Here is a 461373-nt window from a genome sequence, read left to right on the forward strand (position 1 = left end):
TGTTTCAACGGCCGATCGAGCATGGCGCCGATCTGTCGCTGTACTCGCTGACCAAATATGTCGGCGGCCATTCCGACCTGATCGCGGGCGCAGCCCTCGGCTCGAAGAAGCTGATGAAGGACGTCAAGGCGCTGCGCGGCGCGATCGGCACCCAGCTCGACCCGCATTCCTGCTGGATGATCAGCCGCTCGCTGGAGACGCTGAGCCTGCGCATGGAAAAGGCCGACCGCAACGCACGGATCGTCGCCGACTATCTGCGCGACCATCCCAAGGTGGCGCAGGTGCACTATCTGGCGCATCACGATGCGGCCTCGCTTGCCGGCCGCGTATTCGCCAGCCAGTGCTCCGGCGCCGGCTCGACCTTCGCCTTCGACATCGTCGGCGGGCAGGAGGCCGCGGAGAAATTCCTCAACAGCTTGCAGATCTTCAAGCTCGCGGTGAGCCTCGGCGGCACTGAGTCGCTCGCGAGCCTGCCGGCCACGATGACGCATTCCGGCGTGCCTGCGGATATCAGGAAGAAGATCGGCGTGCTGGATACGACGATCCGGCTCTCGATCGGGATCGAACATCCCTCGGACCTGGTGGCCGACATCGCGCAGGCGTTGAGCAGGGTGTGAGCGTGTAGATGAGCGTGTAGGATGGGGTGAGCGAAGCGAAACCCATCACTTTGTATCCGCGGCGCAAATGATGGGTATCGCTTCGCTCCACCCATCCTACTGGCTACCAGATTTTCTGGAGAAGCAGCATGTTGACGATCACGGCGGTCATCAGAGCGAAGAAAGGCCACGAGGCGACGATGCGTCAGGCCCTGCTCGATGTCGTCGACCACGTCCGGGCCAATGAGCCTTCCACTATCGGCTATTACGTGTCGCAGGATGCGTCGGATCCCTGCGTGTTCGCGACCTATGAGCGATATCTGGATCAGGCGGCCATGGACCGGCACAACAATTCGCCGGCCGTGGCGCGGTTCTTCGATGTCGCGAAGTCGATCCTCGATGGCGATGTGATCCTGGTTTCGGCGAACGAGATTGCGAGCAAAGGCGATGCGAAATGACGGATGAGCGCGCCTCGGCATCGTGCCGCTGCGGCAAGGTCGCGCTCGAGATCGCAGGATCCCCAATCCTGCGGGGCATCTGCTATTGCGCGAGTTGCCAGCAGGCGGGGCGGCGGCATCAGGCGGTATCCGGCGCCGATGCTGTTTTGGCCGAGGATGGCGGCACGGACTACGTGCTCTATCGCAAGGATCGCGTGCGCTGTAGCAGTGGCGGAGAGCTCCTGGAGGAGCGGCGGTTGAAACCGGAGTCGCCGACGAGGCGGATGGTCGCGCGCTGTTGCAACACGGCCATGTTCCTCGACTTCACCAGGGGACACTGGCTCACGCTCTATCGCGGCCGCTTGCTCGGCGACATCCCGCCGGCAACCATGCGGATGATGACGGCCGACCGGCCCGAGGGTGTGATCTTGCCGGACGATATCGCCAACTATCCAGGCCACTCCGGAAAGTTCATGCTGAAGCTGCTCGGCGCGTGGATGGCGATGGGGTTCCGCCGACCGGCCGTTGAGGGCGTGCCGTAGGCGAGTAATCCGTAGGATGGAGCGAAGCGATACCCATCATGTACTGCACGAAAGTCGATGGGTATCGCTAGCGCTCCACCCATCCTTGTATTAGCGCGCTGGGTTAGACTGGCCTCGTTCCGTGAGGAATGGCCCAGCTCGGGTGGCCGCCCGGGCTGGGCCGCTGATCGATCGGATCGTTACCCATCGAAGCCTTGAGGGCTGTTATTCGTAGCAAGATCGCGATCGGCACTTCATCGGGACCCGCATGGTTGAACGAACTTTAGGTTCGCATCACAAGGGAGGGTCGAGGAAGATGGCCAAGCGTACCACAATCTGTGCCGGGATCGATACCGGCAAACGGAAGCTCGACGTGGCGCTCGATGACGGCTCGGAGCAGCTGCAGGTGGAGAACACGGCGGAAGGTTACAAGACGCTGTTGGAGTGGCTTGGGCGCCATAAGGTCAGGCGAATTGGGATCGAGGCGAGCGGTGGCTATGAGCAGCCGGTCGTCGTCGAGCTGCGGCGCAAGCGGTTTGTCGTCGTGGTGTTCCAGCCGGCGCAGGTGCGTGCCTATGCCAAATACCGCGGGCAGCGTGCCAAGAACGATCGGATCGATGCCGCGCTGATCGCCGCATGCACCGCTGCGGTCAAGAAGATCCACCCGGCACCCGATGCAAGATTGCCGCCCTTGGCCGGGCATCTGACGCTGATCGATCAGATCGGAGAAGATATCGCGCGGTTCAAGAACCGGCTCGAGAGCTGCCGCGACGCGCGTATCCAAAAGCTCTGGAAGGACGACATCGCCCGTCTGGCCAAGCGCGAACGCGTCGAGTTCAAGGCTCTGGTGGCAGCGATCCGCAAGCAGCACGATCTCGCCGCTCGGCTCGACCTGATCTACAGCGTCGGTGGGGCCGGGCTGCCGACTGCGGTCTCCGTCCTGGTCCGGATGCCCGAGATCGGCCAGGTCAGCCGCGAGCAGGCCGCAGCACTTGCGGGCCTTGCGCCTTATGACGACGACAGCGGCGAACACATCGGCGCTCGTCACATCGACGGTGGACGCAAACGTCTGCGCCATGCGCTCTATGCTGCGGCGCTGGCGGCGTCTTTCCGCTGGAATCCGCAGCTCATGGCCCTGTACAAACGATTGATCGCCGCCGGCAAAGGCCACAAGCGTGCCCTGATCGCCTGCGCCAGGAAGTTGCTCATCTTCATCAACACCGTGGTGGCCCGAGCGACCCCTTGGCAAGCTCACTTGCCAGTCGTCGCCCCGGCGACCTGAAGCGTTTCTTTGTTCGATCGGGGCACCGTTTCTTCGTCCCGACCTGCCGTCACAAGGACGCCGCGCACAGCGGCCGTCAAGGATGGCCGTCGCTCAAATGCTGCCACATCCCACCCTCGACAGGCCACGCCTTGATGGCCGCGAGCACGGCGTCAGTCTCAACGGCGATCGGGCAATTCAATCGCACACAACCGAAAGAGCTAATGGTTGCTACGTGCTGCAACGATGGTCAGGCAGTAATCCGACCCGCTTGAGCGATCAGCTCGAACGATCGCAGCCGCTTCTGGTGATCGTAGACGTCGGACACGATCATGAGCTCGTCGGCGCCTGTCTCCGCCACCAGCGCCTCGATCCCGGCACGCACCGTGTCGGGCGAGCCGATGATGGAGCGCTCCAGCATCCGCATCGCCTGGACCTTTTCCGACGGCGACCAATAGGTCTCGATGTCGTCGATCGGCGGTTGGCTGAGGCCGCGCGCGCCGCGGAAGATGTTGGTGAACGACATCTGCTGCGTGGTCGCAAGGCGCCGCGCTTCGGCGTCGGTGTCGGCCGCGATGATGTTGACGCCGACCATGGTGTGGGCCCGCTCGAGCTGTTCCGACGGCTTGAAGCGCGCGCGGTAGATCTGCAGCGCCTGGATGAGGAGCTCGGGAGCAAAATGCGAGGCGAAGGCGTAGGGCAGGCCGAGCTCGCCGGCCAGCATCGCGCCGAAATTGCTCGACCCCAAAATCCACAGCGGCACGTCGGTGCCCGCAGCCGGGACCGCCTGGATACGCTGGTTGGGACCGGCGGCCGCCAGGAAGGCCTGCACCTCGAGCACGTCCTGCGGAAAATTCTCGGCGGATTCCGGCGTGCGGCGGAGCGCGCGCAGCGTCAGCTGATCCGTGCCCGGCGCGCGGCCGAGGCCGAGGTCGATGCGATCGGGGAACAGCCGCGCCAGCGTGCCGAACTGCTCGGCAATGACGTAAGGCGCGTGGTTCGGCAGCATGATGCCGCCGGCGCCGACGCGGATGGTTTTCGTGCCCGCCGCGATATGCCCGATCACGACCGATGTCGCGGCGCTCGCGATACCCGCCATGTTGTGGTGCTCCGCCACCCAGATGCGGCGATAGCCCCAAGCCTCGGCATGCACGGCGACATCGCGCGCGTTGTACAGCGCGCCGCGCGCATCGGTCTCCTCAGTGACGCGGACGAGATCAAGGATGGACAGTGCGGTCACGGGGGCTCCGGAACAGGCGGTGCGTGGGGGACGAGGCCGGTGGTATCAGGCTGTGTCCGGGTGAGGGCGGAGCGGCTGATATCAGCCGGTTCGTCCGTCCCATATGGATAGTGCCGCTGAGCGGGTCAATCTGCTGAGCCCTTTCGGCGATCGACTGGCAGCGTTGCGCGACGACATCGATGTGAAACTCGTCGTCCGTCGCGTGGCGTGATCATCGTGTCGATCGCGAAAGCGCGCTGCGCGTCGACGTCGCACAGCACAGCGCGCCGATCCCTGTTCGCGTCACGCGCTGTGCCGACAGGGCGACGACCCGCGCCTGTCATGCGATTCGATGCACTTGCATCCATCATCACAAAATTGTGCAATGCGTCATGTATGGTATTGCGGTGCAGCAAATCGAGCATTAGCTCGATATTCCAATGCTATCGAGGAGAAGTGACGTGAAGAAGATCTCTCTGTCCATCGCGGCCGCCATCGTTGCGGTGACCGCTGTGACCGCCGGCGCGGCGGAACTGCCGGCCTATGAAAAGGCGGGCTTGCCGATCTCGCCCGTGCAGGTCCAGCTGCTCGGTGCGGCCGGTGTCCAGCAGCAGTCGTCGGTGGCGAATTCGGCCACGCCGCATCAACGCAGCGTCCTGACGTCGCGCAAGGTCACGACCGCGACCGCGCCGGGCCGGACCGAAACGGTCGGACGCTCCACGCGCTGAGGACAACGAACAGGGCGGGTTGGCCAACGGGTCCGCACAACGCGCGTCCCCCGGGCCAATCCGCCAATCGCTCGCTGTCTGCCAAACAATTGCGAGACAAGAATCTGCTCCCTGATCGTGGATCTGCAGCGCGATCGTTCTCGGATCGTTGCGATCCGTAGCCCATTCCCACCACAGCGATCCGCGATCTCAGAACAATCGTATCGACGCAAGGGCGCACGCGCGGCGCGCCTTTGCGCTGTGAAGATTGACCCGGCGTCGTGAGGCCCGTATTGGCGAGCACGAAAATTCCGACGCAACGATACGGGATGGCCTCGATGCAAGTGACTTTGATGAAGGGCAAGATTCATCGCGCGCGTGTCACCGAAGCGGACTTGCACTACGAGGGATCGATCTCGATCGACCGCAATCTGATCGAGGCCGCCGGCTTCCTGATCAACGAACGCGTCGACATCTACAACATCGACACCGGTGCGCGGTTCTCGACCTATGTGATCGAGGCGCCGGCCGGCTCCGGCACCATCGGCCTCAACGGCGCCGCCGCGCGCCTCGCCATGGCGGGCGACAAGGTGATCATCGTCGCCTATGCCGGCTTCGATGCCGAGGAGGCGCGCAGGTTTCGGCCGCGCGTGGTGATCGTCGACGAGAACAACCGGCGGGTGGAGGCGGCTGGCGTTTCAGCGGCTGTTGCGCTGGCCGACGCGTAGGGCCTAGCTCGCAGCGTCGTTCAACCGACGGCCGCCGGCGGAGAAACGCCGCGTCAGCCCCCAGACGACGGCGGCCGTGGCTGCCGTCGCGATCAGATGCTTCAAGGTGTGTCCGCTGACGAAGCCGAGCGTGCCGGCGATCTGATGGTCGAGCACCTCAGTGATCTTGGCCAGAACATACAGCACCATTGCGGTGGCGAAAGCCATGCGATCGGCGCGCGGCGCGCGATAGATCGACTGCCAAAGCGGGATCAGGATGAGCGGGAGCACCTGCAACAACAAATACGGCCGCAAATCGTCCGCGCCATGGCTGTCGGTGAAGACCCACCATGCGACGCTGGCTGTGGCAAACAGCCCGAGCACGATCGCTTCGATGTCGGTCCTCAATCCGGGCCTTGTGTCTCCGCGGACGCCGACCAGCAGGCCGGCGCAAGCAAGCGCGATCGGCAGGCGGTCCCAGATCAGGCGGGCATTGCCGGGGTCGAGGTGATAGTACGCGGACCCGAAGGCGGTCAGGAACAGTCCGATCAGGAACAAGCGGTAGCCGGGCCATCCGGCGCGCAGCTGATCGCTGTTGCGCCAGGGGCGGAGGGTCAGCCAGCCCCAGATCGCGACCAGCGCGAACCCGGCGTTGGACAACACATCGGCTGCGTGGTGAATGCCAGAGATGACGGACCGGTCGGCGAAATCATTGTAGTCGGCCGGCTGCGCAATGCGTCCGTGCACCGCGAGGATTGCGATGATGCCTGACGTGATGACCGTCGGAGCGTACTTGACCCACGATTTCACGGGCCGGTCGGGCCCAATCGATCGGTCCGTCCAAGACGTGGTTTGCATCGCCGGCTCCGTCAAAATTGAACACTGTTCAATAATAGATCAAGAAAATGAGCGATGTTCAAGTTCTATTTCGGGAGGATCGCTTGATGATGCCGATAGGGAAGGTGCCTGGAGACCTCCGCCAAACCTTCAACGCGGCCTTCGGCTTTGCCGGGGCGACGGCTGCAGCGGCGTCAGCCTTGCTCCACAGCGAAGCTACCAGCACGCAGGGCGTTTCAGCGAAGCGCAACTCGCCGAAAATGTGCTGACGATGGCGGCTTACGCCTGCGGCCGATCCACCCTACGTTCGCTGAGCGCCGACCGCACAGCCCCACCGATCCAATCCGGAGCGAACCGATTCCCCAGCTCAGCCTGACCAGTCTGCTGATCCTGGCCCGCTTCATCTGGCCGCTCGACTGGCCGCTCCCGGCAAAGATCGTCGCCGCGGTGCTCGTGCTGGTCGCCTTGCAGTTTCACCGCTGGAACAGACTGTCGTCGGGATCGGAATTCTCGCCGGAGTTTCCGCGTCCGGTGGTCGTCCTCTTCAACTGGGCGTTCGGTGCGATCGTCCTGCTGGCGCTGCTGCAACTGGCGCTTGATGCCGGATTGCTGGTCACCGCGCTGATCCACGGCGGCATCGTGGGCGCGCCCGACGGCGTCCGCTACGCACTTGCGGCGCTGGCGGCCGTCGCCGCCGCGATCGGCGTCCATCAGGCCATGCGAATTCCGCCGTTGAAAGATGTCGAAGTCGGCATCCGCGGACTTCCGCCAGAGTTCGACGGCTACACCATTCTGCAACTGACCGATCTTCACATCAGCCGGCTGTTTCCTGCGCCATGGGCGCGTGCCGTCGTCGCGCGATCGAACAAGCTCGGCGTGGACCTGATCGCGATCACGGGCGACCTGATCGACGGCACAGTCGATGCGCGGCGCAAAGACGTTGAGCCGTTGCGGGACCTGCAGGCGGCCGATGGCGTCTACGTGATCTCGGGCAATCACGAATATATCTTCGGCTACGACATGTGGATGGCGCACTATGCCGCGTTGGGCCTGCGCTCGCTCGAGAACAGGCACGTCGTTCTCGAGCGCGGTGCTGGCCGCCTGGTGATCGCAGGGATTACCGACCGCGCGTCGCGCCGCAGGGGGCATCCCGTCCGCGACCTTGCCGCGGTTCTCGACGGCGCCCCCAAGGGCGCGCCTGTCATCCTGCTCGACCACCAGCCGAGCGACGCACGAAACGCCGCTCGGGTCGGCGTCGCCCTGCAACTCTCCGGACACACGCATGGTGGATTGATCCTGGGGATAGACCGCCTGGCCGCGCGCGCCAACGCCGGCTTCGTCTCCGGCCGCTACGACGTCGAAGGGATGACGCTCTACGTCAACAACGGCACCGCGCTTTGGCCGGGTTTTGCCTTGCGGCTCGGTCGCCCGTCCGAATTGACGCGGATCACGTTGCGTGTGGCTGACGACGCCTGAGTGATTTGTTCCGCATGCGATGATGCGAACACTTCCGCTATCGAGGCGCCACGGCGATCGCGTGGGTTAAGAAATTGGTCATCTCTTTGCTTTCATTTTCACGGCCTCATTCAGCAAGGAGGCACCATGTCCGACATCACCATTCCCGGCGGAAAAATTCGTTCCTTCGTCGAGCGGATCGAGAACCTCGACACCGAAATTCAGGAACTGAGCGAGCAGAAGAAGGAAGTTTTCTCGGAGGCGAAGGGCGAGGGTTTCGACGTGAAGATCCTCAAGGAGATCATCAAGCTGCGCAAGCAGGACCAGGACGAGCGCGACGAGCGTGAATCGCTGCTCGATCTCTACATGCGCGCCATGGAAACGGCGCCGGCGGACAAGGCTGCGAAGGCTGCGTGAGTGCGACCATGGCTGTCCGGAGATGCAGGTGGAGTGATTTGGACGTGGTCATGCTTTCGCGAAGGCTTGTCATTGTTGCAGCTACGCTCATGCTCGGGACTTTGTCGGCCCGCGCGCAGCAAAGCACCGAGTATGATGCGTGCACGGACAAGGCCGAAGGGGTGTCAACGAAGATGCTCGAGTGCGGCAAGGCCGAAATCGACAGGTGGGACACCAGGCTCAACACCGCTTATCAAGCGCTTCTCGCAAAGTCGAAGGGCGATGCGCACGCGCAATTGCAGGCCGAGCAGCGGGCCTGGCTGAAGCATCATCTGGCTGAAGCATCATCTGGGTGAAACCCATCGCCTCGCCGCGGACCCCAACAACGGGTCCGTCGCGTTCCTCGACTCCCAGGCGTTCGAATTGAAGGACATCACCGACCGCACGCTGCTTCTTGAAAAGCGTGCCAATGCCTCGCGGTAGACTGTACGATCTTGATCGTCAGAGGCTCTCGGCATGGAAATGCTTACGCTCGAAGATCGCACCATGAGATATCAATGAGCATCCGATGTCGCCTTCGACGGCATCCGCATGGAGGTCTTTTCGGACGACGGGCACGTGCTCTTTGATGTCAGCGTGGCGGATAACGGTTCGATCACAATCAACGCCTTCGGCGGAGAGGTAGCTGCAAACGTGATCGAAGCGAGTAGGGCGGGTTAGCCAAGCGTAACCCGCCGGCCGGATTGGAGAGAACGGCGGGTTGAGCCGCCGGCTAGTCCGCTCAATGCTTGCTAAGCTTCTTTTGCGATCCCATGCTCGAAAATGAAGCTGGTCCAAAACGAGAGCGCTTCAGTAAAGACTTGGTCGGCTCCAATCTTTCTGCCAGCGTGTTCGAAGTAGGCCGACCAGCCGGTTTCGAGCTCACATGCCACAGTCACTCGCACCGTAGGATCAGATTGTTGTTCACTGCCCAGTGCTTTGAGGCGGTTGCAGCTTGGCGACAGAGGTGGAGAGCGCTGCATGCCTTTCTTGTGCGATTCTGAAGGTCCCTAAGCCTTATGATGCCGAGCTTCTTGCGTTGCTGGGGTGTCATGTCGTTGAACACCCAATCGGAGAGGTGCCAAGCAGTTATCGAAGCATTGAAAGCGCTGTCCTTTAGCTGATCGACTAAATTTAGCAGTGCCTCCGGTTCAGCCTCATCGCGACCCGCAACGCTCCGATATCGATCTATCTCTCTGTCGAGCTTCTGAAGCAGCTCATGGCAATTTGCGAATCCAAAAGTTTGTCCTTGACTAGGAAGAGGCATGCGGCTGCGTCCTAAATTCGAAATGAGTGGCGTATGAGGAGATTTCTCGCGGTTGAAGGTGCCGCGAACTCCAATCCGGTGCTTCGGCGAATGCAAAGCGTAGCCCGCCGACCGGGTTGAGAGCGGCGGATTACGCCTTCGGCTAATCTGCCCGCTTGCTTGTGCCCTACAGTTTGCGTTGTGAGGGATTGATATGAACGGGGATCGTTGGGAGTATCGGACAGTTTCGAACGACCATCATGCCCGCGACCCTTGCGGCAGCATGAATTTCGGAAGCGATGTGGTTAGATAGCGCCAAGCCGAATTCGAAGTAATTGAACAGATCGTCTGCAACTTGTCGTATTTCTGGCAGTGAGGCTTGAAACATAGTTGTTTCGCCCTTGCGGTTTAGCGAAAAGATGCCCGCTTGATTGTTCGGCCCTCTGACCATGTTGCCGTGAATGAGCGTATTGCGATTCGTTACCAGTATCCTGGTAGCATCAATGTAGGTCTTGATAGCCGCGGCTACTTCGGCTGACCACTTTTTCCTCTTAAAGAATGTCTCGATAACATTTGCCCGATCGGCCGCGTTTGTTCTCGCTGTAAATAGCGCCGCGTGCTCTTCCGCCATATTGGCGACGGCGGCTAACATCCAGACGTGGGTCCGCTCGAAGCGAGTATAGTTGATGCTGACAACGCCGAGTGCAAATACAGCATCGTCACCTGCGACTTCGTACAGCGGCCACTTTGGTTCCATCGCTCGTTACCTTTGAATATGCAGGCGGAGTCTGATTGAGGGCGATGACAATCGGCGCAATGTTACGGCGCGACGCTCACAAAGCTACTTCTGTACAGAGTGCATGGAAATAATTTGGCACGCGTAACGCACTGGCTCTCCGCGAAGGCGGACGATATGCTAAGCAGCCCTGCGTCGCTGTATGTCAAAAGTCCTCTGGTCGGACATATTGCCACTTATCGAATCGATATTCTCCGTCTTCCCAGAATTTGTAGAGACAGCCCTCCCACAGCACAAACACACGTTTGAATTTGGTTCTTGCGGGAGCAGTATGCTCCCGAAGAATGGGCAGGCCTTCTTCCACGTATGCGCCATAGCAACCTAGATTGACGTAGATCGCGAGGCTAACTTCGGCCAGGTAGTCCTTTTTCAGCTTCTTGGCGACTACTCGATCGAGGGATGCGGGAATTGCCTCAAATCGTCTGCGCCAAGCTTCGACTGGGTCCGGCCGAGGGTGAGGATCGTCTGCCTCGTCGCCACGCCGCCGACCTTCGATATCTGCCTCAGTGGCCTCGAATTGCTGAATTTGCCCGTCGATTTGAATCTCGAAGTCGGGACGTTCGGAGGGAACCAGCCGCACCATGTCAGATGGCAGCGCGCAGGCGACGCGGCTCGCAACCCAGGCGTCCCGCAAGAAGGCGAGTCCGCCTTGGCCGAAAAATGTACTCCGTGGGATGGTTTGAGCGATCTGGTCGATACGAACACGGAATTCGTCGGTCGTAGTCCATCGAGAGAGCTCGGCCTTCCAAGCGCGCAGCGTAGTTTTCTGAACGCGAACGACAGAGGCGATTTTCGCTCCAGCCGTAACGGTTATCTCAACTCTATCGCCCATGCGTAGGCTCATGCTGCTGCTAAGGAAAAGGCCGCTCAACAGCGGAGCGGCCCTCTCAGATTGTTGTGTCGTGAGCTTGTTTGTTACGAACACCCCGTCGTGGACCCACAAGTATCGCACTTCATGCAGGTCCCGTTCCGTACCAGCGTGAAGTTGCCGCACTCCGAGCACATCTCGCCTTCGTAGCCTTTTGCCTTGGCCTCGGCGCGACGCTCGGCCTTGCTCGGAGCTGCTGCCGCGGCGGTGCCGGGCTTGCTCCACTGCAACGCCTCGAGCTTCTCGGTCGGCGAGAGGTCGTGGCTGACCTCCTGCTTGAGGGCGACTGCGCCTTCGATGGTGTCGGAGACGCCGCGGGCGGTTGCGCCGTGCGGAGCGAGCGCCGTGACGCGGCTGCCGCCTGCCGGCGCGTTGTCGGCGTTGCCGCTCACTGCGGCCGAGCCGCCGCGCATGACGACGAGGTTGTCGGTGCGCGAACGGGTCAAGCCCTTCGACACGTACTTCGTCGCCTGGTGGGTGGGGGCCTCATCCGGCTCCTTGCCTTCCTCGACGCCCTTGCCGAGCGCGTCGAAGCCGCTTTCGTTCGGATCGACATGGGCGAGGTCGAAGCGGCTCATGTAGCTCACCGCGAGCTCGCGGAAGACATAGTCGAGGATCGAGGTCGCGTACTTGATCGAGTCGTTGCCCTGCACGGGACCCGCGGGCTCGAAGCGCGTGAAGGTGAAAGCGTCGACATATTCTTCCAGCGGCACGCCGTATTGCAGACCGAGCGAGACCGCGATCGCAAAGTTGTTGATGAAGGAGCGGAGTGCGGCGCCTTCCTTGTGCATGTCGATGAAGATCTCGCCGAGCCGTCCGTCGTCATATTCGCCGGTGCGCAGATAGACCTTGTGGCCGCCGACAACAGCCTTCTGGGTGTAACCCTTGCGGCGATCGGGCATCTTCTCGCGCTCGCGCATCACGATGATGCGCTCGACCAGCTTCTCGACGATCTTCTCCGAGACCTGGGCGGCACGCGCCGCCATCGGCTTCTCGTAGAGCGCCTCGACCGCATCGTCCTCGTCCTCGTCGTCGGAGATGAGCTGCGAGTTGAGCGGCTGCGACAGTTTCGAGCCGTCGCGGTAGAGCGCGTTGGCCTTCAGTGCCAGCTTCCACGACAGCAGGTAAGCGGACTTGCAGTCCTCCACCGTGGCGTCGTTCGGCATGTTGATGGTTTTCGAGATCGCGCCCGAGATGAACGGCTGCGACGCCGCCATCATCCTGATGTGGCTCTCGACCGAGAGATAACGCTTGCCGATCTTGCCGCAGGGGTTGGCGCAGTCGAACACTGGATAGTGCTCGGCCTTCAGGTGCGGGGCGCCTTCGACCGTCATCGCGCCGCAGATGTGCACGTTGGCGGCTTCGATCTCGCGCTTGGTGAAGCCGACCGCGGCGAGCAGGTCGAAGCCGGGGGTGGCAATCGCCTCGGCGCCGATGCCGAGCGTGTCGCGAATGAAATCCTCGCCAAAGGTCCACTTGTTGAAGGCGAACTTGATGTCGAACGCGGTCGGCAGTGCCTTTTCGACCTTTGCGATGGCTTCGTCGGTGAAGCCCTTGGTCTTCAAGGTCGAGGCGTTGATCCCGGGCGCATTCGACAGCGAGCCGTGGCCGACGGCGTAGGCCTCGATCTCCGCGATCTCGCTCTCGCGATAGCCGAGCGCGCGCAGCGCCGCCGGCACCGCCTGGTTGATGATCTTGAAGTAGCCGCCGCCGGCGAGCTTCTTGAACTTCACCAACGCGAAATCAGGCTCGATGCCAGTGGTGTCGCAATCCATCACCAGGCCGATGGTGCCGGTCGGCGCCACCACCGTCACTTGCGCGTTGCGATAGCCGTTCACTTCTCCCAACGCCAGCGCGTCGTCCCACGCCAGCCTGGCATGCGCGACGATGTCGGCCTGCGGGCTGGAGGTGTGGTCGAGCGCCACCGGATTGACGGCGAGCGCCTCATAGCCGCGGCTTTCACCGTGCGCGGCGCGGCGGTGGTTGCGGATCACGCGCAGCATGTGCGCGGCGTTCTTCTTGTAGCCCGGGAAGGTGCCGAGCTCGCCCGCCATCTCGGCCGAGGTCTTGTAGGAGATGCCGGTCATCACGGCGGTCAGCGCGCCGCACAGCGAACGGCCTTCCTTGCTGTCATAGGGCAGGCCCATGGTCATCAGCAGGCCGCCGATGTTTGCAAAACCGAGGCCGAGGGTGCGGAACTCGTAGGACAGCTCCGCGATCGCCTTCGACGGGAACTGGGCCATCATGACGGAGATTTCCAGCACGATGGTCCAGAGCCGGCAGAGGTGCTCGTAGGACTCGATGTCGAAGCGCTTGGTGCTCGTGTTGTAGAAGGTGAGCAGGTTGGCGGAGGCCAGATTGCACGCCGTGTCGTCCAGGAACATGTATTCCGAGCACGGATTGGACGCGCGGATGTCGCCGGACGCCTTGCAGGTGTGCCAGTCGTTCATCGTGGTGTTGAAGTGCAGGCCGGGATCGGCGGAGGCCCAGGCCGCGTAACCGATCTTCTCCCAGAGGTCGCGCGCCTTCAGCGTCTTGGTCACCTTCTTGGTGGTGCGTCCCACCAGATTCCAGTCGCCGTCGGTTTCCACCGCGCGCAGGAAGTCGTCCTTCAGCGAGACCGAGTTGTTGGAGTTCTGGCCGGAGACGGTCAGGTACGCCTCGGAATCCCAGTCGGTGTCGTAGATGTCGAACGAGATGTCCTTGTAGCCCTGCTTGGCAAACTGGATGACGCGCTTGATGTAGTTGTCGGGCACGAGGCTGCGGCGCGCGAGCTTGATCTCGCGGCGGAGCGCCGGGTTCTTCTCGGGATCGAAGCAGTCGTCGCCACTGCCTTCGCAGTTGACGCAGGCCTTCATCACGGCCTTGAGGTGCTTTTGGTTGATCTTGGAGCCGGTGACGAGAGCTGCGACCTTCTGCTCCTCCTTCACCTTCCAGTCGATATAGGTCTCGATATCCGGATGGTCGGCATCGACCACGACCATCTTGGCGGCGCGGCGGGTGGTGCCGCCCGACTTGATCGCGCCCGCGGCGCGGTCGCCGATCTTGAGGAAGCTCATCAGGCCGGACGAGCGGCCGCCGCCGGAAAGCTTTTCGCCTTCGCCGCGCAGGCTGGAGAAGTTGGAGCCGGTGCCGGAGCCATATTTGAACAGGCGCGCTTCACGCACCCAGAGATCCATGATGCCGCCCTCGTTCACGAGGTCGTCGCCGACGCCCTGGATGAAGCAGGCGTGCGGCTGCGGATGCTCATAGGCCGACTTCGATTTCGTCAGCTTGCCGGTCTTCCAGTCGACGTAATAGTGGCCCTGGCCGGGGCCATCGACGCCATAGGCCCAATGCAGGCCGGTGTTGAACCACTGCGGCGAGTTCGGCGCGACCATCTGCTTGGCGAGCTGGAAGCGGAGCTCGTCGAAGAAGGCGAGGGCGTCTTCTTCCGAAGAGAAGTAGCCGCCCTTCCAGCCCCAATAGGTCCAGCAGCCGGCGAGGCGATCGAACACCTGTTTTGCGCTGGTCTCGCCGACGATGCGCTCGTTCTCGGGCAGCAGGGCGAGCGCCTCGGTGTCGGGCACCGAACGCCACAGCCAGGACGGTACGGTCTCTTCCTCGACCTTCTTCAGGCGCGCGGCCACGCCGGCTTTGCGGAAATACTTCTGCGCCAGCACGTCGGAGGCGACCTGCGACCAGAACTCCGGCACCTCGACATTCTCGGCGCGGAACACGACCGAGCCGTCCGGATTGCGGATCTCTGATGTGGTCAGGCGGAAATTGATCCCGGCATAGGGAGATTGTCCGCTGGTAGTATTGCGCCGATCGATTTGCATGGTCGAGCCCCGTCTCTTCTTCTGCCCGGCCCCACGTTTTCTCCGCAGGTTGCCGGAATGTTATCCGTTCACGAACGACCGGAACACGCGTTAGCACGCCTCCCGTCATCCGCAGCTCAGCCGGTGGATCCGGCCTGTTTCTCTCGTCCGCTCGGCGCCGGTTTGACCCGGCCCTGCGGCGGCATATCCCCGGAACGGCGCCCGACTGGTCGGGTCCTCCGGGTCATGCATTCAACGCCCCAAAACGCTTCACGCGACACGTCACGCGTACGCTTCTCTCGGGCCGGTTCCGGCCTCTGTTTCCGGGTCCTTCGCGGCCCGTTTGTCGTCCCGACGGCGGTCCAAAATCAGGGCAGACAAGCCCTTCACCCGCGGCCCGAAGGCCTGGTGGAGTGGTCATTTTGGTACCCTTGTGGGAGCGACCGGCGGGAACCCAAACACACTCGCGCCGAACAGGTTGAAAACTAGGCCATGTCCGTCTCACCCGTCAAGGACTAGTACGAGTTTCTGAATCAAACACTAAATATGGTGGATGGAGGGGGATAACAGGGGTCGGTGCCGCGCCTGTGATCGAGCCAACTATCGGTGAGTCCTCAGGGATTCCCAAGCCAAAAAAATTCGCTCCGCCTGTGGATTGGAGTTTCGCCCCGCTGTTCACAGGCGAAGTTTTTATTCGCCGTCCCGGATTGAATTTTAGGGACTCACGTAGGGCTACGGGCAAACTAAGGATCAGGCATGTCAGGGGCGTGATGGTCGGGCGACAAAATCGCGGGCAAGCTGCGGCCGACTCACATCCCCCGCCGGGTTCCATGACAGACCAGAAGCCTCACGCGCGGCCGCGCCTTGCGCCCGCCGGCCTGATGTTCCTCGCCATCACTTCGGTGGGCTGGGGGTTCAACTGGCCGTCCACAAAATTCCTGCTCAGCGAGCTGCCGCCGTTGACACTGCGTGGCACCACCGGCGTGATCGGCGCGGTGCTGCTGGCGGTGCTGGCGCTGATCCGCGCGCAGAGCCTGCAGGTCGAGGCCCGGCTGTGGCCACGGCTCGTGCTGTATGCGGCGCTCAACGTCACCGGCTGGATGGTGCTGATGGGGCTGGCGCTGCTCTGGCTGCCGGCGAGCGAGACCGCGCTGATCGCCTACACCATGCCGGTATGGGCCTCGCTCCTGGCCTGGCCGGTGCTCGGCGAGCGGCCGACGCTGCTGCGGACCATCGCACTGGTGATGGCGTTTGCGGGGCTCGCCGCGATCATGGGCGGCAACGGCATGTCCGCGAGCAAGGAGAAGCTGCCGGGAATCATCATGGCGCTCTGCGGCGCGTTCGGCTTTGCGCTCGGCACGGTGCTGGCGAAGAAATACCCGCTGGTGATGCCGCCGATCCCGGCCGCGGCCTGGCAGATCGGCCTCGGCTGCGTGCCGATCGCAATCGTCGGCCTCCTGGTCGAGACCACGCATCTCGAGAGGGTGACGACGATCGGCTGGTGGCTCCTGGTCTATTCGACGCTGATCCAGTTCTGCGTTGCCTATGTCGCCTGGTTTGCCGCGCTCGCCCGCCTGCCAGCCTCGGTGGCGGCGATCGGCACCATGGCAGTGCCTGTGATCGGCGTGGTGGCGTCGGCGATAGCGCTCGGCGAGCCGCTCGGGCCGATCCAGATCACCGCGCTGCTGTTCACGCTCGCCGGCGTCGCGCTGGCGACGCGGTAGCTGCGTCTCGCTCTGCGCCACAAACTCGTCATGCCCGGCCTTGTGCCGGGCATCCACGTCTTGGCCTCTGAGCAAAAGAAGACGTGGATGGCCGGGACAAGCCCGGCCATGACGACGTGGCAACGTCAGTTGCAGAAGTCCGCAAATGCAATATACGACAGCCCCAGAGTGCATGATTTCTGAATAACGGAAAAATATCGCTGATTAGCCCGTCGTGTCAAGGCACCGTGGCGAACGTCGGCTCCTTTGCATGGGGTTGTTTTCGATATTTTGGCAGCGCACCCCTGCGATCGCCCTGCCGCAACCGAGGAGAGGTCGAGGCGTCGCGTCACTCGCCGAGCGCCTGCTGCAGCATGCTGGAAAGCTGCGCCTTGCGGTAAGGCTTCGCCAGCAACAGCACGCCTTCGTCGAGGCGGCCGTGATGCACGATCGCGTTCTCGGTGTAGCCCGAGGTGTAGAGCACCTTGAGGCCGGGCCGCCGTTTTCTCACTTCGTCTGCGAGCTGGCGGCCGTTCATGCCGCCGGGCATGATCACGTCGGTGAACAACAGGTCGAACTTCTCGCCCTTGTCGACCAGCGCCAGCGCCGCGCGGGCGTCGGGCACGGCAATGGTCTTGTAGCCGAGGGCGCCAAGCTGGGTGACGACGTAGTTGCGCACCAGCTGGTCGTCCTCCACCACAAGGATGACTTCGCTGCCGCGCCGCACCGGCTCCGGCTCCGGAGCCGTCGCCTCGACCTGGCCGCGGGCAGGGGGCAGATAGAGCTTGATCGTGGTGCCGTGGCCTTCCTCGCTGTAGATCTTGATGTGGCCGCCAGACTGCTTGACGAAGCCGTACACCATGCTCATGCCGAGGCCGGAGCCCTTGCCGACTTCCTTGGTGGTGAAGAACGGCTCGAACACCTTGTCCTGCACCGCGTGCGACATGCCGGTGCCGGTGTCGCTGACCGCAAGCAGCACATAGCGGCCCGGCGTGATGTCGGGGTTAACAGCGGCATACGCGTCGTCGAGCACGATGTTGCTGGTCTCGAACAGCAGCTTACCGCCGTTCGGCATCGCGTCGCGGGAGTTGATCGCCATGTTGAGCAGCGAGTTGGCAAGCTGCGACGGATCGATATGGACGCTGGCGACATCGGGCGCGAGCACCGAATCGATCTCGATCTGCTCGCCGAGCGTCGGCCGCAGCAGTTTTGCGATATCGACCACTGTGCCGTTGATGTCGACGGTGCGCGGCTCGAGCGGCTGGCGGCGGGCGAAGGCGAGCAGATGCTGGATCAGCTCGCGGCAGCGCTCGGCGGCGCGGTCGATCAGTTCGGCGGTTTGCGCGAGCTTCGGCTGGTTGCGCAGGCTGTCGACCAGCGTCTCGGTGGTGCCGGTGATAACAGTCAGCATGTTGTTGAAGTCGTGCGCGACGCCGCCGGTCAGCTTGCCGATGGCGTCGAGCTTCTGCGCCTGCTGCAGCTTGTGCTCGGTTTCGCGCGAGGCGGTGATGTCGTGATAGATCAGCGCGGCCCCGGTGATGGCGTCGTCGCCATCGCGCAGCGGGCAACCCGACACCACGAGGTGAATCGGTGGCGCGCCCCGGACCGGCTTGGCGACGAATTCCAGCCCGTCGAATTCCTCGCCGCGCAGCGCCTTGGCTGAGGGCATGTCGTCAGCCTGCATCGGCGTCTCGCCGTCGGACTGGAAAACGTTGCTCATCGCGCGCAGCTGCCGGAGCGTCATGCCCGGCTTGTAGCGCAGCATCTTCTCGGCGGCCGGGTTCGAGAGCAGCACGACGCCGGCGGCATCGATCACCAGCACCGCCTCCGCCATGCTGCGGAAGGTGGTTTCCATCACCGAGGTGGAACGGCGCAGCCCTTCGAGCGCGGCGCCGAGATCCTTGGTGCGTTCGGCGACCTTGCCCTCGAGCGACAAATTAGTGGCCTTGGTGGCGCTGAGCGCGCCCTGCAGTTCGCGGCTGGCACGGCGGGCCGCCAGCGTCAGCGCGACCGCAAGCAGCAGGATCAGCACCACGCCGGCGAGGTCGATCGCCAGCAGCAGCCGTCCGTTGGTCTTCGACTGTCCGGTGCGAATCCCGAGCAGGCGGCGCTCTTCGGTGACCAGGCGGTCGAGCGCCGCTCCAACCTTGTCCATCAGCGCGCGGCTCTCGCCCGCGGAGATCAGCGCCGCAGCGCCGGCGGTGTCGCCCGCGCTGCGCATGCGGATCAGTTCGGCGCCGAGCGCGATGGCGCGCTTGACATCTGCCCTGGTGCCCGTGATCAGCTGCGCCTCGTCGGGCGCCGACTTCACCGCGGCCATCAGGCCGTCGAAGGCGGCGGTGAGGGCTGTGCTCTGCTCGCGGAATTCGTCGGCGAAGGACGCGTCGCCGGTCAGCGCGAAGCCGCGTGCCGCGCTCTCGACGCTGCGCGGCAGCGCCCGCGCATCCGAAATGCGCTTGAGGATGCTGAGCGTGCGCTCGACCGAATCAATCTCGCTGCGCGACCTGACGTCCAGCCCGATCGACGCCGCGCTGATGACGAGAAGGATCGCAAGGCCGCTACCGAGGATGAGACGTTGGGAAGCCATCGACGATTAGTACGAGCAATTACTTCGAAAGACGAGCGGAAGGAGTGTACTTCGCCAGACATTCGTTCACGGCGGCAATCAGCGCCTGCGGGGTAAACGGCTTGCGCAGGCAGGCGGACGCACCGAGCTCGATCGTCATCCGCAGGAAGTCCGGCGCGCGGTCGGCATTGGCGAAAGCGTAGCCGGACATCGCGATCACAGGAATATCGGGGGCGCGCTCGTGGAATATCCGGATCGCCTCGAAGCCCCGCATATGCGGCATGAAGACGTCGACAAGCATCACGTCGAACGTGCCGTTCTCCAGCGCGCGCATGCCGGCCTCACCGCCGTCGGCGACGGTGACCTCGAAGCCCTGGCGCTGCAAACAGACCTCGATGGCAACGCACACCATCGGGTCGTCATCGACCACGAGAACGCTCGGCACGATGCATCCTCTTGCTATGGCCTCGCGTGCCGGCGACTCGCTTGGCCCGTTTGCCGATTAAGGCGGAACCGCGACGGAAAGTCTGTATCATAGAATGCATATGCTGTTTGCTGACAAGCTGATTTCCAGCTAGCCCTGACACATCACTTGTATTTGTCCATTCCCTTTACGACAGGTCCATGACCGCAGTTCCAGCCGCCGGCCGCGCTCCGCTGTCACCGCTTGGCCTCGCATTCCTGGTGGTAGCCTCGACCGGCTGGGGACTCAACTTCCCGATCATGAAATTTCTGCTGAGCGAGTGGCCGCCGCTGTCCTCGCGCGGGTTGTGCGGCGTGGTCGGCGCGCTCGCGCTCGGTCTGGTGGCGGTCGCGCGGGGGCAGACGCTGCGTGTTCCGCCGGGCATGTGGTGGCGGCTTGCCCTGGTCTCGACGCTTTCGATCGGCGGCTGGGTCGCTTCGATGGGGCTGGCGCTGATCTGGCTGCGGGCCAGCGAAGCGGCCGTGCTCGGGATCACGATCCCGGTATGGGTCGCGCTGGTGGCCTGGCCGGTGCTCGGCGAGCGGGTGTCGTTGCCGCGCGCGCTTTCGCTTGCGGTGGCGCTCGCCGGCATCGCAGCGCTGATCGGCGGCGGCGGTCTCGACGCAAGCCTCGGCAAGTTGCCGGGCATTCTGTTTGCGCTCGCGGGCGCGGTGTGCGTCGGGCTTGGCACGGTGCTGACCAAGTTCTTCAAGCTCGCCATGCCGCCATTGTCGCTCGCGGCCTGGCAGCTTGCGATCGGCTGCGTGCCGATCGCGATCGTCGGCGTCCTGATCGAGCAACCGCAACTGGTCGCGCTGTCGCAGTTCGGCTGGGCGTCGATGATCTACATGACGCTGATCCAGTTCTGCCTTTGCTATGTCTGCTGGTTTGCGGCGCTGGAACGGCTGCCGGCGGCAACCGCATCGATCGGCACGCTGCTGGTGCCCGTCGTCGGCGTCCTGGCGGCAGCGGCGATGCTGCGCGAGCCGCTCAGCACCAGCGATATCGCGGCGCTGGTCGTGACGTTCGCAGCCGTCGCGGTGGCCTTGCGCACGTGAACCTTGCGCACATGAAAAAGGGCGGCGTTGCCGCCGCCCTTCGCAAACTTGAACGTCAGACCGCCATTACGGGCAGGGGTGCCGCAGGCCGTCATAGCCGAGATAGGTGCCGGAGCCCGGATCGTAGGACTTGTAGCGCTGCGCGCAGTAGCTCGCGTCGCCGCCACCACCCGGCACGGCTTCTACGGCGACTGACGGTTCATCGTAATAGCCGTAGCTGTCGTCATAGTATCCGGGGCCATAGCCGTAACCGGAGCCATAATACGCGCCCGAGGCGAGGGCACCGCCGACCACCGCACCGGCAACCGCGCCGGGCCAGTATCCGCCGCCACGGTGATAGCCGCCGCGCCAACCGCCGCCACCGCCATGCCAGCGACCGCCGCCGCCACCGCCAGCCCACTGGCGGCCACCGCCTCCGCCGCCAGCCCACTGGCCGCCGCCGCCAACGCGCGGGCCGGCTCCCATGGCCGCGCCACGACCGCCGCCAAAGCCGCCGCCGCCGATATGGCCGCCGCCACCGCCACCGCCGATGTGTCCACCGCCACCGCCGCCGCCGCCGCCACCGCGCGCGCCACCGCCGCCGCCGCCCATCGCACCCATCTGCGCACCGGACTGTGCGAACGAGGCGGTCGGCATCACCATCGGCAGCGCAAGCGCCAGCGCCGCGGCGGTGCTCAGAACCTTCATATTGATCATTTTGAACTCCATCAAAACAGGTGATGTCTAACCATCTCTGCGGTCAGACGTTCCTGCGCTCCACATTGATTGTGCGTCATCTTTGCTTGGCAGGCGGCGCATGTATGGTGGCTGAACAAAACCGCCCGTGACCGCGTCATTTGGTCGCCAAACGGGTTCGTGATCGGGGCCGTTCGGGGGAGTGCGCGGTTACCTTAGCGGCGGCTGGACATTTGGGATTTGAGGTGGCATCAGAGCCTGACTGCCTCGAACCGACGACCGGCCGCGCATGAAACAATTCCTGCTGAAATTCTTCACCTGGTGGAACGGCCAGACCTTTGGCACGCAATTGTGGACCTCGCGATTCGGCGAGCTGGTCGGCGAGGACGAGCAGGGCAATCGCTACTATCGCACCAAGGGCGGCGAGATCGACCCGACCCTGCATTTCGAGCGGCGCTGGGTGGTCTATAACGGCTACGCCGAAGCGTCCCGCATCCCGGCGGGCTGGCACGGCTGGTTGCATCACACCGTCGACGTGCCCCCGACCGAAGAGACCTACACGGCGCGGGAATGGGAGAAGCCGCATCTCCCGAACATGACCGGCACCGCGCAGGCCTATCGTCCGTCCGGCTCGACGCTGGCGAGCGGTCGCCGCCCCAAGGCGACCGGCGACTACCACGCCTGGACGCCGGGAAGCTGACCTTCACGCATTGCCGTTTCGGACGTGCATCTGCGTCACGCCGCGCGTGCACCGCACGCGTGCGCGTGGTGACGCAAGTGCGTGCCTGTGGACAACGGTAACAGCGGGGACAGACGGGCGGCAGCCGAACATGTCCGCTTGCGCCACGCGCGGGTTCGCGGCTCAATGAAGCCATCTTACGGAGATGGGAAACCATCGCGTCGGATCGGGCTCCAGATCGCGACTGTCCCGATAAGCAGCGGCCTCCGAGTTGGATGCGGCCGGGAGATAGGCCCCCGGTACAGATGTCCTGAAATCGCCCGCAAATGTGAGGCTACCGTGAGACAGGAAGGGCCGCCCGGGAAACTGGGCGGCCTTTTTCTTTGTCGGCGATCCTGAAGCGTTTTCGAGCGAAGTGGATCCCGGTTCGCGTGAAGAAAACGCGTCAATACAAGAATCCAGAGCCCGTTCCGATTCCATCGGAACGGAAAGGGCTCTGCTTCAGGACAGTCGCGCCGCGGCACGGTTCATCTGTTCGGTGCGGCGGGTCTGCGACGGCGCGATCCGCTCCTTCACCAGAGCGAGGATCTCGGCCGGCGCGGTGTCGGGCGAGCCGGCATTGAAGGGCGGTGCGGGATTGTATTCGATCCCAAGCTGGATCGCTTCGGCGGTCTTGCGGTCGACAAGCTCCGACACCAGCGTCAGCGCGAAATCGATTCCGGCCGTGACGCCGCCGCCGGTGAAGCGGTTGCGATCGATGCAGATGCGCGTCTTCGTCGGGATCGCGCCGAAGCCGGCCAGAAAATCGATCGCGCTCCAATGCGTGGTCGCGCGATAGCCTTTGAGCAGGCCGGCCGCGCCAAGCACCAGCGATCCCGTGCAGACCGAAGTGATGTACTTCGCGCCGGCGGCCTGCCTGCGCAGGAAGGCGAGCATCTCCTCGTCGCCGACCATGTCGTTGGTGCCGGCCCCGCCGGGCACGCAGATCACGTCAAGCTGCGGGCAATCGGCAAACGTCATGGTCGGCGTGAGCACCATGACGGAATCGGTCGGAACGGGTTCGATCCGTTTCCAGATCAGATGAACCTTGGCGCCGGGGACGGCCGAAAACACCTGCAGCGGGCCGGTGAAATCGAGCTGGGTCACTTTCGGGAAGATCTGCAATCCAATCTGCAGGGGTTCGGACATCGGAAGTCTCCAAATAGCGCTTGACGGAACCACGATGCCATGATGGCCTTCCGTCCAAAATGGCGTATTTCCCTCATTTTAAGACGTAAGGCCATTCGGAACGTAACGTCCTTTGCGAGGATTTGGCGATGATCGGCATCCTGATCTTTCCGGACTTCCAGCTGCTCGACGCGGCCGGACCGATCGCGGCCTTCGAGATCGCCGCGCGCCTTTCCAACAACGCGCCGGCGATCAGGACGATCGCGATGAAGCCGGGGCCGGTACGCTCTTCGTCCGGCGTCGAGATGCTGGCGCGCGGACTCAAGCCGTCGGCGGCGATCACCACGCTGATCATTTCGGGCGGAATGGGCGTGGGTGGAGCGGCGACCTGTCCGACCACGCTGTCATTCGTGCGGCGGATGGCGGACCGCGGCATTCGGGTCGCCAGCGTCTGCTCGGGCGCCTATGTGCTGGCCGAAGCGGGCCTGCTCGACGGCCGCCGCGCCACCACGCATTGGCAGCGCACGCCGCATTTCGTGAAGACCTATCCGAAGATCAAGCTTGAGCCGGACCAGATCTTCGTCCGCGACGGCAATATCTGGAGCTCGGCCGGCATCACCGCCGGCATCGATCTCGCGCTCGCGATGATCACCGAGGATTACGGCGACGAGATCGCGCAGAACACCGCGCGGCAGCTCGTGCTGTATCATCGGCGCAGCGGCGGGCAGTCGCAGTTTTCCTCGCTGCTGGAGTTGAAGACGCCGAACGGGCGGTTCGGGCCGCTGCTCGCCTGGGCGCGCGAGCATCTCGACGCGCCGCTGACGGTCGAGGACCTCGCCGACAAGGCCGGGATGAGCTCGCGGCATTTCACCCGCGCCTTCATCGCCGAGACCGGCACCACGCCGTCGAAAGCGGTCGAGCGGCTCAGGATCGAGGTGGCGCGGCAGCGCGTGCAGTCGTCGGGCGAGGCGATCGAGCGCGTCGCCGAGATCACCGGCTTCCGCGATCCCGAGCGGATGCGCCGCGCCTTCATCCGCGCCTTCGGCCAGCCGCCGCAATCGCTGCGCCGGGCCGCCCGGGTGGGGTAGGCGCCAAATTCATCGGCGCTGTCGGCAGAGGCAATTTGAGTTTGGGACAAGCTCGTTGTCCGATCTCACACGATCCATGATGTTTTTGCACTGATGAACCGGCGCGAAGGTTCCCGTGACTTACCTTAAGTGGGCATTGGGGACCCAAGGAGGTTCTAATGACAAAGCATCGAACGATTACCGGGTTCGTGGCTGTTGCCCTGCTAGCTGTCACGGCAACCGCCGCTACGATGAGGTCGCACGCGTCCCGGACCGACGGCGTTGCCGTCTCCGGCACGGACACGCTCCCGGCCAAGGACTTTAACGACCGCTGGTCCGCGATATCCGCTTTGCCTCCGGCAACGGACTTGGCCGAACGTGCACCTGACGCGCGTTAAATCGGTCATTGGCAGCGGTCCGGCCCGTTCGAGGACTCGCCGCGCGCAGAGATTGCCCTCGCAGCACAAAAGCCCCGCCGAAGCGGGGCAAGATGTTGAACGACTTAATCTTGAACAGAACTAGCGGTTCCGCCGCGCCGGAATAGCGCAGCCATTTACCTCACGCAGGATCAGCCCACGATCGCAGAAATCCACGAATGCGCTGAGCACGAAACGTGCCCCAGCCGAAAATTACTAGCTCAATGTGTCGGTCGCGATCTTCTTCTTGAGTGCTTCGCAGGTATCCCTGACCTCCGTGGTCATCAACGCGACGGCTTCGATCTGCAGGAAGAAACGCTTGCCCTGATCGCGGTAACCTGCGGCAAACTCCTTGATTTCCGCGATCATGTCATGGACGCCTGCCACCATTGCCTCGCAGTTCTTGGCCGCCAATTGCAGTTCCGTTCCAAGGGCCTCGATCTCTTTCACCGCCGCTTCGTATTCGCGCACCACTGCCTCGGCCGACAGCTTGCCCACCTCGTTGACGCCGTTGCGGTGTTCGACGTAGTCCGGCATCGGTGAGAGAGGCCGAATGTTGCTGCGTGGTCGATGCGAATTCATCGTGTCGACTTCGCCCTGCAACTGTTCCAGCGGGGCGCGGGCGAGGACTTCTGCACTAACACTCATGCGACGCTCCATAAGTTGTTACGACAAATTGAGTTTAGCAATGTCAACGGATTTGTCTTGCTTTTCCACAAGTTTGACGTAAGTCCATTGTGCAACGCAGCATGGCAAATTCCGCATTGGCGATAGCAGGTTGGTGAACAGCCGCGCGCCTGCGGCCAGCTGCCGCAATCGCTGTGCCGGGCGGGTGAGGTAGGGCGGCCTCGACGGCGAGCTCAATGCGGCGCGTCGGGGTGCCAGCCGAGCAAAGCGAGCATCACGAAGAAACCGACGACGTAGGCCACCATGATCGGCCAGCCCTGGGTGATCCATCGGACCACTGACTTGGCTTCCGGATACATGTTCGACACCGCGACGCCCGCGGACGAGCCGAACCAAACCATCGATCCGCCAAATCCGACCGCGTAGGCGAGGAAGCCCCAGTCGTAGCCGCCTTGCTTCAGCGCCAGCGCCGTCAGCGGAATGTTGTCGAACACGGCCGAGACAAAGCCGAGCCCGAGCGCGGTCTGCCATGATGCGGCCGGCAATTTCTCCACGGGCATCATCGAGGCCGCCGTCACCAGCGCCAGCAGAAACACGGTGCCCTTGAGCGTCTCTGGCATCACCGACCAGTCCGGGCGGCGCAGCAGCGAGGTCAGCAGGATCGCGGCCCAGACGGCGAGGCCGAGCACCGGCAGCGCATCGAGTAGCGCGGGGAACTTCAGATTGGCGGTGACATTAGCCGCGAGCGCAGCGAGCAGGATGATCGCGACGATCGCGACCCGCGCCCAGTCGATCTTCAGGCCGGACGGTGCGTCCTTCACGATCGGGGAGAAGCGATGCTGCTGCAGCGAGGCTGGAACCGCAAACACCAGCATCGCCACGACGGCGGCGACATAGGCGTCGACGACGGTGAGCGGGCTGACGCCGTCGATCCACATCATCGTCGTCGTGGTGTCACCGACGACGCTGCCGGAGCCGCCCGCGTTCGATGCGGCAACGATGGCGGCGAGGTAGCCGATATGGACGCGGCCGCGGAACACGTGGCGCGCGACGGTGCCGCCGATCAGCGCGGCCGCGATGTTGTCGAGAAAGGCCGACAGCACGAACACGATCACGAGCAGGATCAGTCCGCCCTTCCAGTCATCGGGCAGCAGCGCCGGCATCTTGTCGGGGATGCGGCTCTCCTCGAAATGGCGCGACGGCAGCGCAAAGCCCATCAGCAGCAGAAACAGGTTCGCGAGCGTGACCCACTCATGCTCCATGTGGTGCACGAGACCAGGCAAGCCGGCGCCGAACTTCGCGAAGCCCGCGAACAACAGCTTGTAGGCAACGATCGCCGCCAGGCCCGTCAACGCAACGGCAAGCGTGTGGTGATGGAAGATCGCGACGCCGAGCAGCGTCAGCGCGAACAGGATGAAGTCGAGAGGGATACCGTAGACGAGGATAGGCGTGAACAAAGCGATCTCGATGGCTGGAGTGCCCGGCGGCGTGAACGCGCGCCCGGCCGCACTATCGCGCGACGCGGGGAACTGCAAGGCGCGCTAGCGCCGCAAGCTGCGCTCGCCGCTTCGAGCCATGATCGGGGGGCGCCAGACCACGTCGCCCCGATCCGGTTGGCCACTCGCCGGGCGGCCGTCAGCCCAGCGTCTTCAGCCAGGCGCTGATCTCTGACACCGCGACATTGGCCTGATTGAGCAGCTTGCCCATGGTGAAGAAGCCATGGAATTGGCCGGGGAAATGCCGGTAGGTGACGGGCACGCCGGCGTCCTTGAGGAATTTCGCGTACTCGTCGCCTTCGTCGCGCAGCGGATCGGCGCCGGCGGTCAGCACATAGGCCGGCGGCAGTCCGGCAAAGCTTGTCGCGCGCGCCGGTGAGACGCGCCAGTCGCTGCCGTCGGCGCCGCCGAGATAGTGGTTGGCGAACCAGCCGATCACCGAATGCGTTAGGAGGATGCTGGTCTCGGGCTCGCGGTGCGAGGGATGTTTTCGCGAGAATTCGGTTGCGGGATAGATCAGCAGCTGGGCGGCAAGCTTCGGTCCGCCGTCACGGGCGGTGAGCGCAACCACGGCCGCAAGATTGCCGCCGGCGCTGTCGCCACCGACGATCAGCCGCGCGGCGTCGATGCCGAGGCCCTTTGCATTCGCGGCGACCCATCGGGTCGCGGTAACGGCGTCATCGACCGCGGCGGGGAAGCGGTGCTCGGGTGCCAGCCGATAATCGACCGAGATCACGATCAGTTCGCCCTCATGGGCGAGCTTCTGGCAGACCACCTCATGGGTATCGAGATCGCCGATCACCCAGCCGCCGCCATGGAAGAACACCAGGCACGGCGCCAGCCCGTCGGTCTTGCGCAGTGTCTTCGGCGTGTAGATGCGCGCCGGGATGATGCCGTGCGGCGCCGGGATCGAAAGCGGCTTGCTGGATTCAAGCGCCGGCGGCTCGGGATTGGAGACGACGCGGGCGGCTCGGTAATATTCGCGCGCTTCCGGTGCGGTCAGCGTCTCATAGGCGGGGCGGCCAGCCTCCTGGAAGGCCTTGTAGACGGCGGCGGCATCGGGATCGAGAACGACGGGCATGGACGACAAACCTTCTTGCGATGCTGGACTGAAGTGTTACGCGGCGGTGCGGCCGCCATCGACGGTGTAGGCGGAGCCGGAGACGTAGCTCGCCTCGTCGGAGGCAAGGAACGCGACGATGGAGGCGACCTCGCTTGCAAGCCCGAGCCGGCGCGCCGGGATGCGGTCGACGATCTTCTCGACAGGCGGCGGCGCGTTGCCGCCACTGCGGCCCTGCAGGATCGTGCTCAGCATGCGGCTGTCGATCATGCCGGGACAGACGCAATTGACGCGCACGCCGGTGCCGGAGCATTCCCAGGCCGCACTCTTGGTCAGTCCGATCACCGCGTGCTTGCTCGCGCTATAGACCGCGATCATCGGCGATCCCACGAGGCCCGCGATCGAGGCAGTGTTGATGATGCTGCCCTTGTTCTGTTTAAGCATCACCGGCAGCACATGCTTCATGCCGAGGAAGACGCCGACGACATTGACGTCGAGCACCCGGCGAAAGCTCTCCAGCGAATATTCCGGGATCGGCTTGATGTCGCCTTCGATGCCGGCGTTGTTGTAGAAGGCGTCGATGGTGCCGAAGCGGTCGACGGCGGCGCGGACATACTCCTTGACCTCATCCTCGCTGGTGACATCGGCTGCGATTGCCAGCGCCTCGGCCGAGGCCGGCAGCCCCTTGATGGCCGCCGACAGATCGGCCTCCCTGCGGTCGACTGCGACAATCCGCGCACCCCGTTCGGCGAGCAGATGGAGTGTCGCGGTTCCGATGACGCCGGCAGCCCCGGTGACGACGGCGACCCGGCCGTCGAGCCTGATGCGATCGGGCATGTCTGGGTTTCCTCTGGCTGGTCCGGTTCGATCCGGATTTTCCTGATTTTCGCGCGTCGCCGCGCGGCTTTAGCGTGCGGACTATCCCACGTGTCCCCAGGGCTTACCAGTGGCTGGCCAGAGCGCCGGGGAGGGCGCCGGACCCGCCCTTTCCCCGCCGTATTCGGCGTGTTAACCGGTGACCTGCGAGCGGCCGATATCAAGGTACACTGTCGCGAGCCCGATTCGCCTTTTAAAGCCGCGCGAGATGCTTCGAACCATTGCCCTGACTGGCTTTGCGGCCTTGATTGCCGCCTCAACCATCTCGCTTGCGCCGCCTGCGCGCGCGCAGATCGGAACGATTTTCTCCGATCCCGCGCCGCGTCCGCCCGGCTCGATTCCGCGCGGTCAGGTGCAGCAACCCAGCGACGACGACGAGGAAGTGCCGGAATTGCCGCGTGGCCGCCTGCTGCCGACGCAGCCGCGGGCGTTGCCGCCAGGGCAGGCGGTGCCGCCGCCCGGCAGCGTGCAGTCGCAACCTTTGGCGCCGCCGCCCGGCACCACGGTCGCTCCGCCGGGCACCCAGCCCGGCGTTGCCGTGCAGCCGCCGCAGCCCGGCGGTCCTGCCGTTGCCAATACGCCGCCCGGCGCAAATCCCTTGCCCGGCCTGCCGCCGGGGCAGCGTCAGCCCAAGGGGACGCCACAGGGAGCTCCACAGGGCACCCCGCCGCAGACGCCGGCGGCGCTGCAGCCGGGCGACGAGGTGGTTCAGGAGCCGCCCTCGACCAAGATCACCAACAAGAAGGCGAGCTTCTCCGGCCTCGACAAGATCACCGGCCGCATCATCAATTTCGACGAGGAAATCGGTGAGACCGTGCAGTTCGGCGCGCTGCGGGTGAAGACCGATGCCTGCTACACGCGGCCGTCGACCGAAGCCGCCAACACCGACGCCTTCGTCGAGGTCGACGAGATCACGCTGCAGGGCGAGGTGAAGCGGATATTCTCGGGCTGGATGTTCGCGGCAAGCCCTGGCCTGCATGGTGTCGAGCATCCGATCTACGACATCTGGCTGACCGACTGCAAAGGGCCGGACCAGACCATCGTGACCGCCGCGCCCGACCCGCCGAAGGCACCGACGCCGCCACCGCCGCCAGCCCAGAAGCGCGCGCCGCCGAAGCAAGCCGCGCCGCGTCCGCCGCCGCAGCCGTTGCCGCAATACCAGCAGCCGCCACCTCCGCCGCCCCAGCAGCAGCGGCCGGGCGGTTTGTTCGGCGGCTTGTTCGGAAACTAGACGCGGTCTCGTGCCCCGGACGCAACGCAGCGCGAAGTGATGCGCTGCTGGGCCGGGGCCTATGCTTCCGATGGGAATGAGTGAGATGGGTCCGCGCTCTGCGGAGCAGCGTTACACGCTGCACCGCGTCCGGGACACCAGCCCTTAATTTCGCGCCGCGATGATCGCCAGCGCCTGCTCGCCCTTCACCGGTTGCGTGGCATCGAGCTTGCTGAAATCCGCCGGCGTGCCAGTGATCGCCTTGTCGAGCAGCGCGCGATAACGGCGCCGCGAGATTTCGATCGCGCCGAACGTCTTCAAATGCTCGGTCACATATTGCGTGTCGAGCAGCTCGAACCCGCCCGCGATCAGCCGTGCCACCAGATGCACCAGTGCGACCTTCGACGCATCGCGTGTGGTGTGGAACATGCTTTCGCCGAAGAAGGCGCGGCCAAGGCTGACGCCATAGAGCCCGCCGACCAAATTGTCGTCCTGCCAGACCTCGACGCTGTGACAATGGCCTGACGCGTGCAGCCCGAGATAGAGATCGCGGATGCGCTTGTTGATCCAGGTGTCGTCGCGGCCGGGCTGCGGTGCCGCGCAGCCGGCGATCACGGCCTTGAACGCGGTATCGACGGTGACCGTGAACACATCCGAGCGCACGGTGCGCGCCAGGCGGGAGGCGATACGGAAGCCATCGAACGGAATCACGCCGCGCAATTCGGGCTCGACCCAGAACAGGGTCGGGTCGTCGGCGCTCTCCGCCATCGGGAAGATGCCGCAGGCATAGGCGCGCAGCAGCACCTCGGGCGTGATTTCGGAGGAGGCGGAGTCTCGTGACGTCATGGTCACGAGAATAGCAAAGCGTGCGTGGTCTTGCGATGGGGGGCCCCTCGGGTGTCGCACGGTGTTGACGAGACGCGCCGGTTCCTCCACAAGCCGCGCCGTTCGGCTGCAGTTTCCCGAGACGGACTGCGCGGCCGTGCTACATTGCAACAAAAAGATGGCGCCGCCGTCCGGGACATGGCGGTTTGCACGCCCGACAATCGACACAGCTGAGGGGGACGCTGCATGAAGTGGTCATGGCGGACATTTGCGCCGTTGCTGGTCTGGCTGGTGATTTATCTGGTCCCGGTGCCGGCGGGGCTGAACGCCAACCAGTGGCACTATTTCGCGGTGTTCGCCGCCGTGATCACCGGGCTGATCCTGGAATCGATGCCGGTCGGCGCGGTTGGCCTGATCGGCCTGACGGTCGCCGGCGTCGGCGGCTATGTCGAGCCCGATCCGAACAAGTCGCTGCGCTGGATGCTCGGCGGCTTTTCCGAGAGCACGGTGTGGCTGATCGTCGGCGCCTTCGTGTTCTCGATCGGCTACCGCAAGAGCGGGCTCGGCCGCCGGCTGGCGCTGCTGTTGGTGCGGGGGCTCGGCCGCCGCACCATCGGGCTCGGCTATGCGGTGGCGTTCTCCGATCTCGTGCTGGCACCGGCAACGCCGTCCAATACCGCACGCTCGGGCGGCACGATCTATCCGATCGTCAGCAACATCCCGCGCATCTATGGCTCCGAGCCCGGTCCGACCGCGGGCAAGATCGGCACCTTCGTGATGTGGACGGCGTTTGCGACCACGGCCGTCACCAGCTCGCTGTTCCTCACCGCGCTGGCGCCGAACGCCGCCGCGCTCTCGATCGCCAAGAAGCTCGTCAATATCGAGGTCGGCTGGTCGCAATGGTTCATCGGTTTCGCGCCGCTCGGTATCCTTCTGCTGCTGCTGGTGCCGCTATTGAGCTACGTGATCTGCCGGCCCGAGATCAAGGAGAGCCCGGAGATCGTGACCTGGAGCGAGGGCGAGCTCACCAAGATGGGCCCGCCGTCGCGGCACGAATGGATCATGGCGGTGTTGGTGCTGCTCGCGATGTTCCTGTGGATCTGCGGCTCCAATCCCAATATCAGCGTGCCGCTGCTCGGCTCGAACTTCATCAACGCGACCACGGTGGTGTTTGTGGTCATCTCGCTGATGCTGCTCACGGGCGTGATCGCGTTCGAGGACATCGTCGCCGAGAAGAGCGCGTGGGAGGTATTCTTCTATTTCACCTCGCTGCTCACGCTGTCGTCGGGCCTCAACGAAATCGGCTTCATCAAATGGGTCGCCGAGGGCTACGCTAAGCCGCTTGCCGGGATGTCGCCGTTCGTCGGAATGATCCTGCTGGTCTCGTTCTTCTTCTGGATCCATTACTTCTTCTCGAGCATCACCTCGCACGCCGCCGCCGTGCTGCCGGTGGTGCTCGCCGTCGGCTCCAGTATTCCCGGCCTCTCGGTGCAGACCCTGATGCTGCTCTGCGTCTATTCGCTCGGGCTGATGGGCGTGATCTCGCCCTACGCCACGGGACCGGCGCCGATGTATTACGGCAGCGGCTATATCGGCAAAGGCGACTTCTGGAAATTCGGGCTGATCTTCGGCGCGATCTACTTTGCCGGATTGTTGCTGATCGTGTTGCCCTGGTTACAAACGATCGGGTAAAATAGCCACAATCCAGCGGGAGACAGCGGCCGACCGGGAAGGAGGGACTTTCCTTTCCGATTCTTAACGCGCTTTGTCTGGCGGAAGCGATCAAAATGCTTCCCGAATGTGGCGCGCGTGGATCTCAGGGGACACATAGAGCCGCGCGAGCTCTTTCGTGTTTCTTCGTGGGCAAGTTATGGACCAGCATATAAAAGACCCGTCGATCATCGCGCCCGAGCCGGTCAGGCGAACGTCGCGCGGCCGAGGGATTCTGACCGGATGTCTCGTGCTGGCGGTGCTTGCCGGCATCGTCTGGTGGACGCGCCAGCAAAGCCCGCCGCAACAGGCCGGCGGCGGCCGCAACGCCGCGCCGATGTCGATCGTCCCGGAGACGGTCGGCAAGGGCGATATCGGCGTCAGCCTCAATGCGCTGGGCACCGTGACGTCGCTCGCCACCGTGACGATCAGGAGCCAGATCAGCGGCTACCTGATGAAGATCGATTTCAAGGAGGGCGACGAGGTCAAGAAGGGCGACCTGATCGCCGAGATCGATTCGCGGCCCTATGAGGCGACGCTGGCGCAGGCCAAGGGCACTCTGGCGCGCGACGAGGCGCAGCTGAAGGGTGCCCAGGTCGATCTCACCCGCTACCAGAACCTCGCCACGCAGAACGCGGTGCCGCACCAGACGCTCGATACCCAGGTCGCACTGGTCGCGCAGTATCAGGGCACTGTCGAAGCCGACCGCGCCTCGGTGAAGTCCGCCGAGGTGAATTTGCAATATTGCCACATCGTGTCGCCGATCAACGGACGCGTCGGCCTGCGCCAGGTCGACCTCGGCAACTATGTGACGCCGGGCGACACCAACGGCCTCGTCGTGATCACGCAGCTCGAGCCGATCAGCGTGCTGTTCACGCTGCCGGAGGACAATCTGCAGGCGGTCGCCAAGCGGCTGAAGGAAGGCGCCAAGCTGCCGACGGCGGCCTATGACCGCAGCGGCGCCAACAAGCTCGCCGAGGGATCGCTGCAGACCTTCGACAGCCAGATCGACGCCACCACCGGCACGATCAAGCTGCGCGCCCAGTTCGAGAACGACAAGCGCACGCTGTATCCGAACCAGTTCGTCAACATCCGCCTGCTGCTCGATACCCACAAGGACGCCACCACGATGCCGACGGCCGGCATCCAGCGCGGCGTCCCCGGCACCTTCGTCTATCTCGTCAACGCCGACAGCACGGTCTCGGTGCGCCCGGTCAAGCTCGGCGTCACCGATGGCGACCGGGTCGAGGTGCTCACGGGGCTTGTGCCCGGCGACCACATCGTGATCGACGGCGCCGACAAGCTGCGCGAGGGCGCCAAGGTGATCGTGCGCTCCGCCGCCGATGGCGCGAACCCGGCCGCTGCGGCCAAGGGCGCGGCGACGGGTGGCGCGAACGGCGCGGCGAAGGGAGAGGGCGGCGCCGAACCCGACAAGGCGGGAGGCGGCCACCGCAAGCGTTCCGAGGACGGGCAGACGAAATGAACCCGTCTCGGCCATTCATCCTGCGGCCGGTGGCGACGACCCTGATGATGATCGCCATCATGCTGTCGGGCATGCTGGCGTTCAGATTCCTCCCCGTCGCGGCGCTGCCGGAGGTCGATTATCCGACCATCCAGGTGCAGACCTTCTATCCGGGTGCGAGCCCCGACGTGATGACCTCGTCGGTGACGGCGCCGCTCGAGGTGCAGTTCGGCCAGATGCCGAATTTGAACCAGATGAGCTCGGTGAGCTCGGCCGGCTCGTCGGTGATCACGCTGCAGTTCGGCCTGTCGATCTCGCTCGACGTCGCCGAGCAGGAGGTGCAGGCCGCGATCAATGCCGCGGGCAATCTGTTGCCGTCGGACCTGCCGGCGCCGCCGATCTACGCCAAGGTCAACCCGGCCGACGCGCCGATCCTCACGCTCGGTCTGACCTCGAAGACCATGCCGCTGACGCAGGTCAACGATTTCGTCGACACGCGGCTGGCCCAAAAGATCTCGCAGCTGCCCGGCGTCGGCCTCGTCAGCATCAGCGGCGGCCAGCGGCCCGCAGTGCGGATCCAGGCCGACATCCGCAAGCTCGCGGCCTATGGCCTCAACATCGACGATCTCCGCACCACGCTAGGCAACGCCAATGTCAACACGCCGAAGGGCAATTTCGACGGCGCGATGCGCGCCTACACGATCAATGCCAACGACCAGATCCGCAACGCGAGCGACTACCGGTCGCTGATCATCGCCTACAAGAACGGCTCGCCGGTCCGCCTCAGCGACGTCGGCAACGTCATCGACGGCGCGCAGAACGACAAGCTCGGCGCCTGGATGAACGAGACGCCGGCGATCATCCTCAACATCCAGCGCCAGCCCGGCGCCAACGTCATCTCAGTGGTCCAGGGCATCAAGGCGCTGCTGCCACAGCTCCAGGCCACGCTGCCGGCCGCGATCGACCTCAACATCCTGACCGACCGGACCGTCACGATCCGCGCCTCGGTGCGCGACGTCGAATATGAGCTGTCGCTCGCGGTGGTGCTGGTCGTGCTGGTGATCTTCGTGTTCCTGCGCTCGACCCGCGCCACGCTGATCCCGAGCCTGTCGGTGCCGCTGTCGCTGGTCGGCACGCTGGGGGCGATGTACCTGTTCGGCTTCAGTCTGAACAATCTGTCGCTGATGGCGTTGACGATCGCGACCGGCTTCGTGGTCGACGACGCCATCGTCGTGATCGAGAACATCTCGCGCTACATCGAGGAGGGTGAGTCGCCGCTTGAGGCGGCGCTGCGCGGCTCCGAGCAGATCGGCTTCACCATCATCTCGCTGACGGTGTCGCTGATCGCGGTGCTGATCCCGCTGCTGTTCATGGGCGATGTCGTCGGCCGCCTGTTCCGCGAATTCGCGATCACGCTGTCGGTTACGATCCTGATCTCCGCCGTGGTGTCGCTGACACTGGTGCCGATGGCCTGCGCCAAGCTCCTGAAGCCCGAAAGCATGACGCGCGAGAACACCTTCCAGCGGCTCAGCCGGGAAGGGTTCGATTACGTCATCGCGATCTATGCCCGGATGCTCAACTGGGTGCTGGATCGCCAGCCGCTGGTGCTGTTGGTCGCGCTCGCCACCTTCGGTCTGACCGCGCTGCTCTACATCGTCATCCCCAAGGGATTCTTTCCGCTGCAGGACACCGGCGTGATCCAGGCGATCTCAGAGGCGCCGCAATCGGTCTCCTATGCGGCGATGGCCGAACGGCAGCAGCGGCTCGCCAGCGCGATCCTGAAGGATCCTGATGTCGAGAGCCTGTCGTCCTTCATTGGCGTCGACGGCACCAACACCACGCTCAACAGCGGCCGTATCCTGATCAATTTGAAGCCGCATGAGCAGCGCAAGGCCGGCGTCGCGACGATCATGGACCGGATCAAGGCGAGCACGGCAGCGCTGACCGGTATCACGCTCTATATGCAGCCGGTCCAGGACCTCACCATCGAGGGCACGGTGAGCCGGACGCAGTACCAGTTCATCCTGCAGGATGCCGATCCGAACGAGCTTGCGGAATGGACGCCGAAGCTGGTCGACAAGCTCAGGGAATTGCCCGAGCTCAGCGACGTCACCAGCGATATCTCGGCGCAGGGGCTCTCGGTGTTCGTGGACATCGACCGTGACCAGGCCGCGCGGTTCGGCATCACGCCGGCCACCATCGACAATGCGCTGTACGATTCCTACGGCCAGCGCATCGTCTCCACCGTCTTCACCAATTCGAACCAGTACCGCGTGATCCTGGAGGCCGACCCGTCGCTGCAGAATTCGCTGGACTCGCTGTCGTCGATCTATTTGCCGTCGTCGGTGGGCTCGACGCCGGTGCCGCTGTCGGTGATGGCCAAGATGCGGGTCGAGACCGCGCCGCTGCAGGTCTCGCATCTCGGCCAATTCCCGTCGGCGACCGTGTCGTTCAATCTGGCGCCGGGCGCCTCGCTCGGCGGCGCGGTGACCGCGATCAAGCAGGCGCAGGCCGACATCAACCAGCCGCTCGGCATGATCACGAGCTTCCAGGGCGCGGCGCTGGCGTTCCAGTCGTCGCTCTCCAACCAGCTCTTCCTCATCCTGGCCGCGATCATCACGGTCTATATCGTGCTCGGCGTGCTCTATGAGAGCTTCATCCATCCGCTGACCATCCTGTCGACGCTGCCCTCGGCCGGCATCGGCGCGCTGCTGGCGCTGATGATGGCCGGGCAGGATCTCACGATCATTGCGATCATCGGCATCATCCTCTTGATCGGTATCGTGAAGAAGAACGCGATCATGATGATCGACTTCGCGCTCGATGCCGAGCGCAACGAGGGCAAGCCGCCGCGCGAGGCGATCTACCAGGCCTGCCTGCTGCGGTTCCGGCCGATCATCATGACGACGATGGCCGCAGTGCTCGGCGCGCTGCCGCTGATGCTCGGCAGCGGCGCCGGCTCCGAGCTGCGGCATCCGCTCGGCATCTCCATCGTCGGTGGCCTTTTGCTCAGTCAGCTGCTGACGCTGTTCACGACGCCGGTGATCTATCTCTGGTTCGATCGCCTCGCGCTGCGGTTTGCCGGGCGGTCGGACGAGGTCGGCGAGGCGAGCGGGTCGCGTTGAGCCATGGATCCGTCAACGCCCTTCATCCGCCGGCCGGTCGCAACCACGTTGTTGACCTTCGGACTTGCGGCCGCCGGCATTGTCGCGTTCTTCAAGCTGCCGGTGTCGCCGCTGCCGCAGGTGGATTTTCCGACCATCTCGGTGCAGGCGACGCTGCCCGGCGCCAGCCCGCAGGACGTCGCGACCACGGTCGCCAGCCCGCTGGAGCGGCATCTCGGCCAGATCGCCGACGTCAGCGAGATGACCTCGTCGAGCTCGGTCGGTCAGACCCGGATCACGCTGCAGTTCAACCTCAATCGTGACATCGACGGCGCGGCGCGCGACGTGCAGGCCGCGATCAACGCGGCGCGGGCCGATCTGCCGACCAGCCTGCGCAGCAATCCGACCTACCGCAAGGTCAATCCGGCCGATGCGCCGATCCTGATCCTGACGCTGACGTCGGATACGCTGACGCGCGGCGCTCTCTACGATGCCGCGTCGACGGTCTTGGCGCAGAAGCTGTCGCAGGTCGAGGGCATCGGTGAGGTGGTGGTCGGCGGCAGCTCGCTGCCCGCCGTCCGCGTCGATCTGATCCCGCAGGCGCTCTACAAATACGGCATCGGGCTGGAGGATGTCCGGGCGGCGCTGTCGAGTGCCAACGCCCACAGCCCGAAGGGCGGCATCGATGTCGGCGACCAGCGCTACCAGGTCTACGCCAACGACCAGGCCAACAAGGCCGACGACTACAAGCCGCTGATCGTGGCCTACCGCAACGGCGCGCCGGTCCGCGTCTCCGACGTCGGCGAGGTGACCGACGGCGTCGAGAATTTGCGCAACGCCGGGCTCGCCAACGGCAAGCCTGCGGTACTGCTCATCCTCTACCGCCAGCCGAACGCCAACATCATCAGCACCGTTGACCTGGTGAAGGGGCTGATGCCGCAGCTGCAAGCCTCGATTTCGCCGGCGATCGACATCGGCCTTGCCGTGGACCGCTCGACCACCATCCGCACCTCGCTCAGGGACGTGGAGCGGACCCTCGTCCTGGCCGTGCTGCTGGTCATTATCGTGGTGTTCGCGTTCCTGCGCAGTGCGCGCGCCACATTCATTCCCGTCGTGGCGGTCTCGGTGTCGCTGGTTGCGACCTTCGGGGCGATGTACCTGTTCGGCTACAGCCTCGACAATCTGTCCCTGATGGCGCTGACGGTCGCGACCGGCTTCGTGGTCGACGATGCCATCGTCGTGCTGGAGAACGTCACCCGCTACATCGAGGACGGCTTGAGCCCGCTCGAAGCGGCGCTGAAGGGCGCCAACGAGGTCGGCTTCACGGTGCTGTCGATGAGCGTCTCGCTGATTGCGGTGTTCATCCCGATCCTGCTGATGCAGGGCATTGTCGGCCGGCTGTTCCGCGAATTCGCGATGACGATCTCGATCTCGATCCTGATCTCGCTCGCGGTCTCGCTCTCGACCACGCCGATGATGTGTGCCGTGCTGCTCAAGCCGGACAAAGGCAGCCACGGGCGGCTCTATTGGGCCAGCGAGCGCTTCTTCGAGGCGATGCTGAATTTCTACCGCAGGACGCTGACCGCGGCGCTGGCGCATCCGCTGTCGGTGATGCTGATCCTGGCGGCGGTGTTCGGCCTCAACTTCTATCTCTACGACGTGATCCCGAAGGGATTCTTCCCGCAGCAGGATACCGGGCGGCTGGTCGGCTCGATCCAGGCCGACCAGAGCGTCTCGTTCCAGCTGATGCAGCAGAAGCTCGCGCAGTTCGTCGGCATCATCAAGCGCGATCCGGCGGTGGAGACGGTGGTTGGCTTCACCGGCGGCGGACAAACCAATTCCGGCTTCGTGTTCGTCTCACTGCGTCCGCTCGACCAGCGCAAGATTGGCGCCGACGGCGTGATCTCGCGGCTGCGCCGTGAGATGTCGGTGGTGCCCGGCGCGAGCCTGTTCCTGCAGGCAGTGCAGGACATCAGGGTCGGCGGACGGCAGTCCAACGCGCAGTACCAGTACACGCTGCAGGGATCGACGCTGGAGGAGCTCAATGAATGGACGCCGAAGATCGCGGCGGCCCTGCAGCGCGATCCGAACCTGGCCGACGTCAACAGCGACCAGCAGAACAAGGGCCTGGAGTCCGATCTCGTGATCGACCGCGACGCCGCGGCACGGCTCGGCATCACGGTCAGCCAGATCGACAACACCCTCTACGACGCCTTCGGCCAGCGGCAGGTGTCGACGATCTATGTCGCGCGCAACCAGTACCATGTCATCATGGAGGTCGCGCCGCGATACTGGCAGAACCCGCAGACGCTGAAGGACGTTTATATCAGCACGTCGGGCGGATCGGTCGGCGGCTCGCAGGCCACCAACGCGGTGGCGGGGACCGTGGTGGCGCCGGGGACTTCAAGCGCCGCCAATTCGGCCAATGCCCAGGCCGCGCGCAATCAGGCCACCAACTCGATCGGGTCGACCGGGAAGGGCGTGGCTTCGACCGGTTCGGCCGTCTCGACCAGCAGCGAGACCATGATCCCGCTGTCGGACGTCGCCGCCTTCAAGGAGGGCGCGACGCCGCTTGCGGTCAATCACCAGGGGCTGCTGGTCGCCAACACCATCTCGTTCAACCTGCCGCCAAACATGTCGCTGAGCACCGCGGTCGGCAGCATCGAGGCGACCATGAACCGGATCGGCGTCCCGGCCACGATCCGGGGCACCTTCCAGGGCTCCGCGAAGGCGTTCCAGGATTCACTCGCCAACCAGCCATTCCTGATCCTTGCTGCGCTGGTCACGATCTACATCGTGCTTGGTGTGCTTTACGAAAGCTTCGTCCATCCGCTGACAATCCTGTCGACATTGCCGTCGGCAGGTGTGGGCGCCTTGCTGGCGCTGATGGCATTCAAGACCGAGTTCAGTATCATGGCGCTGATCGGCGTCATCCTGCTGATCGGCATTGTGAAGAAGAACGCCATCATGATGATCGACTTTGCGCTGGAGGCCGAACGCAAGCGCGGGCTGGAGCCGCTCGAGGCGATCAGAGAGGCGTGCCTGCTGCGCTTCCGTCCGATCATGATGACGACCATGGCCGCGCTGCTTGGCGCGGTGCCGCTCGCCATCGGCATGGGCGACGGCGGCGAGCTGCGGCAGCCGCTCGGCATCGCCATCGTCGGCGGGCTGCTCCTGAGCCAGGTCCTGACCCTCTACACGACGCCGGTCATCTACCTCTATCTCGACCGGTTCCGGCTGTGGGCCCAGCGCGTCCGCCGCGGCGGCGCCATGCGGATGCCGGGCTCCTCACTTCAACCGGGCGAGTAAATGCCGACAGTTGCAGCATTGCGAAATCTTCAGGTGTTGCGGAAACCGGCCCGGTTGCTGCGCGTGGCGGCGTTCGGTGGCCTCAGCCTTGGTCTGTCCGGGTGCATTCCCGGGGCGGAGAAGCCCGAGCTCAGTCTCGAAGTGCCGGCGAGCTATCGCGCGGCCGCCAAGGGCGATGCCGATGCGGCGGTTCCGGCGCTCGCCTGGTGGCGCGGCTTCCGCTCGCCCGAGCTGACCGGGTTGATGGAATCCGCGCAGCTCTACAATCTCGACATCGCGGTGGCGATCGCCCAGATCGTCCAGGCCGACGCCCAGGTCGGCGTTTCCGGCGCCGCGCTGCTGCCGTCCATCTCGGGATCGGCGAATGCCGAGCGTCAGCGTGTGGCAACGGGATCCAGCTCGTCGCTTGGCGGGAGCGGCACGTTTTCGCAATACAGCCTCGGGCTCAGCGCGAGCTATATCGTGGATTTCTGGGGCAAGAACCGCGCTACGCTGTCGGCGTCGGAAGAGAGCGCCACCAGCGCCCGCTACAATCGCGAGGTGGTCGCGTTGACCACGATGGCAACGGTCGCCAATACCTATTTCCAGGTGCTGGCGGCGCAGGACCAGATCAAGGCTACCCGGCGCAATCTGGCGGCGGCCGAGCGCATCCTCGCTTTGATCAAGTCGCAGTTCGCCGGAGGTACCGCCTCGCAGCTCGATCTGTCGCAGCAGGAGGCGCTGGTTGCCACGCAGCGCGCGGCGATCCCGCCGCTCGAGGTGACGTTGGGGCAAAACACCGCCGCACTGGCGTTGCTGGTGGCGCGTGCGCCGGCCAATTTCACGGTGCGCGGCGGCTCTACAACGCAGATCGCGGTGCCGCGAGTGACGCCGGGAATGCCGTCGGAACTGCTCTATCAGCGGCCTGACGTCCGCGAAGCTGAGGCGCAGCTCGCGTCCTCCAATTTCAGCGTCGACGCGGCGCGCGCGGCGTTCTTCCCGCAGATCCAGCTGACCGGCACCACCGGCTTCCAGAGCGCGGCGCTCGCCTCGCTGTTTGCTCCGGGCGCCTGGTATTACACGCTCGCCGCCGGCCTGACGCAGCCGCTGTTCGACGGCTTCCTGCTCGAAAGCCAACTGAAGCTCGCCAAGGGCCAGCAACTGCAAAATCTGCAGGCCTATCGCAAGGCGGTGCTGTCGGCCTTCGCCGATGTCGAGAAGGCGCTGATCGCGCTGCAACAGTACACGCTGCAGGAGCGCCTGCAGTCCGATGTGGTGGCGAGCTCACGCAAGGCGTTCGAGGTCTCGGAGACGCAGCTGCGCGGTGGCACGGTCAATCTCATCACAGTGCTGCAGACGCAGCAGACGCTGTTTACGGCTGAACTGAACCTGGTCACGGTGAGGCTCAACAAGCTGCTGGCGGCGAGCAGCCTGTTCCAGGCGCTCGGCGGCGGCTGGACGCCCGCCGGCACGCTTGCGGCGGCGGTGCCGTGAGGTCGGTCATGCAGCGGTTCCTCACACTCGTCGTCATTACCCTCGTCGTCGCGCTGGGCACGCCGCTCGGCACGGCCCGCGCACAGCAGCGCGCGCAGAACAGCATTCCGCTTGCCTTCGGCATGAACGCCGACCAGGCCAGCCAGTCGCTGGGCGTTCCCCTGAACTACGTTCGCGGCACACCGGGCAATGAATTGTTCGTCGCGCTGCCCAATGTCAGGGGCAGCGTGCTGTCGCGGCGCAGCGACGGGCTCTATCTGCAATTCGGCAAGGGTCGCCTGATCGCCTGGAAGGGCGATTGGGGCACCAATCCGCAATGAGGGCTTTGGCCATGACTGCCATGAGGGGACTGATCGCCTGCGCCGTCATCGCGCTCAGCGCGGCCGCGGCATCGGCACAGGAGCGGCCGCTGCGCTACGGCAGCACCGGCGGGGCGTATTTCGACGGCCGCGACGACGACCGCGATTTCCGCAGCAACGGATATTTTCCGGGCAGCTTTGCCGCCGATCCCTTCAGTGCAGGGTTCGGGGCGGCGGGCCTGTTCGGCTCGACGCCGTGGCATCAGGCGCGGCCGTATCCGTCGCAGGTGATCTTTGGCGCGCCGTGTCAGGACTGCCGCCCGTACCGGACGCGGCGGCACCGCGACAGGCAGGATTGAGAGGCGGGTGTTTTAGCCCTGAATGCGCACAAGCTCGTCGATGATGCGCGGCTTCATCCAGCCGACCTTGTCGACGATTTCCTGGCGCAGCGCGTCCTTCTCCGTCTCATATTGTTCGCGCGTGATGCCGCCTTCGCCGCCGGTGGCCGTGACGCCGTATAATTCCAGCGCAGCCTCGTGGCGCGCCTTCCATGCGGTTACGTGCCTGGCCACGACGTCGGTCACGGCAGGCACGGTGCCGGGATGGCCGGCGATGCCGCACATTTGCCTGGTGCGTTCATCTGCCGCCAGCATCAGCACATTCCAGTCGTCGAAGCCGATCAGGTTCATGCTCGCATAGAGGAAGGCGCCATCCTCGCCGTCCCAGATGGTGTGGTCGATTACCAGCCGCAGCGGGCGGTCATGTCGCGGTTGAAGGCTTCAGAGCGTTCATCGAGCCGCTTTTTCGCCGCGGCGAACATCGCGATATAGTCCTCGGCCGTCTTTCTGATATTGCGCGGATCGTCGGGGTTGAAGCCGAGATCGCGCAGCATCGCACCGACCTTCGGATCGTCCCAGATCTCCTTGGGAAAGACCCGCGTCACGCCATCCGCGTCAGGTGTCGGACGCATCAATTCCTGGAGTTCGCCCAGGGTGTGCTGCTTCTTCCCGAAGGTGATCCTGCGCCCGAACATGGGTAGCGCCTCCTGCCAAGCTGGTGGCGGGATTTTGGCAATCAACGTCGATTTGTTTCTTAATAGGGCGGAAGGGCGACATTCCGATCGAACAACAGGATGACGCAGCCGTTAACGCCAACGCGACAAATCGATCGAATTCGCTGCCTCCGGCAGCCTAATTTGCGGCGGCGCTTGTCGATTTCGCCAGCGCCGGGCTGACGCGGGCGAACCGCAGCACGAACCGGGTGCCCTGGTGGTTCGGGTCGCGCTCGACGCTGGCGTCGAGCTTGGCGGCCATCGCGGTGACGATGCGCTGGCCCATGCCGGTGCCGCGCGGGTCGGCCATATCGGAAAAACCGACGCCGTCATCGCTGATCGAAAGCTGCAAATCCTCGGCCTGCGGCTTCAGCTCGACATGGATCGGACCGGCGCCGTCGGGATAGGCGTATTTCACGGCGTTCATCACCAGCTCGTTGACGATGATGCCGATCGCGACCGCGCGGTCGGGGTCGATCTCGATCGGGGCGGCCTTCAGCGTCAGCCGCGACATCTTGTTGCCTTCGGCCGAGCGCCTGAGATCCTCGAGCAGCGCCTCGAGATACTGGTTGAGCATCACCGTCTTGAAGTCGTGTGAGGTATAGAGGCGGCGGTGCACTTGCGCGACCGCGGCAACCCGGCCCATGGCGTTGGTGAGCGCCGCCTTGACGTCGTGCTGGCTCGCGGAATTGGCCTGCAGATGTAGCAGCGATGCGATGATCTGCAGGGAATTGCCGACGCGATGGTTGACCTCGCGCAGCAGAACCTCGCGCTCGGCGGCGAGCGCGGCGTAGCGGTCGCGCGAGGCGTGGACCTCGGCCTCGGCCTCGTCGCGCGCCTTCTGGATCGCGGCCTGCCGGATCGCGCCGTTCACCGCGACCTGGAGCAGGGGAATGAAGTCGCCCCTCGCGTCCTTGACCAGATAGTCGGCCGCGCCGGCCTTCAGCGCGGTGACCGCGATCGCCGAATCCTGCGAGGCGGTGACGAACACCACCGGCGGCGCGTCGGGTATCTTGAGGATCTGCTCCAGCGTCTCCAGCCCGTCGAGGCCGGGCATGACCTGGTCGAGCGCGATGACGTCGATGCCGCCCTGGGCGAGCCGGTCGAGGCCTTGCTGGCCGCTTGCCGCGTGCACGACCTTGAAACCCGCGCGCGTCAGCCTGCGTTCGACCAGGCGCGCCAGCGCCGCGTCGTCGTCGATATAGAGAAGTGTCGGCGTTGCGCTGGTCATATCGAAGCAGGTGGCACCTGAATCACGGAAAAGAACAGGCCAAGCTGGCGAATGGCGTTGGCAAAGCTTTCGTAGTTCACCGGCTTGGTGATGTAGACGTTGCAACCGAGTTCGTAGCAACGCTTGATCTCCTGGGAGTCGTCCGTCGTGGTCAGCACCACCACCGGCGTCGCCTTGAGATACTTGTTCTCCTTGACCCGACGCAGAATATCGATGCCGCTCGTGTCAGGCAGATTGAGATCAAGCAGGATGAGCAGGGCCTGCCCCTTGCGCTCGACCGCGCTGCCATCCTTGCCGAACAGGTAGTTCACGGCCTCTGTACCGTTGGTGAACGGGACGATCTCATTGTTGACACCTGAGCGCCGGATATTGCGCTCAATCAGGCGGGCATGGCCCTCGTCGTCCTCGATCATGATGATGGTGACTGGATCGCTCATGATTCCTTATCCCGGTGCTTGCCTGACCAATTGATCGGCAGCGTCACTGTGAATGTGCTGCCGTTGTGAAGTTCCGATGCTACCGACATGGTGCCGCCCAGTCTGCGCACAAGTGCGCGGACATGGGCAAGCCCGATGCCCTGACCGGGCTTGTCCTGGGTTCCGGCGCGGCGGAACAGGTCGAAGATGCGCTGGTGGTCCTTCGGGTCGATGCCGCGGCCGTTGTCGGTGACCTCGAAGATCGCGAAGCCGAGCTTGGTGCGGCCCTCGATCGCGATCTCGCCGGGGACACCGTCCTTGAGATATTTGAGCGCGTTGTCGATCAGATTGGAGAAGATCTGCTCCAGCGCGAGGCGGTCGCTGACGAGGTTGGGCAACGTGCCGACCTCGATGGTCGCATTGGCCTCGACCGCCTGATGGGCGACCGTCTTGACGATGCCGTCGATCAGTTCGCGAAGATCGATCCGTTCGGGCTTGAACTCGCGGCGGCCCTCGCGGGTGAGGTTGAGGATCGCGCCGATCAGGCGGTCCATCTTGGCGATCGACGACTTGATGAAGCTGAGCGACTCGTTGAAATCGTCGGATAGCTGCTTGTCGGAGCCTTCGAGTTCGGGCTCGGCCACGTCGGGGGCGTCTTCCATCGCCGGCGCCAGCGACGCGGAGCGATTGAGCGTGGCGATGCGCTTGAAGATGTCGCCGCGCAATTCCTCCAGCTCACTGGTGAATCCCATGATGTTGACCAGCGGCGAGCGCAAATCATGGCTGACGATGTAGGCGAAGCGCTGGATTTCCTCGTTGGCCTCGCGCAGGTCGGCGGTGCGCTCGTCGACGATGGTTTCGAGATTGACGTTGCTGTCGCGCAGCCTGGCCTCGGCCTCGTCGCGCGCCCGCGACGATAGACGCAGCAGCACGATTGCGAATCCCGCGAGCGCCAGCACCATGCAGGAGCCGGCGATCGTGACTGAGGAGGCCAGCACCTGGGTCCTGTCCGCGGTCGCGGTGCGCATCGCCAGCAGGCGATCTTCCTCGGTGCGCATGTCACGGCCGATCCGGGCGATCGCCTCGATTGCCTCGGTCGATGTGCCCTTGCGCAGGATGTCGATGCTGGTCGCGACGTCGTTGTTCTTGACGCGCTCGATACCGAGCGCGAACTCGGCCAGCCGTTGCTCGACGGCGGCCTTGAGCTTTGCGGCATTGGCGACCTGCGCCGGATTGTCGACGGTCATCATCTGGAGATGATTGAGCGCGGCCGGGATTCCTTCCGCAGCAGATTCATACTCGGACAGGTATTGTGGTGCCGATGTCAGCAGATACGCCCTGGTCGCACTTTCGGCGCGCCTGACGTCGACCAATAGGTTGGCGACTTGGCTTTCGACCTCGACGGTGTGGACCACCCAGGCGTTGTCCTCGCGCGCCTTGTTGACCAGGATGACCGACGCCACGCTGATCGCGACCAGCACGAAAAATCCCGCCGAAAGCAGCAGGATCTGCAACGTAGACCTGCGTCGTGAAACCGGTGTCACGACGCTCTCGTCCGGGGAGTGGGATTCTTGGGAGTGGGATTCAATGCGTCCCCGTGGAAAGCCAAATAACCCCTTAATTACGTTTGAACAGGGCGCTGGGTTCCACGGAGTTCCGAACTATTTCGGGGCGTCGGATGGCTGGCCGGCGAGGTACTGCTCCAGCCAGTGAATGTGGTAGTCGCCTTCGATGATGTCGGGCTCGCGCACCAATGCGCGGAACAGCGGCAGCGTCGTCTCGATGCCGTCGACCACCATCTCGTCGAGCGCCCGCCGCAGCCGCATTAGGCACTCGCCGCGGGTCTTGCCGTGTACGATCAGCTTGCCGACCAGCGAGTCGTAATAGGGCGGGATCACGTAACCTTGGTAGACGGCGGAATCGATTCGCACGCCGAGGCCGCCCGGCGGATGGTATTGGGTGATCCGTCCCGGCGACGGACGGAAGGTCTCCGGGTTCTCCGCATTGATGCGGCACTCGATGGCGTGGCCGATGATCGCGATGTCGCTCTGCTTGGCCGGAAGGTCGCCGCCGGCCGCAATCCGGATCTGCTCCAGCACCAGATCGATATCGGTGATGCTTTCGGTGACGGGATGCTCGACCTGGATACGCGTGTTCATTTCGATGAAATAGAACTCGCCGTCCTCGTAGAGGAATTCGATGGTGCCGACGCCGAGATACTTCATGTCCCGCATCGCCTTGGCGCAGGTCTCGCCGATCCTGGCGCGGGCGGCTGCCCCGAGCACCGGCGAGGGGCCTTCCTCCCAGACCTTCTGGTGGCGCCGCTGCAGCGAGCAGTCGCGCTCGCCGAGATGGATGGCGCCGCCGCGGCCGTCGCCGAGAATCTGGATCTCGATGTGGCGCGGCTTCTGCAGGTATTTCTCCAGATAGACCGAGGCGTCGCCGAACGCCGACTTGGCCTCGTTGGCCGCGGTCGAGAGCGCGAGCGCGAGATCGGCCTCGGTGTGGGCGACCTTCATGCCGCGCCCGCCGCCGCCGGCCGCCGCCTTCACCAGCACCGGGAAGCCGATCTCCTTGGCGATCGCCATGGCGTCGTCGTCCGCCGTCACCGCGCCGTCGGAGCCGGGCACCACCGGAATGCCGAGGCGCTTGGCGGTCTTCTTGGCTTCGATCTTGTCGCCCATCAGGCGGATGTGCTCGGCCTTCGGTCCGATGAAGCCCAGATTGTGGTCGGCGAGGATCTCGGCGAAGCGCGCGTTCTCGGACAGGAAGCCGTAGCCGGGATGCACGGCGTCGGCGCCGGTGATCTCGCAGGCCGCGAGCAGCGCCGGCACGTTGAGATAGGAATCCTTCGACGGCGGCGGGCCGATGCACACGCTCTCGTCGGCGAGCCGCACATGCATGGCGTCGGCGTCGGCGGTGGAGTGCACCGCGACGGTCGAGATGCCGAGCTCCTTGCAGGCGCGCAGCACGCGAAGCGCGATCTCGCCGCGATTGGCTATGAGGATCTTGTCAAACATCGCAGCGCCTGGTGTTGACGGAAGCTATTCAATGATGACGAGCGGCTCGCCGAATTCGACCGGCTGGCCGTCCTCGATGAGAATCTGGGTCACGGTGCCCGCGCGCGGCGACGGGATCTGGTTCATCGTCTTCATCGCCTCGATGATCAGAAGCGTCTGGCCGGCCGAGACCTTGGTGCCGACTTCAATGAACGGCTTGGCGCCCGGCTCGGGCGCCCAATAGGCGGTGCCGACCATCGGCGAGGGCACGGCGCCCGGGTGCTTGGCAAGGTCGGTCGCAGCCGCGGCCACCGGGACGCCCACGGCGGCCGGCGCGGCAACCGCATTCATGGCAGCGGGCACGGAGGCTGCGATGCTGATATTGCGCGCGACGCGGACGCGCAGACCGGCACGCTCGATCTCGATCTCGGTCAGATTGGTCTCCGCGAGCAGCAGGGCGAGCTCGCGAATGAGCGCGCTGTCGTCGCTCTTGGATTTTGCCGCTGATTTGTCGTCTGGCTGGCGCGCCATGTTGTTTGATCCAAAATCTCTGTCTGATGACGGGGGACGTCAGGAGTGACGATTAAGCCTTTGCCTTGGCATCGGTCTTGGTACCGATCTTGGCACCAATCTTGGTGGCGAGGCCGATGATCGCAAGCCGGTAGCCATCGATGCCGAAGCCGCAGAGCGACGCGAACGCGGCTTTAGCAGTGAACGAGTGGTGCCGGAAGCTCTCGCGGGCGTGGATATTGCTGACATGGACCTCGACGGCGGGAATCTTGACCGCAACCAGCGCGTCATGCAGCGCGATCGAGGTATGGGAGTAACCGCCGGCATTGATGATGATGCCGACCGCCTTGTTGGCGTGGGCCTCATGGATGAAGTCGATCAGTTCACCCTCGCGGTTGGACTGCCGGCAGTCGGCGGCAAGCCCGAACTGGCGTGCGGTGTCCGCGCACAGCTTCTCGACGTCGGCGAGGGTGGCGTGGCCGTAGGTCTCCGGCTCGCGCGTCCCCAGCAGATTGAGGTTCGGGCCGTTCAGCACATAGATCGTTCCGGCAGCAGCCATTCCAGGGGTTCCGGACAAGGGTTCCGACAAGGGGTGAAGTGGGCCGGGTTATAGGTAACAACCGGCCGCAGGGGAAGTGTTTAGGTGAAATCGGAATGTCTTCAACAGCTTCCTGCGCCCTCTCAGGTAGCTGCCGTAACCTACGGAAATTGCTGATTAACCAAATCTCGCGGAAGGCGACTTCCGCCGGCGCTCCCGTGAGCCATCCACTGCCGCGAGGGGCTGTGCCCAGACGCAAAACCCCGCCCCGAAGGGGCGGGGTCGAGAATGGGCGAGGGCCCTTGATGGCGCCCTCGCACCGAGGCCGGCTTAGCCCTCGATAATGTAGACGATCTCGTGGGTCTCCGGCTGCACGATGATGTAGCGGCCGTGGACCAGGATGAACTCGTAACCGCGCCACTGCGGATAGATCGTCACCACCCGCTCCGGCACCGGGTAGAAGCGAACGTCGGCTGGGACGCGGGTGCCGACCGCCACGTTGAAGTTCACGTTGGTGACCTCAGTGACGTGCTCCGACTTGATCGCGGTCGTGATCTGGGTGCGCTTCTCGGCCGGCGGAGCCGCGGTGGCCGACGTTGCCGCGTTGCCAGTCGTGGTCTGCGTGCGGCTGGTGTCGTTGGTCTGCGCGCGGTTGGTGTCGGTCGGGCTCTTGGTCTGAGCGTTCTGGTTGGTCGTGGCGCCGCTCTTGTCGCGGCTGTCGGCGGCGTTGCTGCGATCGCGGCCGTCACGGCTTTCCGCGTTCATCTTGCCGCTCTTGTCATGCTCCTCGGCCTTCATGTTGCCGCTCTTGTCGCGGCCCTCGGCCTTCATGTCTTTGGAGCCCTTGGTCGCGTCGTTCTCGGAGCTCATGCTCTTCGACTTCTGCGTGTTGTCCTGCGCACCCTTGGTGGCGGGGCCGGACTTGTCGGACTCCGCACCCTTCGTGCTCGGAGATTCACCGGTCGTGGAATGCTCGGAACCCTTCATGCCGCCCGTATCACGCTGCATCGTGCCCGATGACGCGTCACCGGACGGTGCGCCGTGTTGCGTGGTCGCGCCAGCGCCGGCCGCCGGCGAATCCTTGCCGGCGCCACCTGCGCCCTGTGCATTCGCAAAGCCGGTGCCGGCGATCAAAGCCGCCGTAGCGACCGAAATCAGAAAGCGGTTAGACATCGTATTCCTCCTCAAGTGAAAGCATTGCCCGCGCCGACAACGGGGGAGGATGTGCGATGTTCCTGTTGATTTGCGGTTCCCCGCGGTTTGTTTGTTGTGTGAATGCGCGATGAACGCGCACGCTTCAACCGCAGGCCCAGTCGAACTCCATGCTCGCAAGATCGAGCTGGCCGTTGCCGCCGCCGAAATTGAAACCGCCGAAATGCTCCTCGATCTCGAGATAGGTCGCGCTGAATTTCGGCGTCCATTGATTCGGAAACATCGTGCCGCCGAGATGGTTGCGGCCGTGCAACCGCTCGAGGCCGCGCGCTTTGCCATCTTCGCCGTACGGCGCGATGTAGTCGCCGAGCGCGCCCTTGTGCAGCAGATGGTCGCGCGGCGGCTTGCCGACATTGGGATCGCCGTCGCGCGGCGCAAGCGCAATGCCGTAGGCGTGGTGCCCGGTCTCGGGGACACGGCCGAACAGGCGGTACCAGTATCTCTTCTCCAGTTCGTCGACGCTGGTGGTGCGGCCGACCTGCGCATCGAACGCCGTGCGTGCCGCGCCCTTCTCGAGCCAGCGCGGTGGCGCATTGGCTTCCAGCAATGGATTGCCAGCCAGCTCCGGCGGCCGGCACAGCGGCCCCATGAACTCGGCATCCGTGAGCCAGATCGCCGCGAAATTGTGGTCGATGATGTCCTTCATCCGAAACTCCATCGGATGACGGTTCTGCCGATAGGCGAAGTACGGCAGCAAATGGCGATCGGCGGGACGCTCGATCGTCTCCGCCGCGAGATATTGCGCGACCGCATCGATCTCGACGGGTTCGTCATATTGCTGGTCGGCGAACATCGCGAGCGCAACATAGGCGTCGCCCTTGGTGCGATATTGCACGGGAATGCGCAGCGTGAAGCAGTGCTGCATCGGAAAGCCGTCATGTGGACTGAGCGGCCATTGCTCGGTGCGAATGCCTGGCGGCAGGCCGTAGCACCAGCCGTGATCGTGTTCGGTGCCGCGCGGCGGCGCCGTCTTCAGCAGCGTGAGGTCGTAGCCAAGGGTTGGTCGAGCAAGAGTTGGTGGAGCAAGGGTTGGCGGGGCCAAGGGCATCGCGCGGCCTTCGTTGTTGGTGACGGCCCTTGGTTGCGGCGAGCGCCGAGGTGGTTCGGTGCCGGCAATAAAAAAAATCCGGCTGCCTGGCAGCCGGATTTCGTTGAGCGAATGAGCGTCGGCGAAAGCGCGATCAGCAGGTCGCCTTGCCGCAGCGGGCGATGCCGATCTTCTCCTTGAGATTGTCGACGCCGACGGCGCCGATCACGACCTGCTTGCCGATCACGTAGCTCGGCGTGCCGTTCATGCCCATGGATTCGGCGAGGCGGAAGTTCTCCTCGATGGTCGCCTTCACTTCGGGGCTTGCCATGTCCTTCTCGAGCTTGGTCATGTCGAGGCCGACCTCCTTGGCAACCGCCAGCGCGCGCGCCTTGTCGGCGGCACCGCGGCCGCCCAATAGCTTCTGGTGGAAGTCGAGATACTTCTTGCCGGTCGGATCCTGCATGCGCACGGCGACCGCGACCTGCGCGGCCTCGACCGAGCCCTGGCTCAGCACCGGGAATTCCTTCAGCACGACCTTCAGCTTCGGATCCGCCTTCATCAGGTCCATCATGTCGGACATCGCGCGCTTGCAGTAGCCGCAATTGTAATCGAAGAACTCGACGAAGGTGACGTCGCCGTCCTTGTTGCCGAGGAAGACGCCGCGCGGCGAGTTGAAGATGGTGTCGGCGTTCTTGGCGACGCTCTGTTCATGCTTCTCGGCTTCGGCGGCGGCCTGCCGCTTGCTCAGCTCGTTCATCGCCTCCTCGAGCACCTCGGGGTGCGCGATCAGATAGTTGCGCACGATGGTCTCGATGTCGCCGCGCTGGGTGTCGTTGAAGCTCTGCGCGGACGCCGACAGCGGCGCGGCACAGATGCCGAGCGCGAGCAGGGCAGGGGCAAGAAAACGAAGCGCTGGCATGACAAAATCCTTGTTCGAGGTGGCCCAAAATGCGGCGGGGCCGTGAGCCGGTTTCGGTGATCGTTGTATCGAACTACGGTTTATTTCTAGTTGTTTTTCTGACCCGGCATGGGCTTGGCGCTCACAATGTCGTCAGCTTTGACCCAGCCGGGCGTGCCGATCGCGAACCGCGTCTTGGCGCGCGACGCCAGCTCGCGGGCGGTCTTGTTGTCGCCGCGGAGGTAGGCTGCCTGTGCCGAGGCGAGGTCGGCCTGGGCATAGTCGCCCTTGCGGCCATAGGCCATCGCGAGCTGGGTATAGCCGAGCGGCGCCTCGGGCTCGCGCGCCACCGCGGCGCGCAGCATGTTGATCGCATCGTCGGTGTAGGCCTTGTTGTCCGAAGCAACCAGGGCCTGACCGAGCAGCATCTCGATCAGCGGTGAGCTGCCGGAGAGTTGCACCGCGCGGCGCAGCGGCGCGATCGCCTCACTGGGCCGGCCGCCTTCGAGCAGCGCCTGACCGCGCAATTCGTAGAAATAGGGATTGTTCGGCTGCACCTGGATCAAGCCGTCGATCTGCGCGATCGCCGAACGCAGATCGCCGTGCAGATAGGTCGTGATCGCGCGCGCATAGCGCGCCGGCAGGCTGGTGTTGGACAGCGGATAGCGGCGGTAGACCGTGTCCTGCCGCTCCATGAAGCCCGAGATCTTGGCGCGCATCATGTCGTGACGCAGCTGCAGCGCCGGATCGTCCTTCTTGTCCCAATAGGGGCTCGAGCGCGCCAGTTCCTCCAGCGCCGAGACGCGATCGACCGGCATCGGGTGCGATTGCAGATAGGGGTCGGCACCACGCGAGGCGAACAGGCTCTCATCGGTGAAGCGCTTGAACGTCTCGTACATGCCCCGGGCCGACTGGCCGGTCGCGGTCAGGAATCTGACGCCGGCGCGGTCGGCGTTTTCTTCCTGCTGGCGCTGATAGGACAGCAGCGTGCGCTGAATGACCGACTGCGGCGCCGAGATCGCGGCGGCACCGGCGCTGGAGAGGCCGCTGCCACCGCCGCCGCCCGCTGCACCTGCGGCCAGCGCGCCGACGCCGAGCAGCATCGCAATGATCATCTGGGTCTGCGCCTGCGCCAGCTGCTCGCGCATTTTGGCGAGATGGCCGCCGGCCAGATGGCCGGTCTCATGCGCCAGCACGCCGATGATCTGGTTCGGCGTCTCCGATTGCAGCAGCGCGCCGTAATTGACGAAGATGCGGCGGCCGTCGGCGACGAAGGCGTTGAACGAGCTTTCGTTGATGATCACGATCTGGATGTTCTGCTTCTCCAGACCGGCGGCGCGCAGGATCGGCCGCGTATATTCGCGCAGCAGCTGCTCGGACTCGGTGTCGCGCAGCACCGGCGGGCCCTTCTGCTGGGCCCGCGCAGGGACGGCGGGACCAATCGCGAGCGCGACCGCAGTCAGCAATGCGGTCAGCTTGGATGCAGTCGGCTGGAAGGTTCTGGTGCGAAGCGCGAGGCGAAACAGCATGGGCGATCTATCGGCGATGGCTGGCCGCGCCGGGGCGAAGCCCGGTTCCGGGCCCGACCGGATCAGGCGCGTGGCGCAGTCTGTTGTTTTTGCAGTTCTTCTTCACGCGAACCGGGTATGCACTTGGCCTATTCACTTGGCCTGAAAACGTTATAAGGAGCCACCGAATGCGGCCAGTCTGGGGCGGTAGAAGGTGCGGGAACCTGAATTCGGCAGCGGCCGTGCAATAGCAGAAATCCATGCGTGAAGCGACAGCGAGAGACCGTGTGAGCAGCCTTTTGACAGCGTCCGGCCGGAGCGATGTTCCGCCGTTCATGGTGATGGACGTGATGGCGGCCGCCGCGCGAATCGAGGCGGCGGGCGGCCATGTCATCCACATGGAGGTGGGGCAGCCCGCCGAGGGTGCGCCGAAGCCGGCGATCGCCGCCGCGCAGGCCGCGCTCGCCGGCGGGCGGATCGACTACACCTCCGCGCTCGGCATCCCCTCGCTGCGCGCGCGCATCGCCCGGCATTACCGCGACACGTATGGCTGCGCGATTGCGCCCGACCGGATCATCGTTACCACCGGCTCGTCGGGCGGATTCATCCTGGCGTTTCTTGCGATGTTCGAGCCGGGCGACCGGGTTGCGGTCACCGTGCCGGGCTATCCGCCGTACCGGCACATCCTGACCGCGCTCGGCTGCGAGCCGGTGCTGATCGAAACCTCCGGCGACACCCGCCATGCGCTGACCGGGGAGGCGCTGCTCGCCGCCCATCGCAAGGCGCCGCTGAAGGGCGTGCTGGTCGGCAGTCCCGCCAACCCGACCGGCACCATGATGTCGCGAGAGGCGCTGTCGAGCCTGATGGCGGCCGCCGACAGCGCCGGCATCCGCTTCATCTCCGACGAGATCTATCACGGCCTCGACTACGCATTTCCGGCGGTGACGGCCGCGGAGCTGTCGCCGAACGCGCTGGTGATCAACTCGTTCTCGAAATACTTCTGCATGACCGGCTGGCGCGTCGGCTGGATGGTGGTGCCCGACGTGCTGGTGCGGCCGATCGAACGGCTGCAGCAGAACCTGTCGATCTCGGTGCCGACCTTGTCGCAGATCGCTGCCGAAGCGGCCTTCGAAGGCCGCGAAGAGATGGAGGCGATCAAGCGCGGCTATCAGGAAAACCGCCGCATCCTGATCGAGGGCCTGCCGAAGGCCGGGCTGACCAAATTCCTGCCCGCCGACGGCGCGTTCTATCTCTATGCCGACGTCTCCGACTTCACCTCCGACAGTTTCGCCTTCGCCAGCGAGATGCTGGAGAAGGCGCATGTCGCGGCGACCCCCGGCGTCGACTTCGATCCGATCCACGGCCGCGCCTTCATCCGTTTTTCCTATGCGCGCTCGGCGGCGGAGATGCAGGAAGCGGTTGCGCGGATCGCGCGTTGGCTTAAATAGCCCGCAAACTTCAAGAGCCTTCCGGAGTTCGTCTTGTCAGCCAGATCGGTCTTGCAGCCCGGCGCCATGATTTCGGCTGCGCGGTGCGCGGCAGATCGTCGCGGATAAGCGGCAGCGCACACACAGTTTCCAGTTTGACTTCAACCGCCAAGTTGATCTTGGCTATTTCCGCCATTTCTGAGGGGGAGTGACACATGGCAACGACAACCGTTGCCACGGCTGCGCCGGCGAGCGCCGGCAAGCCGTGGTACAAGATTCTCTATGTCCAGGTCCTGATCGCGATCGTGCTCGGCGCGCTGGTCGGCGCGTTCTGGCCGAGCCTTGCCACCAACGAGTGGATCAAGGCGCTCGGCGACGGCTTCATCAAGCTGATCAAGATGGTGATCGCGCCGATCATCTTCTGCACCGTGGTGTCGGGCATTGCCCATATCCAGGATGCCAAGAAGGTCGGCCGCATCGGCGTCAAGGCGCTGGTCTATTTCGAGGTGGTCTCGACCTTCGCGCTGGTGCTCGGCTTGCTGGTTGGCAATCTGGTCAGGCCGGGCGCAGGCTTTGGCAATGCGGCGGCGAACGCGCAGGCGGTTGCCGGCTATGCCAAGCAGGCGGAGGCGCAGAAGAGCGTCGACTTCGTGCTGCATATCATTCCGGACACCGTGGTGGGCGCATTCGCGCAGGGCGAGATCCTGCAGGTGCTGCTGTTCTCGGTGCTGTTCGGCTTCGCGCTCATGGGGCTGGGCGAGCGCGGCCACACCATCCGCTCGTTCATCGACGACGCCGCGCATGCGGTGTTCGGCGTGATCTCGATCGTGATGCGGGCGGCGCCGATCGGCGCGTTCGGCGCGATGGCCTTCACCATCGGCAAGTTCGGCACCGGCGCCATCCTCAACCTGATGGGGCTGATCGCGACGTTCTATCTGACCGCGGCGCTGTTCGTGTTCGTGGTGCTCGGCTTCATCGCGCGGACCGCCGGGTTCTCCATCTTCAAGTTCCTGGCCTATATCAAGGACGAGCTGTTGATCGTGCTCGGCACCTCGTCGTCCGAAAGCGCGCTGCCGTCATTGATGGAGAAGCTCGAACGGCTCGGCTGCTCGAAGTCGGTCGTCGGCCTCGTGGTGCCCACGGGCTACTCGTTCAACCTCGACGGCACCAACATCTACATGACGCTGGCGACGTTGTTCATCGCGCAGGCGCTCGGCTTCGATCTCAGCTTCGGCCAGCAGCTCACGATCCTGATCGTGGCGATGCTGACCTCGAAGGGCGCCTCCGGCATCACCGGCGCGGGCTTCATCACGCTGGCGGCGACGCTGGCGGTGGTCGATCCGCGGCTGGTGCCGGGCATGGCGATCGTGCTCGGCATCGACAAGTTCATGAGCGAGTGCCGCGCGCTGACCAATCTGTGCGGCAACGGCGTCGCCTGCGTGATCGTCGCCTGGTGGGAGGGCGAGCTTGACCGCGACAAGCTCAACGCCAACCTCGCCCGGCAGATCGATCCGACCGACCTGGAGACCGCGCTGACAACCGATTAATTCGCGTCCGGAATCAGAACCGGTCAAGCCGATACGGCGAGGTGTTCACCGAGGATGCCTCGCCGTTCATCGTTTCGGCCAGCACGCGCGCCGTCGCCGGGCCGAGCGTAAAACCCTGATGGCCGTGGCCGAAATTCACCCACAGCCCGCGATGGCGCGGCGCTGGCCCGAGCACCGGCAGCATGTCGGTGGTGCAGGGGCGGGTGCCGAACCAGGGCTCGGGCTCGACGCGGCTGCCGATCTCGAGCAATTGCCGCGCCGCAGCTTCGGCGTGGCCAAGCTGGATCGGCGTGGCCGGCGCGTCCGGACTGGTCAGCTCCGCGCCGGTGGTGATGCGGATTCCCTTCGCCATCGGCGCCATCGCGTAGCCATTCGCGGTATCGACGAGCGGTAGGTCGAGCGATCGGCCGCCCTGGTAATGCATATGGTAGCCGCGCTTGCGCACCAGCGGGATCCGGTAGCCGAACTTGCGTAGCAATTGCGGTGACCACGGCCCGAGCGTGACCACGACGTGGGCGGCATCGATCCGGCCGCCATCGGTGTCGACCGACCAGCCGGACGCGGTCTCGGTCAGCGTCTGCGCGTCACCGCGCAGCAGCGTGCCGCCGAGGCGTTCGAACAATCCGGCATAGGCCGAGACGAGACCGCCGGGGTCCGACACGGTCCACGGCTCGAGCCAGTGAATGGCGCCGGGCAGGTCGTCGCGCAGCAGAGGCTCCGCCCTGGCGAGCTCGCCGCCATCAAGCACGCGAAACTTCACGCCGAAGTCGCGCTGGTTCTCTTCGGCGACTGCGATCGCTTGCTCCAGCGCTGCCGGGTCGCGATGCAGCAGGCGATAGCCGGCGCGGCGGATCAGATTGTCGGCATGCGCCTCGCGGATCAGCGTGTCGTGCTCGGCAGTGGCGTGGGCGATCAGGCGCGCCCAGGCGATGGTGGCCTCGCGGTGCCGCTCGGGCGTCGAGTTCCACCAGTAGCGCAGCAGCGGACCCGCGTGCTGCGGCAGCGACGCCAGCCGATAGCGTACGTCGTTGGTGCGTCCCATCGCGATCCGGGCGAGTGTGGCGGGATCGCGCGGCATCGGATAGGGCCGCACGGCCTCGCTTTGAATGATCCCGGCGTTGCCGTAGCTGGTTTCGCGGCCCGGTTCCTTGCGGTCGACGAGCGTAACCGCCCAGCCGCGCCGCTGCAGATGCAGCGCCGTGCTGACGCCCACCATGCCGCCGCCAAGAACGATCGCGCTTTGCATTGGAATCCGTCTCCGTCAGGCTCCGTCACGCCGGCGCCTGACGAACGGTTTGCCTGTCCAATAAAAACGCCCGGCGTGAACCGGGCGTTTTGACTTCCAGGGAGCGCTAGTTGCCTCCGCCGCCGAAGCGGCGCGACCACCAGCCCTTGCGGGTCGGAGCCTCGGCCGTAGCGGCCGGCGCCGCCTCCTGGGCAACGGCTGCGGGCTCAGGGGCAGCTTCCTCAGCTGGGCTCTGAGCCAGCGCGTGCGCTGGTGTTTCAGGCTGCGGGCTCGACGCGAAGCTGACCTTTTCGCGCACCGTCGAACGGCGCCGCTGCGCGCGGTCGCTTTCGGCGGCCGTGTCGTCGGCGGCCGCGGCAGCAGCCTCCGGCGCGGGCGTGGCAACGGCCTCGACAGGTGCAGCCTCGATCGGCTGCCATTCCTGCGGCTGGGCGAACAGCTCGGGCTGCGCGAGCGTGGGGGCCGGCTCCGCGTCATGACTATCGAAATCGGCGACCGCGTCGGCGGCTTCCGGCGCTGCGGCAGGGCTCAGCTCGTCGGCGATCGATCCCGCGAGACCGTCATCCGGTCCGCTGCCGCGCCGGCGGCGGCCGCCACGACGTCCGCGGCGGCGCGGGCGGCGATCGCCGTTGCCGGCCTCACTTGCGGACTGGTCATCGCGGGCCGCGCCCTGCGCTTCGTCGCCTTCGTCCTCGTCGCCTTCGGCATCCTGCGCGGCAACCGCCTCGGTGCCTTCGGGCAGGACATGCATCAGATCGCCGTCCTCGCGCGGCTGCGGAGCGCCCTCGCGCGCTTCGTTGGCACCACCGCGGCCGCGGCGCCGGCGGCGGCGCTTGCGGCGCTGACCGTCACCTTCGCCCTCGGCGGCAGAGGCTTCCTCGCCGGCGGCCTGCTCGTCGGCAAGGCCTTCGGTCTCGTCGGTCTCGACCTCGTATTCGAACAGCTCTTCCTCGTCATCGGCCTCATCGGCCTGGGCCGGCGCGGCGGCGGCTTGCGCAGCCAGCAGCGCCTTGGCGGCCTCGAGCGTATGCACCTGCTCGCCGCGATCGATGATGTAGGATTGCTGGCCGTGCACCGTGGCGTCCGCCACGATCGACAGCGAGACCCGGAAGGAGTCTTCGAGGTCGCGCAGATGGCCGCGCTTGTGGTTGAGCACGTAGAGCGCGACGTCGGTACGGGTGCGGACCACCAGATTGTGGGTCGCGCCCTTCATCAGGATTTCCTCGATGCCGCGCAAGAGCTGCAGCGCCACCGACGAGACCGAACGGACGTGACCGCTTCCGCCGCATTGCGGGCAGGGCTCGGTCGAGCTTTCGAGCACGCTGGCGCGGATGCGCTGGCGCGACATTTCCAGCAGGCCGAAATGCGAGATGCGGCCGACCTGGATCCGCGCACGGTCCTGGCGCAGGCAGTCGGACAGCTTGCGCTCGACCGCGCGGTTATTGCGCTTCTCGTCCATGTCGATGAAGTCGATGACGATCAGGCCGGCGAGATCGCGCAGACGCAATTGACGCGCGACTTCTTCCGCCGCTTCCAGATTGGTCTTGAGCGCGGTGTCCTCGATATGGTGCTCGCGCGTGGCGCGGCCGGAGTTGACGTCGATCGAGACCAGCGCCTCGGTCTGGTTGATGACGATGTAGCCGCCGGAGCGCAGTTGCACGGTCGGCGAGAACATCGCGTCGAGTTGGCTTTCGACGCCCATGCGCGAGAACAGCGGTTGGCCGTCGCGATACTGCTTCACGGCGCGCACATTGGCCGGCATCAGCATCTTCATGAAATCGCGCGCTTCGCGGTAGCCGGCTTCGCCCGCCACCTGGATCTCGTCGATCTCCTTGTTGTAGAGGTCGCGCAGCGAGCGCTTGATCAGCGAGCCTTCCTCGTAGACCAGCGTCGGCGCCTGCGACTTCAGCGTCAGGTCGCGCACCGTTTCCCACATCCGGATCAGGTACTCGAAGTCGCGCTTGATCTCCGGCTTGCTGCGGGAGGCGCCGGCGGTGCGCAGGATGATCCCCATGCCCTCGGGCACGTCGAGATCCTGCACCACTTCCTTGAGCCGCGAGCGGTCCTGCGCGGAGGTGATCTTGCGGCTGATGCCGCCGCCGCGCGCGGTGTTGGGCATCAGCACGGCATAGCGACCGGCGAGCGACAGATAGGTGGTCAGCGCGGCGCCCTTGTTGCCGCGCTCTTCCTTGACGACCTGCACCAGCATCACCTGCCGGCGCTTGATCACTTCCTGGATCTTGTACTGGCGGCGCGGGCGGAACGCGCGCTCCGGAACCTCCTCGAGCACATCGTCGCCGCCGACGGACTCGACGACATCCTCTTCCTCGCCTTCCTCGCCGTCGTCCTCGTCATCATCTTCGCCGGCCTCGTCGCCGTGCCGGGCCTCGGACGCGGTCACATCCGCCAACGGGGCGTATTCGGCGCCCGCGTGCTCATCCGCGGTGGGGTGAACTTCGTCCGCAGCGATATGCGGAGCGTCGTCGGCATGCGCGGCGTTCTCTTCGACCTGTTCCTGATGGGCCCGGTCAGGCTCATGATTGACTTCGACCGTCTCGACGGCCTCAGGCGCGGCAGACGCTACCGAGGCTTCGACCGCCGCGACCACGGGGTCGGACTCGGCGGCCGGCGCCTCGCTCACTGCCGGGGCGTGGTCGTGATCGTGCGCATGATCGTGGTCGTGGTGGTCGTGGTCATGATCGTCGTGACCATGAGCATCGTGATGCTCGTGATCATGGTGGTGATGCTCATGGTCCTCGTGACGGGCATGATCATGCGCATCATGCTCGTGACCTTGGTAGGCGACCACGCCATGATCGTGATGCCCGGCATCATGTTCATGATGCGCGGCATCGACGGGGTGCTCGTGAGCCTCAATGGCCGGCTGCGCCTGCGCGTCGCCAGCGCCCTCGATCACCTCGCTCTGGACGCGCTCGCCATGGCCGCGGCGACGGGCGTTGCGGTGGCGCGACCGGCGGCGATGGCCGCGGTTCTCGTGCTCTTCCTCGGCCTCGCGATGGGCGCGTTCGTCGGCTTCGATCAGCGCCTGACGGTCGGCGACCGGAATCTGGTAGTAGTCGGGATGGATTTCGCTGAAGGCCAGGAAGCCGTGCCGATTGCCGCCATACTCGATGAAGGCGGCCTGCAGCGACGGCTCTACGCGCGTGACCTTGGCGAGGTAAATGTTGCCGCGCAGCTGCTTGCGCTGGGCGGTCTCGAAATCAAACTCTTCGACGCGATTGCCACGGACCACGACGACCCGGGTCTCTTCCGGGTGGGTGGCATCGATCAACATCTTGTTGGGCATTTTGGAGCTCTTGGCGGCGGCGGGCGCGGATCATGGCGCGCGCAAATAGCGCCGCCCGGTGACGCGACGGTCCACCTGATTCGGGGGTGAGGGGAAGGCCAAAACGCGTCTCGCGGCGCAGCGCCGGACGGGAACCCACCGGGATGATGCGACGGGCGAAGCTTTCACCTCGCGTCAGCGCGATCATTCGGGGGATCCTGGTCGGCAATACAGTCTGGCGCATTAAGCGTCGGCCCGTCTAAACATGTTGGCGGCGAGAAATACCGCCGTATCTTTTGCTGAAGACCCCGCCTGGCGCCGAAGCGCCTGCCGGCCATCGCATATCGAGGCCCCAAGGGACCGGATAATCAGTTATGCCGTGTCTCAAACCGTCCCTCTGGCGAGGGAGTGTGCCTGGGACCGGACGCCGCTCGGGCTCGAATCCGCCACTCCATGTCAGCCGCGCGCGGCGCTGGCTGGGGAGGGACCGGAAAAACACGGCGGGATCTTCGATCTGGAAGGTTCCACCGCTGCACCGGGAGGCTGAACGCGACACAACCGGGAGTACTAGCCGTCAGCACCCCGTACATACGTGGATTGACCGCCGCGTGCAAGGGAAGCGTCACGCCGCCGCAACACTCGGTTCTTTTCGCCTGGGCGTCATTAGGGTGCGATTAACCGTCCGGTTCTAATGCGGTAAGAAGCAGTCGGGAGGCTCCGAATCGGGTGGCGAGCCGTGCAAATCACCTTGTTTTTCTGGGATGCGGGCTATTGTGCACCGCAGCATTGGTGTTTGCCGTAGCCAGCGCTCCGAGCGCCGCCGAGGGACCGCAGGGCGGCGCGTCTACCCCCGCCGCGAGCGCCCCGGCCGCGAATGCCCCGAATTTCCCGGTCGCGTCCGGCGCCAGGCTCGCCGGCGACGACAAGCAGACCCGATTCATCCTCGACCTCGACCGCAAGATCGAGTTTCGCGCCTTTCCGCTGGCCGACCCTTACCGGGTCGTCGTCGACATCCCGCAGGTCAATTTCCAGCTCGCGGCCGGCACCGGCTCGGCGGGGCGGGGACTGGTGAAGGCATTCCGCTACGGGCTCGTGATGCCGGGCGGCTCCCGAATCGTGTTCGACCTGGCCGGGCCGGTGAAGATCGCCAATTCCTACGTGCTCGATGCCGCCAATGGCCAGCCGCCGCGGCTGGTGCTGGACTTCGAAGCGGTCGACCGCACCGCGTTCGTGCAGTCGCTTGCGCCGGAGAGCCGGCCCGAACTGAAGCCGGCGATTTCCGATGCCAACACCAGCAGCAACACCGTCACGGTTCCGCCGATCACGACAGCGGTGCTGCCGCCGGTCGCGGTCACCGATCCCCGTCCATTGATCGTGATCGATCCCGGTCACGGCGGTATCGACAACGGCACCCAGTCCGGCGGCGAGACGGAGAAGAATCTGGTGCTGGGCTTTGGCCTTGCCCTGCGCGACCGGATCGAGAAGTCGGGCAAGTATCGGGTGGTTATGACCCGGTCCGACGACACCTTCATTCCGCTGAATGACCGGGTGAAGATCGCCCGAACCCAGTCGGCGGCGCTGTTTGTCTCGATTCATGCCGACGCGCTGCCGCGCCGCGAAGGCGATGCCCAGGGCGCCACGATCTACACGGTGTCGGACAAGGCTTCCGACGCCGAGGCCGAACGGCTTGCCGAGGCGGAAAACAAGGCCGATGCCATCGCCGGCGTGAACCTGACGGACGAGCCGACCGAGGTCGCCGACATCCTGATCGACCTCGCGCAACGCGAAACCAAGACCTTCTCCAACCGCTTCGCCCGTCTCCTGATGGACGAGATGAAGACCTCGGTGCGGATGCACAAGCATCCGCTCAAATCGGCCGGTTTCCGGGTGCTGAAGGCCCCCGACGTGCCGTCCGTGCTGGTCGAGATCGGCTACGTCTCCAACAAGGGCGACCTCGAGCACCTGGTCTCCGAGAGCTGGCGGAACAAGGCCGTTGGCGCGATGGCCCAGGCGATCGACGCGTTCTTCGCCAAACGGCTGGCAACCGCCGGACCGGCAAAGTGAAATTGGCCGCCTGAAAAGGCCGCTCCGTTGCCGGGAGGCCCTAGTTTGGCCACAGCGGCGACGGTATAGACAATGGGCCGCAGGCCCGCAGAATCGACCATATTGTCCGGCGGCTCTTGTATATTCGCGCGCGCAAGGCGGCTCGCTGGGCCAAGGCTTCGTTGTGTAAGGCCTCGTTGTTTGAGCCTTCGTTGTGCGAGGCTTTGTTGTGTGAGGCTTTCGCACTTTTGGACAGGCGCTCCCGACGACTGAGCGCCGGAGGGTAGGAACGGGACGTCGATAATGCGCCTGCTCGTGCGGTTCATGGGTTTCTTGTTCGCCGCTGGAACCGTTGTGTTCCTGGTTGGTGTCGCCGCCGTCGCCGGCGCGATCTGGCATTTCTCCAAGGATCTGCCCGACTACTCGCAGCTCCAGGATTACGAGCCGCCGGTGATGACCCGCGTGCATGCCTCCGACGGCGCGCTGCTCGGCGAATACTCCAAGGAGCGCCGGCTCTATCTGCCGATCCAGGCGGTGCCGAAGCTCGTGATCAACGCGTTCCTCGCCGCCGAGGACAAGAACTTCTACGAGCACGGCGGCATCGACTATCAGGGCATGGCGCGCGCCGCCGTTCTCTATGCGCAGAACTACGGCTCGAACCGCCGCCCGCAGGGTGCCTCGACCATCACCCAGCAGGTCGCGAAGAACTTCCTGCTCACCAACGAAGTGTCGTTCGCCCGCAAGATCAAGGAAGCCTTGCTGGCGATGCGCATTGAGCGCGCCTATTCCAAGGACCGCATCCTCGAACTTTATCTCAACGAAATCTATCTCGGGCTCGGCGCCTACGGCATCGCGGCGGCGTCGCTGGTCTATTTCGACAAGTCGGTCAACGAGCTGACGATCGCGGAGGCGTCCTATCTCGCCGCGCTGCCGAAGGCACCGGCTGCATTGCATCCCGTGCGCAACCGCGATCGCGCGATCGAGCGCCGCAACTATGTGATCGATCGCCTGCTCGAGAACGGCTGGATCAAGCAGGCCGACGCCGACAAGGCGCGCAAGGACCCGCTCGTCGTCACCAGCCGTTCCAACGGCGCGCATATCTTCGCCGGCGAATATTTCGCCGAGGAGGTCCGCCGCGACATCTTCGAGCGCTACGGCGAAAAGAAACTCTACGAGGGCGGGCTGTCGGTCCGCACCACGCTGGATCCCAAGATCCAGGTGATGGCGCGCAAGACCATGGTGGCGGGTCTCGTCAATTACGATGAGGCGCAGGGCTGGCGCGGTGCGCTCCACAAGCTCGATGTGTCGGGCGACTGGGGCGTCAAGCTTGCCGACGTCAAATCGCTCTCCGACATCTCGCCATGGCGGATGGCCGTGGTGCTGGAGACCAGTGACCAGTCGGCGCGGATCGGCTTCCAGCCGGGCCGCGAGCTCGGTGGCGCGGTCAGCAAGGAGCGGCAGACCGGCATCATCACGATGGATGGGGTGCGCTGGGCCAAGGCCAAGGGCAAGGCGCCGACGGCGGTTTCGCAGGTGCTGCAGCCGGGCGACGTGATCTATGCCGATCCGCTGGTGACCAAGGAGGGCACGGCGGTCGAAGGCCAGTACCGCCTGCGGCAATTGCCCGAAGTCTCCGGCGCGATGGTGGCGATGGATCCGTGGACCGGCCGCGTGCTCGCGATGGTCGGCGGCTTCTCGTTCGACCAGAGCCAGTTCAACCGCGCGACGCAGGCCTACCGGCAGCCCGGATCGTCGTTCAAGCCCATCGTGTACTCGTCGGCGCTGGACAACGGCTACACGCCGTCGACCACCGTGATCGATGCGCCGATCGAGATCGATCAGGGGCAGGGCGGGGGCGTGTGGCGTCCGGAGAACTATTCGACCGGCAAGTATTATGGGCCGACCACGCTGCGCAACGCGCTGCAGCGCTCGCTCAACACCGTGACGGTGCGGCTCGCGCAGGACATCGGCATGCCGCTGGTCGGCGAATACGCCAAGCGGTTCGGCGTCTATGACGAATTGCCGAACTATCTGTCGTATGCGCTGGGTGCCGGTGAAACGACCGTCATGCGCATGGTTACCGCGTATTCGATGTTCGCCAATGGCGGCCGTCGGGTGAAGCCGACGCTGATCGATCGCATCCAGGACCGCTACGGCCACACCATCTTCAAGCACGACACCCGCGAATGCCGCGGCTGCGACTCGCCCGCTGGCTGGAAGAGCCAGCCCGAGCCGCAGCTCGTCGACCGCCGCGAGCAGGTGCTCGATCCGATGACCGCCTACCAGATCACCGAGATGATGGAAGGCGTGGTCCAGCGCGGCACCGCCACCGTCGTCAAGGAGGTCGGCAAGCCGATCGCCGGCAAGACCGGCACCACCAACGACGAGAAGGACGTCTGGTTCGTCGGCTTCTCGCCGGATCTCGCGGTCGGCGTCTATATGGGCTACGACAAGCCGCGCAATCTGGGCCGCGCAGCCACCGGCGGCCACGTCGCGGCACCAATCGCCCGCGACTTCCTCAAGCTTGCGCTCGCCGACAAGCCGCCGACGCCGTTCAAGGTTCCCGCCGGCATCAAGCTGATCCGCGTCGACGCCAAGTCCGGCATGCGGGCCGGCCCCGGCGATAGCGGCAACACCATCCTCGAGGCCTTCAAGCCGGGCACCGCGCCGCCGGACAACTACTCGGTCATCGGTGTCGCCGATGCCGACGGCCGTGGCCCCGGTCCCGGCCCCCAGCCGTCGCAGAGTGGTGGACAGCCGGATGGCGGCTTCTTCATGCGTCCGGGAACCGGCGGGCTGTATTAATCGGCTTCGTGCCCAAATCGCGGGGATAACCCGATTGCGCTTTGCCGCGCCGGCCGCTACATCCCCGGCAAGCTTTTTTGCCAACACCTGAAAGACCATGCGCGCGGAAATCGAACGCCTTGTTGAAGAGATCAAGCAGTCAGTCGGGCTGCTGAGGAGGCATCTTTGACGTCGATCAATCGACGGCACGCCTCGCTGAGCTGAACAAGCTCGCAGAAGACCCCAATCTCTGGAACGATCCCCAGAAGGCCCAGCGGCTGATGCAGGAGCGGACCTCATTGGAGGACGCGCTGTCTGGAATCGGCAAGGTCGAGCGCGAGCTCGAGGATCAGGTCGGCATGATTGAGCTTGGCGAGGCCGAGAACGATGCGGCCGTGGTCGCCGAGGCCGAGAAGGCGCTCAAGGACCTCAAGAAGGAGGTCGCCCGGCGCGAGCTCGAGGCGCTGCTCTCGGGCGAGGCTGACAAGTTCGATTCCTATCTCGAAGTTCATGCCGGCGCAGGCGGCACCGAGAGCCAGGACTGGGCGCAGATGCTGCTGCGCATGTACACGCGATGGGCGGAGAAGCACGGTTTCAAGATCGAGTTTCTCGAGGAGTCGCAGGGCGAAGAGGCCGGCATCAAGTCCGCCACCATCCAGATCTCCGGCCACAATGCCTACGGCTGGCTGAAGACCGAGGCCGGCGTGCATCGCCTAGTGCGGATCTCGCCGTTCGACTCGAATGCGCGGCGACACACCTCGTTCTCGTCGGTGCAGATTTTCCCCGTGATCGACGACAGCATCAAGATCGAGATCAAGGAGTCCGATGTCCGCACCGACACGATGCGGTCGGGCGGCGCCGGCGGCCAGCACGTCAACAAGACCGAGTCGGCGGTGCGCCTGACGCACATCCCGACCGGCATCGCGGTGGTCTGCCAGGCCGGCCGCTCCCAGCACAAGAACCGGGCGCAGGCCTGGGACATGTTGCGCGCGCGGCTCTACGAGATGGAGCTGAAGAAGCGCGAGGAGCAGGCCGCCGCCGATCAGGCCGCCAAGACCGATATCGGCTGGGGTCACCAGATCCGCTCCTACGTGCTGCAGCCCTACCAGATGGTGAAGGATTTGCGCACCGGCGTGCAGACCTCCGACACCTCGGGCGTGCTCGACGGCGATCTCGATGAATTCATGGCGGCGACGCTGGCGCAGCGGGCCTTCGGCACCGGGCCCGGCTCCGTCGAGGATGTGGATTAGCCCATGCCGCGCGTCGCTTTCATCGGATTGGGACGCATGGGCCATGGGATGGCTGGCCGTTACCTCGATGCCGGCTTCACGGTCGCGGTGTGGAACCGCAGCAAGGCCAAGGCCGAGGATTTGATCGCGCGCGGCGCGCAGTGGGCGACCTCGCCGGAAGATGCCGCGATCGATGCCGATGCCGTCGTGACCATGGTCGCCGACGACGAGGCATCGCGCGCAGTCTGGCTGACCAAGGACGGCGCCGCCGCCACCATGAAGGCCGGCACGCTCGCGATCGAATGCTCCACGGTCTCCTACCAGCACACGCTCGACATGGCGCACGAGTTGCGCAGCCGCGGCCTGATCTACATCGATTGTCCCGTCACCGGCCTACCGGAAGCGGCGGCTGCCGGCAAGCTGACGCTGCTGGTGGGTGCTGATCCCGCCGATCTCGAGCGGGCGCATCCGTTCCTCACTCCGATCGGCAGCACGATCCGTCATTTCGGCGCGGTCGGCACCGGCACCGTGTTCAAGCTGATCAACAATCTGATCGGCGCAGTGCAGATCGCGAGCCTTGCCGAGGGCATTGCGATCGCCGAGCAGGCCGGTCTCGACATGCAGCTGGTGGCGGAGGCGCTCGCGACCGGCGCGATCGCGAGCCCGCAGGTGATCCGCCACTCCAGGCGGATGATCGACCGCAACTTCTCCGGCGCGTCCTTCACCGCGGCGCTGCGCCACAAGGATGCCGATTACGCCGTGCGGCTGGCCGAAGCGCTGCTGCCCGGCGTGCCGGTGAGCCGCGCCGCGCTGGCCGCCTATGACAAGGCCAAGGCCCATGCGCCCGATGCCGACGAAGGCCAGATGATCGAGATCGTGTCGCGGCCGAAATAGGCCGGGCCGCCATTCACGGAAATCGGGTGGGAATATTCGCAAGCCTGCGCTAGTCACCTGTTCGAGTGCAGCTGAGTGCCCGACATGCCTTCCACCGACAACCGCATTGATAGCCGCGACTGGGGGCTGCTGGGTCTGCTGTCGGTGCTCTGGGGTGGCTCGTTCTTCTTTAACGGCGTGATCCTGCGCGAATTGCCGCCGCTGACCCTGGTGCTGCTGCGCGTGGTGCTCGGCACAGTCCTGCTGCTGCCGCTGCTGCGGGCCGCGAAGATCGAATGGCCGCGCGGCGTGTCCGGATGGGCGCCGTTTGTCGCGATGGGGCTGTTCAACAATGTGCTGCCGTTCTCGCTGATCGTGTTCGGGCAGACCTACATTCCGAGTGGCCTCGCCTCGATCCTCAATGCGACGACGCCGCTGTTTGCGGTGGTCGTGATGGCGGCCGCCGGCGAAGAGCGGCTGCAGGCGCGCCGCGTCGCGGGCGTGGTGGTCGGCCTGATCGGGGTCGCGATCCTGCATGGCGATGCGCTCGGCTTCGAGAGCCGGCAGGGCATCGGCATCCTGCTGTGCCTCGCCGGCGCCTTCAGCTACGGCATTGCGGCGCTGGTCGGGCGGCGGCTGCCACAGCGGGTGCCGCCACTGGGCACGGCGACGTTCCAGATGATCGCATCGGCCGCGATGATGGCGCCCGTTGCCGGTGTGGTGGAGCGGCCGTGGCTGCTGCCGATGCCGCATCCGGCCACATGGCTCGCCGTGCTCGGGCTCGCGGCGCTGTCGACGGCGCTGGCCTACATCGTGTTCTTTAAGATCCTGCAGCGCTCCGGCGCGACCAATGTGATGCTGGTGACGTTGCTCATCCCGGTGACCGCGATGCTGCTCGGCACGCTCGTGCTCGGCGAGCCGGTCGCGCCGCGCGAGGTGATCGGCGCGCTCGTGATCGCCAGCGCGCTGCTCCTGATCGACGGGCGCGTGCTGGGCTGGTTCAGCCGCGCGCCTGCTTCCACGCCGCATACCAGCCGGTGAAGCGTCCACTGTCGCGTTCGCCGCCGTGCCAGGCCGCATAGGTGGTGCCGTCGTCGGCGACCAGCACCACGGCATCGAGCCCCCTGGAGCGGCGCAGCGTGTCGATCGCCTGCGCCGGCGTCTGCGCGATGGGGCCTGCGACGTTGAACGAGGTGTTGACCGACATCTCGACGCCGATATGGCGGCCGAGCGCCTTCAGATAGGCATAGGTGAGGGGATCGTCGGTCTCGCGCACGATCTGGATGCGGCCGGTGCCGTCGGCATGCACCACCGCCGGAATTTTCTCACGCGCCTCCGGCTTCGAATGCGCGGTCAGCACCATGTAATTATAGGCGTTGTAGTCGCCGTCGGACGCGCCGTCTTCGAGCTCGAAATAGTCGCGCGCGGCCTGCAGCGTCGCCATCGGTGCTAGCGGCCGGATCGCCTCGCGATATTTGACGCGCTCGTTGAGCCGCTCGCGCACATGCGGGTCGCAGGGGTTGGCGAGGATCGAGCGATGGCCGAGCGCGCGCGGGCCGGTTTCGGCCGCGCCCTGGTAGATCGCGATCACGCCGCCTTGCGCCACCATGCTCGCCATCAGATCCGCGATCGCGTCGCGGCCTTGCGGCGTCGAGACGTTGCCGATCTCCATCGAGGCGACGTCGTCGTTCCTGAGCACCGTCGTGATATCGGCGTTCGAGGGCGGCAGCCCGCAATAGAATGCGTGCGACAGCGGCGCGCCGCGCGGAGCGCCCGCCATATGGGCGAACAGCCAGGCGGCGCCGATTGGCACGCCGGGATCGCCGGGCACTGGCGGCACCCACATGTGCAGCCGCGTCTTGCGCCCCTGCGCGCGCTCGAACCAGGCTTCGTCGAAATGCTCGAGCAGACGCATGTTGCCGAGCGCGTTCAGCGCCACGCCGCCGGTCAGCACCAGGCGGTCGGTACCGGTGATGCGCAAGAGATGATCAATGACATGGATCATCGCGTCCTCGAACACCAATTGCGTCGCGGCGGCCTTGTCGAGCCAGTCCTTGGTGTCGGGGCGATGATTGATGTCCTCGACGCGCAACACGGCGTCGGGATTCCAGATCTGGTCGGGGCGCAGCGGCGGGCCCAGGATGTCGATCAGCGGCTGATGATAGGGATTGTCGGCGGGATCGGCATACCAGTTGGCCATCGCGCGATTGAGCCGCACGGTGCCGCCCGGCCCAAGCTGCAGCACCGCCTTCAGCCGACGGTAATACGGATTGGTGGCGCGGTTCATGTCGCCCCAGGCAGCGGCGCCCATGTAGCGGCCCTCGCTGGACAGCCAGGTCCAGCCGCCCTGGCTCGACGAGATTACGGTGTAGAAGGCGCCGAGCGAGTCGAACAGGCTCTCGTTGCAATAGAGCTGCTTCATCTCGCCGTTCTCGGCGGCATAGAGCGAGATCGAGCCGACATCGCCGGTGCCGTCAAGCACCGCGATCGCAACCCGCTCGCGCGCATCTGCGAACGGCGAGGCCGTGAACGAGTACCAGGCGTGATTGTCGTGATGCGGCATGCAGATCAGCGGCAACTGCTCGCCGAGCCCGTACATCCGGCCGAGCCGGCGTGACAGCCGCCGCACCTGATCCAGCTGCCGCAGATTGATCGCGGGCGCGATCGGGGCGCGAAGCAATTTGAGGCTTGCCGGCGCTTCCTCCAGCGAGGTGCGGATCAGCATCGCCAGCAGCGCGGGATAGTCCCATGTCGTGACGAAGGCGGCGATGTCGCCGATATCGCGGCCCATGCGCTGCAGCACCTTGCGCATGTCGTCGAGCGCATGCTGCGGAAACTCGTTGGTGTGCTTGTTGCCGGAGAAGCGCTCTTCCTCGTTGTTGACGATCAGCCGCGGTCCGTCCTTCTGGGTGACCTCGACCAGCGCAACACCGGTGTTGTGCGTGCCGGGGCAGGCGAGACCCGCGATGTAGATGGTCTCGCCGCGCTGCAGCCGCTCGCGGATCGAGGCGATCGTGCGCTGCGCGAACTCGCCGTTGGCCTTGTGCAGGCCACGCTTCGCCAGCACAGATTCACCGAGGCGGCGCGTGAGCTCATAGCCCGCGACCGCAACACGCGGATGCCGCGGACCGGTACGAATGTCCGGTTTACGCAATCAGAACGCCTCGACTCGTGAGCCCCAGATCGACCTTCAATCACAAATAGCGCCAGGCAACAATGCCGTTTCGCCCAACGGAAATACCCGGCGCTTGCCAGCACATGCGTCTCTTGCGAGACTTGCCGCCAAAACCAACGACAAAAATCGGGGAGAAAACGATGCCGGCTCGTCTCGGATATATTGGCGCAATCGCGGCGTTCGCAAGTGCCGCACTGATCGCGACCTCGGCCACGGCGCAGAAGAAATACGATCCCGGCGCGAGTGATGGCGAAATCAAGATCGGCAACATCATGCCATATAGCGGCCCGGCGTCGTCCTATGGTGTGATCGGCAAGACCGAGGCCGCGTTCTTCAACATGATCAACGACCAGGGCGGCATCAACGGCCGCAAGATCGACTTCATCAGCTATGACGACGCCTATTCGCCGCCGAAGGCGATCGAGCAGGCGCGCAAGCTGGTCGAGAGCGACGAGGTGCTCTTGATCTTCCAGCCGCTCGGCACGCCGTCCAATTCGGCGATCATGAAGTACATGAATGCCAAGAAGGTGCCGCAATTGTTCGTCGCCTCCGGCGGCACCAAGTTCGGCGATCCCAGGAACTTCCCCTGGACGATGGGCTTTCAGCCCAACTACCAGAGCGAGGGACGCATCTACGCGAAATACATTCGCGACAATTTCCCGAACAGCAAGATCGCGGTGTTCTGGCAGAACGACGATGCCGGCAAGGATCAGTTCAAGGGCCTGAAGGACGGGCTCGGCGACAAGATCGGCATGATCATCGCCGACAAGTCCTACGAGGTCTCCGATCCCTCGATCGATTCGCAGATCGTCGCGCTGCACGATTCCGGCGCCGACATCTTCTTCTCCTGGGCGGCGCCGAAGGGATCGGCGCAGGCGATCCGCAAGGTCGGCTGGAAGCCAAAGTTCTTCCTCGCCAACACCGCGACCACGGTCGCCTCGGTGCTGAAGCCTGCGGGGCTCGAATATTCCAAGGGCATCATCTCGACCCAATACCTGAAGGATCCGACCGATCCAACTTGGGACAAGGACCCCGCGGTCGTGAAGTGGCGCGGCTTCATGGACAAATACTATCCCGAGGGGGACAAGGCCAATTTCAACAGCGTCTATGGCTATGTGCAGTCGGAGGCCATGGTGCAGGTGCTGAAGCAGTGCGGCGACAATCTCACGCGCGAGAACGTCATGAAGCAGGCGGCCAGTCTGAAGAACTTCCACTCCGATCTGATGCTGCCGGGCATCATGGTCAACACCTCGCCGGACGACTACTACCCGATCGAGCAGATGCAACTGATGCGGTTCAACGGCGAGACCTGGGAGCTGTTCGGCGACGTGATCACGGGCGAGGTCGGGCACGACGCGACGCGGTAGGATCGCATTTTTCGATACTCCCGTCATTGCGAGCGAAGTGAAGCAATCCGTCGCGCCGCAAGTGGAGGCTTGGGTTGCTTCGTCGCTTCGCTCCTCGCAATGACAGGGAAGTTTCGGATTGAACTGAGGCAGCAAATTCTCGGTGTCATCACCCGCGAATGCGGTGATCCAGTATCCCAGAGGCCGCAGTGTTTGAGCCGAGAGACCGCGGCGTACTGGATCGCCCGGTCGAGCCGGGCGATGACAGCGTGGGTGGGGACGCAGCTTCGCATTCTCGCGACATGGTCGTCCGAGCTTTGCTCTTCGTTTCGCCCTCTCTCGAAGAGAGGGCGCAGGGAAAGCCGGGTGCCGATCGCACCCATGGGCTCCGAGCAAAAGGTAGAAAGCTCGGGGGTAGGACCACAGGTGTAACCGGAGACGCCGGCTTTCCCTGCGCGATCGTTTCACGGCTTACTTCGTGCTCTCCCCGGCGAGACTTGGCTTTTTTGTCACCGCCTCTGCGAAGATGCTTCGCATCTCGCGGGGGCCCGCTGGGTCGTTCTGTCGCATCTCTCGAAACGGGCCGACGGGCGCAGCCGCTTGTGCTCAGCTCAAACGTCCCAGGTTGGGTGGCACAAATCATCGCATCAAGTCTGCGACAGAAATCAGTACTCAGCTTTACTCAGAGCCGGGATCGTCGGCGACGGCGCACTGCACACGATCGCTGGCGCCTCAGCGCCGGCGCAGAACGTACACTCCGGCATAATCGCACTCTTCAAATCCTGGCGGCGTGGCCGCCTGTTCAAATAGCTCGGCAGATATGCGATTGATATCGTGCCGGTGCTGAGGTGGGTTAGGCGTGACGTATGCCGCCTGATAGACGCGAGACATGTAGAGATAAAACCCGATGGATTCGAACGCGACGATCTCGAAATCCTTGGAGACGAAGTCCTCGAAGGATTTCTTGCTGATTAGACGATTGTACTCGACGACGGTAACTGCCTGCAGCCCGGCCTTTTGGCGATATCGATTTAGAGCTTCCCAACCCTCTGTCCAACCTTCGCTCAACAGGTAAAGTCCACCCGGCTTCACGACGCTGGCGATTTGATTGATCGCCTGCTTCTGCAGGTCCCAGGTCGGCAGGTTGATCAGGCAGCGAATGGTAACAGCTATGTCCGCTTGACCGAACTGGCGCGTGACAGGTTCAAGGTTCAGGACATCCGCTTGAGCAAAGCGGAGATTTTCGAGCCCCTGGCGCTGTGCCATGTCATTTGCGGCTTCGACAAAGGCAGGAATATAGTCGAAGCCCAATACCTCGCGTGCCTTCCTGGCGAACCGGGCGCTCGAGTGGCCATCGCCTGCGCCGATATCAAAAACCGTCGATCCGGTGGCCAGCCATCTTTCGATGGAAGCTTCAACCACCGTCTGCAGATACGGGTCGCGCGCGGTCGGACGTAGGCCGTCGGCATCCACCGGCTTTTCGGCCGCAGTCCGCCAGTAGTTTTCGATATCCGAAAGCGTAGGGGCCATTATGTGCTTTCCTTGCTCCTGACGACGTCATTGTCATGGATTCGGCTGGGACATCTCGCTTGGCAATGTAACTCTCGCCGCCAGGTTTTTCATTGCCTCGGGAGTCGCCAATCTTGATGCTGCCGGATCTGTCGAGAATGACATTTGGGTCAATCTATGTACGTTTGCTACCGCGTTGCCGCGTCGCTCGGGGAGATCGCCGATAGACATGCGACGATTATCTAAGGGTCTTCTTTTCCGCCTGGAGCGTTTTGATGGCTGCTTTCAACTCGTCAACAAGTCCCATCTGGAACTCCTCAGCTAATTCTGGGTAGTCACTACCACCACCCCCCCAGCCGAGCAACCCGAGCCGCCGTTGGCGGAGGCGGTCTCTTCATCGGAGAACTCATTGTGACTTCTGGAATATTTGCCGCTGCCGGTTGGATTTTGCCGCAGCCCGCGTGCTCGCCGGTCCGGCCACCGTTCTCGTCGGATTCAATTCGTTCCGGCGGCTACCGTTTCAATGCGACGACCTCTGCCGCGGCACCTTTCGGCAAAATCTTCTCCGGCTGCCGCGCCCGCAGCGCCATGCCGCCGGCGACGCCGACGCCGATCACATACATCCAGCCTTCGTGAAAATCGGACAGATGCGAGTTGAGCAGCGAACTCGTGATGTTCTGCACGACGACGGCAAGCCCGATCCAGGTCACGAGATCGCGGCTGACGAGATCGCGGCCGGTGAACAGGCGGATGTGGCTGGTCCACATGGCATAGAGCAACAAGATGCCAATCAGCCCCCACTGGATCCCGACATTGAAGGTCTGGTTGTGCGGATTGTTGATCACCTCGGCCTGCAGGCCGGTCTGGCCGGCGGCATCCTGCGTGAACGTGTGCTTGATCGCGCCGGTGCCGTGCCCGAGCCACGGCGCCCCGGCGATGAATTTCACCGACTTCCGCCAATAGGTCAGCCGCTGCGCGGTGGAGGCGATGCCGGAGGTGTCGTGCGCGCGATACTCGATGCCGACATCGGCGATACGTTGGCGCAGATAGGGGGATGTGGTCCAGACCAAAAGGCTTGCTGCGGCGACAGCGGCGAACAAGAGCCGCGTGGCGCGTCGTGACAAATGCAGCGAGGCGAACAGGATCAGGAGCACCGGTATGTAGACCAGCGCGGTCCGTGCCGAGACGACATAGAACATGTTGGCGAGGAACAGCAGGATCAGCGCGAGGCAGCCTGCCGCGATGCGCCATTGCCGGGCCTGCAGCGCCGTCAATGCCGGCAGCGCCAGCGCGAAGGCGCACAGCGCGAATTCCTGGCTCTGGTCGACATAGTTCTTGACCGGCACGCCTGCGGACGCGGTGTGCGCGAGCTTGAGCTGCGGCAACGCCAGCACGATCCAGGACAGGATCATCATCAGCGTGCACGAGGCCAGAAAGGCGATGAAGACCCAGAGCCCGCGCTGCGAGCGCTGGAAGTAGCCGAGCAGGAACGGCAGCAGCAGCAGCTTGCTGAGCGGCTTGATGCCGTGCAGCCGTTCGGTCCAGTCGGCCTCCGACCAGGCCAGGCCGACCAGCGCGAGCGCGACCAATGCGATCGGCAACGCAAAGGACGGCCGTGCGAGATCGAGAACGAATTGCTCCCAGTCGATGGTCGGGAGCACCGCGACAAGCCACAGCAGCATGAAGACGGCGAGCGCGGTCGTCGACCAGGGCAGCGACGCCGCGGCCAGCGCGATCATTGTATCGGTGGCGCGGAGGTAGGCGACCGAGCCGGACCAGGCGCGGACACGGTCGCGCCATCGCATCGGCGGTTCGATGGCAAGACCAATGGCGTCGGAATCGGTGGTCATGACCGGTCACACGCCGTGTGCGGTCGCGCTGTGGAATGTAACCATCGCGGCGGACAGCGCCGCGGCGGCGGCCGCGATTTCGGGGGCAGCCCGATGGGACAGCAGGTCGCGCGCCTGGGTATGATGGCCGAAGCGCTCGGCGAGCTCGGTCCGGCGCTCGCGGATCCGCTCGCGCCATTGCACCTGCTGCGCCAGAACGCGCCGCACCGAGGCGCAGATCGATTCGGTCGAGAACGGATCGAAATAGTCTGCAAGCTCGCCCGCGACCTCGCGGAACACGGCAATATCGGAGCACAGTACGGGGGTATTCGCCGCAAATGCCTCGATGATCGGGACGCCGAAGCCTTCAGCGAGGCTCGGCATGATCAGGCCATGCGCGCCCGCGATCAGCGCCGCCTTCTCGTGCTCATCGACATAGCCGGAGAAGCGGACGTTTTTCGGCTGGTTGCGCGCCTGATTGGCGCGGCCGGCATAGCCGATCACGATGAGATCAGCCTCCGGCAGCTTGCGGAAAGCGCGGATGACGGCCGCGAGGTTCTTGCGCGGCTCATTCGAGACGATGACGACGAAGCTCGGCCGTGCCGGGACGGTGGTTGGCACCGGCGCAAGCGGGGCTTCCGCCACGTCGAAACGGGTCCGCGGATAGACCACCCGCGCCGGAATGTGCGCATATTGCGGGAGCAGGGCGCGGAAGCGGTTCATGCTGTAGTTCGAGACGAAGGCGAGCTCGTCGGCCTGATGCACGCTGGTGAAAAGGCGCGACAGGAACAGGCGGGTCGCGATGTCATCCAGCTTGAGATCGGTGATCGGCAACAGGTCGTGGACCACGCAGATCACCTTGGCGTTCGGGTGGCGCCTGATCGCGACCCGGGTCGGGGTGTCGATGAGAATGACGTCATAGTCGCGCGCATCGACCCGCGGCGGGGGCAGCCGAGTCAGGGCCGAGGTGTCCTGATAGCTGTAGAAGCCGGGCTCGAGCAGGAAATCGCCGAACAATTCGAGATGGCGCAAATCGGTCGGAATGTATTCGAGGCCCTCGGTCCGGTTCTCGATCAGCTTGACGCTGGTCGGCAGCAGACGAACCGAGCGCAGGAAGGCGATGATGAATTCAAGCGAGGTCGCCGCCTTGAGCTTGTGCTTGAACCAGTCGACGGTGCGGCGCAGGCCGCCGCGCATCATCGGCGAGTTCATGTCGGTTTCATCGAGGAAACGATAGAGCGCGAGCAGCTCGATCAGCCGCGAGTCCTCGGGCAGCAGGCGCGTCCGCTGCTGCCTGCGGCGCAGCTTCCGGTAGCGGCGCGTGGTCTCCACCACGAGCGTCAATTGATGTCCATCGCCGGCGAGCGAGCGGATCAATTCGCGCGTGAAGTGGAAGATACCGCGCTTGTGGTTGGGTTCGCCAAGCGCCTCGCTGACGACCAGGATCTTTGTCATGCGCTGATTTCTCTGAGCTCGAGGTGATGCGGGACGGGAGCATCCAGCGCAACGGTGCTGGCGATGCGGCCGTGATCGAGATTGATGATGCTGGTGCAGGTGCGGCGCAGCAGCGCATGGTCGTGCGAGGCGATGATCACGATCGCCGCGGTCTCGACCATCTTGCGCAGCCGCTGCTCCGCCTTGGCCGAGAAATTCTCGTCGACCACGCTGAGCCATTCGTCGAGCAGCAGGATGTCGGCGGGAAAGGCGGTGGCGGTCGCGAACAGCACGCGCATCAGCATGCCCGAGGAGAACATGCGCAGCAGCAGCCGCCGCATGCGTTCCTCCAGTTCGGTGAAGGCCCAGATGTCGTCGAGGATCGCCGGTGTCGGCTTGCGTCCCGATATCCGCAGCAGCAGGTTGATATTGTCGGCGGCGACGAAATCGAGATTGACGCCGGCCCCTAAGCCCAGCAGCGGCACGATGTTGCCGGAAATCTCGACCCGGCCGCTGGTCGCCGGAAAGACCCCGGCGATCAGCCGCAACAGCGTCGACTTGCCGGAGCCATTCGGCCCGGCAAGGCCGATGCGTGCGCCCGCTTTCGCGTCGATCGAGATGTTGTCGATCGCGCGGATGGTGCGCATCTCGCTGCCCTGGCGGAACAGCCGCCCGAGCACGCGGCGCTTCAGCGAGAAGTCGTAGGCGCCGTACAGCGGATAGTCGAGGCAGACGTCGCGGAGCTGGATGCTTGCCATGCCTAGATCCAGAACGCCGCTTTGCGCAGATGGGCGACGGTGACGGTCGCGGCGACCGCGAGCACGGCGAGGCAGGCCAGCACGTAGATCACGCTGGTCGTCGCGACATGACCTGTTATCAGCGGGTCGCGCCAGATCGCGAACAGATGCGTCAGCGGATTGAGCCGCATCACCGTGGAGCCGCGATCGATCATCTCCTCTGTCCAGATGATCGGCGAGGCCAGGAATGCCAGGGTCAGCGAGGATTCGATGATCGGCTTGATGTCGCGATAACGTGTTGCCAGCGCGCCGAGCACGAGGCTCAGGGCCAGCGTGCAGACGACGAAGAGGGCAAGGCCGGGCAGGGCGGCGATGGCGCCGCCGACATCGCGGGGTGTCAGCGCGAGCCAGAGGATCAGCGGCACGACCGCGTTGTGGGCCGCGAACAGCGCCTGCCGGAAGGTACATTGCAGCAGGAAGACCACCGGCGGCAGCGCGCGATCCTTGATTAGGCTGGCCGAGTTCTGCAGCGCGGTGGTGGCGTCGAGCACGACGCTGTTGAGAAAGGTCCAGGCGGTGAGGCTCGCCGCGAGCATCGGCAGCCGCGCCAGCGCGCTCGCGTTGGAGAGATGGCCGATGACCGAGCCGAGCACGGCGACCATGATGGCCATCTGGATCGACATCCAGAAGGGTCCAAGGAGGGAGCGGACGTAGCGATGGCGCACGTCGGACCAGGCCAGTGCTGCCGCGATCTGGACCGCCCCGACGAGACCGGCCGTTTGGGGACGCGAGGCTGGGGCTGGTGAACCTGCGTCCTTTGCGGTGGCCTCGTCGGTAACGACCTTGCGGTACACTGTCTCGACTCCCTCCTTGAAGGCTGTGGTTGAGTATTTCGTCATGGCGCGATGGCGCGCGGCCTGACCCATGCGGCGGCGCCGCTCGGGATCGTTGATCAAGGTCTCGATGGCGTCGGCGAGCGCCGTGGGATCGCCCGGCGGCACCGTGATGGCCTCGAGGCCGTGGCGGGCGACATGCGGAACGCCGGTGTCGAGCGCGGTGTTGACGATGGGGCGGCTCGCGGCCATCGCCTCGAGCTGCACCAGCCCGAAGGTCTCCGCATTGGTCACCGACGGCATCACGAAGACGTCGGCGATGCGCATCAGCTTGACGCGTTCGCTCTCGGACACCGAACCGAGCAGGCGGACGCGGTCCTGCAGGCCGTAGTCGCGGATCAACTGCTCCAGATTCTCGCGCTCGCGGCCCTCGCCGACGATCCAGACTTCGAAATTGCGGGCATGCGCCGCACGCACCAGCACGTCAAAACCCTTGTAGGGTACCAGCCGTCCGCAGGCGAGCACCAGGCGGCCGCGGACGTTGACGTCATCCGGCCGGGCCGCCGGCCGGTCATATTTCGCAACATCCACACCAAATGGAACGGCGTGGCATTTGTCGGAAAATACCTGCAGCAGCGGCGTGGTCTCGAGCAGCACTGGATCGGAGACGATGATCGCGGCGGCGCGACGCAGCGTCCGCCGCATCAACGGTTCGACGAGGAAGCGCAGAGCCGCGTGCGAGACGATGTCGGCGTGCCAGTGCACCACCAGCGGACGCGCGCGGCCGAGCCCGAGCGCAAACACGAGGTCGGCGAGCGGGAAGGGGGCGTGCAACGCCAGCAAATCGTGCTCGCCGATGCGGCGCCACAGCCGCCACGGATAGGTCGGCGCGGCCGGCAGCGACAGCACGTCGCCGAACGAGTGCACGCGCTCGACGGCGACGTCGTTGACCACGATCTGCCGCTCGCCGCCGGAGCGCGAGCAGACCAATACCGCGGCGTTGAAGGTGTCCTTCAGGCCGGCGCAGATGTCGCGGATCACCGTTAGCGTGCCGCCGAACAGGTCGGGGTAGTAGACCTTGAAGATGTGCAGCACCGAGGGGCGCCGGACCGGCGCGTTGACAACAATCATGGGCGGCTCGATCCGGATCATGCTGCGAACAGGGCGACGACGAACGGCAGCGCTAGCGCGGTGAAGAACACCAGCGAGCGCAGCAGCGCCGGAAACACCGGCTCGATCGGGCCGCAGGGCACCTGCGGCGTGAAGCGGAGTGTGGTGGTGGCGAACCGACCGGATTCGCGGGCCGAACGGAGAGACATTGCGCCGGATTCCCTGCTGGATGGATTCTGGATACGTGGGAAAATTTCACACGTCAATGACGTCGGACTAAAATGTGGGATTATGTCCCACGTGTGGCGGTGGATAACTTTTTGGAGAAGGGGAGACGCGACCGCGTGACTTCACGCGCCACGACGGCGCGAGCTGAGCGAAATGACGAGGAAATGAGCAGAGCTATCGCGTGCCGCAGGCGAGCGCCGATCGTCATGCCCGGGCACGACGATCAGGGAGCAGGCGTCAGGCCGGCTCGGCCGTGCTGCGTGCGGCGGATGGCTGCAACTGGCGGCGGATGGCGGCGATGTCGAAATGGATCCGCTCGGGCGGCATTGCGGCGGCGGGCCGCTGCAGATCCTGTTCGATCACGACGCGCTTGCCGCCATCCGATGTCAGCGCGATCGAGATCGACTGCGCCCGCGGCTCGGCGGAGAGGCCGGCATGCGCGCGGCAGGCATATTCGCCGGCACGCAAGGCGCCGAAACCGAAGGCGAGCAGGCGGCCATAGATGTACAGCGCCACCAGGTCGGTTTCGTCGAAGCGGCGCGGCGAGCCGGGCACAACACCCGGCAGGCAGGGATAGCCGCCCGCCATCACCGTCGCCACGAACTCCTCGTAGGGAACCTGGGCGATCCGGCAGGCTTCCGCGATCGCAAGGTCGAATCGGGCAGGCGTCATGGAGCGGTCCGTAGCGATGGCGCAACGTCACGCACCGTGACGTCAGCGCCCGCAAGCGCGCATTGTGTCCGGGGGTGACTTTATTTCCCATAAGTGGGAAAATGTCACACGTCAAGGGCGGTGGGATTGTGTCCCACGCGGCGGACGGCTAAAACTTGGGCATGAATGCCAAAGTCCCTAAGCCGAAGCCGGCATCGTCAGCGCCGATCGCCGCAGCGAAGCTGCATTCGCCGCTGGCGCGGATGCTGCGTCCGCTGGTCCGGCTTTGCATCCGCGGCGGCATGACATTTCCGGCGCTGACCCAGCTGTTGCGCGAGCTCTACGTCAACGTCGCCGAGCACGACTTTGCGCTCGAAGGCAAGGAGCAGACCGACAGCCGCGTCAGCCTGCTGACCGGCATCCATCGCAAGGAGGTGGCGCGGCTGCGCGGCGCCGGCGCACCGGTCAACGCGGTGCCGGCGACGCTGTCGCGCACCAGCGCGATCATCGCGCGCTGGCTGGCCGCGCCCGAATTCACCGACGCGAAGGGCGACCCGCTGCCGCTGCCGCGCACCGCGGATGGCGGCGCGCCGTCGTTCGAGTCGCTGGTCGAATCGATCACCAAGGACGTGCGGCCGCGCGCGGTGCTGGACGAATGGCTCGACCGCAAGCTCGTCACCATCAACGACGATGGCGAGATCGTGCTGGTCGAGGAGGCGTTCGTCCCGCATGGCGACGACGACCGCAAATGGCACTATCTCGGCCGCAATCTGCACGACCATGTCGCGGCCGCCGAGATGAACGTGTCGTCGGCGACACCGCGCTTCCTCGAACGCGCGGTGCATTATGACGGGCTGTCGGCCAAGCTGGCGAAACGGCTCGAGGGCCGCTCGCGTGAGCTCGCTATGGAGGCGCTGAAGGTCGCCAACCGCGAGGCCAACCGCGCTTTGGCCAAGGACAAGGGCGGCGACTATCGCTGGAATTTCGGCATCTACATCTATCGCGAAGGCCCGGACGGCCCGGTCGATGACGATGCGGACGAGGGCGGCACGTCATGAAGCGCCCGCCCGTCATCTCGCGCCGCGCGCTGCTTGCAGCGTTCTGGCTCGCCGGAACGTCGCTCGCGGGCGCGCAGGGCAAGAAGCGCGGCAGCGACCAGGGCATCGGCGGCACCGGGATCACCGGCTCGGATCAGGGCATCGGCGGCACCGGCATCGTCGGCGTGATCCAGCGTTTCGGCTCAATCTATGTCAACGGCGAGCGGGTCGGCTACGCGGCCGATGTGCCCGTGCGGATCGACGGCGAGGCGGCGAGCGCGAAGGCGCTGCGGATCGGACAGCTCGCGCGCGTGGTGGCGCAGCGCGATGCTGGCGGCACGCTGTCCACCAAACGCATCGATGTGACGAGCGAAGTGACCGGGCCGGTCGAGCAAATGAAACCGGGCGAGCTGACGGTGCTCGGCCAGAAGGTCGCCTGGAACGGCCGCGAGAGCTGGCTGAAGCCGGGCGCGCATGTCGCCGTGTTCGGGCTGCGCCGCACCGACGGCGTCGTCGTCGCGAGCCTGGTGCAGCAGCACAGCGCCGCCGCGACGCATGTCACCGGGCCACTGGAGCGCGACCGCTCCGGGACCTTGCGGATCGGCGATCTCAAGCTGACCGGCGTCAACGCCGCGCTCGCCGGCCAGCGCGTCTATGCCGAGGGCCAGGTCGCGCAGGGCGTGATGCAGGTTGCGCGCAGCCGCGCCGACGACTTCTCCGATCTCACCGGCGCCAACCGGCTCCTGATCGAGGCCTATGTGCGGCGGGTTGGCAACGATCTGCAACTCGGCTCCGGCTTCGTCGCGCGCGATTATTCGCGCTTCTCGCCGGCGGCCGATACGCGCGTGGTCGTCAACGCGCAGCTGTCGGGCACGCGCGAGCTGCGCGTCGAATCGGTGCAGTCGGTCGGCAAGTTCCCGGGCTCCTCGGTGCGGAGCCCCGGCACGCCCGGACGTGGATCCGGTGGCGGCGGACCCGGATCAGGACATGGTCCCGGCGGGCCGGGTGGACCCGGCGGTGGTCCCGGCGGGCCGGGTGGTGGTCCTGGCGGTACTCCCTCTGGTCCGTCCGGTGGACTGCCGCCGGGTGGCGGCGGTCCTGCGCCCAATCCGGCCACGGGTGGATCAACCGGTCCAGAGCCCGGCGGTGGCTTTGGGGCACCCGGCGGCGGACCCTTCGGAGGCGGTGGTGGACCTTTCGGCGGCGGCGGGCCGGGCGGCGGGTTCGGCGGCGGCGGACCGCCGGGCGGCATGGGCGGCGGCCGGCGCTGACGCCACAAACGAGATCGGCGCAAGCGGGGCCGCTTGCGCCGACGTTCAGATCATTGTCGAGCGGCGGAGCTAGCCCGCGCTGAGCCGGACGCCGGCGCGGAGGAATTTCTGCGGATCGACCGCTTCGCCGTCGATGCGGGTTTCATAGTGCAGATGCGGACCGGTGGAGCGGCCGGTCGAGCCGACGGCGCCGATCACCTGGCCGATCTTGACGGTGTCACCGACCTTGACGCCGATCTCGGAGAGATGGCCGTAGCGGGTCGACAGGCCGTTGCCGTGATCGACCTCGACCATGCGGCCATAACCGCCGGCCCAGCCCGCCGACACCACCTTGCCGTTGGCGGTGACGCGCACCGGATCGCCCTGGGCGGCGCGGAAGTCGAGGCCGGTGTGCATCGCCGGCCGGCCGAGGAAGGGATCAGAGCGCACGCCGAAGCCGCTGGTGAACTCGACTTCGCCGACGACCGGCTTGCGATAGGGCACCAGCGCCAGCGTCTGGTTCAGCCGCTGCATCTGGGCGCGGTTGATGTTGATGCGATAGAGCTGGCGCTCAAATGCGCCGGCGTCGGCAGAGAGTTTCACAGGGACAAAGGGCCCGCCCACGCCCGAGCGCGGCGTCGCCGCTTCGAGCTGCGCCATGTTGAGGCCGAGGTCGGAGATCACGCCGCGCATCCGGCGCACCCGCGATTCGATGCCGTCCTCGACCGAAGACAGCGCGGCGACCTGGCGCCGCTCGACCTGGTCAAGCGAGGTCTGCAGACGGACCAGGACGTTGTCGACGCCCTGCGCCTTGGCGAACTGGTTCGGCTGCGCCTTGGCGATCAGCGGCGCGCGCGATTCCAGCCGCGCCTCGCGATCCGGCGGCGCCACGAAGATCACAGTGTCGCTGATCGGCGAGGGTTTTGGCGTGCCGGAGGAGGGCGCCTGCTCGGCGCGGCCCTGCGGCTTGATCGATCCGGTAGAGGTGGCATCGGGCATCGCGCCGAGCGCGGTGGCGCGCGATTCCAGCGTCGACTGCCGCTTCATGATCTGGTCGAGCTTCTGGTCGAACTGCTCCTGGTCGAGCAGCTGGCGACTGGTGGTGCGATCGACCTTGGCGCGCAGCTCGGAGATGCGGTCCTCATAGGCGTATTGCATCTCGGCCTGGCGCGCGATCAGCCGGGTCAGGACGTCGTCACGGAATGCGAAATAGGTCGCGGTCGCGGCCGACCACATGCCGAGCAGGACCACGGTGCCGACCGCGATCCAGAACACGACCGGCCCGAACCGGACCTGCTTGCCGGCATGGACAATGGTGTAGCCCTCGCCGGAGGCCGCCACCGCTGCGGCCGGAGCGGCGTGCTGCGCTGCCGGACGGCGTGCGGGCGTCCGGCCATGGTCCTGCGGATGATGGTGTTTCTGGTATTCCTGGTGATGACCGGACCGGCTCGACATCGGTACTCCCGCGGCCGGTCGGACCAAGCTCCGTACGGCTAATCTGCGGGGGCGATTTGAGCTCGCCATGGTTAATTTTCAGGAAACGGAACCCCTCCGATCAGATCGCTCGGGCGGCCTCCAGTACCGCTTCGGCATGGCCGTCGACCTTCACGTGGCGCCAAATCCGGGCGACTTTTCCGCCGGAATCGACCAAAACCGTGGTGCGAATAATTCCCATGAAGGTCCTGCCATACATGGATTTTTCGCCCCAGGCGCCATACGCCTCCAGCATTTGATGGGCCGGGTCAGAGACGAGCGGCACGGACAGCTGGTGTTTGTTTCGAAATGACTCCTGCGCCTTAACCGTATCGGCGGATATGCCGACCACCTCGGTCCCGCTGGCGTCGAACTCGCTTTTGAGCCGGGTGAAGTCGATCGCTTCCCGGGTGCAGCCGGGGGTGTCGGCGCGGGGATAGAAGAACAGCACCAGCTTCTTGCCGGCGAAATCCTTCAGCGAAACGGTGTCGCCGCCGTCGCGCGGCAGGCTGAAGGCCGGTGCCGCGGCGCCTTCGGCAAGTGTGACGGCGGACGGCTTGGTCACTGACGCGGCCGGCTCACGCTTTAACGGTTTCGATGCGGCCTTGTGCGAGGCTTTGCTTCGAACACCCGTCGCGGTCCTGGTCTTGGTTGTTTTGGCGGCTGCTTTCTTCGCAGCCGTTGTGCGGGTTTTGGTCGCGGACTTCCCAGTGCTTGCGCTTGCGGCGCGCGCAACCTTTGTTGCGACCCGCTTTCCGGTTGTGTTGGAGGATTTCTTGCGCGTTTTCTTGGACATACGCCTTCCTTTCGTCGCTTTCCGGGGCTCAACCATTGAGGTATTGCGGGTCTCATTCGCGGCGGCCGGATTCGCATCGGCCGCTGGGCAAGTTTGATGGCCACGGAGTATGGTGACAAGGAATTCGACGCGTTACCCGTCCGCTTGCTGAATTGGCTTTTGTTTGGATTGTTTGGTCCGTTCTTTTTGGTCCGTTCTTGGGGCCATCGGCGAGTAACATGATTAGGCGAGGATAGGCGGCGATGCCGGCACAGGAGCGCTCGATACGAATCGACGGGCGTCCTGATGGCGGCGATCAGCTTCGCCGTCAGCACCGAGAGGCAATGGCAAGGAACACGTCGCCGCAGGGTCCAAATCCGCGCGCCGGGGCTGACTTCTCGCAATGGGAAGACGCCGCCGCGTGGGACGAGCAGGATGAGGCGGCGGGCCACCGTGCGCGGCAATTGCTGTCGCGTTCCAACGGCAACCTGCATCGCTTCACCGACTTCTGCTCCGGCATGCAGCGCTGGCTGAACGGCGGGCGCTGGATTCGTCGCATCGGACTGGTCCTCGCGGTGCTCGTCGTGATCTTCGCGACCTGCTTCGCCGCGTTGTGGTGGCGGCTCGGTGCCGGTCCAATCAATCTCGACATGGCGACGCCGTGGCTTGCCGCGGCGATCGAGGAAAATATCGGCCACGGCAACACCGTCGAGGTCGGCGGAACCCAGATCGAGCGCGCCGGCCGCGTCAGGATCGCGGTGCGCATCCGCGACATCATCGTGCGCGACCGCGACCATGCGATCGTGGCGAGTGCGCCGAAGGCCGAGGTGCGCTTGTCGGGCACGGCGCTGCTGATGGGGCAGTTGCGGGCGGAGAGCCTCAACCTGGTCGATGCGGAGCTGTCGGTCCGCATTACGCCCGACGGCTATGTGACGGTATCCACCGGCGATACCGCGAAGCCGCTTGCCACCGGCGTTGCCTCCAAGAGGGAGGCGGGCATGCCGCCGACATTCCCGCGTCCGGTGCCCGCCGCACCATCGCCCGCGGTGCCGTCGCCGCCGGTTGCCTCCGAGCCCTCGGCGGCCACCCCGGAATCGGCCCAGAGCGGACTGCTCGCCGGTCTCGACTGGCTCGACAGTCTCAGCCTGACCGGCCTCGACGGCCAGAACCTCAACGAGATCGGCCTGAAGAACGGCAATCTCGTCGTCGACGACCAGCAGCGCGGCAACAAATGGAGTTTTGAGAATATCAGCCTGAGCCTGCGGCGCCCGAGCGGCGGCGGCGTCGCGCTCAGTTTCGGCGAGGAGGGTGCCAAGCCCTGGTCGGTGCGCATGGTGATCGGGCCGCAGACCAACGGCGTGCGCTCGGTCGACATCAAGGCCGACAAGGTCTCCACCAGCAACATCCTGCTCGCGCTCAGGACCAAGGACCTGACCTACACCGCCGACCTGCCGTTATCGGGCGAATTGAAAGGCGAGCTCGGCCGCGACGGCCTGCCGACCTATTTCCGCGGCAAGGTCAATGTCGGAGCCGGCAACATCATCGATACCGATACGCCCGACTACCCGATGCCGGTCGATTCGGCCGAGATGAGCGTCGAATGGGATTCAGGGCGGCGCGTGCTGCTGGCGCCGATCAAGATCGTCTCAGGCGCCAATCGCATCACGCTGCTCGGCCATCTCGAACCACCGAACGACAATGTCACGGACTGGCAGGCCGGTCTGTCGGGCGGCACCATCCTGCTGGCCGACGCCGACAAGAATGAGCCGCCGCTGATCTTCAATCGCATCAACATCGGCTTCCGGTTCGACACCGACAAGAAGCGCGTGCTGCTGACCCAGGCCGACATCTCCAATGGCGAGATCGGCGTCGCCGGCACCGGCAGCATCGATTATTCCGGCGAGCCGCGGTTGCAGCTCGGTTTTGCCGGCACGCCGATGTCGGCCTCCGCCCTGAAGCGGATGTGGCCGGTCATCATCGTGCCCGAGGTGCGCGAATGGGTGCTCGAACGGATCGACCGCGGCACGCTCCAGCGCATCGATGTCGGGGTCAACTCGCCGGTGCACAATCTGTCCCGCAAGGGACCGCCGATTCCGGATGACGGCCTCTCGGTCAACATTGTCGCCTCTGGAGTCACGGTGCGTCCGGTGGACAAGATGCCTGCGGTGCACGATGCGGACCTGAAGGCGAGGGTCACCGGCCGCACCGCGACTGTGACCATCAACCAGGGCATCGCCGACACGCCGGCGGGCCGCAAGATCACGTTGTCGGACTTTACCTTCGAGGTGCCGGACATGGCGCCCAAGCCGTCGCCGTCGAAGGTCAAGTTCCGGGTCGACTGCCCGGTGCCGGCCGCCGCCGAAATCCTGGCATCCGACCGGCTCAGCGATCTCTCCGGTCCGCCGATCGATCCCAACGCCAGCAAGGGCAACGTCACGGCCACGATCAATCTCGGCATGCCCGTGAAGGGCGAGCTGACCAAGGCCGATACGCAATATTCCGTCACCGCCGACATTGCCGGTGTTGCCGTCGACAAGCTGGTGATGAACCAGAAGCTCGAGGCCAATACGCTGAAGGTGATCGCCAGCAACGCCGGCTTCCAGGTCAAGGGCGACGTCAAGATCAACGGACAGGCGGCGTCGCTCGACTACCGCAAGCCGGCCGACGGCGATGCCGACGTCAAGCTGCAGGCGACGCTGGATGACGCGAGCCGCGCACGCCTCGGGCTCGATCTCGGGCCGGCGGTCTCGGGCGCGATCCCGATCAAGCTGAGCGGCAAGATCGGCAGCGGCGACAATCCGACCACCAAGATGGGCGTCGAGGCCGACCTCACCCAGCTCAAGCTCGACAACATCCTGCCGGGTTGGGTCAAGGCGCAGGGCAGGGCCGGCAAGGCGACCTTCAACGTGGTGCCGAAGGGACAATCGACCCGGTTCGAGGACATCTCGATCGAAGGCAGCGGCGTGTCGATCAAGGGCGCGCTCGAGGTCGACCAGAACGGCGACCTGATGAATGCGAACTTCCCGACCTACGCGCCGTCGGAAGGCGACAAGACATCGTTGCGGGCCGATCGCGGTCCCGACGGCGTGATCAAGGTGACGATCCGCGGCGACGTGTTCGACGGCCGCGGCTTCCTGAAATCGGCGATCTCCGGCCGCGACAGCGATCCCAAGAGCAAGGCCAAGACCACCGATTTCGATGCCGATCTGAAACTCGGCGCGGTGGCCGGCTTCAACGGCGAGGCGATGCGCGGCGTCGACGCCAAGATCTCGCGCCGCAACGGGTTCTTCAAGGCGTTCACGCTGGCCGGCAAGGTCGGCGGCCAAGCCACCCCCGTCAGCGTCGACTTGCGGCGCCAGCAGGCACGGGAAGTGATCTATCTGCAAACCGGCGACGCCGGCGCGCTGCTGCGCTTCATCGATACCTATTCCAAGGTGGTCGGCGGTCAGCTGATGCTGGCGTTGGAGCCGCCGACACCGGATCAAGGTCCCAAGGACGGCCTGATCACCATTCGCGACTTCTCGGTGAAGGGTGAATCCCAGCTCGACCGCGCGGTCGCCGGCGGGCCGATCAGCACCCAGAACGGCATCGGGTTCGACGCGCTGCGCGCCGAGTTTACGCGCCAGAGCGGGCAGCTTTCGATCCGCGACGGCGTGGTCAAGGGACCGAGCATCGGCGCCACCATCAAGGGCAGCATCGACTATGTCGGCAATCAGGTGCGGATGAACGGCACCTTCATTCCGATGTACGGGCTGAACAACATGTTCGGGCAGATCCCGTTCTTCGGGATATTCCTCGGCGCCGGCAGCAATGAGGGCCTGATCGGCGTCACCTATGAAGTGGTCGGCACGCCGAACCAGCCGGTGCTGCGCGTCAACCCGATCTCGGCGCTGGCGCCCGGGCTGACGCGGAAGATCTTCGACTTCAATCAATACAATCCGACCGATCTGCCGCCGACGAACAATTAGGGCATGATCCGTTGCAGCCGGCCAAGCTGGATCAGACTTGCAGGACAAGGCCAGCCAGATCATCGATCATTACGAGCGCCACGCGACCGCGTGGGATGCCGACCGGCGCGCGGCCGACTGGAACGACAAGCCGTGGCATGATCGCTTCATCAAGGCGCTGCCTGCCGCGGCTGATGTGCTCGATCTCGGTTGCGGATCGGGTGTCCCGGTCGCCCGGCACATGGCCGAGCGCGGGCTTCGCGTCACCGGCGTCGACGCGTCGCGGACTTTCATTTCGCTGTGCCGTGAACGACTCCCCGAGCATGAATTCGTCGTCGGGGATATGCGGTCGCTGCAGCTTGCCCGTCAATTCGATGGCGTGCTCGCCTGGGACAGCTTTTTCCACCTTACGCCGGAGGACCAGCGCGGGATGTTCGACGTGTTCGCCCGGCACGCCGGCCCATCCGCTGTGCTGATGTTCAACAGCGGGCCGCACCATGGCGAAAGTGTCGGCCGGTATCGCGGCGACCCGCTCTATCACGCGAGCCTAGGGCCGGACGAGTACAGGGCGTTGCTGGACGGCATCGGCTTTGATGTCATTGCCCATGCTATCGAAGATTGGACAAGCGCAGGCGGCCGTACGGTCTGGCTTGCGCAAAGGCGAGTTCACAGAACGGCATAAGAAAACGACGCCCGAATGGATCGGGCGCCGTTGATTTCAAGTTTTCCGCAGACGTCTGATTCAGCGGTCGAAACCGGGCAGGGCGGCGGTGTGCTCCGCGCGGGCGCCGGTCAGCTTGTTGGGGTTGAGGTGGAGTGCGCGCAGGATCGTCGGTGCGACCTGCTTGTTCTCGACCTTCACATCAACCACGGCGCCTTCGAAGCCGGGGTTGGCGACGACCAGCAGGACGTGGGTATCGTCATCAGTGAAGCCGCCATGCTCGGAGACCTTCTTCGAACTGCCGCTGTAGATCGTGCCATGGAGCGGCTGGATGATGATGTCGGGCGTGCGGCCCTGCGCCGGGTTACCGAATTTGTCCTCCAGTTCGTCGCCGGCATAGATCTTCTCGATCCGGGCCTGGTTCAGGAGGACCTTGTCGTTCTCGAGGATGCCGACGGCCTTCGCGGTTTGGGTCCGATCGGCCAGCCAGATCAGCGAGACGTCGTCGGCAGTCTCCTGTGCCACCTTCACACCGCCGGCGGTCAGGAGGTCGACCGGGTCGACGACGTCGGCATGGCCCATCGGCAGCCCCGGATTGGTGCTGCCCTTCAGCATGTGAAGCTGGCCCACGTCGATCGGCGACTGGCCATGCTTCGCACCGACCACAACCAAAGTATTCTTCGTGAGATGCTGCTTGTCGAGCTGATCAAGCATCTGGCCAAGCGAGCTGTCGACGAAGTCGAGCGACAGTTCGAGCTGCGCGCTCGGTGTGCCCTTTGCGTCGGTGTAGCCGTCGGCCGTGACCTTCTGTCCGACGCTGACGGCCTGGAAGTTCATGCCCAGGATCGCCGGCACGCCAACCGTCTTGGTCCCGGTGTGGTCAAGGCCCTTGATCCAGTTCAGGACGGCGGTGACCTTCAGATTGTCATAGTAGCGGGTGTAGACCGGGTTCACGGTCCAATCGTCACTGGCCTGAGGCGTCGGGATCAACTGAGGTGCGGTGGCAAGCACGGTCGTCGAATTGATCTCGGGCGCATAGAGCTCATCGAGGCCCTTGCCGGAGGGGCCGCTGATGATCTCATAGGCCGGGTGCTTGTCCGACCAGGCCGTGCGCAGGCCGGCCTCATGGATGACTTCGATGATCGTCGTGGTGTCGTTCTTCAGGTACGCGTGCGGATAGACCGGCTGGCAGGCGCTGCCGATCTTGCGCAGCGGCAGGTTCGCCGGATTGATGTGGTCGGAATTCGCCGGACCGCCGCCGTCGAGCTTGTTCAGATCGTAATCAAGCGCTTCGAAGTACGTGGCTTCGGTGCCGGGCTTGCCCTGGCAATTGCTTCCGGGCGGATACAGGCTCTGGTCGTAGGTGTCGTCGTAGAAGACGCCGTGCGTCTTCGGCGAGGCGCCGGTCATGAACGCCAGCAGCCCCGGAAAGGAATCCGACGGGCGGGACGTGTGCGCGTTGGTGTAATGGACACCGTGCCTCAGCAGCTTGGCGAAGGCCGATGTCGGGTGACCCTTGACGTAACGCTGCAGGTCGACCTCGTGCATGCCGTCGACGCTGATCAGAAGCACATGTTCGATGGCGCGATGGTCGTCATCGTCGGCGCGTGCGGCCGCGCTGAGCGCGGTCGAACCGAGCAATACTGCAAGCGCGAACTTTCCGAATCTATTCATGATTGACGCCCTCCCTGGAGAAATTGGCGTCCTTGAATACCGCTGCGAACAAGACGGCGATGTGAAACCGGAATGATGATGTCATGACTGTCCGCGTCGAGCGACGCGGACCAGTTCGCGAGAAGAGAATGCGCCAAGACAAGAAATCGAGAGCCCCGATCCGATTCAATCGGAACGGAAGCAGCGCTAGCGCCGCAGCGCCGGCACTACCAGGAACGGGATCAGGCCGAGCACCACATTGACCAGCGCGAAGGCGATCAGCGGATTGTAGCTGTGGGTCCAGTCGTGGATCAGGCCGCCGCCCCATGAGCCGAGGCCGGAGCCGAGGCCGCTGCCGATCATGATGGTGCCGTAGATCGTGCCGACGCGCTCGCCGCGGAAGATTTTCAGCGCGGTCGCCGTGATCAGCGGGCCGCGCGAGCCGATCATGCTGCCGAAGCAGATGATGAAGCCGGTCAGCAGCCAGTAGTTCGGATACCACTGCAGCAGCCAGAGCAGGATGATGCCGAGGATCGAGACGCCGTAGCTGAACAGCACCGACGGGCGGCGGCCGATGATGCCGTCGAGCGTGGAGACGCCGAGCATGCCGACGAACAGCGCGACGCCGGAGAATCCCCAGGCGGTCGCCGCCTGCAGCGGCGGGAAGCCGACATCGATCAAATAGGCGACGATCTGCGCGGTCAGCGCATACATCGCGACCGCCGTGAAGAAGAAGGTGGAGAACAGCGCCCAGAAGGCGTGGTGGCGCATCGCGCCGAGCAGCGTCCAGCCTTCGTCGGCCAGACTGGTCTCTGCTTTCCTGACGATGTGCGGCGAGCCGCCTGCGAGCAGACGCCACGGCAGCAACACCAGCGGCACAAGGAGGCAGAGCGCACCGACGCCGAACGCCTGATAGGCGTCGCGCCAGCCGATCCGGTCGATCAGGACCTGCGACAGCGGCAGCAGCACCAGCAAGCCGGCACCCATGGCCGAATACATCACCGCCATCGCGGTCGGCAGCCGCGGCCCGAACCAGCGGCCGAGCAGGATCGAGTTCGAGACATTGCCGATCAGCGCAGTGCCGAAACCGACGCAGAGGCCGACGCTGAGCTGGAATTGCCAGAGCTGCTGGGCGCGCGACGCGACCAGGAAGGCGCAGCCGAGCAGCGACAGGCCGAGCGCATAGACCACGCGCGGACCCGAGCGGTCGAACAGGCGTCCGACCAGCGGCGCAGCGAGGCCGCTGGCGAGCCAGGCCAGCGAATAGACCGACACCACCGAGGCGCGATCCCAGCCGAAGTTTTCCGAGATCGGTTTCAGGAACACCGTAAAGCTGTCGCTGAGGCCGCGCCCGAGCACCGACAGCACGAAGCACAGCGCCAGCACGTTCAGTGCGACACGCGCCGATTTCGGCTTGGCGAACCTGTCGTCGAGGGGCGTGTTCTGGTCCATCGCAAAGGAGGGAGCGCGCTTTCGGCACGCCCCGCAACCGACAAATGCGAATATGCCTATGCAGGCTTCAGCAGCACGTGCCGCTTCTTGCCGAGCGACAGCTTGACGACGCCTTCCGGCGTCAGGTTGGCCGACGTCAGCAGCATCTTCTCGTCGGTGACGGCGGCATCGTTGATGCGCAGTCCGCCGCCCTTGATCTGCCGGCGCGCTTCGCCGTTCGAGGCGACGAGTTCGGCCTTGACGAAGGCGGCCAGCACGCCGAATCCCGCTTCGAATTCGCCACGCGGAATTTCCACCGTCGGCAAGGTCTCGGCCAGCGCGCCTTCCTCGAAGGTGCGGCGTGCGGTCTCGGCAGCCTCAGCGGCCGCGGCGCGGCCGTGGAGCAGGGCGGTGGCTTCGGTCGCCAGCACCTTCTTGGCCTCGTTGATTTCGCTGCCGCCGAGCGCTGCAAGCTTGTTGATCTCGCTCATCGGCAGGATCGTGAACAGCTTGAGGAATTTTGTGACGTCGGCGTCCTCGACATTGCGCCAGTACTGCCAGAAGTCGTACGGCGAGAACTGGTCGGCATTGAGCCACACCGCGCCCTTGGCGGTCTTGCCCATCTTGTCGCCGGAGGCGGTGGTGAGCAGCGGCGTGGTCAGCGCGAACAGCTGCGGCGAGCCCATGCGGCGGCCGAGATCGACGCCGTTGACGATGTTGCCCCACTGGTCGGAGCCGCCCATCTGCAACCGGCAGCCGGCGCGGCGCGACAGCTCGACGAAGTCGTAGGCCTGGCAGACCATGTAGTTGAATTCGATGAAGCTCATCTCCTGCTCGCGCTCGAGCCGGAGCCGCACCGAGTCCATCGTCAGCATGCGGTTGACCGAGAAGTGCCGGCCGATGTCGCGCAGCATCTCGATCCAGTTCAATTTTGTCAGCCACTCGGCGTTGTCGAGCATGATGGCGTCGGAATGCCCGTCGCCATAGCGCAGCACCTTGGCGAACACGCCGCGGATGCTCGCCTTGTTCGCTTCAATCTCCGTGACCGTGCGCATCGCGCGCGTCTCGTCCTTGCCGGAGGGGTCGCCGACCATCGTGGTGCCGCCGCCCATCAGCGTGATCGGCTTGTTGCCGCTCTGCTGCAGCCAGTACAGCATCATCATGGTGAGGAAGTTGCCGATGTGCAGCGACGGCGCGGTGCAGTCGTAGCCGACATAGGCGGTCGCCTCGCCCTTCGCGGCAAGCGCGTCGAGGCCCTCGAAATCGGAGCACTGGTGGACGAAGCCGCGTTCCTGTAGAGTATTCAGGAAATCCGATTTAAATGCAGTCATTTGTCGGCGAGCCAGATCATTCTTGTTTTACGGTTTTTGCATCTATTTGCGGAACCTTGACGCTGAGGCCTCGCAGGCGGCCGCGCAGTGGCATTATAGGATGTACTTGTTTGAGACAAGCCGGGGGTTCCCGGTTGGGGCGCTTCCACGATGATGTTAACGGCACTCGGTCTGATGAGCGGCACCTCGCTCGACGGGGTCGACGTCGCGTTGATCGAGACCGACGGCCGCCAGATCAAGGCCTTCGGACCCACAGGCTATCGCCCCTATACCGACGGCGAGCGCAGCCTGCTGCGCCAGGCGCTGACCGAGGCGGTGCATCTGTCGCGGCGCGATGCCCGGCCGGGAATCCTGCGGCAGGCCGAGCAGGCGGTCACCACAGCCCATGCCGAGGCGGTCGCCAGCTTCACGGCGCAGACCCGGATCTCCGCCCAGGACATCGACATCGTCGGGTTCCATGGCCAGACCGTGCTGCATCGCCCGGAGCGGAAGCTGACGGTGCAGATCGGCGATGCCCTGGCGCTCGCCAAGGCGATCCACATCCCGGTGATGCACGATTTCCGCGCCGCCGACGTCGAGGCCGGCGGGCAGGGCGCGCCATTCGTGCCGGTCTACCACCGCGCGCTGGCGCAATCGCTGAACCGCGAGGGGCCGATCGTCGTGGTCAATATCGGCGGCGTCTCCAATATCACCTATATCGACGGCACCGACACGCTGATCGCCTGCGACACCGGGCCGGGCAATGCGCTGCTCGACGACTTCATGTTCCGCCAGATGCATCAGCCGTTCGACACCGCCGGGAAGTTCGCCGCGCTGGGCAGGGCTGACGAGGCCTGGGTAGCACAGGCCTTGAGGTTGCCGTTCTTCACGCTGCCGCCGCCGAAATCGCTCGACCGCAACGACTTTGCCAGCCTGAAGCTCGGCGCCGTGGCGCCGGCCGATGGCGCTGCGACCCTGACCGCCCTCACCGCGGCTGCGATCGCCCGCGTCGTGCCGCTGCTGCCGAAGGTGCCGAAGAACTGGATCGTCTCCGGCGGCGGCGCCTCCAACCTTACGATGATGCGGATGCTGCGCGAACGGCTGGCGCCGGCGATCGTGGAACCCGCCGAGGCGCTGGGCTGGGCCGCGGACGCCATCGAGGCGCAGGCCTTCGGCTTCCTCGCCGCGCGCGGCCTGAAGGGCCTGCCGCTCAGCTATCCCGCCACCACGGGGGTGCCGATCCCGATGACCGGGGGCATCATCGCGCGACCGTGATTTAGATGCAAATGCATCTACCTTGACAGTTCCATGCCGCTGCATTTAATTCGATGCAGTTGCATTGAACGCGAGGTTCGTCATGGCCGCCCTGAAGCTGATCAGCCACAAGCTCTGCCCCTATGTGCAACGCGCGGTGATCGCGCTGCATGAGAAGGGCGTGCCGTTCGAGCGGATCGACATCGATCTCGGCAACAAGCCGGACTGGTTCCTGAAGATCTCGCCGCTCGGCAAGGTGCCGGTGCTGGTCGTGACCCGTGACGACGGCACCGAGGTCGCGCTGTTCGAAAGCAACGTGATCTGCGAGTACATCGAGGAGACGCAGACCGGCGCCAAGCTGCATCCCAAGGACCCGCTGGTCCGCGCCGAGCATCGTGCCTGGATGGAGTTCGGCTCGGCCATTCTCGGCGATCTCTGGGGACTCGAGACCGCGACCGATGCCGCGGCCTTCGAGAGCAAGCGGCAGGCGGTCGCCGCAAAGTTCGTGCGGGTCGAGGCGGCGCTCGCTGCCGGGCCGTTCTTCGCGGGCCCAAATTTCAGCCTGGTGGATGCGGTGTTCGCGCCGATCTTCCGCTATTTCGATCTGTTCGACCAGCTGACCGATCTCGCGGTTTTTACGCACACGCCAAAACTGCGCGCCTGGCGCCGCGCGCTGGCGCAGCGGCGGAGCGTGCGCAGCGCCGTGTCAGCCGACTATCCCGCGTTGCTGCACGCATTCCTGGTTAACCACCGCGCGCACATGCTGAAGCTTGCCGCGTAAGCCATGTCGCACTCGGTTGCCTGGATCGCGCTCGTTGTCGCCGGAATGCTTGATGTCGGCTGGGCGATCTCGATGAAATATGCCGAAGGTTATACGCGGCTCGGCTGGACGCTGGTCTCGCTGGTGCTGCTCGCCGCCTTCGTGTTCCTGCTCGGGCGCGCGCTGCAGGTGCTCGGCGTCGGCGTCGCCTATACGGTGTGGACCGGCATCGGCGCGGTCGGCACGCTCACCATGGGCGTGCTGTTGTTCAACGAAGCCTTGAACCCGATGAAGGTTGCGGGGATTGCGTTCGTGCTGATCGGCATTGCCGCGTTGAAGTTCGCGCCGGAGTGAATTCGCAGCCCGGATGGAGCGAAGCGCAATCCGGGTCAGCTCTCACCGCGGCGTCACTGGTCCCGGATTTCGCTGCGCTCCATCCGGGCTACAAGTTGGCGTCTAGCGCACGTTGGCGAGCCGCATGTCGAGATAGCCGGTCACCGTCTCCATCAATGGCTCGAGCTTGCCGTCGAAGAAGTGGTTGGCGCCGGGGATGACCTGCTGGTCGATCACGATGCCCTTCTGCGTCTTCAGCTTCTCGACCAGCGTGTTGACGTCCTTGGGCGGAACCACGGCATCCTTGTCGCCGTGCACGATCAGGCCCGACGACGGGCAGGGCGCGAGGAACGAGAAGTCGTAGAGATTGGCGGGCGGTGCGATCGAGATGAATCCCTCGACCTCAGGCCGGCGCATCAGAAGCTGCATGCCGATCCATGCGCCGAACGAGAAGCCGGCAACCCAGCAGGCGCGCGCTTCCGGATTGATCGCCTGCGCCCAGTCGAGCGCGCTCGCGGCGTCAGACAATTCGCCGGTGCCGTGATCGAACGAGCCCTGGCTGCGGCCGACACCACGGAAATTGAAGCGCAGCACCGAGAAGCCGCGATGCGCGAACGCGTAGTAGCACTGATAGACGATCTGGTGGTTCATCGTGCCGTGGAACTGCGGATGCGGATGCAGGATCATCGCAATCGGCGCGTTCTTTTGCTTGGCCGGATGATAGCGGCCCTCGAGACGGCCGGCAGGGCCGGTGAAAATGACTTCAGGCATTGCGTTCCCTCGATTGACGTCGATCAATCAATCGGTTGGAGCCATCTTCAGCGACGGTGCGCGAACAAAGCGGCTCATGATGAAAGCGGCGCAGGCACCGCCGGGCGGCACGCTGGAAGGCCTTCTAGCATGACGCAAGGGGCAAAAATCAAGGAAATTGTGCAGCTTGGCGGGGGCGAATATGCGCTGTGTGATGCGCGCGCAGGGAGCTGTGACTGTCTTGCTTGGCAACAAGACGAGGCTCCGAGCGAGCGTGAAAAATCTCGCCTGCCGGTGACTCCGATCTGGTCTCGGTGTCCGACTGTCGTTATGTCGCAGTGGATGGCCGCAACCATGGTGGTTGCGGCGGACAGATTGCATGGCCGAGCGCGTCTATCTCGACTGGAACGCCACCACGCCGCTTCGCGCCGAAGCGAAAGCGGCGATGGCTGCGGCGTGGGAATTGAGCGGCAACCCGTCCTCGGTGCACAGCGAGGGCAGGCGGGCGCGACGGCTGGTCGAGGATGCCCGCGACGCGGTGGCGAAGGCGGTTGGCGGCCGCGCGCAGGACGTCGTCTTTCTCTCCGGCGGGACCGAGGCCAATGCGCTGGCGCTAACGCCGGGATTGCGCCGCGCTGCGAGCGCGCCGGTGCGGCGCCTGTTGGTGTCGGCGATCGAGCATGCGTCCGTGCTCGCGGGCGGACGGTTTTCAGCGGATGCGATCTCGGCAATCAATGTCACGCGCGCCGGGGTGATTGATCTCGATCATCTGCGCGCGCTGCTGGTGGAGGGGCCGCCTGCGCTGGTCTCGGTGATGTTGGCGAACAACGAGACCGGTGCTATCCAGCCGGTCGCTGACGCCGCCGGGCTCGTCCATGCGGCCGGCGGGCTGTTGCATGTCGACGCGATCCAGGCGTTCGGCAAGATCCCGTTCGATCTGGCCTCGACGCAGACCGACCTCATGACGCTGTCGGCGCACAAGATCGGCGGACCGAAGGGCACCGGCGCGCTGGTGCTCGCCGCTGATGTCGAAGGGCTGGAGGCGTTTCTGCGCGGCGGTGGACAGGAACATGGGCGGCGGGCAGGGACCGAAAATGTCGCCGGGATCGCAGGCTTTGGTGCGGCTACAAAGGCTGCGATAGCGGCGTTGAAGGCCGACGCCGCCCGCGTCAGAGGGCTGCGCGACCGGCTCGAGCACGGACTGCGCCAGACGCCGGGCTCGCTGGTCTTCTCCGATGACGTCAAGAGGTTGCCAAATACCGTTCTTTTCACGGCACCGGGCATGAAGGCCGAGACGGCGGTGATCGGGTTCGACCTGGCTGGGGTAGCAGTCTCCTCCGGTTCCGCCTGCTCGTCGGGCAAGGTCCAGCCGTCCCATGTCTTGGAGGCAATGGGATACCGCTCCGAGGTCTCCCAGGGAGCGGTGCGGCTCAGTCTTGGCTGGTCTACCACGGAGACAGACGTCGATTTGGCCCTGAAGGCTTGGCGAAAGCTCGCCGATACCTTACTTAAGGGGGATCGACGAAACACAGCTTGAACAATTCTAAGTGGGTGATTTCGTCTTCAAAGCATCGTAAGAGACTTCGGAACTTGAGATCCACCGCGGTCCTTGAAACCGCGAGCGGAGGATTGAATGCCTGCTGTACAAGAGACGGTCGAGCGCGTCCGGCGCATCGACGTCGACCAGTATCGTTATGGATTTGAGACGCTGATCGAGTCCGACAAGGCCCCGAAGGGGCTGTCGGAAGACACCGTCCGCTTCATCTCCGCAAAGAAGAATGAGCCGGCCTGGATGCTGGAATGGCGCCTGGAGGCGTATCGCCGCTGGCTGACCATGACCGAGCCGACCTGGGCGCGCGTCAACTATCCGAAGATCGACTATCAGGACATCTACTACTACGCGGCGCCGAAGCCGACGAAGGCGCTGTCCTCGATCGACGAGATCGATCCGGAAATCCTCAAGACCTACGAGAAGCTCGGCATTCCCTTGCGGGAAGTCGCGATCCTCGAAGGCGTCGAGCCGCCGCCCGGCGGCCCGCCGTCGCCCAGCCGCAAGATCGCGGTCGATGCCGTGTTCGATTCGGTGTCGGTGGCGACCACCTTCCAGAAGGAGCTGAAGGCGGCCGGCGTGATCTTCATGCCGATCTCGGAGGCGATCCGCGAGCATCCCGAGCTGGTGCAGAAATATCTCGGCACCGTGGTGCCGACCACGGACAATTATTTCGCGACGCTGAACTCGGCGGTGTTCTCCGACGGCTCGTTCGTCTACGTGCCGCCGGGCGTGCGCTGCCCGATGGAGCTGTCGACCTATTTCCGCATCAACGAGCGCAACACCGGCCAGTTCGAGCGCACGCTGATCATCGCCGACAAGGGCTCCTACGTCTCCTATCTCGAAGGCTGCACCGCGCCGCAGCGCGATGAGAACCAGTTGCACGCCGCGGTGGTCGAGCTCATCACGCTCGACGATGCCGAGATCAAGTATTCGACGGTGCAGAACTGGTACCCCGGCAATTCCGAGGGCAAGGGCGGCATCTACAATTTCGTCACCAAGCGTGGCGACTGCCGTGGCCGGAATTCCAAGATCTCCTGGACCCAGGTCGAGACCGGTTCGGCGATCACCTGGAAATATCCGAGCTGCATCCTGCGCGGCGACAATTCGAGCGGCGAGTTCTACTCGATCGCGATCTCGAACGGTTTCCAGCAGGTCGATAGCGGCACCAAGATGATCCACCTCGGCAAGAACACGTCGAGCCGGATCATCTCCAAGGGCATCGCCGCCGGCAAGTCGCAGAACACCTATCGCGGCCTCGTCAGTGCGCATCGTAAAGCCACCGGCGCGCGCAACTACACCGCCTGCGATTCGCTCCTGATCGGCGACAAATGCGGCGCGCACACCGTGCCCTATGTCGAGGCCAAGAACTCCTCGGCAACGTTCGAGCATGAAGCGACGACGTCGAAGATCTCCGAGGACGTGCTGTTCTACTGCGTCCAGCGCGGGCTCTCGCAGGAAGAAGCCGTCGGCCTCGTCGTCAACGGCTTCGTGAAGGACGTGCTGCAGCAACTGCCGATGGAATTCGCGGTGGAAGCGCAGAAGCTGATCTCGATCAGCCTTGAAGGTTCGGTTGGCTAATCCATCCCGCCGAAGGCGCGGCCGACGCGCGCTTTGCGGATGATGCTCAGGAAAAATCAGAATGTCTCTGCTGGAAGTGAAAGATCTGCAGGTTCGTGTCGAGGAGCGCGAGATCCTCCATGGGCTGTCGCTCACGGTGAATCCGGGCGAGGTGCACGCGATCATGGGGCCGAACGGCTCCGGCAAGTCGACGCTGTCCCACGTCATCGCCGGCAAGTCCGGCTATGAAGTCACCGGCGGGCAAATCCTGTTCAGGGGCGAGGACCTGCTGGAGATGGCGCCCAACGAGCGCGCCGCCAAGGGCGTGTTCCTGGCGTTCCAGTATCCGGTGGAGATCCCCGGCGTCACCACCTGGAATTTCCTGCACGCGGCGCTTAACGCGCAGCGCAAGGCGCGCGGCGAGGACGAGATCTCGTCGCCAGCGTTCCTGAAGAAGGTCCGCGAGGTGGCGAAGCAGCTCAACATCCCGCAGGATATGCTGAAGCGCGGCGTCAATGTCGGCTTCTCCGGCGGTGAGAAGAAGCGCAACGAGATCCTGCAGATGGCGCTGTTCGAGCCGGCCGTCTGCATCCTCGACGAAATGGATTCCGGCCTCGACATCGACGCGCTGCGGATTGCGGCCGACGGCGTCAACGCGCTGCGCTCGCCGGAGCGCGCGATGGTCGTGATCACCCACTATCAGCGGCTGCTCAACTACATCGTGCCCGATGTCGTGCACGTGATGTCGAAGGGCCGGGTGGTGAAGAGCGGCGGCAAGGAACTGGCGCTGGAGCTGGAAGAGTCCGGTTACGCGCAGTTCGAAGACGCTGCCTGATCAGGTTACGGGTTTTCATATGAACGTTGTAGCAAAGACCGAGACCGGACGCGCGCTGGGCGATGCATTCGCCGTGGTGCGCGATCGTCTGCCGGGCAAGGGCATGATCGCCGATCAGCGCCGCCGGGCATTCGAGGCCTATGAACGATCAGGCCTGCCGCATCGCCGGATCGAGGACTGGAAATACACCGACCTGCGCGCCCTGATGCGGGAGGTGCTGCCGCTCGCACCGGCGCCGGATGCAGCCGGGCTGGATCGCGCGGCTGCTGCCGTCAAGCTGCAGGCGATCGACGGTGTGCGCCGCCTGGTGCTGGTCGATGGCACCTTCGCGCCTGATCTGTCCGATCTCGGCGGTATCGAGAAGGGGCTCAGCATCCGCGCGCTGCGCGAAGTGCTCGAGGCCAGCGATGGTGGGCTCTCCGCCCAGGCCTTTGCCTCCGACAACTCCAATCCGATGATCGCGCTGAACGGCGCGATGGCGACCGATGGCGTCGTCATCGACGTCGCCAATGGCACCGTGCTGTCGCAACCGCTGCACATCGTCCACGTCGCAACAGGCGCGACGCCGGCTTCGATGTTCACGCGGTCGCTGCTCCGGCTCGGCCGCGACACCGGCGTGACGCTGGTGGAGAGCTATCTCGCGGGCGAAGGCGCCAAGGCCTACCAGACCCATGACGGGCTGATCGTTGCGATCGGCGACAATGCGCGGCTCGATCACATCAGGCTGGTCGTGGACTCCATCGACGCGTTCAACATTTCCTCCGCGACGGTTACGCTCGGCGCGCACGCCCATTTCAACACGTTCGGCCTGACTTCGGGCGGTCATGTCAGCCGCTACCAGCTGACGATCACCTGTGCCGGTGAGGGCTCCAACGTCGAGACCAACGGCGTCAATCTGATCAACGGCAAGCAGCACGCTGACACCACGCTGTTCATGGATCACGCGGTGCCGCATTGCGCCAGCCGCGAGATCTTCCGCGCCGTCGTCGACGACCGCGCCCATTCCGTGTTCCAGGGTCGCATCATCGTCCGTCCGGACGCCCAGAAGACCGACGCCAAGATGATGACCCGCGCGCTGTTGCTGTCCGACGACGCGGAAGCCGACAACAAGCCCGAGCTCGAGATCTTCGCCGACGACGTCACCTGCGGTCATGGTGCGACCACCGGCGCGCTGGACGAGAACCTGCTGTTCTACATGCGCGCCCGCGGACTGCCCGAGAAGGAGGCGCAGGCGCTTCTGATCCAGGCCTTCGTCGGCGAGGCGATCGAGACGATCGCCAGCGACGTCTTGCGCGAGGTCGCAATTGCCACCGCGCAGCGCTGGCTTCAGGCGAGGGCGTGAGCATGCACAAGGCGGTCGCCAACGGCTCTTACGACGTCGCCCTGGTGCGGCAGGATTTCCCGGCGCTCGCCATGCAGATCTACGGCAAGCCGCTGGTCTATCTCGACAACGCGGCCTCGGCGCAGAAGCCGAATGCGGTGCTCGACCGCATGACGGAGGCGTACAAGAGCGAATACGCCAACGTGCATCGCGGCCTGCATTACCTCGCCAATGCCGCGACGGAAGCCTATGAGGGCGCCCGCGACAAGGTCGCGAAGTTCATCAACGCCCGCCGCAATGAAGAGATCGTCTTCACCCGCAACGTCACCGAGGCGATCAATCTGGTGGCGTCGTCCTGGGGCGGTGCGAACATCAAGGAGGGCGACGAGATCGTCCTCTCGATCATGGAGCACCACTCCAACATCGTGCCGTGGCACTTCCTCAGGGAGCGCCATGGCGCCGTGATCAAGTGGGCGCCGGTCGACGACGAAGGCAATTTCCTGATCGAGGAGTTCGAGAAGCTCCTGACGCCGCGCACCAAGATCGTCGCGATCACCCAGATGTCGAACGCGCTCGGCACGCTGGTTCCGGTCAAGGAGGTGGTCCGGCTCGCCCATGCCCGCGGCATTCCGGTGCTGGTCGACGGCGCGCAGGGCGCGGTGCATCTGCCGGTCGACGTCCAGGACCTCGATTGCGATTTCTATGCCTTCACCGGCCACAAGGTGTACGGGCCGACCGGCATCGGCGCGCTCTACGCCAAGCACGAGCATCTGGTGGCGATGCGGCCGTTCAACGGCGGCGGCGAGATGATCCGCGAGGTCGCCAAGGACTGGGTCACCTATGGCGATCCACCGCACAAATTCGAGGCTGGAACACCGCCGATCGTCGAGGCGATCGGGCTCGGTGCCGCGATCGACTACGTCAATTCGATCGGCAAGGAGCGTATCGCCGCGCATGAGCATGAGCTGCTCACCTATGCGCAAGAGCGCCTGCGCGAGATCAACTCGCTGCGCCTGATCGGCACCGCCCGCAACAAGGGCCCGGTGATCTCCTTCGAGATGAAGGGCGCGCATGCCCACGACGTCGCGACCGTGATCGACCGCCAGGGCATCGCGGTGCGCGCCGGCACCCATTGCGTGATGCCGCTTTTAGAGCGGTTCAACGTCACGGCCACCTGCCGGGCGTCGTTCGGGATGTATAATACCAAGGAAGAAGTCGACCATCTGGTGCAGGCGCTGATCAAGGCGCGGGAACTGTTCGCATGACCGATACAGCCGAAGTCAAGACGGCCTCCATGGAAACCACCTCGGCGCTGCCCGCGGAGGAGACCGAACGCATGAGTGGCGAGATCGTCGCGGCGCTGAAGACGGTGTTCGACCCGGAAATCCCGGCCGACATCTACGAACTCGGCCTGATCTACAAGGTCGATCTCAAGGATGATCGCTCCGTCGATATCCTGATGACGCTGACCACGCCGAACTGTCCTGCCGCGGGCGAATTGCCGCAGATGGTCGAGAACGCGGTGGCCAGCGTTCCCGGCGTCGGCGTCGTCAACGTCAATCTGGTCTGGGATCCGGCCTGGACGCCGGACCGGATGTCGGACGAGGCACGCCTCGTCCTCAATATGTGGTGATGCGTTAGGGAACTAAATTTTGGCTCAAGAAGAACGGCAATTGATTTGCCGCTGGGACTGACCACATGAGTGACATGACGCAAGCTTCACCGACTCCAGCCAAGCCGAAGCGGCTGCGCCCGCAGGTCATGAAATTGACCGATGCCGCGGCGGAGCGGATCACCGAGCTGACCAAGCGCGCCGATTCCGAGATCGTCGGCCTGCGCGTCGGCATCAAGAACGGCGGCTGCGCCGGACAATCCTATACCGTCGAATACGCCCACGAGATCCGTCCGACCGACGAAGTGGTCGAGGACAAGGGCGTGAAGATCCTGGTCGATCCGAAGGCCGTGCTGTTCCTGCTCGGCACCGAGATGGATTACAAGGCCGACAAGATGCAGGCCCAGTTCGTGTTCAACAACCCGAACCAGGTCTCTGCCTGCGGTTGCGGCGAATCGGTGCAGCTCAAGCCGGCCACCGTTTGATTCTCTTGTGTCCCGGACGCGCTGCGGCGTGTAGCGCCGCATCGCAGAGCCGGGACCCATCCCTCAGTTGCGCAAAGGCCGATGGGCCCCGGCTCTGCAGCGCATCGTTCCACGCTGCGCTGCGTCCGGGGCACGAGGCAGGCACATGGACCGTGAATTCCTGAGCGACCTGTTCGCCGATTTCGGCCCGGTCACGCTGCGCCGGATGTTCTCCGGCTACGGCATCTCCGCTGACGGCACCAATTTCGCGCTCGCGCTGCGTGCCGGGCTCTACTTCCGTGCCGACGAAGAAACCATCCCGCAATTCGAGGCCGAAGGCTGCGGGCCGTTCCAGTACCAGACGCGGTCGAAAACGGTCACGGTGAATTCGTACTGGCAGCTGCCGGCGCGGTTGTTCGACGATTCCGAGGAGCTCGCGGTCTGGGCACGCTCGGCGCTCGGCGCCGCCCAGCGCGCAGCGCTGCGCAGGCGGCCGAGAACGCGAAAGTCGAAAGCACCCGAGAAGAGGACGGCCGCAAAAAAGCCTGCGAGTAAGAAGGCATCGGTGAAGAAGTCTGCCGCGAAACGGGCGCCAGCCCGAAAGAAGCGCGCGCCAAAGAAGAAACGGTCATTCTGACACCTTGGCGCAAAATGGACCAATGAGATCCACGCTCACTTGACTGGTCATGCATCCACGTCTTTGTTTCAATCGGCGACGAAAGACGTGGATGGCCGGGACAAGCCCGGCCATGACGGAGGAGACGACCAGATCACGCCACGCGGGTCTGAGTTTCGGCGCTGTATTCTGGATCGGTCTCGCAGATCACCCGGTTGCGGCCGGCGCGCTTGGCGGCATAGAGGCAGGCGTCGGCACGCTCGATCAGCGAATCGGTGTCGTCGCCCTGTTTCAGCATGGAGACGCCAACCGAGATCGTGACACGGCCGAGGATCTCGCCGGTCGACTTCTTCTTCAGTTCCTTGGCCATCACGGCGCGGCGGATGTGGTCGGCGACCGTCAGCGCCTGGCGCAGCGCAGTGTTGGGCAGCACGACAGCGAATTCCTCGCCGCCATAGCGCGCGGTGATGTCCTGGCCCTTGATGGTCTGCTTCAGCGACTGCGCCACCAGCCGCAGCACCTGGTCGCCGGTGAGGTGGCCGTAGGAGTCGTTGAACGACTTGAAGTGATCGATGTCGAACATCAGGAGCGACAGCGGTTCGCTGCTGGCGAGCGCAGTCTGCACCGCCATGTCGATCGAGCGGTCGAAATATTTGCGGTTGCCGAGGCCGGTCAGCGGATCGGTCAGGCTCTCGGCGCGGATCGCCTCAAGGCTGTGCTGCAGGTCGCTGATCTCGGATTTCGACAGCGCGAGTCGGTTCTCCAGCGCCTGGTTGGTCTCGCGCATCTCGCGGGTCGATTTCGCCAGACTGTCGACGATTGCCTTGATGTGATCGCGGGTGGTCGCGGTCGCAAGCTTGCTGGTGGCGCCGACCAGGCTCGCATCATATGTGGCCGACACACCAAGCGCATCGGTGATCAGCTTCATGACGGCGTCGATCTCGCCGATGACGCGCGCACCGACCTGGTCGATGCGGTCCGACGTCTTGATGTGCGAGAGATAGGTTTCGTAGATCTGCTCGAGGTCGGATTCGCTGAGCTTGCCGCTGCGCGCCAGCGTCTCGTTGATGACCTTGTTGAGCGGAGCGTTGTAGCCGGTCGCGTAGACGTACCAGATTTCGTAATTGCGGGGCACAGCGGTCTGGCGAAGCGAGCGGATCTGGCCAAGCGCGACTTCGGCAAAGGCCAATGTACGTTCTTGTTCGTCCAGCAGCTTAACCACTGTTACGTCCCCAATGCGCGCAATGCCGGTTATGCCCGGCGGCAATGACTAAACTATTGGCGGGAAGGTACGGGACGAGAGTGAAGGCAAGGTAAATAGTGGAACCACGGGGATTTGGCCGCGACGATCGTCGTACCAGCTCGATTCCGCCGAGGATCGCGCGCCGCTTTCGGAAGCTTTTCGCTTGTTCGCAATTCCGGTGCGAAAGCCGTGCGAATTTGCTTCAAACCCGGAGCAATCACCCGCGCCTCGGTCGTCGGCGACGACTGAGATTCCCCGGACGACCGCCGCGGGCGCGGCGGCGCCGGAGCCAACATTAGGCGCGTGCGCGCACAGGTCGCAGCAGGAAGGCGGGCAGGTGCGAATGATCGCCGGGCTCGTGGTCCGCCTCGCGCTGCGGCCGGCGTGGCTCGGCACGCCCGATCGACGGCACATGCGACGGAGCCGGCGGGCCAGCGTTGCGGCCGTGGCGCGGTTCGCGCTCCGGCTTCGCTGCACGCTCCTGCCGGGGCTCCCGGTCCTGACGCGGCTCGCGTTCACCGTGAGGTGCTTCGCGTTCGCTTTGGCGCGCTTCGCGCTCACCATGACGCGGCTCGCGCTCACGGCGCGGCTTGCGGCTGCCACGGGCACCATCGCGCGAACCTTCGCGGCTGCGGGAGCGGCGCGGCGCGGCGTCCTCGTCGGAGGCATCGCTGCGAACGGTGTAGTCGCCCTCGGCGCGCGGGATCGGCTGGCCGATCAGCTTCTCGATCGCGGTCATCGACTTGCTGTCGAGCGAGGTGACGATCGAGATCGCGGTACCGGTGCGTCCGGCGCGGCCGGTACGGCCAATGCGGTGGACGTAGTCATCGGGGTGGTGCGGCACGTCGAAATTGAAGACGTGGCTGACGGCCGGAATGTCGAGGCCGCGGGCGGCGACGTCGGAGGCCACGAGCAATGGAATCTCGCCCTTGCGGAATTGATCGAGGGCCGCGGTGCGCGCGCTCTGATCCATGTCACCGTGCAGGGCGCCGACACTGAAGCCGTGCTTCTGCAGCGATTTGTGCAGGACTGCGACTTCGCGTTTGCGATTGCAGAAGATAATCGCGTTATTGAGATCCTTGGCGTCGCGCAGCAGGCGGCGGAGGATATCGCGCTTCTCGTGCGCTTCGCGGCCGGCCGGGACCTGCAATTGCGTCACGGTGACGGCGGCGGTCGCGGGCTTGGAGACTTCAATCCGTGCCGGATTATGCAGGAAGGCCTCGGTGATGCGGCTGATCTCCGGAGGCATCGTCGCGGTGAAGAACAGGGTCTGCCGCGTGAACGGGACGAGCTTGCAGATGCGTTCGATGTCGGGAATGAAGCCCATGTCGAGCATGCGGTCGGCTTCGTCGATCACCAAGAGCTCGACGCCGGTGAGCAGCAACCCGCCGCGTTCGGTGTGGTCGAGCAGGCGGCCGGGCGTTGCGATCAGGACGTCGACGCCGCGCGTCAGCTTGGAGTCCTGGTCGCCGAACGAGACGCCGCCGATCAGCAGCGCCACGTTCAGTTTCTGACCGGCGCCGTATTTGTCGAACTGCTCCTTCACCTGCGCGGCCAACTCGCGGGTCGGCTCGAGGATCAGGGTGCGCGGCATCCGTGCCCGGGCGCGGCCCTTCTCGAGGAGGGTGAGCATCGGGAGAACGAAGGCAGCGGTCTTGCCGGTTCCAGTCTGGGCAATGCCGAGCACGTCGCGCCGGGCGAGGACGTGCGGGATTGCCTGTTCCTGGATGGGAGTGGGGGTGGTGTAACCGGTGGCCGCAACTGCGGCGAGGACCTTATCGGACAGGCCTAGATTGGAAAAAGACATTGAGCCTCTGGTCGAAACCGCCGTTCGGCATCGCAGGTAAAAGGCTGTCGCGTTCGGCCCCGAAACGGCTCGCTTTTCTATAAAGCTCGGGGGCTCTGACTAACGCTGACGGACGGCAAACCTGACGAATCGCGTTTCGATCCGAGGGCCGCATTGCCCCGCAACATAGGGGCGAAACCGGTAAAGTCAATCTATGAACCGGCCGATGGCCGAAAAAGCTTAATGTTTTCGCAGAAATAAGCGTCGTTTCCGTCATTTTGCGGTCAAATGAATCACCACCCCCAGATCCGGCGGCCGGGCCTCGGCAGGGGCGTCCGCGCTACTTTTCGGCCTGGATTCGCCTGATGTCAGGCCCCCGGATGCGCCGGCCCCGCCACGGCCCGGGACGCCCTACCATGCATAGCGGACCGCGCCCTTGCCGGCGTAGGAGCGGGTCACGTTGGAGAATTCGCCCTCGAAGCTTGCGAGCGCCGACCAGCCATTTGCCCATTTCAGCTCGGCGGAGGCGGTGGTCAGGGCGGAGTCGGACGCCTGCGCCGCGCCGTTCACGACGAAGCTCGCGCCAGGCAGGGTCTGGAATGTCGCGGCGATGCTGCGGTCGGGGTTGAAGTCATGCGCCCAGGCCGCGCGGCCGCGTAGCGTCAGCACCGCACTGGAGAGCGCAAAGGATTTGTCGGCGCGCAGTCCGAGCTCGCTGCGCGCGTCGGTGACGCTCTTTGCGTTGTAGGCCAGCGCAAAGGTGTTGGCGCCGACGATCGCTTGTTCGGTGTAGCCCGGCAGCTGGAACGTCGTGAACTGGCCGGCGGCATAGGGCGTCAGGCCGATGCCGCCGATCCATGGCGCGACGAGGCGGTAGCCACTCTCGACGCGACCCGACCAGGCGTTGGCGTTGAATTCGGCGCGCAGGCGATCGACGCTCCCGACCGTCACCGTGCGGTCGGTGGTGACATCCTGCCAACCATAGGCCAGCGCACCGGCAAGGTAGGCCGCGCCGATATTGTGCCGGACGAAGACGCCTGCCTGGAACAGGTCGGAGCGGCCGCCGCCGCTGTTGGCGACGCTGAAATTGGTGCCGCCGCCGGCGAACGCGAAGCCCGCGATCGTATTCGGCGAGAACCGATAGTCGGCGCCAATGGCGGTGCCGAACACCTGGCTTGTGGTGTTGTTCGAGCCGAGCGCGTTGTTGCCGTCGGTGGTCTGTGAGCCACCATAAGCCGACGCCCACACGCTCCAGCGCGGATCGTAGCTCACGGCGATCGGCGCCTTGCGATAGACCGCGGCATAGGCGTCGCTGGTCGAGCGCCTGGCTGCGTAGGCCTGGGAATTGTCGTCGGCGTAGGACGTGGTGCCGGCCGGCATCGCCGTCGCGCCGCGACCGTCGATGAAGGGATCGAGCATCGTCCCCATGAACTGGTTCATGGCGTTGAACGTGGTCTGCTGCGAACCGGCCACGCTCTCGCCGGAGAGCTGGGTCAGGCCCTTCAGGAGATCGTCGCCCGACAGATTGAAGATCGCGCTGAACGCGGTGGAAAGGTTGGCACCGCCGAGCAGGCCGTTGTCGATCGCGCCCGCGACGCTCCTGTGGTTGATACCGGCATTGGTCGGCAGGATCGGCGAGAGCAGGCCGGGATCGAGCGACAGCAACACGTCGTTGCCGACATAGCTCAGCACCGGATTGCGGGCGAGGTTGTTGGCGAGCAACAAATTCGCCGAGCCGAATGTGCCGCTCAGCGTTCCCGCATTGACGATCGTGTAGGTGACCTTCCTGGTGATCCGTTCGAGCGGATCGACGATGACATTGCCGGCGATGTTGGCGGTGCCGGTCACGATCGCCTTGTCGCTGATCGTGTTGGTGACCTGCACCAGATAGGTCGCGGCCGCCGTCATGGTCAGGCTTGCCATCGTGATGGTGCCGGGCGAATTGCCGGGCGACAGCGTGCCGCTGATGACGGTGTTTCCGATGGTGCCGTTGCCGGCGAGCGTGCCGGTCGGGCCGACGGTGACGCTGGCGTTCGGCAAGACGCCGTTGAGGGTGAACACGCTATCGACGTTGACGGCGCCCGCAAAGTTCGAGCTGCCGGTGAAGCTCCAGCTTGCGCCGGCGAGCAGTGCAAGGCTGGAGAAGCCCGAAAACTGGGCGCCGCTGCCGAGCTTCGACAGGTCGAAGCTCGTCGCGGTCGTGCCGCCGAACTGCAGGATGCTGGTCCCGGTGCCGATGACATTGCCGTTGAACGCGGCGCCGGACTGCATTTGCAGCACGTCGTTGGTGCCGCCGAACTGGACAGCGGTGCCACCGGTGCCGGTGATGGTGCCGTTGGCGATCAGCGTTGCGGTGCCGCCCGACGTCGTGATGCCGGTGGCACCGGTGACGGAAGTCCCGGTGGTGATGAAGATGTTGCCCGGCGTCGAGCGCGATGCGGCGATGCCGATGCCACTGCTCAGCACACTGCCCAGCGCGTCGATCCTGATGTCGCCGAGACCGTCGCGCTGGGCGAAGATGCCGTAGCTGCCAGCGGCGAGGCCGTTCGCAACCACATTGCCTTCCGCGCGCAGCGCCAGCGTTGCGGCGTTGTCGGCGCCATGGGTAATGACGCCACTGATGCCGATCGCCGCGGCACTTGTCGAGGTGGCGCTCACGGTGCCTTTGGTAACGAGATCGATGCCGCCGAGCCCCGCGGTGATGGACGAGAAGCGGCTGACGCCGCGGCTCAGCGTGATGCCGGTCGCGGCGCCGTCAGAAGTCGCGGTCACGTCGCCATTGGCGCGAACGGTAAGTGTGCCGGTGTTGACGATGGTCGGCGGCAGGCTGACGGTTGAGGCAGTAATTCCGGTGGCCGTGCTGCCGGCGCCGATCGCAGTGGCCGTCACGGCGCCATCGGCGGTCAACCGGGTCGCGCTCAGATTGTTTTGTGCCACGCTGATGCCAACGACTGTCGACGCGGTGTCGCTGATCGACGTTGCCGTCACGGCGCCGTGCAGGTTGAAGTCGACCGCAACCACGCCGGAGGCTGTCAGGGACGCTCCGGTCACATTTGCGACTGCGCCGGACCGCGTCATGCCGGTGATCGTGATCGATCCGTTGGCGTTCAGTGCCGCGGCGCCGTTGCTGGACGTACTTCCCAAACCGGCGGAAAGGCCGGCGACGCTGCCACCGGCCGAAGGAGACGTGGAAGTCCTGGTGTCGAATGTTCCGGAGATATCGCCATTGAAGGTCGCGGTGTTGGTGCCGGCGCCGGAAAAACCGACGGACGCCAGGGCGCCGTAGTAGGCTTGGTCGGGGCCGTTTCCCTTGGCAATATTGCCGTCCACGACGAGGCTGTTGTTGCCGCCGCCGCCGCCGGACACGGTAAGCGTCCCGCCCGTGATGCCGCGCGTCCGGACCGTCATGGTGCCGGAGCCGTAGTTCTGCAAACTGACGGAGCCGCTGACATCCTGATTGAGTTTCGCCGTGAACGCGCTGGTGTTGGCGGAATTGTTGGCCTGCAGGATGATGCCGCCCGCGACGCTCGCATTGGTGGTGAGGTCGACGGTACCGGTGCCGCCGTCCTGGAGATAGATGCCGCCGACGACCGCGCCGTTGGTCGTGACGGAAAGATTGCGCGCATAATAGCTGCCCTGTCCCATGCGGACGTAAATCCCGCCGCCTGTTTGGGTGGTGTCGCCGGTGACTGCGCCTGTCGCGATCGTGACGTCGGACTGGTTACCGTTGCTCAGGACGTAGATTCCGAGGCCGCCTCGGGTCACAATCTGGCTGCCAACCGTGTTGATGTTGACGCTACCCCCCGGTCCTGCACTCAAGACATTGATGCCGGTGCCGGCCGTGATCGTGCCGGCGGTCTGCGTAATCGAGACCGGACCGCTGGCCGAGACGTTGATTGCGTACCAGTTGGCGGTGACGTCGGCCGATCCCGTGTAGGTGATCGGGGCCTGGCTGCCGCCGAGGAGCTGGATGCCGTCGTACAGGGACGATGTGATGCCCGCGGGGTCGTTGTGATTGAACGTGATACTGCCGGAGGCGCTCACGACCACGCCGCGGGTGGTGATCCCGGCGCCGGCGTTGATGTTCACGGTGACATCACCGTTGAAACTCGTGTTGAGCCCGCCGTCCGACGGATGGGCGGCGTCGCAGAGCACGTTGCCGGTGCCGACGCCAGAGCAGTAGACCGCCGCCTCGGCCGTGGACGCCATCGCGATCAATGACGCCGATCCAAGCAGCGCGCCGCGCCACATCCCCGGCCTGCCGCCGCCGCCCGCCATAACCTTGCCCCTACACCCCATTGTAGCTGAATGTTTCTGGCGCAACGGTCGTGCGCTGTCTTCTCAGTGCGCGCATACCGTCGATCCAAAGCGCAGCTGCCGCAGAAATGAGCGCAGGTGTGGCCGTTCGGCACCATGCAGCACGGGCTGCGCCGGATCGGCGCGAGCGCAGCGCCGCCGCGCGGGTGCCGTCGTCCTAGGTGGTGTGGACTCTAAGGATTCCCTTTTAGGAGCAAATCAGATTCAAGGCTGCTTTTGGGGAGGCCGCCTTGGGTGTGATGGACCGTTTGGTATTGAGCGACGCGGCGTGGGAGCGGATAGCGCCGCTGATCATAGGGCGCCCCGATCAGAAGGGCTCCACCGGGCGCGACAACCGGATGTTCGTGGAAGGTGTGCTGTGGATCGTGCGTACGGGGTCTCCCTGGCGCGATCTTCCGGAGGGTTTGGGGACTGGAACAGCGTGTTCCGGCGCTTCAGTCGATGGAGCATCAAGGGTGTTTGGTGGCGGATCTTCGAGGCGATGTCCGATGATCCGGACTTCGAATATCTGATCGTCGATTCCACCATTGTTCGGGCGCATCAGCACGCCGCCGGCGCCAAAAAGGGGGGTCTGAAGATCAAGCGGAAGATCAAGCGATCGGCCGCTCGCGCGGCGGCCTGAGCACCAAGATACATATGGCCGTTCGAGGCTTGGGATGTCCGGTGCGGTTCAAGCTCACCGCAGGTCAGAAGGGCGATGCACCGCAAGCCGCCGCATTGATCGAAGGCTTATCCGCCGAGGTCGTCATGGCCGATACGGCCTATGACGCCGATCACTTGCGCCAAGCCATCGCCGCCAAAGGCGCGCTCGCCGTGATCCCCAACAACCCGTCACGTGCGCTCAAATATCCACTCGACAAGCATTTCTATGCCCAGCGTCATCTCGTCGAATGCTGCTTCTCAAAGCTCAAGCAGTTCCGCCGCGTTGCAACCCGCTTCGAAAAGACCGCCCGAAATTACCTGGCCGTCGTCACTCTCGCAGCCATCGTCTTATGGATGCGATAAGTGTCCACACCACCTAGAGCTCCGCGGCCCGGTACTCGCCCGGCGTCAGGCCCTCGGATGCGCTGAAGATCCGGTAGAACGTGGCCAGGCTGCCAAATCCGCAGGCAAGCGCGATATCGGCGATCGGCTGCGGCGGCTTTTCGCGCAGCAGCCTCCGGCTCTCGCTCAGGCGCTGCGCGGTGACGGTCTGCGAAAAGCTCGCCTCGGTCGCCTCGAACAGGACGTGCAGGTAACGAACCGAGACGCCGAGCAGGTCGGCGACCATGCCGGGCGAGAGAGCCGGCTTCGCGAGATGACGCGTGATCAGGCGTCGCGCCAGGCTAAGCCGGCCGACGCGGAGCGCCTGCTGGGCACGGCGGCTGCCTGGCCTGATCGCGCCGCGCTCGATCAGCGCGAGGTCGGCCACGATCTTAACCAGCGCAGGGATGCTCGCGGTATCACCGGCCTCGGTCGCGTCCTTGAAGTCGGCAAGGCAGGCTTCGAGCAACGGTGCCCAGCCGCGATTGCTTGCCGTCGGAGCGCTGTGATGAGCGGCCTCGAGGGCTGGAGCCTGATCCGGATGCAACTCCACGACACCGGGGACAACAATGCGCGCCGGGCTGCTGGATGACGCTTCCGGGCTCCGATCCTCGTGCTTACCGCGCATCGTGCATGACCCCTCGCTCTGCATAAGAGCGCGCGTCGCCGGTAACGAGATTTGCGGTGTCTTGTCCGGGCGAAGCGCCTGCGCGGTTCTGACGAAATCGCCGGAAAATATCTTCTCAATGCGCGCAGGCTGTTCACGTCGGTTCGGAGAGCGTCGGATTGCGCGGCGGCGTGCCCGGTCGCCGGCACGGACATAGCCATGCTTTAGCAACCCGCCACAGCCCCAGGGCGCGTGCGCGTCCGAACCGAGGCTCAGGCCAGTCGTGCCCGGTAATCGCCCGGCGTCATCGATTCCGACGCGTTGAAGAGGCGATAGAACGTCGCAAGGCTCTCGAAGCCGCAAGCAAAAGCGACCTCGGCAATCGTCTGCCCGGGCGTCTCGCGGAGCAGCCGGCGGCTTTGCGCGAGCCGGAGCACGGTGACGGTCTCCGAGAAGCTCATCTCCGTCTCCTCGAACAGGATGTGCAGGTGACGGACCGAGATGCCGAGCAGGCCGGCAATCAGCCTTGGCGACAGCGTCGCATTCGAAAGATGCCGCCGGATCAGGCGGCGAGCCAGCGACAGATGGCCGGTTCGCAACGCCTGCTGCGCGAGCCGGCTCTTCGGCCGCATGATTCCGCGCTGGATCAGCGCGATATGGGCGAGCGCCTGCACCGTCGGAGGCGCGTCCGCCGCCGCGGCGTTGCTGCCTTCGACCAGGTCGCGGAAGCATGATTCGAGCAGCGTCCGCAGCGCGGTCTGATCCGGCACGGGCCTGGGAACGAGTTCGCCGAGCTCGGCGCCCGGTGGGATAATCCCTGCTACCGGGATCTTGATGATGCGCAGATGGAAGCCGTCGTCGTGCAGCGGGACGGTGCGATAGGGCAGGTCCGAATAGCTGGTCGCGAACATGCCGTCGCGAACCGCGAACTCATCGAGCCGTGCGCCGCCGAACCAGCCGCCACCGCCGAGCTGCTGATAGATGCACAGGCTGTCGCTCTGCGCATCGGCGATGTCAGCTGCGCGCCGTTCGACGCGGTAGGGCGAGGCGCGCAGCTCGACCAGCCCTGCATCGCCGAGCTTGCGCAGCGAGAACTCGCCGAAGAAGTCCCGACGCTGCTCGGGCTCGAGCTCCGCGGTGACGCCGAACAACCCCTTGGCGCGCACCTCGCGCCAATAGTCAAAGCGATCCCGGGGATCGACTTGCTCAGTGGACCATGTGTACACGGAAAAGCTCGTGGAAAACCTGTGGGACCTGCGGAGAGCTCGAGCCGGATGGAGAGGGCGAATCTTATCACGCGGACCGGAAAAAGAAACTTGACCTGAGAGGGGCATAGCGCCTCATTCAGGACGGGGTGGCCGGTCGGAACGGCCATCCGCAGCCGGCCTTGAACCGGCCAAACGGCTGATCCGACTATTAGAGCGCGATGAGATTAGGTTGAATCGTCCATCGCGCATTAGTCTGTTGTTTAAGCATGATCTTTTCGGAAAACCGCTTCGCACTTTTCCGGATCATGCTCTAGGTGGTGTGGACACTAGCGCATCCATAGAACGATGGCTGCGAGAGTGACGACGGCCCGGTAGTTCCGGGCCGTTTTTTCGAAGCGGGTTGCGACGCGGCGGAACTGCTTGAGCTTTGAGAAGCAGCATTCGACGAGATGACGCTGGGCATAGAAATGCTTGTCGAGTGGATATTTGAGCGCGCGTGACGGGTTGTTGGGGATCACGGCGAGCGCGCCTTTGGCGGCGATGGCTTGGCGCAAGTGATCGGCGTCATAGGCCGTATCGGCCATGACGACCTCGGCGGATAAGCCTTCGATCAATGCGGCGGCTTGCGGTGCATCGCCCTTCTGACCTGCGGTAAGCGTGAACCGCACCGGACATCCCAAGCCTCGAACGGCCATATGTATCTTGGTGCTCAGGCCGCCGCGCGAGCGGCCGATCGCTTGATCTTCCGCTTGATCTTCAGACCCCCCTTTTTGGCGCCGGCGGCGTGCTGATGCGCCCGAACAATGGTGGAATCGACGATCAGATATTCGAAGTCCGGATCATCGGACATCGCCTCGAAGATCCGCCACCAAACACCCTTGATGCTCCATCGACTGAAGCGCCGGAACACGCTGTTCCAGTCCCCAAACACCTCCGGAAGATCGCGCCAGGGAGACCCCGTACGCACGATCCACAGCACACCTTCCACGAACATCCGGTTGTCGCGCCCGGTGGAGCCCTTCTGATCGGGGCGCCCTATGATCAGCGGCGCTATCCGCTCCCACGCCGCGTCGCTCAATACCAAACGGTCCATCACACCCAAGGCGGCCTCCCCAAAAGCAGCCTTGAATCTGATTTGCTCCTAAAAGGGAATCCTTAGAGTCCACACCACCTAGGCGGCAGTCGCACGGGCGGCGCACTTGTCGTGCAGGCGGGAAATCGGATGAAGAACTGGCTTTCGAGACTTTCGGCGACCGTTTTGGCGGTTGGATTGGTCGCATTGGCGGCGCCCGCCCAGGCCGAGAAGCGCGTCGCGCTGGTGATCGGCAACAATGACTACAGGAACGTGCCCAAGCTGCAGAAGGCGGTGAACGACGCCCGCACCATGGGCGACACGCTGAAGCAACTCGGCTTCAACGTCATGGTGGCCGAGAATTTGAACCGGCAGGCGTTCTCCGAGACATTGCTCGCTTTCGACCGCGCCGTGGAACCCGGCGACACCGCGTTCTTCTTCTATGCCGGCCACGGCTTCGAGATCGCCGGCCAGAACTTCCTTCTGCCGACCGACGTACCGGCCGCGACCGAAGGGCAGGAGGAACTGGTGCGCGACGCCTCGGTGCTCGCCGACCGCATCATCGAGCGGTTGCAGAACAAGAAGGCGCGTACCTCGATCCTGGTGTTCGACGCCTGCCGCAACAATCCGTTCGAACGCGCCGGCACGCGCGCCGTTGCCGGCGGCGGCGGACTGGCGCCGATGACGCAGCTGCCCGAAGGCGTGTTTTCGGTGTTTTCGGCCGGGCCACGCCAGACCGCGCTCGACCGTCTCTCGAACGACGATGCCAATCCCAATTCGGTGTTCACGCGGACTTTTGCCAAGGAACTGCTGCAGCCCGGCGAGAACATGGTGCAGGTCGCCCAGCGCACGCGGCGCCTGGTCAGCGAGATGGCCGACACCGTGAAGCACAAGCAGATCCCGGTCTATTTCGACCAGATGGTCGACGATGTCTTCCTGAACGGAATCGCGAAGGGGCAGGTCGAGGCGGCCAATCCGTCCGCTCCACCGCAGCAAGTGGCCGCGCTGCCGCCGGTATCGGTGCCGAAGCTGCCGAAGGAGGATACCGTCAACGCGCCGATCGCGAGCTTCTCGCGGCACAATGGCGGCTGGTCCGTCGTGTTCTCGATCGCCGATCCGACGCTCGGCATTTCCTGGCGGATCGGCGACAGCGGCGATTTCCGCGAGACCGGCTTCATGGACACGCTCGACCCGCGCACCCGCAAGCGGATGCCCAATCCGTCGATCGAGCTGCCGGCCGACGCGCCGGCCGCCACGATCCAGCTGCGCTATGTCGACACCCAGGGCGAGATGCAGGGGCCGTTCCCGATCAAGTTCGATCCCGACGCCGCGCTGATCCGCGACCAGCGCAAGATTCCTCGACATGACCGCGACGAGCTGGCTGTCGTTCCGCGAGTTCAACGGGCTGCTGGTCTACTACACTCATTTGATGTCGTATCGCTGCGCGATCCGCGAGGTGCGGATCGGCATCGATAGCGCGGTGCCGGACAAGGTGTTGAAGATGCCGGCCTGTAATCAGCGCGATCCCAGCGCGATCCCGTCCGACGCGCAGCCCTATCTGAAACTCGCGCCGCAAACCAAATCGGTCTCGGTGGAGCTGACCTATCGCGACGGCAGCGTGTCGGAAATCAAGACGTTCAGGCGATAGGGTTGCAGCCCAGTCGTCCGATCCGCGCTACAATCAGGACCTGAGGCGCGCAGCAGCGGTGAGGACGGCATCATGGATGCAGGCAATCCGGAGCAGGCGAACCGGCGTCGGATGAAGGTGCGCTGCTGCGTGGTCGGCGGCGGCCCGGCCGGCATGATGCTCGGCTATCTGCTCGGACGCGCCGGGGTCGACGTCGTGGTGCTGGAGAAGCACGCCGACTTCTTCCGCGACTTCCGCGGCGATACCGTGCATCCCTCGACCCTGCAGGTGATGGACGAGCTCGGTCTGATCGACGGCTTCCTCAAGCTGCCGCACCAGGACATCCAGAAGCTCGACGGCATGTTCGGCGGCAAATCTGTGCGGATCGCCGACCTCAGCCGCCTCAGCGTCAAATATCCCTTCATCGCAATGATGCCGCAGTGGGATTTCCTCAATTTCCTGCGCGAGAGCGGCAGGCGCTTTCCTTCGCTGCAGGTGCTGATGAGCGCCGAGGCGACCGACCTGATCCGGCGCGGCGACGCCGTGACGGGCGTCCGGGCCAACACGGCTGATGGTCCCGTCGATATCGAAGCCGAGCTGACGATCGGCTGCGACGGCCGCCATTCCATCGTGCGCGAGCGCGCCGGCCTCGAGGTCGAGGAGATCGGCGCGCCGATGGACGTGCTGTGGTTTCGCGTCGGCCGCCGTCCGGACGAGACCGAGAATCTGTTCGCCCGTGTCGAGCACGGCAAGATGATGGTGACGTTCGACCGCGGCAACTATTGGCAATGCGCCTATGTGATCGCCAAGGGACAATACGAGGCCGTGAAGGCGAGGGGGCTAGCGGCGCTGCTCGACGACGTGGTGCGTCTCGCGCCGATCCTCAGGGACGGCATTGCCGACGTCAAAAGCTTTGACGACGTCAAGCTGCTCACGGTGGCGATCAATCGCCTGACGCGCTGGACCCGTCCCGGCCTGCTCTGCATCGGCGACGCCGCGCATGCGATGTCGCCGATCGGCGGCGTCGGCGTCAACCTCGCGGTGCAGGACGCGGTCGCCACCGCCAATATCCTGGCGGCCAAGCTCGTGCACGGCTTGCCGTCGGAGGACGAGCTCGATGCTGTCAGGCGTCGCCGCGAATTTCCGGTGCGGGTCACGCAGCGCATGCAGGTGATCGCGCAGAACAACCTCATCACCGCGGCGCTGAAGCCAGGCGATCAGCCGGCGCCGTTCGCGTTGCGGCTGATCACGGCGATGCCCTGGCTGCAGGGGCTCACGGCGCGTCTGGTCGCTGTCGGGGTGCGGCCGGAGCACGTCCATTCGCCGGCGGCGCGCTGATCCGCGCGGTCGGAAATTATCAAGGACAACAGTTACTTAAATTGGTCATTAAAAGTTTGCGTGGTCGCGCCGGTCAGCGCGCTACTCAACAGGATGCAGGAGCCCCGGCGATTCGCCGGGGCTTTTGTGTTTCAGGCCATCACCGAATAGCCGCCATCGACCGGGATCGCGGTGCCGGTGACGAAGTCCGAGGCCGGCGACGCCAGGAACACGGCGATGCCCGCGAAGTCGTCGATCGCCCCCCAGCGTGCCGCCGGCGTGCGTGCGAGCACGCGCTCGTGCAGCCCGGCGACCTGCTGGCGCGCGCCCTTGGTCAGATCGGTGTCGATCCAGCCGGGAAGGATGGCGTTGACCTGGATGTTGTCGGGAGCCCAGGCATTGGCGCAGGCGCGGGTATACTGCACGATGCCGCCCTTGCTCGCTGCATAGGCCGCAGCGAAGCTTGCGCCGAAGATCGACATCATCGAGCCGATATTGATGATCTTGCCGTGGCCCGACGCCTTGAGCGCCGGGTAGGCCGCCTTCGAGCACAGGAATGCGCTGGTGAGGTTGGTGTCGATCACCTTGCTCCACTCGTCGAGCTCGAGCTCGTGCGGCGGCTTGCGGATGCTCATGCCGGCGTTGTTGACGAGGATGTCGATCCCGCCGAGCTCACCGATGACCCGCTCGACCATCGCCGCGATCGCCGCCTTGTCGGTCACGTCGGTTGCCACCGCGATCGCCTTGACGCCGCGCTTGCCGAGATCCTCGACGGCGGCTTTCGATTTCGCCTCGTTGCGGCCGACCACGGCAATTGCGGCGCCGGCGTCCGCCAGGCCGCGCGCCATGCCGAGCCCGATGCCGCCATTGCCGCCGGTGATGATGGCGACCCGGCCCGAGAGATCAAACTGTCCGTTTTTCATTGTTGTTGTCCGCTGTGGTTTGAACCGGGGATCAAGAGTGCCCGATCGCCACAACGCTGACCAGATCAGGCGCAGCCGGGCGGCTCTGCGCCAGCCGGCATGCGCAGGGGACTGCCTCGCGAAGACGTTAGCGCAACAAAAAAGCCCCGGACAATGCCGGGGCTTTTGGTCTGCTATCAGCAGAGATCAGTACTTGGCGACAACCGGGCCGGTCCAGTTGAAGCGGTAGACCAGTGCGGTGCTGATGGTCTGGACGAGCGGCCTGAAGGTGATGTCGCGACCGTTCGAGATATTGGTGCCGTCAGCCAGCTCGGAGATGTTCCTGTTGTCGTAGTAAGCGGCGCGGTACTCGGTCTTCATGAACCAGCCCGGCGCGGTGATGCCGAAGATGTTCAGGTTGTTCTCGACGCCGCCGCCGACGAACCAGCCGCTGCGGTCGAAGCCGTCGGTGTGCAGACCCGAGGGAAGAGCGGTCGCGGTGTTGAACAGCGTGGTGCCCTTCCAGTGCGAGCTGGAGTAACCGGCGTTGACGTAGGACAGAACGTTCGGAGCGACCAGATAACCCAGGCGCGCACCGGCGGCCCAGCTGTAGTCGTTCTTGATATTGCCGGCGAGGAACGGACCCTGATCCTGGATCGTGCCCTTCAGGCTGCCGAACTGACCGTCGGCGAACACGCCGATAACCCAGCTGTTGGCGGTCTGCCAGTCGTAACCGGCGCCGACGGTGCCATACCAGCCATCGCCGCCCTGGCGCTGGTTGAAGCCGAGGATCGGCGCGCCCGTGGTGGTCGACTGGACACCGGTGTCAGCGTCCCAGATGCCGCCGCCGCCACCGCCGAAGATGTAGAAGCCGGTCCAGCTCGGAGCGACCGGGAGCGGAGCGGGGGCCTTGGTGTAGGGGCGGGCGGCCAGGTCGGCAGCCGACGCCGAAGCCGTCATCGCAGCAACCGCGGTCAGAGCGAGCAAAATCTTCTTCATTTCCAAATCCTCGACTTTAGCGTTCGATCGGGTCGCTGACGGGAGCGCCTTGGCACCGATTCCCGAAACTCATGTTGGGGACTATACGTGGTTCCGCCGGAAATGCTGTTGCGGGTGAGACACAACCGCCCGAAAACGAAATCGTCGGCGCTCTCGGAAAAGGCGAATGAAAACGGCCGCCCCGATCAGGGGGCGGCCAGAAAATCATTTCAAATCAGTTGGTTACGACCTAGACGTCGAGCAGATCGTCGCTCGCGAATTCGGCCTTGTCCGAGATGAAGGCAAAACGGGCTTCCGCCTTGGTGCCCATCAGCCGCTCGACCGAGTCGGCGGTGCCCTCGCGATCGTCGGCGAGCAGCACCACGCGCAGCATCGTGCGCTTGGCCGGATCCATCGTGGTTTCCTTCAGCTGCGCCGGCATCATTTCGCCGAGGCCTTTGAAGCGGTTCACCTCGACCTTGGCGTTGGCGTTGAACTCGTTCTTCAGCAACTCGTCCTTGTGCGCGTCGTCGCGGGCATAGATCGACTTGGTGCCGTGTTTCAGCTTGTAGAGCGGCGGAACCGCCAGATAGAGATGCCCCTCGTCGATCAGCCGCGGCATCTGCCGGTAGAAGAAGGTGATCAGCAGCGAAGCGATGTGTGCGCCGTCGACGTCGGCGTCGGTCATGATGATGATGCGCTGATAGCGCAGATCCTCTTCGCGGTAATGTGCGAGCGTGCCGCAGCCGATCGCCTGCACGAGGTCGGAGAGCTGCGCGTTCGCGGTCAGCTTGTCCTTGCCGGCAGACGCAACGTTGAGGATCTTGCCGCGCAGCGGCAGCACGGCCTGCGTCTTGCGATCGCGCGCCTGCTTGGCGCTGCCGCCGGCCGAGTCACCTTCGACGATGAACAGTTCGGAGCCTTCGGTGCCGGCGTCGGAGCAATCCGCGAGCTTGCCGGGCAGACGCAGCTTCTTGCCGGCGGTCTTGCGCGCGGTTTCCTTCTCCTGGCGGCGGCGCAGCCGCTCCTCGGCGCGATCGATCACGAAATCGAGCAGCCGGTTGGCCTGGTTCGGATTGCCTGACAGCCAGTGATCGAACGGGTCCTTGATCGCCTGTTCGACGATGCGCTGCGCTTCGGCGGTGGCGAGGCGATCCTTGGTCTGACCCTGGAATTCAGGTTCGCGCACGAACACCGAGAGCATCACCGCTGCACCCACCATCACGTCTTCCGAGGTGATGGAGGCTGCGCGTTTGCCCTGGCCCGCACGTTCGGCATGATCCTTCAAGCCGCGCAGCAGCGCGCTGCGCAGGCCCGATTCATGCGTGCCGCCGTCGGGCGTCGGCACCGTGTTGGTGTAGGACGACAGGAAGCCGTCGGCATCGGCGGTCCAGGCCACCGCCCATTCGCAGGCGCCGTGGGCGCCGCTGCGGCCGGACTTGCCGGAGAAGATGTCCTGATGCACCAGCGTGTCGGCGTGGATCGCCGCGGCCAGATAATCCTTCAGGCCGCCGGGGAAGTGGAATTTGGCTTCCGCCGGGACGTCTTCGACGCCCTTCAACAGCTCCTGGTCGCAACGCCAGCGAATCTCGACACCGCCGAACAGATACGCCTTCGAGCGCGTCATCTTGAACAGACGCTGCGGCTTGAAGGCCGCCTTGGCGCCGAAAATGTCGGTGTCCGGCTTGAAGCGGATGCGCGTGCCGCGGCGGTTGTTGATCTTGCCGAGGTCTTCGAGCTTGCCCTTGGGATGGCCGCGCTCGAAGGTCATGCGGTGCAACTGCCCGCTGCGTGCAACCTCGACCTCGAGCCGCGAGGACAGGGCGTTGACGACGGAAACGCCGACGCCGTGCAGACCGCCCGAGGTCTCGTAGACCTTGGAGTCGAACTTGCCGCCCGAATGCAGCGTGCACATGATGACTTCGAGCGCCGACTTCTTTGGGAATTTCTTGTGCGCGTCGACCGGAATGCCGCGGCCATTGTCGGTCACGGTCAGGAAGCCGTCGGCGGTCAGCTCGACCTCGATGAAGGTGGCGTGCCCGGCAAGCGCCTCGTCCATCGAATTGTCGATCACTTCGGCGAACAGGTGATGCAACGCCTTTTCATCGGTGCCGCCGATATACATGCCGGGGCGCCGGCGGACCGGCTCGAGCCCCTCCAGCACCTCGATATCATCAGCGGTATAGCTGGCTTCGGCGCCTGTGGTCGGCCGGGAAGCAGCCTTCGCCGGGGCGCGTCCCTTCCGCTCCGGGGCTCCGAACAGATCGTCGTCAGATTTGCTTTTCGCGTTCGACTTCAATGCTTTGGCCATGGTTCTTCAAGTGGCGCACCAGTTTTGGCGCAGCGAATCGGTTGCTCTGACTATGCCACGGATGGGCTGCCAATGGGGACGACCGCGCCCCGGGGGCCCCGGCCGCCTGTCTAGATAGGAGCCCGCGATTACGCTTTCGAGGTGCGGAACACAACGACCGTGAACAAGGCCATGGCGACAACCACGGTCAGGGATCCGACGATCGGCGCCGCCTCGACCGAGGGCCCCTTGAGCAGCACCGCCGCCACGCCGGCCGGGAACAGGATGCCGCCGACGATATGCAGCCAGCCCTGGATCTTGGCCAGCAGCATGGTGCCCGCGGCCGGCACCAGCCGGTAGTACAGGCCGAACAGGAACAGCAGCACGCCGCCCACGAGGTTGAGATGCGCGTGCGCCGGTCCTAACGTGAAGTCGTGCTCGATACCCATGGCAATGCCCGCGAGCATTCCGAACAACAGGACGACAACGCTCACGCACATCATCAGTGATCCAATCATCCAGTATTTCCTCTTTCTTGTGAGGGGGATGCCAGCCAGCCTGGACCGCAGGGGCCTTACGGGAAATCACGTTCGATCCCCGCCTTTGTGACTTGATGTCACGCAATCGGCTGGCTTACCTGTTCTTAGGCTGCGAGCCGCTACAAAGGTTCATTCGAGGTTCAACGGAGCGGAAGGCACTCGACGAGATGGAAGATATTACGCGGGCCCTGGCCGAATTCGTCCGCCATCACCAGGTCTGGGCCGCTCCGATCGTCATGCTGCTGGCGTTCGCTGAATCGCTCGCCTTCATTTCATTGCTGGTGCCCGCCTGGGGCGCGCTGGTTGCGATCGGCGCGTTGATCGGCGTCAGCGGCATCAGCTTCTGGCCGATCTGGATCGCCGGCGGCATTGGCGCCGCGCTCGGCGACTGGGTCTCGTACTGGTTCGGCTACCGCTACAAGGAGCAGGTCGCGCAGATGTGGCCGTTGTCGCGCTATCCGGAAATCCTGCCGCGCGGCGAGGCCTTCGTGAAGAGCTGGGGCGTGCCCAGCATCTTCATCGGCCGCTTCTTCGGCCCGCTGCGCGCCTCGGTGCCGCTGGCGGCCGGCATTTTCGAGATGTCGTACTGGCAATTCCAGGTCGCCAATTTCGTCTCCGCGCTGATCTGGTCGGCCGCGCTGCTGCTGTTCGGCGACGTCATTGGCCAGGTCATCGAGTGGATGTGGCGGGCGGTGTAGTGAGCCCGGAATAAGGTCATGAAGCAGGGGTTAGTCGAAGGACGGCCGGCCGCGCGGCCGTCATCGCGCGAGCATCGAAACGCTGATACAACCTCACCCCAACAAGCGCGGCTTCCATCGATCGCATCATCGTTTCACCGGGAGGACATGATATGGAATTGACACGACGTCACGCTCTCGCCGGCGCTGCCGGCATCGCGGCCGCACCGTTGTTGTCAGCCGTTCCCGCGGCGGCCACGGCGCCCGCAGCCGACAAGCAGGCGCCGAGCTTCTATCGCTACAAGGTCGGCGACATCACGGTCACCGCGGTATCCGACGGCAAGAACGTCTTCAAGCTGGAAGACGCCTTCATTCCCAATGCGAAGCGGGAAGATATCAACGCGGCGCTGGAGAAGGCGTTCATGCCGCGCGACATGGTGACGATCTGGTTCGCGCCGCTGGTGCTCAACACCGGCGGCAAGCTGGTCGTGATCGACACCGGCAACGGCGCGCTGGCAAAGGCCAGCTCGAAGGGCGCCAACGGCCTGTTCGCCGACAATTTCGTCGCGGCCGGCTTCGATCCCAAGGCCGTCGACATGGTGGTGATCTCGCACTTCCACGGCGACCACGTGAACGGCTTGCTGACCGCCGAAGGCACGCCGGCCTTCCCGAATGCCGAGGTGCTGGTGCCGGCCACCGAATGGAAGTTCTGGATGGACGATGGCGAGATGAGCCGGGCGCCGGCCGGCCGCATGGCGAACCTGTTCAAGAACAACCGCAATATCTTCGAGGCCGGCCTGAAGAAGAAGGTCACGCCCTACGAATGGGGCAAGGAGATCGCGCCGGGCCTGACCTCGGTCGAAACCGTCGGCCATACGCCGGGCCACACCTCCTATGTGCTGGCCTCGGGCCCGGATAAGGTCTTCATCCAGTCCGACGTCACCAACAATCCGCATTTGTTCGCGACCAATCCCGGCTGGCATGCGTTCTTCGACCAGGACGCCGACGTGGCGGAGAAGACCCGCCGCCGCATCTACGACATGATCGTTGCGGAGCGGCTGCAGGTGCAGGGCTTCCACTATCCGTTCCCGGGCCTCGGTAACGTGGTGAAGGACGGCAGCGGCTACCGGCTCGTGCCGGCGCCGTGGAATCCGGTGATTTAGCCAGTCATTCCCCGGTGCGCAATTGCGCACCTGGGGGCGCGCGGAGCGCGAACCTCAGATGCGCTTTGCGCATCGGGGAGTCCAGAAGTTACGGCGCAAGATTCCGGGTTCGCCTCTTCGAGGCGCTCCGGAATGACGAGACTGTATCTTGACGCCAAGCGGGCGCGGCCTTATAGCCGCGCCTATGATCAACGCCGCGACCATCATCATTGCCCGCCGCCGCCGCATTCTCGCGGTATGGGCGGTCGCTCGCGTTTAAGACCATCGCCTCTGCCGCCGGATCCTGTCCCGCGGCGCTCTCCTCAAAAAGACACGCGGTTCGATCTGGCGGCTCCTTCGTCATGCAGGAGCTTCGACCATGTATACGCCGCCGCCTTTCAAGCCCGACCGCGCCGCAAGCCTCGCCTTTGCGGAAGCGCGCGGTTTTGGCATGGCCTGCGCGTGGGACGGCGGCAAGCCGATCGCCTCCGCACTGCCGTTCTACCTGAGCTACGCCGCTGACGGGACGCCGCGGGCGCTGTTTCATGTTGCCCGTCACAATCCGCTGGTAAAGCTGGCAGGCGAGGCGGCTTGCGAGGTGCCTTGGCTGCTGGCTGTCACCGGCGCGGATGCCTATGTGTCGCCGGACTGGTACGTGTCGCCTGACCAGGTGCCGACCTGGCTCTATCAGGCCGTGCATCTGACCGGGCCGGTGCGGATGTTGTCGGGTGAGGAACTTGCCGCTCAGATCGACGCGCTGAGCGCCAAGTTCGAGGACCGGCTGTTGCCGAAGAAGCCGTGGACGTCGGCTAAGATGACCGCGGCGCGGCTCGATGCCATGAAGAAGGCGATCGTGGGCCTTGAGATGACGGTGGAAGAGGTGGAGGGCAGCTTCAAGCTGAACCAGCACAAGTCCGAGACCGATTATGCGGCGGTCGCGGGCAACCTTGCCGCGCAGGCGGACGCCGGCGCGCAGCACATCGCGCATCTGATGCGGCAGGCGCGGCCGGATGTCTTTGCTATCAAAACGAACGAGCTCGAAAGGAGCGTGCCATGACCCTCACCGACACCAACCAGCCCAAGAACCAGCTCAAGACCAAAGGCGGTGCGACCAAGGCCACCGTGTTCGTCGATGGCGCATCCGGCACCACCGGTCTCGGCATCCAGGAGCGGTTGCACGCGATCGGCGACGTCGCGGTGAAACACATCGCCGAGGACAAGCGGAAGGATGCCGGTGCCAAGCGCGCGCTGATGGAGGAGGTGGATCTCGTGATCCTCTGTCTGCCTGACGAGGCCGCCAAGGAGACCGTCGCGCTGATCGACACCATGGGCAATTCAGCGCCGAAAGTGCTCGACGCCTCGACGGCCTATCGGGTCGCGCCCGACTGGGCTTACGGTTTCCCGGAACTCGCGCCCGATCAGGCCGACAAGATTCGCAACGCGAAGAAGGTCTCCAATCCGGGCTGCTATCCGACCGGCGCAATCGCGCTGCTGCGGCCGATCGTCGATGCCGGCCTGCTGCCGGCGGATTACCCCGTCACCGTCAACGCGGTGAGCGGCTATTCGGGCGGCGGCAAGTCGATGATCGCAAGCTTCGAGGACGGCTCGGCGCGGGCCTTCGAGCTCTATGGCCTCGGCTTCGAGCACAAGCACGTGCCGGAGATGCAGCTGTATTCGCATTTGACGCGGCGGCCGATCTTCATCCCGTCGGTCGGCAACTACCGGCAGGGCATGCTGGTCTCGGTGCCGCTGCAGCTCGACGCGCTGCCGGGTAAGCCGATCGGCGCTGATCTGCAGGCTGTATTGGCGAAGTGGTACGCCGGCAGTAAATACGTCTCGGTGATGCCGCTGCAGAACGAAGCCAGCAAGGGCGGCCGGCTCGAGCCGGAGGCGCTCAACGAAACCAACCAGCTCGAGCTCCATGTCTTCGCCAGCGACAAGCACCATCAGGCGGTGCTGGTCGCCCGCCTCGACAATCTGGGCAAGGGTGCGTCGGGCGCTGCCGTGCAGAACATGCGGCTGATGCTTGGACTGGCCGACAGCTAACTGCGAGGCGCATCGTGGACGACGCCACGCTGCAATTCTACCGGCGCAATGCCGAGGTCTATGCCGGGTGGGCGAAAGCACCGTCCGCCCGGCTCAAGGCCTTCCTCGGCCTGTTGCCGCGAGGCGGCGCGATCCTCGAACTCGGCTGCGGCGCCGGTAATCATGCCGCGGTGATGCTCGCCGAAGGCTTTGTGCTGCGTGCGACCGATGGTTCACCCGAGATGGCTGAAGTCGCCGCGCGCCGCATCAATCATCCCGTCGAGGCGATGCTGTTCGATCAGCTCGAGGATCTGGACGCCTATGACGGCGTCTGGGCCAGCGCCTGCCTGCTGCACGTGCGGCGCGACGAACTGGCCGGCATCATCGGCCGCATCCACCGGGCGCTGAAATCCGGCGGTATCTTCTACGCGAGCTACAAGATCGGCCATAGCGATGGCCGCGACAGCATCGGCCGCTACTACAATTACCCCGCGGCCGACTGGCTGGCGGCGACCTACGCATCGTCAGGGGCGTGGACCCAAGTCTCGTCCGACACCAGCGAGGTCAAGAGTTTTGACGAGGCGCCCGCGACGATGCTGCATATCGTCGTGCGCAAGGGCTAAGGAATAGCGCCGGCGCGGCTAGAGCATGATCCGGAAAAGTGTGAAGCGGTTTTTCCGAAGCGATCATGCTCAAGAAAAGGGTTGAAGCGCGATGACTTCATCGTGCTTCAGCACCGCGGCCGGCGCGAATCTTGTTGCTCAGACGATCTTGAAGATCGCGAGCGCGAGCACCGCTTGCGCGATGAAGCCGACCGTAAAGGCCAGGGTGCGGAACACCGGCAGGCCGAGCGTGTAGACGACCAGATGCGCGACGCGGGCCCAGAAATAGACGGCGCAGGCGAGCACGGTCCATTTGGTGGAATAGTCGGCGGCGTTGAGGATCAAGACCAGCGGCGCGAAGATCACGAGGTTCTCGACCGCGTTGTCGTGCGCGAACATCAGCCGGTTGGCCCATTCGGCGTGCGGCTTGTCGTTGCGCGAGGGATTGCCCATCGCGCCGGAGAGGCCGCGCACCTGGCAGCGGTTGATGATGTAGGGAACCCACAGCAGCCCGGTCAGGATCACCGTCAGCGACAGCCAGAACAGTTCGCGCGTCATCGTCTCCCCCTCACGTCAATTCGATTCCCGACCGTCGGGATCGTCTGTTTATAGCTGAGCGGGAGACCGCGCGCTACGCGCGGACACGGACATAGCTGCCCGGGGCGTCCTCGAGCGCCGGCATCCCGACCGTGCGCGCCGGCACCGTCTCCGGATCATGGCTCTCCAGCCAGCCGCGCCAATCGGGCCACCATGAACCTTTGTGCTCCTCGGCGCCTTTGAGCCAGTCGGCGAGCTTGATGTCCTTGATGTTGTCGTTGGTCCAGTACTGGTACTTCTTCGAGGCCGGCGGATTGACCACGCCGGCGATATGGCCGGAGCCGGACAGCACATATTTCACCGGGCCGCCGAAGAACTGCGAGCCGTACAGCACCGATTCCGCCGGCGCGATGTGATCTTCGCGTGCGGCGAGGTTGTAGACCGGCACCTTCACCTTCGACAGATCGAGCAGCGTGTTGTCGAGCACCATGGTGCCGGTCGACAGCCGGTTCTCCAGATAGCAGTTGCGCAGATAGTAGGAGTGGTTCGACGACGGCATCCGGGTCGCATCCGAATTCCAGTGCAGCAGGTCGAACGAGGAGGGCGACTGGCCCTTCAAATAGTTGTTCACGACATACGACCAGATCAGGTCGTTGGAGCGCAGCATGTTGAAGGCCATCGCCATCTTGCTGCCTTCGAGCACGCCGGATTCCTGCATGTCGCGTTCCAGCGCCGAGATCTGGTCCTCGTCGACGAACACCAGGAGGTCGCCGGCGTGGCTGAAGTCGACCTGCGCGGCAAAGAACGTCGCCGACGTCACGCGCTGGCGGCGCTTCTCGGCGAGGTAGGCGAGCGTCGAGGCGAGCAGGGTGCCGCCGACGCAATAGCCGGCGGTGTGCACCTTCAGCTCGCCGGTGGCCTTCTCGATCACGTCCATCGCGGTGAGCGGGCCTCCGGTCATGTAGTCGGCCCAGGTCTTCTTGCCGAGCTCCTTGTCCGGATTGACCCAGGAGATCACGAACACCGTGATGCCCTGGTCGACGCACCATTTGATGTAGGATTTCTCAGGGCGCAGATCGAGGATGTAGAACTTGTTGATCCAGGGCGGCACGATCAGGAGCGGCGTGCGCAGCACGTTCTCGGTCGCCGGCGAATACTGGATCAGCTGCATCAGCTCGTTCTGGTAGATCACCTTGCCCGGCGTCGTCGCCATGTTGACGCCGACCTCGAGATTGGCCGAATCGGACTGGCGGATCCGCAGCGTGCCGTGGCCGGCCTCGATATCCTCGGCCAGCATCTTCATGCCGCGCACCAGATTGTCGCCGTTGCTCTCGACGGTGGCGCGCAGCACCTCCGGATTGGTCAGCACGAAATTCGACGGCGCCAGCGCGTTGCTGATCTGCTGGACATAGAACTCCGCCTTCTTGCGGGTATGCGGATCGATCCCGTCGGCGTCGTGAACCAGCTGCTGCGCCCATTTCGCGGTCAGCAGATAGAGCTGCAGGATGAAGTCGAAGAACTGGTTCGACTTCCACTCCGGATCCTGGAACCGCTTGTCGCGCGGTGCCGGCGCGATCGCGGGCTTGGCATCGGCTTCGCCGGCCATGCGGCGCACTGCCGCGCCCCAGAGATCGAGGTAGTCCTTGCCGAGTTGCATCTGCAGCGACGAGGCGCGCTCCTTGTCGGACAGCCAGTATTCGGCGATCACGCTGAAGGTCTTGATGACCTCACCGAGCTCATTCGGCGGCTTGTCGCGGACTTCCCCGGTCTGGCGCGGCTTTAGATAGGCTGCAAGCGCCTGGCCGCTGCTCTCCAGCGCCCGGGCGATGTTCATGGCGAAGGCTTCGGCGTTGAATTTCGGGGTGGCTTGGGTGTCGGTACTGACGTTGCTCATCTGAGGGACAATATCGCCTGGTTTGGGGGGCGTCATCGCGCGGTGCGGCAACGGGAATCGGTCAAAATCCAATGTTTCGCTCTGCTGCAGTGCGATAAAAAATTCTTTGTTCTGACATATTGAAGCCTCAGGGGTCGCATTTCTTGTTCACGCTTTAAGCGTTTCGGGCGACAATGGTTTGAAACGCTAAAGCCGGGATTAACGCAGCGGGGACGCTGCAAAGCTCGTACCAAGGCTCGTACAGTGCGACCCGTGTCGGCAACGTGCGACATGCGCGCTAGCTTGTTGGGGACAATTCGGCACATGCCGATCGATTGGATGAAAAGGGCGCTCGTTGCCGCAGCGCTGCTCGCGTCGTTGACGGCGCTGAGCGGCTGCTCGAGCACGATTGCCGATATGACCATGCCGGCCGACGCTCCGGCGCGGCCGAAGGATGCCACCGGCTACCTCCCGGTCCACGATCTGCCGCCCGACCGCGCCGATCCGACCATCAAGCCGGCGGATCAGGCCAAGATCGAGCAGGAGCTGATCGCCGCGCGCGAGCGCCAGGCGTCGGCGGCAGCGCAGAGCGGGACGCCAGCCCCAAGCGCGACGACAGCCCAGAGCGGGAAGTAGGCGTTCCAGGTGGCCGATCAGCGCTGGCGCCGCCCGGTGTCCGTGCTAAAAGAACCTCAATTCAACCGCATATCCGGCCGCAGCCCTCAGATCGTGCGCCTGAATTCGCTCTAAGTTATTGATTTGGCGCGATTTCTGTAAGAGCCCGAGCAGGCTTTGGCATCGATCCAAAGGGCGTCGATTCTGGCATCGCGGTTGTCGGAGCAAGGGTCCCATGGAAGATTTTTACCGCATTCGCCGTCTGCCGCCTTACGTCTTTGAGAAGGTCAACCAGGCCAAGGCGGCCGCGCGCAACGCCGGGGCCGACATCATCGACATGGGCATGGGGAACCCGGACCTGCCGACCCCGCCGCATGTGATCGAGAAGCTGAAGGAGACGCTGGGCAAGCCGCGGACCGACCGCTACTCGGCCTCGCGCGGCATCAACGGCCTGCGCAAGGCACAGGCCGCCTATTATGCCCGCCGTTTCGGCGTCAAGCTCAACCCCGATACCCAGGTCGTGGCCACCCTCGGCTCGAAGGAGGGGTTTGCCAACGTCGCGCAGGCGATCACCGCGCCCGGCGACGTCGTGCTGTGCCCCAATCCGAGCTATCCGATCCATGCCTTCGGCTTCCTGATGGCGGGCGGCGTGATCCGCTCGGTGCCGTCGGAGCCGACCCCGCAGTTCTTCGAGGCGGTCGAGCGGGCGATCATTCATTCGATCCCGAAGCCGATCGCGCTGATCGTCTGCTATCCGTCGAACCCGACCGCCTATGTCGCGGACCTCGACTTTTACAAGGATCTCGTCGCGTTCGCGAAGAAGCACGACATCTTCATCCTGTCCGATCTTGCCTACGCGGAAGTCTATTTCGACGAGAACAATCCGCCGCCATCGGTGCTGCAGGTCCCCGGCGCGATCGACGTCACCGTCGAGTTCACCTCGATGTCGAAGACGTTCTCGATGGCCGGCTGGCGCATGGGCTTTGCGGTCGGCAATGAGCGCATCATCGCCGCACTTGCGCGGGTCAAATCCTATCTCGATTACGGCGCCTTCACGCCGGTCCAGGTGGCGGCGACCGCCGCGCTGAACGGCCCTGACGACTGCATCCGCGAGATGCGCGACACCTACCGCAAGCGCCGCGATGCGCTGGTCGAGTCGTTTGGCCGTGCCGGCTGGGAGATTCCGCCGCCGCAGGCCTCGATGTTCGCCTGGGCGCCGCTGCCCAAGGCGTTCGAGGCGGTCGGCAGCATGCAGTTCGCAACCCTGATGGTGGAGAAATCCGGCGTCGTGGTGTCGCCCGGCGTGGCGTTCGGCGAGCACGGCGAAGGCTATGTCCGCATCGCGATGGTGGAGAACGAGCAGCGTATCCGGCAGGCCGCGCGTGGCGTGCGCCGCTTCCTTGAAAGCGGCATCGAAACGTTGCACAACGTCGTTCCTCTCGCCAACCGGCGCTAATCCTTCCAGGTTGCTTAATCTCATGGTCGCACCCCTGAACGTGGGCATAGCGGGGCTCGGCACCGTCGGTGCCGATGTCGTCCGCCTCATCGAATCGCAAGGACGGGCGCTGGCCGAGCGCAGCGGCCGCAGCATTCGCGTCGTCGCCGTCACGGCGCGCTCGAAGGCCAAGAAGCGCGGCCTCGACCTGCGCGGCATCGCGTGGGCGAAGAGCCCCGAGGCGCTGGCCGCGGATCCCAATATCGACTGCTTCGTCGAATTGATGGGCGGGGCCGGCGATCCTGCGCTCTCTGCGATCGAGACGGCGCTGAAGGCCGGCAAGTCGGTCGTCACCGCCAACAAGGCGCTGATCGCCAAGCACGGCCTGCGTCTTGCGACAGCCGCCGAGAAGCACGGCGGCGCGCTGAATTTCGAGGCGGCGGTCGGAGCGGCGATCCCGGTCATCAAGACGCTGCGCGAGGGCCTCGCCGGCACCAGCGTCAACCGCGTCTACGGCATCCTCAACGGCACCTGCAATTACATCCTGACCCGGATGGAGCAGGAGGGTCTGTCTTTTGAAGAATGCCTGAAGGACGCCCAGCGTCTCGGCTATGCCGAAGCCAATCCGTCGTTCGACGTCGATGGTCACGACACCGCGCAGAAGCTCGCGATCTTGGCGAGCCTCGCGTTCGGAACCAAGGTCGCCGAAAGCGCCGTCTACGTCGAGGGCATCTCCTCGATCACGCCGGAGGACCTCAAAGCGGCCGCGGAACTCGGCTACCGGGTCAAGCTGCTCGGCGTCGCGGTGCGCACGGCAAAGGGCATTGAGCAGCGCGTGCATCCGACCATGGTGCCGAAATCGTCCCCGATCGCGCAGGTGATGGGCGTCACCAATGCGGTTGCTATCGACGGCGAGGGCATTCCGCCGATCACGCTGGTCGGTCCGGGGGCCGGTGGCGGCGCGACCGCCTCGGCCGTGGTCGCCGACATCGCCGACGTCGCCCGCGGCATCCGCGCCAAGCCGTTCGGGCGCCCGGTCGAGCGGTTGCGCGACACCGTCAAGGCGCCGATGGAACGTCATGAGGGTGGTTATTATATCCGCCTGATGGCGCGCGATCTTGCAGGCACTGCCGCAACAATCGCCACCCGGCTTGCGGAACAGAAGATATCTCTGGAGTCCATCGTGCAGCGGCACCCGGATGGCGTCGATGTGAACGGTGCGGCCAAAAAACCTTCACCGGTCCCGGTCATTCTGATTACCTATGCGACCAGCGAGGATGCCGTGCATCGCGCGCTGGCCGCAGTGCAGCGCGATAAGGTCATCAGCGGCCGGCCGCAGGTGATTCGGATCGAGAAAAACTAGCGCATGGCCTGAACGGGTCGGGCGTGAGACGATTGATGCGGGCAGGCTGGCCTGTCCCCGAGGCTTAAGGAGTACGCCGATGTCGACCCATATTTCCGTTCCGCCGCAAATGTTGCTTGAGCGCATCCTGACGCTCGAAATCGTGCGGGTGACGGAGCGCGCGGCGGTGTCGGCCGCGCGGCTGCGCGGCCACGGCCAGGAAAAGGCCGCCGACAAGGCTGCGGTCGATGCGATGCGGCGCGAGCTCAACAAGCTGCCGATCGAGGGCACGGTCGTGATCGGCGAGGGTGAGCGCGACGAGGCGCCGATGCTGTTCATCGGCGAGAAGGTCGGCCTCAACGCCGGTCCCAAGGTCGACATCGCGGTCGACCCGCTCGAAGGCACCACGCTGTGCGCCAAGAACATGCCGGGCTCGATCGCCACCATGGCGATGGCCGACGGCGGCACGCTGCTGCACGCGCCTGACGTCTATATGCAGAAGATCGCGATCGGTCCCGGCTACGCCAAGAACGTGATCGAGCTCGACGCGCCGCCGGCCGACAACGTCCGTCGGCTCGCCAAGGCCAAGGGCGTCGATCCGACTGCCATCAACGTGCTGGTGCTCGACCGTCCGCGCCATGCCGACATCATCAACAGCGTACGCTCCACCGGCGCTGCCGTACAGCTGATCACCGACGGCGACGTCGCCGGCGTCATTCATTGTGCCAAGCCCGACGAGACCGGCGTCGACATGTATATCGGCACCGGCGGCGCGCCCGAGGGCGTGCTGGCGGCGGTTGCGCTGCGCTGCATCGGCGGTCAGATGCAGTGCCGCCTGATCCTCGACACCGAGGAGAAGCGCGAGCGCGCGCACAAGATGGGCGTCATCGATCCGAAGATGATCTACGGCATCGAGGACATGGCCAAGGGCGACTGCCTGTTCGCCGCCACCGGCGTCACCACCGGCTCGCTGCTGACGGGCGTGAAGTTCAAGAAGGACGTGATCGAGACCGAGACGGTCGTGATGCGCTCAGTCACCGGCACCGTGCGCTACATCAAGGCCGAGCACCGGCAGCTGGAGAAATTCCACCTCGACTAATATCCGCTGTCGTTCCGGGGCGATGCGTAGCATCGAACCTGGAACCTCGAGGTTCCGGGTCTGGTGCTGCGCACCATCCCGGAACGACGGGATCAATAAATAACAACAAGAAAAAGGGAGACGAGCATGTCCGATCTGTCCGGCGTCAAGGCACTGGTGTTCGACGTGTTCGGAACCGTCGTCGACTGGCGCACCAGCCTGATCAACGATTTCACCAAATGGGGCGAGACGCGCGGCATCAAGGCCGACTGGACCGCGCTGGTCGATGGCTGGCGCGCGGTCTACGCGGCCTCGATGGACGAGGTGCGCAAGAACCCGCAGAACGGTTACGTGATCCTCGACGTGCTGCACCGCCGCTCGCTGGAGAAGCTGGTCGCGCAGTTCGACGTCAAGGGCCTGACCGAAGCCGACCTGCAGCACCTGACGCTGGGCTGGCATCGCCTGCACGGGTGGCCCGACAGCGTCGCCGGGCTGACGCGGCTGAAGACCAAATACATCATCTCGCCGCTCTCCAACGGCAACGTCGCACTGCTCACCAACATGGCGAAGTTCGCAGGCCTGCCGTGGGATCTGGTCATGTCCGCCGAGCTGTTCGAGCATTACAAGCCCGATCCGGAAACCTATCTGGGCGCCGCAAAACTGCTATGCCTGCCGCCGGAGCAGGTGATGATGGTCGCCGCGCACAATTACGATCTGAAGCACGCGCAGAAGCATGGCCTCAAGACCGCCTTCGTGGCGCGGCCGGCCGAATACGGACCCCTGCAGAAATACGATTTCGAAGCCACCGGCGAATGGGACATCGTGGCCAAGGATTTCGGGGAAATCGCGACCCGGATGGGCTGCTAGAACTGGTCTGCGAATCATTGAAGCGCTACGATTCCTGGTTGGAGCGTCGGTTCTGATTGGGTCGGAACCGGAGCTCTAGATTTGTTTTGACGCGTTTTCTTCACGCGAACCGTTGCCCGCTTCGCTCGAAATCGCTCTGGCTCCAGAAGGGATCATGACGCTGCACGCATCCGCATTGCCCGTCGAGGCGCCGCCGGCGTTCCTCGGCGTGACGCGGTCGTTGACCGGAAAGCTCTGGCGCGACCGGCTGGATGCGCGCGGGGCGGCGCGGGCGCTTGCGATGGTCCAGCGTCACAATCTGCCGGAGATGCTGGCACGGGTGCTGGCCGGGCGCGACGTCGCGATCGATGAGGTCGTCGACTTCCTCGACCCGACCATCCGCAAGCTGATGCCGGATCCCCACACGGTCACCGAGATGGAGCTTGCCGCCAAGCGCATCGCGGATGCCGCGGTGCGCGGCGAGAAGGTCGCGATCTTCGGCGACTATGACGTCGACGGCGCGACCTCGGCGGCGCTGCTGACCTGGCATCTGCGCCATTGCGGGCTGGATCCCCTGATCCATATTCCCGACCGCATCTTCGAAGGCTACGGTCCGAACATCGACGCTGTCCGCGCGCTGGCGGCCAAGGGAGCGACGCTGCTGGTCACGGTGGATTGCGGCACCACCAGCATCGAGCCGCTGGCGGAGGCGAAGAAGCTCGGCATGTCGGTGGTGGTGATCGATCATCACCAGACCGGCGATGAGTTGCCCGAGGTCGACGCGCTGGTGAATCCGAACCGGCCGGACGATCTGTCCGGCCTCGGTCATCTTGCAGCCGTCGGCCTCGTGCTGGTGACATTGGTCGCGGTCAATCGCGAGCTGCGCCAGCGCGGTTTCTGGAGCAGCGAGATGCTGGAGCCGGACCTGCTCGGCATGCTGCATCATGTCGCGCTCGGCACCGTGGCCGACGTCGCGCCGCTGATCGGGCTCAACCGCGCCTTCGTCGCCAAGGGCCTGATCGCGATGCGCCGCCGCGACCATGTCGGTCATACCGCGCTGATGGATGTGGCGCGGCTCAACGGCCCGCCGGAGGCCTGGCATCTCGGCTTCATGCTGGGGCCGCGCATCAATGCCGGCGGCCGCATCGGGCGCGCCGATCTTGGCGTGCGGCTGTTGCTCGAAGGCGATGTGTCGGAGGCCGCACGGATCGCGGCCGAGCTCGACCGCCTCAACGCCGAGCGGCGAGTGATCGAGCAGGCCGCCGAGGCGCAGGCCGAAGCCGAGGCGCTGGCCTCGCTCGGGCTCGAGGACAAGGGCGCGGTGATCGTCACCGCCGCCGAAGGCTGGCATCCCGGCGTGGTCGGGCTGGTCGCGGCGCGGCTGAAGGAGAAGTTCGCGCGTCCGGCGTTTGCGATCGCGCTCGAGCCGGGCGGCATCGGTACCGGATCGGGCCGCTCGATCGGCGGCGTCGATCTCGGCAAGGCGGTGCGGCAGGCGGTGCATGACGGGCTCTTGATGAAGGGCGGCGGGCACGCGATGGCGGCCGGCGTCACGCTGCGCAAGGAGAAGCTCGCCGAATTCCGCGCCTACATGGAGAGCGCGCTCGCCGCCGACGTCGCCAACTCGCGTCACGAGAACGAGCTGTTCATCGACGGTGCGGTTACCGCGCGCGCGGTGACGCCGGAATTTGCCGCGACGCTCAATCGCGCCGGCCCGTTCGGCAGCGCCAATCCGGAGCCGGTGATCGCGCTGCCGTCGCATCAGCTGGTCTATGCCGACGAGGTCGGGCAGGCGCATTTGCGGCTGCGCTTCAAATCCGGCGACGGCTCGATCGTCAACGGTATCGCATTCCGCTCCGTCGGACAGAAGCTCGGCAGCGCCTTGACGCAAAATCGCGGCCAGCAATTGCACGTGGCAGGCACTCTCGCCGTCGACCGTTGGCAAGGCACCGAACGTGTGCAATTCCGTGTGCTCGACGTCGCGGTGCCGGATCAGGGCCCGGTGGTGATCCGATAAGAAACGTTGGGAGAGGACATGTCTGGACAGGTTGAGGGCAAGGTCGCGCTGGTGACCGGCGGCGCATCAGGTATCGGCGAGGCGATCGTTGAATTGTTCGCGCAGGAGGGCGCGACCGTTGTTGCGACCGATATCGATGAGTTGCGGGGACCGGAGCTCGCCGCGCGGCTCAAGAAGGCTGGTCGCGAGGTGGTGTTTCTGCCGCAGGATGTCACCAGCGAGGAGCGCTGGATCGAGGTCGTCGCTGACATCGGCAAGCGCTATGGCCGCCTCGACATCATGGTCTCCAACGCCGGTATCGGCATCGGCGCGCCTTCGATTGTCGAGATGTCGCTCGCAGACTGGCGCCGGCAGACCGCCATCAATATCGATGGCGTATTCCTATCAGTGAAGCACTCGCTGCCGCTGATGCGCAAGCATGGCGGCGGCTCCATCATCATGATGTCGTCGCTCGCGGGTCTGCGCGGCGCCGCGAACCTCTCCGGCTACAGCGCGACCAAGGGCGCGGTGCGGCTGTTCGCCAAGTCGATCGCGATGGAATGTGCGCAGGTGAACGACGGCATCCGCGTCAACTCCGTGCATCCCGGCATCATCGACACGCCGATCTGGGGCAAGATCCCGACCGGGGCGACCGGCGCCGGCCAGAACGCGCCGATCGATCCGGAGGAGCGCGCGAGATTCGCAACGCCGCTCGGCCGCGCCGGCCAGGCCATCGAGATCGCGCAGGGCGTGCTCTATCTCGCCTCCGACGCGTCGCGCTACGTCACCGGCACCGAGCTCGTGATCGACGGCGGCATGAACGCGGGCGGCGTGGTGCGACAGCCGAAATAATCTCCGTCATTGCGAGAAGCCACCCGGTCGGCGCAAAGCGCCGCAGGATGACTGGCTCCGCGACGAAGCAATCCATGCTGCCGCACGCGCGGATTGATGGATTGCTTCGCTCCGCCCGCAATGATGGCGGATGGCGAGCGGCCTTGCCGTTTTGACCTTACGCATCGAGATGGGATGCAACCTATGGACGAATGAGGAGCTGCCCGGTATCAATCGTCGGCGAAATGTAGCGCCGATCAGTTTGGTCGCTTGAAGGGAAAATCATGCCGACCGTATTAAACACGATCCTCCTGGTCTTATCCTTGTCGATCGGCTTGACGGCTTCGGCGATGGCCGAGCAGTTGCAGGACTGGGAGGCAGCCTATCGGCGAAACGATTTCACAACTGCATATCGGCTTTTGGGCCCGCTGGCTGACGGCGGCGATGTCAATGCCCAGTATAGTCGCGGTGTGATGCTTCGCGATGGGCGAGGGGTACCGCAGGATGCTGCCGAGGCCGCGGTGTGGTTTCGCAAGGCGGCTGGGCAGGACGACGCCAAAGCCCAATATAATTTGGGAGCAATGTACCTATCCGGACAAGGCGTACCGCAGGACTACGCTGCGGCGGAACGATTGTTTCGTAGTGCCGCGCGCCAAGGCATGTCTCAAGCCCAGCACAACCTCGGCGTAATGTTTCGCGATGGGCTTGGCGTTCCACAAAATTCCGTCGAGGCGGCGACGTGGTTTCGGAAAGCCGCGCAACAGGGCCTTGCACCCGCACAATACAATTTGGGCGTTATGCTTCTTTCGGGGCAAAATGTTGAACGGAATCCTGCCGAGGCGATGGCATGGTTTCGCAAGGCCGCGGAGCAGGGCGTGGCTCAGGCTCAGTATAATCTCGGAGTTTCGTTGCGCGATGGGTACGGCGGGCCCCAGAATCAGGCTGAGGCTGTCGTGTGGCTTCGCAAGGCGGCTGAACAGGGGAATGTAAAAGCGCAATCTGAACTCGGATCAGCCTTGCTCGCCGGACAAGGGGTGCCGCAGAGTTACCCGGAGACGGCGACGTGGTTTCACAAGGCGGCTGTGCAAGGGGATACCAAAGCGCAGTACAATCTCGGTGTGATGTTGGTCGCCGGGCAAGGTTTACCTCAGAACTATGCCGACGCCGGAGTGTGGTTTCGCAAGGCGGCCGAACAGGGTGATGCGAAAGCGCAGTTAAACCTCGGAGTGCTGCTGCGCGATGGGCAAGGGGTGCCACGGAGTGCCTCTGAGTCGGTGCTGTGGTTCCGCAAGGCGGCCGAGCAAGGCGAAGCCAGCGCTCAGCACAATCTTGGCGCAATGCTTTTGGCTGGAACAGGCGTCCGACAAGACCTTGCTGAGGCAGCGACCTGGTTTCGCAAGGCCGCTGAGCAAGGAACGGCTCAATCGCAATACAATCTCGGATTGATGTTAGCCGACGGGCTTGGTGTGGCGCGGAATAGTGTGGACGCCTATAAGTATTTCACGCTGGCTGCGCATCAATCTGATGTGTCGACAACAGGCTTCGCAAATCAGGCCACACAAGCGCGAGAAATGTTGGCAAAACGGATGACCCCTTCTCAAATTGCTGAAGCACAAAATCTCGCAAGCGAATGGAAGCCAAGCTCGAAATAGCAGATACGGCAAGTGTCTATAAGGTTTTCGGCTTGCCTGCTGTCCGTCCATCGCGTCATTTCGGGGCTGCTCAGCAACCACATCGCTCCATGAGCGGACATTAACGCCGGTGCGTGATGCTGCCGGCGTCATCGGAAGACGGCCTAGCCGCCTTGCCGTAGCCGCGCCAGCACCTTGAGCCCGCCGTAACCATCGGCGGGCAACAGGCCCATTTTGACCTGATAGTCCTTGATCGCCTTCATGGTGTCGTTGCCGACGCGGCCGTCGGTGCCGCCGGTGTCGAAGCCGGCCTTGGTCAGGCGCGTCTGCATCTCCTGCACCTCCGCGAGCGTCAGTGCGCGCTCCGAGCCGGGGAAGGGCTGGATGAAGGGCGGTCCGCCGAGGCAGCGGTCGCCGAGATGGCAGATCGCCAGCGCGTAGTTCATCGAGGGATTGTAGCTCTTCACCGAATTGAAGTTGGGGCCGAGCAGGAACGCGGGGCCGCCGGCAACCGGGATCCAGAGCTGCGCTGACGCGTTCGGCTGCGGAAACGGCTGGCCGTCGGCTCTGACGACGCCGGCGCTGGCCCAGGCCGCGTAGGTGCGGCTGCCGCTGGCACCGCCGGGCGCGCGGACCTCGTAGCCCCAATGCTCGCCGCGGTGCCACTTGCCGCGATTGACCAGGTATTTCGCGGTCGAGCCCAGCGCGTCGTCGGGACGGCCGAACGGCGAGACCTTGCCGTCGCCGTCATAGTCGAAGCCGACATTGAGCCAGACTTCCGGCATCCATTGCGAATGGCCCATCGCGCCGGCCCAGGAGCCGTTCATCTCCTCAGGCGTGCTCCAGCCGCGCTGCACGATCTTCATCGCGTTGATCAGCTCAGTCTCCCAATAGGCCTTGCGACGCGGCTCGTTCCAGGCGAGCGCCGCAAGCGAGGGAAACACCGGCGTCATGTGGTTCTGCTGCACCAGCGGATCGCCATAGGCTGATTCCACGCCCCACAGCGCGAGCAGCGTGCCGCGCTCGACGCCGAAGTCGCGCTCGATCCGGCCGAACAGCGCCTCGTTCTTCTTGAGCGCCTCGCGGCCGTGGATGATCCGCCAGTCGGAGACGCGCCGGTTGATGTACTGCCAGATCTGCTCGTGGAATTCGGGCTGGTTGCGCATCTGCCTGAACACGCTCATGTCGGGCTCGACCCGTCCCATGCAGCGGTTCCAGGTCGCCTCCGAAATGCCCTTTGCGAGGGCGCGGGCGCGAAAATTGTCGCGCCATTGGTCGAAGCCAGGAGGCGCGGCCGCCAGCGCGTCGAGCGGATTGGTCAGCGCGACGCCTGCCGCGAGCCCCGCCTTCAGGAGGTCGCGACGGGTAGGGGAGTTCAAAGAATCAGGCTGTTTCATGCGGCCAGTCTAGCGGCGCCGTCGAAATGGGCCAAAAGCCACGCCGCCGCAGGGACTAGCTATCCTGCAAATCTGTGGCGATTTTTGACAGCCATTGGCGGACAATTTGTTCCGACTTGCCGTCAAGGCTGGCGGCGAGCCGGCGCTCCTGCGCCTGGGCGATATGGCGGCATTTCTCCAGCAGCGCGGTTCCATGGCTGGTCAGCGTCCACTGCAGCACCCGGCCGTGGACGGGGTGCGGCGTCTTGCGGATCGCGCCGTCGCGTTCGAGGTTGCGGATGATCACGCTGACGGTCTGCGGAGTTAGAAACGCCACCCGCGCCAGATCGGCGCCTGAGAGCCCCGGATAGGCCTTCAGCATCGTCAGCACGACGAATTGCGGCGAGGTGACGCCAAGCTGCGCGAGCGCGCGCTCCATCGACAGCCGCGAGGCCGCGTGCGCCTGGCGCAGCAGATAGGCGAGATAGCCCTGTTCGCCGCGCTTGCCTTCGCCGGGCGGCGGGATGGGCGTGGCGAGCAGGGCGTCTGCGGCCGATCCTGTCCCGACAGTAACCTTGCCGGCCGCCGTTTTCTCCGCCGGCCGCCGCTCGGCGACGCCCGATTTCCCGCGTTTCTGCATTCCCGCCATGTCGTCCGATGCCGCCTTCGCCGATGTCCGCATCTTGCTCAGTATCAGAGCTCTGATAATATATCAGTACACTGATAACATGAGGCCAGGCCGATGTCACATGCCCGCAAGGAATACACCGACTTCGAGAAGCTCGCGCCCGATGTCTTCGCCACCGTGCGTGCGCTCGGCCAGTTCGCGGCCAAGGCCGGTCTCGACAAGCAGCTGCTCGAGCTCGTCAAGCTGCGCGCCTCGCAGATCAACGGCTGCGCGTTTTGCGTGCAGTACCACATCCTGCAAGGCGAGAGCCTCGGCGTGCCCACAGACAAGCTCAACCTCGTCGTGGTGTGGCGCGAGGCGCCGCAGTTCTCGGCCCGCGAGCGCGCGGCGCTGGCCTGGACCGAAGCGCTGACGACCTTGCCGAACGGCGTCAGCGACGAGGTCTATGCCGAGGTCTCCGCCGAATTCTCCGAGCAGGAGCTGACTTATCTGACCTCGGCGATCGCATCGATCAATGTCTGGAACCGGTTCGGCGCAGCCTATCGCTGGACGCCGCCGCCGCGCAGGCAGAACGCGGCGGCTTCGTGAGCCGGACCGCGCGCGACGAATGAAGCAGCAACTGACAGGGGAGAAGCACCAATGACCTCGATCGCGATGACACCATCTCTTCCATTCGCGCGGCCGCCGCGGCCGGTCTCGCTGGCCGTGATCGCGGGACTGGCCTGCGCCTTCGTGATCGGCAAGGCCTTGCCGACCCCGATGGATGCGATCGCCTCGGTGATCGCGCCGCTGTGCGCGAGCGCGAATGCGGCGTCACCGCTCGACAAGGTCGAGGTCATCACCTCGCATGCGTTGCCGAACGTGGCGGGCAAGCGGGTCACGGTGGTGCGCGTGCTCTACGGTCCCGGCGGGTTCACGCCGCCGCACCGTCATTCGGGTTCGGTGACCGCCTACATCACCAAGGGTGAAATCCGGTCCCAGCTCGGCGGCGGACCGGTCGAGACCTTCAAGGTCGGCCAGTCCTTCTTCGAGCCGCCGGGCTCGACCCACATGGTGTCGGCCAATGCGAGCACCACGGAGCCGGCGGAGCTGATCGCCGTGTTCGTGGCGGATGAAGGCGCGCAGCTGACCACGATGCTCGAATAGCGATCGGCGGGGCGCTGGTCTTGCAAGACGCGCGCACTGGACCAGTTTGGTCCCGAACTCGCATGGAAGTGGACCTTGCGCGCATTGCGGTGCGTGGATTGATTGCGCGACAGGTTGCTGCGCTACTGACGAGGAACAAACCGATGATCAGTCTGAAGGGGCTCTCCGCCTTCCCGATTACGCCCTCGAACCGGGATGGGCGGGTCGATGTGGGGGCTCTCCGCGCATTGCTCGAGCCCGTGATCGCGGCGAAGGTGGATTCGATCGGGCTGCTCGGAAGCACCGGATCATATCCGTATTTCAGCCGCGACGAGCGGCGGCGGGCCGTGCAGGCGGCTGTTGCCCTGGCCGCAGGTCAAATGCCGATCTTGGTCGGCGTCGGCGCACTGCGCACCGACGACGCGGTGCGGCTGGCCCAGGATGCGCGTGACGCCGGCGCGACAGCCGGCCTTTTGGCGGCGGTTTCCTATACGCCTTTGACTGACGACGAGGTGTTTGAGCATTTTCAAACCGTGGCCCGCGAGAGCAGGCTGCCGATTTGCATCTACGACAATCCCGGAACGACCCATTTTCGATTCACGCCGGCTCTCATCGGGCGCTTGAGCCGCGTCGAGGGGATTGTCGCGGTGAAAAGTCCTGCGCTGGATGTGTCGGCGGTGTCCGGCCATCTCAGGGAATTGCGGGCTCTCGTTCCGAGCGGCCTCGCGCTCGGTTACAGCGCCGACTGGAATTGCACCGAGGCGCTGTTGGCAGGTGGGGACACCTGGTACAGCGTTCTTGCAGGCATTTTCCCCAAGGTTTGCGTGGACATCGTCCGTGCCGTGACGAGCGGCGATGCGGTCCGGGCGCGGCAGCTCAATGCGCGTCTGCAGCCGATGTGGGATCTGTTCAAGACATTCTCGGGTCTGCGCGTTGTCTACGCGATTGCCAATCTCAGAGGTGTCTGCGTGGCCGAGCCGCCGCGTCCGATCTTGCCGCTGCCCGCGGACGCCCAGAAGAAGATCAGTGAGGTGTTGGCCGGAATGGACATCGGTTGATCGCATCACACGGTGTGATGGCGCATCGATGCCATTTCGAATGGAGCCCGCGGTCGTCCCGCTGGCGTCGTGGCTTCCATCGGCGTGCAAAATCGGCATAACAATCGCTGGAGCGTTTTCGAGCGAAGTGGACGCCGGTTCGCGTGAAGAAAGCGCGTCAAGACAAGAAACTAGAGCTTCGGTTCTGATTCCATCAGAACCGAAGCTCTAGGTGTGCTCGCTAGCCCGGAGGTGTTCGATGCGATTGCCGGCAATTCTGTTGACGCTTCTGGTTCCCGCGATGGCCTGGGCCGAGGAGCCGGCAACCAATGCGCCTGCGCTGTGGGGCAGTCCCACCGTCGACAATGGCGCGTGCTGCAAGACGCTTGGCGAGGTGCGCAGCAATATCGACCGGCTCGACCGCGAGATCGTGCGCCTGATAGCCGAGCGCGGCCGTTACGTTCATGAAGCTGTCCGCTTCAAGGCCAACCCCGCGCAAGTCGAGGCGCCGGAGCGCGCCGAGGCGGTGGTGAAGAAGGCGATGGCGCTCGCGGAAGCGGACGGGCTGTCGCCCAAGGTTGCCGAAGCCGCCTATCGCGCGATGGTGCGCGCCTTCATCGACTACGAGCAGGGCATCTTCGCCGATGCCGCCGCGCGCGGCGACGCGCCCTGGAAGAAGTAAGCGCACGCGCTGACCATGCGGTGCTCGCTCCAGCGCATGGTCGCGAAATAGCCGGTCGACGGCACTGCACAGCGATGGTGCGCGCTAGAGCTTCGGTTCTGATTGAATCAGAACCGAAGCTCGAGCTTTTTGTTTTGACGCGTTTCTTCACGCGAACCGGTGCCCACTTCGCTCGAAAACGCTCTAATTGCCGCCACCCTCCTGGGTGTCGATGCGATGCACGACGTCGTCGGGCAGGGCGTGCGCCACGGCGGCCGCAGGTCCGGGCTCCGGTCCGATCTCGTGGCCGCGGCCGCGGATCAGCCGTTCATAGGCCGACACCAGCGTGGTGTAGGGATTGACCCACAGCCAGCCGTCGCGGGTGAACACCTGGACGTCGAAGTGCAGATGTCGCGAGGTGCCGTTGGGGTGGTCAAGATAGTTCGAGACCACGCCGATCTTCTCGCCCTCGCTGACGCGGCGTCCGTTGAGCAAACCATCGGCATCCATCGCCGACGGGTTCATGTGCATGTAGCGGAAGCGGATATGCTCGGTGCGGGTGTTGACCTGTAATGTCGCGGCCTGCTGCTGCGGCGAGCGGATCACGATGCTGTCGCGCACCGCGACCACGCCCTGCTGCTTGGGGTCGCAACCGTCCTTGCTGTCTGCGGAACAGGCGCCTGGCCTGATATCCTGGCCCTGATGGCCAAAGCCGCTGGTGCATTGGCCGACCTCAAAACTGCGGGCCTCGCAGAAATTGTCCTGCCAGGGATACACGTCGACCGTCGCGCCCGCCTTGCGCCTGGCGAAGGATTGCGAGTGTGCGAAGGCCGGCGCCTTCTCCAGTGGAAAGCGGATCTGCGAATAGACGGTGAAGTCGGCGTGGCCACTCTGCTGCCTGTGTCCGCCGCTGCCCGCGATGATGTCGCCGCTCGGGCGGTAGGTGAAGTCAGCCGATGCGGCCGCCGGCCGCTCGGCGATGTCGGAGGCGATGTCGCTGCGCGACCGCGACGGCTGGCCGCCTGCGATGTGCAACGCCTTCAGGAAGCGCTCGGCGACCGGATAGGCCTCACGACAGGCCAGCCGCTTCGGCCGCGGCGCGCTGTCGAGGCATTGGATCGAGACGACATAGGGAATCCCGAAACGGGCGAAGGCGTAGCGGACATAGCCTTCGCGGATGAAGCGGCGGATGTCCGGAAACTGCCCGGCCAGCGTCTTGACCGGCTCGCCTTTGCCGCCGAGCCGGTCAGCGAGGTCGTAGACCAGGATCGAACCCGAGATCTGCACCTCGACCGGTTTGGCAAACGTCCGCGGCGGCATGCCGTCGCCGGCGCCCGGGTCGAGCGAGAACACCGCGTCGTAGCCGGACGCGCCGGCATGAAAGATATCGGCCGCGCGGAACTCGGCCTGATAGCGCGCGACCGACAGGCTGTCCGGCGCACCGCTTTGCCGCGCGTCGAGATAGCTTGCGGGGTCGAACGGCAGCAGCACCGGAATCGGGCTGCGCGCGATGCCGGGGAAGAGCGGCGACGTCAGCGCGTTCAGTTGCACCAGTGCGGGGGTCGCGCGCGGATCGGTGGCCGGGACCCGGCGTTGGCCGGCGAAGGCGAAGTTGGAGGCAATCGCCGGGCGGGTGCCGATCTCCTGCCGCAACTGGTCGAGCACCGCGCGCCATTCGACCCGCATGGCCGAGATCGACGGCGTTCGGAATTCGTCGGCATGAGCGCTGGGAGGAGGCGAGAGCAGGACTGCCAGCCAGCAACTGATGAAGCTGACAACCTTCCTGTTCACTGCACCCCCCGGCTCATGTCTGACCGCCGGGGATTCTAAAGCAATATCCGGAAAACTGTGTAGCGGTTTTCCGGAAACTTTATGCTTAAACAACGAGCTGATGCGCGGTGATGATTCATTCTAAATTACACCGCGCCTCAGCGCTCAGTCCTTGGCGCGTTCGACGTAGGAGCCGTCCTCGGTCATGACCACGATGCGCGTTCCGGCGGCAACGTGCGGCGGCACGCCGGTGCGCACGCCATTGGACAGGATCGCGGGCTTGTAGGACGAGGAGGCGGTCTGCCCCTTGGTGACGGGCTCGGTCTCGACCACTTCCAGCGTCACGCGCTGCGGCAGCTGGATCGCGACCGGGTTGCCCTCGTGCATCGAGAGCTTCACAGTCATGTTCTCCTGCAGATACGGCGAGGAGGAGCCGACGATCTCCTTGGAGACCTGGACCTGATCGTAGTTGTCGTTGTTCATGAAGTGGAAGCCGTCGGCGTCTTCATAAAGGTAGTTGTAGTTGTGGTCTTCGACGGTGGCCTTCTCGACCTGGTCGGTGGTCTTGTAGCGCTCGGAGACCTTCACGCCGTCGCCGATGCGGCGCATTTCGATCTGGCTGACCGGGGTGCCCTTGCCGGGGTGAATGTTCTCAGCGGACAAGACCACATAGAGCCGACCGTCCTGCTCGATGATGTTGCCCTTGCGGATGGAACTGGCGATGACTTTCAAAGGTGTTTTCCTGAATTTGGGAGGCGGGGGCGCAAACCGGATGGCAGCCCCTCGGCCATGGCGGCGATTTCGGGCTGCAACATACTGATTTGTCCCTGAGATGCCAGCCTTTTGCGGCCGATTTTGGCAGTTTGCCAACCGCTGAAACCGGCCCGGAACGGGCCGTTATGGCTGGTCCTTGCCGGGGATCTTGCGGGCCTTCGCGTTGTGCTCGGCAAAGCTTGCGGGAACCGAAAACGTCCCGGTCTTCAGATCGTAGACGCAGCGCCAGTCCTCGACCCATGGGAAGGGGGGATGCTCGCCCTGGATGTCGAAGGACATGCCGAGCACGAGGTAGCGGCTGTCGGGCCATTTCACGCCCAGCCAGGCGTAGTTCTCGTCAAAACCCTTGATCAGGCCGATCTGCATATGGTCGAGCGTATAGGGGTCATCCGGGTCGCGGCGCACGCCTTCGGCGGCCGGCTGGGTGTAGAAGAAGTCCCAGGCGGCCTCGCCAAGCGGCTTTTCGGTCGCCGGCGCGAACCGTTCGCCGGTCCGCTTGTAGAGGTAGAGGGTGTGGTAGCCGGCGCCGAGCTTCTGCATCCGCACCAGCCAGCGGCTGTCCGGGCTGAAGCGGAAGCCAGCCTGATAGCCGGCCGCATCGGTGCCTTCGCCCTGGTTCAGCAGCGCGCCGTGCTTGCGGGCGCGGTCGAAGGTCCAGAACTGGAAGAGGAGACCTTCATCGCCCATCTCCTTCGCATACTGCTCGACGCGGACCGTTCGATCCGGCGAGGTAAAGCTTGCGTCCGCAACCCGCTTGAACTCGCTGCCCGGGCTGTCGGCCATTGCCGGCGTCGCCGCGGCCAAGCCGAGCAACAGCAGCAGTCCTGCACTTCGTAACCAGCCGACCATGGGCGCATCCCGTTTTCGCGCAACTGGCGGTGGGACGCGCGAACCGGTGTTCAGGTTCAGCGGATCGCGAACATGGACAAGGCGGGCGTCTTTCGACATGAAGGGATCAGCTAAGCCGGGTGGCGCGGAGACCAAGGTCGTGTGGGCCATGAAGTCATTTGAAATCAGTCACTTGTTCCCGACTCTTAAGTGGAGCCGGCGGCTTGTTGATGTGGAATCCATGAGATCCGGGGTGCACCGGCAATGACGGGTCATGACCAGACCTCGCCGTGGTGGACGCCGCAGCGCTATGCCGACCGCCGGCCACTCCTGCAGGCGCGGTCCGCGATCACGCGGGCGCTCCGCGGCTGGTTCGAGGAGCAGGGATTCGCTGAGGTCGAGACCGCCATCCTGCAGATCTCGCCGGGCAACGAGACGCATCTGCACGCGCCGCGCACCGAGCTGACGCGGGCCGACGGTTGGCATGCGACGCGCTATCTGCGCACCTCTCCGGAGTTCGCCTGCAAGAAGCTGCTCGCGGCCGGCGAGCCCAAGATCTACGAGTTCGCGCGGGTGTTCCGCGACCGCGAGCGCGGCGATCTGCATTTGCCCGAATTCACCATGCTGGAATGGTACCGCGCCAATGCCCCCTACGATGCCATCATGGCCGACACGATCGTCGTGATCGCGCATGCGGCGCAGGCGACCGGGATCGGGCGGTTTTCCTTCCGCGGCAGGATGGCCGATCCGTTTGCCGAGCCGGAGCTGCTGACGGTCGCGGCCGGCTTCGAGCGCTTCGCCGGCATCGATCTGCTGGCAACGATTGCGGGCCGCAAGGGCGATCGCGAGGCGCTGGCGTCGGCGGCGAAGGGGCGGGTGCGGATCGCCGACGACGACACCTGGTCGGATATCTTCAGCAAGGTGCTGGTCGAGCATGTCGAGCCCAATCTCGGTCAGGGCCGTCTGACGGTACTGTTCGAATACCCGTCGCCCGAGGCCGCTCTGGCGCGCACCAAGCCGGGCGAACCTCGGGTCGCCGAGCGTTTCGAGGTCTATGCCTGCGGCGTCGAGCTCGCCAACGGCTTTGGCGAGCTGACCGATGCGGTCGAGCAGCGCCATCGTTTCACCGCCGATATGGACGAGAAGGCCCGCCGTTACGGCGAGCGCTATCCGCTCGACGAGGATTTCCTTGCCGCGGTCGGCGAGATGCCGGAGGCCAGCGGGGTTGCGCTCGGCTTCGACCGGCTGGTGATGCTGGCGAGCGGCGCGCCACGAATTGATCAGGTGGTCTGGACACCGCCTGCAGGAGAGACATGAACAGGATCGATCCGAAGATGGCGGCGACCCTGCGCCAGCCGCGCGAACTGGTCGATGCCGGCCTCGCGCCGGTCGATGCGCTTGCCGGGCTCGAACAGGTGGCTGCGCGCTACGCGGTCGCGGTGACGCCGGAGCTTGTCGTGCTGATCGATCCGGCCGACGCCAATGATCCGATCGCACGGCAGTTCATCCCGAGCACCGACGAGCTCGTGGAGCAGCCGGGCGAGAACGCCGATCCGATCGGCGACGATGCGCATTCGCCGGTTGCCGGGATCGTGCATCGTTATCCTGATCGGGTTCTGTTCAAGCTCGTGCATGTCTGCGCGGTCTATTGCCGGTTCTGTTTCCGGCGAGAAATGGTCGGGCCGGGAAAGGCCTCGGCCTTGTCCGACGACGCCTATCGCGCGGCGCTGGATTACATCCGGGCCCATCGGGATATCTGGGAAGTCATCCTGACCGGCGGCGATCCCCTGATGCTGTCGCCGCGCCGGCTGACCGAGATCATGGCCGATCTCGCTGCCATCGATCATGTGAAGATCATCCGCATCCACACCCGCGTCCCGATCGCCGATCCCGGCCGCATCAATTCCGACATGATCGCGGCGCTGCGGGTCGAGGGCGCGACGACCTGGATTGCTGTTCACGCCAACCATCCGCGTGAACTGGGCGTCAATGCCCGCGCGGCGTGCGCGCGCCTTGCCGATGCCGGCATCCCGCTGGTCAGCCAGTCGGTCCTGCTGCGCGGGGTCAACGACGATGCCGCGACCCTCGAGGCGTTGATGCGCGCCTTCGTCGAGTGCCGCATCAAGCCGTATTATCTGCATCACGGCGACCTTGCGCCGGGCACCGCGCATTTGCGCACCACGATCGAAGCGGGGCAGGAGCTGATGCGGGCCTTGCGCGGGCGGGTCTCCGGACTGTGTCAGCCGGACTATGTGCTCGACATCCCCGGCGGCCACGGCAAGGCGCCGATCGGCCCGGCTTATTTGTCGCAGTCGGCTTCGCGCGAACGTGAAGATTCCGCGGAACGGCGCTACCGTATCGTCGATTATTGCGGTGACGTTCATCTCTACCCACCGCAATCGTGAGCCGGTCATGAGCGGGGCCGGGGACGGACGGCAGGAGCCGCCCGAGGACGAGAGCAACCGCAGCATCGAAAATGCTGTGATGTTCGGCTTCTTTGCGGTGCTGGTCGCCGTGGGAATCTGGCTCCTTGGCACGATGGCCGATATACGGAAAGTGCAGGATTGCGCAGCGCAGGGACGACGCAATTGTGCTACCGTCGAGGCGCCGGAACGGGCGCGATAGGGTTGAGAAGCAGCGGAGACGCGAGATGCGGAAGACAGTTTTGGTGATGGCTCTGATGATGGTTGCCCTTGGAGCGCCCCAGATCGGAGCACCCCAGGCTTGGGCGCAGCAGCAGGGCGGATCGTCCTCCATGCAGAAGAGCGCGCCGCTGCCGGAGGCGCCGATCGGACATCGTCAGCCACGCCGCGGCGACGTTCCCAACGAGAAGAACCTCAACGATCCGAACAGCGCGGTGAACAAGGAAGACGCCGCGCTCGACAGGAAGATCAAGAACATCTGCCGCGGTTGCTAGGCTGCGTTCTCATTAACTTCGACGACGCCGGCTTCGCTCCGATAGCGGCGATCTTGTGCCAGCGCGCAAAATGATGCGATCGGCCGAACCCGGAAGTCGCCGCGGCGAGACTTCCGGGTTCAAACGGGTCGAGCGCGTGGTCTTGCTTGGGTCATGGCGACGCCGGAGATCGCGAGCAGTCCACCGACAATCAACTTTGGCGTCATGCGGTCACCAAGGAACAACACGCTCGAAATCAAGGCGAACACCGGAAGCAGCAGGCCGAATGGTGCGACGCGGCCCATGGAGCAACGGGCAATCAGCCAGAACCAAAGGCCAAACCCGACAATTCCTCCGATGAAGATTGTGTAGGCGAGTGCCAGCCAACCGCGTCCGTCCGCCGTGACAAGGCTCGCCAGCTGTCCGTATTCGAGCAGCAGCGACATCACCATGACCTGCGGCACCGTGAGCAGCGACGACCACCCCATCAACATCAGGGGATCAAAAGGGCCATAGCGTTTCGTCAAGACGTTGGATACGGCGAATGCGAAGGCTGCGCCAACCACAAGCAGCAGCGGAAGCGGGTTCGCCGACAGGCCTGGCTCCGCTGCCAGCACGACGACGCCGGCGAATGCGAGCACCACTCCGGCTGATGTGATGAGCGACGGTCGCTCCGCGAGCAGCGGCCAGGCCAGCAGGACCGTGAAGGGCGTGGCGAGTTGATAGGCGATGGCCGACATGCTTCCCGAGCCGAGCCCAAGGCCAACATAGAACAGCCCGAAGTTCAGGCCGCCAAGGAAAAGAGAAATAGCGGCGACAGGGCCGAATTGTTGGCGCGTGGGTCTCTTGACGAACGGCACAAGCAGCAGCGCGATGGCCAGGAAGCGCAGCGCGAGGAAGAACAGCGGCGGAAACTCCGCAACTCCCACCTTGATGGCCACGAACTGATAACCCCACAGCAAGGGAACGGCCACTGCGCAGACCATCTGAACGGCAGACATGGCATCCTTTCTTTCAAGACCATTCGGTCCAGATTTAGGCGCGCTCAGAGCCGGAGTGTCCATGGGTTGCTTACCTGATGAAACGGTCGAGAAGGGCGTCGGCGGTGGCTTGCGATGTGATCCGTGGCGGCGCCGTTTTGCCGACCACCCGCAGCCCCTCGACGAAACAGACGAGAATTCGGGCGGCGGTCGAAGGCTCCACGCCATCGGCCAGCTTGCCGACTGCCTTTGCGCGGGAAAGTGCATCCGCCACTCTGGCCTCCATGACTTTGAAGAAGCTCGCGATGCGACGACCAACGTCGGCATCCTGGCCGGCCAGTTCCATGGCTGTGGCCACCAGCAGGCATCCGCGCCGGCCATTGGCACCGCTGGTGCGGTCGATGTAGCCGGCAAGGTAGGCCCGCAGGCCGTCGACCGGCTCTCTGCCGGGGGCGAGTTCGATATCCATCCGTGTCACGGCATCGGCGATGTAGCGATCAAGCGCTCGCAAGAACAGCGAGTGCTTGTCACCGAAAGCGGCGTAAAGGCTGCCGCGCGAGAGCTTCGTCGCACGAAGCAGGTCCGGCAGCGCGGTGGCATGATAGCCGCGCGACCAGAACACGCCCATCGCGCGTTCGACAGCAGCGTCCACGTCGAAACTTCGGGGGCGGCCACGGGGCAACTGCACAGGGGTTTGGCGGCTCATCGCCAATATATAGACCAATTGGTCTTGAAATCGCAAGTCACCGCTTCGGGGGCATTTTCGACCGGTTCAGCGGGATTGTCGGCTGGTTGATGTCCGCTTGGCCCTGACGGCTCCGCGGCCTCACACGCGGGAGACCGGCGGAACGCAACATTGCGTCCCGCCGGCAGCGCTCAATCGGTTCGGCGGCGTCAGGCCGAACGCTCCTTAAGGCCGTCGCGCTGCACGCTGCGCCTTGCGTCGACGGCGTCGGCGAGCTGCTTCAGCACGTCGGCCGTCGTCGCCAGATCGATGCAGCCGTCCGTGATGCTCTGACCGTAGGTCAGCGCCTTGCCCGGCACGACGTCCTGGCGTCCGGCGACAAGATTGCTCTCGATCATCACGCCGACGATGCGCTGTTCGCCGCCTGCGACCTGGCGGGCGATATCGGCGGCAACCACCGGCTGGTTCTCCGGCTTCTTGCTGCTGTTGGCGTGGCTGGTGTCGATCATCAGGCGTGCTGCGACACCGGCGTGGCCGAGCTCGGCCGCGGCGGCATCGACGCTTGCGGAATCATAGTTCGGCACCCGGCCGCCGCGCAGGATGACGTGGCAGTCCTCATTGCCGCTGGTGGCGGCGATGGCCGAGCGGCCGCCCTTGGTGACCGCCATGAAGTGATGCGGGTGCGAGGCCGACTTCACCGCGTCCGCAGCGATCCGCACACCACCATCGGTGCTGTTCTTGAAGCCGACCGGGCAGGACAGGCCGGAGGCCAGCTCGCGATGGATCTGGCTCTCGGTGGTACGCGCGCCGATCGCCGCCCAGGACACCAGATCGGCGATGTATTGCGGCGTCGTCATGTCGAGGAATTCGGTGCCCGCCGGCAGGCCGAGATTGTTCACGGCCGACAGCACGCTGCGGGCGAGGCGCAGGCCCCTGTTGATGTCGAAGCTGTTGTCGAGATCGGGATCGTTGATCAGGCCCTTCCAGCCAACGGTGGTGCGCGGCTTCTCGAAATAGACCCGCATCACGATCTCGAGGCGGTCGGCGAGCTGTTCGCGCAGGCCGGCGAGACGCTCGGCGTAATCGACGGCCGCCGCGGGATCGTGAATGGAGCAGGGGCCGACGACGACCAGCAGGCGGTCATCGCTGCCGTTGAGGATCGCGTGGATGGCGTTGCGGGCGCCCATCACGACGCGTGTCGCGGTCAGGGTGCGCGGAACTTCCCGCATCACCTCTTCGGGCGTACTGAGCTCTTTCAATTCCTTGATGCGAAGATCGTCTGTCGTACTCAACACGGCTGGCTCCTTTGGATTTTTGGGACCTGCCGGCGCATAAAAAAAAGCCGCCAGGTCTGGCGGCTTGTTTCGGACGTTTGCTGCAATTCTTCAGATTGAGCGCGATCCTCCTGCCGCCAGCGAGCTGTCGTAGCTAAAGTACCAAAAATAGCTGGTGGCGACGGTGATCATGGCGGCTCTATAGCGCAGGGATTTGGACCTGTCACCCCCAAATCCGCGGGGGCAGCCGGTTCGGCGTCAGGTGTTGCGCGCCGCCAACGCCATACCTATTAGGGTCGCCCCGCCGAACATCAGATTGAGGCCGACCAGGAGGCCGATCGCCCATTCTGCCGAGCCCGGCAGGCCTGCGATGATGAAGAAGGCGATCACGATGTCCATCAAGCCGGCGATCAGGAGCCAGGACCACCGTCCTGACAATTCGCGGCGGTGCTCCAGCGCGTACATGATGGTGGCGACGCCCTCGGCGACGAAATAGGCGCCGATGACAATGGTCAGCGTCAGCACGCCCTGCATCGGACGGGCGAGCAGCACCATCCCGGCCAGCACGGCGAGCGCGGCCGAAATCAGCGACCACCAGAAGCCCGGCATGTTGCGCGCCCAGAACGTCACGATCAGGCCGCCGACGCCCGAGATCAGGAACATCCAGCCGAGGAAGATGGTGACGGCGAGGCTCGCGAGGGCCGGCACGATCATCGCCGCGATGCCGAGGATCGCGAGCAGGATGCCTTCGAACAGGAACGCCTTCCAGTGCTGCTTGACCGCGGCCTGCATCTGCGATCGCAGCTTGTCGAGGTCGTTGGACAGGGTCATCGCGGCTCTCCAAATCTGCGAACGAGACGTTTGCGCGCGTGCGGCGTATCCTAGCCCTGGCTTGGCGCTGACGGAAAGCCCTCCGCGGCGGTCCGCATCCGGTTGCGGCCGAACAGGTAGACGGCGGTGGTCGCGATCAGCAGCGCCAGCCCGATCAGGATCGAGGTGAAGCCGATCGGGACCAGGATGAACGACGCATTGCGCTCGGGATTGACGTACCAATGATGCAGTGAGGTGAGCAGGAAGCAGACGCCGGCAAAGCCGGTGCCGCCGCCGATCAAGAGCAGCGCCCACATCCGCCGCAGCTGGCTGAGCCGCTCGCGCGCAACGTCGGTGCGCGGCGCATGATGCTTGCCGAGGCGGCGCACCAGGCGGATCGCAAAACCGATCGAGGAGAAGCCGATAAGCACGCTGGCCGAACCGAGCAGCAGCCGCGTGGTCGAGCCGAGATCGGGGATGCGCTGCAGCGCGAGCAGCGGAAAATCGAACGCCGCGTGCAGCGCGACCGGCGCGACCAGCACCAGCGCCCAGTTCGTGATGCGCGCCCAGTCGCGGTGGCCGCGATAGGCGCCGAGCGCGCCGCCGGAGCGCGCGATGGCGAGATAGGCGCCGGCGATGATGCCGAGCGCGCCGTGGAACGGCACGGTGAGCACGCTGCGCAACGCCGCAAGCGCGCGCCACATGTCCTTGTGCTGGACCAGATAGGCGAGGTTCTCATAAGCGGCGAAGCCGAGACCGGCGGCCGCGCCATAGACCACCGTATCCATCGGATCGGCGAAGGCGCGGCGCCGCGTCGAGATCGCGACGATGACGAGAACCTTGACGATCTCCTCCGGCGCCGCGACGCCGAATGCCGCGCGCACCGCCTGCGTCGCCCAGGGATTGTCGGGAATGGCGAGCAGCGCGTTGAAGGGAATTCGCGCCAGGCCGAGCAGCGAGATGCTGGCCGCGCCGAGCACGAAGGCGAGCCACACCTGCACCGGCGGTCCGGGGCGCTCATCGGCGGCGATGACGAGCCACAACACGAGCAATGCGGGGGCAATGGCGGCGGCGCCGATTACCGTTGGAAGCGACTCAAGCAACAACATGAGCCGGACGGGCCCCTTTGATGGCACCAAAGCGATGCGCCCCGAAGAAATGGCAGCAAGTTCAGCGGATTGCAAATCGAGCGATGGGGAGAATCGGTTCGACAGACGCCGTTCTCGTGTCCAAAATGCCACGGTGCCTGCGAAAGCGCGGCGGAAGCGTCTCGTAGCTGGGTCTCGGTCAGCTCAAAGCAGAGGGCGGCCACCCGGCCGCCGGGCGGGTTCCCGACGGCGCTGCGTACGCGGTGGCGACCTGCGGGTCCAACCAGTTGCCGGAACGTCGCGGGCCGTGCGGCGACGCCGTATCACTGTGAGGTGGGGTGTGCACCGACAGGGTGGCCCACGCCATGACGACATCGCCGATCCGCAGATCGCGGCGAATTTCACGGCGCGTGGCTGTGCGCACGTGGCGGCAGCCGATGGTCTCTCGCGGGCGCAATTCGTTGCTCGGTCAGGCAGACGCGATGCGTCGGCTTCGCAAAGCACGACCGCCGCAAGTTTTGGCACCGCATGCCCATCGTTGCGCTATAATGCCGCGGGCAAAGCGACTGATCCGGTAGAAGCCAAAGATGCTTTCGATTGATTCTGCGGTGATCGTTCTTGCCGTGATCGCTCTGTTTGCGGCCTTTGTGAACGGGGCGCTTGGTTACGGGTTTTCCTCTCTCACCGTGCCGGTCGCGCTGGTCTTCTATACCAACCGCGTTCTCAATCCTGCGGTCGTCATCGTCGAAGTCTTCGTCAACCTGTATGTTCTGTGCATCAATCTGAGCGGCGTGCCGGCCGTGTGGCGGCGCGTGCTGCCTATTCTCATCGGCATGCTGCCCGGCATCGCAGTCGGAGCCTTTGCTCTGACGTCGCTCCATCCCGGCTGGATCAAATTCGCCACCTACTCGATCATTCTGCCGCTTATCCTGCTGCAGGCGGCCGGTTGGCGGAAGCCGATGCAGTCGAAATGGCTCGTCGGTTTGCCCTTTGGCGCGGCGCTCGGTGTCCTGTACTCGGTCACGACCATCTCGGGACCGCCGCTGGCGATCCTTTTCAACAATCAGGGCCTCGTCAAAGATGAGTTTCGGGCCGGTCTCGCGCTGGTTCGGGTGACGGAGTCGAGCTTGACTGCGATCGCATACTACAAGCTCGGTCTGTTCATCGAGGAGAGCCGGAGCATCCTGTTCGTGCTCGTTCCCTGCGTTGTCGTCGGCATACCGCTCGGTGCCTATCTCATCCGGCAGCTGGATGCCGAGACGTTTCGCCGGATCTGCATGAGCTTTGATGCGTGGGTCGTGGGATTCGGCCTGTCGCGCGTGTTGATCGAAGTGAAGCTGATGGAAAGCCCGTGGGCCTACAGCATCATGGCCGGCACGATCCTGATCGACGTCTGCTTGTTGTACGTCTTCTTCACCGCGCGGAGAGGGACCGCGCAGGGCTCGCACGCGTTAGCTTCGCTGAGATCGGGCAACCAGGGCGGTCCGACCTGATGGCGGCAATGCCGTGGGACGGCGTTGGTTAACCTGCGAGCAGACGCCGGCAGGTTTCGACGAACACCTCGGCGCCGGTGACGATGTCGGCGTCATCGGTGTTCTCGCTCCAGTGATGGCTGATGCCGCCGATCGACGGCACGAACAGCATCGCCGCCGGCATGATGGTGGCGAGCACCTGGGCGTCATGGCCGGCGCCGCTCGGCATCCGGATCGATTTGCCGCCGGCGCAGGCTGCGCTCGCGGCCTCGATCGCATCCTGGAAGGCAGGCGTCATCATCGCAGGCACGCCGGTGCGGATGCGCTCGACCTTCACGTCGCAGCGGCCCTGGGCAGTGGCCTCGGCCGCCAGGCGATGCAGTTGTGCCTCGAGACGCGCGATCACCTCGGGATTGTCGTCGCGGATCTGGAACAGCATGTCGGCGCCGCCGGGGATGATGCTCGGCGCACCCGGGTCAAGCGTGATGCGGCCGGTGGTCCACACCGTGCGCGGTCTGCACAAAGCAGGGAAGCTGTCGTCGATCGCGACACAGAACCGCGCCAGCGCCAGGCCGGCATCCTTGCGCACCGCCATCCGCGTGGTGCCGGCATGGTTCTGCGCGCCGGTGAAGCTGATGCGGTACTGCCAAATGCCGACGATGGAGGTGACGACGCCGATCTTGAGTCCGCTGCTTTCCAGCGTGTCGCCTTGCTCGATATGGGCCTCGAGATAGCCGATGTGGCGGCGCGGTTCGGCGGTGAGGCGCGGGCGGCCGGCGAAGCCTGCCTCGCGGAGCGCCTGTCGCATCGTGCGATCGCTGGAGCGGTCGCGCGCCGCATCGATGTCGGCGTCGGTCACGCCGCCAACGAAGGACCGGCTGCCGAGGAAGCTGCCGAAATGTCCTTCCTCGTCGCACCACGCCGCGACTTCGACTGCGCCGTTCGTGCCGGGATCGGTGTTGATGACGCGCGCGGCTTCCAGCGCATAGATCACGCCGAGCGGCCCATCGAGCCAGCCGGCATGGTTCTGGCTCTCGAGATGCGAGCCGGCGAGCAGTTTCGGTCCCGCCTTCGCGCTGCTGCCGAGCACATTGCCGATGCCGTCGATCGTCGCGACAAGGCCGGCGTCGGGCAAATGTCCGGCGAGCCAGTCCAGTGAGCGCAGATGCGGTTCCGAGAAGGTCGGCTTGTGCACGCCGGTCTTGTAGGCGCCGATCGCGCGCAACGCATTGAGATCGGCGAGCACGCGCTTGCCGTCGAAGCGACCGTTGATGCCTGGCATGAGTTGGACTCCGGATTTGCGTCTTGATCTTACGTGTTGGCGCCTCAATCCCGTCTTGATGCTGTCGCGGTTGGATGCGACGGAACAATCAGGGCAAACGATTTCTTAGCGGTTCTGCTCTTAGGTCGCAGTACGACAGTACGAATAGCGTGTGAGTGTGATGATGTCTGCATTCCGGAACTGGGCTCGCAAGGCCGTTGTGCTGTTTCTCCCGATCGCGCTCGGCGCCTGCGCGCAATATTCGCAGCAATACAGCATGACCACACCGCCGGCGGGGACCGGGCCACTGGCTTGGGACGGTGCCGGACAGGACCCCAATCTCCCGCAGTCGCGGCGCCACGCCCGCAATACGTCACCGGCCGTCGCGGAGACGCCGGATGCGCAGATGTCGGAAGCGGATGCGGACGCTCGGCTGGCGCGCAAGCTCGTGATCTGCAGCACCTGCATCAAGCCGACTCCCGTGGCGCAAGCGAGCAATCGCCAGGGCCAGGACGTCGCGAGCGCGACCAATCACTAGCGGCATGATCCGGAAAAGTGCGAAGCGGTTTTCCGAGAAAGATCATGCCCAAACAACGCGAGGCGTGCGCCGTTCCCAGATTTCGATCGATGTCCGCTGGCCTTAGTTAGGCCACGATATCGTTCGATGCGCAGCCTCATGTCGCTCCGAAGATTCATTGTTCCCGCCGTCGTCGTTGCGCTTGCCGCCGCCATCCTGATTCATGTGGGCGGCTCGCGGGCCCATGCGCATGTGCCGTTGCATTGCGGCTTCTGGACCTCGATCGAGGCCGGATTGTCCTGCCAGTGACCCCGGGGGGCGGGGATCCGGGAAAAGCATTCTCAACGCTTGCCCGTCCGCCCAATCGCCACTATACGTTCGGCCGTCGCAGCCGTTCGCCGGTAGCGGCCAATCTGGCATGTCTCACGTCTAACGTATTGATTTGCCGGGAGTTTTGCTCCCTTCGTCTATCGGTTAGGACGCCACCCTTTCACGGTGGAGAGAGCGGTTCGATTCCGCTAGGGAGCGCCATTGAGCAAATCATCCGAAAAACCATCAGTCAATTCAAGCTCTTAGCCGATGACCCTTCGTCGTGTTGGACATTTTGTTGGACGCATTAACGCGTCTTCGGTTCACATCATGTTCTGCTTTTTCCATAGCGGCGATTCTGGCAAGCGTCTGAAAACTCCAACCTAGTTAAGCGGGACTTGCTGCGGCTAGCCTGGCGCCTTCCTGCGTTTGCGGCTTCTAGACAATTCAGCCGAATTCTTCGCAAGGCTGGAACCAACAGGAACCCGAACCTCAAATAACTGTTGACAAAGTAAGGAAAATTCCTTACCTGGGTCGTATCCCGCCTAACCATGGGAGGAGCCAATGGTTTTGCTGGCATTTAGTTTTGAGGAAGTTAGCACCGTTACATCAAAGGGACAGACCACGATCCCCAAACCCGTTCGTCAGGCGCTTGGCGTCAACGAGGGCGATCAAATCGCATTTCGGGTGGATGAAAGCGGTGTAACGATCCGACGCGCGGACGAGGATGCAGATCCGGCAATCGCAGCATTCTTGTCTTTTCTTGCAAAGGACATCCAGGCCAATCCAGAGGGTTTGCGAGCCTTCCCTCCCGAACTTGCCAAGACCATTGCAGGTTTGACGGCGGGCGTCCAGTTTGATCCAGACGATCAAATTGAAGGCGACGTTGACCTCTGAGCGACCTTCTCACGATAAATGGATGGACAATCTATGCCCATCCACTCTTCTTGCAGCAGCTGAACAAGCTTGTTGCTGCGGTTGCGCGCGACAAGGAGCGCGACCCGAGAAATTACGCCAAGAAGGCAAACGCTAAGCTACTGAAGGCGATCACAACTGTTGCCCTAGAGCGGATTCCTGCCGACCCCGCAAATCAACGCTACCGACTTGGCGCTTCCATGGGGTCAGAAAATAAGCACTGGCTTCGGGATAAATTTGGGAATGGTCGATTCCGACTTTTCTTCAGGTATGATTCCAGCGCCAAGGTCATCATCTACGCTTGGGTGAATGACGAAAATACATTGCGCACTTACGGGGCGAAATCAGACGCCTATGCTGTATTCTCAAAAATGCTATCTGATGGCAACCCGCCCACGACTTGGAAGGAATTGCTGGCAGCTTGTCAGGGTTCTGGATCAGTCGAAAAAGTTCTAACTAAAGAGGGTGGCGCCTAGCCTGCCTTCTTTCCTTCTTTTTCTTGGCGCGCCCCCTCGGCCTTTGCTTCAACGGCTCATGAGGTGTCTTGAGCGCGGCCTCGAAGCGCTCTTGGCTTCTTCTCATCGAATTCTTCCGGCTTTCTAGCAATGCGGGGCCGCCCCTATGAGGCATTTGCAGGAATTAACGCTAACTCGCAGCGAAATTTATAGCATCGGCCGCGTCGCCTTCCATTGGTCCTACCTGGAGTTTGCGGCCGAGCACCTTATCTGGTCACTCCTGAGGACGAAGACGCACGTAGGTCGCGCGGTAACGGAAGAAACTCAGCTAAGAGCGCGGCTTAAGATAATACAAAAGCTGTTTGATGCCATGCCACAACTGGCATCGATTTCAGCCGACCTTCCACAGCTAATCAAAGAAATTAAAGCATTGGAGCCAGATAGAAACCTTATTATCCACGGCACATGGAAACGTGACAACAGAATTGGTCATCCCGCAGTCACGGCACTTCGACGATCTTCCAAATCGAGGGGCCATGTGCATGGCGAATATTTTCCGCCCGAACGATTTCAGAAAATCGTTGACGGCATCATAGGTGCCGGGCGACGACTTATCCTGATTAGCGGGGCCGTTGATCGCGCACTCGCTTCATCTGACGATAAATCTTAGTCACGACATCGCGAGCAGTCTCACAAACTTCTCAAATCGTCCGCGACCGCTTGCCGCTCTAAGTGCCGCCGGGCACGGCTGACTGGGTCTTCGTAGCGCTTGAGTAACTCGAGCTCCGCCTCGAGGCGATCGAGCAGTGGCGCGTACTTCACTCCGTGCAGGACAATCACCTCGGAAACGACGGCGATCGCATCGAGCAGTCGTTTCTCGGTGATCGGCGCGCTCATGCGCGGCGCTCGCTGTGAGCCGTGTCGCTTTCTCCACACACTTTGATCGTTGGATAGAGGCGCTCTGCCGCCTCTACGCCACCTTCGAAGCCGCGGCGGTAACCGATGCGAAGGCCGGCCAGAAGGCCGACCACAACGCTGGCTGCGATGAAGATCGCAAGCTTCATCTACGTCGCCTCGCGGATACGACGCGCAATACTGGACGCAGCTTATCATCAACGATTTGGGCGCGGCCGCCGGAGATCAGGCAGTCGGCCATTTCGCTCGTGATCCTCCTGGCGCCGAACCGCCAGCCGCCGCGCGGGTGCCGATCGAAGGGGCCGTATTCGAGCAGCGTGAGCGCAATGTAATGATTGCGTTGAAGGCGCTTCATCAGGGAGGGGCCCCTCAAAGGCTCGGCCCGGCGAGCTGATGCGCCAGCGCGCGAGCGTCAGCCGCATGCGCTTTGATCTGCGAACGGGTGAAGCCGAGCCGCTCGAGATCATCCTCGGTAATGCCGCCCTCGCGATAGGAGGCGGCGCGCATATCGTCAGCCATGCGCTTGATGGTCTCGCTCGGAGAAAGCGGCGAGCGTGGCTTTACCAGCGCGGTATCAATGTAGTCAGGGACGGTTGCTTGAGCGGCAGTCGCGCGGATGAGGGCAGGAAGGCGATTGCAGGAAGGACGTCGCATAGGGGTTCCCCGTTTGTTTCACGGGGAATACTTCCAACTCCAATTTGGTGTGAAGTCAACACCAAATCGGTGTGAGTGCGAATTGCGGTGGCTTCTTACCACTCAAGTCAGTTCATGGATGACCCTGCCAACGCGTCCAACAATGACGGTCTCGCCGCTCATATGAATCGTTTCGTGATCGGGATTCGTTGAATATGGCTGCAACCGGGGCGGGTTACCGGCGCGGTAGCGCTTGAAGGTGGCTTCGCCTTCAGGTGTGCCGAAAACGTAGAACTTGTCGTTAACGACGCGATGATCCGCGAGGTTGACGCAGATGTACGCGCCGTCAGGTGCGATCCTATCCATGGAATCCCCCTGAACCTCGAGGACAATCCAGTCGCCCTTTGGCAGGTCGGCCAGATAAACATATTTGCGAACGTCCGAGCGTTTCACGCCCTCCTGATGAGCCAGCCGCCCAGCGCTGACCCATGAAAGCAGCGGTGCTCGGAAGGTCTTGAGGCCTGGAAAAACCAGCTTTTCTGGCGACGTCCGCAAAAGTGGCGCGAGCCTTTCTGCCCATAGCGCCGTCATCTCGCGCTCGCCGTGCACCAGCTTGCTGATCTGCTGCTGGGTGGTGCCAATAGCCTTTGCAAGCGCGCCTTGGCTGATAGCGCGACGCTCCATCGCTTCTGCGAGACCGTTTGGAAATTTGCCCTTCATGACCGCAGGGGGCACCAAATTGGTGTGGCCTTCAAACACCAAAACGGTGTAATCCTCTTGCGAATCAACACCAGAATGGTGTGAGTAACTGGTCATGCGCTTCGACGACTGGATGACCAAGCAACGCGAGACCAACCCCAGCTTTGGCCGGAAGGCAGGTTGGTCTGGTGAAACGGTTCGCCGTTACCGCACCGGCGAGCGCGAGCCTGACCACGCAGCAATGGCGATGATCTTCGCGCTGACGGAAGGCGACGTGACGCCAAACGATTGGGTCGGGGTCGGACCGCGCCCGACGACAAGAAAGCAGAGCAACTGAACACATGACCCGCAGCGTAAATCCCGCGCGGGGACAGTCAAACCCCGCTGCTGACAAAGTCGTCAGTAGATCGCGACGAAGTCGTCAATCGTGGCTGCGCGTGCTCGACGTGCTGCAGAAGCGCTTTAAGGCTGATTTTGTTTGGGAAATGCACGTTCGGACGGGCCGATCCGAACGCGATTGTTATCGGTGGAAAACCGGTAAGGCGGCGCCGGATTTCGAGGCGCTGGACCGGCTGATCAACAGCGACATCGGCGACCTCGTGCTCCTGACCATGACCAGGAGCAGCAACCAGCCGTGGGCGGTTGCCATGCGCCGGACCTACGAAATCGCAAAGGCGCGCGGGGACATCGAGGCGGCGCAGCGTCGGCTCGCCGCGCTGGAGAGGGGGATCGTTCCATGATCACAGAGCGGCTTTCCGACCCGCAGCTCTACACGTTGATGGGCATTTTCCTCGGCCTCGGTCTGGCAGCCGTTCTGAGTGTCATCGCATGGCGGCAGCGGTTTACGCAGATCGATACGGGCGCCGGCTTCCGCTGGGTGCGCCGATGATCGGACAGGAAGGTGTTCACGCGGCCGCAGAAACCCGCGCGACGACGATCGCAAAAGACCAGCTGAAATCGATCATTGAGCGCGTCGAGCGCCTGATCGAGGAGAAAAAGACGGTCTCCGACGACATCAGCGACGTCTATGCCGAGGCCAAAAGCAACGGTTTCGACGTCAAGGCGCTGCGCGCGATCGTCAAGCTGCGCAAGCTAGATCCGATCGAGCGCGAGGCCGAGGAAGCGATCCTCGAGACCTACATGCAGGCGCTGGGAATGCTTTGATGCACGGCTGTTTCGCAAAGACGCGCGAGGAGCTCGAGGCGTCGGCGGACCTGGTCGACCTGACCGGCACGCCCTGGCGGCGGATCTGGCTTTCGGCGCGCGAGCCGATCTGGACGCTGGTCGACGCCGTCGATTACGCCTGGCTGTCGGAAAAGATCTGGAACGTCTGGCACGCCGGCCGCGGCGATTGGATGCGCTACGCCAAGCGCAACGTTGACGTCTCGCGCGCGACCGTCCGCATGCATCGCGAGATCATGATCCTAGCCGAGCCGCGAGACGAGGCTTACCTGCGCTCGCATTTCGTCGACCATATCAACGGTCAGACGCTCGACAACCGCCGCGCAAATCTGCGCTGGGCAACCAAGCAAGAAAACGCAGCCAACCGCCGCAGGCGCGGCTCGGCGCCGTCGCTCGAGGACATCGTCCGCGAGCTCGTCGCCGGCCTGCCGCCGCAGCCTCAACTCGAGGAGATCCCGTTTTGACCGAGCTCGTTCGCTATGAGGCCGCGCGCAAGGCGCTGGCCGAGGCCGTCGCGGTCGACGAGGTCCAGGAGATCCGCAGCCAGGCCGAGGCAATGCGCCACTACGCGCGCCAGGCGAAGGATCGCGACCTCGAGATCCAGGCGGCGCAGCTGCGTTTCCGCGCCGAGCGGCGCCTCGGCGAGATGATCGTCGCGCAAAAGGAAACGGTCGGGCTCAATACCGGATCGCGCGGTCAGCTGCGCGGCCGGAACGTTTCTGGCGGTTCGGTTTCGGAACAGCCAGAAGATGACCGGCCGACACTCGCCGAGGCCGGGATCGACCGCAAACTGTCATCGAAGGCGCAGCGCCTGGCCGCGATGCCGCCGGCCGAATTCGAGGCCGCGCTCGATCGTCACCAGGAGGAAATGCGCGCCGGCGCCGGCCGCGTCGCGATGGACCTGGCCAAGGTCGGCGCCGAGGAAAAGGGCAGGGAGCATCGCCGCGGTCTGGCGCAGGCGCTGTCTGACGCCTCGGCGCTGCAGCCGACCGGCCGCAAGTATCCGATCATCTACGCCGATCCGCCCTGGTATCGAAACCAGGGCGTGACCAGCCGCTCCTATGAAAACCATTATCCGACCATGCCATGGGCGGAGATCTGCGCGCTGCCGGTCAGGGACATGGTCCTGCCGGATGCCTGGCTGTTTCTCTGGATTCCGCGCGCCCATATGCTCGCCTGGCATGAGGCCGAGATCGAGGCGACGGATCTCCGGACCGGCGAGGTCATCATGGTCCGCGTCCAGATGCCGCTCGCCTCGGCCGTCGCGCTGTCGTGGGGCTTTGAGGCCTATTCGACCGCGTTCGTCTGGACCAAAAACGACGAGGAGCATCCGGACGAGGCCGGCGGCGCCGTCCTGGTGCGCGATCAGGACGAGATCCTGCTGCTGTTCAAACGCGGCAAAGGCCTGCCGAAACCGGCAAGCGGCGAAAAGTTCGGCTCCAACCATCGCGAGCGATCGCGACCGCTCGGCCATTCGCGCAAGCCGGAGCATTACCGGCGCATGATCGCGGCGATGGGCGGCGGTGTGCCGGTGCTCGAGCTGTTTGCCCGCGTCGATGCCGAGAATCCATTGCCGGCCGGCTGGGATGCGTGGGGCAACCAGGCAACGGCGACAGAAATCATTTCCCAAGCGATCGCGGGCGAGAGCTCGGCGCCTGACGGGGTGCCGGCGGGTATAGAACCGCCGCGCGATCGGACTGCCGATGGTCGGTCATCGGACGAGGCCGCAACGGGTAGCCATAGCGCTGCGGCCTCACAGTTAGCGGACGCCGGAGCTCACGCCGGCGATCGTCCAGCCCTTTCGGCCGACGTTGCCTCGTTGCCGATCGGGGAAGTCGTTTCGAGCGTCGCCGTTACCGGCCGCGTTGATGCAGCCGAGCCGCCGGCGAACCGACCTGGACGCGACCTTTCCGATGACGGGCTCGATATCCCGGCATTCCTGCGCCGGACGCCGAAACCGGCTCCGGCGCTCGTCGTCGCGCAAACTGAAATGGATCTCGCGCGCCGCGATCGTGCTGCGGCGGAGGTCGTCGACGGCAAGCTGCAAACGCGATTGCCGCTGACCGAGGACGAGCTCGACATTCAGGCAGCGCTGCTCGCGATCGACGCCGGCGAGACGGTTTCCGACGACATGGTCCGGCACCTGGTCGGCGCCGGTTTTGCGCATTGCTCGACGTCGAGCGTCAAGGTGACCGGCGCCGGTCGCGAATTCCTCGCGCAGCTGGTCGCATCGCCTGCGCAGCTCGAGCTCGAGGCGCGCGCGTGACCGACAAGATCGCACTGTTCCGGCAGATCGCTGCGGTCGAGACCGAGATCAAAGATCGCAGTGCCGGCGCGCGCTCGAGGCTCGATCGGTCTGCGTCGCAACGCCAATGCGACGGCCTCGAGGCCGGCGCGAGAACGCTGCGCTGGCTGCAGCAGAACGAGGCGCGCATCGCTGCGGCGGCGCCGTGCGCGCTGCCGAGCTGCGCAGTTTCGATGACCAGGCAGGTCACTGCGGTCGAGACCGAGCTCAAAGATCGACGCAGCGGCGCGCGGGCCAAGCTGAGCTCGGCCGCGGCGGTTTATCAACGCGACGGCCTCGAGGCCGCCGCGAATACGCTGCGCTGGCTGCAGCAAAACGAGGCAAGCATCAAAGGGGCATTGCGGCAATGAGGCAAACGAAACTGGCATCGCTCGCGGAGAGCACGATCAACGTCGTTGTTGGCTTTGGCATCAGCCTCGCCGCCCAGATCTATTTCCTGCCGCTGCTCGGCGTCAGAGTCTCGATCGCGCAAAACGTCACGTTTGCCTTAATCATGACGGCGATCTCCATCTGCCGATCGTATCTGCTGCGCCGGCTTTTCGAGGCGCTGCATATCCGCAGGCCGCTGTCGCCTTTCATGCAAGCCGTTATTGCCGAGCGCTTTCGCCAGATCGAGCGCGAGGGTTGGTCGACCGAGCACGATGACGGTTACGATCGCGGCACGCTGGCGAAGGCCGGCGCCAGCTACGTTCTGCATGCCGGCACGGAATCGCCGGCAGTGCCGCACGAATGGCCCTGGACGCGCGAATGGTGGAAGCCGGCCGGCTATCGGCGCGACCTGGTGCGCGGCGTCGCCTTGGCGATTGCCGAGGGCGAGCGGTTCGATCGCAATCGCAATCCGACCAGTGTCCCGGCTGGATTGAGGCGACCGCTTGCCGCGCAGGAGCTCCGGCAATGACGCAACTCGAGATCGCCGCGATCGCGGTCGGCGCGTTTGCGCTGTTCATGTTCGGTTATTCCCTTGGCTGGGTACAGAGCGGCTGGTCTGCCCGGCGTGACGAAGCGTTCCGTACGGCTTGGCTGCCTGGCGAGCGTCTTGAACGCGTCGCCGGCGATGTTGGCGGCGAGGATCTCGAGGCGCGCGTCCGGAGGGTGGCGTGATGAAAGTCTCAGCCGATCCGCGCGACCCGAATTATTGGCGCGAGCATTTCTCTGACTTGCCAGTAACCGTCACGCTCGACGATTGCGAGGTTCACAACGTCGTCTATGCAGACGATCAGGCCGGCATCGTCGAGGCATTTCCAATTGACTATTTGGTCTGCGAGTGCGGCGAGCAAGTGATCTCGCGGCTGCTGTTCGGCAAGGTGGCGATCGTCGGAGCTCGGCGCGCATGAGCTCGACGCGGCACAAGTGGGGCGAGAAGGTCCGATTTCCGCTCAAGACCGAACAGCAGTGCATCCGATGCGACATGGTCAAGGTCGGTCGCCGTGAACGCGGTCCTGCCGGCTATTGGGATGAGTTCTGGCGCGACGAGGAGCGCATCCATTGCACGGCGACGCCGGCCTGCGACGCGCGGCGCGAGGCAGTCGCAGCATGACCGAGAAGCGCAAGCGCAATCCGGTCTGGACGGATCTCGAGGACGCAAAGCTGCTGCATGCGCGCGACGTGCTGGGCGTGCCTTGGAGCAAGATCGAGCAGCATATGCCGGGCCGATCGCGGGGCGGCTGCGAGCGCCGCTATTACACGGATTTGCAGACCGACAACCTCGCGACGCGGCGGAATTGGAAGGCACGGGGGCTGCGGCCGCCGAGGCCGCGGAAACCGTCGACGCCTCCGAGGCCTGTCGTTCCGGCGATCGTGAGGACGCTCGTCGAGGTACTGTCGCCGTCGATCGCGCCGGCCGCGCCTAAGCCCGTCATCGTCCAGGACAAGCAGGGGACCGCGGCGCTGGCCGGCCTGCGCGAGCGTGCCGAGCTGCTCGCCAGGATCGCCGAGCGCGGCCTGACGGGCGGCGTGCTCGGAGATCCTCCGCCAGGCCGCAGCGCGCTCGACCAGCGCAGGGCGGAGCGCAGGGGCGGCAATGCCTCGAGCTAACGCGATCGTGCGCTGCCTGGCCGCCGGAGGGCCGCCGGCGATGGCTCTCGCCGACGTGATCTGCCAACTAGTCGTCAAGGGTGCCGAGCTCGGCGAGCTCGAGGAATACGAGATCCCGGATCTCGACGCGGTCGCGGCCGGCGTCGTCGATCCGCCGCTGCTCAAACGGCGCCGTTTCCGCCGTGACTGGCTCGAGCGGATCTTCGACGCGATCGAGCTCGACGCGTTCTCGCGGCTGCCGGCGCGACATCGTCGACCGTCTGCTGCAGCCGCGGCCGTGAATTTTCAGTGTTTGTTGCGTCAGCGTCTCCCGAAAAATTTGCTTAGGACGTGAAACCATGACGACCGCGAAACGGCGGGCTCGCCGCATCGCCGCCGACGAGGCGCATAGCTGGGCGCGCAATCTGCGCCTGCGAAATATTCAGGCCAAGATCCTGTTGAGCATGTTGACGCTCTACGTCGACGCCGAGGGCACCTGTTTTGTCAGCATTCCCTCGTTGGCGGAGGATTGCGAGCTGTCGCCGCAAACGGTTCGGCGACGCCTGTCCTGGCTGCAGGAGATCGGCGCGATCTCGCGGCAGGATCAATGGATCGACGACCAGGGGAACAGGAACGGGAATGGCCGCGGCAAACGGACGACCGACAAGATCCGGCTGCTCTACGATGTTGATCCTTATCTGATCGAGGCGCGCGCCGCTGGCCGGGCGGTTGCGGAGGATCTCGATGAAACGATTGCCGACGAGGGCGAGATTAGCCCTGCCTGCCAGATAGGGCTAAATTCGGAGGTTAGCCCTGCGCCAGGACTCCGCCAGCCCTACCACTCGGGTAAGGGCCTAATCTCTGAACCTGAACCGGAAGATCCCCCTAAGTCCCCCTCCGGGGGATTTCCGGACGATCATAAAACGATCGAGGAAGGCGAGCCGGTCGAGTTCGCAGCCGCATTCGAGAGCTATGTCGGCCACGAGGTCATGCGGCGCGACCTGGCGCTCGAGGAGTTCCGCCTCCTGACGCAGGACGATCGCGCCTGGTGCGCTCATGCGGTGCCGCTCTACATGGCGAAGCTGCGCGAGCTCAAACAGCGCCGGCCGATGAATTTTCATCTCTGGGTGCGGACGCGCGGGTTTCGCGAATTCCCCGCGCCTGGTGCTGCGCTGGCAAAGGCCGCGCCTCCGCAACGGCGGTTCGTGCAAGACGACGAGCTCAAGGGCTTGGCAGTGGCGATGCAGATCGCCGAGCGACGCGAGCTGCGCACCATCCGCGAGCAGGATCTCGGCGAGGGCGTCTGGACGCAGCTCGGGCCGCAGGCAGACCTGGCCGCAATGGCTGCGTTTGCCGGCGCCGATCGCGTGGCGTGGCGGGTCGCCGACCTCGGAACGCCGCAGTTTGCCGCCTGGCGCGATCGCCTGGCGCTCTGGATCGGCGCAGAGCCGCAGGCCGAGCGGATCTTTCTCGAGCCGTTTGATCCGAGCGTTCACGGCGTCTCTGCATCGAGCCCGAATTTCCGTTTGAGAAAGTCAAAGCAGGGCTTTCGCGTGCCGGCGCCGTGGCCGCCGCGGCGCGATGGGACGTGGCAAGGCGCAGGGGAGAGCGAATGAACATGCAATACCGCAAGGGGCAGATCGTCGGGTATGTCTCGGTATTGGACGAGTTCGCAACAGTGCCGGTAACGCCGGAGCGCTGGCACCTGCTGCGCGTGACACCGGGCCGCGACGCGCGCGTGATGCGAGCATTCGAGGAGCGAGGCATTAGCGGCTGGTCGCTGACCGTCACAAGCGTAGTCAACCGCAGGACCGGGCTCGATGCGCGTCGCCCGCATCTCGGGCGCAAGATCGTTCGGCCGTTTCTGCCTGGTCTGATTTTCCTTCCCGATTTCGAGCTCAGGCGGATCGACCAGATCCGCGCGATCGATGACGTCGACAATCTGCTGCAGCTTGGCACGCTGCGCTGTTGGCTCAAGCCGGAAGAAATGCAGCTGATGCGGGATATCGCCATTTGCGAGGGTCTGCCGCCATCGCAGCGCAAGCAGGTGCGGCTCGCGATCAATCAACGCATCGCAATTGTTGACGGCCTGTTCGCGGGCTTCCGCGCTCTGATCGAGCGAATTGACTCAAATGGCCGACTCACTGTCTACGTTGAGGACGGAAGGCGCGGCGTCAAGGTAAGTGGTTTGACCGAGACGCAGATCGAGCTGATCGTCTAATTCGCGGTGCAGTGCATTCGCGGCAGCTCGGCTAAAAGCGCAGAGCCTGATTCGGGTGGCCGCGCGCAGCGCGCCGCGACCTTCCAAAGCCCGGCCTTGCGCCGGGCTTTGTCGTTTCGTACTTATGTTGTGCGGTAGCGCCTCGCGCTGTCGCCGCCCTCTTTGGGCGTTTCCTCCCTAGACTTGGGCCGCTTGTTCCTTCAAGCGGCCCTTTTTCATTCAGCGCTTCTTCTTCTGTTTCAGGTAGTTCTCCACCATGTTCACCATGACGCCAGCGTGCTTCACGGCATCGATCAACTCGGCCTTTGTGCAGCCGAACCTCGGGCACCAGTAGCGAACTTCGTAGTCTTCGTGGATATTGATACGTGCCCGGTCAGCAGGGCCACGGTTCTTAAGATCGTCAGACATCTGCGTCTCCTCCTAGGTGTGTGTGACGGCATCACCACCATAGATAGGTGGCGCGATCGCATATGCCAGTCTTTTCGTGTCTCTGTTTGGACGTTCGGTAAGAACGATACCGCTGTCGATGCATCAGCCGCCGTGGAAGGCTTGGTACAAGCTCGCGCGGTGGCGAGCGCTGCGTCTGCGCATCTTCCTGCGCGATCTCTACACATGCCAACGCAAGGCATGCGGCAGGGTCGAGCCTGATACCTCGCTGCTCGTCTGCGACCACGTCATTCCGCATCGTGGTGATGAGCGTCTGTTCTGGGATGAGAGCAACCTGCAGACGCTCTGCAAGTCATGCCACGACAGCGTGAAGCAGACCGAGGAGCAAGCGAGCCTGCACACGCGCGGCGTCTGGGATTGAGGGGTAGGGGGTGGGCATTTCCTTCGGAGCTACCTCTCCGCGGACCGGCCCATCTCACACTGACGGGTTTTTTGTCATTCGGCCTGCAATATTGACCCCCTAAGCCGGGGGATCGGCGTCCAAAATTGACCCCCTACAGATTGGTCTGTTGCGCTGCCTGCTTTGGAACGAAGCAGGTGGTGGGGGATGCTGATCGTGGAGACGATTGCCCGGATCCGGCGCGAGCACTTCATCAAGGGCAAGACAATCAAGGAGATCGCCCGTGACCTGAAGGTGTCGCGGAACACGGTCCGGAAGGTGCTGAGGTCGGGAGAGACCTCCTTCGAGTACGAGCGGCAGGTGCAGCCGCGGCCAAAGCTGGGACGATGGGCAGTAGAGCTTGACGGATTGCTGGCGGCGAACGCGGCCAAATCGGCTCGTGAACAGCTGACGTTGATCCGGATCTTCGAAGAGCTGCGCGGCCGCGGCTATGACGGCGGTTACGATGCGGTGCGGCGTTACGCCAGGCGGTGGAGCAAAGAACGCGGGCAATCGACCGCGGCCGCTTATGTCCCGCTGAGCTTTGCCCCAGGCGAAGCCTATCAGTTCGACTGGAGCCACGAGGTGGTCTTGCTGAGCGGCACCACGGTAATGGTGAAGGCCGCCCATGTCCGGCTCTGCCACAGCCGCATGCTGTTCGTGCGGGCCTATCCGCGGGAGACGCAGGAGATGGTGTTCGACGCCCACGACCGGGCGTTCGCCCTGTTCAAAGGTACCTGCACCCGCGGCATCTACGACAACATGAAGACTGCCGTAGAGACGATCTTCGTCGGTAAAGGGCGTCTCTACAATCGCCGCTTCCTGCAGATGTGCAGCCACTATCTGGTCGATCCGGTCGCCTGCACGCCAGCGTCGGGCTGGGAGAAGGGGCAGGTCGAGAACCAGGTCGGGCTGGTCAGGGAACGCTTCTTCACGCCGCGGCTGCGGTTCAAAAACCTCGACGAGTTAAACGCCTGGCTGCTCGACAAATGCATCGCCTACGCCAAGGCTCATCGCCATCCGGAGCTGGTCGATCAGACGATCTGGGAAGTGTTCGAAGCCGAACGCCCCAAACTCGTTCCCTATGCCGGCCGCTTCGACGGCTTCCATGCGGTGACGGCATCGGTCTCGAAGACCTGCCTGGTGCGCTTCGACAACAACAAGTACTCGGTCGCAGCCAGCGCAGTCGGACGACCGGTCGAGGTTCAAGCCTATGCCGATCGCATCGTGATCCGTCAGGATGGATGCATCGTTGCCGAGCACCCGCGATCCTTTGGCCGCGGCGATACCGTCTACGACCCCTGGCATTATGTGCCGGTGCTCGCCCGCAAACCCGGCGCCTTGCGCAACGGTGCTCCCTTCAAAGACTGGGTGCTGCCGGCCGCGATCGAGCGGATCCGGCGCAAGCTTGCCAGCACCGACGATGGCAATCGGCAGATGGTCGACATCCTCAACGCGGTGCTGACTGACGGTCTGCCCGCGGTGGAAGCGGCCTGTGCCGAAGCGCTCGGTCATGGCGTCCATTCCGCCGATGTCGTGCTCAATATCCTGGCCCGTCAACGTGAACCCGCCCCACCGGCCAACATCATGACGCCGGCCGCACTGACGCTCCGTCATGCACCGATCGCCGATTGTGCCCGCTACGACAACCTCCGGAGGACCATCTGATGGAACGAACCCAAATCTTCGACCTCATGGGCGAACTGAAGCTCTACGGCATGAAGGCCGCCTTCGACGAGATCATGGCAACCGCCGTCAAGCGCCAGCACGAACCTCAGCGCATTGTCGGCGACCTGCTCAACGCCGAGATCAACGAGAAGCAAGCAAGGTCGATCAAATACCAGCTCACCATTGCCAAGCTGCCGCTTGCCAAGGACATCGCCGACTTCCAGTTCGACGGCACGCCGATCAATCAGACGCTCGTCAATGATCTCGCTGGCGGCGGCTTCATCGCCCAACAACGCAACGTCGTGCTGGTTGGCGGAACCGGCACAGGCAAGACCCACCTGGCCATTGCCATCGCCAGAAGCTGCATCCGATCCGGTGCCCGCGGCCGCTTCTTCAACGTAGTCGACCTCGTCAATCGCCTCGAGACCGAGACCCGCAACGGACGGCAAGGACGGCTCGCCGAGCATCTGACCCGGATGGACTTCATCGTGCTGGATGAACTCGGCTATTTGCCCTTCGCCCAGTCCGGTGGACAGCTTCTCTTCCACCTCGTCAGCCGGCTCTATGAGCGGGCCTCCATCATCGTGACCACCAATCTCGCCTTCGGCGAATGGCCGAGCGTGTTCGGCGACGCCAAAATGACCACCGCGCTGCTCGACCGATTGACCCATCACTGCGACATCGTCGAGACCGGCAACGACAGCTGGCGATTCAAGAGCCGAGACGACGATCACGCCACCCGCGCTCGTCTCGCCTCCGCTATCCCGGCCAGCTCCGACGAGACGAGCGCTACCAGCAAACCCCGCCGCACGAAGGGGTCAAAATTGGACGCCGATGAGGGGTCAAATTTGCAGGCCGATTGACAAGTTTTTTTCATCATGGCCGATGTTTTCGACCTGTTCGGCGATCCGGTGCCGTCCAACTGGGGGCAGCGCGGCCGGCCGGAGCATGTGCCGAGCCAGCAAAACCGGAATCGTGTCAGCCTGTTAGTCGCGCTCGGCTGGAACAACGCACGGATTGCGTCGGCGCTCTTCATCACGCAGCCGACGCTGCGGAAGCATTATTTTTCAGAGCTCAAATTCCGGGACGTCGCGCGCGATCGCTTGGTCGCACAGGTCGGCGTCAAACTGATGGACGGCGTCAACGCCGGCAACGTCTCGGCGATCCGGGAATTCCAGAAGTATCTCGAGCGCAACGATCTCATGCTGTACGGCCAGACGCAGAAGCCAGCCAAGGCGGCGCCAGCTGAAAAGGCGCCGGCCGAGAAGATCGGCAAGAAAGCCGCCGCGCTCGCCGCCGCGCACCAGCCCGACGCCGGCACGCCGCTCGGCGAGCTCATGATGCGCCGTCAGCAGGCAGGGACCTCGCACTGATGCTGCCCTCGATTGAGCCCGCGGCGCCGGCCGCTGCGACGTGGGATCTGTCCCGAGTCGATTGGGCCGAGCGCATCCGCGACGGCCGCTCGCTCATGCCGGATATGCCGCTGTTCGCCGGCGAGGCGGACATGGCGCAGGCGTTCTATGACGAGATCCAGCTTCCTGACGTGCCGGGCAAGCCGAAAATGCGGACCGCGTCCGGTCCGTGGTTTCGCGAGCTGGTGCGCGCCGCGTTCGGCAGCTGGGATGCGGCCAACCAGGTCCGGCATATCCGCGACATTCTCGCGCTGGTGCCGAAAGGATCGTCAAAAACGACCAACTCGGCGGCGCTGCTGATCGTCGCGATGCTGATGAACTATCGGCCTCGCGGCAAAGCGCTGTTTGTCGGTCCGACGCAGGCGATCTCGACGCGCGCCTATGACCAGGCGGTTGGCATGATCGAGGAGTCGCCGGATCTGAAACGGCGCTTTCGCACTCACGATCATGAGATGATGATCGAGGACCTGGTCACCAAGGCCGAGGCGCAGGTCAAAACTTTCGACGTCAACATCCTGACCGGCGCGATGGGCCTGTTTTTCGTGCTGCTCGACGAGATCCATCTGCTCGGATTCAACGCAAAGGGCGCCAAGGTACTGCGCCAGATCCGCGGCGGCCTCGACAAGACGCCGGAAGGCCTGCTCGTCATGACGACGACGCAGAGCGATGACATTCCAGCCGGGATCTTCAAGTCGGAGCTGAAATTCGCGCGCAATGTTCGTGACGGGAAGTATCGCGGCAAGGTCATTCGGCCGATGTTGCCGCTGCTCTACGAATTTCCGCAGGATATTGCGACGCTGACGCGCGAGGAGCGGAAAAACGGAGTCGAGCCGCGCTGGATGAACCCGGTCAACTGGCCGATGGTGATGCCGAACCTCGGCCGTTCAGGTCCGGCCCTGGCGGAGCTCGTCGCAGATTGGGAAGGCGAGCGCGACAAGGGCGAGGAAGCGATCCGGATCTGGGCGTCGCAGCATCTCAATATCGAGATCGGCCAGGGCATCAATAACGAGGGTTGGGGCGGCGCGGATCTCTGGGATGCGCAGGTCATCAGGGGACTCGACCTCGACGCGATCCTGGCGCGCTGCGAGGTCGTCACGATCGGAATCGACTCCGGCGGCCGCGACGACCTCCTCGGCCTGGCGGTGATTGGCCGCGAGCGCGGTACGCGGCATTGGCTGTCCTGGTCCTACGCCTGGGCAGATCCGATCGTCCTCGAGCGGCGGAAAGACATCGCGAACCAGCTGCAGGATTTCGTCGAGGAAGGGTCGATGACGATCGTCGACATGGCGGACGCGATCGCGGATCTCGGCGTCCTGGTCGCTCGCATTGTCGCGAGCGGCCTGCTGCCGCAGAAAAACGGCGTTGGCATCGATCCGAACCAGGCGGCGGCCATTATCGAGGCTTTGACCGCTGTCGGCGTGACCGACGACATGCTCCGGCGGCTGCTGCAGGGCTCGGCGCTCGCGCCGGCGGTTTATGGCCTCGATTTCAAGCTCGCCGACGCAACGTTCTGGCATGCCGGGCAAGGCCTCATGTCCTGGGTTGTCGGCAACGCCAAAACCGAGCGCCGCGGCAACGCGGACATGGTGACCAAGCAGGTCGCCGGCTCGGCCAAGATCGACCCGTTTATCGCGTTGCTCGAGGCCGCGATCCTCATGAGCTGGAATCCAACGGCCGGCCTGCTCGTGACCGGCGCTGACATCCTGACGGTGGTCTGATGGGAATTTTGAGGAGCGGGCTGGGCTCGGCGTTTCGTGCGGTCGCCAATGCGTTCGATCCTGGCGCGCCGCGCGACATGAGCGATCCGCAATATTGGGCGGATTTCGGGGGTCGCATGTCGCTCGCCGGGGTCGACGTCCGGGACAGCAACGTCAGCCAGCTCGGCGCCGTCCAGGCCGTGCGTCACGGCCTTACCTCGGCGATGAAATCGCTGCCGGCGTCGGTCTATCGGCGCGGCGCCAAAGGCGCGCGCGAGGCGCTGCCGGATCATCCGGTCACCAGACTATTTGCGGCCAGGCCGAACGGCCGCCAGACGCCGGCGGAGCTGGTCGGCGAGCTCGCCTGGAACGTTTCTTATTATCGGAATTCCTATTGTGCGATCGTGCCGCCGGGAGATCCGCGCGCCTCGAACTACTACGCGGTCGGCGGCCTCGAATGGCTGCATCCGCGGCGCCTGGCGATGGTCGAGCGCGGAATCGACGGCCATCTATATTACACGTTCAATCCGCCGGCGACGATCGTCCAGGGCGCGCAGTTGAAACAGACGACCTATCGCGACGACGAGCTCTGGCATATCCGCTCGAATCCGCTGCGCGAGGATGGCCTGCTCGGCGAGCCGATTTTCCATAGTGCGCGGAACGTCTTTGCGCGCGCGATCGCTGTGCATGACTACGGGGACATCTGGTTCAAGAATAACGGCCAGTCCGGCGGCACGCTCGAGCATCCCGGCGTGTTCAAGGACAAGGAAGAACGAAACACATTCCTCGAAAACTGGCGCGCTGCAGGGACCGGGCTGAACAGGCACAAGGACCGGTTGCTGACGCATGGCGTCAAATATAATCCGATCAAGGTGACCAATTCCGAGGCGCAGCTGCTCGAGACCGAGGACGCCGCCGACACTGCAGTTTTCGGCCTATGGAGTTACCCGCCGCATCGCGCCTCGCGCCTGAAACGCGCGACAAACAATAACGTCGAGCAGCAGTCGCTCGATTTTGTCGTCGGCTGTATGGCGCCGCTTGCGATCGAGCTCGAGCAGGGCGTCGAGCGGGATCTGCTGCTCGACAACGAAAACGGAAATCTGTTTTTCGAATTCAATTTCTTCGGCCTGCTGCGCGGCGATCTGCTGAATCGTTATCGGGCCTATCTGATCGGACGCCAGGGCGAATGGTTGTCTGCGAATGACATCCTGCGGTTTGAGAACATGTCGCCGCGGACCGATCCCGGCGGCAATGAGTACAAAAACCCGCTGACAAAGGACTCCGCCGGTGGCGCGCAGGGCGGCGACGATAAGGGCGGCGCCGGCGGCGGCTCGAGCTCTCCAAACGAGGACGGCAACAATGATTAAGATTGAAACCGCGGCGCCGGATCAGCGCCAAGTCCTGACGCAGATATCGTCAATCGACGCCCTGGTCGCGCTCGAGGTGTCGGCGCTCGCCGATTGCCTGGCTCGCGCCGAGCAGCGCCAGGCGCTCGTCGCAGCCGCGGCGGCGCAGGCCTCGAGCTCGGCGAGCAAGATCGCGCTGGTCTCGGTCGCCGGCGGACTGACGCCGCGCGGCAGTTGGTTCGGCTCGAGCCTGTCCGGCATTGCCGCGCAGGTCACGCGCGCGGCCGATGACCAGGACGTCGCCGGCATCGTCCTCGACGTCGATAGTCCTGGCGGAACGGTTTCGGGGACGGTCGAGGCGGCGACCGCGGTCGCTGCAGCCGCCGCGAAAAAGCCGGTCGTCGCGATCGCAAACACGCTCGCGGCCTCGGCTGCCTATTGGATCGCCTCGCAGGCCGGCGAGCTGGTGATGACGCCGTCCGCGGACGTCGGTTCGATCGGTGCGATGATTATGCATCAGGATATTTCCGGCTGGCTCGACCAGGTCGGGATCAAGATGACGATCGTCCGCTCGGAGCAATCGCCGAATAAGAACGAGGCGCATCCGTTTGCGCCGCTGTCGGACGAGGCGAGGGCCTATCTGCAGGGCCGCGCAAACGAGGCCGGCGCCGATTTCGTCAAGGCGGTCGCGAGCGGCCGGCGCGTGTCGCAAACCAAAGTCTGCGAGGAATTCGGTCAGGGCCGCATGGTCGGCGCGCGCGAGGCCGTCGCCCGTGGCATGGCCGACCGGATCGCAACGCTCGACCAGGTCATCGGCGGCATGCTGCAGCAGCGCTCGCCGCGGCCGAACTCGCGCCGGCGATCGGCGCTGGTATTTGATTAGCCGGGTCGTGCGCGTATAGGCGTAGAGCGGACATGGCTCGACCGACTCAGAAACGCCTGCAAATGACCCCAAAGCGGACTACTGAGGTAGCTTGGCGAATGTCCTTTGGAAGCAGGAGGATGCTGATGCGCCCGCAGTCCCTTCTCGCAATAGCCGTTCTGGTCGCCATGATCGGACTTGGGGCTCTCGTCGTTTACGAGTATGTGCCCCATTAGCTTTAAGCCTGCGGAAACTGAGGCCTAACCCATATTGTGCTATAGTTGCTCACCGATTCTGGTCGGCGAAAATGGAAATGGCGAAGTCCTCAAAACTCATAGCCGTAAAGCGCGGTAAGGTTCTTTTGGTGCGGCGCAAGAGTGACCGGCTTTGGATGTTTCCTGGCGGTCGCAAGCGGCCACGCGAGACTGACAAAGACTGCCTGCGAAGAGAAATCAAAGAGGAGCTACCCAAGCTCAAGCTCGGGCGCGTCCGGCTCTGGAAGGAAGTAAAATCAAAGAACCGCCGCTCAGGCAGAAAGATGAGCGACGCGATCTTTGTCGCCAGAAAAACATCCGGTCCCCTGACCATTGGCGACAAGAAAGAGATCGACAAAGCCATCTGGCGTAAGCCGCGCGGCATTCGACTTACGCCCACGTCCCGGTATGTCAGGGACAAGCTCTTTCCGAAAAAGTAAGGCCGCCTCAGTTGGCGGCTCTCTCATCTTCGGTTCATGTCGCCTGCAGTTCATTGGTGAAGAGCGGACGCGCGTGTCCGGTTAGCGCGCCCTAAGGCGGCCGCTCACCCATTGCAGGCCAGCCGCCGAGGCCTTTTCATTTCAATTCCTGAGTTGCTCGACCCGCGCCGTCGCCTGGACAGCGGGAACGCGGGCTCTTTCTCCGTCCAGGCAAACCACACAACCAACCAGGAGTCATTGATCCATGCGAGTGGACATCAAGCAGCTGCGCCAGGCCCGCGCCAACAAGGCAAAGGACGGCAAAACCGCGCTCGAGCAGCTCAACGCGCTGCAGGGCAAGGCCAATCCGACCGAGGCCGAGACCGCGCAGGTCGGCGAGCTCGAGACCAAGGTCGACGCGCTCGAGGCCGAGGTCGCCGAGCTCGACAAGCAGATCTCGGCCGAGGAAAAGAAGCTGCGCCGGACGGCGCTGTTCGGCTCCTCAACCGCGCTCGGCGGTCCGGCGCTGGCGACCGTCGTCAACGACATCAATCCGGAGCGGACCGGCGGTTTCCGCAGCGTCGCGGAATTCGCGGTTTCGGTCCGTAATGCCATGACCGGCGGCGGCCTCGATCCGCGTCTCGGCGCGGCGCCGAGCAATTTCCAGCAGAACCAGGGCGGCAGCGGCGAGGGCTTCCTGGTGCCGACCGAGTATCGCGAGCAGATCTGGGCGCTCGTTTTCGACGACCAGAACCTGCTCGGTTTCTGCAATCCGGAGCCGACGCAGGGCAACTCGATCGCGATCGCAAAGGACGAGACCACGCCCTGGGGCGCGTCCGGCGTCCAGGCGGCCTGGCGCTCTGAGGGCACGCAGCTAATTGCGACCAAGGCGGCGATGACCGGCGAGATCATCCAGCTGCATGAGCTCTATGCCTTCGTGCTGGCCTCGCAGGAGGTCCTCGACGATGCGCCGCGGTTGCAGAACCGCATCTTTAACCAGGCCGCCAACGCGATCCGCTGGAAAGCGTTTGAAGCGGTCATGACCGGCGACGGCAAGGGCAAGCCGCTCGGTTTCATGAATTCGCCAGCGCTGGTGACGGTCGCAAAGGAGGGCGGCCAGGCCACGGATACGATCACGGTCCCCAACGTCCTCAAGATGTATTCGCGTCTGCTGCGGATGGGTGGCCGGCCGATGTGGCTCGGCAATTCCGACATTCTGCCGCAGGTCGGTCAGCTGACGATCGGCAACGTGCCGGCGTGGCTGCCGCTGAATCAGCCGCTCGCCGGCGCGCCGGATGGCGGCGTTTTCCTCGGCCGTCCGCTGATCTTCAATGAGCACAGTGCAACGCTCGGCGACCTCGGCGACCTGACCTGCGTCGACCTCTCGGGCTATGCGCTCGCGACCAAGTCCGGCGGCGGCATCGATTTCGCCGCCTCGATCCATCTGTTTTTTGACTACAACCTGGCGGCCTTCCGCTGGATCTTCCGAATGGGCGGTCAGCCTTACCTGTCGGCGCCGGTCGCGCCGGCCAAGGGCGCTAACACCAAGTCGCATTTCGTCGCGCTCGAGGCGCGCTGATCGAGCTCGGCGAGCTCGTCGGACAATGACGGCGCGCCGGCTGGCCGGCGCGAGTAACAGCCGCGTTTCGTTTCCCAACCATGAGGAGTGCAAATGCACACCAATCTCAAACCGTCGCAGCGCGTCAGCGTCGTCGACTCGATCAACCCGCAATCGTCCGCTGCTGCGCTGACCACGGGCTGGATCGATGCCGGCAAGTTCCACAACTATATGGCCGTGATCTCGCTCGGCGCGCTCGGCGCTGCGGCGACCGTCGACGCCAAGATCCAGCAGGCGACCTCGGCCGCCGGCGCCGGTGCAAAGGACATCGCCGGCAAAGCGATCACTCAGCGCACGAAAGCCGGCGCGGACGATAACAAGCAGGTCCTGATTAACCTCAAGCAGGAAGATCTGGACATCAATAACGGCTTCGGATTCTTCCAGGTGTCAGTGACGCCTGCGGTCGCCGCGAGCCTGGTCGGCTGCTCCGTGCTCGGTTTCGATCCGCGGTACGGGTTCGCAACCGACAACGATGCGGCGTCTGTCGCCGAGTTCGTCGGCTGATCCTCTGGCGCCTCGGCCGCACCAGGCCGAGGCGCCTGTTTCCCTTTCCGGCAGGGCTTCCCGACATGCTCCGCATCTCTCAGCGTCCGGCGGGCTATCCCGTCACACTCGACGAGGCCAAGGCGCAGCTGCGCGTCTCGAGCACGAAAAACGACGCTTTGATTTCCGGCCTGATCGGCGCGGCAACGGGGCATTGTGAGGCGCTGGTCCAGCGCGCTTTTGTGCCGCGGACCTTCCAATGGGTGCTGCCGTGCTGGCGGCCTGTGATCGAGATCCCGATCGCGCCGGTCGCCTACGATGCGATCCATTCGATCAAGTTTGTCGATTGGGCAACCGAGACGCAGCAGACGCTCGATCCCGCGAGCTATGTCGTGCAAACCGCCGGCGACAGCGTCCGCATCTTTCCGAAATTCGGCAAGTCCTGGCCGCTCGCGTTCTCGCATGTGCCGGAGCCGATCGTCATCGAATTCGACGCCGGTTACGAGGATCTCGACGATCTGCCGGCGATCGTCAAAACCTGCATCATGTTGCAGATCCGGCATCTCTACAGCATCGGCGAGACAAATCCCGCGCTGGTGCGCGATCTCGTGATCGGCGTCAGCGACAAGGCCTGGCAATTGTCACCAGACGTCAAAACGCTGATCCCTGACGCGGTTTCGCTGCTCATGCTGTCGGAGGTCTGGTGATGGCCAATCGCATCCTCAAGGCGCCACGCAACGCGCAGACGCTGCTGTTCTGGCCGGCCAAGGCGCCGGACGAGGTCGTCGAGCGGGGTTTCGATTGGTCCGACGTGCTGCTCGCGCCGGCCGAGCGCGCGCGCCTGGCCGCTGGCGAGACCGTGACGCCGGCGGACGGCATCAAGGCCTCGAGCTACGTGCTGCCGCAGGGCATCGTCGCCAGCGCCTCGAGCAACACGGCGACCATCGCGCTGGTGACGTTGACCGGCGGCGAGCTCGGCCGCGTCTACAGCGTCGCAAACCGGATCGAGACTGCGAAAGGTCAGCAGCTCGAGCGCGTCGTCAAGCTGCGCATTCGCACGAAATGAGCGCGCGATGGACCGCGTCACGGCGCTGGTCGCGATCGCGCATCTGAAATTGCGGCTCGAGCTTCTCGAGCGGCATCCGGGGATCCTGGAGGGAATCGACATGATCGACATCAAACGGCCGATCGAGCTCGCCGGCATGCGCTCGCGCCTAGCGCGGGCAAAGAAGCTCGAGGCGGATATCGGCGTCACGGGCCAGCGCTATGATCGCGTGCTCGACAAGATCGACGAGCAGCATAAGGCGCTGCAGGGCCATGCCGGCGAGCTCGAGAACAACTCGGCGCAGCTCGAGCAGCTGCTCGGCAGCATGATCGCGGGGGACAATGGCGGCCCAAACGATGGCGAGGCCGGCCCGAGCGGCTCCGAGGTCGGCCAGGTCATCACCAGCAAGGTTGACGGCCAGTGACGCCGGACGAGTCCCTCGATCAGCATATCCGCGCGCTCGAGGAGAACGGCGAGACCGTCCTGGTCCGGCGTTACGCCGGCGTCGGACCGGCGCGCGCCGTCGCGAAAGAGGCGGCGGCCCTGGCGAAGGTCAAGGGCTATCAGCCGGCGGAGATTGTCGGCGAGATCCGCCAGGGCGACCGGCATGTCATCCTGTTGAATGATCCCTCGGCACCGGTGCCGACCGGCAAGGTTGCCTTGTCGACCATGCTGCCGCTGACGGATCGAGATTTCCTGGTGATCGCCGGCGCCGAGGTCAGCATCAAGGGCGTCGACGACGCGACCAGGCGCGTCCAGGGCCAGATCATCGCTTTCGAGATTCAGGTCCGCGGCTGATGGGCAAGGTATTCGACGAGGCCGACTATCAGCGCAGGCTCGACGCTGCGCGCAATGGGATCTCGACCAGTGAGGAGGCGCGTTTCGTCATCACGGGCGACCTGGCCGGCCTCAACGCGCGCAAGGCGTTCCAGGAGGCGAAAGAGCGCGCGCTGCAGAAGGCGCGCGCCAAAATGCTGCAGCGGATCGACCAGGAGATGACCGATCGCGACCGCGACGGCGTTTTGCCGACAGAGGTCGAGGAGATCGTTACAGGCCCGCATGATGAGCTCGTCTCGGTCGATGGCTGATGCGCATCGTTTTCCGCTACCTGGCGATGCAGGACATCGTCGATTTCGCGATCGAGACGCTGCGACAGCGATCGCCGGTCGGATCTGTCGACGATCCGCATCCCGGTCTCTACCGGGATAGTCACACGGTTTTCCTAAGTGGTCATGTCGTCAGCGACGTTTCGGCTTTTCGGCGCGGCGACCAGATCAATATCTCCAACCCGGTCCCTTACGCGCGCAAGATCGAGATCGGCCGGATGAAAATGAAGGTCGAGCCGAAGGTCTATCAGGAAACGGCGCTCCTGGTCGCGGCGCGGTTCGGCAATCGCGCCGCGGTGAAATTCACGTTCATGCCGGTCCGGTTCGGTGACGTCGCGGCCTATGCCGCCTTCTCGCAGCAGATCAAGGCCGGCCGGCGCCACATGTCGGACACGGCGCGCCAGGACTGGCTCGTCCGGCAGCCGGCCCTCGAGATCCGGGCACGCTAGAGGTTATTCCCATGGCTGATTATGCCGGCGCCGTTGCAGCGATGCGCGCGCGCTATGTAGACGGTTTCACGGCGGCGCCGAGCTCGTTCCAGAATGAAGATCGGCCGCAGACGCCCTGGCCGCCGCAGGGCACGCCCTGGTGCTATTTCGAGGTCGTCGAGACCCTGCGGCGCAAGCGCGGCGTCGGCACGCCTGGCAATCAAACCTGGCTGATTACCGGCAACATCTTCGTGCATGTGTTCGTGCCGAAGGGCTACGGGTTCGCCGCGCATCTCGCGCTCGCCGGCCAGGCCGGCGACCTGTTCAAAGACGCGACGTTCTACAACGCCGAGCCTGGCGCCTGTGTGCGCTGCTGGGGCGAGAACGGCGAGGGGCCGACCGTCCAGGGCGGCGACAGCGCCTCCGACGACGGCAACTGGTTCGGCCTGGTCGTCGTGATTCCTTTCCAGTTCTTTTTCATCGGCTGATCCAAACAGGAGACTGATCGCATGGTCTATCAAAGCAATTCTGCGGGCCGCGTCGCCTACAAGGCGCAGGCCGGCCTCGGCCAGGTGGCCGCTGCGGGCGCCGGCGCAATTGCGCTGCCGATCTCCGGCGGTTCAGGTGCCAAGCTGTCGAAAGCTGCGACGGAATCGCAAACGATCCGTAACGACGGCATGTCGATCCGCGGCCGTCACGGCACGCAAAAAACCTCGTCGAGCTACAACGCGGAAATGTGGCTCGGCTCGCATGACGCGATTATCGAGGCGATCATGCGCGGCACCTGGGATGCGACGCCGCTCAACAAGACGCAGGCCGATTTTACGTCATTGACGACGGTCGCGGACGGCATCGTTGTTGCCAACGGCTCGCCGATCGACATGGGCTTTAAGGTCGGCGATATCATCCGCGCGACCAATCTGCCGGACGCTGGCAACAATGGCCGCAACCTGCGGATCTCGGCGCTGTCCTCGACCAAAATCACAGTGCCGGAGACGCTGATCGTCAACGCTGCGCCGGATACGAATTGCACGATCGCGCGGCCAGGCAAGCGGCTGGTCAACCCGGCGGCGCTGGTCCGGCGTTATTTCGGGATCGAGGAATTCGAGAGCGACATCGGCAAGTCGACGGTCCTCGACGATTTCGTCTGGGGCACGGGCAAGTTTTCGATGGCGCCGAACGGAATCATCACGTTCGATGCCGGCGGCATCGGGACCGGCAAGATCCGGCCGTTGAATGCCGGCGTCCCGTATTTCACTGATCCCCAAGGCGCCAACGGCACGCCGTTCGCCGTCGTCGACGCAACCATCCGCCTCGGCGGCGTCGACCTGGTCGAGCTGACGTCGTTCGATCTGTCGCTCGATATCCAGCCGAGCGCGCCGGATGCGTTCGGCTCTGGCAACATCAAGTATGCGCCGGACGTGTTCACTGGCCCGCTGCGGGTGTCGCTCAACCTGACCATGCTGCGCAAGGATCTGCAGCTGTTGACCGATTTCGTCGCGGAAACGCAGTATTCCCTCAACATCCTGGCCGTCGACAACATGGCCGAGCCAAAAGATTTCATGTCGATCACGGTGCCGAATTTCACGCTCGGCGGCGTCGATCCCTCGGCGTTCTCCAACCAGGGCGGCGGTCGCACGCAGACGATCACGATCCCGCCGGCGCTGGTTGGCATCGATACCTCGGCGACCGGCAATAACAGCATGATCTCATTTCAGAGCACTGCTGCGTAGCGTTTTGAGTGATCGGCGCCGACAGAGGCCGATGGAATGTTCTCGCGAGAACCGGCCGCAGGGTTGTCGGACCCTGCGGCCAACCTTTCCGACAAAGGCAACCGACATGACTGAAGCAACTGCAATCCTCGATCTCTCCGCACATTTGCCCGTCGACACGTTCAAGCTGCAGATCCGCAAGCCTGGCACGGATACGCCGATCGGCTGGGTGATCGAGCTCGCCGGTCCGGCGCATCCGCAGACGATCGCGCTCAACAATGAATCAACCCGCGACGCGATCGAGAAGGCGATCGAGTTCGCGCAGGTCAACGGCCGCAAATGGAAAACCGAGGATGAGACGGTCGCCGATCGGCGCCGGCAGAACGTGACAAAGGTCTGCCGCCGGATCGTCAGCTGGTCGCCAAATCCGACGTTCACGACTGTTTCGCCAGATCCTATCCCGTTCACGCTCGAGAGCGCGGTCAATCTGTTTCTGCGGCCGGAGCTCGGCAGTTTCTTCGTCCAGGTCACTGACTACCTGACGAGCGAACGGGCTTTTACGAGGCCCTCAAGTCAGACTTGAGGGCATACGCCGAGCGCAGTTTTCTGCTCTCCTCGAGGGCCGGCGACGCCGGCGAGAGCTATCGCCAGGTCCTCGAGGGCCTCCTGCTTAGAACGCGCGATCCAAAGCGCAGGGCCGAGCGGGAAACGATCCTAAAGGTCCCGCCGATACCGCGGGGCCTGCTTTATCTCTGGCGCATCTATGACCGGATGCGCCGGCGCAAGGGCGGCAACGGTTTCGCGCTGTCGCCGTTGGAATGGCAAGACATCGACGCTTTCCTGCGTCGGACGCAAACCGACCTGGCTCCATGGGAGATCGAGATCATCGAAATGCTCGATGATCTCTATCTGGTCGATTACTCAAAACTGCAGGTGGATTGATGGCCGACCAGGTCGTGACCGAGCTCGTTATCGACGCGAATACGCAAGGCGCGGCCGATTACGAGCGGGCAATGGACAGTGCCGCCGGCGCCGCGCAACGCGGCACGGATGCGGCGACGGATTTTAACGTCGGCCTGATCGCGCTCGGCGCCGGCGCCGTCGCGGCGGCGGCGACGGTCAACAAGGCGCTGGATTATGTCGTCAGCTTTAACAAGTCGCTCGCCGACATGGGCGCGCTTGCCGATCGCGTCGGCCTGTCGCTCAAGGATCTGCAGGGCGTCCAGTTCGGCGGCCAGATCGCAGGGCTGACCGAAAGCCAGGTCAACGCCGGGCTAGAGAAGTCCGCGCAGCTGCTCAATGACGCGCAGCGCAATGCTAATTCGCTGTCGAAAGAGTTCGATGCGAACGGCGTCAGCCTGCGCAACGCAAATGGGCAGCTGATTAGCCAAAACCAGCTGCTGCAGATCGCGGCCGACCTGGTCAGCCGCGCACGCAATCCGCAGGACGCGACCGCGATCGCGCAAATGCTCGGCTTTACCAAAGAATGGGTGCCGCTGCTGCAACAGGGCGCCGGCGCGATGGCGGATCTCGGCAACCAGGCGCAGGCCGCCGGCGTCGTCATCGACGACGAGACGGTCAAGCGCGCGGCCGATTTCGATGCGGAGTGGCGCAAGAGCTCGATGCAGTGGTCGCTCTACATGAAAGAGGCTGCCGCGGGCCTGCTGCCGGTCATGGATGACCTGATCGAGCGGGCCGCCAAGTTCTTCAAATCGCTCGACCGTGACTCGATCGAGAAGGCTGCAAGCGAGCAACTCAGCGCTTTGTCCAACAGTGTCGGCGGTCCTAACGCAGATCAAACGGTCGGGCTTAGGATCGATATCACGCCGGAGGCAAAACAGGCGGTCGACGAGCTCTCGAATGCCGGCTCGCTGTGGGACGGCTGGGTTAAGCTGCTTGGCATCGTTTCCGCCAACCAGCCGTTAGCCAACATCAGGACGCTCTCGCCTGATGAGATCAAGTGGTACGCCGGGACCGGCTCCTCGATCTCCGACACAAGCAACGCGCAGAGCGATTGGGGCTGGCAGAACCAGGCTGCATCGCTCAAGTCGATGCAGGCAGGTCTGAACGGCCTGCAGTTCGGTTCGCGGTCTAACGTCGCATCGAAGGACGCGGCGGATGATCCGGTCGATCGCGCGATCAATACGCTGCGTCGTCATACCGAGACGCAGGAGGCCGATACCAGGGCAGTCGGCCTAGGCGATGCCGCACTCGCGGCCTTCCGTGCGACGGCCGCCGAGACCTCGGCAGTGCAGGCCAACGGCGGTAAGGAAACCGCCGACCAGGCGGCGCGGTTCGCAGATCTGCGCGATCGCGCCGCGGAGGCTGCTGACGCCCTGGCGCGGGCCAAGGTGAGCTCGCAGATCGATTTCAGCAGTAAGACGGCTTTCCTGTCCTCCGACGACGTCGCGATCGCGACGCAGCTCAAGGGGATCTATGGAAACGACGTTCCGGCGGCGCTGGATAGTACCTATGCGGCTGCGATCCGGACCAGCAGTGCTTTTAAGGGGATCTCCGGGACCGTCGAGAGCGACCTGGTCAACGGCCTGGCCGATATCACGACGAGTGCCAAGTCGGCCGGCCAAGGCTTTACCGACATGTCGAACCAGATCATCCGCGCGATCGAGCAGATGATTATCAAGATCACGATCGTCGAGCCGCTGATGCGATCGCTGCAGTCGGCGGCCGGCGGCCTCGGCGGGTTTTCGTTTAGCGGCGCGTCCGCCGGCGGTGCATCGTCGACCGGCTTTACTGGCGGCCTCGGCGGCCTCTACCACACGGGCGGCATCATCGGCTCGGAGCCGACGTCGATGCGTTACATTCATTCGGCGTATTTCGACGACGCGAAGCGTTTCCATAGCGGCGGCATCGCCGGCAACGAGGTCCCGATCATCGCGCAGCGCGGCGAGGGCGTCTTTACGCCAGGCCAGATGGCCGCGCTCGGAGCTGCCGCCGCCGCCGGCGGCGGCCGTTCGCCGCAGGTCACTATCAACAATTACACGGATGCGACGCCGAGCGTCGAGCAGGCGCCGAATGGCGACATTACGGTGACGTTGCGCAAGATGGTCGACGGCGCGGTCGGCGACTCGCTGTCGACCGGCGCCGGCCGGCGCGTTCTCGGCGACCAGTACGGCGTCAAACCGTTCACGGGGCAATAAGCCATGGCAGTGCCGGCATTTCCGATCGCAAACGCCGTCATCCTCAAAGACGGTTTCAATCTGCAGCGCGCGCGAGATCCGATCGCGACCGATATGGAGCAAGGCAACGTGCGCCAGCGTCCGCGACCTGGCGACAATGTCGGCACTGTGACGCAGACGGTCCGTTTCTACGCGGCCGACTATGACACTTTCGTCGAGTGGGTTAAGACGACGCTGAACCTCGGAACGGCGCGTTTCACCATCGATGTTTGGCTCGGAACGTCACTGGCGAACAAGGTCTGCCAGTTTATCAAGCCAGGCACGACACTCGTCGCCAGCTGGCCTAATCCGGGCCAGGTCGACGTCCGCATGACGCTCCGGGCTTACGACGTCTAGCCAATGCCGACGCACAATGAAGCGCTGCTCGAGGCTTATGCCTCCTGTCCGCCTAGCGCGCGGATCTATTACACGCTCGAGCTCTGGCAGTCGTCATTCGACCAGCCGGCGCGGGTTGTCGCCAATGTCGGCGATGATATGGCCTTTGGGCTCGAGGCCGGCGCGCCGCGCAATGCCGGCGAGACCGTGACATTCATCGCTTGCCCTTTCGAGGCCGGCTATCCGGAGCAAAAGGAAGGCCAGCCGCCGGCGACGACGATCAAGATCGACAACGTCAACCGCGAGCTGGTGCCGAAGATCCGCGCGGCGCAGGGGACGCGGGAATATATCCAGGTGCTTTATCGCGAGTATCTCGGCAGCGACCTGACCGAGCCGGCCTATGGGCCGATCGAATTCGAGCTGCGCAGTGTGCAGATGGTCGGGGCGTCGCTGACCGGAACGGTCATGGTGAAAAACCTGCAGAACAAGCGGTTTCCGCGCATCACCAAGAATTATGATTACGTGCAGTTTCCATCCTTACTGGCTTAAGGTGCCGGAGTCCGCTTTAGCTTCACAAAGCGACCTTGCACAAGGTATCGTCGAATGTCAGCCTTGGGCCACTTCCGGACTCATGCACCTTAAACAAGGACTCACTCGATCGGCAGGCCTTGGTGGCTATCGAACGGTCTCAGTCAGTAATTGCACCCTTTGGAGCGGTTCAACGCAACCGGGGAAGCGGCTTTCCACCCTAAGCTCCCCTGCCATCCTGTTTGCCGATCACGCAGCGCCATGCCGCAAGGCGTTCGGCCGGGTGCTCCTTCATCCACGCAGCGAGTTGCGGCGCACCCATCAGGCAGGACTCATCGAGACGTCGGCGAAGTCTGAGGTGGTAACGGTCTGCTCGTGGCAATTTGCCGGAGAGGAGAGATTGCAGAGCACGGCGATGATCTTGATTACGGCTGGAGAGCCCCATCGCTGCGATGAGCATTTGCCCGGATGATCTTGATGGCCTTGGCCACCGTGCGCGGATTCAGGCCTAGCGCGCGGATCACTTCCTTCTTCTTGCAGCCGAGATTGCATTCGAGGTAGCCGCGCACACGCTCGACGTTGAATGCCTCCAGCTCCTTGGAGCCGGGGCGCAGGTTCAGCGCTTCAATGGTACAGAATTCGGGGGACATGTTTGAAGCTGCCCACCCGGTCATGCACGCCATTCGACGTTCAGCGCTAGCAGCCGATCGGGCGAATGCTTTGGCCGCATCAACATGCGAAGTAGCTTTCTCAGCTCGCCGCTCGTAGTCGTCGGCAAGGGCCTTGAGCTGACCCGCACTCGCTGAGTCGGTCATGGTTTGGGCTGCGCGGAGCAAAGTCCATGCTGTCTCTAAATATGCCTTGCCTCGTTGTGAGACCTCGACCATCACAAAGTCCTCGCGCGGTGCTCTAGCAGCTGGTTGAAGGTGATCCGGAGCCAACCCACCCAATTGCGGTCACTTTCCCTGCGAGCTCTGAAGCGATCGGCGCACTTCTTGGAACAAAGAGGTGTTCGCCACGAGTAGTGCCGGACGAGACCGAACTTGCCATCACAAACTGCGCATCGCGCGGCACTGCCAGATTTAATGCTTTCGGAGCAGTTGAGCATTGTAGTCTCCTCTTGGCCTTATCGCAGCTGTTCGTCGATCATCCTTTTTCACTGTCGCACTTGATGAACCTGTGCGCCTTTCCAAACGCATGCAGCCTAAGACGATCACGATCAACAGCTCAACTGAACGTAGGTAATCGTCCGGCATCTTGAGGGGTGAACGGAACGATACGAAGGTTTAGGGCGCCCCCCTTTCCGCAATGGTCCAAAAGCCGCCCATGGCGGTCAAGCTAACCGACGTCCGCTCTTTCTCAATGAGCTGACCTACGTCGAGTTATCCGCCCAGTCGTTTCGAAGGAAACGGGCTCTTGTCTATTGATCGTTCGTCATTCCTGTCGCCGCTGATCGGCGAGCCATGGGCCTGGCAGTCCCGCAACTGCTGGGATTTCGCCTGCCATGTGCAGCGCGAGCTGTTCGGCCGCGAGCTGCCGCAAATCGCGGTGCCGGCCGATTTCAGCAGGCGTTGGGTGCTCGAGGAGTTCGCCGGCCATCCGGAGCGCGCGCGCTGGCGCCCGGTGCCGGACGGTCCCGGCGGCCTGGTGATGGCCGCTGACGGCGCGCTGGTGCTGATGGCCCATGCGCGATTTCCCGCCCATACCGGCGTCTGGCTGCGCCAGGAGGGCCGGGTGATCCACTGCGACAGCCAGGCGGGCGTGGCCTGCGAAACCGTCCTGGCGCTGCGCCAGGTGGGTTGGAAAAACCTCATGTTCTTCGAGCCGGTGACATGCACGGATCTGTGAAGCGATTGCCCAAGCCGCCGGCGAGCTCGCCGGAGCGTCCGCGAGCTCGTCGCGAGCGCCGCAGCGCCGCCGCGCGTCAGCCGGTGCTGCATCTGGTGATGCCTGGCCTCGAGGTCGGTTGCGCCGAACCGCGGCCGAGGGAGACCGTCGCGGCCTTCCTGCGGCGTACAGGCTGGGCAGCGCGCGATCGGGCTTTCGGCTGGCAGTTCAAGAAAGGCCTGCCGACCGTGCTCGAGATCAACGGCGAGGCGGTGCTGCGCAGGGATTGGCGGTCGCGCCGCATCGGGCCGGCCGATGCGGTTCGCTTCATGTCCTATCCGCTCGGCGGCGGCCAGGGCGGCAATACGGCCAAACAGATCATCGGCCTGGTCGCGTTGGTCGCGGTCTCGGCCTTCGCCATTTGGGCCGGCCCTGCGCTGTTTGGCGCCGGTACGTTTGGCGCGCTCGCGACGACCGCGGCGATCGGCATCGGCGGCTCGCTGCTCGTCAACGCCCTGGTGGCGCCAAAGGCCGGCGCGACCAATACGCCGAGCGCAACGCAGGACCAGATTTACTCGGTCGCAGCGCAGGGCAACGTCGCCAAGCTCGGCCAGCCGCTGCCGGTCTGGTATGGGCGCGTAAAGGACTATCCGGATTTCGCCGCGACGCCCTGGGGCGAGTTCGTTGCCAACGATCAATACCTCAACGTCCTGCTGTCGCCGACGATGGGCAGCATGCAGTATGAGGCCGTCTATATCGACGATACCGTTTTCTGGGACGCGACCAACGGGATCGCGGCAGCGTTCTCGGATGCGCAGATCGCATTTTATGAGCCTGGCAGTGCGGTCGCACTGTTTCCGACCAACGTCGACCAATCCGCCGAGGTCAGCGGCCAGCAGCTGCCATCGGGGACCGGAACATCAGGCGGACAATATGACGCCAACGGCTTTCCGTTCGGCGCCTCGGCGAGAACGCCCGGCGCCTGGATTGGACCGTTCGCGGCAAACCCGGCCGGAACGCTGGCGCAATCGCTTGCTGTCGATTTCGTCTTTGCGGCCGGCTGCTACACGGTCAACGGCCAGGATGGCTCTATCGGTTATTCTAACGTCGGCCTGACCGCAGAATATGCGACCTGCGACAACGCCGGCGCGCAAACCGGACCGTTCAACCCGCTGTTTTCGATCGTGCGGCAGTATGCATCGCAGGCGCCGGTCCGCGACAGCGTCAAGGTCGACGTCGCGCCTGGCCGTTATCTTGTCCGCTTTCGCCGCGAGGACGCCGAGCTGTCCGGGACCGCGGGCAGTAATTCCGTGCTCTGGGCCGGCCTGCGCTCGTTCCTGAAAGGCAGCAATTCGTTTCCGGACGTCTCGACGATCGCGATCCGGTTGAAGGCGTCGCAGTCGACGCAGGGCGCCTATAAGTTCGGCGTGCTGGGCACGCGCAAGGTGCCGGTTTGGAATGGGGCGGCCTTCGTCACTCAGGCAACCCGCAACCCGGCTTGGGCCTTCCTCGACGCAGTCACCAGCGGTCAGTATGGATCTGGGCTGTCGATCGCCAAGGTCGACTTTAACGCCGTTGTGGCGCATGCGGCCGGCTGCGACGCTCGCGGCGACACGTTCGATTATCGATTTACGACGGCCGTCGCCGTGCCGGATGCGCTTAACAAGATCCTGGCGCCGTCTCGAGCGCAGCATTACTGGCTCGGTGATACCGTTTCGATCGTCCGCGACGAGTGGCGCGACGTGCCGACCATGCTGATGACCGACCGCGAGATCGTGCGGGATTCGATGCAGGTCAGTTTCACCATGCTCGGCGAGGAAGATCCCGACGCTGTCATGGTCGAGTATGTCGACGAGAGCACCTGGCGGCCGGCGCAGGTGCAATATCCGCCGGAGAGCGACACATTTACGTCGGTCAATGCCGAGACCAAGCGCGTCGACGGCATCGTCAACCGTGACCAGGCATTCCGGGAATGCGCGTTTTATTATCTGCAGTCGATCTATCGGCGGGAAAACGTCGCGCTCGGCTCAGAGTATGAGGGCAGGGCGATCACGCGCGGATCTGTGGTCAGGGTTCAATCCGATCTGCCGGAGAACTACGGTTACGGCGGCGCCGTCGTCGGCGTCGCCGGCGCGACGCTGACGCTCAGTCCTGCGCCGGTCTGGGATAGTGGGCCGTTCTATATCCGGTTGCGGAAGCCGAACGGGAAATTCTTTGGTCCGGTGCTTTGCAGCCGCGGCGTCGACGCCGCGCATGCGGTCCTCGACGCTGCCAGCCTGGCGACCGCGGAGAGCGCGCAAGCGACGACGCTGACGGCCGTCCTGGCCCGCGAGGATGGTGCGGAATATCCGTCATTTGACCTCGGCACGGGAGCAAGCCAATCGCGGCTGTGCGTTGTCCTCGACGGCTCGCCGAACGGCGACCAGTTCACGCTCAACATGGTGGTTGATGACGAGCGGGTTCACGCGACGGATCTCGGCAACCCGCCGGTGCTGCCGAGCGCGCAATATCCGTCAAACGACAAGGTCCCGCTGGTCTTTGGGCTCAATGCCTACATCAGCCAGGGCACGGCCGAGCCGCGGCTGTTCGCCAGCTGGTTTCCGACCGCCGGCGCGCTCTACTACGTCGCCGGCGTCTCCTATGACGAGGGCAAGAATTGGACGCAGGTCTTTGAGGCTGCCGAAAACCAGTTCGATACGGTCGTCAGCCTGGCCGCGGTGAGGCTCCGCGTCCAGGCGGTCAATGCGACGATGCGCGGCGCGTATTCGACCGTCGACCTCGAGGCGCCGACCGTCAAGCTGTCGCCGGGCATGGTCACGCTCGAGTCGTTCAATGCGGCCCTGAAAAATCAGGTCACGGCGGTCGCGGATCAAGATAACGACGAGATCAATGCGGCCCTGCAGCTGATCTCGTCGACCGCTGCTAACCAGGACGCCCGCAACTGGCTCGACAAAAAGTCGATCAAGTCGGAAATCTCAGCCCGCGTCGGTGCGGCCTTCGCGCAGATCTCGACAGTCCAGACCGTGGCAGTCGACGCGCAGCAGGCGGTCGCCGATCTCACGACGTCGGTCAGCACTCAGTTTGGCGACGTCAACGCATCGATTACCGAGCAGTCCAGCGCGATCTCGAGGATCGACGGCTATGCCGCGGCTGCCTGGTCTCTGACGCTCAACGTCAACGGCTACGTGACCGGAATTCAGCTGGTCAATGGCGGATCTGGGGTCTCGGCCTTCACGGTCGTCGCCGACAAGTTCCAGATCCAGCTGCCGGGCTATAACGGGAATTTGCCAAAGGCTGTTTTTACGGTTGGCACGATCAACGGCGTCGCCTCGATCGGCATCACGGCGAATATGTATCTCGACGGCGTGCTGACGGCACGCATGATGAACGTCGGCACATTGAGCGCGATCACGGCCAACGTCGGCACGCTGACCGCTGGTGTGATCCAGAGCTCGGACGGCAAGGTGGTCCTAAACCTGACCGCCGGCACTCTGATTATTTCGGAGTGACCGGACGATGGCGGTCCGGATCTATATCGATGCTTCGCGGGTGTCAGTATCGAAGCCCGGATACGACGCGCAGTTTCCGCCGGCCGTCGATTACAAGTATCTGTCGCTCGACAGTCGGCTCAACCAGGGCAGGCCTCTCGAGGTGGGGCTCATTCCAGCCTACACGTTCCTGAGTGGCACCAAGATATTCTATTCGGGCACGTATCCGACGCCGCCGGCGGTGGACATCGTCCCTTACAGTCTGTCCTCGGGAGTCGCGGGATACGGTCAGACGCTGGTCATGCGGGACGCCAACAGCTCTACCGCCATTCAGCGCTCGCCGTTCGCTGTGCTGTGCGCGAGGGATGGATTTACTCCGGATGATTCCGGCCTGGTGTTCGCTAGGTACTCCCGCTTGCACGGGCTCGGGTTCAATCTTTTCTATATCGCTTGGAAGGTCTGGTAATGGCGCGCCGGTTCCTGATGGGCCTGCATCCGAGCCTCGGTCAATATGGCGTCTGGCTCTCCGTGCCTGCTGTCGACGTCGTCGTCACGGCCACTGCCGCAGCGCAGTTCCTTTTGAAATCGGACGTCAAAAACGAGCAGGTCATCATGTCGGGCAGCATCTTCCTGCCAGCGCTGAGCGGCGACGTCGCAGTTCCTTACCCGGCGACGCTGCCGCAGAATCCCTATGTCTCGTTTAGGACCTACATCGACTCTGGAGTGGTGTCGTATCCCTACCGCCTGGACATGGCCGTGCCGCGGGACATCACCATCGGGGGCACGATCTTTTATGAAATCTCGAACGGTTTCCGCATCCAGAACAACCAGATGATTTTCAACAACTCGCTTTCCGAGTCTTACGGCATTTATGTCGACTACATGATTTTCAATCGGAGCCTCGGATGACGCAGCGCGTCCTGTTGCAGGGCGGACCCGCCGCAAAACTAGTGGTCAGCAAGCCCGGCGTCGACGCGGCGCTGGCGAACCTCGACCAGACCGTTTTCGATTCTCGCTGGTCCGGTCACCAGTTCTATTTGAGCGGCACGCTCGACAGCATCAATGACAGCGTCGCGCAGCTGAATTTCGGCGAGACCCTGCCGGAAGTCCCGTTCATGCTCGGCTACTGTGATCCCAGCATCCTCCTCAATCCCGGCGCGCAGTACCTGCAATGCGAGGCGTACCGCGGAGGCGGCACAGATTTCTGGATCTATGCGGCAGTGACGTCGTCGGCGATTCAGTTCCGGTTCAAGTTCGGTAACCAGCAGGGCCGGCTCTATTTTTCGCTTTTCAGGAGGATCGCGGGATGACGGGAGTAACGCTCGACAGCGCTTGGGCAACGCCTGGGTTTGTCCCGGCCGGCGCCGAAAGCCAACCCGTTGCAGTCGTCGCGGAGCCGGTCAGCGTCGACGAGCCGGAAGCGCTCAACAAAGCAAAAACGCTCGTTCGGCATGATGCGAACGGTTTCATCACACAGGTTATTCTCGAGGCTGCCAGGCCTATGGACGAGATCTCCAAATCGTTCACCGAGGCCGGCATCGATCACATCCTCTATGACGGACCCGTCGACATCAAAGAGGCCTATATCGACCTCTCGCAAGATCCGCCGGCGGTGTTGCCAAAGCCTGACGTTGTCATCAGCGGCGAGATCCGGCCGATCAAGGCGGACGGCGTCGATGCTCTGCATCTGACGGTCCAGCCGGAAAAATTCTCGGTCTACGTCTGGTTCGAGAACAGGCTGGTCCACCAGGAGGACGTCGTCGACGGCGGTCTCGAGTTTGCGATCGACCAGGCCGGCACGTTCCGGGTAACCATTGTGGCCGCGCAGCCGTACAAGGTCGGCGCCTTCGAGGTTGTCGCGCAATGAAAATCAGCATCTCGCCGCTCGTCCAGGAGAAGAAGCGAGCGGAGCGCCGGATCAATACGTTCCTGATGGTCGAGGGGCATGACGTCGCGCATACTCGAAAGCACATGCTGGCGCTGTCAGTCCAGGGCGGTTCGGCGCCGACCGCTGAGTTTGAAGAGGCTGCCAGGATCGAAGGCAAAACCGCACAGGAGCTCGCGGCCATCATCCTCGCCAAGCCTGACGATCTCATGGTCAAAGAAAACAGGCGCAGGGGCCTAATCGTGGCCGTGCGCAATGCGCAGACTTTGGAAGAGCTCGGCAAGATCCTCGCGGACAATAGCGTGCCAGCGCATTACGAGGACCAGCGGCTCGCTCTGCTGCCGTAGCCTCAACACTCAACCAACCAAGCTAATGCAATCGAGGGGTTTCTCGAGATGACGGCACTTGCCAGCTATTCAAGCGGAGCGATCTCGGTTGCCGCAAACGGAACGACCGTCACAGGCGTCGGAACGATATGGTCCGGCACCAACGTTCGGCCTGGCGACGTCCTGCAGATCGGCAATTTTCAGACGATCATCGCTGACGTCACTGATCCGACGCATCTCGTTATCCCGCCATGGGGCGGCGGCGCGCAGGCGGGCGTCGCTTACGTCGTCTGGAAAGTGTCGCCGCAGCGCATCGCCGGCGCGCAGGCGATGGTCGACGTTTCGACGCTGGTCGCTGCGCTGAATACGACGGGCTTCTTTTGGTTTGTCGATGCGTCGCTCGCTGCGCCTGATCCGTCGCTTGGCTCGGATGGACAATTTGCGCTGCAGCCGTCGACCGGGAAAATGTGGGTTCATGTCGCCGGCGCATGGTCCTTCCTCGGGATCTATCGCGGCCTCGGCACGCCGGCGCCGTATGACAACGCGAAAACCTACAACCTGATGGACGTCGCAACCTCTGGCGGCTCGTCCTACGTCTGGATCAATCCGGCGCCGGGCTCCGGCCAGGCGCCGCCGAATGCGACCTATTGGGCCGTGCTCGCGAGCAAGGGCGACCAGGGCGCGCAGGGTATCCAGGGCGCGGGTTACGGCGGAACGTCGACGACGTCGCTCACGATCGGCGCCGGCGCGCAGGCGTTCACGACGCAGGCCGGCCTGGCGTATCAGAACGGCGCGCGTGTTCGTGCGACCTCGACGGCCAATCCGTCGAATTGGATGGAGGGCCTCGCGACCTATGCCGGCACGATCCTGACGATCACGGTCGACAAGACCAACGGCGCCGGCACGATCGCGAGCTGGAATTTCAACATCGTCGGCCAGCCTGGCGCCGGCGATCTGAGCTCGGCGAACAATCTCTCCGATGTGGCAAACCCTGCGACGGCGCGCCTCAATCTCGGCATCCGCCAGGTGATCGATTTGAGCGGTCCAGGCTGGGACTTCAACGCCGTTACGAATACCGGCAGCTATCAGGTCGGCAACACGACAAACACAAACGCGCCGTTCGCCGGCGCGCTGTGGTACCTCGAAGTGCTGGCCTATAGTCTCGCAGGCTATGTCGAGCAGCGCGCCGTTGTCCTCAACGGCACGGCTACCAATACGCAAACCTATTTCAGGGTGCTGCAGGCCGGCACCTGGTATCCGTGGCGCCTGTTGCTTGCACATGACGACAACCTGGCCGCTCTGGCGAACAAGGCTACCGCCAGGACAAACCTCGGCGCGGTCGGCAGGCTCAACCTGCTGCGGTTCACGGCGTCAGGCACCTACAATCCGTCCGCGAATATCATCGGCGCTCTGGTCGAAGCGCTGGGCGGCGGCGGCGCCGGCGGCGGCGTTTCGCCGAATTCCTCTTATGTGCTCGCCGGGCCTGGCGGCGGCGCCGGCGGAAGGTCGCTCCGATGGCTAACAGCCGCGCAGCTCGGCGCCGCGCAGACGGTTGCGATCGGCGCCGGCGGAGCGGGCAACTCCGCCGGCGCCGGCGGCACGGGTTCGCCGACGAGCCTAGGATCGCTCGTCGTCGCTGCCGGCGGTCTCGGAGGCGGCGCCATGTCGACCGGCTCGGTTGGCGCGCCAGGTGGCGGCGGCACCATCACGACAGGCGATTATGGCTTTACGGGAAACACGGGAGACAACGGGCACTATCAGCAGATGGCCTCGATGACAAACATCATCGTCGGCAAGGGCAAGGGGGCTGATAGCCCGTATGGCAGCGGCGGCGTCGGGATCATGGGCAACGCAACGGCCTATCAATCGAACGGGAACGCGGCAACCGGGTTCGGCGCCGGTGGCGGCGGCGGTCTCTCCAACCAGTCGGCCGCGTCCAACATTGCAGGCGGCGCGGGCTCGTCCGGCTTAATCAACATCTGGGAGTTTCTCGCACAATGATCGGTTACATTCTCGACGCGCAGGGAAGCATCGTCAGCGCGCTTGTGTTCGACGACGAGCCTGCGGAGTTCACGCCGCCAGATGGCCACACGCTCGTCATGGGCGGCGACTACGCGATCGGCGGCACGCTGGTCGGCGGCGTTTACTCGCCGCCAACGCCGCCGGCAGCTGATCCGCTGCCGCCTCCGCCTCCGCCGGATTCCTGCACCAAGCTCGGCCTGAAACGCGCCTTTGATGAGCTCGGCAATTGGGCCACGGTCAAGGCCGAGATCGCGGCGGATGCGGCCGTCCAGGAGGAATGGGATCTCGCGACCGAGATCCGGCGAGCTGATCCTCTGGTGCAGCACATGATCGCGGTCGTCGACCTCTCCGACGAGCAGGTCGACCAACTGCTGATTCGCGCTAACGCCCTGGTCTAACCGGGCGGCGTGCGGCCCCTGCGCGGATATCGACACGCGCCCGCAACCGAAGTCGGATTTCTTAGCGGACATCGGCCTATCCAATGCTCCGTTCAGTCATGCTGCTGACGCAATCTCTGCGTTAGTTGGTGAGAACTAAGAACACTGTGCGAGGGGCCGCCCTGGTTCCCTCATCGGTTCCGTCGCCACGATCGGCACGAATCCGCAAAAAATTGGCGCAAGTTCGAGAACGCCTCCGCGTTCGTTTGGCCATGTTTTGCGGCATCGGGAACCGAACAATCGAAAACAATCAGTCAAGGAGTTATGAATGCTGTTTCGATCGAGCGCCGCAACTTGCGGCGCCGTAGTCGCGTTTGCCGTTTCCGTAACCGTTGCTCGAAGTGAAATCGAAGCAGTTCATTCTAGCGCCGTCGTCAATGATGCTTGCGGGGATGCGATCGTTGGCGCTGCATCAATGTACAACCCGTTCCGGCCCGGATCGCAGGAGGGCGGCCCGAACACAGCCTCCGGCGAGCGCTATGATCCCTCCGTCTGGGCGGCTGCCATCAAGACGAGCTTGCGTCAGAAATTTGGTGGGGTCCAATATGGCGCGAGGCCGAAGTATGCCCTCGTTGAGGCTGTAGGCAAGAAGGTCATCGTCAAGATAAATGACGTGGGGCCACTAACGCCTGGTCGCGTCATTGACCTCAGTGAGCAGACTATGCGCTATTTCGATCCAAGCCTGCAGCTCGGGGTGATTCATGGCGTAACAGTTAGGCCGCTGTCCGGCGACTATTGGATCCCCGGGCCGGTTGGCTGAACATCGCTCGCGAAAGAGGTATAGGTAGAGCACGGCCCCTCCTGGACGGTGGGAACGCCTCGATGGCCTGCTCGCTACTGCATCTTTGAGACGATGCTACTTTGGCGACAAGGCGCCGGCCGAGGCGGGCGCAATTTTCGTTGCCATCAGCTCTGAATGTAGAGAACCAGTCCGAAGTCCCTCGTGCCCCTGAGCGAACATCGGCGCATTGGCCACCGAAGTCGGCTTTTGACCGAAGTCGACCATCCGCTCCGTTGACCGGCGGACCCAGCTACTCAGATCAAGCGATCTACGGCCTGTTGCAGCGGGTGATCGCGGCCCCTCCGACAGCGACCAACTGCTGATACGCGCAAACGCCCTGGTCTGACCGGGGCCGCGCTCTTTCATTCCACAAGAGGATTATCACGATGACCAACGCAGTAGTTTCTGCGAGCGCTATCGATTTGCATGGGATCTCGCGTGCGGCCTTCGATCTGATCGTCGCCGCCGAGGTCACCAGCGAAGCCTGGTATTCAAAGCATCTGAGCGGGCCGACCTGGCCCCGTGAACAATCCGGCGTGACCATCGGCTGCGGCTATGACGTCGGCCAGACGACGCGCCAGCAGTTCCTGGCCGATTGGTCCGGCAAGATCCCGGATGCCATGTTGAAGGCGTTGGCGAAGTGCTGCGGCGTCACGAGGCAGGCCGCGGCTGGGCTGGCTCGCAAGCTGCGCGGCGTCGTCGATATCCCGTGGGACGTCGCGCTCGAGGTTTTCTCGAGCCACGACATTCCGCGCTATCTGGTGATCTGCCGGCGGCTGTTGCCCGGTTTCGACGAGCTCTCGCCGGACTGCAAAGGCGTCATCCTCTCGATCGCGTTTAATCGCGACGCCGGCGGCTTCAATAAGCCCGGCACGCGCTGGACCGAGATGCGCCAGATCAAGGCGGCGATCGGCAGCGGCGAGCTCGCCAAGATCCCTGGCCTGATCCGGTCGATGAAACGGCTCTGGCCTGACAGCAAGGGTCTGCGCGTGCGGCGCGACGACGAGGCGGCGCTATTCGAGCACGGTCTCGCAACGTCGCATCCGCATGAGCATGCGAAGCTTGCGACGACGCCGGCGCCGGTAGATCCTGACGTCGTCGCGCATGTCCAGGAGCGGCTGCGCGAGCTCGGCTATTACGACGTCGGCCAGGTCGACGGCGAGCAATCGCCGCAGGGCCGGACCGAGGGCATGATCCTGGCCTATCGCAACGCGCGCGGCCTGCCGCTGACGCCTGCGATCGACGACCAGCTGATCGCCGAGCTCGGCAAGCCGCAGGCGCCGCGCCAGGTCGCCGAGGCGCGGGCGGCTGCGACCGTCGAGGATCTCCGCGACGAGGGCTCGCAGACCATCGCGCTGACCGACCGCGCCAAGGGTTGGGCCGGCAAGATCTTCGGCAGTTCGACCGGCCTCGGCGGCGCCGGCGTGCTCGCCTGGGTGACCGATCGCGCGACGCAGGTCTCGGCGGCAAAGGAAGCGGTCGGCGGCCTCGGCCTGACGCCTGGCGCGATCCAGGCGATCGCGATCGGCGTCGCTGCCCTGGTCGTCGTCGCCGGCGTCGGCGTCCTGGTCTGGTTTGTGGCCGACACGCTCGAGCAGCGCCGCCTGGCTGATTACCGCGCGGGGAAGCACTCATGAGCTGGATCGTCGCGATCGCCATGCGCCTGGCGGGCCTCGCCGGCGTCAGCCTCTCGCCATTCGCCGCCGGCGCGCTGTTCGCCGGCGGCCTGGCGGTGCTCGCCGGCGGCGCCGCGATCGCCGGCGGCGCGCATCTCTACAACGCCGGCTTTAGTTCGGCCGATGCCAAATGCGAGGCGGCACAGGTCGCCGAGCAGAATGCTCAATTGCAGGCGCGCCTCGAGGAGAAGGATCGCCAGCTCGTTTTTGCCAACGCTCTGCAACAGCGCGACGCCAAGCGCGCCGCGGAGGCCGAGGCGCAGCTCAAGTCTAACCAGGGGGCAATCGATGCAACGCCGGCTAATTCTAACAAGTGTTTTACTCGCGACATGTCTCGCCGGGTGCGCGGGGTTCGGTAGCCAGCAACGCCTGCAGGCGCCGCCTCCGGATGCGCCGAACATCCCGGCGATGCCGGCGGACGTTGCCGCCTGCGAGCGGACGCCGGTCGATACGCCGGATCGCGACCTCAACGCCGGCGAGATCGAGCGGCTCTGGAAAACCGACCGCGCGACGCTGGCAAAGGTCAATGCGTGCCTGCGACGTGCCGTCTGCCAATACCAAGACGTCCGCGAGGGCATCGGCCGCGTCGAGGGCGTTGCCTGCGACAGCGCGCCGCCGGCGGAAAAGCCGGCGCCTCGGTTCGGCCTGTTCAAGCGAAAGAAGGCGAAATGAGCGACGCGGTGACATGGGGCGCCATCGCCGCGGCGATCGGCTTGCTGCTGACGATCATCGGCTTTTGGACGCGGTATTCCGACCGCATCACCAAAGCCGAGGCCGCCGCGGCGGCTGCCGCAACGGCGGCGGCCGGGGCGGCTACTGCTGCTGCCGAGGTCAAGCGCGCGGCCGAGATAGCAATCGCCGAGGCCAAGCGAGAGGCGCAGGCCGCGGCCGAGGAAGCGCGCGCGCTCGCTGCAAAGCTTTACCAGGTGGAGATCTGGTCGCGCGATGAGTTCGTTCGCAAGACCAGCTTTGAAAATGTCATCCGGCGCCTCGAGGCCGGCTTCGGCGAGCTGAAGAGCGACATTGGCGGCCGGCTCGATCGCATGACCGATCGGATCGAGACCATCAAGACCGGCGCGCCGCACTAGGCCATGTTTCGCATCGTTGTCGTCGTCGCGCTCGCGCTGATCTGCTCGAGCTCGGCGACCGAGGCGCGGCCACTTCTCGGCCGAGCGAACGGCAAGGATTGTCGTCATCGTCCGCGCGCGCCAGCTCTTTCGTCAGCGCCTTGCGGTTGCCGCCGGACAGCGGTGTGGGGTGGTGTTTCGGGGCCATAAGGCCCATTTTCCCGCCGAATCGAACGTGCGGGAAGCCGCTAGCACTGGTTGAACCTGGGGCAGTCTAATCTAGCGATGGGTCAATGCAGCTATTATTAGGGGGCAACGATTGCATTGCAGCACTCGGGGAAGAGGACAGGCAGCTTGTTGATGGACCAAAGGCCGACTATCTATGGTTGAAGAATCGCGCTAGAAGACCGCATTTCAAGGACGAGTTCCTAGTTGCATGGCACGATCATCGACCGGCATTAGTGCCGCGGGTGCGGAACGGGTTGAGCTTTACAAGGTTGACCAGCGGTACAAGACGGCCAGGACTTTTTTCCGATGTTGCTTGGGCGTCGGCGGTGTCTACTATCTGCGTGATGCTGTCTTTCTCTTAGCCGGTCAAACGACGAAGTTGGCAATTGAGCTGGCTGTATTGGCTGATTTTAAGTTCGCGATAACCCTTACGCTGGCAGGTTGTGCCGCCGGCTGGGCCGTCATCGAACGAGGCCTCCGTTACCGCAAAGTCGAGTATTTCCAAAACAGAATCAGAGACTTGGAGCTTGCAATTGATCCGACCCGCACTACCTCGGGCTTAACGCCGAAAGGCAAGACGCATCCCAAGGACAAATGACCATGGCTGAGCAAGGTGCGAATGCATTAGTGGTGATTGGCGTCCTATCCGGTCTCCTATTTTTGGTTTACGGCCCTTGGCAGTGGGTATGCACTGACTGGGCTCGCCAAATTGCCTTTGAAAAGCGAGACCAACTTTTCGATATGGCGCGCGCTGGCGAGCTAAACTTCAAATCTCGTGAGTACCGTGCGATCCGCGCATCGCTCGAATCTAGCATTCGATTTGCACACGATCTGTCCTGGCCGCTGCTGCTTAGCTACCTTGTGGCTAGGCGGCGTATGGTCGGTGAAAAGAGCGACCTACTGGACGCCGTCAATCGCATTAGCGATCCCGACACGCGTCGAAAGGTGAGCAAGGCGGTAAACGATGCGCAACGGGCGCTGCTCGTGATGGTGATTGCGAAATCTCCGCTCGCCGTCTTGGCTCTGCCACTTGTCGTCTTAATTCTCGCGGCGGTCTTCTTTATTGACCGGTGCCGACGCCATGCAGTGGCATGGGCCAACTTCTTTGCGAACGTGATTCAGGTTGAGGCGGAAGGACTTCCTCAACTCCAACCACAGAAGAGCCGATCCTTCTGGCAACTCCAGTAAGCAGAAGGCACATCGTTGCCTTACGCCGTTGCCGCCACCAGTTGCAGCGGAGCGGGCACTGGCATTCCCGGCGCCAGCGCGATCAGCTGAATATACTTCCGCTTTAGATCCAGCCCGTGACCGTCGCCGTAAATTGGCTTCTTGGTGTCGTGTCCCATCAGCTCGTCTTTGAGCTCGTCGGGTGTTTCGACGCTCCGCAGGCGATCTTTAAAGCCGTGCCGCAGTGAATAAAGCGTATGGCTTTCGGTTTCGCGCAGGCCATGATCGGAGAAGTACGCATTGACTGCGGCCGATAGGGTGTCGCCCTTGTCGCGGTAGTGCGGGAAGCCGTCAGGGAATTGCCGCATCGCCTCCAGCGAGATCCCGATCAGTGGAATGTCGCGGTCGGAAAACGCTGTTTTCAGCACGCGATCGTCTGGCCGCACGCGCATATGCGGGATTGGCGCGTCCAGGACGATATGTCGGCGGCGCAGGTTGATGATCTCGCTCGGCCGGGCGCCGGTGTTGATCATAACCATGACCACGGCACGCTCCTCATCGTTCATGGTCTCCAGCGCGCCGGCCGCCAGGAGGCGATTGACGATCCACCAAGGCGAGAAAGGCGGCCGAGGCCGCGACGCATCGCCCTCGAGCCTTGCGCCGGCGAATACGCGATCGAGGTTGAGCCGGTGGCGTTTGGAAACAGCCGACAGCATGCCCGTGATGTGCGTCAGGTTGCGATTGGCCGTCGCCGCCAGGACTTCGCCGTCGACCACGCGCTCGGTCCAGTGGTCGGTATATTTCAGCGCGTCATCGCGCGTCAGTCGCGTGATGGCCTTGTCGCCGATGACGGTGATCAGCAGCTCAACCGCGCGTCGCTTGCCGTTCTTCCATTTCTTGAACTGGCCGGGCGACATCTTGGCAATCGTCGTTTTCTTGGCGACCTCGAATTCATCGAACAGGCCGGACAGCATGATCTCCGGCAGGTCGACGCCGCCGAGGGTGGCCGCGGCCGTGGCAGGGTCATGCCTACGATCGCCTACCGCGAGGGCGTCGATCCGGCGGAGGATCTCCGCAAGGGCCTCTTTGGCGACGTCGTCAACCGGCCGGTAGGTGAGCTGCAAGGCCTGCGCGCGCTGCCGGGCCTCCTCGAGCGCGACAATGGCGTCACGGGTTCCCCCGCCGGCGGCGGCTCTCCAGGACGCCTCCAGGTCAATATTGAGCTGGTCAGCGACCCGGCCGGCGCGGATGCCTGACCGATCCTCGGCGACGCGGATCTTGGTCGACTGTTTGACGATCCCCCGTGCGTCAACCGCGGCGAATTCGGGCGGCACGCGCCGCACGAAATGCCAGTATCCTTTTCTCTTGGTAAGACGCTCCGGCATCGGACCCTGTTGGACGTTTTGTTGCACGCCAGCATCGAAGGAGTTGCCGTCAGAAGTCAATAAATTACGGATTATCCCGAGATTTCAACAGGATCGTTGGCAAGGCCACTCGCGCCGCTAGGGAGCGCCATCGGCGCCAATCCGCGATGATCTGCGACAATACATGATGCGGTCCTGTTCAGCTCAGGGAACCGCAATCGACGGCCAACGTCGACGCCATTACGTCATCCGGACAACGACCTTTCCTTTGGCTCGACCCTGATCGAGATACGCAAGCGCTTCCTTGGCCTGCTCGAATGGAAATACCCGATCTATCACCGGCCGAATGTGCCCAGCCTTGAGAAGCTCACCGATCTCTGCGAGTTGACCACCGTCCGGGCGCACGAACAGGAACGAGTAGGCGACGCCGTACTTTTTGGAGCGGCGAATAATCTTGCGGCTCAGTAACCCGAACAAGGACACCATAAGAAAGTTCATGCCTCGGGCCCGAGCGAATACGGCGTCGGGCGGGCCGATAAGCGAGATGACGGTGCTTTTAGGCTTCAGAATCCGGAGGGATTTTTCGAGAGCGTCGCCCCTGACTGTGCCCAGCACGGCATCATAGTCACGCAGCACATCCTCAAATTCCTGCTTCTTGTAATCAATCACCTCGTCGGCGCCGAGGCTCCGCACCAGATCCACGTTTCCGGTGCTGGTCGTCGTCGCCACCTTTGCTCCAAGGTATTTCGCGAGCTGGATCGCGAATGTGCCAATGCCCCCGGAGCCTACGGGGATGAACACCTTGTTACCCGGCTTGAGGTGCGCACGCTCCTTGAGCGCCTGCCACGACGTCAACCCGACCATCGGGATCGAGGCCGCTTGCACAAAGTCGAGATTTGGCGGTTTGAGTGCCGCGGCACTCTCGGGCACGAGCGCAAATTCGGCAAGCGCGCCGCCGACCAGATCGAAGATACTGGCGAAGACGGCATCGCCCGGCTTGAAGCGAGTCACGCGACTTCCAACCTCCACAACGACGCCGGCCAAATCGCTGCCCAGCGTGGCCGGCAGCTGAAGCAGGAGGATGGGCTTGAACATTCCTTTCGGAATCATGTTGTCGATTGGATTCAATCCCGCCGCGTGGACCTGAACGAGAATGTCATCCGGCTTTGGCACTGGCCGGGGAGCATCAACCAACGCGACTTGATCCGGCTTGCCATAACGCTTTAAGACAAGTGCTCTCATGCTTTGCGATGTCCCTGGGGGCTTGACTGTGGCAACGACAGTAGACGCATGCACCGCGCGCAGGCCGTTAGAAAGCACGGGCAGGGCGGGCGGGCTGCGACGCGATTGGTGCATCCAGCCGAAGGTCTTTTCGAATCCCGGCGTCCACCAGGCGTGCAGGCGCGAATCTGCGAAGCAATCGCAACCGGTTCGCAAGTCGACCGGCAGCGTATCGGATCTTCGGACGCGCCGCGTTGGCCGCCTTCAGCACGGTGTCTGCAACAACGCCAGGCGGTTCGGCGGTCGCCATCACTTCGCTCACCCTTTTGCTTACGCCCGCACGGGCCTCGCGATACTCATCGAGCTTGGCATCCGGTTCGATCAAGTTCGCGTCGAATGGCGTCTTCGTGTAGGCAGGCTCGATGACCGAGACCCGGATGCCCCTCGTGCGGAGCTCGTGGTCGAGTGATTCTGAATAGCCTTCCACTGCGTGCTTGGTGGCGGCATAGAGCGCGCCATACGGCATCGGCAGAAAGCCGAGCACGGAGCCGATGTTGATGATGCGACCACTGCCTTGCCGTCGCATGTGAGGCACGACGGCGCGCGTCATCCGGACAAGCCCGAAGAAGTTTGTTTCGAAGATCGACCGGGCCTGTTCGAGCGAGCTCTCTTCCGCGCCGGCGGGCGCAACACCGAAGCCGGCGTTGTTCACGAGCAGATCGATGCGACCGTGGCGCCGTATCACTTCGCTGACGGCAGCCTCCACGGATTCGTCGCTTGTCACGTCGAGGGGTAGGATCTCGAACGATCGTTTGCCTGCTCGGGCTTCCCGTCTGCTGGTGCCGTAGACTTTGTAGCCAGCTTTCGCGAGCCGCTCCGCCGTGGCTTCGCCGATGCCTGACGAAGCACCGGTCACGAGCGCGATTTTTTCCTCGATCCTGGTCATGGCCATCTCCTGACAGGGCGCCGATCCCATCGTTCTTTGATGGCGATCGTAATTATTGATTTACATGACGATCGTAATTATAATTGTCAAGACCCCGCCCCAACCCCGGGAACTGCGACATGCGCGTTTCAAAAGAGCAGGCTGCCGAAAATCGCGAGCGTATCCTCAAGGCCGCCTCACGCCTGATGCGGGAGCGCGGCATCTCCGGCGTAGGCGTCGACGCGCTGACCGAGGCGGCCGGGATGACGCACGGCAGCCTGTACAGTCAGTTTGGCTCCAAGGAACGCCTGGTCGAGGAAGCGGTGGCCTATGCGATAGCCACCAAAGGGCAAGAAGTGCCTGAGGTATTTGCTCTCTCCGACTACATTTCAGAATACCTTTCGGACGCGCATCGGGACATGCCGGGAAGCGGCTGCCCCTTCGCAGCCCTGTGCTGTGAGATGCCGCGCCAAAGCAGCGGTGTGCGAGAGCGTTTCACGGCAGGAGTGTGGGGCATGATCGGGCTGCTGAGCGGTCGAATGGGTTCTGGGCTGAAGCCACGGCAGCGCGAGGAGAAGGCGCTCGCGACCGTCGCCTCCCTGGTTGGGGCGCTCGTGCTCGCGCGGGCCGTGAACGATCCCAAGCTATCGGACGACATTCTTCGCGCGACCAAGAAAGAATTGGGCAACTGACCGCTCATCGCAATGGCTGCAGTGGAGCGCCGGAGCCGGGGGCCCATTGCCCGAATTGGGGGATCGGTCGCGGGCATGGGGAGTGCAGATTGGGCGCCAAATCGAAAATCCAGCAAACTCAACGAATTATCGCGGGAGCGGACGCTTCGCCGGACTGCCGTGCGCTGATGCGTACAACCCCGCGATTGCTGCAATCCGCCGCGATTTCGCAACCCTTTGTAAAGCCAGCGGCGCTAGGCGTGAGCCTGGGGGATGATGGAATGGCTTTAGGGTCCAAGAAGCGCGAAACGCGCAAATCGCTGCGTCAATCCGGCTGGATCACGCTCGACGGCGGATTCGCCGCGCGTCCCTGCATGGTCGAGGACATCTCCTCGACGGGTGCAAAGATCACCGTCCAGGACAACAACACGCTACCGGCCAAGCTGCGGCTGGCGTTTGCGCGGGATGCCCGCACCGGGCGCGCCTGCGAAGTGGTCTGGCGCAAGGGTAAGACGTTCGGCGTCAAATTCGTGCGCTGAGCATGATCCGGAAAAGTGGAGGCCGGTTTTCCGAACAGATCATGCTCAAAAGAATGAGCTAGCTCATGATGCGATTCCTCCAAATCGCATCATGCGCTAGCCTGATCCGGTTGCGCGCGATAAAAGGCCGGATGCGCAAGATCAGCTTCGCCATCGTCGCCGTCCTGCTTCCCGCCGCTGCGTTCGCGCAAGCCGGCGACCGCCGCAATTTTCAAACGCCCCTCGACGCCGGCAAGACCTTGCCGTCGAAATCCGCGACGCGGAGCAATCTTTGCGCCTCGTACGGACCGGGCTTCGTCAAGGTCGAGGGCTCCGACACCTGCGTGAAGCTCGGTGGCGCCGTCAGTGTCGGTGCCGGGATGTCCGGCGGGCGCTGAACGGCTTGCGGTTCAGGACATCGGCGGCGCGACGACGCGCACAAAGGCCGGCCGCTGTGCGATCTCGCCGAACCAGCGTTCGAGATTGGGCAGCTTCGGCTTGGTGACCCCCTCGACACCGAACCAGCGCCGCGCAAAGGCGCCGAGCGCGACGTCGGCGATCGTGAACTGATCGCCCTCGACGAAGCGGCGGCTTGCGAGCTGCGCCTCGACCACGCGCCACACCACGCCCTCGGCATCGGCGTCCTTCTGGATCTGAACCATGTCGCGCTTCTCCGGCGGCGTGCGCACCAGTCCCCAGAACACCGGGCGGTCGACCGGCTGCAGCGTCGACAGCGTCCAGTCGAGCCAGCGGTCGACGGCGGCGCGCGCCTTCGGCGATTGCGGATAGAGCGGCGAACTCTGGCCATAGGCCATGCAGAGATAGCGCATCACCGAATTGGATTCCCACAGCACATGGTCGCCGTCGACCATGGTCGGGACGCGGCCATTCGGATTCATCGCGAGATAATCAGGCTGATCGTTCTTGCCGAACTGCATGCCGGCATCGATGCGCTGATAGGGGAGGTCGAGCTCGGCGAGGCACCACAGCACCTTCTGCACATTGACCGAATTGGCCCGGCCCCAGATCGTCAGTTGCGGCTTGCTGTCCATCACGCGCTTCTTCCCGCTGTTGTGCTTTGCGCGCGTTCTTAGCGGAATCGATCCGGAAATGCGCGGGATGATTTGTACCGAGAGCAAAAAAGAGCACAGAAAAAGAGGCTCCGCCGCATCGCGGCAGAGCCTCGTTCATACGCGTTACGCATCAAGACGCGGTCAGTGACCGAACAACAACCACAGCACGATGATCACCGGGATCGGCACACCCAACAGCCAAAGCAAAACACCTTTTCCCATCTCGTCGCCTCCTCGCATCCGTCATATGGGGAGGCAACGTCAGGGGGGGCGCCATGTTCCTATCGTTTCCTCCGCGTTGATCACGTGGCAACGTGGACCGGGAACGGACACGCAAGCGGGGCGTTTACCAGTGCCCGGTGTTCGGCATCGAGGCCCACGGCTCGGCCGGCGCCTTCGGTTCGCCCTTCTGCAGGAGCTCGATCGAGTGCAGGTCGGGCGAACGGACGAACGCCATGTTGCCGTCGCGCGGCGGCCGGTTGATGGTGACGCCCATCTTCATCAGCTTCTCGCAGGTCGCGTAGATGTCGTCGACCTCGTAGGCGAGATGGCCGAAATGCCGGTCCTCGCCGTATTTCTCCTCGTCCCAATTGTAGGTCAGCTCGACCAGCGGCGCGCCGCGGCTTTGCGGCAGCGACTTGAGCAGATAGAGATCCTCCTCCGCGCAGAGAAACACCAGCGTGAAGCGGCCCTTGTCGTTGTCGATGCGGCGCACTTCCCTCAGCCCCAGCGCGTGCTGATAGAACTTCATCGCGATATCGAGATTGCGAACGCGCAGCATGGTGTGGAGATAACGCATTTTTTTATCCTCCTGAGGATTCAGCGATTTTGTTTGGGCTCGGGCGAGACGGGGCAAGAAATAGCAGCAAAATGCGACATGGGGCAGGGGTCTGCACGACTTTTGCCGACCCCTCAGGTCCCTCGCATTCTCAAGCTTTCGCGAGCTTTCAACGCGCGGCGGCGATCGCGCTCCGGGTCGAGAGACCCTGCCATCACTCAGCCTGGTGATAGAGCGCGCGGATGCGGTTGCTCAGAATGCGGTCGACACGAACGACTGGCACCGCGACACGCTTGCACGGGACGAGATACGAGAAAGCCCCGCCCGGCAAAATTTCCGGGACGGGGCTTTCGTGGTCGAGCCTTGTAGTCACGCCTTGGAGGCGCGGCCTCTATCTCACCAAACGCTCATCACGGCCAATCAAGGACGCGCGAGGTTGGGGACGTCCTCTAAAAAGAAAAACCCCGCGAGCGGGCTCGCGAGGTCTGACGCCGACCGGCCTTGCGAAGATCGTGCCGGCAACCGGACACATAACGGTGCGCGCGGCGGAGGGCTCCCCCATCCCAAAAAATGGAAAGCCCCGCAGGCTGGATGCGGGGCTTTCCCAGCTGACGGACTGGGGATCTCTCAGGGCGTGAGCCGTCAACTGTTGGGGAGCAAACTTAAGGTTGAATTTGTAAAATGCAACAGCGCCGCGTAGACGGAGTATCTTCGTCCCACAGCGCTGTGCCAGACACTGGGCCCTGAAATCCCCAGTGCCGGTTTGTCTTCGAATTGCGCCGAAGGTTCAAAAGAAAAACCCTTTAGGAGGATTTCGCGCGGGCTTCCAAACGTAGGGGTGCAATCTGCGCGGGTGCGCGTCGCTTACATCTCAAGAGCAACCCGGCGCCGATCGCCGGTCCTCACACCTTGATGTCGAGGATGGTCTCGACGGCATCGCGAACGGCCTGGTTCTTGGCGGCGAAGACGTCAAGCAGGTCCTCGCTGATGACGCGCGGCTGCGCCTTCGCCGTCTGGTCGACGACGAGCTGCACCCTGGCTTGCGTCACTTCGGCAGGTATGGGGTAAACCAGCATGGCTCTGTCCCTCCGGCTGACGAACTTTGTCAGGGCTTTCTTAACGATTTGTAAGCGCCCGGATCGGGCCCTTTTGGGCGCGAATCGGTGGCCGAACCGGCCGGCCCGCTCGCGTGCGGCGCCGGTTGGGGCCATAATGTGGGCCTTTCGGAACATGGCATGATCGATGAAGAACGGGCTCTATTCGGTCCATCTCCACATGACTGACGGCGTGCAGGGCCGCGACAGCAGCGTCCTTATCCTGCGCGACGGTCTCTTGATCGGCGGCGGGCCGCACTACTGGTCGATCGGGGCCTATACGGTCGGCGAGGGAACATGGAAGGGCTATCTCAGCACCAACCAGCACACCCCCTTTTCCGATCCGTTCGTCCGGCCACTCTTCGCCGGGCAGGAGGTGACGAGCGGCTTCTCCGGCACGTTCAGCGGTGACGAGGCCGAGGTGTTCGGGACCGTGCTGGTTGGAACCCGCAGCATGAGCTTCCAGGCAACCCTGAAATGGCTGGCGGATGCATGATCGCCACGAGCCTGTGGACGAGTGCGCAGCAAGATGCGCATCTTGTTGGGTAAATGCGTCTGCCGGGGCTGTGGATTTGCTGCGGACAAGGGCGGGATATCGCTGTGGATCAGCGCAGACCGCCTGCGAGGCGTCGTCGCAGACCATACCGGGCCACCGCTAACCCTACCTGGTTAGGTTAAGGGCAGCATCGTGTTGTCACGACCTGGGATTGCATCGAGGATGGCTGCAGGTGACAGCCATGACGCCATCGTTCCACAACGCTGACCGACCGACCCACCGGCGAGTGATGGTGGTGGGCTTGCTGTTCTGTTCGGCGTTTGTCGTGATCAGCTTCTGGCTCCGGCCGCAGCCGGACAACGGCAAGGTGCTGGTGAAGGCGGACCGGCTGGTCCGGACCGCGGGAGAGCCACGCAAGTCAAACTAGGACTGGCGAACTCCAATGCCGCCGGCGCTCAGTCCGGCGATTTCCCGTTCGGATGCTTGTGATACATCGCGATGCCGATAAAGCCGGCGAAGCCCAGCACATTCAGCAGCAGTTCCATCCACACTGGCATCGATGCCAACCTCTTTCACCACCGAAGATAATCTTTGAGGTTGTGTTTTTGTTCCCGCGCTAACCGATGGTAGCTTTGCGCAATCGCATGGCTGCGGAACCAGAACGCGCGCCCCGGAACCCACTCCTGTTGCAACCGTCCCATCGGGCCGACGTTAGCCCTTCGAACCTACGTGAGGAGGTTGCGATGAAAAAGGCATTGGCAGTTTTAGCGACGGTTGAGACCGTTGGCGCGACGATGGTCAGCGCGCCGGCGCAGGCGCGCGGTATTGGTCCTGGTCTGGCCTTTGGTTTGGCTGCCGGTGCGCTCGCCGCGGGCGCGGCCGGCGCTTACGCGTACGGCCCACACTATTACGGGCCCGGCTATTATTATGGCCCGCGTTACGGCTACTACGGCGATCCCGGCTACGCCTATTATCGGGGTCCGTACTCCCGGCACCATTACTACCGCCATTATTGGTAACGGCGATCAGCCCGGAGCACACCGCTCCGGGCTTTCTCGATTGCGCCTCATGGCGTGATTGCGTGCGAGCACGGGCATCAACGGCAGCTCCCCACATCGTCGGACCATGAGCACGCTCGCTTCCGCGCGACATCAAGCGCGCTGCTGCGATCAAGCGCTCTTGCGCTGAAATCCGCTCCAGACATTGCCGAGCGTGTTGTCGTAATATTCCTGGCGATCGCGCTCGAACTTCTGCTGGGTCGCCCGGAAGCTGGCAACGCGTGCGACGATCTCCTCGCGCTCGCGCGCGACGGTGTCTTCCCGATCGGTCATTACCCATCCTCTTCGTCGTGGTCCTATCCCCGCCGCGCATTGGCATCAGTGAATTGGGCGTCAATGCGGAGCAGGCTTTGCAGGATTGTGATGAAGCCAAGGCAGCGGGAGAGCGACGAAACTGATGCGCCGGCGGAGCAGGTCGCCCACGCAGCCGGCATCGCTGCGGCCTGACGCCGATCGCTCACGTCCTGGTTGATCTCGCAATCGTTTCGACCATGCTATAGTCGCGACCGGCCAACCTAATCGTTCCCAGTGATTGCAAAAATAATGATTGCAAAAGAAGTGATTGCAAAAAACTTGCACAGCGGCGTCGAGCAACTCGGCAACATGATTGCCGAGGCATCATCGATCGTGCCCTTCACCGGGGCGGGCATCTCCACCGAGTGCGGCATTCCGGACTTCCGTTCGCCGGGCGGGTTGTGGACCCGCAACCGGCCGATCCCGTTCGACGAGTTCGTCGCCAGCCAGGAAGCGCGCGCCGAGTCATGGCGCCGCCGCTTCGCGATGGAACCGACATTTGCTGCAGCAAAGCCCGGTCGCGGGCATCGCGCGCTTGCTTCGCTCTACCGGGCCGGCAAGGTTCCCGGCATCATCACGCAGAATGTCGACAATCTGCATCAGACCTCAGGCTTCAAGGGCGACGACGTCATCGAGCTGCACGGCAACACCACCTACGCCCGCTGCATCGGGTGCGGCAAGGACTACGACCTCTCGTGGGTGAAGCTGCACTTCGACAAGACCGGGTGTGCGCCCGACTGCGCGGACTGCGGCGATCCGGTGAAGACCGCGACCATCTCGTTCGGGCAATCGATGCCCGAGGATGCGATGCGCCGCGCGGCGGAACTCTCTCGGCAGTGCGATCTGTTCCTGGCGATCGGATCGTCGCTGGTGGTGTGGCCCGCCGCAGGCTTTCCGATGATGGCGAAGGAGAGCGGCGCGCGGCTCGTGATCATCAACAACGAGCCGACCGATCAGGACGACATCGCCGACCTGGTGATCCGCCACGACATCGGCGACACGCTTGGTCCTTTCGTAGGCAATTGATGCCCGATTGATTCGCGGCTGTGCAAGGCTGTTCATAGTTCCCGCAAGAATCGATTTTTAGCTATGCCCGGCAACCGGGAGTGTTATCTTTTGATTGAGAGATTCGCGCAGCGTCCAGATGAGTGTCCAAGTGAGTTGGTCATGGAGAGCAGCGTGTACAGGGTGCGCCGCAACGACGGCGATTTGCATTTGATGTGTGGGGTCCGGGGTCATGGGGTCGGACGGATTTGAGTCCAAGAAGCTCGGCGGACCGCCGACCGGCGGGGTTGGGCAAAGCAGGATTGGACAAGGCGAGTACGGCGGCAGCGCGCCGCGCGACCCGGCGATGGATGCCTTCTCCGGTCTCGGCGACGCTGCGGCAAACCTCGTCGAAGTCTCCGGCGTCATCAAATGGTTCGACGCCTCGAAGGGATACGGCTTCATCGTTCCCGACAATGGCTGGCCCGACATCCTGCTGCATGTGACGGTGCTGCGCCGCGACGGCTATCAGACCGCCTATGAGGGCGCACGCCTGATCGTCGAATGCGTGCAGCGCGCCAAGGGCTACCAGGCCTTCCGCATCGTCTCGATGGACGAGTCGACCGCGATCCATCCGGCGCAGATGCTGCCGCCGCGAACCCATGTCACGGTGACCGCGACCAGCGGGCTCGAGCGCGCGCAGGTCAAGTGGTTCAACCGGCTGCGCGGCTTCGGCTTCGTGACTTGCGGGGAGGGCACGCCCGACATCTTCGTGCACATGGAGACGCTGCGCCGCTTCGGCATGACCGAGCTGCGACCCGGCCAGTATGTGCTGGTGCGGTTCGGGCCCGGCTCCAAGGGCATGATGGCCGCCGAGATCCACCCGGAGACCGGCCCGTCGGCGCTGTCGTCGCACTAAAGTGTGATCTTCAAAACGTGCGAAACGGTTTTCCCTCGCGACAAGCGCGGAGCGATCGCGCGTTAAGCGCAAGTTGGAGCCGACGCCGGACGCCCTGACGGAAACGTGAGCCGCCGCCGAGCCTCCTGGGCTCTGGCATTTGCCGCAATCATCGGGTTAGGGTCCGCCGGAAAATCTTCTCGGTGCGAGTATTTGTCGATGAATTTCGATGGTGTTGTGGGGCGGCTTCGCCCGTGGCTGCTGGCCGGGCTCGTCGTCATGTTCGGAGCGCTCTTGGCTCCGGCCGCGCAGGCTGCAAGCGTCCAGCCGCTTGAGATCGTCACCAAGTCCGGCGTGCACGTCTTCGCGGTCGAAATGGCGACCACCGAGCAGGAGAAGGAGACCGGCCTGATGTACCGCAAGGAGCTCGCGGACGGCAAAGGCATGCTGTTCGACTTCTCGCCGGAGCAGGAGGTGTCGATGTGGATGAAGAACACCTACATCTCGCTCGACATGATCTTCATCCGCGCCGACGGGCGCATCCTGCGGATCGCCGAAAACACCGAGCCGCTGTCGACCAAGATCATCCCGTCGCGGGGGCTCGCCAAGGGCGTCCTCGAAGTGATCGGGGGCACCGCGCAGAAATACGGCATCCAGCCCGGCGACCGGGTCGCCCATCCGCTGTTCGGCGGCCGCTAGCTCTCTGCTACTACGTGATTTCCGGCCCGAAACCGGTGCCGATTCGCTGCAACAAGCCCCGCATCGGCGCCTTGCTGGCGCTGGCTGAAGCGTGTATCCACGGGGCTTCTCGGAAATGTCGGGGTATAGCGCAGCCTGGTAGCGCGGCAGTTTTGGGTACTGCAGGTCGTTGGTTCGAATCCAGCTGCCCCGACCATCCCATCCCGAGGCATCATCCCAAGGCAAATTGCCAAGAACTTGTCGCCAAGAACGTGCCGCGCTGGCCCTGCTCGCGCGGCGGGAAACCCCGGGTCGAAATTGTATCGCCTGATGCAACAACGCCGCCTGGACGGAATATGCTCGTCCAGACGGCGCCGTCGAATTACTGGGCCCTGAAATCCCCAGTGCCCATGGGTCGCCCCGGTGGCCAATAGGTTCAACGTTGCGGCGCCTTGCCGCTGCGGCAGGCCGCAGGGTGTGAGCAGCATCACGAGCAGATGATGGGGCCCGGCGGTCGAACGGGATGCGGCAACTTGTCCCGTTCCGGTTGCCTGCTAGTGTCCCGGCGGCGAGAGGGCTTGCTGGATCGGGGGCCGGCGTGTGAGCACCGCCAAATGAATGCAGACGTTCTTAGCGGTATCGATCGGCAGCTAGCCCAGCTCGACAACAACAATCAGAGAGGAACGGCCATGGCGCGCAGACTGATCGATATCTCCGTTCCCCTGCAGAACGACATTCCGGCCGATCCGCCGGGCAATCACCCGACCATTCAATATATCGACCATCAGCAAGGGCTGCCGCGCATGCTGCAGTTCTTCGATGGATTGAAGGCGGAAGACCTGCCTGACGGGCAGGGCTGGGCGGTCGAGCAGGTCTCGCTCTCCACCCATAACGGCACGCATCTCGACGCGCCCTGGCATTTTCATCCGACCATGAACCGCGGCGAGCGGTCCTGGACCATCGATGAGGTGCCGCTGGAATGGTGCTTTCAGCCGGGCGTGAAGCTCGACTTCCGGCATCTGCCTGATGGCTACGTCGCGACCGCCGGCGATGTCGAGGCCGAGCTGAAGCGCATCGGTCACACCCTGTCGCCGCTCGAGATCGTCGTCGTCAACACTGGCGCCGGCGCGAAATACGGCCAGCCCGATTACGTCAATTCGGGCTGCGGCATGGGCTACGAGGCGACGATGTATCTGCTCGAGCGCGGTGTGCGGCTGACCGGCATCGACGGCTGGAGCTGGGACGCGCCGTTCGTCTTCACCGCGAAGAAATATGCTGAGACCAAGGACGCCAGCCTGATCTGGGAAGGCCACAAGGCCGGACGCCACATCGGCTATTGCCACATCGAGAAGCTGCACAATCTGGAGCTGTTGCCGTCGACCGGGTTCATGGTGTCGTGCTTCCCGGTGAAGATCGAGCGTGCCTCGGCGGGGTGGACGAGGGCGGTCGCGATCCTCGACGGTTAGGCGTTTTCGGGGTTTCCGCCAGTTTAGGGAACCGGTGGACAAGCCGATCATTCCATCAGGTTGTTGCGCCACGGCTACAGCCTGAGGCAGCCGAATCTGCTTTCATGCACGTCGTAGATGCATTGGGTGATCGGGCCGGCGGCTCGTCCTCGCGTCCTGACCTCCGAAGCGTTCTCTCCCGTGACTAGAGCCCCGGCGTCTTCCGGGGCTCTTTCTTGCGCGCGCCAGGTCGGCCATCACTTCAAAGAAAATCATGCCCGCAAAAGAAAATCAGGCGCGCCGGAACCGACACACATGATCTCTGTCTGCAATATCGCGTCTTGATCGCTTATCTTGGCCGGACGGTTGTCGATCACTTCCTTGTTGAAGCCCGAGGCGTGCCTCTCGCGAGCGATGCGCTCCTTGGAGATCGCGCAGGCAATCGCGACCGGCGTGCCGGTCTTGATCAACACCTCGTTCAACGTCAAGGGCGAGCCGATCATCGAAACGCCTGAGGACGCCGTAAGCTGCTTCCTCACCACAGGGATCGACCATCTCGTGCTTTACAACACGCTGGTGTCGAAGACCGCCATGCACAAGGTCGTCACGCCCGTGATGACGACGTTCGGCGACGTCGCCACCATTGTCTCCTCGACCACGCAGGACGGCAGTCGCGGTGGCTGATCACAGTCTTCCAACTAACTCATAAATCCGGGATGTCTGCTTTCGAGAGGTAAAGCGGACAGGCGGCCCGACCGCAGGGATGTCGCCTTGTGACCCATTGCGGAAGTCGTCGTCGAAATAATCATTGGCCGCAATTGATCGGTCAGTCGGCACTTCACGCTCATGTGTCCTCGGCGAAGTCGCCACCTCCATTGAATTACGTTCGTAATTTAATATTATGACCGTAATGGCATCAAGCTGGACCGCTGTTGGGCGGCGGCCGGATGCAAACAGCTCCTAGCGAGGATTTCATGGACGACACGGCCACTGCCTCATCGCAACAAACCACAGATGCCAGCTCGCTTGGGCTCGCAGCCGCTGCAGCAGCGGTTCGCAACGGCGACATTACCTCGGAAGCCTACACCGCGGCGCTCTTGCAGCGCGCCCGAGCGCTTGCCGAACTAAATGCCTTCATCACCCTCGACGAGGCGGGGGTGCTGGCGGCCGCGAGGGCCGCAGACAAGTCGCGTGCGGCCGCATCGGCGGCCCCGCTCCTTGGCGTGCCGCTCGGGGTGAAGGACAGTTATTTGACGAAAGGGCTACCTACTAGCCTGGGCATCGAAGGTCTGGCTCATTTTGTTCCGCGCGAAGATGCCGACGTTGTCCGGGCCATCAAGGGGGCGGGCGCGTTGATTTTCGGCAAGAACAACCTCGTCGAGATGTCTTACGGCCTGACCGGTCACAACGCACGTTACGGTCAGGTGAAAAATCCGCACGCACGGGATCGCATGTCGGGCGGCTCCTCAAGCGGCTCCGCCGCATCCGTGGCTGCTGGGCTCGTTCCCGCGTCCCTGGGCGGTGACACCGTCGGGTCAATCCGGGTACCCGCATCGTTCTGTGGAGTCGTGGGCTTCAAGCCAACGACCGGGCGTTGGCCGCGCAACGGCGTTGCTCCGATCTCCCATACACTCGACACGACGGGCGTATTTGCCCGAAGCGTTGAGGACTGCATCTTGGTGGATCAGGTCGTGACTGGTGAACAGGCTGCGGGACCCTCCGGCGGCGGCTACGGCCTGAAGGGAACCCGGCTGGCCTTCGCGCCGCGACAGTTCCTGGATCTGGTTGACGCGGAAGTCGAGACCCGATTCCGCGCGGTGGTCCGGCGACTGCAGGACGCCGGCGCCGAGGTCGTTGAAGTAGACCTTGGCGACGACTTCAATTCCCTCGTCCAAACCGCGACATGGGGCATCTTCGCTCATGAGACGATGGGCACCATCTCGGAATTTCTTCGCCGCCATGAGATTCCGACCACGTTCGAGGCCCTTTACGAGGGCCTCAAGCCCCAACTTCGGCAGGCGTGGGGGCACATCGTACTGCCAGGCGGCGCGGGTGCTACCTCGGCAGGGGCCTATCAGACGGCGCTCAACGTGAGCCGGCCGGAAATTCAGCGCCGGCTCCACACGGCGTTCGTCTCTCATGGGGCGCTGGCTATTCTGCAACCGACCACGCCCTGCACGGCGCCTTCGATCGAGGAGCAGGCGACCGTCCATATCGCGGGGCAGAACGTCAGCTACCTCGCTTTGGCGAACCATACCGTGTCGGCAAGCAGCGTGGGACTGCCGGGTATCAGCCTTCCTGTTGGCCTGTCGCGCGCGGGGCTGCCGATCGGTCTCGAGCTGGACGCCCCCTTGGGAAGCGACCGGCGGCTTCTAGACCTTGCCCGCGTTGTCGAAGGCATCTTGGGTGCCAATCCCAGTGCGATCTAACGTCGTGGCCGCTTCGCGCGGCGAAGGACCCACTGCAAACAACGACAAACGTCTAGAGGATCAACAGATGGCCAATGCACTGCACTCAACGCGCGCCATTCCGGTCGAGCACGTCACCATCCGCTCAACAAAGCCCTTCGAGGACGTTCGAGCCAAGCTCGCGGCCTTAGCACCCCGCATCGATGACGGGATCTTCACTCTCTTGAGATACGGGGAAAGCGAGCGCGCCCTTCGAGAGCTGGAGGCATGTCCGCCGCTCACCATTTTCGGTCAGCGTGACCATGGGGCACTTCTGGCAATTGCCGGCCTGACGCGCCGCTCCATCCAGTTTGATATCGGAAATCCGCTCACCGCATCCAAGATGACCCGGCATCAACTGTCGGCGGGGCTGTATGCGCCCATTCGCGTCCTGCTGCGCGAGGATGACGATGGCGGTGTCGCGTTCGAATATGATCGACCAGCATCCCTTTTCGGTCAGTTTGGCAGCGATCATGTGGATGCAGTTGCCCAGCAACTTGATCGCGACCTCCAGACCCTGTTGGAAGCGGCTGCAGCTTAACGGCTGCGGGTCATTGATGGAGTGGAGAGAAGATGCGTTTCGAGAAAGGACACAAGGCAGCGACGCGACGGCACATCATCGACGTGGCGTCGAAGTGCATACGCCGAGACGGTATCTCCGCCGCTGGGATTGCCGGGATCATGGGCGAGGCCGGTCTGACCAAAGGCGCATTCTCTCCGCACTTCGAGTCCAAAGACGCACTCGTTCGCGAGGCGCTGGAGAGCGCGCTCGGAGACCAGCAAGATCGGCTCGATGATGATCAGGGGAGGGGCCTGAACCTTGAAAGCGCTATCCGCAGATACCTGAACCGCGCACATCTCCAAGACCCGGCCGGCGGGTGTCCTTCGGCGGCGTTGCTCCCGGAGATCGCCCGCCAGTATAGCGCGACAATCAGGATGAGAGCGGCGCGTCAATCAAGATGAGACGAGGCGGCCGAGTCAGGAGATAATTGACGCTGGCCGCCTACTTGGCAAGCGTTGATTGACGCTGCGCGACAATCAAGCGGCGCTGCCAGCGTCAATCACAGTCTTGTCGAGTTCGTTGGGGGTCGTGTGAACAGGTGGCCGGCCTGGACCGCGCTTGCGATCGAGGGCAACTTTTCGACGGTAACTTTCGACGTTCATCTCGAGGATCGTGGCGTGGTGGACCAAACGATCGATGGCAGCCAACGTCATTGCCTGGTCCGGGAAGATACGCCCCCATTCGCCAAATGGCTGATTGGCCGTGATCAGCAGCGAGCGTCGTTCGTAGCGGGCGGCGATCAACTCGAACAGCACACTGGTTTCCGCCTGATCCTTGCTCACATATGTGATGTCGTCGAGGATCAGGAGGTCATAGCGATCGAGTTTGGCGATCGCGGACTCCAGCGCCAGCTCGCGCCGCGCGACCTGCAGCCGTTGCACCAGATCAGTGGTGCGCGCGAAGAGAACGCGCCAACCGTTCTCGACGAGAGCCAGGCCGATCGCCGTGCCGAGATGGGTCTTGCCGCCGCCCGGTGGACCGAACAAGAGCAAATTGGCGCCGGCCTTCAACCAGGCGTCGCCAGCGGCGAGCGCCATCGCCTGTGCCTTTGATAGCATCGGCACGCTTTCGAAGTCGAAGGTGGCGAGCGTCTTGCCGGCGGGCAAACGCGCTTCCACCATGTGTCGCTCGATCCGACGGCGGGTGCGATCGGCCGCCTCGTGCTCGGCAAGGGCGGCGAGGAAGCGGGCGGCAGGCCACCCTTCCTTGTCCGACTGTGCGGCGAGCTTCGGCCAGATCGCCTTGACGCCCGGCAGGCGGAGCTCATTGAGAAGCAGCTCGACACGGGCAGCATCGACGGAGGTAGCGATACCGGTCATGCTGCCTCTCCCAGGTTCGAGCGGCCCGACATGACGCTGACGGAGGCGAGTTCATCGTAGACGTCGAGCGGCGCCAGCTTGACGGCGACACGCGGGATCGAGGCCGCCTCGGGTCGGAAGCGGTCGCGCAGCGCGGCAAGATCGGGTAACTGTCCGGCGTCCAGATCCATCGCGATCACCTCGGCGAGTTCTGCTTCGCAGGCGCGCTCGTGAGCCAGCGCCAGAAGCTCGACCGTCACCTTGCAGGCGCGCCGGTCATCACCATGCTCCCGCAAGGTCTCGAACAGACGTTTGTAAGCTGCACGCGGGAAGAGTTGGTCGCGATAAACGAGATTGAGGAGCGCCATCGGCTTGCGCCGCAGGGCATGGATGACGTGCCGGTAATCCACAACATGACCGCCCTGGCTCTCGGACACAGGCCGACCGCGCCGCAGCGTCACGACCGGCGTGACGCCAAGGAAGCATTCGAGCCGGTCGTCGAAGATGCGCACACGCAGGCGATGGCCGATCAATCTTGAAGGCACGGTGTAGAATACGCGCCGCAGGATGAAGCCGCCTGACGACGTCACCGGGATCACTTTCTCCTCGAAGTCGGTCGTGCGGCCTTTTGGCAGCGGCGCCAAGGCCTCCTTCTCGAGCGCGATCGGCTTGGCGAGGTTGGCGTTGCGCCGGCCGACAATCTCGTCGACAAAAGCCCGGTACGCATCGAGACTGGCGAACTCGCGCGTCCCCCGCAGCAACAGCGCATCTTCCAGTGCCCGCTTGAGATGGCCGTGCGCGCTCTCGATCGAGCCGTTCTCATGTGCGATGCCCGCATTGTTGCGCGTTGGCGCCATGCCATAGTGGCCCATCAGCCCGGCGTAGCGCTGCGTCAGATCCCCCCGTGCGTCGGCGGCCAGATTGCGGAATGCTGCCGACAGGCTGTCGCTGCGATGCTCCCGCGGCACGCCGCCAAGCGCCCACAGCGCGTTCTGCAAGCCCTCCGCCAGGGCGACGAAGCTTTCGCCGCCGAGCACGACATGGACATGCTCGAAGCCGGAGAACGCCAACCGGAAGTGATAGAGCCGGTGATCGAGCGGCTCACCCGCGATGGTAATACCGAGCGCGCTCACGTCGGTGAAGTCGGACAGACCCAGGCGGCCGGGCTCGTGCTGCTGGCGGAAGATCACGTCCTGTTCGGGGCCGTTGAGCGCCCGCCAGGCGTTGATGCGCCGCTCCAGCGTGCGGCGGATGTTCGGGTTCAAGTCATGATGCCGTCGGCGCAGCTCGTCCAGCACGCCGATCACGCGGATGCCGGGCGCAGCCTTCAGGATCGGAACGATCTCGGCGTCCCAATACTGCCCGAGCGGATCGGACCGGCGCCGGCCCCTCGGCGTCTTCTTCTGCGATGGCGGGCGACAATCGCCCTCGATTCGATACGCGCTTGCCTTCGAGAACCCCGCCTTGGCCGCGGCGGCCTCGGGGGACAGTGTCAGTCGGTACGTCATGTACAGCCTCATCTGGTGGTCGGTGATGTGGAGGCCAGGCAAGGCATCGATTCCCTCTTGTCGAGACGAACCAACAGCTTGCACCAGCCGCACCCGGCCGCCAGACGGGTCCAAAAACGCGCGACGCCGATGGGGACGGTCCTCCGGTCGGGCTGCGCCCTCCCTTCGGTCCGTCCCCATCGGCGCAGTCTCACCTTGATTGTCGCTGGAGTCTCACCCTGATCGCCGCCGCGCACGCCAGCCCTTGTCCACTCGGCGGAACTACGAGAAGGCGCTACGAAGCTACGTTTCGTCGCTGGCCGCACTAATTCCGGATGCCGATCCTGCAGCGAGTCGCCGCCGCGCGACCGCCATCTTCGGCCTCATGGTGGGCACCCTGCAGTTCGCGCGGGCCGTACCCGACACTGTGCAGGCGGAGCAAATCCTGGAAGGCGGGGTTGAGGCCGCATTGCGCTTGGCGAAAGTTTGATCTTGCTGATCAGGAAAGGACGGAGAGTGCGGAAGGATTTTCCACGCCACCGGACCGGGCCGACACTCCGGACTAATCACTAGTCTGACCGCGAGCCATGTCTCCTTTTGGCCCTTATCGGACATGCCGCACTGGCTATCGAAAGTCCGGTGTCGGGGGTGAAGCGGACTTCACGGTTGTGCGTTCCGACTTCCGAGTGTGACCCCTTGGCGGACATTCACCCAAGCATCGTCGATGTCTGCTTTTGAGGGCAACGGGCACCTCGCCAGTCCAGCACGCGCGTACCGGATTTATGAGTACACGCCTTAGAGCGTTTTCGAGCGAAGTGGCGACCGGTTCGCGTGAAGAAGCGCGTCAAAACAAGAATCCAGAGTCCCGTTCCGATCGATCGGAACGAAAAAGGCTCTGGCTTGTTGCAGCGCTGATCGAGGGCTATCCGGCAGGGGGCGATTCCATACCGCGCCCCAGGGCGAACTGGCCGACCGGTCCCTCGACGTGAAAGTCGAGGCCGGTCATCTTCGCGAACAGATCGATATTGGCGGTGCCGATCACGCAGCCGCCGAGGCCGAGATCGGTCGCCACCAGATATAGCGTCTGGGTCAGGACGCCGACATCCTTCAGGATCAGCGCATAAGCGATGGCGCTGTACTTCCAGGAGATCCGGCCGAAGCGCGCGGCGATCGTGATCAGGATCTGCGGCGGAGACGGCGCGTCCATCGCAAATCCCGCGCTTTGCATCATGGCCTCGACATGCTGCGGGCGGACGTCGATGGCGGCCAGCGCGTGTGCATCGGCGTCGTAGTGATAGAAACCTGGCGTGAGGCCAGCGCAATTCGCGACGGCCAGATAGAGCTCGAGCTCGTAGGCGCTGCCTGCTGCGGGGTACGGCCTGCTGGTGTATTCGATGTCGGGACCGTCGTCGGCAAACTCAAGCGGGCTGCTCCATTTCGCCCGGACCCGCGCGACGCTGTTCAGGAACATCGAAAGTTCAGCCAGCGTGATCGGCTTCTGATCGTCGAACTCGCGCGTCGAATGCCTGTCATGCAGCAGTTGGTCGAGTGGCGATGCGATCCGGTCGGAGTCCGGCAGCTTGATGGTGTTGCCGGGCCAGGCAGGCCGGATCGCGGGCAGCGGCGCAATCAGGCCGGTGTGCGGATAGAGGCCGCCCAGCGGACTGGCCTGCCGGCCCTCCGTGCTGCGGGCATGGAACAGCAGATCGTGAAAATCCCAGAGCACGAGGCTGTCATCGCCCTCCGCTTGCCGCAGCGTATCGGGTTTTGCCGTGTCGACCTTGATCAGGATTTGGCAGTCCAGCAGCAGGGAGAGCAGTGCAGGGCCCGGATAGCCATCCAGGCGCCGGATGCGGCTGATCTTCTGCGGCGTGGCAAGGATGGTCAGCAGGGCCGCAATCCGCTCATCGCAGATGCGCAACAGCGCGCCGGCCCGTGGCGATTCCAGAACCATCTCGGTGCCGCGCCGCCGCAGATAGGCGAAGCGTGACAGCACGACGGTTGCCGCATCGTCGAGCTTCGGCGTGCGCGGCCAGTAATCAGGGGTCTGCGGCTCGACCACAACGAGATCGCTGGCGTCGGCTGCACGCGCCAGGCGATATTCCAGCAGGCCGCGGCGTGCCAATTGCCGCATCAGCCGCTCGACCTCTCGCGTGACCGCATCGCCGCTCTCGGAGGAAGGCAGCGGCAGGCCTGCGCCCAGCTTCCGGGCGCGTTCCGCTGCGGCCGTGCTGAATGTCCCCAAAGGCTCCGAATAGCCTTCGACGTGAGCCGCTATGCTCCCGTCAGGTTGCGCTTCGAGCGCGACAAGCGGGTTGAGCCGAACGAAGAGGGCCGGCGGCGCGGCGCGTGGCGATTTCTTCTTCTCGTTGTTTTTTCTGGTCGCGCGCACGCCGGCATCACCTCAGGTGTGCGGGAGGAATGGCGTCAGCTCGCTTTCCAGCGATGGTCGATCGCGCAATCCGAGCTTGACGGGCACATCATAGAGCCGTCCCGGCGCGAAGCGGCGATAGAAATGGCGCATCCCGGGAACGATGACCCGGACCACCGGAACCTCGACATCGGGCCGTGTCTGGTCGAGAACGAGGAAGTCGAGACCTGCGCGCGCCGCGATGTCGACGCAGGCATCGACTTGTGCACGGGTGTTGTCGAGCGGCACGTCTGCCGCGGCAGTCGGCGGGATCACGGGATTGGCGCTTGGAATCAGGAACGGATGTTCGTCGAGCCGCAGCGGATTGACGCCATCGAGGCTCGGCTTCTCGCCGCTGCCGCCGCCCATCAGGCCGATCGAGAGGAACTGATTCAACTCGGTCAACGACCGCAGTAGCGCAATGCGCGGATCAAAGTGAGCGCCCGAACCGAACTCGATGTTCTCCCGACCGTTCTGCATCCAGTGCACGATCGCGACATAGGTCGGGACGCGGAGATCGCTGGTGATATCCAGCACCCAGAGCCGGCGGCCCGATTCCTCGAGTTGGGTCTTCAGATCACGGACGTAGGAATCGTCGAACTGGTTCAGATCGACCGCGGCGCGTTGCGACCGGTTGTACCACCAGATCGCGTAGGCATCGCGCTCCATCAGTTCGAGGAAGCCCTGCACGATGGCTTCCTCGCGAGTATTGCCGGCCGCGCAGCCGTTGGAATCGGCAGCGAAGGGGGCGGGACCCTCGTAGAAGAAATACAGCAGGCTGGTTGGAATATGCCTGAACCGCTTGTCGCGCAACGACCAGACCGGCGTCCATTCGATCCGGGTTGACGGATCAAACGGCTCCGGGGCCGGTTGGGTGTGGTGCGAGTCGTGGTGGTTCGGCTCAGCCCTGCCGCGGTACTGTTCGTCGCTGAACAGCAGGATGTCGTTGGGGCGGATGGCATCGCCCGACGGAAAGTCGGTGAAGCGCTTGCGCGCCCGGATCTCGTCGCCCTGGAAAATTCCCGAATACCGCTCGATTGCTTCCATCAGCGCGCTGGCTTCGCCTTGCTCGGCCGTGCTGCCCTTGCCGAAACTGCCGCCGCTCAGCCCTGCGCGAAGCTGGTCCACATTCTGCGCCGGTGCGGAGAAATTATGCTGCGCGTAGAAATTGGTGTTCATCGGCAGGTCGACCTCGATCCGCTCCAGCCGTGTCACCACGCCGGTGAGGGGGCTGACATGCTTCCTGAAGCGCGCCACCGTGGCGCCTGACGTCACCGTACGATAGCCGCCGCTGGTCATGACAAGCTTGGCGCCGGGCCCCAATTCAATCGGCTCCGGTGCGCGTCGCGGGTTCTGCAATTTCTTGCTTCCGCAGGTCGGACATTGCGGGCGGGCTGCCACGTAGTGCCTGGCGATGGTCGAGCCCAAGAGGTCGAGACTGACGATGTGATTGCGCAGATCGGTGCGGAAGCCGCTGGCGATCGCCTTGGCGATTTCAACGGCAGCCAGCTGAATGGCGCTCTGCCCAACCGGGTACTGCGCGAGTGGAGAAACCGCGACCGGCCGCGCCGCGCCGCGATCAAGGAAGCCCTTGACCTCGCGGTTGCGGATCATCCGATCGAACAGGCAGGTCCAGCACGCGGTCTCGCCCGGATTGAACACAGGGCCGACCAGGGGAAATACGCCGGAAGGCTGCACCATCAGCCAGGGTGATCCGTCGGATACGCGCTGCAGGTTGCGCTCGGCAAGCCGCCGGTCGAGATAGTCGTTCACCAGTGTGACCGTGAGGTCGGCCGATGTCTTGACGACGCGGACGCCGAGCTCCTGCAGCGCCTTGCTCAATTCGGCGGCGCCCTTGACGTCGATCGTCTCAAGTCGCACGCGGCAGTTGTGAAGGTTTTGTTCGGCGGCCGTGTCGGGAAGGCCCAGGCTCGCCCAAAGCCCGGCAACCGTGTTGGCGTGAGCTGGTACGTGACCTGACGGCTTCGAGATCACATAGCGGCGGTCGAGCAGTCGCTTGACGGCTTCATTGATCGCCTCAGGCGGAAATTTTCGCGCGAGCTCGTCGGCGAGCTTGGCGGCGCTGCATCCCTTGGTGCCGATAGCGGATGCAAGTGCACAATAGAGCTCGCCATGAAGAAAGAACTTTCGGTCTTCGGAATAGAGGCAGACGACATCCGGAGGCAGCACATAGGCCGTGAAATTTGGTGCGAACTGCAGAACGTCCTTGTTGGCGCGCTGGCGGGATTTTCCTGGCAAAGAATCGTTCCTGTGCAACTTGTGGGGCGATGATGGAATCGGGCGAGGCGCCGGCCTCAACGCCTCCGCGCCGTTGCCCGAAGCGAACGTAGCAACGACACGGGGACAACATAGTTTGGCCGGGTCGACGTGTGTCGGACCCGGCCATAACGATCGATAGATGTCAACGCGACGCTGTCTGGATCAGCAGAGACGGCAGGCGCCCCACGACAGACAGCAGCCACCGCCGCAACCACCACAGCCACCGCAGCGGCAGCCACGGCAAGCGCGACAGCCACGGCAACCGCCGCATCCGCGCCACGCCACCTGGACGCCGGCACCGGCAGTCTCCTTGTCGAACAGGTGGAATGTCGCCAGGCTGACGTCGGCGATTTCTTCTTCGCCGAGTGTGATGGCTTGCGTCGGGGTGTACTTCTGGATCTGCGGCGCGTCTGCTGCCGGCACGGCGGCCGCCGACGCACTGCCCACCAGTGAGAAGGTCAATCCGGCTGCACCCAGAGCGGGCACAGCGGCCTTGGTCACACGCTTGCTGGTCACGCGCTTGCTCTTGGGGGCTTGCTTCACTCGTGGCATACTCGCATCCTCCATTCCTGACGTGGAATTCAACTCTCGCGTAGTTGTACAATCCGTCGCAGCTGCATGCAAGACGCGCTGCGCACACACACTCGCGAGGTGCTAGCGTGTATCAAGTGTTGTCGTTCATCTTCGTTCCGAGGTTCATCTTGATGAACACGATTATTGGCCGGCGCTCTCGCGCAGCCGCAATCGTTAACACTTCGAGAATCTCTATGCTGCATTGCGATCACGCGGCCGCCGAAGCGAGGAATAGGCATGCCGGATGATGGCGCGAGCTTCGCCTGGTACGAGCTGCTGACCACGGACGTGGATGGTGCGAGTGCCTTCTACGGCAGCGTCCTCGGCTGGGTGACGAAGGATGTGTCCACTCCCGCGCTTTCTTACAGATTGTTCATGTCGGGCGAATTTCCCCGCAGCGGCCTGATGGAATTGCCGGAGGAGGGCAGACGCCAGGGCGCGACCCCGCGATGGATCGGCTATGTCGGTGTCGGCGACGTCGACCTCGCCGTCCGCCGCATGCAGGAACGCGGCGGCGCCGTCTACGTGCCGCCGACCGGCACCAATATCGGCCGCGTCTCGATCGTCGCTGATCCGCAGCGGGCGACGTTCGGATTGCTGAGCGGATCAAGCATCGCGCGTCCTGCGGCCGAAGGCCTCGATGCCGTTGGGTGCGTCGGCTGGCATGAACTGTTGGCGGCCGACTGGCGCAAGGCCTTTGGTTTCTACAGCGAGGTGTTCGGCTGGCGGCAGGCTGATGGCGGCAACGCCCCGGCCGAGACCTATCAGTTGTTCTCGGCCGGTGGGCAGACCGTCGGCGGAATCTTCAACAAGCGTCCGCTCGAGCCGATTGCGTTCTGGCTCTACTATTTCAACGTCGACGACGTCGACGCCGCCATCGTGCGGGTCAAGGCCGGTGGCGGACGCGTCTATGAAGGGCCGCTGGAGCTGCCGAACGGGAGCTGGATCGTCCGCTGCCTTGATCCGCAGGGCGCCACGTTTGCCCTGGAGGGAGCGCGCAGCCCCGACGGCATCGCGAAGGCGCCGGCGGCCGAATATCGCTGGAGCACCACCTGGGATGAGTTCAGCTCGAAGGGCAGGTGGCGCAGCGGCCAACCGGGCGGCAAAGGGCGGCGGCCCGGAAAATGAGGCGGATCGTCTGCCTGCCTTAGCCCGCCTTAGCTTGCCTTGGCGGCCGGTGCGGCGGGTTTCGGCGCTGGCGGCTTGACCGGCTTGTCCTGCCGCTTCGACCACGAGATGTAATAGGCCACGATCGTCATGATCGCGATGCCGGAGATGCTGACGAAGATCTGCGCGAACAGCGAGCCCGAGCTCATCGAGAGCTCGAAATGTCCGACAAAGGACAGGAACACGCCGACGCAGAACACCGCGAGCGACTGCTGGCCGCAGACGATCAGGGGATCGAACACCTTCCACTCCAGCGCCGCCCAGTCCTTCGGGATGAAGCGGATCACCAGCACCGTGATCACCACGAAGTGCAGGAAGCGATAGGGCGCGAGGTTGGTCTTGTCGTTCGGGTTGAAGGTCGCATAGAGCCAATGCGGGAACATCGCGCCGAAGTCCGGGAAGCGGCCGGCCATCGTCATGACCAGGGCGAAGATCATGTAGGCGATGCAGAACCACAGCGTATAGGGCGAGTTGATGATGTGCATGTTCTGCCGTGCGCCACCCATCGCGCACCACGAGCCGAACACGAACAGCACCTGCCAGGCGAACGGATTGAAGTACCAGGTCCCGGCCGGGTAGGCCGGCAGGTTCCAGCCCATCTGGCGCGATACCAGCCACAGGATGATCGAGGCCGCCATGGTCCAGTTCGGCTGCCGCAGCATGAACCACAGCACCGGCGGGAACAGGCCCATCAGCACGATATAGAGCGGCAGCACGTCGAGATTGACCGGCTTGAATTTCAGGAACAGACCCTGCCGCAGCGTCTCGGTGGCGTTGTCGACGAGCCCCGCGACGTTGAACTCGTTGATGATCTCGGAATCGCCGAAGCGCAGCGCCAGATAGCTGATCGAGGCGATGTAGATCACGAACAGGATGATGTGGGCGACATAGAGCTGCCAGACCCGCTTGGTCAGCCTTGTCGCGCCGACGATGAAGCCGCGCTCCAGCATCATGCGGGCATAGACGAAGGATGCGGTATAGCCGGAGATGAAGACGAACAGATCCGCGGCGTCGCTGAAGCCGTAATTCCGCGTCGTGATCCAGTTCACGACGTTGTCGGGGATGTGATCCAGATAGATGTACCAGTTCGCGACCCCGCGGAACAGGTCGAGCCGGAGGTCACGTCCTTTTTCGGGCAGGGTGGCGTGGATTTCCATGGGAGCGCCGCTTCCTCGATGTGATGTTGTCGAGAACACCGCGCCGCCGGCCCAAGGGACTTCTAAGGGAAGCCTCCCGGGGCCAGATTGTCACAGCGCGGCAGAATGACTATACCGGTCCGGCGAAGGCTACCTCCGAGATCGAGGAATCACCGATCAGATCGTTGATTGGTGTCTCTATACTATCCCGGCGGTCTCCTTCAAATCGCTTCCATGTCGCACATCCCACGGGGCCGACCATCCATGACCGCACGCATTTTTAAGCCCGCCAAAAACGCGATGCAATCGGGACGTGCCAAGACCAAAGAGTGGCAACTGGATTTCGAGCCGGAGCAGCCGCGCACCGTGGAGCCGTTGATGGGCTGGACCTCGTCCACCGACATGAAGCAGCAGCTCACGCTGCATTTCGAGACCAAGGAGGAGGCGACAGCCTATTGCGAGCGCAAGGGCATCGCCTACCAGGTGATCGAGCCGAAGGATTCGGCGCACCGCCAGATTGCCTATGCCGACAATTTTGCGTTCCGCCGCTGGGAGCCTTGGACGCACTAGGTTGGACGCACTGAGGTCCCGACCGATCAGGTCGCCGTAGGAGCGGCGAGGACGCCCGGGATCGGCAGTGGCGCGTCTTTGGAGACGCCGAGCACCGGAAAGCTTCTAATTTTACGCAGGTTCGGCAGGCCGGCAAATTGCAGCAGCTGCTGGCGCATGTCGTCGACGCTGGGGGCGACGCATCTCAGCACAAAATCGGCGTCGCCCGAGATCCGCCAGCATTGCAGGAAGCGCGGCACGGCCGCCACCGCGGCCTCGAACGCCTCGATCGCAGTCAGGGTCTGGCTGTCGAGCTGGATCAGGACGAAGGTCGTCACCTCATAGCCGAGCAGCCGTTCGTCGAGCGTGGCGCGGATCGCCTGGACCACGCCGCGGGTGCGCAGGGCGCGGACCCGGCGCAGGCAGGGCGGGGCGGTGATGCCGACCCGCTCGGCCAGCTCGTTGATCCTGATCCGGCCGTCCCGCTGCAACTCGGACAGGATCCGCAAGTCGATGTCATCGAGCTGTGGGCGTTCTGTCACAGTCACGAACCCGCCACCGCGGTCCGCGGGCTCTTGCTGCCGGCACGGAGCTGGGCGATCGCGACCTGCGGTGCGACGCCCGACAGCACCAGCTTCTCATGCGCTGCGATGATGGCGTCCCGGGTCAGGCGGCCGCCGGGGCGGTACCAGGTGCAGAGCCCGGTCAGCATCGCGATGATCGCGAAGGTCCCGACCTGGATGTCGACCACCTCGAACACACCCTCGGCCACGCCGTCGGCGAGGATCTGCGCCAGCCGCTGCTCATAGGCGCCGCGCAGCGCCACCACCGCGTCATAGTTCTTCGGCTCGAGGCTGCGCAGCTCGGAATTGGCGATGAACACCTCGCGCTTGCGGGTCATGTGGTAGCTGACATGGAAGGCCACGAAGGCGCGCAGCTTCTCGACCGGATCGGCCTTGCCCTCCAGCGCCAGATCGAGCTCGCGCAGCAAATCATTGATATGATCCTGCACCAGATCGAACAGCAGCTCCTGCTTGGTTGAGATATGATTGTAGAGAGAGCCGGCCTGGATGCCGACCTCGGCGGCGAGCTGGCGCAGGCTCATTGCCTCGTAGCCGCGCTCGAAGATCAGGCGCACGCCGGCCTTGCGGATCGCCTCCAGCGTCGTGGGGCCATGTGAGCCGATCGTGCGTGCCATCGCGGGCCTCGGATGGGTGTTGGCTTGCTGGAAGCGGAGGAAACAAGCGAACGACCGTATGTTTATTGCATGAAATCCCAGCAGATTCAATGCGCTGCCGATTTCATGCGCAAACCATAGCACGGTTGCTTGCGAAGCCAAGAAAAAAACGTATGATCGTTTAATTGCAAGATGAATCTCACGGGAGGGATCATGGCCTCAAACCGGGCGGCAGTGTTCAATTTCGACCTTGGCGAGACCGCGGATGCGATCCGCGAGACGGTGCACGATTTCTCCAGCAACGAGATCGCGCCGCGCGCCGCCGAGATCGATCGCTCCAACAGCTTTCCGCGCGACCTCTGGCCCAAGATCGGCGCGCTCGGCCTGCACGGCATCACGGTCGAGGAGGAGTATGGCGGCAGTGGCCTCGGCTATCTCGAGCACTGCATCGCGGTGGAGGAGATCTCGCGGGCATCCGCCTCGATCGGACTGGCCTACGGCGCGCATTCCAATCTCTGCGTCAACCAAATCCGCCGCAACGGCAACGAGGCGCAGAAGCGCAAATACCTGCCGAAGCTGATCTCGGGCGAGCATGTCGGGTCGCTGGCGATGTCGGAGCCCGGCGCCGGCTCCGACGTGGTCTCGATGAAGACCCGCGCCGAGAAGAAGGGCGACCGCTTCGTGCTCAACGGCAACAAGATGTGGATCACCAACGGTCCGCACGCCGAGACGCTGGTGGTCTATGCCAAGACCGATGCGAGCGCTGGCCCGCGCGGCATCACCGCCTTCATCATCGAAAAGGGCATGAAGGGGTTTTCCACCGCGCAGAAGCTCGACAAGCTCGGCATGCGCGGCTCCGACACCTGCGAGCTGGTGTTTGAGGACTGCGAGGTGCCGGAGGAGAACGTGCTGAGCGAGGTCGGCCGCGGCGTCAACGTCCTGATGTCAGGCCTCGACTATGAGCGCGCGGTGCTGGCGGCCGGTCCGATCGGCATCATGCAGGCCTGCATGGACGTGGTGCTGCCCTACGTCCACGAGCGCCAGCAGTTCGGCGAGCCGATCGGCTCGTTCCAGCTGGTGCAGGGCAAGATCGCCGACATGTACACCACGATGAACGCTTCGCGCGCCTATGTGTACGCTGTTGCCAAGGCATGCGACCGCGGCGAGACCACGCGCGAGGATGCCGCCGGCGCCATCCTTTACGCCGCGGAGAAGGCCACTCAATGCGCGCTGGATGCGATCCAGCTGCTCGGCGGCAACGGCTACATCAATGAATATCCCACCGGCCGGCTGCTGCGTGACGCCAAGCTCTACGAGATCGGCGCCGGCACCAGCGAGATCCGCCGCATGCTGATCGGCCGCGAGTTGTACGCCAAGACGGCCTGAGCTTCGCACCTGCTGCCGCGCTCCCGGCGCGGCGGCCTGCCTTCAAAAAATCCCGACGGCTCCTCCAACGAACGTGCAACACAGATGCCGCTTCATTCGACGATCGATCCCGCATCTTCTGAATTCGCCCGCAACGCCGATGTGATGCGCAGCCTGGTCGCGGAACTGCGCGACAAGCTCGGCAAGGTGGCCCACGGCGGCGGCGAGACCTCGCGCAAGCGCCACACCTCGCGCGGCAAGATGCTGGCGCGCGATCGCGTCGATCTCCTGGTCGATCCCGGCACCGCGTTCCTCGAGCTGTCGCCGCTCGCCGCCAACGGGCTGTACGGCGGTGACGTGCATTCGGCGAGCGTCATCACCGGCGTCGGGCGCATCTCCGGGCGCGAATGCATCATCGTCGCCAACGACGCCACCATCAAGGGCGGCACCTATTACCCGATGACGGTGAAGAAGCATCTGCGCGCCCAGGACATCGCGCGGCAGAACAATCTGCCCTGCGTCTACATGGTGGATTCCGGCGGCGCCTTCCTGCCGCTGCAGGACGAGATATTTCCCGATGAGCGGCATTTCGGCCGCATCTTCTACAACCAGGCGCAGATGTCGTCGCAGGGCATCCCGCAGATCGCGATCGTGATGGGCTCCTGCACCGCCGGTGGCGCCTATGTGCCGGCGATGTCGGACGAGAGCATCATCGTGCGCAACCAGGGCACCATCTTTCTCGGCGGTCCGCCGCTGGTGAAGGCTGCGACCGGCGAGGTCGTCACCGCGGAAGAGCTCGGCGGCGCCGATGTCCATTCGCGACAGTCGGGGGTAACAGATCATTATGCGCAGAACGACGCCCACGCGATCGGTATCGCGCGGCGCATCGTCGGCACGCTGAAGCAGCCGGCGAAGGCGCCGCTCAATATGCGGACCGTCCAGGAGCCGCTGTTTCCGGCCGAGGAGATCTACGGCGTCGTCTCCGCCGACGGCCGCAAGCCGTTCGACGTGCACGACATCATCGCGCGGATCGTCGACGGCTCCGAATTCGACGAATTCAAGAAGCTGTACGGCACCACGCTGATCTGCGGCTTCGCCCATATCTGGGGCTATCCGGTCGGCATCATCGCCAACAACGGCATCCTGTTCAGCGAGAGTTCGCTGAAGGGCGCGCATTTCATCGAGCTGTGCTGCCAGCGCGGCATTCCCCTGGTGTTCCTGCAGAACATCACCGGCTTCATGGTCGGCAAGAAGTACGAGGCCGGCGGCATCGCGCGCGACGGCGCCAAGCTGGTGACCGCGGTTGCGACCGCCGGCGTGCCGAAATTCACCGTCGTGATCGGCGGCTCCTACGGCGCCGGCAATTACGGCATGTGCGGCCGCGCCTACAGCCCGCGCTTCCTCTGGCTGTGGCCGAACGCCCGCATCTCGGTGATGGGCGGCGAGCAGGCCTCGATGGTGCTCAGCCAGGTGCGCCGCGACAATATCGAGGCCAAGGGCGAGAGCTGGTCGGCGGAGGAGGAGGACAAGTTCCGCGCCCCCATCCGCGCCCAGTATGAGAGCCAGGGCAATCCCTATTACGCCACCGCGCGGCTCTGGGACGACGGCGTGATCGATCCGGCCGATACGCGCCTCGTGCTCGGGCTCGGATTGTCGGCCGCCGCCAATGCGCCGATCGAGCCCACGAAATTCGGCCTGTTCAGGATGTGACCCAGGAACTGACCATGGACCGCTCAAAACTCTACCGGCGTTTCCGTACGCTTCTGATCGCCAACCGCGGCGAGATCGCCTGTCGCGTCATCCGCTCGGCGCGCGCCATGGGGCTGCGCACCGTCGCGGTCTATTCGGAGGCCGACCGCGACGCGATGCATGTCGCACTCGCCGACGAGGCCGTGCTGCTCGGGCCCGCGCGGGCGCGCGACAGCTATCTCAACATCGAGCACGTCATCGCGGCGGCCAGGCAGACCGGCGCCGAGGCGGTGCATCCCGGCTACGGCTTCCTGTCTGAAAATGCCGAGTTCGCGCAGGCCTGTCTCGAGGCAGGTTTGGTGTTCGTCGGCCCGACCGCCCAGATGATGACGGCGATGGGCTCGAAATCCGGCTCGAAGGCGCTGATGGAGAAGGCCGGCGTGCCGCTGGTGCCGGGCTATCACGGCGAGGCCCAGGACGAGGCGACCCTGGCCGAGGCCGCCAACCGGATCGGCTTCCCGCTGCTGGTCAAGGCCTCGGCAGGCGGCGGCGGCCGCGGCATGCGCGTGGTCAATTCGGCGGGCGAGCTGTCAGCCGCGATCACGAGCGCCAAGCGCGAGGCCAAGGCGGCGTTCGGCGACGACCGCATGCTAATCGAGAAATACGTGCAGAAGCCGCGCCATATCGAGGTGCAGATCATCGGCGACAGCCATGGCAATCTGCTCTCGCTGTGGGAGCGCGAATGCACGCTGCAACGCCGCCACCAGAAGGTGATCGAGGAGGCGCCGTCGCCGACCCTGAACGCCGCGCAGCGCGACACGGTCTGCGAGGCCGCGCGCAAGGCGGCCGGCGCGGTGAACTATGTCGGCGCCGGCACCATCGAGTTCGTCTCCGACGGCAAGGACGTGTTCTTCATCGAGATGAACACGCGCCTGCAGGTCGAGCATCCCGTCACCGAGCTGATCACCGGCGTTGACCTGGTCGAATGGCAGCTGCGCGTCGCCTTCGGCGAGGCGCTGCCGCTGAAGCAGGACCAGATCACGCTGAACGGGCATGCGATCGAGGCGCGCGTCTACGCGGAAAATCCGCAGAAGAACTTCATGCCCTCGGTCGGCCGCATCAAAACCTGGCGGACGCCGCCGGAGGGCGACGGCCTGCGCATCGACGCCGGCTATCGCAGCGGCGACAATGTCTCGCCCTATTACGACGCAATGCTCGCCAAGGTGATCGCCTGGGCGCCGACGCGCGAGGGCGCGATCGAGAAGCTCAATCGCGGGCTGCAACAGACCGATGTCCGCGGCATCGTCACCAACATCCCGTTCCTGTCGGCGCTGGTGACACATAAGGACACGCGGGCCAATGCGATCGATACCGGGTTCATCGAGCGCGAGCTGAAGAACCTGACGGCCGGCACCGGCGGGGCTGGTGAGTTCGAGCTTTGCGCGGCGGTGGCTGCGATCGTCAACGCTGAGCAGAAGGCGGCGCGAAGCGAGGCGAACTCGCCTTGGCAGGCTTTCGGCTGGATGCCGGTCGGCCGCCGCCAGCGGGTGTTTTCGTTCCGGCAGGGCCACGAGCCGCCGCATATGATTACGCTGCACTATGGCCACGGACCGATGACGCTGTCAGTCGGCGGGCACGAGCTCGGCTTCGCGATCTCGTCATCCGGCGAGGATGGCTTCGACCTGACGCTTGATGGCCTCAGGTCGCGCGTCGCAGCGGTCGTCGAGGGCCACGAGCTTTACTTGCGCACCCGCAACGGCCGCTTCGACCTGCATTGGGTCGACCCGTTCGGCGGCGAGAGCGAGGAGCAGGCCGGCGAGGACAAGATCGTGGCCCCCTTGCCGGGCACCGTGGTCGCGCTGCTGGCCGAGGAGGGCGCGACCTTGGAGAAGGGCGCGCCGATCCTCACCCTGGAAGTGATGAAGATGGAGCAGACCCTGCGTGCGCCCTATGCCGGCGTGCTGAAGAAGCTCAAATGCAAGGTCGGCGATATCGTCGGCGAGGGCGTTGAGCTGGCCGAAGTGGAGGCTGCGGGCGCGCCATGAGCGATCAGGTCCATATCGTCGAGATGGGGCCGCGCGACGGCCTGCAGAACGAGAAGACGCCGGTCAGCGTCGAGGCCCGCATCGCCTTCGTCGAGGCGCTGGTGGCGGCAGGGCTCGGCACCGTCGAGGTCGGCGCCTTCGTGTCGCCCAAGGCGATCCCGCAGATGGCCGGCTCCGACCAGGTGCTGCGTGGCGTCAGCCACATCAAGGGTGCCGAATTCCACGTGCTGGTGCCGAACGAGAAGGGCTATGACGCCGCGCGCGCGGCCGGCGCGAAGGTGGTCTCGGTGTTCGCCGCAGCCTCCGAAGGCTTTTCGCGCGCCAACATCAACTGCTCGGTCGCGGAGTCGATCGAGCGCTTCAAGCCGGTGCTGGCGCGCGCCAAAGACGACGGCGTCAAGGTGCGCGGCTATATCTCCTGCGTGCTCGGCTGTCCGTTCGACGGCGAGATCAAGCCGAAGGCGGTCGCCGACCTCGCCGTGACCCTGTGGGATCTCGGCTGCTACGAAATCTCGCTCGGCGACACCATCGGCGTCGGCACGCCGCTCAAGGCCAGGGAGATGCTGCGTGCGGTCGGCGCCGAGCTTCCGGTCCGCAATCTTGCGATGCACTTCCACGACACCTACGGCCAGGCGCTGGCCAATCTCTATGCCGGCATGGAGGAGGGCGTCCGCGTCATCGATGCCGCCGCCGGCGGCCTCGGCGGCTGCCCCTACGCCCCCGGCGCCACCGGCAACGTGGCGACGGAAGATGTCGTCTACATGCTCGAGGGCATGGGCGTGAAAACCGGCATCGACATGGACAGGCTGCTGGCCACGACGAACGAGGTGGCAAAATTGCTCGGCCGTCCACCGGTGAGCCGCGTTGCCTCAGCGCTCAACGCGAAGCGAAAGCGGCTGAATGGGTGAGCTAAGATTGCGGATGGGTGGAGCGAAGCGATACCCATTGTGTCTCCGCACATATTGATTGACATGATCGAATTGACGACGCGCGCGCTTTCGGCCGTACGGATGTGGCCGGTGACTCGTGTCTGGGCATGATCGGCTTGATGGCAACCCATTCATAATCGGCGAGTTCGTAGCGGATGATTCGAACCCAGTTTGGGAGTTTGAATCACGGGGGTCTGGCCGAACGCAACGCTCCTGGGCGGTCTTCGTTCGTGCGCTTAGGGGCAGAACCGGACATCAACCAAACGACTATCCCTGCTGAAACCGTCGAAAATCATCTGAGCGGACGCCGCAGCCCCTTTGGCTGCCACATCTTTGCAGTGATCGGAACGAGAGGGAAACTAGGTCGAGACCGCAATCGGCAGAGGGCAGTCGCATTGATCTAGATCAAGGTCGCCTTGATCGAGTGAGTGTCACCTGATTTGGGTTCAAGGCGGCTAACCATGGAGATACGGATATTCGACCACGGTCCACGCACGAGGGTTTTGCCACTTAGCGTGTAACACGTCGGCCCGGAGGTGACGCCTTGACAGCGAAGCCCAAGCGAACGCGCGATATCGCCATTTGCGATGATCCGTCAGATATCGACAAGATGATCTGTATACCCGGCGGGACATTCCGCATGGGATCGGACAAACATTATCCAGAGGAGGCGCCGGCACATCGGGTGACTGTCGACGGCTTCTGGATGGATCGCCATCCCGTCACAAACAAACAGTTCAGAAAGTTCGTCAAGGCGACAGGTCACGTTACTGTGGCCGAGATTGCGCCCGACCCGAGAGACTATCCCGGGATCCTACCGCATATGGTCTATGCGGGCTCACTGATGTTCTTGCCGCCGGGGCGTCCGGTCAGCCTACGCGACTTCAGCCAGTGGTGGACCTTCGCCAAGGGGGCTGACTGGCGCCATCCCTACGGACCGAATAGCAACATCCATGCGCTCGACCATCATCCCGTCGTGCACGTGGCCTTCAACGACGCGCTTGCCTACGCGCAATGGGTTGGCAAGGATTTGCCGACCGAAGCGGAATGGGAGTTTGCGGCACGCGGCGGGCTCGACGACGCCGAGTATGCGTGGGGCGACGAATTCATGCCGCACGGCCGTCACATGGCCAACACCTGGCAGGGTGATTTTCCGCACCAAAACACCAATGCCGACGGTTTCGAACGCACCTCGCCGGTCACCGCATTCCCGCCGAACGGCTACGGCCTTTACGACATGATCGGCAACGTCTGGGAATGGACAACCGACTGGTATTCCCCCAGGCACGAAGCCGACGCGCCTAAGGCCTGCTGCATCCCGGAGAACCCGCGCGGCGGGCGCGAGGCCGACAGCCATGACCCCCGAACAACCAACGTGAAGATTCCACGGAAGGTCATCAAAGGCGGCTCGCATTTGTGCGCGCCGAATTACTGCCGACGCTACCGGCCGGCGGCGCGACACGCAGAGCCGGTCGATACCTCCACGAGTCATCTTGGCTTTCGATGCATCAGTCGAGGAGCCACTGACCCATCATAAAAAGGAAAGCGACGCCATGTTGGATTCTATATTCAATGACAAGCCGCCTTCTGCCGCAACGCCGCCAAGCAAGGCGTCCGGTTGTCTCAAGCGATCCTGCGCCGCCCTGTTAGGCGCATCGATGTTGATGCCACTGTCCGCACTGGTCAGCGCGCCGGCGGCGGCGCAGCAGCCGCCACAGAAACCCAATATCCTATTCATCATGGGTGACGACATCGGCCTCTACCAGCCAAGCATCTACCATCGCGGGTTGATGGTCGGCGAGACGCCCAACATCGATCGCATCGGCAATGAAGGCGCGATATTCACACATTACTACGCAGAGCAGAGCTGCACCGCCGGTCGCAACGCCTTCTTCACCGGCATGCATCCGCTGCGCACGGGCATGATTCCTCCGCAGCTTCCCGGCAGCCCGTCCTATCTGCGGCCCGGGACGCCGGCGCTTGCCAAGTTCCTGCTCGATCTCGGCTACAACACCGGCGAGTTCGGCAAGAACCATCTCGGCGATCATACCGACGCGCTGCCGACCGCGCACGGCTTCCAGGAATTCTGGGGCTACCTGTATCACCTCGACGCCATGCAGGGCGTGAGCTTCCCGGACATCAACAAGACGCCAACCCAGCAGACGGTTGCCCCGCCATGCAAGAACACGCCGATCCCGGGTCTTGCGGAAGTACCGGGCGCAGTTGATCCGAAAACGTCGGTTTGCCTGACGCCGCCGCGGCCCGTGCTGGCGTGCAAGTCCTCTGACGGTACCGCCAAAAACATGACATGCGAGGACCAGGGTCCGCTGACACTGGAGCGATCGAAGGGCGTCGATGAGGAAATCTCGGCCAAGGTCGTTGACTTTCTCGATCGCAACGACCCCAAGAAGACCAACAAGCCGTTCTTCGCCTGGTATAACCCGGCCCGCATGCACATCACGACCGTGCTAAATGACAAATACGCAGGCATGATCGGCGAGGCAGGCGGCAAGGACTGGGGCCTCAACGAGGCCGGCATGAAGCAGTTGGATGACAACATCGGCGTTGTCATGAAGAAGCTCCAGGACATGGGCCAGCTCGACAACACGATCATCGTGTTCACGACCGATAACGGCGCCGAGACCATCACCTTTCCGGACGGCGGCACCACTCCGTTCAAGGGCGGCAAGCTGAGCACCTGGGAAGGCGGCATGCGCGCTCCGGCGCTCATTCGCTGGCCGGGGGTCATCAAGCCCGGCACCATCAAGAACGACATCTTCGCTTCGCTCGACTGGCTACCTACGTTTGTCAATATCGCGGGCGGCGCAAAAGGAGACGCGCTGAAGAAACAGATCGAGGCCGGAAGTTATCCCGGCATCGTCAAGACGACGCTCGATGGCGTCGATCAGGTTGAATATCTTTCGGGGCGTTCGGAAAAGTCGGCGCGCGATACCTTCTTCTACTATTCGGGCAAGGACCCGTCAGCGGTCCGCTACAAGAACTGGAAGATCTACTTCACGATGGTGTCCGACAACCCGACGGGCTTTATAGCCGGAGCGCTTCCTTATCACTGGGCCCAAGTTGTCAACATCAAGCGAGACCCGTTCGAGACTTCGATCGGTTCACAATACAAGACGCTCATGGGCGTGGGCGGCGTAATCGGCTCCCCATCTACCGCCTACGTCTATGATTGGAACATGCTGCCGATCGGGCAAGCGCTCTGGCTGAAGGAGCTTGAGAGCTATATTCCGTACCCGCCGCTGCAGGACCCGGCGAGCTACAACCTCGACCAGGTGCTGCAACAGGTCAAGCAGGCCAAAATTGCCGGTCGCAGCGACTAGTCGCTCGATACTAAATTGGCGGGCGTCACTTTCGGCGCTCGCCAATCTACTGCGCTCAGAACCCAACTGCTCACGGAGCTGCATATCGGCAAGCGTGCGACGAACAGCAGCGATACACCAGCCTCGCACTTGCCCTCAATGTTGACCAGTGCGGGCCATCGAATCGGACCGACAATGAAACGGATCATGGAAACCGATCATGCGATTTCCACGCCTTGACCGTCGCGCACTGCTCTCGTCTCTGGCGATGCTTCCGTTTTTATCTGCCGCTCTGCGTTCCACGTCCGCCATGGCCCAAACGCAAACCGGTCCTCTGCCATCTTGGAATGAGGGTCCGACGAAAGCATCGATCGTCGATTTCGTCGAACGGGTCACAGAGAATGGTGGACCCTATTTCGTACCGTCCGATCAGCGCATCGGGACCTTCGACAATGACGGGACGCTTTGGATCGAGCAGCCGATGTATGTGCAGCTCGCGTTTGCGCTGGATCGCGTGAAGGTTCTTGCGCCCATGCATCCGGAATGGAAGGACAAACAGCCCTTCGCGGCAGTCCTGAACGGCGACTTGAAGGCGCTCGCAGCTTTCGGCGAAAAGGGCGTGGCCGAGCTGGTGGCGGTGACTCACGCCGGTATGACGACAGCGGAGTTCGAGAAGATCGTCATAGATTGGCTTGCGACCGCGCGTGATGATCGCTTCAAACGCCCCTACACCGAACTCGTTTATCAGCCCATGCTCGAATTGCTCGCTTATCTCCGCGCCAACGGCTTCAAAACCTTCATCGTGTCAGGTGGCGGCGTCGAGTTCATGCGGCCATGGACCGAGACGATTTATGGAGTGCCTCCTGAGCAGGTCGTCGGATCGTCAATCAAGACCCGCTATGAAATGCGCGACAGCACGCCGGTTCTGTTTCGTTTGCCCGAGATCGATTTCATCGACGACAAATCCGGCAAGCCGATCGGGATCAATAGCCACATTGGCCGGCGTCCGATCGCCGCCTTCGGCAACTCCGATGGCGACCTTGAAATGCTGCAATGGGCGACGCTCGGCGTCAACGGCGCGCGGTTCGGCCTGATCGTCCACCATACCGACGTGGAACGCGAATATGCCTACGACCGCCAGTCGCATTTCGGTAAGCTCGACGTAGCGCTCGACGCGGCGGCGGTAAACAGGTGGACCGTGGTCGACATGAAGAAGGACTGGAAAAGGATATTCCCGTTTGAATAGCGGCGGAATCGCGACGTTCGTGGCCGCGCGGATGCGGCGCACAGCCAACCCCAATGCCCGGCATCCGGCGGGCGATATTCCAGTCGGAGCATATGATCCCAGCCGATCCCGGTAGGATTTTTAAGGCGGCTTATAGCCTGATCGCAGGGTGTATCGATCCGGTTGTTTAAAAGGCCAAGCTTCAACATGATTGGCTCAAAGTCCAGCACGCGGGCCGCCTTTGCTTCCGCTTTCGGCGGCACAGCGGACTTGGCCGGGCTTGCTGTTGGCTCGACCTGGTCGCGAATGACCCGAACCGACATCAGAGCGGCAGGCTAACCACGGTGGTTGCCCTAAGGGGCAATACCGCCCCTCACAGGTTTGGGACTAGGTTGGCCAACACCCTAGCGTGCGCGTGGCGGTGAGGCGCGATTTCAGTCCGCGGGTCGCACTGCGGTTTCGCTGCGGGAGGTGGACCATGCTCCAATGTTCGCGACGAATGCTTGGCGCCTTGATGCTGGGATCATGCGTTGCGGCATTGCCGGGCGCGGTGGCGCTGGCCCAGCAGCCGAGGCCCAACATCCTCTTCATCCTTGCGGACAACCTCGGTTACGGCGACCTCGGTGTTTACGGCGGCGGCGAGCTGCGCGGGGCGCCGACACCGCGCATTGATGAACTCGCCGCTGAAGGACTGCGGCTAACACAGTTCCTCGTTGAACCGGGATGCACGCCCTCCCGAGCCGCCTTTATGACAGGGCGCTATTCCATTCGCTCGGGCTTATCGCTAGTCGCGGTGGAGGGAAGCACTACGGGTTCGCTTCCGGCGACAGAAATCACGATGGCTGAGATGTTGCGCGATGCCGGTTATGCGACGGCGTTGTTCGGTAAATGGCATCTCGGAAGCGCGCCCTCGGCTCAGCCGCAAAACAAGGGTTTCGACGAATACTATGGCATCCCGCCCGGCGTTAGCTGGGACGCGTTCCTCGCAATTCCGCAGGGCCGTCAGACCAAGACGACCGATATCCCGCTGGACAAAGGGCCCCAGATCGTTGAGGCCAAACGGAGCGAAACGCTGAAGGAGGTAAAGCCCTACACCGAGGAGGTACGACGCGAGATCGACTGGGAGCTGGTGGAGCGAGGCATCGACTTCATGAGGCGGCAAAAAGCATTGGGCAAACCATTCTTCCTCTATCTCCCGATATCCCGCACGCACTACCCTAATTTGCCGTCAAAGCGCTTTGAAGGCCAATCGCGCATAGGCCAGTTCGGTGACTCCTTGATGGAGGGAGATGCTATCGTCGGAAGGATGCTCGACGCCTTGAGGGACGTCGGCCTCGACGATAACACGATCGTCGTCTTCGCCTCCGACAACGGTCCGCAAGGCTCGGTAGTGCGCGAGTTCGGCGGCGGCATGCCGGACATGGGATCGCCGGGACCTCATCGCGGCGAGCTGGGTGATGTAAGCGAGGGCTCCATCCGCACTGCTGCGATAATCCGCTGGCCCGGCCACATCAGGCCGCGTTCATCGTACACGATGTTCTCGATCATGGATTTCTTCCCGACATTCGCTCGCCTCGCGGGAGGCAAGGTGCCGAACGAGCGCCCAATCGACGGCGTCGACCAGACCGACTTCCTGCTCGGCACGAACGATGGCGGACGGCGGGACACTCTGCTGACCTTCGTTGGTCCCGATCTCGTGGCAGTGCGCTGGAAGCAGTTCCGCGCGTATTTCGCCGACGTTGCGCCTGGCCGCAGCGGGTGGGGCGGCGCGAACCTCTTGGCGGGAGTCGGCGGTAGTGCGGCGCCGATGAACGGCTACCCCAAGATCTTCAATATCGAGTCGGACCCGCGCGAGGAGTACAACATCGGAGCAAAGTACGAGTGGGTGATCGGGCCGGTATTGAAGGCGGTAGAAGAATATAAGGCGAGTCTCGTGAAGCATCCGAACCCGCCGGCCGCGAACTTGACGCGGTTCTGAGATTTCCGAACACTTTATTCAAGTCTCTTGGTGGACCAATCGGGCCTATTGGAATGTCTGGATGTGGCCCATCGCGTCGTTTAGCTGCCCTGCAGAATTTGGTCGCTATCGGTGCATAGCGGACTTTGACAAGCCGTCCGCCGGCAGATTTATGGGTTCGCGGCCTAACCAAGCCGCGATTGCCGCGCTCTATCGTTTCGTTAACCGCTGCGTTGGGCTGTGCGAAGCGGCCGCAAAACAGTCGCCATGTTGCGAACGGACGACCCATTGTAGCGGGCGCCCACCGTTGGGTGACGAGCCACCACGATATCGAATTCGCTCGGATCGCCTGGGTGCGGCCCTGCGGGCCTGCCCGAAATGACGGAACGAGGTGCGACAAAACAACCCGACGGGCAACTCAGCAAAACCTGTCAATCCTCGCGCGTGAAAATATTTCGGTTTATCGGAATGGCAACTCAGTGTATGGTTCGCCCGTCTCACCCGATCGAGGGGCGCTTCGCGATCGTCACGAACGCGGTGTGAGATGCGGTGGACGCGGAGCGTGTGACTGACGAGAGCACGCAATGCGGACGGTGAAGTCGTGTGGTCCTGACGCCCTAGCGGCAGGTGTCTCGTCGCAACACGCGAAGGCGTGATGCGAAGGCGGTGACAAGCAAGCCCAGTCTCGCCGGGGAGAGCACGAAGTAAGCCGTAGCCCATCGCGCAGGGAAAGCCGGATTGCTTCGGTTACACCTGTGGTCCTACCCCCGAGCTTTCTACCTTTTGCTCGGGGCCCATGGGTGCGATCGGCACCCGGCTTTCCCTGCGCCCTCTGTTCAACGAGAGGGCGATGACCAGGCAACAACTCGGACGATTTTCGTCGCGAGACAGCAATCTCTCGTCTGCTCCGTCAGGCGCGCGTCAGGCTCCCATAAGGATCGATAATACATGGTTGCCCGGGGGCCACGATTGTTGCGCAACTGCCACGGTACTTAACCATTTAACCCTAAACACAGCCGGTCCGTAGTCGCGCCGCTTTTTAGCCACACCCCGACATGAAAGGATATTCACGTAGCTGAATTGCCAGCGCTCCGACGGCGGGACTTTTGATGGGTTCCGGCGTTGATGAAGCAAAGAGCGCTGGAAACAGGATCGCGATTGGACGCCAGGATGGACGCCAAGACGAACATCAAGGGCAGGCTGCCGAGCCGTCACGTGACGGAGGGGCCCCAGCGCGCGCCGCATCGTTCCTATCTCTACGCGATGGGACTGACGACAGCCCAGATTCATCAACCCTTTGTCGGCGTTGCTTCATGTTGGAATGAAGCCGCTCCCTGCAACATTTCACTGATGCGCCAGGCGCAGGCGGTGAAGAAGGGCGTGGCCTCTGCCGGCGGCACCCCGCGCGAGTTCTGCACCATCACCGTCACCGACGGCATCGCGATGGGCCATGACGGCATGCGCTCGTCGCTGCCGTCGCGCGAATGCATCGCCGATTCGGTTGAGCTGACCGTCCGCGGCCATTCCTATGACGCGCTGGTCGGGCTCGCCGGCTGCGACAAGTCGCTGCCGGGCATGATGATGGCGATGGTCCGGCTCAACGTGCCCTCGATCTTCATCTATGGCGGCTCGATCCTGCCCGGCAACTTCCGCGGGCAGCCGGTGACCGTGCAGGACATGTTCGAGGCGGTCGGCAAGCACTCGGTCGGCGCCATGTCGGACGAGGACCTCGACGAGATCGAGCGGGTGGCGTGCCCGTCGGCCGGCGCCTGCGGCGCCCAGTTCACCGCCAACACCATGGCGACCGTCTCCGAGGCGATTGGCCTCGCGTTGCCGTATTCGGCCGGGGCTCCGGCGCCCTACGAGATCCGCGACGCCTTCTGCTCCGCCGCCGGCGAGAAGGTGATGGAGCTGATCGAGAAAAACATCCGGCCCCGCGACATCGTCACCAGGGAAGCCCTTGAAAATGCTGCAGCTGTGGTTGCAGCCTCAGGTGGTTCGACCAATGCTGCACTGCACCTGCCGGCGATCGCGCATGAGTGCGGCATCAAATTCAATTTGTTCGACGTTGCCGAAATCTTCAAAAAGACTCCTTACGTCGCGGATTTGAAGCCGGGCGGCCGTTATGTTGCCAAAGACATGTTTGAAGTAGGTGGCATTCCGCTGCTGATGAAGACGCTGCTCGACAATGGCCACCTGCACGGGAATTGCCTCACCGTCACTGGCCGAACGATCGCCGAAAACCTCAAAAGCGTGAAATGGAATCCGCACCAGGACGTGGTGCGGCCCGCCGACAATCCGATCACCGTGACAGGTGGCGTTGTCGGGCTGAAGGGTAATCTCGCTCCGGAGGGTGCGATCGTGAAGGTCGCGGGAATGTCCAACCTGAGGTTCACCGGTCCGGCCCGATGCTTCGACCGCGAGGAAGACGCCTTCGAGGCGGTGCAGAAGCGCACCTACAAGGAAGGCGAGGTTATCGTGATCCGCTACGAGGGGCCGAAGGGCGGTCCCGGCATGCGGGAGATGCTGGCGACCACCGCGGCGCTGACCGGGCAGGGGATGGGCGGCAAGATTGCCCTGATCACCGATGGCCGGTTCTCCGGCGCCACCCGTGGCTTCTGCATCGGACATATTGGACCCGAAGCGGCCGTCGGCGGGCCGATCGGGTTGTTGCAAGACGGTGACATCATCGAGATCGATGCGGTCGCCGGCACCCTTAACGTAAAATTGAGCGACGCCGAACTCGCAAATCGTAAGACCAAATGGGCCCCTCGCGCGACGAACCATACATCTGGTGCGCTGTGGAAGTACGCCGAGCAAGTGGGGCCGGCGGTGGATGGCGCAGTCACCCATCCGGGTGGCGCGTACGAGAAACAGTGTTATGCGGACGTTTAGGCGTACGATAGTTGCGTTGGCGTTAGGGGCCATTCCGATGGCAGGCCCCGGATTCGGATTCGACGGTGCCCCGGTCAATCCCCAGGATACGGTCCTTCCGGTGGTTTCCCCGCAGCCGGGGACGGCCGGCGCGCTGAAGCGGGCCACGACCCCGGCGACCCCGGCGGCGACCTCGCCGACCTCATCCTTCAGCACGCTGCAGTATCAGGCCGAGGGCGGCCACCCCGTGGCGCAGTGGAAGCTCGGCAAGATGTACGCCGAGGGCGATGGCGTCATCCAGGACGACATGCGCGCCTTCGAATATTTCAGCCGGATCGCCAATGCGCATGCCGAGGACTCGCCGTCGGCGCCGCAGGCCTCGATCGTGGCCAACGCCTTCGTCGCGCTCGGCCGCTACTATCTGAACGGCATTCCCAATTCCAAGGTGAAGGCGGACACCGAGCGGGCGCGGGAGATGTTCTCCTATGCCGCATCCTATTTCGGCAATGCCGACGCCCAGTACGACCTTGCCCGGCTGTACCTGAAGACGCCGGACGCCTCGCGGGACGATTTCCGCTATGGCGCGCGCTGGCTCGGGCTCGCCGCCCAGAAGGGCCAGCATCAGGCGCAGGCGCTGCTTGGCGCGATGCTGTTCAACGGCGACCGGCTGCCGCCGCAGCGGGCACGCGGCCTGATGTGGCTGACGCTGGCGCGTGACAGCGCCACGCCTGACGAGGCCTGGATCAAGGAAAGCTACAACCGGGCGATCGCCAAGGCCTCCGAGGACGATCGCGCGATGGCGCTCCAGATGCTCGAGCACTGGGTGCAGGGCCGCCGCGATTAGAGGCCGCCGGGATTGATCTCCCGGCTCGGCCCGCCGCGCTCAGGCGGTCTCGAAATCCAGATCGGCCCAGACCGGGACATGGTCGGACGGCTTCTCCCAGGCACGGACATAGCTGTCGATGCCGACGTCGATCAGCCGGTCGCTGGCCTGCGGCGACATTAAGAGGTGGTCGATGCGCAGACCCCAGTTCTTCTGCCAGGCGCCGGCCTGGTAGTCCCAGAAGGTGTACTGGCCGGGCTCGTCATTGACCGCCCGCAGCGCGTCGGTGAGACCGAGGCCGAGCAGCGACTGGAAGGCCTCGCGGGTGGCGGGGCGGAACAGCGCGTCGTCGGCCCAAGCGGCCGGATTGTAGACGTCGCGGGCCGCCGGAATGACGTTGAAGTCGCCGGCCAGGATCAGCGGCTCCTCGGTCTTAAGCCGCTCCCGCGTGTACTCAAGAAGCCGCGACATCCATTTGAGCTTGTAGGGATATTTGTCGGTATTCGCAGGATTGCCATTGGGCAGATAAAGGCACGCGACCCGCACCACGCCCTGCTTCAGCGTGACAACGCCTTCGAGGAAGCGGGCATGGGCGTCCTCGTCGTCGCCGGCCAGCCCCGATTTGGTCTCGTCGAACGGCAGCTTGGAGAGCAGCGCGACGCCGTTGAAGGTCTTCTGGCCGTGGGTGACGACGTTATATCCGAGCGCCTCGACCTCGAGCCGAGGAAACGCGTCGTCGACGCATTTGATCTCCTGCAGGCAGACGATGTCGGGGGAGCACTCCTTCAACCAACTGACCAGAAGCTCGATCCGTTGCCGGACCGAGTTGACGTTCCACGTAGCGATGCGCATGCAAATGACCGGGATTGAGCCGCACGATTTTACTTAGGTGGCATACCATGGGCGGTCCGCCTGTGCTAACCCTCTCCGGAAACAAGGCGTAACAATTGCCGACGTGGGAGTGACGAAGCGTTCCGGCCTTCAAGGGTGGCCTGTGGCGCACGTGTAAAACATATGAAAAAACGCAATTTGGTTCTGACTGTCGCCATTCTCGGCATTGCGGCCGGGGCGGCTTACATGACCCGCGCTTCATGGATGGCTGGCGGTGCCGCCACCGCGCAAGGGACCCCGCGGCCGCGTGTGGTGTCGGTGGATCTCGCCAAGGCCGAACGCAAATCGGTGCCGGTCGACGTCGACGCCATCGGGACCGTCACGCCGATCTCCAGCGTGGCGTTGAAGTCGCGGCTGGAGACCACCATCGTCTCGGTGCATTTCGAGGACGGCGCCAAGGTCAATGAGGGCGACCTGCTGTTCATGCTCGATGCCCGCCAGATCGACGCCCAGATCGAGCAGGCCGTGGGTGTGCTGGCCCGCGACCAGGCCCAGTTCGAGGGCGCGCAGCGCGACCTCCGCCGCTACACCGAACTGGTCGGCAAGGGCGCGACCACCCAGGTCAATCTCGACAACGCCAAGACCCAGTCCGACGTGCTGATCGGCACCATCAAAGCCGACCAGTTCGCGCTGGAAAATCTCCGCGTCCAGAAGAGCTACACCGTCATCCGCGCGCCGTTCGCGGGCCGGATCAGCGCGGCCAACGTCAAGGTCGGCAACTTCGTTCGCCCCGCCGACACCCAGCCGCTCGCCGTCATCAACCAGATGGCGCCGGTCTATGTGACCTTCGCGATCCCGCAGCGTGCGCTGGTCGATCTGCGCGACGCGATGGGGAAGGGCGATTCGAAGGTGATCGCGACCATTCCCGGCCACCAGCGCTCCGAGAGCGGCAAGGTCGCGATGGTGGAGAACGCCGTCGACGCGACCACCGGCATGGTTACCGTGCGCGGCATCATGAACAATGCGAGCGAGACGCTGTGGCCCGGCACCATCGTGCAGACCAAGCTGATCATCCGCAGCGAGGACGCCGTCGTGGTGCCGACGGTCGCGGTCCAGCGCAGCCAGAACGGCAATTTCGTCTTCGTCGTCAAGGACGGCGTCGCCAAGGTCCAGCCGGTCAAGGTCGATCGCACCTTCCAGGGCAGCTCGGTGATCTCGGACGGACTGGCGGGCGATGAAAGCATCGTCGTCGACGGTCAGCTCTTGCTCTCGGAAGGATCGCGGGTCGAGCAGCGGGCGCGCAAGGCCGGAGCCTGACCGATGACGCTCTCCGAGCTCTGCATCCGCCGCCCGGTCATGACGACGCTGATCACGGCGTCGATCATCGCATTCGGCGTGTTCGGCTTCCGCCTGCTGCCGGTCTCGGCGCTGCCAAAGGTGGACTTCCCGACCATCGCCGTCACCGCCACCTTGCCGGGCGCCAGCGCCGACACCATGGCCGCTTCGGTCGCCGGCATCATCGAGCGCCAGCTCTCGACCGTTTCCGGCATCTCCTCGATGAACTCGAACTCCTCGCAGGGTACGAGCGTCATCACCATCCAGTTCGACCTCAACCGCAACATCGACGCCGCCGCGCTCGATGTGCAGACGGCATTGACCATCGCGCAGCGCCGGCTGCCGATCGAGATGACGATCCCGCCGAGCTTCCGGAAGGTGAACCCGGCGGACTTCCCGGTGCTGTTCGTCTCGCTGGGGTCGGCGACGCTGCCGCTGTCGAGCGTCAATGAATACGGCGACATCACGATCGGGCAGGCGCTGTCGCAGCTGCCGGGCGTCGCCCAGGTCCTGATCTACGGCACGCAGAAATTTGCGATCCGCGTCCAGGCAGATCCGGAGGCCGCGGCCGCCCGCGGCGTCTCGATGGAGGATATCCGCGCCGCGGTGTCGCGCGCCAATTCCTCGACGCCGGTCGGCACACTGAACGGTCCCAAGCAGGATGTTGCGCTGCAGGCCTCCGGCCAGATGGACAAGGCGGCTGACTACCGCAAGATCTACGTGGCCTGGCGCAACGGCTCGCCGGTTCGGCTCGACGAGATCGCCAAGGTCTATGACAGCGTCGAGAACGACAAGATCGCAACTTGGATGAACGACGAGCGGGCGATCGTGCTCGCGATCCAGAAGCAGCCCGACGCCAACACCGTGGCCGTTGTCGACGCCGTGCTGGCCAAACTGCCGGCGCTGCGCGCCGCCATCCCGCCCTCGGTGACCATGCAGGTCATGATGGACCGCTCGGTCTCGATCCGCCAAGCGGTCAGCGACGTCGAGGAGACCCTGCTGATCGCGATCGCGCTGGTGATCCTCGTGATCTTCCTGTTCCTGCGCTCGGCGTCCGCCACCTTCATCCCGGCGCTGGCGGTGCCGATCTCGCTGTTCGGCACTTGCGCTGCGATGTACGCGCTGGACTACTCCATCAACAACATGACGCTGCTGGCGCTGACGCTGTCGGTCGGCTTCGTGGTCGACGATGCTATCGTCATGCTGGAGAACATCGTCCGCCATATAGAGCACGGCATGAAGCCGTTCGAGGCGGCGCTGAAGGGCGCCCGCGAGATCGGCTTCACGATCATCTCGATCACCTTCTCGCTGATCGCCGTGTTCATCCCGGTGCTGCTGATGGGCGGCATCGTCGGCCGCGTGTTCCGCGAATTCGCGGTCACGATCTCGGTCGCGATCATCGTCTCCGGCTTCGTCTCGCTGACCTTGACGCCGATGCTGTGCGCCCGCGTGCTGCGCGCGCATGACGCGACCAAGCGGCCGAACGTCGTGCTGCGGGCGTTCGAGGCGATGTTCGAGGCTTGGCTGCGCGCCTATGAATGGGCGCTGGACTGGGTGCTGGCCAAGAAGGCCCTGATGCTGGTGGTGACGCTCGCGACGCTTGGCGGCACCGTCTATCTCTACATGATCGTGCCGAAGGGCTTCTTCCCGCAGGAGGACACCGGCTTCCTGATCGGCGTGACGGAGGCTGCGACCGACACCTCGTTCGAGGCGATGAGGGTGCGGCAGCAGGCGCTGGTCGAGGTGCTCCGGACCGATCCGGCGATCGACTACATCAATTCCACGGTCGGCTCCGGCGGTCCCAACCCGACCACGAATTACGGCCGGCTGTTCATCGCGCTGAAGCCGCAGAAGACCCGCGACAACGCCGTTGTCGTGATCGGCCGTCTCAGGCAGAAGGCGCGCGAGATCCCGGGCATGCAGGCGTTCTTCCAGAGCGTCCAGAACCTCAATATCGGCGGCCGCATCTCCAAGAGCCAGTATCAGTATGTGATGCAGAGCGGCGATACCGAGTCGCTATACCGGCTGGCGCCCGAGATGCGCGACAAGATCGAGAAGATTCCGGGCCTGCTCGACGTCACCACCGACCTCTACATCAAGAACCCGCAGATGACGGTCGACATCGACCGCGAGAAGGCGGCGGTCTACGGCGTCACCGTCGATCAGGTCCGCAACCAGCTCTACAACGCCTACGGCGCGCGGCAGGTCGGCACCATCTACATGCCGTCGAACGACTACCAGATCATCCTGGAGGTGCAGCCGCAGTTCCGTGTCGATCCGTCCGATCTGTCAAAACTCTACATGAAGACTGGCAACGGCCAGACCATCCCGCTGGATGCGGTGGCGAGGCTGGTGCCGACGGTCGGGCCGCTGCAGATCAACCACCAGGGCCAGCAGCCGGCCGTGACAATTTCGTTCAACCTCGCACCGGGCACTTCGCTCGGCTACGCGGTCGACAAGATCACCGAGCTCGAGCAGACCGCGAACCTGCCGCCGACGATCGCGACCGGCTTCTCGGGCACCGCGCAGGTGTTCCAGGATTCGCTGCGCGGGCAGGGCGTCCTGATCCTCGCTGCGGTGTTCGCGGCCTTTGTGATCCTGGGCATTCTCTACGAGAGCTTCATCCATCCGATCACGATCATCTCGGGCCTGCCGTCGGCCGGCATCGGCGCGATCCTGACGCTGATGATGTTCGGCATGGAGCTGTCGGTGATCGCGATGATCGGCATCGTGATGCTGGTCGGCATCGTCAAGAAGAACGCGATCATGATGGTTGACTTCGCGCTGGAGCGCCGCCGCGTCGGCTTGAGCGCCGAGCACGCGATCCGCGAGGCGGCGCTGCTGCGCTTCCGCCCGATCATGATGACGACGTTTGCGGCGATCTTCGGCACGCTGCCGATCGCGCTCGGCGCCGGCGCCGGCGCAGAGCTGCGTCAGCCGCTCGGCGTCGCCGTGGTCGGCGGCCTCTGCGTGTCGCAGCTGCTGACGCTGTTCATCACGCCTGTCATCTACATCTACCTCGACCGCATCGACCGCCGGCTGCGGCGCAAGCTCGATCCGCAGGCGGAGGCGGGCGGCGACGTCGAGCGCCCGCAGGTCGCGGCAGAATAGCCGCGCACCCCGGCGAGCCGGTTAGCGTCGGGGAAACGCGTCAGAGCGTCGGGTGATTAGACCGAGAAGCTGGTGCCGCAGCCGCAGGAGGCGGTGGCGTTCGGATTGACGACGCGGAACGAGGCGCCGATCAGGTCGTCGACGAAGTCGACTTCCGAGCCCGCGAGGAACGGGACCGAGGCGGGATCGATCAGCACCACGGCGCTATCGCGTTCGATCACGAGGTCGTCATCGGCCTGGGTGCGCTCGACGTCGAATTTGTACTGGAAACCGGAGCAGCCGCCGCCCTCGACCGAAATGCGCAGCTTGGCGCCTTCGCCTTCCTTGCTGAGGATCTGCCCGATCTTGCGGGCGGCCCGTTCGCTGACGGTGATGGCAGCAGTCATGTCGGTCTCCGAAACCCTATTTGAGCATGGTCTGATCGGATCATGCCCGGCGTCATACCCAATTCATTTGGTCGGCCGCCTCAAGCATAGTTAAGTGCGTCGGACCATGGAATCAAATGGATAAGGACTAAAATACCGTGTCGGTCGGAATGGCTGCCCCCCGCGCGCCCTATGCCTGCGACCCCGATCGCAGCCGGGGCCGGCTGGTCGCGGAGCCGCCGAGCCGGACCCGGAGCCCGTTCCGGCGCGACTGCGACCGGGTGATCCATTCCACCGCGTTCCGCCGCCTCAAGCACAAGACCCAGGTTTTCGTCTTCCACGAGGGCGATCATTACCGCACCAGGCTGACCCATTCGCTGGAGGTGGCGCAGATCGCCCGCGCGCTGGCCCGCCAGCTCGGGGTCGACGAGGATCTGACCGAAACGCTGGCGCTGGCGCATGACCTCGGCCATCCGCCGTTCGGGCATGCCGGGGAGCGGGCGCTCGACGCGTGCCTGAAGGATGACGGCGGCTTCGACCACAATGCGCAGGCGCTGCGGGTGGTCACCTCGCTGGAGCATCGCTATCCCGAGTTCGGCGGGCTGAATCTGACCTGGGAATCGCTCGAGGGGATCGTCAAGCACAACGGGCCGCTGACCGAACGCAGCGGTGCGCCGGCGGGCCGCTACCTGGAGAGCGGCATTCCGGTCGGGATCGCCGACTACAACAGGAGCTACGATCTCGAGCTCTGGAGCTACGCTTCGCTGGAGGCGCAGATCGCTGCCTTCGCCGACGACATCGCCTATGATGCCCACGACATCGACGATGGTCTGCGCGCCGGTCTGTTCGCGGTCGACGACCTCAAAGAGATGCCGCTGACCGCCGAGATCATCGCCGAGATCGACCGGCATTATCCCGGGCTCGACGAGGTCCGGCGTGGCGCCGAACTGGTGCGCGAGCTGATCTCACATTTCATCAATGCCGTCTTCACGGAGGCGAACCGGCGCCTTGCGGCGGCCCGGCCGCAATCGGCCCACGATGTGCGCCACCACATTGCGCCGCTGATCGCATTTCCGTCCGAGGTGGCCGAGCAGGAGGCGGCGATCAAGGCGTTCCTGTACCGGCGGATGTATCGCCACCAGCGGGTGATGATTGTGATGCGGGAAGCGGAGCAGGTGGTCCGCAATCTCTTCGAGCGCTACCGGCAGTCGCCTGAAGACCTGCCGGCGGAATGGATCGAGGGCAGCGCCGAGGAGACCGGGAGTGCGCGGAACAGGCGGATAGGCAATTTCATTGCCGGGATGACCGACCGTTTCGCCCTGATCGAGCACCAAAGGCTTTTTGACTCGACCCCGGATTTGCGTTAGCGCCCTGCCATGGCCGACATCACTGCTTCACCACACCTTTTTGCCGACATTCTGACGCGCGTGCACGCGATCTGTGCCGCTGTCGCAGCCGAGGATAGCTGGCCCGCCGGCATCGATCTCTCCCGCGTCGTGGTGGAGCCGCCGCGCGACGCCAGCCATGGCGACATGGCGACCAATGCCGCGATGGTGCTCGCCAAGGATGCCAAGGCCAAGCCGCGCGAGCTCGCCGACAAGATCGCCGAGCGGCTGCGCGCCGACGCACTGGTGGCCTCAGTCGATGTCGCCGGTCCCGGCTTCATCAACCTGACCTTGAAGCCGCAGGTCTGGGCCGACGCGCTGCGTGCCGTGCTGGCCGCAGGTTCAGCCTATGGGCGCAGCGGCATCGGCAAGGACGAGAAGGTCAATGTCGAATACGTCTCGGCCAACCCGACCGGGCCGATGCATGTCGGCCATTGCCGCGGCGCCGTGTTCGGCGACGCGCTGTGCAGCCTGCTGCAATTCGCGGGCTTCGGCGTCTGCCGCGAATATTACATCAACGACGCCGGCGCCCAGGTCGACGTGCTCGCGCGCTCGGCGTTCCTGCGCTATCGCGAGGCGCTCGGCGAGGACATCGGCGCGATCCCGGAAGGGCTCTATCCCGGCGATTACCTCGTGCCGGTCGGCGAGGCGCTCGCGAAGGAGCATGGCGACAAGCTCCTGACCTTGCCGGAAGCCGCGTGGCTGCCGATCGTGCGCGACAAGGCGATCGCCATGATGATGGAGATGATCAAGGGCGATCTTGCCGCGCTCAACATCCATCACGACGTGTTCTTCTCGGAGCGCTCGCTGATCACGTCAGGCAATAACAAGGTCGCCGAGACCATCGATTTCCTGCGCGCCAAGGGCGACATCTACGAGGGGCGTCTGCCGCCGCCGAAGGGCAAGCCGGTCGAGGACTACGAGGACCGCGAGCAGTCGCTGTTCCGCGCCACCGCCTATGGCGATGACGTCGATCGTCCGCTGATCAAGTCGGACGGTTCGTACACTTATTTCGCATCCGACATCGCTAACCACCGCTACAAGTTCGAGCGCGGCTTCACCAATCTGATCGACGTGTTCGGTGCCGATCACGGCGGCTACATCAAGCGGATGCAGGCGGCGGTGAAGGCGGTGACCGCGGGCAAGGCTGCGCTCGACGTCAAGATCGTGCAGCTCGTCAAGCTGCTGCGCGACGGCGAGCCGGTGAAGATGTCGAAGCGTTCCGGCGAGTTCGTGACGCTGCGTGAGGTGGTCGACGAGGTCGGCTCCGACGCGGTGCGGTTCATGATGCTGTTCCGCAAGAACGACGCGGTGCTCGATTTCGACCTTGCCAAGGTGATCGAGCAGTCAAAGGACAATGCCGTCTTCTACGTCCAGTACGGCCACGCCCGGGGCCATTCGATCTTCCGCAATGCGCGGGAGGAGGCGGTTCCAGACCTGCCGGAGACCGACGAGGCGCGGCTGGCCTATCTGCGCAATGCCGCCGTCGAGCGGCTGACCGATCCGGCCGAACTCGATCTGCTCAAGCGTCTTGCGCTTTATCCACGGATGATTGAGGCGGCGGCCATTGCACATGAGCCGCACCGAATCGCTTTTTATCTCTATGATTTAGCCAGTGAATTTCATGCACTCTGGACCAAGGGGCGGGATTTGCCCTATTTACGCTTCATTATCAATAATGATGCAGAGATCACGAGGGCGCGACTGGCAATGGTTCAGGGCGTCGTCTCGGTTCTGGCATCGGGCTTAGCTGTTCTAGGCGTCCAAGCTCCAACCGAGATGCGGTAGGTAGGGGCATTTGGCCCTCACGAGTGGGGATTTGTGAGGGCATCTGGCAGGGGCCAATTCGTTCGGACCAGCAGCGCCGGCGATCCTGGCGCTGTCCCGGAGGGGATGCATCATCACAATGGCTGATCGATATCAGGACCGAAATTTTTCCGCCGACACGGCCCAGAGGGCCGAGGCCGATCCGCTCGCCGAACTGGCCCGGCTGATCGGCCAGACCGATCCGTTCGGCAGCGCCAACAAGCCGCCGCCACCGCATCCGCTGCAGTCGCGCGCCAACGTGCGACCACAGCAATATCAGCCGCAGGCGGACGACGAGGATGCGCCGCCCGCAGGCCCGCCGCCCTGGATGCAGCGCGCGCGGCAGGAGGCTGTCGTTCCGCCCCCTGTGCAGCTGGCACCCGTGCAGCAGCACGCCGAGTACGACGAGCCTGAGCAGGACGACCAGCCGAAGCCGGTCCATCCGTTGCACCGCTACACAGCTCAGCAGACGCAGCCCGCGCCTGCGCCGGTGGCGCAATATCGGCCAGTCGAGACCCCCCGGCAGCCCGAGACATTTGACGAAGAGCCGCACTATCAGGGCGCCGGTCAGAATGGCGATCCGTCGCGCTATGACGATGCGCTTTATGGCCAGCTGGAAGCCGGCCAACAGGATCTCCAGCGTGACCCGGCCTATCCGGACGATCCCTATGCCTATGAGGGCTACGAGGAAGAACCCGAGCCGCGCAAGCGGCGCAGCGGCCTGATCACGGTCGCAGCGGTGGTGGCGCTTGCGGTGGTCGGCACCGGCGCTGCGCTCGGCTATCGCAACTATGTCGGCTCGCCCCGCAGCGGTGAGCCGCCGATCATCAAGGCCGACAACACGCCGACCAAGGTGATCCCGGCCCAGGCCGATGCGCCGGCCAAGACGCCGGACCGCATGGCAACGGGGGACGGCACCGAGAAGATCGTCTCGCGCGAAGAAGCCCCTGTCGATGTCAACTCGAAGACCGCCGGACCGCGCGTCGTGTTTCCGCCGCTGAACGCCAATGCGAATCCGCCGCCGGCGGCGAGCGTGCAGACGACGCCGCCCGCGCCGGCCCCGGTCAATGCGAACGGCACCTTGCCGAACAACGAGCCGCGCAAGATCCGCACCCTCGCGGTCAAGGGCGATGGACCTGATGGCACGCAGGCCACGGCGGCCGTGCCGGCCAAGCCTCCGGCGGCTGCGAAGCCCCCGGTGTCACGCGGCAACCCGGCTGCGGCCAATGCCAGCGTGAACGCGCCGATGTCGCTGGCACCCGGTCAGGCTGAGGCGGCGCCTACCGCGCCTCCGACCCGGGTGGCATCGACCTCGACGGCCTCGGTCGGCGGTGGTGGTGGATATCTGGTTCAGGTGTCGTCGCAGAAGAACGAGGCCGACGCGCAGTCTTCGTACCGGACGCTGCAGGGCAAATATCGCAGCGTGCTCGGTTCGCAGCCTTTGGTGGTGAAACGCGTCGATCTCGGCGAGAAGGGCGTCTATTACCGCGCCTTCGCTGGCCCGTTTGCCTCCTCGGAGGAGGCGAGCCAGGTGTGCAAGAGCCTGATGTCGGCTGGTGGGCCGCAGTGCCTCATCCAAAGAAATTAAAGTCCGTTTCCTTGACCCGTGAGCTGCATACGGCCTAATCGGCCGAATGACGAACCGCGCATTCATCACGGGCGTATCCGGGCTGACCCTCAATGACGCTGAACGCGAATTCATTCGCGCCGAGCGGCCATGGGGCTTCATCCTGTTCAAGCGCAACATCGAGAGTCCTGCCCAAGTGGCCGCTCTTGTTGCGGAACTCAGGTCTGCAGGCGGTGAGGCCGATGCTCCGGTCCTGATCGACCAGGAAGGCGGCCGGGTACAGCGGCTCGGCCCGCCGCATTGGCCGGTCTATCCGCCCGGCGCGAGCTTCTCGGCGCTCTACGACATCGACCCGAAGCTCGGCCTTGCGGCGGCCAGGCTCAGCTCACGGCTGATCGCAGCCGACCTGATCGACCTCGGAATCACCGTCGATTGCCTGCCTTTGGCCGACGTTCCCGTGGCCGGGGCGGACGCGGTGATCGGCAACCGGGCCTATGGAACCGAGCCCGGCAAGGTTGCGGCCATCGCTCGTGCCGTCACGGAAGGGTTGGAACAGGGCGGTGTGCTGCCGGTTCTCAAGCATATTCCCGGCCATGGCAGGGCCACGGCGGACAGCCATTTCCGGCTTCCGACGGTCGATACCGCCAAAGGTGAGCTGGAACGGAGCGATTTTGCCGCGTTCCAGCCGCTTGCGGACCTGCCGATGGCCATGACTGCACATGTTGTGTTTAGCGCGCTCGACCCCGCCCAACCGGCGACGACTTCTGCGACAATCATCGAACAGGTGATTCGCGGCCTGATCGGGTTCCAGGGTTTGTTGATGAGTGATGACGTGTCGATGAATGCGCTGGCCGGATCAATTGCCGAGCGGACCCGCGCCAGCGTCAGCGCCGGTTGCGACGTGGTTTTGCACTGCAACGGCAATATCGACGAGATGCGCGAAGTGGCGCGGGAGTCGCCGGAACTCACCGGCAAGGCGCTTGAGCGCGCCGAGGCGACGCTCGCGGCGCGGAAGCAGCCTCAGCCGCTCGACCGGCAGGCGGCACGGGCTGAACTGGATGCGTTGTTGGATCGGGTAGGGACGGCATGACCGCTGAAATTCTATCGTTTGAGACCGGGCGGCCGGCTGACCTCGCCGAGGGCGAACCGGCGTTGGTGGTCGATGTCGAGGGCTATGAGGGCCCGCTCGATCTGCTGTTGACGCTGGCGCGGCAGCAGAAGGTCGATTTGTCGAAGATTTCGATCCTTGCGCTTGCCGACCAGTACCTTTCGTTCATCGAGGCGGCGCGCAAGATCCGCCTCGAGCTCGCGGCCGACTATCTGGTGATGGCGGCCTGGCTTGCGTTCCTGAAGTCGCGGCTGTTGCTGCCCGAACCGCCGAGCGCGGAGGGGCCGAGCGCCGAGGAAATGGCGACCGCGCTCGCCAACCGGCTGCGCCGGCTGGAGGCGATCCGCGAGGCGGCAAACCGGCTGATGAACCGGCCGCAGTTCCAGCGCGATATCTTTCCGCGCGGCAATCCGGAATCGATCGCCGAGATCAAGCATCCCAAGTTCACCGCGACGCTCTACGACCTGCTGTCGGCCTATGCCACGCAGCGCGCGTCGCGCGTGCTGACTTCGGTGCATCTGGCCAAGCGGACGGTGTGGTCGCTCGCCGAAGCGCGCGCCTCGCTGGAACGGCTGGTCGGCCTCGCTGAGGACTGGAGCTGTCTCGACGAGTATCTGATGAACTACGTCGCCGATCCCAAGCAGAGAGCGACGGTGTTCGCATCGAGCTTCGCTGCCGCCCTCGAGTTGGTTCGCGAGGGCGAGATGGAGATCAACCAGAAGCAGGCGTTCGCGCCGATCTATTTCCGAAAGCGTCCAGCGCAAGCCGCAATGGCCGCGCCGGACCTGTCGGTTGAGTAAGTGGAAGAAGGAGAGCAGGCCCATGGCAAGCTTGGCGGAAGTGCGCAGAGAAGAGCCCGAGGAGGAGGTTTCTCCTATGGATCCGGTGGCGCGTCCTGAGGAATTGCGGCTCCTGGAAGCCCTGTTGTTCGCATCGGCCGAGCCGATCGATCAGGCGACGCTCGCAAAGCGGATGCCCGACGGCGTCGATATCAAGGTGGCGCTCGCACAGTTGCAGGCGGAATATGCGCCGCGCGGCGTCAATCTGGTTCGTGTCGCCAACAAGTGGACGTTCCGCACCGCCGGCGATCTGTCGTGGCTGATGACGCGCGAGAGCACCGAGACCCGCAAGCTGTCGCGTGCAGCGATCGAGGTGCTGGCAATCGTCGCCTATCACCAGCCGGTGACCCGCGCCGAGATCGAAGAGATTCGCGGCGTGGTGACGTCGAAGGGAACCATCGACGTGCTGCTGGAGACCGGCTGGATCCGCCCGCGCGGCCGCCGCAAGACGCCGGGCCGTCCGCTGACCTTTGGAACCACGGACGGATTCCTGTCGCAGTTCAGCCTGGAAGCGCTCGGCGATCTGCCGGGGCTCGAGGAGCTGAAGGGCACCGGTCTGCTCGACTCGCGCCTGCCGACCGGCTTCTCCGTTCCGTCGCCCTCGGACGACGCGACGCTGCGGGAAGACGAGGAGCCGCTTGAGCCGGGCGATACGCTGGAGCTGCTGCTGGCGCCGGCCGTCGAGCCGGAGGCCGAGGAACCGAAGACTGCAACCGAAGCGTCGGCTGAGGCTGAAATGACGGTCGAGGCCGAAATCGAGATCGAAGCGGACGTTGCCGACGAATCGGAAGCGGCCGAAGCCGACGCCGACGAACCGGATTCCCGCGGCGACGAGCGCGGCGAGGCCGACCCCGAGGACAGGGGCGAATAGCGGCCAAATATTCCCGGTTAAGGCTAGCAATATTACGTAGCCGCGACAGCGATTTGCCGCGGCCGAGGTCCTTGTTTTTGACACCCCGCGGGCCTACCTTCCGGCAAAGTTCAGGCCGGCCCGCCGGCCATTTCTGGAGGGTTGCAGGATGGGTTCACTCAGCATTTGGCACTGGATCGTCGTGATCGCAGTGGTCCTGCTGCTGTTCGGGCGCGGCAAGATCTCGGACCTGATGGGTGACGTCGCCCAGGGGATCAAGGCCTTCAAGAAGGGCATGCAGGACGACGACAAGGTCGCCGAGAAGACCGAGCCCACCAAGTCGATCGATCACAATGCGGCGCCGTCAGCCGCGCGCCAGGATGTCGGCAGCAAGGCCGTCTGACGCGCCTGTACCGACACATATTTCGACGTTTATCTTTGCGCGAAACGGTGACGCCGTCGCTCGGAAGCGCTATTGACGCCGATTGAGAAAAGGCGCCGGCGGCCCCAAATCCTGTTAGGACCGATGGGGCCGATCGCGGCGCGCTAGGCGGAAGAATTCATGTTCGATATCGGGTGGAGTGAACTGGTCGTCATCGCGGTCGTCGCGCTGATTGCCATCGGCCCGAAAGAACTGCCGGGCGTGCTGCGCATGGTCGGGCAATGGATGGGCAAGGCCCGCAAGATGGCCTCGGAATTCCAGGGCCAGTTCCAGGAAGCCATGCGCGAGGCCGAGATGGCCGACATCAAGAAGAGCTTTGACGAGGTCAGGGAAGCCGCAACCGGCATCACCAGCGGCAACATCATGACCTCGCTGCAGAAGGACGTCAGCGACGCGCTGCAGATCGACAAGCCCGTCGATGCGCAGGTCGCCTCCGCGATTGATGCACCCGTGACGTCAAGCGACGCACCGGTCACGCCAACAACACCCGCAGCGCCGACGCCGGAGACTTTCGTCGAGGCTGAGACGCACGCTGCCACAACTGAGCCGCTTGCGATCACCAGCGAGGTGAAGCCCGAGCCGGCACCGTCGCAGGATGTGACGCCGGCGGAGCCTGAGGTGCTCAAGGACGCGAGGGCGTCATGAGCGCAGAAGATATCGAGGCCAGCAAGGCCCCCTTGATGGATCATTTGATCGAGCTGCGCTCGCGGCTGATCAAGGCGCTGCTCGGCTTCGGTGTGGCCTTTATCATCTGCTTCTTCTTTGCCAAGCAGATCTACAACGTGCTGGTCTGGCCGTTCGTGCTGGTGGCGGGGCCTGAGAATTCGAAATTCATCTACACGCAGCTGCTGGAATATTTCATCACCCAGTTGAAGCTCGCGATGTTCGGCGCCGCCTTCATCTCGTTCCCGATCGTTGCCGGACAGATCTACATGTTCGTGGCGCCCGGCCTCTACAGGCACGAGCGCAACGCCTTCCTGCCGTATCTGATCGCGACCCCGGTGTTCTTCGTGATGGGCGCGATGTTGGTCTATTTCGTCGTGCTGCCGATGCTGGTGCGGTTCTCGCTCGGCATGCAGCAGGCCGGCAGCGCGGAGACCGCGCAGATCCAGCTGCTGCCCAAGGTCGGCGAGTATCTGTCGCTGATGATGTCGCTGATCTTCGCCTTCGGCATCGCTTTCCAGCTGCCGGTGATCCTGACGCTCTTGGGCCGCATCGGCATCGTCACCTCGAAGATGCTGAGAGAGAAGCGGCGCTACTTCATCGTGATCGCCTTCATCATCGCCGCGGTGCTGACGCCGCCGGACGTGCTGAGTCAGGCCTCGCTCGCGATCCCGCTGCTCGCGCTCTATGAGGGCGCCATCATCGCGGTCCGGATCGTGGAGAAGAAGGCCACCACCAAGGCAGCCTCGTCCAGCGTCCCGCCGGCGGCCAATCCGGCCGAGTAGGGCCCGTCTCCCCCGAAACAGGTGTCATACCCCGCGAAAGCGGGGTATCCAGTACGCCGCGGCCCCTCCGTCACGGACGGACGTCTCTGGAATACTGGATCACCCGCTTTCGCTGATAATGACGGTCGTGGTAGTGGAAACATGCAACGCAAGCGTTGACGTACGACGTTATCTGCAAGCCCGCCATCAGGACTACCATGCACGACATCAAAGCGATCCGCGACAACCCGACAGCCTTCGACGCCGGCCTGAAGCGCCGCGGACTTGGGGCGCTGTCGCCGTCGCTGCTGGCGATCGACGAGAAGCGCCGTGCCGCGATCCTGGCGTCCGAGCAGGCTCAGGCGCGGCGCAATGCGGCCTCGAAAGAGATCGGCGACGCCAAGAAGGCGAAGGACGAGGCGCGTGCGGCCAAGCTGATGGCCGAAGTCGCGGAGCTCAAGACCACGATGCCGGAGCTCGAGCTGGCGGCGAAATCGTTCGACGACGAGCTGACGAAGGAGCTGTCGTCGATTCCCAATTTGCCGCTCGACGAGGTGCCGGACGGCACCGACGAGCACGGCAACGTCCAACACCACGTGTTCGGCAAGAAGCGCGACTACGGCTTCGCGCCGAAGCTGCATGACGATCTCGGCACCGCGCTCGGCGACATGGATTTCGAGGCGGCGGCGAAACTGTCCGGCGCGCGCTTCGTCGTGCTGAAGAGGGGGCTGGCGCGGCTCGAGCGTGCGATCGGGCAGTTCATGCTCGATCTGCACACGGGAGAGCATGGCTACACCGAAATCAATCCGCCGCTGCTGGTGCGCGACGCCGTGATGTTCGGCACCGGGCAATTGCCGAAATTCGAGGACGACCAGTTCTGGGCGATCAAGGGTGAATTGCTCGCGACGCCGAATGCCGATTTGCGCAGCGAGCGCCTCGGACTGATTCCGACCGCCGAAGTCTCATTGACCAACCTCGCGCGCGAATCCATCCTCGATGAAAAAGAGTTGCCGATGCGGCTCACCGCGCTGACGCCGTGTTTCCGCGCCGAAGCCGGCGCGGCGGGACGCGACACGCGCGGCATGATCCGCCAGCACCAATTCACAAAGGTCGAGCTGGTGTCGATCACGACGCCCGAGGCCAGCAAGGACGAGCTCGAGCGCATGCTGTCCTGCGCCGAGCAGGTTCTGCAGAAACTCGACCTGCATTATCGCGTGATGACGCTGTGCGCCGGCGACATGGGTTTCTCCGCGCAGAAGACCTACGACATCGAGGTCTGGATGCCCGGGCAGGGCGACGGCGGCGCCTATCGCGAGATCTCGAGCTGCTCGGTGTGCGGCGATTTCCAGGCTCGCCGCATGGACGCGCGCTATCGCGGCCCCGACGGCAAGCCGCGCTTCGTGCATACGCTGAACGGCTCCGGCACGGCGGTCGGGCGCGCCCTGATCGCGGTGATGGAGACCTATCAGCAGCAGGACGGTTCGATCGCGGTGCCCGATGTGCTGCAGCCCTATATGGGCGGGCTCAAGGTCATCGAGCACGGCATGTGAGGCGAGGGCCAGTGTGATGCCGCTCCACCGTGACATCCACTGGCTTGGTCGACAATGGGCCGTCACGGGCCATGGTCTGCAGCTGATCAATCAGAAGCAGATGGGCTATTATGACATCGAGGCCGCGCGCCTGTGGGAGGCGCGCGTGACCGAGGTGCAATCGAAGGCCTGGATCGACCGGCCTGACTTCGACAACGCGCTGGAGCTCGCACGCGCCAGGTTCGCCCACCTGGCGCCGGCCGATTTTTCGCCATCAGCGGCGATTGCGCCACCGCCGCCACCGGTCCGGACGCCGCCGCCGGCCGCGCCGCGTGCTCCGCTTGAACCGTCATCGGTGCCCTCGATCGAGGAGCTGCTGGCCAGGCTGAAATCAAGATCGGCTGCACCAGCGCCGGTCGCAAAACCGGCCGAGGCACCCGCACCGGCTCCGCCCGAACCCGAACCGCCCGAACCCGAAACGCCTCGGATTGAGCTTCGCCAGGTTGAAGCGAGCAAGTCAGAGCCTGCCAAATCAGAGCCTCCCAAATCCGAGCTTCCCAAGCCAGAGCTTCCCAAGCTCGTGCTTCGCCGAACTGCGCCCCCGGAGCCACCCGGGCCTGCCCGGACGCTTGAACCTCCGCAGGCTCTGCCTGCCGAACCCGTGGTTCTCAAGCCCGAGCCTCCCAGACCTGCGCCCGGCAAGTCCGAAGCTGGCAAGTCCGAAGCTAGTAGGTCCGAGCTTCTGAAATCGGAGCCTCCGAGCGCTCCCAAGCCGGAGCCTCGCCAAACAGCGCCGGTCGCCCCTGGGCAGCCCAGCTCCGAAGCACCTGGGGTTGAACCTGCCATAGCTCAAGTCGCCAAGCCCGAGCTCGACGAGCCTGCGTCTGCCGAACGCGAGGGCCCGAAGCCTGAGTATCCGAAGCCAGAGCATCTCAAGTCTGAGCCTCTCAACGCCGAAACTGCCAAGCCCGACGTGCGCCGGCCCGTGGTCGTGCGGCCGCGAGCCAAACCTGCTTGGCCGGCGTTCGACGGCAAGATCGCCGCGACCGGCAGATTTGTGCGTCCCTGGCGGGTGACGTCGGCGCAATGGCACGGGCCTTCGGCGGGTTTGCCTCCGCGGCCCTAGCCGGTTAAGACGGCAATTAACTCAAGGAACTGCAACTCAGGAAACTGCAACTCAAGAAACCCGCGTCGAATCGGAACAAAGGGCACTTTGACGGATGCGAATTCTCTGCACCAATGACGACGGCATCCACGCTCCCGGCCTGCAGGTCGTCGAGCAGATCGCGCGCTCCTTGTCCGATGACGTCTGGATCGTTGCCCCCGAGCTCGATCAGTCCGGCGTCTCGCATTCGCTGTCGCTCAACGATCCGCTGCGGCTGCGCGAAGTCAGCCCGCGTCACTTCGCGGTGCGCGGCACGCCGACCGATTGCGTCATCATGGGCGCGCGCCACATTCTCGGTGACAAGCTGCCCGATCTCGTGCTGAGCGGCGTCAACAAGGGCCGCAACGTCGCCGAGGACGTGGTCTATTCCGGCACCATCGCCGGCGCACTGGAAGGCACCATCCTGGGCTTTCCGTCATTCGCGTTGTCGCAGGAGTTTTCGATCGAGACGCGCAACGCGCCGCTGTGGGAGACCGCGCTGAAATTCGGACCCGACATCATCCGCAACGTCATCGCCGCAGGCGTTCCCAGGAACACCGTCGTCAACGTCAACTTCCCGTCCTGCATGCCCGATGACGTCAAGGGCATCAGGATCACACGGCAGGGCAAGCGCAATCAGGGGTTCCTGAAGATCGATCGCCGTCACGACGGACGCGGCAATCCGTATTTCTGGATCGGCTTCGAGCGCGCGGCGATGATGGATACGCCGGCCGAAGGCACCGATCTCGCCGCGCTTGCGGCGCGCTACGTCTCGGTGACGCCGCTGCGGCTCGACCGCACCGATGAAGCATTTTCGGAAACGCTGGCCGCGACGCTGAAGTAACTTTTTTAGCCCGGATGAGCGAAGCGATGTCCGGGACGGTCTGAGCAATGAATCCCGGATGTCCCGGAGCCTGTCATTGGTCGCGCGTTCGCGCGACCCGTTGGCTCATCCGGCTACGCAGTGACGTGCCCCTTAGACCGGCGCGCTCTTCATCGCGCTTGATATCACCTGGGCCAGCGTTTCCAGCTGGAAGGGCTTTTGCAGCGCCGGCCGGTCGCGATACTCCGGAGGCAGGCCGGACGAGCCGTAGCCGGTCGCGAAGATGAAGGGGCGGTTGCGGGCGTTGATCAGCTCGGCGACCGGGGTGATCACCTTGCCATTGACGTTGACGTCGAGGATCGCGAGGTCGAATTCGGTGGATTGCGCAAGCCTGACCGCCTCGCCGATTTCGCCGGCCTCGGCCGCGACCGTGTGGCCGAGCTCCTCCAGCATGTCGGCGACCATCATCCGGATCATGACCTCGTCCTCCACGAGGAAAACTGAACAGCCCGCCGGCCGTATCGCTGTCATGATGGAATCCTTGCTCGTCCCTGAAATAGGCTCGCAAATAACATTACAGCGCGCAACGCAAACGTTTGGGATTTGGTCGTTTTCCAGCGCCGACCGCCGTTCGTCGCATCGCCCCGCTGAGGCTTTACCCGGCAGTCAGCGAGGTGTGGCGATACGGCCAGATATCCCGGTCGGCGGCAGCTGGGCGTTAACCGCGCGGCGTTGCCGATTATATGGGATGGTGCCAACGCCAAATCAGGGTGCTGGTTCCTGACGGGGAACAAAACGCAACGGGAAATTTTTCCTTAACGCGGTATTTCGGATTTCAATGGCATCAAGCAGAGCAAGATTCCGCGCTGCTGCCCAGAGACGCTGACGACCATGGCCGTGAAGTCAGATCCGACCGAGAAGATGATGTTTCAGCTCACCCTGCGGCGGCGCGGCGTGAGCGATCAGGCGGTGCTCCGCACCATGGAGGAGGTGCCGCGCGAGCTGTTCGTCGATCCGCGCGATCGCAGCGAGGCCTATCGCGACAGCGCGCTCGCGATCGCCTGCGGGCAGACCATCAGCCAGCCCTTCGTCGTGGCCTACATGACCGAGCAGCTGCAGCTGCAGAAGGACCACCGCGTGCTCGAGATCGGCACCGGCTCGGGCTACCAGGCGGCCGTGCTGTCCCGGCTGTGCAAGCAGGTGCTGACCATCGAGCGCTACCGGACGCTGGCCGACGGCGCCCGCAAGCGCCTCGAAAATCTCGGCTATTACAACATCGAGGTGCTGCTCGGGGACGGCTTCGACGTCCCGGCGGGAGCAGGTGATTTCGACCGCATCATCGTCACCGCGGCGATGGAGCAGATCCCGGAGAAGCTCTTGGAGCGGCTCGAGCCGGGTGGCGTCCTGATCGCCCCGGTCGGGCCCCATCAGGGCACCCAGACCCTGGTCCGCGTGGTGCGGACGGAGAACGGCTTCGACCGCAAGGAGCTGGTCGACGTCCGCTTTGTGCCGGCGCTGCCGGGAATCGCGCGCGAATTGTAAATTCCGCGATTTGCCGCTTGGTGCCAACGCCTTATTCGCAGGGTTAAGCGGTTATTTACTCGGTACGTGTTTACTCAAAACAGTCTTTTGTTGCGTACGAGTGAGTAACCATGTCTGGGGTTGTCGAGTTGCTTCGCTCGCGTCGCGTGCCGCAGGTTGCGGTGCTGACGCTGATGTCTATGGCTTTTGCCGGTTGCAGCGCCGACATGTCGTCGCGCTTCTCGCAAAACTCCTACTCGCAAAATCCGTTTGCGCTTGATCCGCAGCCGACCGGCACCGTGCAGCAGCAGGCACAGCCGCCGCGCGAGCTGCCGCAATACGAACGGCCGCGCACCCAACCGCAGTATTCCCAGTATCAGTCACAGCCATTGCCGCCGCCGGTTGCGGCGCCGCAATCCTATCCGGTCGCCGGCGCTGGCGTCTCCGGCGGAGGGCGCGGGCTTTCGTCCTACACCCCGCCGCCCGCGCGCCCGCAGATCGAAGCCACCGGCACCGTTCCGCGTTCGGTCGCCGCGGCGCATGCCGGGCATAACGGCACCACCATCATCGTCGGCACCAGCGATACGCTGGACGTGCTGGCGCGCCGCTACAACGTCTCGTCGGCCGAGATCCTGCGCGCCAACGGTTACAAGGGACCGCGCGCGCTGTCGCCTGGCCAGCAGCTGATCATTCCGCGCCCGACGGCGTCAGCCGCGGCACCCGCGATGGCGGCGCCGGCCGCGCGTCCTGTTGCCGTGGCAGCCGCGCCTGCCGGCATCCACTATGTCAATCGCGGCGACACGCTGCACAGCATCGCGCGCCAGCACCACATCCCGGTCGCCGAGCTTGCCCGCGCCAATAATCTCGATCAGTCGGCGCGGCTCAGCCTCGGCATGAAGATCGTCGTGCCCGGCGCCAAGACTGCGATGGCGGCTCCCGCGCCCGTTGCGCAAGCTGTTGCTGCTGCGCCCGTCGCAGCGGCCCCGGTGCCGGCCCTGGCAGCTCCGAAGGTCGTCGCCACCGCGCTGCCGCAGCAGAGTGCGCGGCTGGTTCAGCCGACCGCGACTGTCGAACAGCCCGTTGCTGCCGCAGAAGCGCCCGCAGCCACCAAGTCGAGCGAAGCCACCGGCGCATTGCCGACCTTCCGCTGGCCGGTGCGCGGCAAGGTCATCACCGCCTATGGCTCGAAGACCAACGGCAAGGTCAATGACGGCATCAATGTCGCTGTGCCCGAAGGCACGCCGGTGAAGGCGGCGGAAGACGGCGTCGTCGCCTATTCGGGCAACGAGCTGAAGGGCTACGGCAATCTGGTGCTGGTCCGCCATTCCAACGGCTACGTCACCGCCTACGCCCATGCCAGCGAAATCCTGGTCAAGCGCGGCGATACCATCAAACGCGGCCAGGTGATCGCCAAATCCGGCCAGTCGGGTGAGGCGGGTTCGCCGCAGCTCCACTTCGAAATTCGCAAGGGATCGTCTCCGGTCGATCCGCTCCAGTTCCTCAACGGCGCATAAGTTACGCGCCGGGACTTCCAAGGGACTTCCAAGTCTCACAACAAAGAAAATGGGGGAAGCGCAAGCCTCCCCCGTTTTGTTTTGATCGTTGATGCGATTACTGGCCGGCGAGCCGCACGCCAAGCCGGCCCGCCAGTTCCTGGGTGTATTGCCAGGCGACGCGGCCGGAGCGCGATCCGCGGGTGGTCGACCATTCGAGCGCCTCGCGCTCGAGTTCGTCTTCGGCGATCTTGATGCCGTAATGATCGCAATAGCCCTTCACCATCGCGAGGTACTCGTCCTGGCTGCAGCGATGGAAGCCGAGCCAGAGGCCGAAACGGTCAGACAGCGAGACCTTTTCCTCGACCGCTTCGCCCGGATTGATCGCGGTCGAGCGCTCGTTCTCGATCATCTCGCGCGCCAGGAGATGCCGCCGGTTCGAGGTCGCATAGAGGATGACGTTGTCGGGGCGCCCCTCGATACCGCCTTCGAGCACCGCCTTCAGCGATTTGTAGGAAGCGTCGTTGCCGTCGAAGGAGAGGTCGTCGCAGAACACGATGAAGCGGAATGACGAGCTGCGCAGCAGCTCCATCAGGCCGGGCAGGCTCTCGATGTCTTCGCGGTGAATCTCGATCAGCTTGAGCCGGTCGGCCGGCTTGCGGTCGACATTGATGCTGGCATGGGTGGCCTTCACCAGGGACGACTTGCCCATGCCGCGGGCGCCCCACAGCAGCGCATTGTTGGCGGGCAGTCCGTTGGCGAAACGCTCGGTGTTCTCCATCAGGATATCGCGCATCCGGTCGACGCCCTTGAGCAGGCCGATCTCGACGCGGCTGACGCGTGGCACCGGGGCCAGGCGCCCATCCGGGTGCCAGACAAAGGCGTCCGCGGCACCGAACGACTCGGCCGGATCGGCGGCCGGGGAGGCAGCCGAAAGCCGGCTCGCAATGGTCTCCAGGGCGTTCGCGATCCGCTCGGCGGTCGCGCCGTCGAGCGGCGTTTCCGGGCGTTTTGTCGCGGCTCTCGCCGCGCGTTTGCTGGCGGTTTTGGGGGCGGTTTTACTGGTGGTTTTTTTGGCTTTTTTCGGCATTTGTCCAGTTCCTGACGGCGCAGCCTTATCGGGCTGGCGGCGGTCCCGCAAGCGCCCTAAATGAAGGTCCGTTAACGTTGCAATTGGGACCGCGGCCGCTATAGTCCGCGCGAATTTGTCCGGACCGCCATACCGCCCCGAATCCGAGGGCGCTGCCGGTTCTTTCCCGTCTTATCCGAGGATCGTCCGAATGCTGATTACTCCTGCGTTTGCTCAGGCTGGAGCTGGCACTGATACCAACAGCATGTTGATGTCGCTGCTGCCATTCGCGCTGATCTTCGTCATCATGTACTTCCTGATTCTGCGCCCGCAGCAGAAGAAGGTGCGCGATCACGCAGACCTCGTGAAGAACATCCGCCGCGGCGACACCGTGGTGACCTCGGGCGGCCTCGTCGGCAAGGTGACCAAGGTGGTCGACGACGACCAGATCGAGTTCGAGATTTCGGACGGCGTTCGCGTGCGGCAGATGCGCCAGATGATCTCGGGCGTGCGGACCAAGGGTGAGCCGGCGAAGGGCGACGCCAAGGACGAGGCGTCCGCGAGCTGATCGCCGCGGAGCCTTTTGCCGAATCTGACAGGTCAATTCGATGTTGTATTTCACGCGGTGGCGAGCGCTGGGGATCATCCTGACAGCGCTGGTGGTCTGCCTGTGCGCCGTGCCCAATTTCTTTCCCGAGGCGCAGGTCAAGACCTGGCCGGCCTGGGCGCAGCGGCGTCTCGTACTCGGCCTCGACCTGCAGGGCGGCTCGTATCTGCTACTCGAGGTCGACGCCAACTACGTGAAGAAGGAAAAGCTCGAGCAGGTTCGCGACGATGCCCGGAAGGCGCTGCGTGACGCCCGGATCAGTTTCACCGGGGGCGTGCAGATCCGCAACGACGGCGTCGAGGCTAAGATCGCGAAGGAGGCCGACGTTCCAGCGGCGTTGGCGAAACTTCGCGAGGTCGCGCAGCCGATCGGCGGCCTGCTTGGCTCCAGCGGCCAGCGCGACGTCGACGTGACCGATGCGGGCGGCGGCTTGATCCGTCTGACCGTGTCGCAGCCCGCGATGATCGAGCGGATGCGCAAGACCATCGAGCAGTCGATCCAGATCGTCGAACGCCGCGTCAACGAGCTCGGCACGGTCGAGCCTGTAATCCAGCGTCAAGGCACCGACCGCATTCTGGTGCAGGTGCCGGGTCTGCAGGACCCGACGCGGCTGAAGAAGCTGCTCGGCGAAACCGCCAAGATGGATTTCCGGATGGTCGACACGTCGGTGTCGCCCGATCAGGCCCAGCAGGGCCGGGTGCCGCCGGACTCCGAACTGTTGATGAGCGCGTCGCCGCCGCCGGTTCCGTATGTCGTCAAGAAGCAGGTTCTTGTTTCCGGTGGCGAGCTCTCCGACGCCCAGCCCGGCTTCGACCAGCGCACCGGCGAGGCGATCGTCAGCTTCAAGTTCAATACGTCGGGCGCCCGCAAATTCGCTCAGGCGACCGCCGATAACGTCGGGCAGCCGTTTGCGATCGTGCTCGACAACAAGGTGATCTCGGCACCCGTGATTCGCGAGCCGATCACCGGCGGACAGGGCCAGATCTCCGGCAGCTTCAACGTGCAGTCGGCCAACGATCTGGCGATCCTGATGCGCGCCGGCGCGCTACCGGCGCCGCTGACCGTGGTCGAGGAGCGCACCGTCGGTCCCGGCCTCGGGCAGGACTCGATCGAGAAGGGCGAGCTCGCGGCCTATGTCGGCTCGATCCTGGTCATCGTGTTCATGCTGCTCACCTATCGGCTGTTCGGGGTGTTCGCCAACATTGCCGTGGCCATCAACGTCGCCATGATCTTCGGGCTGCTGTCGCTGCTCAACGCCACGCTGACCTTGCCCGGCATCGCCGGCATCGTGCTGACCGTCGGCATCGCGGTCGACTCCAACGTGCTGATCTATGAGCGCATCCGCGAGGAATTGCGCGGCGGCCGCAACGCGATCTCGGCAATCGACGCCGGCTTCAAGCGGGCGCTGGCGACCATCCTCGACTCAAATATCACCACCTTCATCGCTGCCGCCGTGCTGTTCTACATCGGCACCGGACCGGTGCGCGGCTTTGCCGTGACGCTCGGCATCGGCATCATCACCACGGTGTTCACCGCCTTTACCCTGACGCGCCTGATCGTCGCCGGGTGGGTGCGGTGGAAGCGGCCGCAAACCGTGCCGATCTGAGAGGCCTGTTGTGACTCATATCGTTCTCATTGGCCTTGGCATCCTGATCGCCGTGCTGACCGTGGTCGCGGTGCTCGGCCTGCTGCCGGCGCTGCGTATCGTGCCCGACGATACGCATTTCGATTTCACGCGCTTCCGTCGCATCAGCTTCCCGATCTCGGCGCTGCTCTCGATCCTCGCCATCACCCTGTTCTTCACCCACGGCCTGAACTTCGGCATCGACTTCAAGGGCGGCACACTGCTGGAAGTACGGGCCAAGTCCGGCACCGCCGACATCGCCGGGATGCGCACGACCTTGAACGGTCTTGGTCTCGGCGAGGTGCAGTTGCAGCAGTTCGGAGGTCCGGCCGAAGTCCTGATCCGTGTCGCCGAGCAGCCCGGCGGCGATAAGGCGCAACAGGATGCGGTGACGAAGGTGCGGGGCGCGCTTGGCGAATCCGTCGAATACCGGCGGGTCGAAGTGGTAGGACCGCGGGTCTCAGGCGAATTGCTGGCGTTCGGCATGCTCGGCCTGATGCTCGCGATCGTCGGCATCCTGATCTATCTCTGGTTCCGGTTCGAGTGGCAGTTCGCGCTCGGCGCCATGATCGCCAACGTCCACGATATCGTGCTGACGATCGGTTTCATGTCGATCACTCAGGTCGATTTCGATCTCACCAGTATCGCGGCGCTGCTGACAATTCTCGGTTATTCGCTCAACGATACCGTCGTCATCTACGATCGTATCCGCGAGATGCTGCGACGTTACAAGAAGATGCCGATGCCGCAGCTCCTCAACGAATCGATCAACTCGACGCTGTCGCGCTCGATCATCACCCACGTCACCGTGACCCTGGCGCTGCTCGCGCTGCTGCTGTTCGGCGGCCAGGCGATTCACAGCTTCACTGCGGTGATGATGTTCGGCGTCGTGCTGGTCGGCACCTACACCTCGATCTTCATCGCGGCGCCAATCCTGATCTATCTTGGTGTTCACACCACGCGGGGCGAGGCGCAGGATGCGCCGGCCAAGAAGCCGGACGCGGCGGCAGCCAAGAAGTAGCCGGTCATGAACAACTCCTCGGACGCTCCCCATCTTCCGAGGTCGGCGCCGATCGAGGCTTACGGCAAGGGCGGCTTCGCGTTCGCCGATATGTCGCACCGCGGCTCGCTGCTGTGCCTGCCTGACGCGATCTGGGCCTGGCCGGTGACCAGGCCGCAGGAGATCGACGAATATTCGCTGCAGAAGGTGTTCGCATCAGCCAATGCGATCGACACGCTGATCGTCGGCACCGGCACCGAGGTCTGGGTACCGCCAAAGGGCCTGCGCGAGGCCCTGCGCGCGGTGCGGGTGGTGCTCGACCCGATGCAGACGGGGCCTGCGATCCGCACCTACAACATCATGCTGGGCGAGCGGCGCCGCGTCGCGGCGGCGCTGATCGCGGTGCCATGAGCGCGGCGGAGGCGCCAAAGGACGGCGCGGCCTTCTGCGCCGATCTGGTGCGCACCCATGACTTCGTGCGCTACGCGTCGACCCTGTTCATGCCGGGTCCGGAACGCCGGGCGCTGCTTGCGCTCTACGCCTTCAACATCGAGGTCTCGCGCGTGCAAGAGCAGGTCAGCCAGCCGCTGCCCGGCGAGATGCGGCTGCAATGGTGGACCGACATGCTGGCCGGGGCAGGGCATGGCGGTGTCGAAGGCAATCCGGTCGCAGCCGAACTGCTGCAGGCGATCCGCAATCATCGCCTGCCGGTCTCGCCGTTGTCGCAGCTGGTCGAGGAGCACCAGTTCGATCTATACAACGACCCGATGCCGTCGCTGGCCGCGCTCGAGGGCTATCTTGACGCTACGGCGTCTGCGCTGTTCTCGGAGGCCACGCGCATCGTGGCGCGGCCATCGGAGGCGATCGATCACCTGGCCCGTCATGCCGGCCTTGCCCAGGGCATGGCGCAGGTCATCGCGGCGCTGGGCCGCGACGCCTTGCGGCAACAGCTGTTTCTGCCGCTACCGCTGCTTCAGCAGCACGGCAGCAGCAAGGAAGAGGTGTTTCTCGGCAAGCCGACGCCGAACATCCGTGCGGCGATCGATCAGCTCGCGGACGAGGCGCAGGCCCATCTCAAGACCGCATTCGGGCTGCTTGCGGATGTCCCGTCGGGCGTGCGGCCGATCTTTCTGCCGCTCGCTCATGTCAGGCGCGAGCTGAACCGGGCGAAGAGGGCCGACAACGATCCGTTCCTGCCGCAGCCGGTCTCGCGCCTGCGCACGCTCTGGACCTTGTGGCGAGCTGCGCGCACCGAGGAATTCGGTCGCTAAAGCATCATCCCGAAAAGTGCGAAGCGGTTTTCGCTCGCGACAAACGCGAAGCGTTTGCGCGAAGATGATGCTCAACTCGGCTCTTTCGAGATGTGCTTGGTGAAGATCCGGATCGTTACGCCCTTGACCACCGGACCGCTGTCAAAGATGTCGGACGCGATCATCTCGATGGCGTCGCGCAGCGCAACGAATTGCGCCTGCCGGGCCAGGCTCGGTGTTCCGCGCGTGCCGGCCAGCTCGTCCATTGCGGCATCGCTGATCTGGCATTCAATTTCCTGATCGCCGTGCATCATGGTGAATCCGAACGCCAGGCGTTCGGAATTATATCCCCCGATACGGCCACGGGTGAGTGGCATTAAGCTTGTTCCTTGAGGCGCGCTAGCCCCGCAAGATTGGCGCGTCGAGCTGCGTTTGTCGAGAGTGTGCGCGCTAAAGCGCGATGCGATTGGGTTGGATCGTCGTCGCGCTTTAGCTTGTTGTTTGAGCATGATCTTTTCGGAAAACCGCTTCGCACTTTTCCGGATCATGCTTTAGCGCGCCGGCCGATCCATCTCGGCTACTTCAAAATTGAAGCGATCGCGCAGATTCTTGCGCTGCTCGAGGATGTCCTTGAGGAACTCGCGATCGGCATCGCTGCGCATCATCGGCTCGATCAGGTCGATCTGGTTCATGGCGACGAGCTGCAGGATTTCGGTGCGCGGCTTGCCGGCCGCATCGCGCGGCAGCGCATGCACGATCTGGATGTGTTCGGGCGGCTTGACGCCCTTGGCTGCAGCAAGCTCGCTGCGCAGCGTCCGTTCCAGCGCGGACTGGTCGGCCTCGACGAAGGCATAGAGCCCGACGCCGACGCGCCGGTCGGCAAAGGCGACGATCGCGGTGTCGCGCACATCAGGATTCCTGCGGATCAGATCGACCAGCACCGGGGCGTCGTTGACCAGCCGCCGGCCGCCGCCCTCGCGGTCGGTGAAATTGAAGATGCCGCGGGTCACAGCCTGATAGACCTTCTTGCCGGTCCTGAGCCAGATGCTGGCTACCGCCGACTTCTTGGCGAGCACCTTGCGCTCCTTCGGCGTCAACGCCTCCGGCGCGTAGCTGCGCTTGTGCTTCAAGAGATGCCGCAGATCCTCATAGGCCGCGATGCGGAACAGCCGGCTTCGGCTCTTGAAGCAGGCGGCGAGTTGGAAGTCGGTGAGGTAGGCGCGGCCGTCGCGGCCGACCAGCCAGTTCTGCTCCTTGGCGAGGTCGTTGTGGCAGATGCCGGCGCGATGCAGCTTGCGCAACGCGGCCTTGGCGGAGCGGAAATAAGCGACGTCGCCGTGCGGCTTCGCCAGATGCAGCGCCACGCCGTCGATGAAGCCGCGCACCAGCGCGCGCTTGCCGGCCCACAGCAACTTGGGGCCGACGTCGAGGTCGCACGCCAGCGTCAGCGCGCGGCGTTCGCGCGAGAACAGATGCAGCGCCACGAGGAACGACCAGAACGGCACCTGATCGAGCCGGCGCAGCACGCCGTCGACCTCGCCGTCATCGGCGCGGAAGCGGCCGCGCTCGACGGTCGAGAACACATCGCGCTTGAGCAGGACACCCTGGCGCCATCGCGCCGACAGCGTCGCGTCGTCGTCTTTCGGCAAGCTCATGATGGTCAGGCCGCCGCTGCAATGCGCAGGTGCTCTGCGATCCAATGGTCGAGGTCGGCGAGCGCCCGCGCGCTGATCGCCTGCTTCTTGGCGACCGTCTTCTCGTTGCCGCGCAGTCGCGAGCCGTCCGGCTTCTTGGTCGGAGGACTGGCCAGCGGCGGGAACAGACCGAAATTGATATTCATCGGCTGGAACGAGCGCGGGCCGGATTCGATGGTTTCGATATGGCCGCCGGTGATGTGGCCGAGTAACGCGCCGAGTGCGGTCGTGGCCGGCGGCGGCGTCAGCGCGGCGCCGCGCATCTCGGCGGCGGCGCAGAGCCCGGCAATCAAGCCGACGCTGGCCGACTCGACGTAACCCTCGCAGCCCGTCATCTGCCCGGCGAAGCGCAGCCGCGGCTGCGCGCGCAGCCGCAATTGCCCGTCGAGCAACTTTGGCGAATTGAGGAAGGTGTTGCGATGCAGGCCGCCGAGGCGGGCGAACTCCGCCTGCTCGAGGCCCGGGATGGTGCGGAACACACGCTGCTGCGCGCCGTGCTTCAGCTTGGTCTGGAAGCCGACGATGTTGTAGAGCGTGCCGAGCTTGTTGTCCTGCCGCAGCTGGACGATCGCATAGGGCTTGACCGTCGGATTGTTCGGATTGGTCAATCCGACCGGCTTCATCGGCCCGTGGCGCAGCGTTTCGTGACCGCGTTCGGCCATCACCTCGACCGGCAGGCAGCCGTCGAAATAGGGCGTGTTGGTCTCCCAATCCTTGAAGTCGACCTTCTCGCCATCGAGCAGCGCCGCGACGAAGGCGTCATACTGCTCCTTGGTCATCGGACAGTTGATGTAGTCGGCGCCGGTGCCGCCCGGGCCGACCTTGTCGTAGCGCGACTGAAACCAGGCCACCGACATATCGATGGAATCCTTGTGCACGATCGGCGCGATCGCGTCGAAGAACGCGAGCGCGCTCTCGTCGGTCAGCTGCCTGATGGCGTCGGCGAGCGGCGCCGAGGTGAGGGGACCGGTGGCGATGATGACGTTGCTCCAGTCGGCCGGCGGCAGGCCGGCGACTTCCTCGCGGCTGATCTCGATCAGCGGATGTTCGTTCAGCGCCTTGGTAACGGCGGCGGAAAAGCCGTCGCGGTCGACCGCCAGCGCGCCGCCGGCGGGCACCTGGTTGGCGTCGGCCGAACGCATGATCAGCGAGCCCAGCCGCCGCATCTCGGCGTGCAGCAGCCCGACCGCGTTGTTGGCGGCATCGTCGGAGCGGAAGGAGTTCGAGCAGACCAGTTCGGCGCAGCCTTCGGTCCGGTGCGCCTCGGTCATCCGGTGCGGGCGCATTTCATGCAGGACGGCGCGGATGCCGGCATTGGCGACCTGCCAGGCGGCTTCCGAGCCGGCGAGCCCCGCGCCCACGATGTGCACGGGTTGGGAAGAGGATTGATGCGGTGTCATCGCGCAGCGTTAGCGCGTTTTGATTCCATATGCATCTGAAACCGCGCCAAAAACGATAACGCCCGCTGCAGGAGCGGGCGTTATCCGTTCATCAGATGGCTTGCGGCCGATTAGCCGTTGTAGGTACCGGCGGCAACGCGCGGAATGTCCGAGCGGTCGAGGCCGATATCGGCCAGTTCGCGATCGCTGAGCTGGGACAGTTCGCTGACATTGCGCTGATAATCCCGGAAAGCCTGGATCATGCGGATGAGCGAGAGCAACATGGTAGTCTCCTAGTAGTTCCGATTCAGCTTTTCAACGCCTCATCGTTGAAGTGAATATAGATGATATGGTGCAGCGCGGTAGTTCCAATGGTGCGATGCAGCTAAGCTCAAAACGCATGGCGGAGGTAAGCTTCGATTAACCGTTCCGGGTATCGCGGGCCGCTCTCCGGACGGACGTTCCCTAGGAGCTGTATCTCCCGGAGAAATATTCCTGAGATCAGTAGGTTAAGAGAATTTCAGCATATCTAAAGACTTTGCTTATGTGGTAATTAAGGACCGTTCAATCAACTTCTGGCGCACCCATTAGAGACGGATCACTTCGATGTGTTCCATGCGTGATTCGCATGCAGAATCGTGACGTAAGAATGATCACCAGTTCATTGTATTATCTCGACGGCGCTGAATGATTGCAGCGTCAATCGGTCGCATTGATTCGAGAGGTAATTCGATCCTGTGGCTGCCTCATATTTGGCTTTCGGTCGGCATGTTGCGCAGATCGACTTGCTGATTACCGGAAACGCGCTTCGGTTGAAGTGAACAGCTGCAGCAAAGCTAATGCGGCGGCGCTTCCTTACGGGCATGTAATCAAAACACTATGCAACGCATGCGCGATCCGCGCGCAACGCTCATCACATTTGGATCGCACGAAGTTCATTCTGAACGCTGCCGGGAACAGCGATAAATCGTTCTGCAGATTCCGCAATCACGCTGGTTTCTGTTCAAGAACAAAAGATGGAACATCTCATGATCAAGACATTGATCGCAGCAGCCACCGTAGCTGCCGTTGCTTACGCCGTCGCTCCCGCTCAGGCCGCGCATCATCATCATGCGGGCCTCGGCTGCAGCGGTGACAACCTCGGCAAGACCGAAGCGGCTGTCGAAGCTATGGCCGACAACGAGGTCAAATTCGCGGCGGAGAAGGAAGTCTCGCTCGCCCAGGACGCGATGCTGAACAACAAGTGGGGCGCTTGCGGCGCGCACCTCAGCAAGGCTGCAGAAGCCAGCATGGCGAAGTAAGCTTTTGATCATGGCGATAAGGGCCGATTGCCTGGGGCGATCGGCCTTTTTGATTCATCCGGGCAGGATCAGCGCTGATCGAACCAGCGCCGAAGTTCGGGCTTCTCGTCTTGGCGGTCGTCCTGGCTCGCCGCCACGCAAGCCGGTCCGAGCTCCAAAGCGCTAGGGCGCCTTGGCGAGTTGGGTCGCGAAGTAGCCGATCGTCCGAGCGTAAATCTCGCTCTTGTTCCACTGCTGGATCACCGCAAAATTCTCGCTGCCCGGCTCCCAGCCCTTGCCCTGCTTCCAGCCATGGCTCTTCAGGAAATTCGCCGTCGACGCCAGCACGTCGGGCACGTTGCGCAGGAGATCGCGCTTGCCGTTGCCGTCGAAGTCGACCGCGAACTTGATGTAGGACGACGGCATGAACTGGGTCTGGCCGAGCTCGCCAGCCCAGGCGCCGCGCATCTCCTGCGGCGCAAGATCGCCGCGCTCGACGATGCGCAACGCATCCATCAGCTCGGCCTTGAACATGTCGGAACGGCGGCAATCATAGGCGAGCGTCGCCAGCGAGCGCATGGTCGCAAACTTGCCGGTGTTGACGCCGAAATCGGTCTCCAGCCCCCAGATCGCGACCAGGATTTCGCCCGGCACGCCATAGGCCTCCTCGATTCGCGACAGCACCGAGCCGTAGCGCTTCATCATGTCGGAGCCGCGGTTGAGCCGGGGCGGCACCATGCGGCCGGAGAACTGCTCGAACGTCTGGCTGAACACCTGCTGCGAATGGTCGCGCGCCAGGATCGCCTTGTCCTGCGTGACGCCATTCAGTCCGGCCTGGATCGCGTTCTGCGAAATGCCCTTCGCCGCAGCCTCCTTCCTGAAATCATCGAGCCAGGATTCGAACGTGCCCGTGCCGCACGGGGCGGCGAGCGCAGACGCCGTCGAGGTCACGAGCCACGCGCCGATGGCGAGCGTGCGAAAGGAAAGGTGAGAGGTCATCGGGCAATTCACTCCGGAGTCTGCGATGTCATCGATTGGTCGCGGAATCCGGCGGTATGTTCGCGGCAACAGCGGCCAAAACAAGGCTCTTGATCGATCGATTTATCTCAGATGGCGCTGCAAATGCCACGCCAATCTCAAATCCATTTGACGGTCAGGACAACAAAACCGCCGGCCAAGCATCGGTCGGCGGTTGCTTTGACGTTCACGAGTTCACATTCGGCCAGCGCTTACCCGCGATCGCTGCGCCGCCACGGGAACAGGTTGGCGGGGAAGTCCGCGGCGGGCTTGCGCTCGCGCGGCTCGGGAATCACCGGCCGCGCATTCGGATCCTTGACGATGACCTCGCGATAGAGATGCCAGGTGGCGTGACCAAGCAGCGGGATCACGACGGCAAGCCCGAGGAAGAACGGAATCGAGCCGAGCAACAGCAGCACCGCGACGATCAGGCCCCAGGCGGCCATCGGCACCGGGTTCTGTGCCACGGCGCGCATCGACGTCACCATCGCTTCGCCGGCGCTTGCCTGGCGGTCCAGCATCATTGGGAAGGCGACCACGCTGATGCACAGCGCCACGAGCGCGAACAGGAAGCCGACACTGCAGCCGACCACGATCAGCCACCAGCCTTGCTGGGTGGTCAGCACGCGCGCGGCAAAATCGGGGATGTTGGCCGCGGTCTCATAGCCGAACACCGCCGTGTAGATCGCTTGGGCGGTCGCGATCCAGGTCACGAACAGCGCGAACAGCAGCGTTCCGACCCCGAGCATCGCGCCGAACGACGGCGACCGGAATACCTCCAGGGCGTCCCACGCGGACGCTTCCCCGCCGTCCTCGCGGCGGCGGCTCATCTCGTAAAGACCGATCGCGGCAAACGGGCCGAGCAGGGCAAAGCCCGCGGCCAGCGGAAATAGCAGGGGCAGCACGGAATAACCGTGCACCGTGCGCGCCAGCACGAGGCCGAGCACGGGATAGATCAGACACAGGATGATGGCGTGGCTTGGCACCGCCTTGAAGTCTTCCCAGCCGAGACGCAGCGCATGATGCAAATTGGACAGGCCGATGGTGCGGATGACAGGCGCAGACGCGGTGCCTTGTCCGCTCGGCGTCATCGATGTGACATTGCCTTGGTATTGACTGGCCATGGTCGTTGTCTCCCTCTGGACGGTCGCATTTTGCGCCCGGCACGCGGGCACAAACGTACCGCCTCTCGAAACGATCACGAGCAAGCCAGACGCGAAAGACAAAGCAGGGAACTGGCCGTGTCGCGAACTGTGCATTGAGGCTACTCCCAAACCGCGCCAAAAGCACTCACGCTTAAGTGAAATGTCGCATTGGCAGGCTATGGTGGGGGCGATACACTTTATCGGCGACCTCGGTCAGGCGTCCCAGCGCCGTCTGGCCTTCACATCTCAACTCTCTTGGGAGCGAACGATGAGCATTTTCGGAAAAATCATGGGCGCGATCTTCGGCAGCAGCGCGAGTGCCGCGCCCGCCGGCGGCACCACCACAGCTCCCGCCGGAGGATCCGGCAGCACGTCGCCGTCTCCCGCCGCAGTGCCCGCCGGTGCGGCGCCCGCCCAGTCCGTTGACGTCGCCCCGATCCTCGACAAGGCGGTCGCCGCGAAGGGCGAGAAGCTCGAGTGGCGGACCTCGATCGTCGACCTGATGAAGGCGCTCGACATCGATTCCAGCCTGTCGGCCCGCAAGGAGCTCGCCAAGGAGCTCGGCTATTCCGGCGACACCAGCGATTCCGCCAGCATGAACATCTGGCTGCACAAGCAGGTGATGGGTAAGCTCGCCGCCAATGGCGGCAAGCTGCCTCCTGATATCAAGCACTGACGGGACAGCGATCCCGCACACGGCCAGGGCCCGCGCCAGCGCGGGCCCTTTTTTATGGGGCGGCGAACATCTATAGATCGGCCAACAACAAGGAGAACGCCCATGACTGATCTCGACCGCCGGACCATGCTTGCGACCGGCGCCTTTGCACTGGCCGGCGCCGCCGCGCAATCCGCGCCGGCCCACGCGCAGGCCGGACCGAAGGCGATATTTCCGGTGCCGGCGGTGACGATCCCGATCGTCGGCGAGGCCGAGGTGTTCCAGGTCCGCCGCATCTACTGCATCGGCCGCAACTATGCGGCGCACGCGATCGAGCGCGGCTCCGATCCGACGCGCGAGCCGCCGTTCTTCTTCCAGAAGCCGACCGACGCGATCCAGAACGTCGCCGTTGGTACCGTCGCCGATCATCCCTATCCCTCGCTGACCAAGAATTACCACCACGAGGTCGAGCTGGTCGCGGCGCTGAAATCCGGCGGCACCAATATCCCTGCCGAGAAGGCGCTCGATCACGTCTATGGCTACGCGCTCGGGCTCGACATGACGCGGCGCGATCTGCAGAACGGCATGGCCGCGGAGAAGAAGCCGTGGGAGATCGGCAAGAGCTTTGACCACGCGGCGGTGCTTGGGCCGATCCACCCGGCTGATAAGACCGGCCACTTCACGCAAGGCGCGATCTCGCTCGCGATCAACGGTACGGTGCGGCAGAGCTCGGATCTGAAGAACATGATCTGGAGCGTCGCCGAGCAGATCGCAAAGCTGTCCGAGGCGTTCGAGCTGAAGGCCGGCGACATCATCTATTCCGGCACGCCGGAGAATGTCGGCCCGGTCGTCAAGGGCGACGTGCTGCTTTGCAAGCTCGAGGGCTTGCCGGACATGTCGATCAAGATCGTCTGACGGATAAGGCGCTAGCCCGCAAGATCCGCATATTCCGGATGCTTGCCGAGATAGTCCACCACGAAGCCGCAGCCGGCGATCACCTTGTGGCCGTCGGCGCGGATCAGCTCCAGCGCCCCCTTGACCAGCTCCGAGGCGATGCCGCGGCCGCGCAGGGCGCGGGGCGTCTCGGTATGGGTGATGATCACGGCCGACGGCGTTCGCCGGTAGTTCGCAAAGGCTGTACCGCCCTCGGTGTCGAGCTCGAAGCGCCTCTCGGCCTTGTTGTCGCGGACGGCAGCCATCGCAAAATCCCGGTTGATTCACAGGCCCTGATCTAAGCGCGTGAACCCGCCGGTGCAAAGCCGCGACCAACCCGCAAATTGGCATTTGTGGATTGACGATATGCGCATTTTGGCCTGCCTGACCGCCGCATTGCTCGGCGCCGCCCTGACGCTGCCAAATCCTCCGCAAGCCGCCGCCGGCGACGATCCGAACTGGCAGGCCTGCGTCGGCCTGACGACGGCGCCGGGTGACCGTGTGACGGCCTGCAACGCCGTGATCGACGGCAAGACCGAGACCGGCAAGCGGCTGGCCGGGGCCTATTGCAACCGCGGCCACGGCCTGACCGAGAAGCGCGAGCTCGACGCCGCGCTCGCCGACCTCAACGAGGCGATCAAGCTCGATCCTGCCTACGCCTGCGCCTATTCCAATCGCGGCCGCGTCTACGCCTTCAAGCGCGATCTCGATCATGCGATGGCCGACTACGACGAGGCGATCCGTATCGATCCGACCTTCGCGCTGGCCTACAACAATCGCGGCGACGCCTGGGCTACCAAGGGCGATCTCGACCGTGCGCTGGCCGATTTCAGCCTCGCCATCAAATACAATCCGCAGCTCGCCACCGCCTACGGCAATCGGGGCTTTGCCTATTTCCGCAAGCGCGATGCGGCGCATGCGATCGCCGACTACACCACTGAGATCAAGCTCGAGCCCAACGTGCTCGCCTATATCAACCGCGGCAATGTCTATCGCGACATCAATCAGCTCGACCGCGCCGCTGCCGACTATGGCGAGGCGGCGAAGATCGCGCCGACGGACGCGCGCGGCTGGCGCAACCGCGGCCTGATCCGCCTCTATCAGGACGACATCAAGGGCGGGATCGCCGATTACGACAAGGCGCTGCAATACGATCCGAATGACGCCTATTCCTGGAGCAACCGCGGGCTAGGCAAGATGCAGCTTGGCGACAAGAAGGGGGCCGCGGCCGATTTCCGCAAGGCGCTCGAGCTGCGGCCGGATCTCAAGACCGCCCAGGAGGCGCTGGAGCGCCTCGGCGCGGCACGGTGAGGTTCGATCCGGTCGGCCGGCGCTTCTGCCGCGTCGCACACAGCTTGCCAGGGCCTTGCGGGCCGATACGGTTCGATTAGGTTTGATATCAGACATACGCCCCTGACGCGGCCGGATGGTCTGTCTGTACGGAGTGGCCGCTGACGTATGCCCCTTGTCGCAAGGAGGTTGGTCATGTCGAACAATCGTTTCTTCAACATACATCGCCCCTGGGAGGACTGGGTCGGCATGCTGCTCGGCGTGCTGATCATGGTCTCGCCCTGGTTTCCGATGCAGGTCAGCGGCGCCGTCGATATCGAGCGCAGCCATCTCGTCCTCAACAGCTTCATGGTCGGGATGCTGGTGCTGGGCGTCTCCCAGCTCGAATATGTCGCGCTGCATCGCTGGGAGGAGGTGGCGAGCATCCTGCTCGGCCTCTGGCTGATGGCATCGCCGTTGGTCTTTGGCTACTCCGAAGACCAGGCGCTGCAGTTCTGGCACATCCTGCTCGGCGCGCTGGTCGCCATGATCGGCGCGTTGCAGCTCTGGCAGGACTGGAACCTGAGCGAGCAGGAACTGGCCAGGCATCCGCAGTAGCGGCCCGGTCCAAGACCAACGGATTGACCGCCGCCGCGGTATCATGGCGCTGCGGCGGTCGGGCCTTGCCGAAGGCTGCGGCTTGGCGATAAACCGGACAGCACCATCCCCTTGCGGCGCTTGAAGACGCCCGGTTCTGACCGAGGAAATACCCGATGACCGTCCTGATCCTGCCCAGTCTGCTGTGCGTGTTGGCGGGGCAGCAATGAGCAGGGAGGCTTCGACCGCGCCGCGCGGCGGGATCGCGCGGGTGTCGCGCCGGGTGATGAACCTGGCCTACATCCTGACCCAGAACGCCCGCCGCCACGGCGATCGCCCCGGCTTCATCTGGAACGAGAAGGCCTGGTCGTGGCGCCATATCGACCAGAACGTCTCGGCGCTGGCGGCGGCGCTCGCCGCGCGCGGCATCGTCAAGGGCGACCGTATCCTGGTGCATTCCAAGAACTGCGACGAGATGTTCTGGTCGATGTTCGCGGCCTTCCGGCTCGGCGCGGTCTGGGTGCCGACCAATTTCCGCCTGATGCCGGACGAGGTCGCCTATCTGGCGGCAGCCTCCGGCGCCAAGGCGTTTCTGTGCCACAGCGATTTCCCCGAGCACGCCAAGGCGGCCGCCAATCCCGCGCTCGAATTCGTCTGGCGGATCGGTGAGGAGGGCACGTTCGGCGAGGCGACGCTCGGTGACGTCATCGCCAAACACGCCGGCGCTGCGGTCCAGAACGTCGCGATCGAGTACGACGACCCCTGCTGGTTCTTCTTCACCTCCGGCACCACCGGCCGCTCCAAGGCCGCGGTGCTGACCCATGGCCAGATGGCCTTCGTGATCACCAACCATCTCGCCGACCTGATGCCCGGCACCACCGAAGACGACGCCTCGCTGGTGGTGGCGCCGCTGTCGCATGGCGCCGGCGTGCATCAATTGGTGCAGACCGCGCGCGGCGTGCCGACCATCCTGCTGCCGTCGGAGAAATTCGACATCGCGGAGGCGTTCCGCCTGATCGCCAAGCACCGCGTCAGCAACATGTTCACGGTGCCGACCATCCTGAAAATGATGGTCGAGCATCCCGCTGCCGACCAGCATGATCATTCCTCGCTGCGCTACATCATCTACGCCGGCGCGCCGATGTATCGCGAGGACCAGAAGGCGGCGCTGAGCAAGCTCGGCGGTGTGCTGGTGCAGTATTTCGGGCTCGGCGAGGTCACCGGCAATATCACCGTGCTGCCGCCCGGCCTGCACGATCCCGAGGACGGCCCGCATGCGCGGATCGGCACCTGCGGCTTCGAGCGCACCGGCATGCAGGTCTCGATCCAGGGCGACGACGGGTGCGAGCTGAAGCCGCACGAGACCGGCGAGATTTGCGTGATCGGCCCCGGCGTGTTCGCCGGCTATTACGACAACCCCGAGGCCAATGCGAAGGCGTTTCGCGACGGCTGGTTCCGCACCGGCGATCTCGGCCATATCGACGAGGAGGGCTTTGTCTACATCACCGGCCGCGCCTCCGACATGTACATCTCCGGCGGCTCCAACATCTATCCGCGCGAGATCGAGGAGAAGCTGCTGACGCATCCTGCGGTCGGCGAGGTCGCGGTGCTCGGCGTGCCCGATCCGTTCTGGGGCGAGGTCGGCGTCGCCGTCTGCGTCGCGCGCGAGGGCGCCGAGGCCGTCGGCGAGGCGGAGCTTGCGGCGTATCTCGCGCCAAAAGTGCCGCGCTACAAGATGCCGAAGCGCTTCTTCTTCTGGGAGGCGCTGCCGAAGTCGGGTTACGGCAAGGTGCCGAAGCGGCTGATCCGCGACGAGCTCGAGGCGCGCGGGTTGCTCGAGGTGATCGCCAAATCGACGGGCGCGTGAGGCGATGCGCAGCATCGCCCAGCCCGGCGCTCCCATCCCCGAGCGCATCCAGTGGGTCGCCGCGCGCGGCCGCCCCTTTTCATTCGTGCTGGAGGCCGGCATTCCCTTGCTCGAGGCCGTGCGCCGCGGCTTTGCGGCGGAAGGATTTGCCGGCGGCGTGCTGAGCACGAAGGCCGGCGCGCTCGGCCCGTTCGCCTATGTGATGCCGGCGCTGTCGAAGGACGGCGTCAACGCCGCGTTCTACAGCGACACGTTCCGTCCCGACGGCGTGACGCGGCTCAAGCTCGCGGCGCTGACCTTCGGCGAACGCGACGGCGCACCGTTCTTTCACTGTCACGGATTGTGGACCGAGGCCTGTGGCCGCATCAACGGTGGCCACATGCTGCCGGATGAGACCATCGTCGCCGAGCCGTTCGAGGTGAATGCGTTCGGGATCGACGGCGCGACGTTTCTGGCGGAGCCCGACAGCGAGACCAATTTCAAGCTGTTCGGTCCGGTCGCAACCGCGCCGCGCGGGGCGAAGACCACGCGCCATGCCTACGCGTTGCGGCTGCGGCCGAACCAGGATTTTGCCTGCGCGCTGGAAGGCTTTTGCCGCCAGCACGGCATCCTGCGCGCGCGGCTGCATGGCGGTGTCGGCTCGACCATCGGCGCCGTCTTCACCGACGGCCACAGCGTGGTGCCGTTCGCGACCGAGCTTGCGGTGACCGCAGGCGAGATCGCGCCTGATGCGGATGGCCGGCTGCACGCTGAGCTCGACATCGCGCTGGTCGACTATCTCGGCGGCATCGCCGAGGGACATCTGGTGCGCGGCGACAATCCGGTGCTGATGACGATGGAGCTGGCGCTCGAGGTGCTGGAAGAGACGGAGCGGCCTTAGGGGTGGGGTGTTGTCTCGGTCGGGTTGTCCCTGCTTTCGAAAGCAGGGACCGATATCGCCGCTTCACCGTCGTCGTCCCGGCGAAGGCCGGGACCCATACGCCGCGGCAGATGTAGTGAACGGCACCCGTCGTTCCAGCGTAGCGCAACAATCAGCACTCGTGGTTATGGGTCCCGGCCTGCGCCGGGACGACACGGAGTGTGTTGCGCGGTCTGCGAGTCATACATGGCATTCTCGCGACATGATTTGCCCGAGCTTTGCTCTTCGTTTCGCCCTCTTCAAACAGAGGGCGCAGGGAAAGCCGGGTGCCGATCGCACCCATGGCCCCCGTGCAAAAGGTAGAAAGCACGGGGGTAGGACCACAGGTGTAACCGGAGCAATCCGGCTTTCCCTGCGCGATGGGTTACGGCTTACTTCGTGCTCTCCCCGGCGAGACTGGGCTTGCTTGTCACCGCCTTCGCATCACGCCTTCGCGTGTTGCGACGAGACACCTGCCGCTAGGGCGTCAGGACCACACGACTTCACCGTCCGCATTGCGTGCTCTCGTCAGTCACACGCTCCGCGTCCACCGCATCTCACACCGCGTTCGTGACGATCGCGAAGCGCCCCTCGATCGGGTGAGACAGCAAATTCATACACCAAGTCATCGTTCCGATAAACCGAAATATTTTTGTCATGGGGGCTTGCGCCGTCGGGCAACTCAGTGGCAGGGGGCTACCTGCGCTTGCGCACATGGATGTTGATGTCGAGGTCGATCGCGCTGACGCAGGTCTGCGCCGTGCGGTGCGAGCCGATTTCGCGCGAGCGGCCCTTGCGCATGCTGACGTCGCCGATATGGAAACGAGGATTGTTGGAATAGCGTGCGGACATTGTTTGGCCTCCGAACCGCGGGGAGTTCGAAGCGCTGGCTGATTTCAATCCCGGCTATCTGCAACGAAAGTCGCAAACGGCGTAACCCACTTGCGCGCCGTAGCGCGCTTGAAACGAAAGCCCGCGGCCGACTAGAATTGCGAAAAGGGGGGCGTCCTGGGGTAGGAGGCTCGTCGATGACGCCACGTTTTGCTTTGATCGTTTTTTCAATTGTATTTGGCTTGGCGGTCACATTCGCCGCGATTACGACGTCCAGGCATATTGCGGCTTCTCAGGCTGCCACCACCGCGCGCGCAACTTGATCGCAGCGACCACAGGCCAAGCGCCGCCGCCTGGTCAACTCAGGCGACGACGCCCGTCTGAGGGCCTCAGGGCGAAGCCCGCGCTCAGCGTAGGTGGCCGTTATGAACGGTTCGTATACCGGCGGGCAATACGACCGTGGTTCCCCTAGAACGAAGCGTATGCGTTTCGGAACGCAATGGCGCCAGCGAGTGATCGTGGCCGTGTGCGCACGGCATGGCCGTCGTTGCCGCTCTGTACGATCCACTGGCCGTTCTGCTGGCCCACGATCTTGCCGACGTGGTGACGCCAAACCACGATCGCGCCGACCGAAGGGCCACCCGCATTGCTGCCGTATCGCGCCCAGGATCGCGCCAGGTTGAACTGCGGACCCGGATCGCTACCGACCTGGGTGCGCATGAACCATCCGCACCACGCGGCTGGACGGCCGGAATGTGCATGATGCCGATGACGGTGATGGCCGCGGGCTTCGGCGGCAGAAGAAGCAAGGGCCGAAAGCACGGCAACCGCAGTCAGAAGTTTACGCATTACAAAGTCCTTCTTGTTGTTGGCAGAGGATCCTTGGTGTGGGGAGGGGCGCAGCGACGATCTGCGTTTGGTAGCGAAGGGACCGCATCGGTCCGGCGACGCTCGCGAGGCGGGAACATGCCCCGCTCAGGCCTTTAAGAAATGGGCTATGGCCAAAATATGGCCGGGGTTCCGCGTCGGCGGAGCGCGTCAGCGATGATGTTCCTGCTATGTTCTTGACGGGTCGATCTCGGTCTGGGATTGTCGCTCGCGCGGCCGCAGAACGGCGGAGGCAGGACGAATGGCCAAAGGACGAAACCGCCCGATCAACATGCCCGCGCCATACCTGCGGCGGGTCTGGCTCGATCCCGCGCGGATCCCGGACCGCGAGGCTTACCCATTCGTGTTGCCTCTGCTGCGCGACGACTTCGAGCTGAACTTCGACAAGGCTGTTTCCATCATCGTCGGCGAGAACGGCACCGGCAAGTCGACGCTGCTCGAGGGCATCGCCGTGATGGCCGGTTATGATGACGCCGGCGGCGGCAAGGGCTACATGCCGGTCGATCACGGCAACGCGGTCGAGAAGATGGGCGGCTCGCTTGCGACCGCGCTCCGCGCGAGCTGGCTGCCGAAAATCACCAAAGGCTGGTTCTTCCGCGCCGAGAGCTTCTTCTCGGTCGCCAGGTATCTCGACTCCGTCGCCAGCCCCTATGCCGACTTCCTATCGCACTCGCACGGCGAGGGCTTTTTGCGCTTCTTCGAGGAGCGCTGCCAGCGGCAAGGCATCTTCATCTTCGATGACCGGAGTCGGCGCTGTCGCCGGCGCGCCAGATCGAGTTCCTCAAGCTGCTGCACCGGATGAACGGCACTGGCCACTGCCAGGTGATCATGGCCACGCATTCGCCTGTCCTGATGGCCTATCCGAACGCCACGCTGCTGCGGCTGACGAAGTACGGGCTCGAGCCGGTGAACCTGAGGGACACGGATCACTACAAGGTCATGCGCGAATTCTGCGACGACCCGAAGGGGTTCGTCGAGGCGGCAATCGCGGAGTGAGGGGGGCCAGTCAGGCTTGCCTCCCGGGGAAGACCGCGCCCGCGACTTCGCTCTGGTGCTAGCAGCCGGTCCCCGATCCGGTCTAAACCTCGACCCATAAGCTTCGGCACGCGCTTGGCGACAGACCGACAGATCAGGGAGACGACATGAGGAGAGCGATCGCGAAGGCCGGCGTCGTGGTGGCGGCATTGGCTGTGCTGGGGGCCGCCTGGGCCCATGGGCCGACCCGGCAGAAGGTGCGGGAATCGATCGAGATCGATGCGCCGCAGGCCAAAGTGTGGGCGGTGATCGGCAATTTCCAGGACATGAGCTGGCTTCCCGGCGTCAGCAAGACCGAGGGCGAGAAGGGCAATGAGATCGGCGCCACGCGGCGGCTGACGCTTTCGCCCGGCGCCACGGTCGACGAGGAGCTCTACAAATACGAGCCTGAGATGATGAGCTATTCGTACCGGATCACGGCGGTTGACGTGAAGGTGCTGCCGGTCACCAATTATTCCTCGACGCTGTCGCTGTCGCCGGCACCCGGCGGCAAGACGAAGCTGGAATGGACCGGCGCGTTCTATCGCGGTTTTCCGAACAACGACCCGCCGCCGGAACTGAGCGACGAAGCCGCGGTGAAGGCGGTCTCCGGGCTCTACCGCGCCGGCCTTGAGGCGCTGAAGAAGAAGATCGAGAGCGGCAGCTGAGCATGCGGGCGATCGTTGTCGCGGCGCTGCTCGGCCTCGGCACCGCGCATGCCGAGGAGGCCTTCGTCACCAACCAGCTCAGCGACGATCTGACGGTGGTCGATCTCGCGACGTCGAAACCGGTCGCGACCATCGCGATCGGCGGCAAGCCCGCCGGCGTCGCCGTCAGCAATGACGGCCGCTTCGCCTATGTGACGAGCCCCGACGCCAAGGCGCTGACCGTGGTCGATGCGTCAGCGCGAAAGGTGGTCGGCCGGGTCGATGTCGGCGGCGGGCCGCTCGGCATCGCGGTCGCCCCGGACGGCGCGACGGTCTATGTCGCCGACTGGTACGCCGCCGCGGTACGGGTGATCGATGCCAGGGAGCAGCGGGTCGCCGCCAGCATCGCGGTCGGTGCATCGCCGTCCGGGCTAGCGGTGACTCCGGACGGGCGCTTGCTGCTCTCGGCGGACCGCGACGATGACAGCGTCTCGATCATCGATACCTCGACGCGCGAGCGGACAGGGATCGTGAAGGTCGGCACCCGTCCGTTCGGCGTCACCATCGATGCCGAGGGCAAGCGCGCCTATACCGCCAATGTCGGCTCCAACGACGTCTCCGTGATCGATATTGCGACCGCCCGCGAACTCGGCCGCGTCCATGTCGGCCTGCGCCCCTATGCGGTGGCGCTGGCGCAGGGCCGCGGCTTCGTCACCGACCAGTATGACGGCAAGGTCAGCGTGTTCGACCTCGCGACCTTGCAGCCATTGAAGCGGATCAATGTCGGCGATTACCCCGAGGGCATCGAGGCGACGGCCGACGGCAAGCGGATCGTGGTCGCGAACTGGGAGAGCAATACGCTCAGCGTAATCGATTCCGCCGAGCTGAAGGTGGTGGGTGAGATCAAGGTCGGCGACGGGCCAAGGGCGTTTGGGGCGTTTCTCAGAAGGACGGAGTAGGGGCTGTAGCCCGCATGAGCGAAGCGACGTGCGGGACGATTTGACGCGATCTTCCCGGATATCGCTGCGCTCATCCGGGCTACTTGTCTGCACATCCGGCGTGCGCTGGTGCTATAATCTCCGCCGAACAAGGGAAGACAGGGAGGATGCCATGCATCATACCTTGGTGCCCAGCGACCGCGTCGAGCATGTCTGCGTGTTCGGGCGCGACGGCACGAAGCTCGGATCGATCGAGCGGCTGATGCTCGACAAGGTGAGCGGAACGGTGGCCTACGCCGTGATCAAGACCGGCGGCGTGCTGAGTACCCACCACCACTATCCCGTCAGATGGACCGCGCTGCGATTTGATCCCGAGCGGCAGGCCTTCGAGGCCGAGGTGACGCTGGAGGATCTGCGCACAGGGCCGTCCGAGTTAGACGGCGACGCCTTCGACTGGGGCGACCGCTACACGCACCCGAATTACTGGGCGGTGTAGCGAGCCGGTGAGAAGCGGTTGTTGTAGCCCGCATGAGCGAAGCGATATGCGGCAGCAGTTGGATTGTTCGGCCGGCTATCCCGGATGTCGCTTCGCTCGTCCGGGCTAGTTGCTAGCTGGCACCCCCTCATCGAGGTGAGGTGGCCTGACGTCGCTCTATGCGACGAAAGGTACGTTCAATCCCGTCGCTAGTCAGCCCTCTGTAACCTTCCTGCCGAGCGGAACGAATTCTATTAGCCTCGCTTCGGTTGATCGACCTGTAGCGTAACCCGCTTGCATTTTTGGCATCGTCCAAACGTCTTTTGACGCTTGCACGAGATTGGGACGAACGCGCTGGTGGTTCGCTAAATGATATCCGACTCCGAGGCCAAAAATCTCGAATGCGGATAGCAAGAAGGATCCTGTGAAATCTCCTTTTTGATTGTCCCATCTACGGAATATCTGCTGCCCACCCGACGCCGAAATAAGATCAAACGTATCTTCGAACACCTTAGCCAATTGACGATGAGACGAACGACCATCGATCGCGAGCCTAACAATCGCGTCGTCTAACACCTTTGGTAAATCGCGTAAGGAAGTTAGATTCAGTTTCTCGTTAGGCCAGTTGTGAAGAATGAGAAATCGAGTGACCAATTCTAGGTCGAAGCGTTCCTCGACCAATCGTTCGCTCAACGAGACACACTCCACGAAGCTCGGGTAGGTCGCCATATTCTCTAGTTGAGTGAAGAATTCTGATGACACTGCCACCAAGAGAGACGACCTCAGCTCTTGAGGAGTCAGGGCCGTACCGTAGCTGTTCAGCCTGTGAAACAAGTCGTACTTGGCTTGAGGTGACGAGTCTCGCTTGATAATTTTGATATCGATCTTTGCTCGTTTGATATCAAGTCGTTGAGCTTCGGAGAGCGCCCTCTTTTTGTCGGCGTGTTCCCACGTCTTGCCTTCAAGAGAGGGCAAATAATCTGTTCCTTCCAAAGCAAGTGGGGCGAGCCTCTGACCAGAGTCATCGATCAGTTCACCCTGAAGCTGCAAGATTGTCGAGACGCGCTGAAGTCCGTCGACCAGCTCCCATTTTCCGTCCTCAGTTTGAGCAACGAATATCGAGGGCAGAGGGATTCCGAGAAGAATGCTTTCAATAAGCCGGGACTTTTGGAGGTCAGGAGGCCCGACAGCCCGTCGACTTCGCGTTCAATGATCGGCACAGAAAAGCCCCAAGTTACTTACGAAAGAGTCTAGCTTCCGATCTGAAAGACTCATGTGAAAGTTTTCATTCCGCCGCCTCGCTCGCGCTGCTCTTCCTCGGCTTGCTGTTCGCCTTCTTCAGCACCGGTGCCAGGAATTTGCCGGTGTAGCTCCTCGGCGCCTTGACGATGTCCTCCGGCGGGCCCCAGGCGACGATCTCGCCGCCGCCGTCGCCGCCTTCGGGGCCGAGGTCGATCACCCAGTCGGCGGTCTTGATGACCTCGAGATTGTGCTCGATCACCACAACCGTGTTGCCCTGCGCGACCAGCTCGTGCAGCACCTCGAGCAGCTTTGCCACGTCGTGGAAGTGCAGGCCGGTGGTCGGCTCGTCCAGGATGTAGAGCGTGCGGCCGGTGGCGCGCTTTGACAGTTCCTTGGCGAGCTTGACGCGCTGGGCTTCGCCGCCGGACAGCGTGGTGGCCTGCTGGCCGACATGGATGTAGTCGAGGCCGACGCGGTGCAGGGTCTGGAAGGTTTCGCGCACGCGCGGCACCGCCTTGAAGAACTCGGCGGCTTCCTCGACCGTCATGTCGAGCACGTCGGCGATGCTCTTGCCCTTGAACAGCACCTCCAGCGTCTCGCGGTTGTAGCGCTTGCCCTTGCAGGTGTCGCAGGTGACGTAGACGTCGGGCAGGAAGTGCATCTCGATCTTGATGACGCCGTCGCCCTGGCAGGCCTCGCAGCGGCCGCCCTTGACGTTGAAGGAGAACCGCCCGGGCTCGTAGCCGCGTGCCTTCGCCTCCGGCAGGCCGGCGAACCATTCGCGGATCGGCGTGAAGGCGCCGGTATAGGTCGCGGGGTTCGAACGTGGCGTGCGGCCGATCGGCGACTGATCGATGTCGATGATCTTGTCGATGTGCTCGAGGCCCTCGATGCGGTCGTGAGGTGCGGCGCCTTCGCTGGCGTTGTTGAGCTTGCGGGCGATCGCGCGGTACAGCGTGTCGATCAGCAGCGTCGACTTGCCGCCGCCGGAGACGCCGGTGACGCAGGTGAACAGGCCGAGCGGGATCTCGGCCGAGACGTTCTTCAGATTGTTGCCGCGGGCGTTGATCACCTTGATGGTGCGCCGGTGGTTCGGCGGCCGCCGGTCCGGGATCGCAACCGACAGCTCGCCGGTCAGATATTTGCCGGTCAGCGATTTCGGGTTGCGCATGATCTGGTCGGGCGTGCCTTCGGCCACGATGTGGCCGCCGTGCATGCCGGCGCCGGGGCCGATGTCGAGCACATAATCGGCGAGGCGGATGGCGTCCTCGTCATGCTCGACCACCACGACCGTGTTGCCGAGGTCGCGCAGCCGCTTCAACGTGTCGAGCAGGCGGGCGTTGTCGCGCTGGTGCAGGCCGATCGACGGCTCGTCCAGCACGTAGAGCACGCCGGTCAGGCCCGAGCCGATCTGCGACGCCAGGCGGATGCGCTGGCTCTCGCCGCCCGACAGCGTGCCGGAGGAGCGCGACAGCGTCAGGTAATTCAGGCCGACGTCGAGCAGGAAGGTCAGGCGCTCGCGGATCTCCTTGAGGATACGCGCGGCGATTTCGTTCTGCTGCGCGTTGAGTGCCGCCGGCACCGTCTCGAACCATTCGCCGGCGCGCCTCACCGAGAGCTCGGAGATCTCGCCGATGTGCTTAGCCCCAATCTTGACGCACAGCGCCTCGGGCTTCAGCCGGTAACCGTTGCAGCCGGCACAGGGCACGTCGGAGAAATACTTGCCGAGCTCCTCGCGCGCCCACTCGCTCTCGGTCTCGCGATAGCGGCGGTTGATGTTGGTGATGACGCCCTCGAACGGCTTCTTGGTGTCGTAGGAGCGCACCCCGTCCTCATAGGAGAACTTGATCTCGTCGTCGCCGGAGCCGTGCAGCAGCGCAGCCTGCACCTTCTTGGGCAGGTCCTTCCACTTGGTGTCGAGCGTGAACTTGTAGTGCTTGCCGAGCGCGGTCAGGGTCTGGATGTAATAGGGCGAGGACGACTTGGCCCAGGGCGCGATCGCGCCCTTGCGCAAGGTCAGCTCCTTGTCCGGGATGACGAGGTCCTCGTCGATATGCTGCTCGACGCCGAGGCCGCCGCAGGCGGGACAGGCGCCATAGGGATTGTTGAACGAGAACAGGCGCGGCTCGATCTCGGGGATCGTGAAGCCCGAAACCGGACAGGCGAATTTTTCCGAGAACAGGATGCGTTCGGGGCCGCTCTTGTCGTGGATCTTTGCGGTCTTCTTCTTGTCCTCTTTCTTCTCGTCTTGCGCGGCCGCCGCGGGCGCGTCGGCGTATTCGATCACGGCGAGGCCTTCGGCGAGCTTCAGCGCAGTTTCGAAGCTCTCCGCGAGGCGTTGCGAAAGGTCCGGGCGCACCACGATGCGGTCGACCACGACGTCGATGTCGTGCGGGAATTTCTTGTCGAGCGCGGGCGCCTCCGACAGCTCATAGAAGGTGCCGTCGATCTTGACGCGCTGAAAACCCTTCTTGAGGTACTCGGCGAGCTCCTTCTTGTACTCGCCCTTGCGGCCGCGCACGACCGGCGCCAGCAGATAGAGGCGGGTGCCTTCCGGCAGCGCCAGCACGCGGTCGACCATCTGCGAGACGATCTGGCTTTCGATCGGCAGGCCGGTGGCCGGCGAATAGGGCACGCCGACGCGCGCCCACAACAGGCGCATGTAGTCGTAGATCTCGGTGACGGTGCCGACGGTGGAGCGCGGATTCTTCGACGTGGTCTTCTGCTCGATCGAGATCGCAGGCGACAGGCCATCGATCTGGTCGACGTCGGGCTTCTGCATCATCTCGAGGAATTGGCGCGCATAGGCCGAAAGTGACTCGACGTAGCGGCGCTGGCCCTCGGCATAGATGGTGTCGAACGCGAGCGACGACTTGCCCGAGCCGGACAGGCCGGTGAACACGACCAGTCTGTCGCGCGGAATCTCGACGTCGATGTTCTTCAGATTGTGTTCGCGCGCGCCGCGGATCGTGATGGCGCGCGATGAGGAGCCGGCGTTCTGTTGGCGCTTCGCCTTGAGCACTTCATCCATTGCGACAATTCCGGGCGCATGATCGGGCGCCTTTTGGGCGCGCATCGCCGGTGCTGCCGGGACCTTGCGCCGATGGGTGAGAAGACTGGAACGTAGGAAGAACGGCGGCAGATTTCTAGTGCTGAGTCGTCTCCATCAACGGATAGTTTGCCCGATGGCAGCAGCCGTCAGCAGGGCTGGTTCCGGCAACGAAAAAGGCCGGCGTTAGGCGCCGGCCTTCCGTGTGAGGTCGTAGCGAAACGACCAGTCCCTGGCTCAGTACTTGGCGACGATCGGGCCGCCGAAGTGATAGTTCACGCCGAACTGGACGCTGTGCAGGTTGAGGTCGCCGGAGGGCACGCCGAAGTAGTTTTCGCTGCTCAGGCTGCGATACAGGTACTCGCCCTTGATCGACCACTGCGGCGCGATGAAGGCTTCGATGCCAGCGCCGACGGTCCAGCCGGAGTGGAAGTTGCTCTGCGAGGTAGTCAGGCCGAAGCCGCTAAGGGTAATCTTGTTGTCGATCCAGGCATAGCCACCGGTGCCGTAGAACAGCACCTTGTCGACCGCGAAGCCGAGGCGGCCGCGCACGGTGCCGAGTGCGTCGATCTTGCTCGTCGCGGTGATGCCAAAGCCGGTGGCGGAGGCATTGACGTCAGCCCAGGCGCCGTCGGCCTCAAGGCCGTACACGATGTTGCTGGCCTGCCAGTTGTAGCCGATGGTGCCGCCACCGAAGCCGCCTTCCATCTTCGGATTGCCGGAATCCTCGCTGGCATAGCCACCGAAGCCGCCGATGTAGAAGCCGGTCCAGTTGTAGATCGCGGCCGGCGGCGGAGCCTTCACGTAGGGGGCGCGTGCAGTCATGTCGGCGGCCATCGCAGGTGCAAAAGTGCTCAGTGCGAGCATGCCGGCCGATGCCAGCAAAACATTCCTGATTTTCAAAGTCCGAGTCCCGTTTTCTTGCCCATTTTCTTGTCCCTCCAAACATTGGAGGGAGCGTCACGGCAATGTTGCGTGACGAGCAAAAGTTTCTACACAGAAATCGCGGAGGTTGTGTAACCGGGAAACCACAATGCACGGAAAACGAGCGCGCGAGGTGCGCACGTACCAATAGGAGAGCCGGCGCGAGGCTGGCTCCGGTCTCCGATGCTATGGACCGGGGCGTTCGGCCGTTCGATCGCGCAAACAAAAAGGCCGGCGCAACGCCGGCCTTTCGTCTGGATCAGATCCGCTGCGTGCGATCAGTAGCGCGGAACGACCGGGCCACCCCACTTGTAGTTCACGCGGACGGTGACGAGGTCGACGTCCTGGCGGTCGCGGATGGTGCTGAACAGCGCGCCATTCGGGGTGGTGAGGTTGTAGGTCTTGTCCTGCATGAACAGGTGGTCGTATTCGATACCAGCGGTCCAGTTCGGCGCGAAGCCGACTTCGATGCCGGCGCCGATGGTGCCACCCCAGCGGGTGTCGGTGGCGCGGCCGCCGAGCGCGCCGGTCGGCGTGAAGTAGGTGCTGAAGCGGTTGTCGGTCAGCGCCGCACCGCCCTTGGCGTAGAGCAGCACGTTGTTGACGGCGTAGCCGATCTGGCCGGTAAACAGGCCGAACGCGTCGATCTTGCTCTGGTTGGTGAACAGGCCCGGGAAGATCGCGCTGCCGTTGCTGCCCTTCAGGTCAGCCCAGTCGCCTTGCGCTTCGAGGCCGAACACCCAGGTGCCCGCCTGCCAGCGATAGCCGATCTGGCCACCGGCGACGCCGCCCGTTGCATCGTGGCAACCATCCGATCCGATGAAAGTGCCGCCCGGGAGCTGATCCCAGCAATTGTGGCTCGAACCCCAACCGCCGTTGGCGCCGATATAGAAGCCGCTCCAGTCATAGACGGCGGCGATCATCGGCGGCGCCTTGGTGTAGGGGCGGGCTGCCAGATCGGCTGCCGCCGCCGGCGCGGCGAACGCAATCAGAGCAACGGTCGCGAGCAAAAACTTCTTCATCATCAATCCCCAGCTTCCCAAATCGGCTTCCAACTGGTCCCGAAGCACGATCTCAGACGCGAGCGCCCGCGCCATGGTTGGAATCTATACGCTGATTCAACCTGAAGCGCCGTCTCCCAAATGCAACACTCGCGGAAGAAGTGCCGACAGAACAAGATACTGATTTTATTGCAATTAGTCTGAGTGATCGCCGCGAGGCGACCGCTGATCCCGTGACCGGCGGCCGCGCCAACGCCGTCGCCGGCTGCTACGGCAGGTTGTGGTGAACAAAACTGGAACAATGCCGGCGGCGGTGCTATATCTCGATCTCAATAATCGTGGATAACCGCGCGACGGCAAAGGCGTCGGGCCGGCGCCGGCGTATAGGGTCATCCACGACGCCTGCAATGTAAGTGGCGAAGGTTGAGAGTGGCGGCCGATGTCCGGCGCCCGGTTTTTGAGTGGAGATGATGCGATGGCGGGAAGCGTGAACAAGGTGATCCTGGTTGGGAACCTCGGCAAGGATCCGGAAATCCGGCGGACGCAGGACGGCCGTCCGATCGCAAATCTGTCGATCGCCACTTCGGAAACCTGGCGCGACAAGGGCACCGGCGAGCGCAAGGAAAAGACCGAGTGGCACCGCGTCGTGATCTTCAACGAAGGTCTCTGCAAAGTCGCCGAGCAGTATCTGAAGAAGGGCGCCAAGGTGTACATCGAGGGTCAGCTGCAGACCCGCAAATGGACCGACCAGAGTGGCGTCGAGAAGTATTCGACCGAGGTCGTGCTGCAGGGCTTCAACTCCAACCTGACGATGCTCGACGGCCGCAGCGGCGGAGGCGGCAGCTTCTCCGATGATGGCGGCAGCGATTTCGGCTCGGCCGGACCGGTCAGCTCGGCGCCGCGCCGTGCAGTCGCCGCCGGCGGCCGCAACAGCGATATGGACGACGACATCCCGTTCTGACGGGATCGCGCCTCCCACATTCTGTCAGGCGTCACCCCCGTGAAGATCATTTCCCGGGGCGGCGGTACGACGCGCGAGGGAGGTCATTTGTGTGGATTATGAGGATAACCTCGTATCAATCTGATATTACGTGATTGTCGGAAGAGGCCTTCGCGGGTTCCCCGTGCTTTGACACAGGCTGATGTGAATGATATTTACATCGACCTGCGGCGAGCGATGCCTGGCCGCGCGCATCACCCGAGGGCCGCCATCATGAGCCTCGCGCCATTGCTCGACGCTGCGCCTGCGATCCCGCTCCATGCCTTCGCGGCGATGGCCGCCTTCGTGCTCGGCTCGATTCAGCTCGCCGCACCGAAGGGCACGCTGCCGCACCGGACGCTCGGCTAGATCTGGGTGATCCTGATGCTGATCGTCGCCGGGGGCTCGTTTTGGATCCACCAGATCCGGCTGCTGGGCCCGTGGAGCCCGATCCACCTGCTGTCGATCTTCTCGCTGGCGATGCTGGTGCTCGGCGTGACGGCGGCACGGAGCCACAATGTCCGCCGCCACAAGTTCACGATGATCGGCATTTTCTTCGGCGCGCTGGTCATTGCCGGGCTGTTCACCTTCATGCCCGGGCGGATCATGCATGCCGTGATCTTCGGCCAGTAACTGAGCGAAAAAGGGCATTGCGAAGCCGGTTCCGCCCGGTCTTCGCCAGCTCGCATTCGCCACGCAGAGCGGGCCCGCCGGGAACCTGCAATGTCGCCGGTAAGTGCATGAAAAAACGAAGGGAAAAACGGCTTGCCGGAGCGGCGTAAGGGTGGTTATCAGGCCCTCGATACGCTATATGATTCCCCAGCAGAACTGACCGGATTTCCCCTTTGTCCGAACCCGAAGACGACAAGCCCGGCGAGCCGCCGGTGCCCTCAGATATTCGTCCCGTTTCCATTCTCGACGAGATGAAGAAGTCCTACCTCGATTACGCGATGAGCGTGATCGTGTCGCGTGCGCTGCCCGATGCGCGCGACGGGCTGAAGCCGGTGCACCGGCGCATTCTCTACTCGATGCATGAGCAGGGACATACGCCGGACAAGAAGTACGTAAAATCCGCGCGCGTCGTCGGCGACGTGATCGGTAAATATCACCCGCACGGCGACCAGTCGATTTACGACGCGATGGTCCGGATGGCGCAGGACTTCTCGCTGCGCGTGCCGCTGATCGACGGACAGGGCAATTTCGGCTCGGTCGACGGCGATCCGCCTGCGGCCTATCGATATACCGAGGCACGGCTGACGAAGGCGGCGCTCGCCGTTCTCGCCGACATCGACATGGAAACCGTCGATTTCCAGCCGAACTACGACAATTCCGAGCAGGAGCCGTCGGTTCTGCCGGCCAGGTTCCCGAACCTTCTGGTCAACGGCGCGGGCGGCATCGCGGTCGGCATGGCGACCAACATCCCGCCGCACAATCTCGGCGAGGTCGTCGACGCCTGTGTGGCGCTGATCGACAACCCGGCGCTTTCGATCGACGAGCTCATCAACATCATTCCGGGACCGGATTTCCCAACCGGTGGCGTCATCCTGGGACGCCAGGGCATCCGCTCGGCCTATCACCTCGGCCGCGGCTCGATCGTAATGCGCGGCAAGGTGGCGATCGACACCATCCGCAAGGACCGTGAAGCGATCATCATCACCGAAATTCCCTATCAGGTGAACAAGGCGACGATGGTCGAGCGTATCGCCGACCTGGTGAAAGAGAAGAAGATCGAGGGCATTGGCGATCTGCGCGACGAGTCCGACCGCGACGGCTATCGCGTCGTCATCGAGCTGAAGCGCGAAGCGGTGCCCGATGTGGTGCTCAACCAGCTCTATCGGTTCACGCCGCTGCAGTCGAACTTCCCCGCCAACATGCTGGCGCTGGATTCCGGTCGTCCGCAGACGATGAATCTGAAGGACCTGCTCACCATCTTCGTCGCGTTCCGCGAGCAGGTGGTGACCCGGCGGACCAAATTCCTGCTCGGCAAGGCGCGCGACCGCGCCCATATCCTGGTCGGCCTTGCGATCGCGGTCGCCAATATCGATGAAATGATCCGCGTCATCAGAACCTCGCCCGATCCGAACACGGCGCGCGAGTCCCTGATGTCGCGCGACTGGCCGGCGCGCGACGTCGAGGCGATGATCACGCTGATCGACGATCCCCGGCATCGCATCAATGACGACGGTACGCTCCGGCTGTCGATGGAGCAGGCCAAGGCCATCCTCGACCTGCGGCTGCAGCGCCTGACCGCTCTGGGGCGGGACGAGATCTCCGAAGAGCTCGACAAGCTCGCGGCGGAGATCGCCGACTATCTCGACATCCTGCGGTCTCGCGCCCGCGTTCAGGCGATCATCAAGACCGAACTGGCCGAGGTGAAGCAGCAGTTCGCAACCCCGCGCAAGACCGTGATCATCGAGCAGGAAGGCGAGGTCGAGGACGAGGACCTGATCCAGCGCGAGGACATGGTCGTGACGGTGTCGCACGCCGGCTATGTCAAGCGCGTGCCGCTCTCGGCCTACCGGGCGCAGCGCCGCGGCGGCAAGGGCCGCGCCGGCATGCAGACCCGCGACGAGGATTTCGTCTCGCGCCTGTTCGTGGCCTCCACCCACACGCCGGTGCTGTTCTTCTCCTCGCGCGGCCAGGTCTACAAGGAGAAGGTCTGGCGGCTGCCGATGGCAGCGCCGAACGCGCGCGGCAAGGCGCTGATCAACATCCTGCCGCTGGAGCAGGGCGAGCGTATCACCACGATCATGCCGTTGCCGGAGGATGAATCCTCCTGGGGCAATCTCGACGTGATGTTCGCGACCACCAGCGGCACCGTTCGCCGCAACAAGCTGTCCGACTTCGTCGATGTCCGCCGCTCCGGCATCATTGCCATGAAGCTCGGGGAGGGCGAGGCGATCGTCGACGTGCAGATCTGCACCGAACGTGACGACGTGCTGCTGACCGCCGCGGGCGGGCAGTGCATCCGTTTCCCGGTCACCGATGTGCGCGTCTTCACCGGCCGCACCTCGATGGGCGTGCGCGGCATTGCACTGGCCGACGCCGACAAGCTGATCTCGCTCTCGATCCTGCGCCATGTCGAGACGACCTCGGACGAGCGCTCGGCGTACTTGAAGATGCGCCGCGCGGTGGCCGGCGAGACTGCGGCCGAGGAGCCGGTCGAGGCGGAAGGCGAAGAGACGGCGAACGCGATCCAGCTGTCGCAGGAGCGCTATGCCGAGCTGTCGGCGGCCGAGCAGGTGGTGCTCACGGTCTCCGTCAACGGCTTCGGCAAGCGGACCTCGTCCTACGAGTACCGCACCACCGGCCGCGGCGGCAAAGGCATCGTCGCGATGAGCGTCAACAACCGCAACGGCAATTTGGTGGCGTCGTTCCCGGTCGAAGACGCCGACCAGATCATGCTGGTCACCGACAAGGGCCAGCTGATCCGCTGCCCGGTGGCCGACATCCGCGTCGCCGGCCGCTCCACCCAGGGCGTGATCGTGTTCGACACCGCCGAGGACGAGCACGTGGTCTCGGTCGAGCATATTCCAGAAGAGGAAAACGGCGCGAACGGCAACGGCGAGTAAGGCCGTTCTCGAACGTGGTTCGTTGCATGCGGCTCGAGGTCAGGCCCCCGCCGCGGGTTGATACATGCCTGATTGCCTGGGCGGGCCGGGCTGCGCCTGTGCGTCGTTTCGCCGAGCTTGAGGCACTTGCTTCTCTGTTCGTCGAAAGCGACCCGCTCAGGGCGTTTGGGAGGCAGATAGCATTGTGAACAGTGCGTTATCGCCGTCTCTTTGCGCTGTTTCGCGTGACGTCGCGTAGCCGTGCACGAGCTCAAGACCGCCTTCGGAAATATACCATTTCCAGCGCGTGGGCTCGTTCTGCGCAATCACGGTAACCTCAAGGAGGCGAACGCGGCTTTGTTTGGCCATCTTGCCGATATGCGTCCTGGGCGGCCCGTCTGCCAGTGCGGCCGATTTGGTCGAGCAGGGGTTATCTCTTCTTCTTCGGCGGCGGTGGTGGCGGATCGATCTCGGCGATTTTGCGCAGGCAATCGGCTTCGGTGTCATGCGGGCCCGTCACGAATGTTCCGCTGACCTTTGTGGAGTACCAACCGGAAATCACGCCGAGGCGGACGGACTCTTCAGTCTTGACGTGGCGAGGCGAGAGATTTTGCATCAGGGTCTTTCGGTGAGCGCGTTCCGAAATTGTGTCGAACGCACGGAGGAGGCTTTCAACCATCTGGCTCGAACATTCGTCAGGTTCGACTCGCGCCGGCAAGCCGCGCCAGTTCGGCAAGCGCATCCGTTCCTGCGCGCTATTGCGGCAAATAGCCATCATTTTCTCGCGCGATGCGGGTATTTGTCCGACGAGGCAGATCATACCTTGTATTCGCCCGCTTCGTAGCCATGTCGGTGGTACAAAGAGGGATGTATTTCGGATGAAGCTTCGCGTCGGATTCGAAATGCACTACGAGTTCCCGCAGCCGACGCCCATCATCATGGTGCTGGGCACGCATTTTACGCGCGCCTCCGACATCATCGTCCCCGACTACCTGACCACTACCCCCTCAGTGCCGATCACGCCGTATCGCGACGGATTCGGCAATTGGTGCAGCCGTATCGTTGCGCCGGCCGGTCCGATGCGGCTGGCGGCCGATGGCGTCGTGCGCGACAGCGGCGAGCCTGATCCGGTGTTTGCTTCGGCCGGCCAGCACGCGGTCGAGGACCTGCCGTCGGACACGCTGGTCTATCTGCTTGGCAGCCGCTATTGCGAGACCGACCGGCTGTCGGAAATCGCATGGAAGCTGTTCGAGGGCACGCCGCCGGGCTGGCCGCGGGTCCAGGCCATTTGCGATTTCGTCCATCGCCACATCACTTTCGGCTACGAGCACGCCCGCGCCACCAAGACGGCGTGGGAGGCCTTCAACGAATGCAAGGGCGTGTGCCGCGACTACGCGCATCTCGCTATTGCCTTCTGCCGCTGCATGAACATTCCGGCGCGCTATTGCACCGGCTATCTCAGCGACATCGGCACCCCGCTGCCTTGGGCAGCCGGTGATTTCGCCGGCTGGTTCGAGGCCTATATCGGCGAGCGTTGGCATATGTTCGATCCGCGCAACAACGTGCCGCGGATCGGCCGGGTTCTGATCGCACATGGACGGGATGCGTCCGACGTTCCGATCACGCAGACGTTTGGGCCAAACACGCTGATTTCGTTCAAGGTCTGGACCGACGAGGCCGCGTCGTGACGGATCATCCCCAAGCCCTCAGTTCGGACGAGTTCGCCTCCCTGGTCGAGGTCGGCAAGGGCGAAGCGCAACGGGAGATTCCCCAGTTGCACTGGGAGCGCCTTGTCGGTCTCGGCTACGCAGTCAGACGGCTCGGTGAACTCGGCCTGACTGCATCCGGCATTCGTCGTCTCGCGGCGGGCGAATAGACCTTCAGGCCCTTCGATGTCGACGTCCGATTTGGGTCAATGAGCCAAGCCCTGACCGGCCGAATTCTGGAGTTCTCTGGTGAGGGCGGAGAGCGCGTCCGCCCGGCCGATCTGGGCGAACCAGCACCAGAGCTCGAGCGTGCAGGCGAGCCGGTAGAGCGCGATCGTGGCTTCCCAGTCGGGGCGGTCGCGGGTGCCGTAGCCCGCGAGCAATCCGTCGCGCTTGGGCGCATCCTTCGGCGTGAAGTAATAGAGCGCCTTGGCGATATCCATCAGGGGATCGCCGGCGGTGGCATTCTCGAAATCGACGATGCCTGAGAGTTGCGGTGTGCCTTCCGGCGTCACCAGCACGTTTCCGGCATGGAGATCGTAGTGGCACAGGCGGGGCCGGTCGGCGGCGTCGAGCAGGTCGCTGCGTGCGGCAATGCTGTGCCGGAGCCGCCCGGCGAGCGCCGGGTCGCCGCCGCGCGTGCAAAACTCCGTCAGCTTTCGCTCGAACTGGGCGGACATGTAGGCGCGGTTGGTCGGGTGCGGCGTCCAGACCCCGCGCGGGCCGATATAGCCGAAGCTGTCGAGCGTGACGTCGTTGATGCGGCGGAGCGCTTCGCCCATGGCAGCGTAGATCACAAACAGCTGCTGATCGGTCAGGGCCCGCTCGCGGCCGCCGAGCACGACGCCGTGGAGCTTCGTCATAAGCACGAAGCTGAGGTCGATCACCGAGCGCGTGTCGTCGGCGACGAGAATACGGGGAACAGGGATGTCGACCTCGCGCAACAGCCCTAGGACGTGGACCTCCTTCGCCATCTTCCATTGCAGCTGCGCCGGGTAGACCTTGAGGATGCAGCCCGGCGCGTCCGCCAGCACGATCTCGAGGATCGTGCTGATCTCGCCGCCGCGCAGCTCGATGACGTCGCGCACCGTTGCGCCCGGCGCGACTCGGTTGATGATGGCCTGCGCCTGGTCGATCGAGACCGCCAGCCGCGGCTTCAGCTGAAGGGGCGGATCGTCTGACATTCCCGGAGATCACTCGTAGCCCGGATGCAGCGAAGCAAAATCCGGGGGCTTGCGATACGGCCGTCACTTGTCCCAGATTGTGCTTCGCTGCATCCGGGCTACGCAGACGTTGAAATCAGATCTCGATCTCCGTGCCGAACTCCACGACCTGACCGGTCGGCACGCCGAAGAACGCCGCCGTCCGCTCCGCATTGCGCTGCAGGAAGGCGAACAGCGATTCCCGCCACACCCACATGCCCGGAACGTCCTCGCGCGGGATGATGGTCTCGCGGCCGATGTAATAGGTCACGTCGGAAAGATCGATGCCAGGCAACTTGCTCTGCTGGCAGGCGAGCTTCAGCCCCTCATAGATCGTCGGATACTGCATGAAGCCATAATGCAGGATGATCCGCGTGATGCCCGGGACGATCTCGACCACCTCGGCGCGCTCCTCATCGGAAATCCTCGGCCGCTCCTCGATCAGCACCGTGACCAGCAGCACGCGCTGGTGCAGCACGTGGTTGTGCTTGACGAACTGGGTCAGCGCGAGCGGCACGCCGTTGGGGGCCGACGCCAGGAACACGGCGGTGCCGGGCAGGCGGGCGCTGCATTTGTTGACGGCGGTCTCGATCAGATCCTCTTCCGGCTGCCGCAGCTTGCCGCGTGCCTTCTCGACCAGCTTCACGCCGCTGCGCCAGGTCAGCATCAGGAACGCGACGGCGGCCGCGAGCAGCAGCGGGAACCAGCCGCCCTCGAACAGCTTGGTCGAGTTTGCCGCAAAGAAGATCGCGTCGATGATGAAGAAGAAGCCGTTCACCGCGATCACGATGATCGGCGAATAGCCCCACTGGATCGCGACCAGCGCGGCGAGCAGGGTGGTGATCGCCATCAGCAGCGACACCGCGATGCCGTAGGCGCCGGCCAGCGCGTCCGAGGTGCCGAACGCCAGTACCGCGCCGAGCGTCCCGGCCGCGAGCAGCCAGTTCACCAGCGGCACGTAGATCTGGCCGATCGCATCGCTCGTGGTGTGCTCGATATGCATGCGCGGCAGGAAGCCGAGCTGGATCGACTGCTGGGTCAGCGAGAATACGCCGGAGATGATGGCCTGCGAGGCGATCACGGTGGCGATGGTCGCGAGCAGGACGAGCGGGTAATGCGCCCAGTCGGGCGACAACTGGAAGAACGGGTTGTCGATCGCGGTCGGGTCGGTGATCAGGAGCCCGGCCTGGCCGAAATAATTCAGCACCAGCGCGGGCAGGCAGATGGCGAACCAGGCGAGCCGGATCGGAAAGCGGCCGAAATGCCCCATGTCGGCATACATCGCCTCACCGCCGGTGACCGCGAGGAAGGCGGCGCCGAGAATGGCAAAGCTGACGTGAAAATCCTGATGGATCAGGAAATCGAATGCGTAGAACGGGCTCAGCGCAACCAGCACGCCGGGCGCCTTGACGATGCCGTGAATGCCCAGCACTGCGAGCACCCCGAACCAGAACAGCATCACCGGGCCGAAGATCTTGCCGATGAAGCCCGTGCCCTGCTTCTGCATCATGAACAGGCCGATCAGGATGACGACGGTGACCGGCACCACGGCCGGCGCCAGCGATGGCGCGTCGACCTTCAGGCCCTCGATCGCCGAGAGCACCGAGATCGCCGGCGTGATCGCGCCGTCGCCGTAGAGCAGCGCGGCGCCGATCAGCCCGACGACCAGAAGATGGGCGCGCCAGGTCCCGGGCGCCGCGTTGCGCGCCGACAGCAGCGCCAGCAGGGCGACGATGCCGCCTTCGCCGCGGTTGTCCGCGCGCAGGATCAGCAACGCATATTTGACCGAGATGATGAGGATCAGCGCCCACAGGATCAGCGAGACCACGCCGAGCACCGCGCTCTCGGTGAGCGGTCCGCCATGGGTGGCGGCCTTGGCGGCTTCCTTGAGGGCGTAGAGGGGGCTGGTTCCGATGTCGCCATAGACGACGCCCAAGGCACCGAGGGTGACGGCAACCGGGATCGGACTGCTCGGAGGGTGGCCAGAAGAAACGATCGCGGGCGTACTCGTCACGGCAATCCCCTGATGGCTTGCGCCCGCCGGATCATCCGGACGGGCGCCTTAGACGATAGTCTGCGACGGGACGCCGCAAATTACCATTGGGATTTGTGTGACGGCCTGAGCTTACGCCAGGCTGACGAGGGCTGTCCGTTCCGGTGACGTCGGAGCGGTGTCTGCTTTGCTTGGAAACGAACTACGGGGTGCGGTCGGCGGTGACGAGGCGGGCTTCGCGAACCACCGTCTTGGTGCCGGCGGAGCGCAGGCAGGAGGCCTCGAAATTCGGCCAGGCCTGCTGTGAACAGTCCTTGCCGACCAGATGGATATCGAGACGATCGGCCTTGGCGAGCGGCCGCGGAGTGGAGGCTTCGACCTGCGGAGCAAAGCCCGGCAGAATGGTGAGCGCGGCGGCGATGAACGCGGCAACAGCGATGGCGGAAAATGCCTTGATCATGACGGTCCCCATGTGAACGAGCCCCCGGGCCCGTCGTTTCGTTGTGCAATCTCTACCGGCCGCACGTTTCCTGGTGTCTTCGCCACCGCGGGAAATGGTTTCGTCGGGGGCCGGTTTTGTTTCGTCCGCCAGCGGCCGACGAAACATTCACCCACGTAGACGCTGGCATCCCAGGACTCGTTCACTGGACGAGCGACAAAATGTTTTGTGGGTATCGATGGAACCAAGGCCGCTTGCCGGGGCGAGCGGGGCGGGTTAGGACGGGCTATGCCCCGTATCGCGATCTATCCTGGTTCCTTCGATCCCGTGACCAACGGCCATCTGGACGTGGTCCGACAGGCCGTCGGCCTGTGCGACCGCCTGGTGGTTGCCGTCGCCATCAACGCCGGTAAAAAGCCGCTGTTCACGACCGAGGAACGGCTGGACATGCTCCGCGAGCTGTGCGGCCCGATCGCCCAGCAAGCGGGCTGTGCCTTGGACTGCACCACCTATGACAATTTGACGGTGACGGCGGCGCGCAAGCTCGGCGCGACCATCATGATTCGCGGCCTGCGCGACGGCACCGATCTCGACTACGAGATGCAACTCGCCGGCATGAACGAGGCGATGGCGCCCGAGGTGCATACCGTGTTCGTTCCGGCGTCGGTCGCGGTCCGCCCGATCACCGCCACACTGGTGCGCCAAATCGCCCAGATGGGCGGCGACTTCTCTGCATTCGTGCCGTCATCGGTCGCCGCTAGCCTGAAGGCCAAGTTCGCCGGCTGACCCCGGCTGCCTGCCACATCCCGAACGTCCAGAGATCCGGAGTTTCCATGATCCGCATTCTTGCATTCGTTGCCGCGCTGCTTTGCGTCGTGCCCGCGGTCGCGCAACCGCTGCCCGCCGGTCTCGACAAGGCCAATGCGATCGTGATCGACACCACCAAGGGCCGCATCGTCATTAAGCTGCGCACCGACATCGCGCCGAAGCATGCCGAGCGCATCAAGCAGCTCGCGCGCGAGGGCTTCTACGACAACGTGCCGTTCCATCGGGTGATGGACGGCTTCATGGCGCAGACCGGCGACGGCCAGAATTTCAACGGCACCGGCGGCTCGAAATATCCGAACCTGAAGCAGGAGTTCTCGCAGGTTCCGTTCAAGCGCGGCATCGTCGGCATGGCCCGGCGCGGCGATAGCGTCGACAGCGCCAATTCGCAGTTCTTCATCATGTTCGCCGACGGCTCGAGCCTCAACGGCCAGTACACCGTGATCGGCGAGGTGGTGTCGGGCATGGACGTGGTCGACAAGCTGAAGAAGGCGCCTGCGGGCTCGCCCAGCGGCAGCGTCACCGATCCCGACAAGATGGTGAAGGTGCAGGTCGCATCCGACGTGAAGTGATCCGCGATGGCGGCGCGCAGCAGACCACTTGCCTGGTTCGCCGCGCCGCTCGCGGTGTGGCTCGCGCTGCCCGGGTCGGTGGCGGCCGAGCCGGAGCAACTCAATACGATCAAGGATGTGGTGCTGGCCATCCACCGCTGCTGGCGGCCGCCGCCGGCGGACAAGGCCGGCCCGATCGACATTACCGTCATTGTCAGCTTCAACCGCGAGGGCGCGATCCTCGGACATCCGAGGATCAGCTATGAATCGCAGGAAGCCACCGACAATGACCGGATCGCATACCGGGTCGCGGTGATGGAGGCGTTGCAACGCTGCACGCCGTTGCCATTTACCGAGAGTCTGGGCGGCGCGGTGGCTGGCCGTCCGTTCGCGATCCCGTTCAGGAACAAGAAATATCCACCCCGAAGCCAGGAGAAGCGAGCATGGCTGCTACCGAAAATACTCTGATCCTCGAAACCACCCAGGGCCCGGTCACCATCGAGATGCGCCCGGATCTCGCGCCAGGCCACGTTGCGCGGATCAAGGAGCTGGTGCGCGAGGGCTTTTACGACGGCATCGTGTTCCACCGCGTGATCGACGGCTTCATGGCGCAGACCGGCTGTCCGCAGGGCACCGGCATGGGCGGTTCCGGCAAGAAGCTGAAGGCCGAGTTCAACAAGGAGCCGCATGTCCGCGGCACCGCCTCGATGGCCCGCGCCGCCAATCCGGATTCCGGCGACAGCCAGTTCTTCATCTGCTTCGACGACGCCTCCTTCCTCAACGGCCAGTACACGGTCTGGGGCAAGGTCACCGAGGGCATGGAGAATGTCGACAAGATCAAGCGCGGCGAGCCGGTGAAGGATCCGGACAAGATCGTCAAGGCGCGCATGGCCGCCGACGCGGCTTGACCTAAGACACTCCGTCATTCCGGAGGCCGCGTCTTGCGCGGCCATCCGGAATCTCGAGATTCCGGGTTCACGCTTCGCGTGCCCCGGAATGACGCCCGATGAGGCGCCGCGAGACAATGCGCACCGATCTCTTCGACTTCGAACTCCCGTCGGAAAACATCGCGCTCCGCCCCGCGAGCCCGCGTGATGCTGCGCGGATGCTGGTGGTGCATCCCGACGGCGTGCTGCGCGACGCGACCATCGCCGACCTGCCGCATTGGCTGGAGCCGGGCGATCAGATCGTCGTCAACGACACCAAGGTGATCGCGGCCCAGCTCAAGGGCCGCCGCATCGGGCGCGAGACCGAGCCGAAGATCGAGGCGACGCTGATCAAGCGGCTCGATGGCTCGCGCTGGCAGGCGCTGGTGAAGCCGGCGAAGAAGCTCAGCCCCGGCGACACCATCCGCTTCGGCAATGAGGGCAAGGTCTGCCTGCTCGGCCATCTCGATGCGACCGTCGAGGCAAAGGGGCAGGAAGGCGAGGTGACGCTGTCATTCTCGTTCCATGGCCCCGCGCTCGACCAGGCCATTGCAGATGTCGGCGTCACGCCGCTGCCGCCCTACATCGCCTCCAAGCGCACGCCCGACGACCAGGACGTCAGCGACTACCAGACCATGTTCGCCGCCAATGAAGGCGCGGTCGCAGCGCCGACGGCGGGGCTGCATTTTACGTCGGCGCTGCAGGCCGCACTGAAGAGCCGCGGCGTCGACCTGCATCAGCTCACGCTGCATGTCGGGGCAGGGACGTTCCTGCCGGTCAAGGTGGACGAAACCTCCGAGCACAAGATGCATGCCGAATGGGGCTGCATCACCGCCGAGACCGCCGCCGCGCTGAACGCCGCGCGCGCCAGAGGCGGCCGGATCGTCGCGATCGGCACCACGTCGCTGCGGCTTCTGGAAAGCGCTGCCAATGCCGACGGCACGCTCCAGCCGTTTGCGGCCGAGACCTCGATCTTCATCACGCCGGGCTACCGCTTCCGCGCGGTCGATATGCTGCTGACAAACTTCCATCTGCCGCGCTCGACGCTGTTCATGCTGGTCTCGGCCTTCTCAGGCCTCGAGACGATGCAGCGCGCCTACGCGCACGCGATCAGGGACGGCTACCGGTTTTATTCATACGGCGATGCCTGTTTGTTGTTCCGCGACAAGCAGGACCGGTAAACCCCAGGATGGGCGAGGTCCGCCCATCACGGCTCTGGTGTCCCGGAGAAGAGCCGGACAGATGCCCGGCTCCTTCAGCGTCAGGTGAACGTGAACATGCTCGCACTGAGCTGCGAGGGGCCCACGCCGATCAGCCAGGCCGCGTTGCCGGCGGCATCGGTGATGATGGTCGTGTTGATGCCCGGCGAGTAGAACGAGGCGGCCTGCACGTCGGCAAATGAGTGCAGCGACGTGCCGGCAAAATTCAGCAGGTCGTCGACGCCACCCGCATTGAAGTCCTCGATCACCATGACCTCGGGAGCGGCATCGGTGATCACAAAAGTATCCGAACCGCCGCTGCCCCAGGCATAATCCACGCCGCCGCCACCGTTGATGACATCGTTGCCAAAGCCCATCAGGAACACGTCGACGCCGCTGCAAGCCCCAATTGTCGGGTGGAATCTCGATCAGAACGGTCTTGATCTCATTCGCGGGCACTCCGAGGGCGGAGAGGTTCGCCACCACGGCGCTGTAGAGGGCTTTCTTGGCCTGCAGCGATCGTCCGGAAAACAGGAAAATCTCGATGCGTGTGTAGCGCTCCGATCGGCCCGCTGGAACGATCCGGGCGGCGTCATCATGGAGGTCGAGCACGACATCGCGGTCGTAGTCAGGGATTTTCAGCGCCGCGAGCAGAGCGTACTGGACGGCTCCAATCACCTGGGCCTCGATGCCGTGGGCCCAAATGCCGGTCGTGATCCGAGTGCTTGGCATGATACGTCCTGCTCTTGCTTGTTGGGTTGAGGGTGGGCGCGGCGCTGGCGCGCCTTGCCCACCCTCCATTATCGCTCACGCCATCGCGCGTTCGGGCAAGAGCTCGGCGATCTGCACCGCGTTCAGCGCGGCGCCCTTGAGCAGCTGATCGGCCGCGACGAACATCGAGATCGAGTGGCCAGAAGGATCGCTCAGATCCTTGCGGATGCGGCCCACCAGCACGTCGTCCTGGCCGGAGGCGTCGATCGGCATCGGGAAGTAGTTCTTGGCGCGATCGTCGACGATCTTGACGCCCGGCGCCTGCGCCATGATCGCGCGGACCTGGTCCTCGGAGATCGGCTTCTCGCATTCGAAGGTGATCGCCTCGCAATGCGCGCGCAGCACCGGCACCCGCACGCAGGTCACGCCGATCGCGATCTTGTCGTCCTCGAAGATCTTGCGGGTCTCCTTGATGACCTTGGTCTCTTCGTCGTTGTAGCCGGTCTCGGGGTCAACAGCCGTATTGTGGTTGAACAGGTTGAAGGCGTAGGGGTGCGGCATCACCTTCGGCGTGTAGACCTGTCCGTTGAGACTGGCGCGGGTCGATTCGACGAGCTCTTCCATTGCAGCAGCACCGGCGCCGCTCGCGGCCTGATAGGTCGAGATGATCACGCGCTTGATGCGGTTCTTCTGGTGGATCGGCCATAGCGGCACCAGCGCGGTGATGGCGGCGCAGTTCGGGTTGGCGATGATGCCCTTGTGGTCGCGGATGCGGTTGGCGTTGATCTCGGGGATCACCAGCGGCACGTTCGGATCCATCCGGAACGCCGAGGAATTGTCGACCACGACCGCACCGGACTTCACTGCCAGCGGCGCGAACTTCTTCGAGATGCCGCTGCCGGCCGAGAACAGCGCGATGTCGACACCCTCGAAGGCGCGCTCGGTCAGCTCCTCGATCACGACCGGCTTGCCGCGGAACGCGACGGTCTTGCCGGCCGAGCGGGCGCTCGCCAGCGCCTTCAGCTTGCCGACGCGGAAGCCGCGCTTGTCCATGGTGGCGATGAATTCGGCTCCGACTGCGCCGGTGACGCCGACAATCGCGACGACGGGATCGTTACTCACTTTGTCCTCCATTCGGGGTTTGAGCGTGATCTTGTCGGAAAACCGGTTTCCACTTTTCCGGATCAGGCTGTGCTGCAGACAACAAAAAGCCCCGGACCTTCATCAGGCGGGGCTTCGGGTAGAGATGATGCGGTTCGACCGACTACGCGCGCACGCCTCCCGAGGCCCCGGAGGGCTTGGTGGTTTTGGTGGTGCGTTTGGTCGCGGTGATCATGGTTCGGACTTATGCGGCAGAGACCGGCGTCCGTCAACGGCTTTTGGGCGAAAATCTGGCAGGCCTCACCGTCGCCGTGCGCCGGGCGGCTCGAGGATCACCTCTTTCAGATCGCTGCCGGCGAGCACCACGATCACGAAATTCAGCTTGCCGCGCTCGCGCATCAGGCCGCCGCTGATCGCCTTTCCCGAGGTCGAGCGTTCGGCGACGCGCACCGCATCCGACAGACGGTGCCGGAGCGCCTTGAGCACGACGAGGTTGCCGCGGTCCTCAGCGCCCAGCGACGTCAGCGGCGAGGCGGCCTCGCCACCCACCACTTCACCGGTCGCAGCGTCGATGGCGTGGTGCCAGATGCGGTCCTGCTGCATGGTCTTTACCCGGTAGACCGCGGGAAGCGATGCGCCGTCAAAGCTGATGTCGGCGGTGATCGCACCGGAGTGCAGCGCTTCCGCAATCGCCATCGCCTTGCGCAACGAGATCTGGGCGGCCTGGAAGCTGTCGAGCTCGCGGCGAACCGCATGCACGTCGAGCGCGTTGTCATTGTCACGCGGGGTGAGGGCCGCGGCAGCCGAACTCGTGATCGCATGGGCCGGCGCCGCGAAGGGCAGGGCCAGCAGCGCGGTTGCAAGCAGCCGCGTTCCCAATGCCAAATACCTCAATGCGCGCAATCGTCCTGTCCTCATCGTCGAACCTGTATCGAACTTTGCGCGTTGCCCGCGCTTGCAGCGGCCGGGCGGGCCGAGAAAGGTGCGGCCGACCCCGGTTAGTCAGAGGTCGGCCGCCGAACGTTCAGACAGAGCGATGGCGGCAGCCCCGTCGTGACGGTCGAAGTTACAAGTCGGCGCCAAAACCCTTGGGGGGCTGATCCGGATTCTGCGCCTCGTTGCAACTAAACAATACGGTTTCGTTCTGTTTCGTTCAAGGCTCATCACGGCAACGTGTAAGACGATGCAATGATCCTATAAAAACTGTCAGCGGGCCGGCCGGCGGCGCCCCTTTGCTACCTCTTTGGCCGCCTCCTTGGCGGCCTCGCGCAGCCGATCCTGCGGCCCGACGGCGCCCGCAAGGAACAGCCGGATCGAGACCTCCATCCGCGTCTCGGCGGTCTTCATGTCGATCGGGATCCCGAAGGTTGCCATCCGATGGGTGTGGCCGACCACCATGTTGAGGAAGGTCTCGGCCGCGATCGTGGTATCCTCGAGATCGAGGGCGCCCTTGTCGACCAAGTGCTCGAAGAAATCCGCCGTCGTGGAAACCGCTTTCGACCAGCCCTCGTCGACGGCAAGTTTGGCGACCTCGGGGAAGTTGATCGCCTGCGCGGTCAGGATCCGGCTGAAGGCGATGGAGTCCGCGCTGCAATTCAGCACCAGCAACTGGCGGCCGAGATCGATCAGCCGCTCCTCGACCAAACCATCGCAATTGCCGTCGCCCTGCATTTCGGCAGCCGCGGCGGCGAGTGGGGCAAGCCAGCGGGCAATTTCGCGCCGTAGCACCGCGGCGAACAGGCCGCGCTTGTCGCCATACTGTCCATAGACGGTAGGCTTGCTGACGCGGGCGGCCTCGGCCACCGCATCGATCGACGTCGCATCAAAGCCACGCTCGAGGAACAGGCGGGTGGCAACCTCGATCAGCCGCTGGTCGCGCTCGATCGCGGCATCCCGGGTCGGCCGGCCGCCGCGTGACTTGATCACGCCGCGTTTGGCCGGCTGTTTGGCGCCCTTGGCCTTGGTTGCGGTCAATCCCATTGCCCATTCATCTCGTTGTGCGTCGGACGGGTCTGTCCGGTCTATAACCCGCGCGGTACGGATTCGTCCATTCGGTGGTACCGGAGGCGGGCCGCTCATGGCGGCGTCGCGGTCCAGGCGTACCCCGCGGCGGCCTTCTCGTATCCGTACTGATACAGCGCGCGCATATAGGCCGTATCGAAGCCTTGCGTCTCCGGCGCCGGATAATCGCGCTCGATATAGGACAAATGGAAGCCGAGGCGGTTGCGCTGGGCGAAATCATAGGTCGAGAGGATCACGGAGCGGGTTTGCGCCTGTGTGATCGCCGAAATGCTGCGGGAGGCGACGTCGATCGTGGAGTTCGACACCAGCTCGAAGTTTCCCTCGAGCTTCTTGTTGACCAGGATGTAGATGTTCATCCGGCTATTGGCCGGCCAGCTGCGCTCCCGGAACAGGAGTGCGTCCGGCAGCGTCAGCACCGGTGCCGTCACGCCGCCATCGACATGCATCTCCTGGAAGCGTTTTCCCTGGCCCTCGGCATCGATCATGATCGGCGGAAACACCAGCGGGATGCTGGCGGAGGCGGCCATCACGTCACGAAACAGCTGCAGCGCCTCGGGCGTTCCCACAGTGGCGATCCGCCCCATGTCCCAGATCACCGTGCGCTGGGTGTCGAGATCGGTGGTGACGATCAGGAGCTTTCGGCCCTTGGCGTTTTCGCGCGCCACCTCGCTCAGGATGTCCTGGCCGACGTAGCGCGCCACCAGCTCGCGCAGCCGCTTGTTGCCGAACAGGCCGGAGCTGAACAGCACCCGCATCAGGCTCGGGTCCTGCAGCAGGCTCTCCGCGATGCCTGAGGTGTAGACCTCCTTCAGCGTGTCATCGTAGCGCGGGCCAAGGAACGCAAAGGGCGCAATGAGTCCGCCGGTGCTGACGCCGGAGACGACCGAGAAGGCCGGGCGATTGCCGGCCGCGGTCCAGCCGTTGAGGACACCCACGCCGTAGGCGCCGTCGGCGCCACCGCCGGAGAGGGCGAGATAGGTCTTGATCGGGGCGACGTCGCTCTTGTCGAGCCGGAATTTGGACGCAGGCTCGTCGGCGTAGCGGCGCAGCCCGTCGAGATCGAGCACCCGTGAATTGACGGCGTCGGCCGCCGTGTAGGGCGTCCGCGGCAGCGAGCTGCAGGCCGCCAGCGCGAAGGCGAGGCCGCACAGCAGAGCGGCATGCCGGATCGCGCCGGCAGCCGTCGTGCGAGGGCGGATGCCCCGAGGCCGGGCGCTAGGGTGTGAAAACATCTCTGCCAGTCACGTCTCTGCGTGGATTGCGGCACGGCGGGAAGCCCTGCCTCATTATCGACATAAAACGATACGGTTTCGTTTTGTTTAACGTGGTGGCTGGCCGAAGCAAGCGTCGATCCGGGTGCCGGCGTTCACGAAGTCGGGCGAGAGGCGTTATCCGACGGGTTGATCGGGCGTCAGTGACACGCAATAAGCAGCCGCATGAATCTTCCCAATCAGTTCGAGCTATTGGCAACCGACGGCGCTGCCCGCACCGGGCGCCTGACCACGCCGCATGGCCTGGTGCGAACGCCCGCGTTCATGCCGGTCGGCACGGCCGGCGCGATGAAGGGCATGCATTGGCGCGAGGTGCGCGATGCCGGCGCCGATATCGTGCTCGGCAACACCTATCATCTGATGCTGCGGCCGGGTGCCGAGCGGATCGCCGGGCTTGGCGGCCTGCAGCGCTTCACCGGCTGGGGCGGTCCGATGCTGACGGACTCCGGCGGCTTCCAGGTCATGTCGCTCTCGGAGCTGCGCAAGGTGACCGAGAAGGCCGTGACCTTCCGCTCGCATATCGATGGCGCCAAGGTCGAGCTGTCGCCGGAGCGCTCGATCGAGGTGCAGCTTCTGCTCGGCTCCGACATCGCGATGCAGATGGACGAATGCGTGCGGCTGCCCGCCGAGCGCGCCGACATCGAGCGGGCGATGCAGCTGTCGCTGCGCTGGGCCGAACGCTCCAAGCGCGCATTCGAGGCGGCGCCTGACGGCTACATGCTGTTCGGCATCGTGCAGGGCGGCGATGTCCCTGATCTCAGGCACGCCAGCGCGCGCGGGCTCACCGATATCGGCTTTCACGGCTATGCGATCGGCGGGCTGGCGGTCGGCGAGCCGCAGGCGGTGATGTTGTCGATGATCGAGGAGACCGCGCCGGCGCTGTCGGCCGATCGGCCGCGTTATCTGATGGGCGTCGGCACGCCGGAGGACATTCTCGAGGCGGTAGCGCGCGGCGTCGACATGTTCGACTGTGTGATGCCGACACGGAACGGGCGCCACGGCATGGCGTTCACCCGCTTCGGCCAGATCAACCTGCGCAATGCCCGGCACGTCGACGATCCGCGCCCGCTCGATGAAGAGAGCCCGTGGCCGGCGGCACGCAGCTATTCGCGCGCCTATCTGCACCATCTGGTGCGTGCGGGCGAAACGCTTGGGGCAATGCTGCTGTCCGAAATCAACGTCGCCTATTACCAGGAGCTGATGCAGGGCATCCGTGACGCGGTCACAAACGGCACATTTGAGACGTTCAGAACGAAAACGCGCGCCGGTTGGGCGCGCGGGGACATCGCTCCGAGGTGAGCTGTGTGATCAGTTGCACACGATCGGTTTGACCGTGTGCTTGGTGACGAACCCGTAACCACAGGTGTCGCAGGTCCAGAGATAGCTGATCAAATTGTCTTGGAGGTACGCGGACGCTTCTGCCGCGATCATGGAGTCCGCACACACCGGACAGGTCGGCAAATCGCTGCCGCGCGGATCGGGCCTGGACGCTGCGGTCGACAGAACTTCAGCGAGAGCTGGCATGTGACCTCCTTTGCGTTCTGAGCTGCACCTGACGAAAGTATATAGACGCACTTGTTTGACCTTGTCGCAACACAAATGCGTAGGTTTTACGTTATTTGCGCAGGTTCTCATTTTTGCGATGCAACGAATTTGTGCCTCGGCGGTTTCTCACTTGCGCGTCATGATGCGCTGCTTCTAATGAGAGAAGACCGCATATTCCCAGCATATCCCGCAACAGGAGCCGCCTGAATGGACGCGCCGTCGACAACGAGTGCAGTGCAACCCGGACGCGGCCGCGTCTTCGACTCCATCGTCGATGCGATCGGCTCGACCCCGATCGTACGCCTGCGCAGATTGCCGCAGGCGGGTGGCGTCCACGCGACGATCCTCGCCAAGCTGGAATACTTCAATCCGGCGGCCAGCGTGAAGGACCGCATCGGCGCGGCGATGATCGTGGCGATGGAGAAGGCGGGCATCATCAACGCCGACACCGTGCTGATCGAGCCGACCTCAGGCAATACCGGCATTGCGCTCGCCTATGTCGCCGCGTCGCGCGGCTATCGGCTGAAGCTCGTGATGCCGGAATCGATGTCGATCGAGCGGCGGCGCATGCTGGCCTTCCTCGGCGCCGAGATCGTGCTGACGCCGGCCGCGCAGGGCATGAAGGGCTCGATCGCTGCCGCGGAAGAACTGGTGCGCACGACGCCCAACGCGGTGATGCCGCAACAATTCAAGAACCTCGCCAATCCTGAAATCCATCGCCGCACCACCGCCGAGGAGATCTGGAATGATACCGGCGGCGACATCGACTATTTCGTCGCCGGCGTTGGCACCGGCGGCACCATCACCGGGGTCGGGCAGGTGCTGAAGCCCCGCAAGCCGTCCTTGCGGATCGTCGCAGTGGAGCCGGAGGAGAGCCCGGTGCTGTCGGGCGGCCAGCACACGCCGCACAAGATTCAGGGCATCGGCGCGGGTTTCATCCCTGACATCCTCGATCGCTCGGTGATCGACGAGATCGTCAAGATCAACAGCGCGACCGCGATCGAGACCTCGCGCGCGCTGGCGCGCAACGAAGGAATCCCCGGCGGCATTTCCTCGGGGGCCGCGATCGCGGCCGCCTTGCAGATCGGCAAGCGGCCGGAGGCTGCGGGCAAGACTATCCTGGCGATTGTGCCGTCGTTCTCGGAGCGCTATCTCTCGACGGCGTTGTTTGAAGGAATTTGAGACACAGGAATCCAGGATATGGCCGATCAGCCGAGGCGACCGCGAACCCTGAACGATGCCCGCAGCGAGGCCGAGGCGGCGTTCAAGCGCGCCACCACCAAGGTCGCGGACGCGGTGCCAAAGACTGTCGCCGTCCCCGGCGTCCGCGAGCAGGTCACGCTGCGGATCGATCAGGACGTGCTGCAATATTTCCAGGAGGGCGGCCCCGGCTGGCAGGACCGCATCAACGCGGCGCTGCGCAAGGCCGCCGGGAAGTAGCGCACTTCCAAAACAAGCAAGCCCGGGATGGTCCCCGGGCTTGTTGTTATGCGGCGGCCTGCGCGGCGGGCCGCGAGTGTCACCGTGCGCGCGCCAGCGCCGCTGCGCCCGGCTTCAGGTTCAGGAGGTTGCCGGCCAGGATCATGGCCGCGCCGAGCACCGTGTAGGCATCGAGCTGCTCGGCGTAGATCAGCCAGCCGACGATTGCCGTCAGCGGCACGCGGATGAAATCCATCGGGATCACCACGGTTGCGTCCGCGTGGAGCAGGGCGCGCGCCATGCAGTAATGCGAGAACGTGCCGCAGAACGCGATCGCAGCGAGCCAGCCCCAGGTCGAGAGCGGCGGCCAGGTCCAGACATAGAGCGCGGGCCCGATGCTCGCGAGCGATTGCACCACCAGCATCCAGAATAGGATCGTCAGCGTCTGTTCGGTCCGCGTCAGCGACTTGACCACCGCGACCGAGATCCCGAAGCCGACGGCCGCGGCGAGCGCGATCAGCTGGCCCGGATTGATCGCGCCGGTCGCCGGTCGCACGATGACGAACACGCCGACCAGGCCAAGCACGATCGCGACGATCTTCCAGGACGTCATCCGTTCGCCGAGAAAGCTTGCCGCCAGGATCGCGGTCCAGATCGGCATCGTGAACTCGATCGCGACCACCTGGCCGATCGGGATCAGTGTCAGCGCATAGAACCAGCCGAGCTGCGCGCAGAAATGAACCAGGTTGCGCGCGATGTGGACGTGCACGCGTGCGGTCTTCACGATCGCGAACCCGCCGTTCATGTGGATCAGCGGATAGAGCATCACGAAGCCGAGCACGCCGCGAACCGCCATCAGCTGGAACACGTTGACCTCGCGCGTCGCCTCGCGGCCGGCCACCGCCACGATCAGCATGAGCGCGAGCCAACCCGACATCCACAGCGCTGCGCGGGTTTTTGAGGGTGTGCGATCCATGACGGGAAACGAGGTGAGGGGTACCCGGTATCGGCGAGCCGATACGAATTTGCAACGTGCAATTCTGCCGGCGTGGTGATGTGTCGACCACGTGATCTCTGCTAAGCAGCATCGACCATGCTGTCATTCCGGGGCGCACGTGAAACGGGCGAACCCGGAATCTCGAGATTCCGGGTCTGGCTCTACGAGCCATCCCGGAATGACAATCACATCTACGTCCCCGACATGGCAGCCCAGGTCGGCACGGCGCTGAAGCGCATCGTCAGGCTCTTGAGCGAAGCCGGCGCCGGTCCCGAGCACATCGTCCGCCTGACCTGGTACTTGACCAGCCGCAGCGAACACGAGGCCGCGGGCGCCGGCATCGGCGCGGCGTGGAAGGAGACGCTCGGGCGCAATTTCCCGCCGTCCACGCTGCTCTATATCGACGGGCTGGTCGATCAGCGCGCCAAGGTCGAGATCGAGGTCACGGCGTTCGTGCCCGCCGCATAGAGCGTTTTCGAGCGAAGTGGACGCCGGTTCGCGTGAAGAAAACGCGTCAAAAAGGGAATCTAGAGCATTCTCGGTTCTGATCCAATCAGAACCGAGAATGCTCTAGCAACGCCGAGACGCGTGCGACGTCATTGTTGCGCGGCCAGCAAAAAGCCCTCGGGGATGACCCGAGGGCTTTATCTCGTCGGCAGAGCGATCGATTACTTCGACAGCGTGATGTTGGCGCCGCGGAACTGGCTGTCGGGCCTGATGGTGACGGACTGCTTGTTGCCGGAGGTGCGCATCGAGATGTCGGCGTTGAAGCCGGGAGCGCTGGCAACGACCTGGAAGTTGCCGCCGCCGCCGCGACCTCGCAGGTCGCCGCTGACATTGCGGCTGGTCTCGCTCCACGAGCCTCTGACGGCGCTGCCTTCAGCCTGCACGTCGGCAGCCAGGTTGAACTTGTAGGCGTCGCTGGCGCAGGTCAGGCTCATGGTCATGTTCGGGCCGCCGACACGGTAGGTCGCGCGGCAGCGAATCCGCTCGCTGGAGCCGTCGTCGAGCGTGACCGAGCCGCCGCCCGACCAGGTGCCAGCCATGCCGGCGAACGGGCTGGACTGCGCATGGCCTGCGGTGCTGGCCAATGCAGTCACGAAAAACGCGGCGGCTGCAAATGCTGGCCGCCGCGCGCTGGCGAAGAAACTTGATAGGCTGGTGATCTTACTGACGGGACGCTTCCCATCGGCCGCTGCACGGTACGCCAGCTGATGCCCCATTCCACTTCCCCGATCCGGAGTTGCCACTGAGTTGTCCGTTCGCATATGCACCATTGATCGAGACTCGCACAAGTCCCCCGCTGCCCACGGTGCCGGAGATCGCCGCACCCTGCGCCGAGATCTTTCCTTCGACGACATTCACCGTCGAACTGGACGACGGCTCGCAGCTACCGGTCTTCGTGACGACTGTGACGCTCCAGAGGCCGTCATAGGGCTGCTGCGCGGACACGGGAGCAGCGGTGAGGGCAGCAGCCGAAGCGACCGAAGTGACCAAAATCAGGTCGCGAATGCGGATCGAACGCATGAATCAAATCCCTGTAATTTCGTGTGATGACGCGGCTTATCCTGTCACAATGTGTTCAAAATTTGCTGCGTCGCGGGAGCCCCAGAATGTTCCTGTGAACTCAAACACATCATGGTGAATCTGGTTCCGGATCAGGAACGAGAAATTTGCCTACGCGACTCACGAAATGAGGTATCTAAGTGCCTTATTTCGCCTTAGTGCTTGGTACCGCTTAGGTTTGGCGCCTTGGTTGCAAACTGCTCATCCTGCGGCTTGGCCGGCAGCGAGCCGTTGACCTTGCCGTAGTCGATGACCTCGGCGAGCAGACGCAGACCGAGCGGCGCCAGCGCGCGCTCCCACAGTTCGCGGGCGGTCTCGCCTTTCTTGACGAACACCCAGTCCTGCGCCGCGATTGCGCCCGCGTCCATGCGGTCGGCGAGGTGATAGATGCTGCCGCCGGCGATCGGATCGCCTTCCTTGATGGTCCACTCCACCGCCGCGATGCCGCGGTGGCGGGGCAGCAGCGATGGGTGGTACCCGACACCGCCAAGCTTGGCCACGGCAAGCGCCTCCTTGCTGACGCGGGCGTGGCTGTGGGCGGTCACGATCAGATCGGTGCCCGGGGCGATCTCGGCGGCCGTGACCAGCTTGGGGTCGGCCTGAACGACGACCTCGATGCCGGCCGCCCTGGCCGCTGCCGCCAGCCGGTCCTCGCCGTCATGGACGACCACCCTGACGAGCGTGACGTGATGCTCGCGCAGCATGTTCAGGGTCGTCACGCCGAAATGGCGGGAACCGACAAGGGTAATGCGCATGGGATGAATTCCGTGGGGGTTATTCTGGGTCTATTCGGGCTGCCGCTATGCCGATAGCACACCGCGGCGGCCTGTTTTGCTGTCCTGCCCGTTATCAACAAGCCGGCCGGGTGGCAATCTCAGGCCGCCGGCTGCTTGCTCACCAGAACCTTGTCGATGCGCCGGCCGTCGAGGTCGACGATCTCGAATTCCCAGCCCTGCGCCGTGGTTTTGGCGCCGACATCGGGGATGGCGCCGAATTCATGCAGCAGGAAGCCGGCCGCGGTCTGGTAGGGGCGCGGAGAGGGCAGCGCGATGCCGAGCAGTTCGCTGAATTCGAGCGCGGGCATCCAGCCCGAGATCAGATAGGAGCCGTCGTCGCGCCTGACATAAGCGGGCTCGGCCGGACCTTCCTCGGTATGGAAGGCGCCGACGATGGCCTCAAGGATATCGGCGCTGGTGACGACGCCCTGGAAGGTGCCGTATTCGTCATGCACGAGGCCGATATGCACTGCGGAGTCGCGCAGGATCGCGACCACGTCGCGGGCGTCCACCGTTTCCGGGATGATCGGCGCATCGCGCGTCAGCGCGCGGATGTCGGGCGCCTGGCCGGCGAGGTAGACGTCGAGCACGTCCTTGGCCTGCACGATGCCGAGCGCATGATCGCGGTTGCCGTCGAACACCACGCAGCGCGAGTGGCTGCTCTTCTGCAGCGTTGCGAGGATCTCGGGCGCGGGAGCGGCGAGGTCGATCAGGCTGACTTCGTGGCGCGGCGTCATCACGGCGCCGACCGGCAGATCGCCGAGCCGCATCACGCCGGCGATCATCTCCTTTTCGCCGGGCTCGAGCACGCCGGCGTTCTCGGCTTCCACCACCAGCGTCTTGATTTCGTCCTCGCTGACGCGGTCCTGCGCATCCTCGCGATGGCCGAGCAGCCAGAGCAACGCCTTGCCGGAGCGGTCGAGCAGCCACACCACCGGCAGCGACAGTTTTGCCATCACCGTCATGGCAGGCGCAGCCTTGACCGCGATCGACTCCGGATCGCGCAGCGCGATCTGTTTCGGCACCAGTTCGCCGACGATCAGCGAGGCATAGGTGATCACGCCGACGACGATGCCGACACCGGCGGCGTCGGCGACGTTTGCCGGCAGTCCGAGCTCGAACAGCCATTGCGAGAGGCGCTGGCCGAGCGTTGCGCCCGAGAAGGCGCCCGACAGCACGCCGATCAGCGTGATGCCGATCTGCACGGTGGAGAGGAATTTTCCGGGATTGGAGGCCAGCGCAAGCGCACGGCGCGAACCGCTGACGCCGCGTTCGACCAGCGCCGCGAGGCGCGCCGGACGGGAGGAGACGATGGCGAGTTCCGACATCGACAACAGACCGTTGACGACGATCAAGACCGCCACGATCGCGAGTTCCAGATATAACACGGGAGTCCCTGAGCTTGGGCGGCGTCGGCCGCTGCACGACGCCCTATATAGGCATACCGGCGCGGCTTTGCTGTGCCCTGTCGGACGTCCCTGCACAAGCAGAGCGTGCGTATGGCGCGCATGCAGCAGGAGATCGCGGCATTTTGGCGCGCGGGCTGATGTGGCGATTGGAGCCGCGGTTCGTGGATGCCCGCGTCACGGTATCAAGCTCTACGCGAGTATCCGCAGCTCCGGTTTGGCGAACTTTCTTGCAGGCGATGCAGGCTGTCTCGGCGCTCGTTCGGCAGCCTGCAGCTGCGTGCGCAAATCGGCACTGCACTGCTTCATCTGGTTGCGCAATTCGCGGCGGGAAAACGCGGTGAGCGAGGGGTCCGCAAGCTGCTGCCAGGCCTTGCGCAGCCATTCCTGCAGCTCGCGAATATTCCGATCCAGAATCTTCTGATCCAAAATCTTCTGATCCAAGACGTCGGGCTGGGTCATGCCGCCAAATCCCACGAAGTGATCAGTTGCAAGGTAACGCTGATTCGCGCCGTTTCACCTAACGCTATGTTGCGCGGGTGAGCTTGAGGCGGCGAGAGCTGCACGGGCAGGCGTGCCGATATCCGCGTCAGCTGGCGTTGCCGGATCCTGCGCGCAGGAAATCCACCACGATCGGCAGCGCGAGGACGAGCGCTGCCAGCACCGAGAGATGGCGCGTCTGCGCGGTGGAGAGGCCGAGATCGTATTGAGCAAGATAGGCAAGCATGATCGCTGCGTAGGCAGCAACGCAGACCGCCACCACGATGCTCACGAAATCGGTCTTGCTCTGCATGACGACACCGCGTTGTTGCCGACGCGGTGTAGCGCGGCTCAGCCTTTGCCAACTATGAGCTGGTTCACGGGCGCGGCGCCCGCCGTGCCAACGAGCTCCGCGGATCGCTGCGGTCAACCGCCGGCAACGTTGCTCACGCGTACCGCAACAGGGAGTCCGCGCCGTCGCGCGCGCGATCGAGAATTCTGGCGCGGTGGCGACCTGGCCTGCCGCCAGCAGGCTTAGCGAGGAGTGTTGCCTTGGCTTCCGCGCGGAAGCTTGACCGGGATGTGGGGCGACGTGCTCACCACACGCGGGCTTCCGTCGGAATGGGTCTGGCCGTTAAGCAACGTCTCGAGCAACAGAATGAATTTCTCGGCAAGCATGGGCGTAGCCCTCGTCGTCCAATTCCTGTAAGTCGCGGCGTCCTCTCGAAAATTCGATCAACAAAATGCGAGCCGCAGCCGACTTGGCAATGCTGCGCCGCGAGCCCGTCCATGTGCAATCCGGGAGACTACCGGCGTCCGCCGGCTCAGGTCGCGCGCTGTTGAGGCGAGAAGGCGGGTCTGGATCCCTCGCAGCCAGCAGCCGCGGGGCCATGAGCCAAACCCTCGAAGCGCCAAAGCGTCGTCAGCGATACCGTGCCACAGCGCTCGCAGCGAAGCGGTGTGTCGCCATGCAAATATCGTCCGCGCCGGAACAGTTGAGGCGACGCGATTTCCTTGCAACTCGGGCAAGCCAGCGCCAGCTTGCTCGTCTTCCAGCGTCGAAATAATCGAAACACCGTACCCTCAGCGTTTCCGAGACGTGCGATGGGGGCTATTTAGCGATCGACACCCCTGCGTGGAAAGGTGCTGAACGTCGCAGCTGCGGGTTTTGTAGCATCCGGCCCACGGGGCCTTTGCCGAGAATCGGGACGGAATGGTTGCCAAATCCCTACCGGCGGGCCACCCAGCGCGTGATCTCATCACACCGTTCCTTCAAGGATGTACGCTAGCGATAGCGACCATGGATCGGCAGCAAGATATTGATGAGGGTATCGTACCGGCGCTGCGCCGCAGCTACGGGCGGGTGGCCTGGTGGATCGTGCGACTCAATCGCGTATTCGAGCCGTCGCGCGCCGCCGAGCCGTCACGGACCGAGGTGCCGTCGCGCACGGCCGTCCCGCCACGGCGACCGGTCCCGCCGCGCCCGGAATAGTCATCACCAGAATACCGGTACCCCCTGTATCGGCCGCTCGACCGGACTGCTATGCATGCGCCATCCGCGGACTTTCGGTCCGCCGTTTTTGACGATGCAGCCGCGCGGCGGCGCAAGCGACGGGAAGGACTGACACAATGATCGAGACGGTTGGCATCATCGGCGCCGGAACCATGGGTAACGGCATCGCGCAGATCTGCGCGGCGGCGGGGCTTGCTGTCACCATGGTGGATATCTCCGACGCGGCGGTGCAGCGCGGCCTGAAGACGGTCGGGACCAGCCTCGATCGCCTGGTCGCCAAGGAGAAGATGACGGCGGCCGATCGCGACGCGACGCTCGGGCGCATCAGCGCGACCACCGACAAGTCGAAGCTTGCCGCCTGCGATCTCGTGATCGAAGCGGCGACCGAGAACGAGGAGCTGAAGATCAAGATCCTGAAGGATCTCTGCGCCGGGCTGAAGCCGAGCGCGCTGGTTGCGACCAACACCTCGTCGATCTCGATCACCCGCCTGGCGGCCTCCACCGATCGTCCTGATCGCTTCATCGGGATGCACTTCTTCAATCCGGTCCCGGTGATGGCGCTGCTCGAATTGATCCGAGGCTTGCAGACCTCCGACGACACCGTCGCCAAGGCCGAAGCCTTCGCCAAGCGCGTCGGCAAGGTCGCGATCACGGCGAAGAACAGCCCGGGCTTTGCGGTCAACCGCATCCTGTGCCCGATGATCAACGAGGCGATCTTCGCGCTGCAGGAAGGCATTGCGACGGCCGAGGAGATCGATGCCGGGATGAAGCTCGGCTGCAACCATCCGATCGGCCCGCTCGCGCTTGCCGACCTGATCGGGCTCGACACCATGCTGTCGGTGATGGAGGTGTTCTACACCGGCTTCAACGACCCCAAGTACCGGCCGGCGCCGCTACTGAAGGAGATGGTCGATGCAGGCCATCTCGGCCGCAAGACCGGGCAGGGGTTCTATAGCTACAGCAAGTAAGGTCGCGCCGCGCGGCCAACACCGTAGTCATCCGGGATGGATCGCGCCTGTGACCTGACGTAAACGCAGACCTCTGATCCGCCACGTGAGGCGGGGGACATCAGACACGAGGCCCGGGCTCCTAGGCACACCGGGCCTCGTGTTTTTTGTGGGGTCCTGAACTCAGTTCGCGGAGGCGACCGGCGTGATGCGGGTTTCTTCGGGATCGGCGCCGAGCAGGCCGACGAGATACTTCTAGTCGTCCGGCATCTTTTCCTCGAGCGTGGCGGGCGTGTAGGGCTCGTGCCCGGAATCCTTGCTGGCAAGGAAGACGCTCGCGGTCACCGCGAAGAACTCCAGCTGGTTCTTCAACGCGTAGGCCTCCTTGGCGAACAACTCCTCTGACTTGGCCTGGCCGAGGAAGCTCTTAGGCTTGTTCTCATGGCCATCCGGCATCAGCCGGCCTGTTCATGCTGAAAAGGGCCTTGAACCTTCCTTACAACTCTCGCTCACAGCTTCTTGAGGCGGCGACCGGAAACCTCGCACATCTCGCCGGCGTACCTACATCAGTAGCTGGGTGCCGATTGAGGAAGGAAGCAGGATCATGCGCAGGACGAATTGGGCAATTCTGGCGTTTGCGGCGCTCGGAACGAGCTGGATTGTCGGCTCCGCATCGCCGGCGGTCGCCGATTCCTATGATTATCCCTGGTGCATCCAGGGCAAGCAGGAGGGGTATCCCGGCTATTGCGGGTACCAGACCTACCAGCAGTGCCAGGCGGCGGCGTCAGGCCGCGATGCCTATTGCGGCGTCAACCCGCGCGTTGCGTTCAGCCAGCAGCGGATGGCGCCGCGGGCGATCCGCTAAGCGGCCGTCGGCCGTGCGGCCATCAGGCACGATGATTGCATTGCCAATAGTCAGACAGTTACCCCCTCGGAGGGCAGACCCTCTTGGAGAGCAAATGGGCGAGATCATCAGGTTTATCTCGAAGTCTGAACGGGAGCGCGCGCGTCTGATCCGCGAGGCCCGGGCGAACTACGAGCGCATCTTTCCATCGGCCGGTTCGACCGATGTGGAAGGCGCGGCGGTCGAGGGCGACGCAGGCGGGGCCTCGTCGAAATCGTAGCGTGCCGGTCTTGCACCCGAGTCTTGCACCCGAGAGACGGCTGACGCTGCAATGTGGAAACGAATCTGGCAAACTTGGACGATTGACCGGCCGGCCGCGTTTGGCGATTGGCTCTGGCAGGTTCTGGTCGTGGAACTCGCTGCCTTGCTCGACCGGCTGACGCTGCGCAAGCTGATTGCGCTGATCCCGGTCGTCATCTTGATCGGCGCCTATTGGCATCGGATTCCGCTTCCTCCCGAGTTGATGCTGGTTGGCGATGTGCTGGCCTATATCGACATTTTCTCGATGATCTTCCTGATCGGCTTCTTCACGCGCGTGGCGACCGTGCTGGCCGTCGTCCGCCAGGCGATCGATTCTATCAGCTGGATGCTGCGGCGTGTGCCGACGGCGCTGCGCAGGCTCGATATCCGTCACCGTCGCGCAAGCGACACCATCCGCGGCAAGCGGTCCACGCGCGCGAGCACCGACGAGGAGGACGCCGCTGTCATACCCGGTCTTGCCTGGGCCTAATCCGGGACGATGTGCGGTGAAGACCGCGAGTGCTCCGCTAGCGCGGCTGCCCGGCCTGCTCATCGCCGTCGTCGGCCGGCAGCCGGGCCGGGCTGCGCGCGGAGGCGCCGTCCTGGTTACGCCGGTGCGAACTGGAGAGATCGGTCGCGCCCTGCCGGGATCGATGAAATGCGAGACCCATCTGGAAGCTCCAGACACCGAACAGCACGGCACCTGCCACACAGGCCGCCACGAAGGCCCAATCGCGCTTCTTCATCTGCTTCAACAACGCCAAATCAATGCCGCGCCGGCCGCGGCCCGCTCCAGCGAAATCTCTCGCAACGATGCCTGCAAAGCAAGACTCCGGCAGTCTGAAACGATCGAACGCGCTTGCCAATCCGCGCAGCTCACTCCCGCGCCGGTCACGGAGCGGTGATTATCAAATCATGCATCCAGAAACACTCGGACCAGCTAGTCCGCCCCCGCAACAATCTTGCCAAACTTTCACTAGGGGCGCAGTGAGTTCGACAATGCGGAACCTAATCGGACGAATCGCAATGACCGAACTTGAGGAGCTTCGATACTTCGAGCATCAGTGCCTGGAGATGGCGAAGCAATCCACGCTGCCGGACGCGCGTCGCGCGCTCCAGATCCTGGCGCGCAACTACGCCACCGCGGCCGAGGTCCTCGAACGGCGCGCACAATCTGCCAACACCGCGCTCGCGCAATTGTTTCGATGCCTGAGGCTGTGACGAGGGGAGGCACCGGCATGGCCCGAGGCCGTGCGGATGATCCTGGTATCGGAGATGACAGTCGCTGCGGTCCTACTTCCGCGCGGTCGAATAGAGATCAGTTCCGAACAGCCGGCCTTCGGTCTGAATTCGCCAGTCGCGCGGAATGAGGCCGACAATCGGATGATCCGGCACATTGGTGCGACGGATCGTGTGCTCCTTGAATGCGCTCAACATGCGCGAGAATGCGGTCTTTGAGGCAAGCTACCGCGACCGCGGCTTCGTGATCCGCGGTCATGACTGGGACGACTAGCAAGTCCTGAGCACATCTTACGGTAACACAAAGAGGGCCCCGCTTCGGCGGGGCCCCCTTTGTGGGCCGCGAGGCACGTGCCCGCTCATACAGCTAGGAACTTTGGCTTCTCGGCCAGATTGTCCGGTCGGAATTGAGCGGAGGAGGCTCGCATGAACCAGTTGATTTATCTGGTCGGACTGATCGTGGTCATTCTTGCGGTATTGTCGTTCTTTGGATTGCGGTAGACGCATCATGGACACTGATCGAAGCGTTGCTGACGTCGTCGACAATAAGGGCGGCTTGCGGCTGCAATGGAGTCCGGTTTTCGCGGGCGCGCTCGCCGCTTCGGCCTTGTCGCTGATCCTGATCAGCTTCGGCGCAGCAGTCGGACTGGGCGTGAGTTCGAGCTCGCCGTCGTGGCGCGATGCATCGGCCGCGCTCGCGCTGCTATCCGGGCTGTTCCTGATTCTTCAGGCCCTGGTGAGCTTTGGCTTAGCCGGCTACATCGCCGGTCGCACGCAACGTGTGATCGGTTTGACGCCGGCCGACGTGATCGAAAGCAACGACGGACTTCATGGGCTGACCACCTGGGCGCTCGCCGTTGTCCTGGGGGGGACAATCATTGCGCTGGTTGGCTTGTCGACCGCTCGCCCGGTGCTCCAGAGCCGGCCTGCTGCGACGGCTGGGGAGCAGTTGCTGAGCGCCGAGCTCGATCGCCTGTATCGGTCGGTGCGGCGTCCGGTCAATCTCGACATCGGTTATGAGCGGGCCGAGGCGGGCCGCATCCTGCTGACTAACTCCGGCCACAGCGGCGTTAGCAGCGAAGATCGCAGCTATCTTGTCCAGCAGGTCGCGGCCGCGACAGGTTTGCCTGCTGCCGAGGCCGAGAAGCGCGTCGACAGTGTCATCGGTGATGCCAAAACCGCCATTCAGCGATCGCGGCGTGGCTCGGTGATCCTCGCATTTTCGGCGGCGGCGGCGCTGTTGTTCGGCGCGGTCGCAGCCTGGGCCGCAGCCTGTGCAGGCGGCCGGCATCGCGACGGCGCGACGCTGCCAGAGTGGATGGGCGGCAGGCCAACGACCCCTGTGCCGGTGGTCTGATGCAAGGGCGAATGTGCTACGATGGGAGACGATGATGGCAACGATCTTGGTCATGGACCACACCGGTGACACAAGGCAATCTTTCGATCCCGAGGACGGCGAACAACTGGCCTGGGCGAATGCGCGCTTCGCCGAGCTGACATCGGACGGCTACACCGCCGCAGTGCGAAGATCTTCCGGCGAAGCGGCGCTCGTCCGCGCGCTCGATCCAACCGCCGAGGAAACATTGTTCTATCCCAGGCTGGTGGGCGGCTGACGCCATGATCGCCCGCCTGCGCGGCGTGTCTCCGCTGTCCGTGCTGCAGCACGCCGCCGGCACGCTGCGTGCGACGCTGGTCGCGATCCGGGAGCGCTGGCAGGCTTATGAACGAAAGGAGGCGCGCGGGCTGGCGCTGATGTCCGCATGGCTCTCGCCGGAGCAGCGATCGCAATTTGAAAAGCACAACCGCTTCGACGTCATCGGCTCGGAGTCCGGCAAGCGTTATCGGATTTGCTACGGCACGTCGACCAATGTCTATGAGATGGACGGCCGCGACCGCGTTGTCCTCGGCTGGTGCTTCCGGCCTGTCGGTTCGCTGGTGGCGGGCGACGTGATGCTTGCCCAGAAGATCGCATTGGAAACCGATGAGCGCGCGACGCTCATGGTGGCGCGGCCATTCCCGAGTTCCTCTCCGCCACGCGCGACGCTCCCTCAAGCCCGGTAAGCCCTAGGTCCGCTCGCCGGCCACACGCTACCGCGAATGCAACTTTCCCTGACGTCCCGATCCTGCTGCGCAACGGCTCGGTATGGAGTAGCGCCATCATCAATCACAGCACCTATCACAACGTCGGTGAAGTGAAGGTGTCCTTCCCGGTCCGTGCGGGCAGACCGATCGAGCGCATCGGCGAGCAGATTCTGAAGCATTTGCGCGAGGACCCGCGGATCGAGGCGCGACCCGCGCTCGAAGTGCACGTCTAGAAAGTGGCCGACATCTCCGATGCCGTGCATCCGATCGTCGAACTGACGGTCAGTGCAAAGGCAGAGCCGGCCGATGCGGACCCCGTGAAGCATCGGCTCTTGGACCTCGTCACCACAATGCTCACCGACGCAGGCGCCACGCGGCCGAAGCCGTGACGCGCAGCGGGGTAAGGAACGTCGATCACCCTGCCGGGTTGTCCGATGCCGACTTGCAGTGGACATCGCCATGCGCGCCAACGCCCGACCGTCACCCAGCCTCATCGCCCGATCTTACCTCGCGGACTTGCGACAATGGAACGGGCATCTCGTGACCGGCTACGCGCTGGCATGCGGCTTCATGCGCTTCAATCGTCCGCGCGACGCCATTCAGGACTAGCGATGGCCCCCCGCTCGAATTGGCCGAACGACCTGATGCTCGCTGGCGCAGCCGCGCTGGCGACCTTGGCGATCTATCGCCACGTGTCACGATCGGAGACGCCGTGCGTCCCAGGGCGGCGTGCGGAGCCCGTGCTCGCCGAAGCGCAAGAGCGTGGACGGCTGGCTCACACGCCGCTTCGGATTCCGGCCGCCGGCTGGAAGGACATCCTGCTGCGTACCTATCAGCAGATCGACGAGGACCGGCTGCTGGCGACCGCCGCCGGCGTCGTGTTCTACGGGCTGCTCGCGATCTTTCCGGCCATCACGGCGCTGGTCTCGAGTTACGGCCTGTTCGCCGATCCGTCCACGATCTCATCCAATCTGCAAAGCCTGGCGCTGATGCTGCCGGAAGGTTCATTTGCCATCGTCCAGGACCAAGTCGCCCGCGTGCTCGCGAAGGGGTCTTCGACGCTCGGCCTTACCTTTGCCTTCGGTCTGCTGATCGCGATCTGGAGCGCCAACGCTGGAATGAAGGCGGTCTTCGATGCGCTCAACGTCGTCTATGAGGAGAAGGAAAAGCGCGGCTTCGTCAAACTCAACCTGATGTCCCTCTCTTTCACAATCGCAGCCCTCATTTCGGTCATGTTGATGGTAGGGGCCGTGGTGGTCGTGCCGCTTCTGCTCCAGCAGGTCGGACTGGGCACACGGGCCGAACTCATCATCCGGCTCGGGCGGTGGCCCGTCCTGGTCCTCCTGCTCCTCGTCGCGCTCGCGGTGCTCTATCGCTACGGCCCCAGCCGGAGCACGCCGCGCTGGCAATGGCTGAGCGTTGGTGCCGTTGCCGCGGCTGTGGCTGATCGGTTCGGCGCTGCTGTCTTGGTACCTTGCGAATTTCGGCGATTACAACGCGACCTACGGCTCGCTTGGCGCGGCCATTGGCCTGATGACCTGGATGTGGATGTCTGCCATCATCGTGCTGTGTGGAGCGGAACTGAACTCCGAGATCGAGCATCAGACTACCATCGATTCGACCGTGGGCCGCGGGAAGCCGCTCGGGGTGCGCGGCGCAAGGATGGCGGATACGGTCGGCAAGGCTTCGTAGCGAGACCGACGTCGCCGCTGCACCGGCAAGCTTTCATTAACCCGACTCACACAAGGTTCGTTCTAGGCCGTCTGGATGGGCCGCTTGCGGAAGGCCGCCACGCGTAGCAGCGTGGCGGCTTTTTGCGTCTAACCGCGTTACAGGAGACGACCGATGGACTACGGCGCCTTCACCGACGCCAGCTTGAAGATGATGTATGAAGCCGTCCGCGGCGCGCTCGCGGCCGACGATGAGTTCGAGGCCTACGGCGAAGAGCCAAAATTCCGGGTCCGCTCGACGCCCGAGTGGAAACGGCATGCCGGCAGTCTTGAGGCCGAGATGCTAAGGCGAGGGCTCCAGGTCGACATCATCGACTGGACGGGCGGTCAGGGCGAGCTTCCGCTGGCCGACGCCTGAAGTCAGGCCGCAGAAGGTGTGTCGCGCCCGCAACGCCACAAGAGTTCCGTTGGGCGGTGGAGCTTTTCGGACTTCACTGTGTGGCAATTTCCCGATCTAATAATGGCGGACCTGAGGCGAATATTTTTACTTCCAAGGCGTTCATTTTAGGTCAGGTTCAGGAGGCCGCTGTCCAGCGCCAGCGGCCTCTTCGTATTGCTTCATTTCGTATTGCTTCATTGATTGCAAAGAGATTGTCCGATGCCCCTGCAGGTGTGGACCCTTGTCGCATCGATCGGCTGGACTGCCATTGTGGGCGTGATGCTGCTCTATATGATTTTCGGACCGAGCTAACGGGATCGAGACGTTCGGGTCTTGAGACGTTCAAGTTTTGGCGGCAGCGGATATGGCTGTCCCGATTCAATTTGCAGAAACAGCTGACGGGGCAGAGGCGGCCTCAATTCAGCTTCTACCGATCGAGCAGCTCACACTCAAGACAGACGGAACAGGGACGATGATGGCGTAGCGCCGGCTGCCATCGATTGCCAGCCTGATCCGGCCGACGCTTGGGCGCGAGACGGCATCAACCGCCCCGACGAGCCGCGCGCAGCAGCACGAGCGAATTCTGTGATGCAGGGTCCTCAGGTTCCAGGTTCCCGAGACACGAAATCTTCGCCACCGACAAATTGTCGCACTGGGCGAGTTCCGCAGCATCGTCTCGTACTTAATGTCAAGCCTTTGACCGGGGACTACCTCTAAATCTCCCGCCTAAATTGTCTTTTTCATTGTTCAATCAATCACTGCATATTGAGTGGGGAGATTTTTCATTGCCGGTCCAATCCGCCTGAACGGCCTCGATTGGATTTCCGTCACCCGATCAGCTCGACCCCCTACCTGAGCCCAGCAGCTTTTCGCTGCTGTACGGTGTTCGCATTCCTGGGCTCTCGAGCGGTTCATTCTGGTTCGGTGATTAGCACGCAGGTTCTTCTGCCGATTTCTGAGTTCTGCCGACTACGCGCATTGCACAGCCACCATTGATGACGGGAAGAGAATTTCACCATGGCAACATTCACAGGCACGTCAGGTCCAGACACCCTGATCGGAACACCCAACGGTTCGAACACAGACGACACGCTGTCGGGGCTCGACGGCAATGACACGCTGATCGGCGGCGATGGCGCCGACTCCCTTGACGGCGGCAACGGATTTGACTTCGCATCCTACAGCGACTCCGGCACCGGGGTTGTGGCAAGCCTGCTGAATCCGGGCAATAACACGGGCTTTGCGGCGGGGGACACCTACACATCGATCGAAGGGCTGATCGGCAGCAACTTCAACGACACTCTTGAAGGCAACGGAACCGGCTCTTTCCTGCAGGGCGGACTGGGAGCTGACTCGATCCGCGGTGATTTAGGCCGCGACTACGCCGACTACGCGAATTCGGCCGCCGGGCTTACGGTCGATCTCGCAGACCCGACACAGAACACCGGGGAAGCGGCCGGCGACACATATTTCGACATCAGCAACATCAGTGGGTCGGCGTTCGACGACACGCTGATCGGCGATGCCAACAGCAATTTCCTGCGCGGCGGCCTTGGCGCCGACTCCCTCGATGGCGGAGCAGGCTTCGACTATGCCGATTACGCCAATTCGGTAGCCGGCCTCGTCGTCGATCTCGCTGACCCGACACAGAACACCGGTGAAGCTGCCGGAGATACGTTCACATCGATTGAAGCCATCCAGGGAAGTGCCTTTGACGATACCCTGATCGGCGACGCAAACAGCAATAACTTGCGCGGCGGTGCCGGTGCCGACTCGCTCGATGGCGGCGGAGGCACTGACTACGCAGACTACGGCAACGCTGCGACGGCAATCGTTGCAAGTCTCGCAAATCCGGCCAGCAACACCGGCGATGCTGCTGGTGATAGCTATACCTCGATCGAGGGCATCATCGGCTCGGACTTCGACGACACGCTGACGGGCGATGCAGGAAATAACAATCTGCGCGGCGGTCTCGGCGCGGACGTGCTGGACGGCGGAGCCGGCAACGACGTTGCGGAATATATCACATCGAGCACTGGCCTACTTGTGAGCCTCGCAAATCCGGCCTTGAACACGGGCGAGGCGGCCGGTGACACCTACATCTCCATTGAGGGGCTGAGAGGTTCAGACTTCAACGATACCTTGATAGGTGATGCCGGCGACAATCTGCTGGACGGCGCAGGCGGGGCAGACTCGCTCGTCGGCGGTGCGGGCAATGACATCTATATTCTCAATGACCCCGGCGATGTCATTACCGAGAACCTGGGAGAGGGTACCGACACTGCGGTTGTCACAGGCAACTTCAACTACACGCTCGCTGCCAACGTCGAGAACCTCACGATTGAGACCTCTGCGAATGTTTCTGGCACCGGCAACGCGCTCGCAAATGTCATCACTGGCGGGGCGGGCAACAATGTGCTGGACGGCGGAATCGGCGCCGACACCATGGCCGGCGGGCTCGGCAACGACACCTATTTCGTCGACAATGCCGGCGATGTGGTGACCGAAAACCCCGGCGAGGGCACCGACACCGTTCACTCGACCATCGACTACACCCTGACCGCCAATGTCGAGAACCTGATCCTCGACGGCACCGGCAATCTCGCCGGCACCGGCAACGCGCTCGCAAATACCATTACCGGCAATTCCGGCAACAACACGCTGGATGGCGGGGCTGGCGCCGACACGATGGCCGGCGGGCTCGGCAACGACACCTACTACGTCGACAATGTCGGCGATGTGGTGACCGAGAACCCCGGCGAGGGCACCGACACCGTTCACTCGACCATCGACTACACCCTGACCGCCAATGTCGAGAACCTGATCCTCGACGGCACCGGCAATCTCGCCGGCACCGGCAACGCGCTCGCAAATACCATTACCGGCAATTCCGGCAACAACACGCTGAACGGCGGGGGTGGCGACGACACGCTGGATGGCGGGGCTGGTGCCGACACGATGATCGGCGGGCTCGGTAACGACACCTACTACGTCGACAATGCCGGCGATGTGGTGACCGAGAATCCCGGCGAGGGCACCGACACCGTTCACTCGACCATCAACTATGCGCTGACCGCCAACGTCGAGAACCTGATCCTGGACGGCACCGGTAATCTCGCCGGCACCGGCAACGCGCTGAACAACGTCCTGACCGGCAATTCCGGCAACAACACGCTGGACGGCGGAATTGGCGCCGACACCATGGTGGGCGGGCTCGGCAACGACACCTATTTCGTCGACAATGCCGGCGATGTGGTGACCGAGAACAGCGGCGAGGGCACCGACACCGTTCACTCGACCATCGACTACACCCTGACCGCCAATGTCGAGAACCTGATCCTCGACGGCACCGGCAATCTCGCCGGCACCGGCAACGCGCTCGCAAATGTTATCACCGGCAATTCCGGCAACAACATGCTGGACGGCGGAATTGGCGCCGACACGATGGCCGGCGGGCTCGGCAACGACACCTACTTCGTCGACAATGCCGGCGATGTGGTGACCGAGAACAGCGGCGAGGGCACCGACACCGTTCACACCACCGTCACCTACAGCCTGGCCGCAAACGTCGAGAATCTGATCCTCGATGGATCCGGCAACCTCACCGGCAGCGGCAACGCATTGAACAATGTTTTGACAGGCAATGCCGGCAACAATTCCCTCTACGGCAACGACGGTAATGATACCGCCTACGGAGGTGCTGGAGCTGACATCCTCGTTCTCGGCAACGGCGACGACTATGGCGATGCCGGCGACGGCAACGACTACATCTATGCGGGAGCCGGCAATGACGTTCTGATCGGCGGCGCCGGTCTCGACGTTCTGCTGGGCGAGGACGGCAATGACGTGGAGTATGGCGGTTCCGGCTTCAACTATCTGTTCGGCGGCGCCGGTACCGACACCTTGATCGGTTCGGGAGGTACTGCCGCGAGCGATGTCAACGTGATGTACGGCGAAGCAGGTGCCGACTACCTCTATGGTGGGCAAGGCACCAACTACTTCTACGGCGGCACCGGCGTCGACACGATGTTCGGTGGCTCAGGCCTGAACATCTTCATCTCGTCGGGCGAGACCGACGGCAATGTCATCTACGGCGGTTCTGGCCAGAACTATGTCTACGGCTCCAACGGCGGCGATACGGTGACCGGCGGCAGCGGCGTCGACGTGTTCCTGATGGGCACCGGGGCCGACAACATCACTGGCGGCGGCGGGGTCGACTATGCCTGGGGGGGCGCTGGCGCGGATACCTTCAACATCAGCGACGCCAGCCAGGAGATCATGGTCATCCAGGACTTCAATACAGGCGGAGTGAATGACTTCGTGCGCTTCGCGGGCACGTCGCTGCATTCATTCGCCGATGTCCAGGCCCACGAGACCTACGTTGCCGGGATCAACACCACGATCATCACCGACGCCGCGGGCAGCGCGGTTTGGCTGATCGGCGTCGCGCCGGGACAGCTGGACGCGAGCATGTTCAAGTTCAGCTGAGAACCGACGCCGTGATCGCTTGAACTTGTCAGACCTACGAAAGAAGGCCGCCCGTCGAGGCGGCCTTCCTGTTTTCAAACGTCCAGCGCTGGGCCGTGAATTCCCGGTGCCGATAGCGCGGCAAGGACCACGCCCATCAACTGTTGCTTCGTTCAGACAAATCAAGAAGAGCCGGTGAGGCTTTTCTAGCGCGAACTGCAACGCAGCGCGGCCGCCAATGTCGGGAAGGCGGTAACGCAGAAACGAACTGACGCACTACCTTTGCGGCCAAACGATCTCGCCCAGATGCAAGATTGCGTATTCGCCAGGTGGTGAGTTCTTCACGTTGGAGAGCGCTTCATTCAGCGAGCCAAACGGGCTAAGCAGGTCTCGAAAATTCCGTCGATCCGTTCCAATACAAAAAATGGAAACTCCTCGTCGATCGGTGCATCCAACGGCTTTTCTGATGGCATGGGCGGACGGCCCCACCGCATGAAGGCTATCTTGCCATCGGGGGCGAGCTTCAAGGTGGCCATCAGCAGCTCGTCGCGAGCGATATACGAAATTGAAGCCCCGTCGCTTTCGGGCACCAAGTCGTGCACCTCGATCGAAGCGCCACAGTCTTTGAACCGTTCAGGCCAAAACGCCCTCAACGGCTCTTTCCCGACGACCGTCTCGGAAACACAACAGGTGCATTCGAGGATCGCTTCGTCCCCAAACAATGACATGAGAGTATCGAGGTCGCGCGAGCGGTAAGCATCCAGCCAATCAATAGCGGCGGCCATCGGGTCACAGGACATATTCCCCACCTAAATGCCGTTCTCTCCAGGTGATATTTAGAACATTTCTACGCCGCAGCCTATACGAAATAACCATAGTCGTTGGGGGCGCCGCTCGTCGTCGGTCCTTGAGGAAAAGAATGCGACCGGTTCTACTTGCTTAGAACACAGGAGCAATCGCCCCATGTGCGCGCGATGCGTAGAGTTGGATAAGAAGATCGGGCACCTCACGGAGCTTGCCGGGCGCATCTCCGATCCGCTTACGTTGGACAACATCAGGGACTTGCTAGCCGAACTCCGGAGCGCGAAGCGCGACTTACATTCCGAACCACCAAGAGAGTGAGGCTATCGTTCTCCAAGCCACCAGATTGGTGATGGATTTGCGGCCGAGATCTTGGTCGTTCGCAACGCCACCAGATGATTACACCTGAAGGGGTGGCTGTGGGCCCGGACAATTACGGGTGATGCTACAAAGTGCTTGCAGGAGTGCTGTGCAAAAAGCAAAAGGAAGGAATTTTAGAGATCGGCTTTTTTTCAATGTCATTACAAAAGCAAAAGATCACCAAAGACCAGCTTCATGAATTGATCCTGGAACGGTTTGGATTGACCGCCTTCTTTCAAATCAGCGAGGACAAACGGCTCGGGTTTCGCACAACTGTGGTTGCCGCGCCGCAGGATCTCTATGAATTACATTATCGGCTCGAGCGCATCTGCAGAGAGCTGCGCTCGAAATTTGAGTTGGTTGCCGAGTTGGAGCGCGATCGAACGTAGTCGTCTGAACAGCTGTTGTTGCAATGTGCATCTCATAATCGCTCTTTTATGAGACGTCGCTTGAGCGCGTCGAGACTGACCATGGTGATGGCCTCATCCAGCAGCTCGAGGCGCGCTTTGAAGATTGCAATGAGGCTGAGGTTGTCCTCTCGGCTGGAAACAAGCGGTCTGCGTGTAGCCGCGGTGTAGATAGACCGGAGGCCTTGAAGCGCCGCTAGGTTACCTTGGGTAATGTAGCCATCCACCAAGATGACGAAGGCAGGACTGTACTCAGTCGCCGCTTCGCCATTTCTGTCGTCGATCATTCCTCAAGGTCCCAATGATGCGCGCGCCCGCCCCGGTGCAGTCGCATTCTCTCGACGTGCTTTCTTTAGATCAAGCGTTTTGGTCGTTTCATCGTGGCTCACCCGCAATGCGTGTGTAGATGAGGGAAGGTGGAAAATACGAGCACTTGCCTACTATGCAGTTTGTGCCAGGAGGCATGTCCCAAATTGACCACCATCAGCGTTAGGTCGGGCCGCCGATTAGCGCTTGCGACCTACAATTGAGGACGGGGCCTTGTCAGTAAGCACCTTGGCCGCTTTAATGGAATGATTGTATTACGTTAATCATTTTAGTTTGGGTTTTCCGATGAACGCCATAGAGCAAATCATCGCTGGCTACGTGTCGTTGAAGGATCGCCGAGCGCTGGAAGAGATCAGAGACCATCGCAAGCGGCTGTTTGACGACCTTCAGACCAAGAGCGTTCCCGGTTTCCAGCCATTGGTCTTGAGCGACATTCTTCGCGAGGAGATCGACCTCATTGAAGCGGCATTGGCTCGCTTCGATGATGATCGGGCAGTTTCCGCGAGCGACAGCCTGGAGCAGATCGAAACCAAGGCTACGGTTGGCGACGATGAACGCAGCCAGCCTAACGATCCAGGACCGGAGGATGATCAGACCTTCATCTCATCAGAGCATCAATGATATCGGCGGAAGCTACGCCGATCCTATCGTCTCCTTGCTCCTCGCGGATATTCAGCGGATGGCACGCCGCGTGACGCTGGGCCTTCGATGCAACTTGTAAAAAGTACGCCGCCGGGCCCGAAATGGTTTGTCCCGGCGGCGCCCTGTTATTTCCAGCGCTGGGGCCCTGAATTCCCAGTATCAATAGCCTAGCAGGGCTTGCGCCAAACGACTGTTGCTTGGCTCACACAAGCGTTTGGAGGAAGAGCCGGCGCCAGGGCCGCGCGCCAGCTCCTCCCGAAACGTGACCGTACTCTACTATCCCCGTCGGTCCCGTCCCTCCGGGAAGCCTGCGCCGACCTGCTTGCTGATTTGCTAATGGCCTCGCTTGGCCAGCCAATTCAGACGGAGAATAGATATCGTTTTTCGGCGAGCCGGGCGGGAGTAATCCTACCCATCACGATACCCAGCCAATTGCGGACCTGGTGTGGACACGAGCACAAGTTGTGTGAGCGACCATGTGTTGTGCAGCAAGTAGGTGACTTAGCTCATGAATTGGTGAACGCGGAGGGACTCGAACCCTCGACCCCATGACTAAAAGTCAAATCAGGCCGCTTCGGCTATGCGCGCGAGAATCTATTCGCGCTCAGCCAGGCGCTGCCGTGATTGCCTGGCTCAGCCGCCGCAGCTTCATGTGACGCCCGAGGGGCTACAGGTCCTCATTCGGTGGCACCCGGTGAGGGGACCCCGGCGGCAGCAGCTCCGCAAAGCGGATTTCCGACCGTCGGCGCCACGATTTCCAGTGTACCATCCTCACCGCATTAACTTGAATAGCTCTTCACTTCGCTCAGCCGCGGCTTGGTGCCGGCCGGCATGTGCTCGAGTAGCATGTGCCTGGTGCCGACCGCGATACGGTCGCGTTGGATGTCGTCTTGCTCGGCGCGATAGGCGCGCATGTCCGCAGCGAACTGGCGGGCGATCTCTGGCGGGATTTCGAGCGGTTTGCGCGTGATCGGCATTGGTCGAAATATCTATACTTGGGCTCCGGGTGTGTGCGTAAGTTCACAGAAGCATCGCAGGCCGGGTGCTATGTATTTTCGTGAGGATTATTGCAGTCGTTCATATTGCCGATTGGTGAGGCCGAACCGCGCCCCTTTAACTATTCAACCAGTGAGGAGGCGGTCATGTCCGCCGACACAAAAGCTGATGATTGGTTTATTGCCGCACACCATTTGAAGGTAAATTCGTCGACGGGCACCGCGTCGATATCGTTCAAGATTGGCAGCAGAAAAGCTAACATCGCGGCGCTTCTAGGTTGCGCCGGGCCAGTTTCTGGAGGCGGCGTTTCAGACACGGACTTCGCACTTGATACGTAAGCGTCGTTCTCAGGCCACAGCTTTGAGGTCTTGACGACAATAGGCCCACGGAAGCAGCTGATCGATGTCGCTGTTTGGATGGCCGTTGACGATCCTGGTGAGGGCGTCGGTCAGGTAAGCGAGCGGATCGACGTCGTTCAGCTTACAGGTTTCGACCAGGGAGGCGATGGTGGCCCAGTGCTCGGCGCCGCCGTCGGAGCCTGCGAACAGCGCATTTTTCCGGTTCAGCGTGATCGGACGGATCGAGCGCTCGACGACGTTGTTGTCGAGCTCGATGCGGCCGTCATTGATGAAGCGCGTCAGGCCCTCCCAGCGTGAGAGCGCATAGCGAATGGCGTCGGCCAACTTGCCCTTTTGGCTGATCAACGCGAGCTTTGCGCGGAGCCATCGCTCGAAGGCTTCCGCCAGCGGCCGGATTTTCTGCTGCCGAACGAGACGGCGCTCCTCGGCGCCGCGACCACGGATGTCCTTTTCGACGGCGTAGAACTCGGCGATATGCTTGAGCGCCTCGCTGGCAATGGGCGCGGGACCGGGTGTGGCAAGTTCGTAGAAGTTACGTCGCATGTGCGACCAGCAGAATGCAAGTTGGACATCGCCACGCTCGGCGAGCTTGCCATAGCCGGCATAGCCATCGACCTGCAGGATCCCTTCGAAGCCTGCGAGATGGGCGATCGGCCGATCGGCTTTGCGATCGGGGGCATAGACATAGGCAACGCCCGGCGGATCGGCACCGCCCCACGGCCGGTCGTCCGCTGCATAGGCCCAGAGCTGACCGGTCTTGGTGCGCCCGCGGCCGGGATCGAGCACCGGCATCGTCGTCTCGTCGGCGAACAGCTTTGGCCGTTGCCTGAGCTTGCCGAGCAGACGGTCATGCAGCGGACGCAGGTGGAAGGCAGCTTGTCCTACCCAGTCCGCCAGCGTCGAACGATCGAGCTCAATGCCCTGGCGGGCGTAAATCTGCGCCTGCCGGTAGAGCGGCAGGTGATCGGCATATTTGGAGACCAGGACGTGGGCGACGGTGGCCTCGGTCGGCAATCCGCCCTCGATCAGCCTAATCGGGGCCGGCGCCTGCATGACCCCGTCCTCGCAAGCCCGGCAGGCGTATTTGGGACGCCTGGTCACGAGGATCCGGAACTGCGCCGGGACCAGGTCCAGCCGCTCGCTTCTATCCTCGCCGATCCGGTGCAACTCGCCCTGGCAACAGGGACAGGTCTTGCCCTCGATGTCGACGACGACCTCGATCCGCGGCAGGTGCATCGGCAAGGCGCCACGGTTGCCGCGGCGCGTGCGAGCCCGCGCCTCACGGCCTTCAGGTGCGCTCACGTCCTGTGCCGTCTCGTTGTATGCGGCAACCTGCTCGACGTCTTCCAAGCCCAGCAGCATCTGATCTTCAGGCAGCGTCTCTGCCCGCCGGCCAAACCGATGCCGCTGCAATTCCTTGATGATCTGACGCAGCCGTTCGCTCTCGCATCGTTCGGCAAGCAGCATCGCTTTCAGCGTCTCGGGATCGTCAGGCAGGGCGTCGCTCACACCCAATTCAGAGCATATTCGCCGCCATCTGGCGACGCGTCCGACGCTCCTGATTCATTTCGCCGCAGCGCTGCCAACAGCTATCCGGCCTGCGTTGGCGTCGACGTCTCCCGCGCCTCATGCACAAGCCGCCAGTCGAGCCCTTCCAGCAGCGCCGACAATTGCGCCGCCGACAGGCGCATCACGCCGTCCTCGATCTTCGGCCAGCGGAAGATCCCATCCTCGAGCCTCTTGGCGAACAGGCACAGACCCGTTCCGTCCCAGAACACCAGCTTGATCCGATCCGCCCGCTTGGCCCGGAACACATAGACAGCTCCCGAGAATGGATCTGCCCGCATGCTCTCGCGCACCAGGGTCGCGAGCCCTTCCATCCCCTTACGGAAGTCCACCGGCTTGGTCGCCACCATCACCCGGACCGCACCCGACGGACCGATCACCGGCTCGCCTTCAGCGCCTGGACAATCGACGCAACCATCGTCGTATCCGCACCACGACCGGCCCGGATCATGATGCCGTCGACTTCGATCTCGATAATCCCGGCATCGCAACGGCGAGCCCGGGTATCCGCTTTGGCCTTGCAGCGCACCGCTTTGCGCTCCCGGTCAACAGCGGGCGCCGGCACCGCGGCATCCACCACCGCCGGCACAAACTGTACTTCTTCTATTGCGGAATGACCGCCTGCTGCTTCTCGCAACTGACGTCGCCAGCCAAACAACTGCTGCGGTGACAATCCATGCCGTCGGGCTACCGAACAGACCGAGTCGCCGCTCGCCACGATCTCCGCAACGATCCGCGCCTTGTCCCCATTGCTCCACTTCCGCCGACGGCCGGCTCCGGTGAAGACTTCAAGCCGCCGCACCGGCTCCGTGATAGCACTATGCTCTGTGTCCATTCTAAGCCTAACGGTCCAAACCGAACCGCAGACTCGCAGATCACCCCGTCATCCGGAAGGTGGCCGCTGAACAGCGCTTACCTTGATACGCAATTTATGCGGAGCATTGGCGGCCCCTGGTCATTGAAAAACATTAAAGGGCATCGCGGTGATGTCTCGCAAAACGTGTCGTTTCTGCCCGATGAATTGTCTGGCGTGGCATTCAATCCGAGCGGGAGTGTCATGTTCAACTTCGGAATACCAAACACGATTCCAATGACCTTTACGATCAGGGGCCAGTGGATGGTCAAGATGATCCTCAATCTTGGTACGACCTTCGTACTCTAACGGGACCGGTCCTCAGCTGGTTCTAGCCAGACACGCCCTTCGCGAAGTCGATCACTTCGCTCCAGTCCAGGCGTGTATCGACCCATCCGATCGCACGCGGTGCACCTGAGGTGCGCCGAGATGTCGTACCATCCCAGTCCGGAAGGTCGGCAAGCTTTAGCCGGCCGTTGTACTGCGCGTCGTGGGTGTGGAGAACTCCGGGTGACGTTCCACAATCTCAAAGACTCGAGCGGATCAATCCTTTTTAGGCACCGGTTGATCGCATCTCGCTTCGTTGCAGAGGATGGATCGATAATCCGAGCTCACTTTGTCTTGAGTAGGCTCACCGGACGGCGTCAGAATCACCCCATCGGCGCCCCCGGAGTTATGTGTCCGTACTTGGCCATAAATTCTGACCTCGTGGGATTCGCGGACGACTGTGACCATACCCCAGTTCGAACGTTGGCCGTCTTGGCTTTCAACTATCACCTCGGATCTTCGACCAATCGGCGGACAGCCTCGGTGGAGTGCAAGCCGTGGTTTTACGGGCCCCAAGTGTGAACTGGTTCACAAATGTTCAGTGCGACGGCTGCTAGAGCCTAATCGGCTGGGGGATTTCAGGGGCCCAGTCACAGGCGCCGTCGGGACAGCTCATTTCGAGCCCGGCGGCGTAGCTTTTTCAGGGGCGCGAGCGGAATGCAATCCGGCTCAGTCATCGCATCCGCTCGAATAACTCTTTGACTTCGTTCAGCCGCAACTTGGTGCCGGTCGGCATATGCTCGAGGAGCATGTGCCGGGTGCCGACTGCGATCCGATCGCGCAGGTTGCCGTCCCGCTCGGCGTGATAGGCGCGCATGTCCGCTGCGAACTGGCGGGCGATCTCGGGCGGGATTTCGAGCGGCTTGCGGGTGACAGGCATCTTTCGAAATCGCTGTATTCAAAACGCCGGGACTCGCCATTTGAGCCCCGACGTCTTTTTCGTCCCCATTTTCTCGGTACTAACCCACGATCGCGAAGTTCGATGCGGTGAGCGTGCTAGCCGTAGCCCCGTTAAGCCAAACTGCTGTGTCATCGTCGATCTGTACGACGAAGTAGGCGCCATTTTGGTAAGAGTGCGACAGCACATCCGCAAAAGAGTGCAATCCTGTCTTAAACAGCTCTACGGCATCAGTAGCTGAATTCCAGTCTTGAACAACCGCAACACCGGGCACGTCCTCCGTCTCGAAAACATCCTGGCCACCGCCACCAAAGAAGTAGTTCACGCCTTGGCCGCCGTCGAAAAAGTCGTTGCCTGCGCCTCCAAGGAGGACGTCGACACCGAGGCCACCGAACAGCGTGTCGTTGCCGTTGCCGCCATATTCATAGGAGGTGCCTGCTGGGCCGAGGTTGAGAATTACGTCGTTGCCATCGTCACCGTTTGCGACGGTGTAATTCGCGCGGTTGTAGAATTCAATTATATCATCGCCGGCGCCCCCGTAGACATTGGCTCCTCCAACCGAAGTAGAGATGTCGCTGGCCACCACAATCCAGTCGTTGCCGTCGCCACCCTCCAATAGATCGACACCGCTATCGCCGAATATGGTGTCGTTGCCCGCGTCTCCGTAGATCGAGTCATTGCCGTCGCCGCCATAGAGCCAATCGTTGCCGGCACCTCCAAACAACAGATCGTTGCCTGTTCCTCCGTACAGGGTGTCGTTTCCGCCACCGCCAAAAAGACCCGGGCTAACGCTTCCACCTCCAGCGACCGTGATGTTCGATCCTGAGTCGTCTCCGTTACCACCGTAGATTAAGTCGGCGCCCCAGCCACCGAACAGGGCATCTCTGCCATCGTCTCCACTGATTTCTCCCGCGGTCCAAGTCAACGGGTTGAAAGTAGGAGCGACTATATAATCATCGCCCATGCCTCCATATTGAAAGTCCTCAGCGGAGATGTTTGTGTTACCCTGCAAAACGTCGTTGCCGTCACCGCCGTACATCGTCGATGGAGGAGAAGTGCCACCGTAATATTCCGCAAGCCTGTCGTCGCCTTGTCCTCCGTCAAGATACGTGGCACCAACGTAGTCCGCGTTGAGAGTGTCATTGCCGCCGCCGCCATAGAATGCTGCGCTTGTGGAATCGATATAGTTGTCGTTACCGTCGCCGCCGTAATAGGTCGTCGCCATAAAACAATTCTCCAAAATCCATTAAACAATCATCCCCCGACTCGTTCGCGCGTTCGAGGTCGCCCGCAGCCTAGCGCAACCTCGGCGCGCGAGGAAGCGAGGCACGCGCGTGGCCGGGGATTCTACGGTGGCGAAAACGAAAAACAGAAGCCCACTTCGGGCCGTCAACCGACACCCTTTGCAAAATTGATGACTTCTCCCCAGTCCAGGCGAGTGTCGACCCATCCGACCTTGCCACACGCCGTGCACTTGAGGTGCGCCGAGATGTCGTACCAATCCCAAACCGGAAGATCGGCGAGCCTCAGCGGCGCATTGTGGTGACGGCAGCCGACGCACAACACCAGCGCGGTTGCCGGTGAACGGCGCCAGGGACCGAAAGCACGCCGAGGCGTATCGCGAGATGGAGGTCCATCTCTGTGACTGTTTGCGGATGGCTCAGATCACGGCAGGCGTGATGTCCGATACCGATGACGGGACCGATCCCAAGCTGGTCTTTTCGAGGGCCTTCAGGAGCGATATATGACGGACTTCGATGCGAACGCTTCGAAGGTGAAAGAGCCTTCGACGGGGCGCACATGAAGCGCCGTCGACGATCGCAACCGGAAGGGCAACCGGCGAGGGCTCTAATCACGATCCGCCGGCTTCACCACCGGCGGGTTTCGTCCCGCAATTCCGGCCAACACATGGTTCCGGGAACCGCGGCCGTAACGTGCGATTAACCGCGTCACGCGGGGACAGCCGACGGACATAATTGGCCCGCAATGATTGAGGAAATGGCCAATCATGTTTGTTGTGTATTTTCATCAGCGGCGAGCTGCATTCGCCGCGGGGATGTTGTTGTTGGGCCTGTCCCTTTGCGGCTGTGCGACCTCCACTGGTTCATCGCTGATGGATGCCCGGGCCGAAATGCCCGCGCGCCCCAAACCAGGCACATATCTCCCGGTCGAAGATTTGCCGCCGCCGCGCAAAAAACCCGCCATGACGGCTGACGAACGATCGAAGCTTCAGGGTGAACTGATGGCCGCGCGCGACCGCCAGGCGGCGACTGCCAAAGCCCAAGGTGGACCGATCACCGATCCCGTGAAGCCGTAGCCAACGGCGATCCACGACCATCGGAGCGCTTGACGTCCGTTCGTTTGAGGGCGCCTGATGCGGTACGATGAAGAAGGCTCGCCAAGCTACCGCGTGCTCAGTCACACTTGCTCTCGTGGGGCTCTGTGTGACTAGTTGCGCCAGATCAGAGCGCGCCACTGCGCCTCTCACTGGCGAGCCATGGGCGCGAAACCTCGGTGAGTTGCCTCCGCAGCGAACGTCCGCCGACGATGAAGTCTCGCGCGCGAAGGCGGACCTGACTGCGGCGCGAGAGAGAGCGCAGCGATAGGGCCGCAGGAAACGAGTGAGCTACGTCCCCGCGCATTCCTTTGAGGCGGACTTACTGTCAGCCCCTGCGCTCAGCGCGAGCATCGAAATAGATGATCACCGCTAGTGTGGCTCCTACAGCCAAGACGCCAACGCACCCGGTAATCAAGAATATCGCCACCATCGCGAGGTCAGTATTTCTACGGGCATCGGTGCGAGCAATTCACGAATAATTAGCGCCTGGAATACTGCCGACAATGCGTCGGATTGCTTGGACGATGTGGCGACGACGGCACAGTTTTACCTGGACAATGGTGTTAATCCGCCAACATACGAACGACGGCAGGAGTGCATCATGTCGGGATCCGATAGTTGGAACGGAGCAGAGAGATCGTGGCCTCGTCTGCGCGATGAGCAGCGGGTTGACGGCTATCATCAGTTCGACGGCGGCTTCTCGCGGCCGACGCAGAGTTCAAAAACAGTGATTTTGGATCGAGACAATCCGCCCGTTCGGCATAGCCGTTCTGATCCCTGAAAATCGGGATCGGTCCACAGCTATACACAATCGGGATCCGTTGCCGCGTCGTCGACGATGGTGCAAGCTCCAAGGGTGGATCCTAGCGAAAGCCGGAACCCACCCCCGTCCGGAGAGCCATCTCGGTGGGGAATGGAGGGCCGGCGACGCAACCGCCGGCCTTCTGCTTTTCACCGAGCGAATCCATCGTAGGCGACGGGCGCCCGCTTGATTTCCGCGCCGCGCGCGCTCGATTGCGGCCGGTTTCAAACCAGGCAGGCGCGGCGGCCGTTCAAGACCACGCTCATCGCATCAACTCGAATAGTTCTTTCACCTCGCTCAGCCGCAGCTTGGTGCCGGCCGGCATGTGCTCGAGCAGCATGTGCCGTGTGCCGACCGCGATCCGGTCGCGTCGAATGTCGTCCTGCTCGGCGTGATAGGCCTGCATAGCCAACGACAAGTTCGGCTTTTTCGACGGAATGGAAATCGTGGAGCTTGAGAGGCTGCATGATGACCGGAATCGTTGCGCACATCCCACTTATCAAGCATCTGAGCAACCTTACGTCCCTAGCGCGGAGTTGGCCCGCTCTCACCTGGTTCATGCTGTTCGATATGTGCTGGCGCGAGCGCCGGTGCAGGGTAAGGCTGCAACGGTTCAGGTTATGCGGCTCGTGGAGTCGACTTACTTCCCGCTCGAAGTTGAGAAGGCGAAGGTGCAGCTGCGGTCGGCCGGTCTTGATCGCGCGCGCGAAAGCTTTGTGCGATCCGTGATTGACAGCCTTGTCTATGGGTACTTCGAAGGCGGAACAGGGCTGAGAGGGCGGCAGCAAGTGATCGTAGCTATTCGTGCAATGGCGGAGCTATATCCGAACGTCTGCGAGCCGCGTATTCGTCGCGCCCTTAACTCCCTTGGACGCACCGTTCAAGACGCGCTTCAGGGCTTCTTCTTTGGCTTGCTTAAGGGCTACCAACGGACATGGGATTTGCTGGAGGCCGACAATCGAGATCGCGTTAGGGAGGTGCTGCGACAATCGTCGGACGAGATCGCGCAGTATGCTATCCCCATCGCACTCGACTATTTGGACTTGCAGGACACGTGCGCCGAGAGACTTAAACGTCTTCCGCTCAAGGAACTCGTCGTCGTGGCCCAGATGTCCAAGCACCCGATGGTGATTGAGGCAGGGGTCAACCTATACTGCTCGTCGAAGTCTTTCATCGATGCAAATGTCAACTACAAGGTGGTCGAACCTTCCATAGACGATCTGAGCCCGGCCCAGATTCGACGCATCTTGGTCGCGACAATCGCTGAGTCGGCTGACCTTCTGGGTGCGCACAGTTTTCGTGCCTTCTGCGTTCATGTGTACCAACACGAAAGACTCCCCCGGGCCGAAATAATCGACACGCTCAAAGAGAATGGAGGGGAGTGGATCGCGCGTGATCTGACGCGTGGGGCGGATGGGACGAGTCCGTTTTAATGATGCGGCCTCTGGCGGAAAATGCCCGTTGTTGCTCGCTCGTGTTCGGATAACTTGTTACCCCCACGTTACCCGGAAGGTCCAAAGGCGTTAGAGCGCGTGATTTGTTTGCTTTGATTTGTGAGTGATATCAATCTGTTGTTTGGTGAGCGCGGAGGGACTCGAACCCTCGACCCCATGATTAAAAGTCACGGAATGACCGAGCCGAATGTTCCTGCTCTTTCTTGAACATAGCCTCGATTCCTGATATTCATACAGTTGAATCAATGGCTTATGAATTTCCCATTGATGCCAGAACGTTCCCGCTGATGCACACTTTTTCCTATCTTGAGTGTGCACAGAGTGTGCACACTGAGGCGAAGGGTCATGAAAGTCAGGATCATCAAGCGAAGTGTCGATGCCCTTTCATCGGGCGACATCATTGCTGATGACGAGGTGAGGGGCTTCGTTGCTAGGCGGTTGGCAAGCGGAGTGGTCACCTACGGTTTTCGGTATCGGGACAAGACGACGAACAAGCAGCGATGGGTCGGTCTAGGGCTCCACGGGGCGATTACGGCTGAGCAGGCCCGCACCCTCGCCAAGAAACGGGCGGGCGAGGTCGCCGACGGCCGGGATCCGGCAGCCGAGTTGGAGGCATCCCGCGCGGAAGCAGCTATGGCGAAGTTGGCTGAGGCCAACACGGTGAATGTCGTGATCGACCGTTTTCTGTCGGAGTACGTCAACGGCGCCGACGCTCTTCGGAGCGCTGATCAGATCGAACGGGCGTTCGAAGTCTATGTGCGACCTCGAATCGGAACGAAATCGATCTACGAGCTGGAGCGTTCCGACATCCAGACGATGCTGGGAGAAATTTCCAAGGAGCACGGCCCCGTCATGGCGGACCGTGTTCTGGCCTATGTTCGCAAAGCCTTCAATTGGCAGATGATTGACGATGACAAATTCAATTCGCCCATCGTCCGTGGAATGGCTCGAACCAAGCCCAAGCAGCGGGCACGCAAGCGCACGCTGTCTGATGACGAGATTCGAGATGTTTGGACGGCTCTCGAAACGGCTGAAGTTCCTGAGTGTTATCCGCGGCTTCTAAAGTCGCTTCTGTTCAATTCGGCGCGTCGGAATGAGTGCTCCAGGATGCATTCGATCGAAATCGAGGCCGATATTTGGGTTATTCCGGGAAGCCGCTACAAGACCAAGCTGGATCATGCTCTCCCGCTCACGGAAGCTTTCCGAGAACTGATCGGCGAGAAGCCGGCCGGTTGCCGCGGCAATTCTTGGTTCATCTTTTCTACGACCAATGGTGCGCGGCCGTTCAGTGGGTTTTCCAAGGCCAAGAAGGTCCTCGACGCTGAGATTGCCAAGCTGCGAAAACGCGCGGGCCGACCTCCGATGACTCGCTGGACGCTGCACGACCTGCGTCGCACGGGCCGGTCATTGATGAGCCGGGCAAAGGTCTCCAGTGATCATGCGGAGCGAGTGCTCGGCCACGTTATGGGCGGAGTGCGTGAGACCTACGATCGTTACGAATATCTGGACGAAAAGCGAGAGGCGCTAGTCAAATTGGCCGACTTGCTCCGGACAATCGTAGGTCAGCCCACCCCCAAGGCCGACGTAGCGTCTTCGGTATCGTTGGCGGCCGCGTGACGAACCTGATCTCTTATTTTTCGCGCTCCAGATAGCTCTGGAATACGCCGACATGGACTAGCGCCGAATCGGCTGAGTTCGGCCACAAGTCCTCTGTGCGGAAGGCGACGTCGAAGGTCGGCTCGTCAGCGGCTTCGACACCGTGGGCATGCGCATCGGGGAACGGATATCGCGGAGATTCGCTCACCACGATGCCGGGCTTCCCTCGGATGTAGCCAGGCATCCGGACGTGCCCGGCGAAAAAGTCGTTTTTGACGCGGACGCGGTCGCCCCGCTGAAAGGTCTCGCGGTCGGGCAGGTTGGTGCGGCCGGGTGCGCTCGGCTCGGACAGAGGTACAGTTCCCTGAGCCAGGTGCTCCAGCTCCTCGCGGCTCACGATGCCCTTCTCAACGCATAGGGTCAGCAAGCTAGTCAGCGATCGCTCATAGTAGCTGGCCGAAAGATAATAGCGCGCGGGCATGCGCTCGATCGCGTGACGATATTCATCCATGTTGAAGATACCGCGCCGGACGGCCATGCCGTACAACGCGTTAACTCGCTTTTCCCAAGCGGCGTGGAATGCCGGAGCGCCGGGCGCGTAGCGTATCGTTCCGAAACCCTGGCGGCCGCCAAGATCGTGAATGCCGTCCATCGTTCACCTCATTCCGCAGGGGCGTTACAGCCGCGCGACGCCAATCATGGATTCCTTGGTCGCGATGTCGATCAGCCTGTCTTCAGGCCAGCCGACGGTCTCCGGCGGTTGGACCGGGATCACCATGTAGCGGGTATCGGCCGTCGTATCCCAGACGCGGATCTCGATTTCGGGCGGCAGATCGAGGCCCATTTCCCGCAGCACCGTGCGTGACTCGCGGACCGCGCGGGCGCGGTAATCGAGATCCTTGTACCAGTCGGGCGGCAGTCCGATGATAGTGAAGGCGGTGCAGGAGCACAGCGTGCAGACGATGACGTTGTGAACGGTCTCGGTGTTCTCAAGCGCCACCAGATGGCGATGATGCGCCGGCATGCTCAGACCTAGTTCGGTGACGGCATCCTTGCCATTCGCAAACAGCCGCTGACGGAAGGCGGGATCGGTCCACGCTTTGGCGACGACCCGGCCGCCATTGCGCGGCACCCATTCCTCTTCGGCTGCATGGGTCATGGTCTCGATGAAAGGCTTGGGCTCCATGCCCCGCTGTTCGAAGACGGCTTCGATCGCGGCGACCCGGTTCTCGACGGGGGCAACTTGCGACGGGCGGGATTGGGTATTCATGGGGCTTGCCTCCGACCAACGTCCGAAACGACGACCAAGATTGACACAATGGACACGCCCTTACCAGCTTCCGGACAGGCAAGCTGGCGGGCAAACTAACGCGGGTTTCCACAATCGCGCAGAAGTGTTCGTAATTCCCGTATCGGCGGAAAGACCTCCTGATTCCAGTCGGCGCCTTGTTCGTCGAACGCGGCTTGCTCCATCTCAACGATTTCGCAATCCTCGGCGAAAACGCGATCGGTGAACCAGGCGAGGACCGGCCACGCCAGATCGAGCACTCCGGGAATTTTGGGCTTACGCACCGACAGCACGATAAAGGTCCGGTTGCGGCGCTGTTCGGCATCGACTGGCGTGTACCCCAGCCACACGCTCAAAACTGGCTTGTCGTCGCGGGTCCACATGCGGAGCGTCTGATAGGGGTAATCCGTCCGCACCGTCATGAGGTCACGCGCCGTGCGGGCGCTGCCGCGCAGGCTCCCGACAATCACCGTCTCGCCGAGCGGCGGCTTCTGATCCGGACGAGCGAAGCTGTAGTCGACCTCCATCCAACCGTCGCCCTTGCGGCTAGCAAGGTAGCGCGGCGTGACCTTGCCTGTGGTGCGGCGGTGCAGGAACTGATGGTTCATGTCCATCAGGTTCTCGTGCATGAACGTGTAGTGGCAGCGGACAATCTTGCCGAACCGGCGGCTCTTGTACCCCGGCTCGGCAGCGTGCCCGATCTGTGCGAGCGGATCGGCCGCCGGCGCGGTGCCCGGCCAGACGAAAATGATGCCATTGCTCTCGAAGCAGGGATACGACCTGACGCCGTTGGGCAGCTTGCCCTCGCCGAGATAGGGGACATCGACGCATTGGCCCGAGCCGTCGTAGCGCCAGCCGTGATAGCAGCAGCGTACGGTGCAGCCATCAACGGTACCTTTCGAGAGCGGCACCTGACGGTGCGCGCACCGGTCTTCCAGCGCAAACACATCGCCTTCGACCGGGCGAACCAGCACGATGGGCTCGCCTGCAAAATGCCCAGCGAAAGTCCTGCCGGGCTTTAGTTCATGCGACCACGCGATTGGATACCAATAATCCGGATGGGATCCGACTTTTCGGAGGTCGGAATGCGAGCGGGATGCGGTCGCCTCAACGCTGAGATTTCCAACTGTCATTGCCTGATCAAGCGGCTCCTGTCGGCCCGAGGTGCATGGTCATGATCTGCTCGGGTGTCTGGGTGACTTCGACACGCTCGGCGTCGCCGCCGACGAAGGCGAGGATGGTTCGCTCGCCGTCATGCCACATGCTGCCGACAAGGGCGATGTTGATGTGGACGGGCTTGTTCGTCTCGTGTCGCGTACATTCGATCCAGAAGCGCATCGATGACCTCAATGAAATGATGGAGCGCGCGATGTATCCGCGCGCTCCGGGAGCATGCCTCAGGAGGCGTGCCGCATTTCGCGTGCGGCCGCCACCATGTTGACGAGGGCAGGGCGCACCTCTTCCCATTTGCGGGTTTTTAGGCCGCAATCCGGATTGATCCAGAGCTGGGAGTCGGTCAGCCGCTTGCGCGCGAGCGAGAGCAGCTCGGCCATTTCGCTGACCTCCGGAACGCGGGGCGAATGGATGTCGTAGACGCCGGGCCCGATCTCGTTCGGATACTTGTAGGTCTTGAAAGCGTCCAGCAGTTCCATCTTGGAACGCGACGTCTCGATCGAGATCACGTCCGCATCCATGGCGCCAATCGCGTCAATGATGTCATTGAACTCCGAGTAGCACATGTGGGTGTGGATCTGGGTCTCGTCGGTCACGCCGGTCGAGCAGATGCGGAAGCTTTCGACGGCCCAGTCGAGATAGGTTTTCCATTCCGACTTCCGCAGCGGCAGGCCCTCGCGCAGGGCAGCCTCGTCGATCTGGATCATCTTGGCACCGGCCTTTTCGAGGTCAGTCACTTCGTCGCGGATCGCGAGCGCGATCTGCCGGCACGCCTCGCTGCGCGGAATGTCGTCGCGGACGAACGACCAGTTCAGGATGGTCACCGGTCCGGTGAGCATGGCCTTCATTGGCTTCTGGGTCAGCGACTGCGCGTAACGCCACCATTCGACCGTCATCGGCTTGGGGCGGGAAACATCCCCGAAAAGGATCGGCGGGCGGACATAACGTGAGCCGTACGACTGGACCCAGCCGTGCTTGGTGAAGGTGAAGCCCGACAATTGCTCGCCGAAATACTGCACCATGTCGTTGCGCTCGAATTCGCCATGCACCAGCACGTCGAGGCCAATTTCCTCCTGCCAACGTACGGCGCGGGCGGTTTCTTCCTTGAGGAATTGCTCGTACTGCGCATCGCTCATCGCGCCCTTGCCATGGGCGGCCCGCGCATTGCGGACTTCCGTGGTCTGCGGGAACGAGCCGATCGTCGTGGTTGGGAACGCTGGCAGCCCGAACCGCGCGCGCTGCAATCCAGATCGCTTCGTGAAGACGTTCTGGCGCCGGCGCATGGCGTCGTCGATCGCCATCATCCGCTTCGCCACGTCGGCATTGTGAATCTTCGGCGACGTCTCGCGCGAGCGAGCCGCGGCGTCCGATGCTGCCAGCGCGTCGGCGACCTTGTCCCGGCCGCCGGCGAGCGCCGTGCCCAGCGTGGCCAGTTCGGCGATCTTCTGCACCGAGAAGGCAAGCCAGCTCTTCACGTCCGGATCGAGGCTGGTTTCCTGTTCGAGGTCGATCGGGACATGCAGCAGCGAACAGGAGGGCGCGATCTGCACCCGGTCCAGGCCGAGCTTCGCGACCGCCGGTTCCAGCCGCTTCAGCAAGGCGGAAAGGTTGGAGCGCCAGATATTGCGCCCGTCGATCGCACCGAGCGACAGGGTCATTCCCTTCGGTGCGGCGCTGACGATCTTGTCGAGTTGCTCCGGCGCGCGCACAAGGTCGATGTGAAGTCCGGCGACCGGCAGCGATAGCGCGGTATCGGCGTTGTCGCCCAGGCTGCCGAAATAGCTGGCGAGCATGATCTTCAGGCCCGGCACCATTTCCGCCAAGAGCGCGTAAGTCATTTGAAGCGCGCCCTGGGTCTCGCGGTCTGCGTCCAGCACCAGGCACGGTTCGTCGATCTGCACCCATTCGCAGCCTTCGGCGACGAGTTGCTGCAAAACCTTGACGTAAACCGGCAGCAGGACTGGCAGCAGCGATAGCGGGTTCAGCGCCGCGTCCTTGCTCTTGCCAAGCCTGAGGAAGGTCACCGGTCCGAGCAGGACGGGCCGGGTTTTGTAGCCGAGCGCCTTGGCCTCCCGATATTCATCGACCGCCTTGGAGGAGGATAGCTTGAAGATCTGGCCAGCGCTGAATTCGGGCACCATGTAGTGGTAATTGGTATCGAACCACTTGGTCATTTCCTGCGCAGGCACGCCGTGTGAAGAGCCGTGCGCGTGATGCGCATGACCGCAGCTTTCATCGTGTTCGGAGCCCTGCGCGCCGCGGGCCATCGCGAAATAGGTCGCCAGCGACACATCGCCGCCTTTCCAGCCGTACACTTCCGGAATGGCGCCGACCATCACGCTGGTGTCGAGCACCTGGTCGTAGAATGAAAAATCATTAGACGGGATGACGCTAACGCCGAGGGACTTTTGGCGGGCCCAGTTGGCGGCGCGCAGGCCGACGGCCGTTTCACGCAGCGCCCGCTCGCTGGATTTGCCGGACCAGAAGCTTTCGAGCGCCAACTTGAGTTCGCGGCGCGGTCCTATACGCGGTGTTCCAAGTGTTGCGACGGGAAGTGAAGAAATAGACATGGCTTACCCCGATGTTGGGGGCGTGGGCCACGTGACACGTCTGGACTCCGGGCAAAAGGTGGCGCGCGGGGTCGCAACCGCACCACCGAGACACCCCGCCCGAGTACGTTCTGTTGTCGAGGCAGGTCTCCTGGCTCACGGGTCAGTGCTGTTGTCCGGTCTTCCCAAGACCCTCGCGGGCCTCAGTGACTTTGTTGGACAACAACTCACCGCTTACAGTTGCGGGGGCAGCGCCGGCTTTCAACCGGCTTCCCTCTTAGCTCCGGGCCAAACGAGCCCGCAGAACCACGACAGCACTGGAGTTAAGGTCAAGTCCGGCCGCAGTCAATGACCGTGACTGGAAACACCTTGGTATTGCTCAATCGCCCGTTACCGGCTTGTCCTCAAACCCCTAGAATTGGGTTCCGATTTCAATCGGTTCGCGGCCCTGACGGCGCCGGTGCTGGTTGGTGTCCCGGAGCGAACAGCGTCGGAAAGAAGGGCTATCTAGAGCCCGCGACCCGCTGCGGCATGCCTTCGGGAATAATGGTCTGGACGATGGAAGCATCGAGGGCCTCGTAATTGTGCAGTCCAATCGTTGCGTATAGTTCCGCTCGCGTCTGCATCCGATCGACTGCCTTGTGCGTGCCGCCGTCACGCGCGATCGCGGCGTAAAGCTGTTCCTGCGCCTTGTTGGCGATCCGAAGCGACGACACCGGCCAGATCACCATCGAATAGCCCATCTCCTCGAATTCGGAAGCGGTGAAGAAGGGCGTCTTGCCGAACTCGGTCATGTTGGCGAGCAGGGGGACGCCCGGCATCCGCTTGGCGAACGCGCGGAACATCTCGGCCGTATTGAGCGCCTCCGGGAAAATCGCGTCTGCACCGGCCTCCATATAGAGCTTGGCCCGGGCGACCGCACCATCGAGCCCTTCGCTCGCGGCCGCATCGGTTCGCGCAAGAATGACGAGATCACGCCGCGCCTTGGCGGCAGCGGCCACCTTGGCCGCCATGTCGTGCGCATCCGCCAGCTTCTTGTCGTTGAGGTGGCCGCACTTCTTGGGGAGGAGCTGATCTTCGATATGGACCGCGCCGGCACCGGCTTCCTCGAAGACGCGCACCATGTGCATGACGTTGAGGGCTTCGCCATAGCCGGTATCGCCGTCCACCAGCAGCGGCAGACCCGACGCACGGGCGATCTGGCGGATGAAGAACGCGACTTCGTCTACGGTGATGATTCCGAGGTCGGGCAATCCCATCGACGCCGTCATGGCCGCACCCGAGAGATACAGCCCCTCGAAACCCGCCGTCTTGGCCTGAATGGCCGACATGCCGTTGTGGGTGCCGGGCAGGCGAAGAATGCCCGGGCGCCTCAGCAACGCGCGAAAGCGGCTGCCGGCGGTTTCACGCGGAAGTTCTTCTGCGACGAGATAGGGCACGTGTTTCTCCTTACGCCGCACGGACCGATGCAGGCGGCAAGTCGCGCGCCTCCAGCGGGACATAGCTGCGGTTCTCGGGGCCGACATAGTTGGCGGCCGGCCGGATGATCTTGTTGTCGATCCGCTGTTCGATGACGTGAGCCGCCCAACCCGAAGTGCGTGAGATCACGAACAGCGGCGTGAACATCGCGGTCGGCACACCCATCGCGTGGTAGGAGACCGCGCTGAACCAGTCGAGGTTGGCGAACATCCGCTTCGCGTTGGCCATCACGGTCTCGATGCGATCGGCAATCTCGAACATGCGTATGCTGCCGGCCTCGACGCTGAGGTCACGGGCGACCTGCTTGATCACCTTGTTGCGGGGATCGGAGATCGTATAGACGGGGTGCCCGAACCCGATCACGACTTCCTTGGCCTCGATCCGGCGGCGGATGTCCGCTTCGGCTTCGTTGGGGGTGGCGTAGCGCTTCTGGACCTCGAAGGCGACTTCGTTGGCGCCGCCATGCTTCGGCCCACGCAACGCACCGATCGCGCCGGTTACCGCCGAATACAGGTCCGCGCCGGTACCGGCGATCGAGCGCGCCGTGAAGGTCGAAGCGTTGAATTCGTGCTCGGCATAGAGATTGAGCGAGGTGTGCATCGCGCGTTCATGCGAAGCTGACGGCGGCTTGCCGTGCAGCAGGTGCAGGACGTGCGCCCCGATCGAATCGTCGTCGGTCTCGACCTCGATACGGCGGCCGTTGTGGGCGTAGTGGTGCCAGTACAGCAACATCGAGCCGAGCGAGGCCATCAGGCGATCGGCGATGTCGCGCGCGCCTGGCGTGTTGTGGTCATGACTCTCCGGCAGCACGCAACCGAGTGCCGAGACGCCGGAGCGCATGACGTCCATTGGATGGGCTGCGGCCGGCAATTGTTCCAGCGTGTTGAGTACCGCGCGCGGGAGGCCACGCAGCGCCTTCAGCTTGGCCTTGTAGTTGGCGAGTTCGGCGCGGGTCGGCAGGCTGCCGTGCACCAGCAGATGGGCAATCTCCTCGAATTCGCAGACGCCGGCGACATCAAGGATGTCGTAACCGCGATAGTGCAGGTCGTTGCCGCTGCGGCCGACGCTGCAAAGAGCCGTGTTGCCGGCGACGACGCCGGAGAGGGCGACGGATTTCTTGGGCGCGGGTTTCACGTCAGTCATGGTATCCTCCCTATGATCCTGCCGCGCGTCGTGCCGCGGTCTGTGTATCCGGTTTCCAGTCGAAGATTCCGTGGCTGGCCGGGGTGCCCAACTTTGAGGCGTCGACCGTGAAGGTCAGCTCAGACAGTTCGCCGGCGCGCAGCGACGGCAGCCGCTCGACGGCGGCGAGGAAGCGATCCTGCTCGGCGGTTGCGATCACGCCTTCCGCCAAGGTACGGAACTTGCGGATGTAGTCAGGCCGCTTGAACGGGCGCGCGCCCAGCGGATGCGCGTCGGCAACCGCGAGTTCGTCGCTGACGGTCGAACCGCCTTTCAGCCTGACGACGACGCGCCCGCCGAAAGCCTTCTCCTTGGGATCGTGGCTGTGATAGCGCCGGGTCCACTCGGGGTCCTCGACGGTCGAAATCTTGTGCCAGAGCTCGACCGTCGACGGACGGGCCGCACGCTCGGGCGCGTAGGACTTTTCGTGGTGCCAGCAGCCGTCTTCGAGCGCGACCGCGAAGATGTACATGATCGAATGGTCGAGCGTTTCGCGGCTCGCTTTCGGGTCCATCTTCTGCGGATCGTTGGCGCCGGTGCCGATCACGTAATGGGTGTGATGACTGGTGTGGATGACGATGCTTTCGATCGCAGCGAGATTGCCGATCTTTGGCCCCATCCGCCGCGCCAGGTCGATCAGCGCTTGGCTCTGGTACTCCGCCGAATGCTCCTTGGTATAGGTGTCGAGGATGGCGCGCTTCAGTTCGCCCTTTTGCGGCAGCGGCACGGTGTACGAGGCGGATGGACCCGAGAGCAGCCAGGCGATGAAGCCGTCTTCGCCTTCCCATGCCGGCGACGGGGCGCCTTCCCCGCGCATGACGCGATCGACAGCCTCGATCGCCATCTTGCCGGCGAACGCCGGGGCAAAAGCTTTCCAGCTCGAAATCTCGCCCTTGCGCGACTGACGGGTGGTCGTGGTGACGTGTAACGCTTGCTGCACGGCTTGGTAGATCGTCTCGGTCGAAAGGCCGAGCAGGGCGCCGATTCCGGCGGCCGCCGACGGGCCGAGATGGGCGATATGATCGATCTTGTGCTCGTGCAGGCAGATGCCCTTCACCAGATCGACCTGGATTTCATACGCCGCAGCCAGTCCGCGCAGCAGATCTTCCCCCGAGGCACCACAGTGCTGGCCGACGGCGAGCACGGGTGGAATGTTGTCGCCGGGATGCGAATAGTCGGCGGCCAGGAAGGTGTCGTGGAAATCCAGCTCGCGGACGGCGACGCCGTTGGCCCACGCCGCCCATTCCGGCGAATATTTCTGGCTGCTCGGTAGGCCGAAGATGGTCGCGCCGGGCTGCCGCGGATGCGCCTCCGCCTGGGCACGGGCGCTGACGACTGGGTGCCGCGCGATCGAAGCAGCCGCAACCGCGGCGTTGTCGATGATGCGATTGCCGATCATGTCGATGACGGGGTCTTCGATCCGGACCGGATCGGAAGCGACGGACGCGATCTTCCACGCCAGTTGATCGGCGCAGGCTAGATGTTCGGCGGACTTGTAGGTACGGACCTTGTGGTGCTTCACGAAACGGCTTCCTCTGACGTGTGGTGGCTTGTTGACTCGATTGCGGCGGGACGCCCGTTGGCGTCTACGGCAACCATCTCGAACGTTCCCCGAATGACGGATTGGCGCTGGCCGCTCATCAGGTTTTCACGGACCATCTCGACCGCGACCGTCATCGAACTTCTGCCGACGCGATCGACGCGCGCAATCAGCTCGATCAATTCGCCGACCCGGATCGGCTCGTGGAATTCGATCTTGTCGGACGTGGCCATGACGACGTTTCGGCGGGCGTGACGGGTGGCGGCGACGAACGCGGCCTTGCCCATCAGGCTCAAAGCGTTGCCGCCGAACAACGTGCCATAGTGATTGGCGAGGTCGGGAAACACGATTTCGACAAATCGGGTTTCGCCCGAGGGGCTGGTCTTCACAGCATGTGCCAGCATGGGACAATCCAAAGGGCTTGCTATTCGGTGGCGACTTCGCAATATCTGCAAACTCCTTCGCTTGAAAATGGCTGAAAAAGTGTAGTTTTGCGTAGGTTTTCTCTTCGGTTTGCAAAGTTTGCAAAGGCGCCGTGATGAAAAAGACCTTCATGGGTGTGCGGCTGAAACGCCTGCGGGAAGAACGCCGACTTACCCAGGCTGCCCTCGCGGACAAGCTCGGCATCTCGCTGAGCTATCTGAACCAGATGGAGAATAACCAAAGGCCGCTGACGCTTCCGGTCTTGCTCGCGCTGAACTCGGCCTTCGGTCTCGATCTCCAGATGTTTGCCGAAGGCGACGAAGCGCGGTTGATGTCCGACCTCAAGGAAGTGCTGTCAGACCCATCCCTCGGCGAGACCATCGCCACCGCTGAAGTCCGGGAAATTGCGCTCAACATGCCAGCGGTCGGCCGCGCCCTGGTCGGGCTGCATCGCAGATCGCGCCAGGCGGTAGAGCAGGCCGCCGCGCTGGCGGCGCGCCTTGGGGAAGACAGGCAAGCGGATGCCGCCATGCTGCCCTCGACGGCATTCGAGGAGGTCCGCGACTTCTTTTACGCCAATCACAACTACATCGCCGAGCTGGACGAGACCGCCGAGCAGATTGCCCTCAAGATCAACCTGAAGGCAGGGCAGGCGGCATCGGCACTCGCTTCTCACCTCGAAAGCGACTTTGGCGTGCGTATCGTGCTCGACGGCGTGGATGATATCGCCGCCGGTACGCAGAGATGGTTCGACGGCCAGACGAAGACCCTACATCTGTCTCGGCGCCTCCATCCGGGACAACAGGCGTTCCAGTTGGGCACGCAGATTGCGATGTTGTCGTTCGATCGCGAGCTTCAGGCACTAGTCGACAAGGCCGGCCTGACCAGCAAGGAAGCGCGGGGCCTTGCTCGCATCGGCCTGGCCAACTATTTCGCCGGCGCGCTCGTGCTGCCTTATGCGCTATTTCTCGAACAGGCAGAGCAAAGGCGTTACGACGTCGAACTTCTGACGCAACAATTCGACGTCGGATTTGAGACGATCTGCCATCGGTTGAGCACGTTGCAGCGTCCCAGCGCGCGCGGCGTTCCTTTCTTCTTCATTCGGGTCGATCGCGCAGGCAACATCTCAAAGCGTCAGTCCGCGACTGACTTCCACTTCTCTCGTGTAGGCGGGACGTGCCCGCTTTGGAACGTCTACGAGGCGTTCGCCAACCCCGGAAGGATACTCACGCAGTTGGCGCGGATGCCCGACGAACGGACGTATCTTTGGATCGCGCGAACCGTGTCGCATGGGCGCGGCGGATATCTGGCGCCGGCCAAAACCTTCGCCGTCGCGCTGGGTTGCGACATTCGCCACGCCGGCAGCGTCGTCTATTCGCAGGGGCTCGACTTGTCCGATCCCTCGGTGCCGACGCCCATCGGGATGGGCTGCAAGGTCTGCGAACGCCCGGAATGCGCGCAGCGGGCATTCCCGCCAATCGGCCGTGCGCTTCAGATCGACGAGACGCGCTCCCGCTTCGCGCCGTATGCGACGTCGTGAACGGCATCATTGATGACATTCTGTAGTCGCCGACAAAGAGGTCGCACTGCGGTACCTATCCAAGCCAGACCTACAAGGCCCGTTCATCGAGAATAGTGCGCCGCTCATCCTCAAAATTTAAAAGATGCTTCCATCTCGTAGGTCCGGGGTGCGCCGAGAAAAATCTGATCCGGATAGAAAGGATCGCTCCATGTCGCGTACTTTGTATCCGGCGCCATCGCGCACCGAACTCGCCAGTCGCACGCGCGTCGTCACAGCCGAAGCGCTTCGCGAATACGAGAATCTGTACAGCGCTGACTATCGCTATGCCTCGGATCCGGACGCCTTGCTGATCAAAGATGGCCACATCGAGATTCCGGCTCGAATGCGGGCGTTCTTCCTCGCAAAACAGCGGGTGGACGAGCAGATCGAACCGTTGCTCAAGAATTTCGATCGCCAATTGTTGCGACAGCAAGACCTGGTCGACAAGATCGGCTTTTTGTCGCCTGCGATTCTAGTCAACGAAGGGCTCAACGGGGTAGCAGGCACTGACTCGCGCCGCTTTCTCGCTTTTAAAAATCAGACGGAAGAATTTCATAACGTGTGGCGAAAATATTTCGTGCCTCTAATCGCTAACGACCGCGCGACGACGGTCGGTGATGTGGAATCTCTTCCCCGCTGGAAGTGGCGCGAGATATCAGCCGACGAAAACAACCACCGCATCTGGTCGAAGATCGGGTTGATGCTGGTGCTCCTAGCCGGGCTGGCCTGGGCAACCGTTTTCGGCGTGTCCCGCGGCTCCATTGTCTAAGCATTTCAGAAAAAACTAGTGTGTAAACCACCAAACTTTAATCTAACCGGTATTTCGAAACTCACGGCACATCCGGTTACTGCCGGAAGCCTTACGCACCTATGAAGCATCCGCTGCCTTCAAAGGGAGAGACTTCGGCATGCTGAGCGCGATTGTCCTGCTCCATCGTTGGTTGGGGTTCGCGTTCGCACTTTTGTTTGCGATGTGGTTCGCGACGGGAATGGTGATGCACTTCGTGCCATTTCCGTCGTTGAAGGAAGCGGACCGGTTCGCGGGCCTCTCTCCGATCGACGCCAAGAACTTGATCGGGCCGGCCGACGCCATCAAGGCCGCCGGCGTCGCCGATGTGTTGCGTGTACGGTTGGTTCAGCGGTCGGACGGTCCAGTCTACATTGTCTCCGGCCGATCGGCCGCGAGGTCAGTGAATGCAATCGATGCGAAGGATGCCGCGATCGTATCGCCTGACGCTGCGCGGGCCGTCGTCGATCGGTATGCCCGCAACCGCGGGATGACGGCACCATCCCTATCGGTCAGCCTTAACGACTACGATCAGTGGTCCGTGCCGAACGGTTTCGATCGCTATCGGCCGCTGTTTCGCGTCGCGCTCGGCAACGCCGACGGCGATGAACTCTACGTGGCCTGGAACACCGGCGAGGTGGTGCTGGTCACGAACTCCCGCGAGCGGCTATGGAATTACGCGGGCAGTGTGTTGCACTGGATTTATCCAACGGTTCTGCGGCGAAATTGGGCTGCATGGGATTGGGTGGTCTGGACGGCATCGTTTCTGGCGTCGATCGCCGCCTTGCTTGGCGCGATCCTGGGTATCGCACGTCTGAAGCGGCGGCAGGGCCACCTGACGACGCCGTATCGCGGCTGGCACGCCTTACATCATGTCGTCGGACTGGCAGCAGCCGTTTTCCTGCTCACGTGGATCGTCAGCGGATGGCTTTCGATGGATCATGGACGGCTATTTTCGCGCGGGCAATTGACTGACGCTGAAGCGGCGGTAGCGGTCACCGGGGTCGACATTGCGGGCCTGGCATCGTCAATTTGGCCCCCGGTCTCGCCAGGTGCACGTGAAGTCGAGTGGTTCGCATTTGGCGGACAGCAGTTTCGGCGCGACCGCGTGGCGCTCGACAAACAGATGCTGGTTCGGTCGGGCGTAGCGGCATCTGATCCGACCGGCCTTCTGGGTGCGGACGATGTCACCGGCCTGATGTCGCGCTTGGCGCCTGGATGCGGCGCGCCGGGGGCCGTGCCGGCCGACGACGCCTATGAGGCTGCATCACAACTCCCTTCGGCGCCTGTCTATCGTACGATATGCGGCGACGTCTGGTTCGATGTCGACAGCGTCAACGGCATGGTGTTGCAGCGCCTGGACTCCTCGCGTCGCGCGTATCGCTGGGCTTACCAAGCGCTTCACACGCTTGAGTTTCCGGTTCTCGTGCAGCACCCGGCAACCCGTACGCTGATCGTCGTCGGGCTTTGTACGCTGGGCTTCCTTTTTTCGATCACGGGAATTCTAATTGGCTGGCGAAGATTACTGCTGTCTCTATCCCGATCGTGAAACTATGATTTTCATTACCTTTGTGTCGTGGGGTATTGACCGTGGGGACTGTCCGCTCAATCGAGAGTCAATATTTGGACGTTACACACGAGGGCGAAGCGATCTCTGTGCGCTTTGTTCCGAATACTGATCTGACCGTGGGCTCGCATCGCCGCGCTAGTCAATCGATCAGGTTGGTCAGGACGCAACTGAAGCGGTTTGCCGACGCGGTCGAGACAAAGGATGGAGGGGTCACCGCGCATTTCTTGATGGCCGACATGAACGCCGTTTCGGATTTCATCTCGCGCATCGACGAAAAACTCGATCGCCTCCGCAACGAGAAGATCACGATCAAAATGTTGGAAGAGATCCTGCTTCTCACTCCGCTTGAGCGTCAACGCTGGACGAAAGACGGTCGCCTTCCGGCTGCTGGCAATTCCTACATCGATCGCGGCCAGAAAATTCGGCTGTGGACCTATTCACCCGATGTAGTCGCACGGCTTTGGAAAAACCCGGAGATCATCGAGAACTGGCGGAAGGCGGATCTTGCGAGTGGGTCCGCCTCGGCAGGTCAGTCCGATTGAATTGAGAATCAGGCTTGCGCATCGACGTGGTCGAGAACGTCTCTATCGGGCTCCGACAGAATCGGTGCAGTCTCATCAGCGCCTTTTCCCGTCTCGTTCCGTAGGAACACGGAAGTTCAAACGGTCCCCAATGTGGATAACGGGGCCAAGTTGTCTTCGAACTGTCTTGCGAGGCGGTTTTTTGCGTAAAGGCATTAACCGCCCATTGACACTTCGGGACGAATATCACCACATATAGCTGTCATGGTTCCACCGGATCGCAAGATTTGGTGACTAAGAGGGAAGTCGGTGAATCGCACGTGCTGCGAGATTCCGGCGCTGCCCCCGCAACTGTAAGCAGTGAGTCACTCCCGATTTAAGTCACTGGTGCGCCGTGCGCATTGGGAAGACAGGGCGTGGCGATGACCTGCGAGCCAGGAGACCTGCCGTGACATCAGAACGTCCACGGGCGGGGTGTCCGGCGGTTGCTCGTTTGCCATGCCCGGCGTTCGCCGGCCATGCGATCTGGCGCCTGTCGCAAATCCAGCCCCCATAACAACTGCATTTCTACCACGGGGCCTGCCGATGTCTTTGTCTCTCGATCGCGAACTGGCGAAAGCCACTCCAGTCATTCAGTTGCGTCCAGATTCACATGCCGCGCCGGAAGCCGAGCTTCCGATGCAGGTGATCCGCCGCAACGGGACGGTGTCGCGCTTCGACGCCAGCAAGATTTCGGTCGCGATGACCAAGGCGTTCCTCGCGGTCGAGGGCCACACCGCAGCAGCCTCCCGTCGCGTCCATGAAGTGGTCGAGCAGTTGACGGCGGAAGTCGTCACCGCGCTGTCGCGCCGCATGAGCGAAGGCCGTACCTTCCATATCGAGGACGTGCAGGATCAGGTCGAACTGGCCTTGATGCGCAGCGAGCACCACAAGGTGGCGCGCGCCTACGTGCTGTACCGCGACGAGCGCACCCGGCAGCGTGCCGAGCAGGAGGCCGTCAAGCCGCAGGCCGGTCCGCAATTCAACGTCACGCTCGCCAACGGCAGCAAGGTGCCGCTGGACAATGCGCGGCTTGCTCTGATCGCCAACGAAGCCTGCGCCGGCCTCGAAGGCGTCGACGCCGCCGCCGTGCTCGCCGAAACCCATCGCAATCTCTACGACGGCATCAGCCAGGACGAACTTGCGCTTGCGTCCGTGATGGCCGCCCGTACTCTGGTAGAGCAGGAGCCGAATTACGCCTATGTCAGCGCGCGCCTGCTGCTCGACAAGCTGCGCACCGAAGTGCTGTCCTATGTCGAAGGCACGCCGGCCAACGCCTCGCAGGCCGACATGGCGACGCGCTATGCCGAGTATTTTCCGGCCTATATCAGGACCGGCATCAAGGCCGAACTGCTCGACGCTGACCTCGCACGATTCGATCTGCCCCAGCTTGCGGCGGCGCTGAAGCCGGAGCGCGACCTGTCGTTCCAGTTCCTTGGCCTGCAAACGCTCTACGACCGCTATTTCCTGCACGAGCGCGGCAACCGCATCGAACTGCCGCAGGCATTCTTCATGCGCGTCGCGATGGGCCTTGCCGTGCGCGAGATCGACCGCGAGGCGCGCGCCATCGAGTTCTACAATCTGCTGTCATCGTTCGACTTCATGGCCTCGACGCCAACGCTGTTCAACTCCGGTACGCTGCGGCCGCAGCTTTCGTCGTGCTTCCTCACCACCGTGGCCGATGATCTCGATGGCATCTTCAAGTCGGTCAAGGACAACGCGCTGCTGGCGAAGTATTCCGGCGGCCTCGGCAACGACTGGACCCGCGTGCGCGGTCTGGGCGCCCACATCAAGGGGACCAATGGCGAGAGCCAGGGCGTGGTGCCGTTCCTCAAGGTCGCCAACGACACCGCGATCGCCGTCAACCAGGGTGGCAAACGCAAGGGCGCAGTCTGTGCCTATCTTGAGACCTGGCACATCGACATCGAGGAATTCCTCGACCTGCGCAAGAACACCGGCGACGACCGCCGGCGCACCCACGACATGAACACCGCCAACTGGGTGCCCGACCTGTTCATGCAGCGCGTCGCCGCCGACGGCGAATGGACGCTGTTCTCGCCGGACGAGACGCCCGATCTGCACGACCTCTACGGCAAGCCGTTCGCGGAACGCTATGCGTTCTACGAAGCCAAGGCGGCGAGGGGTGAGATCCGCGTGTTCAAGCAGGTCCGCGCCACCGACCTCTGGCGCAAGATGCTGACCATGTTGTTCGAGACCGGCCATCCCTGGATCACGTTCAAGGACCCCTGCAACCTGCGTTCGCCGCAGCGCCATGCCGGCGTCATCCACTCGTCGAACCTCTGTACCGAGATCACGCTCAACACGTCCGACGACGAGACCGCGGTCTGCAACCTTGGTTCGATCAACCTGCTCAACCACATCAAGGACGGGGCGCTCGACGAGATCAGGCTGAAGAACACGACGATGACGGCGATGCGGATACTCGACAATGTCATCGACATCAACTTCTACACCATTCCGGAAGCGCGCCGTTCCAACCTGCGTCACCGTCCGGTCGGCCTCGGCCTGATGGGTTTTCAGGATGCCTTGCAGGCGATGCGGATCGCGATCGCGTCCGATGCGGCGGTGGCGTTCGCCGACACCAGCATGGAAGCGATCTCGTACTACGCGATCTCGGCTTCGGTGAATCTTGCTGCCGAGCGCGGCAAGTATCCGTCGTTCGAGGGATCGCTGTGGAGCCAGGGCATCCTGCCGATCGACTCGATCGAACTGTTGGCCGACGCCCGCGGTGGCCTCGACATGGACCGCTCCAGCACCCGCGACTGGGCCAGCCTGCGTGCCCGCGTCCGGACCATCGGCATGCGCAATTCCAACGTGATGGCGATCGCGCCGACCGCGACGATTTCCAACATCTGCGGCGTCGCGCAGTCGATCGAGCCCGGCTACCAGAACCTCTACGTCAAATCGAACATGTCCGGCGATTTCACCGTCGTGAACGAGTTCCTGGTCCGCGACCTCAAGGCCCGCGGCCTGTGGGACGAGGTGATGGTCAACGACCTCAAATATTTCGACGGCAGCGTCGGTTCGATCGACCGTATCCCTGACGACCTCAAGGCGCTCTATGCGACCGCCTTCGAGATCGACAGCGCCTGGCTGATCGAAGCGGCCTCCCGCCGGCAGAAGTGGATCGACCAGGCCCAGTCGCTCAACCTCTACATTGCCAACCCCTCCGGCAAGAAGCTCGATGCGCTGTATCGCCTGGCGTGGACCCGCGGTCTGAAGACGACCTACTACCTGCGTTCGCGCTCCGCGACCCACGTGGAGAAGTCGACGCTGAAGGGCACCGACGGCAAGCTCAACGCCGTGACCTCGGTCTCGATGATGTCCGCCGGTTCGACCGTCAACGTGTCCTCCGCCGTCACCGCGCCGGACCTGACCACGGTCATGGCGTGCTCGATCGACAACCCCGACTGCGAAGCCTGCCAGTAAGCAGAGAAGAAAAGGAAATCACCATGCTTGACTGGTCAGACAACGCGTCCTCCGCCGCCCGCAAACCGGCGCCTGCGGTCCTGCTCACCACGCCGGCGCCGGAACCAACCGGCCTCGGCACGATCGATCGCAGCGGCGGCCGCGTCTCGGTCGACGAAAAGCGGATGATCAACTGCCGCGCCGACGTAAATCAGCTCCTGCCGCTAAAGTACAAATGGGCGTGGGAGAAGTATCTCGCCGGCTGCAACAATCACTGGATGCCGACCGAAGTCTCGATGCAGGCCGACATCGCGTTGTGGAAGTCGCGCGATGGCCTGACCGAAGACGAGCGCCGCGCCATCAAGCGCAACCTCGGCTTCTTCGCGGCCTCCGAGAGCCTCGTCGCCAACAACATCGTGTTGGCGATCTACCGCCACCTGACCAACCCGGAATGCCGGCAGTACCTGCTACGGCAGGCGTTCGAGGAGGCGGTGCACACCCATACCTTCCAGTACATTGTCGAAAGCCTCGGCCTCGACGAGGGCGAGCTGTTCAACATGTACCGCGAAGTGCCCTCGATCACCGACAAGGCGGCGTGGGCAATCAAGCACACCCAGCATCTCGACGATCCCGACTTCAAGACCGGGACGCCTGAAGCCGACCAGGCGTTCCTGCGCGACCTCGTCGCGTTCTACGTCATCTTCGAAGGCATGTGGTTCTACACGGGTTTTGCGCAGATCCTCTCGCTCGGCCGCCGCAACAAGATGGTCGGGATCGCCGAGCAGTACCAGTACATCCTGCGCGATGAATCGATCCACCTGAACTTCGGTATCGACGTCATCAACCAGATCAAGATCGAGAACCCGCACCTCTGGACGAAGGAGTTCCAGGAGGAAATCCGCGACATGGTGCGAACCGCCGCCGAACTCGAAGCCGCCTACGGCCGCGACACCATGCCCCGCGGCTTCCTCGGCCTCAACGCAGCTCTCTGCGAGCAATACATGCACTTCATCGCCAACCGCCGCTGCGCGCAACTTGGCCTCGCGCGGGTGTTCGACGAGGCGGAAAACCCGTTCCCGTGGATGTCGGAGGCGATGGACCTCAAGAAGGAGAAGAACTTCTTCGAGACGCGCGTGATCGAGTATCAGAACGGCGGCGCGTTGAGCTGGGAGTAGGGAATACGGGTGGCGCTTTGACCCGTGTCAGAGCGCTGCCGTTTTCAACTTGAGCGAGGCTGGTGGAGCGACTGTGACGTCCTGAAACTTCCACTCGATCAGTGCGGTCTGGTTCGTCAAGTCTTCGAACAGAATAGCCTCGCTTGCCCCAACAGGAGATTCCTTCCCGTTGATCCAAAGCAGCCAATAGCAATTCGGCGTAGAACCGTCTGCTACTCCATCGATGCTGTCGATCTGCGCGCCGTAGATTGAGCGGTATTCGACTCGGAAGCTGAAATTGGTGGAATTCATTGCTTCGCCGATGATCGTCGCCTGCAACGCAGTAATCCCGGCGTACCAAGGAACATCAGGAAGTACGTGAGTAGGGTTTGGGTCTGATGGTTTCGCGTAGATTTTGATCTGGATCGAATTCCCGCTGGTCGCCATTGTCGTCCCCAAAATGGAATGCCACAACGACGGACACGGTAATGATGTACAGTAAAAATGTACAACCATATCTTTCGGAATTTTTGGCGCGGAATCTAGTCGCCCGTTAAGAAGCTTCCAGGCGACTGATCTGGAATCGTAATTTGGCTGGAATGACGTTCTGAGATTGCAAGGTTTTGGTGTTTTGTGCATCGGAAGCTTGCAATTTCGTTTTCGAGATTCCCTCGACGGGCGAAGCATGATTCCCTGTCCGCATCGGAGGGCACGATGCGGCCGAAGAAGCACAAAACGACGGGAGCGAACGATTTTTTCCGGGCGCGGCTCGACCAGATCATCAATCTGAAGCACGAGCTGGTCCGGCTCACCGGCAAGATCGATTGGGACTGGATCGACGGCGAGATCGCGCCGCTCTACAGCGAGAACGGCCGGCCGGGGATTGAGACCCGCTTCGTGATCGGGCTGTTGTTGCTCAAGCACATTTACGGGCTGTCCGATGAGGGGGTATGCGAACGCTGGGTCCACGACCCGTATTTCCAGTACTTCACTGGCGAAGAGTTCTTCCAGCACGCATTCCCGCACGAGCGCTCGGACCTGAGCCATTGGCGCAAGCGGCTCGGCGACAGACTGGAACTGCTATTGGCCGAGAGCCTGCGGGTGGCGCACGACGTCGGCGCGTTACGCGGCAAGGACCTTGAGCGGGTCACGGTCGACACCACGGTGCAGCCGAAGGCCATCACCTTTCCGACCGATGCCAAGCTGCTGCATGCGGCGATCCAGGGGCTCAACCGCCTAGCGAGGAAGCACGGAGTGCGGCTGCGGCAATCCTATTCTCGGATCGCCAAGGCCACCGCGATGATGGCGGGACGCTACGCCCATGCCAAACAGTTCAAGCGGCACCAGCGGCAGTTGCGTGTGTTTCGGCATGGAATAAGGACCCCGTTTCGGGGTGATCGGCATCCAATCGGGACCCCGGGATAAGGGTCCACAGTGGCTTCCATCGAGTCATGGAAGCCGAGGTTGGGATGCTGGTGGTGGAGACGATTGGTAAGATCCGTCGCGCCTACTTTGTTGATGGTCGTCCGATCAAGGCGATCTGCCGAGAACTTGGCGTATCGCGGAAGGTGGTTCGCAAGGTCATTCGTTCTCAAGCGACGGAGTTCCGGTACGAGCGCGAGACGCAGCCGCTCCCGAAGATGGGTGCCTGGAGTGCCGAGCTTGATCGGTTGCTGGCAGGGAATGAGAGCAAGGCGGCGCGGGAACGGCTGACGCTGATCCGGCTATTCGAGGAACTCCGCGGCCTGGGTTATGCCGGCGGCTATGATGCGGTTCGTCGATACGCCCGACGGTGGACCAAGGAACGCGGCACCTCGACAGCGTCGGCTTATGTGCCGCTGAGCTTTGCACCAGGCGAAGCCTACCAGTTCGACTGGAGCCACGAGGTGGTCCTGCTGAGCGGCACCACGGTGATGGTGAAGGCTGCTCATGTTCGGCTCTGTCACAGTCGCATGCTGTTCGTGCGGGCCTATCCGCGGGAGACGCAGGAGATGGTGTTCGACGCCCACGACCGGGCATTCGCCCTGTTCAAAGGCACCTGCACCCGCGGCATCTACGACAACATGAAGACCGCGGTGGAGACGATCTTTGTCGGTAAAGGCCGTCTCTACAATCGCCGCTTCCTGCAGATGTGCAGCCACTATCTGGTCGATCCGGTCGCCTGTACGCCAGCGTCGGGCTGGGAGAAGGGGCAGGTCGAGAACCAGGTCGGGCTGGTCCGGGAGCGCTTCTTCACGCCGCGGCTGCGGTTCAAAAACCTCGACGAGTTAAACGCCTGGCTGCTCGACAAGTGCATCGCCTACGCCAAGGCTCATCGCCATCCGGAGCTGGTCGATCAGACGATCTGGGACGTGTTCGAAGCCGAACGCCCCAAACTCGTTCCCTATGCCGGCCGCTTCGACGGCTTCCATGCGGTGACAGCATCGGTCTCGAAGACCTGCCTGGTGCGCTTCGACAACAACAAGTACTCGGTCGCAGCCAGTGCAGTCGGACGACCGGTCGAGGTTCAAGCCTATGCCGATCGCATCGTGATCCGTCAGGATGGACGTATCGTTGCCGAGCACCCGCGATCCTTTGGCCGCGGCGATACCGTCTACGACCCCTGGCATTATGTGCCGGTGCTCGCCCGCAAACCCGGCGCCTTGCGCAACGGTGCTCCCTTCAAAGACTGGGTGCTGCCGGCCGCGATCGAGCGGATCCGGCGCAAGCTGGCCAGCACCGACGATGGCAATCGGCAGATGGTCGACATCCTCACCGCGGTGCTGACTGACGGTCTGTCCGCGGTGGAAGCGGCTTGTGCCGAAGCGCTCAGTCACAGCGTCCATTCCGCCGATGTCGTTCTCAATATCCTGGCCCGTCAACGTGAACCCGCCCCACCGGCCAACATCATGACGCCGGCCGCACTGACGCTCCGTCATGCACCGATCGCCGATTGTGCCCGCTACGACAACCTCCGGAGGACCATCTGATGGAACGAACCCAAATCTTCGACCTCATGGGCGAACTTAAGCTCTACGGCATGAAGGCTGCCTTCGACGAGATCATGGCAACTGCCGTCAAGCGCCAGCACGAGCCTCAACGCATTGTCGGCGACCTGCTCAACGCCGAGATCAACGAGAAGCAAGCCAGGTCGATCAAATACCAGCTCACCATTGCCAAGCTGCCGCTCGCCAAGGACATCGCCGACTTCCAGTTCGACGGCACGCCGATCAATCAGACTCTCGTCAATGATCTCGCTGGCGGCGGCTTCATCGCCCAACAACGCAACGTCGTGCTGGTTGGCGGCACCGGTACAGGCAAAACCCACTTGGCCATTGCCATCGCCAGAAGTTGCATCCGCGATGGCGCCAGAGGACGCTTCTACAACGTAGTCGACCTCGTCAACCGGCTCGAGACCGAGACCCGCAACGGTCGGCAGGGACGGCTCGCCGAGCATCTGACCCGCATGGACTTCATCGTTCTCGACGAGCTGGGCTATCTGCCGTTCGCGCAATCCGGCGGTCAGCTCCTGTTCCATCTCATCAGCCGGCTCTACGAGCGCACCTCCATCATTGTCACCACCAATCTTGCGTTCGGCGAATGGCCCAGTGTGTTCGGTGATGCCAAAATGACCACCGCGCTACTCGACCGATTGACCCATCACTGCGACATCGTCGAGACCGGCAACGACAGCTGGCGATTCAAAAGCCGCGACGATGTTCAAACAACCCGCGCTCGCGCCGTCTCCGCAACCCCGACCAGCTCCGACGACCCGAGCGCTACCAGCAGAGCACGCCGATCAAAGGGGTCCCTTTTGGATGCCGATAGGGGGTCCCAGTCGAACGCCGATTGACATGTGCACACGAAAAGTAATCACTCTGTAAAAATAGCCTACTACTCGGTTAAGTCTTTGATGTTACATGGTGAGCGCGGAGGGACTCGAACCCTCGACCCCATGATTAAAAGGCTCGCGACAAGCCAGTAAGATCAATCTCCATTCCGACTCCTACTCCTGTCGTCCTTGCATTGGACCAAAAGGGAAAATTAGTTATGTCGGAACGAGAGATCGAAGCCAAACCCACTCTTGAACAGGATGATAAGGGTGGGGCAGGGACGATTCGCATCATTTTGCAAAGCGTCGACGACGGTCGCTTTAGGTGGTGTGGACTCTAAGGATTCCCTTTTAGGAGCAAATCAGATTCAAGGCTGCTTTTGGGGAGGCCGCCTTGGGTGTGATGGACCGTTTGGTATTGAGCGACGCGGCGTGGGAGCGGATAGCGCCGCTGATCATAGGGCGCCCCGATCAGAAGGGCTCCACCGGGCGCGACAACCGGATGTTCGTGGAAGGTGTGCTGTGGATCGTGCGTACGGGGTCTCCCTGGCGCGATCTTCCGGAGGTGTTTGGGGACTGGAACAGCGTGTTCCGGCGCTTCAGTCGATGGAGCATCAAGGGTGTTTGGTGGCGGATCTTCGAGGCGATGTCCGATGATCCGGACTTCGAATATCTGATCGTCGATTCCACCATTGTTCGGGCGCATCAGCACGCCGCCGGCGCCAAAAAGGGGGGTCTGAAGATCAAGCGGAAGATCAAGCGATCGGCCGCTCGCGCGGCGGCCTGAGCACCAAGATACATATGGCCGTTCGAGGCTTGGGATGTCCGGTGCGGTTCAAGCTCACCGCAGGTCAGAAGGGCGATGCACCGCAAGCCGCCGCATTGATCGAAGGCTTATCCGCCGAGGTCGTCATGGCCGATACGGCCTATGACGCCGATCACTTGCGCCAAGCCATCGCCGCCAAAGGCGCGCTCGCCGTGATCCCCAACAACCCGTCACGTGCGCTCAAATATCCACTCGACAAGCATTTCTATGCCCAGCGTCATCTCGTCGAATGCTGCTTCTCAAAGCTCAAGCAGTTCCGCCGCGTTGCAACCCGCTTCGAAAAGACCGCCCGAAATTACCTGGCCGTCGTCACTCTCGCAGCCATCGTCTTATGGATGCGATAAGTGTCCACACCACCTAGCGCACTACTTCCGGAGGGAACGGTCCTTGTCACTGGCAGCCGCCAACCCTTATTGGATGCGGCGCGGGTGCTAATGAAACGGGGCCATTCGCAAAACACCCGGATCGAGATGTGGCGGCCCGGTGCATCCCAATTCGCGATGCGCGCCCTGTTGGGGGTGGCGGCTCGGCTGACCGTCGACGAGTCGAGGACGGTATTCGCGCCCTGGAAGCCGTTTCCTTCGTCGGCGGTGGCGTCACCGGCGCGTTTTGCAGGGGGGGCCGCTACCACCCTAGCGACGCCCGAAGCGACGACCACTGGCGTCCTCACGGACAATCCAAGAACAATGCGCCGGGACCGGCTACCGCTCATTCGTTCCGAAGCGGAAAGCGCAAAAGCTCACACCTTCAGCCACTCGACCCCCAGCCAGACGTTGCTGGTGGGCAAGAAAACCAAGACCGGCGGTTAACTGCCGATCGAACCACCGTGTTCGGTTGGCTGTCGCGACAGTTATGGCAGGTCTGCTCGGAGGCTCCCGCTGCCATCAACAACTGCAGTCGATCGTCGCGAGAATAGCGACGGGTTTTGATCCTGCCTTTCCCCGTCGCCGGTCGCCATAGCGCCGCGATAAATGACAGCAAGGCGCCACACCTCAAAGCGGCAGCGTGCCCAGCGCTACACCGGCAAGACCGGATCGGAATCAAACAGGTATCCCGTGGCCCATAGGGACCTGACCCAAACGGTACCGCGCAGCCCGCGGGAACGGTCGAGGGCATCGGACACTGCCAGCGGAATGACCCTCCGCTCGGATCCGATGTGAGAGCGCCGAAAAAAGCTCTCGGAGCCGTCACGGGGACAACGTGGCGGGCCAGCAATGGCGAGGGAAACGAGTATCCGGTCTGTTTTAGAACAGACTCCGCTTGGTCAGCGGCTACGGAGGGCGTCGGCTCAGACCGTGGGGAGAAAGGGCGAAGCTTTGAGCTTTGAGCTAGTGACGTGGATCCAAATTGCCGCCCCGATCCTAGGCGCGTTTAGCGCCGCGGCACTCGTCTTTGAAGGCATCGGCACCTGCGCCACGACCTTCGACGGGCTGTGCGATGACTGCCCGGGCTCATGGCTGGCGGCCTACATCCTGCCCACGGCCGACTATAGGGCACGCCTTGGTCCCGGACAGACCTCGTCGGCTTCGTGCCGCTGCCGCGCGATCAGCGCCTGCTGATCGTCCAGGATCGGTTTGGGGCAACGGAACTTGCTGCGGATCATCACCGGCTCTGCAGCCCTCAGCAGCGCCGCCGTGTCGCAGGAGGGTCCACGACGGCAGCTTAGGGGCGATGATTCTGTCCGCCGCCCCACGAAGGGCGCCGGCGAGTTTCGACCGGTTCAGTTAAGCGCAACGACATCCACTGGCTACGAGGCATTCATTATGGGCTAGGAGGCCGCGTAGAGCCGACTTGGCACCTCGGGCGTCAAATACTCGCCTCCAGGCAAATCTCTTCTCCACGCGGCCTCGCAGACGCAGGGCGCTTTCCGCCAGCGACCACGAATGGTCCCGAGGCCGGCCCTGGCGTCGCCAATCGAGAAGGTGCCGAGCGGCACGCGCTGGCACCATGAGATCAAGTTCGATGGTTATCGCGTTCAGGTCCATCTCGCCAATGAGGAGGTGAAGATCTACACCCGCCGGGGCAACGACTGGACCAAGCGCTTCAAGAAGATCGCCGACGACGCTTGGCATATCTCGGCTGCCTCTGCGATCGTCGACGGCGAGGTCGTCGTGCCGTCGGTGGACGGCACCACAGACTTCTCCGTGCTGCAAAACGAGCTGCGGGGCAAATCAACAAAGATCGTCATGGTCGCCTTCGATCTACTGTATCTCAACGGTCGCGACCTGCGGAAGCTGCCGCTGAAGGAACGCAAGGCAGTGCTTAAGAAGCTGGTTGCCGGGACTGCCATCCAGTTCAGCGAGAGCTTCGAAGTCGACGGCGCCGAGATGTTCGCTCATGCCTGCAAGCTGGGCTATGAGGGCGTTGTTTCGAAGGTCGCCGACAGCATTTACCCGACGGGTACGCGCAGCCGCGATTGGGTTGTCAGACGCTTGCGCAGGTCGGCGGCGGCGGCCCATTGGCACGAGACGCTGACGCCGCACGATATAGCGATCTCGCGCGCGCAGGACGCGGTCCAGAAACTCGACGCATTCATGGATTCGCTCAAAGGCACCGGGCGGCTGCAGGAATTCAACCGTGTCTATCGCGCGCAACGGGCGGGCCACTGAGGGCCGCCCGATCCAATTGAGCGAACGTGACCCCGGTCCCGGCTCGCTCTAACCAATGTGCGGCCCGGGTATAGAGGACGGACAAGGGCATGGTCTCCGGTCCCGTTTTTTAAGACAGCTCTTTTGGGCGGGATCGGGGATCATCTCCCCCAAACTACGACCCGTTCAAGCCGGGGGAGCCTCCGGAAGAACCTTTTGCGTAATGCCCTCAATGTCTATGCAGCCGATGCTCAGCCGTATCGGGCCTTGAGCAGATAGGCGCGCAAGTCTTCATCGTATCGATACGCGGCAAGATCAGGCAGGCGATCACCCGAGATTGCCAGCTCGTCTGATGTGATGATGGTCTTACGTCCAAGGTGCGCGATCTCGATGCGCTTGTAGGGTGAGGTGTGCCCGACAGGCACGGCTTCGCGATGGATCATGGCATGTCCCCGTACTGATCTCTGATTGGATAGGACCGGGGGTTTCGGTTTTCCTTTCTCCCGGTCCGCTGGCTCCCGGCCCCGTGTATAGCGCGACATGTATGGAACGGCCCGCGGGCGCAAGAGCTTTCTCAGTCGACTTCACACATGGGAGCGGTGCGGTCATGTATACGGCCTGTAAAGCGCGGCGCATGACCGCTGGCCTCGATGAAGTCCGCGACACAAGGGGCTAAATCAATCAGACGCGCTTGAAGCGCATTGTCGCGCCAGCCTCACTCGTGTCGGGATTTCGTCCCGTGGGTTCATCGCCTGTTATTGCTCCTTGCCCTCTGCCGGCCCGCGCCGGTCAGATATCTTTGACAACTGCTGTATTCATCAAGCGGCAGCCGTAGTCGTCGCTAGCGTCTCCGGATGCCGATAAATCCCGCCCCTGTTCAAGAGCGCCCAGGCAATTCGCGCTGTCTTGTTGGCCAGTGCGACCGCTGCCACCTTGTACGGACGTCTGGCGAGCAACGACTTCAACCATGGCGGCGCCCGATCAGCCTTCCGGGCAATTCGCAGGACGGATGTCGCCCCAAGAACGAGGAGGCTCCGAAGTTCGGGGTTTCCCATCTTCGAGATTCGCCCCATCCGCTCCTTGCCCCCACTCGAATGCTGTCGCGGCGTCAGTCCCAGCCAGGCAGCAAAGTGACGAGCGGATTTGAAGCCGCCGGGATCTGGCACCAGCGCCTTGATGGTCGCCGCTGTAATGGCTCCAATGCCGGGGATGGTAGTCAGTCGGCGCATGTCCTTGTCGGTCCTTGCCGCGGCAACAATGGCTCGCTCGAGCTTGTCAATCTGGTCCGCCTGAGCCTCGATCTGATCGGCAATTGCCGTCAGCGCGAAGCGCGCTGCCGCAGGCAAGCGGATATCTGCTACATCCCGTACGATTGCAACCAACGCCTCGACCTTTGTCCGGCCGGCGGCGGCAATGATGCCCAACTCAGCCAGATGCGAGCGCAGGGCGTTGATCGTCTGCGTTTGCTGTTTCACCAGAAGTGCGCGACTCTTCAGGACCATCATTCCGGCTTGTTGCTCGGCCGTTTTGATCGGAACGAAGCGCATGGTCTTGCGAGTCACGGCTTCGCTGATGGCCTCGGCATCCGCCGCATCCGTTTTTCCACGCTTCACAAACGGCTTGACGTAAGCTGGTGGGATCAGCCGCACTTCATGGCCGAGAGTTGCAATCTCGCGTGCCCAATAGTGAGCGCTGCCACAGGCTTCTATTCCGACAAGGCAGGCCGGCTGCTTCGAGAAGAAATGCAGGACCTCGCTGCGCCGTAGTCTCCGGTTGAACACCGGCGAGCCATCGGCACCCGCGCCGTGAACTTGAAAAATGTGCTTCGCCAAATCCAACCCGATGGTGCTAACCTGCTTCATGGAACGGTCCCTCCTTGTGGCGTTCGAACAACGACCACGTTTTAGCACGATGATGCTGTCGGAGCGGGCCGTTCCACCACATCAATCAGGATGAGAGCGGCGCGTCAATCAAGATGAGACGAGGCGGCCGAGTCAGGAGATAATTGACGCTGGCCGCCTACTTGGCAAGCGTTGATTGACGCTGCGCGACAATCAAGCGGCGCTGCCAGCGTCAATCACAGTCTTGTCGAGTTCGTTGGGGGTCGTGTGAACAGGTGGCCGGCCTGGACCGCGCTTGCGATCGAGGGCAACTTTTCGACGGTAACTTTCGACGTTCATCTCGAGGATCGTGGCGTGGTGGACCAAACGATCGATGGCAGCCAACGTCATTGCCTGGTCCGGGAAGATACGCCCCCATTCGCCAAATGGCTGATTGGCCGTGATCAGCAGCGAGCGTCGTTCGTAGCGGGCGGCGATCAACTCGAACAGCACACTGGTTTCCGCCTGATCCTTGCTCACATATGTGATGTCGTCGAGGATCAGGAGGTCATAGCGATCGAGTTTGGCGATCGCGGACTCCAGCGCCAGCTCGCGCCGCGCGACCTGCAGCCGTTGCACCAGATCAGTGGTGCGCGCGAAGAGAACGCGCCAACCGTTCTCGACGAGAGCCAGGCCGATCGCCGTGCCGAGATGGGTCTTGCCGCCGCCCGGTGGACCGAACAAGAGCAAATTGGCGCCGGCCTTCAACCAGGCGTCGCCAGCGGCGAGCGCCATCGCCTGTGCCTTTGATAGCATCGGCACGCTTTCGAAGTCGAAGGTGGCGAGCGTCTTGCCGGCGGGCAAACGCGCTTCCACCATGTGTCGCTCGATCCGACGGCGGGTGCGATCGGCCGCCTCGTGCTCGGCAAGGGCGGCGAGGAAGCGGGCGGCAGGCCACCCTTCCTTGTCCGACTGTGCGGCGAGCTTCGGCCAGATCGCCTTGACGCCCGGCAGGCGGAGCTCATTGAGAAGCAGCTCGACACGGGCAGCATCGACGGAGGTAGCGATACCGGTCATGCTGCCTCTCCCAGGTTCGAGCGGCCCGACATGACGCTGACGGAGGCGAGTTCATCGTAGACGTCGAGCGGCGCCAGCTTGACGGCGACACGCGGGATCGAGGCCGCCTCGGGTCGGAAGCGGTCGCGCAGCGCGGCAAGATCGGGTAACTGTCCGGCGTCCAGATCCATCGCGATCACCTCGGCGAGTTCTGCTTCGCAGGCGCGCTCGTGAGCCAGCGCCAGAAGCTCGACCGTCACCTTGCAGGCGCGCCGGTCATCACCATGCTCCCGCAAGGTCTCGAACAGACGTTTGTAAGCTGCACGCGGGAAGAGTTGGTCGCGATAAACGAGATTGAGGAGCGCCATCGGCTTGCGCCGCAGGGCATGGATGACGTGCCGGTAATCCACAACATGACCGCCCTGGCTCTCGGACACAGGCCGACCGCGCCGCAGCGTCACGACCGGCGTGACGCCAAGGAAGCATTCGAGCCGGTCGTCGAAGATGCGCACACGCAGGCGATGGCCGATCAATCTTGAAGGCACGGTGTAGAATACGCGCCGCAGGATGAAGCCGCCTGACGACGTCACCGGGATCACTTTCTCCTCGAAGTCGGTCGTGCGGCCTTTTGGCAGCGGCGCCAAGGCCTCCTTCTCGAGCGCGATCGGCTTGGCGAGGTTGGCGTTGCGCCGGCCGACAATCTCGTCGACAAAAGCCCGGTACGCATCGAGACTGGCGAACTCGCGCGTCCCCCGCAGCAACAGCGCATCTTCCAGTGCCCGCTTGAGATGGCCGTGCGCGCTCTCGATCGAGCCGTTCTCATGTGCGATGCCCGCATTGTTGCGCGTTGGCGCCATGCCATAGTGGCCCATCAGCCCGGCGTAGCGCTGCGTCAGATCCCCCCGTGCGTCGGCGGCCAGATTGCGGAATGCTGCCGACAGGCTGTCGCTGCGATGCTCCCGCGGCACGCCGCCAAGCGCCCACAGCGCGTTCTGCAAGCCCTCCGCCAGGGCGACGAAGCTTTCGCCGCCGAGCACGACATGGACATGCTCGAAGCCGGAGAACGCCAACCGGAAGTGATAGAGCCGGTGATCGAGCGGCTCACCCGCGATGGTAATACCGAGCGCGCTCACGTCGGTGAAGTCGGACAGACCCAGGCGGCCGGGCTCGTGCTGCTGGCGGAAGATCACGTCCTGTTCGGGGCCGTTGAGCGCCCGCCAGGCGTTGATGCGCCGCTCCAGCGTGCGGCGGATGTTCGGGTTCAAGTCATGATGCCGTCGGCGCAGCTCGTCCAGCACGCCGATCACGCGGATGCCGGGCGCAGCCTTCAGGATCGGAACGATCTCGGCGTCCCAATACTGCCCGAGCGGATCGGACCGGCGCCGGCCCCTCGGCGTCTTCTTCTGCGATGGCGGGCGACAATCGCCCTCGATTCGATACGCGCTTGCCTTCGAGAACCCCGCCTTGGCCGCGGCGGCCTCGGGGGACAGTGTCAGTCGGTACGTCATGTACAGCCTCATCTGGTGGTCGGTGATGTGGAGGCCAGGCAAGGCATCGATTCCCTCTTGTCGAGACGAACCAACAGCTTGCACCAGCCGCACCCGGCCGCCAGACGGGTCCAAAAACGCGCGACGCCGATGGGGACGGTCCTCCGGTCGGGCTGCGCCCTCCCTTCGGTCCGTCCCCATCGGCGCAGTCTCACCTTGATTGTCGCTGGAGTCTCACCCTGATCGCCGCCGCGCACCCGTGGCCTCATCCAGCGCGGGGCCGGGGATGCTCTCAGTGGCGCAACTGAGGCGGCCTCATTGCTTTGTTATCTGGGTATGTGCCGGTTGATTGATCGCATGCCCCACAGAAGAAGGTGTTACCGAATTCCAAGCGACTCACTTTAAAGCCCGCAGGAATGGCCTCCACCCTAAAATCAAAGGCCTTTTTGGCCTTCGAAAGACGGGCAGCCCCTGACATTCCACAGTTCGGGCATGAAACTAACTCGGTCCACTGATCGCTGCGTTGCATCGTGTAGACTCTTTCACTGGCGGACAAAGCGCGCGGCGCGACGGTTGTCTGATTGTAAAAGAGGTCGCCAACTGAGGCGGCCTCAATGCACGATGAAGGCACTCGTAAGCATCACCGCGATAAGCAGAGTGCCGCCGAAAATAGCGATGCCAAGACTGACGCGTGCTGGGATTGAATATGAATCGAAATGGGGTTGTTCGATCATGCCACGCTCCCTTGTCTCTGGGCGGGGAGCGCGAACGCTCTCAGTCACCGGCAGACGCCGTTACAGGGCGGTGATGGCCGGAGGTTGGAACAGCCGACGTTCCAAGGCTGGTCAATATTGCTCACGTGCCAAAAGAAATTGACGTGTCGTTAGCGAATTGGGGCGTTCCCCGATTCAAATTGGGACAATTGCCCTCAAAATCCGGACAGCTTTCGCTATTCGTTCTCTTCGGACTAAATCCCTTGATCTAGATCAAAGGGCCGAGCAATGGACAGAACCTACCCGGGACGGATGACACTCGCGCTGGGGAACTAGGACACTGTTGCATACAGGCTATTGCGGGAGGATCAGAGAGGAGCCCAGTATCGAAGCTGCCGACCTCCAAGAAGACAAATCGGCGGATCAGGTGACGGCCCCAGCACCGGCCCCCAGCCCCCCAGAGGTGCTGGGGCCGTTTCTCTTAGGAACACCCAGCCAGTTACGGCCGCGGCCGTCAAAAAAGGCCCCGGAGCGGTACGAGCCGAGGCCGTTGGAGTATTTGTATCTAAGCATTTCCAGACTGACATCAGGCTTAGGCCAACCCGAAAACTCCCCCGGATTGCGCATGAAAGAGGCCGCCAACTAAGGCGGCCTTTCTTCATATAAAAACGCCGCCCGCTTAAATATATCGCGGACGGCGGCTTCCCGCCCCGGGTGGGTTTGCAAAACCCCGGTAAGGCACAAATTGCATATCCAGCTCGTGGGGTCTGAGCAAAATTGCTCACTTTCCCTCTTTTGCAGAGGTGACTTGTTCGGTCCTCCAAAATGAAAGAGGCCGCCAACTGAGGCGGCCTCACGACGCCTTCTTGGTCTTTTTCTTTTTGGATTTGATCACGTCAGCTTGCGCCCGGTAGGCGCGCGCCATTGCCTGCAATCCCTCCGCTAAGTCCCGGTCGAGAGCGGAGAGTGCGGCGCGCTCCGCCCTGTCAGCCTGCTTGCGAAGAGACTTAATCATCTTGGCCATAGCCTGTCCTAATGAGGCACGTACTCATAGACGACAAGTGCACCGAGCCCGATCAATGGCAACCAAGACGGCTATTGCGAGAACGGATTGCGGCCTTACTTCTCGTCGCTCGTCCGCGTTTTCAAATACTCGACGTAGCGGTCAGTCTGGTTGGCTAGCCGACTCCAGCTAAATGCCAAGTTGGTTAGGAACGTTTTTTCAATCTTAGGTTCCGGTGCCAAAGCCAATTGACGACATTCCGCTGCCAGTGATCGGCAACGTTCGGCCTGGAATAGGGGCATACGCCAACAGGCGCTTGTGCGGCGCTCAATGCAAGTTAATTCCGCACAGCAAAAAGAAGGCGGGGCTCGGAGAGGGTTTGCCCGAGCCCCTAGCATCCCGGAACAGCATCCCTCCCTCTGGGGACCGCTCGGTATGCTGACAAAATCACGTGACGGCTCGAATGGTCTGTGCACTTTGAGCTAGGGCAGGCCGTATTCAAATTAGGCCACCGCCCTACATCGTGAAGAGGACAATCAGAACCAGCACGGAAAGTGCGATTGAGATGCAACCGGCGCTGGCCAGCAGCACCGGCCGGTCAGTGTTTCGCGTTGATACAGATCAATTGTCAGCCGCTCATTGGGCGCAAAGTGCACAGGCGCAACGTGCGCCTTTTTGAGGTGATGAGCCGCCAAACAAGACGGTGATGAGGATATTATGACCCATGTTCTAATCGTCATGAGCTGGCTCGGCGCTGTCAATGGCGCCGCGATATCGACACAGGAATTTACGAGCGCAGAGCGTTGCGAAGCAGCCCGGCAGGCAGTGATCGACTACGCCAAGGCCCGTGGCCTTGACGAGACGCTTAGGCCCATCTGCATGCAAAAGTGACACTGGATAGATAGGTTGGCCGATGTCTGCCATGGGTCAAAAGGCGAAATTCCGGGTCGACCAGCGCACGTCTGCTTTGGCCCCAAAAACGGACACTCCCTTCGTTGATGGTTTGCACCGTGTTGCGTGGTGACGTGATGCGCGACGGCTGTGTCTTGGATCGTGACGCCGTCCTGCTATCGTCTCCGGGCTCGCACGAGCATGGTCACGACCACTGCTGCCACAACAAAAAGAACGACGATGGCGAGTGCTTCAAATGCCCCCATAGCGGCGATCCTCCGTCAGGCCAGCCATCTTCCCTAACGTTAACTCATCAGAAGGACGGTCCCGTGCGGCAAATCGCATCGGAGGCCACTACTGCGCGCGTCCGTCTCCATGGACCCGCCACTAAATTTTGGGGCCCTCTGTGAGCGTAGGTAACCGCCGGGACCGCGCGACCGCATCCATTGAAGAAATCTGGCGCGAGAAAATCCGTGGTTGCAGCTTCAGGCGAGGCAACACGTCTGCCTAGGACGCGCCCAGCTCGACGAAGGTCTCGCTGCATTTGCGGGCACGATCAATCCGCACTCACCGAAGCAGCTTGTCCCAGCTTCCCAGATCTTCGCCTGGCTCGCCGATGAAGACGCGAGTGGCGAAAGGCCTCACGGCAACGACCAGCAATAGTGCAAGGTGTCGTGCATAAACCTTTGTATATGAGTGTTGCCATTTTGTTACGGAGGTCTTAGCCCGACACACACTACGCTCTGCGCCGGTAGTGCAAGTGGTTTGCATGCGAACGTGCAGTTGAGAGAGGGGACACTGGGATGAGAAAGTTCTTAGCCGCCGCTGTCAGTTTCGCGGCAATTGCCATGGCCGCCGCACCTGCATCGGCCGCCGACATGGCCGTCAAGGCCCCGCCTCCGGCTCCGCTGCCCGTGATCTACAACTGGAGCGGCTTCTACATAGGCGCCAACGGCGGCTGGGGACAGAGCCGAAATTGCTGGGATTTCGTGGGGGTGGCCGGTACGGTCATCGGTGACGGCTGCCGCGAGCGGTCAGGAGGCCTCGTCGGCGGGCAGATCGGCTACCGTTGGCAGGCCAATCAGTGGGTGTTCGGCCTGGAAGCCCAGGGGGATTGGGCTGATCTCAGCAGCCAGCGTGCCAGTATTATCGCTCCGGCGTTCTCGACCCGCACGACAACGGACGGCATCGGGCTTTTCACTGGCCAGATCGGCTACGCCTGGAACGCCTCACTGTTGTACGTGAAGGGCGGCGCGGCGGTCACGAGCAATCGTTTCAGCATCCTTAGCACGCTTACCGGCGCCGAACTGGCCTCCGCAAGCGCGACCCGCTGGGGTGGGACCGTGGGTGTGGGCTGGGAGTACGGCTTTGCACCAAATTGGTCTGCCGGTATTGAATACGACCATCTGTTCATGGGGAACGCGAACAATTCGTTCTCTGTCGTCAATCCGATTGTTGCCGGTGCGCTCAATCGGATCAGCCAAGACGTCGATATGGTCACCTTGCGCATCAACTACCGCTTCGGCGGTTACGGCGCAGCGAGATACTGACCTCGTCCTATTCCAACTTTTCCCGTAAACTGGGCCGGCAGAAATGCCGGCCGATTTTGTTGGAGGGAATATGTCTGAAGAACCCGTCAGACGGGCGATCCGACCGCAATCGAACCGCCGCCAGGCTGCTGCCGTGGTTGCAGCTTCAGGCGAGGCAACACGTCTGCCTAGACGCGCCCAGCTCGACGAAGGTCTCGCTGTATTGCGGGCACGATCAATCCGCACGTCCCAAGGCAACTCATTCCGTCGTCCCGCATCCAAGCTTGGCTTATCGATGAACAATGAAACGCTGAGCGAGATACAGGTCCCGACCCGACGCCGATCACCAGGTTCCGAAGCCGAACCAGCCGAACTGCCCCCGTCGTGCCGCCAGAAGCATCTGCGGCTGGACGTTTCGCCTCGGTCGAGCCGCAACATGCAACTTCTTGCGTTGTCGCTTGCGATCGACGGTTTCAGGCGGGCGTGTATCCGGCAGCATCGCGAAAGAATTCGCCACCCCCGGGCTCTGTGCGACGGTAACGGGCGGTTCGGTCACATCCGACGAAGTTGCGACCTCGGTCGGCTCGGCCCCGGGCGCAGCGGCGACGATCACCGGCGATCGGGTATCGAAGTCAACACGCTCGGGCCATTTGCGATCCGAGTGGATACGTATGGCCGGCCGGTTCGCAGCCGCCTGATCGACGGTCGGGGCTCTCGGCAGCGAATAATCTGCAACAAAGAGCAGTGCGAGCAACACTGCTCCGACCTTCCAAAAATATGCCGCCAGTGGCATGCCGGTCGCTCCGGTGCGCTCCCGAAACATTGACCTTGGGCTCGTCCTGTCACGTCGTCTATCGAGCCGCACGGCGGCGACTGGAACCGGTTCTGGCTCACTTTGCCCGCGCCATCATCATTGCCCATCGTGCTCTGTTAATAGACACCGCGCCGCACGGCGCGCCGTGTTTGGCGGAAATCGCGACGGTCGACACGACGCGCAGTCACGCGGGCGCGCCGGTACGTGATGGCCTGCGCTTGATCAACACTTAACTCGACGCCGCGCGGTGTCACCTGCGGCGAGACCGGAACCGTCGCCAACACCACTGCTGCAAACAGCAGTCCGATAATTGAGAAAGCTCTCATTGCACCTACTCCCTGTTGTCACATTGGGTAGACGGCAAAGGCTGTCTGGTCTGTGTGCCTATTGTCGACAACTGTTATAGGCAATCTGATAGACCGGCGGAGTGTTGATCTAGGTCAATCATTAATACTCTTTCGTCGGAGCAGATCGCAAAAAGGCGGCCGAGAAAGCCGCCTCTTTCGCGATGCGTAGGTGGGGCCCCTACTGACAGAAATACATCTGACCGTCGTCAAGTTTAATTGCGCCACCCGGCGTGCATTTAATGCTGTTACGCGCCGAGTAATCATCCCATCCGGAATAACCGTAGTAGGGGCTATGTCCGTGGTAAGCCCTGTGGACGTAGTGAGCTTGCCCAAAGTAAGGATCAGTTTGGGCCGCGTAAGCGCCGCGCCAATTGTTGTTTCCCCAATTGTTGTTTCCCCAAGCGTTAGGCGCAGCCGTGGCGGCGATAGCGGCACCCGTGCCGACCGCTGCGACGCCTGCGCCGACAACACCTGCCCCGTAGTAGGCCGCCCGTCGGTTCTGACGACGCGCAACGCCCGCAACGCTCACGGGGGTTAGCGGGCGACCAACCCGCGCCTGGGCGCTCTCGACTGACAGCGAGATGCCGCCTTGCTCAGCCCAACCAAAGGAGAACAGTGCTGCACAACCGAAGGCAGAAGCTGCAAGCGTTGCCTTTTTTACATACTTCATGAGTCTCTTCTCCGTTTTGAGGAATACCCACCCCATCCTTCACCAATGAATGCATGCCTTCACGCGTGTTGACGCAGATCAACGCGGCTAGACGTTCAGCCGGGGCATCGGTCACGTTCCCGTTATCGCGCGATATAGCGGACCCAGTCCTGACCGACCGCAAGACGCCCGAGCGGCTGATGTCTCTGATGGGTCAAACACGGAAGTCGGAACACGCAACAGTAGCGTCCGCTTCACCCCGACACCGGACTTTCGATAGCCCGCGCGGCACTTCCGAAAAAGGCCAAGAGGCGACATGGGATCGCGTCAATAAATGAAAGAAGCCGCCAACTGAGGCGGCCTCTGGTCGAGCGCTCCGGCAACACCTTTTTTGGGGCCACGGGGCCGGTACTGGGGCCATCTACCGGCCCGGGTGGTCGGTCGGGCCAGGTTGCGGGGAATTACCCTGAAATAAACATAACGGCGGCTGCCAGTGCGACAGAGCGGTCGGAAGATTGCGGCCAACTGCCTACGCATCGTCGCCGCCGTCAGCCGGTATAAGTGAGCGCCACGATGATCGGGCCGAGTACAGTCAGGACGACATTGCCGATGGCGTAGGGCACTGCGACGCCGAGTACTGGGGTCTGACTCTCGGCGACTTCGCAGGCTCCGGTCACCGCAGCATCGACGGTCATGGCGCCAGCCAGCGCCCCACAGGTGATGACCGGATTCATGTGCAACACATAGCGCGCAAACAGCGTCGCGACGATCAGCGGCACCAGCGTGACGACCAGGCCCATGCCCACCAGCAAGGCCCCGTGCGCCTGTATCGCAGCCCAGGCCGCGGCTCCGTTGCCGAGGCCGACTGCTGCGATGAAGCCACCGAGCCCGAGATCGCTCAGTGTCTGCTGTGCCGCGCGTGGTAACGCTCCGATGGTCGGCCGGCGCGACCGCAGCCAGCCGCAGACGAGGCCAGCGATCAGCGCGCCGCCGCCGCCGCCCAAGGTCAGCGGGATGCCGCCGACCCTGAAGCTGACGAGACCCGCGAGGAGGCCCGCGGCGATGCCGGTTGCGAGAAACGCGATGTCGGCGCGGTCGCCGGAGCGCAGGATCTGCCCGACCTTCGTGGCGGCGCGCTCGATGTTGCGAGTGCTGCCGACGAGCGTCATGACGTCCCCGACATAGACGCGGGTGTCCGGGCCCAACGGGACCTCGCGGCCCATCCTGGTCAGCGTGCGGAGATAGACGCCGCGGGCGTCGTTGCCGACGCGTTCAGCGATCTCCTTGATCGATCGGCCATGGAGATGGCGGCTGTCGACGAGGACGTCGATCACGTTGCCCGGGATTGCCTTCAGGATTTCGTCGGCATCGATTTCGTTGCCGATGACCGGCTTTGCCGCGACGAGGGCAGCGGTTCGCCCGGCGACGACGATGTCGTCGCCGGGTTCGAGAATGGTGTCGAGGCGCGGCTCGATATCGGCTCCCTGCCGCACGATTCGCTCGACGACAGTGCGGCTGCCAATTTCCTCTTCGACGTCCTTGACCGTGCGTCCCGCGGCGGCCAATACCCGGTACGCGCGCGCCTGGAATTTGCGATAGTGGAGATTTTCACTCTGTGGCGGGTTGCCGCCGGAAAGCTCCGCCTCTAGCTTCGCCGCCTCCGCCTTCAAATCGATCCGCATCAGTTTCGGTGCGACAAACGGCACGTACAGGAGCGTGAGAATATAGCCGAGGACATAGGTGACGGCGTATCCGGCTGCGATGTTTGCTTCCTGCTGCTTCAAAGCATCACTGGACAGGCCGACCTGCGCGAGCGCTCCGGACGCCGTGCCGATGATGGAAGATTGCGTCAGCCCACCGGCGGCAAGTCCCGAGGCCGTGCCCGGATCGAGCTTGAACGTGAATGCAAATATCAAAACGAGGATGAGGCCTGTGCTGCCGAGCACGAGCGCCATGACGACCTGCGCCAGGGTGCGGATGCTCAAGGAGGCGAAGAATTCGGGGCCGGACCGGTAGCCGATCGTGAACACAAACAGGCTGAACAGAAGCACGCGCAGCACCGACGGGAATGTAAAGGTCCCGAGCTGACCAATGAGAACGGCCACCACCAGTATGCAGGCTGTCGTTCCGATCGAGAAACCACGAATCTTGACTCGGCCCAGCACCGTGCCGATGGCGATCGAAAGCAGCAGGAAGATTTCCGGAGCGGTGGTGATCATCCACCTGACGGTACCCATGGCGCATGCCCTCCAGCCATTTGCGCGGAATCTGGTCAGTGAAACCCGGCGACGCTTGATTCAGATCAATCCTCGCACGGCGAGAGCCTGCGGCCTCAAGGCCATCGTCGATAAGAGGGGCACGTCTCGGTGCTTCGGTGCTTGCCACAGGCTCCTTGTGCAGCGCGGCACAAAAGAAAGAGCTTAATCTAGATCAAACCCGCCGCCGCGTTTCGCAGATTGATCTGAATCAATACTGGCAGCTCCTTCCTGAATGCGCCTCATCGGTGACGGAGTTGATTATGCGGAAATCCGTGCTCTATCTGATCCTCGCGGGCGCGACCTGGCCATGCGCAGCCCATGCGCAAGCTAAGATCGATATGGCCCGTGTGACATGTGCCGACTATCTAGCGCTTTCAGCCGAAGACTCGGCGGTCTTTTCTGCGTGGATGAGCGGTTGGTTCAATCAGAAAACCGGTTACGTGTTCGTTGACTTGAATGCCTATGCTCGAAACGTCGCGAATGTGAAGTCGTGGTGCGCTTTAAACCCGACGCAAACCGTGATGGCCGGTCTTCAACGCGCAACGGCTCAATAGCGACCACAGGCGACACTGGAGGCCTTATGAAACGGACCATCATTTCCAGCTTCTGTGTGCTGATCCTGACGAATTGCCCTACTGCAAGACGCACAGGTCGGATACCGTCATGAATGCAATGCAGAAGAACTGGCACTAGACTTAGCGTCCGGGCCTGCCGGCACTCTCTTTCGGAGGCTGACCCACGATGGGGTTGAGCCGAAGTTGCCAGCTTAAGGGCGGATCTTCGCGGTTGACCAGGTCGACATCGTCACATGCAGTATGAAGCCCGGCGGCGCGCATCTCCGCGGATCCGTCAGCAATACTTTTTGCCTGGCTCAAATCACCAGCGCGGTGTTAACGGGTCATTCCGGTCGCACATCTGCGGATGGCTCGGCGAGTCCGGCGCACCGTCGTTCTCTCGACGCACACTCCGTTAACGCGTGTCTGGTGTCGCAATCAACAAGGCGAAGACAGCAACATGGTCCAGCAGCGGCGGCATCCCTCCGGCTTCATCGAACCGTGCCTGCCGTTCGCGGTTCCTTGGACGCCTGCATTCCAGATTGCACGGTGTTCCGTGGCTGAACAGCCGGTTTACACAATCACCTGGCAAGAGGGTCCACGACGGGCAGCTTAGGGGCGATGATTCTGTCCGCCGCCCCACGAAGGGCGCCGGCGAGTTTCGATGGGTTCAGTTAAGCGCAACGACATCCACTGGCTCCGAGGCATTCATAATGGGCTAGGAGGCCGCGTAGAGCCGACTTGGCACCTCGGGCGTCAAATACTCGCCTCCAGGCAAATCTCTGCTCCACGCGGCCTCGCAGACGCAGGGCGCTTCCGCCAGCGGACCGCGAATGGTCCCGAGGCCAGCTTGACCTTCTCGTCCTCGCTGAGACCGGACGGCTTGCTCAACCGCTCGATCAAGGCGTGCTTCTCGGCCTCCACAACAGCCGCACGCTTGGCATGTTCCTCGGCCTTCTCCGCTTCCTGGAGCGCCGCCTGCTTCTGGATCTCGTGCGCCTTCGGGATCAGGTCGTCAATTTTGTCTCGCATGGCTGGGGACTCCTGGGATCAATCTTGAGCCTTGCCCGAGAACGGTAGGAGCGAGCCGACCGTCTTCTTTGATCCAAATCAAGCAAGGCGCGCGTCAGGAAGGCACGGTGCCAGGCACGGCTGCGAAAGCGCCAGCGCCCGGAAGGGAGTTGAAAATTGAGCGAACAGATGCATCCGGCAGCCCCCCATCATCTGCCGTTCTTCATTCCCGGCGCCGACGGGGCGGACACCCTGATGGTGGTGATGGGCATTTTCCTTGTAGCTACAGTCTTATGGGTTGGCACCCTTTACTGGAAGCTGCACAGCCTGCCGGAGCGCATGGCGCACAAGTCCCAGAAGCTGCAGTTTGAGATCGTCGCCGTCCTCGGCCTGATATCGCTTTTCACCCACATGCATATCTTCTGGGTCGCCGGCCTGCTGCTGGCACTCATCGACCTGCCGGATTTCGGCACGCCGATGCGCAGCATTGCCGATTCCGTCGAGCGCATAGCCGACGCCACGCCGGGCGCGCCCGCTGCCGAACCGGAAGCCGAATCCGTATCTGGCGGCAGTCCCGACGTCCGGACGCCCGCGAAGCAAGAGGTGCACAACCATGCTTGAGCTGATGATCTGCTCGCTGGTGACGATCCTGCCGGATTACCTCTACCGCCGCTATCGGCAAGGCAAGCGGTTCGGCAAGGAGATCACGTTCTTCTCCATCTGGTACGAGCTGAGGTGGGGCATCACCAGCTGCCTGATGCTCACGATCTCACTGATCACGATGATCTTCTACTTTCATCCCTCGACAACCGCCGCGGCGATCTACTTCAGGACCGTGCCGATCCTGCCCGAAGGCTCCGGCCGCGTCGCCGAGGTCAATGTCGCCTTCACCCAATCGGTAAAGAAGGGTGACGTCCTGTTCCGGCTCGATGGTTCGAGCCAGGAGGCTGCGCTGGAGACCGCCAGGCGAAAGATCGCCGAGGTGGATGCGTCGCTGATCTCTGCGCAGGCCGATGTCGTCAAGGCGGACGCTCAGACAGGGGAGGCGAAAGCCTCCTTGCAGCAAGCCAAGGACGAGCTGGATGTGAAGAGTGAATTGCAGCGCCGCAATCCCGGCATTGTGCCGCAACGCGACATCGAGAAGCTGCAGGTTCTGGTTGATCAGCGGCAGTCCGGCGTCGATGCGGCCAACGCCGTCAAGCAATCGGCGACGTTGCGCGTCACTACGCTCCTGCCGGCCGAGAAGGCAAGTGCCGAGGCCGCGCAGGCGCAGGCGCAAGTGGATCTCGACAAGACGTTCATCCGGGCCGGCGTCGATGGCCGTGTCGAGCAATTCCTCGTTCGCCCCGGGGATCTCGTCGCCCAGATCATGCGGCCGGCCGGAATCCTGATACCGGACGAAGCGGGCCGGAACAGCTTGCAGGCAGGGTTCGGGCAGATCGAGGCCCAGGTCATGAAGCCCGGCATGGTCGCGGAAGCCACGTGCATCTCGAAACCCTGGGTGATCATTCCGCTGGTCGTCACCAGCGTGCAGGATTTCATCGCCGCCGGCCAGTTTCGGGCCACCGAGCTGTTGATCGACCCGCAGAGCCTGCAAAAGCCTGGTTCGATCCTCGTGTTCCTTGAGCCGCTCTACAAGGGCGGCCTTGACGGCGTGACACCAGGCAGCAGTTGCATCGTCAATGCCTACACCAGCAACCATGACGTGATCGCCGATCCGAAAACCGGCGCGTTGAAGGGGTTTGCCCTGCACGTCGTCGACGCGACCGCACTCGTTCATGCATTGCTGCTTCGGATCCAGGCGCTGCTGCTGCCGATCCAGACGCTGGTGTTGAGTGGTCACTGACGGGCGCGAACAGGCCGGTGTTTCCTGTGAGACAAGTCAGGTCGAGAATGAGCAACCCCATGACGGCAAGTCGTGAAGACAAACCCGGCTAAATTTGTGATAAGGCTAGATAACACCAAAGGGTCCAATCGTGCCGACACTGCAAAAGCCGAAGCACGAAATTGTCGCCAATGCACTTGCCTCCGGTAAGAGCCAAGCCGAGGCGTACCGGGCGGCCGGCTACGTCTACAAGCCCGCGAATGCGAGTAGGCTTTGCAGACGACCGTCGATTGAAGCCCGAGTGCGAGAAATCGTAGAGGAGCGCGCCCATAGTGAGGCGAAGGCAAGAGAAATCGGCGTACAGCGTGCCGCACTTACGGAAGAGTGGATCATTCTCCGACTAAAGCATGTAATTGATTTATCTATCCGCGGGCTTCCGGTTTACGACCGGGACGGCGACGCGACCGGGATCTTCAAGCCCAATCTGGATGCTGCCATAAGCGGGTTGAAGCTGGCCGCGAAGATTGCGGGACTTCTTGTGCACAGACATGAGATTGACCAGTCCGGAGCATTCGCGCGAATGACGGATGCAGAGTTAAATCGAGCGCTGTTCGAGCAGTTTAAAGCGCTCGGTCTGTCGGACCGTGCGATGGTGGAGATTCGGGCATTTGCTGAATGATCGGCAGCATCTAAAGGCGTGCGGCGGTTCAGGTTGGATCGTGAGGCACGTCCATCGCCGACCATTGAAAGCGGAAGTGCTAAGCGACGGACTTGCGACATGGCAGCCTCATAGAGCGTCCTCCGGTGGTGCCCGCCATGGGTGTCAATCGGCCTGCAAATTTGACCCCTCATCGGCGTCCAATTTTGACCCCTTCGTGCGGCGGGGTTTGCTGGTAGCGCTCGTCTCGTCGGAGCTGGCCGGGATAGCGGAGGCGAGACGAGCGCGGGTGGCGTGATCGTCGTCTCGGCTCTTGAATCGCCAGCTGTCGTTGCCGGTCTCGACGATGTCGCAGTGATGGGTCAATCGGTCGAGCAGCGCGGTGGTCATTTTGGCGTCGCCGAACACGCTCGGCCATTCGCCGAAGGCGAGATTGGTGGTCACGATGATGGAGGCCCGCTCATAGAGCCGGCTGACGAGGTGGAAGAGAAGCTGTCCACCGGACTGGGCGAAGGGCAAATAGCCGAGTTCATCCAGCACGATGAAGTCCATCCGGGTCAGATGCTCGGCGAGCCGTCCTTGCCGTCCGTTGCGGGTCTCGGTCTCGAGGCGATTGACGAGGTCGACTACGTTGAAGAAGCGGCCGCGGGCACCGGATCGGATGCAGCTTCTGGCGATGGCAATGGCCAGGTGGGTCTTGCCTGTGCCGGTTCCGCCAACCAGCACGACGTTGCGTTGTTGGGCGATGAAGCCGCCGCCAGCGAGATCATTGACGAGCGTCTGATTGATCGGCGTGCCGTCGAACTGGAAGTCGGCGATGTCCTTGGCAAGCGGCAGCTTGGCAATGGTGAGCTGGTATTTGATCGACCTTGCTTGCTTCTCGTTGATCTCGGCGTTGAGCAGGTCGCCGACAATGCGCTGAGGTTCGTGCTGGCGCTTGACGGCGGTTGCCATGATCTCGTCGAAGGCGGCCTTCATGCCGTAGAGCTTCAGTTCGCCCATGAGGTCGAAGATTTGGGTTCGTTCCATCAGATGGTCCTCCGGAGGTTGTCGTAGCGGGCACAATCGGCGATCGGTGCATGACGGAGCGTCAGTGCGGCCGGCGTCATGATGTTGGCCGGTGGGGCGGGTTCACGTTGACGGGCCAGGATATTGAGCACGACATCGGCGGAATGGACGCCATGACCGAGCGCTTCGGCACAGGCCGCTTCCACCGCGGGCAGACCGTCAGTCAGCACCGCGTTGAGGATGTCGACCATCTGCCGATTGCCATCGTCGGTGCTGGCAAGCTTGCGCCGGATCCGCTCGATCGCGGCCGGCAGCACCCAGTCTTTGAAGGGAGCACCGTTGCGCAAGGCGCCGGGTTTGCGGGCGAGCACCGGCACATAATGCCAGGGGTCGTAGACGGTATCGCCGCGGCCAAAGGATCGCGGGTGCTCGGCAACGATGCATCCATCCTGACGGATCACGATGCGATCGGCATAGGCTTGAACCTCGACCGGTCGTCCGACTGCGCTGGCTGCGACCGAGTACTTGTTGTTGTCGAAGCGCACCAGGCAGGTCTTCGAGACCGATGCCGTCACCGCATGGAAGCCGTCGAAGCGGCCGGCATAGGGAACGAGTTTGGGGCGTTCGGCTTCGAACACTTCCCAGATCGTCTGATCGACCAGCTCCGGATGGCGATGAGCCTTGGCGTAGGCGATGCATTTGTCGAGCAGCCAGGCGTTTAACTCGTCGAGGTTTTTGAACCGCAGCCGCGGCGTGAAGAAGCGTTCCCTGACCAGCCCGACCTGGTTCTCGACCTGCCCCTTCTCCCAGCCCGACGCTGGCGTGCAGGCGACCGGATCGACCAGATAGTGGCTGCACATCTGCAGGAAGCGGCGATTGTAGAGACGCCCTTTACCGACGAAGATCGTCTCTACGGCAGTCTTCATGTTGTCGTAGATGCCGCGGGTGCAGGTACCTTTGAACAGGGCGAACGCCCGGTCGTGGGCGTCGAACACCATCTCCTGCGTCTCCCGCGGATAGGCCCGCACGAACAGCATGCGGCTGTGGCAGAGCCGGACATGGGCGGCCTTCACCATTACCGTGGTGCCGCTCAGCAAGACCACCTCGTGGCTCCAGTCGAACTGATAGGCTTCGCCTGGGGCAAAGCTCAGCGGGACATAAGCGGCCGCGGTCGATTGCCCGCGTTCTTTGCTCCACCGCCTGGCGTAACGCCGCACCGCATCGTAACCGCCGTCATAGCCGCGGCCGCGCAGCTCTTCGAAGATCCGGATCAACGTCAGCTGTTCACGAGCCGATTTGGCCGCGTTCGCCGCCAGCAATCCGTCAAGCTCTACTGCCCATCGTCCCAGCTTTGGCCGCGGCTGCACCTGCCGCTCGTACTCGAAGGAGGTCTCTCCCGACCTCAGCACCTTCCGGACCGTGTTCCGCGACACCTTCAGGTCACGGGCGATCTCCTTGATTGTCTTGCCCTTGATGAAGTGCTCGCGCCGGATCCGGGCAATCGTCTCCACGATCAGCATCCCCCACCACCTGCTTCGTTCCAAAGCAGGCAGCGCAACAGACCAATCTGTAGGGGGTCAATTTTGGACGCCGATCCCCCGGCTTAGGGGGTCAATATTGCAGGCCGAATGACAGAGACGCCCGTAACAGCCCATACGGACGGGCGTTTATCCCCATGTGCAGCGGTTTGGTGGCATGGGGGCGCGGGTGCATTTTCCTACTTTAGATTTTCGTTGTCCGATCGATACTAGGACGGGGCGGAAGCATGAAGCTGATCGGCTCAGCCCATGTTGGCACTCGGCTTTGGCACTCGGCGTTGACCGGAACCGACCTGATGCCCCTTTAATAGACGTAGATCGTCTTTCTGTGCGATCAAACTGCGGGGCCAGAGCGCTGGCCCCGATCCACTCACAGGCCATCTGAACGGCCTACCGTCCACAACCCCAATGTGGCGTGCGTACCCGCGCGCCCAAACGAAGGAGTCTGCCTATGTCTGACCTACTCACGATGTCCGATCTCCGTGCGCGCTACGGGAGCGGCAGTCGACCGGCGAGCAGGACATTTATCTACAACGCGATGGCGTCCGGCCATCTCCCGCAGGCAGTCAAGTTCGGCGGCAAGATGCTTTGGCGTCGCGCCGACGTACTCGCCAAAGAGGCCGCACTGTTCGAACGCGCCGCACAGCCCGACGCGCGCTCCTAAGCCACGCGCCTGGGGGACCCATGACTAGCATTCAATCTGCGCTATTCGACAATCGCGAAGCGCTCGCCAACGAAGGCGAGATCGAACGTAAAGAAGCGCTCACCCGAGCCGCCACCGCGTCAGAAGCCCTTGCTCTTGATGCCGATAATGAACTCGCCAAGGCGGGCTACGACAAGAATGGCAACCGCTTAGGCTCAGACGACAAGCCCGTTCCGAGCGACGACATTATGTCAAATCGGAAGCGGTCCATGATGCCGCGAAACGCGACGGATGAATCTAATTGGCTGACCATCTCGGCGAACAAGGGGAGCGAGATGAAGTCGAGCACTAGCATCGAAGCAGAAATTGACGCTTCGCGTGCGTACACCGTCGAGTTCGCGAAACATTGCAGCAGCTTCGCCGAGCCCTGCAACCAAAACCAGTTGCTCGCACGCATTGACGCGGGGCTTTTGCTCCTCGCCGACGCGCGGTCACAGTATCACGTCGACTTTCTCGCCTTCACCATCAAGTCCGACTGCGATGAACCTCCTCCGAATTGATGGACACCTGTAGTAGGCTCGAAGAGCCAGGAGAGGTGTTGGATGGAAGGACGTCAGCGTAGGTCGTTTACGGACGACTATAAGCGGCAAGCGGTCGATCTGGTCGCTTCGAGTGGCCGCTCGATCGGATCGGTGGCCAAGGAACTTGGCCTGCGCGATTCAGTTTTGCGGCGCTGGGTGGAACTACGTGGAACTGGGCGAGAGCCGACGGCTGCGGCGCGGCGCCCCACAACGCAAGCGACGCTGCCGTCGGCGGACCACGCGGCGGAGATCGCTCGTCTGCAGCGAGAGAACGAGCGGCTGCGCATGGAGCGCGACATTTTAAAAAAGTCGATCGCGATCTTTGCTGGGGGGCCGAAATGAGATTCCGCTTCATCGAAGATCGCCGCGCCGACTATCCTGTGACGATCCTGTGCGACGTGCTCGGTGTCTCGCCGGCCGGCTATTATGCTTGGCGCTCCCGGCCGGAGAGCCAGCGATCGGTCGCCAACCGTGAGCTTGTCGACGACATCAAGCGCGTCCATCGCGAGACAAACGGACGCTACGGCAGCCCGCGTATCCATGTCGAATTGAAGGCCCAGGGCCGCGGGGCGAGCCGTGGCCGCATCGAGCGGCTGATGCGCCATCACGGTATCAGGGCCATCATGGCACGGCCTCGCCGGGTGCGGACGACCGATAGCCGTCATGACCTCCCGATCGCGGCGAACCTGCTCGAGCGCAACTTCACCGCCACTGCGCCGAACCGGATCTGGCTCGCCGATATCACCTACATCGAGACCGATCAGGGTTGGCTCTATCTGGCCACCGTCATGGATTTGTACAGCCGCAGGATCGTCGGCTGGGCGATGGCGGATCATTTGCGTGCCGAGCTGCCGCTGGCAGCCTTGCGGATGGCCGTCTCAGCGCAGCGGCCTGGCGCCGGTCTGATCCATCATTCCGATCGCGGCGTCCAATACGCATCGGCGGAATACCGCAAGGTCGTGCAATCTGCCGGCTTGAGGGCATCGATGAGCCGCAAGGCCGACTGCTATGACAATGCTCCAATGGAGAGCTTCTTTCACACGCTCAAAATCGAGCTCGTCTACCACACTCACTATGCAACACGCGCAGAGGCCACACGTGATATCTTTGCTTACATTGAAGGCTTCTACAATCGAACTCGTCGTCACTCCGCCATCGGCTATGTCAGTCCGATCGAGATGGAGCTAAAAGCAGCTTAACCTTGTCCATTTTTTCGGGGGAAGATCAGCGATGCGCTCGGAATAAAGACAATCCCGGAACTGGCAGTTGCCATCGGTTGCAGCACGTCGGCCGTATACACGAAGATAGGAAACGGCAGCTTCGAGTTTGCGCTCGCGGTGATCGCCTCCGAACGTCAACTGACCATTCGGGAAGCTCGTAAAGCGAGATGGCGCGAGATCGACATAGAGCGGGCCATTCGCGGAAGCCGTTTTGATGTTGAAGGCATTCGCGAAGGCATCCGGCTCGCAGCATTGAGCCTCAAAATCGAAGTTGCTCACGCAATTGCCCGCGAGGCGATGGCAAGCGCGCTGAGCGAGTCAGGCGTCAAAGATAAGTCGACGCATATGATCCCGCGCTCGCGTTGGAAGAAGCTAGCCGAGCTAGGCCTATTCGATGTCCGCACATTCGAAACGCTCAGCCAGATGAAACCGCAGGAACGGGACGACTGGATAGCTGATCGCGAAGTGGAGCGGCTGAAGGCGCTGTTCGGCAACGATCAGCAGCGCAGAGCCGCGAGATGTCGGTATGATTCACGCGAGTGCCAACGGCTCATTCGGAAACATGTCGGAACGGGGGAAAGGTTCGCCCCGACGAGGCCTAATGTTCCCCCGTCGCTCGCAGAACTCGCCAAGCGCTGCACTCAGAAGCCCACCAACAAGAAAGCCGCCTAAGTGAATAAACCTACTACTGCACGACCCGAAGCGGACACTACAGGCGCGCGGCAGAGCACGAACCGCAAGAACGCGCGTTTCTTCGCGCAGGCTGGACTCTACGTCTTTCCTAGTGATGGAAAAATTCCCCTCGTGCCCCGGTATAACCGCGCCGACACGTCGCTTTCGAAGGAAGAGCGCGAGACCGCGATTGACGAGTACGTCGAGAAGCACGGCGTTGAGCCTGCTCACGTCGGCGCAACCAAGGACGACGCTACGCTCGTTAAGCTTTGGCGCAAGTTCCCTAACGCGGTGCCGTCCATTTCGTGCGGCCCGTCGAAGTTGGTTGTGCTGGACGCTGACCTGAAAGATGACGGCCCGCGCAAATTGCGCATGCTGTTTGCTGAGCGCGGCGGACTGCCTGCGGGGATTGCAATCAATCCGACCAAGAGCGGCGGCGAGCACTTCGTGTTCGGCGATCCGGAAGGCAAGTTCTCCAATCGCGCTGGCCTGCTCAAGAAGAACTGCGGCACCGACGTGCGCGGCACGGGCGGGCAATTCGTGGCTCCGGGGTCTATCCGCGAAGACGGTGCGACCTACGGCACCCAGGCAGACAAGCAGAACTTCGTTCGCGCGGTCGTCGGCGGCAAGCTGCCGACGCTGCCGGACTACATCGTGGAGCTTATCGGCACTCAGCCTGACAGTGAATCTGCGCCGCTTAATGATAGCGATCCCGTGGTTAAGGGGCTCATTGAGGAGCTTGGCGTGGGGGAGCGAGACGGGTTCTTGTCGCTGTTCGACTCAACAGTCGGTAAATTCCCGCTCGATTACATTCGGCAGTGTCGACCCGACTTCGATTTCTTTTATGATCACCCGAGCGATGACCGCTCTGCGAATAGGATGAAGGCTGCGACATTCCTTGTCGGAGCGTATCCCGAGCTGACCGTCAATGACTACGCGGCATTTTGCGAGGAGTGGGCGGGGGCAGGCGAGTACGACGACCGGCAACTTGCTCGCGAGTTCGCGCGGGCGAAGCTTAATCCCGCGCACGTTTCCAAGCCGAGCGACGGCAGCGCGTTTGAACCCGTGGAAGACGAAGGTGGTGAGACTGGCCACAAGCGCCCGTCTCACATTCGCGCAAGCGACCTTGTGGCGAACTACAAGCCCATTCGGTGGCTCGTCAAACGATTGATCCCGCTCAACAGCGTTGGCGCGCTGTATGGGCTGCCGAACGTTGGCAAGAGCTTCGTAGTCTTCGACCTAGCGAGTCACGCTCGACGCGGGCGGGATTGGTTCGACCGCAAGATCGCAGGCGGCGATGTGCTATACTGCTATGCGGAAGGTGCCGAAGGAATGAGCGGACGCGCCAAGGCCTGGGCCGATAACAACGACACGAGCGGCGGCGACGTGGCTCTAATGAACAATGTCCCCAATCTGTTCAAGGACCCGAAGGCCGCCGACAAGCTGATCGCCGAGGCTCGCAAATGCGAGGCAGACAGCGGGCAGCCGGTGCGGTTGATCATCGTCGATACCCTTGCAGCGGCGACAACGGGAGCGGATGGGAGTAGCGACAAGGACATGGGCGTGGTGTGTGAGCGGTTGCGGAAGGTCGCGACGGCGCTGGATTGTGCCGTCCTTGTCGTTCACCACAGCGGTAAGGATGTGTCGAAAGGTATGCGCGGATCATCGGCGATCCTGGGCGCGGTGGACTACACACTGCTCGCCGAAGAGGGGAAGGGCGGCTCAACTATCAGTGTCGAGAAGATGCGTGACGCCTCTAAGGCTCAGTCGATCAGATTCAAGCTTGTGGAGGTCGTCATTGGCAAGGACGGCGACGGTGAGGACGTGACGAGCTGCATCATTCGCCCGACCACCGTAGGCGAGGGACTAGATATCGCTGTGGACGATCGGGAAGAAGCCTCACTGATCAAGCGCGGGGACAAACGAGAAGACCGTGTCGAGAGGCTAATCGAGGTCGCGGGCGAAGAAGTCGCGAGGGCTTCGCTAGCCGAAGACGAAGCCACGAATGAAATCGGGCTGACGCTCGTGCGGCTGACAACCTTGCTGAACGCAAGCCGCACGAATTACGCCACCCTTGACGGTAAGCCGTTCGCGCCTCTGCACCGGAAAGACGTTTCGCGGGTCGTTCAGTCGGCCGTTGAGGCTGAACGTCTCTCAGTCCGGGGCTCAAAGTACTATTTGAGGTAGTCGGGAGTTGTGGCACTCTACTGTGGCACTTCGGGAGTGCCACAAGAAGTGCCACAGCATATTCCAGAGAAAGTGCCACGAACTGCCACAAGGCGTGCGGCACTAGAAACCCAGCAAAATAGCGGGTTTCTGCAATTCTGTGGCACCCCGTGGCACTTTGTGGCAGGTGCCACAAGTCGGTCCATCCCGTTTTGTGGCATTCCCCGCGTGTCTATAAGACACGCGGGTGCCACAAGTGGACGTGAAGGTAGGAACCTAGGCGGTTTGGCGGTAAGGGATTTTCGACATGACCGTATTCGCGGGGAGCGGGAGCGAACTAGCCTCTCTCATTCAGTACGAGCGTGACGCGTTAGAGTTTGTTCGATCAGTACTGTTTAACCAGAGCGAAGCGGCGGCGCGCTTGGAAATCGATCTCTCGGCTGCCAGAAACGAAGACGGGTCTCTCCGGGGAGATGTCAGGCTGCTGATGGTTGGTGTCGCGTCCGGCGATGAGGCCGTTCGATCCGCCTTATCTCGATTACGGCCGCTGGCTTTCTCTGCGGCGTTCAAGTTGCAGGACATGATCGTAGAGTGGGTATTGCGTGCGAATGGCTCCACAGCATGGCGGTTTCAGGCGAAGATTCAGGAATACGAAAGGATGAAGCGCACAGCCCGCCTGTGCGAGCCTCCGGGATTTGTAAACCGAGGGGCGTTGTCGGATACGTTCTGGGCGCTCTACAGCGCCTTGGCTCGGTTTCGAAACAAGATCATTCACAAGGGTAGCTTCTCGGTTTTGGGAACGACGCTCACGATTGCGGATGGACCCGACATTTTACAATTAACGGACGCTGAGCAGGGAGCGTACATTCGCGCGCTCTGCTTGCTAGCTGACGGCCTTATGAGCAGTGCTATTCCCGACGCTAGCGTATTCATTATTGAGAATGATCTGCATCAGTTGAGCTCAATTCACAATGTAACTGGACTCAATCAACGACCGGTCAGACTTGCATCTATAACGGCGACAGGGACCGGCCGAGCTGTTGAAGATGGACGTTTAGAGGCGACAATCGATTTTGATGAGATTAGGCGGTGTGCGGAGAAATCATTTCCGATAGTTGGCGGCATCGTATTGTTCGATTTAAGACTCATCATTCGTGTAGGTATCCGACAGGCGACATGGGCGTTCCCGGTGGGTGCAGCCCCGACAGGGGTGGTTCAGATTGTTGAGGGCAATTCACGTTTTGAGCCCTACCGCGCGGCTGAAGCGCTCCAATAGTTTGCTCGAATATCGGCTGGTTACAACGACTTAGCACCTACATTCCGGGAGATGCACGTTTTTTGGCGAGCGCTCTCCTTATGGTGAGGGCCGCGTACGGCGGGTGCACGAGCCCTTCCTTTCGGGAGCCGCGCGGACCACATCCCCCGGTTCGCGCGGCCGTCCCCGGTCATTCACCCGTCTCCCGAGGGGAAACCGCCGTCATGACTACCCAACCCGATCATACCATCGGTCTGACCGAATTGCTTGCGCTGTCCGAAGATGCTCGCCTGGGCCGGATCGCCGCAGCCGCCGAACGTATCGCCGAGTCCACCGAGACGCTTATGGCTCTATTCGCGTCGCTGATCGGGCAGGGGAAAGCGACCTGCCTTTCGTTCGACGGCACTGGCCCGACCACACAGCCCGCCGTCAACTTCCTGCGCACAGGCGACGGAACCAAGGCCTTCGCATGCGACGCGATCAATGCGGAAAACGTCGATGACTGATCCTGCCATTGCGGCGCTGCTCAATCAGTTCGCCGATACGCTCAATCAAGCCGCTGCCACATTCGACGCGATCCGCCACACCATTCCTAGCGTCGATCCGGGATCGCCCGTCGCTCGCATGGTCGAGCAGTGCGAGCGGGCTGAGTCCACCATGCGGCAGTCGGTAGAGCCCACGAGGTGGCAGCCGCCCACGGCGCTCTAGCGTTGGTGACCCACGCCTATACCGAGCTGCGAGGCTTTGACCCGCACCGCACCGATAGTGCGCTTCAGTTCCTTGCAGACCTTAGCGACGGGCGTGCGAGCCTTCGAATGCTTCTTCAGGGTCCGCACATCCGTCGCGGTCCACTCGCGACGGGAAACAGTCTTCTTCTTCTTCGTCGTCTTTGCGCGCTTCAACTTACCCACTCCAAATCAGTAGAGCCGCGCTGTTAGCAACGGTCGCAGGTGATCGCAACTCACAATGAGCTGTGTTGGGGATAATTACGATGACAATGCTACAAGTTAATGTCGACGCCACCTCACTTGAGCGATGGGCTCGAGAATTGAGCACGCGCGGTATTCGCAACGCAATTCGTCGAGCTGTCGACCGATCAGCAACGGCCGCGCGTAAGGTCGCGCTCGAAGTGATTGCAAAAGACGCGGGCGTCTCTGTCGCTCGCATCCGCCCCGGTGTTACGAAGGTGCGGCGCACCACGCAATCTGATCTGAGCGCGTCGTTCACAGCGAACAAACTGCGTATCGGCATTCTGAACACGGAAGGCGCAACCGTCAGCCGTCGCGGCGGCTTGCATGCGAGCACGTTCAGGCTGACGGGCGGCGGCAGCTCTTCTCTCGACGTGGCAAAGGCCTTCGTAATCCGCGCCAATGGCGGCAAGTTCGTCGCGATCCGACGTGGTCGCGAGCGTTTGCCGGTGAAAGGAATCTATGCCGAGCAGCCGTCCACCGCGATGGCCCAGGACAACGGGGCGGCACGACTGGCATGGCAGAAAGAAGCCAATGCGCAAGTAGCTCAGCGGTTGCCGCAAGAGATACAGAAACAGCTTCTCGCCGAAGGCTTGCCTTACAGCCCGCCCGCCGACACAGGCGATTAGTCAACACCGTCGTTAGAGCGATATCGACACGCTCGCGACGATTAGCGCGCCGCGTCCGGCAGGAGCGGGAGTGAGACGACGCCTTATCGGGCGTGGCGCGCACACGTTCGCCCCGTAGGTCCCGAACGTAACCACAATGCGCCATGGCGAGCTGCCGCAGGGGCGCTTGGGTCCCTCCCGGGCACCCCTCGCGCCCGCCGAGCGGTGCACCGCCGCACTATTTTTACTGAAAACATTCACGTTTTCGATAGCAGAGAACGACCATGGGACGGCCAAGAGGCATTATCCGCAGGATCGCGGACGAAACGAGCCTGGATCAAGCGACCGTGCGTCGCTCGCTCGCAATGGCCGACATTACCGAACAGGACTGCGAGGCGGACTTCGCTCGTGCAGTCGAGATCGTGAAAGGCTCGGCGGACAATGACCGAGTAATCGGCCATGCCGCGAGCGGCAGAGGCGAGGGCGGGACTAGTAGCGAATACGCCGCCGCGAAAGCGGAGGCGGAGCGCTACCGCGCCGAAAAGATGCGGCTGCAAAACGAGCGGCTGCGCGGATCGCTAATTGACCGCGCGAGTGTCACCGAAACATACACCCGCATACTCGGCGATTTGCGAACCACGCTGTTAGCGATGGGCGGAAAACTCGCGCCCCAGCTTATCGGCCAAACGGATGTTCGCGTGATTGCGAAGATCGTAGATACCGAAATGCGAGACACGCTCACCGTTTTCGCTGATGAGCAAAAATTTGCTGAAGCGCTGGACGACGAAGCGCTCGGCTAAAAGCGAGACACAATGATCGACAACGCATTAGCGTCGGCGATGCTCGGCGCTATGCGTCCTCCGCCGATTATATCGCCGCGTGAGTTTGCAGAAACCAACATACGGCTTCCCTCAAATGCGGCTGCCCGCCCGGGGCCGTTGCGGCTTGCACCCTACCAAATCGAGCCGCTCAATTACTTCGCGGAAGACGACGCAGACGTACTTGTATTGGAGTGGGCAGCACAAACTGGCAAGTCGACTATCGTCAATGCCGTGCTCGGCCATATTATCGGCTGCAACCCCGGTCCCACGCTCCACGTATCTCCAACCGGCGACCGTTCGAAGGAGCTGGTTAGAGAACGTCTAGACCCGCTTATTGCAAGCTCTCCCGCACTTCGGGCGCTAGTTGGTACAGGATACGGCACGAAGAAGGGTAGCGCGGGCGGCACAGACAGCACGTCGCTCAAGACGTTCCCGGGAGGATCGATTGCGTTCGCGTCGAGCTTCAAGGCCGATGAGCTTGCAGCGCGAGCAATCAGATTTTTGCTGCTGGATGAGACGGACAGATTCGCGGGGGCGCTTCCCGGCGAAGGCGACCCCGTTGCGCTCGCGTTTAAGCGCACCAAGACCTTTGAGGACAACGGCCGTCGCGTCCTGCTCGTCAGCACCCCGACGACGCGCATGGGGTCAAGAATCGAGTCTTGGTACAGGCGCGGAGACCAGCGCAAATGGTTTGTAGCCTGCCCGGATTGCGCTCACAGCGGACCGTTAGATTTTGCGGACATGAAATGGACACCGGGTAAGCCTGAGACCGCTCACCACGTCTGCCCGGACTGTGGCGTGGTTCACGGCGAGGCGCAGCGGCGCGCGATGGTGGAAGCGGGGAGGTGGATTGCCACCGCGACCGGTGAGAGGGGCATTAGGTCTTACCACCTAACCGAGTTGGCCTCACTGTTCAGCACGATGGCCTCGGTGGTTCAGCAATTTGAAGCCGCAACCACGCCAGAGGCGAAACAGGTCTTCTACAACACCGTCTTAGCCCAGGCGTATGACGCTTCAACCGAAGTCGAATTGTCTGCGAGCGAGCTACAACAACGCGCCGAACAGATCGCGTCGCCGTACCGTGCGGATATGGTGTTCGTCAGCGCGGGCGTCGACGTGCAGTCCAATCGTCTTGAAGTGACATTCTTAGGGCACCACGCCGATCAGACGTTCAGTGTTCTCAATCACGTTAAGCTGGTGGGGGACACAAGCGGTGACGCTGTCTGGCATCAGCTTGACGCGGCGATGGAGACCGCCTTTCGAACCGTAGATGGCCGCGTGTTGCCCGTTCTAATTCAGGCAATCGACTCAGGCTTCAATGCTGATCAAGTCGTGAAGTTCGTGCGATCTCAACGCCGAAAGTCGCGCTCCGCGTACGCCGTTAAAGGTAAGGGAGGCTTCGACCGAATGCCTCTCGTCAGTGGCGGACGACTTAAAGGTCAGATGCAGTTGCTGATTGTCGGGGTCGACGCGGTCAAGCTCGCCGTTCAAAAGGCACTTGCGATAGAGCAGCCGTCTCCAGGTTACATCCGACTGCCGGATCACTTGGACGAAGAATACTTCGTCGGTTTGGCATCCGAGCAGTTGCGGGCTCGCGTCGTCAATGGTGCACCGCGCTTCGAATATCACCGCACCGTGAGACGAAACGAGCCACTCGATTGCCTTGTGTACGCCACGGCCATCGCGATGGCATCCCCAAGTTCGGGCGGCAGTCAACAAGCCGCCTGCACCTACACAACCCAAAACGTCGTTCGAAGAGTCGCTCAAACGATTGGCGGCTCTATCCCAACCCATGAGGTGACTACACCATGCGTGAATATAAGAAACCGGTTGCCGTTACCGGCGAGGCGAACGCCGCAATCGCCAGTGAACGTATGCGAATCCGAGACATTCTGGAAAGTGTTGAGGCGCGGCGCAATCCTGCCATGGCGCAGAAACTTGCACTTGTCGCGGCGCTCGACGCTGAGACAGCGAGAAGCATCCTTGCTGAAGCGCCTGTCGCCAATCCTTACCTTGCCGCCTTGGATCGGGAAGTTCCTAGCGGCATGAACGCGGCCACGGTCGACATCACCGGCGATCCGAGGGCCGCGCGGCTGAAAGAGATCGCAGAAGGTGCAAAGGCCTACAACGCTGCGAACCGTCGCTCGCAGGGCCTTGCCGTAAAGGAATAGGTCATATGTCGAAGATCAAAGGACGCGGGGCCGTCCGCGTCGCTCGCACTGGCCGAGCATCGGGTGCAAGCGGACGGGTTCGTCCCGCTGTGGTCCCTAAGCGACTTGCCGCTGCTGCCAAGGACGCGCTGATTAAGCCGCTCGCTCCCATCGAATCTGTGACAGCAGCCCGAGCGGGTATTCTCGACGGGACGGACGGCAAGCCTTCGCTCGTTTGGGCGCGTTACGACGCCGGGCCGTTCACTGCCGGTAACCTTGGCGGATGGCAGCCCTATTGGGGCACTCCGGGCAGTGAGATTAGCCGCGAGCGCTCATTGGTCGCTTCGATCACGCTCGACCTCTTGATGTCCAATCCGGTCATTGCGGCGCTCGTGGAGGGCTTTGCGACCTACGCGGTAGGGAACGGGCTCACGCTCTCTTCGCGACCCAACTACGGTGCGCTTGGCATTTCCAAGGACGCTGCGCGCGAGTTGTCGCATCAGATCGAAACGGCTTGGCAGGAGTGGGCGAAAACTGCTGCCGAATGCGACGCGTCGGGTCGCCACTCGCTGCATCAGCTCGCGGTCGCGGCATACAAGAGCTTTTTGCTCACTGGCGAAACGCTCTTCATTATCGGGCAGAAGGCAGGCGGTTCGGTCACACGGACGAAGGTCAACATGCTTGATGTTCGCCAGCTCGACCAAAGCATCACCCGCGTTGCCGAAGGCAACAACGGGGGAACCATCATGCAGGGGGTGCAGTTCAGGAATGGCAGGGTAGAAGGCTACTGGATCAGACCCTTCCAACTCGGCAATTTCAACACCGCTCCGCAAGCAACGTTCGTGAGGGCTCGGACGTCATGGGGGCGGACAGTGGTTGGGCATCTCTTCGACATGATCGCCCCGGGGCAAATTCGCGGCGTCTCGCCGCTCGCACCCGCTCTGACGCCTGCTCATTCGAAATCGACGCTGCGCGAGTTTGGGCTAGCCGCCGCCCTGGTGCAGTCCATGATTGCAGCCACGGTCGAATCTGATCTCCCCCGGGATACCGCGCTTAAGTCGCTTGCGACTGCCGACGCTATGGACATGCCTGCACCCTCTGGGGTTTCACCTGAAGCATGGGCGGAGGCCCGGGCGGCATACTATGAGACCGTCAAGGTCAATCTTCAGCCGGGCGTGGTCACTCACATGATGAAGGGGGACCGCCTCGTTCTGCATCGGCCGCAGAGCCCCAACACTGTTCACGATGCCCTGGACAAGAGCTTGTCCCGGGAGGCCGCCAAGGCGGCGGGCTCATCAGCAGAGGACGTGTCGGGCGATTACTCGCAGACCTCATTCAGCGCTTCACGTCTCGCGCAGGAGCTGCCGTGGCGGATCAACAAGCGCAGGCGCTCTGCAATCGTTGAGCCGTTCTATCAAGCTGCATTCGTCGCTTGGCTGGAAGAGATGTGTGAGACCGGGCGCATCCGCCTTCCGGCTGGCGCACCGGCCTTCTGGCAGGCCCCCGAAGCCTATTGCAGTGCTATTTGGCGGGGCGAAGGTAAGCCAGTGGCCGACCCGTTGAAGGCAGCCCAGGCCGATATTCTCGAAATCGAAAACGGCTTGTCGACGCTCGAAGCGAAGCTCGGCGAACGTGGTTTGGACTTTGAGGAAGTATTGGCTCAGCGCAAGAGCGAGCGGGAGCAATTGGAAGCGGCTGGCCTGCCTTACCCCGTGCCGAAGAACCGGGACGATTGGAAGGCCGAAGACGACGCGCCTGCGTCGACCTAGCAGGACACAACGATCATGACAAACTGCACATCCGGTAGGGGCGTTGTCCCCACGGTCGACAACCCGTGCGCCATGCTCTCGGCATTGCGCGCAGCGTACTACCAGCTACTTGCCGGGCAAGCGAAGGCCGTGGTCCGGAACGGCGATCAGTGGCTCGAATTTCAGCACGGCGATGCAAAGACATTGCAGCGCGAAATCCGTCGCCTCGAAATCATTTGCGAATCCGGGAATAACGTTGGCCGCGCAGTTCGCGTTGGGCCGTACGTCCCCACGAACGCGCCATATCGGCGCTTTAGGTACTGACCATGAAAGAGAAGATTGCCATTCCACTGGATGGCACGCCGAGCGTCGTCGTACTGGACAACGGTGAACGCATGACGCGCCGCAAGGCGATTACGGCTGGCTATCGAATTGTCGACGCATCCGCGATCAAGAGCGCAGAGGCGGCTAATGTCCTCACCGATGCGATCCACCGCTGGCGGCTCGCAATCGAATGCTTGCCGGAGGCGGCTGAACGTGCGGCAGCAACAGCCGAACTATTGGCGAGCCGGAATCCCGAAACCCTCACGGTAGGGCAGGCGCGCGCGTTCCTGCGCGGCTTGCCTGTCGAGACCAACCACACCGAACAGACGGAAGAGACCTTGACTGCAAATGACGACCCGCGCGCAGTACGCCGTGCTGAAATCGCGCGCAGCATGAACGCGTTCAACAAGAACAACGGACACGCGGGCAAAGACCTTCGCGTCGATATCAAGGACATCGATCCGGCCCGCCTACGCCGCGTCGCTGAAATCCGGCTCAATGCAATGGAGATGAACGGGCGGAGCATGACTGCCGAGTTTAAAAAGCTGAAGCTCGCTCTCGACACACACAGCGCGATGGGCGGCGACTTCTCGCGCGCGCTAGCGCAGGCAGGCGTCGACGCTCAGAGCCTCGCGCCCAGGGCCGTTTAGTCCGTAATTTGCAATCCAGGATCAACACCCAGATGACCACCCAGACCTTTCCTCTCAGCAAGCCTGTCACGACTCACAGCGGCAAGCTGACATCGTTGACGCTTCAGGAGCCGACCGCTGGCGCGTTCGTAGACCACGGCGAGCCGTTCAAGATTCACGTCCGCAAGAGTGCCAGCGGCGAGCCGGACGGCCTCGATTTCGATTACGACAACAAAGTCATGACCAAGTGGCTTGTGGAGATGATTGTCGAGAAAGTCGACGATATCATTCTCAAGAGTCTCAGCGCGCGGGACTACCGTCAGCTTCGAAGTCTGGCGACCGACATCGTGCTGTTGGGAGTGCAGGACCGCAACCCTACCGAACCGTCCGCCGCTTGATCGCGGTCCTCATTGCGGATCACAAGGTGCAGCCTTCAGAGCTGCACCCCATGCGGTTAGGACGGCTTATGTCATACGTCGATTTGCTCGCAGACCTGCGTAAGGTGCGAGAGATGAACAGCGGGAGCTAATTTCCCATGAGCAATCCCAGCGTAACGGCGACAATCAGCGCAAACGATCAGGCGTCGCCGCGACTGCGCGAACTACTTGAGCTGACGAAGCGGCTCGATCAGACGGCGAAGGGGCTCTTCAAAGATAACGGAGGCAACGCAAACTTAGCTAATCAGCTCAGGCAGGCCAACAGCGCAGCGCAACAGAACCTCAATACACTTGAGAAAATCCATAAAGTGCAGGCGGCTATCGGTGCGACGGTGGCGGGCGTGGCTGGCGCTAAGGCCTTTCAGTTCGCGAAGTCGGCTGTCACTGATTACATTCCCTATGAAAGGGACGTGCGGTATCAGCGAGCCATTCAGCACTACAGCAACTCCGATATGGCGCTGTTGGAGAGGCAGAGGATCGAAGCTGCCACTGTCTATGGCTTGAAGCCGGAAGACACGTTGCACGCTCAGCAAGCGTTCGTAACGCGAAACTTCTCTGCGCCGATCACCGAAGCGGCTACGAAGCAAGCCATCGTGCTTGCCAAAGCGCTGAACGTGAAGACAGAAGAGGCTGCAAAGATCGTCGAGGGCTTCACATTCGGGCAGGGTATCCACCTTCACACCCGCGCCGACGCTTCACGCGAGATTGCACGGTCGACCGACTTAGCTGCCATCGCGTCTAAAGCCGGAGCGATGACGCCGGAAGACATCCAGCAGTTTGGCAAATTCGGTATCGGTATGTCGACCGCAGCCGGTATCGGGGCCGAACAGGCGCTTGCGGCGGCTATGACCCTCAAGAGGGCGAACGTGGGCGGCGACGAGTCTGGCGTGTTCATGCGCGCCATGGGTGCCCGCCTGCTCGCACCGACCAAACAGGCTTTCGAGGCATTCGCCCATATGGGCATCAACTATGCCGATTATGCTCCCCAGGGCGCAGTCAGCACGGACGCTATCGACGCCTCACTTCGTCGTCGCTACGGCAAGGGTATGTCCGATGAGGGCAAGGCTAGCCTTAGCGCGGCGCTCAGCGACGAGTCGCGGAACGTGCTTGGGAGCCGTGAGGACTTCTCGGCTGCTGTCCGTGAGGCCGTTGAGGCCAGCGGCGAAAAGCTGTCCAAGATGGACCAGAAGCATTTGGTCGACACGGCTCTTCGTCAGTATGACCTGTCCAAAGGGTCGCTACGGGGCGGCGAACTGTTTGACGCGATCCTTCAAAAGGCAACTGCGCGGGACATGCAGGCCCTGGTAGGCGACAAGCAGGGCGGTCGGGCAGTCATGCTGCTCAACGCGCTTGGGCAGTATCAGGAGTACCTTGAAAAGCTGAACCACGGCGACGGGTTTGCGCAGAACATCGCGAACGAGCGCATGCAAGGCTTGGCGGCTGCGGCTGACCGGCTTACCGCCTCGCTCGATGCCGCCGAAAAGCAGCTAGTCAAGGCGAACGAGGGGTGGCTTACGCCGCTCGCGGAGGCGGGCGCTAAGTTGGCGGGCTTCACCGCTGGGCTCTCAGACGCGCAGAAGCAGGCTATCAGCGTTTCGGCCGGGCTCGCATCGCTGTCGGGCTTGACGGCGGCTGGGGCTACGATTGCATCGGTCATGTCGAGCCTTGCGGGGTTGGCGGCAAATGCAAACTTGGCTTCAGCGGCCTTAGCCCGGACAGCGGGCACCGGCGCCGTAGGGACAGCAGCAACTGCCGCTGGAGGCGTCGCGGCCGGTTCACGGGTGGCGGCTGGCCTGGGGCTCGCGTCCAAAACGTTCGGAGTGGCTGCTATCGTCGCGGGAGCTGTGCCGGTCGTATACGGGCTGACGAACGATGAAGCGCAAGGCGTTACGCGCGACCATACCCGGGCGGCGCGAGCGCGGGAGGCCATCCGTGCTGATGCGCAGGCACGTATGGACCGGGAGCTGGCGCGGGGTGGTGGGGCCGAGTTCGAAGACATGCTCACCGGCTCGGGTCCCTTTGACCGCTACCAGCCGTCTTCCTGGCCGAAGGCACGACGTGGCGCGACTAGTGATTATCTTCGCACGTTCGGCGCGTCAGACGAACAACCGGGCAATAGTCGCGGATGGCAGGACTCGATTGCTAAGGGCAACGTCGCGCCGTCGCAGGGCTTCAAGGATGTTTCCGTCACCGGCACAGTCAACGGTGCGGCCGAGCTGGCGATTAACGTCAACGGCGAGATCAGACCGACGCCTTACCTCGAAGGCATCATTCACCGGGCCGAAGCAACGGCCAACGTAGCGCTCAATGGCCGTCTCGGAACAAGCATGCAAGGCCCAGGCGATAATGCGACCAAGCCTAGCTTCGCGTCCGGTGGGCATCACTAAGGAAGACTAGAGCAATGACTATGCTGTTTCCGACCGATTGGCGGGAAGCCATGCAGACCGAAGTCAGCCCGGCAATTGACGACGCATTCGGTGAGTGCGTGTGGGTTACGCCCGTAGAGCCCGGCAAGCCTAACTTCCCGGCAGTACCGTGCCCTGACCGCAAGGTCAGGGTGCGTGCCGTCTATGTGGCCAAGGCAACGGCCGTAGCATTCGGGGAGGGACGACGCATGGGAAACCATGACGCCTATCCACTCGTTTCGACACGCAAGCCTGTCTTCAGTTTCGGCTATGGCGTTTTGCCGTGGCCGCTGACGCAGGGGTGTCGTATCGCGAGAGACAACGGGGAAGTTTTCGAAGTGACCGACCCAAGACCCGACAGTGTGTCGCGTGTTGAAGTCGACGTTGTGCAGCTCGGCAGACAGAAGGACGACTACTATGGGAATGGGTGATCCCACAGCCCGCCTGTCTGGATGGCCCCGCTCTTCGACTGCAGAGCGGGACATCCCGGACACGATTGCCTACGGGCTCGCGAGCCTGCGCGACATGAACGGCGACTCCATGCGGCTCTTGATCTGGCTAAACAACGACTGGCCGGACCACCTCATTCCCGCGCTCACATGGTTCGCGGCGCAACCTCGCAGCGGCGTATCGCAGACCTTCGTGAAGTACCTTATTAAGTATGCAGGCCCGGAGATGCTTGAACGCGCGTTCGGGAAGCGCCGCTTGCGCGAGCTATTGCAGCGCTATCCTGGCTGGGGCGATCCCGCAGGACTGCGCGGGCGATTTGACGGGTTCGGCGGGACGGACGGGCTTCCAAATTAATGCGGAACCGTTCCACCCTTTGCCACGGCTGACGACCTAGTGGGTAGGCCAAGGGTCGCGGTTCCGTGATAGGCTAAAATGATCCCTTGCGGTTCCCGCCCTAGCTTTGCCAACCTTCTTAGAAACAATTCCGTGGCCCTTGCAATTGTTGTTGTTGATGGAACGAGCCACTGAGGTCCAGTTAGTTCGCGTGACGACCGACGCCCGCGAGGTCCAGATTTGGCTCGCGGCGACCTCACGTGAGGAGGCGCTTGACCGAGTGCTTGACGCTATCCCGGAAGGATGGGCTGTTAGCCTCATTCAGCGGGGGCTTGCTGCCGAGCATGTCGCCGCACTGGACATGACCGTTGGAGAAATCCGCCGTCATCAGGTGAGCTAATTCTGCTTTAGCGAGTGTCGTTCGAATCGAACCGGCTTCAAATCTGTGAGGTTTGTAAGCTCACACTAACACCAAATGACATCTGCTCGAAAATAATCCCTTTGACGCCGATGAGCCGCTTTGCAACAGACAGAGCATTCTGATTTTTGGGGCAGGGCAATGCAGGATTTTGTTTTCGCTACACGCGTGTTTTCGGACTTCGATCCACGTACGGGCATAGAGCATGAGATTCGGGACATCATGGTGCGGAAGCCGTGTGGTTCGTTTCATCTGATCGAAGGACCTGGACTGAGGCCGGGTGATCGTGAAGTCGTGACGCCGTACAGTCTTGATGATGTGTTTGAGTGGTTGCAGGATTGTCCATGGCAGATCGAGCGGACGGTGATTTGCCCGTGGACCTAGAACGGTTGATGGAGTTGGTAGTCACCCGCCATGTATGGGGGCGGGACCTAACGGCAGAGCAGATGCAGGAGACGCTTGCGTCTGCTCTCGACGAAGACCGCCGTCATCTCGTTAAGGTTTGTACGGCAGAGGACGGACGGCTGGGGATCGAATTTGCTCCCGAATTGGGGGACGTGGGCCGCGCCTTTGTCGAAGCGTCCAAGAGCGCTCCCAGCAATCGACCTAGCTGAATCCGACGCAGTGCCCGTTGAAGTCGTAAGGCCGCGCGGAGCTTTGGTCTTCGGAGGGCGTTCGGTTCGCGAACGCTATTTCAGTTGCTCAAGGCGGTAACCATTTTCCGTAGATGTGTAGTGCCAATCGTAACCGATGGCCCGCAGACGTTGGTTAGTCCATTCATCTGGCAGCTGTTCTTTGCCAGAGTGGATAGCTTCAGATTTCTCTGGGTGTTCCGCAATAAATTCGTTCGCTAGCTTCTGAAAGATTCGAATTTGTCGAGTTGTATCATTCGCGAGCCCCATTTCTTCGAGGACATCAACTGGTGATCGACCACCGCGTCCCCCTCGATCAGCTTGACCTGCTTCGCCACCTTCACCTCCAAGCGCAAATCCGTCGCCGTTCACCTCTGCGGCTCCGCCAGCACCACCAGGACCATTAGGTCCGCCCCCGCCTCCTTTGCCGCCTATGGCAGTACCCGAACCGACAACTTTAGCACTGCCGCCAGCTCCTCCGCCCGTTGGGTTGCTCTTGATGCCTGTGATGGCCGGAACAACTACAAACAAGAATCCGCCGACGATGGCTCCGATCAACATCCTTATCAACCAAGGTTGCTGAACCAGACCTGTCCAAATTTCCGAAATGCTTGGCATCATATAATTCCTAATCGCTCTTCGCTTATCAGTCCGAATAGGTCTTAAGCCTTCCGTGTCGCACGCCGCGAACATAGCCGTGCGAAACCTGACTCTCCAGTTCGGCTTCAAGGAATTCATTCGCAATCAACAGCGCCTTCACGGCCTCGCGTGCGTTGCGATTGCCTGATCCGCAGCCGTTTCCAGCCACTCCACGTCTGATTGTGGATTGGGGGCGCTTGCCGTGGACATTGAAGGCTGTTCCGTGGTAGGTCCAAGCTAAACGTTCTCACTATGTTCTGGCATTGTCAAGCTGGAGCAGCTCGGAAGAAAAATGCCACTGGAACTGCATACAGACTGCAAAACTCGCCTCGTTGAGGCCCTAGCTGAAGCTATCCCACTTTTCGAAGTGCGGCATGGGATGTTTCTCGAACGCTTTCCGACTTGGATGTTGCTTGATCGCGTCGAAAATGTGCTCCCAAAAAAAGGCAAGCTTCATGAGCAGCTAGTCAGTTCTATTGACGAAAGACCCTTCACCGAATTCGTCATTCACACGTTAACCCGAGAACTTGCTGCCGAAAAATTTGTGTCAGAGGGGCCGAACGTTAAGCTGACGACACTCGAACGATTTAACGACCCGCAGGCGCTTGCTCGACGGCTCGTTAGCGAGTTCGAAAGTCTTCCTCATGCTTACACGCTGTCGCTTCGTCTCCCTGCACGCTTGGAAAAGATAATCGGAGTGGGGCGAAGCGAAGTTAAGCTGGCACCTAACATCAGGATCGTTCGCGCAACAACTGCCTTCGCACATGAGTTTTCGCTCGAAACGCCGACCCCCCAGATTCGCGAAAGGCTTGTTCCTCGTCCCGCTCTCTCGTTGTTCTTTCCGGACGAGCAGGCTAAATGGGATGAGAACGCCCTATATCTACAGATAGCCGTGCATGGCTTTATCGGTACGTATGGCGGGTCCAACACTGATCAAGATGTACAACGGACGATCCGTTCGGTTTTTGGGTTGGGGCTTGCCCTTCAGTTATTTCAGACTCAGTTTGAGTACGGCGTGACTGAATCCAGTGCATCGTTGGTCGTTCACAGAGAACGGTCCGATGGTTCTTGGGAGGTGCAAGGGAAGCTGGAGCTGAGCGATAGTCTTGCAGCAACCCTAGATACGTTGCGGCTTGGAGATGCCCATGGATGGGTGAACTCTCAGGAGCGGCAAGATGCGTGGAGCGAACGGTGCTTCGAGGAAATGCGCAGCGTATTTCGGCAGAAGGAAAAGGCGGAATCGCTCCTGTTGGCCTCTCAATGGTATTTTGACGGAAGCCATGGCGCGGACGAACTGCTGAGGTACGTGCAGTCGATGGTCGTGATTGAGATCGTATTGGGCGATAAAGCGACTTCGGATCAAATGGGATTAAACGAACTTCTCAGAAACAGATGCGCGTACCTCATTGGGAATAGCCAAGAGCAAAGGGCGGAGGTTCTCGACACCTTCAGGCGAATCTACGACGTGCGATCTCAAATAGTTCATCGCGGCAAACATCGTCTCTCGTCCGAGGAGCGTGGGCTTTTGCATCGCCTGCGGTGGATGTGCCTGAGAGTCATTCAAAGAGAAGTTGATCTACTAAGTGCGAACAAAAAAACTGATGCTCCTTTGGCGGATTCCTAGCGCACCCTGTGTCACGGCTCGGTGTTGAATTATGAGCATTGATCTAGACGAACTGTATCCCTACAGCTTGGTAGATGAGTTCTTCATTAAGACCGCCGACGACAATTATGTGAATGCGCGGTGGTGCTTTGAATACGGCCTTGATGTCGATTTCTTTTGGCTGGCGGCGCACTGCATAGAAAAGTATCTAAAAGCCGCGCTTCTGTTGAACGGTCGGAGCGCCAAGCGCTATGGACACGACATAACGGCCCTGTATCCCGAAGTCCAATCCCTAGCTCCGGAGCTGCTGCCAGTGAGGGTCGAGACGCCAGTCGGGCTAGAAGAAGGGCTATTTGGCTTAGGGAGTGAACCGGTCGAAGAGTTTGTGCGTCGGGTGTACTTGTATGGCCAGCCCGACAATCGGTATCAAATGATTGGATACATCAAGCGAGAGGCCGACATTCTTAAGCTTGACCAATTGGTCTTCGCGGTAAGACGGTTGTGCCAACCGCTAGAGAGCCACTTCTTGGGTCAGCAACATAAAGGCAAAGCGGGTTTTCCCGACGAAACTCGACGCGAGCGCATGCTGAGGGACGATCCAAGCTCTCGCAACCTTTACTCGAACCTTGAAAAGGTCATAAGCGGCGAGCGGGGAAAACTCCTTCGACGTATCGCTCTGAATTGGAATTTTTCGTTTGCGCCACCGGACTTCAAGCATGGTCGAATTCGGTTAGGATACCGTATGGTGAACCCTGTGACAGTGCTGAGGTTCTTGGACCCGCTGGATAAGGGGACGGTCGAGCAAGACAAGCACGCCGACGAATTGTGGGAATGGGCAACGGAGAATATCTATTTCCCGAGCGAGTTCAGGAAACTGTATGAGGCGGAACGGAAGCGCAGGAAGGAAAAGGCCAAAGAAACACGGAAGTCGTAACGCACGTTCTCCCGGCTTCAAAAATGTATGATACCATTGCTTCCCTTCGACTAGCTGCGAGAGACGTAACGTGGACGACGCAACGATCTCGATATCAAGCTCGACCGATGCAGGCGGTCCGCTGATCCGCATCGAAGAGCTGCCGCAGGCCGACGGACGCCCGGCCAGGTTTGTCACCCTTCCTGCAAACCTGCGGCCTCTCGGATACGCTGAATTGATTCAGGCGCGTCCGGACAAGAAATTGACTATCTCGATAAACTGGGACGGCACTCAGATTATCGACACCAACATCGAGGGCCTGGATAAGAAAGTTTTGTCCAACGCAAATGGGGTGCTCGAAAGTCACTTCACTTCGCGAGCAATTGGCCTCGTCAAGGGAGGTTGGTTGCCCCCAGCCTTTGCCGCGACGAATAGCTCGACGATTTTGATCGATAGAAACATCGTTTCACAGATTGTCGGTCGTTTCGACAGGGGGAAGGCCGTGGGCGCTGATCCCGATTTCCTTGACCTCTTTGCTGATCAACCCGTGAAGATCAATCCACTACTATTTGCGATGGAGGGAAATACGCGAGCGATTCCCACTGCCGAGCAAGTGCGCGATCAGCTCGACGAAGTCATCACGAAGCTACGGACCGCGCTACCATCCGCTAAATTAGTCGTCGGCCCCGGCAGCCTACAAGGCGCCCTTGGATTGATTGAGGACACGCGAGCAGGCATCACAAGAAAGCAGCAGTTCCTAATGCGGTTAGCTCCGAGCCTTGCCACGCCGGTCAGCAGGGCGGACATGCCCGCGCGAAGGGATGAGGTGTTTGCCACTGCGGATCAATGCGGGGTTTCGCGCAGTTCACTCGTGGTCCTTGCGGCTTTGAGCGCGGCATTTTTTGGCAACGGGGTCAGTCCCGCCAAGAGGTTGCTGAAATTCAAGGCCGGTTATCGGGAGGAGGACGCTTATAACGCGTTGGTCGACTTACGCTCGCTGGAGATGCTGATTTACCTCTTCGCGTTCTTTCCTGATGAGTCGACGATGCTGTGTACGGCCGACCGTAACCTGGCTCTCTTTTGGACGGGGATTCGGGCATCAAATTTCGAGCGAAATGGCGCTGCGGTCAGATTTGATCTGTCTCCAACCGACGAACTGTTGCCCGGCGCGGTGAACGAGTGGCGCGATCATCTAGGGCAATAGGGGGCGGCGCTATGCGCGCTGCTCGCACGTTCGCTTGCGCCAAATTTGGCTTACCGCTTGTCGACTTCTGCCTGAAGGTGCCCGGCGTTGAGCGTCTTTGCTCTGAAAATCTGTTACCCAGGCGTTACCCGATAAGACGGCCGAGTCTAGGGCTCATGATGTCTTACGGATATTCCTCAAGTGAAATCAGTGATTTGTTGGTGAGCGCGGAGGGACTCGAACCCTCGACCCCATGATTAAAAGTCACGTGCTCTACCGCCTGAGCTACGCGCTCACTCACCTGAACATCGGATCCGGACGTCAGCAGGGTAACCCGCAGGTTAGCCCGCACTTGGGATCTTGCTCCAGCCCGCGCTGTGTAGGGGGCAGGGCCCATCGGGTCAATAGCCGAGGGGCGGTCAATTGTGCATCGATCCGCCGGATTTGCTGTTCCCCCACCTGTGGTTAGGGCCGTTTCTTGAAGTCGGCTCAGCCGTCGTGGCGGATTTCCGATCCGACCGGCTGCGACGGGGCGGCGACCGAGGGCAGGCTGACCGGGCGCAACCCGATCAGTTCCGCCGTCCGGATCGCGCTGTTGCGCCAGAACGAGAACTCGTTGATCCGCGAATTCTCCAGGATCGCGATGGAAACCGCGGCAAGGAACGGCAGGCTTTGCAGCACCAGCACGCCGGCGAAGATGTAGATCTCGCGCACCTGCTTGTAGCCGTTGGTGACGACAAGCACGATGGCGCCGACCAAGAGCAGCACGCCGATCACGGCTTCCCAGAACGCCTGGAACTCGATCGACATCCGTGACAGGCCGCCCTTGGAGGTGCGGGCGAAGGCGAGATGCTCGGTGATCAGGCCCTGCGCCACCGCGCGCGACACCGTCCACTGCACGCTCATCGCCGCGATCATGGCGCCCAGCATCTGGGCGGCCTTGATGTTCACCCGCAGCCGGTAGAGCGCGACAAAATGCACCAGCGAGACGATGAAGGAGGCGATGATCGGCAAGGTCAGGATCTTGTCGGGGATCGCGATGTCGGCGAAGGCGACGATCGGGACCCAGATCAGATTGAGGATCGCGACCACGACGCCGAGGCTTTCGGCGCCGAGCCAGTTGAGCCAGCCGAGCGAGAATTCGCGGCGCTGATCGGGCGTCAGCCGGCTGGCGCCGGGCAGGAAGCGCCGCCAGTGCTTCTTGACGATCTGGAAGCCGCCATAGGCCCAGCGGTGGCGCTGCTTCTTGAAGGCCTCGTAGGTGTCGGGCAGCAGGCCTTCGCCGTAGCGCACATTGGTGTAGTGCGTGAGCCAGCCCTGCTGCTGGATCGAGAGGCCGAGATCGGTGTCCTCGCAGATCGTGTCGCTGGACCAGCCGCCGGCCTTGTCCATCGCGGCGCGGCGGATCAGGCACATCGTGCCGTGCACGATGATGGCGTTGAACTCGTTGCGCTGGACCATGCCGATGTCGAAGAAGCCGGCATATTCGCCGTTCATGATGTAGTGCATCAGCGAGCGGTCGCCGTCGCGATGCTCCTGCGGCGCCTGCACCAGGCCGACGCGCGGATCGGCGAAGGCCGGCACGAGATCCTTCAGCCAGTCCGGATGCACGACATAGTCGGCGTCGATGATGCCGATGATCTCGGCATCAACAGCGGTGCGTTCCATCGCGATGCGCAGCGCGCCGGCCTTGAAGCCCTGCACCTTCTCGGCATTGATGAACTTGAAGCGCTCGCCGAGCAGCCGGCAGTGATCCTGGATCGGCCGCCAGAAGTCGGGATCGGGCGTGTTGTTGATGATGCAGACGCACTCGAAATTCGGATAGTCGAGCCGCGACACCGCATCGAGCGTCTGCTTCAGCATCTCGACCGGTTCGAAATAGGCCGGGATGTGGATCGAGACTTTCGGAAACGTCACGCTCTCGCCGACCGTGGCGGGAGCAAGCGGCTCGCTTTTGCCGATCAACCGGCGCGGGCCGCGACCGAATGCCACCGCAGCGATCTCCTCGATTCGCGCCATCGCGATCAAGACCAGCGGAACCAGCAGCACCAGGCCAAGGCTGAGCGCAAAGGCCGAGCCCCAGACGAAGTAGTGCGTGGTCCAGTAGGAGAACACGGTCGCAACCCAGGCGCCGACACCGTTGGCTGCGGCCGACAGCAGCAGCGCCTGCATCACGGTCGGCGAATCCAACCTCAGGATCGGCAGCGACATGAACAGCCCGACCAGCACGGCGACCAGCCCAATCTTCCAGTAGTTCAGATCGGTGACCGGACCGGTCCAGGCGAATTTCGCTTCGCGGTCGGCATTGAGGATGCCCCAGTAGGGACCGACACCGCCTTCGAAGAACTTCCAGGGCTGATCGATGGCTTCGACGATGTTGTAGTCCATGCCGATGGCTTCGGCGCGGGTGACGAAGTTGCGCAGCACGGTAGCCTGCTGGAACGGGCCGGGCTCGGCGTTGCGCAGATTGTAACCCTGGCTGGGCCAGCCGAATTCGGCGATCAGGATGCGCTTGCCGGGGAATGAATCACGCAACAGATTGTAGCGGTCGACTGCCTGGTCCACCGCCTGCTTGTCGGTGAAGTTTTCCCAGTAGGGCAGCACGTGAGCGGCGATGAAGTCGGACGAATTGGCGAGCTGCGGGTGATCGCGCCAGATGTTCCAGATTTCACCGGTCGTGACGGGGACGTTGACCGATTTTTTGACCGTTTGGATCACTCTGATCAGCCGGTGCACATTGTTCTCTGCAATCGCCCACTTCATCGCCTCGGCCCGCTTGTCCTCGGGCTGCACTTCGGCATCGTGAAGGCGTGCGTCCTCCTCGCGCTGAATGCGCGGGGCCTCGTCGCGAAGGAAGCGAGCAAAATCCTCGCGATAGCGCTCGGCCTCGTCTGGGCTGGGGTCGTCCGCCTTGGGCAACGGTCCGAGGTTCTCGATCGGGACCTGCTCGCCGCGGAACACAGTTTCGTTGCCGACGACGATGCCGATGACATTGCTGTTGCGCTTGGCGAGATTGATCGCATTGAACAGCTCGCGGCTGTTGCGGTTGGCGTCCTTGTCGATCCACGCGCCGACCGTGACCTTCATGCCGAATTCGGCGGCGACCGGCGGCACCAACTCATTGCCTTCAGTCGACGAATAGAGACGGACCGCCTTTGTGAGCGTGGAGAGCTTTCGCAGGTCGGTGCGCACCTTCTCGGTGTCGGCGGCGACATCCGCGACGGTGTGGCCTGACTCGAACGGGGCGTAGGACAAGCTCGGCAGCGTGCCACGGAAATCGGGCGCCGACTGCTTCTCCTGGAAGAGACCCCACAGGGCGGCGTGGGCGGCGGTGACAAGCAACAGGACGGCGACGACGGCGCGCATCGCGGTTAAACCATACGGGGCCTGAGAGTGAGGACGAAGCGAACCCGTCCCCTGGGTTCGACCAACACGGCGGCGGAGGCAAAGTATCTCCGCCATCCGATTTAACAACTGGTGTGCCGCGATGGCGTTTTAAGGGCGCAAGCCGTTCCAGCCGCGAAAAAAATCGCAGCCGGACCCGATCGCGGAATGCGGTTATTTCGATGCCGGCGCCGGTGATGCCGACGGGGTCGGCGCGGGCGAGGGCGAGGCGGCGGGCGCAGGCGCAGCGGTGCCGGCGGTCGCTGGTGCCGGGGTGGGCGCGGCGGCCGCAGCCGCGGCCTGCGGCTGGGCGCCCGGATTGATCCAGCAGGCGTGGATGCGGCCGTCGAGGCTGCCGCGCACCTTGTCGTCGATCTGGGCGCCGAACCGGGTCAGGCAGCGGAACGCAGCCTGGACGTGGCCGCCGGGGCAGCCGAACCGGTCATAGAGGTCGAGATGGCGGAAGGCGGTGTCGAGGTCGTCGTTCCACATCAGACGGACCACGCGGCGGCCGAGCCAGACGCATTCCGGGTTGCCAGCCGGACCGTTGATGGCCTGCTGGGCCTCGACGAATTCCTCGACCTTGCGCTGGTTGGCTTCCCGCGCGGCATTTGCGTTGGCGTCCGCCTGCCCAGGCTGCTGTTTGGCCTGGTCCGGCGGGTTCGGCGTGCCTGACTGGGCGAAAGCGCCGCCGGCTCCGGTCAGGAGCGCAAGGCCTGCCACAAGGCCCGTTACGGCAAGGTGGCGCAAAGCAGTGTTCTTCAACTCAAGCAGCCGTCGACGCATGCATTCCCCGATATGTTCCTGCCCCCGCGGGATCATCCTAACGGCTCGCGTGATGCCGTCCAAATAGGGCTCCAGCGCGGTGGAGACTCTGGCGGAATCCCATGACTGGAATTTGGTATTTTGTCCAGCAAACTCACAACTTTATCGCACCAGCGCAAAACTGTCGCAGGACAACCATGGTATTGACCTAATCCTACTCTTGGCAGATGGGCTGTGACCGGCTAATTCGACGGTCCCCCGGAGGATGGAACCGATTTCGCTTCGTACGCCGCTGGCGCTTCTCCTGATCTCGCTCGCCGTGATTGCAGCCGTGTGGTGGTGGCTCGCCACGCCGATCACGCTCGCGCGCGCGCCGATCGATCCTGCCGCGAAGCTGCAATGCGTGTCCTACACGCCGTTCCGCGGCGCCCAGACGCCGCTGGATCCCACCACGCAAATCCCGGTCGAGCAGATCGAGCAGGACCTCGCCGATCTCGCCAAGGTCACCGATTGCGTGCGCACCTATTCGATCGAGAACGGCCTCGACCAGGTCCCCGGCGTTGCGGCCAAGGTCGGCTTGAAGGTGATGCAGGGCATCTGGCTCGGCAGCAATCGCTTCAAGAACCTGCAGCAGATCGCGATCGCGGTGCGGCTCTCCAAGGAATATCCCGGCGTGATCACCGCGCTGATCGTCGGCAACGAAGTGCTGCTGCGCGGCGAGATGACGGCCGCCGATCTCGCCGGCAACATTCGCGCGGTGAAGGCGGCAGCGGGCAATGTCCCTGTCACCTATGCCGACGTCTGGGAATACTGGCTGAAAAATCGCGAGATCTATGAGGCGGTCGATTTCGTCACGATTCACATCCTCCCGTATTGGGAGGACATCCCGATCAAGGCCAAATACGCCGCAGCCCATGTCGACGACATCCGCAAGCGGATGGCGGTGACGTTCCCGGGCAAGGAGATCCTGATCGGCGAGACCGGCTGGCCGAGCACCGGACGGATGCGGGAGGGCGCCTTGCCGTCGCGCACCAACCAGGCGCGGGTAGTGTCCGAGATCCTCGATCTCGCCAAGCGCGAGGGGTTTCGGGTCAATTTGATCGAGGCCTACGACCAGCCCTGGAAGCGCAGGCTCGAGGGCACCGTCGGCGGCTATTGGGGCTTGTTCGATTCGATCAAGCGGCAGGTGAAGTATCCGCCGGGCGTTGCGATCAGCAACTATCCCGCCTGGAAGCTGCAGATGGCGGGCGGCATGGCGCTGTCCGTCGCGACCTTCTTTGTGGCCTGGCTGACGCTGCGCCGTAGGCCCTGGACGCCGCGGCCGTCGGCCTGGTTCGCGGTCGCCATTTCGGCGACGACGGCGGGGACGCTGCTCGGAATCGCCGGCGACAAGATGTATTATGAGAGCTACGGCGCCGGCGGCTGGCTGCATTGGGCCGTGCTGCTCGCGGCCGCGATCGCCTCGCCGTTGCTGACGGCGCATGCACTGATCGCCGGGCGCTCGCTGCCGACCTTTCTCGAACTGGTCGGGCCGCGCGACTATCGCGGTAAGGGCGCGATCGGCGCGTTGCTGGCGATCGTGCTGGCGGTGACCACCGTGATCGCGGCCGAGACCGCGCTCGGCTTCACCTTCGATCCGCGCTATCGCGATTTCCCGTATGCTTCGCTGACCATGGCCGTGGTGCCGTTCGCGCTGCTGACCATGCTCAATCGCCCCAAGGAGGGCGTCCGGCCGGTCGCGGAGTCCGTGTTCGCCGGCCTGTTGGCGATCGCGGCCGGCTACATGTTCATCAACGAGGGCACCATCAACTGGCAGTCGGACTGGACCTGCGTGATGTACCTGCTGCTGGCGGCTACGCTGTGGCGGGCGCGGGCCGCGCAAAACCCAGGATAAACAGTCCGATCGCGAGCCCCGACAGCACGACATTGTAGAGCACGATGCCGAGCCCGGCGGCGATCAGCCCGACAGTCAGCAGCACGATCGACGGCCGCGTCAGGTTCAGCACCGCGATCACCAGCGCGGTGATGCCGAACACCGAATTCTTGAACAGCACGGTCGAGAGCGCGCGCGCCTTGCAGAGCATGTTCTGCGTGCCGGCGTCGCAGGCCAGCGCAACGGGCGAGAATTCGATCGCCAGATAGCGCACATACAGTGCGTAACCGACGGTGAGGAAGCCGATGACCAGCAGGAACTGGACCTGATAGGGCGAGAGGCGGAACGGAGGTTTTGTCATCGCGGCACTATGGTCGGGAAAAGGTTCTGGGACAAGGCTCGGTCAGAGCAGCGAAATCGGTTGAGAATTTGGCCGTAATCCCTTGCCGGACATGATTATTGGCTGTTCCGCCGGAACATCGAGGAAATCGTCGTCGGCTCCGGCTTCTTGTCCTCGGCCACAGGCTGCGGGGGTGGTGCAGCGGTGCGCTTCGGCGCCATCCGCCGATGCGCCGGGACAGGCTTGCTGCCGGCCGGCGGCTCGTTCAGGGCGAGCCGCTGGCCGTCATAGATCGCCGTCTCGCAGGTCCGCTGGATCAGGCTGAGGCCCGCGCAAATCTTGGCGGCGGTGCCGGCGTCGTTCAGCGGTCCGGCCACCAGGCGCAGCTGCATGCCGAGCCCGTTGCTGCCTTCCTTGATCACGATGATCGGCCGCAGCGCGGCCAGCGGCGCGTTGGCCTTGGACTTCAACAGACCGCGCCACAGCGCGCGTAGCCCGTTGACTGAATTCGCGGTGCCGAGATCGACGCCGAAATCGGTGCGCTGGATCTGCGCCTTCGGCGCGCCGGCATCGTCGTCGACGTCGGAGTCTGGATCGGGGGTGATGACCAGCGGCGGCATCGGTGCTGCGGTCACGTCGTTGGCGGTCGGCGGCTTGCCGGCCTCGGTGGCCTTTTTCGCCGCTGGCTCAAGTGATGCCACGAGCGGCTTGTCCGCGACCGGCGTGGCCGGGGGCACAGACGCAACCGCTTTTGCATCCTCGGCGCTGGCAGCCGCGGCCGCCGTCATCGGGCTCGCAATCGATGCTGCAAAGCCGGAGCCCGGTTGCGAAGAGGCCGGCTGCGAATTCTCCGCGGCCGGCGGCTTCTCGGACACGGCCTGCGGCTTGGTCGCGGGAGCAGGTTTCTTGTCGGCCACCGCGGGCTTCTCGACCGCAGCAACTGGCTTCTCGACCGGTCCAGCCGGCTTGCTGTCGGTTGAAGCAGCCGTCTTGCCTGATATCGCCGACTTGTCCGGCGCGGCTGGCGGCGTGGTTGCGACCGGGGCGACGGCCGGCACGGGCGCCGGAACGGCGGGCGCTGAATTGGCGGGAGCGGGTTGCGTGGGGGCCGCCGCTGCAGAGCTCGACGGCGCCGGTGCCGTGGCCTGCTTGGCGATCGTGCCGGTCACGGAGTCGAGGCCCTGTTCCAGGCTGGTGATGCGTGAATAAAGCCGGTCGCGGTCGCCGCTCAGCGTATCGATCGCGGACGCCAGCCGGCGCGTCTCGTTGTGGCTCTCTTTCGCCAGCGTCTGCAATTGCTGGGCCTGGCGTGCAATGTCCGACGCTGCGACCTGGTCGCGCTTCAGCGTCAGCGCCGACTGGTTGGCCATCACGGCGACGATCACGGCGCCGACCGCGGCGACGCCCCACGAGCCGAGTCGCCATAGCATGCGGCGATCGAAAGCTTCCTCCTCGGCCAAAAAGCCGGTGGTGCTCTCGGTGTCGAAATCCGCCGCCAGATTGTCGCGATCTTTGGCCAAAGCCCGCTTGGCCCTCCTCAAGGCCCGCCGAATCACGAGGTAAAGATTAACAGGAAATGGACCGGGAACTTGATTCTGAGCGGCGGCGGGGGCGAAACGGTTTCTTCTGCCGGGGAAAACAATTAAAGACGGCCTCAAAGTAAGCTTTGCGCAGCGAACTGCGCGGGAGATCGAGGATTGCGAATGACTGCGCGAACCAGCCTGACTGTGGTGCTTGCGGCCGGTGAGGGCACGCGAATGCGATCGTCGCTGCCGAAGGTGCTGCATCCGGTGGCCGGCCAGGCGCTGCTGTCGCATGTGCTCAATGCCGCCGCCGCCGGCGAAGGATTGCAGCTTGCGGTCGTGATCGGCCCCGACCACGAGGCGGTCGCCGCCGAGGTGCGCCGGGTGCGTCCCGACGCGCAGACCTTCGTGCAGCGCGAACGGCTCGGCACGGCGCATGCGGTGCTGGCCGCGCGCGAGGCGATCGCCCGCGGCGCCGACGACCTGCTGGTCGCGTTCGGCGACACGCCGCTGATCTCGGCCGAGACCTTTGCGCGGATGCGCGCGCCGCTGCGCGACGGCGCTGATCTCGCGGTGCTCGGCTTCCGCGCCGCCGACCCGACCGGCTATGGCCGGCTGGTGGTCGAGAACGGCAGGCTGGTCGCGATCCGCGAGCAGGCCGACGCCAATCCCGAGGAGCGCAAGATCACGCTGTGCAACGCCGGCGTGATGGCGTTCGGTGGCAAGACCGCGCTCGCGATCATCGAGAAGATCGGCAACGCCAACGCCAAGGGCGAATATTATCTGACCGATGCCGTCGGCATTGTCAGGGAACTGGGACTGGAGGCCGTCGTGATCGAAACCAGCGAAGACGAAGTGCGCGGCATCAACACCAAGGCGCAGCTCGCGGAGGCCGAGGCCGTGATGCAGGCGCGGCTGCGCAAGCAGGCGCTCGAGGCCGGCGTGACCCTGATCGCGCCGGAGACGGTCTATCTCGCGGCCGACACCAAATTCGGCAAGGACGTCACGATCGAGCCGTTCGTGGTGATCGGCCCCGGCGTTTCGATCGACGACGGCGCCGTGATCCATTCCTTCTCGCACATCGTCGAGGCCAGCATCGGCAAGAAGGTGTCGGTCGGTCCCTATGCGCGGCTGCGGCCCGGCACCTCGCTCGGCGACGGCGCGCGGATCGGCAATTTCGTCGAGACCAAGGCCGCGACGCTGGAGGCCGGCGTCAAGGTCAACCATCTCTCCTATGTCGGCGACGCCCATGTCGGCGCCAATTCCAACCTCGGCGCCGGCACCATCACCTGCAATTATGACGGCTTCCTCAAGCACAAGACGCTGATCGGCGAGGGCGCCTTCGTCGGCACCAATACGTCGCTGGTCGCGCCTGTGACGATCGGCAAGGGCGCCTATATCGGCTCGGGCTCGGTCATCACCAAAGACGTCCCCGACGACGCGATGTCGATTGAGCGTAGTGAACAATCCATCCGCGAAGGCGGCGCCGCGCGCTATCGCCAGGCCAAGATGAAGGCGAAGGCTGCGAAGGGGAAGTGAGGCAGTCGCGTCGCTGGCATACGCCTGCCTGACGATGTCGTTGCTGCGCATCCCGATCCGAGGTGTCATCACCCGCGCATGCGGGTGATCCAGTATTCCAGAGACACCTGTTGTTGAGCCGAGGGGCCGCGGCGTACTGGATCGCCCGGTCGAGCCGGGCGATGACAGGTACCACACACGCGACCGTCGTCCTGGCCTAGGTGGTGTGGACACTTATCGCATCCATAAGACGATGGCTGCGAGAGTGACGACGGCCAGGTAATTTCGGGCGGTCTTTTCGAAGCGGGTTGCAACGCGGCGGAACTGCTTGAGCTTTGAGAAGCAGCATTCGACGAGATGACGCTGGGCATAGAAATGCTTGTCGAGTGGATATTTGAGCGCACGTGACGGGTTGTTGGGGATCACGGCGAGCGCGCCTTTGGCGGCGATGGCTTGGCGCAAGTGATCGGCGTCATAGGCCGTATCGGCCATGATGACCTCGGCGGATAAGCCTTCGATCAATGCGGCGGCTTGCGGTGCATCGCCCTTCTGACCTGCGGTGAGCTTGAACCGCACCGGACATCCCAAGCCTCGAACGGCCATATGTATCTTGGTGCTCAGGCCGCCGCGCGAGCGGCCGATCGCTTGATCTTCCGCTTGATCTTCAGACCCCCCTTTTTGGCGCCGGCGGCGTGCTGATGCGCCCGAACGATGGTGGAATCGACGATCAGATATTCGAAGTCCGGATCATCGGACATCGCCTCGAAGATCCGCCACCAAACACCCTTGATGCTCCATCGACTGAAGCGCCGGAACACGCTGTTCCAGTCCCCAAACACCTCCGGAAGATCGCGCCAGGGAGACCCCGTACGCACGATCCACAGCACACCTTCCACGAACATCCGGTTGTCGCGCCCGGTGGAGCCCTTCTGATCGGGGCGCCCTATGATCAGCGGCGCTATCCGCTCCCACGCCGCGTCGCTCAATACCAAACGGTCCATCACACCCAAGGCGGCCTCCCCAAAAGCAGCCTTGAATCTGATTTGCTCCTAAAAGGGAATCCTTAGAGTCCACACCACCTAGCGCGCAATTGCGCACGGGAGCTAGGACCCTAGCCACCGCATTTGATGATATGAACGGGATCGTGGCCCCAGCATCGCGAAAGAAGTCTCATTCGGGGTAATGGGTCCTGGCTTTCGCCAGGACGACAACGAATGGGTTGCGCAAGCTGCGAGTCATACATCTGCGTTCTCGCGACCTGAATCGTCCGAGCTTTGCTCTTCGTTCCACCCTCTCCATGAAGAGGGCGCAGGGAAAGCCGGGTGCCGATCGCACCCATGGGCCCCGAGCAATGGGTAGAAAGCTCGGGGGTAGGACCAAAGGTGTAACCGGAAACAGCCCGGCTTTCCCCTGCGCGATGGGTTACGGCTTATACGTGCTCTCCCCGGCGAGACTGGGCTTGCTTGTGACCGCCCTCGCATCATGCCTTCGCGTTCGCAAGGGGACACCGGCCACTAGGGGGCGCCAGCAAGAACGCGATCGTATCGTCGGCCGGCCGACGCGGTTCAGGCGGCACTTTTCGCCTGGCGCGGCGCGTCGGTGTTCGGCTGGACCGGTCCGAACAGGATGCGCCGCTGCATCTCGTCAAAAGCGAAATTTGCGTTCTTCTCCCGCGTGACCAGCGAGAGCAGGATCGCGACCGCAAACGATAGCGGCATGCTGATGATCGCAGGATTGCGCAGCGATACGAACCACCATTCATGCTGGATCGCGGCCAGCGGCTTGCCGAGAATGTCGACCTGGATGGTCGGCGACAGATAGATCAGCACCAGGGAGCTCAGCGTGCCGACGAGGATGCTGGCCACGGCTGCAGGCGTCGTGAACCGGCGCCAGGTGATGGCGAGCACGAGCGAGGGGAAATTCGCGGCGCAGGCGATCGAGAACGCAAGCCCCGCCATGAAGGCGACGTTCTGGCCTTCGAACGCGACCCCAAGAATGATGGCGAGGATGGAAATCATCACGGTCGCGACGCGCGCGACCTTGAGCTGCTCGGCCTCCGAAGCGGTGCCGTCCCGGATCACATTGGTCCAGACGTCGTGGCAGAGCGTTGCGACGCCCGACAGCGTCAACCCCGCGACGACGGCGAGCATCGTCGCGAAGGCGACCGCGCAGATGAAGCCGAAGAACGCATTGCCGCCGACGGTGAGCGCCAGCAGGGGCGCTGCCATGTTGCCGCCGCCTCCGGCCTTTGCCACCGCCTCGGGGCCGACCAGCACCATGGCGCCGAAGCCGATGATGAAGACCATGAGATGAAATACGCCGATCAGGCCGGTTGCATAGAGGATCGACAGCCGCGCGGCCTTGGAATCCTTCACCGTATAGGCCCGCATCAGCACATGCGGCATCGCGGCGGTCCCGAACATCAGGCCGAGCCCGAGCGAGATGGCATCCCATTGGCCGGAGATCACCTTCGATCCCGGCTGCAGAACCCTGGTGCCGTATTTCTCGGACGCCGCGGCGAACAGCTTCAGCGGGTTCATGTCGAAATGGGTCAAGACGAGGAAGGCGAGCAGGATGCCGCCGCCCATCAGCAACGCAGCCTTGACCACCTGCACCCAGGTGGTCGCCAACATCCCGCCAAACAGCACATAGACCAGCATCACGCTGCCGACGATGACGACCGACCAGGTGTAGGGCAGGCCGAACAGCAGTTTGATCAGCGATCCTGTCGCGACCATCTGGGCGATCAGGTAGAACAGGATGACGGCAAGTGTACCGACGGCGCCGGCAAGGCGCACCGGGCGTTGACGCAGGCGATAGGCCACGACGTCGGCGAAGGTGAAGCGGCCGACGTTGCGCAACGGTTCGACGATCAGGAACAGAATGATCGGCCAGCCGACAAGCCAGCCGATCGAATAGATCATGCCGTCGAAGCCGTTTGAGGTGACGATGCCGGCAATTCCGAGCAAGGCGGCGGCGCTCAGGAAGTCACCCGCGAGTGCCCAGCCATTCTGCCACGGCGTGACCTGACCACCGGCGGCAAAGAAGTGCTCGGTGGTGCGCGTGCGCCGTGCGGCCCAATAGGTGATCGCCAGCGTCAATTTCATGAAGGCGAAGAAGAACCCGATAGAAAGCGCGCTGCTGCCCATTTTTTCTGCCCCTTTAGCGAAGGTTGCGGATGCCAGCGTCGAACACCCGGTTCGCCCACAGCACGTAGACCAGGCAGAGCGCGAAGGACGAGATGATGACGAGCGGGCCGAGCACAATGCAGAGGGTCAGGCCGGGCATCAGGATGGTGCCGAGCAGCGGCTTGTCGAACGCGAAAAGCCCCATGAAGCCGAAATAGATCACCATCATCGCGACGCTGAGAACGAGCGCGACCGTTAGCCGCTTCTTGGCCAAGGCGCCGACGCTCGACGCCGGATCGACATTGCCTGACGTAACCACCTTCATATTTGGCCCCTCAAAACTTCAGCGCGCCCTGCCTGGCGCCAATCGGAGGAGCTTCAGCCGGGCTCCGACGGAAGGGAATTATGGATTTTTGCAATCTGCCGTGCGCGGCTACGGCACGGCATCGGCCAGGGTGACCTGCATGTCGGGGTCCTGCTTCAGGGTATTTTTCAGAAACGCGCGGACGGCGCGGATGCGCGGGGCAAATTGCAGGTCACTATGGACATTGAGCCACACCTCCCGAACGGTGCCGGCGAGGGCGGGCAGCACGGGTATGAGGTCGGGCCGGTCGTTTGTGGCAAAGCTCGGCAGCATCACGATGCCGAGGCCGCCCGCCGCAGCGTTCATCTGCGCGATCATGCTGTTGGAGTGGAAGGCGATCTTCGGCTCTTCGATGACGTCGGCGAGCCAGCGCACCGAATCGACCTGGACCAGGTCCTCGATGTAGGAGACGAACCAATGATCCCCGAGGTCGCGAAGGCTTGCCGGCGTGCCGTGATGGTCGAGATAGCTCTGGCTCGCGAATAGCCCAAGCCGAAACTTGCCGATGCGCTCCGAGATCAGGCCCGGACCGGGTGGCCGGAAGAACGACACGAACAGATCGGCCTCGCGCTTGTGGACGTAGACCGTCTGGGCTGATGTGACGAGTTCGACGGTGAGTTGCGGCGTGGTGCGACGCAGCTTGGCAAAGCGTTGCGCAAGGTAGAGCGAGGCGATCCCCTCCATGGTGGCGAGCCGCACGTTCCCGGCGAGTTCCTGGGTGTCGCCGGCGCTGGCCTCCTCGCGAATGGCGATCACCGCGCTCTCGACCCGCTCGGCATGACGCAGCAACCGCTCGCCGATTTCGTTGAGCTTGAGACCGGTGCGGTGGCGTTCGAACACCGCAACCCCGAGGGAAGCCTCCATCTGGGCGATGCGCCGGCTGACGGTGGAATGGTCCAGCCGCAGCCGCTTTGCTGTCTGGCTCAAATTTCCGGCGCGGGCGGCGCAGAGAAAGACCCGCAAATCGTCCCAGTTGATCGTATCGAACATGACCTGCCTCCCGATTGCGGACCTTGTCAGCAAAGCAATTCCCGTTCCAACGCCCAGCGGCTCCGATCCTTCGCAACCGACCTTGCGACAATTCCGATGCACGCCGGGAGGGCAGGGATGATAGCGCTTCGTCCACCCATCCTAGCCGGGATTTTTCGACATGCTCCCTCGTTTCAAGGCTGCTGCCGTCCACGCTGCGCCCGTCTTCCTCGACAGCCGGGCGACCACCGAAAAGGCGATCGCCATCATTCGCGAGGCGGCCAGGGCCGGCGCCGAGCTGATCGCGTTTCCAGAAACCTATATTCCCGCCTTTCCGGTCTGGGCCGCGCTGTGGCCTCCGATCGACAATCACGACTTGTTCGTGCGCATGGCGGAGCAATCCGTGCTGGCGGACGGACCGGAAGTGGCGCAGCTTTGCGCCGAGGCGCGCGCCCTCGGCGTCACCGTCTCGATCGGCATCAGCGAACGCTCAACCGTCAGCGTCGGGGGGCTGTGGAACTCGAATCTGCTGATCGGGGAGACCGGTGAAATTCTGGTCCACCACCGCAAGCTGGTTCCGACCTTCTATGAGAAGCTGGTGTGGTCGTCGGGGGATGGTGCGGGCCTCAAGGTCGCGGAGACGCGGCAGGGCCGGATCGGCGGGTTGATCTGTGGCGAGAACACCAATCCATTGGCCCGCTTCGCGCTGATGGCGCAGGGCGAACAGGTGCACATCTCGAGCTGGCCGCCGATGTGGCCCACAAGGCGTCCGGCAGGCGGCGGCAATTTCGACAACGTCGCCGCCAACCGCATCCGGGCCAGCGCCCACTGCTTCGAAGCCAAGGTCTTCGGGATCGTGACCGCCGGCTATATGGATGAGCCGATGCGTGCCTTCCTCATCGAACGCGATCGAAATATCGCCGACGTGATCGACCGGACACCACGTGCCGCGAGCTTCTTCGTCGATCCGACGGGCAACGTGTTTGGCGATCAATTGCAGGACCAGGAGGGGATCGCCTACGCGGAGATCGATCTCAATCATTGCGTCGAGCCGAAACAGTTTCACGACGTGGTCGGTTACTACAACCGCTTCGACATCTTTGACGTGACGGTCGACCGCAGCCGGCTAACCCCGGCACGATTTCGCGACGAAGAACAGCCGATAGCGGAAGCGCAAGACGAGGCAATTCTATCCGTCGATGCTGACGCTGTATCGAACGGACAGCGGCGCGATGTGAGCAACTTCAATCGCAGTCGCACCTTTGGTTCCTGACGGCGGTTCGAACGAAATGGGCGATCGTAGGCGGCTTGGGTAGCTGCATGCCGGTGCTGTTGCCAATAGGGGAATGGTTGACTACGCTTTACCCCAGGTTGGCACCCCAGCGCTCTTTCGATCGGCCGGACGCTCATGCCCAAATTCCTTCGCATCGGAGTCCATCAGTCGAACGTTTCCGGATACACGTCAAAGGCATGGTGCATTCGACGGGTTGGTTCGACGGTCTTCCTGAAATGGGGCGCCGTGGAGGTTCAGGGCGCCGGAGTCGGGCGCAGGGTCTACTGGACGTTTCCACCGCAGGAAAAAACCATTCGCTGCCGCGCGGTGCAGCGTGCCCAGGACTACACAAAGGCCGCAATCGCGCGGCGGCGCAGCCATCGCTATGAGCCACTGACCGGAAATATTGCGAACCGGCGGCGAACCGCCGATCGAAGTCCGGAGCTCAAACAGGCGCTCGCCACGATCCTCTTTGTCGATATCGTCCGATCGACCGAAAAGGCCGCGCGGCTCGGCGATTCACGTTGGGCGCAGGTGATGAATCACTATTACGCCGCCGTTCGTCGGGAGCTGAAGGCCTTGCGCGGCAAGGAAGTCGTGACGACAGGAGACGGCGTGCTGGCGACGTTTGGCGCGCCGGCCGCCGGGATCCGTTGCGCGACCGCGATCCGTGACGCCGTGCGCACGCTGGGACTGGAGATCAGGGTCGGACTGCACGCGGGCGAATACAAGGTGAGCGGGGCGGAGGTGATCGGTCTCGCGTTTCACATCGGCGCGCGCGTCGCCGCCAAAGCCCATGCCGGCGAAGTGCTGGTCTCGAGCGCGGTCAAGGATCTGATGCCGGAGTCGGGAATCCGCTTCAAGGATCGCGGCGCGCACCAGCTCAAGGGCGTGCCGGAGCGATGGCGGCTCTACCGGGTCGAACATTAGGCTGTCGCTGCGGGCGTGGACGCCTGCCTTGCATCTTGTAGCCCGCATGAGCGAAGCGATATGCGGGACCGAAGACCCGGATGTCGCGGAGCCTGTCATCAGGCGCGCGTTCGCGCGACCCGTTGGCTCATCCGGGCTACGCGAGCTGTACCACAAACCGTAGGCGCCGGCGGGGGCCCGCTGACGCACTCTTGCCAAAATAGTTAGCCCCGATTAACCAGCCTTTTGCATCAACCTTGCCGTTTAAGACTGTCGCAATCGGCAATAATTATTGAGTATCTTGCGGCCGGCGATTCCCGTTAAGGGACCGTGTCGCCACTTCGGCAAATTTTCGGCGATTTTGGGGATAGTGAACCGCATGTGCGGCATCGTCGGCATTCTTGGACGCGCTCCGGTCGCGGAGCAATTGGTGGATTCGCTCAAGCGGCTGGAGTATCGCGGCTATGATTCCGCGGGTGTCGCCACGCTGGAGAATGGCACCCTGGCGCGGCGCCGTGCCGAGGGCAAGCTGAAGAATCTGGAGGCCCGGCTGGAGGCCAAGCCGCTCGGCGGCCACACCGGCATCGGCCACACCCGCTGGGCCACCCACGGCAGGCCGACCGAGAACAACGCGCATCCGCACGCCACCGAGCGCGTCGCCGTGGTGCATAACGGCATCATCGAGAATTTCCGCGAGCTGCGCGAGGGCCTCGAGGCCAAGGGCGCGGTGTTCTCGACCGAGACCGACACCGAGGTCGTGGTGCATCTGGTCGACAATCTGCTCAAGGGCGGCGTCAAGCCGATCGAGGCGGTGAGGGCGGTGCTGTCGGAGTTGCGCGGCGCGTTCGCGCTCGGCTTCATCTTCGCCGGCGAGGACGATCTGATGATCGGCGCCCGCAACGGCCCGCCGCTCGCGGTCGGCCATGGCGAGGGCGAGATGTATCTCGGCTCGGACGCGATCGCGCTCGGGCCGTTCACCGACACGATCAGCTATCTCGAGGACGGCGACTGGGTGGTGCTCAACCGCAAGGGCGCCACGATCTTCGACAAGGACAACGCCATCGTCCACCGCGAGGCGATCAAGCACACCACTGCGACTGCTTTGGTCGACAAGGCGAACTATCGCCACTTCATGGCGAAGGAGATTCACGAGCAGCCCGAAGTGGTCGGGCACACGCTCGCGCGCTATGTCGACATGGCGACCGAGCGCGTCACCATGCCGGTCAAGCTGCCGTTCGATTTCAAGGATATCCAGCGCATCTCGATCACCGCCTGCGGCACCGCGAGCTATGCCGGCTTCGTCGCAAAATACTGGCTGGAAAAGCTCGCGCGGCTGCCGGTCGAGCTCGATGTCGCATCCGAATTCCGCTACCGCGAGGCGCCCTTGCGCAAGGGCGACCTTGCGGTCTTCATCTCGCAGTCGGGCGAGACCGCCGACACGCTGGCGGCGCTGCGCTACGCCAAGTCGCAGGGCGCGCACACGCTGTCGGTCGTCAACGTGCCGACCTCGACGATCGCGCGCGAGAGCGAGACCGTGCTGCAGACGCTGGCCGGCCCCGAGATCGGCGTCGCCTCGACCAAGGCCTTCACCTGCCAGCTGATGGTGCTGGCCTCGCTCGCGGTCGCCGCCGGCAAGGCGCGCGGCGAGCTGTCCGATGCCGACGAGGCCAAGCTGGTGCATGGCCTGGTCGAAATCCCGCGCCTGATGTCGGAAGCGCTCACCACGGAAGTGCAGATCGAGAAGCTGGCGCGCGAGATCTCGAAGTCGCGCGACGTGCTCTATCTCGGCCGCGGCACCAGCTATCCGCTGGCGCTGGAAGGCGCGCTGAAACTGAAGGAAATCTCCTACATCCATGCCGAGGGCTACGCCGCCGGCGAGCTCAAGCACGGGCCGATCGCGCTGATCGACGAGCACATGCCGGTCGTGGTGATCGCGCCCTACGACAAGGTGTTCGAGAAGACCGTCTCCAACATGCAGGAGGTCGCCGCCCGCGGCGGCAAGATCATCCTGATGACCGACGCCAAGGGCGCGGCGGAGGCCACCATCCAGTCGCTGGTGACGATCGTGATGCCGGACATGGGGGCGACCTTCGCGCCGATCGTTTACGCCGTTCCGGTGCAGCTGCTCGCCTATCATACCGCCGTGGTGATGGGCACCGACGTCGATCAGCCCCGGAATCTGGCCAAATCGGTCACGGTCGAATAGCCGCAAGCCGCGGCTTCACGCGGCCCCTTCAAAAATGCGTCAGAATGGCTTAGCTGGGTGTTGGACTACGGCCGCTTCGACGCCGCTTCGACGACCTAGGAACCGCAATGACTTCCAACAAAGTGCCTCCCCCCGCGCCAGGTGACCTGCCCCCGGACGCTCCCCGAGGGCTGATGGCGCGGTTTCGCAACTATTTCCTGACCGGCCTGGTGGTGGCCGGTCCGATCGCGATCACCTTCTATCTGACCTGGTGGTTCGTGAACTGGGTCGACAATCTGGTCCGGCCGTTCGTGCCGACGGCCTACCGGCCGGAAACCTACCTGCCGTTCGGGCTGCCCGGTTCCGGCCTGATCGTCGCCGTCATCGCGCTGACGCTGCTCGGCTTCCTCACCGCCAATCTGATCGGGCGAACCCTGGTCGATCTGGGCGAACGGCTGCTCGGGCGGATTCCGGCGGTGCGGGCGATCTATCGCGGCCTGAAGCAGGTGTTCGAGACGCTGTTCTCCGGCAACGGCTCGAGCTTCCGCCGCGTCGGCCTGGTCGAGTTTCCGTCGCCCGGCATGTGGTCGATCGTGCTGATCTCGCAGGCGCCGAACCCTGAACTTGCCGCCAGCCTGCCCGCAGAGGAGGAGCACATCTCGGTGTTCCTGCCCTGCGCGCCGAACCCGACCACCGGATTCTTCTTCTACGTGCCGAAGAGCAAGATCATCGAGATCGAGATGAGCACCGAGGATGCCGCGACGCTGATCATGTCGTGCGGCGTGGTGCAGCCCGGCGGCGCCAACGATCAGAAGCGCGCCGCGGCGCTCGCCGGCATGGCCAATGCCGCGCGCATCGCCAACCAGGCCTCGCTGCAGCCCGCCACACAGCCCGCGCCGGCGAAGGTGGAGTAGGACCCCTCCGCTCTTTCGACGTCATTGCGAGGAGCTTCATCCCGCGCCGATCAGCGGCACGGCCTCGTCGCGTTCGTAGAGATAGAGCAGGGCGCGCAGCGCTTCGCCGCGCTCGCCCTTCAGCTTCGGATTGTCCTTCATGATCCGCAGCGCCTCGTCGCGGGCCTGGGTGATCAGCTGGCCGTGCACCTCGGAGCGCGCGATGCGGTAGCCGGGCAGGCCGCTCTGGCGGATCCCGAGCACGTCGCCTTCGCCGCGCAGCTTCAGATCGTCCTCGGCGATCCGGAAGCCGTCGGTGGTCTCGCGGATCACTTTCAGCCGCGCCTTCGACATCTCGCCGAGCGGCTCCTTGTAGAGCAACAGGCAGGTCGAGGCCTCCGAGCCGCGGCCGATGCGGCCGCGCAGCTGATGCAGTTGCGCCAGACCAAAACGTTCGGCGTTCTCGATCACCATGATGGTCGCGGCCGGCACGTCGACGCCGACCTCGACGACGGTCGTTGCGACCAGGAGCCCGATCTCGTGCGCGGCGAACTGCGCCATCACGCGATCCTTGTCGGTGCCCTTCATCTGGCCGTGCACGAGGCCGACGCGATCGCCGAACCGCTTTTGCAAGCTCTCGAAACGCTCGGTCGCGTTGGTGAGGTGCTCGGTGCCTTCGGCCTCCGATTCATCGACCAGCGGGCAGATCCAGTACACCAGCTTGCCCGCATGGAGCGCGCGGCCGACGCCGTCCATCACATCCTCGATCCGGCTCATCGGCACCGCGCGGGTGTCGATCGGCTGGCGGCCGGCCGGCTTTTCGCGCAGCTCCGAGACGTCCATGTCGCCAAAATATGTCAGCACCAGCGTGCGCGGGATCGGGGTCGCGCTCAGCACCAGCACGTCGACGGCCTCGCCCTTGGAAGTCAGCGCAAGCCGCTCGCGCACGCCAAAACGATGCTGCTCGTCGACCACGGCAAGTGCCAGCGCCTTGTAGATCACATCGTCCTGGATCAGCGCATGGGTGCCGACCAGGAGATCGATCTCGCCGGCCTCGAGCTGCGCCAGCAGTTCGCGGCGCTCCTTGCCTTTCTCGCGGCCGGTGAGGATCGCAACCCGCATGCCGGCGCGTTCGGCGAGCGGCGCGATGGTCTTGATGTGCTGCCGCGCCAGAATTTCGGTCGGCGCCATCAATGCGGCCTGCTTGCCGGCTTCCGCGACCGCTGCGGCGGCAAGCAGCGCCACCACGGTCTTGCCGGAACCGACGTCGCCCTGCACGAGGCGCAGCATCCGCACCGGCTGTTGCAGGTCTGCGATGATCGCGGCCACCGCCTCCTGCTGCGATTTGGTCAGGGCATAGGGCAGGGCATCGATGATCTTGTTGCGCAGATGGCCGTCGCCGGCATTGCGGACGCCGGCGGGACGGCGCAGCGTGGCGCGGATCAGGGCCAGCGCGAGCTGCCCGGCCAGCAGTTCGTCGAAGGCGAGCCGCGACCAGAACGGGCCGTCGGGCAGAATGTCGGTCAGCTCGACCGGGACATGGACGCGGGTCAGCGCCTCCCGGATCGGCGGGAAATTGCAGCGGCGCAGCACTTCGGGGCTGATCCATTCCGGCAGATCCGGCAGCTTGGTCAGCGCCTGTGCGATGGCGCGGCGAAGCGAGCCGATCGCAAGCCCCTCGGTCAGCGGATAGACCGGATCGATGCCGGAGAGCTTTGCAAAGCCGGCTTCATCGACGACGCGATCGGGATGCACGATCTGCGGGATGCCGTCGTACATCGCCAGCGTGCCGGAGACGTAACGCTTCTCGCCGACCGGCAGCAGCTTCTCGACATAGCCGGGCTGGGCGCGGAAGAAGGTCAGGACGACGTCGCCGGTGTCGTCGCTGGCATAAACGAGGTAGGGCGCGCGCGAATTGCGCGGCGGCGGGCGATGGCGGTCGACGGTGACCTCCAGCGTGACCATGGTTCCGACCGCGGCGTCGCGGATCTTCGGCCGCGCGCGGCGATCGATCACGCTCGCCGGCAGATGCAGCAGGAGGTCGACCAGCCGCGGCGTCTCGCTGCGGTCGAGCAGATAGCGCAGCAGCTTGTCCTGCTTCGGGCCGACACCCTGGAGGGTCGTGACCTGGGCAAACAGCGGATTGAGCAGGGCGGGGCGCATCGCGAGAATCTAAGTCCGTTTCACTCCGTCATGCCCGGCCTTGTGCCGGGCATCCACGTCTTTTTTAGGCGAGCATAGACGGCCGGGTCCCGTCTACGCCAAGAGCCACGCCAAGGCTTCGACGGGCGCACAAGCCCGGCAATGACGGCATTCCCCCCAAGCAACCCCCAAAAGCGACGGATGAGGGCTGACATCGGCCGTCGCCGTCGCTATATCAAGGCCCGCCCGGCACGTCCGGGCTTTTGGCGTTCGATGGATTTTGGGACATGACGGGATCGACACGATCGAGCAACGGGCTCGATGACCGCCGCAAGCGGCTTTTGTTTCGCTGCTGGCATCGCGGCACCCGGGAGATGGACCTGATCCTCGGCCGCTTTGCCGACGCGACCATTGCGGATCTGTCGGATCAGGAGATCGGCGAGCTCGAGCACCTGATCGAGGTGCCGGATCCCGACCTCTATGCCGCGCTGACCGGCGACAGGGTGCTGCCGGCCGAATACGCGACCGCGCTGTTTGCCCGCATCAAGGCGTTCCGGGTGGCGGATCACGGCGCATGAAACAGCCGATGAAATCTCCGGCCGCGATGCTCGCGGCGGGCCGGGTGCTGACCATCGCCAATGTCGCCGAGGGCGCCGAGGGGCTCGTCATCTCGGATCTGGCGCGCGCCATCGCCGCGCAGCCGAAGCGGCCGGCAGTCAGCCTCGCCGTGGTGTGCCGCGACGGCGCGCGGATGCAGCAGCTCGCCCGCGCGCTTGAGTTCTTCGCGCCCGATATCGCGGTGATGCAGGTTCCGGCCTGGGACTGCCAGCCCTATGACCGCGTCTCGCCGCATTCCGGCATTCTGGCGCAACGCCTGACCGCGCTGGCAAAACTGTCGCGGCTGGTGGGCAGCGACAAGCCGCTGATCGTGCTGACCACCGTGAACGCGGCCGTGCAGCGGGTGCCGGCGCGCGGGCTGGTCGCAGCCCAAGCGCTGTCGGTTGCGCCGGGCAATGTCGTGCCGATGGACTCGGTCGTGGCCTGGCTCGAGCACAATGGCTACACCCGCTCGTCCACGGTGCGCGAACCCGGCGAATACGCCGTGCGCGGCGGCATCCTCGACCTGTTTCCGGCCGGCCTCGACCAGCCTGTGCGATTCGACTTCTTCGGCGATAGCCTGGAATCGATCCGCACCTTCGATGCCGAGACCCAGCGCACGCTGCTCGACATGCGCGGGCTCGACCTCGTGCCGGTCTCGGAATTCCAGCTCACGACCGAAACCATCCGCCGTTTCCGCATGGGATACGTCGCAGCGTTCGGCGCGCCGGAGCGCGACGACCAGCTCTATGAGGCGGTCTCGGAAGGACGCCGCCATCCCGGCATGGAGCACTGGCTGCCGCTGTTCCAGGAGCGGATGGACACACTGTTCGACTATCTCGACGGCGCCGCAATCGCGATTGAGCCGCAGGCCGAGGACGCCGCGCGCGAGCGCTTCACGCAAATCGCCGACTATTACGAGGCGCGGCGCGAGGCGCTGGAGCATCCGGGCAGTGGCGCGATCTACAAGCCGCTGCCGCCGGACCAGCTCTATCTGACCGAGGCCGAATGGACCAAACTGCTCGGCGAGGCGCCGCTGGCGCGGCTGACGCCGTTTGCGGTGCCCGAAGGCTCGCCCGACATGTTCGACGCCGGCGCGCGGCAGGGCCGCAATTTCGCGCCGGAGCGCGCCGACGGCAACGTCAACGTGTTCGAGGCCGTGGTCGGCCATGTCGGCGCGCTGCAGTCGCAGCGCAAGAAGGTCATCATCGCGCTGTGGAGCGAAGGCTCGCGCGACCGCATGGGCGCGATGCTGCGCGACCACAAGCTGCTCAACACGACCAGCGTCAATACCTGGCGGATCGTGCAGGCGACGCCGCGCAACGAGACCATGCTGGCCGTGGTCGGCATGGAGTCCGGCTTCGAGACCGACGAGTTCGCCGTCATCAGCGAGCAGGACATTCTCGGCGACCGACTGGTGCGGCCGCGCAAGGCGAGCCGCAAGCTCGACAATTTCATCTCGGAGGTGACGAGCCTGGCGACCGGCGATCTCGTCGTGCATGTCGAGCACGGCATCGGCCGCTTCGTCGGGCTGCAGACGCTGGAGGTCTCCGGCGCGCCGCATGACTGTCTCGAGCTGCACTATGCGGCGGAGACAAAGCTGTTCCTGCCGGTCGAGAACATCGAGCTGCTGTCGCGCTACGGCTCCGACAGCGCCAATGTCGAGCTTGATCGCCTCGGCGGCGGCGGCTGGCAGGCGCGCAAGGCGAAGCTGAAGAACCGCATCCGCGAGATCGCGGGCGAATTGATCAAGATCGCCGCTGAGCGCCAGCTGCACGAGGCGCCGAAATTCCCGCTGCAGCCGCATGTCTATGACGAGTTCTGCGCGCGCTTCCCATACGAAGAGACCGAGGATCAGTTAGGGGCCATCACCTCGACCCTGAAGGACCTCGAGATCGGCCGTCCGATGGACCGGCTGATCTGCGGCGACGTCGGTTTCGGCAAGACCGAGGTGGCATTGCGCGCGGCATTCGCCGTGGCGCTGGAGGGCAAGCAGGTCGCGGTCGTGGTGCCGACAACGCTGCTGGCGCGTCAGCACTCAAGGACCTTCACCGAGCGCTTCCGCGGCTTCCCGGTCAACATCGCGCAGGCCTCGCGGCTGGTCTCGACCAAGGAATTGAACCAGGTCAAGAAGGGGCTCACCGATGGCCAGGTCGACATCGTCGTCGGTACCCACGCGCTGCTCGGCAAGGCCATCAAGTTCAAGGACCTCGGCCTGCTGATCGTCGACGAGGAGCAGCATTTCGGCGTCAGCCACAAGGAGCGGCTGAAGCAGCTCCGCGCCCAGGTCCACGTGCTGACGCTGTCGGCGACCCCGATCCCGCGCACCCTTCAATTGGCTTTGACCGGTGTCCGCGAGCTCTCGATCATTGCCTCGCCGCCGGTCGACCGCCTCGCGGTGCGCACCTTCGTGGCGCCGCACGATCCCTTGATGATCCGCGAGGCGCTGCTGCGCGAACGCTATCGCGGCGGGCAGGCGTTCTATGTCGTGCCGCGGATCGAGGACCTCGCCGGCGTCAAGGATTTCCTCGACAAGAACGTGCCGGAGATGAAGGTCGCGGTCGCCCACGGCCAGATGCCGCCGACTGTGATCGAGGACATCATGTCGGCGTTCTACGATGGCAAATACGACATCCTGCTGTCGACCACGATCGTCGAGTCCGGCCTCGACATTCCAAACGCCAACACGCTGATCGTGCATCGCGCCGACATGTTCGGCCTGGCCCAACTCTACCAGCTGCGCGGCCGCGTCGGCCGCTCCAAGCTGCGCGCCTATGCGCTGTTCACGCTGCCTGCGCAGCAGAAGATCACGGCACAGGCGGAGCGGCGGCTGAAGGTGCTGCAGTCGCTGGAGACGTTAGGCGCCGGCTTCCAGCTCGCCTCGCACGACCTCGACATCCGTGGCGCCGGCAATTTGTTGGGCGAAGAGCAGTCCGGCCACATCAAGGAAGTCGGCTTCGAGCTGTACCAGTCGATGCTCGAGGAGGCGATCGTCAACCTCAAGGCCGGCGTCGCCGAGCCTGCCGCCGACCGCTGGTCGCCGCAGATCACGATCGGCATGCCGGTCCTGATCCCCGAGGACTATGTCAACGATCTCAGCGTGCGGCTCTCGCTCTATCGCCGTCTGGCCGATCTCGAGACCGACGAGGAGATCGACAATTTCGCCGCCGAGATGCGCGACCGCTTTGGCGTGCTGCCCGACGAAGTCCGCTATCTGTTCAAGGTCGCCGCGATCAAGGCTTACTGCCGCAGGGCCAATGTCGGGAAGGTCGACGCCGGGCCGAAGGGCGCCGTGATCGCATTCCGCGACAACAGCTTTGCCCATCCGGAACGGCTGGTAAGCTTCATCCGCCAGCACGGCCAGGCCGCCAAGGTGCGGCCCGACATGAAGGTGGTGTTCTTCCAGGAATGGGAGACGCCGGAAGAGCGGCTCGCCGGCACCACCGAGATCCTGCGCCAGCTTGCCAATCTCGCCGAGAGCAAGAAGGCGGCGTAGGGGACGCTCCCTTGGAAGGGTAGAGCGAAGGGGCCCGAAAGAGCGCGAAGCGTTGGTATGAAGAGGTCTCCGCACTCTTGCCTTAAGAGCGCGGAAACTCCTCGAAGTGGTTGATTTGCTTGTTGTCGGTTTGACGGCTTTGCGCCGACAATTGACTGGCGAACGGACACGCGAATCATGTCGCGCAAAGAATCCGCTGAACGGCCAGAGTCTTACTTACATAATTGTGCGCCGGGAGGGGTTCAGCGCTCTCGCGCATAGAGCGCGTATGCCCTCAGAATTCGCTAACTGATTGAAAGATAACTAGCTTTAATTTTCTCTAACTGAGGGTTGTCGCGAATTCGTCGAAAGCGGTCAATCGGATCGCTCAATCCGAGCAGCAACGAACGGAGCAATTTCGTGCGCAATCCACAGCGGCTCGATATACGGTTTTTAGGCACCCAAGTTCGCGCAGAAGGTGTGCTCGGGATATTTGGTACAGTGATCATCATCGGCGTACTTTTATCGGTGTACGTCGGCCATTGGTGGTTCTGATGTCGTATACGCTGAGTGACCTGATCAATTTGTATCGGATCGATCCGCAATCTCCTTTTTTGGAACTCAGCCACGGCGTTCGAGTAAAGCACGACCGTCTATTGTCGCGCATCATGCGTGACTATGGCTCGCGTTCGCTTCGAGGGATTCAAGCGCGCGATTTGTTGGCTTGGCACAGCGGTTGGGCCGCGAACGGCAAGATCGAAATTGCTCACTCGCTAATCAGCCGGATTCGAGTGCTCGCGCGGTTTGGCGCGACTGCACTCGAAGATCGCGACTGCCGTCGCCTCTTGCATAGCCTCGGCGAATTGCGCTTCGAACGATCGCCATCCCGAAAGCGTCAAATGTCGGCGGATCAGGCAGAGCAAATAAGAAACATAGCGCGTGATTGGTTCGGCTGGCCTTCAATTGCGATGGCGCAAGCATTGCAGTTCGAACTGCGGATGACTCGGAAAGAGGTCATAGGAGAATGGATACCGGGAGAAGAGGGGGAGCCATCCGACTTGACGCGCAGAACTGAACAAGGGGAATTGAAATGGGTGGCGGGACTTCAATGGTCTAGCTTGGATGATGATTTCGTTTTGCGCCTTAGTGGCAAGCGGACGGTTGAGGTTGATATCAAACGGACGGTGATGGTGATGGAGGAGTTAGCATTCTATGCTGACAAACCCGTTGCATATCTGACGCGCGCCGATCTTCCTTCGAAAGGGCCGATGATTATAAACGAAATAACGGCACGGCCATTCTCCACCGCAGAATTTCGACGAAAATGGCGTCTCGTCGCTAATCGTGCCGCCATTCCCAAGCACGTCAAAAATATGGATAGTGGGAAATCCTCTCGATCGAGCCCATGAGCGTCGAATGTGCCTGAGTAGAACGGCACAGGCACGTCCAACTCTTTAGCTGATGCTCACCGCCAACACATTGTATCGCGGCGATGTGTTGACACCCTGCGTTTCGTCCACAGCACGCCAGTATCCAAGCCTCGCTTCAATCAGCGGCTCGATTCGCTAGGCTCGTTGCGGCTGCGTCGTTGCCGCCACCGAGCACGAACACGCCGTCCTGCCAGTGCAGCCCAATATCTTCACTGACCACAAAATTACGACGCCGCCCGCTCCGGCGTCCCGAACAGACGCCCGAGCAGCGACATCGCGGAATCGGTCGGCAGCAGGGTTGCGACGCTGACGGCCGGCTCGGATCTGACGTCGCGGCGGCCGTTCTGGGTGTGGCGCATCACGTTCGCCAATCGCCGCGTGATCGCCTGCGCGTTGCGCAGGTCGGTGCCGGCGAACGCCACCACGATCGAGCGGTCGTCATGCACCGCGCCGAAATCGGTTTGGCGCATCAGCCGGCTGATGATCCGCGCGCCGTCGAATTGCGCACGGGGCTGCGCGTTGTCGAAGGTGAACCGCGCCACCGAGAGCGCACCGCCGCGCTCGGCGGTCTGGTAGACGGCGGTCGCAAAATCGCGCTCGAACGCGGCCTTGGTGAGCAGGCCGGTGCGGGCGTCGATCAGGCCCTTGGCGTCGATCGCGCGCAGCATGCGGCCGAGCCGCGCCTCGAAGGCGTGCTGCCGGATCATCGGCAACACCATGTCGGCGACGCGCGTCGGCCCGGCCGTGACGATCTCGAGATTAGGCAGTTCGTAGCGCGGCGTAAGCTCGGCCGAGGCGACGATCACAGGCAGCGGACGAAAGCGGACGTCCTCGGTCAAGACCGTCAGGAAGGCATCCATCACGCGCGGTGTGAAGCCTTCGGCCAGCACGATGCCATCGATATCGCGGTTGCTGAGATGCTTGGCCGCGGCCTCGATGCTGAGCGCCCCGACCACGCCGGCGCGTTCGCCGAGCGCAACCGACAACGTCGGGTAGGCGCCGCCGCGGCCGATCAACAGCGCGGTGGCTTCCCCGACTGGATCGATATCCGTCAGTGCGACCGGGGTCGGCGGAACCAGGCGGCGCATCACCGTCGCATGCAGCGCGCGTACGCGCAGGCTGGCGTTGAGCCGGGCGGTCAGGCGATCCGGCAGGCCCGGCTTCTGGAAGAATGCGATCGCGGTGTCGGGCAGGGTGGTCGCGGGATCGACCGCGATCAGTGGCAGATAGGGCGCGCGGGCGGCGGCGCGCTTGGCGAGGCCGGACAGGGTGACGAAATCGACGCCCTCGGCGGCCGCGATGATCGCTGCCGGCTTGACCTGCTCGATGGCCCGTCCGGCGTCGTTCCAGTCGGTGACCACGACCGGGAACAGCTTGGTCTCATCGAGGACCGCGGCAAACGGCGGCCTGGCTGCCGCCGATACGATCAGGACCGGACCTTGTTGGGACATTCGAACGCTCGAAACCAATGCAGAGTTCAGCAACAGCTTCGATGCTAGTTCGCATGGCTTAATGCGGCGTCAACACAATGATAAGACTAACGCAATGATAAGATTTTAACCCAGTCCAGCGCCGCCGCGGTCGCGAAATGCCTCCACCATCAAGGGGTTAACGCCAAGTTCTGCGAGCGCGTCGCGGGCCCGTGCATTGTCCTGCGCACGTCCTGCGAGCCGGTGGCCGCTGAGGCGGTCGGGCAGCGCCGTCAGCAGCGCGCCCTGGCCGAGGCGGCGCGACCATTCCTGCAGCTCCTGCGCAAGGAAGCGGTAGCCGCCGACCGTCATCACCCCCGACGGCGGGGCAGTGATGTTGATGGCGCCGGTCACGCGATCGACCCGCGCGGCATATTCCGTATCGACATAATCGCGCGGCGGCGGCGCGATCAGGGTGTCGCCCGGCGGAGGCGGCGGCGCATAGGCCGCGACCGGCACCATCGGGCCGCGCAGGCCGAGCGTGCCCTTCGGCGTCAGCAGGATCTCGCCGGCGATCGATGCGCCGGGCGCTTCACGCGGCGCGCTGTGCGGACCGGGCTTGATCTGGGCCGGCGAGCCGTCCTCGGCGGTGCGGCGGGCGCCGAACAGCCCGGCCTCGCCGAACAGGTAGACGTCGGTCATGGTCACGCGCCGCGAGGTCCAGTGCGCGCTGGAGGCAACCTGTTCCGGCGTGCGCCAGAGCCCGATCACGTTGCGCAGGGTAGGCAGGCGCTCCGACAAGCCGCGCTCGTCGAGCCGCAGCGCGAGTTGCGCAGGCGCGATCAGCGTGTCGCAGCCGTGGTCGTTGAACTGGGTCTCGAACGCCTCATCGTCGAACGGGTGATGCAGCACGAGCGTGCCGCCCGACACGAGCCAGGCCACCAGCGACGAGCAGACGCCGGCAAACGACATCGGCGCAAACGCCGACATGATGGTGGCGCCCTGCGCCAGGTCGCTCTCCAGCGACATCGCAAGCCCGCCGGCGATCAGTCCGAAATGGGCGCGCGGTACCGGACGAGGGCCTTCGCTGGTGACGTCGAAGGAGATCAGCGCCGGCTTGCGGCCGTCCTGAAGCATCGGCCGCGAGGTCCGCGAGTCCTGCAGGATCGCCTGGTCGAGCGACGCCATGCCTTCGGGCAGATCGGTGCCGAAGCCGCAGACATGGCGGATCGAGAAGGCCTCCGCCGCGGCGTTCATCGCGATGTCGGCATAGGAGACGCCGTCGATCCTGCCGCAGGTGACGATTGCCCGCGCCGCGGTGCGGTTGAGAGCGGATATCAGCTCGGCCTGCCGCCACAAGAGCGGCAGCGGCACCACCACGAGGCCGACCCGATAGGCGGCCAGCACCGTCAGGGCGAACTCGACCGTGGAAGGCATCTGGACTGCGATCACGGTGTTGGCCGGCAATCCGTTCTCGACGAAGTGGGCTGCGATCGCCGAGATCGCGCGGTCGGCCTGGGCATAGGTCAGGCGCTTGCGGGTCTGTCCGGTGATGCGCTGCTTGTTGAGCGGGTCGACCAGCGCCAACGCGTCGGGCTGCCGCGCCAAGGTGCGCTTGAACAGGGTATCGAGCGTTGGCGAGGTGATCGACTGGTTCACGGGTTCAACGTCGGTTGCATCGCTTCGATCGGACCAGGTCATGCCGCGTCGGGTGGTATCGCATCACGTCACGTGACATCACTTGGGTTGCGCGCTGGGCCTCTCCCACCAGGTCTCCGGCAGGTAGCCGGTCAACGCCGTGGTCGAAGGCCGTTCTATCCGATTCCAGCGCGCGATCCATTGCTCTCCCGAGTTAAATAGGGGGATAGCGTAGAAGCCCGACATCAAGGCCCGGTCCAGCGCGCGCACCGCCGAGACGAAGGCCGGCTGCTCCCGCGCCGCCAGCAGCGCCTCGATCATGGCGTCGATCGCCGGATCCTTGACGCCCATGTAGTTTCTTGTGCCCGGCACGTCGGCGGCCTGGCTGCCCCAGTAGAACCACTGTTCGTTGCCCGGCGACAGCGACTGGTCCCAGCGAATGGGGATCATGTCGAAGTCGTAGGCGACCCTGCGCTGCTCGAACTGTACGGCGTCGACCACCCGCACCGCGGCGTCGATGCCGGCGCGCTTGAGGTCGCGCTGGTAGGCGAGGGCGATCCGCTCGTGCTCGCGGGTCGTGACCAGGATCTCGATCCGGAGCGGCGTCCCGGTCGAGCGCTGCTTCAACACGGTGCCGTCGAGCGCGTAGCCCGCCTCGGATAGCAGCGTCAGCGCATTGCGGAGAACATTGCGGTCGCGCCCTGAACCGTCCGTGACCGGCAGGCGGTAGCGGCCATCGAGGATGTCAGGCTGGATATGCGACGCATACGGCTTCAGGAGCTCGCGCTCGCGCGCGTCGGCGGAGCGCTCATAGGCTGACAATTCCGATCCAGCAAAGTAGCCGCCCGCGCGCGAATAGAGCTCGAAATAATAGTTGCGATTGACCCATTCGAAATCGAACAGCAGCGCCAGCGCCTGACGCACCCTGACGTCGGCAAATTTTGGCCGCCGGCTGTTGAACACCAGATATTCGGAGGGCCGCGGCGTGCCGATCTTGATGGCGTCGCGGAGCACTTCGCCATTCTTCACCGCGGGGAAGTCGTAGCCGTCGTGCCAGCGCAGCGGCTCGGGCTCGGTGCGGAAGTCATAGAGGCCGCGCTTGAACGCCTCGAACTGGCTGTTGGCGTCGCGGTAGTAATCGAGCCGGATCTCGTCGAAATTCCACATGCCGCGGTTGACCGGCAGCTCGCGCCCCCAATAGTCGGGATTGCGGGTGAAGGTCACGCTGGCGCCGGGCCTGACCGCCGTCACGCGGTACGGGCCGGAGCCGATCGGCGGCGCGAATGTCGTCTCCTCAAATTTGGCGACGTCGGTGGCATGGCGCGGCAGGATCGGCATCAGGCCGAGGATCAGCGGCAATTCGCGATCCGAGACGCCGCCGAAATCGAATCGCACCGTGAGCGGGTCGAGCACTTCGGCCTTTGCGACTTTCGAATAATACTGGTGATGCAGCGGACGGCCGTGATCGCGGAGCAGCGTCAGCGAGAACACCACATCGTCGGCGGTGACCGGTTGCCCGTCCGAGAAGCGCGCGCGCGAATCGATATGGAAGGTGACGTAGCTCCTGTTGTCGTCGGTCTCGACGCTGCGGGCGAGCAGGCCGTACAGGGTGAACGGCTCGTCATTGTTCCGCACCATCAGGCTTTCGTAGACGTAGCCGCGCTCATAGGCGTAGCCCCTGAGCTGCTGCACAGCGAGACCCCTGACAATCAGCGGATTGAGGCTGTCGAAAGTGCCGTCCCGGGGGCTGAGCACCAGCCGGCCGCCCTTGGGGGCGTCGGGATTGGCATAGGGCAGATGGGTGAAGTCCGGCGGCAGCGCCGGGGCGCCATGCATCGCGATCGCGTGGCTCTCGGCGGCTGCCGCAGGGGCAAGCCCGGTCGTCAGGAATGCCAGGACCAATGACGAGGCGAGCCAGCGTGCGGCCGACGCGGCGCGCCCCACACGCCCGGGAACGCGTCTGTGAGGCGCCGGTTTTGATTCGCGAAACGTCACGCCCCAAGGTTTATCACAGGCTGCTGAAACCCGCCGTGACAAGCGCGCAAATGCGCTTGTCGGCATTGATCTTTCCGTGCGCCGCTGTATTGAAGGCGTGCAATTGGATAGGCGGGAACGCCAGTCACGTATCCGCCTCAATTGACTAGGAGACAGCCGCCCAAACGGCTATGTGTCGGCGCCTGCAGCGGTTTCGGGCGCTGCCGTTCAGAAAGGGTTTTCCGCAATGAATTTCCGTATCTTGGCCGCCCCGGTCCGGCCGCATGGGCGAATTGTCGCCCTGATGGCGGCGACGGCTCTGTCTGCAGCGCTCCTGGTTCCTGCCGCTCAGGCCCAGCAGCCCGCAGCGCCGGCGCCCGCGCCTACGGCACCGAAGGCAGCGCCCAAGGCGGCACCCAAGGCAGCTCCGAAGGCGCCGGCTCCGGCAGCCCAGGCGCCGGCCCAGGCACCGGCCGCCGCCGGTCAACCGCCCGCTGCGGCCGCCCAGCAGCCGCCCCAGGACCAGCAGATCCAGCTGATCTATGCGCCCTGGACCAAGTTCTGCCTGAAGGGCCAGGAAGCCAACGCCAAGCAGGTGTGCTTCACCGGCAAGGACGGCCGCATCGAGTCCGGCCAGCCCGTGATCGCCGCCGTGATCATCGAGCCGGAAGGCGAGCCGAAGAAGATCCTGCGCGTCACGCTGCCGCTCGGCATGCAGCTCGTTCACGGCACCCGCATCATCGTCGACGGCAACCCGCCGCAGCAGGCGCCCTATGTGATCTGCTTCCAGAACGGCTGCATGTCCGACTATGAGGCAACGCCCGAGCTGATCGCCAACATGAAGAAGGGCCAGAACCTCGTGGTCCAGGCGATCAATTCGAACGGCGCGCCACTGACGCTGCCGCTGCCGCTCAACACCGAATTCGCCAAGGCCTATGACGGCCCGCCGACCGATCCGAAGGTGTTCGAGGAAAACTCGAAGAAGCTGCAGGAAGAGTTGCAGAAGCGCGCCGAAGAGCAGCGCAAGAAGCTGGAAGGCGCGGGCGGTGGCGGCGCTACGCCGGCTCCGGCGCCGGCCAACCCGGCTTCCAAGTAAAAATACTGTCAGCATTCAAAACAACGCGAGACCAGCAAAGGGCGCCCGGAAGGGCGCCTTTTTTGTCATGCGATACAGACTGGCTGATGGCAGCCTGCCGCGCTGGTTGTCGTGCACATCGTGTGCGATGTTCGTTGCAGGCACTTCGATTGCGCCGGGCTGCGAGTGCGCATCGTTGGTGTCTTGTCCGGACAATTCCGGCGTCGAAGCACAATCATAAATCCGATACGGGAGGCCAGACGAAAGCGCGGACAGCGCGCCTTCGACGCGCAAGCACGCGCGCGTGGTTCCGCGAACCCTGGCTGCCGTGCGGACAAGTGATGACGCGAGACGATCGGACATCCGTCGTTCGCAGTCATGGAAGTCGCTCAATGTCCCACCAAGTCAACACGCAGCGGCGCGAGCCGGTCTCCCGGCCTTCGCAGCAGCCAATCGGCCGTGCTGCGGCGGATGCTGGTGTCCGCGTCAACCAGGACAATGTCCCGAGCGCATTTCATCCCGGCATCGTCCATCTCGCGCTGGCGATGGGCGGGTTCGCGATTGGCATCGCCGAATTCGCGACCATGAGCCTGCTGCCGTTCTTCGCACATGACCTCCACATCAGCGAACCCCAGGCCGGCCACGCCATCAGCGCCTATGCGCTCGGCGTCGTCGTGGGTGCGCCCGTCATCGCGGTGCTGTCGGCGCGCATGAGCCGGCGGACGCTGCTGATCGCGCTGATGGGCTTCTTCGCGCTGATGAACGGCCTCTCCGGGCTCGCGCCCGACTACCACACGATGCTGGCGCTGCGCTTCCTCGCCGGGCTGCCGCATGGCGCCTATTTCGGCATCGCCATGCTGGTCGCGGCTTCGCTAGTCCCGACGGACAAACGCACGGCGGCCGTTGGCCGCGTGCTGCTCGGCCTCACCATCGCGACGACGATCGGCGTTCCACTCGCCAACGGGGTCGGGCAGGCGATCGGCTGGCGCTGGGCATTCGCGATCGTTGCCGGTCTCGCGCTGCTCACCGCGATCCTGGTCCTGATCTTCGCGCCGCGCGACGCCGCCAACAGCAACGCGAGCCCGTTGCGCGAACTCTCGGCGCTGGGGCGCAAGCATGTCTGGCTGACGCTTGGGATCGGCGCGATCGGTTTCGGCGGGCTGTTCTCGGTCTACACCTATCTGGCATCGACCATGCTGGCGGTGACGCACACATCGCCTGCGCTGGTGCCGGTCACGCTATGCGTGTTCGGCGCCGGCCTCACCGCCGGCAACATCATCGTGCCGCGCTTCGCCGACCGCGCTCTGATGGCCACGGCCGGCGGGCTCCTGCTGTGGTCGGCGGCGACGCTGGCGCTGTATCCGCTGGCGGCAGGCAATTTCTGGACGCTGAGCGCCGACGTGTTCCTGATCGGACTGGGCGGCGCGCTTGCGACCGTGCTGCAGACCCGGCTGATGGATGTCGCAGGCGAGGCGCAGAGCCTCGCTGCGGCGCTCAACCATTCCGCCTTCAACATCGCCAACGCGCTGGGGCCGTGGCTCGGCGGAATGGCCGTTGCCGCCGGCTATGGCTGGACGTCGACCGGTCTCGTCGGCGCGGGACTGGCGCTGGCGGGCTTTGCCGTCTGGGCGATCGCCACGGCGCTGGCTGTGCGGGAGGGGGTATGAACAGCCGGGACGTTGCCGCGCGGAAGCTGCGGCAATCGCCGGGCGGGCAACAGACGTCAGTTCAGCGACGGATTGCGCGGACGGTAGCCGCCCGACTTGTCCTTCACGAAGATCTCCGCGACCTGCGAATGCCGGATCGGCTCGCCGGAATCGTCGGGTAAGAGGTTCTGCTCGGACACATAGGCGACGTACTCGGTCTCCGAGTTCTCCGCGAGCAGGTGGTAGAACGGCTGGTCCTTGTGGGGCCGCATATCCTCGGGGATCGACAGCCACCATTCCTCGGTGTTGTTGAACTCCGGGTCGATATCAAAAATCACGCCCCGGAAGGAGAACACCCGGTGACGGACGATCTGCCCGATCTGAAACTTGGCGGTGCGCGCTTTGATCATGGTTCGTCGATAGACCAACATTGTGGCCGATGCTAGGGGCATGGCGGCGAATTAACCCAGGGTTTACCGATTCCAGCCCTGCAAAAACGACCCAGAATCCGGCCGAGAAACTACTTTCAGAATGATCGATATCCTCAATCTGGCGCTGCCGTATTTCGGCTTGATCTTCATCGGTTACGCGTGCGGCAAAGCCAAGGGTTTGCCCGAGAGCGGGCTCGCCTGGATGAATTTCTTCCTGCTTTACGTTTCGTTGCCGGCGCTGCTGTTCGGGATCATGTCCAAGACCCCGTTCGCGGAGCTGAACAACCCGCCATTCCTGATCGCCACCACGCTCGGAACCGTGACCGCGTTCTTCCTGGCGATGCTCGCAGGCAAGCTGATCGGAGGGCTCTCGCTGCGCGAGGCGACGCTCGCGGGCCTGTCGGGCGCCTACGGCAATATCGGCTATATGGGCCCTGGCCTCGCGCTCGCCGTGCTCGGCACCAAGGCGGCGGCGCCGACCGCGCTGATCTTCTGCTGCGACAGCATCTTCCTGTTCTCGATCGTGCCGCTCCTGATCGAGCTCACCGACCGCGACCATCCCTCGCTGCTGCACGCCTTCGGCGTGGTGCTGCGGCAGATCGTGCAGAACCCGCTGATCATGTCGGCCGTGTTCGGGGCGCTGGTCGCCGCATTCCACATTCCGCTGCCGGTTGCGCTCGACCGCACCATCCAGTTCCTGGAAAACGCCGCGGCACCAACGGCGCTGTTCGTGCTCGGCATCACCGTGGCGCTGCGGCCGTTCGAGCGGGTGCCGTGGGAGGTGCCCGGCGTGGTTGCGATCAAGCTCCTGATCCATCCCTTGCTGGCATTCGGGCTGATGCTGCTGTTCGGCCCGTTCGCGCAGCCCTGGGCTGCGACCGCGGTGCTGATGGCCTCGCTGCCGCCGGCGCTGAACGTGTTCGTGATCGCACGGCAGAACGACACCTGGATCGAGCCGGCGTCGGTCGCGGTCTTGATCGGCACCTTCGCCTCGGTGGTCACGCTGACCAGCGTGATGTGGTTCATCCAGAGCGGACGGCTGGTGTTTCCTTAAGACTCTTGTTTGACGCGTTTTCTTAACGCGCACCGGTACCCACTTCGCTTGAAAACGCTTTGGTCAGCGCCGCCATGACGGCGCGAGGCCTTCGCGCATCGCGAGCCGTCGCAGCGGACCGAATGAGCCGATCAGATGCAGGCCGGCAGCCCGCGCCGTCTGCACGCCGAGGAAATCGCTGAGCAGCGACCGGTTGGCGATGTCGATCGCCCAGGTCCGGCTGGCGACGTCAGGGCGCCGCGCCGCCTGATAGCGCGACAGCACATTTGGCGCGCCGGGATCCTCACCGCGCGCGATCGCTTGCCCCACGATCTCGGCGATATCGGCAGCGTCACGCAGTCCCATATTGAGGCCCTGCGCGCCGATCGGCGGCAGCACATGCGCGGATTCCCCGACCAGCGCGATGCGGTCTTTGGCAAACTGCCGGGGCCGCTCGATGGCGAGCGGAAATATGTGGCGGCCGGGCTGGACTTCGACGCGGCCGAGGATCGAATGCGATTGTCGCTCGGCGGCATCGGACAATTCGCCGTCGCCGAGCGCCATCAGCCGTTCGGCCTCCTTGGGCGCCGAGACCCAGACCACGCTGCTTCTGTTGCCGGCAAGCGGCACGAATACGCAGGGGCCGTGCTCGGTGTGAAACTCGGTCGAGATGTTCCGGTGCGGCCTTGTATGGGTGATGTTGAAGGTGAGGGCGGACTGCCCGAGCTCGCGGCTGACCACCTCGATGCCGGCGGCCTCCCGGGACAATGAATTGCGCCCGTCGGCGCCGACCACGAGCCGGGCCCGAAGCGCCTGACCCTGCCGCGTCACCACGGCGACCGCGCGATCATCCGGCTGCACCGAGGCGGCCTCGTCGTCGAACCGCGTCAGCGTGGCCATCTCGCCGGCGCGGTCCTCGAGCGCTGCGACCAGCGAGCGATTGTCGATATTGAAGCCGAACTGCTCGCGGCCGATCTCCTCGGAGGTGAAGCGCACCTCGGGCGCGCGGATCAGCCGGCCGGTGTCGTCGACGAGGCGCATGGTCTTGAGCGCCGCCGCCTTATTGCTGCAGCGCCGCCAGACGTCGAGCCGGTCCAGGATCTCGGTCGAGGCGCCGAGCAGCGCGGTGGTCCGGTTGTCGGCATAGGGCACGCGGCGGGCCAACAGCGCGGTCCGCGCGCCGGTATCCGCCAGGGCGATCGCGGCCGTCAAACCGGCCGGACCGCCGCCTATTACGATAACGTCATAATCCTGCGTGCTGTCGGTCATATCAGGACATTTGACATGGTTGGCCCGATTTTCAAGCCATCGGTAACCAGCAAAAGTTTCCAACGGTTTGCGCGGCGGAACGCCGCAAGACTGCATATGCAAAGCGGGCCGATTCCTGATAGCACTTCGGCCGATGGACCACACCAGCCAGGGGGATGCGTTGCGAGAGCGGATGCGGACCGCCGCATTCTCCGTTCATATTTTCACGGCACTCGGCGCCGGGGTCGCGCTGTTGGCGATGCTGGAAGCCGTGCGCGAGCACTGGGCCAACATGTTCGCCTGGCTCGGGATCGCGCTGATCATCGACGGGATCGACGGCCCGCTGGCGCGCCGGTTCGACGTGGTGCGGCTGCAGCCGAACTGGTCGGGCGAGGTGCTCGACCTGGTGGTTGATTTCGTCACCTATGTGTTCGTGCCGGCCTATGCGATCACCGCGAGCGGCCTGCTGCTGCCGCTGGCCGCGCCGATCCTCGGCATCGGCATCGTGGTGTCCAGCGCGCTGTATTTCGCCGACCGCCGCATGAAAGCCGACGACAACCATTTCCGCGGCTTCCCGGCGCTGTGGAATGCGGCGGCGTTCTATCTGTTCCTGCTGCATTTGCCGCCGGTGCTGTCGACGATCGTGGTCGCGGCGCTGATCGCGCTGACCTTTGCGCCGTTCCATGTGCTGCACCCGCTCCGCGTGGTGCGGCTGCGCTGGCTGACGCTGTGGCTACTCGGCGCCTGGGCGCTGCTCGGCGCGTACACGCTCGCCAACGATTTCGTGGTCGGAGCCCCGATCACTTTCGGTCTCTGCGCCATTGCCGTCTACATCGTCGGCAGCGATACCGTGATCCGCCGGATGAAAGCCTTCAGAGCATGATGCAATTGATCACCAGCCCGGAAGCCTGGGCTGCGCTGTTGACCCTGACTGCGCTCGAGATCGTGCTCGGCATCGACAACGTCATCTTCCTGTCGGTTATCGTGTCGCGGATCCCGCCCGCGCAGGCCAAGCGCGCGCGGCAGATCGGCCTGATCCTGGCGCTGGTGTTCCGCATCCTGCTGCTCAGCATCCTGGTCTGGCTGATCGGGCTGACGCAGCCGGTGATCAC

At 63.5% G+C, this 461373-nt stretch carries 431 protein-coding genes, 4 tRNA genes, 17 pseudogenes and 2 riboswitches (2 of these 454 only partly in view); of the genes and pseudogenes, 275 read left to right on the top strand and 177 right to left on the bottom strand.

What is annotated here, in order from left to right:
* The 4 genes from V5279_RS20510 to V5279_RS20525 all read left to right on the top strand — a co-directional run.
* Positions 1-617, top strand: the final stretch of a protein-coding gene (locus V5279_RS20510) for a cystathionine gamma-synthase family protein (protein WP_338700427.1). Its footprint begins 667 nt before the window's first position; only the last 617 of its 1284 coding nucleotides appear in the window; its start codon lies off the left edge, out of view; its stop codon occupies positions 615-617.
* 128 nt (positions 618-745) lie between these two features.
* A complete protein-coding gene (locus tag V5279_RS20515; RefSeq protein ID WP_338700429.1) occupies positions 746-1054 on the top strand; it encodes a putative quinol monooxygenase in 309 nt (102 codons plus the stop codon).
* Positions 1051-1575, top strand: a complete 525-nt coding sequence (locus tag V5279_RS20520; RefSeq protein ID WP_338700431.1) for a hypothetical protein — start codon at positions 1051-1053, stop codon at positions 1573-1575. The genes V5279_RS20515 and V5279_RS20520 overlap by 4 nt, the downstream gene beginning before the upstream one ends.
* A 295-nt stretch (positions 1576-1870) precedes the next feature.
* On the top strand, positions 1871-2836 hold the full coding sequence (locus V5279_RS20525; protein WP_338692355.1) for an IS110 family transposase: 966 nt from the start codon (positions 1871-1873) through the stop codon (positions 2834-2836).
* Between the two features lie 229 nt (positions 2837-3065).
* Here V5279_RS20525 and V5279_RS20530 read toward each other — a convergent pair whose 3' ends face one another.
* Positions 3066-4055: an LLM class flavin-dependent oxidoreductase gene (locus tag V5279_RS20530; protein WP_338700433.1), complete on the bottom strand. Its 990-nt coding sequence runs from the start codon at positions 4053-4055 to the stop codon at positions 3066-3068.
* 440 nt (positions 4056-4495) lie between these two features.
* On the opposite strand from V5279_RS20530, the gene V5279_RS20535 reads away from it, so the two are divergent.
* Complete coding sequence (locus V5279_RS20535) at positions 4496-4762, top strand: hypothetical protein (RefSeq protein WP_338700435.1); 267 nt, start codon at positions 4496-4498, stop codon at positions 4760-4762.
* 317 nt (positions 4763-5079) lie between these two features.
* Positions 5080-5469, top strand: coding sequence for an aspartate 1-decarboxylase (gene panD, locus V5279_RS20540; RefSeq protein ID WP_338700437.1), 390 nt, complete (start codon positions 5080-5082; stop codon positions 5467-5469).
* Between the two features lie 3 nt (positions 5470-5472).
* Here panD and V5279_RS20545 read toward each other — a convergent pair whose 3' ends face one another.
* Positions 5473-6258, bottom strand: coding sequence for a hypothetical protein (locus V5279_RS20545; RefSeq protein WP_338700439.1), 786 nt, complete (start codon positions 6256-6258; stop codon positions 5473-5475).
* A 95-nt stretch (positions 6259-6353) separates the two neighbouring features.
* Between V5279_RS20545 and V5279_RS20550 the strand changes: the two genes are divergently transcribed.
* The 4 genes from V5279_RS20550 to V5279_RS20565 all read left to right on the top strand — a co-directional run bounded on the left by V5279_RS20550 (position 6354) and on the right by V5279_RS20565 (position 8492).
* Positions 6354-6554 carry a hypothetical protein gene (locus V5279_RS20550; protein WP_338701918.1) on the top strand — a complete coding sequence of 67 codons (201 nt, stop codon included), beginning with the start codon at positions 6354-6356 and terminating at the stop codon, positions 6552-6554.
* A gap of 73 nt (positions 6555-6627) precedes the next feature.
* A complete protein-coding gene (locus tag V5279_RS20555; protein ID WP_338701310.1) occupies positions 6628-7761 on the top strand; it encodes a metallophosphoesterase in 1134 nt (377 codons plus the stop codon).
* Positions 7762-7887: 126 nt separating this feature from the next.
* Entirely contained in the window at positions 7888-8157 is a 270-nt protein-coding gene (locus V5279_RS20560) for a DUF2312 domain-containing protein (RefSeq protein ID WP_166204637.1), read from the top strand.
* Between the two features lie 44 nt (positions 8158-8201).
* Positions 8202-8492, top strand: a complete 291-nt coding sequence (locus V5279_RS20565; RefSeq protein ID WP_338701312.1) for a lysozyme inhibitor LprI family protein — start codon at positions 8202-8204, stop codon at positions 8490-8492.
* A gap of 1116 nt (positions 8493-9608) precedes the next feature.
* Here the strand turns inward: V5279_RS20565 and V5279_RS20570 are convergent.
* The 3 genes from V5279_RS20570 to V5279_RS20580 form a co-directional block, all read right to left on the bottom strand.
* Positions 9609-10178 (bottom strand): hypothetical protein, encoded by a 570-nt coding sequence (locus tag V5279_RS20570; protein ID WP_338700443.1) that lies wholly within the window; start codon positions 10176-10178, stop codon positions 9609-9611.
* 184 nt (positions 10179-10362) lie between these two features.
* On the bottom strand, positions 10363-11049 hold the full coding sequence (locus V5279_RS20575) for a hypothetical protein (protein WP_338700445.1): 687 nt from the start codon (positions 11047-11049) through the stop codon (positions 10363-10365).
* 83 nt (positions 11050-11132) lie between these two features.
* Entirely contained in the window at positions 11133-14906 is a 3774-nt protein-coding gene (locus V5279_RS20580; RefSeq protein WP_338700448.1) for a vitamin B12-dependent ribonucleotide reductase, read from the bottom strand.
* An 809-nt stretch (positions 14907-15715) separates the two neighbouring features.
* Between V5279_RS20580 and V5279_RS20585 the strand changes: the two genes are divergently transcribed.
* The gene (locus V5279_RS20585) at positions 15716-16609 is read left to right on the top strand and encodes a DMT family transporter (protein WP_338700450.1); all 894 of its coding nucleotides are present in this window, start codon (positions 15716-15718) and stop codon (positions 16607-16609) included.
* 328 nt (positions 16610-16937) lie between these two features.
* Here V5279_RS20585 and V5279_RS20590 read toward each other — a convergent pair whose 3' ends face one another.
* Positions 16938-19175, bottom strand: a complete 2238-nt coding sequence (locus V5279_RS20590; RefSeq protein ID WP_338700452.1) for a CHASE3 domain-containing protein — start codon at positions 19173-19175, stop codon at positions 16938-16940.
* A gap of 19 nt (positions 19176-19194) precedes the next feature.
* On the bottom strand, positions 19195-19599 hold the full coding sequence (locus V5279_RS20595; RefSeq protein WP_338700454.1) for a response regulator: 405 nt from the start codon (positions 19597-19599) through the stop codon (positions 19195-19197).
* Positions 19600-19778: 179 nt separating this feature from the next.
* Between V5279_RS20595 and V5279_RS20600 the strand changes: the two genes are divergently transcribed.
* Complete coding sequence (locus tag V5279_RS20600; protein ID WP_338700456.1) at positions 19779-20675, top strand: DMT family transporter; 897 nt, start codon at positions 19779-19781, stop codon at positions 20673-20675.
* A gap of 66 nt (positions 20676-20741) precedes the next feature.
* Here V5279_RS20600 and V5279_RS20605 read toward each other — a convergent pair whose 3' ends face one another.
* Positions 20742-21371 (bottom strand): BA14K family protein, encoded by a 630-nt coding sequence (locus V5279_RS20605; RefSeq protein ID WP_338700458.1) that lies wholly within the window; start codon positions 21369-21371, stop codon positions 20742-20744.
* Positions 21372-21639: 268 nt separating this feature from the next.
* Here V5279_RS20605 and V5279_RS20610 point away from each other — a divergent pair, with 268 nt between their 5' ends.
* Positions 21640-22050 carry an NADH:ubiquinone oxidoreductase subunit NDUFA12 gene (locus V5279_RS20610; RefSeq protein WP_029082185.1) on the top strand — a complete coding sequence of 137 codons (411 nt, stop codon included), beginning with the start codon at positions 21640-21642 and terminating at the stop codon, positions 22048-22050.
* A 480-nt stretch (positions 22051-22530) separates the two neighbouring features.
* Here the strand turns inward: V5279_RS20610 and V5279_RS20615 are convergent, their stop codons facing one another.
* Positions 22531-23217 (bottom strand): DJ-1/PfpI family protein, encoded by a 687-nt coding sequence (locus V5279_RS20615; protein WP_338700462.1) that lies wholly within the window; start codon positions 23215-23217, stop codon positions 22531-22533.
* A 128-nt stretch (positions 23218-23345) separates the two neighbouring features.
* Between V5279_RS20615 and V5279_RS20620 the strand changes: the two genes are divergently transcribed.
* On the top strand, positions 23346-24284 hold the full coding sequence (locus tag V5279_RS20620) for a GlxA family transcriptional regulator (protein ID WP_338700464.1): 939 nt from the start codon (positions 23346-23348) through the stop codon (positions 24282-24284).
* A gap of 611 nt (positions 24285-24895) precedes the next feature.
* On the opposite strand, the gene V5279_RS20625 is transcribed toward V5279_RS20620, so the two are convergent.
* The 4 genes from V5279_RS20625 to V5279_RS20640 all read right to left on the bottom strand — a co-directional run bounded on the left by V5279_RS20625 (position 24896) and on the right by V5279_RS20640 (position 28699).
* Positions 24896-25327, bottom strand: a complete 432-nt coding sequence (locus V5279_RS20625) for a hypothetical protein (protein ID WP_338700466.1) — start codon at positions 25325-25327, stop codon at positions 24896-24898.
* A 212-nt stretch (positions 25328-25539) separates the two neighbouring features.
* The gene (locus V5279_RS20630; protein ID WP_338700468.1) at positions 25540-26763 is read right to left on the bottom strand and encodes a citrate transporter; all 1224 of its coding nucleotides are present in this window, start codon (positions 26761-26763) and stop codon (positions 25540-25542) included.
* Positions 26764-26941: 178 nt separating this feature from the next.
* On the bottom strand, positions 26942-27883 hold the full coding sequence (locus V5279_RS20635; RefSeq protein ID WP_338700470.1) for an alpha/beta hydrolase: 942 nt from the start codon (positions 27881-27883) through the stop codon (positions 26942-26944).
* Positions 27884-27919: 36 nt separating this feature from the next.
* Positions 27920-28699 (bottom strand): SDR family oxidoreductase, encoded by a 780-nt coding sequence (locus V5279_RS20640; RefSeq protein WP_338700472.1) that lies wholly within the window; start codon positions 28697-28699, stop codon positions 27920-27922.
* A gap of 247 nt (positions 28700-28946) precedes the next feature.
* Here V5279_RS20640 and V5279_RS20645 point away from each other — a divergent pair, with 247 nt between their 5' ends.
* Positions 28947-29969 carry a DUF2155 domain-containing protein gene (locus V5279_RS20645; protein WP_338700474.1) on the top strand — a complete coding sequence of 341 codons (1023 nt, stop codon included), beginning with the start codon at positions 28947-28949 and terminating at the stop codon, positions 29967-29969.
* 144 nt (positions 29970-30113) lie between these two features.
* Here the strand turns inward: V5279_RS20645 and aat are convergent, their stop codons facing one another.
* The gene (gene aat / locus V5279_RS20650; protein WP_166294861.1) at positions 30114-30794 is read right to left on the bottom strand and encodes a leucyl/phenylalanyl-tRNA--protein transferase; all 681 of its coding nucleotides are present in this window, start codon (positions 30792-30794) and stop codon (positions 30114-30116) included.
* A gap of 225 nt (positions 30795-31019) precedes the next feature.
* On the opposite strand from aat, the gene V5279_RS20655 reads away from it, so the two are divergent.
* The 7 genes from V5279_RS20655 (at position 31020) to V5279_RS20685 (ending at position 42489) form a co-directional block, all read left to right on the top strand.
* Positions 31020-32465: a DASS family sodium-coupled anion symporter gene (locus V5279_RS20655; RefSeq protein ID WP_029082175.1), complete on the top strand. Its 1446-nt coding sequence runs from the start codon at positions 31020-31022 to the stop codon at positions 32463-32465.
* A 178-nt stretch (positions 32466-32643) separates the two neighbouring features.
* Complete coding sequence (locus tag V5279_RS20660) at positions 32644-33966, top strand: MdtA/MuxA family multidrug efflux RND transporter periplasmic adaptor subunit (protein ID WP_210297486.1); 1323 nt, start codon at positions 32644-32646, stop codon at positions 33964-33966.
* Positions 33963-37070, top strand: coding sequence for an MdtB/MuxB family multidrug efflux RND transporter permease subunit (locus V5279_RS20665; protein WP_338700479.1), 3108 nt, complete (start codon positions 33963-33965; stop codon positions 37068-37070). The genes V5279_RS20660 and V5279_RS20665 overlap by 4 nt, the downstream gene beginning before the upstream one ends.
* Positions 37071-37073: 3 nt before the next feature.
* Positions 37074-40358, top strand: a complete 3285-nt coding sequence (locus tag V5279_RS20670) for an efflux RND transporter permease subunit (protein ID WP_338700481.1) — start codon at positions 37074-37076, stop codon at positions 40356-40358.
* Positions 40359-41831 carry an efflux transporter outer membrane subunit gene (locus tag V5279_RS20675; RefSeq protein ID WP_414645938.1) on the top strand — a complete coding sequence of 491 codons (1473 nt, stop codon included), beginning with the start codon at positions 40359-40361 and terminating at the stop codon, positions 41829-41831.
* An 8-nt stretch (positions 41832-41839) separates the two neighbouring features.
* Positions 41840-42151 carry a hypothetical protein gene (locus tag V5279_RS20680; RefSeq protein WP_338700487.1) on the top strand — a complete coding sequence of 104 codons (312 nt, stop codon included), beginning with the start codon at positions 41840-41842 and terminating at the stop codon, positions 42149-42151.
* A gap of 11 nt (positions 42152-42162) precedes the next feature.
* Positions 42163-42489, top strand: a complete 327-nt coding sequence (locus tag V5279_RS20685) for a BA14K family protein (protein WP_338700489.1) — start codon at positions 42163-42165, stop codon at positions 42487-42489.
* A gap of 12 nt (positions 42490-42501) precedes the next feature.
* Here the strand turns inward: V5279_RS20685 and V5279_RS20690 are convergent, their stop codons facing one another.
* The 12 genes from V5279_RS20690 to V5279_RS20745 all read right to left on the bottom strand — a co-directional run bounded on the left by V5279_RS20690 (position 42502) and on the right by V5279_RS20745 (position 53544).
* On the bottom strand, positions 42502-42819 hold the full coding sequence (locus tag V5279_RS20690) for a hypothetical protein (RefSeq protein WP_338700491.1): 318 nt from the start codon (positions 42817-42819) through the stop codon (positions 42502-42504).
* Positions 42820-42869: 50 nt separating this feature from the next.
* Positions 42870-43163: a hypothetical protein gene (locus V5279_RS20695; RefSeq protein ID WP_338700493.1), complete on the bottom strand. Its 294-nt coding sequence runs from the start codon at positions 43161-43163 to the stop codon at positions 42870-42872.
* A 157-nt stretch (positions 43164-43320) separates the two neighbouring features.
* Positions 43321-44412: a sensor histidine kinase gene (locus tag V5279_RS20700; protein WP_338700495.1), complete on the bottom strand. Its 1092-nt coding sequence runs from the start codon at positions 44410-44412 to the stop codon at positions 43321-43323.
* Complete coding sequence (locus V5279_RS20705; protein ID WP_166294873.1) at positions 44409-44849, bottom strand: response regulator; 441 nt, start codon at positions 44847-44849, stop codon at positions 44409-44411. The genes V5279_RS20700 and V5279_RS20705 overlap by 4 nt, the downstream gene beginning before the upstream one ends.
* Positions 44846-46372 carry a sensor histidine kinase gene (locus V5279_RS20710; RefSeq protein ID WP_338700500.1) on the bottom strand — a complete coding sequence of 509 codons (1527 nt, stop codon included), beginning with the start codon at positions 46370-46372 and terminating at the stop codon, positions 44846-44848. The genes V5279_RS20705 and V5279_RS20710 overlap by 4 nt, the downstream gene beginning before the upstream one ends.
* Positions 46373-46489: 117 nt before the next feature.
* Positions 46490-47848 (bottom strand): acetyl-CoA carboxylase biotin carboxylase subunit, encoded by a 1359-nt coding sequence (gene accC / locus V5279_RS20715; RefSeq protein WP_338700503.1) that lies wholly within the window; start codon positions 47846-47848, stop codon positions 46490-46492.
* A gap of 24 nt (positions 47849-47872) precedes the next feature.
* Positions 47873-48358 (bottom strand): acetyl-CoA carboxylase biotin carboxyl carrier protein, encoded by a 486-nt coding sequence (gene accB / locus V5279_RS20720; protein WP_338700505.1) that lies wholly within the window; start codon positions 48356-48358, stop codon positions 47873-47875.
* Positions 48359-48410: 52 nt separating this feature from the next.
* Positions 48411-48896 (bottom strand): type II 3-dehydroquinate dehydratase, encoded by a 486-nt coding sequence (gene aroQ / locus V5279_RS20725; RefSeq protein ID WP_338700508.1) that lies wholly within the window; start codon positions 48894-48896, stop codon positions 48411-48413.
* A 309-nt stretch (positions 48897-49205) separates the two neighbouring features.
* Complete coding sequence (locus V5279_RS20730; protein WP_338700510.1) at positions 49206-50048, bottom strand: DUF1236 domain-containing protein; 843 nt, start codon at positions 50046-50048, stop codon at positions 49206-49208.
* 124 nt (positions 50049-50172) lie between these two features.
* Entirely contained in the window at positions 50173-51135 is a 963-nt protein-coding gene (locus V5279_RS20735) for a hypothetical protein (RefSeq protein ID WP_338700512.1), read from the bottom strand.
* Positions 51136-51268: 133 nt separating this feature from the next.
* Positions 51269-52036, bottom strand: a complete 768-nt coding sequence (locus tag V5279_RS20740) for a DsbA family protein (protein WP_166204671.1) — start codon at positions 52034-52036, stop codon at positions 51269-51271.
* Between the two features lie 86 nt (positions 52037-52122).
* The gene (locus tag V5279_RS20745) at positions 52123-53544 is read right to left on the bottom strand and encodes a M48 family metalloprotease (RefSeq protein ID WP_338700516.1); all 1422 of its coding nucleotides are present in this window, start codon (positions 53542-53544) and stop codon (positions 52123-52125) included.
* 239 nt (positions 53545-53783) lie between these two features.
* Between V5279_RS20745 and V5279_RS20750 the strand changes: the two genes are divergently transcribed.
* Positions 53784-54971 carry a pyridoxal phosphate-dependent aminotransferase gene (locus V5279_RS20750; RefSeq protein WP_338700518.1) on the top strand — a complete coding sequence of 396 codons (1188 nt, stop codon included), beginning with the start codon at positions 53784-53786 and terminating at the stop codon, positions 54969-54971.
* A gap of 194 nt (positions 54972-55165) precedes the next feature.
* Entirely contained in the window at positions 55166-56497 is a 1332-nt protein-coding gene (locus tag V5279_RS20755; RefSeq protein ID WP_165123431.1) for a dicarboxylate/amino acid:cation symporter, read from the top strand.
* 13 nt (positions 56498-56510) lie between these two features.
* Here V5279_RS20755 and V5279_RS20760 read toward each other — a convergent pair whose 3' ends face one another.
* Positions 56511-57743, bottom strand: coding sequence for an NAD(P)/FAD-dependent oxidoreductase (locus tag V5279_RS20760; RefSeq protein WP_166294890.1), 1233 nt, complete (start codon positions 57741-57743; stop codon positions 56511-56513).
* A 106-nt stretch (positions 57744-57849) separates the two neighbouring features.
* Complete coding sequence (locus V5279_RS20765) at positions 57850-61050, bottom strand: Rne/Rng family ribonuclease (RefSeq protein ID WP_338700523.1); 3201 nt, start codon at positions 61048-61050, stop codon at positions 57850-57852.
* Between the two features lie 705 nt (positions 61051-61755).
* On the opposite strand from V5279_RS20765, the gene V5279_RS20770 reads away from it, so the two are divergent.
* The 5 genes from V5279_RS20770 to V5279_RS20790 all read left to right on the top strand — a co-directional run bounded on the left by V5279_RS20770 (position 61756) and on the right by V5279_RS20790 (position 68999).
* Entirely contained in the window at positions 61756-63093 is a 1338-nt protein-coding gene (locus V5279_RS20770) for an N-acetylmuramoyl-L-alanine amidase (protein WP_338700525.1), read from the top strand.
* A 282-nt stretch (positions 63094-63375) separates the two neighbouring features.
* Positions 63376-65877 (top strand): penicillin-binding protein 1A, encoded by a 2502-nt coding sequence (locus V5279_RS20775; protein ID WP_338700527.1) that lies wholly within the window; start codon positions 63376-63378, stop codon positions 65875-65877.
* Between the two features lie 97 nt (positions 65878-65974).
* Positions 65975-67106 (top strand): peptide chain release factor 2 gene (prfB, locus tag V5279_RS20780; RefSeq protein ID WP_166204679.1). Its coding sequence is split into 2 segments (ribosomal slippage): positions 65975-66043 and positions 66045-67106, totalling 1131 coding nucleotides; the frame shifts between segments, so codons are not numbered across the junction.
* Positions 67107-67109: 3 nt separating this feature from the next.
* The gene (locus V5279_RS20785) at positions 67110-67979 is read left to right on the top strand and encodes an NAD(P)-dependent oxidoreductase (protein ID WP_338700531.1); all 870 of its coding nucleotides are present in this window, start codon (positions 67110-67112) and stop codon (positions 67977-67979) included.
* Positions 67980-68063: 84 nt separating this feature from the next.
* Positions 68064-68999: a DMT family transporter gene (locus V5279_RS20790; RefSeq protein ID WP_338700533.1), complete on the top strand. Its 936-nt coding sequence runs from the start codon at positions 68064-68066 to the stop codon at positions 68997-68999.
* Here the strand turns inward: V5279_RS20790 and V5279_RS20795 are convergent.
* Positions 68959-71112: a carbamoyltransferase C-terminal domain-containing protein gene (locus tag V5279_RS20795; protein ID WP_338700536.1), complete on the bottom strand. Its 2154-nt coding sequence runs from the start codon at positions 71110-71112 to the stop codon at positions 68959-68961. The genes V5279_RS20790 and V5279_RS20795 overlap by 41 nt on opposite strands.
* 161 nt (positions 71113-71273) lie before the next feature.
* Between V5279_RS20795 and V5279_RS20800 the strand changes: the two genes are divergently transcribed.
* Positions 71274-72500: an ABC transporter substrate-binding protein gene (locus tag V5279_RS20800; RefSeq protein WP_338700538.1), complete on the top strand. Its 1227-nt coding sequence runs from the start codon at positions 71274-71276 to the stop codon at positions 72498-72500.
* 711 nt (positions 72501-73211) lie between these two features.
* Here V5279_RS20800 and V5279_RS20805 read toward each other — a convergent pair.
* From V5279_RS20805 to V5279_RS20835, 7 genes are all read right to left on the bottom strand, one after another.
* Complete coding sequence (locus tag V5279_RS20805) at positions 73212-74009, bottom strand: class I SAM-dependent methyltransferase (protein WP_338700540.1); 798 nt, start codon at positions 74007-74009, stop codon at positions 73212-73214.
* A 491-nt stretch (positions 74010-74500) separates the two neighbouring features.
* On the bottom strand, positions 74501-75838 hold the full coding sequence (locus tag V5279_RS20810) for an O-antigen ligase family protein (protein ID WP_338700542.1): 1338 nt from the start codon (positions 75836-75838) through the stop codon (positions 74501-74503).
* 6 nt (positions 75839-75844) lie between these two features.
* Positions 75845-77272 (bottom strand): glycosyltransferase family 1 protein, encoded by a 1428-nt coding sequence (locus tag V5279_RS20815; protein WP_338700544.1) that lies wholly within the window; start codon positions 77270-77272, stop codon positions 75845-75847.
* Positions 77269-78009, bottom strand: a complete 741-nt coding sequence (locus tag V5279_RS20820) for an ABC transporter ATP-binding protein (protein ID WP_338700546.1) — start codon at positions 78007-78009, stop codon at positions 77269-77271. Before V5279_RS20820 ends, V5279_RS20815 begins: the two co-directional genes overlap by 4 nt.
* Before the next feature lie 2 nt (positions 78010-78011).
* A complete protein-coding gene (locus V5279_RS20825; RefSeq protein ID WP_338700548.1) occupies positions 78012-79952 on the bottom strand; it encodes a glycosyltransferase in 1941 nt (646 codons plus the stop codon).
* 17 nt (positions 79953-79969) lie between these two features.
* Positions 79970-80140 (bottom strand): hypothetical protein, encoded by a 171-nt coding sequence (locus V5279_RS20830; RefSeq protein WP_338700550.1) that lies wholly within the window; start codon positions 80138-80140, stop codon positions 79970-79972.
* Positions 80141-80396: 256 nt separating this feature from the next.
* On the bottom strand, positions 80397-80831 hold the full coding sequence (locus V5279_RS20835) for a hypothetical protein (RefSeq protein WP_338700552.1): 435 nt from the start codon (positions 80829-80831) through the stop codon (positions 80397-80399).
* A gap of 161 nt (positions 80832-80992) precedes the next feature.
* On the opposite strand from V5279_RS20835, the gene V5279_RS20840 reads away from it, so the two are divergent.
* Entirely contained in the window at positions 80993-81868 is an 876-nt protein-coding gene (locus tag V5279_RS20840; RefSeq protein ID WP_338700554.1) for a DUF6502 family protein, read from the top strand.
* Positions 81865-83118, top strand: coding sequence for a DUF5666 domain-containing protein (locus tag V5279_RS20845; RefSeq protein ID WP_338700556.1), 1254 nt, complete (start codon positions 81865-81867; stop codon positions 83116-83118). Before V5279_RS20840 ends, V5279_RS20845 begins: the two co-directional genes overlap by 4 nt.
* 69 nt (positions 83119-83187) lie before the next feature.
* On the opposite strand, the gene V5279_RS20850 is transcribed toward V5279_RS20845, so the two are convergent.
* Both V5279_RS20850 and V5279_RS20855 read right to left on the bottom strand, forming a co-directional pair.
* Complete coding sequence (locus V5279_RS20850) at positions 83188-84552, bottom strand: M23 family metallopeptidase (protein ID WP_338700557.1); 1365 nt, start codon at positions 84550-84552, stop codon at positions 83188-83190.
* A 100-nt stretch (positions 84553-84652) separates the two neighbouring features.
* The gene (locus V5279_RS20855; RefSeq protein WP_338700558.1) at positions 84653-85366 is read right to left on the bottom strand and encodes a peroxiredoxin; all 714 of its coding nucleotides are present in this window, start codon (positions 85364-85366) and stop codon (positions 84653-84655) included.
* A gap of 242 nt (positions 85367-85608) precedes the next feature.
* Here V5279_RS20855 and V5279_RS20860 point away from each other — a divergent pair, with 242 nt between their 5' ends.
* Positions 85609-89313 (top strand): DUF3971 domain-containing protein, encoded by a 3705-nt coding sequence (locus V5279_RS20860; protein WP_338700559.1) that lies wholly within the window; start codon positions 85609-85611, stop codon positions 89311-89313.
* A gap of 37 nt (positions 89314-89350) precedes the next feature.
* Positions 89351-89974 carry a class I SAM-dependent DNA methyltransferase gene (locus V5279_RS20865; RefSeq protein ID WP_338700560.1) on the top strand — a complete coding sequence of 208 codons (624 nt, stop codon included), beginning with the start codon at positions 89351-89353 and terminating at the stop codon, positions 89972-89974.
* Positions 89975-90034: 60 nt separating this feature from the next.
* Here V5279_RS20865 and V5279_RS20870 read toward each other — a convergent pair whose 3' ends face one another.
* The 3 genes from V5279_RS20870 to tyrS all read right to left on the bottom strand — a co-directional run bounded on the left by V5279_RS20870 (position 90035) and on the right by tyrS (position 94368).
* A complete protein-coding gene (locus tag V5279_RS20870; RefSeq protein ID WP_338700561.1) occupies positions 90035-91627 on the bottom strand; it encodes an alkaline phosphatase family protein in 1593 nt (530 codons plus the stop codon).
* Positions 91628-91813: 186 nt separating this feature from the next.
* Complete coding sequence (locus V5279_RS20875; protein WP_338700562.1) at positions 91814-93058, bottom strand: MFS transporter; 1245 nt, start codon at positions 93056-93058, stop codon at positions 91814-91816.
* 56 nt (positions 93059-93114) lie between these two features.
* Positions 93115-94368, bottom strand: a complete 1254-nt coding sequence (tyrS, locus tag V5279_RS20880) for a tyrosine--tRNA ligase (RefSeq protein ID WP_338700563.1) — start codon at positions 94366-94368, stop codon at positions 93115-93117.
* Positions 94369-94518: 150 nt separating this feature from the next.
* On the opposite strand from tyrS, the gene V5279_RS20885 reads away from it, so the two are divergent.
* The 3 genes from V5279_RS20885 (at position 94519) to V5279_RS20895 (ending at position 96715) form a co-directional block, all read left to right on the top strand.
* Positions 94519-95622: an anhydro-N-acetylmuramic acid kinase gene (locus V5279_RS20885; RefSeq protein WP_338700564.1), complete on the top strand. Its 1104-nt coding sequence runs from the start codon at positions 94519-94521 to the stop codon at positions 95620-95622.
* A gap of 82 nt (positions 95623-95704) precedes the next feature.
* A complete protein-coding gene (locus V5279_RS20890; RefSeq protein ID WP_338700565.1) occupies positions 95705-96382 on the top strand; it encodes a glutathione S-transferase family protein in 678 nt (225 codons plus the stop codon).
* Positions 96383-96385: 3 nt separating this feature from the next.
* Complete coding sequence (locus tag V5279_RS20895; protein WP_338700566.1) at positions 96386-96715, top strand: multidrug efflux SMR transporter; 330 nt, start codon at positions 96386-96388, stop codon at positions 96713-96715.
* 102 nt (positions 96716-96817) lie between these two features.
* On the opposite strand, the gene V5279_RS20900 is transcribed toward V5279_RS20895, so the two are convergent.
* A complete protein-coding gene (locus V5279_RS20900) occupies positions 96818-97465 on the bottom strand; it encodes an alpha/beta hydrolase (protein ID WP_016843213.1) in 648 nt (215 codons plus the stop codon).
* Positions 97466-97823: 358 nt separating this feature from the next.
* On the opposite strand from V5279_RS20900, the gene V5279_RS20905 reads away from it, so the two are divergent.
* The 8 genes from V5279_RS20905 (at position 97824) to V5279_RS20940 (ending at position 105422) form a co-directional block, all read left to right on the top strand.
* Positions 97824-98981 (top strand): cysteine desulfurase family protein, encoded by a 1158-nt coding sequence (locus V5279_RS20905; RefSeq protein WP_338700577.1) that lies wholly within the window; start codon positions 97824-97826, stop codon positions 98979-98981.
* Between the two features lie 96 nt (positions 98982-99077).
* Positions 99078-100574: a Fe-S cluster assembly protein SufB gene (sufB, locus tag V5279_RS20910; RefSeq protein WP_338700579.1), complete on the top strand. Its 1497-nt coding sequence runs from the start codon at positions 99078-99080 to the stop codon at positions 100572-100574.
* A 61-nt stretch (positions 100575-100635) separates the two neighbouring features.
* On the top strand, positions 100636-101388 hold the full coding sequence (gene sufC / locus V5279_RS20915) for a Fe-S cluster assembly ATPase SufC (protein ID WP_338700581.1): 753 nt from the start codon (positions 100636-100638) through the stop codon (positions 101386-101388).
* Positions 101389-101407: 19 nt separating this feature from the next.
* Positions 101408-102730 carry a Fe-S cluster assembly protein SufD gene (gene sufD / locus V5279_RS20920; RefSeq protein WP_338700583.1) on the top strand — a complete coding sequence of 441 codons (1323 nt, stop codon included), beginning with the start codon at positions 101408-101410 and terminating at the stop codon, positions 102728-102730.
* Positions 102727-103974: a cysteine desulfurase gene (locus tag V5279_RS20925; RefSeq protein WP_338700585.1), complete on the top strand. Its 1248-nt coding sequence runs from the start codon at positions 102727-102729 to the stop codon at positions 103972-103974. The genes sufD and V5279_RS20925 overlap by 4 nt, the downstream gene beginning before the upstream one ends.
* Entirely contained in the window at positions 103971-104342 is a 372-nt protein-coding gene (locus tag V5279_RS20930; protein WP_166294943.1) for an SUF system Fe-S cluster assembly protein, read from the top strand. The genes V5279_RS20925 and V5279_RS20930 overlap by 4 nt, the downstream gene beginning before the upstream one ends.
* Before the next feature lie 74 nt (positions 104343-104416).
* Complete coding sequence (locus V5279_RS20935) at positions 104417-104806, top strand: iron-sulfur cluster assembly accessory protein (protein ID WP_338701314.1); 390 nt, start codon at positions 104417-104419, stop codon at positions 104804-104806.
* Between the two features lie 145 nt (positions 104807-104951).
* Positions 104952-105422 carry a TfoX/Sxy family protein gene (locus V5279_RS20940; RefSeq protein WP_338700587.1) on the top strand — a complete coding sequence of 157 codons (471 nt, stop codon included), beginning with the start codon at positions 104952-104954 and terminating at the stop codon, positions 105420-105422.
* 133 nt (positions 105423-105555) lie between these two features.
* Here V5279_RS20940 and V5279_RS20945 read toward each other — a convergent pair whose 3' ends face one another.
* The 3 genes from V5279_RS20945 to V5279_RS20955 form a co-directional block, all read right to left on the bottom strand.
* On the bottom strand, positions 105556-106623 hold the full coding sequence (locus tag V5279_RS20945; protein ID WP_166204707.1) for a GGDEF domain-containing protein: 1068 nt from the start codon (positions 106621-106623) through the stop codon (positions 105556-105558).
* A gap of 316 nt (positions 106624-106939) precedes the next feature.
* Complete coding sequence (locus V5279_RS20950) at positions 106940-108451, bottom strand: DEAD/DEAH box helicase (protein WP_029083371.1); 1512 nt, start codon at positions 108449-108451, stop codon at positions 106940-106942.
* A 390-nt stretch (positions 108452-108841) separates the two neighbouring features.
* A complete protein-coding gene (locus tag V5279_RS20955) occupies positions 108842-112708 on the bottom strand; it encodes an autotransporter domain-containing protein (RefSeq protein ID WP_338700592.1) in 3867 nt (1288 codons plus the stop codon).
* Positions 112709-112977: 269 nt separating this feature from the next.
* Between V5279_RS20955 and V5279_RS20960 the strand changes: the two are divergent.
* Positions 112978-113752 (top strand): annotated as a pseudogene (locus V5279_RS20960) (IS5 family transposase).
* A gap of 13 nt (positions 113753-113765) precedes the next feature.
* Here V5279_RS20960 and V5279_RS20965 read toward each other — a convergent pair.
* From V5279_RS20965 to V5279_RS20975, 3 genes and pseudogenes are all read right to left on the bottom strand, one after another.
* A complete protein-coding gene (locus V5279_RS20965; protein ID WP_338700594.1) occupies positions 113766-114398 on the bottom strand; it encodes a helix-turn-helix transcriptional regulator in 633 nt (210 codons plus the stop codon).
* Between the two features lie 251 nt (positions 114399-114649).
* The gene (locus V5279_RS20970) at positions 114650-115603 is read right to left on the bottom strand and encodes a helix-turn-helix transcriptional regulator (protein ID WP_338700596.1); all 954 of its coding nucleotides are present in this window, start codon (positions 115601-115603) and stop codon (positions 114650-114652) included.
* Between the two features lie 308 nt (positions 115604-115911).
* Positions 115912-116687 (bottom strand): annotated as a pseudogene (locus V5279_RS20975) (IS5 family transposase).
* Positions 116688-116807: 120 nt separating this feature from the next.
* Between V5279_RS20975 and V5279_RS20980 the strand changes: the two are divergent.
* Together V5279_RS20980 and V5279_RS20985 are read left to right on the top strand one after the other, a co-directional pair.
* Positions 116808-118305, top strand: a pseudogene (locus V5279_RS20980) (caspase family protein).
* 72 nt (positions 118306-118377) lie between these two features.
* Complete coding sequence (locus V5279_RS20985) at positions 118378-119622, top strand: FAD-dependent oxidoreductase (RefSeq protein ID WP_338700598.1); 1245 nt, start codon at positions 118378-118380, stop codon at positions 119620-119622.
* A 131-nt stretch (positions 119623-119753) separates the two neighbouring features.
* On the opposite strand, the gene V5279_RS20990 is transcribed toward V5279_RS20985, so the two are convergent.
* From V5279_RS20990 to V5279_RS21005, 4 genes are all read right to left on the bottom strand, one after another.
* Positions 119754-120524, bottom strand: coding sequence for a glucose 1-dehydrogenase (locus V5279_RS20990; protein ID WP_338700600.1), 771 nt, complete (start codon positions 120522-120524; stop codon positions 119754-119756).
* Between the two features lie 186 nt (positions 120525-120710).
* Entirely contained in the window at positions 120711-121502 is a 792-nt protein-coding gene (locus tag V5279_RS20995) for an outer membrane protein (protein ID WP_029083365.1), read from the bottom strand.
* A 229-nt stretch (positions 121503-121731) separates the two neighbouring features.
* Positions 121732-123792: a DNA topoisomerase IV subunit B gene (gene parE, locus V5279_RS21000; RefSeq protein WP_338700603.1), complete on the bottom strand. Its 2061-nt coding sequence runs from the start codon at positions 123790-123792 to the stop codon at positions 121732-121734.
* 128 nt (positions 123793-123920) lie between these two features.
* Positions 123921-124289 carry a hypothetical protein gene (locus tag V5279_RS21005; protein WP_166294965.1) on the bottom strand — a complete coding sequence of 123 codons (369 nt, stop codon included), beginning with the start codon at positions 124287-124289 and terminating at the stop codon, positions 123921-123923.
* 188 nt (positions 124290-124477) lie between these two features.
* Between V5279_RS21005 and V5279_RS21010 the strand changes: the two genes are divergently transcribed.
* The 5 genes from V5279_RS21010 (at position 124478) to V5279_RS21030 (ending at position 128777) form a co-directional block, all read left to right on the top strand.
* On the top strand, positions 124478-125008 hold the full coding sequence (locus tag V5279_RS21010; protein WP_166294967.1) for a DedA family protein: 531 nt from the start codon (positions 124478-124480) through the stop codon (positions 125006-125008).
* Positions 125009-125160: 152 nt separating this feature from the next.
* On the top strand, positions 125161-126150 hold the full coding sequence (locus V5279_RS21015) for an MBL fold metallo-hydrolase (protein WP_338700607.1): 990 nt from the start codon (positions 125161-125163) through the stop codon (positions 126148-126150).
* Between the two features lie 358 nt (positions 126151-126508).
* Entirely contained in the window at positions 126509-127186 is a 678-nt protein-coding gene (locus tag V5279_RS21020) for an FMN-binding negative transcriptional regulator (protein ID WP_338700610.1), read from the top strand.
* Positions 127183-128175, top strand: coding sequence for an N-acetyl-gamma-glutamyl-phosphate reductase (gene argC, locus V5279_RS21025; RefSeq protein ID WP_338700612.1), 993 nt, complete (start codon positions 127183-127185; stop codon positions 128173-128175). The genes V5279_RS21020 and argC overlap by 4 nt, the downstream gene beginning before the upstream one ends.
* 14 nt (positions 128176-128189) lie before the next feature.
* Positions 128190-128777: a class I SAM-dependent methyltransferase gene (locus tag V5279_RS21030; protein ID WP_338700614.1), complete on the top strand. Its 588-nt coding sequence runs from the start codon at positions 128190-128192 to the stop codon at positions 128775-128777.
* A 138-nt stretch (positions 128778-128915) separates the two neighbouring features.
* Here the strand turns inward: V5279_RS21030 and V5279_RS21035 are convergent, their stop codons facing one another.
* A complete protein-coding gene (locus V5279_RS21035) occupies positions 128916-129314 on the bottom strand; it encodes an MAPEG family protein (protein ID WP_029083359.1) in 399 nt (132 codons plus the stop codon).
* A gap of 73 nt (positions 129315-129387) precedes the next feature.
* Positions 129388-131187: a PHA/PHB synthase family protein gene (locus V5279_RS21040; protein ID WP_166294974.1), complete on the bottom strand. Its 1800-nt coding sequence runs from the start codon at positions 131185-131187 to the stop codon at positions 129388-129390.
* 303 nt (positions 131188-131490) lie between these two features.
* Here V5279_RS21040 and V5279_RS21045 point away from each other — a divergent pair, with 303 nt between their 5' ends.
* The 8 genes from V5279_RS21045 (at position 131491) to V5279_RS21080 (ending at position 140961) form a co-directional block, all read left to right on the top strand.
* Positions 131491-131802, top strand: a complete 312-nt coding sequence (locus V5279_RS21045) for a hypothetical protein (RefSeq protein ID WP_166294976.1) — start codon at positions 131491-131493, stop codon at positions 131800-131802.
* Between the two features lie 214 nt (positions 131803-132016).
* Positions 132017-133237, top strand: a complete 1221-nt coding sequence (locus V5279_RS21050) for an LL-diaminopimelate aminotransferase (protein WP_166294978.1) — start codon at positions 132017-132019, stop codon at positions 133235-133237.
* Between the two features lie 22 nt (positions 133238-133259).
* Positions 133260-134579 carry a homoserine dehydrogenase gene (locus tag V5279_RS21055; protein ID WP_338700619.1) on the top strand — a complete coding sequence of 440 codons (1320 nt, stop codon included), beginning with the start codon at positions 133260-133262 and terminating at the stop codon, positions 134577-134579.
* A gap of 79 nt (positions 134580-134658) precedes the next feature.
* Positions 134659-135657: a class II fructose-bisphosphatase gene (gene glpX / locus V5279_RS21060; protein WP_029083354.1), complete on the top strand. Its 999-nt coding sequence runs from the start codon at positions 134659-134661 to the stop codon at positions 135655-135657.
* 126 nt (positions 135658-135783) lie between these two features.
* Complete coding sequence (locus tag V5279_RS21065) at positions 135784-136503, top strand: haloacid dehalogenase type II (protein ID WP_029083353.1); 720 nt, start codon at positions 135784-135786, stop codon at positions 136501-136503.
* Positions 136504-136657: 154 nt separating this feature from the next.
* The gene (gene recJ / locus V5279_RS21070) at positions 136658-138499 is read left to right on the top strand and encodes a single-stranded-DNA-specific exonuclease RecJ (RefSeq protein WP_338700622.1); all 1842 of its coding nucleotides are present in this window, start codon (positions 136658-136660) and stop codon (positions 138497-138499) included.
* Between the two features lie 18 nt (positions 138500-138517).
* Positions 138518-139330 carry a glucose 1-dehydrogenase gene (locus tag V5279_RS21075; protein ID WP_338700624.1) on the top strand — a complete coding sequence of 271 codons (813 nt, stop codon included), beginning with the start codon at positions 138518-138520 and terminating at the stop codon, positions 139328-139330.
* Positions 139331-139593: 263 nt separating this feature from the next.
* The gene (locus V5279_RS21080) at positions 139594-140961 is read left to right on the top strand and encodes an SEL1-like repeat protein (RefSeq protein WP_338700626.1); all 1368 of its coding nucleotides are present in this window, start codon (positions 139594-139596) and stop codon (positions 140959-140961) included.
* Positions 140962-141104: 143 nt separating this feature from the next.
* Here V5279_RS21080 and V5279_RS21085 read toward each other — a convergent pair whose 3' ends face one another.
* Both V5279_RS21085 and V5279_RS21090 read right to left on the bottom strand, forming a co-directional pair.
* Positions 141105-142337: a lytic murein transglycosylase gene (locus tag V5279_RS21085; protein ID WP_166294990.1), complete on the bottom strand. Its 1233-nt coding sequence runs from the start codon at positions 142335-142337 to the stop codon at positions 141105-141107.
* Between the two features lie 55 nt (positions 142338-142392).
* Positions 142393-142965 (bottom strand): MarR family winged helix-turn-helix transcriptional regulator, encoded by a 573-nt coding sequence (locus V5279_RS21090; RefSeq protein WP_338701316.1) that lies wholly within the window; start codon positions 142963-142965, stop codon positions 142393-142395.
* 93 nt (positions 142966-143058) lie between these two features.
* On the opposite strand from V5279_RS21090, the gene V5279_RS21095 reads away from it, so the two are divergent.
* The 4 genes from V5279_RS21095 (at position 143059) to V5279_RS21110 (ending at position 145788) form a co-directional block, all read left to right on the top strand.
* Complete coding sequence (locus V5279_RS21095; protein WP_338700629.1) at positions 143059-143532, top strand: carboxymuconolactone decarboxylase family protein; 474 nt, start codon at positions 143059-143061, stop codon at positions 143530-143532.
* Between the two features lie 51 nt (positions 143533-143583).
* Entirely contained in the window at positions 143584-144090 is a 507-nt protein-coding gene (locus V5279_RS21100; protein ID WP_338700631.1) for a cupin domain-containing protein, read from the top strand.
* Positions 144091-144233: 143 nt separating this feature from the next.
* Complete coding sequence (locus tag V5279_RS21105) at positions 144234-145127, top strand: dihydrodipicolinate synthase family protein (protein WP_338701318.1); 894 nt, start codon at positions 144234-144236, stop codon at positions 145125-145127.
* 238 nt (positions 145128-145365) lie between these two features.
* A complete protein-coding gene (locus V5279_RS21110) occupies positions 145366-145788 on the top strand; it encodes a chorismate mutase (protein WP_338700633.1) in 423 nt (140 codons plus the stop codon).
* A 183-nt stretch (positions 145789-145971) separates the two neighbouring features.
* Here the strand turns inward: V5279_RS21110 and V5279_RS21115 are convergent, their stop codons facing one another.
* The 3 genes from V5279_RS21115 to V5279_RS21125 form a co-directional block, all read right to left on the bottom strand.
* Positions 145972-147558, bottom strand: a complete 1587-nt coding sequence (locus tag V5279_RS21115; protein WP_338700635.1) for a M23 family peptidase — start codon at positions 147556-147558, stop codon at positions 145972-145974.
* A 144-nt stretch (positions 147559-147702) separates the two neighbouring features.
* Positions 147703-148269: an elongation factor P gene (gene efp / locus V5279_RS21120; RefSeq protein ID WP_029083344.1), complete on the bottom strand. Its 567-nt coding sequence runs from the start codon at positions 148267-148269 to the stop codon at positions 147703-147705.
* Positions 148270-148434: 165 nt separating this feature from the next.
* On the bottom strand, positions 148435-149160 hold the full coding sequence (locus tag V5279_RS21125) for a hypothetical protein (protein WP_338700637.1): 726 nt from the start codon (positions 149158-149160) through the stop codon (positions 148435-148437).
* 243 nt (positions 149161-149403) lie between these two features.
* Between V5279_RS21125 and epmA the strand changes: the two genes are divergently transcribed.
* Genes epmA through V5279_RS21145 form a run of 4 tightly spaced genes read left to right on the top strand, consistent with a single transcriptional unit; the run spans position 149404 to position 152056 of the window.
* Positions 149404-150456: an EF-P lysine aminoacylase EpmA gene (gene epmA / locus V5279_RS21130; RefSeq protein ID WP_338700639.1), complete on the top strand. Its 1053-nt coding sequence runs from the start codon at positions 149404-149406 to the stop codon at positions 150454-150456.
* Entirely contained in the window at positions 150453-151544 is a 1092-nt protein-coding gene (locus tag V5279_RS21135; protein ID WP_338700641.1) for a lysine-2,3-aminomutase-like protein, read from the top strand. The genes epmA and V5279_RS21135 overlap by 4 nt, the downstream gene beginning before the upstream one ends.
* Positions 151545-151551: 7 nt before the next feature.
* Positions 151552-151764 (top strand): hypothetical protein, encoded by a 213-nt coding sequence (locus V5279_RS21140; protein WP_338700643.1) that lies wholly within the window; start codon positions 151552-151554, stop codon positions 151762-151764.
* A gap of 25 nt (positions 151765-151789) precedes the next feature.
* Positions 151790-152056: a hypothetical protein gene (locus V5279_RS21145; protein WP_166295008.1), complete on the top strand. Its 267-nt coding sequence runs from the start codon at positions 151790-151792 to the stop codon at positions 152054-152056.
* A 119-nt stretch (positions 152057-152175) separates the two neighbouring features.
* Here V5279_RS21145 and V5279_RS21150 read toward each other — a convergent pair whose 3' ends face one another.
* The 5 genes from V5279_RS21150 to V5279_RS21170 all read right to left on the bottom strand — a co-directional run bounded on the left by V5279_RS21150 (position 152176) and on the right by V5279_RS21170 (position 156893).
* The gene (locus V5279_RS21150) at positions 152176-153036 is read right to left on the bottom strand and encodes a DMT family transporter (RefSeq protein ID WP_338700646.1); all 861 of its coding nucleotides are present in this window, start codon (positions 153034-153036) and stop codon (positions 152176-152178) included.
* 70 nt (positions 153037-153106) lie between these two features.
* Positions 153107-153721 carry a TetR/AcrR family transcriptional regulator gene (locus V5279_RS21155; protein ID WP_338701320.1) on the bottom strand — a complete coding sequence of 205 codons (615 nt, stop codon included), beginning with the start codon at positions 153719-153721 and terminating at the stop codon, positions 153107-153109.
* Between the two features lie 188 nt (positions 153722-153909).
* Positions 153910-154995 carry a 3-deoxy-7-phosphoheptulonate synthase gene (locus V5279_RS21160; RefSeq protein ID WP_338700648.1) on the bottom strand — a complete coding sequence of 362 codons (1086 nt, stop codon included), beginning with the start codon at positions 154993-154995 and terminating at the stop codon, positions 153910-153912.
* A gap of 237 nt (positions 154996-155232) precedes the next feature.
* Complete coding sequence (locus V5279_RS21165; RefSeq protein ID WP_338700650.1) at positions 155233-155805, bottom strand: HdeD family acid-resistance protein; 573 nt, start codon at positions 155803-155805, stop codon at positions 155233-155235.
* Between the two features lie 50 nt (positions 155806-155855).
* A complete protein-coding gene (locus tag V5279_RS21170; RefSeq protein WP_338700652.1) occupies positions 155856-156893 on the bottom strand; it encodes a PrsW family glutamic-type intramembrane protease in 1038 nt (345 codons plus the stop codon).
* Between the two features lie 566 nt (positions 156894-157459).
* Here V5279_RS21170 and V5279_RS21175 point away from each other — a divergent pair.
* Positions 157460-158365 carry a sulfite exporter TauE/SafE family protein gene (locus V5279_RS21175; RefSeq protein WP_338700654.1) on the top strand — a complete coding sequence of 302 codons (906 nt, stop codon included), beginning with the start codon at positions 157460-157462 and terminating at the stop codon, positions 158363-158365.
* 28 nt (positions 158366-158393) lie between these two features.
* Here the strand turns inward: V5279_RS21175 and V5279_RS21180 are convergent, their stop codons facing one another.
* On the bottom strand, positions 158394-159626 hold the full coding sequence (locus V5279_RS21180; RefSeq protein ID WP_338700657.1) for a Zn-dependent hydrolase: 1233 nt from the start codon (positions 159624-159626) through the stop codon (positions 158394-158396).
* A gap of 160 nt (positions 159627-159786) precedes the next feature.
* Here V5279_RS21180 and V5279_RS21185 point away from each other — a divergent pair, with 160 nt between their 5' ends.
* The 6 genes from V5279_RS21185 to V5279_RS21210 all read left to right on the top strand — a co-directional run bounded on the left by V5279_RS21185 (position 159787) and on the right by V5279_RS21210 (position 162471).
* Positions 159787-160143 (top strand): hypothetical protein, encoded by a 357-nt coding sequence (locus tag V5279_RS21185; protein ID WP_338700659.1) that lies wholly within the window; start codon positions 159787-159789, stop codon positions 160141-160143.
* A gap of 126 nt (positions 160144-160269) precedes the next feature.
* Positions 160270-160431: a hypothetical protein gene (locus V5279_RS21190; RefSeq protein ID WP_224741639.1), complete on the top strand. Its 162-nt coding sequence runs from the start codon at positions 160270-160272 to the stop codon at positions 160429-160431.
* Positions 160432-160578: 147 nt separating this feature from the next.
* Positions 160579-160653: transfer RNA gene (locus V5279_RS21195), tRNA-Glu, on the top strand.
* 342 nt (positions 160654-160995) lie between these two features.
* Positions 160996-161328 carry a type II toxin-antitoxin system PrlF family antitoxin gene (locus V5279_RS21200; protein WP_338700661.1) on the top strand — a complete coding sequence of 111 codons (333 nt, stop codon included), beginning with the start codon at positions 160996-160998 and terminating at the stop codon, positions 161326-161328.
* Positions 161325-161822, top strand: coding sequence for a type II toxin-antitoxin system YhaV family toxin (locus V5279_RS21205; RefSeq protein WP_338701322.1), 498 nt, complete (start codon positions 161325-161327; stop codon positions 161820-161822). Before V5279_RS21200 ends, V5279_RS21205 begins: the two co-directional genes overlap by 4 nt.
* Before the next feature lie 145 nt (positions 161823-161967).
* The gene (locus V5279_RS21210) at positions 161968-162471 is read left to right on the top strand and encodes a hypothetical protein (RefSeq protein ID WP_338700663.1); all 504 of its coding nucleotides are present in this window, start codon (positions 161968-161970) and stop codon (positions 162469-162471) included.
* Positions 162472-162491: 20 nt separating this feature from the next.
* Here the strand turns inward: V5279_RS21210 and V5279_RS21215 are convergent, their stop codons facing one another.
* From V5279_RS21215 to V5279_RS21235, 5 genes are all read right to left on the bottom strand, one after another.
* On the bottom strand, positions 162492-162698 hold the full coding sequence (locus V5279_RS21215; RefSeq protein WP_338700664.1) for a hypothetical protein: 207 nt from the start codon (positions 162696-162698) through the stop codon (positions 162492-162494).
* Complete coding sequence (locus tag V5279_RS21220; protein ID WP_338700666.1) at positions 162695-162865, bottom strand: hypothetical protein; 171 nt, start codon at positions 162863-162865, stop codon at positions 162695-162697. Before V5279_RS21220 ends, V5279_RS21215 begins: the two co-directional genes overlap by 4 nt.
* A complete protein-coding gene (locus V5279_RS21225; protein WP_338700668.1) occupies positions 162862-163071 on the bottom strand; it encodes a hypothetical protein in 210 nt (69 codons plus the stop codon). The genes V5279_RS21220 and V5279_RS21225 overlap by 4 nt, the downstream gene beginning before the upstream one ends.
* 14 nt (positions 163072-163085) lie before the next feature.
* Positions 163086-163235: a hypothetical protein gene (locus V5279_RS21230; RefSeq protein ID WP_223967798.1), complete on the bottom strand. Its 150-nt coding sequence runs from the start codon at positions 163233-163235 to the stop codon at positions 163086-163088.
* Positions 163236-163472: 237 nt separating this feature from the next.
* Positions 163473-164165, bottom strand: a complete 693-nt coding sequence (locus V5279_RS21235) for a LexA family transcriptional regulator (protein WP_338700687.1) — start codon at positions 164163-164165, stop codon at positions 163473-163475.
* Between V5279_RS21235 and V5279_RS21240 the strand changes: the two genes are divergently transcribed.
* The 15 genes from V5279_RS21240 to nusG all read left to right on the top strand — a co-directional run bounded on the left by V5279_RS21240 (position 164164) and on the right by nusG (position 171769).
* On the top strand, positions 164164-164385 hold the full coding sequence (locus tag V5279_RS21240) for a hypothetical protein (protein ID WP_338700689.1): 222 nt from the start codon (positions 164164-164166) through the stop codon (positions 164383-164385). The two genes, V5279_RS21235 and V5279_RS21240, sit on opposite strands and share 2 nt — an antisense overlap.
* Positions 164386-164485: 100 nt before the next feature.
* Entirely contained in the window at positions 164486-164788 is a 303-nt protein-coding gene (locus V5279_RS21245) for a hypothetical protein (protein ID WP_338700692.1), read from the top strand.
* Complete coding sequence (locus V5279_RS21250) at positions 164785-164937, top strand: hypothetical protein (RefSeq protein WP_338700694.1); 153 nt, start codon at positions 164785-164787, stop codon at positions 164935-164937. Before V5279_RS21245 ends, V5279_RS21250 begins: the two co-directional genes overlap by 4 nt.
* Positions 164934-165212: a DUF2312 domain-containing protein gene (locus V5279_RS21255; protein ID WP_338700696.1), complete on the top strand. Its 279-nt coding sequence runs from the start codon at positions 164934-164936 to the stop codon at positions 165210-165212. The genes V5279_RS21250 and V5279_RS21255 overlap by 4 nt, the downstream gene beginning before the upstream one ends.
* Positions 165212-165694 (top strand): HNH endonuclease, encoded by a 483-nt coding sequence (locus V5279_RS21260; protein WP_338700698.1) that lies wholly within the window; start codon positions 165212-165214, stop codon positions 165692-165694. The genes V5279_RS21255 and V5279_RS21260 overlap by 1 nt, the downstream gene beginning before the upstream one ends.
* Positions 165691-167496, top strand: coding sequence for a hypothetical protein (locus tag V5279_RS21265; protein WP_338700700.1), 1806 nt, complete (start codon positions 165691-165693; stop codon positions 167494-167496). Before V5279_RS21260 ends, V5279_RS21265 begins: the two co-directional genes overlap by 4 nt.
* The gene (locus V5279_RS21270; RefSeq protein WP_338700702.1) at positions 167493-167885 is read left to right on the top strand and encodes a hypothetical protein; all 393 of its coding nucleotides are present in this window, start codon (positions 167493-167495) and stop codon (positions 167883-167885) included. The genes V5279_RS21265 and V5279_RS21270 overlap by 4 nt, the downstream gene beginning before the upstream one ends.
* Positions 167882-168433 carry a DUF7220 family protein gene (locus V5279_RS21275; protein ID WP_338700704.1) on the top strand — a complete coding sequence of 184 codons (552 nt, stop codon included), beginning with the start codon at positions 167882-167884 and terminating at the stop codon, positions 168431-168433. Before V5279_RS21270 ends, V5279_RS21275 begins: the two co-directional genes overlap by 4 nt.
* Positions 168430-168636, top strand: a complete 207-nt coding sequence (locus V5279_RS21280) for a hypothetical protein (RefSeq protein ID WP_338700706.1) — start codon at positions 168430-168432, stop codon at positions 168634-168636. The genes V5279_RS21275 and V5279_RS21280 overlap by 4 nt, the downstream gene beginning before the upstream one ends.
* Positions 168633-168869 (top strand): hypothetical protein, encoded by a 237-nt coding sequence (locus tag V5279_RS21285; RefSeq protein WP_210295603.1) that lies wholly within the window; start codon positions 168633-168635, stop codon positions 168867-168869. Before V5279_RS21280 ends, V5279_RS21285 begins: the two co-directional genes overlap by 4 nt.
* Entirely contained in the window at positions 168866-169072 is a 207-nt protein-coding gene (locus tag V5279_RS21290; protein WP_166205248.1) for a hypothetical protein, read from the top strand. Before V5279_RS21285 ends, V5279_RS21290 begins: the two co-directional genes overlap by 4 nt.
* Positions 169069-169569, top strand: coding sequence for an SANT/Myb-like DNA-binding domain-containing protein (locus V5279_RS21295; protein ID WP_338700712.1), 501 nt, complete (start codon positions 169069-169071; stop codon positions 169567-169569). The genes V5279_RS21290 and V5279_RS21295 overlap by 4 nt, the downstream gene beginning before the upstream one ends.
* Positions 169556-169903, top strand: coding sequence for a hypothetical protein (locus tag V5279_RS21300; RefSeq protein ID WP_338700715.1), 348 nt, complete (start codon positions 169556-169558; stop codon positions 169901-169903). Before V5279_RS21295 ends, V5279_RS21300 begins: the two co-directional genes overlap by 14 nt.
* A gap of 4 nt (positions 169904-169907) precedes the next feature.
* Positions 169908-171164, top strand: a complete 1257-nt coding sequence (locus V5279_RS21305; protein ID WP_338700717.1) for a helix-turn-helix domain-containing protein — start codon at positions 169908-169910, stop codon at positions 171162-171164.
* Positions 171165-171166: 2 nt separating this feature from the next.
* Positions 171167-171769, top strand: a complete 603-nt coding sequence (nusG, locus tag V5279_RS21310) for a hypothetical protein (protein ID WP_338700719.1) — start codon at positions 171167-171169, stop codon at positions 171767-171769.
* Positions 171770-171988: 219 nt separating this feature from the next.
* On the opposite strand, the gene V5279_RS21315 is transcribed toward nusG, so the two are convergent.
* Positions 171989-172177 (bottom strand): DUF3606 domain-containing protein, encoded by a 189-nt coding sequence (locus V5279_RS21315; RefSeq protein ID WP_338700721.1) that lies wholly within the window; start codon positions 172175-172177, stop codon positions 171989-171991.
* Between the two features lie 118 nt (positions 172178-172295).
* On the opposite strand from V5279_RS21315, the gene V5279_RS21320 reads away from it, so the two are divergent.
* The 23 genes and pseudogenes from V5279_RS21320 to V5279_RS21430 all read left to right on the top strand — a co-directional run bounded on the left by V5279_RS21320 (position 172296) and on the right by V5279_RS21430 (position 190706).
* Positions 172296-172577 (top strand): HNH endonuclease signature motif containing protein, encoded by a 282-nt coding sequence (locus V5279_RS21320; protein WP_338700723.1) that lies wholly within the window; start codon positions 172296-172298, stop codon positions 172575-172577.
* A 186-nt stretch (positions 172578-172763) separates the two neighbouring features.
* Positions 172764-174254: pseudogene (gene istA / locus V5279_RS21325) on the top strand (IS21 family transposase); the annotation flags it as partial.
* A gap of 8 nt (positions 174255-174262) precedes the next feature.
* The gene (gene istB, locus V5279_RS21330; RefSeq protein WP_338687724.1) at positions 174263-175126 is read left to right on the top strand and encodes an IS21-like element helper ATPase IstB; all 864 of its coding nucleotides are present in this window, start codon (positions 174263-174265) and stop codon (positions 175124-175126) included.
* A 15-nt stretch (positions 175127-175141) separates the two neighbouring features.
* Entirely contained in the window at positions 175142-175636 is a 495-nt protein-coding gene (locus V5279_RS21335; RefSeq protein WP_166205243.1) for a hypothetical protein, read from the top strand.
* The gene (locus tag V5279_RS21340) at positions 175636-177393 is read left to right on the top strand and encodes a terminase TerL endonuclease subunit (protein ID WP_338700725.1); all 1758 of its coding nucleotides are present in this window, start codon (positions 175636-175638) and stop codon (positions 177391-177393) included. The genes V5279_RS21335 and V5279_RS21340 overlap by 1 nt, the downstream gene beginning before the upstream one ends.
* Positions 177393-178739, top strand: coding sequence for a phage portal protein (locus tag V5279_RS21345; RefSeq protein WP_338700727.1), 1347 nt, complete (start codon positions 177393-177395; stop codon positions 178737-178739). Before V5279_RS21340 ends, V5279_RS21345 begins: the two co-directional genes overlap by 1 nt.
* Positions 178732-179601 (top strand): S49 family peptidase, encoded by an 870-nt coding sequence (locus V5279_RS21350; RefSeq protein ID WP_338700729.1) that lies wholly within the window; start codon positions 178732-178734, stop codon positions 179599-179601. The genes V5279_RS21345 and V5279_RS21350 overlap by 8 nt, the downstream gene beginning before the upstream one ends.
* 292 nt (positions 179602-179893) lie before the next feature.
* Positions 179894-180274 (top strand): NUDIX hydrolase, encoded by a 381-nt coding sequence (locus tag V5279_RS21355; RefSeq protein ID WP_166205240.1) that lies wholly within the window; start codon positions 179894-179896, stop codon positions 180272-180274.
* A gap of 244 nt (positions 180275-180518) precedes the next feature.
* A complete protein-coding gene (locus tag V5279_RS21360) occupies positions 180519-181832 on the top strand; it encodes a phage major capsid protein (protein WP_338700732.1) in 1314 nt (437 codons plus the stop codon).
* Between the two features lie 93 nt (positions 181833-181925).
* Positions 181926-182375, top strand: a complete 450-nt coding sequence (locus V5279_RS21365) for a hypothetical protein (protein WP_173642949.1) — start codon at positions 181926-181928, stop codon at positions 182373-182375.
* A gap of 65 nt (positions 182376-182440) precedes the next feature.
* Positions 182441-183061 (top strand): head-tail connector protein, encoded by a 621-nt coding sequence (locus tag V5279_RS21370; RefSeq protein WP_338700737.1) that lies wholly within the window; start codon positions 182441-182443, stop codon positions 183059-183061.
* Entirely contained in the window at positions 183061-183420 is a 360-nt protein-coding gene (locus V5279_RS21375) for a hypothetical protein (RefSeq protein ID WP_338700740.1), read from the top strand. The genes V5279_RS21370 and V5279_RS21375 overlap by 1 nt, the downstream gene beginning before the upstream one ends.
* Before the next feature lie 7 nt (positions 183421-183427).
* Positions 183428-183823 carry a hypothetical protein gene (locus V5279_RS21380; protein ID WP_338700742.1) on the top strand — a complete coding sequence of 132 codons (396 nt, stop codon included), beginning with the start codon at positions 183428-183430 and terminating at the stop codon, positions 183821-183823.
* Entirely contained in the window at positions 183820-184197 is a 378-nt protein-coding gene (locus V5279_RS21385; RefSeq protein WP_338700744.1) for a hypothetical protein, read from the top strand. The genes V5279_RS21380 and V5279_RS21385 overlap by 4 nt, the downstream gene beginning before the upstream one ends.
* Positions 184197-184487 carry a hypothetical protein gene (locus V5279_RS21390; RefSeq protein WP_029085274.1) on the top strand — a complete coding sequence of 97 codons (291 nt, stop codon included), beginning with the start codon at positions 184197-184199 and terminating at the stop codon, positions 184485-184487. Before V5279_RS21385 ends, V5279_RS21390 begins: the two co-directional genes overlap by 1 nt.
* On the top strand, positions 184487-184954 hold the full coding sequence (locus V5279_RS21395) for a hypothetical protein (RefSeq protein WP_338700748.1): 468 nt from the start codon (positions 184487-184489) through the stop codon (positions 184952-184954). Before V5279_RS21390 ends, V5279_RS21395 begins: the two co-directional genes overlap by 1 nt.
* 11 nt (positions 184955-184965) lie before the next feature.
* Complete coding sequence (locus V5279_RS21400) at positions 184966-185421, top strand: hypothetical protein (protein WP_338700750.1); 456 nt, start codon at positions 184966-184968, stop codon at positions 185419-185421.
* Between the two features lie 21 nt (positions 185422-185442).
* A complete protein-coding gene (locus V5279_RS21405) occupies positions 185443-186666 on the top strand; it encodes a phage tail tube protein (RefSeq protein ID WP_338700752.1) in 1224 nt (407 codons plus the stop codon).
* Positions 186667-186772: 106 nt separating this feature from the next.
* On the top strand, positions 186773-187228 hold the full coding sequence (locus V5279_RS21410; RefSeq protein ID WP_338700754.1) for a hypothetical protein: 456 nt from the start codon (positions 186773-186775) through the stop codon (positions 187226-187228).
* The gene (locus tag V5279_RS21415; protein ID WP_338700756.1) at positions 187225-187587 is read left to right on the top strand and encodes a phage tail assembly chaperone; all 363 of its coding nucleotides are present in this window, start codon (positions 187225-187227) and stop codon (positions 187585-187587) included. The genes V5279_RS21410 and V5279_RS21415 overlap by 4 nt, the downstream gene beginning before the upstream one ends.
* Positions 187587-189803, top strand: a complete 2217-nt coding sequence (locus tag V5279_RS21420) for a hypothetical protein (RefSeq protein WP_338700758.1) — start codon at positions 187587-187589, stop codon at positions 189801-189803. The genes V5279_RS21415 and V5279_RS21420 overlap by 1 nt, the downstream gene beginning before the upstream one ends.
* Before the next feature lie 3 nt (positions 189804-189806).
* On the top strand, positions 189807-190178 hold the full coding sequence (locus V5279_RS21425; RefSeq protein ID WP_338700760.1) for a hypothetical protein: 372 nt from the start codon (positions 189807-189809) through the stop codon (positions 190176-190178).
* Positions 190179-190181: 3 nt separating this feature from the next.
* Complete coding sequence (locus tag V5279_RS21430) at positions 190182-190706, top strand: DUF1833 family protein (protein WP_338700762.1); 525 nt, start codon at positions 190182-190184, stop codon at positions 190704-190706.
* A 199-nt stretch (positions 190707-190905) separates the two neighbouring features.
* Here the strand turns inward: V5279_RS21430 and V5279_RS21435 are convergent.
* Together V5279_RS21435 and V5279_RS21440 are read right to left on the bottom strand one after the other, a co-directional pair.
* Positions 190906-191111, bottom strand: a pseudogene (locus V5279_RS21435) (hypothetical protein).
* A complete protein-coding gene (locus V5279_RS21440; protein ID WP_175619271.1) occupies positions 191111-191500 on the bottom strand; it encodes a hypothetical protein in 390 nt (129 codons plus the stop codon). The pseudogene V5279_RS21435 and the gene V5279_RS21440 overlap by 1 nt, the downstream one beginning before the upstream one ends.
* Before the next feature lie 601 nt (positions 191501-192101).
* On the opposite strand from V5279_RS21440, the gene V5279_RS21445 reads away from it, so the two are divergent.
* The 16 genes from V5279_RS21445 to V5279_RS21520 all read left to right on the top strand — a co-directional run bounded on the left by V5279_RS21445 (position 192102) and on the right by V5279_RS21520 (position 205610).
* Positions 192102-192533 carry a hypothetical protein gene (locus tag V5279_RS21445; protein ID WP_338700764.1) on the top strand — a complete coding sequence of 144 codons (432 nt, stop codon included), beginning with the start codon at positions 192102-192104 and terminating at the stop codon, positions 192531-192533.
* Complete coding sequence (locus V5279_RS21450) at positions 192518-196021, top strand: host specificity factor TipJ family phage tail protein (RefSeq protein WP_338700766.1); 3504 nt, start codon at positions 192518-192520, stop codon at positions 196019-196021. The genes V5279_RS21445 and V5279_RS21450 overlap by 16 nt, the downstream gene beginning before the upstream one ends.
* 7 nt (positions 196022-196028) lie before the next feature.
* Positions 196029-196466 (top strand): hypothetical protein, encoded by a 438-nt coding sequence (locus tag V5279_RS21455; RefSeq protein WP_338700768.1) that lies wholly within the window; start codon positions 196029-196031, stop codon positions 196464-196466.
* On the top strand, positions 196466-196909 hold the full coding sequence (locus V5279_RS21460) for a hypothetical protein (protein ID WP_338700770.1): 444 nt from the start codon (positions 196466-196468) through the stop codon (positions 196907-196909). The genes V5279_RS21455 and V5279_RS21460 overlap by 1 nt, the downstream gene beginning before the upstream one ends.
* A complete protein-coding gene (locus tag V5279_RS21465) occupies positions 196906-197310 on the top strand; it encodes a hypothetical protein (protein WP_338700772.1) in 405 nt (134 codons plus the stop codon). The genes V5279_RS21460 and V5279_RS21465 overlap by 4 nt, the downstream gene beginning before the upstream one ends.
* Positions 197307-197867, top strand: coding sequence for a hypothetical protein (locus V5279_RS21470; RefSeq protein ID WP_338700774.1), 561 nt, complete (start codon positions 197307-197309; stop codon positions 197865-197867). The genes V5279_RS21465 and V5279_RS21470 overlap by 4 nt, the downstream gene beginning before the upstream one ends.
* Entirely contained in the window at positions 197864-198232 is a 369-nt protein-coding gene (locus tag V5279_RS21475; protein WP_338700776.1) for a hypothetical protein, read from the top strand. Before V5279_RS21470 ends, V5279_RS21475 begins: the two co-directional genes overlap by 4 nt.
* Positions 198233-198280: 48 nt before the next feature.
* Positions 198281-200212 carry a pyocin knob domain-containing protein gene (locus tag V5279_RS21480; RefSeq protein WP_338700779.1) on the top strand — a complete coding sequence of 644 codons (1932 nt, stop codon included), beginning with the start codon at positions 198281-198283 and terminating at the stop codon, positions 200210-200212.
* A complete protein-coding gene (locus tag V5279_RS21485) occupies positions 200209-200631 on the top strand; it encodes a hypothetical protein (RefSeq protein WP_338700781.1) in 423 nt (140 codons plus the stop codon). Before V5279_RS21480 ends, V5279_RS21485 begins: the two co-directional genes overlap by 4 nt.
* Before the next feature lie 307 nt (positions 200632-200938).
* Positions 200939-201430: a septal ring lytic transglycosylase RlpA family protein gene (locus tag V5279_RS21490; RefSeq protein ID WP_338700783.1), complete on the top strand. Its 492-nt coding sequence runs from the start codon at positions 200939-200941 to the stop codon at positions 201428-201430.
* A 407-nt stretch (positions 201431-201837) separates the two neighbouring features.
* Positions 201838-203088: a peptidoglycan-binding protein gene (locus V5279_RS21495; RefSeq protein ID WP_338700785.1), complete on the top strand. Its 1251-nt coding sequence runs from the start codon at positions 201838-201840 to the stop codon at positions 203086-203088.
* Positions 203085-203486, top strand: coding sequence for a hypothetical protein (locus tag V5279_RS21500; protein ID WP_338701921.1), 402 nt, complete (start codon positions 203085-203087; stop codon positions 203484-203486). The genes V5279_RS21495 and V5279_RS21500 overlap by 4 nt, the downstream gene beginning before the upstream one ends.
* A 49-nt stretch (positions 203487-203535) precedes the next feature.
* Entirely contained in the window at positions 203536-203799 is a 264-nt protein-coding gene (locus V5279_RS21505) for a hypothetical protein (protein ID WP_338701923.1), read from the top strand.
* Positions 203796-204215, top strand: coding sequence for a hypothetical protein (locus V5279_RS21510; RefSeq protein ID WP_338701925.1), 420 nt, complete (start codon positions 203796-203798; stop codon positions 204213-204215). Before V5279_RS21505 ends, V5279_RS21510 begins: the two co-directional genes overlap by 4 nt.
* A gap of 415 nt (positions 204216-204630) precedes the next feature.
* A complete protein-coding gene (locus V5279_RS21515) occupies positions 204631-205020 on the top strand; it encodes a hypothetical protein (protein ID WP_338700787.1) in 390 nt (129 codons plus the stop codon).
* A gap of 2 nt (positions 205021-205022) precedes the next feature.
* A complete protein-coding gene (locus tag V5279_RS21520) occupies positions 205023-205610 on the top strand; it encodes a hypothetical protein (RefSeq protein WP_338700789.1) in 588 nt (195 codons plus the stop codon).
* Between the two features lie 20 nt (positions 205611-205630).
* Here the strand turns inward: V5279_RS21520 and V5279_RS21525 are convergent, their stop codons facing one another.
* The 3 genes from V5279_RS21525 to V5279_RS21535 all read right to left on the bottom strand — a co-directional run bounded on the left by V5279_RS21525 (position 205631) and on the right by V5279_RS21535 (position 209120).
* Positions 205631-206974 carry a molecular chaperone gene (locus tag V5279_RS21525; protein ID WP_338700791.1) on the bottom strand — a complete coding sequence of 448 codons (1344 nt, stop codon included), beginning with the start codon at positions 206972-206974 and terminating at the stop codon, positions 205631-205633.
* A gap of 219 nt (positions 206975-207193) precedes the next feature.
* Positions 207194-208195, bottom strand: coding sequence for an NADP-dependent oxidoreductase (locus V5279_RS21530; protein WP_338700793.1), 1002 nt, complete (start codon positions 208193-208195; stop codon positions 207194-207196).
* A 67-nt stretch (positions 208196-208262) separates the two neighbouring features.
* Positions 208263-209120 (bottom strand): oxidoreductase, encoded by an 858-nt coding sequence (locus V5279_RS21535; RefSeq protein ID WP_166295078.1) that lies wholly within the window; start codon positions 209118-209120, stop codon positions 208263-208265.
* Between the two features lie 119 nt (positions 209121-209239).
* On the opposite strand from V5279_RS21535, the gene V5279_RS21540 reads away from it, so the two are divergent.
* From V5279_RS21540 to V5279_RS21550, 3 genes are all read left to right on the top strand, one after another.
* Positions 209240-209791 carry a TetR/AcrR family transcriptional regulator gene (locus tag V5279_RS21540; protein ID WP_338700795.1) on the top strand — a complete coding sequence of 184 codons (552 nt, stop codon included), beginning with the start codon at positions 209240-209242 and terminating at the stop codon, positions 209789-209791.
* A 260-nt stretch (positions 209792-210051) separates the two neighbouring features.
* On the top strand, positions 210052-210309 hold the full coding sequence (locus V5279_RS21545) for a PilZ domain-containing protein (RefSeq protein WP_029083331.1): 258 nt from the start codon (positions 210052-210054) through the stop codon (positions 210307-210309).
* Between the two features lie 131 nt (positions 210310-210440).
* Entirely contained in the window at positions 210441-210686 is a 246-nt protein-coding gene (locus V5279_RS21550; protein WP_338700797.1) for a hypothetical protein, read from the top strand.
* 12 nt (positions 210687-210698) lie between these two features.
* Here the strand turns inward: V5279_RS21550 and V5279_RS21555 are convergent, their stop codons facing one another.
* The 3 genes from V5279_RS21555 to V5279_RS21565 form a co-directional block, all read right to left on the bottom strand.
* A complete protein-coding gene (locus V5279_RS21555; protein WP_338701325.1) occupies positions 210699-211340 on the bottom strand; it encodes a glutathione S-transferase family protein in 642 nt (213 codons plus the stop codon).
* Between the two features lie 367 nt (positions 211341-211707).
* The gene (locus V5279_RS21560; protein WP_338700799.1) at positions 211708-212160 is read right to left on the bottom strand and encodes a VOC family protein; all 453 of its coding nucleotides are present in this window, start codon (positions 212158-212160) and stop codon (positions 211708-211710) included.
* 881 nt (positions 212161-213041) lie between these two features.
* Complete coding sequence (locus V5279_RS21565) at positions 213042-213215, bottom strand: hypothetical protein (RefSeq protein ID WP_166295083.1); 174 nt, start codon at positions 213213-213215, stop codon at positions 213042-213044.
* Between the two features lie 166 nt (positions 213216-213381).
* Between V5279_RS21565 and V5279_RS21570 the strand changes: the two genes are divergently transcribed.
* The 3 genes from V5279_RS21570 to V5279_RS21580 all read left to right on the top strand — a co-directional run bounded on the left by V5279_RS21570 (position 213382) and on the right by V5279_RS21580 (position 214748).
* Complete coding sequence (locus V5279_RS21570) at positions 213382-213729, top strand: GrlR family regulatory protein (RefSeq protein ID WP_166295085.1); 348 nt, start codon at positions 213382-213384, stop codon at positions 213727-213729.
* A 241-nt stretch (positions 213730-213970) separates the two neighbouring features.
* A complete protein-coding gene (locus tag V5279_RS21575) occupies positions 213971-214156 on the top strand; it encodes a hypothetical protein (protein WP_166295087.1) in 186 nt (61 codons plus the stop codon).
* Positions 214157-214472: 316 nt separating this feature from the next.
* On the top strand, positions 214473-214748 hold the full coding sequence (locus tag V5279_RS21580; RefSeq protein ID WP_338700804.1) for a hypothetical protein: 276 nt from the start codon (positions 214473-214475) through the stop codon (positions 214746-214748).
* A 150-nt stretch (positions 214749-214898) separates the two neighbouring features.
* On the opposite strand, the gene V5279_RS21585 is transcribed toward V5279_RS21580, so the two are convergent.
* On the bottom strand, positions 214899-215060 hold the full coding sequence (locus tag V5279_RS21585) for a hypothetical protein (RefSeq protein WP_338700806.1): 162 nt from the start codon (positions 215058-215060) through the stop codon (positions 214899-214901).
* Positions 215061-215345: 285 nt separating this feature from the next.
* On the opposite strand from V5279_RS21585, the gene V5279_RS21590 reads away from it, so the two are divergent.
* The 5 genes from V5279_RS21590 (at position 215346) to V5279_RS21610 (ending at position 219107) form a co-directional block, all read left to right on the top strand.
* The gene (locus tag V5279_RS21590; RefSeq protein ID WP_338700808.1) at positions 215346-216107 is read left to right on the top strand and encodes an SIR2 family NAD-dependent protein deacylase; all 762 of its coding nucleotides are present in this window, start codon (positions 215346-215348) and stop codon (positions 216105-216107) included.
* Positions 216108-216318: 211 nt separating this feature from the next.
* Positions 216319-216984 (top strand): cold-shock protein, encoded by a 666-nt coding sequence (locus V5279_RS21595; protein ID WP_166295093.1) that lies wholly within the window; start codon positions 216319-216321, stop codon positions 216982-216984.
* 198 nt (positions 216985-217182) lie between these two features.
* Positions 217183-217662, top strand: coding sequence for a DUF192 domain-containing protein (locus V5279_RS21600; RefSeq protein ID WP_338700811.1), 480 nt, complete (start codon positions 217183-217185; stop codon positions 217660-217662).
* A gap of 119 nt (positions 217663-217781) precedes the next feature.
* A tRNA-Pro gene (locus V5279_RS21605) sits at positions 217782-217858 on the top strand.
* 472 nt (positions 217859-218330) lie between these two features.
* Positions 218331-219107, top strand: coding sequence for a cyclase family protein (locus V5279_RS21610; protein ID WP_338700813.1), 777 nt, complete (start codon positions 218331-218333; stop codon positions 219105-219107).
* Between the two features lie 251 nt (positions 219108-219358).
* Here the strand turns inward: V5279_RS21610 and V5279_RS21615 are convergent, their stop codons facing one another.
* A complete protein-coding gene (locus tag V5279_RS21615; protein ID WP_338701927.1) occupies positions 219359-219556 on the bottom strand; it encodes a hypothetical protein in 198 nt (65 codons plus the stop codon).
* Between V5279_RS21615 and V5279_RS21620 the strand changes: the two are divergent.
* The 4 genes and pseudogenes from V5279_RS21620 to V5279_RS21635 all read left to right on the top strand — a co-directional run.
* Positions 219534-219770 (top strand): annotated as a pseudogene (locus V5279_RS21620) (carbamoyltransferase C-terminal domain-containing protein); the annotation flags it as partial. The gene V5279_RS21615 and the pseudogene V5279_RS21620 sit on opposite strands and share 23 nt — an antisense overlap.
* A 290-nt stretch (positions 219771-220060) precedes the next feature.
* Complete coding sequence (locus tag V5279_RS21625; protein WP_338700815.1) at positions 220061-221515, top strand: amidase family protein; 1455 nt, start codon at positions 220061-220063, stop codon at positions 221513-221515.
* Positions 221516-221582: 67 nt separating this feature from the next.
* Complete coding sequence (locus V5279_RS21630; protein WP_338700818.1) at positions 221583-222074, top strand: DUF302 domain-containing protein; 492 nt, start codon at positions 221583-221585, stop codon at positions 222072-222074.
* Between the two features lie 32 nt (positions 222075-222106).
* Positions 222107-222496: a TetR family transcriptional regulator gene (locus tag V5279_RS21635; protein WP_338700820.1), complete on the top strand. Its 390-nt coding sequence runs from the start codon at positions 222107-222109 to the stop codon at positions 222494-222496.
* 75 nt (positions 222497-222571) lie between these two features.
* On the opposite strand, the gene istB (V5279_RS21640) is transcribed toward V5279_RS21635, so the two are convergent.
* The 5 genes from istB (V5279_RS21640) to V5279_RS21660 form a co-directional block, all read right to left on the bottom strand.
* Positions 222572-223414: an IS21-like element helper ATPase IstB gene (istB, locus tag V5279_RS21640; RefSeq protein WP_176535476.1), complete on the bottom strand. Its 843-nt coding sequence runs from the start codon at positions 223412-223414 to the stop codon at positions 222572-222574.
* Positions 223411-224943, bottom strand: coding sequence for an IS21 family transposase (gene istA / locus V5279_RS21645; RefSeq protein WP_422389058.1), 1533 nt, complete (start codon positions 224941-224943; stop codon positions 223411-223413). Before istA (V5279_RS21645) ends, istB (V5279_RS21640) begins: the two co-directional genes overlap by 4 nt.
* Positions 224944-225802: 859 nt before the next feature.
* On the bottom strand, positions 225803-227272 hold the full coding sequence (locus V5279_RS21650) for a SagB family peptide dehydrogenase (RefSeq protein WP_338700822.1): 1470 nt from the start codon (positions 227270-227272) through the stop codon (positions 225803-225805).
* A gap of 12 nt (positions 227273-227284) precedes the next feature.
* Entirely contained in the window at positions 227285-229549 is a 2265-nt protein-coding gene (locus V5279_RS21655; RefSeq protein WP_338700824.1) for a TOMM precursor leader peptide-binding protein, read from the bottom strand.
* A gap of 183 nt (positions 229550-229732) precedes the next feature.
* Positions 229733-230122 carry a hypothetical protein gene (locus V5279_RS21660; protein WP_338700826.1) on the bottom strand — a complete coding sequence of 130 codons (390 nt, stop codon included), beginning with the start codon at positions 230120-230122 and terminating at the stop codon, positions 229733-229735.
* Positions 230123-230380: 258 nt separating this feature from the next.
* Between V5279_RS21660 and V5279_RS21665 the strand changes: the two genes are divergently transcribed.
* Positions 230381-231271, top strand: coding sequence for a VOC family protein (locus V5279_RS21665; RefSeq protein ID WP_338700828.1), 891 nt, complete (start codon positions 230381-230383; stop codon positions 231269-231271).
* A 29-nt stretch (positions 231272-231300) separates the two neighbouring features.
* Here the strand turns inward: V5279_RS21665 and V5279_RS21670 are convergent, their stop codons facing one another.
* Positions 231301-232467 carry an OpgC domain-containing protein gene (locus V5279_RS21670; protein ID WP_338700830.1) on the bottom strand — a complete coding sequence of 389 codons (1167 nt, stop codon included), beginning with the start codon at positions 232465-232467 and terminating at the stop codon, positions 231301-231303.
* 243 nt (positions 232468-232710) lie between these two features.
* Here V5279_RS21670 and V5279_RS21675 point away from each other — a divergent pair, with 243 nt between their 5' ends.
* A complete protein-coding gene (locus tag V5279_RS21675) occupies positions 232711-233016 on the top strand; it encodes an ETC complex I subunit (protein WP_029082714.1) in 306 nt (101 codons plus the stop codon).
* Between the two features lie 26 nt (positions 233017-233042).
* On the opposite strand, the gene V5279_RS21680 is transcribed toward V5279_RS21675, so the two are convergent.
* Complete coding sequence (locus V5279_RS21680; protein WP_338701327.1) at positions 233043-233537, bottom strand: Lrp/AsnC family transcriptional regulator; 495 nt, start codon at positions 233535-233537, stop codon at positions 233043-233045.
* Positions 233538-233539: 2 nt separating this feature from the next.
* Positions 233540-234193 carry a TetR/AcrR family transcriptional regulator gene (locus V5279_RS21685; protein ID WP_166295875.1) on the bottom strand — a complete coding sequence of 218 codons (654 nt, stop codon included), beginning with the start codon at positions 234191-234193 and terminating at the stop codon, positions 233540-233542.
* Between the two features lie 192 nt (positions 234194-234385).
* On the opposite strand from V5279_RS21685, the gene V5279_RS21690 reads away from it, so the two are divergent.
* The 10 genes from V5279_RS21690 to V5279_RS21735 all read left to right on the top strand — a co-directional run bounded on the left by V5279_RS21690 (position 234386) and on the right by V5279_RS21735 (position 250420).
* Complete coding sequence (locus tag V5279_RS21690) at positions 234386-235558, top strand: isovaleryl-CoA dehydrogenase (protein ID WP_166205202.1); 1173 nt, start codon at positions 234386-234388, stop codon at positions 235556-235558.
* Positions 235559-235642: 84 nt separating this feature from the next.
* A complete protein-coding gene (locus tag V5279_RS21695; RefSeq protein WP_166295872.1) occupies positions 235643-237247 on the top strand; it encodes a carboxyl transferase domain-containing protein in 1605 nt (534 codons plus the stop codon).
* A gap of 14 nt (positions 237248-237261) precedes the next feature.
* Positions 237262-239271, top strand: a complete 2010-nt coding sequence (locus V5279_RS21700; RefSeq protein WP_338700835.1) for an acetyl/propionyl/methylcrotonyl-CoA carboxylase subunit alpha — start codon at positions 237262-237264, stop codon at positions 239269-239271.
* Positions 239268-240179: a hydroxymethylglutaryl-CoA lyase gene (locus tag V5279_RS21705; RefSeq protein ID WP_338700837.1), complete on the top strand. Its 912-nt coding sequence runs from the start codon at positions 239268-239270 to the stop codon at positions 240177-240179. The genes V5279_RS21700 and V5279_RS21705 overlap by 4 nt, the downstream gene beginning before the upstream one ends.
* Before the next feature lie 631 nt (positions 240180-240810).
* Positions 240811-241737 carry a formylglycine-generating enzyme family protein gene (locus V5279_RS21710; RefSeq protein WP_338701329.1) on the top strand — a complete coding sequence of 309 codons (927 nt, stop codon included), beginning with the start codon at positions 240811-240813 and terminating at the stop codon, positions 241735-241737.
* A 127-nt stretch (positions 241738-241864) separates the two neighbouring features.
* Complete coding sequence (locus tag V5279_RS21715) at positions 241865-243541, top strand: arylsulfatase (RefSeq protein ID WP_414645955.1); 1677 nt, start codon at positions 241865-241867, stop codon at positions 243539-243541.
* A 199-nt stretch (positions 243542-243740) separates the two neighbouring features.
* Positions 243741-244766, top strand: coding sequence for an HAD family hydrolase (locus V5279_RS21720; protein ID WP_338700839.1), 1026 nt, complete (start codon positions 243741-243743; stop codon positions 244764-244766).
* Between the two features lie 457 nt (positions 244767-245223).
* The gene (locus tag V5279_RS21725; protein ID WP_338700841.1) at positions 245224-246723 is read left to right on the top strand and encodes an arylsulfatase; all 1500 of its coding nucleotides are present in this window, start codon (positions 245224-245226) and stop codon (positions 246721-246723) included.
* 1149 nt (positions 246724-247872) lie between these two features.
* Positions 247873-249597, top strand: coding sequence for a dihydroxy-acid dehydratase (gene ilvD / locus V5279_RS21730; RefSeq protein ID WP_338700843.1), 1725 nt, complete (start codon positions 247873-247875; stop codon positions 249595-249597).
* Entirely contained in the window at positions 249584-250420 is an 837-nt protein-coding gene (locus V5279_RS21735) for a tetratricopeptide repeat protein (protein WP_338700845.1), read from the top strand. Before ilvD ends, V5279_RS21735 begins: the two co-directional genes overlap by 14 nt.
* A gap of 39 nt (positions 250421-250459) precedes the next feature.
* On the opposite strand, the gene xth is transcribed toward V5279_RS21735, so the two are convergent.
* Positions 250460-251251 carry an exodeoxyribonuclease III gene (gene xth, locus V5279_RS21740; RefSeq protein WP_166205193.1) on the bottom strand — a complete coding sequence of 264 codons (792 nt, stop codon included), beginning with the start codon at positions 251249-251251 and terminating at the stop codon, positions 250460-250462.
* Positions 251252-251413: 162 nt separating this feature from the next.
* Between xth and V5279_RS21745 the strand changes: the two genes are divergently transcribed.
* Both V5279_RS21745 and V5279_RS21750 read left to right on the top strand, forming a co-directional pair.
* The gene (locus V5279_RS21745) at positions 251414-252547 is read left to right on the top strand and encodes an efflux RND transporter periplasmic adaptor subunit (protein WP_338700849.1); all 1134 of its coding nucleotides are present in this window, start codon (positions 251414-251416) and stop codon (positions 252545-252547) included.
* A gap of 3 nt (positions 252548-252550) precedes the next feature.
* Entirely contained in the window at positions 252551-255676 is a 3126-nt protein-coding gene (locus V5279_RS21750; protein WP_338700851.1) for an efflux RND transporter permease subunit, read from the top strand.
* A 56-nt stretch (positions 255677-255732) separates the two neighbouring features.
* Here V5279_RS21750 and erpA read toward each other — a convergent pair whose 3' ends face one another.
* Positions 255733-256062, bottom strand: coding sequence for an iron-sulfur cluster insertion protein ErpA (gene erpA / locus V5279_RS21755; protein WP_166205185.1), 330 nt, complete (start codon positions 256060-256062; stop codon positions 255733-255735).
* A 137-nt stretch (positions 256063-256199) separates the two neighbouring features.
* Between erpA and V5279_RS21760 the strand changes: the two genes are divergently transcribed.
* From V5279_RS21760 to surE, 12 genes and pseudogenes are all read left to right on the top strand, one after another.
* Entirely contained in the window at positions 256200-257408 is a 1209-nt protein-coding gene (locus V5279_RS21760; protein ID WP_338700854.1) for a deoxyguanosinetriphosphate triphosphohydrolase, read from the top strand.
* Between the two features lie 9 nt (positions 257409-257417).
* Positions 257418-259214 (top strand): arginine--tRNA ligase, encoded by a 1797-nt coding sequence (argS, locus tag V5279_RS21765; RefSeq protein ID WP_166295852.1) that lies wholly within the window; start codon positions 257418-257420, stop codon positions 259212-259214.
* Positions 259215-259332: 118 nt separating this feature from the next.
* A complete protein-coding gene (locus tag V5279_RS21770; RefSeq protein WP_338700857.1) occupies positions 259333-260820 on the top strand; it encodes an SPOR domain-containing protein in 1488 nt (495 codons plus the stop codon).
* A gap of 46 nt (positions 260821-260866) precedes the next feature.
* Entirely contained in the window at positions 260867-261889 is a 1023-nt protein-coding gene (gene nagZ / locus V5279_RS21775) for a beta-N-acetylhexosaminidase (protein ID WP_338700859.1), read from the top strand.
* Positions 261886-262707 (top strand): segregation and condensation protein A, encoded by an 822-nt coding sequence (locus tag V5279_RS21780; protein ID WP_166295843.1) that lies wholly within the window; start codon positions 261886-261888, stop codon positions 262705-262707. The genes nagZ and V5279_RS21780 overlap by 4 nt, the downstream gene beginning before the upstream one ends.
* 22 nt (positions 262708-262729) lie before the next feature.
* A pseudogene (scpB, locus tag V5279_RS21785) lies at positions 262730-263485 on the top strand (SMC-Scp complex subunit ScpB); the annotation flags it as partial.
* Between the two features lie 280 nt (positions 263486-263765).
* Positions 263766-263999 carry a twin-arginine translocase TatA/TatE family subunit gene (locus V5279_RS21790; protein WP_028332136.1) on the top strand — a complete coding sequence of 78 codons (234 nt, stop codon included), beginning with the start codon at positions 263766-263768 and terminating at the stop codon, positions 263997-263999.
* 159 nt (positions 264000-264158) lie between these two features.
* Entirely contained in the window at positions 264159-264683 is a 525-nt protein-coding gene (gene tatB, locus V5279_RS21795; RefSeq protein ID WP_338700866.1) for a Sec-independent protein translocase protein TatB, read from the top strand.
* Positions 264680-265486 carry a twin-arginine translocase subunit TatC gene (tatC, locus tag V5279_RS21800; protein WP_338700867.1) on the top strand — a complete coding sequence of 269 codons (807 nt, stop codon included), beginning with the start codon at positions 264680-264682 and terminating at the stop codon, positions 265484-265486. The genes tatB and tatC overlap by 4 nt, the downstream gene beginning before the upstream one ends.
* A gap of 197 nt (positions 265487-265683) precedes the next feature.
* Positions 265684-267015 carry a serine--tRNA ligase gene (gene serS / locus V5279_RS21805; protein WP_338700868.1) on the top strand — a complete coding sequence of 444 codons (1332 nt, stop codon included), beginning with the start codon at positions 265684-265686 and terminating at the stop codon, positions 267013-267015.
* A gap of 13 nt (positions 267016-267028) precedes the next feature.
* Positions 267029-268120: a hypothetical protein gene (locus tag V5279_RS21810; RefSeq protein WP_338700869.1), complete on the top strand. Its 1092-nt coding sequence runs from the start codon at positions 267029-267031 to the stop codon at positions 268118-268120.
* 94 nt (positions 268121-268214) lie between these two features.
* Complete coding sequence (gene surE / locus V5279_RS21815; protein ID WP_338700870.1) at positions 268215-268982, top strand: 5'/3'-nucleotidase SurE; 768 nt, start codon at positions 268215-268217, stop codon at positions 268980-268982.
* Between the two features lie 132 nt (positions 268983-269114).
* Here the strand turns inward: surE and V5279_RS21820 are convergent, their stop codons facing one another.
* Entirely contained in the window at positions 269115-269492 is a 378-nt protein-coding gene (locus V5279_RS21820) for a response regulator (protein WP_029082686.1), read from the bottom strand.
* A 360-nt stretch (positions 269493-269852) separates the two neighbouring features.
* Here V5279_RS21820 and V5279_RS21825 point away from each other — a divergent pair, with 360 nt between their 5' ends.
* Positions 269853-270503 carry a protein-L-isoaspartate(D-aspartate) O-methyltransferase gene (locus tag V5279_RS21825; RefSeq protein WP_338700873.1) on the top strand — a complete coding sequence of 217 codons (651 nt, stop codon included), beginning with the start codon at positions 269853-269855 and terminating at the stop codon, positions 270501-270503.
* A 110-nt stretch (positions 270504-270613) separates the two neighbouring features.
* The gene (locus V5279_RS21830; RefSeq protein WP_338700875.1) at positions 270614-271996 is read left to right on the top strand and encodes a LysM peptidoglycan-binding domain-containing M23 family metallopeptidase; all 1383 of its coding nucleotides are present in this window, start codon (positions 270614-270616) and stop codon (positions 271994-271996) included.
* Between the two features lie 97 nt (positions 271997-272093).
* On the opposite strand, the gene V5279_RS21835 is transcribed toward V5279_RS21830, so the two are convergent.
* Positions 272094-273065: an ATP-binding protein gene (locus V5279_RS21835; protein WP_338700877.1), complete on the bottom strand. Its 972-nt coding sequence runs from the start codon at positions 273063-273065 to the stop codon at positions 272094-272096.
* 190 nt (positions 273066-273255) lie between these two features.
* Here V5279_RS21835 and yajC point away from each other — a divergent pair, with 190 nt between their 5' ends.
* From yajC to V5279_RS21860, 5 genes are read left to right on the top strand one after another with little or no spacing between them, the layout of a single operon-like run.
* Positions 273256-273612, top strand: a complete 357-nt coding sequence (gene yajC, locus V5279_RS21840; protein ID WP_166295821.1) for a preprotein translocase subunit YajC — start codon at positions 273256-273258, stop codon at positions 273610-273612.
* A gap of 40 nt (positions 273613-273652) precedes the next feature.
* Positions 273653-275257, top strand: coding sequence for a protein translocase subunit SecD (gene secD, locus V5279_RS21845; protein ID WP_338700880.1), 1605 nt, complete (start codon positions 273653-273655; stop codon positions 275255-275257).
* Positions 275258-275267: 10 nt separating this feature from the next.
* On the top strand, positions 275268-276296 hold the full coding sequence (gene secF, locus V5279_RS21850) for a protein translocase subunit SecF (protein WP_166295815.1): 1029 nt from the start codon (positions 275268-275270) through the stop codon (positions 276294-276296).
* A gap of 6 nt (positions 276297-276302) precedes the next feature.
* The gene (locus V5279_RS21855; RefSeq protein WP_338700883.1) at positions 276303-276686 is read left to right on the top strand and encodes an Mth938-like domain-containing protein; all 384 of its coding nucleotides are present in this window, start codon (positions 276303-276305) and stop codon (positions 276684-276686) included.
* Positions 276683-277546, top strand: coding sequence for a phytoene/squalene synthase family protein (locus V5279_RS21860; protein WP_338700885.1), 864 nt, complete (start codon positions 276683-276685; stop codon positions 277544-277546). The genes V5279_RS21855 and V5279_RS21860 overlap by 4 nt, the downstream gene beginning before the upstream one ends.
* A gap of 71 nt (positions 277547-277617) precedes the next feature.
* On the opposite strand, the gene V5279_RS21865 is transcribed toward V5279_RS21860, so the two are convergent.
* The 4 genes from V5279_RS21865 to V5279_RS21880 all read right to left on the bottom strand — a co-directional run bounded on the left by V5279_RS21865 (position 277618) and on the right by V5279_RS21880 (position 280882).
* Positions 277618-278073 (bottom strand): DUF1488 family protein, encoded by a 456-nt coding sequence (locus V5279_RS21865; protein WP_338700887.1) that lies wholly within the window; start codon positions 278071-278073, stop codon positions 277618-277620.
* Positions 278074-278076: 3 nt separating this feature from the next.
* Positions 278077-279180, bottom strand: coding sequence for a serine/threonine protein kinase (locus tag V5279_RS21870; protein WP_338700889.1), 1104 nt, complete (start codon positions 279178-279180; stop codon positions 278077-278079).
* A gap of 5 nt (positions 279181-279185) precedes the next feature.
* Complete coding sequence (trmFO, locus tag V5279_RS21875) at positions 279186-280619, bottom strand: methylenetetrahydrofolate--tRNA-(uracil(54)-C(5))-methyltransferase (FADH(2)-oxidizing) TrmFO (protein WP_338700891.1); 1434 nt, start codon at positions 280617-280619, stop codon at positions 279186-279188.
* A gap of 110 nt (positions 280620-280729) precedes the next feature.
* Entirely contained in the window at positions 280730-280882 is a 153-nt protein-coding gene (locus V5279_RS21880; protein WP_016846063.1) for a DUF1127 domain-containing protein, read from the bottom strand.
* A gap of 732 nt (positions 280883-281614) precedes the next feature.
* On the opposite strand from V5279_RS21880, the gene V5279_RS21885 reads away from it, so the two are divergent.
* Positions 281615-281899, top strand: coding sequence for a hypothetical protein (locus V5279_RS21885; RefSeq protein WP_029082674.1), 285 nt, complete (start codon positions 281615-281617; stop codon positions 281897-281899).
* Positions 281900-282061: 162 nt separating this feature from the next.
* Here V5279_RS21885 and V5279_RS21890 read toward each other — a convergent pair whose 3' ends face one another.
* A complete protein-coding gene (locus V5279_RS21890; RefSeq protein WP_338700908.1) occupies positions 282062-282877 on the bottom strand; it encodes a lytic murein transglycosylase in 816 nt (271 codons plus the stop codon).
* 230 nt (positions 282878-283107) lie between these two features.
* Complete coding sequence (locus V5279_RS21895) at positions 283108-284019, bottom strand: DUF2189 domain-containing protein (RefSeq protein WP_338700909.1); 912 nt, start codon at positions 284017-284019, stop codon at positions 283108-283110.
* A 289-nt stretch (positions 284020-284308) separates the two neighbouring features.
* Between V5279_RS21895 and V5279_RS21900 the strand changes: the two genes are divergently transcribed.
* Positions 284309-284716, top strand: a complete 408-nt coding sequence (locus V5279_RS21900) for a DUF3597 domain-containing protein (protein ID WP_029082671.1) — start codon at positions 284309-284311, stop codon at positions 284714-284716.
* Positions 284717-284818: 102 nt separating this feature from the next.
* The gene (locus V5279_RS21905) at positions 284819-285610 is read left to right on the top strand and encodes a fumarylacetoacetate hydrolase family protein (protein WP_338700911.1); all 792 of its coding nucleotides are present in this window, start codon (positions 284819-284821) and stop codon (positions 285608-285610) included.
* An 11-nt stretch (positions 285611-285621) separates the two neighbouring features.
* Here the strand turns inward: V5279_RS21905 and V5279_RS21910 are convergent, their stop codons facing one another.
* Complete coding sequence (locus V5279_RS21910; protein WP_166295791.1) at positions 285622-285894, bottom strand: GNAT family N-acetyltransferase; 273 nt, start codon at positions 285892-285894, stop codon at positions 285622-285624.
* Positions 285895-285994: 100 nt separating this feature from the next.
* On the opposite strand from V5279_RS21910, the gene V5279_RS21915 reads away from it, so the two are divergent.
* From V5279_RS21915 to V5279_RS21930, 4 genes are all read left to right on the top strand, one after another.
* Positions 285995-286939 carry a tetratricopeptide repeat protein gene (locus V5279_RS21915; RefSeq protein WP_338700914.1) on the top strand — a complete coding sequence of 315 codons (945 nt, stop codon included), beginning with the start codon at positions 285995-285997 and terminating at the stop codon, positions 286937-286939.
* Positions 286940-287113: 174 nt separating this feature from the next.
* Positions 287114-287515, top strand: coding sequence for an SPW repeat protein (locus tag V5279_RS21920; protein WP_166295786.1), 402 nt, complete (start codon positions 287114-287116; stop codon positions 287513-287515).
* A gap of 205 nt (positions 287516-287720) precedes the next feature.
* A complete protein-coding gene (locus V5279_RS21925; protein WP_338700916.1) occupies positions 287721-289361 on the top strand; it encodes an acyl-CoA synthetase in 1641 nt (546 codons plus the stop codon).
* Positions 289362-289365: 4 nt separating this feature from the next.
* Entirely contained in the window at positions 289366-290241 is an 876-nt protein-coding gene (locus V5279_RS21930; RefSeq protein ID WP_338700918.1) for a PCC domain-containing protein, read from the top strand.
* A gap of 714 nt (positions 290242-290955) precedes the next feature.
* Here the strand turns inward: V5279_RS21930 and V5279_RS21935 are convergent.
* Both V5279_RS21935 and V5279_RS21940 read right to left on the bottom strand, forming a co-directional pair.
* On the bottom strand, positions 290956-291111 hold the full coding sequence (locus tag V5279_RS21935) for a hypothetical protein (protein ID WP_338700920.1): 156 nt from the start codon (positions 291109-291111) through the stop codon (positions 290956-290958).
* Positions 291112-291558: 447 nt separating this feature from the next.
* Complete coding sequence (locus V5279_RS21940) at positions 291559-291810, bottom strand: hypothetical protein (RefSeq protein ID WP_166295777.1); 252 nt, start codon at positions 291808-291810, stop codon at positions 291559-291561.
* Between the two features lie 409 nt (positions 291811-292219).
* Between V5279_RS21940 and V5279_RS21945 the strand changes: the two are divergent.
* From V5279_RS21945 to V5279_RS21960, 4 genes and pseudogenes are all read left to right on the top strand, one after another.
* Positions 292220-292974 (top strand): annotated as a pseudogene (locus V5279_RS21945) (AAA family ATPase).
* Positions 292975-293120: 146 nt separating this feature from the next.
* On the top strand, positions 293121-293660 hold the full coding sequence (locus tag V5279_RS21950) for an SRPBCC family protein (RefSeq protein WP_338700924.1): 540 nt from the start codon (positions 293121-293123) through the stop codon (positions 293658-293660).
* A gap of 2 nt (positions 293661-293662) precedes the next feature.
* Positions 293663-294598: a cytochrome D1 domain-containing protein gene (locus tag V5279_RS21955; RefSeq protein WP_338700926.1), complete on the top strand. Its 936-nt coding sequence runs from the start codon at positions 293663-293665 to the stop codon at positions 294596-294598.
* 151 nt (positions 294599-294749) lie between these two features.
* Positions 294750-295073 (top strand): PRC-barrel domain-containing protein, encoded by a 324-nt coding sequence (locus V5279_RS21960; protein ID WP_166205151.1) that lies wholly within the window; start codon positions 294750-294752, stop codon positions 295071-295073.
* Positions 295074-295265: 192 nt separating this feature from the next.
* Here V5279_RS21960 and V5279_RS21965 read toward each other — a convergent pair whose 3' ends face one another.
* The 4 genes from V5279_RS21965 to V5279_RS21980 form a co-directional block, all read right to left on the bottom strand.
* The gene (locus V5279_RS21965; protein WP_338701333.1) at positions 295266-296207 is read right to left on the bottom strand and encodes a DUF262 domain-containing protein; all 942 of its coding nucleotides are present in this window, start codon (positions 296205-296207) and stop codon (positions 295266-295268) included.
* A gap of 130 nt (positions 296208-296337) precedes the next feature.
* Positions 296338-299325: an excinuclease ABC subunit UvrA gene (uvrA, locus tag V5279_RS21970; RefSeq protein ID WP_338700930.1), complete on the bottom strand. Its 2988-nt coding sequence runs from the start codon at positions 299323-299325 to the stop codon at positions 296338-296340.
* Positions 299326-299580: 255 nt separating this feature from the next.
* Complete coding sequence (locus V5279_RS21975; protein WP_338701335.1) at positions 299581-300240, bottom strand: outer membrane protein; 660 nt, start codon at positions 300238-300240, stop codon at positions 299581-299583.
* A gap of 305 nt (positions 300241-300545) precedes the next feature.
* Positions 300546-301289 carry an outer membrane protein gene (locus V5279_RS21980; RefSeq protein WP_166306786.1) on the bottom strand — a complete coding sequence of 248 codons (744 nt, stop codon included), beginning with the start codon at positions 301287-301289 and terminating at the stop codon, positions 300546-300548.
* A 454-nt stretch (positions 301290-301743) separates the two neighbouring features.
* Here V5279_RS21980 and V5279_RS21985 point away from each other — a divergent pair, with 454 nt between their 5' ends.
* The 3 genes and pseudogenes from V5279_RS21985 (at position 301744) to gyrA (ending at position 305819) form a co-directional block, all read left to right on the top strand.
* On the top strand, positions 301744-302229 hold the full coding sequence (locus V5279_RS21985) for a single-stranded DNA-binding protein (RefSeq protein ID WP_029082655.1): 486 nt from the start codon (positions 301744-301746) through the stop codon (positions 302227-302229).
* A 252-nt stretch (positions 302230-302481) separates the two neighbouring features.
* Positions 302482-302880 (top strand): annotated as a pseudogene (locus V5279_RS21990) (DUF2306 domain-containing protein).
* 212 nt (positions 302881-303092) lie between these two features.
* Positions 303093-305819 (top strand): DNA gyrase subunit A, encoded by a 2727-nt coding sequence (gyrA, locus tag V5279_RS21995; RefSeq protein ID WP_338700932.1) that lies wholly within the window; start codon positions 303093-303095, stop codon positions 305817-305819.
* Positions 305820-306228: 409 nt separating this feature from the next.
* On the opposite strand, the gene V5279_RS22000 is transcribed toward gyrA, so the two are convergent.
* Positions 306229-306414: a hypothetical protein gene (locus V5279_RS22000; protein ID WP_029082652.1), complete on the bottom strand. Its 186-nt coding sequence runs from the start codon at positions 306412-306414 to the stop codon at positions 306229-306231.
* A 262-nt stretch (positions 306415-306676) separates the two neighbouring features.
* Here V5279_RS22000 and V5279_RS22005 point away from each other — a divergent pair, with 262 nt between their 5' ends.
* Together V5279_RS22005 and V5279_RS22010 are read left to right on the top strand one after the other, a co-directional pair.
* Positions 306677-307486 carry a transglutaminase family protein gene (locus V5279_RS22005; RefSeq protein WP_338700934.1) on the top strand — a complete coding sequence of 270 codons (810 nt, stop codon included), beginning with the start codon at positions 306677-306679 and terminating at the stop codon, positions 307484-307486.
* Entirely contained in the window at positions 307483-307674 is a 192-nt protein-coding gene (locus tag V5279_RS22010) for a hypothetical protein (protein WP_166295751.1), read from the top strand. Before V5279_RS22005 ends, V5279_RS22010 begins: the two co-directional genes overlap by 4 nt.
* A gap of 36 nt (positions 307675-307710) precedes the next feature.
* Here V5279_RS22010 and V5279_RS22015 read toward each other — a convergent pair whose 3' ends face one another.
* The 3 genes from V5279_RS22015 to V5279_RS22025 all read right to left on the bottom strand — a co-directional run bounded on the left by V5279_RS22015 (position 307711) and on the right by V5279_RS22025 (position 311159).
* A complete protein-coding gene (locus V5279_RS22015; protein WP_338700938.1) occupies positions 307711-308688 on the bottom strand; it encodes an aminoglycoside phosphotransferase family protein in 978 nt (325 codons plus the stop codon).
* Between the two features lie 115 nt (positions 308689-308803).
* Complete coding sequence (locus V5279_RS22020; RefSeq protein ID WP_166306780.1) at positions 308804-310702, bottom strand: potassium transporter Kup; 1899 nt, start codon at positions 310700-310702, stop codon at positions 308804-308806.
* A 199-nt stretch (positions 310703-310901) separates the two neighbouring features.
* Positions 310902-311159 carry a hypothetical protein gene (locus V5279_RS22025; protein ID WP_166295745.1) on the bottom strand — a complete coding sequence of 86 codons (258 nt, stop codon included), beginning with the start codon at positions 311157-311159 and terminating at the stop codon, positions 310902-310904.
* Positions 311160-311426: 267 nt separating this feature from the next.
* Here V5279_RS22025 and coaD point away from each other — a divergent pair, with 267 nt between their 5' ends.
* From coaD to queA, 5 genes are all read left to right on the top strand, one after another.
* A complete protein-coding gene (coaD, locus tag V5279_RS22030; RefSeq protein ID WP_166295742.1) occupies positions 311427-311924 on the top strand; it encodes a pantetheine-phosphate adenylyltransferase in 498 nt (165 codons plus the stop codon).
* A 47-nt stretch (positions 311925-311971) separates the two neighbouring features.
* A complete protein-coding gene (locus V5279_RS22035) occupies positions 311972-312535 on the top strand; it encodes a peptidylprolyl isomerase (protein ID WP_338700941.1) in 564 nt (187 codons plus the stop codon).
* 6 nt (positions 312536-312541) lie between these two features.
* On the top strand, positions 312542-312982 hold the full coding sequence (locus V5279_RS22040; protein WP_166295737.1) for a TonB C-terminal domain-containing protein: 441 nt from the start codon (positions 312542-312544) through the stop codon (positions 312980-312982).
* Entirely contained in the window at positions 312958-313422 is a 465-nt protein-coding gene (locus V5279_RS22045; protein ID WP_016846097.1) for a peptidylprolyl isomerase, read from the top strand. The genes V5279_RS22040 and V5279_RS22045 overlap by 25 nt, the downstream gene beginning before the upstream one ends.
* 116 nt (positions 313423-313538) lie before the next feature.
* A complete protein-coding gene (gene queA / locus V5279_RS22050) occupies positions 313539-314621 on the top strand; it encodes a tRNA preQ1(34) S-adenosylmethionine ribosyltransferase-isomerase QueA (protein WP_338700946.1) in 1083 nt (360 codons plus the stop codon).
* A gap of 80 nt (positions 314622-314701) precedes the next feature.
* Here the strand turns inward: queA and V5279_RS22055 are convergent, their stop codons facing one another.
* The 6 genes and pseudogenes from V5279_RS22055 to V5279_RS22080 all read right to left on the bottom strand — a co-directional run bounded on the left by V5279_RS22055 (position 314702) and on the right by V5279_RS22080 (position 319705).
* Positions 314702-315025 carry a hypothetical protein gene (locus tag V5279_RS22055; RefSeq protein ID WP_338701929.1) on the bottom strand — a complete coding sequence of 108 codons (324 nt, stop codon included), beginning with the start codon at positions 315023-315025 and terminating at the stop codon, positions 314702-314704.
* Positions 315026-315098: 73 nt separating this feature from the next.
* Positions 315099-315440: pseudogene (locus tag V5279_RS22060) on the bottom strand (tautomerase family protein); the annotation flags it as partial.
* Positions 315441-315446: 6 nt separating this feature from the next.
* Positions 315447-316484 (bottom strand): aspartate-semialdehyde dehydrogenase, encoded by a 1038-nt coding sequence (locus V5279_RS22065; protein WP_338700947.1) that lies wholly within the window; start codon positions 316482-316484, stop codon positions 315447-315449.
* Positions 316485-316751: 267 nt separating this feature from the next.
* Positions 316752-317354, bottom strand: a complete 603-nt coding sequence (locus tag V5279_RS22070) for a PepSY domain-containing protein (protein WP_338700949.1) — start codon at positions 317352-317354, stop codon at positions 316752-316754.
* A gap of 303 nt (positions 317355-317657) precedes the next feature.
* Positions 317658-318431, bottom strand: coding sequence for a TetR/AcrR family transcriptional regulator (locus V5279_RS22075; RefSeq protein ID WP_166295726.1), 774 nt, complete (start codon positions 318429-318431; stop codon positions 317658-317660).
* Between the two features lie 95 nt (positions 318432-318526).
* The gene (locus V5279_RS22080) at positions 318527-319705 is read right to left on the bottom strand and encodes a patatin-like phospholipase family protein (RefSeq protein ID WP_224741602.1); all 1179 of its coding nucleotides are present in this window, start codon (positions 319703-319705) and stop codon (positions 318527-318529) included.
* Positions 319706-319909: 204 nt separating this feature from the next.
* Here V5279_RS22080 and tgt point away from each other — a divergent pair, with 204 nt between their 5' ends.
* A complete protein-coding gene (gene tgt / locus V5279_RS22085) occupies positions 319910-321043 on the top strand; it encodes a tRNA guanosine(34) transglycosylase Tgt (RefSeq protein ID WP_166295723.1) in 1134 nt (377 codons plus the stop codon).
* Between the two features lie 9 nt (positions 321044-321052).
* Here tgt and V5279_RS22090 read toward each other — a convergent pair whose 3' ends face one another.
* Positions 321053-321268: a hypothetical protein gene (locus tag V5279_RS22090; RefSeq protein WP_029082628.1), complete on the bottom strand. Its 216-nt coding sequence runs from the start codon at positions 321266-321268 to the stop codon at positions 321053-321055.
* Between the two features lie 228 nt (positions 321269-321496).
* On the opposite strand from V5279_RS22090, the gene cysK reads away from it, so the two are divergent.
* Entirely contained in the window at positions 321497-322471 is a 975-nt protein-coding gene (gene cysK / locus V5279_RS22095) for a cysteine synthase A (RefSeq protein WP_166295720.1), read from the top strand.
* Between the two features lie 18 nt (positions 322472-322489).
* Positions 322490-322729 (top strand): BrnA antitoxin family protein, encoded by a 240-nt coding sequence (locus V5279_RS22100; protein ID WP_029082626.1) that lies wholly within the window; start codon positions 322490-322492, stop codon positions 322727-322729.
* A gap of 79 nt (positions 322730-322808) precedes the next feature.
* Here V5279_RS22100 and V5279_RS22105 read toward each other — a convergent pair whose 3' ends face one another.
* Positions 322809-323684, bottom strand: a complete 876-nt coding sequence (locus V5279_RS22105; RefSeq protein WP_166295718.1) for a DMT family transporter — start codon at positions 323682-323684, stop codon at positions 322809-322811.
* Between the two features lie 117 nt (positions 323685-323801).
* Between V5279_RS22105 and V5279_RS22110 the strand changes: the two genes are divergently transcribed.
* Positions 323802-324173 carry a RidA family protein gene (locus tag V5279_RS22110; protein WP_338700956.1) on the top strand — a complete coding sequence of 124 codons (372 nt, stop codon included), beginning with the start codon at positions 323802-323804 and terminating at the stop codon, positions 324171-324173.
* A 200-nt stretch (positions 324174-324373) separates the two neighbouring features.
* On the opposite strand, the gene V5279_RS22115 is transcribed toward V5279_RS22110, so the two are convergent.
* The 6 genes from V5279_RS22115 to V5279_RS22140 form a co-directional block, all read right to left on the bottom strand.
* Positions 324374-324751, bottom strand: a complete 378-nt coding sequence (locus tag V5279_RS22115) for a hypothetical protein (protein ID WP_414645956.1) — start codon at positions 324749-324751, stop codon at positions 324374-324376.
* A gap of 121 nt (positions 324752-324872) precedes the next feature.
* A complete protein-coding gene (locus V5279_RS22120) occupies positions 324873-325232 on the bottom strand; it encodes a hypothetical protein (protein WP_084518554.1) in 360 nt (119 codons plus the stop codon).
* Positions 325233-325426: 194 nt separating this feature from the next.
* Positions 325427-326026: a formyltransferase family protein gene (locus V5279_RS22125; RefSeq protein WP_029082622.1), complete on the bottom strand. Its 600-nt coding sequence runs from the start codon at positions 326024-326026 to the stop codon at positions 325427-325429.
* Positions 326027-326145: 119 nt separating this feature from the next.
* Positions 326146-327435, bottom strand: a complete 1290-nt coding sequence (locus V5279_RS22130; protein WP_166295706.1) for a hemolysin family protein — start codon at positions 327433-327435, stop codon at positions 326146-326148.
* Positions 327436-327645: 210 nt separating this feature from the next.
* On the bottom strand, positions 327646-327915 hold the full coding sequence (locus V5279_RS22135; protein WP_029082620.1) for a hypothetical protein: 270 nt from the start codon (positions 327913-327915) through the stop codon (positions 327646-327648).
* 127 nt (positions 327916-328042) lie between these two features.
* The gene (locus V5279_RS22140; RefSeq protein WP_166295703.1) at positions 328043-328246 is read right to left on the bottom strand and encodes a hypothetical protein; all 204 of its coding nucleotides are present in this window, start codon (positions 328244-328246) and stop codon (positions 328043-328045) included.
* A 1316-nt stretch (positions 328247-329562) separates the two neighbouring features.
* Here V5279_RS22140 and V5279_RS22145 point away from each other — a divergent pair.
* Positions 329563-330414 (top strand): 3-hydroxybutyryl-CoA dehydrogenase, encoded by an 852-nt coding sequence (locus tag V5279_RS22145; protein WP_338700964.1) that lies wholly within the window; start codon positions 329563-329565, stop codon positions 330412-330414.
* A 234-nt stretch (positions 330415-330648) separates the two neighbouring features.
* Here V5279_RS22145 and V5279_RS22150 read toward each other — a convergent pair whose 3' ends face one another.
* A complete protein-coding gene (locus V5279_RS22150; RefSeq protein WP_166295698.1) occupies positions 330649-330849 on the bottom strand; it encodes a hypothetical protein in 201 nt (66 codons plus the stop codon).
* 148 nt (positions 330850-330997) lie between these two features.
* Here V5279_RS22150 and V5279_RS22155 point away from each other — a divergent pair, with 148 nt between their 5' ends.
* The 3 genes from V5279_RS22155 (at position 330998) to V5279_RS22165 (ending at position 332027) form a co-directional block, all read left to right on the top strand.
* Positions 330998-331258: a DUF3551 domain-containing protein gene (locus V5279_RS22155; RefSeq protein WP_175619281.1), complete on the top strand. Its 261-nt coding sequence runs from the start codon at positions 330998-331000 to the stop codon at positions 331256-331258.
* A 94-nt stretch (positions 331259-331352) separates the two neighbouring features.
* Complete coding sequence (locus V5279_RS22160; RefSeq protein ID WP_338700967.1) at positions 331353-331517, top strand: hypothetical protein; 165 nt, start codon at positions 331353-331355, stop codon at positions 331515-331517.
* Positions 331518-331646: 129 nt separating this feature from the next.
* A complete protein-coding gene (locus tag V5279_RS22165) occupies positions 331647-332027 on the top strand; it encodes a hypothetical protein (RefSeq protein ID WP_338700969.1) in 381 nt (126 codons plus the stop codon).
* A gap of 37 nt (positions 332028-332064) precedes the next feature.
* Here the strand turns inward: V5279_RS22165 and V5279_RS22170 are convergent, their stop codons facing one another.
* Positions 332065-332292 (bottom strand): hypothetical protein, encoded by a 228-nt coding sequence (locus tag V5279_RS22170; RefSeq protein WP_338700970.1) that lies wholly within the window; start codon positions 332290-332292, stop codon positions 332065-332067.
* Between the two features lie 271 nt (positions 332293-332563).
* On the opposite strand from V5279_RS22170, the gene V5279_RS22175 reads away from it, so the two are divergent.
* Positions 332564-332758 carry a hypothetical protein gene (locus V5279_RS22175; RefSeq protein ID WP_029082614.1) on the top strand — a complete coding sequence of 65 codons (195 nt, stop codon included), beginning with the start codon at positions 332564-332566 and terminating at the stop codon, positions 332756-332758.
* A 72-nt stretch (positions 332759-332830) separates the two neighbouring features.
* Here V5279_RS22175 and V5279_RS22180 read toward each other — a convergent pair whose 3' ends face one another.
* Positions 332831-332974, bottom strand: coding sequence for a hypothetical protein (locus tag V5279_RS22180; RefSeq protein WP_338700971.1), 144 nt, complete (start codon positions 332972-332974; stop codon positions 332831-332833).
* Positions 332975-333284: 310 nt separating this feature from the next.
* Here V5279_RS22180 and V5279_RS22185 point away from each other — a divergent pair, with 310 nt between their 5' ends.
* The 8 genes and pseudogenes from V5279_RS22185 (at position 333285) to V5279_RS22220 (ending at position 341455) form a co-directional block, all read left to right on the top strand.
* On the top strand, positions 333285-334133 hold the full coding sequence (locus V5279_RS22185; protein WP_338700972.1) for a hypothetical protein: 849 nt from the start codon (positions 333285-333287) through the stop codon (positions 334131-334133).
* Positions 334134-334167: 34 nt separating this feature from the next.
* Positions 334168-334389 carry a hypothetical protein gene (locus V5279_RS22190; RefSeq protein WP_338701340.1) on the top strand — a complete coding sequence of 74 codons (222 nt, stop codon included), beginning with the start codon at positions 334168-334170 and terminating at the stop codon, positions 334387-334389.
* Between the two features lie 4 nt (positions 334390-334393).
* A complete protein-coding gene (locus tag V5279_RS22195) occupies positions 334394-334837 on the top strand; it encodes a hypothetical protein (protein WP_224741604.1) in 444 nt (147 codons plus the stop codon).
* A 257-nt stretch (positions 334838-335094) separates the two neighbouring features.
* On the top strand, positions 335095-335247 hold the full coding sequence (locus V5279_RS22200; RefSeq protein WP_338700974.1) for a hypothetical protein: 153 nt from the start codon (positions 335095-335097) through the stop codon (positions 335245-335247).
* A 70-nt stretch (positions 335248-335317) separates the two neighbouring features.
* A complete protein-coding gene (locus V5279_RS22205) occupies positions 335318-335467 on the top strand; it encodes a hypothetical protein (protein ID WP_338701930.1) in 150 nt (49 codons plus the stop codon).
* Between the two features lie 2 nt (positions 335468-335469).
* Positions 335470-336550: pseudogene (locus tag V5279_RS22210) on the top strand (YihY/virulence factor BrkB family protein).
* A 153-nt stretch (positions 336551-336703) separates the two neighbouring features.
* Complete coding sequence (locus tag V5279_RS22215; RefSeq protein ID WP_338700976.1) at positions 336704-336946, top strand: hypothetical protein; 243 nt, start codon at positions 336704-336706, stop codon at positions 336944-336946.
* 1038 nt (positions 336947-337984) lie between these two features.
* Positions 337985-341455, top strand: a complete 3471-nt coding sequence (locus V5279_RS22220) for a calcium-binding protein (protein WP_338700978.1) — start codon at positions 337985-337987, stop codon at positions 341453-341455.
* Positions 341456-341796: 341 nt separating this feature from the next.
* On the opposite strand, the gene V5279_RS22225 is transcribed toward V5279_RS22220, so the two are convergent.
* Positions 341797-342234: a nuclear transport factor 2 family protein gene (locus tag V5279_RS22225; protein WP_338700980.1), complete on the bottom strand. Its 438-nt coding sequence runs from the start codon at positions 342232-342234 to the stop codon at positions 341797-341799.
* 453 nt (positions 342235-342687) lie between these two features.
* Between V5279_RS22225 and V5279_RS22230 the strand changes: the two genes are divergently transcribed.
* Positions 342688-342984 carry a hypothetical protein gene (locus V5279_RS22230; protein WP_338700982.1) on the top strand — a complete coding sequence of 99 codons (297 nt, stop codon included), beginning with the start codon at positions 342688-342690 and terminating at the stop codon, positions 342982-342984.
* A 32-nt stretch (positions 342985-343016) separates the two neighbouring features.
* On the opposite strand, the gene V5279_RS22235 is transcribed toward V5279_RS22230, so the two are convergent.
* Entirely contained in the window at positions 343017-343289 is a 273-nt protein-coding gene (locus V5279_RS22235) for a hypothetical protein (protein WP_166205102.1), read from the bottom strand.
* 325 nt (positions 343290-343614) lie between these two features.
* Here V5279_RS22235 and V5279_RS22240 point away from each other — a divergent pair, with 325 nt between their 5' ends.
* On the top strand, positions 343615-343950 hold the full coding sequence (locus tag V5279_RS22240; RefSeq protein WP_338700984.1) for a hypothetical protein: 336 nt from the start codon (positions 343615-343617) through the stop codon (positions 343948-343950).
* Between the two features lie 800 nt (positions 343951-344750).
* Here V5279_RS22240 and V5279_RS22245 read toward each other — a convergent pair.
* A complete protein-coding gene (locus V5279_RS22245) occupies positions 344751-344948 on the bottom strand; it encodes a hypothetical protein (RefSeq protein WP_338700985.1) in 198 nt (65 codons plus the stop codon).
* A 165-nt stretch (positions 344949-345113) separates the two neighbouring features.
* On the opposite strand from V5279_RS22245, the gene V5279_RS22250 reads away from it, so the two are divergent.
* Positions 345114-345305 carry a hypothetical protein gene (locus tag V5279_RS22250; RefSeq protein ID WP_338700986.1) on the top strand — a complete coding sequence of 64 codons (192 nt, stop codon included), beginning with the start codon at positions 345114-345116 and terminating at the stop codon, positions 345303-345305.
* 9 nt (positions 345306-345314) lie between these two features.
* On the opposite strand, the gene tnpC is transcribed toward V5279_RS22250, so the two are convergent.
* The 5 genes from tnpC to V5279_RS22275 all read right to left on the bottom strand — a co-directional run bounded on the left by tnpC (position 345315) and on the right by V5279_RS22275 (position 350195).
* Positions 345315-346793 (bottom strand): IS66 family transposase, encoded by a 1479-nt coding sequence (gene tnpC, locus V5279_RS22255; RefSeq protein ID WP_338701230.1) that lies wholly within the window; start codon positions 346791-346793, stop codon positions 345315-345317.
* A gap of 122 nt (positions 346794-346915) precedes the next feature.
* On the bottom strand, positions 346916-347272 hold the full coding sequence (tnpB, locus tag V5279_RS22260; RefSeq protein WP_176529066.1) for an IS66 family insertion sequence element accessory protein TnpB: 357 nt from the start codon (positions 347270-347272) through the stop codon (positions 346916-346918).
* A complete protein-coding gene (gene tnpA, locus V5279_RS22265) occupies positions 347269-347694 on the bottom strand; it encodes an IS66-like element accessory protein TnpA (protein WP_224924235.1) in 426 nt (141 codons plus the stop codon). Before tnpA ends, tnpB begins: the two co-directional genes overlap by 4 nt.
* Before the next feature lie 1051 nt (positions 347695-348745).
* A complete protein-coding gene (locus V5279_RS22270; protein WP_338700988.1) occupies positions 348746-348952 on the bottom strand; it encodes a hypothetical protein in 207 nt (68 codons plus the stop codon).
* A gap of 79 nt (positions 348953-349031) precedes the next feature.
* Positions 349032-350195: a calcium-binding protein gene (locus tag V5279_RS22275; RefSeq protein ID WP_338700990.1), complete on the bottom strand. Its 1164-nt coding sequence runs from the start codon at positions 350193-350195 to the stop codon at positions 349032-349034.
* Positions 350196-350978: 783 nt separating this feature from the next.
* Here V5279_RS22275 and V5279_RS22280 point away from each other — a divergent pair.
* The gene (locus V5279_RS22280) at positions 350979-351287 is read left to right on the top strand and encodes a hypothetical protein (protein ID WP_338700991.1); all 309 of its coding nucleotides are present in this window, start codon (positions 350979-350981) and stop codon (positions 351285-351287) included.
* A gap of 1085 nt (positions 351288-352372) precedes the next feature.
* On the opposite strand, the gene V5279_RS22285 is transcribed toward V5279_RS22280, so the two are convergent.
* Entirely contained in the window at positions 352373-352528 is a 156-nt protein-coding gene (locus tag V5279_RS22285) for a hypothetical protein (RefSeq protein ID WP_338700992.1), read from the bottom strand.
* Positions 352529-352547: 19 nt separating this feature from the next.
* On the opposite strand from V5279_RS22285, the gene V5279_RS22290 reads away from it, so the two are divergent.
* Complete coding sequence (locus V5279_RS22290) at positions 352548-353543, top strand: hypothetical protein (protein ID WP_338700993.1); 996 nt, start codon at positions 352548-352550, stop codon at positions 353541-353543.
* Positions 353544-353686: 143 nt separating this feature from the next.
* Here V5279_RS22290 and V5279_RS22295 read toward each other — a convergent pair.
* A tRNA-Lys gene (locus V5279_RS22295) sits at positions 353687-353763 on the bottom strand.
* Positions 353764-353909: 146 nt separating this feature from the next.
* On the opposite strand from V5279_RS22295, the gene V5279_RS22300 reads away from it, so the two are divergent.
* The gene (locus tag V5279_RS22300; RefSeq protein ID WP_166205095.1) at positions 353910-355181 is read left to right on the top strand and encodes a tyrosine-type recombinase/integrase; all 1272 of its coding nucleotides are present in this window, start codon (positions 353910-353912) and stop codon (positions 355179-355181) included.
* A 13-nt stretch (positions 355182-355194) separates the two neighbouring features.
* On the opposite strand, the gene nthB is transcribed toward V5279_RS22300, so the two are convergent.
* The 9 genes from nthB to V5279_RS22345 form a co-directional block, all read right to left on the bottom strand.
* A complete protein-coding gene (gene nthB, locus V5279_RS22305) occupies positions 355195-355812 on the bottom strand; it encodes a nitrile hydratase subunit beta (RefSeq protein WP_166205094.1) in 618 nt (205 codons plus the stop codon).
* A gap of 24 nt (positions 355813-355836) precedes the next feature.
* Positions 355837-356430 carry a nitrile hydratase subunit alpha gene (locus tag V5279_RS22310; protein ID WP_338700994.1) on the bottom strand — a complete coding sequence of 198 codons (594 nt, stop codon included), beginning with the start codon at positions 356428-356430 and terminating at the stop codon, positions 355837-355839.
* 95 nt (positions 356431-356525) lie between these two features.
* Entirely contained in the window at positions 356526-357581 is a 1056-nt protein-coding gene (locus V5279_RS22315; protein ID WP_338700995.1) for an aromatic ring-hydroxylating dioxygenase subunit alpha, read from the bottom strand.
* 7 nt (positions 357582-357588) lie between these two features.
* The gene (locus V5279_RS22320; protein WP_166205090.1) at positions 357589-357786 is read right to left on the bottom strand and encodes a hypothetical protein; all 198 of its coding nucleotides are present in this window, start codon (positions 357784-357786) and stop codon (positions 357589-357591) included.
* Between the two features lie 59 nt (positions 357787-357845).
* A complete protein-coding gene (metE, locus tag V5279_RS22325; RefSeq protein WP_338700997.1) occupies positions 357846-360191 on the bottom strand; it encodes a 5-methyltetrahydropteroyltriglutamate--homocysteine S-methyltransferase in 2346 nt (781 codons plus the stop codon).
* Between the two features lie 103 nt (positions 360192-360294).
* Positions 360295-360496, bottom strand: a riboswitch (cobalamin riboswitch).
* Between the two features lie 177 nt (positions 360497-360673).
* Positions 360674-361609: a methylisocitrate lyase gene (gene prpB / locus V5279_RS22330; RefSeq protein WP_338700999.1), complete on the bottom strand. Its 936-nt coding sequence runs from the start codon at positions 361607-361609 to the stop codon at positions 360674-360676.
* A 10-nt stretch (positions 361610-361619) separates the two neighbouring features.
* Positions 361620-362792, bottom strand: a complete 1173-nt coding sequence (gene prpC / locus V5279_RS22335) for a bifunctional 2-methylcitrate synthase/citrate synthase (RefSeq protein ID WP_166205087.1) — start codon at positions 362790-362792, stop codon at positions 361620-361622.
* 10 nt (positions 362793-362802) lie between these two features.
* Positions 362803-364353, bottom strand: a complete 1551-nt coding sequence (locus tag V5279_RS22340; RefSeq protein WP_166205086.1) for an MmgE/PrpD family protein — start codon at positions 364351-364353, stop codon at positions 362803-362805.
* On the bottom strand, positions 364350-364775 hold the full coding sequence (locus V5279_RS22345; RefSeq protein ID WP_338701003.1) for an acyl-CoA thioesterase: 426 nt from the start codon (positions 364773-364775) through the stop codon (positions 364350-364352). The genes V5279_RS22340 and V5279_RS22345 overlap by 4 nt, the downstream gene beginning before the upstream one ends.
* Positions 364776-364909: 134 nt before the next feature.
* On the opposite strand from V5279_RS22345, the gene V5279_RS22350 reads away from it, so the two are divergent.
* From V5279_RS22350 to V5279_RS22375, 6 genes are all read left to right on the top strand, one after another.
* Positions 364910-366334, top strand: coding sequence for a short-chain fatty acyl-CoA regulator family protein (locus V5279_RS22350; RefSeq protein ID WP_338701005.1), 1425 nt, complete (start codon positions 364910-364912; stop codon positions 366332-366334).
* A 364-nt stretch (positions 366335-366698) separates the two neighbouring features.
* A complete protein-coding gene (locus tag V5279_RS22355) occupies positions 366699-367124 on the top strand; it encodes a DUF3526 domain-containing protein (protein ID WP_414645957.1) in 426 nt (141 codons plus the stop codon).
* A 139-nt stretch (positions 367125-367263) separates the two neighbouring features.
* A complete protein-coding gene (locus V5279_RS22360; protein ID WP_338701009.1) occupies positions 367264-368691 on the top strand; it encodes a PepSY domain-containing protein in 1428 nt (475 codons plus the stop codon).
* Positions 368692-368765: 74 nt separating this feature from the next.
* On the top strand, positions 368766-369254 hold the full coding sequence (locus V5279_RS22365; protein WP_338701011.1) for a hypothetical protein: 489 nt from the start codon (positions 368766-368768) through the stop codon (positions 369252-369254).
* Positions 369255-369481: 227 nt separating this feature from the next.
* A riboswitch (cobalamin riboswitch) is annotated at positions 369482-369698 on the top strand.
* Between the two features lie 120 nt (positions 369699-369818).
* Complete coding sequence (locus tag V5279_RS22370; protein ID WP_338701013.1) at positions 369819-372722, top strand: ribonucleoside-diphosphate reductase subunit alpha; 2904 nt, start codon at positions 369819-369821, stop codon at positions 372720-372722.
* A gap of 23 nt (positions 372723-372745) precedes the next feature.
* A complete protein-coding gene (locus tag V5279_RS22375) occupies positions 372746-373876 on the top strand; it encodes a ribonucleotide-diphosphate reductase subunit beta (RefSeq protein ID WP_166205079.1) in 1131 nt (376 codons plus the stop codon).
* A gap of 27 nt (positions 373877-373903) precedes the next feature.
* Here V5279_RS22375 and V5279_RS22380 read toward each other — a convergent pair whose 3' ends face one another.
* A complete protein-coding gene (locus V5279_RS22380) occupies positions 373904-374302 on the bottom strand; it encodes a DUF4430 domain-containing protein (RefSeq protein ID WP_166205078.1) in 399 nt (132 codons plus the stop codon).
* 267 nt (positions 374303-374569) lie between these two features.
* On the opposite strand from V5279_RS22380, the pseudogene V5279_RS22385 reads away from it, so the two are divergent.
* The 5 genes and pseudogenes from V5279_RS22385 to V5279_RS22405 form a co-directional block, all read left to right on the top strand.
* Positions 374570-375223: pseudogene (locus V5279_RS22385) on the top strand (transposase); the annotation flags it as partial.
* A 101-nt stretch (positions 375224-375324) separates the two neighbouring features.
* The gene (gene istA / locus V5279_RS22390; protein ID WP_166309211.1) at positions 375325-376824 is read left to right on the top strand and encodes an IS21 family transposase; all 1500 of its coding nucleotides are present in this window, start codon (positions 375325-375327) and stop codon (positions 376822-376824) included.
* The gene (istB, locus tag V5279_RS22395; protein ID WP_166107168.1) at positions 376824-377687 is read left to right on the top strand and encodes an IS21-like element helper ATPase IstB; all 864 of its coding nucleotides are present in this window, start codon (positions 376824-376826) and stop codon (positions 377685-377687) included. The genes istA (V5279_RS22390) and istB (V5279_RS22395) overlap by 1 nt, the downstream gene beginning before the upstream one ends.
* Positions 377688-378060: 373 nt before the next feature.
* Positions 378061-378836, top strand: a pseudogene (locus V5279_RS22400) (IS5 family transposase).
* Positions 378837-380375: 1539 nt separating this feature from the next.
* Positions 380376-380915, top strand: a pseudogene (locus tag V5279_RS22405) (RNA ligase family protein); the annotation flags it as partial.
* Between the two features lie 416 nt (positions 380916-381331).
* Here the strand turns inward: V5279_RS22405 and V5279_RS22410 are convergent.
* The 6 genes from V5279_RS22410 to V5279_RS22435 all read right to left on the bottom strand — a co-directional run bounded on the left by V5279_RS22410 (position 381332) and on the right by V5279_RS22435 (position 387180).
* The gene (locus V5279_RS22410) at positions 381332-381523 is read right to left on the bottom strand and encodes a hypothetical protein (RefSeq protein ID WP_165125094.1); all 192 of its coding nucleotides are present in this window, start codon (positions 381521-381523) and stop codon (positions 381332-381334) included.
* 375 nt (positions 381524-381898) lie between these two features.
* A complete protein-coding gene (locus tag V5279_RS22415; protein ID WP_166073103.1) occupies positions 381899-382942 on the bottom strand; it encodes an IS110 family transposase in 1044 nt (347 codons plus the stop codon).
* Between the two features lie 192 nt (positions 382943-383134).
* Positions 383135-383977: an IS21-like element helper ATPase IstB gene (gene istB, locus V5279_RS22420; protein WP_176535476.1), complete on the bottom strand. Its 843-nt coding sequence runs from the start codon at positions 383975-383977 to the stop codon at positions 383135-383137.
* Positions 383974-385506 carry an IS21 family transposase gene (gene istA, locus V5279_RS22425; RefSeq protein ID WP_422389058.1) on the bottom strand — a complete coding sequence of 511 codons (1533 nt, stop codon included), beginning with the start codon at positions 385504-385506 and terminating at the stop codon, positions 383974-383976. The genes istB (V5279_RS22420) and istA (V5279_RS22425) overlap by 4 nt, the downstream gene beginning before the upstream one ends.
* A 548-nt stretch (positions 385507-386054) precedes the next feature.
* Positions 386055-386177, bottom strand: coding sequence for a hypothetical protein (locus V5279_RS22430; RefSeq protein WP_338687685.1), 123 nt, complete (start codon positions 386175-386177; stop codon positions 386055-386057).
* Positions 386178-387009: 832 nt separating this feature from the next.
* On the bottom strand, positions 387010-387180 hold the full coding sequence (locus V5279_RS22435) for a hypothetical protein (RefSeq protein WP_165123913.1): 171 nt from the start codon (positions 387178-387180) through the stop codon (positions 387010-387012).
* 696 nt (positions 387181-387876) lie between these two features.
* On the opposite strand from V5279_RS22435, the gene V5279_RS22440 reads away from it, so the two are divergent.
* Positions 387877-388050 (top strand): hypothetical protein, encoded by a 174-nt coding sequence (locus V5279_RS22440; RefSeq protein ID WP_338687693.1) that lies wholly within the window; start codon positions 387877-387879, stop codon positions 388048-388050.
* An 803-nt stretch (positions 388051-388853) separates the two neighbouring features.
* Entirely contained in the window at positions 388854-389600 is a 747-nt protein-coding gene (locus V5279_RS22445) for an outer membrane protein (RefSeq protein WP_338687695.1), read from the top strand.
* Between the two features lie 322 nt (positions 389601-389922).
* Here the strand turns inward: V5279_RS22445 and V5279_RS22450 are convergent, their stop codons facing one another.
* From V5279_RS22450 to V5279_RS22460, 3 genes are all read right to left on the bottom strand, one after another.
* Positions 389923-390372, bottom strand: a complete 450-nt coding sequence (locus V5279_RS22450; RefSeq protein ID WP_338687697.1) for a hypothetical protein — start codon at positions 390370-390372, stop codon at positions 389923-389925.
* 546 nt (positions 390373-390918) lie between these two features.
* Positions 390919-391410 carry a hypothetical protein gene (locus V5279_RS22455; RefSeq protein ID WP_338687699.1) on the bottom strand — a complete coding sequence of 164 codons (492 nt, stop codon included), beginning with the start codon at positions 391408-391410 and terminating at the stop codon, positions 390919-390921.
* A gap of 527 nt (positions 391411-391937) precedes the next feature.
* Entirely contained in the window at positions 391938-393626 is a 1689-nt protein-coding gene (locus V5279_RS22460) for an aspartate:alanine exchanger family transporter (RefSeq protein WP_165128454.1), read from the bottom strand.
* Between the two features lie 137 nt (positions 393627-393763).
* On the opposite strand from V5279_RS22460, the gene V5279_RS22465 reads away from it, so the two are divergent.
* On the top strand, positions 393764-394201 hold the full coding sequence (locus V5279_RS22465; RefSeq protein WP_338687710.1) for an HdeA/HdeB family chaperone: 438 nt from the start codon (positions 393764-393766) through the stop codon (positions 394199-394201).
* A gap of 840 nt (positions 394202-395041) precedes the next feature.
* Here V5279_RS22465 and V5279_RS22470 read toward each other — a convergent pair.
* Positions 395042-395233: pseudogene (locus V5279_RS22470) on the bottom strand (hypothetical protein); the annotation flags it as partial.
* 156 nt (positions 395234-395389) lie between these two features.
* On the opposite strand from V5279_RS22470, the gene V5279_RS22475 reads away from it, so the two are divergent.
* The 3 genes from V5279_RS22475 (at position 395390) to V5279_RS22485 (ending at position 397716) form a co-directional block, all read left to right on the top strand.
* On the top strand, positions 395390-395833 hold the full coding sequence (locus V5279_RS22475) for a hypothetical protein (protein WP_338687713.1): 444 nt from the start codon (positions 395390-395392) through the stop codon (positions 395831-395833).
* Entirely contained in the window at positions 395826-397058 is a 1233-nt protein-coding gene (locus V5279_RS22480) for an HlyD family secretion protein (protein WP_338687716.1), read from the top strand. Before V5279_RS22475 ends, V5279_RS22480 begins: the two co-directional genes overlap by 8 nt.
* Before the next feature lie 130 nt (positions 397059-397188).
* On the top strand, positions 397189-397716 hold the full coding sequence (locus tag V5279_RS22485; RefSeq protein WP_338687719.1) for a hypothetical protein: 528 nt from the start codon (positions 397189-397191) through the stop codon (positions 397714-397716).
* 144 nt (positions 397717-397860) lie between these two features.
* Here the strand turns inward: V5279_RS22485 and istB (V5279_RS22490) are convergent, their stop codons facing one another.
* Both istB (V5279_RS22490) and istA (V5279_RS22495) read right to left on the bottom strand, forming a co-directional pair.
* Positions 397861-398724 (bottom strand): IS21-like element helper ATPase IstB, encoded by an 864-nt coding sequence (gene istB / locus V5279_RS22490; protein ID WP_338687724.1) that lies wholly within the window; start codon positions 398722-398724, stop codon positions 397861-397863.
* An 8-nt stretch (positions 398725-398732) separates the two neighbouring features.
* A pseudogene (gene istA / locus V5279_RS22495) lies at positions 398733-400223 on the bottom strand (IS21 family transposase); the annotation flags it as partial.
* A 469-nt stretch (positions 400224-400692) separates the two neighbouring features.
* Here istA (V5279_RS22495) and V5279_RS22500 point away from each other — a divergent pair.
* The 8 genes from V5279_RS22500 (at position 400693) to V5279_RS22535 (ending at position 407486) form a co-directional block, all read left to right on the top strand.
* Positions 400693-400905, top strand: a complete 213-nt coding sequence (locus V5279_RS22500; protein ID WP_338687726.1) for a hypothetical protein — start codon at positions 400693-400695, stop codon at positions 400903-400905.
* 20 nt (positions 400906-400925) lie between these two features.
* Positions 400926-401444 carry a hypothetical protein gene (locus tag V5279_RS22505; protein WP_338687729.1) on the top strand — a complete coding sequence of 173 codons (519 nt, stop codon included), beginning with the start codon at positions 400926-400928 and terminating at the stop codon, positions 401442-401444.
* Between the two features lie 42 nt (positions 401445-401486).
* Positions 401487-402664, top strand: a protein-coding gene (locus tag V5279_RS22510; protein WP_414645828.1) for an IS3 family transposase whose coding sequence is annotated in 2 segments (ribosomal slippage) — positions 401487-401778 and positions 401778-402664 — 1179 coding nt in all. Because the reading frame shifts where the segments join, the coding sequence is not laid out codon by codon here.
* Between the two features lie 138 nt (positions 402665-402802).
* Positions 402803-403357 (top strand): hypothetical protein, encoded by a 555-nt coding sequence (locus tag V5279_RS22515; protein ID WP_338687737.1) that lies wholly within the window; start codon positions 402803-402805, stop codon positions 403355-403357.
* Complete coding sequence (locus V5279_RS22520; RefSeq protein ID WP_338687739.1) at positions 403358-405544, top strand: AAA family ATPase; 2187 nt, start codon at positions 403358-403360, stop codon at positions 405542-405544.
* Between the two features lie 286 nt (positions 405545-405830).
* Positions 405831-406799 carry a hypothetical protein gene (locus V5279_RS22525; protein ID WP_338687741.1) on the top strand — a complete coding sequence of 323 codons (969 nt, stop codon included), beginning with the start codon at positions 405831-405833 and terminating at the stop codon, positions 406797-406799.
* 203 nt (positions 406800-407002) lie between these two features.
* Positions 407003-407284 carry a hypothetical protein gene (locus V5279_RS22530; RefSeq protein WP_338687744.1) on the top strand — a complete coding sequence of 94 codons (282 nt, stop codon included), beginning with the start codon at positions 407003-407005 and terminating at the stop codon, positions 407282-407284.
* Complete coding sequence (locus V5279_RS22535) at positions 407277-407486, top strand: hypothetical protein (protein ID WP_338687747.1); 210 nt, start codon at positions 407277-407279, stop codon at positions 407484-407486. The genes V5279_RS22530 and V5279_RS22535 overlap by 8 nt, the downstream gene beginning before the upstream one ends.
* On the opposite strand, the gene V5279_RS22540 is transcribed toward V5279_RS22535, so the two are convergent.
* Positions 407483-407689, bottom strand: a complete 207-nt coding sequence (locus V5279_RS22540) for a hypothetical protein (RefSeq protein WP_338687749.1) — start codon at positions 407687-407689, stop codon at positions 407483-407485. The two genes, V5279_RS22535 and V5279_RS22540, sit on opposite strands and share 4 nt — an antisense overlap.
* A gap of 80 nt (positions 407690-407769) precedes the next feature.
* On the opposite strand from V5279_RS22540, the gene V5279_RS22545 reads away from it, so the two are divergent.
* From V5279_RS22545 to V5279_RS22595, 11 genes are all read left to right on the top strand, one after another.
* Positions 407770-408375 carry a phage tail protein gene (locus V5279_RS22545; protein ID WP_338687751.1) on the top strand — a complete coding sequence of 202 codons (606 nt, stop codon included), beginning with the start codon at positions 407770-407772 and terminating at the stop codon, positions 408373-408375.
* Between the two features lie 263 nt (positions 408376-408638).
* Positions 408639-409154 carry a hypothetical protein gene (locus V5279_RS22550; protein ID WP_338687753.1) on the top strand — a complete coding sequence of 172 codons (516 nt, stop codon included), beginning with the start codon at positions 408639-408641 and terminating at the stop codon, positions 409152-409154.
* A 12-nt stretch (positions 409155-409166) separates the two neighbouring features.
* A complete protein-coding gene (locus V5279_RS22555) occupies positions 409167-411224 on the top strand; it encodes a phage terminase large subunit family protein (protein ID WP_338687755.1) in 2058 nt (685 codons plus the stop codon).
* Positions 411221-411346 carry a hypothetical protein gene (locus tag V5279_RS22560; protein WP_338687758.1) on the top strand — a complete coding sequence of 42 codons (126 nt, stop codon included), beginning with the start codon at positions 411221-411223 and terminating at the stop codon, positions 411344-411346. The genes V5279_RS22555 and V5279_RS22560 overlap by 4 nt, the downstream gene beginning before the upstream one ends.
* Positions 411347-411351: 5 nt before the next feature.
* Entirely contained in the window at positions 411352-413094 is a 1743-nt protein-coding gene (locus tag V5279_RS22565; RefSeq protein WP_338687761.1) for a phage portal protein, read from the top strand.
* A gap of 305 nt (positions 413095-413399) precedes the next feature.
* Positions 413400-414047 carry a hypothetical protein gene (locus tag V5279_RS22570; RefSeq protein WP_338687763.1) on the top strand — a complete coding sequence of 216 codons (648 nt, stop codon included), beginning with the start codon at positions 413400-413402 and terminating at the stop codon, positions 414045-414047.
* Between the two features lie 32 nt (positions 414048-414079).
* Positions 414080-414424 (top strand): hypothetical protein, encoded by a 345-nt coding sequence (locus V5279_RS22575; protein WP_338687765.1) that lies wholly within the window; start codon positions 414080-414082, stop codon positions 414422-414424.
* Between the two features lie 137 nt (positions 414425-414561).
* Positions 414562-416850: a phage tail tape measure protein gene (locus V5279_RS22580; protein WP_338687767.1), complete on the top strand. Its 2289-nt coding sequence runs from the start codon at positions 414562-414564 to the stop codon at positions 416848-416850.
* Between the two features lie 14 nt (positions 416851-416864).
* The gene (locus V5279_RS22585) at positions 416865-417299 is read left to right on the top strand and encodes a hypothetical protein (RefSeq protein WP_338687770.1); all 435 of its coding nucleotides are present in this window, start codon (positions 416865-416867) and stop codon (positions 417297-417299) included.
* Between the two features lie 94 nt (positions 417300-417393).
* A complete protein-coding gene (locus V5279_RS22590) occupies positions 417394-417672 on the top strand; it encodes a hypothetical protein (RefSeq protein ID WP_338687773.1) in 279 nt (92 codons plus the stop codon).
* 538 nt (positions 417673-418210) lie between these two features.
* Entirely contained in the window at positions 418211-418453 is a 243-nt protein-coding gene (locus V5279_RS22595) for a hypothetical protein (RefSeq protein WP_338687774.1), read from the top strand.
* 305 nt (positions 418454-418758) lie between these two features.
* On the opposite strand, the gene V5279_RS22600 is transcribed toward V5279_RS22595, so the two are convergent.
* Positions 418759-419319: a hypothetical protein gene (locus V5279_RS22600; protein ID WP_338687777.1), complete on the bottom strand. Its 561-nt coding sequence runs from the start codon at positions 419317-419319 to the stop codon at positions 418759-418761.
* A 313-nt stretch (positions 419320-419632) separates the two neighbouring features.
* Here V5279_RS22600 and V5279_RS22605 point away from each other — a divergent pair, with 313 nt between their 5' ends.
* The 3 genes from V5279_RS22605 (at position 419633) to V5279_RS22615 (ending at position 423060) form a co-directional block, all read left to right on the top strand.
* Entirely contained in the window at positions 419633-420964 is a 1332-nt protein-coding gene (locus tag V5279_RS22605; RefSeq protein WP_338687779.1) for a hypothetical protein, read from the top strand.
* A gap of 31 nt (positions 420965-420995) precedes the next feature.
* Positions 420996-421877 (top strand): HEPN domain-containing protein, encoded by an 882-nt coding sequence (locus tag V5279_RS22610; protein ID WP_338687781.1) that lies wholly within the window; start codon positions 420996-420998, stop codon positions 421875-421877.
* 70 nt (positions 421878-421947) lie between these two features.
* Positions 421948-423060 carry a hypothetical protein gene (locus V5279_RS22615; RefSeq protein ID WP_338687783.1) on the top strand — a complete coding sequence of 371 codons (1113 nt, stop codon included), beginning with the start codon at positions 421948-421950 and terminating at the stop codon, positions 423058-423060.
* 198 nt (positions 423061-423258) lie between these two features.
* Here V5279_RS22615 and V5279_RS22620 read toward each other — a convergent pair.
* The 3 genes from V5279_RS22620 to V5279_RS22630 form a co-directional block, all read right to left on the bottom strand.
* A tRNA-Lys gene (locus V5279_RS22620) sits at positions 423259-423334 on the bottom strand.
* Positions 423335-423528: 194 nt separating this feature from the next.
* Positions 423529-426405: a glycosyltransferase gene (locus tag V5279_RS22625; RefSeq protein WP_338687785.1), complete on the bottom strand. Its 2877-nt coding sequence runs from the start codon at positions 426403-426405 to the stop codon at positions 423529-423531.
* Positions 426406-426597: 192 nt separating this feature from the next.
* Positions 426598-427209 carry a beta-1-3, beta-1-6-glucan biosynthesis protein gene (locus V5279_RS22630; RefSeq protein ID WP_338687787.1) on the bottom strand — a complete coding sequence of 204 codons (612 nt, stop codon included), beginning with the start codon at positions 427207-427209 and terminating at the stop codon, positions 426598-426600.
* Between the two features lie 244 nt (positions 427210-427453).
* Between V5279_RS22630 and V5279_RS22635 the strand changes: the two genes are divergently transcribed.
* Positions 427454-429082, top strand: coding sequence for a beta-(1-6) glucans synthase (locus V5279_RS22635; RefSeq protein ID WP_338687789.1), 1629 nt, complete (start codon positions 427454-427456; stop codon positions 429080-429082).
* Here the strand turns inward: V5279_RS22635 and V5279_RS22640 are convergent.
* Together V5279_RS22640 and V5279_RS22645 are read right to left on the bottom strand one after the other, a co-directional pair.
* Entirely contained in the window at positions 429042-429422 is a 381-nt protein-coding gene (locus V5279_RS22640; RefSeq protein WP_029081899.1) for a hypothetical protein, read from the bottom strand. The genes V5279_RS22635 and V5279_RS22640 overlap by 41 nt on opposite strands.
* Before the next feature lie 95 nt (positions 429423-429517).
* Complete coding sequence (locus tag V5279_RS22645) at positions 429518-430921, bottom strand: hypothetical protein (RefSeq protein WP_338687799.1); 1404 nt, start codon at positions 430919-430921, stop codon at positions 429518-429520.
* Positions 430922-431104: 183 nt separating this feature from the next.
* Between V5279_RS22645 and glmU the strand changes: the two genes are divergently transcribed.
* Positions 431105-432463 carry a bifunctional UDP-N-acetylglucosamine diphosphorylase/glucosamine-1-phosphate N-acetyltransferase GlmU gene (glmU, locus tag V5279_RS22650; RefSeq protein WP_338687801.1) on the top strand — a complete coding sequence of 453 codons (1359 nt, stop codon included), beginning with the start codon at positions 431105-431107 and terminating at the stop codon, positions 432461-432463.
* Positions 432464-432676: 213 nt separating this feature from the next.
* On the opposite strand, the pseudogene V5279_RS22655 reads toward glmU, so the two are convergent.
* The 4 genes and pseudogenes from V5279_RS22655 to V5279_RS22670 form a co-directional block, all read right to left on the bottom strand.
* Positions 432677-433443 (bottom strand): annotated as a pseudogene (locus V5279_RS22655) (IS5 family transposase).
* A gap of 564 nt (positions 433444-434007) precedes the next feature.
* Positions 434008-435591 carry a solute symporter family protein gene (locus V5279_RS22660; RefSeq protein WP_338687804.1) on the bottom strand — a complete coding sequence of 528 codons (1584 nt, stop codon included), beginning with the start codon at positions 435589-435591 and terminating at the stop codon, positions 434008-434010.
* A gap of 13 nt (positions 435592-435604) precedes the next feature.
* On the bottom strand, positions 435605-435895 hold the full coding sequence (locus V5279_RS22665) for a DUF485 domain-containing protein (RefSeq protein ID WP_166205061.1): 291 nt from the start codon (positions 435893-435895) through the stop codon (positions 435605-435607).
* Positions 435896-436003: 108 nt separating this feature from the next.
* Entirely contained in the window at positions 436004-436924 is a 921-nt protein-coding gene (locus V5279_RS22670) for a LysR family transcriptional regulator (protein WP_338687810.1), read from the bottom strand.
* Between the two features lie 160 nt (positions 436925-437084).
* On the opposite strand from V5279_RS22670, the gene V5279_RS22675 reads away from it, so the two are divergent.
* The 4 genes from V5279_RS22675 (at position 437085) to V5279_RS22690 (ending at position 442184) form a co-directional block, all read left to right on the top strand.
* Positions 437085-438176: a carbon-nitrogen hydrolase family protein gene (locus V5279_RS22675; RefSeq protein WP_338687812.1), complete on the top strand. Its 1092-nt coding sequence runs from the start codon at positions 437085-437087 to the stop codon at positions 438174-438176.
* Between the two features lie 135 nt (positions 438177-438311).
* A complete protein-coding gene (locus tag V5279_RS22680; RefSeq protein WP_338687814.1) occupies positions 438312-439106 on the top strand; it encodes an adenylate/guanylate cyclase domain-containing protein in 795 nt (264 codons plus the stop codon).
* A gap of 358 nt (positions 439107-439464) precedes the next feature.
* Entirely contained in the window at positions 439465-441291 is a 1827-nt protein-coding gene (glmS, locus tag V5279_RS22685) for a glutamine--fructose-6-phosphate transaminase (isomerizing) (RefSeq protein ID WP_338687817.1), read from the top strand.
* A gap of 107 nt (positions 441292-441398) precedes the next feature.
* On the top strand, positions 441399-442184 hold the full coding sequence (locus tag V5279_RS22690; protein WP_414645737.1) for a DUF502 domain-containing protein: 786 nt from the start codon (positions 441399-441401) through the stop codon (positions 442182-442184).
* Positions 442185-442220: 36 nt separating this feature from the next.
* Here V5279_RS22690 and recG read toward each other — a convergent pair whose 3' ends face one another.
* The gene (gene recG / locus V5279_RS22695) at positions 442221-444326 is read right to left on the bottom strand and encodes an ATP-dependent DNA helicase RecG (RefSeq protein WP_338687824.1); all 2106 of its coding nucleotides are present in this window, start codon (positions 444324-444326) and stop codon (positions 442221-442223) included.
* Positions 444327-444592: 266 nt separating this feature from the next.
* On the opposite strand from recG, the gene V5279_RS22700 reads away from it, so the two are divergent.
* The 3 genes from V5279_RS22700 (at position 444593) to V5279_RS22710 (ending at position 449786) form a co-directional block, all read left to right on the top strand.
* Positions 444593-444883 carry a succinate dehydrogenase assembly factor 2 gene (locus V5279_RS22700; RefSeq protein WP_166295633.1) on the top strand — a complete coding sequence of 97 codons (291 nt, stop codon included), beginning with the start codon at positions 444593-444595 and terminating at the stop codon, positions 444881-444883.
* The gene (mfd, locus tag V5279_RS22705; RefSeq protein ID WP_338687831.1) at positions 444880-448398 is read left to right on the top strand and encodes a transcription-repair coupling factor; all 3519 of its coding nucleotides are present in this window, start codon (positions 444880-444882) and stop codon (positions 448396-448398) included. The genes V5279_RS22700 and mfd overlap by 4 nt, the downstream gene beginning before the upstream one ends.
* Before the next feature lie 533 nt (positions 448399-448931).
* Positions 448932-449786 carry a hypothetical protein gene (locus V5279_RS22710; RefSeq protein ID WP_338687834.1) on the top strand — a complete coding sequence of 285 codons (855 nt, stop codon included), beginning with the start codon at positions 448932-448934 and terminating at the stop codon, positions 449784-449786.
* Positions 449787-450031: 245 nt separating this feature from the next.
* Here the strand turns inward: V5279_RS22710 and V5279_RS22715 are convergent, their stop codons facing one another.
* From V5279_RS22715 to V5279_RS22725, 3 genes are all read right to left on the bottom strand, one after another.
* Positions 450032-451258: a GGDEF domain-containing protein gene (locus tag V5279_RS22715; protein WP_338687837.1), complete on the bottom strand. Its 1227-nt coding sequence runs from the start codon at positions 451256-451258 to the stop codon at positions 450032-450034.
* Positions 451259-451363: 105 nt separating this feature from the next.
* Positions 451364-452917: an AMP-binding protein gene (locus V5279_RS22720; RefSeq protein WP_338687840.1), complete on the bottom strand. Its 1554-nt coding sequence runs from the start codon at positions 452915-452917 to the stop codon at positions 451364-451366.
* A gap of 36 nt (positions 452918-452953) precedes the next feature.
* Entirely contained in the window at positions 452954-454690 is a 1737-nt protein-coding gene (locus V5279_RS22725) for an extracellular solute-binding protein (protein ID WP_338701342.1), read from the bottom strand.
* Positions 454691-455075: 385 nt separating this feature from the next.
* Here V5279_RS22725 and V5279_RS22730 point away from each other — a divergent pair, with 385 nt between their 5' ends.
* The gene (locus tag V5279_RS22730; protein WP_338687843.1) at positions 455076-455924 is read left to right on the top strand and encodes an invasion associated locus B family protein; all 849 of its coding nucleotides are present in this window, start codon (positions 455076-455078) and stop codon (positions 455922-455924) included.
* 15 nt (positions 455925-455939) lie between these two features.
* Here V5279_RS22730 and V5279_RS22735 read toward each other — a convergent pair whose 3' ends face one another.
* Positions 455940-456266 (bottom strand): hypothetical protein, encoded by a 327-nt coding sequence (locus tag V5279_RS22735; protein WP_338687845.1) that lies wholly within the window; start codon positions 456264-456266, stop codon positions 455940-455942.
* A gap of 29 nt (positions 456267-456295) precedes the next feature.
* On the opposite strand from V5279_RS22735, the gene V5279_RS22740 reads away from it, so the two are divergent.
* Complete coding sequence (locus tag V5279_RS22740; RefSeq protein ID WP_338687847.1) at positions 456296-457570, top strand: MFS transporter; 1275 nt, start codon at positions 456296-456298, stop codon at positions 457568-457570.
* Positions 457571-457626: 56 nt separating this feature from the next.
* Here V5279_RS22740 and hspQ read toward each other — a convergent pair whose 3' ends face one another.
* The gene (gene hspQ / locus V5279_RS22745) at positions 457627-457959 is read right to left on the bottom strand and encodes a heat shock protein HspQ (RefSeq protein WP_024584048.1); all 333 of its coding nucleotides are present in this window, start codon (positions 457957-457959) and stop codon (positions 457627-457629) included.
* A gap of 121 nt (positions 457960-458080) precedes the next feature.
* On the opposite strand from hspQ, the gene V5279_RS22750 reads away from it, so the two are divergent.
* Entirely contained in the window at positions 458081-459034 is a 954-nt protein-coding gene (locus tag V5279_RS22750) for an AEC family transporter (RefSeq protein ID WP_166295610.1), read from the top strand.
* 63 nt (positions 459035-459097) lie between these two features.
* Here the strand turns inward: V5279_RS22750 and V5279_RS22755 are convergent, their stop codons facing one another.
* Positions 459098-460282: a UbiH/UbiF family hydroxylase gene (locus V5279_RS22755; RefSeq protein WP_338687864.1), complete on the bottom strand. Its 1185-nt coding sequence runs from the start codon at positions 460280-460282 to the stop codon at positions 459098-459100.
* 133 nt (positions 460283-460415) lie between these two features.
* Here V5279_RS22755 and pcsA point away from each other — a divergent pair, with 133 nt between their 5' ends.
* Positions 460416-461144 (top strand): phosphatidylcholine synthase, encoded by a 729-nt coding sequence (gene pcsA, locus V5279_RS22760; protein WP_338687867.1) that lies wholly within the window; start codon positions 460416-460418, stop codon positions 461142-461144.
* Positions 461141-461373: the start of a TerC family protein gene (locus tag V5279_RS22765; RefSeq protein WP_338687869.1), read on the top strand. It continues 514 nt past the right edge of the window; 233 of the gene's 747 nt are visible here — the first part of the coding sequence; its start codon is at positions 461141-461143; its stop codon lies off the right edge, out of view. Before pcsA ends, V5279_RS22765 begins: the two co-directional genes overlap by 4 nt.

The sequence above is a fragment of the Bradyrhizobium sp. 26S5 genome (assembly GCF_036923295.1).
GTDB classification, from domain to species: Bacteria; Pseudomonadota; Alphaproteobacteria; order Rhizobiales; family Xanthobacteraceae; genus Bradyrhizobium; species Bradyrhizobium septentrionale.

Bases quoted from the DNA above. Each gene is read 5' to 3' on its own strand.
- V5279_RS20590 (WP_338700452.1), bottom strand. From the start codon at position 19,175: ATGGCTTCCCAACGTCTCATCCTCGGTAGCGGCCTTGCGATCCTTCTC.
- tnpC (WP_338701230.1), bottom strand. From the start codon at position 346,793: ATGCTGCTTGCCGAACGATGCGAGAGCGAACGGCTGCGTCAGATCATC.
- glpX (WP_029083354.1), top strand. From the start codon at position 134,659: ATGTCGACCCATATTTCCGTTCCGCCGCAAATGTTGCTTGAGCGCATC.
- V5279_RS21045 (WP_166294976.1), top strand. From the start codon at position 131,491: ATGCCGATCGATTGGATGAAAAGGGCGCTCGTTGCCGCAGCGCTGCTC.
- serS (WP_338700868.1), top strand. From the start codon at position 265,684: ATGCACGACATCAAAGCGATCCGCGACAACCCGACAGCCTTCGACGCC.
- V5279_RS21170 (WP_338700652.1), bottom strand. From the start codon at position 156,893: ATGTTGTTGCTTGAGTCGCTTCCAACGGTAATCGGCGCCGCCGCCATT.
- V5279_RS22275 (WP_338700990.1), bottom strand. From the start codon at position 350,195: ATGGCGACGACCTATTACGGCGGCGACGGTAACGACAACTATATCGAT.
- V5279_RS21145 (WP_166295008.1), top strand. From the start codon at position 151,790: ATGCGGAAGACAGTTTTGGTGATGGCTCTGATGATGGTTGCCCTTGGA.
- V5279_RS22595 (WP_338687774.1), top strand. From the start codon at position 418,211: ATGCAGGATTTTGTTTTCGCTACACGCGTGTTTTCGGACTTCGATCCA.
- V5279_RS21440 (WP_175619271.1), bottom strand. From the start codon at position 191,500: ATGACCGACTCAGCGAGTGCGGGTCAGCTCAAGGCCCTTGCCGACGAC.
- V5279_RS22565 (WP_338687761.1), top strand. From the start codon at position 411,352: ATGTCGAAGATCAAAGGACGCGGGGCCGTCCGCGTCGCTCGCACTGGC.
- V5279_RS21140 (WP_338700643.1), top strand. From the start codon at position 151,552: ATGAGCGGGGCCGGGGACGGACGGCAGGAGCCGCCCGAGGACGAGAGC.
- V5279_RS22000 (WP_029082652.1), bottom strand. From the start codon at position 306,414: ATGCAAAATCTCTCGCCTCGCCACGTCAAGACTGAAGAGTCCGTCCGC.
- V5279_RS21420 (WP_338700758.1), top strand. From the start codon at position 187,587: ATGGCCGACCAGGTCGTGACCGAGCTCGTTATCGACGCGAATACGCAA.
- V5279_RS20680 (WP_338700487.1), top strand. From the start codon at position 41,840: ATGCAGCGGTTCCTCACACTCGTCGTCATTACCCTCGTCGTCGCGCTG.
- V5279_RS21090 (WP_338701316.1), bottom strand. From the start codon at position 142,965: ATGGCGGGAATGCAGAAACGCGGGAAATCGGGCGTCGCCGAGCGGCGG.
- V5279_RS22310 (WP_338700994.1), bottom strand. From the start codon at position 356,430: ATGAATACCCAATCCCGCCCGTCGCAAGTTGCCCCCGTCGAGAACCGG.
- V5279_RS22185 (WP_338700972.1), top strand. From the start codon at position 333,285: ATGGACACTGATCGAAGCGTTGCTGACGTCGTCGACAATAAGGGCGGC.
- V5279_RS22545 (WP_338687751.1), top strand. From the start codon at position 407,770: ATGACAATGCTACAAGTTAATGTCGACGCCACCTCACTTGAGCGATGG.
- V5279_RS20985 (WP_338700598.1), top strand. From the start codon at position 118,378: ATGGATGCAGGCAATCCGGAGCAGGCGAACCGGCGTCGGATGAAGGTG.
- V5279_RS20785 (WP_338700531.1), top strand. From the start codon at position 67,110: ATGCCGCGCGTCGCTTTCATCGGATTGGGACGCATGGGCCATGGGATG.
- V5279_RS21005 (WP_166294965.1), bottom strand. From the start codon at position 124,289: ATGATTGGATCACTGATGATGTGCGTGAGCGTTGTCGTCCTGTTGTTC.
- V5279_RS20805 (WP_338700540.1), bottom strand. From the start codon at position 74,009: ATGGCCCCTACGCTTTCGGATATCGAAAACTACTGGCGGACTGCGGCC.
- V5279_RS20800 (WP_338700538.1), top strand. From the start codon at position 71,274: ATGCCGGCTCGTCTCGGATATATTGGCGCAATCGCGGCGTTCGCAAGT.
- V5279_RS20820 (WP_338700546.1), bottom strand. From the start codon at position 78,009: ATGGCAAGCATCCAGCTCCGCGACGTCTGCCTCGACTATCCGCTGTAC.
- V5279_RS21375 (WP_338700740.1), top strand. From the start codon at position 183,061: ATGGCCAATCGCATCCTCAAGGCGCCACGCAACGCGCAGACGCTGCTG.
- accC (WP_338700503.1), bottom strand. From the start codon at position 47,848: ATGTTTGACAAGATCCTCATAGCCAATCGCGGCGAGATCGCGCTTCGC.
- V5279_RS22735 (WP_338687845.1), bottom strand. From the start codon at position 456,266: ATGTCCGATCGTCTCGCGTCATCACTTGTCCGCACGGCAGCCAGGGTT.
- V5279_RS20705 (WP_166294873.1), bottom strand. From the start codon at position 44,849: ATGAGCGATCCAGTCACCATCATCATGATCGAGGACGACGAGGGCCAT.
- V5279_RS20570 (WP_338700443.1), bottom strand. From the start codon at position 10,178: ATGGAACCAAAGTGGCCGCTGTACGAAGTCGCAGGTGACGATGCTGTA.
- V5279_RS21405 (WP_338700752.1), top strand. From the start codon at position 185,443: ATGGTCTATCAAAGCAATTCTGCGGGCCGCGTCGCCTACAAGGCGCAG.
- V5279_RS22600 (WP_338687777.1), bottom strand. From the start codon at position 419,319: ATGCCAAGCATTTCGGAAATTTGGACAGGTCTGGTTCAGCAACCTTGG.
- V5279_RS21660 (WP_338700826.1), bottom strand. From the start codon at position 230,122: ATGCCACGAGTGAAGCAAGCCCCCAAGAGCAAGCGCGTGACCAGCAAG.
- V5279_RS21940 (WP_166295777.1), bottom strand. From the start codon at position 291,810: ATGCGCACCCAGGTCGGTAGCGATCCGGGTCCGCAGTTCAACCTGGCG.
- V5279_RS21395 (WP_338700748.1), top strand. From the start codon at position 184,487: ATGCGCATCGTTTTCCGCTACCTGGCGATGCAGGACATCGTCGATTTC.
- V5279_RS22355 (WP_414645957.1), top strand. From the start codon at position 366,699: ATGCGGGCGTTCTTCCTCGCAAAACAGCGGGTGGACGAGCAGATCGAA.
- argS (WP_166295852.1), top strand. From the start codon at position 257,418: ATGGCCGACATCACTGCTTCACCACACCTTTTTGCCGACATTCTGACG.
- V5279_RS21710 (WP_338701329.1), top strand. From the start codon at position 240,811: ATGATCTGTATACCCGGCGGGACATTCCGCATGGGATCGGACAAACAT.
- V5279_RS21275 (WP_338700704.1), top strand. From the start codon at position 167,882: ATGAGGCAAACGAAACTGGCATCGCTCGCGGAGAGCACGATCAACGTC.
- V5279_RS22720 (WP_338687840.1), bottom strand. From the start codon at position 452,917: ATGACCTGGTCCGATCGAAGCGATGCAACCGACGTTGAACCCGTGAAC.
- V5279_RS22710 (WP_338687834.1), top strand. From the start codon at position 448,932: ATGTCGTATACGCTGAGTGACCTGATCAATTTGTATCGGATCGATCCG.
- V5279_RS21280 (WP_338700706.1), top strand. From the start codon at position 168,430: ATGACGCAACTCGAGATCGCCGCGATCGCGGTCGGCGCGTTTGCGCTG.
- V5279_RS20665 (WP_338700479.1), top strand. From the start codon at position 33,963: ATGAACCCGTCTCGGCCATTCATCCTGCGGCCGGTGGCGACGACCCTG.
- V5279_RS20940 (WP_338700587.1), top strand. From the start codon at position 104,952: ATGGACCGTGAATTCCTGAGCGACCTGTTCGCCGATTTCGGCCCGGTC.
- V5279_RS21520 (WP_338700789.1), top strand. From the start codon at position 205,023: ATGGCTGAGCAAGGTGCGAATGCATTAGTGGTGATTGGCGTCCTATCC.
- V5279_RS21575 (WP_166295087.1), top strand. From the start codon at position 213,971: ATGACGCCATCGTTCCACAACGCTGACCGACCGACCCACCGGCGAGTG.
- V5279_RS21010 (WP_166294967.1), top strand. From the start codon at position 124,478: ATGGAAGATATTACGCGGGCCCTGGCCGAATTCGTCCGCCATCACCAG.
- V5279_RS20885 (WP_338700564.1), top strand. From the start codon at position 94,519: ATGATGTTAACGGCACTCGGTCTGATGAGCGGCACCTCGCTCGACGGG.
- V5279_RS22300 (WP_166205095.1), top strand. From the start codon at position 353,910: ATGAAAGTCAGGATCATCAAGCGAAGTGTCGATGCCCTTTCATCGGGC.
- V5279_RS20675 (WP_414645938.1), top strand. From the start codon at position 40,359: ATGCCGACAGTTGCAGCATTGCGAAATCTTCAGGTGTTGCGGAAACCG.
- V5279_RS20625 (WP_338700466.1), bottom strand. From the start codon at position 25,327: ATGAGTGTTAGTGCAGAAGTCCTCGCCCGCGCCCCGCTGGAACAGTTG.
- V5279_RS20750 (WP_338700518.1), top strand. From the start codon at position 53,784: ATGCGTGAAGCGACAGCGAGAGACCGTGTGAGCAGCCTTTTGACAGCG.
- V5279_RS22035 (WP_338700941.1), top strand. From the start codon at position 311,972: ATGATCCGCATTCTTGCATTCGTTGCCGCGCTGCTTTGCGTCGTGCCC.
- V5279_RS21190 (WP_224741639.1), top strand. From the start codon at position 160,270: ATGCGCAGCCTCATGTCGCTCCGAAGATTCATTGTTCCCGCCGTCGTC.
- V5279_RS20640 (WP_338700472.1), bottom strand. From the start codon at position 28,699: ATGCCCGATCGCATCAGGCTCGACGGCCGGGTCGCCGTCGTCACCGGG.
- V5279_RS21950 (WP_338700924.1), top strand. From the start codon at position 293,121: ATGAGGAGAGCGATCGCGAAGGCCGGCGTCGTGGTGGCGGCATTGGCT.
- secD (WP_338700880.1), top strand. From the start codon at position 273,653: ATGTTGTATTTCACGCGGTGGCGAGCGCTGGGGATCATCCTGACAGCG.
- V5279_RS21460 (WP_338700770.1), top strand. From the start codon at position 196,466: ATGGCGCGCCGGTTCCTGATGGGCCTGCATCCGAGCCTCGGTCAATAT.
- metE (WP_338700997.1), bottom strand. From the start codon at position 360,191: ATGTCTATTTCTTCACTTCCCGTCGCAACACTTGGAACACCGCGTATA.
- V5279_RS21055 (WP_338700619.1), top strand. From the start codon at position 133,260: ATGGTCGCACCCCTGAACGTGGGCATAGCGGGGCTCGGCACCGTCGGT.
- V5279_RS22630 (WP_338687787.1), bottom strand. From the start codon at position 427,209: ATGCGTCGACGGCTGCTTGAGTTGAAGAACACTGCTTTGCGCCACCTT.
- V5279_RS21550 (WP_338700797.1), top strand. From the start codon at position 210,441: ATGCGCAAGATCAGCTTCGCCATCGTCGCCGTCCTGCTTCCCGCCGCT.
- V5279_RS21925 (WP_338700916.1), top strand. From the start codon at position 287,721: ATGAGCAGGGAGGCTTCGACCGCGCCGCGCGGCGGGATCGCGCGGGTG.
- V5279_RS21050 (WP_166294978.1), top strand. From the start codon at position 132,017: ATGGAAGATTTTTACCGCATTCGCCGTCTGCCGCCTTACGTCTTTGAG.
- V5279_RS21305 (WP_338700717.1), top strand. From the start codon at position 169,908: ATGACGACCGCGAAACGGCGGGCTCGCCGCATCGCCGCCGACGAGGCG.
- V5279_RS21790 (WP_028332136.1), top strand. From the start codon at position 263,766: ATGGGTTCACTCAGCATTTGGCACTGGATCGTCGTGATCGCAGTGGTC.
- V5279_RS21985 (WP_029082655.1), top strand. From the start codon at position 301,744: ATGGCGGGAAGCGTGAACAAGGTGATCCTGGTTGGGAACCTCGGCAAG.
- recG (WP_338687824.1), bottom strand. From the start codon at position 444,326: ATGCGCCCCGCCCTGCTCAATCCGCTGTTTGCCCAGGTCACGACCCTC.
- istB (WP_176535476.1), bottom strand. From the start codon at position 223,414: ATGACCGGTATCGCTACCTCCGTCGATGCTGCCCGTGTCGAGCTGCTT.
- V5279_RS22410 (WP_165125094.1), bottom strand. From the start codon at position 381,523: ATGATCCATCGCGAAGCCGTGCCTGTCGGGCACACCTCACCCTACAAG.
- V5279_RS21900 (WP_029082671.1), top strand. From the start codon at position 284,309: ATGAGCATTTTCGGAAAAATCATGGGCGCGATCTTCGGCAGCAGCGCG.
- istB (WP_338687724.1), bottom strand. From the start codon at position 398,724: ATGGAACGAACCCAAATCTTCGACCTCATGGGCGAACTGAAGCTCTAC.
- V5279_RS22025 (WP_166295745.1), bottom strand. From the start codon at position 311,159: ATGATCAAGGCATTTTCCGCCATCGCTGTTGCCGCGTTCATCGCCGCC.
- V5279_RS20745 (WP_338700516.1), bottom strand. From the start codon at position 53,544: ATGCTGTTTCGCCTCGCGCTTCGCACCAGAACCTTCCAGCCGACTGCA.
- V5279_RS22015 (WP_338700938.1), bottom strand. From the start codon at position 308,688: ATGTCAGACGATCCGCCCCTTCAGCTGAAGCCGCGGCTGGCGGTCTCG.
- epmA (WP_338700639.1), top strand. From the start codon at position 149,404: ATGACGGGTCATGACCAGACCTCGCCGTGGTGGACGCCGCAGCGCTAT.
- nthB (WP_166205094.1), bottom strand. From the start codon at position 355,812: ATGGACGGCATTCACGATCTTGGCGGCCGCCAGGGTTTCGGAACGATA.
- V5279_RS22690 (WP_414645737.1), top strand. From the start codon at position 441,399: ATGACTTCCAACAAAGTGCCTCCCCCCGCGCCAGGTGACCTGCCCCCG.
- V5279_RS21675 (WP_029082714.1), top strand. From the start codon at position 232,711: ATGACCGCACGCATTTTTAAGCCCGCCAAAAACGCGATGCAATCGGGA.
- V5279_RS22380 (WP_166205078.1), bottom strand. From the start codon at position 374,302: ATGGCGACCAGCGGGAATTCGATCCAGATCAAAATCTACGCGAAACCA.
- V5279_RS22235 (WP_166205102.1), bottom strand. From the start codon at position 343,289: ATGATCGACGACAGAAATGGCGAAGCGGCGACTGAGTACAGTCCTGCC.
- V5279_RS22140 (WP_166295703.1), bottom strand. From the start codon at position 328,246: ATGCAGAGCAAGACCGATTTCGTGAGCATCGTGGTGGCGGTCTGCGTT.
- V5279_RS21490 (WP_338700783.1), top strand. From the start codon at position 200,939: ATGCTGTTTCGATCGAGCGCCGCAACTTGCGGCGCCGTAGTCGCGTTT.
- V5279_RS20740 (WP_166204671.1), bottom strand. From the start codon at position 52,036: ATGCCAGCGCTTCGTTTTCTTGCCCCTGCCCTGCTCGCGCTCGGCATC.
- V5279_RS20930 (WP_166294943.1), top strand. From the start codon at position 103,971: ATGACCGATACAGCCGAAGTCAAGACGGCCTCCATGGAAACCACCTCG.
- V5279_RS21370 (WP_338700737.1), top strand. From the start codon at position 182,441: ATGCTCCGCATCTCTCAGCGTCCGGCGGGCTATCCCGTCACACTCGAC.
- V5279_RS21510 (WP_338701925.1), top strand. From the start codon at position 203,796: ATGAGCGACGCGGTGACATGGGGCGCCATCGCCGCGGCGATCGGCTTG.
- V5279_RS22570 (WP_338687763.1), top strand. From the start codon at position 413,400: ATGAAAGAGAAGATTGCCATTCCACTGGATGGCACGCCGAGCGTCGTC.
- V5279_RS21500 (WP_338701921.1), top strand. From the start codon at position 203,085: ATGAGCTGGATCGTCGCGATCGCCATGCGCCTGGCGGGCCTCGCCGGC.
- xth (WP_166205193.1), bottom strand. From the start codon at position 251,251: ATGCGCATCGCTACGTGGAACGTCAACTCGGTCCGGCAACGGATCGAG.
- V5279_RS21505 (WP_338701923.1), top strand. From the start codon at position 203,536: ATGCCGGCGGACGTTGCCGCCTGCGAGCGGACGCCGGTCGATACGCCG.
- V5279_RS21515 (WP_338700787.1), top strand. From the start codon at position 204,631: ATGGCACGATCATCGACCGGCATTAGTGCCGCGGGTGCGGAACGGGTT.
- V5279_RS21635 (WP_338700820.1), top strand. From the start codon at position 222,107: ATGCGTTTCGAGAAAGGACACAAGGCAGCGACGCGACGGCACATCATC.
- V5279_RS22550 (WP_338687753.1), top strand. From the start codon at position 408,639: ATGGGACGGCCAAGAGGCATTATCCGCAGGATCGCGGACGAAACGAGC.
- V5279_RS21580 (WP_338700804.1), top strand. From the start codon at position 214,473: ATGAAAAAGGCATTGGCAGTTTTAGCGACGGTTGAGACCGTTGGCGCG.
- V5279_RS21750 (WP_338700851.1), top strand. From the start codon at position 252,551: ATGACGCTCTCCGAGCTCTGCATCCGCCGCCCGGTCATGACGACGCTG.
- V5279_RS22680 (WP_338687814.1), top strand. From the start codon at position 438,312: ATGCCCAAATTCCTTCGCATCGGAGTCCATCAGTCGAACGTTTCCGGA.
- V5279_RS21935 (WP_338700920.1), bottom strand. From the start codon at position 291,111: ATGTCCGCACGCTATTCCAACAATCCTCGTTTCCATATCGGCGACGTC.
- V5279_RS21255 (WP_338700696.1), top strand. From the start codon at position 164,934: ATGATCGGACAGGAAGGTGTTCACGCGGCCGCAGAAACCCGCGCGACG.
- V5279_RS21525 (WP_338700791.1), bottom strand. From the start codon at position 206,974: ATGCCGGAGCGTCTTACCAAGAGAAAAGGATACTGGCATTTCGTGCGG.
- V5279_RS20660 (WP_210297486.1), top strand. From the start codon at position 32,644: ATGGACCAGCATATAAAAGACCCGTCGATCATCGCGCCCGAGCCGGTC.
- V5279_RS20905 (WP_338700577.1), top strand. From the start codon at position 97,824: ATGGCCGAGCGCGTCTATCTCGACTGGAACGCCACCACGCCGCTTCGC.
- V5279_RS21350 (WP_338700729.1), top strand. From the start codon at position 178,732: ATGATTAAGATTGAAACCGCGGCGCCGGATCAGCGCCAAGTCCTGACG.
- parE (WP_338700603.1), bottom strand. From the start codon at position 123,792: ATGGCCAAAGCATTGAAGTCGAACGCGAAAAGCAAATCTGACGACGAT.
- V5279_RS22290 (WP_338700993.1), top strand. From the start codon at position 352,548: ATGGAAATCGTGGAGCTTGAGAGGCTGCATGATGACCGGAATCGTTGC.
- V5279_RS21085 (WP_166294990.1), bottom strand. From the start codon at position 142,337: ATGAAACAGCCTGATTCTTTGAACTCCCCTACCCGTCGCGACCTCCTG.
- V5279_RS22220 (WP_338700978.1), top strand. From the start codon at position 337,985: ATGGCAACATTCACAGGCACGTCAGGTCCAGACACCCTGATCGGAACA.
- V5279_RS21715 (WP_414645955.1), top strand. From the start codon at position 241,865: ATGCCACTGTCCGCACTGGTCAGCGCGCCGGCGGCGGCGCAGCAGCCG.
- V5279_RS21220 (WP_338700666.1), bottom strand. From the start codon at position 162,865: ATGAAGCTTGCGATCTTCATCGCAGCCAGCGTTGTGGTCGGCCTTCTG.
- V5279_RS20825 (WP_338700548.1), bottom strand. From the start codon at position 79,952: ATGATTGTTGTCAACGCGCCGGTCCGGCGCCCCTCGGTGCTGCACATC.
- tyrS (WP_338700563.1), bottom strand. From the start codon at position 94,368: ATGACTGCATTTAAATCGGATTTCCTGAATACTCTACAGGAACGCGGC.
- V5279_RS20580 (WP_338700448.1), bottom strand. From the start codon at position 14,906: ATGCAAATCGATCGGCGCAATACTACCAGCGGACAATCTCCCTATGCC.
- V5279_RS22505 (WP_338687729.1), top strand. From the start codon at position 400,926: ATGACTAGCATTCAATCTGCGCTATTCGACAATCGCGAAGCGCTCGCC.
- V5279_RS22045 (WP_016846097.1), top strand. From the start codon at position 312,958: ATGGCTGCTACCGAAAATACTCTGATCCTCGAAACCACCCAGGGCCCG.
- V5279_RS20995 (WP_029083365.1), bottom strand. From the start codon at position 121,502: ATGAAGAAGATTTTGCTCGCTCTGACCGCGGTTGCTGCGATGACGGCT.
- V5279_RS21075 (WP_338700624.1), top strand. From the start codon at position 138,518: ATGTCTGGACAGGTTGAGGGCAAGGTCGCGCTGGTGACCGGCGGCGCA.
- V5279_RS22730 (WP_338687843.1), top strand. From the start codon at position 455,076: ATGAATTTCCGTATCTTGGCCGCCCCGGTCCGGCCGCATGGGCGAATT.
- V5279_RS21495 (WP_338700785.1), top strand. From the start codon at position 201,838: ATGACCAACGCAGTAGTTTCTGCGAGCGCTATCGATTTGCATGGGATC.
- V5279_RS22455 (WP_338687699.1), bottom strand. From the start codon at position 391,410: ATGAAGTATGTAAAAAAGGCAACGCTTGCAGCTTCTGCCTTCGGTTGT.
- V5279_RS21905 (WP_338700911.1), top strand. From the start codon at position 284,819: ATGACTGATCTCGACCGCCGGACCATGCTTGCGACCGGCGCCTTTGCA.
- V5279_RS21720 (WP_338700839.1), top strand. From the start codon at position 243,741: ATGCGATTTCCACGCCTTGACCGTCGCGCACTGCTCTCGTCTCTGGCG.
- V5279_RS20815 (WP_338700544.1), bottom strand. From the start codon at position 77,272: ATGACAAAGATCCTGGTCGTCAGCGAGGCGCTTGGCGAACCCAACCAC.
- queA (WP_338700946.1), top strand. From the start codon at position 313,539: ATGCGCACCGATCTCTTCGACTTCGAACTCCCGTCGGAAAACATCGCG.
- V5279_RS20935 (WP_338701314.1), top strand. From the start codon at position 104,417: ATGACGCAAGCTTCACCGACTCCAGCCAAGCCGAAGCGGCTGCGCCCG.
- V5279_RS22535 (WP_338687747.1), top strand. From the start codon at position 407,277: ATGACTGATCCTGCCATTGCGGCGCTGCTCAATCAGTTCGCCGATACG.
- V5279_RS22525 (WP_338687741.1), top strand. From the start codon at position 405,831: ATGACCGTATTCGCGGGGAGCGGGAGCGAACTAGCCTCTCTCATTCAG.
- V5279_RS21595 (WP_166295093.1), top strand. From the start codon at position 216,319: ATGGGGTCGGACGGATTTGAGTCCAAGAAGCTCGGCGGACCGCCGACC.
- V5279_RS22440 (WP_338687693.1), top strand. From the start codon at position 387,877: ATGACCCATGTTCTAATCGTCATGAGCTGGCTCGGCGCTGTCAATGGC.
- V5279_RS20600 (WP_338700456.1), top strand. From the start codon at position 19,779: ATGACCGCAGTTCCAGCCGCCGGCCGCGCTCCGCTGTCACCGCTTGGC.
- V5279_RS21920 (WP_166295786.1), top strand. From the start codon at position 287,114: ATGTCGAACAATCGTTTCTTCAACATACATCGCCCCTGGGAGGACTGG.
- V5279_RS22360 (WP_338701009.1), top strand. From the start codon at position 367,264: ATGCTGAGCGCGATTGTCCTGCTCCATCGTTGGTTGGGGTTCGCGTTC.
- tatB (WP_338700866.1), top strand. From the start codon at position 264,159: ATGTTCGATATCGGGTGGAGTGAACTGGTCGTCATCGCGGTCGTCGCG.
- V5279_RS21290 (WP_166205248.1), top strand. From the start codon at position 168,866: ATGAGCTCGACGCGGCACAAGTGGGGCGAGAAGGTCCGATTTCCGCTC.
- ilvD (WP_338700843.1), top strand. From the start codon at position 247,873: ATGGACGCCAAGACGAACATCAAGGGCAGGCTGCCGAGCCGTCACGTG.
- V5279_RS20790 (WP_338700533.1), top strand. From the start codon at position 68,064: ATGCCTTCCACCGACAACCGCATTGATAGCCGCGACTGGGGGCTGCTG.
- V5279_RS21450 (WP_338700766.1), top strand. From the start codon at position 192,518: ATGCACGGATCTGTGAAGCGATTGCCCAAGCCGCCGGCGAGCTCGCCG.
- V5279_RS21260 (WP_338700698.1), top strand. From the start codon at position 165,212: ATGCACGGCTGTTTCGCAAAGACGCGCGAGGAGCTCGAGGCGTCGGCG.
- V5279_RS21960 (WP_166205151.1), top strand. From the start codon at position 294,750: ATGCATCATACCTTGGTGCCCAGCGACCGCGTCGAGCATGTCTGCGTG.
- V5279_RS22250 (WP_338700986.1), top strand. From the start codon at position 345,114: ATGTCCGCCGACACAAAAGCTGATGATTGGTTTATTGCCGCACACCAT.
- V5279_RS20685 (WP_338700489.1), top strand. From the start codon at position 42,163: ATGACTGCCATGAGGGGACTGATCGCCTGCGCCGTCATCGCGCTCAGC.
- V5279_RS21295 (WP_338700712.1), top strand. From the start codon at position 169,069: ATGACCGAGAAGCGCAAGCGCAATCCGGTCTGGACGGATCTCGAGGAC.
- V5279_RS22375 (WP_166205079.1), top strand. From the start codon at position 372,746: ATGCTTGACTGGTCAGACAACGCGTCCTCCGCCGCCCGCAAACCGGCG.
- coaD (WP_166295742.1), top strand. From the start codon at position 311,427: ATGCCCCGTATCGCGATCTATCCTGGTTCCTTCGATCCCGTGACCAAC.
- V5279_RS20690 (WP_338700491.1), bottom strand. From the start codon at position 42,819: ATGAACCTGATCGGCTTCGACGACTGGAATGTGCTGATGCTGGCGGCA.
- V5279_RS22675 (WP_338687812.1), top strand. From the start codon at position 437,085: ATGCTCCCTCGTTTCAAGGCTGCTGCCGTCCACGCTGCGCCCGTCTTC.
- V5279_RS22150 (WP_166295698.1), bottom strand. From the start codon at position 330,849: ATGCCGGATGGCCATGAGAACAAGCCTAAGAGCTTCCTCGGCCAGGCC.
- V5279_RS22580 (WP_338687767.1), top strand. From the start codon at position 414,562: ATGAGCAATCCCAGCGTAACGGCGACAATCAGCGCAAACGATCAGGCG.
- V5279_RS22120 (WP_084518554.1), bottom strand. From the start codon at position 325,232: ATGCGTTCGATCCGCATTCGCGACCTGATTTTGGTCACTTCGGTCGCT.
- V5279_RS21585 (WP_338700806.1), bottom strand. From the start codon at position 215,060: ATGACCGATCGGGAAGACACCGTCGCGCGCGAGCGCGAGGAGATCGTC.
- V5279_RS21315 (WP_338700721.1), bottom strand. From the start codon at position 172,177: ATGTCTGACGATCTTAAGAACCGTGGCCCTGCTGACCGGGCACGTATC.
- V5279_RS22590 (WP_338687773.1), top strand. From the start codon at position 417,394: ATGAACGGCGACTCCATGCGGCTCTTGATCTGGCTAAACAACGACTGG.
- V5279_RS22115 (WP_414645956.1), bottom strand. From the start codon at position 324,751: ATGGCTGGCACCTGGTCGGGCGGCGGCTCGGTCACGCTCGACGACGGC.
- V5279_RS22560 (WP_338687758.1), top strand. From the start codon at position 411,221: ATGAACGCGGCCACGGTCGACATCACCGGCGATCCGAGGGCCGCGCGG.
- V5279_RS20870 (WP_338700561.1), bottom strand. From the start codon at position 91,627: ATGAATAGATTCGGAAAGTTCGCGCTTGCAGTATTGCTCGGTTCGACC.
- V5279_RS20575 (WP_338700445.1), bottom strand. From the start codon at position 11,049: ATGGGCGATAGAGTTGAGATAACCGTTACGGCTGGAGCGAAAATCGCC.
- V5279_RS20695 (WP_338700493.1), bottom strand. From the start codon at position 43,163: ATGTTCGGGCGCAGGATCACCTTCGGGAAGAAGCAGCACACCCTGGGC.
- V5279_RS20850 (WP_338700557.1), bottom strand. From the start codon at position 84,552: ATGTCGAGCCGGTCCGGTCATCACCAGGAATACCAGAAACACCATCAT.
- yajC (WP_166295821.1), top strand. From the start codon at position 273,256: ATGCTGATTACTCCTGCGTTTGCTCAGGCTGGAGCTGGCACTGATACC.
- V5279_RS22715 (WP_338687837.1), bottom strand. From the start codon at position 451,258: ATGTCCCAACAAGGTCCGGTCCTGATCGTATCGGCGGCAGCCAGGCCG.
- V5279_RS21035 (WP_029083359.1), bottom strand. From the start codon at position 129,314: ATGACGCGCGAACTGTTCTGGCTGTCGCTGACGGTGATCCTGACCGGG.
- V5279_RS21930 (WP_338700918.1), top strand. From the start codon at position 289,366: ATGCGCAGCATCGCCCAGCCCGGCGCTCCCATCCCCGAGCGCATCCAG.
- V5279_RS22205 (WP_338701930.1), top strand. From the start codon at position 335,318: ATGCGCGCCAACGCCCGACCGTCACCCAGCCTCATCGCCCGATCTTAC.
- V5279_RS21915 (WP_338700914.1), top strand. From the start codon at position 285,995: ATGCGCATTTTGGCCTGCCTGACCGCCGCATTGCTCGGCGCCGCCCTG.
- V5279_RS21890 (WP_338700908.1), bottom strand. From the start codon at position 282,877: ATGACCTCTCACCTTTCCTTTCGCACGCTCGCCATCGGCGCGTGGCTC.
- V5279_RS22625 (WP_338687785.1), bottom strand. From the start codon at position 426,405: ATGCGCGCCGTCGTCGCCGTCCTGTTGCTTGTCACCGCCGCCCACGCC.
- V5279_RS21670 (WP_338700830.1), bottom strand. From the start codon at position 232,467: ATGGAAATCCACGCCACCCTGCCCGAAAAAGGACGTGACCTCCGGCTC.
- V5279_RS22145 (WP_338700964.1), top strand. From the start codon at position 329,563: ATGATCGAGACGGTTGGCATCATCGGCGCCGGAACCATGGGTAACGGC.
- V5279_RS21080 (WP_338700626.1), top strand. From the start codon at position 139,594: ATGCCGACCGTATTAAACACGATCCTCCTGGTCTTATCCTTGTCGATC.
- glmU (WP_338687801.1), top strand. From the start codon at position 431,105: ATGACTGCGCGAACCAGCCTGACTGTGGTGCTTGCGGCCGGTGAGGGC.
- V5279_RS22225 (WP_338700980.1), bottom strand. From the start codon at position 342,234: ATGTCCTGTGACCCGATGGCCGCCGCTATTGATTGGCTGGATGCTTAC.
- V5279_RS21300 (WP_338700715.1), top strand. From the start codon at position 169,556: ATGCCTCGAGCTAACGCGATCGTGCGCTGCCTGGCCGCCGGAGGGCCG.
- V5279_RS21250 (WP_338700694.1), top strand. From the start codon at position 164,785: ATGATCACAGAGCGGCTTTCCGACCCGCAGCTCTACACGTTGATGGGC.
- V5279_RS22315 (WP_338700995.1), bottom strand. From the start codon at position 357,581: ATGACAGTTGGAAATCTCAGCGTTGAGGCGACCGCATCCCGCTCGCAT.
- V5279_RS21780 (WP_166295843.1), top strand. From the start codon at position 261,886: ATGACCGCTGAAATTCTATCGTTTGAGACCGGGCGGCCGGCTGACCTC.
- V5279_RS21910 (WP_166295791.1), bottom strand. From the start codon at position 285,894: ATGGCTGCCGTCCGCGACAACAAGGCCGAGAGGCGCTTCGAGCTCGAC.
- V5279_RS21700 (WP_338700835.1), top strand. From the start codon at position 237,262: ATGGACCGCTCAAAACTCTACCGGCGTTTCCGTACGCTTCTGATCGCC.
- V5279_RS22460 (WP_165128454.1), bottom strand. From the start codon at position 393,626: ATGGGTACCGTCAGGTGGATGATCACCACCGCTCCGGAAATCTTCCTG.
- V5279_RS21560 (WP_338700799.1), bottom strand. From the start codon at position 212,160: ATGCGTTATCTCCACACCATGCTGCGCGTTCGCAATCTCGATATCGCG.
- V5279_RS20990 (WP_338700600.1), bottom strand. From the start codon at position 120,524: ATGAAAAACGGACAGTTTGATCTCTCGGGCCGGGTCGCCATCATCACC.
- V5279_RS20635 (WP_338700470.1), bottom strand. From the start codon at position 27,883: ATGCCCGTCGTTCTCGATCCCGATGCCGCCGCCGTCTACAAGGCCTTC.
- V5279_RS21175 (WP_338700654.1), top strand. From the start codon at position 157,460: ATGCTTTCGATTGATTCTGCGGTGATCGTTCTTGCCGTGATCGCTCTG.
- V5279_RS22665 (WP_166205061.1), bottom strand. From the start codon at position 435,895: ATGAAGGTGGTTACGTCAGGCAATGTCGATCCGGCGTCGAGCGTCGGC.
- cysK (WP_166295720.1), top strand. From the start codon at position 321,497: ATGGACGCGCCGTCGACAACGAGTGCAGTGCAACCCGGACGCGGCCGC.
- V5279_RS21105 (WP_338701318.1), top strand. From the start codon at position 144,234: ATGATCAGTCTGAAGGGGCTCTCCGCCTTCCCGATTACGCCCTCGAAC.
- V5279_RS20585 (WP_338700450.1), top strand. From the start codon at position 15,716: ATGACAGACCAGAAGCCTCACGCGCGGCCGCGCCTTGCGCCCGCCGGC.
- V5279_RS21065 (WP_029083353.1), top strand. From the start codon at position 135,784: ATGTCCGATCTGTCCGGCGTCAAGGCACTGGTGTTCGACGTGTTCGGA.
- V5279_RS22110 (WP_338700956.1), top strand. From the start codon at position 323,802: ATGCTGTCATTCCGGGGCGCACGTGAAACGGGCGAACCCGGAATCTCG.
- V5279_RS22670 (WP_338687810.1), bottom strand. From the start codon at position 436,924: ATGTTCGATACGATCAACTGGGACGATTTGCGGGTCTTTCTCTGCGCC.
- V5279_RS21345 (WP_338700727.1), top strand. From the start codon at position 177,393: ATGGGAATTTTGAGGAGCGGGCTGGGCTCGGCGTTTCGTGCGGTCGCC.
- V5279_RS20950 (WP_029083371.1), bottom strand. From the start codon at position 108,451: ATGTCTTTTTCCAATCTAGGCCTGTCCGATAAGGTCCTCGCCGCAGTT.
- V5279_RS22280 (WP_338700991.1), top strand. From the start codon at position 350,979: ATGTTTGTTGTGTATTTTCATCAGCGGCGAGCTGCATTCGCCGCGGGG.
- V5279_RS20900 (WP_016843213.1), bottom strand. From the start codon at position 97,465: ATGCCTGAAGTCATTTTCACCGGCCCTGCCGGCCGTCTCGAGGGCCGC.
- V5279_RS21835 (WP_338700877.1), bottom strand. From the start codon at position 273,065: ATGCCGAAAAAAGCCAAAAAAACCACCAGTAAAACCGCCCCCAAAACC.
- V5279_RS22040 (WP_166295737.1), top strand. From the start codon at position 312,542: ATGGCGGCGCGCAGCAGACCACTTGCCTGGTTCGCCGCGCCGCTCGCG.
- uvrA (WP_338700930.1), bottom strand. From the start codon at position 299,325: ATGGATGAAGTGCTCAAGGCGAAGCGCCAACAGAACGCCGGCTCCTCA.
- V5279_RS22320 (WP_166205090.1), bottom strand. From the start codon at position 357,786: ATGCGCTTCTGGATCGAATGTACGCGACACGAGACGAACAAGCCCGTC.
- V5279_RS20735 (WP_338700512.1), bottom strand. From the start codon at position 51,135: ATGCCCTTGGCCCCGCCAACCCTTGCTCCACCAACTCTTGCTCGACCA.
- V5279_RS21855 (WP_338700883.1), top strand. From the start codon at position 276,303: ATGAACAACTCCTCGGACGCTCCCCATCTTCCGAGGTCGGCGCCGATC.
- V5279_RS21335 (WP_166205243.1), top strand. From the start codon at position 175,142: ATGGCCGATGTTTTCGACCTGTTCGGCGATCCGGTGCCGTCCAACTGG.
- prpC (WP_166205087.1), bottom strand. From the start codon at position 362,792: ATGACTGACGTGAAACCCGCGCCCAAGAAATCCGTCGCCCTCTCCGGC.
- V5279_RS21020 (WP_338700610.1), top strand. From the start codon at position 126,509: ATGTATACGCCGCCGCCTTTCAAGCCCGACCGCGCCGCAAGCCTCGCC.
- pcsA (WP_338687867.1), top strand. From the start codon at position 460,416: ATGGACCACACCAGCCAGGGGGATGCGTTGCGAGAGCGGATGCGGACC.
- V5279_RS21040 (WP_166294974.1), bottom strand. From the start codon at position 131,187: ATGAGCAACGTCAGTACCGACACCCAAGCCACCCCGAAATTCAACGCC.
- V5279_RS21705 (WP_338700837.1), top strand. From the start codon at position 239,268: ATGAGCGATCAGGTCCATATCGTCGAGATGGGGCCGCGCGACGGCCTG.
- V5279_RS22740 (WP_338687847.1), top strand. From the start codon at position 456,296: ATGTCCCACCAAGTCAACACGCAGCGGCGCGAGCCGGTCTCCCGGCCT.
- V5279_RS22105 (WP_166295718.1), bottom strand. From the start codon at position 323,684: ATGGATCGCACACCCTCAAAAACCCGCGCAGCGCTGTGGATGTCGGGT.
- V5279_RS20890 (WP_338700565.1), top strand. From the start codon at position 95,705: ATGGCCGCCCTGAAGCTGATCAGCCACAAGCTCTGCCCCTATGTGCAA.
- V5279_RS20755 (WP_165123431.1), top strand. From the start codon at position 55,166: ATGGCAACGACAACCGTTGCCACGGCTGCGCCGGCGAGCGCCGGCAAG.
- tgt (WP_166295723.1), top strand. From the start codon at position 319,910: ATGAATCTTCCCAATCAGTTCGAGCTATTGGCAACCGACGGCGCTGCC.
- V5279_RS22555 (WP_338687755.1), top strand. From the start codon at position 409,167: ATGATCGACAACGCATTAGCGTCGGCGATGCTCGGCGCTATGCGTCCT.
- V5279_RS21100 (WP_338700631.1), top strand. From the start codon at position 143,584: ATGACCTCGATCGCGATGACACCATCTCTTCCATTCGCGCGGCCGCCG.
- V5279_RS21150 (WP_338700646.1), bottom strand. From the start codon at position 153,036: ATGTCTGCCGTTCAGATGGTCTGCGCAGTGGCCGTTCCCTTGCTGTGG.
- V5279_RS21555 (WP_338701325.1), bottom strand. From the start codon at position 211,340: ATGGACAGCAAGCCGCAACTGACGATCTGGGGCCGGGCCAATTCGGTC.
- V5279_RS20955 (WP_338700592.1), bottom strand. From the start codon at position 112,708: ATGGCGGGCGGCGGCGGCAGGCCGGGGATGTGGCGCGGCGCGCTGCTT.
- V5279_RS21665 (WP_338700828.1), top strand. From the start codon at position 230,381: ATGCCGGATGATGGCGCGAGCTTCGCCTGGTACGAGCTGCTGACCACG.
- V5279_RS21725 (WP_338700841.1), top strand. From the start codon at position 245,224: ATGCTCCAATGTTCGCGACGAATGCTTGGCGCCTTGATGCTGGGATCA.
- V5279_RS22190 (WP_338701340.1), top strand. From the start codon at position 334,168: ATGGCAACGATCTTGGTCATGGACCACACCGGTGACACAAGGCAATCT.
- istA (WP_166309211.1), top strand. From the start codon at position 375,325: ATGCTGGTGGTGGAGACGATTGGTAAGATCCGTCGCGCCTACTTTGTT.
- V5279_RS21235 (WP_338700687.1), bottom strand. From the start codon at position 164,165: ATGACCAGTTACTCACACCATTCTGGTGTTGATTCGCAAGAGGATTAC.
- V5279_RS21870 (WP_338700889.1), bottom strand. From the start codon at position 279,180: ATGAGCTTGCCGAAAGACGACGACGCGACGCTGTCGGCGCGATGGCGC.
- V5279_RS20700 (WP_338700495.1), bottom strand. From the start codon at position 44,412: ATGACCAGCGCAACGCCGACACTTCTCTATATCGACGACGACGCGGCG.
- recJ (WP_338700622.1), top strand. From the start codon at position 136,658: ATGACGCTGCACGCATCCGCATTGCCCGTCGAGGCGCCGCCGGCGTTC.
- V5279_RS21770 (WP_338700857.1), top strand. From the start codon at position 259,333: ATGGCTGATCGATATCAGGACCGAAATTTTTCCGCCGACACGGCCCAG.
- V5279_RS20515 (WP_338700429.1), top strand. From the start codon at position 746: ATGTTGACGATCACGGCGGTCATCAGAGCGAAGAAAGGCCACGAGGCG.
- V5279_RS22725 (WP_338701342.1), bottom strand. From the start codon at position 454,690: ATGCATGGCGCCCCGGCGCTGCCGCCGGACTTCACCCATCTGCCCTAT.
- V5279_RS22635 (WP_338687789.1), top strand. From the start codon at position 427,454: ATGGAACCGATTTCGCTTCGTACGCCGCTGGCGCTTCTCCTGATCTCG.
- V5279_RS22480 (WP_338687716.1), top strand. From the start codon at position 395,826: ATGCTTGAGCTGATGATCTGCTCGCTGGTGACGATCCTGCCGGATTAC.
- V5279_RS21425 (WP_338700760.1), top strand. From the start codon at position 189,807: ATGGCAGTGCCGGCATTTCCGATCGCAAACGCCGTCATCCTCAAAGAC.
- V5279_RS22270 (WP_338700988.1), bottom strand. From the start codon at position 348,952: ATGCCTGTCACCCGCAAGCCGCTCGAAATCCCGCCCGAGATCGCCCGC.
- V5279_RS21980 (WP_166306786.1), bottom strand. From the start codon at position 301,289: ATGAAGAAGTTTTTGCTCGCGACCGTTGCTCTGATTGCGTTCGCCGCG.
- V5279_RS20730 (WP_338700510.1), bottom strand. From the start codon at position 50,048: ATGTCTAACCGCTTTCTGATTTCGGTCGCTACGGCGGCTTTGATCGCC.
- V5279_RS21230 (WP_223967798.1), bottom strand. From the start codon at position 163,235: ATGGCTGACGATATGCGCGCCGCCTCCTATCGCGAGGGCGGCATTACC.
- V5279_RS21895 (WP_338700909.1), bottom strand. From the start codon at position 284,019: ATGGCCAGTCAATACCAAGGCAATGTCACATCGATGACGCCGAGCGGA.
- argC (WP_338700612.1), top strand. From the start codon at position 127,183: ATGACCCTCACCGACACCAACCAGCCCAAGAACCAGCTCAAGACCAAA.
- V5279_RS22610 (WP_338687781.1), top strand. From the start codon at position 420,996: ATGAGCATTGATCTAGACGAACTGTATCCCTACAGCTTGGTAGATGAG.
- aroQ (WP_338700508.1), bottom strand. From the start codon at position 48,896: ATGGCTGCTGCCGGAACGATCTATGTGCTGAACGGCCCGAACCTCAAT.
- V5279_RS21565 (WP_166295083.1), bottom strand. From the start codon at position 213,215: ATGCTGGTTTACCCCATACCTGCCGAAGTGACGCAAGCCAGGGTGCAG.
- V5279_RS21430 (WP_338700762.1), top strand. From the start codon at position 190,182: ATGCCGACGCACAATGAAGCGCTGCTCGAGGCTTATGCCTCCTGTCCG.
- V5279_RS21735 (WP_338700845.1), top strand. From the start codon at position 249,584: ATGCGGACGTTTAGGCGTACGATAGTTGCGTTGGCGTTAGGGGCCATT.
- V5279_RS22065 (WP_338700947.1), bottom strand. From the start codon at position 316,484: ATGGAGGACAAAGTGAGTAACGATCCCGTCGTCGCGATTGTCGGCGTC.
- V5279_RS21820 (WP_029082686.1), bottom strand. From the start codon at position 269,492: ATGACAGCGATACGGCCGGCGGGCTGTTCAGTTTTCCTCGTGGAGGAC.
- V5279_RS22750 (WP_166295610.1), top strand. From the start codon at position 458,081: ATGATCGATATCCTCAATCTGGCGCTGCCGTATTTCGGCTTGATCTTC.
- V5279_RS21455 (WP_338700768.1), top strand. From the start codon at position 196,029: ATGGCGGTCCGGATCTATATCGATGCTTCGCGGGTGTCAGTATCGAAG.
- V5279_RS22090 (WP_029082628.1), bottom strand. From the start codon at position 321,268: ATGCCAGCTCTCGCTGAAGTTCTGTCGACCGCAGCGTCCAGGCCCGAT.
- V5279_RS21860 (WP_338700885.1), top strand. From the start codon at position 276,683: ATGAGCGCGGCGGAGGCGCCAAAGGACGGCGCGGCCTTCTGCGCCGAT.
- V5279_RS21185 (WP_338700659.1), top strand. From the start codon at position 159,787: ATGATGTCTGCATTCCGGAACTGGGCTCGCAAGGCCGTTGTGCTGTTT.
- V5279_RS22575 (WP_338687765.1), top strand. From the start codon at position 414,080: ATGACCACCCAGACCTTTCCTCTCAGCAAGCCTGTCACGACTCACAGC.
- V5279_RS20875 (WP_338700562.1), bottom strand. From the start codon at position 93,058: ATGGACCAGAACACGCCCCTCGACGACAGGTTCGCCAAGCCGAAATCG.
- V5279_RS22180 (WP_338700971.1), bottom strand. From the start codon at position 332,974: ATGTTGAGCGCATTCAAGGAGCACACGATCCGTCGCACCAATGTGCCG.
- V5279_RS21400 (WP_338700750.1), top strand. From the start codon at position 184,966: ATGGCTGATTATGCCGGCGCCGTTGCAGCGATGCGCGCGCGCTATGTA.
- V5279_RS21540 (WP_338700795.1), top strand. From the start codon at position 209,240: ATGCGCGTTTCAAAAGAGCAGGCTGCCGAAAATCGCGAGCGTATCCTC.
- V5279_RS22640 (WP_029081899.1), bottom strand. From the start codon at position 429,422: ATGACAAAACCTCCGTTCCGCCTCTCGCCCTATCAGGTCCAGTTCCTG.
- V5279_RS21380 (WP_338700742.1), top strand. From the start codon at position 183,428: ATGGACCGCGTCACGGCGCTGGTCGCGATCGCGCATCTGAAATTGCGG.
- V5279_RS20840 (WP_338700554.1), top strand. From the start codon at position 80,993: ATGAATGCCAAAGTCCCTAAGCCGAAGCCGGCATCGTCAGCGCCGATC.
- V5279_RS21625 (WP_338700815.1), top strand. From the start codon at position 220,061: ATGGACGACACGGCCACTGCCTCATCGCAACAAACCACAGATGCCAGC.
- V5279_RS22605 (WP_338687779.1), top strand. From the start codon at position 419,633: ATGCCACTGGAACTGCATACAGACTGCAAAACTCGCCTCGTTGAGGCC.
- V5279_RS22080 (WP_224741602.1), bottom strand. From the start codon at position 319,705: ATGTTTTCACACCCTAGCGCCCGGCCTCGGGGCATCCGCCCTCGCACG.
- accB (WP_338700505.1), bottom strand. From the start codon at position 48,358: ATGGCGCGCCAGCCAGACGACAAATCAGCGGCAAAATCCAAGAGCGAC.
- V5279_RS21110 (WP_338700633.1), top strand. From the start codon at position 145,366: ATGCGATTGCCGGCAATTCTGTTGACGCTTCTGGTTCCCGCGATGGCC.
- V5279_RS21340 (WP_338700725.1), top strand. From the start codon at position 175,636: ATGCTGCCCTCGATTGAGCCCGCGGCGCCGGCCGCTGCGACGTGGGAT.
- V5279_RS21480 (WP_338700779.1), top strand. From the start codon at position 198,281: ATGACGGCACTTGCCAGCTATTCAAGCGGAGCGATCTCGGTTGCCGCA.
- V5279_RS22160 (WP_338700967.1), top strand. From the start codon at position 331,353: ATGGGCGAGATCATCAGGTTTATCTCGAAGTCTGAACGGGAGCGCGCG.
- mfd (WP_338687831.1), top strand. From the start codon at position 444,880: ATGAAACAGCCGATGAAATCTCCGGCCGCGATGCTCGCGGCGGGCCGG.
- V5279_RS20845 (WP_338700556.1), top strand. From the start codon at position 81,865: ATGAAGCGCCCGCCCGTCATCTCGCGCCGCGCGCTGCTTGCAGCGTTC.
- V5279_RS20560 (WP_166204637.1), top strand. From the start codon at position 7,888: ATGTCCGACATCACCATTCCCGGCGGAAAAATTCGTTCCTTCGTCGAG.
- V5279_RS21155 (WP_338701320.1), bottom strand. From the start codon at position 153,721: ATGAGCCGCCAAACCCCTGTGCAGTTGCCCCGTGGCCGCCCCCGAAGT.
- V5279_RS21690 (WP_166205202.1), top strand. From the start codon at position 234,386: ATGGCCTCAAACCGGGCGGCAGTGTTCAATTTCGACCTTGGCGAGACC.
- V5279_RS21135 (WP_338700641.1), top strand. From the start codon at position 150,453: ATGAACAGGATCGATCCGAAGATGGCGGCGACCCTGCGCCAGCCGCGC.
- V5279_RS21955 (WP_338700926.1), top strand. From the start codon at position 293,663: ATGCGGGCGATCGTTGTCGCGGCGCTGCTCGGCCTCGGCACCGCGCAT.
- V5279_RS21355 (WP_166205240.1), top strand. From the start codon at position 179,894: ATGGCGAAGTCCTCAAAACTCATAGCCGTAAAGCGCGGTAAGGTTCTT.
- istB (WP_338687724.1), top strand. From the start codon at position 174,263: ATGGAACGAACCCAAATCTTCGACCTCATGGGCGAACTGAAGCTCTAC.
- V5279_RS22215 (WP_338700976.1), top strand. From the start codon at position 336,704: ATGGACTACGGCGCCTTCACCGACGCCAGCTTGAAGATGATGTATGAA.
- V5279_RS22430 (WP_338687685.1), bottom strand. From the start codon at position 386,177: ATGATCGAACAACCCCATTTCGATTCATATTCAATCCCAGCACGCGTC.
- V5279_RS20550 (WP_338701918.1), top strand. From the start codon at position 6,354: ATGAGCGATGTTCAAGTTCTATTTCGGGAGGATCGCTTGATGATGCCG.
- V5279_RS22135 (WP_029082620.1), bottom strand. From the start codon at position 327,915: ATGACCCAGCCCGACGTCTTGGATCAGAAGATTTTGGATCAGAAGATT.
- V5279_RS21225 (WP_338700668.1), bottom strand. From the start codon at position 163,071: ATGAAGCGCCTTCAACGCAATCATTACATTGCGCTCACGCTGCTCGAA.
- V5279_RS20855 (WP_338700558.1), bottom strand. From the start codon at position 85,366: ATGTCCAAGAAAACGCGCAAGAAATCCTCCAACACAACCGGAAAGCGG.
- V5279_RS22500 (WP_338687726.1), top strand. From the start codon at position 400,693: ATGTCTGACCTACTCACGATGTCCGATCTCCGTGCGCGCTACGGGAGC.
- V5279_RS21745 (WP_338700849.1), top strand. From the start codon at position 251,414: ATGAAAAAACGCAATTTGGTTCTGACTGTCGCCATTCTCGGCATTGCG.
- V5279_RS20830 (WP_338700550.1), bottom strand. From the start codon at position 80,140: ATGTCTCTCCGTTCGGCCCGCGAATCCGGTCGGTTCGCCACCACCACA.
- V5279_RS21390 (WP_029085274.1), top strand. From the start codon at position 184,197: ATGGGCAAGGTATTCGACGAGGCCGACTATCAGCGCAGGCTCGACGCT.
- nagZ (WP_338700859.1), top strand. From the start codon at position 260,867: ATGACGAACCGCGCATTCATCACGGGCGTATCCGGGCTGACCCTCAAT.
- V5279_RS22195 (WP_224741604.1), top strand. From the start codon at position 334,394: ATGATCGCCCGCCTGCGCGGCGTGTCTCCGCTGTCCGTGCTGCAGCAC.
- V5279_RS22345 (WP_338701003.1), bottom strand. From the start codon at position 364,775: ATGCTGGCACATGCTGTGAAGACCAGCCCCTCGGGCGAAACCCGATTT.
- V5279_RS21095 (WP_338700629.1), top strand. From the start codon at position 143,059: ATGTCACATGCCCGCAAGGAATACACCGACTTCGAGAAGCTCGCGCCC.
- V5279_RS22700 (WP_166295633.1), top strand. From the start codon at position 444,593: ATGACGGGATCGACACGATCGAGCAACGGGCTCGATGACCGCCGCAAG.
- V5279_RS22435 (WP_165123913.1), bottom strand. From the start codon at position 387,180: ATGGCCAAGATGATTAAGTCTCTTCGCAAGCAGGCTGACAGGGCGGAG.
- V5279_RS22415 (WP_166073103.1), bottom strand. From the start codon at position 382,942: ATGAAGCAGGTTAGCACCATCGGGTTGGATTTGGCGAAGCACATTTTT.
- erpA (WP_166205185.1), bottom strand. From the start codon at position 256,062: ATGACTGCTGCCATCACCGTCAGCGAACGGGCCGCCCGCAAGATCGGG.
- V5279_RS21530 (WP_338700793.1), bottom strand. From the start codon at position 208,195: ATGAGAGCACTTGTCTTAAAGCGTTATGGCAAGCCGGATCAAGTCGCG.
- hspQ (WP_024584048.1), bottom strand. From the start codon at position 457,959: ATGATCAAAGCGCGCACCGCCAAGTTTCAGATCGGGCAGATCGTCCGT.
- tatC (WP_338700867.1), top strand. From the start codon at position 264,680: ATGAGCGCAGAAGATATCGAGGCCAGCAAGGCCCCCTTGATGGATCAT.
- V5279_RS22240 (WP_338700984.1), top strand. From the start codon at position 343,615: ATGAACGCCATAGAGCAAATCATCGCTGGCTACGTGTCGTTGAAGGAT.
- nusG (WP_338700719.1), top strand. From the start codon at position 171,167: ATGCAATACCGCAAGGGGCAGATCGTCGGGTATGTCTCGGTATTGGAC.
- V5279_RS21685 (WP_166295875.1), bottom strand. From the start codon at position 234,193: ATGGCACGCACGATCGGCTCACATGGCCCCACGACGCTGGAGGCGATC.
- V5279_RS21210 (WP_338700663.1), top strand. From the start codon at position 161,968: ATGAGGCATTTGCAGGAATTAACGCTAACTCGCAGCGAAATTTATAGC.
- V5279_RS21465 (WP_338700772.1), top strand. From the start codon at position 196,906: ATGACGCAGCGCGTCCTGTTGCAGGGCGGACCCGCCGCAAAACTAGTG.
- V5279_RS20670 (WP_338700481.1), top strand. From the start codon at position 37,074: ATGGATCCGTCAACGCCCTTCATCCGCCGGCCGGTCGCAACCACGTTG.
- surE (WP_338700870.1), top strand. From the start codon at position 268,215: ATGCGAATTCTCTGCACCAATGACGACGGCATCCACGCTCCCGGCCTG.
- V5279_RS22370 (WP_338701013.1), top strand. From the start codon at position 369,819: ATGTCTTTGTCTCTCGATCGCGAACTGGCGAAAGCCACTCCAGTCATT.
- V5279_RS21200 (WP_338700661.1), top strand. From the start codon at position 160,996: ATGGTTTTGCTGGCATTTAGTTTTGAGGAAGTTAGCACCGTTACATCA.
- V5279_RS22245 (WP_338700985.1), bottom strand. From the start codon at position 344,948: ATGCCGATCACGCGCAAACCGCTCGAAATCCCGCCAGAGATCGCCCGC.
- V5279_RS20765 (WP_338700523.1), bottom strand. From the start codon at position 61,050: ATGCCCAACAAGATGTTGATCGATGCCACCCACCCGGAAGAGACCCGG.
- V5279_RS21865 (WP_338700887.1), bottom strand. From the start codon at position 278,073: ATGATCCGGAAAAGTGCGAAGCGGTTTTCCGAAAAGATCATGCTCAAA.
- V5279_RS20775 (WP_338700527.1), top strand. From the start codon at position 63,376: ATGCGCCTGCTCGTGCGGTTCATGGGTTTCTTGTTCGCCGCTGGAACC.
- V5279_RS21180 (WP_338700657.1), bottom strand. From the start codon at position 159,626: ATGCCAGGCATCAACGGTCGCTTCGACGGCAAGCGCGTGCTCGCCGAT.
- V5279_RS21410 (WP_338700754.1), top strand. From the start codon at position 186,773: ATGACTGAAGCAACTGCAATCCTCGATCTCTCCGCACATTTGCCCGTC.
- V5279_RS21125 (WP_338700637.1), bottom strand. From the start codon at position 149,160: ATGGTCGGCTGGTTACGAAGTGCAGGACTGCTGCTGTTGCTCGGCTTG.
- V5279_RS22530 (WP_338687744.1), top strand. From the start codon at position 407,003: ATGACTACCCAACCCGATCATACCATCGGTCTGACCGAATTGCTTGCG.
- glmS (WP_338687817.1), top strand. From the start codon at position 439,465: ATGTGCGGCATCGTCGGCATTCTTGGACGCGCTCCGGTCGCGGAGCAA.
- V5279_RS22755 (WP_338687864.1), bottom strand. From the start codon at position 460,282: ATGACCGACAGCACGCAGGATTATGACGTTATCGTAATAGGCGGCGGT.
- V5279_RS20835 (WP_338700552.1), bottom strand. From the start codon at position 80,831: ATGACGCCTGCCCGATTCGACCTTGCGATCGCGGAAGCCTGCCGGATC.
- V5279_RS21695 (WP_166295872.1), top strand. From the start codon at position 235,643: ATGCCGCTTCATTCGACGATCGATCCCGCATCTTCTGAATTCGCCCGC.
- V5279_RS21825 (WP_338700873.1), top strand. From the start codon at position 269,853: ATGGCCGTGAAGTCAGATCCGACCGAGAAGATGATGTTTCAGCTCACC.
- sufB (WP_338700579.1), top strand. From the start codon at position 99,078: ATGCCTGCTGTACAAGAGACGGTCGAGCGCGTCCGGCGCATCGACGTC.
- V5279_RS21610 (WP_338700813.1), top strand. From the start codon at position 218,331: ATGGCGCGCAGACTGATCGATATCTCCGTTCCCCTGCAGAACGACATT.
- V5279_RS22350 (WP_338701005.1), top strand. From the start codon at position 364,910: ATGAAAAAGACCTTCATGGGTGTGCGGCTGAAACGCCTGCGGGAAGAA.
- V5279_RS20610 (WP_029082185.1), top strand. From the start codon at position 21,640: ATGAAACAATTCCTGCTGAAATTCTTCACCTGGTGGAACGGCCAGACC.
- V5279_RS21215 (WP_338700664.1), bottom strand. From the start codon at position 162,698: ATGAGCGCGCCGATCACCGAGAAACGACTGCTCGATGCGATCGCCGTC.
- V5279_RS20605 (WP_338700458.1), bottom strand. From the start codon at position 21,371: ATGATCAATATGAAGGTTCTGAGCACCGCCGCGGCGCTGGCGCTTGCG.
- V5279_RS22075 (WP_166295726.1), bottom strand. From the start codon at position 318,431: ATGGGATTGACCGCAACCAAGGCCAAGGGCGCCAAACAGCCGGCCAAA.
- V5279_RS22175 (WP_029082614.1), top strand. From the start codon at position 332,564: ATGACCGAACTTGAGGAGCTTCGATACTTCGAGCATCAGTGCCTGGAG.
- V5279_RS21240 (WP_338700689.1), top strand. From the start codon at position 164,164: ATGCGCTTCGACGACTGGATGACCAAGCAACGCGAGACCAACCCCAGC.
- V5279_RS21015 (WP_338700607.1), top strand. From the start codon at position 125,161: ATGGAATTGACACGACGTCACGCTCTCGCCGGCGCTGCCGGCATCGCG.
- trmFO (WP_338700891.1), bottom strand. From the start codon at position 280,619: ATGACACCGCATCAATCCTCTTCCCAACCCGTGCACATCGTGGGCGCG.
- V5279_RS22585 (WP_338687770.1), top strand. From the start codon at position 416,865: ATGACTATGCTGTTTCCGACCGATTGGCGGGAAGCCATGCAGACCGAA.
- V5279_RS21600 (WP_338700811.1), top strand. From the start codon at position 217,183: ATGAATTTCGATGGTGTTGTGGGGCGGCTTCGCCCGTGGCTGCTGGCC.
- V5279_RS22450 (WP_338687697.1), bottom strand. From the start codon at position 390,372: ATGCCACTGGCGGCATATTTTTGGAAGGTCGGAGCAGTGTTGCTCGCA.
- V5279_RS20810 (WP_338700542.1), bottom strand. From the start codon at position 75,838: ATGACCACCGATTCCGACGCCATTGGTCTTGCCATCGAACCGCCGATG.
- V5279_RS20615 (WP_338700462.1), bottom strand. From the start codon at position 23,217: ATGTCCGAACCCCTGCAGATTGGATTGCAGATCTTCCCGAAAGTGACC.
- V5279_RS21570 (WP_166295085.1), top strand. From the start codon at position 213,382: ATGAAGAACGGGCTCTATTCGGTCCATCTCCACATGACTGACGGCGTG.
- V5279_RS22445 (WP_338687695.1), top strand. From the start codon at position 388,854: ATGAGAAAGTTCTTAGCCGCCGCTGTCAGTTTCGCGGCAATTGCCATG.
- V5279_RS21470 (WP_338700774.1), top strand. From the start codon at position 197,307: ATGACGGGAGTAACGCTCGACAGCGCTTGGGCAACGCCTGGGTTTGTC.
- V5279_RS20965 (WP_338700594.1), bottom strand. From the start codon at position 114,398: ATGCGCGGTAAGCACGAGGATCGGAGCCCGGAAGCGTCATCCAGCAGC.
- sufC (WP_338700581.1), top strand. From the start codon at position 100,636: ATGTCTCTGCTGGAAGTGAAAGATCTGCAGGTTCGTGTCGAGGAGCGC.
- V5279_RS21320 (WP_338700723.1), top strand. From the start codon at position 172,296: ATGCATCAGCCGCCGTGGAAGGCTTGGTACAAGCTCGCGCGGTGGCGA.
- V5279_RS22125 (WP_029082622.1), bottom strand. From the start codon at position 326,026: ATGCGCATTACCCTTGTCGGTTCCCGCCATTTCGGCGTGACGACCCTG.
- V5279_RS22100 (WP_029082626.1), top strand. From the start codon at position 322,490: ATGGCCGATCAGCCGAGGCGACCGCGAACCCTGAACGATGCCCGCAGC.
- V5279_RS21535 (WP_166295078.1), bottom strand. From the start codon at position 209,120: ATGACCAGGATCGAGGAAAAAATCGCGCTCGTGACCGGTGCTTCGTCA.
- V5279_RS22660 (WP_338687804.1), bottom strand. From the start codon at position 435,591: ATGGGCAGCAGCGCGCTTTCTATCGGGTTCTTCTTCGCCTTCATGAAA.
- istB (WP_166107168.1), top strand. From the start codon at position 376,824: ATGGAACGAACCCAAATCTTCGACCTCATGGGCGAACTTAAGCTCTAC.
- V5279_RS20860 (WP_338700559.1), top strand. From the start codon at position 85,609: ATGCCGGCACAGGAGCGCTCGATACGAATCGACGGGCGTCCTGATGGC.
- V5279_RS20620 (WP_338700464.1), top strand. From the start codon at position 23,346: ATGATCGGCATCCTGATCTTTCCGGACTTCCAGCTGCTCGACGCGGCC.
- panD (WP_338700437.1), top strand. From the start codon at position 5,080: ATGCAAGTGACTTTGATGAAGGGCAAGATTCATCGCGCGCGTGTCACC.
- V5279_RS20525 (WP_338692355.1), top strand. From the start codon at position 1,871: ATGGCCAAGCGTACCACAATCTGTGCCGGGATCGATACCGGCAAACGG.
- V5279_RS22005 (WP_338700934.1), top strand. From the start codon at position 306,677: ATGAAGCTTCGCGTCGGATTCGAAATGCACTACGAGTTCCCGCAGCCG.
- V5279_RS21885 (WP_029082674.1), top strand. From the start codon at position 281,615: ATGGAACATCTCATGATCAAGACATTGATCGCAGCAGCCACCGTAGCT.
- V5279_RS21830 (WP_338700875.1), top strand. From the start codon at position 270,614: ATGTCTGGGGTTGTCGAGTTGCTTCGCTCGCGTCGCGTGCCGCAGGTT.
- aat (WP_166294861.1), bottom strand. From the start codon at position 30,794: ATGACGTCACGAGACTCCGCCTCCTCCGAAATCACGCCCGAGGTGCTG.
- V5279_RS21360 (WP_338700732.1), top strand. From the start codon at position 180,519: ATGCGAGTGGACATCAAGCAGCTGCGCCAGGCCCGCGCCAACAAGGCA.
- V5279_RS21630 (WP_338700818.1), top strand. From the start codon at position 221,583: ATGGCCAATGCACTGCACTCAACGCGCGCCATTCCGGTCGAGCACGTC.
- V5279_RS21475 (WP_338700776.1), top strand. From the start codon at position 197,864: ATGAAAATCAGCATCTCGCCGCTCGTCCAGGAGAAGAAGCGAGCGGAG.
- V5279_RS20760 (WP_166294890.1), bottom strand. From the start codon at position 57,743: ATGCAAAGCGCGATCGTTCTTGGCGGCGGCATGGTGGGCGTCAGCACG.
- V5279_RS21485 (WP_338700781.1), top strand. From the start codon at position 200,209: ATGATCGGTTACATTCTCGACGCGCAGGGAAGCATCGTCAGCGCGCTT.
- V5279_RS21880 (WP_016846063.1), bottom strand. From the start codon at position 280,882: ATGTTGCTCTCGCTCATCCGCATGATCCAGGCTTTCCGGGATTATCAG.
- V5279_RS20520 (WP_338700431.1), top strand. From the start codon at position 1,051: ATGACGGATGAGCGCGCCTCGGCATCGTGCCGCTGCGGCAAGGTCGCG.
- V5279_RS22155 (WP_175619281.1), top strand. From the start codon at position 330,998: ATGCGCAGGACGAATTGGGCAATTCTGGCGTTTGCGGCGCTCGGAACG.
- V5279_RS20895 (WP_338700566.1), top strand. From the start codon at position 96,386: ATGTCGCACTCGGTTGCCTGGATCGCGCTCGTTGTCGCCGGAATGCTT.
- V5279_RS20645 (WP_338700474.1), top strand. From the start codon at position 28,947: ATGCTTCGAACCATTGCCCTGACTGGCTTTGCGGCCTTGATTGCCGCC.
- sufD (WP_338700583.1), top strand. From the start codon at position 101,408: ATGAACGTTGTAGCAAAGACCGAGACCGGACGCGCGCTGGGCGATGCA.
- V5279_RS20655 (WP_029082175.1), top strand. From the start codon at position 31,020: ATGAAGTGGTCATGGCGGACATTTGCGCCGTTGCTGGTCTGGCTGGTG.
- V5279_RS21165 (WP_338700650.1), bottom strand. From the start codon at position 155,805: ATGACCCTGTCCAACGACCTCGACAAGCTGCGATCGCAGATGCAGGCC.
- V5279_RS21545 (WP_029083331.1), top strand. From the start codon at position 210,052: ATGGCTTTAGGGTCCAAGAAGCGCGAAACGCGCAAATCGCTGCGTCAA.
- istB (WP_176535476.1), bottom strand. From the start codon at position 383,977: ATGACCGGTATCGCTACCTCCGTCGATGCTGCCCGTGTCGAGCTGCTT.
- V5279_RS21365 (WP_173642949.1), top strand. From the start codon at position 181,926: ATGCACACCAATCTCAAACCGTCGCAGCGCGTCAGCGTCGTCGACTCG.